The following is a 391099-nucleotide window of genomic DNA, read 5'->3' as shown; positions in this document are numbered from 1 at the left end:
AGACATAGAGAATTTATAAAACAAGATTTTATTGATAAGAAAGAGAGATAGAAAGAAAGGACGAAACTTAGAAGTGGTGGGCCGTACTGGATTCGAACCAGTGACCAATTGATTAAAAGTCAACTGCTCTACCAACTGAGCTAACGGCCCGCTCAAAACTTACTAATACAAAACTAATGGTCGGAGTAGAGAGATTCGAACTCCCGACATCCTGCTCCCAAAGCAGGCGCGCTACCAGACTGCGCTATACTCCGAAATGGCTCCTCGAACTGGACTCGAACCAGTGACCCAATGATTAACAGTCATTTGCTCTACCAACTGAGCTATCGAGGAACTAATTTTATCTTGTTCGCAACACACTTCCTTAAAGGAAGATGGCGGAGGAGGAGAGATTCGAACTCTCGGTAGGCTATTAACCTACGCCAGTTTTCAAGACTGGTGCATTAAACCGCTCTGCCACCCCTCCGTTGCGAGCGAGGTGTATATTACTGATTTGAAATTTCAGTGCAACATTTTTTTTAAAAAAAGTTAACTTTTTTCACTTATATAGCCTTGTTCGGCTGAAGCACGGATCCAAACGTTGGAATACCAGTAATATTGACGGCCTGAATTATCGGGCATTGTACAGTTAATACGACCACGTCCTGTATTAAATGCCTTGCTTGCCGTAGCAATCACTTCAGAATCAGATACCCAATCCAATGTCGCTTTACCCTGACCAGAGACATAACAAGCCAAATCTTTCAAACGATACTTACCTTGTTTAAAAGTGAGGCGAAGAGAAACAGGTTGATCTGTTGCAAAATCACCGCCAGCTTCTTCAGAGAGTAGCGGCATAGGCTTGGAGTTTAACTTGGTTTTTAAAGCAGAAAGCTTTGCGTAAGCACCTGATGCAGGAAAGCGGGGCAAGTTGGTAAAATCAGAATCAGCACTCACTACACCGGACTGCTGACCAAAGGCTATAATGTCTCGTTCTTTCATGATATTACGAATGGTCTTGTTTGATTCTCCGTATGGGTAGGCAAACATTTTTGGAGAATGACCAAGCTCCTCAACAAGTAATTCTTCAACAGAATCGACTTCGCGTGTCATTCGGGATAACCAAGCCTCGTCAGACTCACCCTCTTCTTTACGCAACATATAAGGATGATTGATAGTATGACTGCCAAAAACCGCACCAGCGACCTCCATCTCCTTCATTTGTGCCCATGTCAAAGCATTACTACGCTTCGCTTCAACAGGCTCACTATTAATGAAAATAGTAAATGGGTAGTCACGCTCAGCGAGAATAGGAAAGGCTCCACTATAAATATCACGGTATGAGTCATCAAAAGTGATAGCCACCGCTTTATCAGGTAAAGCTTCCTTCGCTTTTAATTTATCCAATGCAGTACGTAAATCCACAACTTCAAATCCCGCACTCTGCAAATAATCCATGTGTTCAATAAATTCTGCTTCGGTCAGCGAAGTCGATCTAGGTGTCGTTGAACTCACATGATGATATTGAAGAATAGGTAAATAATCTTGAGCTTGAGCCGCCACACTCGCACTTAATACACCAATCACAATTCCGCAGTGGATCTTAGACAACATACCGTTTCTCCTTTGTTTAATATTTGAGCTCATTCTACTCGACAAACCGAGCCATTGACCAGAAAAGCCACCGCCAATAAGCTGAATCAAGAATAGTAAAACAACCTCAGCTTAAAAATAAATCCAACTGAAATATTGCGTCTAGGAAGTGATCGCGTTAGCGTAATTCTTTTAGACGCAAACAGAGCAACAACATGTTAGACATTGGCACTCAAACGCACCCCCTCCCACATCAAGACGCTCTTTATATCTTATTGCACCGTAGCCAAGTATTAGTTGAACAAGACAATCAATTTTTAACCCCTTTTACTCACTTCCAACCCAACGCCAATATGAACGCGGTATATTGCGGTCAATGGCATGGGCAAGACATCTTTGTTTGTCGCTTCGAATCTGTACCAAAAGGTTTCACAGAAATGGCTCTAAGAGAACTACTGTTCCTACAAGACCAAGACAGCTACCTTCTTCTTAGCCGAGCCCACCAATTATCGACTTGGGACAGAGACCATCAGTTCTGTGGCCGATGTGGCACAGCTATGAGAGAGAAACATACAAAAGAACATACAAAGATCTGCCCGTCTTGCAATCTGAGACATTACCCTCGCATTTCTCCTTGCGTCATTATTTCTATACGCAAAGACAACCAAATATTACTTGCCCGTGGATTACACGCTCCTAAAGGCAAGTTCAGTAATATTGCTGGTTTTGTTGAAGCGGGTGAAACATTGGAGCAGGCTGCTGCCCGGGAAATACGGGAGGAGGTCGGTATAGAAGTTAAAAATATACGCTATGCAAGTAGCCAGCCTTGGTCTTTCCCTCATCAACTCATGGTGGGGTTCTTTGCCGATTACGAAAGTGGTGAAATCACACCAGCACCGGGAGAAATTGACGAAGCTGATTGGTACCCAATTGATAACCTCCCTCACATTCCAAACAGCGTCACGATTTCAGGACAACTTATATTGAGCCATATAGAACACATAAAAAACAACTAACAAAAAAGGCCTCATTCGAGGCCTTTATAATTCATCTGTTTAAATTAGAACTACTCAGTGATGACCTTATAACAAGGTACATATGCCGTACCTGGAAGTTTCATACGCTGTTGATCAACAAAAGCCTGTAACAAGGCATCCAATTTCGCCAGTAAATTCTTATCGCCATGAATTTCAAACGGCCCGAACTCTTTAATATGAGCCACGCCCTGAGTTTTCACATTTCCCGCTACGATAGACGAAAAGGCACGACGCAAGTCCGCTGCTAACAAATGAGTTTCTTGACCAAAGTGAAGATTTAACTCACGCACCTTTTCATGTGTTGGCTCAAATGGATGTTGAAACTCCTCAGGAATATGCAACTTCCAATTATAATAAAAAGCATCTTGGTGTGTTTTACGATACTGACGCACGTCTTCCATACCTTTCTTCATAACACGGGCGACTTCCACTTCGTCTTCTATAATGATGCGGTATTTATTTTGTGCCTCAACTCCAAGAACATCACCAATAAAAGCATGAATTTGTTCGAAGTAATCCGCACTTTCTTTTGGCCCAGTGAACACCAATGGAAACGGTATATCGGCATTTTTAGGGTGTAACAAAATACCCAATATATAAAGAATTTCTTCTGCTGTACCCGCACCACCAGGAAAAACAACAATCCCATGACCAGCGCGAACAAAAGCCTCAAGTCGTTTTTCAATATCAGGCATTATCACTAATTGATTTACAATAGGGTTCGGCGATTCAGCAGCAATAATTCCAGGTTCCGTTAACCCCAGATAAACACCATCTTGAATACGTTGTTTTGCATGAGCAATAGTGGCTCCTTTCATTGGCCCCTTCATTGCACCAGGGCCACAACCTGTACAAATATTTAACTCACGTAACCCCAGCTCATGACCAACTAGTTTGGTATAATCATACTCATAACGTGCGATAGAATGTCCGCCCCAACAAACGATCATGTCAGGGTTTTGAATACGACGGAAGACATCTGCATTACGCAACAACTCAAATACGACATTCGTTAATTTATCTGAGCTTGCGTTTTCTAAACCGCTCGCAAGATTGTATTCATGCTGGGTAAAAATAATATCGCGTAATACACTAAACAACATTTCACGAACACTGCTGATCATCTTACCATCAACAAAAGCACTGCCAGGCGCATTTTTTAATTGGAGCTTAACGCCACGCTCTTGCTGTATAACTTGAATATCAAAGTCTTTAAATTCTTCCGTGGCCGCTTGCGGATCATCGGAATCACTTCCGCAATTCAAAATAGCCAAAGCACAACGATGAAATAAATCATGAAGCTCACCAGACTCTTCCGACAATCGGGAGATTTCATCATGTGACAAGACTTCTAACGCACCTTTGGGTGCAACTAACGCATCAACGCGATCTTCATACTGCATGGATCGCCCTCCTCTCAATTAATTTTATATCTGCTTTACATACTGGTCACGAGCCATCGCTTTATCAAGCTTTATTCGCGAACTTAATTAAAGTCTCTTTTTAACGCACTTTTAAGATGCAGTGTTTGATAATAAAGCGACTTCATTTCAATTAAACGACTGTAAGTACGACGAAACTCAAACAACAGGGAACCATTCAAATAGAGTTGTTCCAAAGGCACATCAGCACTTAACAATAAAAGCACCTGATGATCGTAACACTCATCAACCAAACTGATAAATCGACGCACTGCATCGTCGTTAACACCCAAGGAGACAGCACGCTCTCCTGTTTGACCAGAACCTATTGCACCATCTTCTGTACCTCGAGCCTTAATATGCTCAAAAGGTTCGCTACTTAGTTCTGGAATACCTGTCACCATAATAATGGCGAACCTTTGTGCTAGTTCAATATAATCCAAAGAAGATCGAGGACCATCACACAGAGCGTAAAAATCAAACCATGCGATATTTTGGGCAACCGCCTTGGTATTAATTACTCGACGACAAACCTGAAGCGGTAACGAAGAAACATCACCTGTTGCGATTTGATCAAACAAGGTCTTCATCTTTTGCTCATCTGACACAAAGTAAATGTCTGTCGAGCCTTTATGGCGTAATCGATGGTCTGCTTGACCATCAAGATGAATGCTTTCCAAATTCGCTTGCAACAAAGCAATCGGGGCTTCAAAGCGTTGCTTTTGTAATTGGTTCTGGAACAGATTTTCAACTGCAATATTCGATGTCGCCACCAGCACAACACCCTCTTCAAATAAAGCGTCAGTCAAACCGCCCAATAACATGGCGTCACCAATATCAGATACAAAAAACTCATCAAAGCACAAAACACGGCATTCAGAAGCTAGCCTCTTAGCAATGCCTTTTAATGGATTAACCTGTCCAAACGATAAATTCAATTCTTGATGCAAACGTGCCATGAAATGATGAAAATGCAACCTCAAGCCAATGAATTCTGGTAAGCAGGAAAAGAAAAGATCCATTAAAAACGTCTTACCACGACCCACATCACCCCACATATAAACGCCCTTGATCTCGCCAGACGTTATTACTGTTGATGCTTCAAGTAGTTGCTGATAAACACGATCTAATGCCAGCAAAGCGAGCTGCTGACTTTCATCAAAAATCACCTCTTGTTGATCGAGCTTTCTTTGATATTTTTCTAAGGGAGATGACATAACACTCAATTCAGGCACAAGTTCAATTCAGTAATGATAGAGAAGAAACACAAAGTGACGCCTGTACTTTGAACATAGGATTTTTCAAAGAATAGGCGCAACGATGAGGTTTGAGCTTACAGCGTTGTAAACACACCGCCTTTGCTCAATGCCTTTTGATACGATGGCACGGCCTCTATCTGTTTCAGGAAGCGGCTAATGTTAGGGAAATTCACTAAGTCCATTCGAGTACTTGAAGCTTGTAACGGGAAGCTCATTTGAATGTCTGCTGCGCTTAACTCATCACCAACAAACCAAGTGTGCTTTCCTAAGGTTTCTTCAATAAAACGCATCTGTGGTTCGATTCTCGGTATGATAAATTTCTCTTGAACTTTATCCGTTATCATTTTGGCAATCGGCTTAATAAAAAACGGCATGGGATTGGTTGGGACTTTCATCATGACCAGCTTCATAACAAGAAGCGGCATTAAAGAACCTTCGGCAAAATGCAGCCAATAACGAAAATCCAATAAAGCCTGACCTTCTGTTGGTTTTAAACGTTTTTCCGTGTCGTATCTATCCAATAGGTATTCGATAATCGCACCAGATTCTGCAACAGTAAGTTCACCATCGGTAATAACGGGTGCTTTGCCCAAAGGATGAATCGCTTTTAGTGATTCCGGTCCAGACGCTGTTTCTGGATCGCGTTTATATTCTACTATTTTGTAATCCAGACCAAGCTCTTCTAGCAACCACAAAATACGCTGAGAGCGTGAATTTTCTAAATGATGAACCGTAATCATATCGTTTCCTTAATGCTCAATATTTTATGAAAGCCTAACCCCTTTCGAACTGCCTTCATAGTTACCCTTCATGTACCGATAAGCAAATAAATATCAGCTTCCATCCAATCAATACCATAAAAAAATAACTCCTTCGTTTTTACACATTACTCAACAAACTTTTCCTTAAAACCCCATTTCCCTTTAAAAAAAGTGCAGATATAGTTCTGCGCTATTTGATTCTTTCCATTCATAGCTAATAAAAAAATAACCGTTTATATGCGTTCTTATTCGTTTTTAGAGAACTGATTTCATAATGAACACGACATTTTTCCGTGCATCTGATGCTCGGTCGAACAGCACCTAATATTATGCTGTTCAATGTATATATTTTGGCTTTCATATTATGTGCTGAGCTTCGTACTGTCGTATCTCTTATATTTCATTCCACTCTACTTTTTATAAGCTCGTGTCTACACAAAGATTACTTTGGATCACTTACTCAAAACCAATGCCGACGCTAGAGGCTCTTTTCGAAGTTGCCAGGGATTTATCCCTACCAATTAACCCATGGTAAAAAACAACGAGATAATAAGATGAACTTCAAACAACTAGAGAATGTCAGCGAGGAGCAGCTGCCAATCGCAAAACATAAACGCCATGGATGGAAGCACTTTTTAGGTCTGTACGCTGGCGAACATGTTGCTGCAACGGAATTTGTTATCGGTGCGACCTTTGTTGCATTAGGCGCAAAGACAATGGATATATTACTCGGCCTTTTGATCGGTAATATTCTCGCTATTTTAAGCTGGACGCTGATCACTGCACCGATTGCCACACAAACACGCCTAAGCCTTTATACCTATCTGGATAAAATTGCTGGCAAGTCCATGACCAAGCTCTACAACTGGGCCAACGTGGTGATATTTACCGTCATATCCGCGGCGATGATTACCGTTTCTAGTACCGCTGTTCGGTATGCATTCAATATACCTGCTCAGCTAGACTGGTATCCAACAAATGCCTTGTTTGTCTTAGTTGTTTTAGCGGTCGGTGTCGTGGTGGTGTTTGTTGCCATGTATGGTTTTAAAGCGGTATCTGAATTTTCTGGTATTTGTGGACCTTGGTTGTTTGTGATGTTTGCTTCCGGCGCACTTGTGATGATGCCAGCACTGGCCGATTCCGTTCTTGGCACGACATCACTACACAGCTTCAAAGACTTTATCACCATAGGTGACCAGTCGATTTGGACAGGAATAAACGCTCAAGGCGATCCCGGCATTGGCCTTCTTGAAGTCATTGGTTTCGCTTGGGCTGCGAACACAATCACCCACTTCGGTCTAATCGATATGGCGTTGTTGCGTTACGCGAAGAAGCCAATTTACGGCCTTTCAACCAGCTCGGGCATGCTTTTCGGTCACTTTATTGCTTGGATTTCTGCCGGCATCATGGGTGCAGGTACTGCTGTTTTGGTTAAGAAATCCATCATCGAACTTGATCCAGGCGATGTTGCTTTCCAAGCTCTTGGTCTTTCAGGTTTTGTGATTGTCATCATTGCAGGCTGGACAACAGCAAACGCGAATCTTTACCGCGCTGGCTTGGCCGCACAAGGCATTTTTCACCGTTACTCAAGAAGACAAACAACCCTTGCTGTCGGTGTTGTGACAGTAATTGTGGCGTGTTTCCCATTCGTTTTCAGTAAGATTTTGCCTCTACTAACTTACGCTGGTTTGTTGGTTGTTCCTGTTGGTGCAATCGTCTTTGCTGAACACGTTATCTTCCCAAGAATCGGTTTCAGCCGCTACTGGGTAAGTTATCAAAAATTAACACACAGCACCCCAGCCGTTGCGTCATGGGCCGTTGGCCTGATATTTGGTTTTGGTTTGAACGCACTTGATGTCATTTCATTCTATTACCTCTTTTTACCTACTTGGGTTGTCACCATTGTCGTTTACACACTGCTTGCGAAACGCTACGGCGCCAATAAAAAATACCCTGAAGAAAAAGCAGAAATGGCAGAACACAACAAACTGGTCGAGGCTTTCCACAAACAACAAGCAGAAGAAGCAAAGCCAATAGTAGAAGACGAATCCTTACTTTCCACCGCTTTGAAAATCCTTGCTTGGGCTAGCTTAGCCGTCACTTTAGCATTGGCCTCAATCACCATGTTTAACAGCTCAGACATGGCCGCTTATTTAGAGAACCGTGACACTTTCTACTTTTACGGCTTTATCTGTACCGTCGTCTATTTTGTCGCCGCTTACTGGGTATTACGTCGGAAAAAAGCGCTACAAGCGTAATCAATTATTCGAGAATCATGATGACAACATTCATAGCATTGAATCAAAGTAACCTACCGCACTTGCCTGAATCTTTCGTTCGTCCAACATACGACCGAAGCAAACTCAAAGCAGGAATCGTACACATTGGCGTAGGTGGATTTCACCGATCTCACGAGGCTTATTACACAGATGAGCTTTTAGCAAACACCCAATCAACAGAATGGGGCATTTGCGGCGTTGGCTTACGCGAAGCTGACCGTAAAATCGGTGATGTTCTTAAACAACAAGATTATCTTTATACCTTGATCGTCAAACACCCTGACGGAAAAATAGAAAATCGAGTGATTGGTTCAATCATTGATTTCATGTTAGCAAGTGACGATTCTTCTGCTGTGATTAACAAAATGGCGAACGAAGAAACCAAAATAGTCTCATTGACAATCACAGAAGGTGGCTATCACTTTAACCCTGTAACCAATGAATTCGACTTTGATCATCCTGACGTTCAGCACGATCTAGCAAACCCAACTACACCAAAAATGGTGTTCGGTTACTTGACTGCTGCACTGAAAAAACGTCGTGATGAGGGCTTACCTGCATTCACAATTCAGTCTTGCGATAACATTCAGCATAACGGTGACATGACACGCAGAATGCTATTGGCATTTGCTCGTAAACAGGACCCTGACTTAGCTACGTGGATCGAAGAAGAAGTTCGCTTCCCGAATGCCATGGTAGACCGCATTACGCCAGTCACAACGTCTGCTGATATCGCAATCCTAAAAGACGCCGGTGTTGATGATGCTTGGCCTGTTGTTTGTGAACCCTTTCATCAATGGGTCATTGAAGACACCTTTTCCAATGGTCGCCCAGAATGGGAAAAGGTTGGCGCGCAATTTGTGCCTGATGTGACACCTTATGAAACCATGAAAATCCGCCTTCTAAATGCAGGTCATTCTGTTTTAGGTTTATTAGGCTCTATTCATGGCCACCAAACCATAGATGGCTGTATCGCTGATCCATTGTTTGCCACTTACCTACGCCGCTTTATGGACATAGAAGCTACACCAGTTCTAGCGCCAGTTGAAGGCATTGACTTGGAAGACTACAAAAGCACGCTAATCACACGTTTTGGTAACCCAAATGTGAAAGATAACCTAGCGCGTATTTGTCTAGAAAGTTCAGCAAAACTACCGACCTTCTTAATTCCAACCATTGTCGAAAACCTTAAAAAAGGCGGTAGCGTAAAATACGCTGCTTTGGTTATCGCTGCTTGGTGTTATTACTCAGATAAAGGCACAGACAAAAACGGCGAGGCCCTCGACATTATTGACGCAATGAAAGCCGAATTGCACAACGCGGCAACAGGCACAGCAAACGACAAATTGTCTTTTCTTAAACTCGAAGATATTTTTGGTGAACTGATTAACTCAGAAACATTTACCACTGAATACAGCCGTCAGCTTGATGCCTTATATACGAAACCAGACATTGCTCAACTAATGGGAGCATTGATCGAGGAATAAACCTAGCGGTCAATCATCTTAGTTTAGGTTATTAAAAAGCCCAACGACTCTATTATTGAAAGCTGAATAAACGCTTTTGATGAGAGTTTGTTGGGCTTTTTTAAAGGCCAAAACAGACCTCTAACAACTAATACATTACCCGTTATCTACTTACTCTATTTAACTGCTTTCAACTAACTATCAATAAAATCAATAACCCCCCTCAAGAAATTTCGTAATTGAAGCAATCGCTTAAAAAAACAATGATTCACCATGACAAAAATAACAACAATCAGGAGTTCTAATATGAGCGATCGAAGACGAAAGCTTGTCGAAACTGGTTGATCAGAGATATGCGAAATGGAACGAGCCTTTAGGTATGGAGATTCTGGCAGGTAAGCATTCTCTCCAAGATCTTCCCGCTTACGCGGAAAAGGAAACAACACTACGACATATTCCAATATTTGAGTAACACCGTAGGCGCTGAAAACAATAGTTTAGGCGACAACTACCTTGAAAAACTCCGCTCTATTAAAAGTAGTACATCAGAGGTGAGGATGAGTCCATCCCATTGCTTACGAGGGTTGAATCAAGTGATACCTAAAACCCCACCAAACTCACCGCCTCTACAATATCTTTAAGTTGTTGTTTGATCACTGGCAGTTTCGTGGTATCTAACTGATATTCGCTTTTCGCAGCGAGTTGGTCATTTAAGTAAGTCGCTTGGGAGAGTTCAAGCTGGATGGCGTGGATTTGGTTGTCTGGTTGGCCGTATTGGCGTGTGATGTACCCCCCTTTGAAGCGTCCGTTTACCACTTGTGTGTAATGCGGTTGTATTACTTGAGTAACCACATTAGCAAGGTTTTCATAGCAGGATTTACCTTGATTGGTTCCCCAGTTGAAGTCTGACAAAATGCCATCAAATAACATAGGAACTTGGGCCGCAATGCTGTGAGCATCAAATAAGATAGCGTAGCCGAATTTAGCTTTGAGTCGCGCCAATTCTTGCTCAATCATTGTGTGATAGGGCTTCCATATTTTGTCTTTGCAAAACGCTTTATGTTCGTCGCTTGGCGCTTTGCCTTCGTTAAAAACGGGACTGTCTGCAAAAAGAATGTCTGGAAACAAGCCTGTGGTTTTTGTCGTATACAAAGGCTTGTCGTCGTAAGGTCGGTTCAAGTCGATCACATAACGAGAGTAATTCGCCTTGATGCAACTCACCCCTAATGACTCAAAAAAGTCATACAGCTCTGGAATGAACCAATCTGTATCTGGGAGTTTTTTAGCTTGTTCGGATAAGCCCGCAGCCACTTCTTCTGTCAGGTTCAAACCAGAGTGCGGCATGCTGATCAATAATGGCGAATCGCCTTGAGTAAATTCAAATGCTGGTACAGGTAATACCGAAGACTGATTTATCATACTGTTTTCCTATTATTCCGACCCTAAATAGACACGTTTTTTCACTAGGTTACCGCCTAACCAATAACTGAGTTCTCCTGGACTTTCTACATCCCAACAAACAAAGTCGGCGACTTTGCCCACTTCTAAACTGCCGTGAGTGTCACTCATACCAAGCGCTTTTGCCGCATGAATGGTCGCGCCGGCTAAAGTTTCTTCTGGCGTTAATGCAAACAGAGTACAACCCATATTCATCATTAATCGTAGAGACAAGGCTGGAGACGTTCCCGGATTTGCGTCCGTTGCAATCGCCATTGGTACGCCATATTGGCGTAGTAAATCGATTGGCGGACGCTGGGTTTCTTTCAAAGTGAAAAAGGCTCCCGGTAATAGCACCGCCACCGTGCCAGATTCTGCCATGGCGATCACATCCGCTTCTTCAATGTATTCAATATGATCCGCTGACAACGCTTTAAAGGACGACGCCATGCGTGTGCCACCCAAAGACGAAAGTTGTTCTGCGTGAATTTTAACGGGTAAACCAAGGCTCGCTGCGGTCTTGAAATAACGCGCGACTTGCTCAGTGCTGAACGCGATGCCTTCACAAAACGCATCAACAGCATCAGCCATTCCAAGCGCTGCGATTTTTGGCAACACAGTGTCACACAAGTAATCAATGTAAGCGTCTTTGTCATCGTATTCTGGCGGCATAGAATGCGCGGCTAGACAGGTTCGTTTGATAGTAACAGGTTGTTCATTGCCCAATTCCGTTGCCACGCGCAACATTTTCAATTCACTGTCGAGAGACAAACCATAGCCGGATTTAATTTCAACTGTGGTCACGCCGTCAGCCATTAGGCTTTTCAATCGACGGGTCGCACTCTTGATTAATTCGATTTCGCTCTCTTCTCGTGTGGCTTTCACCGAAGACGCAATACCGCCGCCTTGCTTGGCAATTTCTTGATAGCTCACGCCATTAAGACGTTGCTCAAACTCCCCTGCTCGATTACCACCAAACACTAAATGCGTGTGGCAATCAATTAAACCCGGAGTAATCCAACCACCAGCAAGATGGTGTTCTTGCTGGGCTTGGTATTCCGGAAGGTTTTTAGATTCACTAAGCCAAACAATACGACCACCAGACACACCAATGGCAGCCTTTTCAATTGCGTTGTAACGGCCATCTTTCATGGTCGCGACGTTCGCACCAAGCCATAAGCTGTCGAATTTAAGTGGCGTATGATTTGTCATGGTCGATTTTTATCCTTCAATACTTGGCAATAAACCTGCAGGCATACTGCTGTTATGAGCCGCCTCTAATAAAAGCTCGTTGGCTTTTTCTATGTCCGTCGCGAAGTAACGATCTTTGTCATAAAAAGGAACGCGAGCACGTAGCGTAGCGCGGGCCTCTTCAAGTCGTTGGCTAGATTTCAATGGCGCACGAAAATCCAAACCTTGTACTGCAGACAAAATCTCAACCGCCAAAATACCGCGGGTATTTTCCGCCATGTCTTTTAATCGACGTGCCGCAAAGGTTGCCATAGAAACGTGATCTTCTTGGTTCGCTGACGTTGGTAAACTGTCTACTGACGCTGGATGTGCATAGGATTTGTTTTCACTTGCCAACGCCGCCGCCGTTACTTGCGCAATCATAAAGCCGGAATTTACACCGCCATTGTCCACAAGGAATGGCGGTAATTTACTTAGGTTAGTATCAATTAACAACGCCATACGTCGTTCTGACAAACTACCGATTTCGGCAATCGCCAAAGCTAGGTTATCCGCCGCCATTGCCACAGGCTCTGCGTGGAAGTTACCACCAGAAATGATGTCGCCACTTTCTGCGAATACCAACGGGTTATCAGACACCGAATTTGCTTCAATACACAACACTTTTGATGTGCTGCGAATTTGTTCCAAACACGCGCCCATTACTTGTGGCTGGCAACGTAACGAATAAGGGTCTTGTACTTTTTCACAGTTCTCATGGGACTCGCCCAATTCACTGGTTTCACCTAACAAGTGACGATACGCCGCTGCAGCATCAATTTGTGTTTGATGACCACGAGCTTGATGAATGCGATCATCAAACGGACTACGACTACCCAGTGCCGCTTCCACAGAAAGCGAACCACACACAACAGCGGAAGCAAACAAATCTTCTGCTTCAAACAAACCTTCCAACGCGAATGCTGTAGAAGCTTGCGTTCCGTTCAATAAAGCCAACCCTTCTTTTGGTGCCAAGGTAATCGGTTCAAGACCTGCAATAGACAACGCTGCTAAGCCGGAAATGATTTCACCGCGATAACGCGCTTTGCCTTCGCCCAATAAAATCGTACTCATGTGAGCCAAAGGCGCTAAATCACCTGATGCGCCAACGGAGCCTTTTTTCGGAATGCACGGATACACTTCTTTGTTGATCAGAGTTAACAAGGCTTCCAATACTTTTAAGCGAATGCCAGAGAAACCACGCGCCAAGCTGTTCACTTTCAACGCCATGATAAGCTTAACAGTTTTGTCTTCCATCAACACACCGATGCCTGCCGCATGGGACAAAACAATACTGCGTTGCAACTCTTCTAAATCTTCTGGTGCGATACGCGTGTTCGCCAACAAGCCAAAACCTGTGTTGATACCATACACCGTACGATTTTCTGCAATCACGTCGTTAACCACTTGCGTGCTGGCTTGGATCGCCGGAATCGCACTTGGGTCTAAGCTCAGCTTCACAGAACGTCGGCTGATTTGACGTATCTCGTTTAACGTAAGCTGACCCGGATTTATCATTAATTCAAACATGGTGTACCTCTTACGGCGCGATGAACTGCGCCTTTTATAGAATTTAAAATAGCTTACTCACCAGTAATCATAGGTAGGTTTAAACCCTGCTCTTTCGCACATTCGATCGCACTTTCATAACCGGCATCGGCATGGCGCATAACCCCTGTCGCTGGGTCATTGTGAAGTACACGAGCAATACGTTCTGCCGCATCGTCACTACCATCACACACGATTACCATACCCGAATGCTGAGAGAACCCCATGCCAACGCCGCCGCCGTGGTGCAAAGACACCCATGTTGCACCAGACGCTGTGTTTAATAAGGCGTTCAATAATGGCCAATCCGATACAGCATCAGAACCGTCTTTCATGCCTTCCGTTTCACGGTTTGGACTAGCAACCGAACCTGAATCTAGATGGTCTCGACCAATAACGATAGGCGCAGACACTTCACCACTGCGAACCATTTCATTAAAAGCGATTCCTAGTTTTTCTCGTTGCCCCAAACCCACCCAACAAATTCGAGAAGGTAAGCCTTGGAATTGAATACGTTCACGCGCCATATCTAACCAATGATGAAGGTGAGCATCGTCTGCGATGACTTCTTTCACTTTCGCGTCAGTTTTGTAAATGTCTTCAGGGTCTCCAGACAATGCCGCCCAACGAAATGGACCGATACCACGACAGAACAAAGGACGAATGTACGCAGGCACGAAACCTGGGAAATCAAACGCGTTTTCTATGCCTTCCTCCATCGCCATTTGGCGAATGTTGTTACCGTAGTCAAAGGTTGGAACGCCCATTTTTTGGAAATCCAACATGGCTTGAACATGAACGGCCATGGTTTTCTTCGCCGCTGTTACGATTTCAGTAGGTTGAGTTTGTGACTTCTCACGGTACTCTTCCCAACTCATGCCAGTCGGTAAATAACCATTTAATGGATCATGCGCAGATGTTTGATCGGTGACCATGTCTGGACGAACACCGCGTTTTACCATTTCTGGCAAGATGTCTGCGGCGTTACCACAAAGCGCAATAGATACGGCCTTTCCTTCATCTGTGTATTTTTTGATACGTGCTAACGCATCATCTAAATCGGTTGCTTGCTCATCCACATAACGGGTACGCAGACGGAAGTCGATACGGCTTTGCTGACATTCAATATTTAATGAACAGGCACCCGCCATGGTCGCGGCTAATGGTTGTGCGCCGCCCATCCCACCTAAACCTGCCGTTAATACCCAGCGACCTGTTAAATTGCCATCGTAATGTTGGCGACCTGCTTCAACGAAGGTTTCGTATGTGCCTTGCACTATGCCTTGGCTACCAATGTAGATCCAAGAACCCGCAGTCATTTGGCCGTACATTGCCAAGCCTTTCGCGTCTAACTCGTTGAAGTGTTCCCAGTTTGCCCAATGTGGAACGAGATTTGAATTAGCAATCAATACACGAGGCGCATTGCTGTGTGTTTTAAATACGCCAACTGGTTTGCCAGATTGAACCAATAGCGTTTCGTCTTCTTCAAGCTCTTTTAGAGATTCAACAATTTTGTCGTAGCTTTCCCAATCGCGTGCTGCACGACCAATACCACCGTAAACCACCAGTTCTTCTGGGTTTTCAGCAACATCAGGATCTAGGTTATTCATTAGCATGCGCATTGGCGCTTCTGTGAACCAAGATTTCGCAGATAACTTAGTCCCCGTTGCGGCTCTTACTTCGCCTGCACGAAAACGTTTTTGATCTATCGTTTGCTTTGCCATTTGAATCTCCTAAAGAATAAGGCTTACTTCAATTTTTTTCACACAAAAGCCAAATGTATATACAACTTATTTTATAAGATAAGATAAAATCAAAACTGCCTTATTTCAAGTGTTTTCTATCTACAAAACAAAATTTGTATATACATTTGCGTTTGCATTACACTGTTTTCATCTATGTATTCTTAGGACACCTCTTTGATGGCTCACATAACTGATTCTCAAATACGCAAACAAGCGCTGAAAACGTACTTTTCCCCAGCCGCACTTTTGCCTTCTGGCTGGGCCACCAATGTGTTATTTACGATTAACAATGGCGTGTTTACTGATGTCCAAGCGGATCAACAACCTCACCAAGACAGTATTATTTTGTCTGGGCCGACATTGCCCAGCTTAGCCAATGTTCACTCCCATGCTTTTCAACGAGTGATGGCAGGCGCGGCAGAGGTGAGTTTAAATCCAAACGACAGTTTTTGGAGTTGGCGGGATTTGATGTACAAAATTGTGCAGAAACTCACACCAAACGAAGCCCGCATCATTGCCACTCAGTTGTACATCGACATGCTGAAAGCGGGCTACACACAAGTCGGCGAATTTCATTATTTACATCATGCGGTAGGCGGCAAACATTATAACGACCTTAGTGAGATGTCGAATCAGATCATCGCCGCCGCAAACGATTCTGGCATTGGCTTAACGCTATTTCCCGTACTTTATTCTCATTCTGGCTTTGGCGGACAAGCACCCAATGCTGGGCAAGCCCGTTTTATCAATTCAACGGATTCGTATCTACAATTACATCAAGCTTGCCACGAACAACTAGCAAATCACGAGACTAATAAACTAGGCATTTGCTTTCATTCGCTGCGAGCCGTTACTAAGCCACAAATAGAAACCGTATTGACCAGTCTAAGTGACACCATGCCGATACACATTCATATTTCTGAACAGCAGAAAGAGGTACAAGACTGTCTTGATTGGAGCGGAAAACGCCCCGTTCAGTGGCTACAAGATGAAATAGGGTTAAACGAAAGATGGTGCTTGGTTCATGCCACGCATCTTGATGAAAAAGAACTGCAAGCCATCGCCACCAGTGGCGCTATTGCTGGCTTATGTCCAACCACAGAAGCTAACTTAGGCGATGGTATTTTTCCTGGAGTGGAATTTGAACAAGCCAATGGTCGCTGGGGAATTGGCTCAGACAGCCATGTGAGTTTGTCGATTGTGGAAGAGTTACGCACTCTTGAATATGGTCAGCGCCTGCGAGATCAGAAACGTAATCGTATCTATCGGCCAGAACAAAACCGCATCGGCGACAACCTGTACCAACAAGCTCTATTAGGCGGCAATCAAGCCTGTGATGTGAAACTCGGATTGGCCGAAGGCCATCGAGCAGACTTTCTTGTGCTTGATTCTAGCCACCCTTTTATGGCGGCTAGCCTTGACGCAAACAAGACTCAAGACATCTTGAATCGCTGGCTATTTGCCACTAATGAAAACCTCATAAAAGACGTCTTTGTCGCCGGCAAACAACAGATTAAAAACTTTCATCACGTACAGGAAGACAGCAGTCGCCTTGCGTTCACTCAAGTGATTAAAAAGGTGATGTACGATGCCTGATTCCATAACGACCATTCAAGTCATGAAACAGTGCGATTACAAACGCATGCCATGGAAAAATGGTCTTGGTGAAACACTGGAAATCCACCGGTTAGACGATGCTGATGGAGTACGCTTTCGCATTAGCCAAGCGGCGGTTGTGGAAGATGGTGTTTTTTCAGATTTCAGCGGCTTGCATCGCACCTTGGTTTTATTGTCTGGCAATGACATGACATTACATCATCAATCACAACTCGATTCTGTATTAAAAAAACCATTGGATATAGCGCGTTTCGCCGGTGACGATGAAACCCTCGCAACCTTACACAATGGTGCGATTGAAGACTTAAATATCATGGTTCGGGACACAGATACAAAAGCAGCAGTCACCGCTTGCCTCTCGCCTCATATTATTGAAACCAGCACTGACCAGACAGTATTATTCGAAGGGTTTTACGCGAATCAGAAATGTACTTTTTCAATTAAAACAGAAAGAGAAACACTGACGGTAGAACCCCATAGTTTTATGAAGTTTGAAACAAACACTACGACCAAGTTAGTAGCAGGAAGCGGTGTGTTTATTCAGATATTAGAGCGATAAGAAACTTTTAAAAACAAAACAGTTCCCTTTCAATTTCTACGTTTAAAAAAGGTGTGTAAATGATTTTAAATACAAATGATTACCGTGAAAAAGCAAAACGCTTCCTTCCAAAATTTGCATTTGATTATCTAGATGGCGGAGCAGAAGCTGAGTGTACGATGATGATGAACCAAAAATCATTTACAAATTGGGGATTCATCCCTTCTGTATTAGTTGATTGTGATCAATGTGACACAAGAGTGAAATGGCTGGATCACACTTACTCTGCGCCGTTTGCTGTGGCACCAACCGGCTATAATGGAATGCTGCGTCATCGTGCTGATGAACACCTAGCTATTTCTGCAGACAAGTCAGATATTGCTTACATTCAAAGTACAGTATCAACGAGCTCATTAGAAGATATAGGCAAGCTCGGTATCAAAAAACATTGGTTTCAGCTGTATATTTTACGTGATCGTGAAATAACGAAAGACTTACTTACAAGAGCTAAAAATCAAGGCTGCGACACATTAGTTGTTTCTGTCGATGCGGTGTATTTTGGCAATCGAGAGAGAGATAAAAGACATTATTCTAAACCTCTTAAGCTTTCATGGAAAAGTCATTTTAATATTGCTATGCACCCAGAATGGCTGATAAAAGTCATTCTACCTCAAGGCATGCCAACATTTGGAAACCTTGTTCCCTACCTACCAAGCCAATATCAGAAAGGCGTTGGTGCTGCCGCCTATTTTGCTAAACAAATGGACCCAAAGTTGGACTGGTCTACTCTTAGTTGGCTGAGAGATATTTGGCCAGGAAAGCTTATTATTAAAGGTGTCATGAGTAAAAGTGATGCTCGAAAATCCATTGAATATGGTTGTGATGGTATTGTGTTATCTAACCATGGAGGACGCCAGCTCGACGGCACTATAAGCCCGATAGAAATGATAAAATCGGTAAGAGAAGTCATTGGACAAGACCCATTATTATTAGTAGACAGTGGTTTTAGACGAGGAACAGACATAGTCAAAGCAATAGCACTTGGAGCCAATGGCGTACTAATTGGCCGCCCATTATTATATGCCTTAGCTGCAGAAGGCCAAACGGGTGCTACTAAGACAATTAATATACTAAAGAAAGAAGTTGAAAGAACGATGGCACAGCTTGGCTGTAAAACAATTTATGATATTAATTCAAGCATGCTTAAAAAGTTATGAATAGAATAACCTTACCGCCCAAAATGCCCGAATAATTGGAAACGAGAACCTGGGTGTAATAAGCGTGCGACAGTAACAATGTCGTCTCCGGCCCATGTTCTGCGTTTGATTTGGAGACAAGGTTCGTTGGCAGAAATTTGTAGCCGCTGGCATTCTAATTCATTCGGTAAAATAGCCTCAACTAAATGCTCACCTTCTGTCATCGGTGCAACTTTCATCAGGTACTCGTTAGTCGTATTCGTATCAAAATTTTGCTTGGCGTAATCTGGTGCTAGGCAAGCATTCACAATGCGCTCTTCAATTTGAATGGGCAGATCATTTTCATAATGTAAAATCACTGAACGAAAAATATCTTGATTAGTTCGCCCACCTAATGTCATGGCTTCTTCTACCGTCGCTTTCGCGGGCTCTAACACCAACAACTCTGAATAGTGTTTGTTGCCTCGAAGCGCGATCTCTTCCGCGATATTATGCACTTCAAATAAAGCTGAGTGAGATTTTTTCTTGGCAACAAAAGTTCCCAATCCTTGATGTCGAACCAACAAACCTTCTGCCGTTAATTCACGTAAAGCTCTATTCACTGTCATGCGGCTCATGCCAAGTGCATTCACCACTTCTGCTTCGGATGGCACTCGTTGGTTTACTTCCCATTCCCCAGAAGATATTTTCAGTGAAATGGCTTGCTTCAACTTCGCATAGATAGGCAATGACGTATCAGGCAAGTCAGAAAATAAATTTTCGAGCAAAGAAGAAGGTGAATTCATCGAAGTTTGTTCCGTTTGTTCATCAAGTAAGTAAAGTTTTGAGCTGACGTAGTATATCTTGCATTCAACACTATGCGTTAAAAAGTCTGAATAAATAACCGTAGCAAACCCATATTCATAGACATCTATTTTAAAGAAATAATACGTTCTTACAAAATAAGTTGTTTTCATTGTATATACACTCAAAACCACGTCTGCCTTTTAAATTTTCTAAGTAAGTAAATAAGTCTAAAAAATATAATCTCCCCCCCCTAAAAATTGATTTCAAAAGACTTCAAAACAACAATAACAAAACAATAAAAAAACGGGATTTATTCCACAAAAACATAGGCAAAAACGTGTTCAAAAACAGTGCAAAAAAATCTTGAAAGCCTTACACCGCACAGCTTAGAGACTTAGTTTAATCCTAACTAGAGCATATAAAAAATAAATGACCCTGATGCTCCGTATCATACAGAGTGATTTTTCGAATCGGAGAAAATAATGGCACGTTGTATGTATATACAAACATATTGAAGAAAAATCTCTAAGTGAGATCCCCTTCAAAATAGCGTCAACTCAATTCTATTAATTAGATAAATAAGCGTTTGTATAAATCATTAACTGTGGAGATCAAAAAAGATGAAAACCAACAAAATAGTGACACCATTGAAAATCGCGTTATTAGGTTTAACGACTGTATTAGCTGCTACTTCTGCCCAAGCGGATGTATTGTCTGATGTAAAATCTAAAGGTGAATTAATCATCGGTACGGAGCTTCATTTTGCACCTTTTGACTTTCTTGATAACGGTAAGCATGCAGGATTGAACAAAGACTTTTTCACTGAGGTTGGCAAGGAGCTGGGTGTAAAAATTAGTTATGTGGACTTACCTTGGCCAAGTGTTTTACCAGGCTTAGAAGCGAGTAAATTTGATATGGTTGGCGGTCCTGTAACCATCACTAAAGAAAGAATGAAACGCTACAATTTCTCTCTTCCTATCGCTGACGCTTCCGTTGCCCTACTAAAAAGAAAAGGCAATAGCGCTGTTACTAAGCCAGAAGATATCGCAGGCAAGCCTGTTGGTGCTGGTAAAGGTTCTTCACAAGCAGCACAACTTGAAGACTTCTCAACCAGCTTAGAGACACCAGCTGAAATCAAGCTATATGTAGACAATAACTCAGCTTATTCTGAAATCATGACTGGGCGTGTTGTTGCGGTAGCAAACTCCTTACCGAATATTGCTTACGTTGCCAGCCAACATAAAAACTTTGAAGTGGTTTTACCGCCTTTCGGTAAAAAGACCTATTACGGCTACGTAACTCGTAAAAACACGGACTCTGAAAGCTTACTGAAAGCGATCAATGACATCATTGTTAAGATGAAAGCGGATGGCCGTATGGAGGACATTCAAGTGAAATGGTTTGGTAATCCAATGGATTTACCGACAGATATGATTGTTCCACAAATATAATCTCTCGGGGAGCAAATCGATGTTAGATTTTTCTACGCTCCCCGTTGCTCTGCCTCTTTTATGGGATGGCGTACAAATGACGCTATTCCTGTCTTTAATGGCAGTAGTACTGGGGTTAATGGTTGGTGTTTTAATGTGTTTGGCTCGATTATCATCACATTATGCCGTTCGTTTTTTTGCACAACTTTATATTTCTCTTTTTAGAGGCGTCCCCTTATTAGTTCAACTCATGGTGACCTATTACTGCCTGCCACTTATTGGGATAAATATACCAGCTTTAGTGGCTGCAACAGCATGTATTGGGTTGTGTGCTAGCGCCTATATGACAGAAATTTTACGGGGTGGTTTTTTAAGCTTACCAACTGGGCAAAAAGAGTCAGCAACGATGGTGGGGTTAAACCAATTTCAAGTTTTACTTTTTATTGAACTACCTCAAGTCATTCGATTAACCATCCCTGGAATCATTAATGAAGCTATTCTCCTCGTAAAGGCATCATCATTAATCTCAGCGGTTGGTATTACAGAACTCACTCGAATTTCTCAAAACTTAGCATCAAGCAACTTTCAACCATTTGAGTTCTACCTAACTGCAGCTGGAATCTATTTTATCATAAATAGCATGATTTCAGCATTTGGTTTCTGGTTGGAAGCACGAATCAACCGGAGGGTAATTGCATAATGACATTTGATATTCAAGTAATTATTGACCATTTACCCGAAATAGCCAGCGGCTTTGGGCTGACAATTCTATGTACGGTTGTGGCCGCTCTTATTGCCATGGTATTGGGACTTTTTGTTGCACTAGGCTTAATGTCTAAAGCCGCGGTGTTTCGTTATCCTGTTCGCCTTTACGTTGAGATAATAAGAGGCACACCTTTTCTAATACAGCTCTTCCTACTTTATTATGGCGGCCCATCCTTCGGTCTATACCTAGAGCCTATTGAAGCCGGGATCATTGGCTTAGCCATCTATTGTAGTGCGTATTTCGCTGAGCTATTCCGCTCAGGGTTTAATTCCATATCCCTAGGTCAATTAGAAGCTGCACAAATAATGGGGTTTTCAAAAATCAGCGTTTTATGGCGTATTCAAATCCCTCAAATGATGGTTCTAATCACTCCTGGATTGGTCAATATTTGTATCATTCTTGGTAAAGAAACCACTATTTTATCTATTGTTACCGTACCTGAATTAGCTTTTGTTTTAACCGGTATTGGTTCTGAAACCTATGCCTATGCCGAAACACTCACGGTTCTGGCTATTTCTTATCTTATTTTATCTGAATTAACCGCGCGATTTGGCTCTTGGACAGAAAAGCGTTTGAGCAAATATATGGAGCGATCAATATGAACAAACAAACTAAAGAATCTCCAATTGTTGACGTTCAAAATATGAGCAAAAGCTTTGGCAGTACCCAAGTTTTAAAAAGTGTAAATTTATCAGTACAACCGTCAGAAGTTATGTGCTTGATTGGCCCTTCTGGCTCAGGAAAAAGTACCCTGCTCCGTTGCATTGCATTTTTAGAGCAATACTCTGGAGGCAATGTTTTTATTGAAGGGGAAATGCTGGGCTATAACGATAATACAGACGTTAGAAAGCTAACTTCTACTAACGAGCTCAATCATGTACGACGCAATATGGGTATGGTATTCCAACAGTTCAACCTTTGGCCCCATATGACAGCATTAGGAAATGTGACAGAAGCCTTAGTAAGAGTTAAAAAATTCAGTCGCCGAGAAGCAAATGAAAAAGGTCATGCCATCCTAGCAAAGGTTGGCTTGGCTGAACGGGCGATGCATTACCCAGCACAATTGTCTGGCGGTCAGCAGCAACGTGTGGCGATTGCCCGCTCTTTAGCAATGGAGCCTTCTGTAATGTTGTTTGACGAACCAACATCCGCTCTGGATCCAGAATTGGTTGGTGAAGTGCTTCAAGTTATGAAGGATCTTGCTAGCGAAGGCATGACCATGATCGTGGTAACCCATGAAATGGGATTCGCAGCACAAGTCGCCGACACAGTGGTATTTTTAGATCAAGGAGAAATCCTTGTGAAAGGCTCACCACAGGAAATATTCCAAGGTGAGAAACCACCTCGTTTAGAGCAATTTTTGAAAAACTACATGGATAGAAATGCCTTTTGGGAATAATTAAATTTTAAAAGCGCAAAAGAAACCACGTCTATTTGATCGAGAACCCTAAGAGAAGCATTATGACAATTAAACGATATGGTACAGAAAAAGTCGGTCCTGGCGGCCAAATATTACCCTTTGCAAGAGCCGTTGAAGCTGGAGGCTTTCTCTTTGTTTCAGGGGATATCCCAATGGACAAGGGCGAAGTAATCGAAGGCGGTATTATTGCCCAAACTCACCAAACCATGAAAAACCTTATTTGTACTTTAGAAGAAGCTGGATATGGTCTTAAAGACGTAGTTCGAGTCGGTATTTGGCTAGATGATACTAGAGATTTTGGTGCTTTTAACAGCGTCTTTAAAGAGTATTTTGGTGATGCTCCGCCAGCACGCTCTTGCGTACAGTCAATGATTACGGTGAATTGTAAGATGGAAATTGAGCTGACGGCCTATAAAGATCCAGCTTAATACAAGATATTTCCTGTGCTGTATCAGCCTCTGTTTCGTTCTAAAAAAGCGCTGGCGCTTCTGAGGAAGCGCCTTTTTTATGTTTCAAAATATCAAATTTTCAACATCCTATAATACACCTAAAAACGCCCGTAAAACGTCATTCGTGCCGATTCAGACAATTCAATATTTGGCTGTGGATATCTTTTTTTTTGCACAAAAAGTCATATGAAAAACTCAAGTAGTCTGGAGAGAATATAACCATAACCAACCAAATTAGAATGGTTGTCTTGAAACGGCTGGGGTTAAGGAGCTCACACAGAATGCAGGTTCATGTGTTAATTTATCTAGCATAGCAACTGGTGCTGAGATACAAGAAAAAGGTTTACTCTTAGGACAAGAGAAATTGATGTAATCAAAAATCACCCGCATGCAGCGCCATTCATTGACTGGTTACAAACAGCAAAGCACGAGGGGTAAATACGTTAGGATCACCTATTACTAGTCAAGAAAAGAAGGGTCCATTTGAATCATTAACGCTTTCATTTCTTCAAAATGTTGGCGTGAAAAGTCAGTTATGCCTTCCCAATCTCGAGCTGTTTTTTCCGCGACTTCATCAGATAAAACATTCAACGGCTGCCCTGTTGACCACGCGGCCACCAATATTTGACAAGACCGCTCCAAAGTCCAAATATCATCAAAGGCAACGCCAATATCTTCTCCCGTCACCATAACACCATGATTCCCCATAAGAAGTCGGCTGTTATCTTTCAATAAACTTGATAGTCGAGCACCTTCTTCTGCTGTGTCCGCCATACCACCAAACATAGTATCAACTGAAACACGGTTAAAATAACGTGCCGTATTTTGATCTATCGGAGGGATATGCGGATTCTTCATGGATGATACCGCTGTGGTATAGACTGGGTGTAAATGCATCGCTACGCGTATATGCGGTGACTTCTTATGCAATTGTCCATGAATAGACCAAGCCGTAGAATCAACATCAGGGCGCTTGGCGCAAGAAGAATCATCAGCGTCCAGCAATAATAGGTCACTGGCACAGATACGAGAAAAATGCTTCCATTTCGGGTTAATAAGAAACTGCTTACCGTCAGCAGAAACCGCTGCACTAAAGTGATTAGCGACCGCTTCGTGCATATTTAAATGCGCGATAATACGAAATGAAGCGGCAAGATCGATCCGCGTTTTTTCTTCTATGGAAAGAGACATAGTTTTCTCCTTGGTTTATTAATTGAATGATTCTTCGCCAGCTTGCTGAACAAAGAAAGAAGCGCCTTTAGGTTTCTGTGGCAAGCGCAATATATTTTCTGTAATACGAGTTTCTCCGCTTTCTTTCCCCCAAACCAACGTACCTGTGTGAATACTTGGTAATGGGTTATCACCTAATGGCAAAGCATCTTCGGCTGCATAAACGCTAATAAATAGAGTACGAGGTAATTCTGTTTCATTTGGGCTTGAGGCATGCAGTAAGCGGGAATGCATAAAGCAAACAGAACCGGATGGTCCATAACACGCCATTGGTTTTTGACAGTGTTCTTCTTCAATTTCAGCGCTCACAGCACCTGTAAATTGTCCATCATGCCAATGTGTAAATAGAGGCCCTTTATGGCTATTAGAAATGACTTGTAACGGTCCATTCTCTGGCGTTACTTCACTCACCATTAATAAACAAGTAACCAAGTCATCGTTAGTATGAGGCGTAAATGGAAAATCTTGGTGCCATTTCACTTGTGTCGCAGTATATGGCAACTTTGAGTTCACTTTACTATGGTGTAATCGAGCACCATGACCACCAATCAACTGCCCTGCAATTTGAGCAACTCGAGATTCTAATGCTGTACGCTTAAACGCTTCAGAAATTTCTGTTGGTGAAGTAACACGGCGCAGTGATGGGTGGTCTGCACTATGATCACCTTCAATATCAAAGCGAGCACGCCCATCTTGAGTCTCTCCCCAAGGCTCACTGTGCTGACGGCTTTCATTTACCCAAGTGTCGAAATCATTTTGCAGTGCCGCTATGTTTTCAGCTGTTAATACGTTTTCAACAACCAAAAAACCTTGTTTGTGATATTGATCTATTTGCGCTTGTTCAATCATCTGATGCTCCACAGCCGAGTGAATCAAATTAAAAACACACCTTCTAAAAAAGTATCGTGTGTATACTATGTGGCGAGAATAGGATCAGTGGCAATTATAATTTTGTTTGCTTCTAGTTTTAAAAAAACTATCTAATCGATTATTTTGAGAAAATATCCGTTGTTTTATTTCCCCCTCGTTTGAAGGGAATTTTGCCCCATAAAAGTTCAAACAGCCCTTAAAAAGAGCACAGATAAGCGCTATCCCCAGGTAAGTCCTTACTTAAAAAGCTGAGAGTTATTTTACTGAGCTTTCAAATTAGCAAAAAACCGGAAGTTTTATATGGCATTGAGCCTGTAAACTTCAAAGATTTTTATTTTACCTAACTTAATGGCATAAGCGTTGCTTCTATAAAATGTAGAGGCTAACAACCATTAGGCAATATTTTTTATTATGGGTAATATATGAAAAATTTTACTTTAAAACAGCTCCACTACTTTATCACTGTTGTTGAAACAGAAAGTATCGCAGAAGCATCTAGAAGGTTACATATTGCACAACCTTCCATATCTATCGCTATTAAAAATTTAGAGTACACCTTTGATCAGCAGTTATTAATTCGACATCATGCCCAAGGAGTCTCCCTCACTCCAAGCGGCCGACGCTTTTACGACAAAGCCAGAGAGTTGCTTCGCCTTTCTCATGAGTTTGAGCAAAACACCTTAGCAGCCAGTGAACACATTAGTGGACAAATTTCAGTAGGAAGCTTTGCTTCAGTTGCTCCCTTATACCTTCCTAAACTAATTGCGGGATTTAAAAAGGAATACCCCAACATCAATATTCAACTCTATGATGGTGAACAACATGAAATGATGATTGGTCTACACAGAGGACAATTTGATTTGGCTTTTTTATATGACCTAGAACTGGACAATTCCATTTGCAAAGAAGCATTGAACGCACCTCATAAACCCTATGCACTACTCCATGAAAATCACCCTTTGGCTTTACAAACATCCGTGAGCTTAAAGGAACTCAGTCAATTACCCATGATTTTGTTGGATGTCATCCCGAGTCGAAATTATTTTCTCAATATTTTTTCAGAAAAAGGCTTACAGCCTAATATTGCTTATACATCGCCTTCCATTGAAATGGTGAGATGTATGGTTGGTCAAGAGCAAGGATTTTCGGTGCTGGTCACACGACCAAGCACCAATGTAACCTACGATGGGGAAAAACTGGCTTGTGTCGAAATCAGTGATGAAATGGACAGCTCAAAATTGATTATGGCTTATTTGAAAGTAAGTCAGCCAACTGAACCTGCACGATTATTTATGGATTTCTGCAAAGAATACGACTTAAACAGCAAGCACGATAAGCCACTTTCTTTATTAACAGTGTAAAAAAATCAGCAGAGTATTATCTATTAGAGAATTTTTAATAAGGTATGAAGCTGAAACTGAATCTTCGTAAATGCCTTACGAATATTTTTTCTATATAGATCGTATATTTATAATATTTTACGCCTTTTCATTGCTGCTCTAAGCTTAAAAGATATTTTTTGCAACATAAGGCGCAAAGTTATGACCGTTAATATTACAGATATCGACACACTTATCGTTGGCGCTGGACAAGCAGGTGTCGCTATGAGCGAACACCTATCAAATCAAAACGTGCCACACATATTATTGGAAAAGAGTCGTATTGCAGAAGCCTGGCGTACGTCTCGTTGGGACTCACTTGTGGCAAATGGTCCAGCTTGGCACGACCGTTTTCCAAGCATGGAGTTTCCTAATGCAGAGCCTGACGCTTTTATTCCTAAAGAAAAAGTTGCAGACTATTTCAACGCTTATGTAGAAAAGTTCAACCTCCCTGTTCGTACAAGTGTTGAAGTATTTAGCGTAACCAAAAACACAAATGCTTCTGGCTTCACTGTTGAAACATCGAAAGGTACATTCAATACACAACGCCTAGTGTCTGCAACTGGCGCATTCCAAGTTCCTATTATTCCTGCTATTGCACCGAAAGATCCTGAACTTTATCAGATTCACTCTGCTAAATACCGCAACCCAAGGCAGCTTCCTGACGGAAGCATACTGGTTATCGGTGCTGGATCTTCAGGTGTGCAAATTGCCGACGAATTACAACGTGCAGGAAAAGATGTTTATCTTTCGGTAGGTCCACATGATCGACCACCTCGGAGTTATCGTGGCCGTGATTTTGTTTGGTGGCTAGGTGTCCTAGGTTTATGGGATGCCGCTGCGAATGAGCCAGGTAAAGAACATGTCACCATTGCGGTAAGTGGTGCTCATGGTGGCCAGACTATCGACTTTAGAGAGCTGTCTAAGCAAGGTTTAAAACTTATTGGTCGTACCGAATCTTTTGAGAATGGTATCGTTAGCTTTCGTAATGACTTAGCCAATAGTATTCGTAATGGCGATGACAATTACTTATCTTTATTAAAACGAGCAGATGAATACATTGCCAATAATGGCTTAGACTTACCAGAAGAGCCTGAAGCTCACCAACTGTTAGCTGATCCTGAATGTATGTCGAACCCGACATTAGAATTGGATCTTAAAAAAGCAGGCATTACATCTATTATTTGGGCTACTGGCTACACAACAGATTACAGCTGGTTAAAAGTAGATGCTTTTGATGAGAACAACCAACCTAAACACCACCGTGGCGTATCCAGTGAAGCTGGCGTGTATTTCCTTGGTCTTCCATGGCTGTCACGCCGTGGCTCCACTTTTATTTGGGGTGTATGGCACGATGCAAAGTACATTGCTGATCAAATCGTGATTCAACGCCAATACCAACAATACAGAAATGATGCCTAAATAAGGAGTTATTATGCCAACACATACTCGTATCCGAATGTTCAATACAAAGGAAACTTATCCGAATCAATCACTGGATAATGACCTTTGCCAAGCAGTTGTTGCGGGGAATACTGTTTATGTCCGTGGTCAGATAGGCACGAATTTTAAAGGTGAATTAGTCGGTCTCGGAGACCCTAGAGCACAAACAGAACAAGCAATGAAAAATATCAAACAGCTTTTGGAAGAAGCCGGTAGTGACATGACTCATATCGTCAAAACTACAACTTATATAACAGATCCACGTTTTCGCGAACCCGTCTATCAAGAAGCAGGTCGATGGCTCAAAGGGGTATTCCCTATTTCTACTGGGCTCGTGGTTTCTGGGTTAGCACAACCAGAATGGTTAGTGGAAATCGATGTTATTGCTGTTATTCCAGACAAAAAATAATTAGGAGTGTATATGACTATTTCCATTGCAGGCTATTGCGAAAAAACAGGACAACTTGGTATTGCGATCAGTTCATCTAGCATTGCTGTTGGCGCCCGTTGTCCTTGGCTACTCGCAGGTGTGGGTGCCGTATCAAGTCAAAATATTACCTTACCTGCACTAGGGCCTACAGCACTTGAACAATTGAAAAACGGTCTTTCCCCTGAACAAGCATTGGAAGCGGCGTTATCCTCTGATGAATTTAGTGACTATCGACAAGTCACGGTTCTCAACACCAAAGGTAAAAGTGCCTGCTTCAGTGGTAAAAACACATTAGGTATTCACAATACTGTAATGGCAAAAAATTGTGTTGCAGCAGGAAACATGCTCCATAATCAAAGTGTTATTAACGCCATGACAGAGACGTTTGAATCTTCAGAGGGCGAGCTCACTGACCGACTTATTAAGGCACTATCTGCAGGTGTTAAAAATGGTGGAGAAGCTGGCCCAGTTCACTCCGCAGCAGTCAAAGTGGTTGATAACTGTAGTTGGCCATTAGTCGATTTACGGGTTGATTGGGAAGATGTAAAACCTATCGAAAAGCTCTCTTTACTTTGGCAGGATTATGAGCCTCAAATGAAAGCTTATGTGACGCGCGCGTTAGACCCAAGAGATGCCCCAAGTTATGGAGTGGCGGGTGATGAGTAATTCACCATCGGCACTTGCTCCTCGATTAAAAGTGCTATTAAGCCAATTATTAGGCTTCGATACCACCAGCAGAGAATCGAATCTTGCGTTGATTGATATGATTCAACACTACTTGGGCGAGCTGGGCATTGAATCCACTTTAATTTTCAATGACGAAAAGACAAAAGCCAACTTGTATGCCCGTTTAGGCCCTTCTGGGGATGGCGGTATCATGTTATCAGGCCACACTGACGTGGTGCCAGTGGATGGGCAAAGTTGGTCTGTATCACCTTTTCAACTGACAGAAAAAGACGGTAAATGTTTTGGCCGTGGCAGCGCCGATATGAAAGGTTTCATTGCTTGCGTATTGGCAGCGACTCCTCACTTCCAACAAGCGAATCTACGCATGCCTTTACATCTGGCGTTTTCTTATGATGAAGAAGTAGGTTGTTTAGGTGTTCGTAGCTTGATTGAACACATTAACGCCTCACCTGAGAAACCAGCTATGTGTATTATTGGCGAGCCGACCAGCATGCAGCCAGTCTATGGTCACAAGGGCAAAGTGGCCATGCGCTGTAAAGTTCAGGGACATGCATGCCACTCAGCTTATGCACCTGAAGGTGTCAACGCAATCGAGTACTCCGCGAAACTCATCAATAAACTCACCGAATTAGGCGAGCCATTGAAACAGCAATTGGATGATCGTTTTGACCCTCCTTATAGCACTCTACAAACAGGAGTTATAAAAGGTGGAGCTGCTTTAAACATTGTTCCAGAATTTTGTCAGTTTGATATGGAAATGCGCTACCTTCCTCAAGCCAATGCTGCAAAAACGTTTAAGGCATTACAAGATTACGCGCAACAGACGCTTGAGCCTGAAATGCAATCGGTTCATGCTGACACTCACATCCAATTTGAACCTTTAGCCGCCTATCCTCCTCTACTAACTGATCCTCAATCTCAATTCGCACAATGGCTTGCTGATTGGAGCCAAAGTAAACATTTCGATACCGTTGCTTTTGGTACGGAAGGTGGACTATTTGACGAAGCTGGTGTTGCAACGCTCGTTTGCGGCCCAGGCAGTATGGAGCAAGGTCATAAACCAGACGAGTTTGTGGAAATAAAACAGCTAAATCGTTGCAGTGAAATGTTAGACAACTTGCGACATTGGATGAGCCATTAGTCTATTTTTTACTCATATTCCAACATAACTACTTAAATCATCACTCTTGCTTCTGGGGAAGAAAATGCCAAACAAAAAGAAGGTCGTTTATTACAATATGCCAGGAGACCTTGATTATGAGCGTCAGCTGCTTAAAGAGTGGAATATTGAAGATTTAGAGCTGATACAAGTGACTGGTAATAACATTATTGAAGACATAAAAGACGCTAATTCTTTAACCCTTGAATACACAAGTGTTACAGCTGATATTATAGAGCAACTTCCAAGGCTAAAAATTATTGCACTTCATTCTATCGGTACCAATGAAATCGATGTCAAGAGTGCTACGGAGCAAGGTATTTATGTTACCAATAGCCCTGGTTTCTGCGCCTACGAAGTAGCCAGCCACGCCATGGCGTTTTTACTCAACCTTAATCGAAACCTAATCACCTATAACCAAAACGTCAAAGCAGGAATCTGGGACAACTCTCCTGGCTGCTCAGAGCTTTCTCAACTAAAAGGAAAGACTTGCGGCCTCGTCTCACTGGGTTCAATCCCTCAAACCATGATACCTATGCTACAAGGGTTTGGTATTAATATTGTGTTTTATAGTCGATCCAAAACACAGGAAGAAGCAGTGAAGTTAGGCATTACAAAATGCGATACATTGGATGAACTGTTAAGTCTTTCCGATATTGTGTCTTTGCATACACCGCTTACCGACGAAACGAAAAATATGATCAATGAAGCGTCTTTTTCAAAAATGAAAGATGGTGTAATCCTCATTAATACAGCACGTGGTGAATTAATAGACGAACAAGCACTTATTCGTAATTTGAAATCAGGAAAAGTGTCCGCTGCAGGATTGGACGTTCTTGCCGATGAAACAAATCTCGATAACGAATTGATCACCTTAGAGAACGTCATTGTGACACCACACGTAGGCTACTTATCACAAGAATCTTTGTTAGAAAGCAAAAAAATTGGTCTAGAACAAATAGTCATGGCGCTATCAAAAAAGCAGAGACCAACCTGTGCAGTAAACAAAGAAAATATGATAGCGAAGGCACACGACTAAACTAAGAAGCATACGAACAAATCGGGCGAAGATCTTCAAACCACCGCCAAAAATCTATAAAAATTGAAAAGCTACCAAAGTCAGGAGCTGAAACGTTTCTGATATTCTTAGGGTCCCAGATAAAGGTATTTCTATTGATTTTGATCGTACCTACGTAATCAAAAAAGCAAACCCATATACCTATTTTTAGCAAAAAAAACTTATGGGTAGTTCCTTAATAAGGCTAAGAAATGGTTATCAAAATAACGTAAGAAATTGAATATAAAAATAAAATGGTACGCCCGAGAGGATTCGAACCTCCGGCCTTCGCCTCCGGAGGGCGACGCTCTATCCAGCTGAGCTACGGGCGCATGACTGTGGCTAAATATATTGCAGTTCTATTAATGAACAACAAAGCCAAGTAAGAATTGAAGTGCGTATTCTAATGGAATACGCACAGGATTCCAGTGCTTAATGACAGAAAGAGTCAGATAAACGGTATTTTTATATCGACTTATAACATTTACCTTGTTGGTGAAGTCGAGGATAATTTGTTTTTGATTTTTCTGTCTTTATTTCCATAAGGAATGTTTCGTTATGCGGTTCCAACGAGTTAATGTCAAACAAGCAGTGATGTCTATTTTTGCTTTTTTTATTATGGCTTCAAGTGGTTTGGCTTTGGCAGAACGATCAGCTGATAAGATTTTTAACACCTATTGCATTGCTTGCCATATGAGTGGTGTTGCGGGTGCACCGATATTGGGAAATAAAGCCGATTGGCAGCCACATATCGAGAAAGGAATGGAAACATTATTAACAAATGTAAACAATGGCATTAGCGCCATGCCACCAAAAGGCATGTGCTTTGATTGTAGCGATGAGGAAATGAAAAATACGATTCAATACATAATAGACAACAGCCAAGACTAGCTCGCTTGGTTTTGCCTTTTATCGAGTTTTGTCTTTTATCGAACTATGCCTTATTTGAACCAGCGTTTAGTCATTCAACATGGCTTTGAGTGCAGACAAAGACGCTTGCCCACGTTCTTTTTTAGCAACTTCTCCTTCGTCTGCACGACCTTCCCAAACAAGATCTTCTTCTGGTAGCTCGTCTAGGAATCGACTTGGTAAACAATCAATTTCTTCACCAAATTGTCGGCGTTTCGCCGCCATAGTAATACATAACGTTTTTTTCGCGCGAGTGATACCAACATAAGCAAGACGTCGTTCTTCTTCAATGTCGTCGTTTTCAATACTATTACGGTGAGGCAATAACTCTTCTTCACAACCGATTAAAAAGACATGTGGATACTCCAGTCCCTTTGAGGCGTGAAGCGTTAATAACTGAACCTTATCTTCGTCTTCTTCCTCTTCTTGTCGTTCTAACATATCGATCAAAAGTAACTTACTAATCGCTTGGTCCAATCCTGCGGTTTCGTCTTCTTCCCACGCAGATTCCATCATGCGTTGAATTGAATCAAGTAAGAAACGAACGTTTTCAATACGACGTTCAGCAGCCTTAGTTGAAGAGCTTTGCTCTTGAATCCAGCCGTAATAATCCATGTCGTGAATCATCTGCTCGATCACAGGAACCGGGGATGCACCTTCAAGACGTTTACGCAAGGTAGACATCCAACGTTCGAATTCCTGCAGGCTTTTCAATGAACGGCCTGTAATTTCTTCTTCAATTTCTTTATAGCCTGACGCTTCAAATAAGCTGACGCCATGAAGGGTAGCAAGGTTACCGACTTTTTCTAAGGTCGCAGGTCCAATTTCACGACGCGGTAAATTCACTACTCGTAAGAACGCATTATCATCCGCAGGGTTAACAAGAAGACGTAAATACCCCATTAGGTCTTTGATTTCAGCACGAGAGAAGAACGAAGTGCCGCCGTTCATTTTGTAAGGCACTCGATAGGCTTGTAGCTTAATTTCCAACAATCTCGCTTGATGATTACCGCGATATAAAATCGCAAAATCACGGTAAGGAATATCGTGACGAAGATGACGAGATTGAATTTCAGCTGCGACACGCTCTGATTCTGAATCTTCATTACGAGTCACCATGACACGAATCGGATCGCCAATACCAAGGTCACTCCACAAGGCTTTATCGTAAACGTGTGGGTTGTTCGCGATCAGCGTATTGGCCGCTTTCAAGATGGTTTTGGTCGAACGATAATTCTGCTCTAGTTTAACCAGTTTAAGGTTTGGGTAATCGACAGAAAGACGCTCTAGATTTTCAGGACGAGCGCCACGCCATGCATAGATAGATTGGTCATCGTCACCTACCAAGGTAAAACAACGACGATAGCCAGCCAGTAAGCGAATCAATTCATATTGGCTGCCGTTCGTATCTTGGCACTCATCCACCAGCAAGTAGCGGACTTTTTTCTGCCAGCGATCACGCAGTTCTTCATCCGCCATTAATACGCTAACAGGCAATAGAATCAGATCGTCAAAATCCACCGCGTTGTAGGCACGTAAATAACGTTGATACTGAGCGTAAACTTGTGCCGCTAGGAGGTATTCTTCCGTGTCCGCATTGGTCATCGCTTCTTGCGGCGTTGTTAGGTCGTTTTTCCAGTTGGATACGGTGTTTTGACAATACGCAGCAGAATCTGTTTGCCCGTTAAATTCTTTGTCTAAAATTTCTTTGATGAGGCTAAGCGAATCTTGTGAGTCGAATAAAGTAAAGCCTTCTTTGAGGCCAACTCGACGATACTCTTTGCGTAAAATCCGTAAACCTAAGTTATGGAAGGTAGAAATACTTAAGCCTCGACTTTCTTGCTTAGACAACATGCCGACAACCCGTTCTTTCATTTCTCTCGCGGCTTTGTTGGTAAAGGTTACCGCAATAATACTGTTGGCTTTATACCCACAGGTTTGGATCAAATAAGCAATTTTTGTCGTGATTACACTGGTTTTTCCTGAGCCAGCGCCTGCCAATACGAGTAGAGGGCCATCAATCTGTTTGACAGCATCCAGTTGGCGCTCGTTCAATGTTCTTAGACGATGGGATATGGTAGGTAAAGACTCACTCATGACAGCTTAGGCTCAGTGGGTAATTAAAAGTAATTTAAAAAACAGGCCTAAGTGTAACCGACATTGAATCGACTAGGAAAGGTACGGATGTGCCTTCTAAGACTCAAAGCTCAGATTAAGCTCAAAACTCAAAAACTAAAAAGGGACGCTTGAATGCGTCCCTTTTGGTAACAACAAATTTTACTCGGTGAGGCATCATCTTTGCAGCTGACTCTTCACCCGACTGAATGTCTGTCGTTTTTTAAAATGCCTTATAACTCTTCAGGCATTTTTTTAGTAACAGGGCGACGGCTCCAGTAACTTGCTAACAAAGATCCTGAAATGTTGTGCCAAACACTGAAAATAGTACCCGGCAACGCCGCCGCTGGCGTAAAGAATTTTACCGCTAATGCTGCAGCCAATCCTGAATTTTGCAAACCCACTTCAAAGGCAATCGTACGACAGATTTTTGCGTCAAAGCCTAATAAGTAAGTTACCCAATAGCCTAAAACCAAACCAATTGAATTATGAAGGATAACAGCTGCTGCAACGATTAAACCGACTTCAACCAATTTAGAAGAGCTTAACGCCACAACAATCGCGATAATCAACACAATCGCAAACATGGAGATGTATGGAAAAATCGGCTCAGCTTTACGGACAAACTGAGAAAAGAAAGTATTAATTAGCACGCCTGCAGCAACAGGTAAAAGCACGATTTTAAACAAGCTAATCAACATACCAGCAACTGGCACATCAACACTCTTGCCTATCATCAAAGACACAAGCAATGGGGTTAATAGCACACCAAGTAAAGTTGAAATCGCCGTCATTGAAATAGACAACGCGGTATCCCCTTTGGCTAGGTAACACATAACGTTTGAAGATGTACCACCTGCAACACTACCCACTAGCAACATACCAACGGTTAATTCAGTATCAAAACCAAACATCATTGCTACACCAAAGGCAGCAATAGGCATCACCATGAATTGCAGTAAAACACCAACGCCAACGGCTTTACTGCTTTTCAACACCTTCTTAAAATCAGCAGCACTTAACGTAAGACCCATTGCTAACATAATAATGGTCAGTAATGGGATAATTTGAGTTTTTAGACCGACAAATAAATCAGGCTGATAAAAAGCAAGTACAGAGAGCAATAGCGCCCAAACAGGAAAAAGCTGGATAACCATAATATAAAACTCCATTTATGTGGCACGAATTTGACACCAATCAGCCAAACCGAATACACATGTCTATTAATTATTATTAGTCCATTACAGATTACTGGCGATGGTTTTAAGCAAACGACCACATGAGAAAAGGGATCTCAAAAATAAGCCATAAAATGGGAATGAGATTGTAACGAAATGAAATCTGTTGAAACAGCATTTATTGACAATTTACTGACAATTCAATGGAAATTAAAAGGAAGTCATTAAAGAAATATGCACTTCTAATAACAAACAAACTACTCCCTTCATAAACTTGTTTTTTAGACCATTAAATACGTTTTCACCCTCTAAGAGATAACTATCATAAAGCTTGCACATATCTTGAACGATTGATCAATATCTAGCTTGAACAATCATTCAATCAAATCTATAGTGATTGCAACGTCAAGGAACAAAGGTTCCGATTAAACAAATTCAAACTTAAATAAAGTAGAGAGGAATTATTATGTCAAACTTCAAAATTCATACAATCGAATCGGCTCCAGCAGACAGCAAAACTATCTTAGAAGGTGCAAAAGCTCAAATGGGAACCATCCCTAATCTTCTAGGCACAATGTCAGAATCACCAAGTACTCTTAAAGCCTATAATCTTCTAAACGAGCAATTCACAAATTCTTCTTTTAACGCAGAAGAATTAACCGTTGTATGGCAAACTATTAACGTTGAACATGAATGTCATTACTGTGTGCCAGCACACACAGCCATTGCTCATTCAATGAAAGTAGATGAGGCACTGACTGACGCTTTGCGTAATAGCGAAGCAATGCCAACAGCAAAATTACAAGCGCTTCATGATTTTACATTGAGCATAGTTCGTAATCGTGGCAATGTTTCTGAAGATGATCTAAAAGCATTCTTCGCAGCTGGCTATGCACAACAGCAAGTTCTTGAAGTCATCCTTGGTCTGTCTCAGAAAGTCATCAGCAACTACGTTAACCATGTTGCGAAAACACCTGTAGACCCAATGTTTGAATCGTTTGCTTGGTCTAAAAAATAAGCTCTAAAATACACTTGCCTCTTTTATTTTTTTAAGAGGCAAGCTTTGATAAGTCTAGTAATTTCACGTAACGCGTTTAGGAGTGATGATAATGGAAAACCAATACACACCACCAAAAGTCTGGACTCATGATGCTGGAAGTGGCGGTAAATGGGCCACGGTGAACCGCCCGACTTCAGGCGCGACTCACGACAAAGAATTACCTGTAGGTGAACATGCCTTACAACTTTATTCATTAGCAACACCAAATGGCCAGAAAATCACCATCATGCTAGAGGAGCTTTTAGCATTAGGAAAAGACGCAGAATACGACGCGTTCCTTATTAATATTGGTGAAGGTGATCAATTTTCATCTGGTTTTGTAGAGATCAACCCGAATTCAAAAATCCCTGCCCTTGTCGATAAAGTAAATGGCAGTGCTGAGCCAATTTTTGAGTCTGCTTCTATTCTGGTTTATCTTGCTGAGAAATTTGGCGCATTGTTGCCAGAAAGTGGCGTTAAACGCACACAAGTGATGAACTGGTTATTTTGGTTACACGGATCAGCGCCTTATTTAGGTGGCGGTTTTGGTCATTTTTACGCTTATGCGCCAGAAAAATTTGAGTACCCAATCAATCGTTTCACAATGGAAACCAAACGCCAACTGGATGTTTTGGATAAACAATTAGCGAAGCACGAATTTCTTGCGGGTGATGAGTTTAGTATTGCAGACATCGCCACTTGGCCTTGGTATGGCAATCTGGTTCTTGGCAACGTCTACGATGCACAAGAGTTCCTCCAAGTAGAAGGTTACACCCATGTTCTACGTTGGGCGAAAGCCATCGAAGCGCGTCCAGCGGTACAGCGCGGTCGCATCGTTAACCGAAGCTGGGGCGAACCTTGGGAACAAGTTCCAAACCGTCACAGCGCGGCTGACATTGATAAAGTGTTGGCGCTAAAACCTGAATAATACACAGATCAAATAGATCAAAAATCATGGGTAAAATGGAAAGCCAGTAACTTATCGGTTACTTGGCTTTTTTGCTTTTCAGATAAGCAGTATTAAGACGCGGCCATAGCGAGTGTTTTCTCCATTTTCCGGTAACTTAAGGATTCCATTAAATGAGCTCTCGTCACATTGGAATCACTTAGGTCCGCTAACGTTAATGCTACTTTTAGTACTCGATGATAAGCCCGAGCAGAAAGCTTTAAGGTTTCCAACGCTTGCTGCATAAACTGTTTATCATCGTCGCTTAATGCACAAATACTTTCTAACTGACGACCACTCAACAAAGCATTTTGCACACCTTGGCGAGCTCTTTGTCTTGCTACCGCATTCTCTACTCGCTGACGAATAGATGCACTGCACTCCCCTTCTTCCTGGGCATTTACCAAAACGTCTGATGGCAAAGGTGGCACTTCCACATGCAAATCAATTCTATCTAAAAAAGGCGCTGACAGTTTTTTAAGATATTTTTGGCTGGCGCTTGATTGATAATAATCTTGCCCGCCAGTGTAAGCTTCATTACTCGCGTTCATAGCGGCAACTAACTGAAACCGAGCAGGAAACGTTACTTGCCCACGTGCTCGGGAAATATGCACTTCGCCATTTTCTAGCGGCTCTCTTAAAACCTCTAAGACCTTACGATCAAATTCTGGTAACTCATCCAAAAATAAAACGCCATTATGTGACAAAGACGCTTCACCAGGTTGAGGTATAGAACCACCGCCAACTAAGGCGGCGGCAGAGCAAGAATGATGAGGTGATCGAAACGGGCGCTCAGACCAATGCCAATCCAACCCCATTTTTCGTCCTGCAACAGATTGCACGGACGCTACAGCCAAGGCTTCGCCTTCTGTCATGGCTGGCATAATGCTTGGTAATCGTGATGCCAGCATGGTTTTTCCTGTCCCAGCAGGGCCAATAAATAAAAGATTATGACCACCTGCAGCAGCCACCTCTAAAGCACGCCGTGCTTGATATTGCCCTTTCACATCGCGCATGTCTTTGTGATCTAAAGGCAAAGGTTCAACAGGCTTGGAAACACAGACAGACAAGGTAGAAAGTTTTAAAAGATGAGCGGTTACTTGGGTTAGGTGTTTGGCAAATACCGCATTGCCTTCTACTAGTGCTGCTTCTTGCTGATTATCTTCCGGTAAAATCAACTGACGATTCGAATTATGACAAGCAATAGCAGAAGGTAATAAGCCCGGCACACCTCGAATATCACCAGACAAGGCTAGTTCACCAATAAACTCAACATCACCAAAATTCATGTCACCCAATTGACCAGAAGCTGCCAACACACTAATAGCAATAGCCAAATCATAACGCCCGCCTTCTTTGGGTAAATCCGCAGGCGCGAGATTAATAGTGACTCTGCGAGTGGGAAATTCGAAATGGCTGTTAATAATTGCGCTGCGTACTCTGTCTTTAGATTCTCGTACGGCCGCTTCAGGTAAACCAACAATATTTAAGGAAGGTAAACCATTTGAAATATGGGTTTCGACGGTAACCAAAGGGGATGACACACCGACACGGGCACGACTGTATATTGTTGCTAAACTCATGATCACTCCTTGATCTTATTTAAAAATGTGCTTTTTTATTGTAAAAAGCTATCGTGAAAAGTAATCCGGCTCTTCACTTCTTTCGTATCTTTATTTATCTACATTTACGAGATGACAAAATTCACATGCATCACATAAACCCAAATAAATTACTTTTGTCTAAATGGACATCAACGTCACCGCAACACAAAGAAAAGCATTTCATTGTGACTGAGCTCATTCGTAACGAAGAAGAAACAGTCATAGAGTGCGTTCTTGAAGCCGTAATCAACAAAAACCAATATACGCTGGCTTGGCAGAATTTAGCGTCTGTTGATGAATGGCGACAAGGCTGGAAGTAAGCGTTTTAGTCGTTTTTTTCCAGTTCATTCAAACGCGCTTCTAAAGTGACCAGTTTCGTTCGGTATTTTGCCAACATAGCTTCTTGGACTTCGAATTCTTCGCGCGTGACTAAATCCATCTTAGTTAGCGTATTACGAGCCACTTCGTGTAACTGGGCTTCAATTTCTTCTTTTGGCAATTTGCCTAATACATCTGCGGCCTGCTCTAAACCAGAACCCAATTGCTTAATAAATTGATCAATCATGTCATTCTCATTCGTTGTCTGACGGATACTTAATAGTCTGCATAGTATAGAGGTCGACGAAAGGTACAAACAAGTCATCTTGCTTATCAATCAGTAATCAACACACTAATCTGTAGACCCATTAGCAAACGATAAGAGTGCATGTTCTAACATCACGCACCAGAGCTCCGCCTCTTTTCTGTGCAAAAAAACTCTATTGTTTAACTTTTTCTTATGAAAATCTTTTAAACGATCCCCGATTGAATCTCTGGACTCTTGCTTTTTTTTGATTAGAAGCAAGAGGATAAAGCGCTTACAGGCCGAAACTGTTAACCCACCCCAAGACAGTGCACTAAATTGAAGCAATGCAATATAAAGACAGCCCAATATGCTGCACTAAACAAAGTAAACCACCACTCTTTTTAATTCCAAAAAGTCGACGAAATCCTTACAAAGCCTTTGTTCTAGGGATGCGTCAATATATGGCACGCATATTGAATAAAGCTACTTACCTGCGATATGAACAATAAAACTGACTTTAATAAAGGGAGACAGTAGGTATGAAGCTTATAACTGCCATCATCAAGCCATTTAAATTGGATGATGTTCGAGAAGCACTTTCTGAAATTGGTGTTCAAGGTATCACTGTTACAGAAGTAAAAGGTTTCGGACGTCAAAAAGGCCACACTGAGCTATACCGTGGCGCAGAATATGTTGTCGATTTTTTACCTAAAGTGAAAATCGAACTTGCTATTGCAGACGACATGACAGACCAAGTTGTTGAAGCCATTACTGGCGCTGCAAACACAGGAAAAATCGGCGACGGTAAAATCTTTATCGTTAACCTTGAACAGGCGGTCCGTATTCGTACCGGCGAAACTGGCGTCGAAGCAGTTTAATACTGTTCGAATTTCATAAGCCTTTAGGGGGGCGAAACATGCAAGATCAAATTTTTCACTTACAATATGCCATGGACACCTTTTACTTCTTGGTGTGTGGCGCACTGGTTATGTGGATGGCCGCTGGTTTTTCCATGCTGGAAGCAGGTCTAGTACGTGCTAAAAACACCACAGAAATTCTAACTAAGAACGTGGCATTGTTTGCCATCTCTTGCATCATGTACCTAGTATGTGGTTATTCCGTTATGTACGGTGGTGAGTGGTTCTTAACTGGCATTCAGTCTGTAGATGTAGACTCTACTCTATCTGACTTTGCTGGTCGCGAAGGTGGCTTCGAGGGTGGTTCTATCTACTCTGGCGCTTCTGATTTCTTCTTCCAAGTTGTATTCGTTGCAACCGCAATGTCCATCGTTTCTGGTGCCGTTGCTGAGCGTATGAAGCTTTGGGCTTTCCTAGCCTTCGCTGTTGTCATGACAGGTTTCATTTACCCAATGGAAGGTAACTGGACTTGGGGTGGCGGTTCTGTATTCGGTATGTTTAGCCTTGGCGACCTTGGTTTTACTGACTTTGCAGGTTCCGGTATCGTTCACATGGCAGGTGCTTCTGCAGCCCTAGCTGGTGTTCTAGTACTTGGCGCTCGTAAAGGCAAATACGGTCCAAACGGTGAAGTACGTGCTATTCCTGGTGCAAATCTACCTCTTGCTACATTAGGTACATTGATTCTTTGGATGGGTTGGTTCGGTTTCAACGGTGGTTCTGTTTTGAAACTTGGCGATATCGCAAGTGCTAACTCTGTTGCTATGGTGTTCTTGAACACAAATACAGCAGCGGCTGGCGGTGCTATTGGTGCACTTATCCTAGCTCGTATCTTATTCGGTAAAGCAGATCTAACTATGCTTCTAAACGGCGCACTAGCTGGTTTGGTTGCTATCACAGCAGGCCCAGATACACCTTCTGCTTTAGGTGCGACTTTGATCGGCCTAGTTGGTGGTATGATCGTTGTTGTTTCTATCCTGACTCTAGATAAGCTAAAAATTGATGATCCAGTGGGCGCAATCTCTGTTCACGGTGTTGTTGGTCTTTGGGGCTTGCTAGCTGTTCCTTTAACAAACGACGGTACGACATTCGGCGGACAAATCGCTGGTGCTCTTACTATCTTCGTTTGGGTATTCGTAACTAGCCTAGTTGTTTGGTTGATCATCAAAGCCATCATGGGTGTTCGTGTTAGCGAAGAAGACGAATACGAAGGTGTTGACCTTTCTGAATGTGGTATGGAAGCGTACCCAGAATTCAGCAAAAAATAATAGCCTAGCTATTACACACTGAGTTTTCTATATCAAAACCCTCGCCTCGGCGGGGGTTTTCTTTTTTGTACCATGACACTTTTTTGATTGTTTGAAACAAATTTAACACCTCATTACATTAATAAGCGTTATGATCACCCCAATACTCTGTTATGCATTTACAAACGCCTCAAGGGAGCCAACATGCTAGACGACTTACACTTAACCATTCGTAATCTCACCAACAATGATTACGAGGAAGTAAAAACGTTAATGGATAAGGTTTATCACGATATTGGCGGGGCTTGGCCTGAACACACCATACATAAACTCATTAAAGATTTTCCTGAGGGACAAATTTGCCTTGAAGATCACGGTAAGATTGTCGGTCTCGCTTTGTCTGTTCAAGTCAGCTACCAACGTTTCAGTAACCCGCACACTTATGACGATTTGATCGACCAAAAAGAAAACATTCTAAACGACGATCTAGGTGATGCCATGTATGGCTTAGACGCGTTAATTGCACCAGAATATCGAGGTTATCGTCTTGGTCGACGTTTATACGAAGCGAGAAAAGAACTTTGTCGCCAACATAATTTACGGGCTATTTTAGCCGGTGGCCGTATTCCGAATTATCATGAACACGCCCATGAAATGAATCCGGCGGAATATTTAGAAGCGGTACGTGAACGTAAAATTTACGACCCCATTTTAACCTTCCAATTATCCAATGATTTCCAAGTCACCCGTTTGCTAAAACGCTACATGCCAGAAGACGAAAAATCTCAGGGCTATGCGACGCTTTTAGAATGGAAAAATATTTTTTACGTACCCGAAACCAGCGTTATTCGCTCTCGTAAAACACAAGTTCGTATTGGTGCAATTCAATGGCAAATGCGAGAAGTGGAAAGCGTTGACGAGCTACTGAAGCAAGTTGAATACTTTGTTGATGCAGTATCAGATTACAAAAGTGACTTTGTACTTTTCCCTGAATTCTTCAACGCACCATTAATTGGTTTAAGTCCAGATCAACACAACCAAACAGAAGCCATTCGATTTCTTGCTAGCTTCACGGAACGCTTTAAAAACGAAATGTCGCAATTGGCGGTCAGCTATAACATCAACGTCATTACAGGTTCTATGCCTTTAATGGAAGACGACATCCTCTACAACATCAGCTATTTATGTCGACGTGATGGAACTGTAGAAGAGCAAAAGAAAATCCACATTACACCTCATGAACGTCGCGACTGGATCATCCAAGGTGGCAACGACCTTCGTGTATTTGATACTGATGCCGGTCGTGTGGGTATTTTGATTTGCTACGATGTTGAGTTCCCTGAATTGGGTCGTTTATTAGCCGCGCAAGACATGGATATTTTGTTTGTTCCTTTTTGGACAGATACTAAAAATGGTTATTTGCGTGTACGTCGTTGCGCTCAGGCTCGTGCTATTGAAAACGAATGTTATGTGGTTATCTGTGGTAGCTGTGGCAACCTGCCTCAAGTAGAAAACCTAGACATTCAATACGCACAAAGCTCGGTATTCTCTCCTTCTGACTTCTCCTACCCACACGATGCAGTCATGGCAGAAACAACACCAAATACAGAGATGATCATGTTCTCCGATCTTGATCTGGACAAACTCAAACAAACACGAAGTGAAGGTTCTGTGAATAACCTGAAAGACCGTCGTACAGACCTTTACTCTGTTAATTGGAAGTACAAAAAATAAGTAACGCCTTCTGAACGAATACTATATAGCCGCCACTTTGCGGCTATATTTTCTGTGATAACATGAACACCATCGTACAACCCTAATTCAACAAAAGCGTGTTGACGCTTTCACATTGACGTAAAGAAACACAAAGAGAATCTCATGGCCAAAGCAAAAACTGCTTTTGTATGTAATGAATGCGGAGCTGACTACGCAAAATGGCAAGGTCAATGCCAAGCTTGTAATGCGTGGAACTCCTTATCTGAAATCCGCATCACGTCTAGCAAAACATCAGCGCGGGTTGCCGCCAATCAAGACCCTCGCTATCAGGGTTATGCTGGTGCGATTACAGGCATTCAGAATTTATCCGATATCGATTTAGGAGATGTCCCTCGCTTTAGCTCTGGTGCCCATGAGTTTGACCGAGTTCTTGGTGGCGGTTTAGTCCCCGGTGGCGTGGTGTTAATCGGTGGCTCGCCTGGCGCTGGTAAAAGTACATTATTACTGCAAACTATGTGTTGGCTAGCACAAGAACAAAGTGCCTTGTATGTAACAGGGGAAGAATCTTTGCAACAGGTTGCTATGCGCGCTCAGCGTTTGGGTTTGCCGACACAGAATTTGAAAATGCTTTCTGAAACCAATGTAGAAGCCATTTTAAACATCGCTCAACAAGTAAAACCGAAAGTCATGGTGATCGACTCCATTCAAGTTATGCATTTGGATGGTATCGAATCCGCCCCTGGCAGCGTATCTCAAGTCAGAGAAAGCGCCGCAGTCTTAACGCGCTTTGCTAAGCAAACACAAACAGCCGTCCTTCTTGTGGGTCACGTCACCAAAGACGGGACACTGGCTGGGCCAAAAGTCCTTGAACACATGGTCGATTGCTCCGTTTTATTGGAAGGCTCTGAAGACTCTCGTTTTAGAACACTTCGAGGCATGAAAAACCGTTTTGGCGCTATTAATGAGCTTGGTGTTTTCGCCATGCTTGAAAATGGCCTGAAAGAAGTCAAAAACCCAAGCTCCATTTTCTTAAATAGAAGCAACCACCCTGCTGCCGGTAGTCTGGTTATGGTGGTGTGGGAAGGTACTCGGCCTCTATTAGTCGAGCTTCAAGCTCTGGTTGATGATTCAGCATTAGGCAATCCAAGACGCGTCACAGTTGGTTTTGATCATAATCGATTAGCCATGTTACTCGCTGTTTTACACAAACATGGTGGCTTACACACAGCAGATCAAGATGTGTATTTGAACGTCGTTGGTGGTGTGAAAGTATTGGAAACCAGTGCTGACCTAGCCGCGATTTCAGCTGTCGTATCCAGCTTCCGTGATAGAGTCTTGCCACACGATTTGGTGGTACTTGGTGAAGTAGGGTTATCCGGAGAAATTCGCCCTGTACCATCGGGTCAAGAACGTATCAGTGAAGCAGCCAAACACGGCTTTACAAGAGCAGTTGTACCAAAAGCCAATTGCCCGAAAAAGCCAATTGCAGGCATGAAAGTCATTGGCGTGGAACGCTTATCTGAAGCACTTGATGCAATTTTTGAAAACTAAGCGATGTATTAAAGACTAATATTTAATCGTTAGTAAGTTCGAAAAGGTCTGCAATCAACTCGTCTTCCATTCCATAAGGTAAGTTTTTTTCTGAGTGAGCATCTAAACGCTCTTGTCTCGCTTTTAATAAACGAGAGCGGCGCTGCTTGCAAAGATCCAAAATATGATGGCGGGCTTCATTGGATATGGAAAACCACTGAAACCGTTCTTCACGGCTGCGTAAGCAACCTTTGCAAAAACCTTTCGCACTGTTTTCACAAATACCTTTGCAGGGACTCTCTATGACGAACAGCTCTATTTGTTCCATATATTGTCCACTGTATTTTCAGACCTGATAGTTATTGTGTGGCAAGTTGGAAGTCATACACTTCTTCTGGGGACAAAAAATACACTCTATCATCTGGCGCGGCGTCAAGAGAGAACCAGTAAAAACGCTCAGAAACCCCCATCTCTAAATAGAAATTCACATAAGCAGCATGCACTGGGTCAGCACTGTTTATATTCGCCGCTTTGATCTTAGTACCATCTGACCAAGCATGAACACCAACCCCTGCACCCCCACCAATAATTCTTTCTACTCCACCTAAGAATAGATCAACACCACCAGAAAGCACAAAACCGGTTGGCGCAATACGCGTATTCAAACCAAGGCGACGGATCAAACGCGCACCTTCCATCGTTGCTTGTTGGTCAAAAGAGCCATGAATATCGACTAAAACAAGATCTGTCACATTAGGGTTTTCTTTCACAAAGTTACTTAATCGATCAACCAGATCACTGCCTAATACACCAGACAAATAAGCCGTGTCATCTTTGACTTCGAAACTCAATCCACCAATAGAATTAACGTCTTTTTGGCCAGAAGGCACAGCACAACCTAATAACGAAAACGTCAGTAAAAACGTGAACAATCTAGTCACATACAAACGCATTTTTATAGTCTCCATGCAGTGCCTTATAAATTTAAAAAAATATAGTAACATTCCGACAGATTAGATCAAAACCTGTACAAAAACTTATTTAAAAAGCCCTCGAATAAAAGGACATCTAGGGAAAGCCATAATATCAATAAAAAAACATGCTAATCGCCAAAGATATTCCCTATAGGTATATCTTTAATATATATTAAAAAATTCATATCCTAGTGGAAGAGATATAAAATACTTTCATCTTATTATTTAGAAAAAACTTACGGAGCAATGAATGAATCGCGTAAAGCGCATAAATATGATGGCCAGTGTTGCAATAACCACAGCGCTACTAATCACTGGCTGCTCATCAAGTGAAACAGACGTCACTGTAGAAAAAGAAATCATTCGTCCTGTCAAACTACTCACCATAAAATCAACCGATGCAATCAATATTCGTCGCTTCCCTGCAGAATTACAGGCAAGCGAAGAAGTCGATTTAGCGTTTCGTGTTGGTGGCCAGATCATCAAATTAGATGTAACGTCTGGACAACGCGTTAAGAAAGGCGATTTATTAGCGACCCTTGACCCTACTGATTTCCAATTACAAATTGAATTAGCCCAAGCAAATCAGAAATTAGCAGAAGCTCAATTCAAACGTATTCAGACCATGTTAGAACAAAATGCGACGACTCATTCTCAATACGATTCTTCCAAAGCGACATTGGATCAAGCAAACAATGCCCTTCAAACGGCAAGAAACCAGCTTAAATACACCAAGGTTTATGCGCCTTTTGACGGTGTGATTGCTTCCGTCGACACTGAGGAATTCCAGTATGTCGGCGCGACACAAAAGCTGATGCACATTCAAAATATCGACAAATTAGAAGTTGATTTCCAAGTCCCTGAAGGCCTAGTAGTCAGCATTCGTTCGACCAAAGCAGACTACGCACCAAGAGTCATTGTCGATGTTGCTCCTGACGACAAATTATTCGGCACTTATAAAGAACACAAAACGACGCCAGACCCAAACACCAAGGCGTACGATGTGACTTTAAATCTAATACGAGAAGGCAATAAAGAGCACACGCTTTTACCTGGTATGACAGCCAATATTGATATGGACTTAAACCAACTTTTAGGTGAAGTAAAACATTTTTCTGTTCCCGTTGAAGCCGTATTACGCCACGAAAATACAACAACAGGGCTGTCAGAAAGCTCGGTTTGGATTTTTGATGAATCAACTCACAAGGTAACATCACGCGCAGTGAAACTGGGTGTTTTACAAGGTGATTCTATTGAGATTTTAGAAGGTCTTAAAGAAAACGATCGTGTTGTTACAGCGGGGGTTCACACTCTTACAGAATCAATGCAAGTTCGTCCTTGGACACGTGAGAGAGGCCTATAATGGATATTGCAGCGTATTTCATGAAGCGCAAAGTCACCAGCTGGATGGTGACCTTGATTCTTCTGATTGGTGGTGCATTGGCTTTCACCAGTCTTGGTCAATTAGAAGACCCTGAGTTTACGATCAAGGATTCCTTAATCATCACGACTTACCCAGGCGCTTCGCCAGAGCAAGTGGAAGAAGAAGTTACCTACCCGATTGAACGTGAGCTTCAAAATCTACCTTATGTGGATAAAATTAAGTCCACTTCAAAAGCTGGCTATTCAAAAGTTCAAATTACCATTAAAGACACTTATCGCGCTAAAGAATTAAAGCAGATTTGGGATGAAGTCCGTAAAAAAATCCGTGATATGTCTGGCAGCTTCCCCAGTGGTGTAAGTACACCTATGGTTTTGGATGACTTCGGTGATGTGTATGGTGTCATGCTTGCCATTCATGGTGAGGGCTATCCGTACAAAGACCTGGAAAACTACGTTGATTACATCAAACGTGAACTGGTTTTGGTTGATGGCATCGCTAAAGTAAGTGTAGCGGGTGAGCAAAACGAGCAGGTTACGATTGAAATCTCACGTTCTAAATTAGCCAACATGGGGATTGCACCTAGCCAACTTCAAACCTTATTAGCAAACCAAAATAGCGTATCAAATGCAGGGCGAGTTAAAGTGGGGAGCGAATACATCCGCATTAGCCCAACAGGTGAATTTAACGACATTTCTGAATTAGAAAATCTGATTGTAGGTAAACCAATCGACGGCAATCTGATCCGCCTGAGTGATGTTGCAACAATTAAACGTGAATACGCCGATCCTCAATCTCATTTGGTGAATTTCAACGGTGCGAAATCCTTATTATTAGGCATCTCTTTTTCTTCTAGTGTAAACGTTGTAGAAATTGGTAAACACCTAGAAAAACGTATTGAAGAATTAAAATACCAACAACCAATTGGCATGGAAATGGATTCGATTTATTTCCAGTCAAAAGAAGTGGATCGCTCTGTTTCTAACTTCTTGCTGAACCTCGCAGAAGCGGTTGGTATCGTTATCCTCGTGCTATTGATTTTCATGGGCGTTCGTTCTGGTATATTGATCGGCTTGATCTTATTACTGACCATTCTTGGCACCTTTATTGTCATGGATTACTTCAAAATCAATCTTCAAAGAATTTCACTAGGTGGATTGATTATTGCGCTCGGGATGCTGGTAGATAACGCCATCGTTGTAACAGAAGGCATACTCATCGGCTTGCAACGTGGTATGACAAAAGTCCAAGCCGCAAGCTCTGTGGTAAAACAAACTAAATGGCCTTTGCTAGGTGCGACTGTCATTGCGGTTACCGCTTTCGCACCGATTGGTTTGTCACCAGACGCTGTAGGCGAGTTTGTCGGCTCTTTATTCTATGTGTTGTTAATTTCACTGCTCTTAAGCTGGATCACAGCAATCACATTAACACCCTTCTTCTGCGACCTGTTTTTCAAAGAAACCATAGCAAAAACAGACGCTAATGAAGAAAACCAAGAAGCAGTAGATCCCTACAAAGGTTTTATGTTCACAGGTTATAAATGGCTGTTAGACAAAGCCATGCATTATCGTTGGATCACCGTTGTCTTGTTGCTTACTTGCTTATTTACTTCAGGCTGGGCATTCCAATTTGTGAAACAAGCATTCTTTCCGCCGTCAACCACGCCTATGTTTTACATGGACGTTCAGATGCCAGAAGGCACACACATTGAAGAAACCTACGCCAAAGTATCCGTGATTGAAAAAGAGCTATTGAAAGATGAACGTATCGAATACGTAACATCAACAACTGGCCAAGGCACATTGCGCTTTATGCTGACGTATAGTGCAGAGCAAACGAACTCTAGTTACGCTCAGTTTATTGTCCGCACTAAAGACAAAGAGGTCATCCCGCAATTACTGACTGACCTTTATTTCAAAATGAAGGAAGACTATCCAGAATTAGAAGTGAAGTTACAACGTCTGCAATTAGGGCCAGCAAGTGGCGCCAAAATTGAAGCGCGTATCAGCGGACCCGATCCGAAACTACTGCGTCAATACAGTGCTCAAATCCAAGAAATCTATCGTGCCGATGGTGGATTGGAAAGCATCAAAGACGATTGGCGTCAGCCAGTTAAAGTGCTTCGTCCTATCTTTAATGATGCTCAGGCTCGTCGTTTAGGAATCAGTAAAACTGATTTGGACAATGTGTTGTTAACTAACTTCACAGGCTCCCGCATCGGCTTATACCGTGAAGGCACAGATTTATTACCTATCATGCGAACGGTTCCTGAAAACGAGCGATTGTCTATTGACCAAATTCGTGACTTACAAATTTACAGCCCGTCTTCTGGTTCGTACGTAACACTTTCTACCTTGGTATCTGGGTTTGAGACAACGTGGGAAAACCCGATTATCGAACGCCTAGATCGTAAACGTACGATTACCGTTATGGCAGATCCAAATATTCTCGGCGATGAAACGGCGATGGCTGTATTTGGTCGAATTCGTAGTGATGTTGAAGCCATCGAGTTAGCGCCAGGTTACAACCTAGAATGGGGTGGTGAATACGAAAGTAGCACAGACGCGCAAGCGAACATTTTCAGTGCCCTGCCAATGGGTTACTTGTTTATGTTCATCATTACCGTATTGCTGTTCAACTCGGTTCGTGTGCCACTGACAATTTGGTTCTGTGTGCCATTGGCCTTGATTGGTGTCTCTACTGGATTACTTGTGATGAACTCAGCGTTTAGCTTCATGGCATTGCTGGGCTTCTTGAGCTTATCCGGTATGACAGTGAAAAACGGTATCGTACTCGCCGATCAAATCAATTTTGAACTTGATCAGGGCACCGAAAAATACGAAGCGATTTTCAATTCTGCCGTCAGTCGTGTGCGCCCTGTTTGTATGGCCGCCGTGACAACGATTTTGGGTATGATTCCATTATTGTTCGACGCCTTCTTTGAAGGGATGGCCGTGGTTATTTCGTTTGGATTAGGGTTTGCGACCATCTTAACTCTGATCGCTGTCCCTGTGTTTTATACGCTTTTATTCCGCGTAAAATACCGACCGCACAGTGAATTTGATTAATCAAAATTAAATCAACCCTTGCTGTAAATACCAAAAGAGCTTTGACGTAAATTACGTCAAAACTCTTTATTTATAAATAATGCTATTGAGAAGATTATGCAGCTAGACGACATCTTAAAATTAGACATTAAGCTACTCGTCGCCTTTGTCACTATTATGGAAGAAGGCAGCGTATCAAGAGCCGCAGAGAAACTAGGCGTCACTCAACCAGCTCTAAGTAAAAGTTTACAACGATTAAGAGACCTATTTGATGATTCTCTTTTCACTCGACAAGCTTATGGTTTAACGCCCACCGCAAGAGCAAGTGAATTGCATGAGCTTATTCAGCCAATCCTCAGTTCATTATCTAAGTTAATGACACCCAACATTCTGGATATTAAGAATTTAAATAGAAAATTTAAATTACGTGTTGATGAAAGCGATCTAGAACACTTCATTGAGCCTTTATTGGCTGTGTTGCATTATGAAGCGCCAAAGCTACAACTGTCGCTTACATCTTGGGGCGAAACTCAATTTGATCAACTAACCTCTGGCAATGTGGATTTAGGCATCAAATGTATCAATGACACACCCAGTAATATTCGTAATAAATTAGTCGGCTATATGGAAGCTTGCATTGTACTTAGCGAAGCACATCCTTTATTCCATAAAACGTCTGTGACATTGGAGGAGTTACTTGAACATAGGTTTGTCACTCACCACTTGGGAAACTCCCAAAGCAGTACCTTTGCAAAGACCCAACAGAAATTAAAGCAGCAAGGCTACCGACTTGATCCATCATTAGAAACAGACAGCCTAATGGTCGCTATGCAAGCAGTAAAACGCGGTATGGCACTCGTTGCCTCACGCTCTATTGGCGAACTGTTTATCAAAATCATGGCATCAAAGGCAACTACGGAACAATGCTCTAAAATGAATTTCCATCCAGTGAAGCTTTTACCCGTCCCAAAAGAAGTCATGGAGGTAGATGAATATAATGGACTTCACCCCATTTATATTTTCTGGCATGAACGTTTTAATAACGACCTAGCTCATCGCTGGTTAAGGGAAAAAATCATTCACTTTATGCGTCAATCACCGTGGATGCATCCGCCTAAACAATGATGATGGGCCATTAACCTACATCACGAACCTGCGTCTCGCTCGGCTCTAATCCATTCGAAACGCGGGATGCTTTCTTGGTTAATGACAACCGTTTCTTTAAACATCGTCAAAGGTCTTGCCCACCAGCCAAACTCGCCATACAAGGCTTGATAGATCACCAATTTCTCTTCGGTTTCACTGTGTTTCACCACACGTTCAACCCAATATTCTGCACCTTTATAATGTTGATAAACGCCTTGCTTCATACCTTAACTCTCTATACTTTTAAAAAATCGACAAAAATACGCCAATATTTAGAAAAAACTGTCGCGAATTCGAAAGTTTAACTCTTACGCCTTTTCTATAACTCAGCAATAATACCAAACATATAATCACCTCATTAACCGATATCAGGATCTTCCTATGTATCTAGTACGCCCTGTGGATTTTGCTGATCTTCCTGCACTAGAACGTCTTGCTCAACAGGCTGGCATTGGGATTACTAATTTCCCTGCGAACAGAGACAGATTGAACGATAAAATTGCCTCTTCACGCCGCTCTTTTCAAACTGACGTCGTTCAACCAGGGGATGAATCCTACTTGTTTGTTCTGATTGATACCAGCACAGACGACATCGTTGGTTGCTGTGGAATAGATGCCATGGTCGGTGTGGATACGCCTTTTTATAGTTACCGCATTGATGAAGTGGTTCATGCATCACCACAGCTGCAAATTCATAATCGAATTCCAGCGCTCTTCTTATGCCACGACTACAGCGGCACAAGTCGTCTTATGGCATTAGTCGTCGACAAGGCTCACCAAAACCAAACCGCCATGTCTTTGTTGTCAAAGGCGAGATTACTGTTTATCGCCCGTTATCCGGAACGCTTCACTAAGCGCCTATTTGTAGAATTACGTGGTGAAAGTGACAAACACGGTTATTCCGCCTTCTGGGATGCCCTTGGAAAACATTTTTTCTCCATGGACTTCCAAAAAGCAGACTATCTTTCAGGTGTCACTAATAAACATTTTATCGCGGATTTAATGCCACGCTACCCAATTTATGTACCAACACTTCCAGAAAATGCTCAAGATGTTATTGGTGTGATTCATGAAGACTCTAGCCAAAGCGCAGATATATTGATGGATGAAGGATTTGAATTCCGTGGCTACATAGACATTTTTGATGCTGGACCAACTATTGAAGCTCGTACAGAGAGCTTAACGACCATTGCCACTCAAAAAACAGGCAAAGCATTAACACTGACTGAAACATCAAAAGGCGCGATGCACATTATCTCAGCCGGTCATTTAGAAAACTTTCGCGTGACAGCGGCTCCTGCTGAATATCAAACAGCAGGCTTAGGGCTCGAACAAACAACCCAAGAGCGATTGGCTATTTCATCTGGTCATAAGATTCAGTGGGCCAAACTTTAAACACTATTAGAGGCCTTTGCACGAAGCAACGAGCGAAGTTAAGACAAGGCAAAAACAGACGAGAAAACCGAGTTTATGGGTTATAAATGAGTATTTTGAGCCTGTTTTTAACAAAGTATTAGCAAGCGCAGTAGTCGTGCAAAGGTTTCTATTAAATTATGTCTTTTACGTTGCAGTATTGATTAAAAAAGAGCGCTTAAACAAATGTGTCTCCCAATAATTCTTACTGCAGCCCTACTGAATTCTAGAGGATTTCAATCATGATGGTCATACGCCCTATCAATCAAAATGACCTAAAGTCGCTTTATCGACTGGCAGATAAAACAGGGATAGGTTTTACCTCTTTGGTCGCAAACGAAGCTATTTTACAAAAGAAAATCGACGGGGCTGTTCGCTCTTTCTCAACAGAAAATATCAGCAAGCCAACAAACGAAGATTATTTAATGGTGCTTGAAGACACAACCACAGGCGATATTGTCGGTACATGCGGCATATTAGCAACCGTTGGTTTAGAAGAGCCTTTCTACAGCTATCACTTAGGTACAATTACTCACGCTTCAAGAGAACTAGGCGTGCATAATGCGGTTCCGACTCTTATTTTGAACAACGATTTCACCGGATTCAGTGAGATTTGCACGTTATTTTTAGAGAAAGATTACCGTCACTCTAAAAATGGACAACTACTTTCTAAAGCACGCTTCATGTTTATGGCGCAATTTCCTGAACGCTTCACAGAAAAAGTCTTTGCTGAAATGCGCGGCGTGAGCGATGAGAAAGGCATATCGCCTTTATGGGAAAGCCTTGGCCGTCATTTCTTCTCAATAGATTTTGTACAAGCTGACGAACTTACCTCTCAAGGCAATAAACAATTTATTGCTGAGTTGATGCCCAACAATCCTGTTTACGTCAACTTACTGCCGCAAGAAGCTCGCGATGTTTTAGGTCAAGTTCATACCAACACAGTTCCGGCTCGCCGACTTTTAGAACAAGAAGGTTTCCGTTATGAAAACTATGTGGATATTTTTGATGGTGGCCCAAGTTTAGAAGCCAGAGTTCAAGACATTCGTGCGGTTCGAGACAGTCGTTTATGCCTCGCTAACATTGGCAAACCAAACAGTGTGGGTGAAGGCCCTTATTATCTTGTCTCTAACACCAAAGTGACTGACTTCCGCTGTATCTTAATTCAACGTTCGATACCGTCAGACACTGTTATAACATTAACCCAAGAAGAAGCAGACAGCCTTTGTATTAAAACCGAAGATGCCATTCGCATCGTCGAATTATCACCTAATTCTTAAAAGGAGTGATCACCATGAATCAAGCTCACTATATCAATGGTCAATGGCGACAAGGCGAAGGCAATATTTTACGCTCTATCGACCCTGCCGATGCCAGTCTAGTATGGCAAGCCAATACCGCCACAGCTCAGCAAGTTGACCTAGCCATTCATGCCGCACGTGATGCTTTTCCAACATGGGCAAACCGCCCTCTTGAAGAGCGCCTTGCAATCATTGATGCCTTTGCAGCCTTAGTGAAAGAAAACAGTGAAGCCATCGCAACGGTCATTAGCCGAGAAACAGGTAAGCCAATTTGGGAAACACGTACCGAAGCGGCGGCAATGGTGGGTAAAGTGGCCATTTCAAAACAGGCTTATCATGAACGCACAGGTGAAAAAACCACCCCTATGCCTGGGGCAACAGCGAAATTACGTCATCGTCCACATGGTGTTGTCGCTGTATTTGGACCTTACAATTTCCCAGGGCATTTACCCAATGGACACATAGTACCAGCCCTTATTGCGGGTAATACAGTGGTTTTTAAACCAAGCGAACAAGCACCCGCAACATCGGATCTAATCATTCAATTATGGGAACAAGCCGGTTTACCAGCAGGCGTACTTAACATGATTCAAGGTGAACGAGAAACAGGTGTCGCACTGGCCAATCACCAAGGTATTGATGGTTTATTCTTCACAGGTAGCCCGCAAGTTGGCCATATTTTACATAAAGATTTTGCTGGGCATCCGGGTAAAATTTTAGCCTTAGAAATGGGGGGGAATAACCCTCTATTGGTTTCAGAAAAAATCTCTGACCAACGAGCAGCGGTTCATGAAATCATTCAATCCGCCTTCATTTCTGCCGGACAACGTTGTACCTGTGCACGTCGTTTACTTCTACCAAAAGGAGCGCTTGGCGATGCGATTTTACAATCCCTGATTACCGCAACGAAAGCGTTACGCATAGATCGTTTTGACGCTGAAGAACAGCCTTTCATGGGGCCAATTGTGTCAGCACAAGCCGCTGATGGTATGCTGCAAGCCTACCAAAAATTGCTAAAACTGGGCGCAGAACCCTTATTAGAAATGACTCGAGGTGACAGCCAAACTGGCTTTATTACGCCAGGCATTATTGACGCGACCAACATGCTGAACGATTTGCCGGATCAAGAATATTTTGGCCCTCTACTTACGGTGATTCGCTACAATTCATTAGATCAAGCCATGACCATAGCCAACAACACACAATTTGGTTTATCCGCAGGCTTGTTGTCGGATGATCAAGCCGAGTATGAGTGGTTCTTACAACACAGTCGTGCAGGTATTATCAATTGGAATCGTCAGACAACAGGCGCATCCAGTAACGCGCCATTTGGCGGCACTGGTGCCAGTGGCAACCATAGAGCAAGTGCTTACTACGCGGCAGATTACTGCGCTTACCCAGTTTCAAGTATTGAAGCAGACAGCTTAACCATGCCAGAAACACTTGGTCACGGTTTAACGATTTAAACCTTAGTTGTCATCAACAATGAACAGAGCAACGATTATGAATAAAGCAACAGAAGCCAATTTTGACGGTTTAGTGGGACCAACCCACAATTACAGCGGCCTTTCCTTTGGTAATGTCGCTTCATTGAATAACTCGGCTCGCGCTTCCAACCCAAAAGCGGCAGCAAAACAAGGCTTAACTAAAATGAAAGCCTTGGCGGATATGGGCTTTGTGCAAGGCGTCTTGGCGCCTCACGAGCGCCCACATATTCCTACGCTGCGCAAACTGGGCTTTACTGGCAGCGATGCAAATGTCTTACAACAAGTTGCAAAACAAGCACCTAAACTCTTAGCGGCGGTAAGCTCTGCTTCCTGCATGTGGACAGCCAACGCTGCCACCGTTTCACCAAGTGGTGATACAACTGACGGGCGCGTGCATTTCACACCCGCGAACTTGGTTAACAAGTTTCATCGTTCAATTGAACATGAAACCACTGGTGCTATTCTACAAGCGACCTTCAACAACGAAGCGCATTTTGCTCATCATCCTGCTTTACCAAGTGTTGAGCATTTCGGTGATGAAGGCGCCGCCAACCACTCGCGGTTTTGCGATCAGTATGGCGAACAAGGCATAGAATTTTTTGTTTACGGTATGGAAGCCTTTAATCACAACGCGCCACGTCCGATGAAATTTCCAGCTCGTCATACGTTAGAAGCTTCTCAGGCTGTTGCTCGCATCCATGGTTTATCTGAAGGACAAGTGGTTTATGCTCAGCAGAATCCAGCGGTAATCGACGCTGGCGTATTCCACAATGATGTTATTGCCGTCGGTAATCGCAACGCACACTTTTATCATCAAGAAGCGTTTCTTGATACCGCAAAAATGAAGCAAGATTTACAAACTGCTTGGGGAGAAAGAGCATCAGAATTGCACTTGATTGAAGTACCAAGCAATGCGGTTTCAGTACAAGATTGCATTAGCTCTTACTTGTTTAACAGTCAGCTATTAAGCCGTGGCGACAACGACATGGTGTTAATCGTCCCCGGTGAGTGTGAAAACAACCCTGCGGTTTGGCGTTACCTAAATGAATTAGTATCAGACAAGTCACCCATCACAGAAGTGAAGGTATTTGACCTCAAACAAAGTATGAGTAACGGTGGTGGACCGGCTTGTCTACGTTTACGCGTTGCGTTAACCGAAACAGAACGTAGTGCCATTAATCCAGCAACATTAATGAACAACGCATTGTTTGAACGGTTAAACCTATGGATAGACAAACATTATCGTGATGAATTGAGAGAAGCTGACCTAGCCGACCCTCAACTACTCATTGAAAGCCGCAATGCTCTGGATGAACTGACTCAGATAATGAACCTCGGCAGCATTTACGATTTCCAAAGATAACAACCCCCTGTGTCGGGATAAATCCCGACCCAAAATGATGATTAAACCTAAAAATGTTCGCCGTTTTCGTAATAATCTTTGCCTTGAAGATCATGAAACAAAACGGTGATATCTTGTCCTCTGTCGACAAGCGGTCGAAATAATTCTTCGAAAATCAAAGCGACTTTTTGCTTTATTTCATCACCTCGATCAAACCACAAAAAATCAAAAAATGGATACGCAGGAGAAGCACCACCAACAGCAAGATAAGTTGTTGATTGGTATTCAAGGGTAAAGTGGGAATTGGGGGTATCAGTTACTTCGGCTAAATTTTCAATAAGAATGTCGGACACAGACTCTAATTCGTCAAAGGCTATTCCGCGAACACGTATATGTGGCATAAATGCTCCTAACTAATCAGTCTAAGTAGCACATTAGCCACTCAAACAAGGTAAAGGCAATTCGAAAACCAAGCATGCCTTATTTTTTAATAGTCATCCACATAATCAAACGAGCGAGTTTCAATTATTTCGCCATCTTGGACAATTTCAACAGCCCACTTACCATCAAAGCCTGGCAATAAGCGCTTACTTGACCATACACGCCAGCGGTCTCCACCAATATCAAACGCAACTTCCGCCTGACTATCACCATCTAATGTCCAACGATGTACGACTCGTGTACCAGACATGTCTCGTAAATCAGTAAAAAAATACACCTTTTGGATTTCACCGTATTCGACTTTTACCGTAGGTCCAATATCATCAATTGGTTCTCTGTCGATAACATCTGTTGAAAATTGGGCTCTAGCGATTGTTCCTTCAGCCCATGCAGGAAGCGAGAATACCAACATAAGCGCACTTGCAACCATTGCTCTAACTAGTGTTTTACACATATTAAAACCCTTTTTTTGGATTGAGGTAATAAGAAACCAAACATTCTAAACGCATACCTTTTAGGCAAAAGGCTTTGCAAACAAATGACGTATTAATAAATTTAGCTTAAAAAAAATGCAATAAAAACGAGAGATTTGTATCGTTTGCAAGATCTCTCGTTTCATTTTGTAAAGCATCAATAAGGATAAACGCGAAAGGAATAGTGCTTACTTGCCTTGACGGTCGGCAAGTGGCGTTGAGAAAGTGTACTCCATATCCCAAGGGAAACGAATCCACGTATCTTGACTGACTTCAGTGACAAAAGTATCCACTAAAGGCTTGCCTGCAGGTTTTGCGTAAATCGTTGCAAAATGCGCTTTTGGCAACATTTCGCGAACTTTCGCTGCCGTACGACCGGTATCAACAAGGTCATCAATTAGGATGAAACCTTCGCCATCCCCCTCAACGCCTTTTAAGACATTCAATTCGCCTTGCTTTATAGCGCCTTCACCAGCTTCACCATCTTTGTAGCTAACAACGCAAATCGTATCGATCAAACGAATGTCCATTTCACGACACAGAATAGCAGCAGGAACTAAGCCGCCACGCGTAATCGCAATAATGCCTTTCCAAGGTCCTTGCTCAAGCAAACGCCAAGACAAAGCACGTGCATTTCTATGTAACTCTTCCCATGAAACAGGGAAATCTTTTGAATAAGGGGTCATTAAAGTTCCTACGATTGTATGCGGTCAGTTTTTAAGGGTGAGATTTTAACGGCATAGGTAGTCCTGCCGCAACAAAAGTTACCCGATTGGTCAATTTAGCCAAAGTTTGGTTCATTTCACCGGCTTCGTCAGCGAAACGTCTTGCCAGAGCGTTCATTGGTATAATACCCAAACCGACTTCGCTAGACACCAACACCAAGTCACCTTGGAAATTTTCAACGACTTTTAATAACGCGGATTTTTCTTCTGCCAAACGCGCCTCATCTTCTAAGCACAGTAAATTCGTCAGCCATAAGGTAAAGCATTCAACAATAACTGCTTGCTCTGGTGAGTTGAGCGACTCTAATACGCTCGCCAGCGCTAGAGGCTCTTCAATTACACGCCACTCGGAAGGACGGTTTTCCTTATGCAATTGGACTCGCTTTTCCATGTCGTCATCCCACACTTGGGAAGTCGCCACATAACACACAGGTTTACCTAATTGAGCGACTTGTTCCTGAGCAAAGGCACTTTTGCCACTGCGAATACCACCAAGGACTAAATGTTTCATCCTAGCTCTCCTCTTGTGAACTCGACACTTCCTGCGCTTTTTAATAGCCGAATAAGGGCTTTATCTAGCCTATCCATTTCGTCCATTGCAGGTAACGCCACACGAATCCAACCTTCGCCTAGTCGAGTATGAATACCAACCTGATGCAACAGGTTAAAAATCTGCTCTGCACATTCATCGCTATCCAGACGCCAAGTGATAAACAAAGAATTCACCACACTGTCTTGAGAATCAAAAATCGTATTGAATTTCGGCATCACTCGTTCAACAAAAGCCGCCTGACGTTGCTTTAAAGAGCCAAATGCTTGTCTTTGCCATTCAACATCAGCAAACGCCAAACTCACTAAATGCAAGCTCGGCGTGGCAACAGGCCAAGGCCCTATTAAATTTTTTAAAACCTTTTGCCATTTTTCAGCACAAAAAACAAAACCAACACGAGCACCAGCCAAACCAAAGAACTTACCAACCGATCTCAGCACAAATAAAGACTCAGGCCATTGGTCATGATTACATTGAGCCAACAAACTAAGCTCAGGGCAAGGATCAACAAAAGCTTCATCTACTATCAAACTCGCACCTTGTTGTTCTGCATGGTCAATCAAAGCCAACAGTTCATCATTTGTCACCCACTCTCCTGTCGGATTATTAGGCTGAATGATCACAGCAACAGCAAATTCTTGCTCGAGTAAGGTTTCAACCGAATCGTAATAGGCCAATTCGAATCCCCATTTTTGCCAAGCAAAAGCATGCTCTTGGTAACCGACTCGTGGCACCATGACAATGCTGTTTTTCAGCGCTCGGCTTTCTTTTACCAGAAGGTTTTCTTTTATTAACAAAGGTAAGGATTCAATAATATGCTGTGAACCAGCACCAAGAGCATTCGGGCGACGGCCATAATACTTTTCTGCAGAATCTAACAAAATAGCTTGGTCAGGCAACGCCATCCAAAGCTCAGGATCTATTATGGGAATCGGCCAAGGTTCACGATTACAGGCAGAAGACAGATCCAACCAGTTCAAGGCATCATCACCGACTTTTCGTTGCCAATAAGCTAGATCTCCACCGTGCTTCGGTGGTTGCTGGCTTAGATTAGTCAATAATTGATTAGATATTAGAACAGAAGACATATAATCAAACTCCACAAATACACGCTTTTATCCACCAGCAAGATAGCCAATTTTAAATCTTGGATTGAAGGCGTTTGGCTTTTTTCAGCATTTGGATTTTCAACACCCAGCACAGGACGCGTTTCCATTTTACCAAAATATGGCGCTTCGCCACCCAATTGAATACCTAATGCACCCGCGCCAGCCGCCATCACAGGGCCAGCGTTTGGACTTTTCCAACGTGCCGAAGGTTCACGCGCACTTTGAATCGCACCTTGCCAATAACCACAAGCGCCATAGGTATAAACAACCAAACGAGCAGGAAGATAATTCAACACATCATCAAAACGAGCCGCGAACCAACCGAAATGTAATAACTCGTCCGTTTTGTATCCCCACATAGCGTCCAACGTATTCGCCAATCGATACAGTAAAACGCCCGGCGCACCCAAGATTAAAAACCAAAAGATCGGTGCAAAAATCGCATCACTGCCGTTTTCCAAGACAGACTCAATGCCAGCTTTTGCCACGTCAGACTCACTCAGGTTTTCCGTGTCTCGGCTAACGATTCGACTCACAGCGGAACGGGCATCTTCAATGTTATGTTTTTCGAGTGGATCAAAAATCGCTAAAGCGTGTTCCCGTAGACTTTGCCAACCGATGGCGAAATACAGCACGATGGTAGACAACACATTGTCGAGCCAATTTGGCAGAACCCAAAACAAAGCCATTAACATCACCAACCAAGGCACAACCGCCAATGACCAAGCCAATACACCTGCGCTGCGTTGTTGTTTTTCATCGTAATCCAAAGGCAACTTTGTATAGGTTTTACAGAGATCAACCCAACGGCCAAACCAAATCAACGGATGCCAGCTTTTCGGCTCCCCTAAGAGTCGATCCAATAACAAGGCCGCCAGTAGAATAAGGCTCGTGGTGGAGAAAACTGAGAAGAAACTATCAAAAATACTGTCTGAATTAGAAAGGATCATAAATATAGGTCGTTTTTTCACTTAACAAGACAAGAAGGTAAGGTAGAATTCTATCACCTTATTGATTTAAAGCGTGATGAACTGAATGCCAGCTTTTAGCTTAATGGTCCAAGGCACCACCTCGGACGCCGGAAAAAGTACTTTAGTCACGGCCTTGTGTCGTTTGTTTGCACGACGCGGAATACAAGTCGCACCTTTCAAGCCACAAAACATGGCGTTAAACAGTGCCGTAACAAACGATGGTAATGAAATCGGTCGAGCACAAGCAGTACAAGCCTATGCAGCAGGTTTAGAACCTCACGTAGACATGAATCCCATTTTACTAAAACCAAACACAGACACCGGCGCACAAGTCATTATCCAAGGCAAAGCCATTGGTAACATGAATGCTGTTGGCTATCACGAATACAAAAGTATCGCCAAAGAAGCCGCGCTGGAATCTTATTATCGACTTGCCGAACAATACGAAGCCGTGCTGATCGAAGGCGCTGGCAGTCCAGCTGAAATCAATTTACGCGCGCGCGATATCGCCAACATGGGGTTTGCAGAAAGCATCGACTGCCCTGTCATCATCATTGCAGACATCGACAAAGGCGGCGTGTTTGCGCACCTCGTTGGCACACTGGATTTACTCAGCCAAAGTGAACAAGATCGCGTCATTGGCTTTGTCATCAATCGTTTTCGTGGTGATATTAGCTTACTGCAATCCGGTTTAGACTGGCTAGAAGAACGCACAGGAAAACCCGTTTTAGGCGTTTTACCTTACCTCACAGGCTTCCATCTTGAATCCGAAGACGCCGTCACAAAAAGCCCAATCAAAACGGACACCGACACGAAACTCAACATTGTCATTCCAATCATGCCACGCACCAGTAATCACACAGACTGGGACGCGTTACGCCTTCACCCTGATGTACAAGTTACCTTGGTTGGCGCAAACCAACCGATTCCACCAGCAGATTTAATCATCTTACCCGGTAGCAAAAGCGTACAAAGCGACCTCGCTTTTTTACGTGAACAAGGTTGGGAAAGCTATCTGAATAAACATCTTAGATACGGTGGAAAGGTGATTGGGATTTGCGGTGGCTTTCAAATGCTCGGAGACACTCTGCGAGATCCACTTGGGTTAGAAAACAAAGATATGAACACAGACGCCAAAGGCTTTGGCTTTATTCCCATGGAAACGGAACTCAAAGAAGAGAAACAACTCAAACAACGCCAAGGTACTCTCAACCTAGACATTTCCAACCTAGGCAACCATATTAGTCAGCTTACTGGCTACGAAATACACTCAGGAGTGTCCCGCTTCTCGAATAAAGTAAACCACTTTGCAACGTTAGAAAACGGTGAACTCGAAGGCTTTGTCTCAGAAGACAACAAAATCATTGGCACTTACCTCCATGGCGTATTTGACCACCCAGAAGCACTCAACACATTATTAAAATGGGCTGGCGTCAACCAAGCCAACCATTTTGACTACGACCAATTCCGCGATAGCGAAATCAACCGACTCGCCGACAGCACAGAACAACACATGGACATAGATGCATTAATCAAACAATGTAAATCATTTCGCCCGTAGGCCAAACTAGCTAGGGAACGAGGCGTAATCTGGCGTTTCAATAACCAATATTCACATTGTTTAATTACGCGACTTCTCTTGGTGATCTAATACGTTTGCCTTCATATCGACGTAACACCACTCTAAAACGTAATATCAAAATGGTGGCTAATAGACATAACCCTGCACCTAAGCCGATATAAAAACCTCGTAACGATAAAGTTTCGGCCCAAGGGCTGTAGTGAGATAACCAAAAACCAAACGGAATACTCAAACCAAATAACGAAACACCAAACGCAATCATCGATGTGCGTGTATCCCGGAAGCCACGAAGCGCACCTGTAAACACGGTTTGCAGCATATCTGGAAATTGGTAACAGGAGGATATAAGTAAGATGCTGGCTGCCAAGGCCACGACTTCTTCATTGTTGCTGTAGATATAAGGAATTTGATTGTGAAAAAATTGCGTGATGAAGAAGCAAGTACATACGTAAGTTAAGCCTAACCACAAAATAACTCGAATGCGCTTTTTAACGCCTTCCACACCTTCTTTGGACATGGCTTTTGCAACTACTATGGCAGTAACCGCACTCATCGCCATCATAGGTGTGAATAGGAATGAGGTATAAGACATAACAATTTGGCCACCGCCCAACGCGAGGTCGCCAAACGAAGAAATCAACCAAGTCATGGAGGAAAACAACCCAACTTCAAACGCAAAAGCGAATCCAGCTGGCGCACCAACATTTAATAAGATCGAAAATTTTCGAGTATATCGCCAAACCAAGCGAGTGAACAAAGGCGTTTTATTAAGAAATCGGTCATAAACAAAAAACAAAGACACAGCCAAATACAAAGACAACAAAGACGCTAACGCTGCACCTTCTGCGCCCATTTCAGGGAAACCAAACTTGCCAAAAATCAGCACATAGTTAAACAGGACATTTAATACCAAACCGGTACTTGCCACAAAAAGTGGAAATCCTGGACGCCCTGCAGCTTCAAACAAGTTTTTATACGCTGTCATCAACGCCAACATAGGCAAAGCAGGAGCGAAGATATACAAATAATTCACGGAGACTCTACGAGTTTCCTCTTCTGTCGCCATCATGCTGGCAAGGTGAGGTAAAACAAACACGGTTAATAAGCTCGCCAATATGCCAAGCACAACTGACAACCCAATGGCTTGAGACATATAAAGATTGACAAGCTTAGGTTGTCGACCATGTAGATGGCGCGTCACCAAAGGCGTAATACCAAAGGTCACACCAATCAGAAAACAGCCAACAGGAAGCCAAAGGCTCGATGCAAGACCAACTGCTGCGAGATGCAAAGGACTGTAATGCCCTAGCATGATGGTATCAACTACGCTGATAGACAACTCCAACGTCATCGTCAGAACCATAGGAAACAATAAATGAAGCACTTCTTTCAATACAGGAAAACGCTTAACCACACATCACCGCCGACTATCCATAGAAAACACCCAAAACAGCCGAGCAATTTACCACCTATCACCCAACATTGCACAAAAAACCACGCCATTGATGCATCACAGATAGGGCGGAATGTATTCCGACATGAAATCCGATAGAGCTTGATGCATTATCGATTTTAGAATCGGCCGATGAATCCCACATCACATCCACACATATCATTGTATTTATTGAGAAATATCAGGACAATAAGGCGCAATTACACTCTGCTCTGGATGACTCTATACATGACTATTCTCGCGACGCTTGGCCCTTTGCTCATCGCCCTACTTTTTGGTTATTGGGTTAATATCAAAGTATTTTCCCCTGCCCGCGTCGCAAAATGGTTAGAACAACTGGTTTACGTCATCTTAGGGTTAATTGGTTTTAGTCTTGGCGCGTTAGACAACCTTGCTGAAAAGCTTCTTGTTGCTGGTTACCAAGCTATTGTTATGTTTGTACTTATCAGCATTATTAGTTTATCAGGCTTGTATTTAAGCGGCTTACGCTTTGGCGGTACACACGCCGATCATTTATCACAGGAACCACAAACTAAACACAGTCATGCCTTGATAGACGCAGCTAAAACCATTGCTTGGGTCATTGCTGGTATAGTCATTGGTATATTCAGTAAAGACTGGATAACCGGTGTTGATGAACTGGTTACTTACCTTTTGTATTTCTTACTATTTTTGGTTGGTTGTCAGCTCAGGCAAGGCAATTACAAATTACGTAAACTCTTTTTAAACTCCCAAGGTGTGATCATTGCACTCGTCACCATAACTACGACATTACTGGCCGGTTGGGTTGGTAGCTGGGTATTAGGACTGACATGGAACCAAGGGCTTGCCGTTGTCTCTGGATTTGGCTGGTACAGTTTGTCGGGGATTTTAATCTCTGGCTTGGGTGATCCAGTATTAGGCACCACCGCATTCTTACTCGACCTTGGCCGTGAAATTCTCGCCCTTATGCTGATTCCTTTTCTTGCCAGATTAAACAGCCATATGTCAGTGGGTTATTCTGGCGCAACCGCAATGGACTTCACCTTACCCATGTTAGGAAAATTTCACGGTGCACAAATTATTCCTGTGTGTATTGCCAGCGGATTCATCATGAGTATTTTGGTTCCAATCCTGATTCCTTTGTTAATGGGCATAAAATAACAAGCAGCCCATTCCTGTTCCGTAGGGCAGATGAACGAGGTACGAGTGTGATCTGCCGTTGTGGCTTTGTAAAAATGTCAGAATTTCGTCAAGACAACTAAATAAACTCTGCTGCTTTAGCAAACACCGTCATGCTTGCGTAAAACCGATTGTCTATGACAAGAATTCAAGATTAATCTGGTTCTACGTTTTGTGTTTTGTGAAACCATTCTTAATAATTAAAGAAAGATCTTTTGGAACTCAAACAAGGTGTACAGGTGAAGGGGTCACTTTGATAAAGTGAATAACATAAAATTGGCATAAACCGCCTTACTTATGTTAGAACACTTATACTACAAAGGTACAACGGATCTGGTTTTACAAAGCACAAAGCGTATATCATTGTTTCCGCTTTGTTTTCGCGCCATAATTTTCGCGCCATAGAATGCTTGGCTAAATACCGTATACAAATTAAACTCCGTCTTAATGCTTACATCACTAAGTGATTAAATACTCAATAATAATGGAATAATTTCTTATGAAAAAAACTCTTATTGCGGCGCTGGTTATGTCATCAGTTTCTTTTGCGTACGCTGACGACTCAATCAAACTAGACACGAAAGAGCAACGCCTTGGCTACAGCATTGGTACTATGTTTGGTTCTCGTATGACACAAGACTTCTCTGAATTGGACATGGATACCTTCATGGCTGGTTTCCAAGATGCTTTTGCTGGTAAAGACGGTCAAATGACAATGGATGAAGTGACACAAACTATCCAAGCTTATCAGCAAGAACAAGCAGCAGTAGCTCAACAAGAGCAAGAAAAGCTAAATGAAGAATCAAAAGCCGTTTCTGCAGCATGGTTGAACGAGAAAGAAGCCGAAGATGGCGTGAAGAAAACAGAATCTGGTTTACTGTATAAAGTTATCACAGAAGGCAAAGGCGACAAGCCAAGCGCAACAGACACGGTAGAAGTAGATTATGAAGGTAGCTTAATCGACGGCACCGTATTTGATAGCTCATACGAGCGTGGAGAATCTATCACCTTCCCATTGAGCGGCGTTATTCCTGGTTGGACTGAAGGCCTACAATTAATGCCGGTTGGTTCTAAGTATGAATTGTACATTCCAGCAGATCTCGCTTACGGCCCAGGTGGCACAGGCCCAATCCCAGCAAATGCCGCCCTTAAATTTGTAGTTGAACTGCATGGCATTCAAGAAGCAGATGCTGCGAAATAAGTGTAAAACTAGAGTTTTTAGTTAGTAATAAAAAATGGCCGTTATTTTCATAACGGTCATTTTTTTGAGTTCAGTCTTAATGTCTAAAAACATTACCACTCAGAAACTTACTTTTCTCCCAACATTTCCTCTGTCAGAGCCTCACCCGCTTTAAGATTTTTCTTTGCCACTGTCCCTATTACGTCATATAAATATTTAGGAGCCAAACCATAGCCCGGTCGGATGCTTTTGACGTTGTCGTGTGTAAACTCTTCACCTTCAGCAATGTCTTTGACCACATAAAGTGAACGCCTAAAGATGGCGTTGCCTTTTTCACTTTCTTTTCGTTCGTAGTTTACTTTCCCAAGTGCTTTCCAAGCGATTTTACTGTCTCGGCATAACTGCATTAATTCTGGTTTTTCTAAAGAGAAACTGTCGTCAGGGCCACCACCACTTCTATCTAAGGTAACGTGTTTTTCTATTAAACAGGCCCCTAATGCCACGGACGTTATCGCGGTTGTGTTGTCTATTGTATGGTCTGATAATCCAGTCAGCACATCAAATTTAGCGGCCATATCAGGTATGGTAACTAAGTTGTAATCATCTGATGGTGCTGGGTAACCACTGACACAATGCAACACCACAAGTTCTTTACACCCTGCATTTTTGGCTGTGTCTACGGCTTCTTGTATCTCTTCTGCATTCGCCATTCCAGTAGAGATAATCATCGGCTTACCGGTTTTAGCAACGTATTCAATAAGAGGTAAATCAATCGCTTCAAATGAAGCGATTTTATACGCAGGAGCACCAAGTGTTTCTAACAAATCAACAGCAGTAAAATCAAACGGCGAACTAAAAATCGTAATACCTAACGCTTCCGCTTTCTCAAACAATGGCTTATGCCACTCCCATGGCATGTGAGCTTCTTCGTATAAGTCATAGAGCGTTTTTCCATCCCATAACCCACCTTTAATTAAAAACTCAGGATTATCGCTTTTCATGGTGATCGTATCTGGTCGATAGGTTTGTAGCTTTATAGCATCCGCGCCACACTCCTTCGCCATTTCCATTATTTTATAGGCATTTTCTATACTGCCATTATGATTCGCCGACATTTCCGCAATAATATAAGGAGCGTAATTTGGGCCAATATTTTTGCCATCGATCGTAATAAATTTGTTCATATGTGTTTCACTCTATTGGCGGCCGAATATAATTTTCTTCGTCTATTTTTATATAGCCTGCGCGATGAAAAAGCGCATGGGACGCGGTATTTTCTTTAAGTACCACGGCATTGATAATAATACTTGGGTGCTGCTTGTCTAACATGCTCAAAGTTTGTTTTGCGATCCCTTTACCAAAATGAGTCGGTGCAATAAAAATAGAAAGAATATAGCTATTGTCACTGGTCATGTCCAAGCGGACAACACCCACAGATTCAGGGTGAACTTCGGCTAGGTTCACTCTTTCGATAATGTAAAAATAATCCTTTGAATTGGAAACTTTTCTTTCCATCCAAGCTTGATGTTCAACCAAGCTTGGCACGGATTTATTTAAAGCATACTGTCTTGTTTCAGGAGCGCACTGCCATTCAAAAACTTGCTGGGTATCCTTTAACTCAGCACACCTTAACCGCAGTACATCATCAAAAAGCAGTGGAATGTTTTTGATAATACGATCAACGCCTAAGCCATCACATAATTCCAGGTTCGTTTTTCTCATCTGAGCATAATCAGCCAATAGCTGTTGATATGCCTTCTTTAAATCATTATCAATGGAGCCTAGATCAACGCTAATTGCTGCACCAACATCAGAAAGCTTTTTACAAATAGTCAGTTGGTTATCAGCTAATGCAATGATAATGCTGGGTATGCCTAAACACGCTCGCTCCCAAGACGTTGAACCAGGAGCACCAATTGCCATGTCATATTGAGCCATAAATCCCGCCATATTTTCGACAAAATCAATGTGCGTCACCCAATCTTTTTCTTGCTCTGAAAAACGCTTAACTTGTTGATAATGAGGTGCACGAGCACTGAGTAAAACCGTAACCAAAGGAGGTTCACTGAAGTCACACTTCAATGCTTTCAAAACCTGTAATGTGGCATTAGGCGCATCCACACCGCCCATTGAAACCAATACGCGAGGTTTGTTTTTAAGTTCTTTACCTACAAGAGAATCAGTGTGAAGTTCAGCAAAATCAGGATGAATGATAGCGTAATCAGTACCAGATAGAATGTGAGCGGTAGGGTTTAATAACTGGTACTCGTTTGGGGTTCTTAATAATGTTTGATCGACAATCAGATCTGCAGCGTGCTCTCTAACTAAATCATCAATCACCATGATTTTACAACGATGCTGAGACTTAACGCTCTGGTGCCACTTGATACCAATGCCATAATGATCGACAACCACCAAATCCACATTATTTAACTGAGACATGCAGTCTTGTGCATCTTGCCGCTCATCAACCTGTAACCAAGCAGCATAATCGGCAGCTGTTGTCGGCTCTAACCAATGCGATGGCAGATTTAATTCACAGACAGAAAAACCACGTTGCTTAATAAGGCCAATAAGATCACCTTTTTGAGGGCGCGTAGCAAAAGTCACCGTATGACCCGCTCGCTTAAACGCATCAGCCAATACCAAACACCGCATCACATGACCGCTGCCTATATGCAAAGAAGCATCGGTACGAATAACAACCTTCAACATTCAATCACTCGATATAAAGCTTCTGCCAGCTCCCAGTCTTCTTGAGTGTCTATATCCTGCACTCTTTTACGAGGAAGAAGAACGGCCTTTGAATTCGAACTAAAGATAGGTTCTTTATTTAGAAATGCTTGTGCTTTGCCCCAATAAAACTGGCCAGCGTCGTGATACGCCTCTTCTAAATCCTGCGAGCGAGTATTTAAATGTTCAGGATGAAACATCTCGACTCTATCTTGCTGGTTCATTTTTAACGCACGCTGTATTGGAAATGCATAACGAGTCGCACTAAACACGTAACGGACGCTATCAATAAGCGCAGACAAACCATCTTGTACATCTGATACACGGATGAAAGGTGCCGTTGCATAGATACAACACGCGTTTTCAACATCCATTTGGTTTTGCTGACACCAAGTCAATGCATGGGCGATAACATCCAGCGTTGTTGCGTAATCATCAGATATATCAGCAGGTCGCATAAAAGGGACAGTTGCACCATATTGCAAAGCAATGGCGGCGATCTCTTCATCATCCGTCGATACAATCACATCATCAAAGCAGCCGCTCTTTAAAGCCGCTTCTATAGAGTAAGCAATCATAGGCTTACCATGAAACGTCTTTATATTTTTTCGTGGAATTCGTTTACTCCCACCACGAGCAGGAATGATGGCTATATTCATTACTTACTCATTACAATATCGGTTAATTTACGGATGACCTCGTCTTGCTGTTCATCTGTCATGCCATGAAACATAGGCAAGGAAATAGCATTCGTGTAGTAACTTTCAGCGTAGGGAAAGTCGCCAAGCTTAAAACCCATTCGTTGATAATAGGGCTGAAGGTGAACGGGAATATAGTGCAGATTAACACCAATACCATTGGCTCTGAGTTCATCAAACACGCCTTTGTGTGTTTTAGAAATCCTAGATAAATCTAAGCGAATTACAAATAAGTGCAGACCAGAATAGGAGTTGGGTAATTGATAAGGCAAGGTTATTGGCAAATCATTAAGCTTTTCATAATAGCGTGATGCCAAACGATGACGAGTCGCCACGAACGCCTCTAACCGCGCAATTTGAGAGACACCCAGAGCCGCTTGTAACTCCGTCATGCGGTAATTAAAACCTAAATCGATCTGTTCATAGTACCAGCTGCCATGGGGCGTATTCTCCATTAACGATTTATCTCGCGTAATTCCATGGCTTCTATAAAGCGCCATTTTATTCGCAAGTGTTTCATCATTAGTCAATGTCGCACCGCCTTCAGCAGTCGTAACTATTTTGACAGGATGGAAACTGAATACCGTAATATCACTGAATTCACATGAACCGATTGGACTGTCTAGATAACGCCCACCAATAGCATGGGAAGCGTCTTCGATCACCTTGAAACCGTATTCAACCGCTAACGCATGAATCGCTTTCATATCACATGGTTGACCACATAAATGCACAGCGACCAATACTTTAGGCAAACGGTTTTGTTTCTTGGCTTCTATTAGTTTGAGCCTAAGAGCCTGAGGACATAAATTATAAGTTGCTGGATCAATATCAACAAAATCAACCTCTGCACCACAATACAAGCCACAATTAGCCGACGCGACAAAGGTAATAGGCGTTGTCCATAATATATCTCCCGCGCCTAACTCAAGAGCCAAACAAGCAATATGCAAAGCAGAAGTGGCACTGTTCACTGCAAGGGCATAATTCGCGCCGGTTGCATTTATCAGTGCTTTCTCAAAAGCGGGCACCTGTGGCCCTTGCGTTAAGAAGTCTGATTTAAGTACCGCCACAACCGCATCAATATCGGCCTGAATAATATCCTGCTTGCCGTAAGGTATCATGGGTTGACCTCTATGCTTTAAATGCTGGATCGACGTGTTCTTTTACCAATGCACGTAAGCTGTCTATCGTTTCCCATTCCGTGTTTGTGCCTGAATTGTATTTAAAGCCAAATGGGACTTTTTGCGCATTATGGTGAGCTAAAAACTGGGCTTCTGAATACATATAAGAAACGGAAGGTAAAATCGCATACTTATCGCCTAAATCAATCGTATTGATTGAATCCGTTTCCGTCAGCATTTCTTCATGCAATTTTTCACCAGGACGAATCCCAACAACCTCAATGTTACAATCTGGAGCAACCGCTTTCGCAACATCTAGGATTTTATAAGAAGGGATCTTAGGAATAAAAATTTCGCCACCCAAATGATGACCAATCGCAAACATCACCAAATCAACACCGTCTTGTAATGAAATATTAAAACGCGTCATTTCTTCATGGGTAATCGGCAACACACCTTCTTCTCGTTTGCTTAAGAAAAAAGGAATCACAGAACCACGAGACCCCATGACATTACCGTAACGGACAACACTAAACTTAATGTCTTTTGAACCTTTAATATTATTCGCAGCAGCAAAAAGCTTATCGGAAACGAGCTTAGTGGCGCCATAAAGATTAATTGGCGCACAAGCTTTATCCGTTGATAACGCAACCACATTCGTAACACCACATTCTAGAGCGGCACGTATCACATTTTCCGCGCCATCAATATTGGTGCGAATGCATTCTGTCGGGTTGTATTCCGCCGTATCAACCTGCTTAATCGCAGCCGCATGAATGATGACATCAACACCTTCACACGCCTGCTTCACTCGTTCTTTGTCTCGTACATCTCCAATAAAAAAGCGCAATTGTGGGAACTTAGCAGGAGGATAACGTAAACGTAATTCAGATTGTTTTAGCTCATCGCGGGAAAAAATAATGATTTTTTTAACATCAGGGTAACGATCAAGAATGATCTCAATGAACTTTTTACCGAAAGACCCAGTACCACCAGTGATAAGGACAGTCTTGTTATTAAACATTAAAAAATCCTTTATTGGCCTGAAAAAGGCACAAATAATTTAAACAAAAAAGTATCTGCTATTATTAGTCATATCAACAAAAAACAACCATATTCAGACAGGTAAGCTTAGCACTTTCACTTCAAACTCTTCGTCTAATTATAAAGCAATTCCTTAAAGCAAGTCTCGATTCGAACCTTTAAGTGCGACAAAAAACAGGCCCTTTGAGCGTTGTAAGGGTAATCTTTTTTTGCTTTTTATCTCATTCTAACTCACGATAAACCGTAAGCTCATGACATCCAATGGTATTTTTTATTTCAGATATAGATATTTTACATTCTAAAGAGTAAAAAAAGTTGATATGTTTTGCTTCAGCTAACCATGACCGTTCATGTTGATACTGCATTGTTCTGTAGTAATAAGCATCATACAATCTTCAATTGCTTGCTGGTTCCACACATACTTTAGAGTGTTGCATTTTTATCTGAATTTAGACTTCAACATTGTATACGAAATAAAACTATAACCTAGAGAAATGAACAAGCTCTCTTAGTGTCAGTACGTTGAGACTAACGAACACCTTCACAAAAATATGAGTTAAAGGTTTTATTCTCGACTTCATTATTAATGGCAAAGAAAGCATATATCCAAAGGAAAAAAATGAAATTTAAAAATAATTATATGAGCCTTGTTTGGTTATTCTCAGCCTGTACATTTACTTTCTCTGTCATTATTAATGATGGTCACGATTATGGTAGTGGCCTAGTAGTCTTAATGTCTTTAGGTTTGTTTTTTTTAAAACCAGATTTTAAATTGATTGACAAAGAAGATTGCTTATTTATTTTTTCATTCTTGGTTTATGCTTTTAGTATGTACTTCGCAGTTTTCATGGATATCGGTGGGGAAATAAGAGATATAGATAAACCAACTAGGTTTATTTTCGCTTTATTTGCATTACTACTTCTATTGACAATATCTAACCGAAAAGAATGGCTTTGGTATGGCGCTATTAGTTGCAGCTTTCTAAGTTTTTTAGTGGCGGCCTACCAACGTTTTTTTATTGGTTTATCCCGTGCAGAAGGGGAAACAAATCCCATTATGTTCGGGAATATAAATATGTTGATGGGATTTATTTGTTTGATTTCGAGTATTTATTTCTTTTCACAAAGAAAACCCTTTTCCTTAATTTTAAGCTTAATAGGAGCCGTAAGCGGCATAAGTGCATCTCTATTATCAGGGTCAAGAGGTGGATGGGTTGCACTTCCACTAATTATGATTTTTCTATTTTGGCAATGTAAAGACCTATTATCAAATAGAGTATTAAAGATCTCGGTTTCATCTTTTATTCTAGTTCTTTGTGTAATTATTGCCATTCCTCAGACCGGTGTACAGAACCGTATTGGTAAAGCGGTTTATAACGTATCTGAATATATACAAGGTAACTCTAAAACGTCAGTAGGTTTACGCTTTGAAATGTGGGAAGCCGCTATACATATGTTTCAAGACTCCCCTATTTTTGGAGTAGGAGCCAGCCAGTCCGAAGCGTTTAAGGATGAATTAGCAGAAAACGGCATAATTCATCCTGCAGCTGTACCATATATAACAGCTCATAATGACATGTTAGAAGCTCTATCTAAAAGAGGCCTTATTGGCCTAGCCTTCTTGATTATGATTTATATCATTCCATTACATCTTTTCTTAAAGAAGCTCCGTTTATATAAAGAAAATTGGCGTGTACGCAGTTATGCACTTGCAGGGGCTTTAATTCCGATGTGTTATTTTGACTTTGGCTTAACCGTTGCTATGATAAATTACAAAGAAGGAGTAATGGTATACGCTTTTTCATTAGTGTATTTTTGGGCTGCAGTAAGATGGTCTGAAAGAGAAGAACAGATAGTCGGCATGAAAGAGGAACGACCGTAATCCGAACCCTTGATCTTGTAGGCCTGACTAGACAAGGAACGAGGCGTAATCAGGCAATCGCAATACGTGCCTCGTTCATCTGCCTTACCGTAGGTCGGCATTCATGCCATCATAGATTTCATAAAAAGACATGACCGTGATTCGATAATATATTCCCTACTCAAAACCATTCGGGTTATTGGACTGCCAACGCCATGTATCTTCACACATACGAGACAAATCAAACTTCGCCTCCCAACCCAAAACTTCCTTGGCTAATCTGGTTTCCGAATAACAAGCACCTATATCACCCGGACGTCGTTCAATAATCTTAAAAGGCACAGCTTTACCAGAAACAGTTTCAAATGCACGAACCATTTCCAACACAGAGTAACCGTTACCAGTACCCAAATTCACAACCAAATGCCCAGAATTTTCCAGCACTTTTCTCAAGGCGCAAACATGTCCCTTGGCTAAATCGACCACATGGATATAATCACGAACACCTGTACCATCTGGCGTATCATAGTCGTCACCAAAGACACTTAGGTATTCCAATTTACCAACGGCCACTTGGCTAATATAAGGAAATAAATTATTTGGAATGCCTTTGGGGTCTTCTCCAATCAAACCCGATTCATGGGCACCAATAGGATTAAAATAACGCAAAGTCGCGATATTCCATTGATCGTTAGCCTTCACTAAATCCGTCAGAATATCTTCTACCATCAACTTACTTGCGCCATAAGGATTAGAAGTGGACGTGGCAAAATCTTCTCGAATAGGAACCGATTTAGGCAAACCGTAAACCGTCGCGGAAGAGCTAAAAATAAGATTATGTAAACCGACTCGTTCCATTGCCTTAATAAGATTAAGGGAGCCAGAAACATTATTTTCGTAATAGAGGAACGGCTTTTGAACAGACTCACCAACCGCTTTTAAACCTGCAAAATGCATCACAGCAGAAAAGGAATACTTATCAAACACACCATTCAAAAAATCAGAATCAAGCACATCACCCTTGATAAAAATAGGACGTTTTCCCGTAACGGTTTCGATACGCTCTAATACGACTTCATTACTATTTAATAAATTATCAATAATGACAGGATCAAAACCCGCCTTAATTAACTCAATACAAGTATGCGAACCAATATAACCCGTACCGCCAGTGACCAAAACAAACATATATACCTCAAAACTGTAAGTCGGCATTCATGCCGTCAAAAACCCCACAAAAAGACATCACCTACACTTGATCTTGTAGGTCGGCATGAGGGAGGAACGACCGTGATCCAACATTCCTATAACATCCTTGATTTTGTAGGCCTGACTAGCCCAGGAACGAGGCCTAATCAGGCATTTTTAGACTTCGACACTAATGAAATGATTTTTGATTCATCAATATTTTGTTCTAATGATTTTTTTGCATTCCACACCAAGTCACCAATACCATCGGTTGGTTGAAAATCAGTTGGCGCTTCAATCAATAGCTCTCGAATTTTTACATGATCGAATTCATGACAAGCTTTATCAAGCTTATTCATCATCACTACAAAATCCAATAATGATAAAAACCGCTCATTGGCAGTCATAATACGTTGATGCTGTGTTTCCCGTACATTATCGCCAATCAATAACTCTTCAAAAAGTTTTTCCCCAGGACGTAGACCTGTAAACTGTATTTCAATATCCCCATTAATATTTTCAGAAGATTTCACCTCTAACCCTGACAATCGGATCAAGTTTTCGGCTAAATCAACAATTTTAACGGGATCACCCATATCCAAAACAAACACATCACCACCCTTACCCATTGCTCCAGCCTGTATAACCAGTTGAGCCGCTTCAGGAATAGTCATAAAGTAACGAATAATATCAGGATGGGTAACCGTAATAGGTTGGTTATCAGCAATTTGTTTTTTAAAGACAGGAATAACAGAACCAGATGAACCAAGCACATTACCAAAGCGAACCATGCAAAAACGAGTTCCCTTGGCTTTTTTAGATTCTTCTTGTGCAAGTGCTTGTAATCCTAATTCAGCCATGCGTTTCGTTGCTCCCATAACATTCGTAGGGCGAACCGCTTTATCTGTAGAAATTAACACAAAAGACTCAACACCACTGTCAATTGCCGCTTTCGCACAGTAATAGGTACCGAAAGTATTGTTCCGAACACCTTCAACAACATTGTATTCAACCAAAGGTACATGCTTATAAGCAGCGGCGTGATAAACAGTGTTAACGCCAAATGCCTTCATAGTTGATGTCAATCGATTGATACTTTGCACAGAACCAATTAGAGGTATTATTTCTACCTTAAATGATTTCTGAGCAACCATTTCACTTAACTCTTTATTAATTTGATAGACAGCAAACTCGGATACATCAAATAAAATCAGCTTACTTGGTTGCTGTGACAGTATCTGCCTACACAATTCAGATCCAATGGAACCACCAGCGCCAGTCACCATGACAATTTTTCCAGCGATATTGGATTGCATTAAATGAGCAACAGGCTCAACAACATCACGTCCAAGTAAATCATCCACAGCAACATCTTGCAGCTCTCCAACTTTGGCTTTACCGGTAACGATGTCATCAAAATCAGGTACCGTGAGCACTTCAACAGCATAAGGTAGTAACTGATCAATAACTTTTTTTCGTTCCGATCTGCTTGCTTTAGGAATAGCTAACAAAACCTTTTTTATGCCGTATCGTCGAATCAAATCGGTCATTTTATCTACATGGTAAACGGGTATACCTTGAATAATAGTATTTACTAAAGAATTATCCTGATCAATAAACCCTTTCACTCGGTAATTAGAAGCTTGACGTAATGCTAGTGAAAGTTGGCGACCAGTAGAACCAGCACCAAAAACCAAAACAGATTCGCACCCTTTTCTTGGCGATTCAACAAGTAAAGCCCGCAGCAATATCCGCGCGCCGCCACACAACATAACAAGAAAAGGGAAATAAATAATAGGAACAGTACGAGGAATCGTAACGTTAAAAAAGTACGCAAAAGATGTAATGCTTAATGCAGAAATTGCTGCCCCAAGAAAAATAGCACTAAAGGCATGAAAGGTGAGATAACGTAAAACCGCTCGATATAAACCAAGTTTAATATTAACCAATAAGGTTATTATTACTGTTCCTACAACAACATACCAAACAGATGAATTCTCAAACCAACTAAAGCCACCCTGACGAGCCCAATAAGCAAAAGTAAAGGCCAGACACACAAAAAGAGCATCAATAGATAAACTGATAAGGCGCTTATAATAACGAGGAAGAGACCAAAGAAAATCAAACTTTTTTATCATTTTAAACTACCTGTATGAAGCAAAACAAAACCCTAAAGCATCTTTATCACGTTTGCATGCAAACCTTCAGACTGAAGACATTATATTTTTGAACTAAACCACAAAATAAGACAACTGCACTCATAATATACAGGTAAAATTCACTAAAGCCTCAAATTGATCAAAGAACATAAACTATCAACAACTAATTTTTCACTCTATCCCCAGACCCGCTACCAGTAACTGTTTTCAAGATATAAATAAAATAGTTTTTCAAAGACATATTTTGAATCATTTTCGCATCAGTCTCAGCGAGTAATAACGGAGTAGACATATCTATATTTGACACTTGCGCCAACCCAGTTATGCCTGGACGTACAGTAAATACAGATTTGGCATCTCGCTCTTTTATCAATTCCTCTTGATTAAACAAACCAGGACGAGGGCCAACCAAACTCATGTCCCCTTTTAACACATTCCATAATTGAGGAAGTTCATCCAACTTAGTACGACGCAAAAAGGCACCTAATTTTGTAATGCTGGATGTAGATGCTAAATGGCTCGCTACTGATGCAGTATCTACTGACATAGTACGGAACTTCACTAAGACAAATGCTTTCTTGTTACGCCCAACCCGTTCCTGGCGAAAAAGAGGCGAACCAGTATCAGCAAGCCCAATTAAATAAATGGCTAATAACACTGGAGAGCCACATACCAAACCCAATAACGAAAACACAAAATCTAACAATCTAATCATCTTTCTGCTCTTTACAAAAACATTTTTGAATACCATTTTGAAAAGACACAGGAGGATTCCACCCCAGAGTCTTTTTAGTGTGGCTAATATCAACTTGTAAATTACCACATAATCTATCTAGCACGGCAAGCTTTCCAGTAAATCTCCCTATTAAACGTAAAACACTTACTGGAACAGGTATCAATCTAGGCTTTTTCCCCGCGGCTAAAGCCATTAAGCTTAATAGCTTGGTTGTAGATACATCGTAATCATCACTAACTAAAAAGGTTTGATTCGCTGCTTTAGGGTGATCAATACAAGTAACAATTAAATCAACCAAATTATCTAACGAAATCAAACTACGTTTGTTATTAATTGCACCAAATGGCAATGGTATATTTTTACTCGTTAGCCTCGCTAATTTACCAAAATTACCCGGAGCATTAGACCCATAAACTAATGGAGGGCGAATTATAACCACTTCCATCCCAGTTTCAGTTGCTATTCTACGTAAACCGACTTCAGCTTCAAATTTTGAAACTGCGTAATCTTCAACAGGTGCTGGAGAATCATAAACAGAAAACGGCACAGTATTATTAACCCCATTAACACCAATTGAGCTTAGGAAAATAAAACGTTTAACACCCGCTTTAGCAGCCTGTCGAGCAAGATTTAATGTCCCTCCAGTATTAACAGCACGAAACTCAGATAAAGGGTCAACAGATGAGTTATTCATGACATGAGCACGAGCAGCGAGATGAATCACGACATCAGTCTTAGTTACAGCAGATGAAAAATCAGTTAAAGGATTAATATCACCAACTTCGAAACAAATTGGACCATTCATATCTACTGATTGCCGTACAGCAATCTTGATTACCAGGTCACTACACTCTAATAAGCTATTTACTAAATACGATCCAACAAATCCAGTCGAGCCAGTTATAAGAACAGTTGGCATTAACATTTCCCCTGAAGCATAAAAAATTCAAATTCGTTAAATTGGTACTTATTACCAATCACCGCCACATGAGTTTTCTTCATCCCCTTATCACGAAAAATCCAATACGCCTTAAACTTGGCCAGCACAATCAGCAAAGGAGTAAGCACTATCCAAGCGGTGATGACTTTTGTCGCATTATTGAATTCAACTGATTCAAGATAAAAATAGGTAAGTAGAAGTAAGAAGCGATTTAAAAACCAAGCATTGAACGTGCTTTGCAGGTTTTTAGAAATGGTATAACGATTGAAATTCCGATAACCGCCTTGAGACTCCGTACCCAACACAAAAAAAGCAACACTCAATAACGCCGCGCTAGTGTAAAACAGACTCCATGGAGCGTTACTGAATACAAAGTGAAGTAAACACAACAGAGCGATCGGCATAAAAAAATCGACTGAGATATATAGCAATAACGTGCTTGGATTTTGATATTTTTTATAGTTATCAGTGACCATTTATACATCCTGACATAACAAAGAAGATTCGTTCTTAAACCGAGCTAAATCACCAAAAACAAACTACTTAGAAAAATATTTTTGGAAAAATTTTATAGGTAAGCGAACTAAAATAAACAATAGATTTGAACGTACGCCAGATGAGCACAAAGCTTTAACTTGTTCTTTAGAAGATAGCCAATAACTACTAATCCCAGCCGTACTAACACCACCTTCTCGCATTGTTACTAACGTTTTATTCAATTTAGCATACCGAAGCTTATGCAAAAAAAATGCACGAACAAACCAGTTAAAATCAGCACCAATTTTATACTCTAAAGAATACATTCCAACTTTTCCATAAGCTGAACGTTTAATAAACGTAGCAGGGTGAGCTGGCATAAAACCAAATCGCATTTTCCAAGGTGAAAAATTATAAGATGAATAAAATCTAACCGGTTTATTAAGATTATCAGGTGTAACAAAATTAACATTTCCCAAAACCATATCTCCTTCTGGGTTAGACCTAAAAGTTTGTGACACTTCAGCTAAAACAGTTGAGTAAGAATAAAAATCATCCGAGTTTAAGATCCCAATAATATCACCAGTGGCTAACTCAATACCCTTATTCATCGCATCATAAAGACCATTATCTTTTTCACTAATGATGACACTTACAACTTCTGGATACTCATTAATAATATCTAATGTATTATCAGTCGATTTCCCATCAACAATAATATATTCAATATTTTTATAGTCCTGACTTTTCACTGACTCTATCGTATCTCTAATAGTTGTAGCGCTATTAAAGCAAACAGTGATAATTGTTATTTTCAAAAGCACTTCCTTAACTCTATTGTATTCCAGTAACTTATAAGATATTAAAGTTCTTTGTATATTATACGAATTTCCTGTCAGACTAAGTGTTTGAACATATTTAACGCCGAACAATTAATTTTATTTAGATCAAAATTATTCCAAAACAAATCAAAGGAGTGTTTTCTTAAAGCTAAATACTCCTCTGATGGTAAATTATTCATCCATTCAATTTTTTCTTTTAAAGCTTTGTCTGTTAACTCTTTCACTAACCCAGGATAGTCGCTACCTACATAGTCACCTATATAGCCTACATCATAACAGATTACTGGTGTTGATTGTGCAAGGCTTTCTAATACGACTAAAGGCATCCCTTCATTTAATGACGGTAAAACAAGAGCTTTAGACTGACTTAGAGCTACCTCTTTCTCTTCCCCGTTAATAACACCATTAAAATGACAAACAGCTCCTGTATTAAGTGCACTTAATTTCTGCATATAACTATCACTTTCAGCAGCACCATTAAACGACATCCTAACTAAAGGGATAGCGTTAGCTATTTCAACTAAATGATGAATTCGTTTTGTTGATATATAGTTACATAAACAATAAAAGTCGGACTGACTAAAGTCATTAAGGATATTTTTTCTTATGGTATTTTCACTTTGAGTAACCGATATAGTGTTATGCAACACCTCGACTTTATCTGCATTAATTAATCCGCTACTAACCAATTCAGACTTTGATGTTTTTGACAAACTTAAAACTAAATCAATATGAGTTGAAATTTTTTTAAACAAATATTTATTACGTGGTATTTTTATAAAATCTAAAAAATCTCCTCGATGTAAGTGAGATACTACTTTGGTATTTGATGAGATAAGTTTTACACACACTATCGATAAATAAATTTTCCATAAGCCAAAATAAGACATCGGCATGTTAGTATAATAAATATCAAACTTACGATAACTTACATACATTAACTTTAAAATAGAGATAAAAAAAGAAAATAAGGCTATTAAACGACCGCCAAAGCTACCTTTATCTTCAATGGTATGAATAATAAACCCAGTAGACAATGCAGATAAAATCCGTTCGTTACTTATGCTAATACCATGATATACCGTTGGAGGTAGTTCACCCCAAAAAAGTAATTTCTTTTTATTTTCCATTTCTAACAGCCATTTTTTCTTTCGCTATTTTTATTATGTCGTCAACACGATGCTTAAGCTGATACGACCCAGAGATTACTTTACTGTAACCTGCCAATGCTATCGTGCTTGCAACATCAGGGCTATCAATTAACCACCTGAGTTTATCGACTGCCTCTTGATGATTAGAAAAATAGACAGCTTCAACATCAGGTTTAAACATATCAGCTTGGTCATCGGTATACTCAGCTAACATAACTGTTTTGGTCGCAGGTATTTCTAACGTTCTACGGGTATAAGTATCATTATTTAATTTAGACAAGAATGACAAGCAGACCTTAGCCGAATTAAGTGCCTCATTATACCCCTCATAAACAGGTTCAATATCTTTTCCAAGCAAACTATTAAGTTCTGCATAACATGGAGATTTCTGCCAACGCTGGCCATTCAAGCGCACTTTAAAGCCTTGCTTAATGAGTAACAGCAGCAACTGATCACGACCATCATCTTCATAGTGTCCAATAAAAGCGACATCATACTGCTTATTCACATTTTCTATTGGGTAGATCCGGCTTGCATCAAAAGTTGGCATAAATACCGAAGAGGTACAGCCTAACTTTTCGATGCTAGCTTTATCCGACGCACGGTAAACAAAGTAATGATCATAAAAAGGGATGCCACGTTTAAGCAGGTAAAATAGCCACCAAGGATGATGTTTGCTAAAGGTTTGGTCATTATTATAACCAATAACAACCGCCACTTTTTTTAGCTCACGGACAGTACTAGGATAAAGGTGCACAGCACGCCAAAGAAAAATGACATCATAGCTCCCACTTTTTACTTGTTGTAATAAATCACGATTAAGCTTTTTTACCAATAGACCACATTTATAGCGGTTTTCTAATGTGTAGTAGATCTTCGCAAATACACTATTGTACTGATAATTTGAAAAGTAGTGATTCCACTGAAATTTATCGACTTTTGTTTGAGTATTTTCATTAAACTCAAGAAACAGTGATTCATCATAATAATCAAAATTAAAGTCACCGACTTGTAGGATGTTCACATTTACACCTTTTTTTTATTTTTACTTTTTTAAAAGTTATATGAAAAAGATAAATTACTATGGAATAGTAGAAGAATCGACTTAGGCCCCTTAAATTATACTGTATAGAAAAAAATGAAAAAAGAATAAATAGACCTACTACAATGTAATATAGAATTGTAACCCCTTTCATTTTATTCATAAATATAGAGAAAAAATATCCTGTTACAAAATAAAATGATATTAAAATAGGATAGCCTGCGAGTGATAAGGTGGCTAAAGCTGAGATAGGAGCAGTTTTTTTCATTTCTTGCACTTCTAGCATGTATTCAATATCGAGAAAACGACTAGGTAAAGGATTTATACTAATAAAAAATGCAACAGCATCGTGTGTGAAATTATTCAGTACATAAGACACTCCAAATAAAGAGAAGCTAAAGGCATAATTCAACCCTGTAAATAAGTATTCAGAATCTAATCCTTTCGTAAATAGTGATGTAAGATTGGGTATAAGCCCATGGTAGATATAATACCTAATTTGTAGCACAAAAATAAGACTTGTGAATATGAGGATAATACAACTTAGAATGACCCTGACTTTTATACCTCCAAATCTTAAAAAGGTCCCAATCATATATAAAAAAGGTACCATAACAACGAATCGAGAAGAACTACTAAATAAAATTAAAAAGCACACAAGAAAAACAGTATACCTTAATAGCCTTTTTTTTATGAAAGGGATTAAAACGGTTACGAAAGGAGAACAAACAAAAAAAATGATCAAGACTCCCATATGCCGCTGAAAACTTGCGTCAATATACCCTCGGCGATGAATTAACGGCTCAACACCATAGCCTATGATATATACCAAATAAATAAAAAATACTAAAAAAACTAATGACTTTTGATATTTAATTTCAGAACTGGTAAAAATGTAAGCTTTTGCTCTTTTTACACGTGGAGCAATTGAGGCCCCGAAATAAAAAGAGAGCGAAGCTAGAATGAAACTAAAGGATCCCTTATACAAATCATATTCAGATAAAATGTCATACAGACCAAATGGTGCCTCTCTTGCATAGGTGAAGATGCAAGTCCCCAAAATCACATAACACACAACAAAGTTATAAAAAATTGGTAAGATCAATAATATATCATCAGCCTTGTAAAATTCATAAAAGTATATAAATATTGAAATAAGGCTTATTAATACTATAAGATACGCCATAGTTTTGGGTATATATCCTGTGAATTTCTATCTGAAAAAGAGAACCAATTTAATGGAGCAACTTGTAAACCTTGAGAGCTATTCAACCAAGCCCCCCACCAACTAAAAGTACTATTAGCAATGATATTAGCTTTGCATTTTTGCATCAATGCTAAATCATCAATCACAGAGCAAGTATCATCAACGAAATTAACATTACTGATGAAATTAAGGTTATCTTTGCACCACTGAATATCATCTGAAAATATGTAAAAGATAGGAGTGTCGATTTGCTGCTGAATATGTTCGATAGCATTGCGGTAATATTCTAGTGAACATATACCATGTACACTATTCGTATACGCATTTTTTACATAATCTCCTCTACGCACATGTAAACTAACACTCTCGGTTGATTTTATCTTATCAAGCCATTTTGCAGCAGGTGCTGATATAGGAGCAACTGGTGAAAGGTCTTCACATAACTCTTTTTTAAATGCTTCAAAGTATTTGGGGTTCTGCCAATAGCCATCCAAATAACAGCCTTCTTTACAGTCATCTATATCATTAACATAACTGAAGGATTCAAGCTCTTTAATATAGTTTTGATACAACAGAGAAGTTAACCCTAACTTTCTAACAAGCTTAGCTGTAAAATTATTACCAGCTCCTGCTTTTTTAATTTCAGTCGTTGTTGCTAATCTCGCCTTAATGTTAAATTTATCGAGCTCGTACTTTCTTAATGTTTGCAAAGGATAAAAAGAGATATCTAACACTAACTCACAACCTAGCTTTAAAGAGAGTGCTCTACCAAGCGCATACTGGAATAACTGGTTACCTAAACCACCGGTAATTTTTACTATGATCACGTGACTACTTCCTAATCTTTTCAGTTATTTTACAGATTAATGCTCTTAAACCAACGGTTGCATAAAGGTGCTTCATCTTACCAAGGTTTGACTGATAATAATCGCGTTTCTCTACGAGCCGATCCTTAAGCGTTTTTTTTCGATAGGCAACTTTTGGAAAGGCCGTATAGTAGTGGAGTTTATCCAGCATTTTTACCTGTTCAATTTCGTTACCAACTATTTTCTGCTGAATATACTCAACATGTTTAATTTTGTCTGGTCTAGCAGCATAATATTCATGGTATTCTACGTAGCGAAGAATCAGATCATCAGTTTTAGATGGCACTTTAATAGATGCAACTCTATTATCTTCCGTGACACTTATTACTGAAGCAGACTCTATCACACTTGAAAAAAAAGCAGGCTTTAGGCTGATATTGCGATAGATTGGTAGTTGCTTATAAAGGTCAAATCTAAAATGGATTTCATTATTAACCATGAAGTCAACATGTGTTTTAGTTGGGTTATCGATAATAGCGATAGTTGAACTACTATCCAAGTATTCACTCAAAAAAGCACTGATTTTTTCCACTATTTTATCGGTAAAATAACAAAAAACATCGATATCAGAACCTACATCGTAATCAGGTAATTTGTTCGAAGGCTTAATGACAACATAAGATTCGTTTTCTATCAACTTAAAGAATATCAGCAGATCTAGTTTCATTTTATAATACACACTTTAATTTTTTCAAAATTTTGAGAAAGATGCAGAGCTGCACGATGCAATCCATCCATGATTAAATATTTTCCATCGCTTAGTTTTTTTACTGTGACAAATGAACTAGCGTATTCAGTCGATAGGTAGTTAAAATTTTCTTTCAAGCTTAAGTAATTATTTACACTGTGGTCTGCTTTTAATGCGGTCCCTAAATATTTATTTATATATGTTCTATACTCATCGACTTCATTGCATAGGGCTTTATACTGCACAGAGTGCTGTACAGGTACTTGTTTTATGATAAAAGCATCAGCATCGCCTTTTGCCTGTCCACACAGTAAATTTTCAAAGGGAAGTTCTTTAATTTCATAACTAAATTGTTGACCAAGAAAGAAAGGGACAGTATATAGGTTCGATTGATAATACCTTTCTATACTAATATCACCAATTGCATTTAAAATATGATATGTTTGCTCTTCATTATCCGTGGCATGAATGATGTGATCATGTGTCATTTCACCATCTTTATACGGATTAAACCTCTCCCTAATTTCTGTTTTTAACTGCTTTAAGGTAAGCGACTCTTTATGGCGAAAACTGCTCTTTCCCAGAATATCAACAGCTGGAGAACTGTTATTAATGACAATACACACTAAAGAGGGCTCTACTTTCTCTAAGTATTTAATTTTAGACTTTAAGTGCGCTAAAGGCGCATAGTCATAAGAGTAAACTTTTCGAACAAATTTTTTCATGCTAGTAGGTTTATGTTTTATGATTCGAACAATATCAAATGCATCTTTTTCACGAATCATCGTTAAAATATCTTCAAGATGAGAGAGTCCATGCCCCCAAATTATGATTGAATCATAGCGAGAATCTTTATCTAAAATATTCATGTTTTAAGGTTTCTTATAAAATCTGATTTAAATAGGCTAACCAATAGAACAGCTTTCACTTGGTAAATAAAAATAAACCTTGTCTCTCTTATTAATGCGTAACTAATCAGTACAAAAAGCTCTGAGATAACAGTACTGTATGCAGCACCGTTTATTCCATAACGTGGAATTAAGAGGTAATTTAAAACTGCGTTAATTGATAATGCGAGCAGTGCTCTTTTAAAAATGATCGTTTCAAGATTATGTAATATTAATATTTTGTTATTAATCGATTGAAAAAAGGTCAATATTAATAACAGTGAGTATATTTTCATCACATCTACAGAGCTTAAAAACTCATCAGAAAACAAAGTAGTAATAATAAATTCAGATGCAAAAAACATAGAGATAAAAGCCACAAAACCAAGGATAAAAAACACCGTATAAATGCTTTCTAACTGCTTTATATATGCATCACTATTTTCTTGATGAAATTTACTGACTAGACTCGGATAAAAAACATTAGAGATTAATGTTGGTAAAACAATCAATACAAGGATCATTTTGATGCCCACTGCATAAAGCCCCAATTCATATTCACCAAGAAAATATTTAATAAAAAACTGATCTTGCAAACTATATAATAGTCCGATAGATGCAGCTAACATCATAGGAAATGATGATCGAAGTAAACTTGTAGCTAATTTTTTATTTAATCGAGGCAATATTGTTTTATGCTTTAAGTTGAAATAACAAATATATAAGCTTGTTGCTTGAATTATTTTAGCGAGTAGGTAAGTAAACGAAAAATATATGACACCAACCTCATTCTCAACAAAAGTGTAGGTCAAAACCAGCTGAGTTAGTAATGAGACTAACGTAGAATAAGTATAAAATTTGTTTTTTAAATGTGCACCGAAATAATCTTTTAACGATAAAAATGAGTCAAACAAAAAACCGATAACTAACACATTCAATATATCGATATACAACTCATCAGATAATATATTTAACAAAGTGATTGATATAATAACAATCACAGAGACCACTAATCGTAAAAAACAGCTCGTTTCAATCAGTTCTTTCCCATCCTTCTTTTTACTTATAAAAAGCTTAAAAAGAATGGGGTCCATTCCTAAACCAACAATAGCCCCCAAAGCGGTCAATATCGCAAGACTTAGGCTTAAAACACCAAAGTCCTCGGCACCTAAATGATTAACGACTAATAATGTAATAAGAAGTGAACTAAGTACTCTTCCTCCTTGCTCAATCAATAACCACAATAAATTTATAGCTCTTTCTCGCATATTATTTTTCAGCATTAAATTCTTTACGTCTGATCATTTCAAAATCTAACCAGCGATATTTAATGTACTTAATCTGATTTGTAAAGGTTACTGTATGTTGATATGCAGAACGGTGTGGGCAGACATGATAACTTGTTATATTTTCATAAAGTCTGGCAAATTCATTCATATTTTTACTATTTGATATGAACCAAAAATCAAGGAAACCTTTGCCCACATTATGGTTTTCTTGATCATATTTTCTATTATTTTCTTTAGTTGGAGAAATATTCCAATTTGAAGCATAGAAATTATTCATATCAAGCTCGGAAAAGTTCAATTGCGAATAAAATCCAACATCTAATCGCATTACCATTACACAGTCATATTCAAAATCATTTTCTTGTTCATATTCTTTTTTCAGTTCAAGTACTTTTTTACTACTGTACCAACGGCTATACGCCCGAAATGCTTCCTTTTTTTTATTTTCGAGTAAGCCAAAAATACCACAAGGGTTCTTTAGTGCAGAAACCAGCATTGATAGCTTTTCTGAAAAATCTCGATTGTAAGTAATACTTTTAGAGGAAGGAAAATCTATCTGTTTTTCAATTAAGTGAAATTTAGGATGATAAAGACTTATAAGCTCATCTCTCTTCTCATGTGACCAACTGTGGATAAAAACATCGACATCGTGACCTAACTTATTATTATTTAAAATTAGGTTATCATTATTTAGATTATAAGCTATTGTAGGATCAAGTGATGTACCAGCACCATCCTTATTCGCTTTACTACCTACCAACCCGTAAAAACAAAGTGCAATTCTCATATCTTACCTTATTATTAAATATAATTTCTCAAGTCACCCAAAATCACACTACTTAATGACACTCCCTCCAAAAAGGAAAAATCCATAAGTATCCTTCGATTTAAAAATCGAACTTATTTAAAATAACTAAATAACTTTTTAAGTTTGATTTTAAATATGTTGTCTTTGGGAATAGAGCTGACAACCTGAGAAATGAAACGTTTTGTAGCAACGTCATTATTCTCGGTTATTACCTCCTCGTCGCCACATTTAGGCATGAAATTTAATAACGTAATGACATCTTTATCACTATAACCATACACGTGACCTTTTGTCGCATCAAAAGAGTTTTTTTTGCTAACAGAGGTATACAATGATTCAATTAAAGTGCTTTTTTCTAGTTTATTCCATTCTCTAAAATCTATATATCCATATTTATCTAGACCTATATTAAAATTCTCTTTCAATATTTCATAATATAAGATCATTCCTTTACGATAACTTGAATTTCTATATAGCTCTCCAAATATCTCAAATCTTTTCCTTCTTCCATGACCAGTAACACCAAAAAATTGGAAGAATTTTTCAAATTCAGGATAACACTCAATAAATGGATTATAAAAACGCCGAATATGGCTAATACCAGCATCAATCTCATAATAATTATCATAGATTGTATTATAGTTATATAGTTTTAGTGCATCCAAATAACTACAAAAAAAACACTCATCTGCAAGATAGAATGGTTTGGATATTTCGAACCACGGAATCCATATTTTGCTCTTGAATGGGCTACGAGCGCTGTTGATTTTATAATCTTTACCAAAAATTCTTTTAAGATCTTCTTTTGCAATAAACAAATCTGGACGACTTTTAAAAATAAAGTTATTTTTATTAGTTACTTTATTTAAAGCGCAATGAAATGACTTCATCTGATAAAATATACTGCCACTATTAACTTTTGGTGGTTTAGGAGTAACTACGATTAAATTTTCATTAACTTGCTCAATTAATTCTTCGCTTTGTTTATCGAGCTCACCTTTCCATGTAGAAAGAATAATTTCACCCACTACCCCCTCATTTTTAAGGGCAACAAATTCTTGTATTGATCTTAAAAAAGCATTACTAGACTTTATTTCGCCTGTTATTAACACACTAATTTTATGCAATGCATTACCTCTCTAAAAAATAAATATATTCATCTGGAACACCGCAAAATATAACGTCACGTCTTTTAATTAGATTGTAATGTATATTTTTACCTTCGCTAATTAAATGATTATATAAAGGTGCAACATAAAGCTCTGCTTTTTCCCATTCATTTTCTGGTTTAGCTAAATAATCGTTATATGCATCTAAATAATCGTTTACGGAAGAAAAATAATATAAACCAGTGCAACATAAATCTGATATTGGATTTTTTTCTGTTGTTTGAGTTACTTTATGAGAGAGCTCATTAAGAGGCTTTACAAATGACCAATTATCACCTTCTCCCTGAAAAACTTCTAAGTAACCATCTCCTAGCTTATTAAGATTTGGATATTTAAAGTTAGGCCTAAAAGTATCGATATTAAAGATAGTTATTGGCCCTTGATAAGTTATTTCACTTAAACCAAGTGTGACTGTTTCAGCCTGTCCTCTCGTTTCTTGGTTTAACACAATAATTTTGAAATCAGAAATACCAAGAGACTCGGCAGTTTTTTTTACAAAATCTACCGTATTAAAAACATCGCGCACAATGAATAAAAAACGTTTGGACTTATAGTAAGACTTAAAACTTTCAACAGAATGTTCAAATAATGTTTTTCCATGCGCTTCTAACATGTATTTTGGTTGAGTATATCCTGCTTTAAAAAATCGAGAACTCATTCCCGCCATTGGTATAACTATCATTCTTCGAGCCTTTTCATAATTTGATAAAGTCTAAATACATTTGCAAACAAACCTTCTTGCCGGTATGGATCATCAGCGTGTAAAGGCAACATAGATAAAAAAAGTTGTAATTGCATTGCGTATAGGTTTACTGGTGTTAAGTTATATTTTTGACCTACCATTACAATAAACATACTCTGGGTATCTTTATGTTTCACTTCACCAGAAATATTGAATTGAATTTTTTTTGTCTGCCAATCTAAAGATGTTTGATGGTAGCCTGCTACAATCCAATCGTACATACCTAAAATAGAGTGGCTAAGTTTAGCAAGATCATAACGAATATCACCATAAATAGTAATATCCCCAGAAAGAGTCATACCCCTAGGGTCTATTGTTTTTATTCTATTTGCTCTGAAGTCATAAAGAATATTGCTGAAACAAAAATCACCATGCATTAGTGTTGATATTTTATTTTCGCTTGGTAAATTTTTTTCACTCTCGGCTAATATTTGTTCAAGAGAAACAGATAGATCATCATTAAAAATCCATTTATCAGAAAATGAAAAATTTTTAGTAGTTTTAAACTCTTCTAAACGCTCTAATGTCTTAGCACTAAATAACTGATTTATATCTTGGCTAATCGCTTGATGAGGTGATATTTCACTATTGCAATCCTGAATAAAATTCAAACAATGCTCTAAAATATTACTCCAAATAATATTTGGCATTTCTGAAAACACAAATAATTCATTGAGTGCGGTATTATGAAGATACTCCAAACGATAACTAAACTTGCCCTCACATGTTTCTGTATGTCCCAAATACTGCGGAGTATAGCTTTTCATCATGGTAGGTAATGTTTCAAACCAATTAGCTTCTGCTTTGATTTTCTGGCTTTTAAAACTCGATTTTTCAATAAACCTAGGATTGATAGTTAATTCATTAAATGATCGCTGTGTAGTAAAGGCAGCTTTTGAATGATAATAAGTGTTCACATGACCAAAGTCATACCAATCAGTTGATTGGTTTTGAGATAATCCATTTTCTTTTTTATATCGATCAATCCCTTTAATAAAATCCCATTTCTCCTGAGTAATATTACGAATAAGCTTGCGTGGTTCATTAAATTTAAAATAACCACAGACTACATTTGAGCTATTTTTTGATTCTGTTAACCAATCAATATTATTATTGTCAATACTTGACCACTGATAATTACTCTTAACTTCCGATACAGCTAAAATATCATTACCTTCCGGTAACTTAGTGAAAAGAGTATCTCCAAAGAGTAGATGTAAAGATGAGTTAATTGGCTCGTCAATCAGGTTTAAGCACGCAACTAAGCCCTGCCCTACATTTAGCGAACAAGGAGTTTTAAGTAAGATTACGCGATGTTTGCTCAACCAGTCGTAATCTACTGCATTGATCGTATAATCTTCAGGAACGGATAAATATATTTTACAACCTTTAGGAGCTAGCTTAATCTGGTATTGAAAGAGTCTTTTATTTCCTAGCGGTAAAAAACTTGGCGGAATATGTCCAAATTCAGCATTTAGTTCTGATTGCACATAAGAGCCAGACATGATTAAGAACATATTTTCTCTTTTTCAATCAATGCTGTGATCTCTTCAAAGCTCATAGCAGTAAACTCCGATGGACGAATTGCTCGATCATCAATGTAAAAACCATCATGACCACACCAAGGCTTGCCTACGAGTACTTCATCATAAGGTACTTCATGCCTATCTAGCCATTCGGTGATAGTTGGCAATGTGCAAATATTGATTTTACCAACATTCCCTTCATAGGTTCTCATATTTCTAGCTGTTGATATAACAATAGTAAATCCATTCTGTTTATATTCTCTTAGACTTTCTACCAACTCGACATTAGGCAGAACATTTTTATAGTCACTTGTATTAGCTAATGTAATTGTTCCATCTAAATCAACAATCAATTTTTTCATTAATTTCACCTTGTTATGAATTTGCTATTACAGAGTTCACTATTTTCTAAATTCTTCTTGATTATCAACAAACCATTTATAAGCTAATTCAAGTCCTTTTTCTAGAGCAATAGAATACTGCCATCCTAATGATTCAAGTCTTTCAACATTCATTAACTTTCTTGGGGCACCATCAGGCTTGGTTGCATCAAATTTAATCTCGCCTTCAAAACCAACCACTTTAGCAATTGTCTCAACCAGTTCACGAATAGTATAATCAACACCTGAACCAACATTAATATGACTTAACATAGGCTCTGTATTTTCTTCATAAACTGATTGCTCTAAGTTCATCACATAAATTGATGCAGCAGCCATATCGTCTACATACAAAAATTCACGCATTGGTTTACCACTTCCCCAAGCAATAACTTCTTTATCACCATTTAATTTCGCCTCATGAAAGCGGCGTAATAGCGCAGGGATAACATGACTATTTTCTGGATGGAAATTATCATGAGTGCCATAAAGATTAGTCGGCATAACACTGCGATAATTACGAGCGTATTGACGGTTATAAGATTCACACATTTTTATACCTGCAATTTTTGCAATGGCATAAGGTTCGTTAGTTGGTTCTAATATGCCTGTTAATAAAGCATGCTCTGTCATTGGCTGCTCAGCCAATTTAGGGTAAATACACGACGAGCCTAAAAATAATAAATCTTGTACGCCACATAAATGCGCGCTGTGGATTATATTATTTTGAATTGTTAAGTTTTGGTAAATAAAATCTGCAGGGTAGGTATTATTAGCAACAATTCCACCTACCTTTGCAGCAGCTAAATATACTTGATCTATTTTTTCAGTTTTAAAAAACTCAAGTACAGCTTGTTGATTAGTAAGGTCTAATTCAGCCCTTGTACGTGTAATTATTTGCACATTTTTATTTGCACTCAACTGCCTTACAATAGCAGAACCTACCATACCGTTATGGCCAGCGACAAAAACACGCATAATTTTTTTCACTTCGCTCATTTATGCATTCTCTACTGAAACGGCCAAATCAAAACCGTGTGTTTTTAAAATAGCGTGCTGTTTCGCTTTATTTAAATCATTAGCAACCATTTCTGCACACATTTCTTCTACGGTAATTTCAGGTGTCCAACCTAACTTGTCTTTTGCTTTTGAAGGATCACCCAGTAAGGTTTCCACCTCCGCAGGGCGGAAATAACGAGTGTCAACTTTAACAATTATATCGCCAACATTTACCGCTGGCGCATTATCACCTTTTATTTTGGTTACTGTGGCAACTTCATCAACTCCTTCACCACTAAACTCAAGTTCAATACCTGCTTCTTTTGCTGACAGAGTAACAAACTCACGTACTGATATTTGTTTGCCTGTAGCGATGACAAAATCATCAGCAACGTCTTGTTGAAGCATCATCCATTGCATGCGTACATAGTCTTTCGCATGCCCCCAATCACGTAGCGCATCCATGTTGCCAAGGTATAAACAGCTTTCCAGTCCTTGAGAGATATTAGCAATTGCGCGAGTAATTTTACGTGTTACGAAAGTCTCACCACGACGTGGCGACTCATGATTAAATAAAATACCGTTACATGCATACATACCGTAAGACTCACGGTAATTCACCACTATCCAGTAAGCGTACATTTTAGCAACCGCATAAGGAGAGCGAGGGTGAAATGGCGTAGTCTCTTTTTGTGGAATTTCTTGTACTTCACCAAATAGTTCAGAAGTAGAAGCTTGATAAAACTTTGTTTTCTTTTCCAAACCTAAGAAACGTATTGCTTCTAGTAATCGCAATGTTCCCATTGCATCAACATCTGCTGTGTATTCAGGGCACTCAAAAGAGACTGCAACATGAGACTGGGCTCCTAAATTATAGACTTCATCAGGCTGTACGTCTTTTAATATACGCGTTAGGTTAGATGAGTCAGTTAAATCACCATAATGCAAAAAGAATTTTTGGTCTTTTTCATGGTTATCTTGATAAATATGATCAACACGCTCTGTGTTTAACGATGAAGCTCGGCGTTTAATACCGTGTACTTCATAGCCTTTTTCTAATAAAAGTTCTGCAAGGTAGGAACCATCTTGCCCTGTAATACCTGTAATGAGTGCTTTCTTACTCATGTTTACTCCGTGTTTTTTTCAAAATTATTGATAGTTTATTTTAGTTCAACCTAGATCTAAGCAACGATTATCGGCAACTTAGTAATATTTTTTCCACAATATCGTCTGATTTTTGTAGGTCAGAACTTTCTGCGTAACACCTCAATTCAGGTGCATTACCTGAAGGCCTTAGATGAACAATATCACCATTACTTAAAGTCATACGTAGTCCATCAGTTTCATCAATAGAAACCACTTCTAGTTCTTCATCTTCTTTTTCAATTGCAGTTAATAATTGAACTTGCTTCATTTTGCTGTTTTTTAGCTCTGAGATAAGTTGTCGACTGGTTTCTGTCGGAATGTCTTTAATCCGATCGCTGGCGGTATAACGCTCTGGAAAATCATCTGTTAACTGGCTAATTGGTTTAGTTTGTTCTTGAGACATAGCCAATACAATAAGTGCTGGTAGGATAGAATCTCGCGTTGGTAAAGCATGTAGAGTTTGGTTATTTACATCAAAGTCAGAACCGACTAAAAAACCACCGTTAGCTTCATACCCAACGATTCTTGCCTCTGGCGCTTCTTCTTTATTTTCTAGTAATAAAGCTTCCATCCCAGCTATTACATAAGGTGAGCCAATTTTCGTTCTTAATACTTTTCGTTCTGGCTTGCGTAACTCAAGAGCGGTATTCACGTTAACAGGCGCCGCTACATGCGTTGCGTTCAAATAATCTGCACACAACACACCGAGAATATCACCGCGAAGCCATTCACCTTTTTCATTACTGATTAGCGGTCGATCACCATCACCATCGGTTGAAATAATGGCGTCTAGGTTGTGCGTTTTCGCCCAATCTAAACCTTTCAGCTTATCTTCTTCCGACACTGCTTCCGTATCAATTGGTACGAAGGTTTCAGTTCGCTCAAGTGAGACGACATCCGCGCCAAAGTGGGTCAATAATATCTTGATAACATCACGAGCCACACTGGAATGTTCATACACGCCGATACGTTTGCCATTCAGCAGAGTGGTTGGAAATAATGAGGTATATCGAGTTTTGAACAGATCTATCGCAACGGCATCAGTCACGGGAAGCACTCGTTCTGATGTGTTTTTTACAAGATCGCTTGGAACCGATACTTGGCCATTCATAATACTGGCTTCGTCTGCTTTACTGATTTCACCATCAGGACGATAAAACTTGATGCCATTACGATCAAATGGGATATGACTGCCGGTAATCATGATGGAAGGCATCGCATTTTGCATGGCGTAAAATGCTAATGCAGGTGTCGGAAGCGTACCACAGTAAGTCGCTTTAGCACCGTAGGATTCAATGGCAAATAGAACCGATTTTGCTATCTCTGGGCTACTTGGTCGTAAATCTATGCCAACCGCAACATGGGTTGTATTCGGGCAAACTTCTTGCAGAAACGACGTCACAAACGCAAAACAAAGCTCTGGCGTTAAATCGACCACCAAACCACGAACACCACTTGTTCCAAAGGCAACACCAAGTTCATCACTTAGTACTGTCACTTGCACACTGTTAGAATCCAACATTATTTTGAGCGTCCATAACGATCACTGAAACGAACAATGTCGTCTTCACCCAAATAACTACCAGACTGTACTTCCACTAGTTGTAATAGAATTTTCCCTGGGTTTTCTAATGCATGTACCACACCAACCGGAATATAAGTTGATTCGTTTTCCGTGAGCAGTATTTCTTGGTCGCCGTTTTGTACTTTCGCGGTGCCTGATACAACCACCCAATGCTCTGCTCTATGGTGATGCATTTGAACACTGAGCTTTTCACCTGGTTTTACTGTAATACGTTTCACTTGATGACGCTCACCAAGATCTACGGTTTCGTACGATCCCCAAGGACGATGAACTTGCGTATGATACATGTGCTCCTCACGATCTTCAGTCTGAATACGCTTAACAATTTTCTTCACATCTTGAGCGTTATTTTTGTCCATAACCAAAATAGCATCTGCAGTTTCCACAATCACAAGGTCTTTCACACCCACAGCCGCCACTAAACGAGACTCGGAACGTATCAAGCAATTGCTTGAACCTTCTGACATCACATCACCAAGCAACACGTTTTGGTCACTGTCTTTATCAGAATAATCGTACAAAGCATCCCAAGCACCAATGTCGCTCCAATCACCATGATAAGGAACCACTTTGGCCTTCTTGGTTTTCTCCATCACCGCGAAGTCGATAGACTCTTCTGGACATTCAGCAAATAACTGTGCATCAATACGAACAAAATCCATGTCTTCTGAACGTTGTTGGTAGGCATTTTGTACCGATTGAAAAATATCGTTTCGATGGGCTGACAGTTCATCTAGGTAGGCTTTGGCACTGAATAAGAACATGCCGCTGTTCCATAAGTATTCACCAGACTCTAAATACGCTTGGGCTTTTTCAAGATTGGGCTTTTCTACGAACTCAGCCACCGCAAAATCTTCACCCGAACGAATATAACCGTAACCCGTTTCTGGGCAAGTTGGCTGCACACCAAAAGTTACTAAAGCCCCTTTTTTAGCCAGCTCAACTGCTTGAGTAATCGTCTCTTCAAAAGCAGCTATATCACGAATTACATGGTCAGCAGGCAATACAAGCATTAACGTATCACTGAGTTCCGCTATTTCCGACTGAGTACGCTGAGTTTCAAACGCTGCTAAAGCGATAGCTGGAGCAGTATTACGTCCCTTTGGCTCAAGTAATATACTGGATTTTTTCACACCAATTGATTGCAACTGCTGTGCAATTAAAAAACGATGATCTTCGTTACAAACCACAATAGGATTGCCCACCTCGAGAGACTGAGTACGCAATAGCGTTTGCTGCAAAAGACTGTACTCTTTATCCGTTAAAGGAAGACACTGTTTAGGGTAATGTTCGCGTGATAAAGGCCAAAGTCGACTGCCTACACCACCGGATAAAATAATTGGAATAATTTTCAAAACACGTCCTTTCATTTAAAAATAGACTTAAAACTAGTAACTAATCTTCACCAAACAAATCACGGGTATAAACTTTGTCCGCCACGTCATCTAAATCACTTGTCATGCGGTTAGCAACCACCACGTCAGCCGTCTGCTTGAACACGTCAAAATCACGATAGACCTTAGAGTGAAAAAATTCGTCTTCGTGTAATTCAGGTTCAAATAAGATGACTTCTACACCTTTGGCCTTTAGTCGCTTCATAACGCCTTGTATTGCAGAGGCTCTAAAGTTATCTGATCCTGTCTTCATTACAAGGCGATAAATACCAACCACTTTAGGGTTACGTTTCAAAATAGAATCAGCAATAAAATCTTTACGAGTAGTATTAGAATCCACAATCGCACGAATAATATTATTAGGTACGTTTTCATAGTTCGCTAATAATTGCTTAGTGTCTTTAGGTAAACAGTAACCACCGTAACCAAAAGAAGGGTTGTTGTAATGGTTTCCAATACGAGGATCTAATCCCACCCCTTCTATTACCTGTTTGGCGCTTAAACCATGGGATTCACAGTAAGAGTCTAATTCATTAAAGTAAGCAACACGCATAGCCAAGTAGGTATTGGAAAAAAGTTTAACGGCCTCTGCTTCTGTTGAGTCAGTAAACAAAACCTGTATATCTTGCTTAATAGCGCCTTGCTGTAATAACCCCGCAAAGATTCTAGCTCGATCCGAATCTTCACCTACAATAATACGAGATGGGTACAAGTTGTCATGAAGGGCTTTGCCTTCACGCAAGAACTCTGGAGAAAATAAAATGTTCGACGTTTGGAATTTTTCATTCACGCTTTTCGTGTAACCAACAGGTACCGTTGATTTAATCACCATCACCGCGCTTGGGTTAATCTCAAGCACGTCTTTGATAACGCTTTCAACAGAAGCAGTATTAAAGTAATTAGTGTCTGGATCGTAATCCGTTGGTGTGGCTATGATTACAAAGTCAGCGTTTTTATAGGCTAAGGTTTTATCTAACGTAGCGGTAAAATTAAGTGTTTTATTTGTTAAGAAATCTTCTATTTCAACATCGGCAATAGGAGACTGCTTATTATTAAGCATCTCTACTTTGTCATGAATAATATCAACGGCTATTACGTCGCTATGCTGTGATAATAGCATGGCATTTGATAAGCCAACGTAACCTGTTCCGGCTATAGCGATTTTGTATTTTTTCATGGTGACTTCCGTATTCTTTAAACTTCTTAATATTCAACGAGGTCTTGTCGGATTACGTCTCGTGCCTCGCTTAATCCGACCTACGATTTAAATCTATGTTTTAGGTTATGATTTTAATTCGTTTTGGAATATTTTATACCAAGCTACAAACTTCTCCATGCCTTCTTGAATTGTTGTCGCTGGTTTGTAGCCTACTACTGCCTCTAGTTGTGCCGTGTCTGCATAGGTTTTTGGGACGTCACCCGGCTGCATGTCCATGTAGTTTTTGTCAGCGGTTTTACCACAGGCGATTTCAATGGCTTCTATAAATTCTGATAATTGAATCGGTTGATTATTACCAATATTATAAATGGAATAAGGTGCTGTTGTCCCTGACACTTCAGTTTTTTGTTTCTGAGGCACCACATTCTGTATACGAATAACACCTTCCACAATATCGTCTATGTATGTGAAATCACGCATCATTTTTCCGTGATTAAACACCTTAATAGGTTCGTCATTTAAGATGGCTTCTGTAAACAACCAAGGGGCCATGTCAGGACGACCACCTGGGCCGTATACGGTAAAAAATCGCAAACCAGTTGTCGGAATATTATACAGATGCGCGTAGGAATGAGCCATTAACTCATTGGACTTTTTCGTTGCTGCATACAAGGAAACAGGGTGATCGACTGTATCGCTTTCACTGAAAGGGATTTTGGTATTCATGCCATACACAGAGCTAGAAGAGGCATACACAAGGTGTTCTACCTTGTTATGGCGGCAGCCTTCTAAAACCGTCATCATCCCAACAAGGTTACTATCCACATAATCAAATGGCGTTTCTATGGAATAACGTACCCCTGCTTGCGCGGCTAGATGAATGACTCGCTGAAATTGCTCTTCTTTGAATAGATTCGCCATGCCTTCACGATTTGCAAGGTCTAACTTTACGAACCTAAAATTACTATAAGGCAGTAATTGATCAAGACGGTGTGTTTTTAATTCTGTTATGTAATAGGTGTTTAAATTATCTAGGCCAACGACTTCATGTCCATCATCTAAAAGACGCTTACACGTATTCATACCAATAAAACCTGCAGCGCCTGTCACTAGAAATTTCATTTACTTCCTGCCTAATTTGATTTTTCAAATAAACCGAGTGTGTAATGTCGGATCACGCCTCGTGCCTCGTCTCATCCGACCTACGATTTTTGTAGATTGTGGTTTCGCGACAACGATTTTCTTGACGACCTGAAGGCCGACCTACGATTTTTGTAGGTTATGGTTTACGGTTTTATTTCTTCACGTAGTCGTTCAATTTCTTTCGCTAGTTCTTCGTGTTCTTTTAGTTTTCTTTGAAGAAAGTGCTGTGTGAGTGTTATTTTTTCTTCTATGCCTTTTGGTGTTAATAGGTACAAATACCGTGTTTTGTTTGGGTTTTTTTTAAAGTTGTCCGCTTTTACTAGGCCTTTTTCAATTAGGGCGTTAAGGCAAAAGTTGGTTTTCCCAAGGCTCACTCCCAATCGTCTCGCCAATTCACGTTGACTTATTTCTGGGTCTTGCTGGAGTTCTTTTAAAATCTTGTAACGATATTCATCTGTTAACACGTTTTTACCTTGTTTTTTAGTAACCATTTCCTTGGTAAAAATCTACACCGTTCAATTGGTGAACGATGATATATATGTTAGCCAATCATGTAAAGAATGTGACTGTTAAATAGATGAAAAAGATTCTCGTTTGTTAATCATTACAAGGGTGGTATTTGGTGGTGTGTGATTTTATTGTGTCACATCACTTTTATCGTCGGATCACGCCTCGTTCCTCGGCTCATCCGACCTACGAGGTGGTGGTAAATATGGTTGCTTTGTTTGACGGCCTAAAGGCCGACCTACATAAGAGAAAGCCGACCTAGATAAATAAGGTCGGCTTATGGATGGGGTTTACTCTTTTTTGGCGAAGACGAAGTGGATTAACACAATGGCTACGCCAAGCATGCCGCCTAGTAGAACAGCTAATACGCAGATTAGTGCTCTTTTTGGTCCGACTTTTTCTTCTGGCACAACGGCTGGGTCAATGATTTTGAAAGCAAATTCGTCTTGCACTTCCGCTAGCATTAGGTTTTTGGTTTGCTCTTCAATAAGCTGATAAAAAACCGATTGCATGTCTGCTATGTTGGTGTTTCCAATTTGCTCCTCTAGGTAGCTGATGTTGCGGCGAGTATCATCCAGTGATTTGGTTTTTACCCAGGCATTTAAATCAACGACTAACCAATCTACCCATTGCTTTGCGATGGTTGGTGAAAGATGGGTAATAGATAAGGTTGTTAATCCTGTCTCTTTGGCTTCGTTAATTGAGATTATTGTTTTAAACTTTTTATAGGCATCCCAATCGGTTGGCTCTGGCGATTTTCCTGGGTCAACTTCTCGAACCCATTTACCTGTACTAGGGTCGTACATTTCTGAATTCAAGATTAATTCATCTTGCCCTTCGTTCCATTTTTCACCTGCCATTAGCGGGACAAGCAAATCGTATTTTTTTATAAAAGCGTTAATGAATTGACGAGATTGAAGCACGGCCAAGGCCATAGCTTTATCATCTGTTCCACCGCCACCGCCAAGACTGATACCCGCTAAAGAGGCTAGGCCACCAAACTGTGAAGCCATTGCCGCCAAACCACCTGACTGACCGCCACTTGCAGACGCTAATATGGCTTCAGCCTTATAGGTGTTAGGCTGGGACAATGCGTAGAAGACGCCACCAATTGCGAATAAAACAGTAAATAGAATAATGATCCATTTCCCTTTCCAAAGCGCTAAAAAGAGCTCTTTAAGATCTATTTCATCATCGTGATACTGTAGGTTCTGAGAAGGAAAGTGTTGTTCGCTCATAATGTTTACTATCGAAAACGGACGCTATTCTTAACCAAGCACAGCATCCGTTTTCCGTACATCCTATTAATTAAGTTCCAATATAGTATAAAGCATACTTTGTATAAAAATTACGACACTTGATAGGTCGCTATACTTGTGTGCTAATCCTTGACTGCGCTCCAAGCAACACCTAACTGATAAAGTATTTGAGTCGCTGTTGATAAGGTACTTAACCCATCAAGATAGTCCGTATTGATTGGCACTATAATGGCATCCCCAGGCGCTAACGATTGATACTTCCGACTAAACCAAAAAGAGTTATTAGGTACTTCCACTGAACCATTTGATTTCACAATATAGATTCTACCTGTATCCGCCTGACGCTTAGTGCCACCGGCCGATGCGATGTAGTCATCCACGGTTTTATTTGGATCAAACGTATGGTGAGAGCCGTATTGCACTTCACCCACGACACTTATAACCGGGTTGAGTGCTGGAATATACAACTTATCATCTTTTTCCAACATTAAGTTCGCCAATTCATCGCCTTTCATGGCTTTATCAATATTTACGACAAGACGCCCGACAGGCTCAGCTTGATCCAATTGATCAAGAACACTTAATGCTTGCGCAGGGTCGGAGGAAGAAGCACCTTGACGACGCAATGACATATTGCTGATTTCTTGTTTTAATTGTGCGTTTAAATATTTTAACCTTTCCGCTTCCTGACGCTTCAGCCGCTCACGACTGAATACCGCACCTTTAGGGTAAGCAAATTCGGTAAAACCACCCGCGCGACCGATTAGGTCTTTAATAGTATCCCCACGCTGGAAAGTATATCGTCCAGGGAAAACAACTTCACCTTGAAGCTCAACCAACATACCTTCCTGCCAATCTGGTCGAGTTTTTATGGCTAGATGATCTTGTGGAGAAAGAGACACTAGGGATTTACCACTGATAGCGTCTTTTAATGAAAAATTAATCTGCTCTGATATAAGACGACCGTTTTCAATTCCACGATAAGATAATTCTGCCGAGTCTAAATACGCGTCTTCCGTTAAACCACCCGCAGCAACGACCAATGATGCAGCCGTTGCATTTTTTACTAGTGGGTAAGTTCCCGGAAATTTCACTGCACCGGATATATCAACCAACAATGCTGGTGCATCATAAGAAGCCTGATCAGCCAGTCGCTCAATAATAGGCTCAAGAAGTTTTGCACGGCTTCCTTGTTGCTGTTTTGCTGTTGCAGAAACTGCAGAGTTAGAAAATGTCCCTATTGCGTTCTCTTCTTGAGATACTATTTCCGCACCTGTCTCAGAGTCAATGTAGGAAATATTTGTTTGATTGCTTAATACTGAACCTTTTTGTCGTGCTAAGTTGATGCTTTTTTCAGCTCCCCAGTAATTAAGATCCAATCCATTATTAAAAACAAATATCTGGTCTTTTTCTTGTAGTAATAGGTTATCAATAGAATTGAGGTCACTCAGGGCTTTCAGCAAACTGAATTGGTGCACCTCAATATCTTGGTTTTTATTTCCCTCTCGAACAAGCAAGGCGTAATTCAAATCTGCGCTCTGCTTTAGGTCATCTTCAATAGAACCAATCGCATCACTTATTCGCATTCCACTGGTGAAATTCATAGCACCTTGGCTAACGACTTCGCCACGAATAGCCACCGCATTTTTCAAGACATTAGACACTTCACCAAAACGTATTTCATCACCGTTTTGTAAAATAAAATTGCGCCCAGATGCTTGTTTTAAATCTACCGTGAATTGCTGAGAACCTATGGAACTCATTCTACGAACGCTGATTCTTGAAAGATAAGCTTGCGGTTTCGGGCCACCAGCCAAAGCAAGCAATTGAGCCAGTGTCGTTCTGCCTTTGAGTTCATAAATGGCAGGTCGAACTACTTCACCATCCAACTCCACTCCACTCGCTTTGGTGGGAATGAAAAGTGTGTCTCCTGATGAAAGTCGAACGTCTTTCGAAGTATCACCTTTGATCAATAAATCGTATAAGTCCAACTCCGAAACAACCTTACCTTTACGCTTTAATTGAATTTGACGAAGGCTTCCTGAGTTTTTTACGCCACCACTTGCCACTATGGCTTGTGTAATTGTGGTCAATCCATTGACATTGTAAGCGCCTGGCTGAGAGACCTCACCAACAATATAAACCTGCATGGTACGCATAGTACCCATTGATACAGCAACATCAACGCCAATAATTGTTTGCTTGATCAACCCTACAAGCTGCGCTCTAAGTTGCTCAAAGGTTTGTCCTGCCACTGAGACTGGGCCAAGATCTGGCAGGTTAATGGTGCCATCACGATCAATCTTCAGGGTCATTTTTTGATTGCTTTTACCAAACACCTGAACATTAACAACATCCCCTGGCCCCATTTGATAGTCTAAAGGCACAGGTAAATTATCAACAACGGTAAAACCCAGTGCCGCGCCAGATAGCGCTTCATAACCAAAAGATTTTAGTCCGCTGGTTTGATTCTTGTTCTGTGATGTCGCTGTAGCGCTAGTTTGGTTGCTTGTTGTGCGTTCTAAGACTGGCGCTTGTTGGGTTGGCGCAGACACAGCACTCCCACCACCAAGTAAAGAATCAACATCCACACCATATTGACGAGCCAATTGCTCCTGCTGAGCTTTGGGTAAGTTTTGAAATTGGCTAATTTGTGCTGCCGTAGGAGTAAATGCCTGTATTGGAGCAACTAAAGCCATAAGAAAGGCTATTGGTAAAATTTTCTTTAGATACATAACACCTGGTCTATATAATTTAAATTCGAAAAACTATTGAAGCTCTCATCGGCTTTATTAGATTAATAAAGCCCCAAGAACTGCATCCCTTTCAGCCACTAATGCCTATTCTCTATTTATTCCTGCAATCCTTTAAGCCCTATACGACTCAGCCTATACAATTTAGCTTATACAACTTAAATAGATGACTTCAAACCCATTATTAGAAACGAAGCTCGTAACCACTCCAAGCAATAAAGTTTTCGCCATCGGTATTGCTACTCTCATGGCCAACGCCAAAATGCATCATGCCATTCAGTGCAGGTAATCGATAAGTTACTTGATTACTCTTGATGTTTTCGCCATCTTCTGTTGAATTTCTATAAATTAATCCGAGATTATGATCATTTTTCAGCTGTAAGTAAAAAGCCGCTGAATAACTATCGTCTAATAAGTAACTGTTATTCGTCACGCCATCAGAACTGGATGGATAGTCGCCTGAGCTCCATGAGGTTGAATCATGAGCTGAAGTCGTTTGCTGTGATTCCAGTACAATACGCGCATTATGGTCTGCAATATTAAAACCACCTGTCCAACCCATCATCCAAGCACCAAGCTCAGACAATGTAGACGTTGATGCCATTTCCAAATAAACACTGTGATACAAATTTTTGATGTGAGGCAAAACCAGCTTTGCATCGAGTGCTATTTGGCTATCACTATTACCGCCACTATTGTTTACATCAGAAAACCAAGTTTGATATGTCATTCCATATTCAAAAATGCTAAATGGCTTAGAAACCAAACGTGTCGCGCTGTGGTTATCGTATGCACTATCTACGGGCTTCGAAAGCAAACTTTCAACACTCCAAACACCTAAAAAATCATTAGCCCCTATATAACTTGCGCTAACATCAGGGGCCGCTTTTGCGTATGAAGCTAAGATTAGATTGTGTTGCCAACCTTGCCCCCACCAACGATTAACATTACCCAAGGTAAAAAGCCATTCACTAGCATTTAGAGATAAATAACTGTCATTCCAATTAAGTTCTTTCTCATCATTGTATTCGCTGTATGCTGCCGTCAAACGATAGGAAAAGGCGTTACTCAAATAATCTGTGCTGATGTAAGCGCCCATTTCATCTTCATTAAATTGACCAAAGCTTGATAATGATGATTGATCTATAGCACCGATTACTTTGAAACGATTATTACCACGATTTAGTCGAGCGGTATTTAAAGCGTACAAAACTTCTTGTTTCGCAATAAAAACAGACGATGAGATTAGGCCTTCATTGGAATCTGTTAAATCATCACCAAATAAAGACCAACGCTGGGGATAAATATTGACTGGTGACGATATTTGATTGGAATCAGAAAGTAAGACAAGAGAAGATCGTAGAAAAGGGTCATTTGCTTCTAGCCAAGGCGAGGAAAAACCAACAGCGGGGAAACAACCACAAACTAGCATTAACGCTTTATAGGCGCTGCGATTAAGGGCTTTACAACAAAACGGCATCACTTTCTTTCTTACTGTAGACAAATACATCAAACGCTTACAATCCCTTTAAATATAAAAACCCGCACTAAAATGCATCAAGACACTTTAATTTAACACAAAAAAAACCGTTTTTTTGGCTACCAAATATTCGTATACAATAGTGTAACAAAACGTAAGATAAATAAAGCCACTTTACTTTCCATAAATGACAATATCATGTTTTAGATGGGCAAATTGAAAGTTATTAAACACCTGAAAAATTAATTATAAAGAAAACATCCCCTTTGAAAAAGCTCGAAAACAATCAAAAAAAACTTTTATGATGCTTACATTGTTTCATATCTTCCTCTAGAATCGAAGACGAAGATTTTCAAACTCTTCAAACATCGATGTTTAATGATAAAGGAATAATTATGAAACTAATTACTTTAGCTACTGTAGTAGCTCTTGGCCTAGCTAGCCAAGCATATGCTGAAAGCGCTAGTAGTGCTGGCGGTGCTGGCGGTGGTGCCGGCGCAGGTACGGCGGGCACAGCAGGTACGGCGGGCACAGCAGGTGCGGCGGGCACAGCAGGTGCGGCGGGCACAGCAGGTGCAGCGGGTGCAGCGGGTGCAGCGGGTGCAGCTGCGGGTCTTGGCACTTTAGGTCTTACTGCAGCAGTTTCTGCAGGTGTTATCGCAGCAGGCGTTGTCGTTGCAGTGGCGACAGAAGATGATGACGGTAGCAGTTCTACTTCCACATCTACTACAGCTACAGCTACAGCTACAGCTACAGCTACTCAGTAAGCGATAGAATAGAAGCTCAAAACTGCCTGATGTTAGAGAAGTACATCAGGCAGTTTTTTATTTACCTCTTGTTGGCTCTTTGATCATGTCTACTTTCCCTCTTTCCTTAGACAAGTATTGCTTATTCCTCTGTATATTTTTTCTGTCTGGCTGCTCAAGTAATTTTCAAACAGCTATAGAGTCGGCAAAACTAGCATTCGAACACAATAAAGGAACAGATATCACCAAAGAATATATACAAGCCCTTCCTTACTCTTCTGTTATCGTGACGGTCAATGACGCTCCTCCCATCCTTATGATCTTGGCCTTTGCCGAAAAAAATCATTACAACAATCACTATAGACTAACTTGGGTTTCTTCTGACAAAGGTGCTATTGTAACGGAAAACGGGCGCATCACTCATACAAGCGGACTTAACTCAGCTAATCTAGAATCTCTTCACAACACTGAAAATGATTTGCCTTGGATAGGTAAAGAAGAACAGTGGTCTGCTGTTTATGACTGGTCTCCTGGCTATAGATACAACTTCCCAGCTACGGTAAAAACGAGTCACATAGGTAAAGAAACTATTACAACTGAGATATGGGAAAGCGATACGGATTATTGGTCTGAAGCTGTGTATTTTGACGATTTAAATTATCGTCTCACCAATAAGTTCTGGGTGGTTCCTAGTGATCATACTTCTAAACCAAGAGTTGTAAAAAGTATCCAATATATTGGCCCCAATATGGATAAAATTGAAATACTTACAATGAAGCATTTCACTGAACCTTCTCCTGCATCAGAATTAGTTCGTAGTTCTGCTACTGTCCATATCTCACGGTCTATGAGTGAAGATTCATGATTGTATTTATAAGGCACCTTAGCTTCATTTTGTGTGTTTGGATGGGGTATGCTGGGGAGCTCGCTGCAGAAAACTACTCAGAACATACTGAAACAACCAGCATCACATTAACCGAGCAGAATATTGTATTAAACTACGATCAAGCGGTTAGGTTTTCACAAGTTCTTGGAGATACTTACTCCTATACAAACAATAAAATTTATCCGCTGGGTATATCTCTTATCTCTCCTCATAAGAAAAACCTCGTTGATCAAAAAAAAGCTTTGGTTCTTGATGCCTTGAAAGAATTAAATACTGTTGAAGCAAATAACCTTATTGCTCAACTGTCAGACTTGAATTTTGTGTATCGCGAAAAAATAGAAACCGATATAGAAAAAGTAAGACTTATTAGTCGTTCGAACCCTATGTTAAGAGGTCAGTATCAACTTTTCCTTTCAACTCGCCCTGACTATATTAGAATTTTTAGTGGAGACTATGAAAAGAGCTTTACGAAGCCTTTAAAAGCGAATTATGATTTAAAAGATTATGTATCTGATTTGCCGATTTTTTCTGACATACATACTCAAAAAACAGGCAACAAAAAGCCGAAATATCATTCTGCTTGGGTCATCCAACCCAATCAGGATGTTTACTTAGCTAATGACATTCAGTGGGCAAGAACGTTATATTTTCTCAGCCCTGGCGCATTTATCTTTATCGAGCTAGCGGATTTACCAAATAAGCATTCTAACTTGAACACTGATATCGCTCACCTGCTGACTTATTATATGGAGCCATAATGCCAATTTTTCGTTTAGGCTATTCGCTCCTTAAGGTTTCTGTTTGTTCCGTTGCACTTACTTCTGAACTGATGGCGACTACACTTGAGCGCTTCTCAGAGCCCTTCCAAGAACCAGAGTTTCTGCCAACACAGTCTGACTTTGGCGGAGTTGGCCTTATTCAAATGCCATCCGGTCGCATGGCGAAAGAAGGCACTTTCAGCTTTAGTGCCATCGAGAACCAGGAATACCAGTTTTACGCTATTTCTCTGCAACTTTTGCCATGGCTTGAAACCAGCATCCGCTATACGCAAGTAGAAGACGTTTTATATAATCCTTCCAAGGCTTTCAGTGGGGATACAAAATACACGGATAAAGGCATAGATACTAAAGTTCGATTATTAAAGGAGAGTTTTTGGTTACCTAATGTGTCTGTTGGACTAAGAGATTTAGGAGGGACAGGGTTATTTGATGGCGAATACCTTGTAGCATCAAAACGTTTCGGGGATTTCGATTTCACTCTTGGCTTAGGATGGGGCTACCTTGGAACAAGAGGGAATGTCAGCAACCCTTTATGCACTTACTCTGATGAATATTGCAGTCGCTCTTCTGAATATTCAGGCAATGGAGGGGAAATAGACTACAACCGTTGGTTTACAGGCCCTTCGTCTTTATTTGGCGGAGTAGAGTACCAAACACCGTTTCAACCATTACGCCTCAAACTTGAATACGATGGCAATGACTACAGCTCTGATTTTCCAGTTATTCGCCCAGAAGCCAATATAGATATGACCCCAAAAACACCTTGGAACATAGGCGCTATTTACTCTTTTAACGATAGCGCTAACATCCGTCTAAGCTATGAAAGAGGCACAACTATTTCACTTGGATTTACACTATCAACAAACTTTGACAGTTTAAAGTCGCCATTGTTTGATGAGCCTATCCCTCCGCTAGGTAATCAGCAAGCAAAGTCTTTAGATGAAGTTAATTGGCTTAACGTTAGTAACGAGCTTACAAGTATTGCAGGCTACGACAAGGAAAAATTTTATGTAGCAGACAACACGGTATCTGTCGTTGCAGAACAATCGAAATATCGAGACAGAAACCAAGCAATTGAAAGAGCCTCTGCGGTGTTAAGCAATCATATGCCTGATAACATTGAATATTATAACATTGTGGAAACTAAAAAGAACATTCCAGTAAAATCAGATATAGTCTCTTCTAAGGGCTACCGTAAGGTAGCTGAAGTTGATTACTTTAATCCAACTATTAGTGACACATTATTAGACATAACCGCGCCTTCTATTAAGAATCAAACCCTTGTTCACAACGAATTCAAGCGTTTCTCAACATCGTTAACACCACATTTAGATCAATCTGTTGGCAATCCAGAGAGCTTTTATATATACAGCCTAAGTCTACGAGGCGGCGCTTCTTATTGGCTGACCGATCAATTAGAAGTTTCTAGCTCTGTAGCTTTAAACCTTATTGATAATTTAGATGAGCTAAACTTCGATACGCCTACTGACCACACTTCGAATTATCGTGTAAGAACCTTAGTACGCGCTTATGTTCGAGAAAACGATATATATTTGAATAACTTGCAGCTTACTTGGTTCGAAAAATACGGCAAAAATTGGTATCAACAAGTTTATGGTGGCTATTTAGAAAGCATGTTTGCTGGTGTTGGAAGTGAAATACTTTATCGTCAAAAAAACTCGAACTGGGCAGTTGGAGCTGATTTCAACATCATATCCCAACGAAATCCTAGCTCATACTTTGATACATACAGTGACGAAAATGGTTATAGCAATGACACGAAAGTCCTAGCAGAAGGAACTACAGGGCATTTTTCTATTTACTATCAGCCTGATTTTTCATTATTGGAAAACACTCGAATACAATTAGATATTGGCAAGTTCTTAGCCGAAGATAGAGGTGTACGAGTCGATTTTTCAAAGCAGTATAAAAGCGGAATAATTGTTGGAGCATATGCAAGCCTAACTGACATGTCCGCTGAGGATTTTGGCGAAGGTAGTTTTACAAAAGGTTTTTACCTTTCTATCCCATTTGACACTGTCTCTCTGAAGCCCACTAACACCCGCGGCAGTGTTGCATGGCAACCCATTACTCGTGATGGCGGGCAAATGTTAGGAAAACGCTACAGTTTATACAATATCACGGATGTCGTATCACCTTGGTTCCAACGACCGAACCAGAATTAATTTACCTTCTATGTAAATCGTGATTTATCGCGACAGGTGATTGGGTTTTGGCCTGAAAGGCGAGTGCTTTTAAGGCATCTACGCATTCCATAGATGCCTTAAGTAAAACGCTTAGTAACCTGATGTTTCTAAGAAGTCTTTACGCATTGGTGTGAAGTTATCAATCAAAACGCCCTTTTCAACGCACTTACAACCGTGCATGATGTTTGGCACTTTGTAGATGGTATCGCCTTCTGACACAACTTTTGTTTCATCACCAACCGTGAACTCAAACTTACCTGACTTTACGTAAGTTAGCTGCTCATGTGGGTGGTTGTGCATCGGTGCAACTGTGCCCGTTTCGAAGTGAACTTCCACCGTCATGATGTTTTCTGAGTAAGACATCACTTTACGAGAAAGGCCACCACCTAAATCTTCCAATTCAACGTCACGGTTAAAAGTAAACATAAACTACCCTTTATATTCCTGTTTAAGACATTTGATTATAACAGCCATTAGTATGACAAATCGAGCGAATGATAAATTGCCTCTGATCAAGCGAGAGATCTAAAAACATGAATAGTGCATTATGCCTCCCTGTCAATCTTTAAGGTTACTTTTCTCCAAACGTCTGTGATAACGTCTTTTTAAGAGGCTTTAATAAATACTCCATTACCGTTCGCTTGTCTGTCTTGATCGAGACCTGTGCCGTCATTCCTGGCAGCATTTCAACAGTTCTACCTATTGTAGTAGTTATTGGCTGCTCCAATGGCACAACATGGACTCGATAATATATTTCTTCTCCGTTTGAAGTCTCTTCTTTCAAAGTGTCTGCACTGACGTACACAACCGTCGCACCTATTCCACCATAAATAGTGTAATCAAATGGGTCTAATCTAATTGTTGCAGGTAGTCCTTTTTTGACTCTAGCGATGTCTTCCGGTCGAATTTTCGCTTCCACCAGCCGATCATCATCTATGGGAATAATTTGCATAATTTCTTCTCCTGCTCTAAGTACACCACCGACGGTCGTCACACTGACATTTTTTACAATACCCGGCACTTTGGCGATAAAGATACTATCCTCTAACTCTTGCTGTCTTCGATTTAAGACTTGTTCACTTTGGCCTAGCTCATCTTCGACTTTCGCTAAATCTGTGCTGGCTTCTTCTAAGAAGCCATTCTTTCTATTGATTAGCTTTGCTTCAGCCGCGTTTAATGATTCTCTTGCTTTTAACATTTCAGAACTGCTGACATCACCTGTTGATTGAAGTTGATTTACTATTTCACGCTCTTCTTTTGCTAAAGATACCGATACTTGGAGCGTCCTAAGCTCTTCTCTGATACCCGTTCTTCTTTGTTGAAATAAAGCTTTTTCCACAAGAGCTATTTCTTGGTATCGCTCTAACAAATCTGAAGGGAACGTCAGGACTTTTTCCCCAATAATTTCGGCGCGTAAGCGAATCGCTTTCGCCTTTAAGGCGAATACGCGAGATTCAGTTTCTCCTACTGAAGCACTTAACCTTGTTTGATCAAGTTGTCCTAAGACTTGCCCTGCAATAACTCGGTCACCTTCTCGTACGTTTAATTCTGATATCACACCACCATCTACCGATTGAATAAGTTGTACTCGGCTGCTGGCAATAACTTCACCTGATGCTTGCGCAACTTCATCTATGTAAAACCGATCAGCCCACACAACGAAAGCAATTAACGCTATTAAGATAGGCCATACAATAAGTGAACGTTTTTTCCTGTGATACCCAAATAAATCCTGCGTATTCTGTAAGTCATTATCATAATGAATATCTGATGAGTTAGATGGCATTGAAACCTCTTTTTAATGACTTGCGTGGCACTGACGATTTCGCTTCTGTGGATGAAGGCGTATCGGCCAAAGATGAAAACATAGAAGAAGGTGTGGCATCTCGCATTATTTTCCCGTGCTTCATCACTAACACTCGGTTTGCTATGTGAGCGGCAAGCATTGGTCGATGCGTAGAGACAATTAGAATGTCCTCCGGCTTAATGTATTTGGTAAGGACATCCCACACGCGTTTTTCACTGTCTCCATCCAAAGACGCGGTTGGTTCATCTAACAACCATACCGTGGGTTTTGCCGTTATCGTTCGAGACAATGCAACTAATTGGCGTTGTCCTCCTGATAATCCTTCTCCGCCTTCAGCTATTTCTAACTCCATTCCTTTTGGATCATTTTCAGCAATGGTATCTACCCCAAGCTCTGTCGATATTTGCATCATATACGCGTCATTGACCGTACCCGATAACGTCAAATTGCTTTTCAATGTGCCTTTAAATAAATGGACATTCTGTGGCAGGTAACTCACATGAGACGTGACAAACTGAGGATCAAGCTCCCATAAATCTAATCCACCTAGCTTAATTCGGCCTTCCGTAGGCCGATACAAACCAGCCAATACTTTCAATAACGTCGACTTACCACAACCAATAGGGCCAACTAGTAACACCCTATCGCCTGCATTAAAAGTTAACTCATCAATGTCTAATTGTTTTACTGGTGACTCACCGTATACAAATCGCGCTTTCTCTATAGACACAGAGGCAACATGTCTCTCACCCATTAACAAATGCTGCGACGGTTTTCGCTCTAACTCTAATGCGAGTAATTGATCAACCATATTTAGCGACTGAGAAACAGACTGCCATTGAACGAGATATTGAACACCCTGAGCGATAGGATTAATGACTCGACCACCTAGAATACTGCACGCGATCATCCCCCCCATAGTCAAGTTTCCCGCCTCTACTTGAAATACCCCGACCACAACCGCCGAAACATAGGCTATCGTTGACAAACTACCTGTTGTCGCATTGCTTAACTGACTAATGGCTTTTTGTCTAATTTGATAGGAAGCGAGGGAACGAGTAATCTTTTCCCATTCACTTGAAAAGCGCCAACTCGCATTATTTGCACGGATGGTTTCAGATCCTCGAATGACATCAATTAATAAACCCTGACGCTCGTTCGATCTTTGGATCTGCTTCTTGATTAGCTTTTTTAAACGAAGTTGAGTAATAACGCCTAGAATAACTGCGATTGGCAACAATAACCCATATACCCAACCTACTGCACCACCGATGACAAAAATGAATGCAATAAACATAATGGCAAAAGGTAAATCGATTAAACCAAAGACAATACCTGAAGTAAAAAATTGCCTAATAGGTTCAAGCCCATTCACTTGAGCATTAAGAGTCCCTAAACTGTTTGGCTGGTTATCTAATCGAATATGCATTAGATGTTGAAATACTGTTTTTGATAAGCGCATATCAACGTCTGCCGCTAGACTGTCTAATACCTTGCTTCGAATACGCTTCAAAATCCAATCAAGTATGACAATACCAAACATCCCTACAACCAAAGTGGCCAATGTTGAATAAGCCAATGTTGGCACAACGCGATCATAAACTTGTAAAGCAAATAAAGACGTCGCAACAGCTAATAAATTAATAACCACGGTTGCTACTAATACATTGCCAAGCCAACCTTTATGTTGAAATAAAGCCGCTAAAATAAGTTTCCGCGCCGCAGGTTTTTCTTCATTACCATCTTCACTGCTTACATTGCTAGAAACAGGCCTTTTTAACCATAGAACCGATGAGATCAACAACACATCACTCGATACTACTTGAACGGTTTGATCTTGATTTGTCAAAATGACCTCATCATTTTCATCCGAGTTTCTTGCTAAGAGCCATTGACCTTGATATTCCACTAACGCCGGCAATTGTCGACGGTCAAAACGATCCCAAGAAACAACGCCACCATTTATGCCTTTCACATTTAAGCTTATTAACAGCGACTTCATACGCTGCAATAGGGGTAATTTTGCGGTTTCAGGTTGCTGTAATGCGACTTCTATTTCTCCTTGAGAAATCCCCAATCCCATTTCGCTAAAAAGTGCTAGCAGTGCAATACTGGTTAACCTTGTTTCAATTTTCTCTGGATTCTCGCTCACGTATACTCCTTGTTTTGAATCACTCTAGACCACGAATAGAACCATGAGTAAGCGAGTCTAAACCGCCAGTCAAAGCGGCTAAACTGACAATGTTAATATCTAGATCATTTTCTGCCTGAGATTTAGATAATTGCTGCGCGGTTATTTCACGCTGCATATTTAATACATCCAACCATTCTTTACGGCCATTCTTATGCTGTCGTTGATACGATTCCAATGTCGCACTCAACTCATCTATAGAAGACTGATGAATATCGATTAATGACTTCTGTGTTTCACGGTTTAGTAATAACGAATCCAATCTATTTTTTAGATCAAATTGAGTAACTTCAACTTCTCGTTTTGCAGCATTAAGTTCTGAGTAAGATGAAAGTTCTTGATACCGAGTTATCAAACCAAACCCTTCTATGGAACTTTCTATCAACAAACTAAATCGTGATTCATCCGGGTAGGTTGAGGTGTCGCTGTATTCATGGGAAAATTTCAAATAAAGTGTGGGCATAAAATTAGATCGTTTACGCTGCACATTTTGTATTGCTAAATCTACCAAGCTCTCTTTATATTGAATTTCCGCACTGTGCTCTAGTACATTACGTCTGATTTTTTTTTCATTTTCTAAAACCAACCAATCATTAGTTTCTAAATCAGCAACTGATTGAATGGGGAGTTGCGTCAGTGTTTTCAGCACTATTAAGGCATCACGTAAATCGCCTTGCATTTGTATTTCTTGTGCCTTGGCTTGTGTCAGGCGTGAAGCGGCAAGCCTGGTATCCGTTTCCGATGCTAACTGCCCTATTTGTCTGCGCTGCACTTGTGCTAAAAATGACTCATGCTGAGCAATATTATTTTTAACAATGGCTAATCTATTTTGTACTCCCAACACTTTTATATAAGCAACTGCCGTGTCTTCGAGTAAATCTCGAGTTAATCTCAGCTTATCTAAAGATTCCGCATGAGCATCCACTTTGGCATAATCAATTCCAGAATCAATACGGCCAAATGCCCATAAGGGCTGTTTAGCAATAAAGGCGCCTTCCTGCTCGCCATCTTCACCTTCACCATAAGACACATTTAAACTAGGATAGCGCTCTGCTTTTGCGCTTTTTAATAAAAAACCTTTAGACTTAACTTGATATTGTTTACCAAGGAGTGCTGGATGTCGTTCCAACATTGCATCTAGGGCTTCCATTAACGTCGTTTTATTTTCACCTTCAGCATAGACAGGAAGCGATAACAAAATACAGACAAATGTATGTAAAAGAACACAACCTACCTTGATTATTTTTCTAGGCTTTGTTGTCGACATTATTAACTCCATTTAATTGGTATTCTTCTGTTATACGTTTCGCTCGATTTAGATCTCTTGCCCATTGCACTTCCTTCCAAGGCGCCAAACGCAATGCTGTTTCTAACGATTGTACTGCCTTTTCAAACAGCCCACTGCGTAAATACAACTCACTCAAAATATGATGAACGGGCGGATAATCAGGAATCACTCTTAAGATTTTTTTACACGCTATCTCCGCCTCTCGATAAGCACCATGCTGAAAATGCGAATACACGGAAGAAAGCAAATCGGGATCTTTAATGAATGCCATATCATCAGTAATAATTGTTTTTTTATTCAAAGCTGAGAATAGCTCTGATAGGTTTTTATCTTGTTTTGCTTTATCTACAGTAACTTTTCTTTTTGTATACGACGAAAAATCATGAGTACTATTTATACTATGATTTGGTGTCAGCAACCCCAAGAATGAAAACAAACTTTTGGATATTTCATTTGGTTGTTCTATCAAAGAGTTAAAATTCACTTCTAAAATATCGTTTGAAAATAGCGATTTCCAATAAGACATCAACTCGCTATATTGCTGGAGTTTTTCACCAATAGAATAAGGCACCGTTTGAGACGTATTTCCCTCACTTTTTATCCATTCAGTAACATGTTCAGATAAGACGTAAGATTTCGAATCGCGTCGTACAGAAATGAATCTGGCCTTAGGAAACAGACATTTAATCATTCCTATGTGATGAACATTATGCACACCCTTATCTAATACTATACTGGTCGTATTTGTATTTATTTTGCCCATACAGAAAGATTGCACACCTGACGCAAGTGCTTTCCATTGATTCAAAGAAAGCATATCCACCAGTTCAGGGTAAACTCTTAAAGACCCCTTTTCTCTTTGCTTAAAATTCAGCCCTTCCACCAATACTGAGATATGTGAAGACTCACCAACCGATGACACCTTATTATTAGCTAATAATATTTGCTCAACGAGAGTACAACCGGAGAATGGTAGACCGATAATAAACACAGGAGAAAATAAGGATTTATCTAGAGTACACAGCGGAGTTATACGAGAATCGATAAATGCTCTTGTAAAGCGTGCTTTAATTCGCTCATTGAGAGAAAAACTTAAAGGTTGTAAATGAAACTCATCGGATTCCGAGAGTGACTCATTTAACTTAATAACTTGCTGACTTTCTATGTTTACTTTAGCACGCTGCTCATATTGATCTCGATAGTAAAGGCTGTCTTTTTCCCGCTGAAAACGAGAAGACAATGCCACTAACGCCTGATAACAGGCGATACTTTCTGGGTATTTTCTAAGGGTATTAAGCAAGACTGTTTCAGCTATAAAGGATTTATTTTCTAACAATAATGCTTCACTGTATAAAATCACTCTGGAAATATAAAAATCACAATCCTCAATGTACTCATACAGCCATGCTTCTGCTTTTTCTAAGGTATTATTTATTACCCAGTATTCAAAACGAATATTGTCTATCTGACGTAACAGAGAATCTTGCCGGTCAAAACTGTACCTATGTTCTGATGCTTCAAAAGCGATTTCTGCTTTTATGAGGTATTCTCGTACCTTTAATAGAGGGTCTTTTTCTGTACCAAAACCTATATTTGCTTCTCTATATTGATCCAGTAGCAATAGACAAAGGTTAAGCCAAATTTCGGCATTACTGTCATCATATGAAAGTGATTTAAGGTAAAGATCATAAGCAACAGCGCATTTACCCTTCATCAACTCACAAGACGCTTTTCTAGCTAACACTACGCTCAACGAATATTCTTCGTTTAACAATTCATCTAATACAAAAGTTGCTTCATCTAAGCGCTCTAAAGCAAGAAAAACCGCACTTAAATCCAGTTTTTCGACACTACACAAAGGAGATATTTGAAGGCTCTCGTTTATATTAAGCAACAGAGATTGCGCTTTACTTTGCTCACCTACATGCGCACAGGCAACGGCAAATAAAAGCTGAAAGGTACGATCTCCTGCGTACATGGTATCGTCCTGTTGCTCACAACAAGCTTGATACAAAGCACTGTATTCCTGCTGTTCCGCCATTTCACGAAACAAAGCTAGTCTTGATGTCATAATCCGTCACTGCAAATAAAAACTGGCCAATGCGTTTAGAACACATTGGCCAGCCATTCTAGTTAATAATCTCCTTTCGTTAACTGTTTTCCGTAGGGAGGCTTTCAAGTACTGTATCGTGCACACTCAAAACATTAGAAGCGAACTCTCCAGTCCATAAATCAAAGGTATCACTACCTATTGTAAACTCGCCATTGGCTGTCAATACGGCTTCACTGTCATCCTCAAAGGTCCATGTAAAGGTTGTATCATCACGACCAAATGCAGAGCTATTTTCAGTAACGAACACAATGACATCATCATCACCAAGGTTTCCTGCACCAGACCATTGATCACTTGTGTTAAATGAAAGGTTTGAACCGTCACCTACGTTGATGTAAATCTCATACGATTCTTCTGCATCAAAATTGCCCGCGTTAGAGGATTCATTTCCAGCTAGGTCAATAATTACTTCCGTCGGCGCATCAACTAAAGTAACTGCAGAGTTCAAGGCTAAGTTACCGGCGACATCAGATACAAGAACAACATAGTCACCACTAGATAAAGTATCTGTTGTAAAAACATTGCTACTATCAGCACTAACATTAATAGTATGAATATTACCTGGTTCAACGTAACTCATCACATTGCTTACAGATACATCATAAGGAACGTCATTATTGATATCTTCAATATTAAACAAATAAGCAACACCAGCTTCTTCTACAGTGACTGAAAGATCATCACCTAAATTAACTGTATTTTCATACTCAGTAGAACCATCAGCCATGTAAGATTTAACTGAAATAGAACCAACGCCACGGTTGTTGATGGACACCCAAGACAATAAGAAATCACCATAATCGCCGTCGATCAAACTCCAGTTTGACCAAGCCGTACCCTCTGGTGCCGTAATTTTATCGGATTTTTCTGAACCATCCGCATTAAAAACTTGAACCCAAGAATTTTCATGATTGTCAAAAGAGATCAAAACATCCCCTTCATCATTCAATAAGGCCATTTCATAGTAATTATAAATATTACTTTCATTAGTATTATAATAAACCTGTTGAACACCCTCTTCATTTATAAAAGAGATAGTAGTATGTGTAGATGTATAATAAAAAGGAACCTCCTCCTCCTCACCATCTTCGTTTAATACAACTTCAGTATCTTCGCTATTTAGTACCTCTTGAACAAAAGCAAAATAACCTTGCTCGCTTTGGGTCCCTATCAACTTAACTTCAAACGTTTTAAATTCTTGTTCTGATGATTCCCAATCCTCAACACTTTCCGTAGTTGAGGTTAAAGGCAATACAAAGGCATCATTGATCGCAGTACCGTCAACATGGAATGATTGAGTCGATACACTCGTATCTGCATTAACCCAGGTAACCGCAAAATCATTATCATCATTCAATACTGTAACATCGACAATGTTATCACTCTCTTCGTTACTAAATTCGTTATATGTTCCTAATTCTATTTTTCCTGAACTTGTTCCATCGCTATTTACAACCTGAACACTAAAAGTATTGTTTGCAGCATCATCCCAGATGATTGCATAGGTGCCTTCTGAGTCCATTTCTTCAACAAGAAGAGGAAAATCAATATTATCAACTGAGCCTTCACTCGCTCCCAATATCGACTCTGTCCCAATTATTTCGCCATTAGATGAATATTTTTGCGACTTCAAAGTAAGTGAATATTCATCATCTCCACTATCCAAAGCAAACACTTCATTCCATACGACAAGGAAACTACCATCATCAAAATCAATTATAGTTGAAGAGAGTCCACCACTTAAAGTAATTAGCCCATCAGTTACTTTGTTACCAGTCTCAGAATCATATATCTGTGCATATGATGTAAATCCATCATCGTTCCCATCCAACCAAGAAACAATATATTGATTCACAGAGTCTAATGAAGTAACTGTCACACTTGGGTCTGAGGTTCCTAAATCAAGCTTTATTGTCCCTGGTGTGATGCTACCACCAAAGGCATTAAACAGCATACTTTGAAATGTCTCTCCTTCAAGGTAATCATCTGAATCTACAGCATTCTCAAAATAACTACCAACCCAAGTAACAGTAAAATTACCCGATTGGCCAACAGGGACTACCTTTAATTCACTATAATAGCGTTCATAATTTACCCCATCTTCAGGTGTATTGATATCTACCAATATTTTAGAGAAAGATGAAGTATCATCTTCGTTGTTATAAACTTGAACATTAAGATAGACGTCGTCTAAAGCTGTTTCATCATTCGCTTCTGTATTAAACCAACTATATATATAACCATTATCAATACTCAAAAGGCTCTTATCTGTATTATGAGAAAAGCCGTTAGTAGACTCCTCTTCGTCTGTATAATCTCCTGTAACTGATACACCATTACCAAGTGTTTGAGTTGTAGAAACACTTTCTAGAATCACAACGTCATCTGGCGATACAGTGTCAGTAATAATAGCTATACCATTTGATGATATTCCTGAGAGATTCCCTGCGAGATCTGTTTGACGAACTTGAATCGATTCAGCCACATAGGTTGTATTTTCACCTAACTCAAAACTGGTATTAGAGCCTGTTGTCCAGCTTGATCCAGAATCTAATGAATATTCCCAGCTATCGACGTCATCGGACAATTCAACATTGATTTTTACATCATTAGTAATTCCATCCGCATTATCACTTCCTGAATCTTCATTCAAAGAAAATACAGGAGCATCAGGTGGCGTAGTATCCGTTGTTATGTCACCTTGATTAGAAACAACTTCAGACATATTTCCTGCGAGATCTGTTTGACGAACTTTGATGGATCCAGCGCCATAAGTCGCATTTTCTTCAAGCTCAAAGCTAGAGTCCTCACCGTCTAACCATGTATCGCCAGAATCTAATGAGTATTCCCAGCTAACGTCATCGTCACTTAATGTAATATTGACTGTCGTGTCATTGGTTATCAAATCTAAGTCACTAACACCCGTATCTTCATTAAGTTCAAAATCTGGTGCATCAGGTGACGTAGTATCCGTTGTTATCTCACCTTGATTAGAAACAACTTCAGACACATTCCCAACAAGATTTGTTTGACGCACTTGGATGGATCCAGCGGCATAAGTCGTATTCTCTTCCAATTCAAAACTGGTATTAGAGCCTGTTGTCCATGTAGCACCGGCATCTAAGGCATTTAATGAGTATTCCCAAGTATCTACATCACTTGCCAATTCAACATTCACTGTATTGTCGTTGGTAATGCCATCTGAATTATCATTACCAGTGTCTTCATCTAAACTAAATGTAGGAGAACTTGGCGCGACAGTATCGATGTTTACAGAAACAGTAGAAGTGGAAATAGCATCGTCACTATCAGTCACTGTTATGGTAATGGTTTGTACACCTTGTACATAAGCGCCATCACTGCCACTTTCAAAAAAGTTGTCAGGCACATTCACCAGGGCATAGCCATTCACTACGTCGGTACTTAATAGGGTATAATCGGGAGTCTCTTCCCCATTCAATGATAATGTAACAGTATCATTGGCTTCAGCACCGTACACTTTCACATTAATAGTGCTAACAACAGAAGTAGCATTTAATGTACCTATAGTAGCCTCTCCGCTTGAGTCAACTAAAAGAGATGCTGTTGTAAAGCCTAAGTCAGAAGCAATTGGATTAGATTTCCCAGTTTCACTTGCGCTGTATTTCTCCTCACCCTTCGCTAACAATTCAATAACATCAGAACTTAAAACGAGATTATCAGTACTATAGCTGGAAAGCATTTCACTAATTTGAGTGATAGTTTCAACGGTTGTTTTACCATCAACTGAATCAGCCCCTGACAAAATTGCTAATATTTCACCATAAGTCGTGTCACCATCACTAGAATCTTCATCACCTACAACAGCTGGTTTTGCTAGAATATTGTCTAAACCAAATAACCCAGCCACTTTGGCATTAACAGCAACATTGTCAGCAGTAATGGCTTCACCTGTCACCACGCCAGCCAATTGAGTCGCAAGTTCTGTTAACGGTGTGACACTGATGGTTTCAGCACTCTCGCCATCTGTTGTTGCCATGGCTCTTAACGCTGTTGTTCCTAAGCTTTTTTCAACCCCTGTCGTTTCATCTATGTAGTCGCCATCAGTACCATTGATATCAACAATTTCAACCAGAATAGGACCTGAATAAGAGCTAGTGAAGACGTAATCACCATCTTCGTAATTATGCTCCACGCTACTTAGTAACTCACCTGAAGCCTTATAGATATCAATTTGAACTTCTGAAAAGAAAGCACCAGCACTAGGATTAATGGAAATTGAGGAGCCAGACGAACCACCACTGCCTGAAGAAGAGCCACCCGCTAACGCTGCACCACCTAGCAAACCTAAGCCAGCACCTGCATACCAGCCCCAACCTAAACCACCAGAGGATTCAGCCCCTGTTGCATCGCTAGGTTGTTCTGTATTTTCGGAATTAGATGGAGTGTTCGTTGCGTCTGATGGGGAAGTTGAAGGAGTGCTTGATTGTTGAGAACCTGCGGTTTGAGGAATAGAGTCTGCTGGCTGATCATCTAATGTAATCACTGTACTGGTTTCAGCATCCCAGATTGGCTGTTCGGCGGTTTGTATGTCACTCGCGACATACACGCTATTTGGTAAAATACTGCCCGTATCGTCCATCGAAGCATTATTCAATTCATTATAAAAATCTTGAATTACTAACAAGACTTCGCCGTCTTTTTCAATCAACAAGTTATCCTCTTCTTGCTTGAGAATAACGCCGTCTGGGTAAAGCCCTGTCTCTGCATCCACCAAACTATAAATGGCTCCTTGCTCGACTTCTATTTTAGATTCAGCTCCTAGTTGTAATTGCTGAAGGGGCGTATTGGCTAGTCTCTTAATTATATGAACTGAAGTGAGCATTAACTTTCCTTATAAAATACAGTTGTTTTTCAAATATTTATTAAAATTCCATTTCTATCCATTTAAATCTATTTCTTTACAGTTTGTTTAAATTAATTTAATCATAATTATTCACAATAGGCGAAAACAATAAATAATTATTTCATTCGAAATATCTCTAAAAACAATACATATATTTACAAAAAAATGGCCAATATGTTTAAAACACATTGGCCATTATCATTTCCAATTTCCATTTCAATCCGTAGAAAGCTCTTCTGACGTCACATCTACAACAGATAGCCCTGAATTCGGGTTAGCGCCCCAACTACCATCCCATAGGTCATAGGACGTTCCGTCATCAATTGAGAACTCACCAGACTCAAGCAGCATTGCACTGCTTACATCGCCCGTAAAGTCCCAGCTAATTTCACTGAATGTGCCTGCAGAGAATGCGTCGACATCATCATCGCTTACCAAGATAATAACGTCATCATCACCAAGGTTTTCTGCACCAGACCATTGATCACTGGAGTTAAATGTAAGACTTGAACCGTCACCTATATTGATGTAAATCTCATACGTTTCATATGCATCAAAGGTATCTGCTGCTGTTGAATAATTCCCGCCATCCAAATCAATCACTATTTCATTAACTAAAGAGCTTGTGCTACTAAACTCTTGTACAGATGTGGTTGTTTCTCCATTTTCATCACTTAGCCATTCTACTTAATAGCCTCCATCATCTAGGGCCGTTTGGACTTCCCAGACTTTACTAGACACCTATTAACGTTAAAATCTAGTTAAATAAGAGGTGTTTTATGAAGTCTAAACGTTACCCCGAAGAGTTTAAAAGAGAAGCGGTTAAACAAGTCACTGAGCGTGGTTATTCTGTTGCTGAAGTGGCTCAACGGCTCGATACGACCACTCATAGTTTATACGCTTGGATCAAAAGGTATGGAGAGTCCCAACCCCAACCATCTGAAGATCTTGATTTAGCCTCTGAGAACGCCCGGCTCAAGTCTGAGCTGAGACGAATCACGGAGGAGCGTAACATTCTAAAAAAGGCCGCAAGGTACTTTGCCAACAACCCAGAGTAAAGTACGCCTTTGTGCGCGATCACCAAAAAGAACACTCTGTTCAGTTAATGTGTCGCGTCTTTAAAATTCATCGAAGCGGTTATTATGCTTGGCTAAAAAAGCCACTATCTGATCGGACCATTGAGGATCAGCGACTGTTAGAGCGGATACGTGAATGTCACATCGCTAGCGGTGGAACCTATGGAAGCCCATGGATACATCGTGACCTACGAGATGAGGGAGAATCCTGTAGCGTACATCGTGTTGCCAAAATCATGCGTAATAACAATATTAAGGCTCAGATTGGTTATAAACGTCGTCATATCCAAGGCGGTAAAGTAGGCAAGTTTGCTGACAACATATTAAAGCGTCAATTTAATCCTGATGCCCCTAATAAAGCGTGGGTAAGCGATATCACCTACGTTAGGACTCATGAAGGTTTTTTGTATGTAGCGACTGTTATTGATTTGTTTTCTCGACGTGTTGTTGGGTGGTCAATGGATAAAATGATGGATCGACACTTGGTCATTAATGCTCTATTAATGGCCCTCTGGCAGCGTAAGCCTAAAGGTGAAGTGCTGGTGCACAGCGATCAGGGCAGCCAATATGCGAGCTCTGACTACCTCGCTTTTATGAAGGCTCATAACTTAGCGCCGTCCATGAGTCGTCGAGGCAATTGCCATGATAATGCGGTGACAGAAAGCTTTTTTTCGACCTTTAAGAAGAGAGTGACAAAACGAAAGATATACTCGACACGAGAAGAAGCGAAAGGTGAGATATTTAATTTTATTGAGATGTTCTACAATCCGATAAAACGGCATTCACATACAGGCGGGGTGTCACCTGCTAAGTTCGAAGAAAAGTATTTTTTAGAAGTTTCTACTGTCTAGCAAACTCTGGGAAGTCCACTCACCCGTACTACTTATTTCATGGACTTTTATAAAGGGCTCGTAGTCTTCCCCTGAACCAATCCCTCTGGTTTTTAACTTCTTCTCATCTTGAGGATAAACTGTTTTTTCAGAATCTAACATCTCAGGCCTCCTGTTTACTCTTTGAGCATAACAGAAGGCCTGAAAAAAACATCAAACATTATTGTAAAACATCAAACTATAATGTCTTTTATCAAACTATAATGTCACCGTACACTCAGATCTCCAGTAATTAAAGCTCTATTCCACTGTAACCGATTTTGCTAGGTTTCTAGGTTGGTCTACGTCTGTCCCTTTCACAACGGCAACATGGTAGGACAATAATTGAAGCGGAATCGTGTGAACAATAGGTTCCAATATGCTGTCGACTTTTGGCACTTCGGTGAAGATGATGTTCTCTTCACTGTGAAGGTCTGTGTCTTTGTCCGCAAAAACGTAAAGTTCTCCTCCACGGGCAGCCACTTCCTGTAGGTTAGATTTTAATTTATCTAACATGTCGTTATGAGGCACAAGGGCGATGATCGGCATGTCTTCGTCAACCAATGCCAACGGCCCATGTTTCAATTCACCTGCTGGGTAGGCTTCGGCGTGTATATAAGAGATCTCTTTTAGTTTCAGAGAACCTTCTAAGGCGATTGGGAACATGGTGCCACGACCCAAGAACAAAGCATTATTTTTGTTCGCAAAACGGTCTGCGATTTTCTTAATGTGGGCATCTTCCAGTAATGCTGCGTTTACATAGGCTGGCAAAGAGCGCATTGCCTGTACTAATTCTTTTTCTTTCTCGGCAGACAAGCCATTTTCAACCGCAATCGCAACACTGGTAATAAGCAGTGCTGTTAATTGAGTCGTAAAGGCTTTTGTTGATGCAACGCCGATTTCTGGGCCAGCATTGGTTAACAGAGTAAGCGCTGACTCACGTACCAGTGTACTGGATGGTACGTTACAAATTGCTAAGGTTGTTAAGTAGCCAAGTTCTTTGGCCATACGCAATGCGGCTAGCGTGTCCGCGGTTTCACCGGATTGAGATAAGGTTAGGAACAAGGTTTTCTTCGGAACGGCAACTTTTCGATAGCGGTATTCACTGGCGACTTCAACACTGCATGGCAAACCGGCAAGGTCTTCGATCCAATATTTTGCCACCAAACCGGCATGATAACTCGTACCACAAGCAACAATATGAACGTTTTCTATTTCTTTTAGGAAAGCCGAATCCGCACCGAAACAACTGGTTAATACTTTGCTTTCACTAATGCGCCCCTCTAAACAAGCACTAATGACTTTTGGTTGCTCGTAGATTTCTTTCATCATGTAATGACGAAACTCACCTTTATCTGTCGCATCAATACTGTGATTAAAAACACTCACAGGACGGTCTTGTACCTCGCCTTTGGCATCGTAAATAGTGACTTGATCTCTTGTAACATCAACCACGTCACCTTCTTCTAAAAAGATAAATTGGTCTGTAACATGCAATAAAGCAAGCTGATCGGATGCTACGAAGTTTTCTTCTATACCAACACCAACGACTAATGGACTGCCTTTACGTGCGGCTATAAAACGTTCGTTGTCGTCTTTCTGCACGACACCAATGGCAAATGCGCCTTCCAATTTCGTCAAACTTGCTTGAACGGCTTTCAGTAAATCAGGCTGAATTTTTAAAGCATCGTGAATTAAGTGAACGATAACTTCTGTATCTGTTTCGGATTTGAACTCATAGCCTTTGGCTTTTAATTCACGACGAAGTGGCTCGTGATTTTCAATAATGCCATTGTGAACCAAAGCAAGATCATCGCCAGAAAAGTGTGGATGAGCATTGGCTTCTGTTGGTTTGCCATGGGTTGCCCAACGAGTGTGAGCAATGCCGATTTTGCCATCTAAAGGCTGTGCTTCAAACTTGTCTTTAAGTGCTTGAACCTTACCAACCGCTCGATGGGAAAAAACACCCTCTTCGTTGTTAATCGCGATACCAGAAGAATCGTAACCACGATATTCAAGACGGCTTAGTCCTTCTATTAAAATTTTCGATACATTACGGCGCGCTATGGCACCCACTATTCCGCACATGGAAAAATCCTTCTTTGAGTCTACAAAAAGGGGTCAGATCCCTTAAAAAATAAAGTTTAATTCAATTCAAAATGGTTTGTTTAAGGGATCTGACCCCTTTTATCTTATTTTTTAACCGGTCTTGGCCAATTGTCTTTATTTGTTTGACGTGCTCGAGCAAAAGCCAATTGCTTCTCACCCACTTGTTTTGTAATGGTTGAACCTGCAGCAATCGTTGCGCCTTCTTCGACTTTTATGGGTGCCACCAGAGAGGTATTGGAGCCTATAAAAACGTTATCGGCCACTTGGGTTAGATGTTTATTTACACCGTCATAATTACAAGTAATGGTGCCTGCGCCGACGTTTACATTGGCACCCATTTCGGTATCACCAATATAGCTCAAATGATTTACTTTACTGCCTTCGCCAATACGAGCTTTTTTGGTTTCAACGAAGTTGCCTATCTTGGCTTTATTCGCTAATTGAGTCCCTGGTCGTAAACGTGCAAACGGCCCAAGATCGCAAGAGTCACCCACCTGGCTGTCGTCGATTAAGGTATTGCTTTTAATAATGGTGTTATCACCAACAACGCAATCTTTAAGATGACAGTTTGGGCCAATTTCAACGCCGTTGCCTAATACGACCTTGCCTTCAAATACACAGTTCACATCAATAATGACATCTTGCCCCGTTATTAATTCACCACGAACATCAATACGCGATGGGTCAAGTAAGGTTGCACCGTTTTGCATTAAATGAATGGCTTGTTGACTTTGTAATTCACGCTCTAAGGCGGCCAATTGTACTCGGTCGTTTACGCCTGCTACTTCAGCTTCATTTTCTGGGTTTACCGTGACAATCTCGACACCATCACGGGCAGCCATGGCGATGATATCAGTCAGGTAATATTCACCTTGAGCGTTGTTGTTTGTTAAATCTGCAAGCCAAGTTTGTAGATGATTGTTTGGTGCTAACAAAATCCCTGTGTTGACTTCGTTAATCTGAAGCTGGCTTTCCGATGCGTCTTTTTGCTCTACAATCGCAACGACTTTGTTTTGTTCATCTCTTACGATTCGGCCGTAGCCCGTTGGGTTATCTAAAGAAATCGTTAACAAAACCAAAGTATTTGAGGTGGATTGCTTTGCCATTTTTTTAAGTGTTGTCGCGCGAATAAGCGGTACATCACCGTAAAGCGTTAAGGTTGCGCCATCAGCTTGTAAAAAAGGCGCTACTCGACGTAGAGCATCACCCGTTCCTTGAGGGTCGTTCTGCCAGACAATATTCGTCGCAAACGCTTGGCAACTTGCCTCAACTTGCTCGCCTTGATGACCAACAACAAGGTGTAATTTAGCGTCTGTGATAGAACTGGCCGTTGCAAGCACTCGGTTTACCATGGCGACACCGCCAACTTTATGAAGTACTTTTGAAAAAGCAGATTTCATTCGGCTGCCTTTCCCGGCAGCAAGAATAACGATGTCCTGACTCATGGATCGTCCTTTTAAAAACTGGAAAAAATGAATAAATAGATATTCCGGCTATTAAATCGTGTTACCAAAATAGTCACAACCCAAATTGTCACAAATAAAATGACAATTTTATAATTTAACGTATAAACCGATGTTTTATAAAGTTTCTAAACGCAAAAAATATAAAAATTGTCATAAAGATATTTTCTAAAAATGATTAAGCGACGTTTGTTTCGGACACATATTGCACTCTGCTTGAAGCAACTCAACTAACAACCTTGCTGCAGGTCCAGTGCGCTCACCTTTGCCGAAAATAGCGTAAAGGTGAAAGCTTTGCTCACCACCAGATACGAGGTCTAATTTTTTCAATTTGCCTGTGCTCAGCTCATTTTCAATACCGGCTTTTGGCAACCACGCAAAACCCATCCCACTGACCACAACCTCCAAAGCCGACTGCACACTGGAGACAGTCCAACGTCTTTCGACGCCTAACCAACCTGCGTCGACAGGACTTTCTACAGGTGAATCTCTAACAACCAATTGCAGCTCGTGACTTAAACGCTCATTATTAATAGGCGATTTCTCTTGAAATAACACATGATCAGGAGATGCTACAGCCATCATTTCAACCTCTACAATGGGATCAGCCAAATAGCCTTTTGGAACAATTGAGCTGAGCACCAAATCAGGATTACCAAGGGTCAATGCTTCTGTACTGCCACTCAAAACCATTTCTCGTAGCTGTACTGCAGTACCTTGGCTTTGTGATTCAAAGGCTTTCAATGCGCTCAATAAAGCAGGTGTTGGGAAAATTTGATCGACCACCAGCTCTAATTCTGGCTCCCAACCTTGTCCGAGTGTATGCGCTAATTCCTCTAGCTCTACCGCTTCTTTGATCAAATGACGAGAGCGGCGCAACAGCACTTCACCTCTTTCCGTTAATTTGGCTTTTCGCCCTTCAATAGTTAGCAAAGGGTAGCCCAACTGCTCTTGAAGTTTGGCAACGGTATAACTCACGGACGATTGACTTTTATGCAGCGCTTCTGCCGCTTGGGCAAACCCTCCTTTATCAATAACCGACTGCAATACTCGCCATTGCTCTAGTGTGACTCTTGGTGCTTTCACAGCTCTTTACCTCTATAAATACAAAATCGTAGGCCGGACTAGACGAGGTACGAGGCGTAATCCGGCGATAACAAATAAATCCGATGTAATTCGCTCATGTCACGGCACATTGTTTGATCACGATCGCCCCATCACATCACATCACATCACATCACATCACTAAATCGTAGGCCGGACTAGACGAGGTACGAGGCGTAATCCGGCGATGACAGGCAATTAAAATTATGTCATTCTGCTGAATCAAGAAAACCATTCCAGCTAAAATCATACAGTCCATTTTTAACGTCACGATGAAAACTTGAGTACGGCCAATCATGTGTAGATTGGACATAACCATGCTTTACAGGGTTTAGATAACAATAATTGATATGTGTTTGTAAATCATGATTAGTACGTATTTCATGCTCCCAAAAACGATTCTGCCAAGTTTTATTTTGCACATCTGTACGTCTTTTTAACTTTTTTGTAAAATTCGTTTTAATCAACTTCCAACGCTGTGAGTAATCATTATCATACTCAGGCAAACGCCATATAGCATGCATATGATCAGGTAATACAACCCACGCAACAATCTCAAATGGATGTTTTGACTTCACACATCTAACACTATCCCGAAGCAAATCGACATTATCAACCAAGGTAGTTAATTGCCGATTTTGCAAATTGACAGTAAAGAAAAACGTTCCACCAAAAGCTTTACTACGAATATAATGAGACATCCTTGTCCTCCTAGAAAATAAAAACCACCACACATTGTTTGATTACGGTCGTGCCTCCCTAGTCAAACCTACAATACAACTCATCACAAAATCGTAGGCCGGACTAGACGAGGTACGAGGCGTAATCCGGCGATGACCAGATAAATTCGATGTAATTCCTCACGTCACCACACATTGTTTGATTACGGTCGTGCCTCCCTAGTCAAACCTACAATACACCTCATCACAAAATCGTAGGCCGGACTAGACGAGGTACGAGGCGTAATCCGGCGATAACAAATAAATTCGATGTAATTCGCTCACGTCAAGGCACTACAATCCATTGGCTTTTAATGCGATGCGCTTACGTTGTACATCGATTTCGATCACGGTTACATTGACGATCTGACCAACGCGCACTAAATCTCTTGGGTCTTTAACAAATCGATCTGCCAGCTGAGATATATGAATCAAGCCGTCTTGATGTACACCTAGGTCAACAAAAGCGCCAAATGCAGCGACGTTCGTCACGACACCTTCTAGTATCATACCTTCTTGTACGTCTTCGAGCTTTTGTACACTCTGATCAAAAGACGCATAACGAAATTCTGGGCGTGGATCACGACCTGGTTTATCCAGTTCTGCGAGAATATCTGAGTAAGTAAAATCACCGGCTTGAGCAAAGTTAGGTGCCAGTAGTTTTAATTGCTGCAATGCTGAGCTGTTATTTATCAGCTCTCTGGCTTTCAAACGTAGCTGAGCCGCCATGTCTTTCACCAGAGGGTAAGACTCAGGGTGAACGCCAGATTGATCCAATGGTTCCTTGCCATTTAAAATCCTCAAAAAACCTGCACATTGTTCGAAGCACTTATCACCAATACCTTTTATTTTTAACAGTTCAGCACGAGATTCTATTCGGCCTTTTTGCTGTCGATAATCCACAATATTTTGTGCGAGTCGATTGGTTAAGCCTGATACATAAGACAAAAGAGAAACCGACGCTAAATTAATATCAACGCCTACTCGGTTTACGCAATCTTCTACAACATTTCCGAGTGTTTTTGATAATTGAGTGACTTTGAGATCATGCTGATATTGGCCAACACCGATGGCTTGCGGATCAATTTTCACCAATTCCGCCAATGGATCTTGAAAACGTCGTGCAATAGAAACTGCACCTCGAATTGTGACGTCTAAATCAGGAAATTCTTGAATCGCGATAGGAGAAGCGGAATAAACCGATGCCCCTGCCTCACTAACCACAATGGCACGACAATCTAGGCTCTGCTCTGAAATTAATTCTTTAACTTGTTTTTCAGTCTCTCGTGATGCGGTTCCATTGCCAATCGCTACCCAACCAATTTTATGCTTAGTAATAAGATTAGATAAAACATCATTCGCTTCTTTAATACGATTTTGAGGACCATGTGGATAAATAACACCGTGATCTAAAAGTCCACCTTGCTCATCAATAACAGCGAGTTTCACACCATTACGAAAACCGGGATCAATACCCAACACTCGATAAGCGCCTGCTGGTGCGGCCATTAATAAGTCTTGAAGATTATCGGCAAAAACCTGAATAGCGCCTTCTTCTGCGCGTTCTTTCAATTGAGCAAGAACATCTGTTTCTAATTTAGGTAGAAGCTTATTCTCCCAAGCAATATTTAAATACTTTCTTTGTAAAGATGTCACGCCTTGGGATGAAGTGAAGTTCGTGTCAATTAATTGATTAAGATGAGATAAAATTAATTTCTCTGGATACTTTGTTTCATTTTTCAAAGAGACGTTGAGTTTTAATATCGATTCTTTTTTACCTCTAAAAAGAGCCAGTAATCGATGAGATGGCACTTTATTTATACGCTCTTCATAATCAAAATAATCTCTGAACTTTTCACCCAATTCTTTTTTACCGCGTAAAACACGGCTTGATAAAAAACCATGATTAAGCAGTTCAGTACGCCCTTGTTTTAAAATGTCACTGTCATTAGAAATCGCCTCACTTAAAATTTCAGTGGCACCTTCTAAGGCAAGCTCAGGAGAAAGCGAGATAGTGTTTTTTCTGCACCACGCATCAATCGCAGATAAGGTATCCGAGCGCTGACCTGACCATATATCAACAGCCAAATAGTGAAGCCCGTTGTCCCTAGCTTCATCTGCTTTGCTTTTGCGTGTTTTTTTAAACGGTGAATACAGATCTTCTAATTCGTTTTTAGAGGTCGCGTTTCGTATCTTTAAAATAACTGAGTCTGGGGCGGAGCTATTAACTAATAAAGAAAGTATGCTTTCTCGGCGTTTATTTAGTTCGACCAAATATTGCCAGCGGTCGTAAAAAGATCGTAAATCCATATCGCTCATTCCACCCGTATTTTCTTTTCTATAACGGGCGATGAAAGGAACTGTTGCGCCTTCTTCAAACAATTGAATAATGTTATTACTGTGTTTTTTTAATATAGAAAACTCTAAACTTAAGGTGTTTGATATCGAATTCATTTTTTATCCTATTGTTTACACTTTTATAACACTTCTCACACATTAATTTATTAGCCTTTCTAACTGTTTTTCATTAGAATCTTTGAAATAACATAAGATCACATAAAAACGTACTGATTAGTAATTCAATAACACTTTTGAAATACGGCTTAATTAAGCATTCTAAATCTGAACGCTTAAATATAACATTTATTATTAGTATCAAATAATAAATGTTAAAGAGGGATCTCTTTTTCAGTACAGAACAATACTTAACCAGTTCTTAACAGATAAATAGGAGAAACCAATGGGTTTATTACTAGAGTTAGCAGGCAACAAAGCAAAAGCACGTGCAGCGGCAAAAGAATTAACTGTAGCACAGCTAGAAAACTTAATTGCAGGCTTTAACAACGCACTTGAAAAAGCAAAAGAAGACGCAGCAGTGCTTGAAGAAGAAAAAGCATTAAAATCTGCACGTGCAGAAGAAATTGTTAACCTAATCGCTAAAAGCGGTCTAACAATGGAAGAACTTGCACAATTAACGACTCCAAAAACAGGCGCTACAAAAGGTAAAACTGTTGAGCCTAAATACCGCCTTGTTGTCGCTGGTGAAACTCACGAGTGGACTGGCCGTGGCCGCACACCAAAAGTATTCCAAGAATACTTTAATGCAGGCAACAGCCGTAAGAGTGTAGAAATTAAATAATTCATACTTTTATCGTTAGAATAAAAAAATGGCGCATTAAAAATGCGCCATTTTTTATTATCCAACGATTAATTTTTAATCCTCAAATAATAAATTAAACTAGTTTTTTGCTATAAATCAAATCCCAAACACCGTGACCTAGTCGTTCGCCACGCTGTTCGAATTTGGTCAGTGGTCGCCACTCTGGACGTGGATGATATTCCCCAACACCCGCTGCGTTTACATAACCCTCTTGCACTTCCATTACTTCCATCATGTGCTCTGCATAAGGCTGCCAATCTGTTGCCATATGGAAATAACCACCTTCTTTCAGTACGTTTGCCACCTGTTGAGCAAATAAAGGCTGAACAATACGGCGTTTGTTGTGTTTCTTTTTATGCCAAGGATCAGGGAAGAATAATTGAAAAGCACTGGCGGCTTTCTCAGGTAAGCAATTTGCCATTACTTCAATGGCGTCATCACAATAGACTCGAAGATTGGTTACACCTTCTTCTTTTGCCAGCATCATTAGTTTAGCAACGCCAGGCGGGTGCACTTCAATACCAATAAAGTCTTTCTCGGGAGCATTCTTTGCCATTTCAACCAAAGAAGCACCCATGCCAAATCCAACTTCAAGCACCACATCGGACTCTCGACCAAATACAGTTGCGTAGTCAATTCGACCATCATCAAGATCTAAACCATAGACCAACCAATTTGCTTCATAGTTCTTTTGTTGGCCCTCTGTCATGCGGCCACCACGTACAACAAAGCTACGAATGGTGCGTTTTTTTACGGATTCTTGTTCGATAGATTCTTGTGTTTCTGTATTTTGCTCTGACATGTTTTTTATCGCTTAGTTTATTCTGTGGCTTGGTTCATTCTGTGTAAGTCGATCATTTATCAACCATAAAATTTGGCGGCTATCCTACCCGAAAAACCTTACTCTGTCCTGCTTTGTTCGGTTAATTCAATTTTGGTGATTATCCGCGTTCTTAAATTGCCATAAACGAAATGCTAGACCACCCCAAGCGAGTAAATAACACAAACCTCCCAGAGGCGTAATCATGCCTAAGAAGGTATAGCCTGTTAACGCTATGATATACAAACTACCGGCGAACAATGTATTTCCAGCAAAGAACAGCATCAATATGTTTTTATGAGAAGGCAAATACGAAAATAGCGCAGCGGACATTAAACCGGCCAAGGCATGATACATAAGATATTGGCTGGCTGTATTCCACCAACCAAGCGCTTTAGGATCTAGGACTTCCGTTAATGCATGAGCACCGAACGCACCAGCAGCGACAGAAAGAGCGCCTTGGAGTGCAAAACAAGCCGCCCACTTTGAGGAAATAATAAATTTAATGTCTAGACTAGGCATGAATTATTCCAATACGTTTAGGTAGCCATTACCACCAATGGCGTAGTAACGATTACCAGCACCAAATGCCAATGCCATAACATTTCCGCCAGAAGGATTGCTTCGTTCAGAATAGACATCCCATTCTTTTTGAACCACGCCTGTGCTCATTTGTATTAAAGAAACGCGGCCGTTCACTTCACCCGTTAGAATACTTCTACCATCTTGTGAAAATACCACCTGACTAATGGTTACGTTACGATATTTCAATGCCCCCGTATCTATCACGCTCAGCTCTTGTCCGGTACGTGTCGACCAAATTCTTGCCGTTCCAAGTTGCGCCGCGCCAAAGGCGTATTTACCATCATCGGACAAGGCAACACTAGCGATTTGATTACTGAGCGTCCATTTGAATTTTTCCTTACCAGTTAGCAAGTCCCATAAAATGACATTACTCGCATCATCGCCAGTCAGCCCCAACCTTACATCCGACGAAATATCGACTGCATGAACTGTTGAACCGGTTCGCAAGGTTTGTTTAATACCGCCATTTTTCACATCAAAAAAACGAGCCGTCTCATCGTTTAACCCAATCAAGGCGTAATCGCCATTTTGAGTTAGTCGCAAAGATTGAATATCCCCAGGTGTGGTCCAAAAACCATCTGGCTGCCCGGTGGTAGTACTCCACAAGACAAGTGTACGAGCACTGCCCGTTGCGGCATATTGATTACTTGGATCAATATCAACACTAATTAATGGCGTAAATTCACCTTCTTTATGGTTCCAATTGAAAGTTCGCTCATTAACTGAGCTTTTCCAATAACTTCCGCCATGCTGTATGGAGCCAATCAGAGCGGAAGAACCATTGCTGCTTAACGCGGCAGAATACACACCTTGAACGGCATATTTTGCGGTGCGAACGGGAGCCTCTGCAGAGCAAGACAAGAGCGCCGCAGTAGAACAAAGTAAAAGACTGAGCTTAAGCGTTTTTTTCACTGTTCGCTTCATGTAGTTCCTTTATTAACCTGTCTTCATATTGAAACCGCTCTGCAAGAACCACTTTTAACGCTTTTAACGAGAAAAGCAACGATTCAAGTTGAGCATTGCAATGGGCTTTCGTGTCGTATCTGTCGTTAAACTCAATGGCAACTTCGGTCGAACTGTCGATCAATGGCAAGTGTTCACGTAATAAATCAACGGCACTATCATCATGAAAATCTTTTGCTTCTAATGCCAACTGTTCATAAACAGTGAAATGCCCCGCTGATACATAATCTACCAGCATTTCACAGAACAATTGAATCTTAGGTGTATCTAGAGGTGTGTATTCACCACGCTCACGCAAATAGATTGCCGCCTCAATCAACTTGCGACGCTGCTCAAGCCAGCGATCAATCATCTCGTGAACACCGCCCCATCGTTCTTGGGCTGTTTTACAATCTTCTAACATATGCAAACTCCATCAGGCGTTGGTGATTGTGCTTTCCTTAAGCATATTCCGATACGCAACCCCCTGCAAGACAGTAACTTGTGGGGATTTGTAACCTTTTACCAGCGCATTGTTTTCTTACGAGTCGTTAATGCAATCACGATATTAATCAATGCCATACCCGCAAAAGCCACTAAGGTCCAACCAGGAATACTGATACTCAAGAAGGTCCAAACAACATCACCACACTCGCCCGTTCCCATAATCATAGCTTGCATAATTTCTTGCCATGGGAAAACGTCAAACATATAACTCAGGCCCGGCAAGCACGCTGGAAGCTCATCCGCAGGTAAGCTTTGCAGGTACAAATGACGAATCGCCAACGCGGCACCAGTAAGGGACATAACAACAACAATCCAGGATAAAAACTTACGTGCTGAAGAACTTCCCGTAAGAGACGATAATAAAGACGCAACACCAACACAGAGAAAAACAATACGCTGCAACATGCAAAGTGGGCACGGTTCTAGCCCCATTTGATATTCCATATAGAACGCCACGCCCAAAAGAGCAAAAGACGCGAAGGCAACTAAACCATGAAAACGACGAGCAGATAAAAACGTAAACATATAAAGATCCCAGACTTACTAAGTTGATATTTTTGATCCGATAGAACATCTATTACTGCAGAAATAATAGGAAAGTGCAAAATTACTACTGACAGCAAGCTTTAATGGCAGTTAGTATACTGTCTATTGTAATGAATACGAGAACCTAAAATGTCATTGATGATGTCTATACTCAATAAGCCCTTACTCTTTTCTCTTATACTGATCAGCAGCCTAATGAGCCACACAACTTATGCAGAAGACGAAGAACCAATAGCTGTTGCTTATATTGAATTAGCCCCTAATTTTATTGTTAATAATGCAAGTGAAGGTTCTCGACTTAAATACATTAAAACCAGTATCAGCATTCGTACTGAATTGGCTAAGAAAGAACTCATTGAAGCCAATATGCCTTTAGTTAGAGATGCATTAGTCATGTTTTTAAGCTCTCTCTCAACCCCACAGGTCACTGGCGCTATCGCAAGAGAACAAACTCGTGGTGAGGCTGCGATTGCTGTGAACAAAGCACTGGAAGAAGAAACAGGCATTGCACCTGTGACTGATATTCTATTTGCTAGCTTTGTAACGCAATAACGACTTAACGAGACGTATTAATAAAAGTCAGCTCATAAAAAATCCCCCATGCTCATTCTTGAACATGGGGGATTTTTAAATTCTCAATAAATGCTTTTAAATACGTACTTTTTAATAATTGCTATTAAAGTTCAGTAATATCATCTGGACTAACGTAGCCTGTTAGCTTATCGGTTGCTTCGTTATTTAAAAACTTTTCCATTTGCTCCATCACATATTTACGTGATTCCGGCTGCATCAGATTCAACTGCTTTTCGTTAATCATCATGGTTTGCAGTAACTGCCATTCTTGCCAAGCCTGCTTAGAAACAGTTTGTAAAATTTCTTGGCCTTTAGCGCCAGGTAAAGGTGCGCGATCTAAGGCCTCCATGTCCTTTTGAAACTTTTTACAAAAAACGGTATTCGACATAAAGATAACTCGCAATTAAGAATGTATGAGGTCAATAATGGCGTTAAAGGACAAAAAATCAAGGTTTATCAAAGCCTAGCTTATAAACCGTTAAAAATAGCTTCGAGCCAGCCCAAATAACACAAACGCGATAATCAGCATAAAAATAGAAGGCCGCTTGCACTTTAACCATGTAAAGCCGATAACAACCATCACAACATCCACCCAACTCATTAAGCTTGATGTTCCGATTGGATGATATAAAGCCGCGATTAATATACCCACTACAGCTGCGTTCAAACTACCAACACTAGAACGAAAGCGTACATTAGTAGACAAGCCCTGCCATGCGTTTTGCGCACTTAACATAATTAGCAGACCTGAAGAAAAAACAGCCAAAGTAGCAACTCCCGCCCAAACCCAAATATTTTCACCATCAGGCGCAGCCGAAGCACCAAGAAAACTCGCCATGGTAAACATGGGCCCAGGAACCGCTTGAGCGGCTGCATATCCCAGTAACAAATTCGACTCTGTCACAGTATCAGATACAAACGCCGACAACATTGGCAGTACGACATGACCACCACCAAACACCAAGGCACCTGCTTGATAAAAATCAGCAAACAAACTAATCAAGGCATCCGTGAAGAAAAAACCAATAAAAAATAAACTCACTGCGAGAATCAAAAATAACCATGCAAATCGAACTTTCGGTAAAGCCTCCACTGTATTCGACATAATGGAAGGTACGAAAACACCAACACAAACGGCCATAAACAACACAATTAGGCTCGCGAAACCAAAAGGATAAAAGACAATAAACATTGCACTAAACAAGGCAACAAAAACCATAATCCTAGCCTGACAAAAGGACCGCCACATACTCACACAAGCATCAGCCACCACCACCACGGCAAGCAATTTCAAGCTGTGAACCGCGCCATTAAAAAGTACCGACCCTTGCCACGCTTCACCAAATTTAGCCAATAAGACCATGAGAATAAAAGATGGCAAGGTAAAACCGACAAAAGCCGCCAAACCACCAGCAAAACCAGCACGATGGTAGCCAAGAGCAAAACCAACCTGGCTCGAACCTGGCCCAGGGACAATTTGGCTTAGCGCAACCCATTGAGCATATTGTGACTCTGTTGCCCATTTTTTAAGCTTGATAAATTCCTGGTTGAAATAACCCAAATGCGCAGCTGGTCCGCCAAAGCTGGTAAAACCTAATAGAAAAAAAGCAGCAAAAACGTCCAAGACACGTTTTAAATACGAGGGAGAATTATGTGGCATTGTCATTTCCAATCACTATTACTTTCAAGCAAATAATCTAGTTCACTTGCTTAAATCGACTTGTTCTAAAATACTTCTAACCGGAGCTGGCAAACCAAGCTCTAAGGCATCTTGTTGACTGAACCATTGATATTTCTCGCCCTCCATCAGCATAGAAGTTTCTTCTATTTGGACATGGCTTGGCGAAATATCTAAATGATAATGACTAAAGGTATGTCGAAAAGATGACAAGGGTGTGACAACGTTTACTTGGGTCGCAAATCGCTGCTCAATATGCAGTACGATAGACTCGTTTGAAGCCAATTCAGGCAAACTCCATAAACCACCCCAAATACCAGTTTGCGGTCGTTTTTCCAGCAATAGCTGTCTTTTCGAATTTGCCATAACCAGAAGTTGGATACTCTTTTCTGGCTTCGCGGCTTTTTTAGGTTTTCGAATGGGAAACTGTGTTGGGTCTTCTGTTAGCTTGGCTTGGCAATCACTTTCTAAAGGACAAATTAAACACTGCGGTTTAGATCGAGTACAAAGCGTCGCACCCAAATCCATCATAGCTTGAGTATAATCACCACACCGCTCACTTGGCATATAGCTTTCGGCCAAATCCCACATAGCATTTTCAGTTTTCTTTTCACCTGGCCAAGTTGGCACAGCATGAAAGCGGCCTAAAACTCGCTTTACATTACCATCTAAAATCGCTGCTTGAACATCACGGGAAATTGACAATATAGCGGCGGCAGTAGAACGACCAATGCCAGGCAGCTCACACACACCTTCTACCGTTTGTGGAAATTCACTGTCAAATTCATCCACCAGTATTTTTGCGGCTTTGTGCATATTACGGGCTCTGGCGTAATACCCTAACCCACTCCAATGAGCCAACACCTCATCTTGTTCAGCATCGGCCAATGCCTCTACATCTGGAAATGATGTCATGAACTTATGATAATAAGGAATCACTGTCATCACTTGCGTTTGTTGCAACATGATTTCAGAAATCCACACTCGATAAGGTGTTTTATTTTCTTGCCAAGGCAAGCTTTTACGTCCGTGTTCATCAAACCACGCTAAAACACGGGGCGCAAAATTCTCTACTGGCAGCATTTCTTTCTCATATCCATAACGTTTTTTAGATAGCAAAAACTGTCTCAGAAACCTTTGCCACTAAAATAAATCTTTTAATTTATTCTTCAGTTTGTCTTTCAAAGCGTCTTCTTCCGCTTTGAGCTTCGCTTCTAATTCAGCTTTGAGCTTGGCTTTTTCTGCTGCAACTTTTGCATCTAACTCTGCCTTAAGCTTAGCTTTTTCTTCGTCGGCTTTTAGTTTTAATTCTGCTTTCGCTAAATCAACAAACAAAGAACCAAAACCTTTCAAATCAGGGCGACATAAACCAGCTGGGTCATCACTAAACTGACCTTGGCAAATGATAGGAAAAGTCAGCTTGGCGACTTTTTCATTTACAAGACAAGCATCATCTAACGCGCTACCAGGAAAACCAACGTTAACCTGATAATCCAATGAAGACTCTGTCAACGACACAACGCCATCGCCTGTTACCTGAATGCCTGCTGAGCTGATATCCAACCCCGGTGTTGACACTTGCCCATTAACAATACGTGCAGGAAACTTCATCGTTTCAAATGGCGTATCTTCACCAAACTTACTTCCATCAACATTATCTTTTTGAGTATAAGCAATGCCTTCACAAACCGACTTGGTTAAGTTCGTCCCAACTAAAGCGCCGTTTCGGATATCAACCAGAAGATCACCTTGCAATGACGCCATCAAATCGTCCACTTGATTACCTTTCGTGCTCAGCTCTCCATTTAAGTAAGTTGCACCGGATATTTTGTCCATCTCCATGAAGTCAATAAGCAGCGGCTGAATTTGAATACCATCAATAGAAGGAACCACATTGATCAAAGGCGTATTACCACGAACATCCAAGCTTACTGTCGAAGCGACGTTACCTTCATACAAAGAGGCTTTTAGTGGCGATACTTTTACTAGACCATTGGCCTGAGTAGAGTCTAGCTCTATTTTGTCGATTTTTAGGTTCTTAATAATAATGTCTTCGAACGCAATGCCAATGTGCCCGTTTAGGCCACGAATCAATTCTACTGGAATCAAGTCACTGGCTTCTTCTGTCACTGCCGCAGAACTCACTGCTTCTGATGTAACTTCGGGCGTAACTTCAGTTTCTTCAGGGGGCGTTGGCAAATAACGATCTAGATTCAAATTTGCTCCTGCGATTCGTACATCCCAACTGAGTGGCGACAAATTAAGAACCGCATTGGCTTCTATTTTTGTGTCATCTAAAACAATGGAAATAGGTTGTGCTGTGATGGATTTTAAATCACCCTCTAAAGCAATGCTTGCTCGTGCGCTGGTGAATGCTTTGTCATCCGACATCTCTGGCGCGGATAAATTCAAAGCGGCCATTACTTCACGAGGGTTAAAGTCACCTAAAGATAAGGAAACAGAGAACTTAGGTTCACTCAGCACTTCATAAGCCTGAATATCAGCGTCAATATTTAAACCTAATGCGCTCAAGGCTAAACCTTCGATTAAAGCGTTCTCTTGTGGCAAATCAAAATCGACTTTTGCTGCGCTCAATTTTGCCTTGATAGGACTCACAGGCAAGGTGTCGCTTTCTACTTCACCGGACAAAACCAATGAATCCAATGAGAGGCTCTCTCTCGATGGGAATACCGCTAAGTTTGCATTTAATTTAACGGACGCCTTAATGGCTAAGTTACCGTCCAAATCACTTTGCGTGACAGCGGCATCCATGACCATCGGCCACGCCTGATCCCATCGCACATCGTTCAATTGAACATTTAACGCTGCATTTATCAGTTGATTGGCTTGTTCGTCACGATATTCCACTTGTGCGTTTTCGATACGAAGTTCATCGAGTTGTAAATCAGGTAATGTAAATTCAATATTTTCAACGCTGGCATCGTCTGTCGCTACAGCATTTGCTACGTTATTTGTATTGTTTGCTTCTGTTGTCGGTATACTGCTTGAGTCTGCTTCTGGTAAATCCAATTGCCAATTCCCTTGGCCATTTTCATCTTTACGTAGACTGGCTTTCAAGTTAACAAGATTCACCTTGCTAACTTGAATTTTTTGCTCTAACAAGGGCATGATCGCTAAACCAAATTCTGCTTTATCAAACTGTAGAATTTCAGCATCTGACCCTAATGCCACACCAATGTCTTCCAGTTCAAGCCCAAGCCAAGGAAAAAACGACCAGCTGATATCGCCATCCAAACGTAAATTAACGCCTGCCTTTTCCATAGCGACACTTTTAAGTTCATCTTTAAAATCGTTGGGATTAACAAATACGGCAACATAAGTCAGTAGTGCAAAAACCAACACCAAAAGACCAACAACCAGCCAAGAAAGTCGCTTTACCCAAACCATGATGAACTCCTTAAATAAATGCGATTAAATATGTGTTTTGAATCTTCATAAATACTTAACCCCAAAATTGGTTAAGTGTTAACTGGATTGCCTTATCATAGCACCCGAAGCCATGTATTATCGATCCAATAGAGACAACTCATTAAAAACACTAAGCTAAGGCATAGAAGCCTGAGAGCCCACGTTCTATAATGGGGAACTTATGACTTATTAAAGTGACGTCTAATCGTCACCAATTACTGTGGAGAAATCAATCAATGTCCGATCGCATTGCTAGCGTCGAACGTAATACGCTTGAAACTCAGATCAAGGTTACGATCAACTTAGATGGTACAGGCAAATTTAACTGCTTCACTGGCGTACCTTTTCTTGACCATATGCTTGAGCAAGTGTCTCGCCATGGTCTAATTGATATGGATATTCATGCAGTTGGCGACCTTCACATTGACGCTCACCATACGGTTGAAGATTTAGGAATTACCTTAGGCCAAGCCTTTGATATTGCGGTTGGTGATAAAAAAGGCATCAAACGTTACGGTCATGCTTATGTTCCTCTAGACGAAGCTTTGTCTCGTGTTGTGATCGATTTTTCTGGTCGCCCAGGATTAGAGATGCACGTGCCTTTCACTCGCGGTTCAGTGGGCGGTTTTGATGTAGATTTGTTCTCCGAGTTTTTTCACGGTTTCATCAATCACTCAAAAACAACCCTCCACTTAGACAATCTTCGTGGTAAAAACACACACCACCAAGCAGAGACTATTTTCAAAGCGTTTGGTCGTGCATTACGCATGGCATTAGAAGTTGATGAACGTATGGCAGGGCAAATGCCGTCTACTAAAGGTTGTTTGTAGGATCCTTACATCATGAGCGAAGTTAAAAAGTCTACTGTTGCCGTGATTGATTACGGCATGGGCAACTTACACTCAGTTGCCAAAGCACTTGAGCACGTGGCAGATGAGAACACGACGGTTGTGGTCACCAGTGATCCAGCGGTCATTGATGCCGCAGATCGAGTTCTTCTTCCCGGCGTTGGTGCGATTCGTGATTGCATCGGTGAAATGCACAGAGCAGGTTTAGTGCCGAGCATTCATAAAGCCATGGCAGAAAAACCCTTTCTAGCTATCTGTGTTGGCATCCAAGCCTTGATGGCTCACAGCGAAGAAAGTAACGGTGTTGATTGTTTAAGCCATTTCCAAGGCAACGCCCTTTTCTTTGGTGAAAAACACAAAGACCATGATGGCAGCAAATTAAAAGTGCCTCATATGGGTTGGAATCAGGTCAAACAAACCATCAAGCACCCGCTTTGGAAAAGCATTCCAGATAATGCACGCTTCTACTTTGTACACAGCTTTTATGTTGTGCCAGAAAATAAAGAAGAAATTGCGGGGACTTGTGATTACGGCTTTGATTTCTGTGTCGCACTAGCGCGCGATAATGTCTTCGCCGTGCAGTTTCACCCAGAAAAAAGCCATAAAGACGGCCTTCAGCTGTACAAGAATTTCATCCACTGGGATGGCAAAGCTTAAGTGCGCTTAACAATCGATATTTGGAGTCATTAATGGGCTTAGCAAAACGCATTATTCCTTGTCTTGATGTAGACAATGGCCGCGTAGTAAAAGGGGTTCAGTTTCTCGACATTCGTGACGCTGGCGATCCAGTTGAAGTAGCAAAACGCTATGACGAACAAGGCGCAGACGAAATCACGTTTCTTGATATCACTGCCAGCTCTGACGACCGAGCAACAACAGTTCATATGGTAGAAGCTATTGCCAGCCAAGTGTTTATTCCTTTAACCGTTGGCGGTGGCATTCGTACTTGCGAAGATATTCGTCGCATGTTGAACGCGGGTGCGGACAAGGTGGGCATTAATACAGCAGCGGTTTTCAACCCTGAATTTGTCCGTGAAGCCGCAGAGCGATTTGGTTCTCAATGTATTGTGGTCGCCATTGATGCTAAAAAAGTCAGCGCGGAAGGCGAAACCGACAAATGGGAAATTTTCACTCATGGTGGTCGTAAGCCGACCGGTTTAGACGCGGTTGAATGGGCGAAAAAAATGGTCGAATACGGCGCAGGTGAAATTCTGCTCACCAGTATGGATCGTGACGGCACCAAGAATGGTTTCGATCTTGGCGTAACTCGTGCAATCAGTGAAGCGGTTCATGTTCCTGTTATTGCATCTGGCGGCGTTGGCAACCTAGATCACCTTGTTGATGGTGTAACCAAAGGCAAAGCGGATGCAGTTTTGGCGGCGAGTATTTTCCATTTTGGGGAATACAGTGTACAAGAAGCTAAGCAACGCATGAGCGATGCAGGCATAGAAATGCGTTTGTGATAGTTATTTATGTCTTGTAGGTTTGCATTAGGGAGGCACGACCGTAATCAAACAATAACCGGTGATTGTGATTGTATTCTGATTGCCGGATTACGCCTCGTCCCTCGTCTAATCCGACCTACATTAAGACTATTTGTGTTACTTTAAAGTCTGCATATTTTGCGCATAAGTAATCTCTCTCTTGCTGTTATTAAGCTCTGCCGAGTACAATCCTCGACATTACTTTTCTACTAAGCCTCACCCATTGAAGGACGACTTCTTGACTACTTTAACCGATACTTTACATGCACTGTCGAGTTACTGCCTAAAAGATGCGGCGTCATCCGCGTTAACTTTCCATCGTGGTGTAGAACGTGAAGCTTTACGTGTTAACCATTCTGACGGTCGTATATCTCATAAACCTCACCCTAAAGCCTTAGGTTCGGCACTTACTCATAGTTCGATTACAACGGATTACTCTGAGTCCTTGATGGAGTTTATTACACAGGTTCATCCCAGTGTTGAAGGCGTGATAACGGAATTAGACAACATCCATAACTTGGTCAATCATGAGCTTTACAAGCAAGATGAGTCTTTATGGCCTGCGAGCATGCCTTGTTATCTGGAAAATAACGAAGACGTCCCCATTGCATATTATGGCGAATCGAATACCGGTAAATTGAAAAGTGTTTATCGTGAAGGGTTGTCGAATCGCTATGGCCGTGTCATGCAGTGTATCGCTGGCATGCATTATAATTTTTCATTCGATAAAGACTTTTGGCTTTTCCTAGAAAATTACAAAGGTAAGACGCCATCAACACCTAAGCAAAAACAAGATTTTCAGTCTGAAAGTTATTTCGCTTTAATTCGTAATTTCCGCCGTAACTCTTGGATGCTTTCATTATTCTTTGGCGCCTCACCTGCTATCGATGAAAGCTTTTTACAGCAAAAACCTAACCTTCTAAGTGAACTTGGAACACACACTTGGTTTGGTCCTAAAGCAACGTCTCTTCGCATGAGTGACCTTGGTTATCAAAACAAAGCTCAAGCCGATTTGTATGTTTGTTATAACGAAGTCGATACTTATATCAACACGGTTAAAAAAGCCCTACAGACACCTTACCAGCGCTACCAAGACATTGGCGTTAAGGTAGATGGCAAGTATCGCCAGTTAAACAGCAATCTTTTGCAAATCGAAAACGAATACTACAGCGACATTCGACCGAAACGCGTGACTCAATCTGGCGAGCATCCAAGCGCGGCTCTGCATGCTCGAGGCGTTGAATACATTGAAGTACGCATTATGGATTTAGATCCAAGTTCTTCCATTGGTATGCATTCCTCTACCTTATATTTCATTGACGTATTTTTACTTTATTGTATGTTACGTGGCGATGAGCGTTTAGGAATGAGTGAATGCAGTCAACTGCGAAAAATGCAGCAAGAGATTGCTTCCCATGGACGTGATTTAGACATGGATTTTGATTTTGGCCAAGGGCCGATTAAACTTCGCGACAAAGCATCGAGCATGCTAGATGAATTGGCGATTGTTGCAGATTTTCTAGCAGAAAAAACAGGCAACTCAGCGTACCAAGAGGCTATTGAAGTACAAGCCAAGAAACTGGAGAACGAAACGCTTCTACCTTCCGCTAAACTATTAGATCGTTGCAACGCTGAAAATGGCTTTCAAAATGCAATGTTAGCCTTGTCGAAGGAGCAACAAGCACAGTGGATGAAACAGCCGTTATCGGATGAACTTATTCATGAATTTATGGAAAAAACTGCGAGATCGTTACGCGAACAAGATGCGATTGAAGCAGAAGATACAGTTGATTTTGATACTTTCTTAGCTGATTATTTAAAACCACAGTGATTGTAAGTTTCAACACTTTCAGATCCAAGTGAACGAGCTCTATTCTTACAAAATACAGAGCTAAAAAAAGCCTCAACCGAGGCTTTTTTTGTTTCTCCTAATGCATTAAGCATTAGGAGAAATTGGAATTTCTTCAAGGTTTTCAAACACTAACCATTCCGCAAGTTTGATACGAAGGTCGTCTACGCCATCACCACTCAAAGAAGAAAAGGTTTGCACAGAACCATCAACACCTAGGTTTTTAATGACTTTCTGAACCGCTAACATGGTTGATTTTGCAGGACCACGCTTCAACTTATCTGATTTGGTCAGTAACACATGAACTTTCATACCATTGGATCTTGCCCAATCCAGCATCATTTCATCGAATTCTTTTAATGGATGACGAATGTCCATAACCAAAACAACACCAGCCAATGAACGACGGTTCATCAAATAATCTTGCATGTGAGCTTGCCAGACTTTTTTCATGGCAATAGGCACTTTTGCAAAACCATAACCAGGAAGGTCAATCAGACGACGATCTTCCACATTCAAACCAAAACAGTTAATTAACTGAGTTCGACCTGGTGTTTTTGATGTACGAGCCAGCTTCTTTTGGTTGGTCAAGGTATTTAATGCAGTAGATTTACCCGCATTCGAGCGACCAGCAAAAGCTACTTCAACACCCTGATCTAAAGGGCACTGAGAAAGTTTTTCAGCACTTTTAATAAAGTGTGCAGACTGGAAAGTAGAGTCAAAAGGAGTCATAAGTTGATATTCGTCAATGGATTCAGATTAGCGTATGTTTTATCTTACCGAATGCAGTCTTCATGCAAGATATTTAGTTGTCTATAATGCCAGCAAACACCTAGATTTACCATGTTAAACACGAAAAGTAGATGTAATCAGAGTAATTGCTTAAAATCCACATCGTCATTATGTCCACTTTAGGTAAAACAGTCTAAATATCGATGATTTAACGGATAATATTGTTGTAAATATTATGTAAACTTATCAAAATATTAGAACCTTACACCTGTTATAGAATCGTATTCACTTACAAATTTGTGCATTATGTACGAATACCTTTAGTAAATATGATTAGGAGCAATTCATGATAAAGCTGTTTTCAGCCTTAATTTTTTCCATTTTCATCCCGCTAACAGCAGCCGCCGCTGACTATAGTGATGGTAATGGTTACACAACAATCAAAACACCCGTTCGAACTGCTGACCCAAGCAAAGTCGAAGTAACGGAAATATTTTGGTATGGCTGTCCACATTGTTACAGCCTTGAACCAATCACGCTTGCATGGGAAAAAAATGCGCCAAGCGATGTTGACTTTAAATTCTTACCAGCCGTTTTTGGTCGTAATTGGTTAGCTCATGCTAAAGCTTTCTATGTTGCTGATTTGTTAGGAATAGAAGATAAAGTTCGCGCCGATATCTTTAACACTATCCATGTTGAGCGTCGTCCACTAAACTCTGAAGACGCACTTGCTAGTTTTTTCGCAAAATATGATGTGAGCGAAGATGAATTTCGTAAACTGTATAATTCATTTGCAGTAAACAGCCGCCTAAGCCAAGCTGATGCAAAAATTCGTGCTTACGGTGCTCGTGGCGTTCCAGGGCTGATCGTAAACGGTAAGTATTTGGTATCTGCTCAAACCGCAAACGGAAATGAAAACATTTATAAAGTGGTTGATTTCTTGATTGAGAAAGAACGACAAGAAAAATAATACATAATGAGGCGATATGACGGATTCATCGAGTGACAAACTGATAGAAGTGTTACGTAAAGCCGTTTCTAGAACCAGTATACTGGCTGAAGGAAATGACCCCGAACTTGATTCCGTTGTTCGCCAAATTAGACAAGCTACAACGACAGGGATAGATGCCAAAGCAATATTGGATGTGTTGAATAATGCTGAACCGCTTTTAATTAAAAGCGATCAGACACAGATGAATCGTGCGAAGCAAGTAAGACATACGTTAGAAGCACTTATCGACCTTCTTGTAGAACAAGGAAGTAACCCCGTCCCCCAGAATGAAAAAAAACAACTCGAAGCGCAAATCCGCTCACATTGGCAATCACCTGCACAGTGGCCAATATTACTAACTGGCTTCCTTACGCTAGTAGAAAAAACATTACATCAAGCGTCATATAGCAGCGAACAGCCGAAAAACTCATTATTTAAACGTTTATTTAACCGAAGATCAGAGTCAGAAGATACGCAAAGCAATCAAGATATCATGCTACGTATCAGTCACACATTAGCGGGGCTAATGGATAATCTACAGCTCCCAAACCATTATGATGATGACATAGCTGATCTAGTAAAAGCTCTACAAAGCACTAACGACATACAACTACTCCCTGACTTGATGGACGAAGTCATCAATTTTGTGATGGTTGCCATAGGCAAAACTCAAGAAAGCTTAGCCAATTACCTAACACAATTAAACAAGCAACTTGCCAGCATCAACCAAACTGTTACGAGCAGCTATAATTCACAAAAATCTTTATCTGAAAGCCGTGAAGGTTTTAATAACAAACTGCAAATGCAAGTGAACGACACTTCACAGGCAATGCAAGGCATAAACGATCTAGACAGCTTAAAGTCATTAATCAATGATCGTTTATCGACTATATCAAGCACGATGTCAGAACATAGACTGCAAATGCAGGAAAGAGAAAAACAAGCGAACCAATCGATCACTTCGTTAAAGAACAAAGTGGTTAGAATGGAAAAAGACTCCACTTCTTTGCGATCTTTATTACAAGAAAAAATGGCTCTGGCAATGACGGACTCACTAACCGGCTTGCCTAATCGTACAGCTTATCAAGACACAGCACTTCCTCTTTGCAAGGTAATGCAAAAAACAAACAAAAACATTTGCTTGGCAGTCTGTGATATAGACTACTTCAAAAAGGTTAATGACACTTGGGGACATTTAGCTGGCGATAAAGTGTTGCGCTTAGTTCCTAAACAAATCCGTAGTGTCTTAGCAAAAGAAGACCTTATCTTTCGCTACGGTGGCGAAGAGTTTGTTATTATCTTCCCCGATACAACATTAGCCGATGCAACAACACGCGCAGAAGCGATTCGAGCGACAGTAGAAAGAACACCTTTCAATATGAAAGGTGAGCCGGTTTCAATCTCAGTTTCAATTGGTATTGCGGAACTACAAAGCCAAGAAGACCCTGAATCCTTATTTTCTCGTGCCGATAAAAACCTCTACATGGCAAAAGAATCTGGACGAAATAAAGTCATCGCGAATAAATAGAATAGATAAAGCAGTACCAGAGCATTACGGTCGCGGTTACAATAGATATTAACATTGAACTCAACACAGCACTCAAACCGTCACAACAGTTGTAAAAAATGACGCGTGATAACGTCACTAGGATGAAATAGTTTATGCAAGACGATCAGAAAAAAACCACCGACTTTGGCTTTAAAGAAATTCCAACAGACGAGAAAGTACAAGCTGTTGCGCAAGTCTTTCATTCTGTAGCGGCAAAGTACGACATTATGAATGATCTTATGTCTGGTGGTATTCATCGTCTTTGGAAACGCCATACCATTAGTCAATCTGGTGTTCGTGCCGGTAACTGCGTGTTAGATATTGCTGGCGGAACAGGTGATTTAACGCTGAAATTTTCTCGTTTGGTTGGCAGTGAAGGCCAAGTTATTCTGGCTGACATTAATGACTCCATGCTTAAAGTGGGTCGTGACAAGCTTGCAAACCAAGGTATCGTTGGCAACGTGAAATTTGTTCAAGCCAATGCAGAAGCCTTGCCGTTTCCTGATAACACATTCGACTGCATCACCATTGCCTTTGGTTTGCGAAACGTCACAGATAAATCCAAAGCATTAGCGTCTATGTACCGTGTTCTGAAACCCGGTGGACGTCTATTAGTATTGGAATTTTCTAAACCAAAATCTGAAATGCTGTCACAAGTCTACGACCAATATTCTTTCCGCCTTTTGCCAGCCATGGGCAAACTGATTGCTAATGATTCAGAAAGCTATCGTTATCTTGCGGAATCTATCCGTATGCACCCAGACCAAGAAACATTAAAAAGCATGATGGATGACGTTGGCTTCGAACGTACAAGCTACCAAAATTTAACTGGCGGTATTGTAGCCCTGCATAAAGGGTTTAAATTCTAATTATGTTGACCAGTGTTTTACGTTTATTACGCATTATATTTACCGTAATACGTTTTCGTCTTGATGTGTTTATTCCTTTTGCTTTATTGCCTTGGTACATACGCTGTACGCTGGGATTGGTTTGTTCTATCGGCCGAAAACGTGCCAGTAAAAACAAAGGTGAACGCCTTCGCTTAGCTCTGGAGTCACTTGGCCCTATCTTTGTTAAGTTCGGCCAAATCCTATCTACGAGACGAGATTTATTAGACGATGAGATCGCCGATGAACTTGCTAAACTTCAAGACAAGGTTCCTGCCTTTTCAGGTCAAGTTGCTCAAGCCATTATCGAACGGGATTTAAAAGCTCCGGTTTCAGAATTATTTGCTGAATTCTCTGTCGAACCATTAGCCTCTGCTTCCATCGCTCAAGTTCATACCGCCACTCTGCATTCCGGCGAAGACGTTATCGTAAAGGTCATTCGTCCTAAAATCGAAAAAACCATAGGCAAAGACATTAAACTGCTTTATACCTTGGCAAACCTTGTTGCTAACATAAGCGAAGATGGCCGCCGTTTACGACCGGTTGAAGTCGTTACTGATTACGAATACACCATTCTGGATGAACTAGATCTCGCCAAAGAGGCCGCAAACACTGGCTTATTACAACGTAATTTTGTCGGTTCAGATTTACTGTATGTACCGCAAATTTACTGGGATTATAGCCATCGCAACGTCATGGTTATGGAGCGCATTTACGGCATTCCTGTGGCAGATATTCCAGCGCTGAATAAAGCCAATGTGAATATGAAATGTTTGGCCGAACGCGGTGTAGAAATATTTTTTACACAAGTTTTTTCTCACAGTTTCTTTCATGCGGATATGCATCCGGGCAATATTTTCGTTGATGTTAGCAACCCTGAAAAACCCAAATACATTGCGATTGACTGCGCCATTATGGGCAGCCTTGATGACGCAGACAAAAACTATTTAGCACGTAACCTTTTAGCCTTTTTCCAGCGTGATTATCGTTTGGTTGCTGAATTACATGTAGAAAGTGGCTGGGTTCCAAAAGGCACACCCGTACACGCCTTTGAATCAGCAATTCGAAGTGTTTGTGAGCCAATGTTTGCAAAACCACTCAAAGACATTTCATTTGGCCAAGTATTGATTGGTTTATTTCAAACGGCACGCCGCTTTAATATGGAAGTGCAACCTCAATTGGTTTTATTAGAAAAAACGCTATTAAACATTGAAGGTCTAGGCCGTCAGCTTTACCCTGATTTAGACTTATGGGTTACTGCCAAACCATTTTTAGAGCATTGGATGCGCGAACAAATGGGACCAAAACGTGTAATGGAAGAAGCCCGTAAACAGGCACCACAATGGGCTGGACAGCTACCTCAAATCCCTAATCTGATTTTCACCGCCTTGTCTCAAATGTCACATCAAGACGAACGCATTCAGGCACAAACAGAAGCTATTGACCAATTAGGTAAAGAGCTGAAAAAGAGTCGTAAAAACTTGCCGTTCCGATTACTTGGTGTAATGTGTTTGGGCGCCGCATGGGTATTTACAGACCCAGCTTCCATGGAACATTTATTGACAGCTGATTTAACCAGTTTGGGATTATTTTTAGCAGGACTGTACCTGCTCGTCTTAAAACCGTAATATTCGAGAGACTATAATGAAGACCGATGTATTGGCTAAACTAGCAGCCACTCTAGAACAACGTAAAGGTGCCGCGGCAGATTCTTCCTATGTCGCCAGTCTACATGCAAAGGGGTTAAATAAAATCCTCGAGAAAGTGGGCGAAGAAAGCATTGAAACCATTATTGCGGCCAAAGATTCTGTCATCTCAGGTGATAAGTCTGATTTGATTTATGAAACAGCTGACCTTTGGTTTCACACCCTAGTTATGTTATCTCATTTAGATATTGGCCCTGATGCTATACTGGACGAATTAGCTCGTCGATTTGATTTGTCTGGTTTAGAAGAAAAAGCCAATCGAACTAAATAATAAATATGTGCGCTAATTAAGCGATTAAACGAATAAGCAACTGGAGAACTGTATGTTAGGTGGTATTAGTATTTGGCAATTATTGATTGTTTTAGCAATCCTAATTCTTATTTTCGGCACAAAAAAACTGAAAAACCTAGGCGCTGATTTAGGCGGTGCGGTTAAAGGTTTTAAACAAGCCGTAGACAAAGAAGATGACGTTGCCGATGAGAAAACAACTCAGAGTAAAGTCATTGATAGTGAAGTAAAAAAAGACGATAAGAGCGCCTAATCTGTGTTCGACATCGGCTTTTCTGAACTTTTAGTTGTCTTCGTTGTAGGTCTATTAATTCTTGGGCCAGAACGCTTGCCTCATGCTGCAAAAACAGCGGGGCTTTGGGTGCGTAAGATTCGTCGCAGCATCAACTCTGTGCAGAGAGAGATTAACGCACAACTTGATCAAGAAGAACTGCAGCAAAAAATCACCGAAACCAATCAACATCTTCTTAAAGAAGAGAAAACGATACAGAATACCATTACCCCTCTTCCTGAGTCCTATGCGCAAGAACCTATGAAGCCTATAGCAGAAAACACAGTGAACAATGAAGAAGCACCTTTGGCTGTCTCTGATAAACAAGAAGCTGACTTAGCACCATTGCCAGATACGGAAGAAAAAGCACCTGAGACAACAACATCTCGTTCCTAGTTAACACTGACTTAAATGACGCGCGGAAATGTAACGCATTATGAGTACAAGCTCTCCAAACCAAGCACCTTTAGTCGCTCATCTTATTGAGCTAAGAAACCGTTTATTAAAAGCGGTTCTTGTTATTCTAGTTCTGTTTCTCGGTTTATATGCCTTTGCTAACGATTTGTATCTCATCGTGTCAGAGCCATTACGCTTGTTACTGCCGCCTGGAAGCTCATTGATCGCAACAGAAGTGGCTTCGCCCTTTCTAGCGCCTTTAAAGCTAACGTTCGCTGTTGCGGTCTTGCTGTCTGTTCCTTATACACTCTTTCAAGCTTGGTCTTTCATTGCCCCTGCTTTGTATAAGAATGAAAAACGTATTGCGATTCCTTTGCTTATCTCCAGTATTTTTCTTTTTTACGCTGGTGTTTTGTTCGCTTATTACGTTGTTTTACCCTTGATTTTTGGTTTCTTCACAACCGTTGGTCCGGGCGAAGTGACCGTTATGACGGACATCAACAACTACTTAAACTTTGTCTTAAAACTCTTCTTTGCGTTTGGTGTGACATTTGAAATCCCAGTCGCCACGTACTTGCTTATTAAAGCTGGCGTTACAACTGTTGCGACACTATCAAAAAAACGCCCTTATATTTTCCTTGGCTGCTTTGTCGTTGGTATGTTGATTACTCCGCCTGATATTTTCTCTCAAACTTTGTTGGCTATTCCTATGTGGATGCTGTTTGAATTGGGTCTCATTGCAGGTAGAACTGTGAAAATACCAGAAGATGATGAAGAAACTGAAGAACCGAGCCCTGAAGTTAATGAATAATTACTGATTTTATATTCAATCATCCCAAAATCGCCTCAACTTATTGGGGCGTTTTTTTTTGCTTTTTAGAATTCTTATTAAACATATGGAATAAAGAATCAAACAATTCCATCAACACTTAGTTTTTCACAAAAGAATAAAAAGTTAAAAATGTCGTCAGTATGCAATAAGAGGTCGGCTTAATATCATGGATAAAAGACCCTCTCACGATAAAATAAATACCGTGGTTATATATTGTCATCATAAAGAACTATGACTCAGACAACATACGCGTCACTGCGTCAGCACTAGATTTGATTTAAACAAGAAGGTTTATTGGAGCGAAATAATGAGTAATGACAATTCACAACAAGAAGCCGTGTTACGTCGTGACTTAGCGGCAGCCTATCGTCTCGCTGCGATGCTGGGTTGGGAAGACACGATATACACTCACTTTTCAGTGCGCTTACCCGACATAGATGACACGCCACGGTTCTTAATTAATCCTTTCGGTCTTATGTTTGATGAGGTTAAAGCAAGTGATTTGGTCATCGTTGATGTTAATGGCAAAATTTTAGAAGGCGATTCAGATTATAATTTAGCTGGCTTTACGATTCACAGCGCTGTACATACGGCTCGTGATGATGCTCATTGCGTGATGCACACGCACACCGTTCCTGGTATGGCATTAGCCGCTTGTGATGACGGATTGTTGATGCTGAATCAAATTAGTACCGAATTCTATAATAACCTTGGCTACCATGATTACGAAGGTGTCGCATGGAACCTTGAAGAACGTACAAGAATCCAGCAATCTCTTGGCGACAATATCGGCTTGGTTTTGCGTAATCACGGTTTGCTTACCGTCGGTGAAACCGTCGCTGATGCGTTTCAAATCATGTACTACTTAAACAAAGCCTGTGAAATTCAGTTAGCTACCGCTCAAATGGCAGGTTTAAATAAAATCGTGCCCATTCCTGAGAAGCTCGCGGCACACGTTAACTCTCAATTTAAAGGTGTTGAACATGAACGCCATTTCGTTTGGCAAGCTTGGCTAAGAAAATTAGATCGAATCGATCCTTCGTATAAGGATTAATGCGATGACCATGTCTATATTATTAGCGTCTAATGACGTCGATTTTAGCAATGCCATTAAAGCTGAACTGCAACAGTCCTATCCAACAATACAAGCTTATCTACCTGGCGAAGTCGGCTCGAAAGATGCCGAATTGGCCGCTTGCTGGCATCCATCAGACTCTTTATTAGTCGACTATCCAAACATCAAAGTACTGCATGCACTGTCTGCAGGAGTAGATCATTTAGGGAAAAAATTACTGATGTCTGGATTACCCATTTGCCGCATCGTGGATCCAGTTCAAAAACAGGGCATGTTGGAATATATCTTATGGGGGATTTTGAATTATCAGCGAGATTTTGAGCAATATCGAAAGTTTCAAGATAACAAACAATGGCAAGTCTTACTCCAGCGACCGGCATCCGACACTCAAATCAGTTTATTAGGATTAGGTGAAATCGGCGCTTATGTCGCAGAGAAGCTCGCGCAATTTGGTTACACCGTTCATGGTTGGTCTCGAAGCCCAAAAGAATTGATTGGCGTCAATTGTTACCATGGTGAAGAAGGTCTAAACACCGTTCTCAGTAAAGCAGGTGTACTCGTTAATTTATTACCACTCAACCCTCATACTCAAGGTATTTTGTCCCAAGTAACATTCAATAAAATGCCTGAAAATGCTTATTTAATTAATTGCGGACGTGGCGGTCATCTTGTCAGTGAGGATTTAACCCTCGCGATTCAGTCTGGACATCTAACAGGTGCTCTTTTGGATGTATTCGACGAAGAACCTTTACCTAGCGATCATTACCTATGGACAACCAAAGGTGTGATTGTGACACCTCATATTGCTTCATCATCCTCCCTATCTGACATTGTTAATCAAGTCGTTATAAATATGATGCTTTATCAAAAAGGAGAGTCACTTAAAAACTCTGTTGCTACATAAGCGTCCATCAAGCTCAAAATATATTCAATGATTAAATTGTTTTTAAAAATTGAAAAACAAAGTAGATACTGATTTAAATATAAGTGAAGGGGAATCATGAAAAAAGTAACTTTTTCCATCAACGAAGAGAGCAATACTTTATTTGCTCAGTTTGATGGAAAAGACATTGAGCTAGCCGCTTTATGGCTTAGAGAGCGATGTCAAGACGAGCAACATTTAGACAAGATCTCGAAACAGCGTTTCTTCGACCCTCATCAACTTCCTAATGACCTTAGCATTACAAAAATTGAGCCTATTGCATCGCAAGAAAAACTCACTATATCATTTAGCGATGGATATACAGGAACCTATGATCTAATTGAATTTCATGCAGATTTTGACGTATGGGATGGCACACCTGTATCAAAACCATGGCTAAGCAATATTGATAAAGCTAATTTCTCTGTAGATTTTGATAATTTAAAATCTGATCAAGGCCTCTTAAATGCACTGGAAATTTTTCTAGCGTACGGTCTTATCATTGTAAACGGTGTACCTGAACGCTCCAATGCCGTCATAGAAGTCGCTGAATTATTTGGTAACATTCGTCAAACCAACTTTGGCAAACACTTTGAAGTATACACCCGCCCAAATTCTAACGATTTAGCTTATCGATCTGTATCGTTAGGTGCGCATACTGATAACCCTTATCGTGACCCAATGCCTGGCGTGCAACTACTGCACTGCATTAAAAATGAAACAACGGGGGGCTTATCCACATTAGTAGACAGTTTATCCGTCATAGAGCAATTGCGTAAAGAAGACCCTTACGGTGTCGAGTTACTCAGCACAGTACCGGTTCGATATCGTCACTTTGATCAAGATATAGACCTTATTGAGAGACGTACAATGGTCAAACTCGATTCAGCAAAACGAGTCGAAGGGGTCGCTTATAGTCCTAGGTTAGATTTTCTACCTCTATTAGAACCAGAGCAGCTAAAAACATTCCATCGAGCACGTCAGAGATTAGGGCAGCTATTTTCTGATCCACGTTTTGAATGGCGCTTTAAGCTAGAGCCTGGGCAATTGCAGATGTTTCACAACACTCGTGTTCTGCATGGTCGCACTTCTTTTGACCCTAATGAAGGCTATCGCCATTTGCAAGGTGCTTATATCGACCTTGATGAACCAAAAGGGCGATATGTAGCACTGAAGAGAAAGGTCTCGGTATAAACAAGTGACAAGCAGGAGAAAAAAATGAAAGCAGTACAATTTCGTCAGATGAAAGATGGCACCAAAGAAGAATATGAATTTTTAGAGCAACATGAAATCGAATACGTTGCAGGTTTACCTGATCGCATCATTAGTGCCCTTAGAAACCTTGAACACACATTATCAGGCTATCAAGTAACAAGACTAGAGCATTCTTTGCAGACAGCAACCAGAGCGGAAGCCGATGGTGCAGATGAAGAAATAATCCTTGCGGCCCTTATACACGATATCGGAGATGATCTTTCACCTTACAACCACTCACAACTTGCAGCTTCCATCTTGCGTCCGTATGTACGACCAGAAGTCACTTGGATTATCACTCAACACGGCTTGTTCCAAAACTATTATTACGCTCATTTCTTTGGTGGTAATCCAAATGAACGTGACTACTTAAAAGATCACCCTTGGTACCAAAGTTGTGTCGATTTCTGTGAAAAATGGGACCAAGCATCATTCGATCCAGATTACCCAACCAAGCCTTTAAAATATTTTGAGCCGTTAGTTCGAAAGATTTTCTCAAGACCTCCTTTTTCTGAGCAGTATGTAGGCGCTCAAACTATGGGAAGAAGCGCTGTTGATATCGCTATCTCAGGAGTGGGTGTATAAAAGGATGTCCTGTCTTTAATAAGCGTTTTTTGTAGAGTCTCGCTCTACGAAAGACGTTTGTTATGATCAAGTCTTAGCCTTCATTTAAATACAGCCTCACCTTTTTGAATTTTCTTTCTAGTTGTCGTATTGATGCAACAGGAAGTCGACTCGATATCACAGAAAAAAATGCTTTCATTATAAGATTAACATTATGATCCCTTACATTATTACCTAGGACGACATTATGAGTTCACCTGATGCTAATTTAGAAATAGCCTCATTCACACCTTATCCTATAACGCATCATCCTGTACGACTTGAATTAAATGACGAGTCTCTAACAGTTATTTGGGATCATCAACATACCAGCGAATTTCACTATTTATGGCTACGTGATAACTGTCATTGCCCTAAATGCATATCGACAGCAACGAGAGAACAAACTTTCGAAATCTGTGACGTTCCTTTTACGATTAAAGCGTCCAATGCTTATATTACAGATGATCATAGAATTGTGATTGAATGGGATCACGAAGGCCATGTTAGTAAATACCACCCAGGCTGGTTATTGAGCCATTGTTACAGTAAAGAAGTACAGCAAAGCCATCAATGGAAACCCACGATATGGGATGAAGAACGCATTACGAATGAACTACCAAGAACTCATCATGATGCGATTGTAGAAAGTGATGCAGAGTTACTTATTTGGCTACGAGCACTCAGAAATTATGGCATTGCGCTGGTTACTGATGTGGATACGACACTCGGATCCTTAACAAAAGTAACGGACCGAATATCTTTTATGCGCGAGTCAAATTACGGTACGTTATTCGACGTTAAGACTACCGCTAAAGCGAATACCTCAGCGAATACAAATCTCCGCTTGCCTTTACATACAGACTTATCGGCTCGGGAGTTACAGCCAGGATTACAATTCCTTCATTGTTTAGTCAATGATGCGAGTGGCGGGGAATCAATATTTGTTGATGGCTTTAAAATCGCAGAGTACATGCGAGAACATCATCCAGAAGAATTTCGTGATTTGTCTACCATTCCAATGTCTTTCTATAATAAAGACCCCTACTGCGATTACCGTTATCGCGGCACAGTCATTGCGACTGACAGTAATGATGAAGTGATTGAGGTGCGTCACGCAAACTTTATTAGAGGGCCGATTGATGTTCCACCCCATCAAACCATGGCTCTCTATAAAGCTTATCAGCTTTTTATTTTGCTAACTCGAGAACCAAAATTTCAATTGTTTTTCCGTCTTACGGCTGGAGAAATGGTTGTATTTGATAATCGCCGTGTATTGCATGCTCGCAACGCTTTTGACCTTAAGTCAGGTATGCGCCAACTACAAGGCTGCTACATAGATAGAGATGAGCTTCTTTCCCGCATTAGAATATTAGAAAGAAACACAGAGTTAAACTAACCGCTAAGCTAACGTAAGAAGACGGTATTGTGTCGCTGTCTTGCCATAAAAGGCTCGATAGCGACGACTAAAATGCGCGGTTGAAGAAAATCCACTGGCTAACGCGATTTCAGTAATACTCAAACCAGAGTCAGATAGTAAATAATGGGCGTATTCCATTCGAAGTTTTAAATAATACGCAGACGGTGACACTTTTAAATACTGCAGGAAAAGCCGCTCAAGCTGCCTTATCGAGATAGATAAGACTTTAGCAATATGCACTGTTGCTAAAGGTGTTTCTATATTGGCATCCATCAACTCCAGAGCTTTAAGTACTTTGGGATGATATACATTTAACTTTTCTGACTTACTAGGCCTCTGCCGGTCAGCGTGATGCCGTGTTCCATTAGTAATCAGCTGTTCACAAACTAAATCAGCCACCTCACTCTGACAGTAATATTCTATAAAATACAAAACCATGTCTGATGCAGCGATCCCACCAGCACAAGTGATTCGATTACCATCTATTTTAAATAACTCATCGCTGACATTTAAATAAGGGTATCGCTCTTGAAAAGCAGGTTTAGCCTCCCAGTGTAGAGTCACTTTATAACCGTCTAACAGTTTTGCTTTCGCTAAAGCATAGCAACCAGTATCTATCGCGCCAATGACACTTTTTTTTCTGTCTAGATTACGCAACCATTTAATGCAGGTTTCACTTATGTATTTTTCAGGACGGAAACTCGCATTCACGAACACGTTTTTTGGTGAGGGACAAAAATCTACGTGGATAGATTGCTCTAACGCCATGTCATTACTCGCTATGACAGGATTACCATTCTCGCTTAAACACTGCCAGCGAAAGACTTCTTTCCCGACGATTCGATTGGCGATTCGCAATGGCTCTGTAATAGAAAGCAGAGACATCATTGAGTATTCAGGTAGGAGCAAAAAAGACAGAGTAAGTACACCATCATCGTCTGCTATTAAAGGTCCGGTTTGAGAATAGCCGTTCATAGATAGAGGAATTCCACGGAGAATACTCACTGTTGTATGCTTGAAAACCCTTTTCAATTATAAACAAAGTAGCAGGCTTTTATTTTAAAAGCCTGCTACAGACAAAACCATCAACTCGATTCCGTCTTATTACTTAGATCATATAAAAACTATTATAATGAGCTCATTTCAACCATGATTTAATAATATCAGAATTGCTGTCTACCCATTTTTTTGCAACAACGCTGGCTTCGTCTTCACCCGTAGATAAGGCAAAGATCCACTGGCTTACAACATCTGCATCAAGGCTTACATTGCTCAAGAATTTCGCAACTTCTGGCGCTCTGCCTTCCAACGATGCGGTATAGCCGATATGAACAGGTACAATTGGATAATCACAGGTTATTTCACTGTCTGCTAACCAGTTATCGGTATTCGCATAGTTATAACAGCCATCAGGGTTATAATCTTTACTGTCTTTCTTAGACTCGTTTGAATAACCTGTAAACGCTGGCTCTTCTAACTTACGAAGGTCATAAGCATAGTGAATCCATGCTGGCGTCCAGTAATAAAATAAGATGCCTTCTTTCTTACGGTAGGCTTTTTTCAACTGAGCTTGCATGATAGAACTAGAAAAAATCTCTGGTGTGAAATATTTATCGAAACCATAGCTTTTGGCTTTGATCTGGTTAGTTTTAACCAATTCCCAACCTGAAGCACCCGCCCAGTATTCACCTACACCATCACCATCTTTATCAAATAATTTGGCAATTTCTGGTTTTGCTAAATCAGAAACAGACTTCACGCCATATTCATCTTGAATGTAACCTGGGATAAAGAAACCATTTTCACCTAGGTAAGGCACTTTGTTGGCTTTGACACTTCCAGTACCACCTTCGGCAACAAATTTCGCCCATGCATGATCCTGCAAAGTCGTCCAGATATCAGGAAAGACGTCTATGCTGCCTTTCCCAGAATCCATAGCTGACCAAATAGCCGCCTGATCTGCGGCAATAATTTCAACATTAACGTCAAAGTTCTCTTCCATTACTACTTTTAAAACGTGCTCAATCGCTACCGCACCATCCCAGTTAAGTTCACCAAGAACAATCGTTTCCTTTGCACTTACACCTTGGGAAACTGTTAAACCTATTGCCGCACTTAAAACACATGTACTTAATAACTTCTTCATTATTTTTCCCTTTTTTACTTTTTAAACTCAAAGTGAGCTGCCATGTGCTCGTCGGCTCACTTTTATCTCATTCTTTACTGACTACTTATTCACTTCCATTCGACCGCGAATAATACGATCCAAGATCATGGCGCATAATACAATCGCAAGTCCTGCCAATAAGCCTTTACCCGCTTCAAGTCGTTGTAACGAAGACAAGACATCATAGCCAAGTCCGCCTGCGCCAATCAAAGCCGCAACCACAACCATAGAAAGACTCATCATGATGCTTTGGTTAATCCCGGCCATAATAGAAGGCATCGCCAAGGGTAATTGCGCTTTAAACAAAACCTGACTCGGGCTTGCTCCAAACGCCAACATAGCTTCAATCACGGATGGACTTACTTGCTGAATACCCAGCGAGGTTAATCGGATCATCGGGGGCATAGCAAAAACAACAGTTGCCAATACAGCTGGCGGTTTACCTACTGAAAAGAAAGCAATCGCAGGTATTAGATAGACAAAACTCGGCATGGTTTGCATCAAGTCTAAAATAGGGTTTAAGACCGTATTAAACTTTGGTTTTTTCGCTGCAAGGATACCTAACGGCGCACCAATAAGAAGGCAAATGCAAACCGAAGCACCCACTAACGCCATGGTACTCATTGCTTTGTCCCAAAAACCGAAAAAACCGAGATAGGATAACGACACGGCAGTAAAAGCCACTACGCGCCAGCCAGCCATTTTCCATGACAATAAAAGTAATAGCAGCGCCATGACAGGCCATGGCGTACCGATAAATAACAGCTCTAGAAAATCGAGCATGCCTTTAATTGCCCAAGTGATTGAATCAAAAACATCTTCAAACGAAATGGTTAACCAATCAACAAAATTGTCGATGCTTTTCGCCGTGGTCGACGCAATTTTTCGGCTAGTTGGAAAGGTATCTAAAGCATCTATAACTTGTGTTGCACTAAATTTATAGATTGTTAGAGGATAAATAGCCGCTATCAGTACAGCTCCTTTCATTATTCTATTGCTGCTGGAACAACTTAATACGCTAGGAGTAATACGCCACTTGCAGTAAAACTTGTAATACAAACTGTTTGCTAAGCTTCCGCCAATCAATCGACCAACAATAAGAACGCCAAGACCAACCGCAAAGCTCGCCTCTGGATAAGCCTCTGAGCTCCAAATACTTCTAGCAATAGAAATACAACCCAGAATGTCGGTCACTAATAAAGCCCAAAACAAAAACCAGACGTTACGGCTCGCCGCCCACAACGGCCCAGCCATCGCAGCGGCTACGTTTAGTTTATACTTCTTACCTTGAATGATTTCATTGAATGACTGCAAATAATATTCTGTCGAACTGCCTAGAAACTGTTTCAGGCTATCGACTTCTTTTACACTCAATGATGAGGGTTTTTCTTGCTTGAAAGGCGTGATCGTCTCTTGTTTAAAAGAATCACTCATTTATATCTCTCCCTTGTATACCACGTAATAACTGACGCTTAGTAATCACGCCGACTTCTTCATCTTGTTTTAATACAAGAATGGGATTTTCATGATCGATGGCTAAGTTAATTAGCTCATCAAGATCCGCATCGTGTGGTGCTCTTGGGCAGAGACTTTGATCTAAAGTGTTATCTTTTAAATAATCGTCAATCGGACGCATAATGGATTGAGCAGAAACCAGTTTCAAACGAGAGATGTCTTTTACAAATTCCGCGACATATTCATTGGCTGGTGCCATGATAATTTGCTCTGGTGTGCCTATTTGAACAATCTCACCATCTTTCATAATAGCGATACGATTACCAATCCGAATGGCTTCATCTAGATCATGGGTAATGAAGATGGTGGTCTTATTCATTTCCCTAGCAAGCTCTAGGAATTGATCTTGTAATTGACGTCGAATTAAAGGATCTAACGCACTAAAGGGCTCATCCATTAACAAAATAGAAGGGTCTGCGGCCATGGCACGAGCGAGGCCCACTCGTTGCTGCATACCACCCGATAACTCAGAGGGCATGCGATCTTCCCAACCATCGAGTTGAACTAATTCCAGTTTCTTTTGCGCTACATTAAGTCGATGAGCTTCATCTATATGTCGTAGTTCAAGTCCTAAGGCTACATTTTCTCGTACAGTACGATGGGGTAATAGCGCGGTATGTTGAAATACCATGCCAATTTTTTCAGCTCGAATCTTACGTAATTGTTTCGCGTCTAATGCATTGATGTCTTCATTTTCAATCAATATATCACCCGCCGTAGGCTCAATGAGGCGATTGATATGGCGTACCAAGGTGGATTTACCACTTCCCGATAAGCCCATAATGCAAAAGATCTCTCCTTCTACTGCCTTAAAGCTTGCGTTTGCCACGGCAACGACACAATCATATTCTTCGTGTACTTGATCTTTGGTTAACCCTCTGGTTTTTACCGCGTGCAAAGCCTCAACGGATTTGTCACCGAATATTTTCCATACATTTCGACATTCTATTGCAGGTTGTTCTGTATTGCTGTCTAGCATCTAACTTAGCCCCTCTAGTTTGAGTTGATGGTGCTCTACACACACCATATCTTTATTATTAGGGTTTTAATTAGTGATCATCGGCACAAAGCCGGCAGAATATGACCTTTATTCCTTTCGTTATAAATCGTCTTCTAGATTCATCGTTAACGTTTAATACCCTTCTCTTGGCGGTATTCATCTAATGTTTGCATTATTCGAATCAAACAATCATCTCGCTCTTGAATTAACTCATTAATCGATGCGCCATTCGCCTGATTTAAACAACCTTGCACCATGTCATCTTTCAATTCTTGAGTTACTTCAGGCGCTTTTAATCGAGTCCATGGTTCTTCCAATGAATGCTCGAAATGATCAAGTAGGTACGCCATCCCTCCTTGACCACCACCTAGGTGATAAGTTAAACAATGCCCCATAATGGCCCAACGCAAACCCGGTCCATGGATAATCGCTTTATCAATGTCTTCAACTGTGCACTCTTTATTTTTGACCATATGCAAAGCTTCTCGCCAGATAGCTTCTTGAAGTCGATTACCAATAAAGCCTGGTAATTCTTTCTCCATCTTGGCAACTTGTTTTTCTATTGCTTCATAAAATTCCGCTGTCCAATCCACCACATCTTGGCTGGTTCTTTCACCACCGCAGACTTCACAAAAAGGCATTAGATAAGGCGGGTTAAAAGGATGACCAACAACAAACCGATTTGGTTGATTTTTTAAATCCGAAGCCATATCTGTCATTGGTAAACCTGATGTGCTGGAAATAATCACGACATCAGATGGCGTAATTCGATCCAACTCAGCAAACAGGTCACGCTTAGCATCCAGCCTTTCTGGCGTATTTTCTTGGATGACTTGAACACATGACACCATGTCTTCTAGAGAATCAACAAAACGTAAATTATCTCGACTCGCACCCTCTCGTAATCCGAGTTTTTCAATGGTTGGCCAAACATGATCAACCATCGCCAGCAATTTTTCTTTGGCATTAGGGCCAGGATCATAAGCGACTACATTCATACCCATGCGCAAAAAATGCAGTGCCCATCCACCACCAATCACACCAGTACCTATAACACCTACGTGTGTCACTTCATTCGGATTTGGACGAGCCATACTGTTCTCCAATTATTATTGAGTACCACGTAAACGTAATTTTTCACGGGCTTCAGTAGGGCTTAAAATACGCGACCCCATGTTTTCAATAATATTTACAGCTCGTTCTACAAGTTGACCATTTGTCGCAAGTACGCCTTTACTGAGGTACAAATTGTCTTCTAAACCGACTCGAACATGACCACCTAACAGTGCAGATTGAGCCACCCAAGGTAATTGGTTACGACCCAATGCAAACGCGGCCCAATTTGTATCCGCAGGTAACATATCAACCATAGCTTTTAGCAAGGCAGCATTTGGCGGCGTGCCCCAAGGAATACCCTGACACAACTGAAACATAGCATTTTCAGCCAACAGACCTTCTTTCATCATTTGCAGAGCAAACCAAAGGTTACCGGTATCAAAGATTTCCAGTTCAACCGTAACCCCTAATTTTTTGATATGAGCCGCACCAAGGCGTAACATATCTGGTGTAGATATATAGACTAAATTGCCATCACCAAAGTTCAGAGAGCCACAATCTAAAGTACAGATTTCAGGTTTAAGCGCTTCAATATGAGCCAGACGCTCAATAGCTCCAACAAGATCAGTGTCTTTACCAAAGTCTGCAGGATTTTCTTCAGGGCCAACGTAAAGATCGCCACCCATACCACCGGTAAGGTTAATGATAATGTCGCATTCTGATGCGCGCAGTCGTTCACATACTTCAGCATATAAATCGACTTGACGAGAGGCTTGAGTCGTTTTCAAATCACGCGCATGGATATGAGCAATAGCGGCTCCAGCATTCCATGCCTCAATCACAGAATTGGTGATTTCTTCAGGAGTAACAGGGACATGAGGGTTGCGCGCTGCAGTATCGGCAGCACCATTCACGGCACAGGTGATAATGACATCTTGATTCATCATATAAGCTCTTAAATTGGATAAATAGAGACTAGAAAGTCCAACAAGTAATGAACTCTAGATATTGACCCTTTTAAAGTTACACTGCGGTGTCTTTTTATTTTTGCCTAAATCCGACTACTTTTTTCCTTAATCGATCATTCTACGTCTTTTTCGCAAATAGGCCCTCACCCATCTACGAAAAGCTGCGCAATTAAAAACAAATACTATTGAATAGTTATTATTTATAACTCAAAAAGGAAAGAGGAAGAGAGCAACCTATGAACAAGCCTACTCTCTTTAATTTCGATTGTATTAAATAATGGTAACAATACTTTCTTTTGGAAGGCGTGATTTTGGTAATGAAGCATTAAAATCGTTAACGGCGTCGCTATAACCCATGGCCAATGCTACATCGCATTGATAACCAACCAATTCATTTGCAAACTCTTCTGCCACCAATTCATGATCAATTCCCTCAAGTGGTGTGGAATCGATTTTTAGTCGGGCCAACACATGCATCAGATTTCCTAAAGCAAGGTAGACTTGTGCTTTTGTCCAAGCGGCATTATCACCTTGCTCATCTGTGTTCATGTCCACAAAAGCAAAAGAACCAAATGCTTGCTCTCTATTTTCTTCTGCTATTCGTCCAATCTGAACATGAACATCAAGCACTTTGTTAAAATCTTCACGACTGTAATGGGTTTTGTGAGCGAATAAAATAATGTGGGAGGCTGCTTTTGCATGTTTTTGATTAAACTGATGTTTGCTCTCAAAAGTATTATGGAATCGCTGTTTTGCCTCATCACTTTCTATCACAATAAATTTCCATGGTTGAGAATCTATCGATGAAGGTGATAAACGAAGTGCTTCTAAAATCACGTCTAAATCTTCCTTAGAAATGGCTTTGGAAGCATCATAGTGTTTTGCTGTATGTCGATTTTCTAGATCAACAACAATCGGGTGTGGCATGAACGATTCTCCATGAAATTAAGTTTAGTAGCCTGTTAAATCACATGCAATTTACACAATTAAAGGACTTAACATGAGTCTGTAGCTTCTGTAATTCGCCTCAATTTATCGCGCTTTATTGTAAAAGTAAAAAAATAGTCACTATTTTTAAAAACGTTACCTACCAAAAATTACATTTATTTTGGCGAATAAAAAAGGTCAATCTATCTCTCTTGACTTGGGCTTTTTGAAAACTGCTTCTGATAACAACGAGTAAAATGGGACAAAGAAACAAAACCACAGGCAACAGAAATAGCCGTCACACTCTCTGTCGTTTGTTGCAACATATTACGTGCTTTTTCCAATCGTATTTGTCGATAAAAAGACTTAGGTGTTTGTTGTAAATTGTGCTTAAACAGGCGCTCTAATTCACGTCCAGATATTCCTAAATGTGTCGTTAATTCTGAAATATACAAAGGCTCTTCAATATTCAGCTCCATCAGCTGAACCGCTTCAACTAAGTGTTTGTTACGACTATCTAAACGGATTTGTAGTGAGCGACGCTGGGGCTCAGTATTACCACGTTTATGAGTATAAATTAGTGCGTCAGCCACTAATGTGGCCAATTGTTGATCGTGTTGTATGCGAATTAAATACAACATCATATCCAACCCAGATAACCCACCAGGACAAGAAAACACTTTTCTATCAATGACTAATAATTCTTGAACAAACTCTACATTAGGAAAAAGCTCCTGTGTGCTTTCGTGATTTTCCCAGTGCACCGTAGCTCGATGACCATCTAAAATCCCCGCAGCTGCGGCAAGATAGGCGCCCATATCTTGGCAACCAATATCAGCACCAAAAAAATAGCTTTGTTGACGAATAAAGCCTAAAACAGCAGGTGAAGACACGGTTTGTGGATCATGGCAACCAGAACAAAGAATTAATGTTTCGCATTGTTCGACCTCTTTGATACTAACGTTTGTCATAATATCAATGCCGTCGCTGCTGCGAATCAAACCACCAAATTCAGACACCAATTCCCATTCGTAAAGAGGTAAACCGCTTGCCGCATTTGCATGGCGAAGAGGGCCTAACATTGATGTTAAACCAAATAACGAAAAGTCAGGCGTTAACAGAAAATGTATTTTTCTCGTGTCGTCTTTTGTACAGTTACTAATCACCCACGATCCTTTTCTAATAATTAAAGGCAACATTGTCGTATAAAAACAAATAACATGCGATTTTAATCAACAATCTGCATTCTTAACACTTATTATAGACCCCATTAACAAGCACCTTACTACGAGCCTAAAGCCTCTTTGACCCCAAACAAGGTAGAAAAATGTCTTCAGCATCTCAAGGAATATCGCCAAAAGTAGAACAAGCTACTCTATTATTTGAAAGCCCAGTGTTACCAGAATGGATTGACTATAACGGCCATATGAATGATGCCTGCTATGTGATTGCTTTTAGCCAAGCCGTTGACGGGTTTATGTCCTTAATTGACCTTAATGAAGCCTTCCGTGAGCAACACAGTGTATCTATCTACACACTCCAAAGCATGGTGAGTTATTTACAAGAAGTGTCCGAAGGACAAAATATCGCCATTAAAGGTCAACTATTAGAAAGTGACGCCAAGAAGCTGCGTCTATTTTTAACCATGTACCACGCCGACACTCATGATAAGTTAGCGACAATGGAAACACTCTTGCTACACATGGACATGAAAATCCACAAAGCGACTCCATTTCTTCCACACACATTGTCTTTAGTAGAGGCTATTCAAGCCGCTCACAATAAACTCGAAACACCAAGCAATGCTGGTAAACCTATTAGCTTGAAGCGAATCTAATTCACTCTAAATATCAATCCAGCATAAAAGTAACAGGGCCATCATTGGTAAAGGAGACTTTCATATCTGCACCAAACTGCCCTGTTTCAACTTTGTCATATTGTGCCCGAACCTTATTAACGAAGTCGTTAAATAGTCGCTCACCCTCCTCTGGAATGGCTGCTGTTGAAAATCCTGGGCGCAGGCCCTTTTTTGTTTCAGCTGCTAAGGTAAATTGAGATACTAACAAAACCCCACCAGCAACCTGCTGGACGTTTAAATTCATCTTACCTTCTGCGTCACCAAACATACGATATTTAAGCAATTTGTCCGCCAAACGCTGCGTATCGGTCTCTGTATCGCCTTTCTCGATACCAACCAACACAAGCTGACCATCATCAATTGCACCAATAATCTCACCATCTACTGTAACGCTGGCATTAAGCGCTCGTTGGACTAACACCTTCATATCCATTCCTTTTCTATTTGGTTTGATAAAGTGCACTTTATCAAACGCCAGAAAAAACAAAAGCGCCCGAAGGCGCTTCTGTCGCTCCTGAACGTATTTGCATACGTTCATTTGCTGCTGCTCTTTATAAAGCGATTCTGTTGAATCGTTTTATTTAAAACGACTTATTTACGGCCGTTACGCTTACGTTCGTTTTCAGTAAGGAACTTCTTACGAACACGAATGCTTTCTGGCGTAACTTCTACCAACTCATCATCTTCGATGAATTCAAGTGCTTGTTCTAGCGTTTGACGAATCGGTGGAGTCAAAGTCAAAGCTTCATCTGTACCAGATGCACGTACGTTAGTCAGCTGCTTACCTTTAACAGGGTTAACCGCTAAATCGTTATCACGTGAGTGAATACCGATAATTTGACCTTCGTACACTTCAACTGCGTGACCTAGGAACATGCGGCCACGGCTTTGCAAGTTGAACAAAGAGTAAGCGGCTGTTTTACCAGTAAGCATGCTTACCAATACACCGTTTTTACGACTTTGAACTTCGCCATCTTTAACTGGACCGTAATGATCGAAAACACTCGTCAAAATACCAGAACCAGACGTCAATGTTAGGAACAAGCCACGGAAACCGATCAAACCACGTGAAGGCATCATGAATTCAAGGCGTGTACGGCCTTTACCATCTGGCTCCATGTTAGTTAATTCACCTTTACGTAAGCCGATTTCTTCCATGATAGAACCTTGATGCTGATCTTCAACATCGATTACTACCATTTCGAATGGTTCAGATTTAACGCCGTCGATTTCTTTGATAACAACTTCAGGACGAGAAACGCCCATTTCGAAGCCTTCGCGACGCATTGTTTCAATCAATACAGACAAATGAAGCTCACCACGACCTGATACGACAAACTTATCTGGTGTATCACCTTCTTTTACGCGAAGTGCTACGTTATGGATAAGCTCTTGGTCTAGACGGTCTTTGATGTTACGAGTCGTAACGAACTTACCTTCTTTACCAGCAAATGGAGAGTCATTTACGATGAATGTCATGCTTACTGTTGGCTCATCAACCGATAACGGTGGAAGCGCTTCAACACAAGTAGGATCACACAAAGTATCAGAAATACTTAGACCATCAATACCATTGATACAAACGATATCACCAGCAGAGGCTTTATCTGTGTCAACACGATCTAGACCGTGGTAACCCTTAACATTTACTACTTTACCTTTACGCTCTTTACCATCAGCCGATTTTATAACGACTTGCTGGTTAGGAGACAAACTACCACGTGTGATACGGCCTACACCGATAACACCAACATAACTATCGTAATCCAATGCAGAAACCTGCATTTGGAAGGTACCTTCTGGGTCAACATCAGGAACAGGTACGCTATCAACGATCATTTGGTAAAGAGGCGTCATGTCGTCTGCTAGGTTATCTGGATCAGTACCCGCTTGGCCATTAATGGCAGAAGCGTAGATAACAGGGAAGTCTAATTGCTCTTCTGTTGCGCCAAGGTTATCAAAAAGATCAAAAACTTGATCCATAACCCAATCAGGACGAGCGCCAGGACGGTCAACTTTGTTGATAACAACAATAGGACGCAAACCTTGCTCAAATGCTTTAGAGGTTACGAAACGTGTTTGCGGCATTGGGCCATCAACAGCATCAACCAATAGACATACGCAATCAACCATAGAAAGTACACGCTCTACTTCACCACCGAAATCGGCGTGACCAGGTGTGTCTACGATGTTGATACGGTAGTCATTCCATTTAATTGACGTGTTTTTCGCCAAGATGGTAATACCACGTTCTTTTTCTTGATCGTTAGAGTCCATGATTCGTTCAGAACCTTCATCTTTACGATCTAACGTGCCAGACTGGCTTAATAGCTTGTCAACAAGGGTAGTTTTACCATGGTCAACGTGCGCAATGATGGCAATATTGCGTAACTTACTAATATCATTAGACATTTATAATTCTCTGCGTTTGATGTGAGCAAAAAGATATACCGCCGCTTGACTCGGGCGGGTATGCTCTTCAAGCGTCTCGGATCTTGGTGCGGGGTAAAATTCGCGCAATTGTACCCTTATATTGATCAATATCCCATTAAAGTGAGTAAAAAAAACCACAAAAATAGATCAACAGGGTAACAAACAGCACTCTATTCAAAACAGTAGCATTCATTTACTACAAAAATACAACTGTTTAAATTCCTTACTAAGGTAAATAAATACCTATATTTTCATGCCCTTTACCCAAAAGGTAAGAAGCATGCATTCGACTCATAACACCTTTACCACAATAAAGAAGATGCATGGTTTTTGGATCCAGTTCAGACCAAGTCGTTTCCAAAGCAAAGAAAGGAATAACCTTAACAGGTCGACCACTTACTTTAAGAGGGCGATTACTGGCTTCATCTGGATGACGAATATCAATAATGACCTCATCACCAACCGGCATACGAACCACTGGCACTTCACCTTGATATTGCTTAGCAACATCGTCCATGACATTTTGGATCGACATGATATTCGCGTTTACAATCGCTTTTTCTAAAACGTCAAAGTCGAAATTCGATTCTTGTTTTTCAACACGGTGCATTTTTGCTCGTGTTGTTGGCTTGACTGAAATCACGCCACAAAACTCAGGCATGCTGGCAGCAAAAGGCGCAGTACCAATATCGATGGCTTTATCAATAATTTCTTGTTTGTTCGTCGTAATCAAAGGTCGAATCACTAATTCTTCTGTAACCTGATCAATGACTTTTAAGTTAATTAGCGTTTGGCTTGATACCTGAGCAACACTTTCACCCGTTACCAATGCTTTTGCTCCGACTTCATTCATAAGCTGAGAAGCCGCTCGCAACATCATACGTTTTAAAATAACGCCCATTTCGGCATTATCAACTTTCGTTAGAATCTCACCAACAACCGCTTCAAAAGGCACAGTGATGAATTTTACGTTTAATGCAGAACCGTATTTCTCCCAAATATAATGAGAAACTTGCTTTACACCGATTTCATGAGCATCGCCACCTAGATTGAAAAAACAAAAATGCGTTTTTAATCCACGACTCATAGTCATATAGGAACTGACCGTTGAATCATAACCACCCGACATCAATGACAAAACGGGATCCTGTGAACCAAGCGGATAACCACCCAATCCTTCTACACGCTGTTCGATCATCCATACTCGACCATCTCGAATGTCGATAGGAACAAGTACTTCTGGATTTTTCAATCGAACCGCTAAAGCACCACAACGAGCTTTAAGACAACCACCTATGTGTCGCTCTGCATCAACAGAAGTGAAATCATGATGACCAACTCGTTTAACACGCACTGCAAATACAGCATTCTTTATAGCGTCACCATAAGAAACAATTGCTTGCTCAACAATATCGTCAAGATCAACAAGAGGAAATTCACGTACAAACTGAAAGTGAGCAATACCTGCTATGTTAGATAACGCCTCGGTAAAGTCTTCACGCAAATCATCCCGCTCAGAAAGTATTTCAATAAAGTCCCAATTACCCGCAACGGCGACATCAACATCATGCTTTTTCAAAACCAATTTAATGTTGTGCCTAAGCTGTTTAATAAATGCCTTTCTAACTGGACGACTTTTAATTGTGATTTCTGCAAAAAACTTAACAATAAATTTCATAGAGGTTGCAATACATACCGGAGGTTGAAAAAGGCGCACAGTATAAAGAAAAGGCAGCGGATACGAAAATGCTAAATTCGCACCAAAAAGATACAACAAAAGTAAATATCGCATCAATATAGTGCATTTGTTGTTTTTCTTGTTATTGTGGAAGCAACTATTAAGTGCAATTTTCCAAAGATAATAGCTATCCCATTGTTATATAAGGGATTATTTTATCGCACGAAATTCTGGCACAAGTTATGCTTTATCTTTTTGAAACTGCGCTTTATATTGAAGCACCCTAAACGAAAATATTTTTTCGCTTTAATTACGACTGGAGAACAACTATGTCAAACAAGACCCTTGCCTTGATTGCTGAGCATGACGCGAAGTGGGTTGACCTTCGCTTTACTGATTTTAAAGGTAAAGAACAACACGTATCTATTCCAGCTATTACGGTAGACGAAGAATTTTTTGAAACTGGTCAGATGTTTGATGGTTCATCCATCGCTGGCTGGAAAGGCATTAATGAATCCGACATGATCATGATGCCACAGGACGATACTTGTATCATCGATCCGTTTACTGAAGAAGCTACTGTTATTCTTCGCTGTAACATCATCGAGCCTGCTACTATGCAGGGCTATGACCGTGACCCACGCTCTGTTGCTCTACGCGCAGAAGAGTTTCTTAAAGCGTCAGGCCTTGGTGATACAGCATTCTTTGGTCCAGAGCCTGAATTTTTCATCTTTGATGACGTTCGCTGGAAAACAGACATGTCTGGTAGCTCTGTAGAAATCAACGCTGAAGAAGCGGCTTGGTCTTCTAACAAGAAAATTGAAGGCGGCAACATGGGCCACCGTCCTTTCGTTAAAGGCGGTTACTTCCCTGTACCACCAGTCGATTCTCATCACGACCTTCGTGGCGCAATGTGTGGCGCAATGGAAACAATGGGCTTAGTAATCGAAGTTCATCACCATGAAGTTGCAACAGCTGGTCAAAACGAAATCGGTGCTAAATTTAACACTCTAGTTAAAAAAGCCGATGAAGTTCAGATCATGAAGTATTGTGTCCATAACGTGGCTCATGCTTACGGAAAAACAGCGACTTTCATGCCTAAACCAATCGTTGGCGATAATGGTTCTGGCATGCACGTACACCAATCTTTCTGGAAAGACGGCGAAAACCAATTCGCTGGTGATTTGTATGCTGGCCTATCTGAAATGGCGCTTTTCTACATCGGTGGTATCATCAAGCACGCTAAAGCGTTGAATGCTTTCACAAATGCTTCAACTAACTCATACAAGCGTCTTGTTCCAGGTTTCGAAGCACCAGTTATGTTGGCTTACTCAGCTCGTAACCGTTCCGCTTCTATCCGTATCCCATACGTTGCAAGCCCTAAAGGCAAGCGTATTGAAGCTCGTTTCCCTGATCCAACCGCCAACCCATACCTAGCTTTTGCAGCTATGTTGATGGCAGGCCTTGACGGTATCAAAAACAAGATTCATCCTGGCGATGCAGCAGACAAAGATCTATATGACCTTCCTGCAGAAGAAGCAGCAGCGATTCCTCAAGTTGCTGCTAGCCTAGAAGAAGCGCTTAAGTGTCTAGACGAAGATCGCGCATTCTTGACTCAAGGTGGCGTATTCTCTGACGATATGATCGATGCATACATCGAACTTAAAGCAGGCGAAGCGCAGCGTGTTGCAATGACGACAACACCACTTGAGTTCGAACTTTACTACAGCGTTTAATATTTAGACTGCTATAAAGTAATTCGAAGTCGAAAGCCCCGAGATTAATCGGGGCTTTTTTTTGCACTAAAAAAGCCAACAACACTTAGATGCACTATAATTGTGCGAATTAGATTTTATTTCCAACCAAAAACCTAACAAACAAACCATTTCACTGTGCCCAATGTTGGTTCGTTTTTTGCAACCGCAATGGGGAATGACAAAAAGCAGGAGTCAATCAGAGAGGCACATGCTGTGTATAGCTTATTAATCGACCATTTATCTACCGCCGTCCTTCAATTGAACGACAAGCTTGAGATCGAATATTTAAATCCGGCCGCTGAAATGTTGCTCGCGGTCAGCCGCCGTCGAATTTATGGCAATGACCTGGGCGCCGCTTTTCGCGAAAACGAAAATAGCATCGAAGCTTTATATTCCGCAATTGAATCAGGTCATCCGTTTACCAAACGAGAAGCCGAAATTGAACGCAGTAACGGTAAAAAACTATTTTGTGATTACACAGTAACACCTGTCATGGGAACGTCTAATGACACGGAAAGTATCATCATAGAGTTATACCCACGAGACAGAATGAAACGCATCTCACAAGAAGATGAAATCATAGCAAACCATGAATCAAGCAAAGAATTGGTGCGTGGTCTCGCTCATGAAATTAAAAACCCATTGGGTGGCATTCGTGGTGCAGCGCAATTAATTAGTCGCGCTTTTACAGACGAAGCGCTGAATGATTACACTCAAGTCATCATTGAAGAATCGGATCGTCTACGGGATTTAGTGGATCGTTTATTGGGGCCAAGACAGCTTCCAAAAATTAAACCATTGAACATACATAAAGTTATCGAACGAGTAAGGCAGCTGATTTCAGTTGAAACCAACAACCAAATTAAACTCATTCGAGATTACGACCCTAGCATTCCAGATTTAGTTGGTGACGAATCTCAGCTTATACAAGCACTGCTTAATATTACTCGAAACGCAATGCAAGCTCTCATGGAAGATGAGGAAAATCAACACAAGACCATACGTATAGTTACTCGCTCATTACGCCAATTTACCATAGGTTCAAAAAGGCATCGTTTAGTCTGTAAAGTCAGCATTATTGATAACGGACCAGGCATACCTGACGCGATTTTGAAAACACTATTTTACCCAATGGTGAGTGGGCGTGCTGATGGAACAGGCTTAGGTCTTTCCATTGCTCAATCCGTAATACATCAACATCACGGAATTATTGAGTGTAATAGCTACCCTGAAAAAACCGAATTTAACATATTAATTCCCATTGAGACGACAGTCCAAGAACAGGAGAAACACTCATGACACCAGAAGAAACGGTATGGATTGTAGACGACGATAGATCTATTCGCTGGGTATTAGAAAAAACGTTAGAACAAGAAGGCATTCAATGTCGTCTGTTTGATTCAGCAGAAAACCTCGTTAACATGCTTAATAAAGAGCAACCAAGTGCCATTATCAGCGACATTCGCATGCCAGGTATGGATGGTTTAGAGCTCTTAGAAAAACTGCAAACAGATCACCCTTATTTGCCTGTCATTATCATGACGGCACATTCAGATCTAGAAAGCGCGGTTGCCTCATATCAAGGCGGAGCATTTGAATATTTACCTAAGCCATTTGATGTAGAAGAAGCCGTCAGCCTAGTTAAACGAGCTATGCTGCACCACAAAAACGCTCGACCAAGCACTGAAGACATGGTTGAAGAAACCGCTGAGCCAGAAGTAGACAAAGAAATCATCGGTGAAGCACCAGCAATGCAGGAAGTTTTCCGTGCAATTGGCCGACTTGCCAACTCAAACATTACTGTATTGATTAATGGCGAATCCGGCACAGGTAAAGAGCTCGTTGCACAAGCACTTCATACTCACAGCCCTCGCGCAGCTAATCCGTTTATCGCTTTAAACATGGCGGCTATTCCGCATGATCTAATCGAATCAGAACTATTCGGCCATGAAAAAGGCGCCTTTACTGGTGCCAATACTCAACGACGCGGACGTTTTGAACAGGCGAATGGCGGCACTCTTTTCTTGGATGAAATTGGTGATATGCCAGCAGAAACACAAACTCGTCTATTACGTGTGTTGGCAGATGGTGAATTTTATCGCGTTGGTGGACATACAGCGGTTAAAGTGGATGTACGTATTATTGCCGCGACTCACCAAAACTTAGAAGACTTGGTTAAAAAAGGCTCTTTCCGTGAAGATTTATTTCACCGCCTAAACGTAATCCGTATTCATTTGCCTAAGTTGGCAGAACGTCGTGAAGACATTCCGAAATTGGCTCGTCACTTCTTAAGCCGTGCCGCGGATGAACTCGCCGTTGAGCCGAAAATCTTGACGAAAGAAACAGAAAACTACCTGACGCAACTTGAGTGGCCAGGTAATGTTCGACAGCTAGAAAATACGTGTCGATGGTTAATCGTCATGGCATCTGGCCGTGAAGTATTGGTCGAAGATTTACCACCTGAATTACTTGCAGCCGTTCCACATGAGCAACCTTTCGCATCTTGGGAAGAAGCTCTGAAAAACTGGGTCGATAGTGCGTTGGCTTCAGGACAAAAAGGCATACTCGATCAAGCTGTTCCTAAATTTGAACGTATCATGATCGAAACGGCATTGGCCCATACCGGTGGTCGCCGTAGAGATGCTTCGTTGCTATTAGGTTGGGGGCGAAATACATTAACTCGGAAAATCAAAGAGTTAAATATCGATCACGCTGAGCAAGATGAAGATTAATAATATCGAATAGAAAAGATAGAGTGCAGGTAAGCTTATTTATCGGTTAGCTGCGCTATCTTAACTTTCTATTATTTTTGGCTTGCATTTAGGGCCACAATCCCCTACTAATTGAAGTCTATTAATTAATCGATTACTAGTAAACGGGAAAAAGTTATGCATCCAACTCTTCAGTCCATGGGCGTCACAAGCATACAGGACATAGAAAAATTTACGTTACGTTATGAAAACGGTCATGATGTATTAAAAATTTATTACCGTCGTGAAAAAGGCTCTTTGCTGCCTAAAAGCAAAAAATTTAAGTTTGGTCGTGCAACAAAAACCGTACTTGCTGATGGCGGTCAACAGACATATCGACAAGTTCAAGAGCCTTCTCTAATTGTGTTACGAGCAATGGAAGAACTTGAACAAATTGTTGGCAAACAGCATGCTACAAAAGCATCAAAAGACGATTTAGTAAAAGAGCTTGAGCACTTGGAAAAAGTGGTTAATAGCAAAATTGCTGAAATCAAAGAAAAAATTAATTCTATGCAATAAACACACTTTTATTAACTTATTCTTATTCGTTTAATTATTGTTGTGTATAAAGTATTTCTTCATATTGGCTGAATGATTCATTCGGCCAATATCGTCTACTGGCTCCACCTGTAAAATCTCGCTACAATCCATTTCTCTCTATTTTCTAGCAGCGTAACGTTTCTTATGCGTCTTATTACTTCTGAATCAGAACTTGCCCATATTCTAAAACAAGGTGGCGTTATTGCTTACCCAACCGAAGCGGTTTGGGGATTAGGCTGTGACCCATATAATGAGAAAGCTGTCAGACGAATTTTAGAACTCAAATCACGCCCTGAATACAAAGGGCTTATTCTTGTTGCGGGCGAAGAAAAAGAATTGGCGCCTTGGCTGTCATTACTTGATGACGATGCAAAACAGCGCCTGATAAGCAAAAGTGATACACCCACATCTTGGGTTGTGCCTGATACTGAAATCACTCCAAGCTGGGTCAGAGGTGAACACGAAAGTGTTGCCATACGCCTATCACAACATGCGTCAGTTCAACGTCTTTGCAAAGCGTTTCAAGGTGTCATTGTATCAACATCAGCTAACCCTGCAGGCCTTCCACCAGCGATGAGTATCGACGAAATAAATATTTACTTTGGAGATAACATTGACGCTATTTTTGATGCGTCTCTAGGGAAAGCATCTCAACCTTCACAAGTTCGAGACATTGTCACCGACACTCTTTTCAGAGCCTAATACACAGCCAATCTGTGCAAAAGAGCACAACTTATTCACAAAAAGAAATGAATCGACATATCGCTCTGTGTATAAAGCAAAGCGAGGGATTAATAAGCGCTGCTGGTCATGCTTATTTATACGTATTTAATTTACTTCAGGAGGAGAGAGAAGAACACTAGACAAAGGAACAAGGCGAACACCATCCTCTTCTAAATGGTTAAGACGCTTTTGAAGATAAGCCATAGTTTCCGGATAAGGGTGTCCTATTGCCAAAACACTTCCGTGCTTCTTAGCTAATTTAAGCAAACGAGAAAATTGCCTATCAATCGCTTGCTCTGTGCGTATATTATCCAAGAAAACATCTCGACTAACAGTTTTCAAACCATGTTCTTGAGCGGTCTTTTCCGCCACACTTTTTGGGCTGGTTAAACTATCAATAAAGAAAAGTGATCGGCCTTTTAGTACTTCCATAACCCACTTCATCGAATCAGATTTTGTCGTTAACAAGCTTCCCATATGATTATTAACGCCTTGTATTCCAGGTAACCCGTCTAAACTATCCTGTAATCTTGTCTTTAATTCTTGCTCTGTCATTTTTGCATATAAACCACCAGGCCCTAATTTTAATGCGCGCTGATTTTCCATGGGTGCATGAAGTAAGGTAATGCGCTTTTGTTTTTGAGCTGTTAATGCCGTTTGTCGGGCAAAAGGCGTCTCAGGTAAAATCGCCAATGCAACTTCTGTAGGTAACGCTAAGGAAGACTCCATACCATGTCGGTTGTAGCCTAGATCATCGATCAATATGGCGATTTTAGCCATTTTAGGATGCACATCAACCGCTAATATTTTCGAAGGAAGTTTCTTTTTTTTATCGAATTGAGAGTCTAGATAATGGTTTTTTTCAGACGTTTTATGGGGTTCATCGCTCGGCAGCGAATCTAAGAAAGGAACGATTGCCGGAACCCAAGGCTTATTACCCTCTAATATAGACTGCCCCAATAAGATTGACTGGCTTTGCTCGCCAACAACTGGGCCTAAGCTATTGGGTAAAATGACATCTTGCTGAGTAACGAGCACATCTTTATATATATCAAGAACGCTATTCGTTTTATTTGGCTTTTCGCTTGCCAGTACAGGCAAACTCATCACAAGTAGTCCAGTGATGAACAAACCTATCGTGAAAATATTTTTACCTAAATTAAACTCAGCCTTAATCATAGAAAACATATCTATTAACAAACTCTTTTACTGTTTTTGGATTAGTTTAGGTAACGTTTTTAGAATACTTACCGCTTGAAATAGCTGGAAATCCGTTTTTGCTAACTCACTAAGGTCTAATGCCACATCAGCACTGGTTCGCTCTTCTCCCCCCGTGCCATTACCCAAATGACCTTTCAACTCGGCTTCTTTGACAAAAAACTGGCCTTTATTAAAAGTAAGTGTGGCTTGAGGAATCACCAGATCAGGCGTAATGCCTTGCGCCTGTATCGAACGACCATTAGGCGTGTAATACAGTGCAGTTGTTAATTTCACGGCATCGCCATTAGACAAAGGAACTACCGTTTGAACCGAGCCTTTACCAAACGTCTCTGCTCCCAAAATAATTGCACGACCATGATCCTGCAATGCGCCAGCAACAATTTCAGACGCCGAAGCAGACCCTTCATTAACAAGCACCACGACTGGAACTGTAGCGAGCTTGGTATTGCCTTTTGACGCAACAAACTGGCTTTTTGAAATGTCATGACGACCACTGGTATAAACGATCATACCCTCATCAATAAAAGCATCGACGATGGCGACAGCGCTTTGTAACACGCCACCTGGATTATTACGCAAATCCAATACAACACCGTCTATTGGATGCTCTTGCTTAATTTCATCAATCGCTTTATAGAACTCTACACCACTATCGCCTTGGAACTGACTAATACGAAAATAAGCAATGTTGCCATCTAACCATTTTTTAGACACACTTTCTTCTTCAACCAAACGGCGCGTCAATTCATAGTGTTTAACTTCGCCATCTCGCTCAACATCAAGCGCTACTTTAGTACCCACTTCACCACGCATCAGCAAAACAATGTCTTGCATTCCAAGACCTGTAATAAGAGTACTGTCAATTCTGATGACCACATCACCTGGCAAGATTCCAGCTTCTGAGGCTGCAGAACCATCAACTGGTGTCACGATAACAAGATTACCGTCTCTTAGTTCAACCTCAACACCTATGCCAGCGTAGTTCCCTGATGTCAGTTCATTGAAATCTACCAATTCATCTTTCGTAAAGTACTCTGAATGTGGATCAAGCCCTGAAACCATACCTTTTAAAGCTTTTTTTACAATATCTTCGTCCGACAAAACTTCCACGTAACCTTCACGAATCGTTTCAAAAATCTCAACGAAAGACTGTATCTCAGCAGTGGGCAAGGTACCCTCGCCTTGAGGCTCTGCAGATAAAGCAAGTTGCGGCAATAATGTAATAACGAAAAGAAGAGTTTTCTGACGTAAAGAACTGATCATGTTTATTCCTATCACTTTTTAGTGTGACTATTTTAGTCAGTGAAACGATTCAAGTAGTGTAAGTTAACCCGCCACCCAAGACAGCGGTTTTAATGGTGTACCGTTATGACGAATAGCAAAGAATAAAGCAGGATCCGGTCGACCACCAGAACTTCCAACCATAGCGACCACATCATTTGCGGTCACCCATTCCCCTACGTCTTTCAATAAACTTTGGTTATATCCATACAGTGACATATAACCATCGCCATGATCTACGATCAGTAAGAAACCAAAGCCTCGCAACCAGTCTGAAAAAACCACTCGCCCTTGATAAATCGCATGAACAGAATCACCTTCTCGTGCTCTTAATGTCACACCACCTAAATTAACACTGCCATCAGTAGGCAATGTTGAAAGCGTTTTTAGAGGACGAGCTAACTTTCCACGTTGAGAGGCAAAAGGAACATCTTGATCTGGAATTTGAACATCAGCAAGTACCTGCTCTAAACGTTGAAGCATTTCCTGTAAATTCTGCTGATCTTTTTTTAACTGCTGAGAACGCTTATCGCCTTGCGCTAAATCTTGGTCTAATTTCGCTAATAAGCTACGGCGCTCTACTTGTTGGCTAGCAAGACGCGTACGCTCTTCCTTCAACAAAACCTCCTCCCTCGCTTGCTGAGCCCGATGGCTTCGAATGCTTTTTTCGACTAAATTTAAATCGCTGACTTCATTAACAAAACCATTTATCAAAGACTGTCTGGCATTTGAAAAATACCGATTGTATTGCACCAAACGTTCCGAATCTTCCGAGTTATCGCCATTCAATAATAGCTTAATACTTTCTTCATCACCGGAACGATAAACCGCCCTAAGTTGGGCGGCTATTTGTTCGTTCTGCTGTTGAATGCTTAACTGAAGAGACCGCTGCTGCACTCTTAATGAGCCAAGCTGCTTCTCTCCTTTTTTTAAGCTTTCCTGAGTTTCTTGGATTTTTCTTAACAACTTTTGAATTTCTTTGTCTTGTCCTTCAAGCTGTTTTTCCACATCAGATCGCTCAGATTTAACGTCCTTCAGCCAAGTATTGAGCTTTTTCAAATCTTTTTGTAAGGCTTGAATTTGTTGTTTGGCTTCTTCTGGTGTTTGCGGCGCTCCTGCTGACCAACCAAGGCTGGGCAGCAGGAATAAACACACCAATAGATAACGAAAAATCAAGGTCATCCTAACCTCACGCTTTCGTAAGCAAGCTTACGCCAGTCATTTCAGCCGGTTTTTCCATTCCCATCATATCCAACAAAGTAGGTGCAAGGTCACATAAAGCACCTTCTTTTATACCTAAACCCTGAGTCGGTGTTAGCAAAACCAAAGGAACAGGACCAATCGTATGAGAGGTCAATGGTTGTGAGCCGTCTTCGCTCAACATTTGTTCCACATTACCGTGATCCGCCGTAACCAAACACTGACCACCGTTTACTTTTAAAGCTTCAACAATACGGCCTAAACAAGCGTCTACCGCTTCAACGGCTTTTACTGCAGCGTCAAAAATGCCGCTGTGACCAACCATGTCGCCATTCGCAAAGTTACAAATAATCGTATCGTATTTACCCGCTTCGATAACTTCAACCAGTTTATCCGTTACTTCAGGTGCGCTCATTTCTGGTTTAAGATCGTAAGTCGCAACATTCGGAGAGGGAATCAACTCGCGCTCTTCGCCTTCAAACAAAGCCTCTTCACCACCGTTAAAGAAAAACGTTACATGAGCGTACTTTTCGGTTTCTGCGATACGAAGTTGTTTTTTACCCGCTTTCGCAAGCACTTCACCCAGCGTATTACTTAAAGCAACAGGTGGGAAAGCCACGTCTGCTGCAATATTGGAAGCAAATTCAGTAAAAGTAACAAACGAGGCTAATTTTGGATAAGCCACGCGTTCAAAGCCATCAAATCCAGCGTCGGTGAAAGCTCTTGTTAATTGACGAGCACGATCAGGACGGAAGTTAGCAAAAATAACGGCATCACCGTCTTGTAATGGCACAGGTTCACCAATCACACTGGCTTTAACAAATTCGTCGTTTTCATCACGGTCGTAAGCCGCTTGAATCGCCTCTTCCGCAGTATTAGCTTGGAACTGTCCTTTACCTAACACGATTGCATCATAGGCAGTTTGAACCCGATCCCAACGATTATCACGATCCATTGCGTAGTAGCGACCCGTTAGTGTCGCGATCTTACCGACACCCAGTTCTGCTAGTTTTGCTTCCAGTGCCGCAGTCGGTGTTTTTGCGGAACGTGGTGGTGTGTCTCGGCCATCCGTAAAACCATGAACATAAACTGCTTTCGCGCCACGTTTTACAGCCAATTCGCACATTGCCATGATTTGTTCATGATGGCTGTGAACACCGCCATCAGAAAGTAGACCTAAAATATGAACCGCTTTGTTTGCAGCAACCGCTTTATCAACCGCATTAACTAGGGCTTCGTTTTCAAAAAACGTACCGTCATCAATCGCTTTACCAATACGAGTAAAATTTTGGTAAACCACACGACCAGCACCTAAATTCATGTGTCCAACTTCAGAATTACCCATTTGACCTTCAGGTAAACCAACAGCCAAGCCTGATGTTTTAATCAAGGCATGAGGATTATTATTCCAAAGCGCATCCCAGTTTGGTGTATTCGCCGCGGCAATGGCATTAGATGTCGATGTTTCACTGTAACCCCAACCGTCAAGGATGAAGAGCGCTGTTGTCTTTTTGTTCATATTAATCTATCCCGTAAACTAATCATGATTATCACTTGATACTAACACAGGCTTGTAATTTTGTTACAGAGTCCGTGCCTATTCAGACTATTAATTTTGCTTATGATAATTTCTGTTTTGCCAATAACCAATCTCGAAAAACAACCACTTGTTCTAAATCTGCCTTATCTGCTGGATATGATAAAAGGTACTCATGAGGCGTTGATACTTGTTTCCCAAACGGTGCCACCAGCTCGCCCATTTGTAAGCTACGCGTTGCTAGAACCGTGGGTAGAATCGCAAGCCCCATACCATTTTTAGCCGCTTCAAGAACCATATGAAAGTGGGCAAACGAAGCTCCGGCAAAAGAACCACTTTCTAAGCCTTGAGAAACCATCCAATCTGGCCAAGCATTAATACGCGAAGATAAATGTAAAAACGGAAAAGAAGTAACATCTTCAGGTTCCCATTGTTTATCCCCTTTTCCGCCAACTCGTTCTAGCAAGGATGGAGAACAAACCGCCACGACATTTTCTCGCATTAACTGATGAGACACAGCTCTAGGCCAATGATCACCACCATAATGCAAAATAATATCAATGTTTTCTGAATCGATTTTGGCGGCATCGCCCAAAGAACGAACCTTGATTTGAAATTGCGGATGAAGCAGCTGAAATTCAGCAAGGTGAGGCATTAGCCAATATGAAGCAAGTGTGGGTAAAGCGGAAATAGTTAAGGTGGTTTTTTCGTCTTCTCGATGCAACATACGCAAACACGCGTTTTCCATGCCGTCCAGTAAAGGCACAACCTCTTTGTAATAAGCGGCTCCCGTTCCGGTCAACACTAGACGTTTGTTTAATCGAATAAACAAATCACGAGATAAGAATTCTTCTAGATTACGAATCTGACGGCTAACCGCACTTTGAGTCAGATATAACTCTTCTGCCGCCTTAGTAAAACTTAGATGTCGAACGGACGCTTCAAAGCATTTTAAAGCAGTAGACGATGGAATATAACGGCGCATCTAGACGTTGCTCATAAATCAAAAAAGAAGGTAATAACTCTATCCTATATTGCCAGTATTCCCAACCTGTTAAAACAACTTCCGCACCAGAAAGAGGCATTCATTACGACAAATATAATGCTCTTAATCATTCTCCGTCGCATGCAATTTATGAATCACATAATGCTTATATATCTTTTGCGTCATACATCATAATTACACTAGAGTGAGTGCAATCTTTATTGACAATAATTTATGCTGGAAACCCTATGACTCCTTCTGATTTTTTTAGTGCTTTATGGAACAGTTACACTCAAATCACGCCACAGGCTCAGCGTATTCAACAATTGTTTGAAAGCCATGGGGAAACCGTATTAAACGATCACGTCGCGTTTCGTACCTTCAATAATTCCCCCATCTCATTGGCAAAATTAGAACCTCAACTCAAGGCCATAGGTTACGAAGCTTACGGTGCTTTTCGTTTTGAGAGTAAACACCTAAAAGCCCGTTGTTATAAACACGAAACCGATGCTGACTCACCAAAAATATTTTTATCTGAATTGTTAGTCGAAGAATTGCCTCAAACCTGCCAAGACATTATTGGCAAGTTTATCGCTCAAATCCCAGCAGATACTGTGCGAAGTCCTGCCATTTTTTGGGCAGGTAAATTATGGGAAACACCAACAGAAGAAGAATACTTAATATTATCGAAACACAGTGAATACGCTGCTTGGTTATCAACCATGGGCTTACAAGCAAACCATTTTACTGTCAGCATCAATCACTTAAAAAAATTCCCAACCATAGAATCCGTCAATTCCCTATTGCACGATGAAGGTTACGCTTTAAATGAGGCAGGAGGATTAGTAAAAGGAACACCAGCGTCTTTCCTAGAACAATCTTCTACTATGGCAGATAAAATTATTTATACCTTTGCAAACGGCACCCAAAAAACTATTCCGAGTTGTTTCTACGAGTTTGCTCTTCGCCACGTCCAACCTAACGGAATGTTGTTTGATAGTTTTATTGAAGGTAACGCAGACAAAATTTTCGATTCGACTAACACCAAATAAATTAGCCCCTCTAAAAACGAGCTTTTCGGAGCTCGCTTTTTCATTTTCCATCTCAATTATCGCTTTCCTCTATCATATCTTTGTCACCTTTGAATGAGAGTATGTACCGATTACGCTTGCCGTGTATAATGCGGACAGTTTTTATATGGGCTTTAAGATTATGATGAACCAATTTATTGAATTTGCTACTAACCACTGGGAAATGGTCGCTGTTTTTATGGCGATTCTTGCAACATTGCTTTTTGTTGAAAGTAAAGGTGGCGCACCGGGACTAACGGCTTCTGCAGCTACTACACTAATAAACACAGAAGATGCGATTATTGTCGACATCCGCCCTGAAAAGGAATTCAGCACGGGTCATATCACTGGTGCCATGAATATTCCTGCGACAAAAATGAAAGAAAACCTAAACCGTCTTGAGAAACACAAAGATGCCCCAATCATTTTAGTATGTAAATCTGGTATGACTTCTGGATCAAGTGCAAAAGACTTGAAAAAAGAAGGCTTCACGAAACTATACAAACTTCAAGGCGGCATTGCTGAATGGCAATCATCTAACCTGCCTTTAGTAAAAGGGTAATACAAAAATCATGTCTACCGTAACTATCTATTCAAGCAATTACTGTCCTTTTTGTACTCGAGCAAAACAACTGCTTGCGTCTAAAAACATTGCATTCAATGAAATTAATGTGGATGGCAATAACAAACTTCGCCAAGAGATGACGAAAAAAAGCGGCCGGACGTCTGTACCGCAAATTTGGATTGGCGAGCAGCACGTCGGTGGTTGTGATGATCTTTTTGATCTGGAACGCTCGAAAAAACTTGATGCATTACTTGCTTAATAATAGTGATTAGATCGTATTCTAAAATAAAGATAAGGAACAACAATGTCTGATACAACTGAAGTAAACTCTGCAGCCGAAACACAAGAAGCTCAAGCACCACAACTGTCTTTGCAGCGTATTTTTTTGAAAGACATTTCTTTTGAATCGCCACGCTCTCCAATGATTTTTCAAGAAGAGTGGAAACCAGAAGTAGGCTTAGAATTAAACACGAAAAGCCGTCAAGTTGGCGAAAACGTCTATGAAATCGTTCTTGAAATTACCGTTACCGTTAAAAACAATGGCGAGACTGGCTTCCTAGTTCAAGTTCAACAAGGTGGTTTGTTTGTTATTTCTGGTTTAGATGATCAGCAATTACACCATGCTTTGGGTGCTTTTTGCCCTGCTACTATTTTCCCATACGCTCGTGAGAACATTGATGCTGTAGTCACCAAAGGCAGCTTTGCTCCACTTATGTTGGCACCAATTAACTTTGATGCGCTTTATGTAGAAAGCCTACAGAAACAACAAGCTGCAGCAGAAACAACGCAATAGTAAATATTACTTAGTTGTAAAAAGCACTAAAACACAAGTACGATAAAAAGGAGGCTGTATGCCTCCTTTTTTTGTAGCATACTAATAAATTCAAATCACTCATCAGCCAACGCAGAAAGTATGATTAAAAAGAAAAAGAAACCTTGTCCATATTGTCTTAAAGCTCGCTGGCTGGCGCTTTATCTGAGCTGCTTGGTTTTACTCGCAATACTGTTTGCAAATCAGTTTTTAGACAAGGGACTTTAATGTGAAATGGATTTTTATTTGGCTGAATCTCTTACTTTTAACAGGCTGTGCGACCTACAAACAAAGCATTGATGAAGGCCTAAGCTTAGCAAAAGAAGGCAATTGGCAAGCCGCCGAAAGCAAATTAGAAGGCGTTCTGGATAACCCTCAAGACCAACTTCTGTATTATTTAGAAATTGGTACGCTTGCACAAAACCAAGGTGATTTCGAACGCAGCAATGAACTCCTCGAAAAAGCGGACCGACTCAGCGACACATTCTTCCAAGACAGCTTTTCCAATCGCTCATGGGCATTATTAAGTAACCCAAGACAGAGCAACTACCGCGGTAACGGTATCGAGCGCGTTTATATCAGCCATTTAAAATCTCTGAATTATCTCGCTCTTGCGGAGCAGGCAACCTCACCCTCAGAAAGACTTAAACTCAACGATGCAGCCCTTGTAGAAGTGCGACGCATCGATGTAAAACTGAACGAAATCCGCGCTCAAAATCCAAGTTACCAAGACCTAGACGAAAAAGAAAACCAAGCTTTCTACATGAAAGCACTTAGCTGGCTAGGTGGCTTCTATACAGGCGGACGCGACACAGACCAATTCCTTTATCGTGATGACGCATGGGCCCGTTACATGGAAGGTCTACAATACGAAATGAATAAAGAATACGATGACGCCCGAATCAGCTATCAAAAATCAGCAGAACTCTATGAAGCGGGTTACGCAAAACAATATGCTTTATCCGGCCTCACTGCAGAGCGCGCATGGTTAGATGTTATTCGTATGATGAAAAAAGGCGGTTTTAGTCAGGATGAAATTCAGCAAAAAAGCACACAGAAATTGTCTTCGACTATGCAAGATACTCTGCAGCAATATCATAATGGTGACGCCGAACTGGTTGTTTTAGAACACCAAGGTTTCATTCCAGCTAAAAGTGAAATGACTTTATTACTTTATGCTGATACTCGTGCTTATTCCTTAGTACTTGAACCCATTTATGCCGGTGGGCGTATGGAAAATAACGATGCATTCCGTTGGTTCACTATGGTTTACGCTGACATTAATCCACTTAATCTAATCGCCAATTACAAAGCTGGTGGTGCTTGGGGAACCTTTTCCGGTGTGTTCACTAAACGTATTATTCTTGGCTCTGCTGTTTGGCAACAACTAAGAGCGCTCAAGGTTGATGGCCTCTTAAACCAGCAGCCAATACGCGTTACTGTGCCTTATTATCAACGCTATACATTAGATAACCAACAACCCAAATTACAGATCAATGACGTGACAAAAACCAATAGTTTAAGAATGACATCGCTCGCTGACATTGCCTTCCAAGAGCAATTAGCACAAGGACAGAGAGACATATACGAAGGTTTAACCAGAGAACTTTTGCGTAGCTGGTTGGCTTATCAAATCACCTCCAATGTCCAAGATGAAGGCGCAGCGTTATTATTGAACTTCATTGGTCAAGTTGCCGTCTTCGCATCTTCCGCTGCCGATACTCGGAATTGGTTAACGCTCCCAGCACAAATCAGGCTAACGCGAGAGCCATTGGCTCCAGGCAAATATGACCCAAGCTACACAGTAAATAAACAACATTTCTCTCTAGGAAAGATTACTCTAGAGCCAAATAAAATTAAACTGTGGAATCTACGCAACCCCGGCTAAATTGATTACACTGAATGCTTAGCATCAGACAAAACGGACGTAAGGAAAATATTATGAACAGTAATAAAATCAAATCACCTTTATGGAAAGGCTTTTTCACCTTGTTTGTCGCTGTATTACTAACAGCCTGCTCTAGTGGCAGCGTACAGCGACTTGATGCCAATGAAGAAGTCGCTTTGTCTGATCGTTGGAATGACACAGACTCCCGTCTGGTAGCAGAAGAGATGATAGGCGACATGCTTACCTTTCCATGGTTCCGTGATTATAACTTCAGCCAGAAAGGCAATCCGACGGTGATTGTTCAAACGATTCGTAACAAGTCGTCTGAGCATATTCCTGTTGACACTTTTATCAATGACATCAAACGCAGCCTTTTACGTGCCGGCAAAGTAGATTTTGTTGTTTCTGGTGCAGAACGTGACGACATTCGTAACGAACGTGAAGAGCAAGAATTGAATGCAGCACCCGGCACAGTCGCTCAGTTTGGCTTAGAACAGGGTGCAGGTTTCGCTCTTTCAGGTACGATTAACTCGATTGTCGATTCCAATGGTGACCAACGCGTTAGTTTTTATCAGGTAGATTTAAAACTGATCGATATGACAACCAACCGTGAAGTTTGGAACGGTCAGAAGAAAATCAAAAAATTAGCGGATAAAGGCTTCTTCTAACCATGATATTTTCTTCGCGCTCCAAATTGCTATTAGGCTCAAAAACGTCAAAGTGGGTACTGACCATTGGTTTAGTATCCGCTTTAACAGGCTGTATTGGTTCAAACACCAAAACAGAAAAGGCGGATGACATTCCAAGTTGGGTAACATCGCCACCTAAAAGCAGCACATACATTTACGGTGTTGGCAGCGCGGATAAAATCGAAAATATCGCCTTGGCGTTTATTCAAGCAGAGCAAAATGGCAATGTCCAAATTGCTCAGCAACTTCGAACCCAAGTTAGCCAAACGAATACGCAAGACACACAAGTAACCTCTAATCAAAACGGTGAACAGGTTCTAAAGCGACAAACTGCCTACACCCAAGTTACGACAGCACCGATTGAACTAGAGCAAGCAATTAATGAACAACGCTTTGCCGGTGAAAACTACGTCTATGCCTTACAATCCATTAACCGTTCCCGCGTCATTACAAAATTGACCAACGAATTAAATGAATTAGATGACACTATTCGTAAACAAGCAGCATCATTAAGCACCTCTGTGAACCAACCACCAGCCACAGAAGATTGGCAAACTTACATGAAGCTAATTCCTTATTTTGCACAGCGCACTTCTTACGTTGATGACCTAGACCTTTACTCCTTACAAAGCTCTCCAGCGGGCAAAGCGGCACAAGATATTCAAGACATTGAGCAACAGCTTGGACAAGCCCTATTTAACTATGGCTTTGATGTCTCTAACACAAAGCAAGCCAATGAATTGGCCAGTGCTTTATCCAAATATGGTTTAACACCAAAAAATAATTCCGTGTTCACTCTCAAAAGCACAACAAGCCAAAATAGTGAAACTCAATCTGGGCGCTTTTATGTTTTTGAAAACGGCACTCTGGAGCTTATCGGCCCATCAGGTGCTCGTATTGCATCATGGACAGTAAGCTCAAGAGGGATAGCGAAAAACCAACAAAACGCCGAGGCTCAGGCCATCGAGAATTGGTCAACACAAGCAATCGAAGCGATGTTTACTTGGTTAACTCGCTTAGAGTAATACCCTCACCTAAAAGATTGATGAATTTTTCTAACCTATTAGCTGAAATTTGATCGTTTGCCGATCGATTGGTCAACTCCTATTATATGTATTGTCAAAGACGACATATCTATTAGGAGAAAGACCATGAAAAACGAATTGAAATATGATGACTTCGGTAACTTCGATGCTGACTACTATGTTGAACAAGCTTACGCATTACGTCGTGCATACTATGCAGAAATCGCTAAAAACGCCGTAGCAAATGTAAAAGCATTCTTCGCTAGCTTAACTATTCGCACAATGAAATCTGCGTAATAGCCATTAGCACTATGCTAATAAAGTACCCAATGTTCCCGATGATCGAGAAGTTATAATAAGAAATCGATCCGGTAACGGGTTCCTTTGTTAAACAAATCTAAACCCATTTATTATTCCGCTCAAACACTTCTCAGTAATTTTTACATAGCAAAAAACACTCTTCGTTAAAAATATAAAACCTATTTTTTGTCCTTCATCTAGTCATCATAATGTCACAAATATGACATAAACTCTTATCTTAGTTAATTTTCAATCGCCAAATATTCGAGATAAAATGATTCACATTGATGACAAGATACTGCTTGAAAAAATTCTAGAAAATAGGTTGATTACACCTTATTTCCAACCTATCTATGACTTAAATAACGGCCAAATTTATGGTCATGAGGCTCTGTCTCGAGGCCCTCAAGATTCCAAACTATTCTCCCCTGATCCATTATTCACTCTCGCTCAACAGGAAGGAAAGCTGCATAAGCTTGAACTACTGTGTCGTGAAAAAGCACTTTCTAAATTTTCGGATCTCGCTTTAAAAGGCCGATTATTTTTAAACGTGAGTGCTTCTTTATTGGCTTCTCCAGACCACCAAAAAGGTATGACCCTGTCTATCCTTAACGAACTTGGTTTGGATCAAAAAAATATTGTTATTGAATTATCAGAACAACATCCTTACGACCATAATGGTTTACCTCGCTCTAGTGTTGATCATTATCGAGAGATGGGATTCCAAGTGGCAATTGATGACCTTGGTGTTGGCTATTCTGGGTTACAACTTTGGTCTGAGTTACAGCCAGATATTGTTAAAATAGATAAACACTTTATTAAAGATATTGATAAAGATGAAATCAAACGAGAGTTCGTACGCTCTATTCTCACCATCGCACAACGCTTAAATTGCCTATTGATTGCAGAAGGCATAGAAACACAACAAGAACTAGATCAGTTGATTGAGATTGGAGTCGCCTTTGGTCAAGGTTATTTTCTTGGGCGACCAACGGATAATCCAGCCTTTACGACCCACCCTTATTTGGTTAATCAAGCTCAGCGACGCTCGCAATTTCAAGTTGATCATTCCGAAACCGTACAAACACTCTGCCGCACAACACCATGTCTACATGAAACCAGCCTTCTCGATGAAGCTTCGGCATACTTTAAAAAGCATCAAGATCTTATTGCCATCACCATACTCAATGACAACGACATGCCTGTTGGCGTAGTCAGACGGCATCAACTTCATGAACTTTTTTCTACACCCTATGGTCGAGCACTTTACGAACTCAAGCCAGTCACACATCTAATAAACAGCGATGTCCTTATTGTTGAAAGTAACGTCAGTCTTTCCAGTGTTTCTACTTTAATGACCAATCAAGAAGCGGATACGCTAAACAACGAAATCATTGTTGTTCGTAACGGCAAGTTTATTGGCACAGGTCACCTAAGAGATCTTTTAAAACGCATTACCGAATTAAAAATCCAAAATGCGACCTATTCAAATCCTCTTACCTTATTACCAGGAAACGTCCCAATTCATCGAGAAGTCAGTCGTCGCTTAATCGCAGAAGACAGTTTTCATGTGGCGTACTTTGATTTGAATGACTTCAAACCTTTTAATGATTTTTTTGGTTATTCAAAAGGCGATGCAGTCATTCAACTGGTTGGCAGCTTAATCAAAGATGTTGTTTTGCCAGACAATAATTTTATCGGTCATATTGGCGGCGACGATTTCGTTGTTATCTTTGGGGATTCAGATTGGCAGCAGCAATGTGAGACAATCTTGACTATGTTCACAAGCAGAATACGTGATTTTTACTCTGACGATATTCTAAACGAAGGTGGTGTTTGGACAAAAAATCGTCAAGGTACAACTCTCTTTCATCCGATTTTAAGCTTAGCGATTGGCGTTGTTAACCCCGATTCAAAGCAATGCAAAAATCATCATCAAGTGGCTGAAATGGCGGCTCAAGCAAAAAAATCAGCGAAGCAAAAAGGCGGTAATCATTTATATTTACAGCCTTACCTTGTCACATCAAAATTCGAAATAACGGTTTAATTTTCTGTTATTTAACTGTCATAAAGAAAGCATGAGTTTGTCATAAATACGGCTTAGTCTAGAAGTGATCAGACCGATTACGCTAGCAACAAGCTACAATGAGGTGTTTATGCAAACTACGTTTCGATCCGTGTTTATTTCTGATGTTCACCTAGGAACAAAAGCCTGTCAGGCGATTCATTTGTTGGATTTTTTGAAAAGCATTCAAACAGACACGCTTTATTTAGTTGGCGATATTATCGACTTACAAGAGATGCGCCATAAAGCCTATTTTGTTGATACTCACCAACAAGTGGTTGAGCAAGTATTAAATATGGCGAAGTCCGGTACTAAAGTGATTTACATTCCTGGCAACCATGACGCATTCTTCCGCCAATTTGCAGGGCAAAACTTATCTGGCATTGATATTAAAATGAACGATCGCCATAAAACGGCAGACGGCCGAACCTTCCATGTTAGCCACGGGGATGAATTTGACAGCATGGTAAAAATTAGCCCACTCATGCTCACCATTGGCGACCGAGCACATGGCGTCATGTTGTCACTAAACCAATGGATAAATGGCGCAAGACGACTGATTGGTTTGCCTTATTGGTCACTTGCAGGCTATTTGAAAAGCCACATCAGCAAAGCCAAAGAGTTTATCGAACGATTTGAAACAGCGGCTTTAAAATCAGCGAAAAACCAGAAAGTAGATGGGTATATTTGCGGACATATTCACTTTGCCTCATTCAAAATGAAAGATGACATTCTTTACTGTAACGATGGCGACTGGGTTGAACATTGCACCGCGCTAACGGAATCAGCGGCTGGCGAACTGAGTTTATTACATTGGTCAGAGTTGCCAAAAATCATCGCGACCGAGCCAAAAATAGAAGATTGGGGTTATGAGCCAGTGCCATCAAACAGCTGAACCTACTCAGGGTCAAATCCCTTTAAAATAAAGTAAAATTGATGTTATTAGTTTTGTAGGATTTTAAAGGGAAATGACCCTTTGGTTTGATGTATGCATTACCACGCAGGAGCATGGGAACGAGACCACAAGTGCCAGACAGAACCCCTCCCACTAGCCTTCCCCTTGAAGAAATGGGAGGGAACAGTGCGTGACACCAATGACGAGCGAGATACTTAACGCGGTGTAAAACAGGTTTTTCCGCCGCCCATTTGGTTTAGGTCGTGGAGTAGACAGGAATTTCCTTGGTAAGCCACTTGCGCAAGTAACAGTTCAGCTGTTGCCAAGGCGTCTGTTAAGGCGTCATGGCCTTCGTAATCAGGTAATCCGTAGCGTTCCCGACAAGCGCCAAGGCGAAAACCACCGTCTTGGATGGGTTGTTGAGAGCGGTTGTTTTTTGTTCGTTCAATCGCCAAGGTGTCTAACCAGTTTATCGAGAATGAAGGCAAGGCGAGCATTTGCCATGATTGTTTTAAGAAGCTTAGCTCTAATGGTGCATGGTGCATGACTAGAATTCGGTTTCTGAGTAAATGCCGTAGATAGCGCAATACGCTTTCTTGCCTTTTCCCGTCTCGTTCCACGTCAGAATCCATAATCATGTGAATACCCACATTGTCACCAATCTCTGCATTTTCGAGCAGAATATGACGAGCACTGTCTAATTCAATCACCCCATTTTGAATGCAAACCCAGCCAACACTGACGATATGATCTTGCTTGGCGTCCAAACCTGAGGTTTCAATATCTAACACTAAATAATTCCAGTCAGACCAATCCTGTTTCATTGATTGACGAGACAAATGCCACGCTTTCGCTTTGTGTATCAGCTTCTGCATCGGTTCGATTAGCATCTAGCTGTAACCTCTTAAAAAGCGTTGCTGAGCCACATCTTGTACATCGCTAATAATACTAAAGGTGGTTTTCAAGTGTTTCCGTTCTAGTGAACTTAAACGCTTAGGGTCTAAGTACGCACTCGCCTTTCCAGTTGATTGCCAATGGGCACTCTGAATTTCCAAACGTAATTCGTTGAGCTGATCCCATGCGTCCATCAGGTTACGAGCCGTATCCACACTAATCAGTTTTTCACGAATGGCTTGCTCGATACGATCTAAGGTTCCCACTCGGTAAGTTTGACATGACAAGCCATACAATCTTGCCAAATCATTAATCAATGCCAAACCTTGATGTTTCAAATCCAATTGATTTTTGTGTTCACCCGATGACTCTAATAAGAAATGGCGGAAAAAACCTAATGGCGGTTTTGTCACCAAAGCACTACGCGTTAATGTCGCTAAGAACAGACTGTTTTTGCTGATTTCCAACTGCATCGATTGTATTAAATGATCGACCGCTTCTTCGTCGCCATACACACAACGGATATCGAAAAAGATACTGGCATGAAGCAAAGCACTGGGCGAACTACTTTTAATCCAATTAGAGAAGGCTTTTTGCCAACCTATGTTTGTCCTTCGCCATTCCGGGTTACTCGCCATAATATTCCCGGGGCAAAGTCGAACTCCACACAAACCTAACCCCTGACAAACAAACTCAGACAAGTTAGCAAAATAAACGCCTTCTTCTTCTGAAGGTTCGCGCTCTAACATTAAACCGTTGTCTTGATCGCTGCCTAATGATTGGTCTTTGCGTGCTTGAGAACCAAATACTAAAAATTGAAAAGCCATTGGCGCAGGGCCTAGTTTTTCTAATCCAAGTTCAATCAAACGGCGTGTAAGATTATCGCTCACTGTCGCCAGTACCTTACCAATATCGGCTGGTTTCATATCGGTGACAATCAAGTTAATAATCAAGGTTGGCCATTGCTTACAAACTTTAGCTAAGGCTTCTACATTCTGCTGACGGTGTATCTGATTAATTAATAAAAGCGGACTGAGTTCTTGATGTCGTAATAAATCTGCAGCGGTTAACATGCCAACGGCATTTTGCTGGTCATCTACAATCGGTAAATGGTGAATGTTACTTTCACTCATTAAGGTTTGCGCTTCCATCACCAAAGATTCGGGAGGCAAACTCACCGGTGAAGCGGTCATAACATCAGCAACAAGTGAATCCGACGATCCACCCAACGCCAATATACGTGAGCGCAAATCTCGATCCGTTACAATGCCCAATAAGCGGGAACCCTCTACCACCAAAATCGAACTGACTCGCGCCTCTGTCATACGCATAGCGATGGTTTGCACGGTTTCATTGGGTGATGCCAAAACCAACTGACGTGTCATGATATGAGCGATAGGCGTAGAAAGCTGCAATGCCGGCGAGGCCAATTCATTATTTTGGCTACGAGATAATTTTCTCAAACGATTATGACGAGTGTGTTCAAAGAAAAGACCAAAGGCTTCACTTTTTTCACACGCCTCTAAAAAATGCGTTTTATCAAATCGATAGACTAAGCTGTCTTCCATGGCGACAACCTGTAAACCATCAGGGTTTTGCGACATAGCGCTCGACACACCAAAGCATTCACCGTCCGCAATTTGATCCACCAGCCCACCTTTTGGGGTACGGATTTCACAGGCACCACGACGAATCAAATGCACTGTTGCCGCTTCATTTTCCAATGATAAAACTTGGCCTTGGCGAACATACAGCATAGAAACACCGGTTAATAAGCGCGTTCTTTCTGGTAAATCTAAGCTCGAAAACGGAGGAATGGTTGTAATGAATTTGTGGACTTCAGGAATATCTATGGCAGCCATATTATTATTCTCTTCACTAATCAACAAAAGTCTAATCAATAAAAGAGTGTGCGCCTTTATTGTCGATAACAAAACGCTTCTTAGACCAATGTCTAAAGCCTAGCTAAGCCGTTTATTTGTTTTCAGTTACAATTAGTTTTTATAACCTAGAGCTAAATTCTTTTATATATCAATCAACTATCAAATCTTTCATTTAATTCTCTATCAAACGCTTGACTAGAAGGAAAAGTTACCGGTAACATTCGCCTCAAGAGTTACCGGTAACATGCGACCGAGATCAAGACTCTTTCCTAAAAAAAATAATCATCATCAGGAAGCCATACCATGAGCAAGATTAGTACAGTTCTTCTGACTGCCACTTTAGCTGGCGCACTCTCTACCTCTGCCATTGCAGCAGATTTCAAATTCAAATTTCAGTCTTCTGATCCAGCAGGCGACAAAAACTTTCAAGTTCAAAAAGAGTGGACAGAACGCGTTGAAGTCATGACTGGCGGCCGTGTTCAGATTGACCTATTGCCTGTAGGCAGTATTTTCAAACACACAGAAACACTTGATGGAATTAAATTGGGCATCTTAGATGGTCATATTACTGCGACAGAGTTTTTCTCAGGTAAAGACCCTGCATTTGGTCTAATTGGTAATACCGTTGGCGCATGGTCGAGCACTCAGCAACTTCTACAGTTCATAAATTACGGTGGCGGTTATGAGTTAATGACTGAGCTTTACGCTCCTTATGGCGTGAAATTCATTGGTGGTTCAACCACAGGTGTAGAGTCTCTCGTTGCTCGTGTTCCATTAAATGGCGTTGCCGATCTTAAAGGTCTGAAACTTCGTGCTCCAGAAGGTTTGGTTCAACGCGTATTTGCCGCTGCAGGTGCTGCTCCAGTAAACCTACCAGGTTCTGAAGTATTCACTGGCCTAAGCAAAGGCGTTATTGATGCTGCTGATTACACGGTTTTCTCGACAAACCAAAAAGCCGGCATGAATGATATTGCGACACACCCTGTTCAACCAGGTTTCCATTCTTTGCCATTGATCGACATTTCAATGAACCAAAAGAAATGGGACAAGTTACCAGCAGATATCCAAGAAATTCTTACTGTATCAGTACGTGACTTTGCTCAGGACATGACGACTCAATTGCATATCGCTGATCAAATCGCGGTAAAAGCGGCTCAAGCTGATCCAAATATCACGATCCATGATTGGTCTGCTGAAGAACGTAAGAAATTCCGTGCGATTGCTCGTACGCAATGGGAAGAGTTTGCTAAGGGTTCAAAAAATGCCCAAAAAGTATACGATTCAATTACGACCTACCTAGAAACAAACGGTCTTCTATAAGCTGTAGAGATACAACTAAGAAGATTTATTAAGCCACGCAAAGCAGACGTAATCTTATGCCTAATATTACGCCTGCTTTTCATTGGACCCAATTATGAAAGACACCATTCATCCCCCTGTTACCGATAACTCAGAAGAACCAAGAAACGCGTTAGATCGTTTAATTTATAAGCTTGGTAATGCCTTGAGTTTATTGTTTGTGTTTACTGTCGCTATTTCTTTTTATGAAGTACTCATGCGCTATGTATTTAATGCGCCCACTATTTGGGTACACGAAACCGCCTCTTTCCTAGGTGGTTGTCTATTTGTTTTCGGCGGTATTTATGCGATGTCGATTAACAAGCACGTTCGTGTCGTACTGATCTACGATATGGTTTCAGACAGAACTCGACGTTGGTTGAATGTTTTCCATCATGTTATGGGGCTGATTTTTTCTAGCTTATTAAGCTGGGCCGCTTATCAAATGGTACAAGATTCTTGGTTTTCCCCATTCGGTGAAATACGTTTAGAAACATCTGGCTCAGCGTGGAATCCTGCTTTTCCAGCATTAGTAAAAGGCATGATTTTTCTTACTTTAAGTATCATGTTCGTGCAGTTCCTACTGCATCTGATCCAAGAGATTAATGGCCTAAGGAAACGCAAAGATGTTTGATTTATCCGCTATGGGCATAGGCTACGGCAGCCTACTCATGCTCGGCTCTATGATTCTATTGTTGCTAACTGGTATGCAGTTGGCTTTTGTTACGTCACTTGTTGCATTGGTTTTTGCCATTGGCTGGTTTGGTGTTGGCGCATTGCCATTGATTACTAGCCGCCTATACAGCTTTGTTGGCAGTTATGTTTTCCTCGCGGTTCCCATGTTTGTCTTAATGGCCGCGCTGCTGGATAGGTCTGGCATTGCCCGTGACCTGTTCGATGCAATGAAGGTATTTGGCCGTAAACTTCGCGGCGGTGTTGCTGTACAAACATTGTTAGTCGCGATTGTTTTAGCCTCTATGTCTGGTGTTATCGGTGGTGAAACCGTTCTACTCGGCATTCTAGCGTTACCGCAAATGCTACGCCTTGGTTATAACCGTAAACTAGCAATCGGAACGACCTGTGCTGGCGGCGCGCTGGGCACCATGTTGCCTCCAAGCATTGTATTGATTATCTATGGTTTAACCGCCAGCGTTTCTATCGGTGATTTATTTAAAGCGGCGTTTTTACCTGCTTTTATATTGGCTTTAGCCTACATGGCTTACGTGCTTATTCTGTGTCGTATCCACCCAGAATACGCGCCATTACCAACAGCGGAAGAACTTGCTGCTGATAATGACGTTAATTATTTCAAGGCGCTTTTCTTTCCACTGCTGACTGTCATGACGGTTCTAGGCAGCATTTATTTAGGGGTCGCATCGGTAACAGAAGCGTCTGCTTTGGGTGTTGTTGGTATCTTAATTAGTGCGGCTATTCGTCGTGAACTTGATTTCTCAATGATCAAAGACAGTGCCAAAGCGACCATGAGCACATGTGGCATGATCATCTGGATTGGTATTGGTGCAACCGCTCTTGTTGGTGTTTACAACCTGATGGGCGGTATCGATTTTGTTGAAGAAATCATTCTGGCTCTAAGTGGTGGCAGTGTCATGGGCACCATCATGATCATGATGCTTATCTTACTTGTCTTAGGCATGTTCTTAGATTGGGTCGGGGTTGCGCTATTAACCATGCCGATCTTTGTACCCATTATTGTCGGACTTGGTTTAGACCCAATTTGGTTCGGTGTGGTGTTCTGTTTGAATATGCAGGTTTCTTTCTTGTCTCCGCCTTTTGGCCCTGCGGCTTTCTATCTTAAGTCTGTTGCGCCTAAAGACATCAGTCTTGGTGAAATTTTTAGCTCTTTGCTTCCTTTTATTGCCATTCAAGTTGTTGTGCTCGCCTTGGTTATATTTTTCCCAGAATTGGCGCTTTGGTGGAAATAACCAACGAAAAAAACAATGCCGTTCAAGACGGCTTTTTGAACGATACAACCTTGCTGATAACAGCAAGGTATAAGGATTTAAGAAGATGACAAAAAAAATTGTGGTATTGGGCGTGTCAGGCTCAGGAAAATCACTCATAGGCAAAAATATCGCAGAGAAACTTGGCTATCGTTTTTTTGATGGTGATGATTTCCACAGTACAGCCAATGTAGAAAAAATGAGCCAAGGTATTCCGCTAACAGATGACGATCGAAAAGATTGGCTAGCGGCACTTAACAAATTATTAATCGATAACCCAACCGCTGTGATTGCTTGCTCAGGATTAAAGCCTGAATACCGAGCTATGCTCCGCCAAGGTTTAGACGATGTTGCTATGGTCTATTTAAAAGGCAGTATCGATACAATTTGGGAACGTCACCAAAAACGTGACGACCATTATTTCAAAGGTCGTGGCATGTTAGAGAGCCAATTTGCGACCTTGATCGAGCCGACGGAAGAAGAAGCCTTTGTTATTGATATCGCTCAAGATGCAGATGCCGTTCTGAACCAAGCCCTTTCACTTTTATCTGAAAGTTAAAGAAAAAAAGGCATAACAAGCCGTTATGCCTTTTCGATACAATCACTCTAAATTGCCTTTTTTTTATTCCTAGCCATGAATTGCTTATGATAATGTTACAGGTAACAATTCATGGATATGTCTCTTGATATGAAAAGCTCAGGTATGAAAAGCTCAGGTATGAAAAGCTCACTTATAAAAAGTAAACGCCCCACACTACAAGATGTTGCAAATTTAGTCGGCGTGACAAAAATGACAGTGAGTCGTTATCTTAAGGATTCTAATCAGGTCTCTCCCCAGCTGCGAATAAAGATCAAAGAAGCCTTAGATGATTTAGGCTACATACCTAATCGCGCGCCAGATATTTTATCTAAATCTAAAAGCCACGCGATTGGCGTCTTACTGCCATCATTAACCAACCACGTTTTTGCCGAAGTCATTCGTGGCGTAGAATCCATATTAGAGCCTGCTGGTTATCAAACCATGCTGGCGCATTATGGTTACAGCCAAGAAGCCGAAGAAGCCCGCATTGCCACCTTACTTTCTTACAATGTTGATGGTCTGATTATTTCAGAAAGTTACCACACTGAAAGGGTTCGAAAAATGCTCAGTGTGGCGGGGATTCCCGTTATTGAAATCATGGATTCCACATCACCACCAATTGAGCAAGCCATTGGCATCGATAACCAAGCAGCCGCTTATGCCATGACAGAATGCATGATCAAAAAAGGTCATTCTAAAATTGTCTATTTCGCTGCCCGAATGGACCAAAGAACCTTATTGAGGTTACAAGGTTACAAAGCGGCAATGCACGATAACGGCCTGACGGATCTTTGTATCAGCACAGACAGTGCCTCATCCTTTTCAATGGGCGAACAGTTCATGAAAGAAGCCTTAGAAAAACAACCTGACACAGATGGCATCTTTTGTACCAATGATGACTTAGCGATTGGTGCTCTTTTTGCGTGTCAAAAAGCGGGCATTAAAGTGCCCGAAGAAATGGGCATTGCAGGTTTTCATGGTCACGATATAGCAAGAGTCATGGTGCCATTATTGGCAACCGTTATCACGCCTCGAGAAGAAATAGGTCGCTTGGCTGCTGAACATTTATTGTCTCGTTTAAAAGGTAATCCCGTTACAGAAAAAGTCATCAATTTACCCTTCAAAATAGAACCTGGAGAGAGTATCTAATAGGTTACATTTTGGAATCTAATTCAAGTAACGACAAACGCTTATGCTGATTTCTAACTTGTACAAAAAGAACAACCAAAGCCAAACATAGTAAAAAGGTTAATACCGCGAAGAAATCCACACGGCTTTCAAGAGACTCGATATGAGCCATTTTCTCACTCATTATTTGATAGTCATCGAGGCTGGCTTTGGATAGCTGTAAAATAGCCACACTGCGTTCTAATTCGAAAACCGTTTGCGTCAGTTCTTCATTGTTTGCTTTTGTTTCTGTTTCAACGACCGTCGTCGCCATCGATGCAGACATAAAAAAGCTGAAACACAAGATCAACGCCAATCTAGTTAACATACCTTTCTCCTTTAATATAAATTCATTCCTTTATCTTAACCTAATAAAAAATCAAATGATGTTGTGCTTCACTCAATTGCTTTATTTTTCAAACAATCGCTTTTAAAGGTCAATTTTGTTCAATACTCGGTATAACTAAAAGATGATAGTAAGCGCCTGTTTGAATTTATGAGAAACACATTATGACCTTGTCTTTAATGGCCTCTATGTCTTTATTTGCCTTAGCGGCTTCTTTGTCACCTGGCCCAGTGAATCTACTGTCTTTGAGTGGCAGTGCGCGCTATGGCGCTAAGGTAGGCTTACGTTTTGTTTCTGGTGCTAGTATTGGGTTTATCTTTCTTTTTCTTATGATTGGTCTTGGCTTACAACATATCATGGCCGCATTACCTTGGCTCACTCTGGTATTACAATGGCTTGGAATCACCTTTCTTTTATATTTAAGTTATCAGTTGTTTATGGACAATGGCGAACTCAATGCAGATTCATCCAGTGCTGCGCCAACCTTTATGACTGGTGCAATCATGCAATGGCTCAATCCAAAAGCATGGTTAGCATCGGTGTCTGGAATTGCGGCTTACATTCCAGAAGCCACGACCGACCAAGTCTTACTGTTCGCCAGTTTGTATCTGCCAATTTGTTGGTTATCATTAGGTGTCTGGGTTGGAATAGGAATCCTATTAGGACAATATTTTCAAAGCCCGGCGAAAATGCGTGCAATGAATAAAACCCTCGCCATCTTGCTGGCTGGAAGTTGCGTGATGATTTTGATCTAGTGTGTTTTATTATTTCAGTTCAAATAAGCGCTAAGCCTGAGAAACAGAACGACGATATTGATCTGGTGTGGCTGCCACCCGTTTTTTGAAAACTCGCTGAAAATGCGCCTGATCACTAAAACCAATTGCTTGCGCCACCTCAGCGATGGGTTTCCCTTTTTTCAGCGCTTGCTGGCCTAATTGAACACGTCTATTTAATCGATACGCATGCGGAGTCATATTAAAATGACACTTAAATGCGCGCACTAAATACCCAGTACTGAAACCAAATTTTGCACTAACAAGGTTAATGGGGGTTTCTTCTAAGCAATATTGGTTCAAATAATCCGCCACTTCATAAAGCTTGTTTGCGGGCAACTGTGTTTTAGTGGGTTCCATTGAATTATCTAGATAAGTGAATAAACTAATAAAATAGTGTTGCACTCGTTGTTCTTTTTCATCAAGTTCCAATGCCGTAGACATTAGGCTTTCACACATCATTATGAATTCTTCATAGAGAGTTTTATCAACCAAGGTATCCAGTAAACTGCCTTGCCAATTCGGAGTTTTTATTACATTTTTTTCACGTAATAAAGCGGCCAACCACTCTTTATTCAGGTGCATCATGTAATACGCCCAAGGTGAATCTTGACTAGGGTTACAGGCATGAACCACATCAGGATTCATCATCACTAACGTACCACGCTCTACCGTATGTAAACGATCAGCACACAAAAACTCACTTTGACCATCAAGAATAGCGCCTATCGACCATTCTTCATGGGAATGCGGTGCGTAACTAACATCTCGACCATCCAACACTTGTCGAAGCTCGACAAAAGGCAAAGCAGCATCTCGCCAAAATAAAGGATGAGTAGAAGGAATCATGATGTTGTCCTATGAATCAAAAGCCAAATAAAATAGACACGATAAAAGAATAAAGCGCCTAAGGTTGGCAACTCACTCGAAAATTATCGTTTAACTCTTTAGGCAATATTAATGTGCTGAATTCTAATGCTAGCGATTGCTTACACATGCTTTCTCTTTGTGAAGCATCATCTACATATATTGTTCGATATTCGGCATTCAACACGGGTTTGCCCTTTTTGATAAAGATAGACAAGGTTCGACATTCTGAAAATTCAAAACACTGTTCGTTAACCGCGAAATCAAAATGATCAGACAGAGATCTCGCTTGGTCAAAATTGTTTTTCAAACCGATTGCTAAACCTCTTTTATGCGCTTCATCAGCAAGCAAACGGTTAAAGGTTAATTGGTCATTCGCTCGGAAAGAAAAACCGGTATTCGTTCGGTAGCCATCGACATTATCTGGCTCTACGCCATCACAACCTTTTTCAACTGCGAAATCTAAACGCGCAAACATGATCTCGCGAACATTTTTTGAACGAACATCCAGCCACCTTTCATTGTCCCAACCGCTGAGTGTTTTCCCTAAATCTTGCGAGGAAAACGCCGCGGCATCAGAGCGCCAATCTTCATAAGAACCAGCAGAAAAATAACAAATTACTTTTTTACCTGATGACTGTAAACGCTGGATCAACTCAGCAGACGAATCGAATAAATCAATATTATACAAATCAACGTCGTAGCCTTCATTAATCACCCCATTCAACTGCCATTGCCAAGTTGCAGAAACGGGTGGGCGATACCAGTCATCGGCAGCAAAAAGAGACGAGGTGCCAAATAATAAAGCAATAAACGAAACGACTAACAAACGCATACAGAATCCAAATTCAAAAATGGCCAATAAAAAAGCCCGCGACAAAATTGTCGAAGGCTTCACTGTACGCTTTTATTGTCAAGAGTGCTTACAAATGAAGCGACAACCTCTTTTATTCAATCAATTTATGTTCGATGGCGTATTTCACTAATCCCGCTGAACTTTGAATGTCCAGTTTACTTTTAATATTTTGTCTATGGGTTTCTACTGTTCTGACACTAATATCCAACGCTTGAGCGATTTCTTTATTAGATAATCCTGTCGCCAAATGGGTAAGCACAGCAATTTCTCGTTTGGTTAGCTCTTCGCATTTTACGGTTGGATTTGCTTTCGCGAATAAAGCATCAGAAGCACCGGAACTAAAGTACGTTCCCCCCTGATGTACGGTATTCATCGCTTGTACTAGCTCTTCTGAAGATACATCTTTTAATACATAACCGTTTGCACCAGATTGAATAAGAGACATGATGTATTCTTTATCATGATGCATGCTAAGCATAAGAATCTTAATCTCAGGCTGCTCAGCTTTAAAACGTTTCGTGGCTTCTAAACCATTTAACACTGGCATAGAAACATCCATCAAGACTAAGTCTGGATTAAGTATTTTGGCTTTTTCAAGTGCTTCTAAACCATTGGACGCCGTGCCGATTATGTCGATATTTCCTTCTAACTCTAAACGAGCCTGTAATCCATCCAAGACCAAAGTGTGGTCATCAACTAGTAAAACACGTAATGAGGAAGGCGATATGGTCATACTTTGGCTCTTTTCTTCTTATTTGAATAGTTGTTTGAATTGTTGTTTGAACATTAATTTAAAGGCTCTATTAAATTGGAAAAGCAGCATAAACCCAAGTGCCTTGATCTTTTTGTGATGCAATATGAAAGTCGCCACCTATCAGCTCCAATCGTTCTCGCATATTAATAAACCCAATACCAGGCTCTGGATTATCAGAAATCCCTTTTCCATTATCTCGACATTCAAACTCGATTTTTTGATTCTTCTGCAACAATATAAGGCTGACAACACTTGCCTCTGCATGTTTTTCAATGTTCGTTAAGGATTCTTGCGTCAAGCGATAAATGCTCGTTTCAACTTCGTCTGCCACTTCATCCGTTACATCTGAGTGATATTCTACATTAATGCCTGTTCGCTCCGAAAATTGATCGATCAAAGAACGTATTGCTGTATCCAAGCCTAAGTCATCTAATAAAGTTGGACGTAAATTATGAGAAATCTGTCTCACTTCATTAATCGTCTGACTAATCAAATCACTGGCTTTTAATAATTCTTCTTGTACGACCTCATGATCATCATTACGACGTAATTTATTACCTGCCAATTCTATACGAAATTTACAACTAACGAGTGACTGGTTAATACCATCGTGAAGTTCTCTGGAAAAACCTCGACGCTCGCTTACCTGTAATCGCATGAAACGTTGAGCCACGGCATTGAGCCGTGAATCGGCTAATTTATGTTCGTGAAGATTGATTACTAGCCCTAATAAGATAACAAAAATAACCGTAATCACAGCAACAATAATAACGATAAAAAAACTGCCTTGGATATTGTCATTCATTGTCGCTTTGGTTTTCGCTAGTTCGTCATAAATATCATCCAAATATAGCCCGGTTCCCATCATCCAATCCCACCGATCGATGGCAACAGCGTAACTAAGTTTGTCTTCTAAACGCATTAATGGTGGTTTTTCCCATATATAACGATGGAAACCGCCACCAGCTTGCGCCGCATTAATCAGGCCTTGAATCAAATAATTTCCAGAACGGTCTTGGAACGACCACAAATTCTTTCCGATAAAATCGGGCTGTGTAGGATGCACAAGGTTAACGCCAGACATTTCATAGGCGAAAAAATAACCATCGTCATCATAACGTAAACCCGCAAGTATTCGTTTCACTTCAGCTTGCGCAATAGCATCATCAAGCTGATCATTTTCTAATACTGGACTAATAGCTGATAAGGCAATTTTGACGTGGCTTTTGAGTGACTTTTCTTTCGCGTTTACCAAGTTGTATTCATAAATCGCCAACTCTTCTGCCGCTAGTTCTCGTGCAGATTGTAAACTCAAATAGATAATAATAGCGGTTGCAACAATTAAAGGAGCGACGGCTAATAAGATAATTTTACTTTTTAAACCCACTCGGTAAACCCGCTTTATTAATGAGACGAAGAATATAACCTGAAACCGCATAAAAACAAAAAAGCGGACCAAAAAGTCCGCTTTCTTTGATGCTTCGTATTAACAATTAAAATAAGTTTAATTGTTAAGCGACTCGCTTTAATCCAATAATTTTAACCCATTCCATACCAAGCTGGGAAAATCATAATACTGGCAAGTACAAGAACTTGGATCAAGATGAAAGGCATAACCCCTTTATAAATATCCGTGGTGCGAATCGATTTCGGTGCCACCCCCTTGAGATAGAATAGACTGAATCCAAAAGGCGGGGTCAGGAAGGATGTTTGCAAGTTCATTGCAATTAGGATCGCGAACCACACCATGTTAATACCTAAGGCTTCCGCAACAGGCGCTAAGATAGGAACGATAATAAAGGCGATTTCTACGAAATCGATAAAGAAACCTAAGATCATAATCGCCACCATCGCTAAGATGATGAAGCCCCATTTTTCACCTGGCAAGCTCAACAATGCTTCTTCAACAATGTAATCGCCGCCAGTGTAGCTAAACGCCATAGAGAAAGCCGTCGCACCCATCAATATAGCAAAGACCATCGCCGTTACTTTAACGGTTTCAAGCCCACTGTCGTAAAGCATTTTCCAACTAAATTGACGATAAATTAAAGCCAAAATGATCGCACCAACACCACCTAGTGCAGAAGATTCTGTCGGTGTAGCAACACCCGTAAAGATAGAACCTAATACAATTAGAACCAATGCCAATGGTGGAATAATCGCTTTCAATGCACTGATAACTTGTTCTCTACGAGTTTCACCATTTTCATCCTGCGGCATCGCTGGTGCCATTTCAGGATTCATGTAAGTAAGAATCAGGATATAAACAATGTAACAGCCAATCAGAACCATACCCGGCATCAGCGCGGCTTGGAAAAGGTCACCAACCGGAATACCCAAAACATCACCCAAGATAATAAGAATGATGGAAGGTGGAATAATTTGACCTAATGTACCTGACGCACAAATGGTGCCGCAGGCGAGAGATTTGTCATAGTTGTATTTCAACATAACAGGCAAAGAAATAAGCCCCATTGCCACAACACTCGCACCCACAACCCCAGTCGATGCAGCTAACAAAGCACCAACCAAAATAGTAGAAATTGCCAAACCACCGCGAACACCACCAAACAATTTACCCATGGCTTCGAGTAACTGCTCAGCCAATCTGGTTTTTTGTAAAACGATGCCCATAAAAATAAATAACGGCACCGCCATCATTACAGTGTTTTCCATATAGCTTTGTATACGGAACGGCATAAAAGCAAACATATCAAAACCTTCGGCAAAGACACCGAAGATCAACGCAATACCACCAAAGGTAAAAGCGACAGGGAAGCCCAGTAATAACATTACTAGAGCAACAAAAAACATGATAATGCCAATCATAAATGACCTACTAACTTAAAATAGTGACTTGAATTAATGCTGAATAGGCGGATGAGAAAAACCTTCCTCACTCACACCACGTATCGCATTAATAGAGCGAATAATCATACCTAAGCCACTGATCGTCATAGAGAAGAAGGCAAAAGGAATCACCGCTTTAATAATCCAACGATACGGTAAACCACCTGGGTCACCACTTGTTTCGCCCAGTTCATATGCTTCATGAGCAAAACCAATACCGTAGTATCCGACTAGCAAGGTAAAAGGCATCAACAGAAAAACACAACCTAGTAGATCGATCCATGCTTTGCCTTTAAGAGGTAGATTTTCGTATATCAAATCCACACGTACATGTCCGCCATGCTGTATTCCATAAGGAATCCCTAACAAGAAGATGGCGGCATAGAGATGCCATTCTAATTCTTGCATACCAATAGACACATCGTTAAAAACATAGCGCATCAACACGTCATAGAACACGTTGAACAATAGGCCAATAAATAACACTGTGGAGACAACACCGAGTAGATTTGAGAAACGAGTAATACCTCGTTCTAGGCTCAGTAAAAACATAACAAACTCCTAGAAATGACAAAGGGCGAGAGACGCACACTGATGCATACTCTCACCCTGTAGAGGTCTTATTTCGCTAGATCGTCAACACTATCAAGATATGCGCGGTCAGAAATATTTGTCCAAACACGTGCTTGTTTCATGTAACTTGCTTGAGAATCAAGAATCTCTTTCGCTAAAGCATCTTCAGCTGCTTTTTCATCAAGTAACTCTTGGTTTGCTTTTTCCATTGCAACCAATACTTCACGTGGGAAAGTTTTCACTTCAACATTTGGGTATTCCGTTTTCATCGTCGCCCAGTTTTTCGCACTTTCGTGATAAGACTGGATGTACATGTCGTATGAAGCAAGCTTCATAGAAACACGAAGGATTTCACGAAGGTCATCAGGAAGTTTCTTCCAAGTACGTTCGTTTACTAAGAACTGAAGTTCAGTAGCTGGCTCATGCCAGCCAGTGTAGTAGTAAGGTGCGATTTTATGGAAGCCCATACGTAGATCAAGTGATGGTCCTACCCACTCTAGAGCATCGATAGTACGACGCTCAAGCGCTGTATAAAGCTCACCAGATGCGATGTTTGTAGGCTTAGCACCCAATTTCGCTAATACTTCACCAGCAAAACCTGGTATACGCATTTTCAGACCTTGAAGGTCATCAAGAGAATTGATTTCTTTTTGGAACCAACCGCCCATCTGATTACCTGTGTTACCACCTGGGAATGACAACAGACCAAAAGGCTGATAAACCTTTTGCATCAATTCCATACCGTCACCTTCATAGAACCAACCGTACTGTTCTGGTGTGGTCATACCAAATGGCATGGTTGTGAAATAAAGCGTGTTAGGCACTTTGCCCTTCCAGTAATAAGAAGCAGAGTGACCCATATCGTATTGACCAGAACGAACCATATCAAAAACGCCTAAAGGTGCTTTATGTTTGTTCGCTGAATCAATCGTGATTTTTAAACGTCCGTTAGACATTTTTTCAGCAATACTTGCCATGTTACGTGGCGCATCACCAAAGATAGGGAAGTTAGAAGACCAAGTTTCGGCCATTTTCAATTTATAAACTCGGTCCGCAGCGAACGCTGGCATAGAAAGAGCACTGATTGTTACTGCAGCCGCAGCAACCAATGTAGTCATTTTTAAGGATTTCATTTTTATTATCCTGTTCGTATATTGTTTATTATTGTTTAACGAGATAAAGCAAAACTAATAGTCTCTCTTACTGAAAGTGTAAACAATTCGTACGAATACCGAACAGGGCGACGGATAATACGCACTAAGCTACGTATTTATACTTAGATATAGCTTGAAATATTTGCACCAAGGCCACTGCAACATTAAACGCTTTACGCCATTAGTTTTGCAATATGAGGCTCGATTACCTCCGCCCATACTTTATACTGGCTTTCATTAGGGTGGAGAAAATCGTTCATAACATTACTGGTTAATCGACCCTCTTCATCCAAAAAACAGTGATTAATATCCAGATAAAACACATGTTCATTGTCTGCATAATTTAGGATCTTCTGATTAATCACATTATTTAATAATCGCAGTTTTTGGGTTGGTTTCGCACTACGCGGGAAAATAGCCAAAAGCAGAACCTTGGTATTAGGCAGCTTTTCAGCCAACACAGATAAAATTTGCTTGATACCTTTCGCCGTATCTTCTGCTTTGTCTTGTCGATGGCCTGAATTATTTGTACCAATTAACAGCACCAATAATTTAGGCTGAATACCATCCACTTCACCATGCTCCAATCGCCATAAAACGTTTTCTGTACGATCACCATCAAAACCTAAATTCAATGCATGACGCATTGCGTAATACTCTTCCCAAATTTCGGCACCTTCTTTCTCCCATGCATGGGTAATGGAGTCGCCTAAAAATACCAAATCAACACGAGACATAGACTCTTTCAGCGCCAATTTTTCTTCGTGGCGTGGCAACCACCAAACCGCCTCTTGCGGCATTGGGTTTAACGCTAAAACAGAACTTGAAGGTGTTTCACTCATACATTTTCACCCAATTTTTTATTACTAATTTCATAATAGGATAGAACTCGAAACATACTGAAACTTCAATCATTTTATTGCCACTTGTTGAAACTACTAAGCTGTACTAACATTTGTGCGACAATGACCATTCAGGTAGAAGCTATGGATACTAGAATTCAATTTAGAGTAGACGAAGAAACCAAACGCTTGGCTCAGGCAATGACAGAAAGCCAAGGCAGAAGCCTAAGCGACGCGTGCCGTGAAATGACTGAACAACTCGCTAATGAACAGAAAAAACGCATGTCTCATGATTCATGGGTAACGGAGCAAGTGAACCTCGCCTTTGAACGTTTGGATCAAGGTACGGCAGATTTTGTTACTCAAGAAGAAGCCAATGCACAAATGGAAGATTTCAAAGCTAAAATACGTGCGCGGGGATAAATTATGATTTTATGGGAAAAGGAAGCCCTAAAAGATCGCCAAATCGTTTTTGAATACTTATATGAGTTCAACTCGATTGCTGCAGAAAAAACAGACGATATTCTTATAAATAAAATTAAAAATCTACTTCATCAACCATCAATGGGAGTTGAACGAGTAAACCTTAAAGGGCGACTTTTAATTATCCCCGAAATATCCATGCTCGTTTCTTATTACACTGACAATAAAGACATCAAAATTCTTCGTATACTCCATATAAAGCAGAAGTATCCCCAATAACAGCAATAAAGACTAAAAAATGAACAAGAAACAAAAAAGGCCGAGTAATCACTCAGCCTTTTAAGTTTTTAATTTAATATCACACCTGAAACAAAAAGTTTTTGATCAAGTCTTTACCGCCTTCGGTAGCGAAGGACTCGGGGTGAAATTGAATCCCTTGAATCGGATATTCTTTATGTCGAACACCCATGACCTCAAAGTCACCACCCTTATGAATCATCGTTAAATCATTGAAGTCAGCTTCTGTTAAACCGCCTACAGACGCGGTGACTTCCAAGACATCAGGAAAGCTTTCAGCTTCTGCGATTAAAGAGTGGTAACGCATGACTTCAAGCTGATCAGGAATGTCGTGAAATATGCCTTTACCGTTATGGGTGATTGGGCTGGTTTTGCCATGCATTGGCAATGGCGCTTTCACAACCTTGCCACCAAACACATGACAAATCCCCTGCATACCAAGGCAGACGCCCATCAGTGGAATGGTTTTACCAAATTCTAAAATCACATCAGCACACACGCCAAAGTAGGCTTTATCGTCTGGCGAACCCGGCCCAGGAGAAATGATGATACGATCCGGCGCCGCTTGGCGGATGTCTTCCAACGTCACTTCGTCGTTTCGCTTTACGACCACTTCAAACGCTGAAATCTCGCCTTTGCTTTTTTCTGTTTCCAACACTTCACCAATAAACTGATACAAGTTGTAAGTGAAGGAATCGTAGTTGTCGATAATATAAACTTTCATGTTTTCTTCCCTTACGCCTTATTGCTATTAGTTGAATCGGCTTTTGGAGCAAAGCTGTCTAATACGCGTTTTGTGCCTGCAAATTTACGCTGAATCTCTTCGTATTCGTCTTCTGCATTTGAGTCGTATACGTTACCGCCACAAGTTTGCACGTAGGCTTTGTTACCATTAGCGAACACAGTACGAATCGGGATCGCAAACATACAGTCGCCATTGAAAGAAAACTGACCAACCGCACCACCATAAGGTCCGCGCCCATCATTTTCCAAGTCATCGATCACTTTCATGGCTTCAATTTTTGGTGCACCAGTCAAGGTTCCCGCTGGGAAGTTACTTGCCAAGGCAGAGAACATGTCATGATCTTCCGCCATAATGCCAACAATTTCGCTGGAAATGTGTTGAACGTGACTGAAACGTTTAATGTCCATCAAACTACGTACTTTTACCGTACCGAAACGCGCCACACGACCAATGTCATTACGATGCAAATCGACGATCATATTATGTTCGGCAATTTCTTTTGGGTCGTTCAACAAGGCACGTGCCAACGCCGTGTCTTCCGCTGGTGTTTGTCCACGTTTTGCCGTACCCGCAAGAGGGAAAGTTTCCATTTCACCTTGGCGAACTCGGAACAACAATTCAGGGCTGGCACCAATAACTTTCTGCTCGCCAAATTTAACGTAATACATTTGCGGAGACGGATTCACTTCACGCAACTGCTCGTACAAATTAATCGTGTCACCTTCCATGTCGAACCATTTCTTAAAGCCGACTTCGCACTGGAAAATTTTACCGTCGATGATGTCTTGTTTTACTTTCGCTACCGCGTCCGCGTGATCGGCTTTATTCATAGATTCGCCAGCAGGACGAACCACAAAAGGACCATTTTCTGGCGTTGGTGCCGCCATCATTTCTTTTACTAATTCCACACGATTCCCTGTGGAATCGGCATCGTCGTAATAGAAGTAGAATACTTCGCCTGTCATCTTGTCGAAGATCAAACCGTCTTTGAACAAACCAAAGCGAAACGCATCAAACATCTCACTGGCTTGAAGGTCTAACGTCGGTTCAAAATAGTTCATACTATCGTAACCGATATAACCCGTTAATCCGCCTGAAAAACCACGGGACAGAATATTTTGCGGCACAATATCACGCAGTAAATAATAAGGGTTATTCGAATCGTAAGATTCCGTAGAACCATCACGCTCTTGAATAAACAGTTTTTTGCCTTCCGCCCAAATCAGCTTTTCAGGATCGAAACCGATAATAGAATGGCGGGAAATGAAGCTCTCTTCACCAAGGGATTCCAACATAAAACAGTTATCAAAGCGCTTCTCGACCTTCTTAAACAAATCGAAAAAATCGCAATCTGAACTGATCGTCACATATTTAGGTTTGCGTGGCAGAGTAATGCGCTCCGGCTTCTTGTTTGGTTTTAACGGACTCATGATTCTTTTAATTCCTTCAATGCTCGGGAGCCACGGGTCACCGTCGCAATACCCACACCCAATTGTTTCGCAATGTCGCGCTGCGCGACACCTTGATCTAACAACTCGATAATATTTAAACGACGCACCATTTCACTGATCTCATTCGGCGTCAGCAACACAGTCAAACGCTTCTCTAACTCAGCGACATCATCCACTTCGGATAAAAATTCGATCAAATTTTTCATATGCACTTCTATCTAATGAAACAGCCATGTATCAACGTACTAGTACAATATAGATTTCAATTAAGAGAAGCAAGATCTTATAGCGATAAATTCATTTTTGATTGGGAAAAACGAAAGGAGTACATTGTACACCTCAAGATTCCAGAATGAGGTTTAACATGTTTATTTTCAACGAATTAAAATCCTCTTTAGAAGAAGTGGTAGAAATACACCAAGGTCGCCAAAAAACAGCTCGTGTCACTCGTTATGACATTGCTGACGTTAAAGCAATTCGTGATGGGTTGAATGTCTCTCAAATGGAATTTGCCAAAGCACTTGGCACCAGTGTTGATACGATTAAAAGCTGGGAAAGTAGACGCCGAAATCCAACAGGATTAGCCGCAAAAGTTTTGTCGATGATTGAGGAAAATCCGAGCTTTTATAACGCTTTATCAGCGCATTAATAGAGTCTGATAAGAGCGGAAGCGTTTAGTAAAGCCTGCCTTTACAATCAATTATAAAAAAGTGTAAGAATATTGAACTTCCCACGTCTAAAATACACAAACATTTATGACTTAAATACCAATATAGAAGATTCACGGAGCAAGCACATGGGCATTGTTGTTACTATTTTTATGACACTTATTTTATTTCTATCTGTATCAGGCCCGGTGGAAAGAACACTCAAGAAGTTTCAATATAGTATTTTTTTGGTGGCGTTTTTATTGGGTGCGTGGAATGCATTTTGGTATGGCGCGCAGCATATTTATGATTTTTGGGGAATGGCAGCAATGATATCTGGTGTATTGATGATGCTAATCAGTTTATCAAATGTGTCATTGGAAAACGCTCCGGCTTCCATCAAAATGGTATTTGGCTGGCTACAATCTAAAGTTAACGCTCTACCACGGGGTTTCAAGGAGTTAACATTATTGATGTTATTTGGGTGTGTTGGCATTTATGGTTACACACTAATAGCTCTTAATCTTCAGTAACCTCGATGATTTTTTCACCGTCACATCAATCGAAGCGGCGGTGAAAAAACACTCATTAAAGTCTCATCAGGCTCTTAATATGACAAAACGCGGCTCGTCCTAAGGCGTCGATGTTGTAACCACCTTCTAGCACAGAAACCACTCGTCCTTGGCAATGTTTATCAGCCACATCCATTAACACATCGGTAATCCAAGTAAAGTCTGCTTCGTCTAATCTTAGCTGCCCCATTGGATCTTCTTTGTGAGCATCAAAGCCAGCTGAAATCATAATTAATTCAGGTTTAAAGGCATCGAGTGCGGGTAAAAGTTGTTCATTAATGATGGCTTGAAACTCAGTGCGACCTGACCCTGCAGTGAGAGGCATGTGCAGAATATTGTCGTGGGAATCACCCGGATCACTGTAAGGATAAAATGGATGCTGGTAACTGGACGCATACATGACATTAGCATCTGCTTTGAAAATATCTTCCGTACCATTGCCATGATGTACATCAAAATCGACGATGGCAACGCGTTTCAAACCATATTGATGAACCGCATGACGTGTACCAACGGCAATGTTGTTAAACAAGCAAAAACCCATGGCTTTATCAAATTCAGCATGATGCCCCGGCGGACGAATCGCACAAAAAGCGTTATCCACTTCACCTGCCATCACTAAATCCACAGCTTTGACTACCGATCCAGCAGCATGAAGCGCAGCATCTAAGGTGTGTGGCATCATCAAGGTTTCTGGTTCCAATTCGACATGCCCAGATTCTGGCGCTCGGGCAAAAATAGAATCCACATAAGCGGCATCATGGGTTTGAACAAGCTGTTCGTATGTGGCGGGCTCAGCTTCTAAGCGACGAACGAAATCCATCAGCTGCCCCATGATCAAACGGTTCTGAATCGCGCCAAGGCGCTGCGGTGATTCTGGATGATCATCCCCCATGTTGTGACGATCACAATAAGTATGTGTAATGTAGGCCGTTGTCATCTCATATCTCAATGATTTTTATTTTTTTACTTTGATTGTTTTATATCAAGCCACAAAACTGCAAAGACAGTCTACCCTACCATGGTCTACAATCCTTAAAGATAAAGACCATGATACTTTTATCTTTTGTTTAGCATCAGTCATTAGGAGAACGCCCAATGAGCCAACATGCATTGCAACCTTTACTCGCGCCAAAATCCATGGTGGTTTTGACCGGTGACGATGCACAAGACCCGCTCATGTTGGCTCTGCTAAAATCCCTACTTCATAAGGACAAGTCCAATCACGGAAAATTCTGCCCTGTTAGCTTAGTCGGTGTTGAACCTGCGACCTCCTTTTCATTCCCTCTGTTTACGTCTTTGGATGAATGCATTGCTTTAAATGGAGCAAAACCTAGCCCAGATCTTGCTGTGCTGGTTGGTACACATCCAGATTCATCCATGGAAGAGATTATTACAGCCTGTGGTAGTGCTGGTATTGGCTCTTTATTGATGTTGTCTTGGACTGAGGAATCGGAAACCAAATTGATTCCGATATTGCGTAAACACAATGTTCGCCTACTCGGCCCAAACAGCTTTGGAATTTGTCGTCCGAAACTAGGGGTTTATACTTGGCTTGGTTTAACACAACCTCTAACTGGACGGCTGGCTTTAATGTCTCAATCCGGAACCGTCGCCAGCGCCTTGGTTGATTGGGCAACGTGGCAAGGCATCGGCTTTTCTCAAATCGTGTCCATGGGGTCGCCAGTTGATGTCATGCCGTCACAAGTGCTGGATTATTTGTCGACCGATTTCGACAGTCAGGCAATTCTGATGTATTTGCAAAAAATAGGTAGCCCGACTCGTTTCTTAAGCAGTCTTCGGGCAACAGGTCGCAGTAAGCCTGTCGCGGTTGTCACTGAACATTCTATTGGTTCTGACGAACGAGTATTGGATGCCGCGTTAAGTCGAACTGGTGCGGTACGTGGTCGCCGACTAAATGATTTGATCGCCGCCGCATCAGTAATGACAAATGCCCGTCGCGTCAAAGATGGTTCTTTATTGATTATCGGGAACGGTGCTGGTCCTGGCGAACTAGCCGCCCAACGTGCGATGGAATTGAATATCGATTTACTTACTCCAGAAGGCGAACTGTGCGAGAAATTAGAATCCACCATGATGGGTCGAGGCGGTATTGGCTCAGTGACAACCGTTTGGGCAAGCTGTGCCACTGATTTATTTATTGATTTGGCCGCTGATGCACTAAGCAGCCCTCAATGTGGTGCCGTATTGCTAACTTTAAGCCCTACTGCGCTGATTGATATGGATTCTCTCTACACTCTCATTACTAAGCTGCATCGAGACCAGAAAAAGCTCGTCATGGTATGTTTACTTGGTGGCGGCAACATGACCAACATGCGAACCCGTATTAACGAAGCGGGGATTCCAACCTTTCGTACGCCCGAAACCGCGATTGAAGGCTTCCAATTCTTAGTTCAATTTCAGCGCAATCAGTTACTTGCGAAACAATCGCCAGACAGTCATGCGTTTCGTTTCAAAATCGATGTTTCTGAAGCGACGAATAGCCTGAATGCATTATTAAAAGCGGGACAAAACACGGCAAATGCAGAGAACTTACGCAGTATTTTTGAGTTATTCCATATTCCTTTAATTTCTCGTAGACAAGCTTCCCATCAGTTATCAGCGCCTATTCATTTACGCGTTTTCCAAGATGCTGTTTTTGGGCCTGCTATTGGCTTGTCTTTAGAAGGTGCTCAGGAACACAAGCAAGCAGAGGCTGTTGCCTTACCACCATTAAATACCGTATTGGCAAAAGACTTAATTCAGCGAGCGTTTCCCGGAGAAGAATCTTTCGAACTAGAAAGCTTACTGCGTAATTTATCAACCATGGTGTGTGAACTGCCCGAAATAGAAAGCTTAGAACTAGCAGACTTGAGGGTACATGAAAGCGGCAGTGTGTATGCTGATGTGACTGCCAATTTACAGGCACGTAAGAGTGAACGTCGTTACGAACATCTAGCGATTCACCCTTACCCTAGACAATGGGTGTCTGAGCGCATTTTGAAAAATGATGAAGTCGCTACCGTTAGACCCGTACTACCAAGAGACGCGGTCATCTTGGCGGATTTTGTCCGCAGTATGTCTCATGAAACACGTTACTTCCGATTCATTTCCAATATCTCAGAACTAACACCTCGCATGCTTGCGAGCATGTCTCATATTGATTACGACAGGGAAATGGCCTTGCTCGCAGTTATCAACCGAGATGGCAAAGACTTACTAATTGGTACTGCCAGATACATAGACAATTTTGACGACCAAAGCTGTGAATTTGCCGTTGTATTAGGCGATGAATTCCAAGGTTTAGGCTTGGCTTCCTATCTCATGCGACAACTTTTCCAAGTCGCCGCAGACAAAGGTATCAAGGTGATGAAAGGAATAGTATTGGCAGAAAACAAACATATGATCGAATTCTGTCGTCATCTGGGCTTCACCATCAAACGCGATCCAGATGATTTTGGACAAGTAGTTGCAACAATTAGGCTCACACCGAGCATGTTAAGCAAACTAAGCGACTAGGTAACACATTCCTATTATAAAAAGACCCCCAGTAATTGGATAGTCCAACTATTGGGGGTCACTTCAAAGCGTGGTTTTTTATAAAGCCATTTTAAGAATCAATTATTTCAAGTTTTCAGGCCCAAACGAGAAAGGTAATAACTCATTCATAGAAAGCGACTTACGAACACCTTCAGGGCCACAAATGTGAATCATGGTATCAACAGATGAGAATTCACGGATCTTCTGTCGACAACCGCCACAAGGCGTAACAAGTCCATCACCGTTACCAATGACATAAATGTCTTTGATTTCAGTGTCACCACCAAGCACCATAGAAGCAATTGCGCCCGCTTCAGCACAAGTGCCTTCTGGATAAGCGGCGTTTTCTACGTTACAGCCTGAATAAACATGACCATTTGCCGTCGAGATGGCTGCTCCGACATTGAAATGAGAGTAAGGCACATAGGCCTTGCTCATCGCTTCTTTTGCCAGTTGAAAAAGCGTTTCGTCTTGTTTCAGTTCTAATGTATTAGGTTTTAACATATAGAGCTAAGCTCGCTCTTTCACGTACGGTCGACCAATGGCTTTCGGCCCTATTGCTTTACCAATGAATCCAGCAAGCAACAATACGGTCAAGACATAAGGAAGCACCTCGATCGCTTGTACTGGCACTTCACCAATACCTGGGATCACCACACCTTGCATGCGAATTGCTACAGCGTCTAAGAAACCAAACAACAAACACGCAAGCAATACAGGAACAGGTCGCCATTTACCAAAAATAAGCGCAGCAAGCGCCATATAACCTTTACCTGCACTCATGTCTTTTAAGAACCCAGCGTTATGTGCTGTCGATAAATAAGCCCCTGCAAGTCCACATAAAATGCCACAGACGATTAATGCACGGTAACGAATGAAAGCGACTGAAATACCAGCCGTGTCTACCGCATGAGGGTTTTCACCAACCGCACGAAGACGCAGACCAAAACGTGTTTTGTAAATCACCCAATAAGTCACTGGCACCATAGCAAAAGCCAAGTAAACCAAAATATTATGACCGCTTAGTAACTCTGAATAAATCAAACCAATTACAGGTACATTGGCTAACGCGTCGGCAAAAGGCAAGGTAACTGAAAGGAATCGTGAGTCTCCTGATAAGGTAGGCGTTTGACCACCCATACCAAACCAATTCATCGACAAAGTTACGGTTAATCCTGCCACAATCGTATTGATAGCCACACCCGAAACGATGTGATCGCCTCGGTGAGTGATACAGGCAAAACCATGAACCATTGCCAAAGAAACGGACGCCATAATACCGAAAAATAAGCCGATCCACGCAGAACCAAAAACAGCGGCACCTGCAGCAGCGGCAAAGGCACTACCCAGAATTTTACCTTCCAAACCGATATCAACAATACCGGCACGTTCAGAATACAAACCCGCTAATGCAGCAAAAATCAAAGGTGTCGATACACGCATTGTTGCATCAAGCATAAGTATTAATGTTTCAAACATATTTTTCCCCTACGCCACTGCTCTGCGAATAAAAAAGCCTTCGATACGGTCTTTAAACATGTGTTCAAGCGCACCAGAAAACAAAATAACCAGACCTTGAATAACAATAACTATTTCAGGCGTAATCGTCGGAATTTCAAATGCCAGTTCAGAACCACCTTGGTACAAGGCACCAAATAGAATGGCCGCTAAAATAATGCCAATAGGGTGATTTCGCCCCATCAAAGCAACTGCAATACCAGCAAAACCGTAACCTGCTGTGAAGTTAAGCAATAGACTGTGATTCACCCCCATGATTTCATTAATGCCAACGAACCCCGCCAAACCGCCAGAAATAAGCATCGCCCAAATAGTCACTTTCGCCGTATCAATACCAGCATACTTTGCCGCTGTTGGGTTGGTTCCTAATGTGCGTAACTGGTAACCCCAGCGAGTGTGCCAAATCAATCCCCACACAAAAACACAACAAACCAAAGCGATAATAAAAGCAACGTTAAGAGGTGAATCACCAATATCGATACCTAATGGAGAAAACAATTCATGCAAGTAAGGCATCCAAGCGTTTTCTTCAAACGTACGACTGTTCGGTGCCATGCGCCCGTCTTCTTTTAACCAGTTTACGATCAGATAAACCATTAACGAAGAAGCGATAAAGTTAAACATGATAGTCGTGATTACAATGTGGCTACCGCGACGCGCTTGCAAATAAGCAGGCACATAAGCCCATGCGGCACCAAATGCTGCCGCACCAAGAATCGCTAAAGGCGCGATGATGTAGAACGGCATGGTGTGATCCAGTGCCAAACACACTAAACCAACGCCTAATCCGCCAATATAAGCCTGACCTTCGCCACCGATATTAAATAAGCCACCTTTGAAGGCAACAGAAACAGCCAAACCAGTGAAGATCAGGTTGGTCGCATAATACAAGGTATAACCAACCCCTTCGTCATAACCGAAAGCACCGTAAATAAGATAACCAGCGGCTTCAATTGGATCTTCACCAATGGCTAAAATAATCAGACCTGACACAACAAACGCCAACATGATGTTTAAGAAAGGAATAAGCGCAATATTTACCCAAGCAGGAACTTTTGCCTGACTCATGCTGGCACCTCTTCTTTTTCTTCGCTGTAGGCATTTGCCATCATTAAGCCAAGGGTTCGTTCGTCAGCGTCTTTTGCATCTAATTCGCCAACAACCGCGCCATCAAACATCACAATGATGCGATCACTCAGTGCCATAATTTCATCCAATTCGACAGATACCAGCAAAACAGCTTTGCCAGAGTCTCTTAATTTAACAATTTGTTCGTGAATATTTTCAATCGCTCCAATATCTACGCCACGTGTTGGTTGACCAATCAGCAAGATATCTGGGTTTTGCTCAACTTCTCGAGCGATAACGATTTTTTGTTGATTGCCGCCAGAAAAGTTCGCCGTTTTTAAATGCGGATTCGGTGGACGAACATCCCAAGCAGCCATGCGCTCATTGCATTCATCAACCATCACTTTACGGTCCATCAAAACTTTGCCGTTGTACGTATCAGAGTTGTGATAACCAAGCACAGCGGCTTCATAAGCTTCAAAGCCTGTTACCAAACCCATTTTATGGCGATCTTCTGGAACATGCGCCATCTTAAGCTCACGCATTTGTGCCGCATTTTTCGGTGCATTCGCGGTAATCACTTGACCAGCAATATGAATCTCACCTTCACCCATTGGTTCAATACCAGAAAGCACATTCAATAGTTCACTTTGACCATTGCCAGATACACCAGCGATACCTAGAATTTCACCTGCGCGTAATTCTAAGCTGACGTTTTTAAGACGCTTTACGCCTTGGCTATCAAATTGAGAAAGGTTTCTAGCAGAAAGGAACACATCGCTTGGTTTGGCTTCGCCTTTATCGACGGTAAGGCGCACTTTTTTCCCTACCATTAATTCAGCCAATTCTTCTTTGTCTGTCTTCGCCGTTTCACGATGAGCAACCATTTGACCTTGGCGCATCACAGAAACATTGTCTGTTGATGCCATGATTTCACGGAGTTTATGGGTAATCAGTAAAACCGTCACACCCTGATCTTTTAACGCTTTTAAAATTCGGAAAAGATGATCCGCTTCTTGCGGGGTTAACACACCCGTTGGTTCATCTAGTATTAGAATACGAGCGCCACGATAAAGCGCTTTTAATATTTCTACTCGCTGCTGCAAACCGACTGGAAGCTCTTCCACTATCGCGTCTACATCAATATCTAAACTGTATTCTTTAGCCAAGCGCTGCAATTCAATACGCGCAGCGTCGACACCGCCTTTAAGTAATGCTCCACCTTCAGCACCTAAGATAACATTCTCAAGTACGCTGAAATTTTCAACTAGCATGAAATGCTGATGCACCATACCTATACCGGCATTAATTGCATCTTGGGAACTGCGTATATCAACACGCTTTCCGTCCACTTCGATATGACCTGTATCTGCTTCATAAAAGCCATAAATGATACTCATCAAAGTAGATTTGCCCGCGCCGTTTTCACCAATAATACCGTGAATAGAACCTGCCGGAACTTGTAGGCAAATGTCTTTGTTAGCCTGAACGGCACCAAAGCGTTTGCTGATATCTTGCAATTCGATTGCGTATGGCGTTGTTTTATTAGTCATATCAAAAAATAATTCATCTGCTTAAAAATGGAACGCTCTAAGTGTATCAAGAGCAAAAAACACCTTATGTGCTTTTTTTTTGCTGTCTCTCTTTCGCAGTAACTATTGTCCTCTACACACGCTTATAAAAACGCTCTACAGTAGTATTCAATAAAAGGATAAGTACAAAAAAAGGTGCCTGCAAAACGCAGGCACCTGTTTGATTTTATAACTTAATAGTTACAAGTACTGTCTGACATGTAGTCATGAACTTTGATATCGCCGCTCACAATTTTAGAACGAATGTCTTGTACTTTCGCTTTCATATCAGCGGTAATTAGGCTTGCGTTGTTATCATCAAGAGCCCAATCAACACCACCTTCAGCTAAACCAAGAACAACCAAACCTGGTGCCCAAGTACCCGCTACAGAATCTTTATAAGTATTGTAAGCGGCTAAATCTACACGCTTAACCATAGACGTCAACATAGTGCCTGGCTGAATGTGATTTTGATTTGAATCGACACCAATCGCTAACTTACCTTCATCTTTTGCCGCTTGGTATACGCCGATACCAGTACCGCCAGCCGCTGCGAAAACGACATCAGCGCCTTTAGAAAATTGGCTTTTTGCAAGTTCAGAACCTTTAGTCGGATCGTTAAACGCCGCACCAGTAGAACCTGTCATATTTTGGAAAACAGAAGCGTTTGAAGAAACATGTTTAACGCCTTGCTCATAACCACAACCAAACTTACGAACAAGAGGAATATCCATGCCACCAACAAAACCAACAGCATTAGTTTTAGAAGCCATAGCAGCAACAGCACCAACGATAAAAGAACCTTCATGCTCTTTAAAGACAACAGACTGAACATTTGGAAGATCAATCACACCATCGATAATAGTGAAGTTCACTTCTGGGAAGTCTTTCGCTACTTTTTCAACAGCCGATGTCATGTTGAAACCAACAGTCACGATTGGTGAATAGCCGCGTTTAGCAAGACGACGTAAGCCCTGTTCAACTTGAGCTTCATTTTTAGGTTCAAATTCGCGAACTTGAATGCCAGTTTCAGCTGTGTATTTTTTAACGCCGTTATAAACACCTTCGTTAAAAGACTTATCGAATTTACCTGCTTGGTCATAGACAACTGCTGGTTCTGCTGCTTGAGCCATGCTCGCTGAGATGGCTAGCGCCGTTACGGACGCAAGAAATACACCTTTCATTCCAATTCCTCTTATATGTGTAATTAAATTTAGATAACTTACAATCTTGTCCAACTGGTCGAAAATAAACCTATTGAAAAAAATCTGCAATCTAATATGCACAGTTTAACCAAGATTCTTACTCAAACGGTAAGGTTAATTCAAAATCTTATTCATTTATGCCTAATGGAATGAGATAGCAATTCTCATGCCTAATATAATCAAATAGTCAGGTTTGGCATTTTATACAATACACAGTACTACGTTGAGCCTGTCTAATTTCTTTCAGCGAGGTACCGCACACAGTACAAGGCTTACCTGCGCGACCATAAACCAAAAGTTCTTGTTTAAAGTAACCTGGTTTTCCATCACCACCAACAAAGTCTTTTAATGTGGTTCCGCCCTGCTTAATGGCAGCTGAAAGCACTACTTTGATGCATTCAACTAATACCGCCAAACGAGCCTTACTAATATTGCCAGCCATTCGATTCGGTCGAATACCTGCAGCAAACAAAGCTTCGTTTGCATAAATATTCCCTGCACCAACTACAACTTTACTGTCCATAATGAACGTCTTAATCGGTACTTTTCGACCTTTCGCCCGAGCGTATAACATGTCGACATTGAATAAGTCGGACAAAGGCTCTGGACCAAGGTACTTTATTAAGTCATGTTCTAACCAGTCTTCTGTCGTCCACAAAATAGCGCCAAAGCGACGTGGGTCTGTGTAACGCAATAAAGGCTCATCTTCTTCAAAACAAAAGTCCACATGATCATGAAACAATGGTGGCGTTTTAGCAGGCACAAAATACAAACTGCCAGACATACCAAGATGAACAATTAAGGTTCCTTTCTTTGTATGAACGCCAATGTACTTACCGCGTCGAGAAAGATGAGTGATTTTTTGCCTGACAATTTCAGAGCTCAGTTCTGGTGTAATTAGCCAGCGTAACTTTGGTTGACGAATATCTATCTTAGAAAGGGTTCGACCCACAAGGTGAGGCTCAATACCACGCAAAGTGGTTTCGACTTCTGGCAATTCAGGCATAAGCAACCTCTATAGATATTAAATAAACATCAACAGTACTGAAAAGTGACAAAGGTGTTCTACTAGATACAAAAAAACCGACTCAAGGAGTCGGTTTTTTTGGCAAAAATTAAAATTATTTAATTTTCGCTTCTTTGTACATAACATGTTTACGTACAACTGGATCAAACTTTCTCATTTCAAGTTTGTCCGGAGTATTTCGCTTGTTCTTGTCAGTTGTGTAAAAGTGACCAGTACCAGCAGAAGATACCATGCGAATTAAATCGCGAGCGCCTTTAGAAGCCATGATTCAGATCCTTATACTTTTTCGCCGTTAGCACGCATTTCAACAAGAACTGTTTCAATGCCTTTTTTATCAATAATACGCATACCTTTAGAAGATACACGTAGACGGATGTAACGGTTTTCACCTTCGACCCAAAAACGGTGCCAATGAAGGTTAGGAAGAAAACGACGTTTAGTACGACGCTTTGAGTGAGAAACGTTATTACCTGTAACAGGGCGTTTCCCAGTAACTTGACATACGCGAGCCATAATTAAATACCTTTACGCTATACATAAATTATTGGAAGTGCGTGGACTTCCTCAGGCGGAGCATGATTCCTTATGAATCAAAAAAATCCCATACCGAAGATATAGCGGCGCGAATTCTCCCATAACCTTAACCATTCGGCAAATGTTTTGTTAAAAAATGATCAATTATAAGTTTTAAGGGATGGAACTCACATCAAACCTCTTTCTGCCAATGAAGCAGGCACGCCATCACCAACAACGAAATGATCTAATAACCTGACATCCACAAGATTCAAGGCATCTTTAATTTTAGCCGTAATCGATATATCAGCCTGACTCGGTTCGGCGACACCGCTTGGGTGATTATGGGCAAGAATAACGGCCGCCGCATTATGTTGTAATGCCGCTTTCACAACTTCCCGTGGATAAACCGCTGCAGCATCGATGGTCCCCATGAAAAGCTCTTGATAGCGAATCAGTCTGTGTTGCGTGTCTAAAAATAAGACAGCAAAAATTTCTCGTTGAGAATGGCGCAGTTGTGAAGAAAGATACGTTCGAACATGTTCTGCGCTGGTAAAAACCGTCTCGCGCATGAGTTGTTCTTGTAGATGACGCTTAGACATTTCTAGAACAGCTTGCAGCTGAGTGTATTTTGCATCCCCTAAACCAAAACCTTTGCAAAATTCATCTCTACTGGCCGACATTAGGGAACGCAATCCACCAAACTGAGTCAATACTTGTCGAGCAAGTTCAACAGCACTGATACCTTGTGTTCCTGTACGAAGAAAAATGGCCAACAATTCTGCATCACTTAAGGCTTCTGCACCTTGGTGTATGAGCTTCTCGCGAGGCCTTTCTTGTTCTGGCCAATGTTTTATACTCATGATCTACTCCTTGATCCATGGTAATCTTGCTTGAACCTTATAAGTTCAAACGACAGTAAAAATAAAAGAACGAAAAAACAGTAGGCATCCAGCCTCTACTAACCTTATCTATCACAGAACGAATTGAGAAGTTTTTTATGTCAAATCTAGCCCAAAAACGCATTCTATTAGGCATTACTGGTGGCATTGCCGCTTATAAAAGCATCGAACTTATTCGTTTATTAACTAAGGCTGGCGCTGACGTCCAAGTCGTTTTAACTGAAGGTGCAAAAGCCTTTGTTACTGAAATGACACTACAGGCCATTTCCGGCCATCCCGTACGCAGTACCTTATTAGACCCAAATGCGGAAGCTGGAATGGGTCATATTGAATTGGCAAAATGGGCTGATTTGATTGTGATTGCACCTGCTTCTGCTGACTTCATGGCGCGCTATACTCAAGGCATGGCAAATGACTTACTTTCGACTTTGTGCATCGCGACAGAATCACCAGTGCTTATCGCCCCTGCTATGAATCAGGCTATGTGGCGTCATCCTGCAACACAAACCAATGCAAAACTGCTTGCTGAACGTGGTGTATTAAGTATTGGCCCTGCCGATGGCGCACAAGCCTGCGGTGATATTGGCCCAGGCCGTATGAGCGAACCCGCGAACATTTTCAACACTATCGCAGCACACTTTCAAACAAAAAATATCGAACAGGATCTTGCCGGACAACATTGGGTCATTACCGCTGGCCCAACCATGGAAGCCATTGACCCTGTACGCTACATCAGCAACCACAGCTCAGGAAAAATGGGCTATGCACTCGCGTCTTCAGCATTAAAACGAGGTGCCGCCGTCACCCTAATCAGTGGCCCAGTGCAATGCATTCCGCCTAAAGGCGTAAACCTTATTTCGATCAAAAGCGCAGACGAAATGCTGGCGGCTTGTGAACAAGCAATGGAAAAACAAGCGGACGTATTCATTGGTGCCGCAGCAGTTGCAGACTTTAAAATGAAAATCGCCACAGACCAGAAAATGAAAAAGAAGTCTGACTCTGACGAAATCCAACTCACTCTTATCAAAAATCCCGATATTATCGCCACACTTGTTCAACATAATCGTTCGAAAATTATCGTAGGTTTTGCAGCAGAAACACAAAATGTGATCGAATACGCAAAAGGCAAACTGGAACGCAAAGGCTTAGACATTATTATCGCCAATGATGTTTCTCGTTCAGATATTGGTTTCAATCAAGATGAAAACCAAGTCACAGTAATAACAAAGGAAAAAACATGGGAGCCCGCTAAAGCAGCAAAAAGTGAACTCGCCAATCAGCTTGTTAACTTTATCCATGAGCACACCCAAACCAATTAAACCGTTTCCTTTAAATACATTTCCCTTAATACATTGAAGACATTAAAAGAGAACAACATGAAGCAAGCTATTCAATTAAAAATATTAAGTGACAAAATCGGTAAAGAGATTCCTTTACCAACTTACGCAACAGAAGGCTCAGCAGGCTTAGACCTTCGCGCCTGTTTAGATGCACCCATTGAACTTGCACCGGGTGAAACAACATTATTACCCACCGGTTTATCTATCTATATTCAAGATCCTGGCTTAGCCGCAACCATTCTTCCTCGTTCTGGATTAGGTCATAAGCATGGCATTGTTCTAGGCAACCTTGTTGGCCTAATTGATTCAGACTATCAAGGTGAACTAATGGTTTCTTGTTGGAACCGTGGTAAAACCACTTTCATAATAGAACCGGGCGAACGCGTTGCTCAACTTGTTCTTTTACCTGTCGTTCAAGCGGAATTTGATATTGTCACCGAGTTCGAAAGCACTGAGCGTGGTGAAGGCGGCTTTGGCCATACTGGAACAAAATAACCAAAACGAAGTTAAAAAGATGAGAATGTCTCATCTTTTTAACTTCTTTCACTAGATTCTTTCATCCATGCCCCATCATAAAAATCTAATTTACTTTTTAAAGCTTTAACTTCGTAATGATCATACAAATTTTTGTAGTTAATCCGCTTAGATCACGTTATTATTTCCACCCTAAGTGGTTGCTTACACTCGTTGCTCGCCTTAGCTGTCATCGTTTTGCCACAGTAACCCGATAATTTTATACCTGATAACACCTTATTCTTTTTCTAATAAATCATTAAGACTTTAGGTGCGATCCGTTTTTGTTTACAGGAGTATGTAATCCGTGGCTTTTTCTCGTGAATCTGCTTTAGATGTTGCTAAGGTTTTAAGCGAATCGCTTCCTTATATCCAACGCTTTGCTGGTAAAACATTGGTCATCAAGTATGGCGGCAACGCTATGACAGATGAAGCTCTACAGGCAGGGTTTGCACGAGACATCGTTTTGATGAAAGCCATTGGCATCAACCCTATTGTTGTTCATGGTGGCGGCCCACAAATCGGCGACATGCTGGCAAAATTAAACATTGAATCAAAATTCATTAATGGCATGCGAGTGACTGACACTGCGACCATGGATGTGGTTGAAATGGTACTTGGCGGCCAAGTAAACAAAGAGATCGTGAATTTAATCTGTGAAGCAGGTGGTAAAGCTATCGGCATCACAGGTAAAGACAGTCGTTTCATTAAAGCGAAAAAACTTTTTGTTAAACACCAAGCAGAAGGCATGACAACACCAGAACAAGTTGATATTGGTCATGTTGGTGAAGTGGCAAGCATAGATACAAGCTTTTTGAAGTTATTTGAAAATAGTGATTTGATTCCAGTCATTGCCCCAATTGGTGTAGACGATCAAGGTAACTCGTACAACATTAATGCTGATCTCGTCGCTGGAAAAGTAGCCGAAGCGGTTGGCGCTGAAAAACTAATGCTGCTAACGAATATTTCTGGTGTGCAGGATAAACAAGGCAATGTGTTAACAGGTTTAAGTACAGCTCAAGTTGATGCCCTTATTGCTGACGGCACAATATACGGTGGTATGTTACCAAAGATTAGTTGCGCTCTATCAGCAGTTAATTCTGGCGTAACAAGTGCTCATATTATCGATGGTCGAGTACCACACGCTACTTTATTAGAAATATTCACAGATACGGGTGTCGGCACCTTAATTTCAAACATCAAAACTGGCGAATAGACTTTTAGATTTTGTTGATAAGTGATTAACAACACTGGCAAAAAAACTGGATACGGCAAATGAGCAACAAAAAAATCGATCGTCGCACACAGATATTACAAGCACTTGCTGAAATGTTGGAAAGCAGCCCTGGAGCTCGAATCACAACAGCAGCCTTGGCGAAGCAAGTTGGCGTGTCTGAAGCTGCGCTATATCGCCATTTCCCCAGCAAAGCAAAGATGTTTGAAGGTTTAATTGAGTTTATTGAAGAAACCATCTTCACTCGTATTAATCGAATCATTCAAGAAGAAAGTAATGTGATGTCTCGAGTAGAAATGATTCTAACGCTCGTATTGGGCTTTGCCGAACAAAACCCAGGCATGTGTCGCTTACTAACAGCGGACGCGTTAGCTGGCGAGACAGAGCGCCTGCGTGTTCGTATTACACAAGTATTTGATCGCATTGAAACTCAACTCAAACAAGTACTTCGTGAAGCAGATTTAAAACAAGGCTTACGCCCCTCTATGGGTGTCGCACCTTGTGCAAATTTTTTGATCGCCATTATTGAAGGGAAGATACGCCACTACGTTCGCAGTGAATTCAAAGTAAAGCCAATGGATATTTGGCAAGAGCAATGGAACGTATTGGCACAAAATTTGATGCTAAATCGTTAAGGTTGACGGCAAAGCCGAAAACCTTAACATTCAGACATTAAATACCGTATTCAGTACGGTAGGCTGTAACAGCATCAAGATGCTTAGTAAATTCAGGAGAATCCTGTTCTGCCAAGTAGGTCATAATGTCACCTAGAGACACTATGCTGATAACAGGCATACCAAAGTCACGTTCGACTTCTTGTATTGCCGACAATTTGCCTTGGCCTCGTTCTTGACGATCTAAGGCAATAAGAACACCAGCGGGAGTGGCATTAGCCTCTTGGATGATTGTCATTACCTCGCGAATGGCTGTGCCAGCAGTAATAACGTCATCGATAATCATGACATTACCTGCTAATGGCGCACCAACAAGTGAACCGCCTTCACCATGCGCTTTTGCTTCTTTACGATTGAAAACGTATGGTGTATCTACATTATGGTGGTCATAAAGCGCAACAGCAGTGGTTGTTGCCAATGGAATGCCTTTGTAGGCGGGACCGAATAGAACATCAAATGGAACACTTGTTTCCATTAGTGAGGCTGCGTAAAAACGTCCTAACTTGGCCAATGCTTGCCCAGAACTAAACAGGCCAGCATTAAAAAAGTAAGGGCTTACACGGCCTGATTTAAGAGTAAATTCGCCAAAGCGCAGTACATTCTGTTCAATAGCGAATTCAATAAAGTCTCTTTGGTAAGGTTTCATGCCAACTCCAGAAAGATAAAAAAGTACACAACAAAGCGCCGCCAAGAACGAGCGAAGCCATGCCAACATTGTATAGGCGCTAATATAACACACGGCTAGGAATTGTAGGGACCATAAATGAAGGTCATCAGCCTTAATGTAAACGGTATAAGACAAGCAGCCGATCGCGGCTTTTTTGAATGGATGGTTCGTCAGGACCCAGATGTTGTATGTCTACAAGATATACAGGCAGATGAACGCACGCTAAATGACAGCGTGTTTTTTCCGCCTGGATACAATACATACTTCTTTGACTCAATAGAAAACCCAGAGCAAGCGGGCGTTGCGATTTATTGTAAAAGCATGCCTAAAGCAATCATGACTGGTATGGGTTTTCCTGAGTGCGACTTTGAAGGTCGCTTTATTCAAGCGGATTTCGATAAAGTCAGTATTGGTGCATTTTTAACACCACATGGCTCCAACCACGAAGAAGCATTGCAAGAACACAAATATCGCTTTATGGAAGGGTTTAAAAATCATCTTATTAAAACTCGCCGCAAGCGTCGCGAATTTATATTCTGTGGTACGGGTAATGTGGCGCGCTCACCAATTGATGTAAGCAGCTGGTTTGTTAATCAACGCAACTCTGGTTTTCTACCGGAAGAGCGCAAGTGGATAAACGAAATTTTCAATGAAATGGAATATATCGATGCTTTCCGCCAAGTAAACAAACAAGACAAACAATACACTTGGTGGCCAGATTACGAACGCGCATGGAAGTTGGATGAAGGTGGTCGCTTAGATTATCAAATTGCCACGCCAGGCATTAAGAATCTCATTCAAGGTGGCTCTATCTATAAAGGCCAACGATTCTCAGATCATGCACCGCTGATCATGGAATACAACATTGATTAAAAATTGGTTACTTATTTAAACCAATAACATCTAATCAAAAAAAAGCCCGCCGGATCTCTTCAGATTATCCGCGGGCTTTTTTTATAAAATAGAATAAACGCCGAAAAATTAACCTTCGTCTTCGTAAAGCGATTGGTGTCTTACCTTGAGTTTAAGCTGATGAATTCCGCCAGGTGCAATTTCATAAGCGTCATTCATTACATTCGCTGCTTCAACACAGACAAACTGACGATAATCATCATCGCCCATATCGGTACGGTTTTTCGCAAGCTCTGCACCTGGATTCCATACAACAGTGCTGTCACTGCCTTCTGTACTAATCACTATTTTCCTTTGCAGACCGGCATCATGTATTTCACATTTTTCAGGGGCAGATAAATACACACGATCAAGGCTATCACACGGCGCTATAACGCCTTTTTGTATATGACGGTTACTCTTGTCTAATTTATCGACATAAATCACCTGATCCAATCCATGCACTTCTGTCGAGAGATTATCAGAGACATTGAAATATGTATGAAGTGCCTCGCTGATTGGCATAGGTTGATCTGACAAGTTAGCAGCAGAAAAATTAACTCTAAAGCCTTTACTAGAAAAGCGAAAGACTTGGCGCAGCTCAAAAGCCAAAGGCCACATTTCTTCGATCAATGGATGATCTTCAGAAGCCAAGCGAATTACGATCTTTACATCGCCATTTTTAAAACGACCCGCTTCGATAAGTTCCCAACGAAAATAACGAGCAAGACCATGTGTAGGATAATCGTCATGCTTTTTATGGGCACTGAACCAAGGCCAGCACACAGGAATACCAAAATGGCGACGTTCAAAACGCCCTTCACCACCTTGATTATCAGATTGAAACAAAAGGTCCTCTTGACCAGCAGGAATAAAGCTCGCTAAATGACCGCCCCATAACGCAACAACAGCGCTAAAACCCGGTTGATCGATGATAATTTCATCGCATTTTTTAAAGCTTGCTGGGCGTATTTCACCTCCCAACTCTTCCAACGCTTTCATCAGTTGGCCATTCATCTACAACTCCATAAACATTTATTGGGGGCACATAGTAACTTTCGACAGCATGATTACAATAGTTTCTGCTCATACTGACAATTCAATCAATCAGATAACACGACTATGCACTAATTAAAACTTAACCTGATCGTCCTTTTAGGCTATAAAGCATAGCAATTACACTTATTGTGTAAATCTAAAAAACAATTTTTCACGTTTCTGTTTTCTTTTAAAAAAGTAAAGGCGCTCTTTTCTATGAATCAACTAAACGAGCCAAAAATGGTCATCGGTAGCGACGAATGGTGTGCGTTCACCTCCATCGAGATTCCAGCAATCAAAGCACGGGTTGATTCTGGCGCAAAAACCTCTTCAATGCACGCAGTCAATATTCAAAAATTCTCTCATAATGATAAACAATGGGTTCGGTTTGAAGTACACCCACTGCAAAAAAATAAAAAGGTCACAGTACATTGTGAAGCACCGCTTATTGACCAGCGTGTCATAAAAAGCTCTAGTGGCGACAAAGAACAACGCCCAGTGATTCGTATCCCCCTTTCTCTTGGGGGTAAATCGTGGGAAGTAGAAGTCACTCTGACAAACAGAGACAGTATGGGTTATCGCATGCTACTTGGACGAGAAGCGATGAATGGGCGAGTTCTAATTGACCCTGAAGGACAGTGCCTATTAGGTGACAGACAGCTAGATGAACTGAAGAGCTTATATCAATAAGTTCGAGAGAAACGGGTACAAATAAGCACTTAATACCTTCCACAACCCTTTCTAAAGAAAAGTGGAAGGCATTAAACTTATTTAGATAAAGCCTGACTCAAACGCTGTAACTTTTGATTCGCTGCAGAAAGTGCCAGCTTATTCATCGCAGTATCTGTTACATCATAAACCACCAAACAAATATGTTTAATGGTACCGTCTGGGCTTGATATGGGACGTATTGCCACATTTTGATACATCTTATTAGCAATCCCCGTGATTGGGCGATAGCTTTTAAATGGAAACAAATACGCTCGCTGCTCCCAGGAAACAAAAATAGGTGTCTTTAATCCAAACACATTATCAAGTTTTTGACGCAACCAACTTGTATCTAAATTCGGAAATAGTGTTAGCAAATACTGCTGTTTCGCGATAGATGAACTCACACCGCTATGGTTTTCCATAAAACTGTTCCACAGTTGAACTTCATACTTCGGGTTTAACACCAGCAAACCAATATCGATATGATGAAGCATATCGAACATCCAATGAAAATCCGCTAATCCTTCGTCATTACTCATTATTCATCCTCCACTAAAAACGACAGTAAGTTCTCAAGTGTTGGTACAGAGCCTTCCGTAAACAGCAGCATCAAGTCACAACTAATTTGATAATTTTCTACTTCATAGACAATTTCGACAGCAAGCGTACGTCGCCATGTCGCTTTTTTAACATTAATTAAATCAGCAATCGTTCGATTGCCTTGGGCTGGATATCACCAGATACGACTATAACGGCAGGAATTTGGGAGAAAGACTGCAAATCTTTAAGTGTTTCATAGCCATCTTTTACTGGCATATTTAAATCTAAAAACAGAATATCAAAAGACGAAGCTGACATTAAATTCAGAGCTTCTTGGCCATCCTCAGCATATTCTTGCTTGTCCTAAGTTAAAGACAACAACGCCTTGGTCACTAGTCGCTCGTCGTACTTATTTAGTTTTGTTGTAATCAAGGGTGTTTTAATCACTTGAACCTTCAATCTCTCTAATTGCTCAAGATCAACTTCACCATAATCGTAGCTTTCATCAAGCAGTAAGTAGTCCAATGCAGAATAAATTTCACTACCGCCCTTATCTATTTCGACAGCGGCCACCAGCCGATGAACCCTTTCCATTAACGACAACCCTTGCTGCTCGGGATCAATACCTAAGTTAGGCAAATACACTTTCGGATTCGAATTATTACAAATTGCACGACCAACTCCCTCCGGCATTAAATTGGCCAGAAGACTGCTATAAAAACTGCCAGGTGGATAGCAAATTAAATCCGCGCTCTCTATCGCATCTTTACGATCATCAGCAATATGTTGATTCGTCAATTGTATTCTACGTAGCCCTTTATTAAGCCACATACGTTTTATCGGGCTTGATAATACGGCCGTTTCTTTGCCTGTAATATTGTGTTGCCCTAAAACCGTCTCACCATTGTCTAATTCAACTCCCAAATGCAAACTCGCATCCAAAGTGGTTTTTACATCGCCCAGTGTTTTCACCAATCGAGAAAACAAAAACACAATCGGATCTAAATGCTGTTGATTATTCAAATAGCCGCCAGCAATAATCAGGTTACCGATGCTTGCGCCGTGTAAGTCAAAATCATCATTGATGCGTTGTTGAGTAACGGCAAGATGAGATTGAATCAAAGCTCTCATTGGATTGGGAATGATTTCAATAAGAGGGTGCTCACCTGATACAAGCTGCTGCAATTGCGCTTTCAATTCTACAGACGTTTCATGCTGACTTAAGCGATGGGTAAACAAAGCATACACTTCCGGCTGCCCCATGACAGTTTCATCCGCTAAAGCCATTAAACGACTGCGTAAATCTCCCACTGCTGGAATATCGAACTCAGCGCGTAAACGTGCAGAACTACCGCCAGAATCAAAAGGCGTCACCAAATGAATAGAATGATGAGTGTACTCTTTAAATACTCGACTGATTTTATTTAGTGCCGAACCACCGCTAAAAAACAGCACTTTAGGGCCCTGTTCTGGCAAACTTTGATAACGATGAACACGAACAAGATCTGGCATAATCATGCGACGAGAAATACGCAAAGAACCAGACATAAATAACCTCATTATTAAAAGTGACAGATAAATAAAAAAAGAACGCTAATCAAAACACCAATTATTAAGGTGCTTACATTCATCCAAGTGTATCGAGTTAATGTTACGCTCCAATGATACACAATGCTAAAATGAAAATCCGAGCACTCAAAAATAACACTTTTAATTACAGCTTATCCTTAAACCCCCTTAAGAGAAATATCATGGCAATGACTGGTTTATTAGTATTATTAGATGGTATCACTGTGTTGCTGGATGATATTACTGTTTTCTCAAAAGTAGCAGCAAAGAAAACCGCAGGTGTATTGGGTGATGATCTCGCACTCAATGCTAAACAAGTTTCAGGGGTAAAAGCAGACAGAGAACTTCCAGTTGTTTAGGCTGTTACTAAAGGTTCATTTCTAAATAAACTTATTCTTGTGCCTTTAGTGCTTTTATTCCTTGGTTGATTCAACCCTTACTGGGGGCTTGTATTTATGTTTTGAAGGAGTCGAAAAAGTCCTGCATACCTTTCAAAAAGACAAAGCTGATAAACACGCTCTCACAAAGAAAATAAAAGCAGCAAAATCCAACGCAGACATGTTAACACTTGAAAAAGACAAAATACGCGGCGCAATTCGGACTGATTTTATACTGTCTGCCTAATTGTCCGTCTTGACAATATTGCTTTACATCTAAATCAATCGAGCAAAAAGTTTATCCAAACTATCGGATTTAGGATTCTTAAAAGCGCCCTATGCTCATACGCTTACTTTCAATTGTCGGCACCATCGTTATGCTTTGGGTTGGCGGCGGGATTTTTGTTCACTGTTTGCCTTCCTTGCATCTTGCAGCAGAATTGGCAGTTTCAGGTGAGATAGCCAACTACCCAATTTTAACCGGCTTAATTAACACTGGAATCAGTTTATTAGTTGGCTTCTTACCTGGCAGTATTGCAGTGGGAATAGCATCTTTTTTACCGAAAAAAGACGCTCATAAGAAAGAACTTTAAATTAGACAGGCCAGCGTTAGAAAGAACGTGCCGATAACACAAAGTCTGCCAGTTCAGCAAAACCTAAACCACCCGGTTGAGTAGTTTTGTAGCGTGGGCGATGCGTCATAATAGACAAATGCTCGGCAATATTGGCCACACCAACACACAGTGGAAAACGCGCAAACATGCTTTCATCGTTAGGTGCATCACCAACGTACAAGACTTGCTCTTGTTGTTCAGCTTCGCTTAAACCATAAACTTGGCTCAAAACGCGCTGCGCCATTGAGAACTTATCATAACCTTCGGAGCAAACATTGATGTGTATCGAGCTCGCTTTAACATTTAAACCCAGCGCAGTTAAGGCCAGCAAACAGGCATTCTTTTCTTCAATCGCAGCAGGCTTTACATCTTGCGCATAGTCGATAGCCACATCGGTTAAACGATAAGACTGATCTCTGGCTAGCTTCAATCGAGGAAATTGCACCAGCACTTTATTCACTTCATCTAATAAACGAGCTTGTTCTGCTCGCATGGTCGATTCTTCACGCCAAAATTCATACGTAAGATGCAGGTCCAAGGTTTTACCAATAAAACAAGCGCCACCTTCCGTAATCACACCATCAACAGGAAGCGCTCTAGCAATCATGTCAGACCATCCCGCACAACCACCGGTAACAGGAATGACTTTGATACCATTTTCCTTTAATGCCGCCAACGCCCGTAATGTTTCTACTGGCAATTGCCCTTCCCAAGTTAAGGTGTCATCGAAGTCCGTTAAGATAAAGCGTAAGTCTTTACAGTCATGGCTGGCTAACTTAGAAAGATCATGAATTAACATATTTACCCTATGAACAAAGTTGGATTTTAACACCTTGAGAGGTGAGTAAATGAGTTTGAGCTTGTGTTAGGACATCACTAAAAATCCAATCTACAGCAGAAAAAGGATGGACTCGCGCCATGGCTTTACGGCCCCATTTATGTTGATCCACAACCAAAAGACTGTGACGGCTTTGCTCAACAATAACACGGCTTACAGCGGCTTCTTCTGGATCGAAGTCCAATATACCTTGCACTTCGTCCATACCACCACAGCCCAACACACCGTAGTCAAAATAATACTGTTTCAGACCTGATAAGGTTTCTTCTCCGACCAAATCATGATGCCGATGTCGTAACTTACCCGCCAAAACACGTACTCGAATGTCAGGATAATTTCCTAAAATGCCAGCTACGGTTAAGTTGTTAGTGAATACTTGCAAACGTTGATGAGACACCAACGCCTTAGCAACATATTCAACCGTCGTTCCGATACCCAAAAAGACTGATGCACCATCAGGAATTAACTCGGCAACTTTCGCCGCAATGGCTCCCTTTGCACCACTGTTTAAAAATTGACGGTTATCAAACGATAAGTTTTCCGTACTTGATACAGGTGAGATTCCACCATGAGTGCGTCGTACAAGATGACGTTCAGCCAACTGGTTAATGTCTTTACGAATGGTTTGTGATGACACATTAAAACGTGCCACCATTTCTTCCACCAATAAAGCATCTTCTTGTTGTACCCAGTTTAATATCTGGTTTTGCCGTTCATTTAAGCCCACAAAGGTGCCTTATCTCTATTCATTAAGGTACTAATAAAAACGCAAACTTGGTTGGATCATCTGTAATCACAGCGTCCATTCCCCATGTCCAATGTGACTCAACAGCTTGTGGGTCATTTGCCGTATAACAAAGTAACTTATAGCCAGCCGCTTTCACTGCTTTGGCCTGAACTTGCGTTAATCTGGTGTAATCACAGTTCAAACTATAAGCCTTAATGCTTTCAAGCTCTTCCTGCCAATTGGCTGGGATGTCTTCATACAATTGCGCCAAATGACGTTCATTGTCGATCTCATAGCTCATCTGCAAAGCGGCAAGGTTAAAGCTGGAAATCATTAACTTATCATTATCTATCCAATGGTTTTTCAACATATCCATAACCGCTGGAACAATGGTTCCAACATCAGCACTATCGTGTTTGATTTCAAGATTTAAACCAAGGCCAAGAGACTGAATACACTCTAACGCTTCTAATAGCGTTGGCACTTTTTCACCAGTAAAATCAGCTGAAAATTTCGCGCCTGCATCCAACCCAATAATATAATTCAGTTTGGCATCACGAGTCACACCTTCGCCATTTGTACAGCGATCCAGTGTGTCATCATGAAAAATAACAAGACCGCCTTCAGCAATCAAATACACATCAATTTCAACCCAAGTCACACCTGCATCGGCTGCCGCACGAATCGATGACAAGGTATTTTCAGGTGCCAACAAAGCCGCACCTCTGTGTCCCATTACTTTGGTATTCAGCACTTTTTCACTGGTAACCTTTTCACTGGGAACAGTGTCTCCTAAAACAGCGCCACCTAAAAAATCATCTTTTTGCATCTTGCTCTCACAGCCTCTGTTGAGTTATTTCGTCAAATAAATGCCAATGTTTGACTGGTGCCGTTAACCACATCAAGCTATTTAGCTCAGGTAAATGCGGTCCAGATAAACGTACAACCATAGGAATGCCTTTTTTAGACTCTTCCTCTAATACTCCATGTATCAGGGTTTCAGCACCTAACGATTCTACCGCTTGAATACGCAAAGCGAAATCAGCATTTTGCTCATCGGTGATTTCTAAATGCTCTGGACGAATCCCCCACACCACACAGCCACGATAGTTGTGAGACAACGGCAAAGTTAATGAGCTCGATATTTGAACACCTTGCTCAACAAGATTTGCAGGAAGCAGATTCATCGAAGGAGAACCAATAAAAGACGCGACAAAAGGCGTTGCAGGTTTATTGTACAAATCCATTGGTGTGCCGATTTGTTCTGCCTTACCTTTATTCAACACAACCAGACGATCCGCCAATGTCATGGCTTCAACCTGATCATGAGTCACATACAAGGTCGTCGTGCCTAATTTGCGTTGCAACTGTCGTATCTCCACTCGCATCTGAACACGTAATTTGGCATCAAGATTAGATAAAGGCTCATCAAACAAGAAAACTTTTGGATCACGTACCATGGCTCGACCCATTGCCACACGCTGACGCTGTCCACCAGACAATTGGCCCGGTTTGCGTTGTAACAAGTCGGTGAGCCCTAACATCTCGGCGACATCCGTGACTTTTTGCTCGATAACGTTTTTCGATACTTTGCGGTTTTTCAAGCCATACGCCATGTTGTTGTAAACCGTCATGTGCGGATACAAAGCGTAATTCTGAAATACCATAGCGATGTCTCGCTCTGCAGGCTCTTTTTCATTCATGCGTTCGCCGCGAATTCGAAGTTCGCCTTCAGATATACTTTCTAATCCTGCCACCATACGTAACAAGGTTGATTTACCGCAGCCAGATGGGCCAACTAAAACAATAAACTCACCTTCTTCAATAGAGAGATCCACACTTGGAATTGCGTGATAGCCATTGGGGTATGTTTTACCAATTTTTTCTAAAATAACATCCGTCATCACTACTTCTCCGCGTCCACTAGACCTTTAACAAATAATTTTTGCATACCAATCACCACAGCCACTGGTGGCAACATAGCAAGTAAGGTGGTTGCCATAATTTGGTTCCATGCAATATCGCCATCCGTAACAGACAACATACGTTTAATACTCATGACCAAGGTGTAATAAGCATCGTCCGTAGTAATCAACAAAGGCCATAAATATTGATTCCAACCATAAATAAATAAAATCACAAACAACGCCGCTATATTCGTGCGGGATAACGGCAACAAAATATCAAAGAAAAACCGAAACGGCCCAGCACCATCAATTCGTGCCGCTTCTACCAACTCACCAGGAATACTCAAAAAGCACTGACGAAATAAAAACGTTGCTGTCGCACTGGCAATCAAAGGCAGAGTTAACCCCGTGTAACTGTTTAACAAATCAAGATTTGCCACTACCTCATACGTCGGCACGATACGAACCTCGACAGGCAGCATCAACGTCATGAAAATAATCCAAAAACACAGATTTCGAAAAGGGAAACGGAAAAATACAATGGCATACGCTGACAACAATGAAATGGCAATTTTTCCGAACGTAATGCCCAAAGCCATCACCAACGAATTCAACATCATGAAAAACACTGGCGTATCGATGCCATTACCGGCTTTTTCAAGTAATACGGTTTTCCACGTGTCTAGCCCTGCATCGCCAAACCACAGAGGAATGTGGCCAACCCCAAACGCCGAAGCCGGATGTGTTGAAGCAACCAACGCCATCCACACTGGCAAAGCAACTAAAGCAATGCCCAATAATAAGGTTGCGTGGCTAACAACGGTTAACCAAGGTCGATTTTCTATCATGAGTACTGCACCTTACGCTCAATGAAACGGAACTGAATAACCGTCATAAGGCCGACGATGCCCATCAATACAACAGACTGAGCCGCAGAGCCACCAAGATCCAAACCAACAAAACCATCTTCAAAGACTTTATAAACTAAGGTATTCGTACTTTGTCCTGGACCGCCTTTTGTCGTTGCATCAATCACACCGAAGGTTTCAAAGAAGGCATAAACCAGATTCACCACCAGTAAAAAGAAAGTCGTGGGCGATAAAAGAGGAAAGACAATCGTCCAGAAACGTTTAAATGGGCTAGCACCATCAATCGACGCTGCTTCAATTAGCGAACGGGGCACCGCTTGTAAACCTGCCAGAAAAAATAGGAAATTGTAGCTAATTTGCTTCCACGTAGAGGCAATAACCACCAATATCATAGCCTGATTGCCATTAAGATAATGGTTCCAATCTACACCCGCAGACTCTAGCCATAAGGCAATCGGCCCCATACTTGGATCAAATAAGATCCACCAGAGTACACCCGCTAATGCAGGAGCAACCGCATAAGGCCAGATTAATAACGTTTGATACGCTAACTTACCTCGAATGACACGATCAGCCATGACGGCCAATAAAAGCGCGACAGACATGCCTAAAATGGCAACAGAAAAGCTGAAAAACAGCGTCGTTAACATCGATTGGTAATACAGAGGGTCTGTAAACAACTCAATAAAATTTTCAAAGCCAACAAATTCTCGGCTCAAACCAAAGGCATCTTCTTGGTAAAAAGCTTGCTCTAATGCTTGCTCAGCAGGCCAAAGGAAAAAAATCGCCGTCACTAATAACTGAGGCAAAAGCAATAACCAAGGAAGGCCTTTTTGGGGGAAGGTAACCGTCATAGAAATATCCAAACAAAAAACCGAAAGAACACCTAAAAAAAATCGCCCTTATGCAAACACATAAGGGCGACTGTTTTCTTTAATCGTTCGCTCTTTCAAACTTACGAAGCAGTGCATTACCACGTTTTACCGCTGTATTAAGCGCCGTTTGGGCGTCAACATCACCACTCCATACAGACTCAAGTTCTTCATCAATCACACCGCGAATTTGAACAAAGTTACCTAAACGTAACCCTTTTGTATTCGCTGTTGGTGTGCCTGTTGTCATTTGAGTAACACCTGTTTCTGTACCAGGGTTAGCCGCATAGAAACCTTGACCTTTCGTCAAGCTATAAGCCGCTTTAGTGATTGGTAAGTAACCTGAAAATTGGTGCCAATCCGCTTGAACAGACGCGCGAGATAAGTAACTTAGGAAGGAAGCCACACCTCTATATTCTTCTTTGGAATGACCCTGAAGAACCCACAAAGACGCACCACCAATAATGGTGTTAGAAGGCTGTTTAACTTTGCCTTCCCAGTAAGGAAGCTCCGTTACACCAAAATCAAATTTGGCATTACGCTTGATACCCGCATAACCAGCAGACGACTCAGTGAACATGGCACATTCTTGGCTATAGAATTTCGCCGCGCCATCATTGGTACGTCCAGAATAACTAAACACACCATTTTTCTGCCACTCGCCCATTTTCTTAACATGAGCAACTTGCAGTGGCCCATTAAACGTTAATTCTGTTTTCAAACCGCCGAAGCCATTATCCAAAGACGCGAATGGTACGTTATGACGAGAGCTCAAGTTTTCTAAGTGAACCCAAGATTGCCATGCGGTCGTAAAACCACAAGACACGCCTGATTGCTGTAATTTCTTCGCAGTCGTTTCTACTTCTTGCCACGTTTTAGGGGCTTGAGTGATGCCTGCTTTTTTGAATAAATCTTTGTTGTAGTATAGAACTGGCGTAGAACTGTTGAATGGCATAGAAAGCATTTTGCCTTCACTGCTTGTGTAGTAACCAGTCACCGCACTTAAATAAGTACTTTCGTCAAAAGGCTGACCAGATTCACGCATTAACTGGTGTACTGGATAAATCGCGCCTTTCGCCGCCATCATGCTCGCTGTACCCACTTCGAATACTTGAACAATGGCAGGTTGTTGCTTCGCTCGAAACGCAGCAATAGCCGATGTCATGGTTTCAGTATAGCTGCCTTTATAAACAGGCTTTACTGAGTATGCGTCCTGAGAGTCATTAAACGATTTTGCGATTTCATTTACTTTTTCGCCATTGGCACCACCCATTGCATGCCACCATTCAACTTCTGTCGCTGCGAACGCTGAACTCGCAAGAGACATACCAACAACTACCGATGCTAACTTAAATTTATGCATTTCTGTGTTCCTCACAATGAGTTTTTATTAGAAAAGAAAGAACGACTATAATGATCAAATATTTCATTTTGATGATAGTAAGGTTTCATTTGAAATACAAGAAAGCTCAAATGAAATAATTTACTGAGAAATCACCATAAATTTGAAGCATAAATTAAAATGAAGACACAACTAAGAAAGCTTAATAAAAAACGAATGTCTCTACGGAAATTGTTTAGAGGAAATAAGGTTGGCAAAAACCACAAACTAATATCGTAATTTTTCATATAGACACAGCCAAATGATCAATGAGCCTCCGTCGGGCATTTTTTATTTTCAGTAAAGCGATGAGATAAATTTCAGACAAACAGCGGCCTCTAATCTATCAGAGGCTTAAAGGCTGTTTAAATGAAGGTCAAAGACAGACAGGAGAGGTAAGCCATTTGGTTAAAATGGCCGTAAGCTTATCTTGCGATACAGGCTTTGCAATATGATCATTCATACCAGCAGAGAAACATTCATCTTCATCGCCTGTCATTTCATTAGCACTTAACGCAACAATAGGAACATCTTGCGCCGTCTGGCTCTCAGTAAACTGACGGATCTTTCTGGTCGCTTCATAGCCATCCATAATAGGCATCTGACAATCCATAAAAATCAGGTCGAATTTAGTCGATTCTGCTTGCTCAACGGCTTTCTGACCATTCTCAGCTACCACCACCTCTACCCCGTACAAATTCAACAACCCACGAGCCACGATTTGATTCGTTAAATTGTCTTCCGCTAATAGTACCTTTGCCTTAAACACAGGCTTGCCGTCAGTCTTTGTATCCACTTCCTTGAGCACCATAGTAGAAACTCCTAAATATAAAATGGCGAGATTTTCGAGCACATCGATTAATGATTGACTAAATATAGACTTAATTAAAGATGCATCATAGCCTCTCTAAATTAAAACTTATGCTTGAATACTTTTGAATGAAGATGGTTTGAAGTGAGTAAAACGATGGCAGTGTCTATTTAGACAAATTTCAGGTATAAAAAAACCCGCTATAAAAGCGGGTTTCTTTAATATGGTGCCCGGAGACGGAATCGAACCGCCGACACGAGGATTTTCAATCCTCTGCTCTACCGACTGAGCTATCCGGGCAAGTGGGGCGTATTATAGAGAAACCGTTTTATTGGTCAATAGTTTTTTTGAAAAAAAATTAAAAACTTAGTTTCTGGGCTTCCTCTGGTATTATCTTCTTATATCAAGGAGATAATACCTATGCTTCATATTGTACTTTACCAACCAGAGATTCCACCAAATACGGGCAATGTAATCCGTCTATGTGCCAACACGGGTTATCATTTACATTTAATCGAGCCTTTTGGTTTCGACCTCGATGATAAAAAGCTACGCCGAGCTGGATTGGATTATCACGAGTTCACTCGTTTAAAACGCTATCCTGATTTTCAGGCTTTTGTTGATCAAAATGACATAGGCACTATTTATGCGCTGACAACCAAAGGCAGCCGAACCCATAGCGAAGCCAGTTTTACAGCAAATGATGTGTTGGTTTTTGGTCCTGAAACTCGTGGCTTGCCTGCTGAGTTCATTGAAGCTTTACCATTTCCTCAAAGACTGCGTTTACCTATGCAAGCAAACTCACGTAGCTTGAACCTCTCGAATACCGTCGCCGTGATGGTTTATGAGTCTTGGCGTCAACTTGATTATGCCATGCAGACAGAGTAAATATTTTATAAGCAACAAGCTCAAGTAAAGCGATAGGGGTTTATGTTACTTGTTCTGTAACTTAAGCCCTATTACTTCAATTTGGTTACCCTTCATTTCTCTTATAGTAAGACGCAAATTACCAAAGCTAGCTCTATCACCAACCACGAGAGATTTACCGTACTGTTTTTGCAACAACTCAGCGGCCGTATCATCTTCGCCAATACCTTCTATTGAAACGCCATAGACTTTGGCCAAATCCAATAATGAAGCATCTCCACGAATCGCAAATTCACCAAAGAAGTTTTGCAATAAAAACGACCCTGATGATTGCTGAGAAAAAATAAGCGCCACATCATTCACATCTTCTGGGTGTAGTAGCATCCAGATTCGATCTCCTGACTTAAGAGCCGTTTCCGCATTCACTACAATTGGTTGCTGGTTTCGCACCAAAGCGACCAGCTGAGGCGTTGAAACGGTTTCACTCGGTATGTTTTGTACAATGGCGGCAGGTATTCGTACAGACTCAGCCTGAACCAAGAATTCATAAAGCTCTAATGAGTGATGGGAGCTAACATCATCAATCAACGAAAAACTCGTCGTAGGTGCTGGAGCAGGAGGAACAACAACCTTTAACCAACGAGCCATCCAAGCCACTGTTGATCCCTGCAACAACAGTGAAATCAGCACAACCGTAAAGGTGATTTCAAACAACAACTCAGAATTAGTAAGACCAGCAATAACAGGATAAAGCGCCAGTACGATCGGCACAGCACCACGCAAACCCACCCAACTAATATACAGACGTTCCGGCCAACGAAAATCAAATGGCAATAAACAAATCATCACAGCGACAGGGCGCGCGATAAAAATCAAAAAGGCGGCAATTGCAACAGCTTCAAAACCGTGAATAAGCAAACTAGATGGCGTCACCAAAAGACCGAGCAAGAGGAACATTCCAGCCTGAGCTAACCAAGCCAAACCATCCATTACTTGAGAAATAGATTCAAGCTGTTTAATACGGCCATTACCAACCGTCAAACCAACTAGATAAACAGCCAGAAAACCACTGCCACCAATAATATTAACGCCTGAAAATACAGCAAGGCCAAAAGAGATAATCAGCAATGCATAGAGGCCTTCGACTAAAGGCACTTTACGTAATACCAATAATAGTAGCTTCCCACCTAACAAACCTGCTACACCACCAATAGCAAACTGCTGAAGCATTTGACCTAGAAAAGCCAAAACACCTAAATGATTACTGCTTTGTAACAACCCCGTTAGCATCACCACCAACAAAATAGCCATCGGGTCATTCGCACCGGATTCTATTTCAAGGGTACCGCCAACTCGCTCATTGAGGTTAACACCGCTATTACGAAGTAAATTAAATACCGCGGCCGCGTCAGTAGAGCCTACAATCGCCCCGAGTAGTAAACCATAAATGAGTTTTACATCTAGTAACCAAGCTGCAAATGAGCCAACGGCTGTCGTAGTAAGAACAACACCGAGTGTCGCAAGAGAGAAAGATGGCCATAAGGCTACTCGAAAGGTGCTGGTTTTGGTGCGCATACCACCATCAAGCAAGATGACAGCAAGAGCGAGATTACCAACAAAAAAGGCAAGATTCGGGTTGTCAAAAGCCAGCCCGCCGACCCCCTCTTCACCTGCTAGCATCCCCATTCCGAGGAAAACAAGCAATAGAGGTAAGCCAACACGAACAGTTAAAGAACTGGCTAGAATACTAACGAGTAGCAAAATTCCAGCTAAAAATATAAATCCATTTGTATCGATAGTTGCCACAACCTTTTATTAACATTGAATAAGTTACAGTTGACCGGTAAGTGTTAAGTACTTTTCCATTAGCTGCTCTTCACTTTCTTTGTAATTAGGATCTAGTGGTATGCAGTCTACTGGACAAACCTGCTGGCACTGAGGTTCATCAAAATGCCCAATACACTCAGTACACTTTGACGGTTCAATCACATAAATTTCGTCACCCTGAGAAATTGCTTCATTTGGGCATTCAGGTTCACAAACATCGCAGTTTATGCATTCATCAGTAATGATAAGAGACACTTTATTCTCTCCTAAAAAACACTTTATATAACTAAAGAGCACGCCAGAACAGACTATTACGCCGTCTGGTAATGCTCTTGTAGAATACGTTTCACTTCTGGATTAACAAATTGCCCGAAGTCGCCGTTCAAAGATGCAATTTCTCTCACTAATGTTGATGATATGTAAGAGTGTTTCTCAGAAGGTGTTAAAAAAATACTTTCTATATCAGGCGCAATTGCACGGTTCATGTTCGCCAGCTGAAATTCATATTCGAAATCAGAAACGGCACGTAACCCACGAATAACAACTTTGCCATTCACTGAGCGTGTAAATTCAGTAAGTAGGTTATCAAAACCAACCACTTCAACGTTTGGTAAATGCCCTAGTACTTTTTTAGCTAATGAAATACGCATTTCATGATTTAGCACTGGCCGTTTTTTAGGGCTTGCTGCAACAGCAACAATCACTTTTTTAAATAACTTTGATGCGCGCTCCACCAAATCCGTATGGCCGTTTGTAATCGGGTCAAATGTCCCCGGATAAACCGCAATCGTACTCATAGCTTTCATCCAATATTAAATAAGGGAAAAGAAGTCAGGTTAGCTGACGACAACATTGTCCGCTGTAGTTCCCAATTAGGGGTCGCATCATATAGGAATACGCCCCTGTTCTCAATTCGCCGAGTAATTTAAGATTTTTAACCTTCTTACTGACACTCATTATTACACTAGATTAAATACTGTAAGGCCCCAGTATTTGCTTCAAGAAAGAAATCGCAAGAAAGATAAAGATAGGCGACAAATCCAAACCGCCTAAAGGCGGTATGACGCGCTGGCAAGCACGATATAAAGGTTCGGTAATTTGCCCAACTAACATAGCCCCAGGGTGACTAGCACCAGGCGCTACCCAACTCAGTATGATAGAGATTAGCATGGCCCAAAAATACAAATCCAACAAATGATATAAGGTTCCAGCAACAGTATAGATGGCATAACCTGTCGCAGAAAGAGTTGCGCCTTTCATCAAAACGATGGCAAAAACAGTTAATAATTGCACCGCCAACGCCAATACAAGAGAAGCGGTATCAATACGCCCAATCGCAGGAATAACCTTTCGCAAAGGCAATATAAAAGGGCTTGTCGCCTTTACAACACCTTGGCTTATCGGGTTATAAAAATCCGCGCGAGTGAATTGCAGCACCAAACGCAACAAAACAATAAATAAGTACAGGTTAAGAACAACCTTTACTAACATAACAAATGGATCTGCATTCATGCTGAGTATTCCTTAGTTTAGTTATTCTTAACAGAAAATTTTTCTGTCATTTCTTTTGACCGATTAACGCAAGCGGTCATTGCATCAGCCACTATTTTATCTATGTCAGACGCCTCAAGCGACAACAAAGCTTGCTCAGTTGTACCATTTGGTGACGTGATATTTTTACGCAGTTGAAAAATCGGCTCATCTAATTCAGTAACCATTCTGGCTGCGCCAAGCATTGTATGACTGGCTAATTCACGACTTGTTTTTTCGTCCAAACCTTGTGCTACACCATTACTGATCATAGCTTCTAAAAAACGGAAAAAATACGCAGGAGCACTACCCGATAGACTAGTTACTGTATGCATATGAATTTCGTCTTCAACCCACACTGATTTACCTATACTGGCAAATAACTCGCTCACTAATGCTTTTTGCTCTTCCGAGGTGTGCTCATTGGCGATTAACCCTGTCATGCCAGCACCTAGCTGTGAAGGTGTATTTGGCATACTTCGCACGATGGCAACTGGCTTTCCCAACCAAAAGGCAAGCGCATCTAACTCAATACCTGCGGCGACCGAGATAAACATTTGATCATCACGTACTTGAGCTGAAAACTCTTCAACTACCGCTTGCATTTGAGCTGGTTTAACACATAAAACAACCACGTCGGCTTGCTCTAACGCTAAATCATTATCCGCCAACATAGTGATGCCATATTGATCGTGATAATACTCACGTTTTTCTGGTGTTCTAGACGTTCCTATAATTTTTTCCGCAGGATAGCCACTAGCCAGCATGCCACTAAAAATAGCTCGTGCCATGTTTCCTACGCCAATAAAAGCAATACTTGGTGTCATTTCATTTCCTATTTTTTTCTATAAGCAAAATAGACTAAGTAAAATAATCTAAGCAAAAAGAATCGTTATGTGTTTGTTGAGCCTGAATTTAGGAGTAATCTCGCTCGCCAAAAATAGCCGTGCCAACTCGAACCATGGTACTACCGGATTGAATCGCTGCCGACAGATCTCCAGACATACCAATAGATAAGGTATCTATCATGCTATCGGATTTGGCTAATTCAAGATAAGCCTGAGCCAAAGGTTGGTAAATGGCACATTGTGTCTCATGGCTATCTTGTGGCGCAGGTATCGCCATTAAGCCTCTAAGCTGTAAATTCGGTAGACTAGCAACCAGATCAACCATGCTATCTAATTCTGATAACAAAATTCCAGATTTACTTTGCTCGCCACTAATATTTATTTGAATACAAACATTTAACGGCGGTAGATTACTAGAGCGTTGCTCATTCAGTCGACGCGCAATTTTCTCACGATCAACAGAATGTACCCAGTCCATGGTTTCAGCAATCAGACGTGATTTGTTTGATTGAATAGGCCCAATAAAATGCCATTCAATATCAGTAAGGTGAGACAAAGCCAGATGTTTATCAGCAGCTTCCTGAGCATAGTTTTCACCAAATGCTCTTTGGCCTGCATCATAAGCAGCTTTGAGTGCAGAAATAGGCTTTGTTTTACTGACCGCCAGTAGCCGCACATTTTTTGCTTCACGTTGATACTGCAAAGCTAGCGCTTCTATTTGTTGAGAAACAAGGTGTAGATTCGATTTAATGTTTGTCGCTTCAGTCATTTCAACGTCACTGATCATCGCACCCATTCTCTCTTTCTTATTAAAATATAACGTTTAGACACTATCCTGATGACCTTCTTTAAATTAAACGGTCATCAGGTACGAATCATAACACTATTTTAAAAGGCACAAAAAAGCTTATAGGGAATAACACTCAGAGCTGGAACTATAAAAGGCATCATGAAATTCAATGCGATAGCCAGTTACATTTTTTAAAGAGTTGGCTGCTAAAAAAGCCGCTTGTTCAAGAGAATCGAGAGTAGAATGTTCCGGGTAAAAAGAAATGCCAATAGCAAGGCCAGCACGAATTAAACGGTTTGTTGCATATTCTGGCTTTTGTATCGATTCCAATAATTTAGCGGCAACCACTTCAGCATCTTCTAAATGACTAATACGAATACCCATAACCAACTGACGTTCATCATAACGAGCCATTAAATCATTATCGCGAACCACGTCCTGCATAACTTCCGCTAATACTTTTAGCTCTGCACTTTCTATTTTATCATTTGATAACAAACGCAAAGAAAGCAGTGCAGCTCTTTGAAAATGACGACGTGAGTCTTTTAAGACGATATTAAAGCTATTTTCAAAACTGTAACGTCGAAGTAGCCCAGTTTCAGAATCTTTGTGACTTTCTTCTAACAATAAGAAATCGGCTTTTTCTCGTTCAAACGCAGCATCAACCCAAGCGACATAATGATCCAATGCAAGAGATATTAAGCTTTCATCAAGGTAGGTTTCTTTTCTCTGAAAAGACGCCATCAAATAAATTAAGCCGCGACCATCAGGTACGCTCACCATTGAGACATCAGAAAAAGAGTGTGCGTCTAGAAAAGTACGCCAAAGACCCCAGTCTGCCGAGTTTTGAATGTCCGCATCATGGCGTTTAAGGCAAGAAGATTTTGCGGCAAAGGAGACCAAGGCTTGAGGTAAGGTCACTAGCTGACCATTTGAATTCAATAGCTTATCATTAATAGAGTCGGTGTATTGTAATCGCCATTGAGTACAATCCTTATCACACACGATGAAAAGACAATATGTATTGGGCAGTTGAGTTTGTAGCTTATCCTTGAAACGATTAAGTAAAGCACTTAAAGGTGCACCCTTCGTCACAGCCAAAAGCATTTGAGGAATATCTGCATAGAGCTTTTTTATAAACTCCTTCTCTTTTTCAAGAGTAGTAACACGAGACCGTAAGATCTGCTGTTCCTTCAGTAATGAACTCGTAGTGTCGATAGCCATAAAAAAATCAAAACCATAATAAACTGTCGTTCAAACTAGATTAAACACCTAATAAGAAAAGTAAAGGTATAGTAAGCAAAATAAGCGTTTAATTACTCAACTATACCTTAAATATCAAGCTAAATTGCCTGATAGACTCGCTGACCAGAGACATAAGTACTCATAACCCGACCAACAAACTCATCGCCAAAATAAGGTGAATTATGCCCCTTAGTCTTTCTGCTTTCATAAGTCCATGTCCAGCGGGCGGTACTATCGAACAACATAAAGTCAGCAAAACTGCCTACAGATAAAGATCCAGCTTCTAAACCAAAACAGGCAGCCGGGCCAGACGTTAAGCAGGTCAATAACGTTGAGAAGTCTAAATCGCCCTCGTCCATCAGCTTCATCGCCAGTGGCAACAATATTTCGACATTCGCCATACCGGGTTCAGTAGCAGCAAATGGTGCAATTTTTGCCATTTTTTCGTGTGGCTGGTGATCAGAACAAATGGCAGAAATAACACCCTGTTTAATACCTTCGATTAACGTAAGGCGATCATTCTCACCACGTAATGGCGGCAATACATGATAATGACCATCAAACTGATTCAATACATCATCGCTTAGCAATAAGTTATGCACCGCCACATCGGCCGTAACATCTAAGCCGGCGGCTTTCGCATCAGCGACCATTTCTACAGATTTCGCACAGGTCAAACGAGCAAAATGTGCGCGGACGCCTGTTTTTTCGACTAATAATAAATCTCGCGTTAAAGCGACGGTTTCAGCGGTGTCTGGAATACCTCCAAGGCCGTGCATTGTAGACATCAAGCCTTCATGAGCACATCCGCCTTCTGATAAACTTTTTTCATCAGGATGAAACACAACCAACAAATCATGAGTTGCAGCGTATTCAAGTGCTCGTGACAATACCTTTGTATTCACCATTGCATGTCTATCGTTCGATAAAGCAACACAACCGGCATCCGTTAAAGCAACCATATTACTTAGCTGTGCGCCTTCCAGACCTTGTGTTAACGCACCGATAGGAAAAACATTAGCCATTCCCGCTTCATCGGCTTTGTCTTGAATGAGCGCTGCAACGGCTGGTGTATCAACAATAGGACGAGTATCAGGAGGGCAAATAACTGTTGTCACCCCACCAGAAACAGCAGCGCGACCTTCTGTTGCAATATTGCCTTTTTGAGTTTGGCCAGGTTCACGCAATGACACAGCAAGATCCACCAAACCGGGTAATACCCAATGCCCAGATGCATCAAGAATTTCTGCACCCTCAAAACTTGCAGGAGCCTCGCCAATAGCAACGATTTTATGATTATCGATGAACAGGTCTGTGACTTTATCAAGGTTTTGGCTAGGATCGATCAAACGACCATTTTGAATACGTAATTTCATGCTATTTCTCATCCTTCGCTGCTGGCGCTTCATCACTTTGCAACTGACCACTCATTGCCATAGACATCACAGCCATACGCACAGCAATACCGTTGGTAACTTGATTCAAAATCACAGAGTGCTCACCATCCGCCACTTCTGAAGAAATCTCAACACCTCGGTTAATTGGCCCAGGGTGCATAACGATGGCGTCAGGTTTTGCCCATGCAAGGGATTCTTCAGTCAAACCATATAAGCGGTAAAATTCACCTTCACTTGGTAATAATGCGCCTTTCATACGCTCTTTCTGCAAGCGCAACATGACAACCACATCAACGTCTTTCAACCCGGCTTCTAGGTCATGACAAATGGTCGCACCCATTTCAGAAAAAAAGTTTGGCACTAAGGTTTTCGGTCCAACCAAACGAATATCATCGACACCCAAGGTTGTGAGCGCTTGAAGCTGAGAACGCGCCACTCGTGAATGCAAAATATCACCAACAATGGCGATTTTAAGACCTTCAAAACTGCCTTTATGACGACGAATCGTCAACATGTCTAACATGGCTTGAGTAGGATGAGCATGACGACCATCACCCGCATTAATTATCGCAACGTTTGGTGTGCAATGCTCCGCAATAAAATGAGGCGCACCGCTGTCAGAGTGACGGACAATAAACATGTCGCTTTGCATGGCTTCTAGGTTCTTCAGGGTATCTAGTAAAGACTCTCCCTTCGACGTCGCTGAGGTTTCAATATTCAAATTAATAACATCTGCGGATAAGCGCTTAGCAGCTAATTCAAAGGTTGTACGAGTTCGAGTGGAGTTTTCAAAGAAGAGATTAACAACGGTTTTACCACGTAAAAGTGGCACCTTCTTAACGGACTGCTCGCCCATTGAAAGAAAAGACTCTGCTCTGTCTAGAATCTCTGTCAGGATGGTTTTATCAAGCCCATCTAGTGTCAGGAAGTGTTTTAATTGACCGTGTTCATTTAACTGTAATGCCCGTGGGTCGGATCGCATCATGGTTTGCTTTCCTCAAACTGCAAAGACGGTATCGTCTTTCTCATTTAAAATAGTCTTTTAATATTTAAATTTTTTTATGCTTAATCGTTTTTATTCTAAAAGTACATCACAACCAAAAGCATGCTTTTAGATAGAAAAATGCCCGGTCAGTAAAACTAAAACCGGGCATTAGCAATGCAAAACCGTAACGCAAATAGTAACTTCACCAGAATAACTGGCAAAATCGAATTCTCTTTGGCTATTTGGTCGTTTGTTTTATCCATATGCTAATTGTCGTATTTGTTCAGTAAAAAATAAAGCGCTATAACCGATATTAATACGCATCCACTAAGGAAATCTGCATCGGCTGAGGCCCAGTCAACTTAACCCTTTGATCAGGATTAAGCGTTAAATGCTCACCCACTACGTCTGCAGAAATAGGCAATTCATGTTGCCCAAGATCATACAGGATAGCTAAGGTAATACTGGCAGGTCGACCGAAGTCAAAAATCTCATTCATCGCCGCACGAATCGTTCGACCAGACATCAAAACATCATCAACTAGAATAACGTGACGATCTTCAATAGCCGGCAATTGCGTTTGATTTACCTTCGGGTTCAAACCTGCTTTGGTAAAATCATCACGGTAAAAAGTAATGTCCAATGTCGCAAGTGGTTCGCTTGTTGCTACGGCAGACATTAGGTGTTCAGCCACCCAAACGCCACCAGTATGAATTCCGACGACAATGGCATCTTCAATATTTTTCTTTTTACAATACTCAGCCAATTGCGTTTTCATTGACGCTAGAGAATGCTCTAAATCTAACTTCATTATTACTCATACCTTGCTTAAAAAATCACTGCTTCTATCTTAACAGTTTGTTAATGGATGATTTAAAGAGACTCTGAAAACCAAGTTTCTAGAATCATTTGAGCAGCCAAACCGTCGACAGAATTGTCCTTGAAATTACGGTTTCCACCTCGTGCGATCACCTGCCCTTTTGCTTCGTAAGAAGACAATCGTTCGTCCATCATATGGTAAGGAAGGTTAAACCGTCCATGCAATCGTTTGGCAAATTTACGTGCTCGTTGACACATCTCATTTTCAGCGCCATCCATGTCTAGCGGTAAGCCAACCACAAACGCATCAGGCTTCCATTCTTCAACGACTTTAGTAATCTCATCCCAGTTGGGGATGCCGTCTTTTGCCTTAATTGGGTCCAGTGGCTGAGCAGTACCGGTAATGCTCTGACCAATAGCCAACCCCATTCGGGTTGTACCAAAGTCAAAACCCAACACTGAACGAACAGTATTGGGTTTCTGATTATCCTTTAAAGACGTTTCTGTCGAGATTGACGCTGTCATTAACCATGTCCTATATCCGGTGAAAGTCTTGTCATATCAATTCCCAGTACTTGAGTTGCAGCGGTAAATTGCATATCACTTGGTGTATGGAATAATACGTCTAAATCCGCCTCACATACCAGCCAATCATTGTTTGCGATTTCAGATTCTAATTGTCCAGCGTCCCAGCCGGCGCAGCCTAATGTAATACGAAAAGCATTTGGGCCGTTACCTTGCGCTATATCTTCCAGCGCTTCTAAAGAGGCTGACAAAGAAACCTCATCGGTTACTGGTAGAGTGTTGCTCCACTTTTTATCTGTAGTGTGAAGAATAAAGCCGCGCTCTGCTTCCACAGGGCCACCAGTATAAATTGATTCTGCTGCCAAATGATGGGCGCTAATTGACATATCAAGATGATTAGCTAATTCAGTAAAATCGATATTAGAAGGTCGATTAATGATTATTCCCATCGCACCATCTTCTGTGTGCTGACAAAGATAAATAACCGTATGTTCAAAGTGTGGGTCGTCAAGGTGGGGCATGGAGATTAAAAAGTGATTTTTAAACGAATCGAAAAATGTATTCATAGTCATGAACCCTCTTTAATTAGATGAAAACACAAGGAGTGTGCTAATTGCCTAAGCTTAAAAAGAACTGAGATCTGAACCATATCTGAAGCTAAGAAAGCTTCCTTATAACGCAGTAGAGCTGATAGAGAAGAAGTGTAAAAAAGCCAATCAAAAAACGATTCGACCAAAACAGTATAGACCAAACTAACGGTAAACCATTCCAAAATATACCTTTTTTTACTGATTGACTTCAAAAAATACAAATCAGACAGTAAACTACCATTACACATCAAAAATGATGTATTGTTTTAAAAACCTCTACTTTTCATGCTTAGGAAGCCCAAAATGCCCCTAATTTCATTACACAGCGCACAAGACCACTCGATATTAATCGGGCCTCTTGATCGTCTAAAAATGATGACATGGGCACAACACTACCAAGCTGAAACCGTCGATTTACGCTATTTTTTCCATAGCGGCTGGTCTTCTTAATCTCCTTAAATATTGTCTTAAAATACAAATTATTTCTTTTCCTATGAAAAGAAGCTTTGATGTAAATAAACAATACTGTCTGCCAAAAAGCGACAAAGGAAACAAGTATGCAACTACAAGCCATCGATTACACCAGCCCAACGGCCCAAGAAGATTTCGTAAAATCTCTTCATGAAACAGGTTTCGGCGTTCTAAAAAACCACCCAATTCAGCAAGCTCTTGTTAGCGCTATTTACAATGAATGGCAGTCATTCTTTGATAGTGAAGAAAAATACAACTATCGATACAACAAGGGTACGCAAGATGGATTTTTCCCACCGGATGTTTCGGAAACAGCGAAAGGCCACACTAAAAAAGACATCAAAGAATATTTTCACTATTACCCATGGGGACAGTGCCCAGCAGACAAAAAAGCACAACTGACCCAGTATTATGCAGAAGCAAACACACTGGCATCAGAACTGCTTACTTGGGTGGAAAAACACACACCAGCTGATATCGCTGCGAATTATTCACAATCACTTTCCAGCATGGTGGATGGCAGTGAACAAACGCTTCTTCGTGTACTTCATTATCCGCCACTTAAAGGCGACGAAGAATTAGGGGCCATTCGTGCGGGAGCACATGAAGATATTAACCTATTAACCATTTTGCCATCAGCGAATGAACCTGGTTTGCAAGTAAAGGCCAAAGACGGTAGTTGGATGGATGTCCCTTGTGACTTTGGCACTTTAGTGATTAATATTGGTGACATGTTGCAAGAAGCTTCTGCAGGTTACTTCCCATCCACATCTCACCGCGTGGTTAACCCTGAAGGTACTGATAAAACGAAATCACGAATTTCACTACCGCTTTTCCTGCACCCACATCCTGAAGTTAAGTTGTCAGAACGTCACTCTGCTGGCAGCTACTTGCATGAACGTTTGGTAGAATTAGGTGTTATCTAACACATCTTAATTTACTAATAAAAGCACTGTGGTTCATACGGTGAACCACAGTCACCTGAAGTTTCGGTAAAAAAACAAAGCTATTCATAACCTTGATCTAATACTCTATTTTTGTAAAATTCTTATTTATTCGCGTCAATTATTACTTTAAGTCGGCTTTTTTGCTCATCCGTAGGCATAGTAAGCGGTGCTCTAACATCACCCGCAGATCGACCGACCAAAGATGCACCCGCTTTAATCAAGCTTACTGCATAACCCTTCTTTTCATCTCTTAAACGACAAAATGGAATGAAAAAATCTTTAATAATAGCGCTTACTGTCTCAGTCTCTCCTGCACGTAGTGCTTTATAAAAACGGTTCGCCATATCAGGCATAAAGTTAAATACTGCAGAAGAATATGTATTAACGCCAATCGAAATATAGGCTTCAGCGAAGATTTCAGCTGTTGGAACACCACCGATATAAACTAAACGATTACCAACCGTTTTGACAATATCATTCAGCGCTGCCATATTTCCCACACCATCTTTTAAGGCAATCATATTTGGGTTTTGCGCCGCTAATGACTCCACACTTTCCGCCCCTAACGTTCCATTTCCACGATTGTAGTAGATAAATTGAAGCGAGCTACTTTGCATGATTTGTGAAGCATATTCGACAACACCATCCTCAGGACATTCAGTTAAAAAAGGAGGCATCAATAAAATACCGTCACAACCGGCCTCTTCTGCAACTTTCACAAATTCCTTCGCTTCTGCTACGCTTCGGCCCGCACTAGCAATAACTGGTACTCTACCTGCCACAACCTCTACAGCGACCTTACAAATCTCTTTGTATTCTTCTAAATCAAGAGAAAAGAACTCCCCAGTTCCACCAGCTACAAAAATAGAAGACACATCATTTTCAACAAACCATTCAATTCGTTGTTTATAGGTATCAACTTGAAATTTACCGTTACTATCAAAATCTGTAATAGGGAAAGAGAGCAAACCATCACTTAAAGCAGAACGAATTTTATTTATAGAAAGTGTCATATGTTTTTCCTTAAGTTATTAAAAATATAAAGATCTAGACCAACGTAGAAATTCGTATAGATGTATTACATCATACAACCATATCTTATAATAGCAAGCCAATATAATTCTCAACTCTATTATTAAAAAATGGGCTGTATTAAAAGGAAAAAATAAAAAACCTTTACATTTCATATGATTGAGATGAAAAATGATGTGTTCAATGTTTTTAGATAACAAAAAATACAAACAAATCGTCAATCGAGGTTGTATGATGTATTACTTTATGTGAGACTTTATTGACTCAAACAAAACCACCAAGGATATAAAAATGAACATAAAAATAAAAAAAATTCTACTTACAACACTAATGTCTTCAGTTTTAACTACAGCAGTTGCCGCTGACTTCCCTAACCGGGATGTAAGAATGGTCATCCCTTGGGGCGCTGGTGGTGGTACAGATGGAATTGTTCGAAAGCTTAGTATAATCGCAGAAAAAGAACTCGGCGGAACGATTTATGCTGAGAACATAGAAGGCGGAATTAGTGCTATTGGCGTAATGGATTTAATGTCAGCCAAAGCTGATGGGTATACCATTGGTTCTTTAACTTACGACAGTATCGTAACTATCCCATGGCAAGATAAACTAAAGCGTTATGATTTAGATAAATTAAGCTATATCGCTAGGTTAACAAGTGAACCTGATGCATTAATTGTCGACTCAACATCCAAATATAAAACATTTGAAGATGTCATGTCTGATGCGAAAGCACACCCAGGAAAAATTAAAATCGGCATTCAAAATATTGGCTCTCGGTTGCACTTAGCGGTACTTCAATTAGAGAAAAAAGCAGATGTAGATTTTAAAATCATTGCTTACCCAGGTGGTGCAGCTGCGCAAAAAGAAGCGATTCTAGCAAATGAAGTAGATATTGTTGCTACAAGTTTAGGTGATTTTTCAGGATTAATAGATGATGGTAAAGCCCATGGTATTGTTGAGTTTTCTACACAGCGAAACCTTACATATACCGACGTACCTACGGCATATGAAAAAGGCATTGATCTAGTAATGGGAAGTTTTATTGTTATCGCAGTTCCTCAGGCAACACCTAAAGATGTTCAAAACAAACTTGAAGCGGCTTATAAAGTAGCCCTAGAAAGTAATGAATTTCAGAATTGGGTGAAAAAAATTGGTGTGACTCCAGATTGGTTAGGTTCTGATAAGACCCCAACTTGGATTAAAGACACAAAAGATAATTTACACCTAATTATGCAGAATCTAGTTGATCAAGGCATTTTGAGAAAGTAGAAGATAAAGGGGAGCCCTACAGGGGGCTCCTTTTATATTGGAGTAGAAAATGAAAAGTTCCATAATAAGAAAACTATCCATTCCTGTCTTATTTATTATCATTTCAATAATTTATTTTTTAGGTATAGATTCAATTGATATTGGTTACGACGAAGGTGTTTTTGGTGCGAAGTTTGTACCGACAATCACAGTATCATTGATGTTTACTTTTATTGTTATCGATATAATAAAATCATTTAAAGAAGACAAGATTTTTGAAATAAAAAAAATAGAATTTAAGCCTATTATAATATTCACAACAGCAACTATAATGTATTTGATATTTTTTAATCTATTTGGATATTTATTATCAACTCCATTATATGTATTTATTGTCTATGTGTGTTTTTCTGACGGAAAAATATCTATTATTAAAGCTACTTTAACATCAATAATAGTCACAACTATTTTCTATTTTTTATTCTCTGTTATTTTCAATGTCAGATTACCGATTTTTCTAGGGAGTTAAAAATGGATATGTTTTCTGCTTTCATATCAAGCTTTTCAACCATATTACAACCAGAAGTTTTAGGCTACATGATCTCTGGTTTTTTAATTGGTACTTTTTTTGGAGCAATGCCTGGGCTAACCTCTGTACTAGCGATTGCATTATTACTCCCTATTACTTATAGCTTAGACGTTGTTAGTGCATTAGTAATGTGTTCATCCATATTTATGGCGGGAATGTACTCTGGAAGTATTACTGCCATAACGATTAACATTCCAGGAGCTCCATCCTCCGTAATGACTGCTGTTGAAGGTAATGCTTTGATGAAAAAAGGCTACGGGGCGAATGCCCTTGGCCATGCAGCACTAGGGTCTATGGTTGGTGGTGTAATCGGGGTACTACTTCTAGTTTTCTTGGCTCCTCTAACAGCTAAACTATCTTTATACATTCAAACACCAGGAAAATTTTCACTGATCCTATTCTCTTTAATCGTTATTATCATATCTCACAAGGGATTTATCACTAGAGCGGCTATTGCATCTTTGATGGGAATAATGATTGCTAGTATAGGTATTGATGTCATGCAGCCTATATCAAGGTTTGATTACGGAACCGAAGCCCTTATGGAAGGTATCGAAATGATGCCTCTTATTATTGGCGTATTTGCTATTAGTGAAATCATTTATCAAACTCAAGTGGGGAAACTCCACCTCAATATAGATGATGATGCTAAAAAAATTAGGCGAAGAGATTTTTTCCCTAAAATTTCAGAAATAAAAGCCATAGGATTCTGGACGTACTTAAAAAGCTCCATTATTGGTTATATGGTAGGTGTATTACCTGGGGCTGGAGGATCTGTTGCAGCATTTATTTCTTATGCAGACGCAAAAAGAAAATCAAAGAAACAGCAAGAATATGGCTCAGGTAGCAGAGAAGGAATTGCAGCTGCAGAATCAGCAAATAATTCAATGTGTGGAGGAGCGTTTGTACCAATGCTCGTATTTGGTATTCCAGGAGATCCTACAACTGCGATCGTACTAGGAGTATTAATGATTAACGGCCTTCAACCTGGTGTAAGACTATTAGAAAATCAAGTTGATTTAATTGCTCCTATGTTTGCCTCTCTTTTCATAAGTGCATTAATTTTAATACCATTAACTTTATTTATATTAGGCCCATATTTTATAAAAATAGTTTCCATTAAACGATCAATTTTATACCCTTGTATTGCCGTGGTTGCTATTGTTGGGAGCTATGTTGCAACATACTCAATGTTTCAGATGTCTATGGCTATTGTTTTTGGTTTGATTGCTTTTCTAATGAGAGCTAATAACTATCCAACGGTACCACTCCTACTTGGTTATGTTTTAGGCCCTGGATTAGAACAATATTTCAGAAGATCTATGAGTTTAAATGATGGAAACCCAAGTATATTTATTACTAACTTAGATAGTTTATTCTTTATATTACTCACATTTGTTTTTGTTTACTTTTTGGTAATAAAAAAAGAAAAACGAAATTAAATATAAAAATCAAATTTGTTAAAACATAATTCTTGGAATATTTTTAATAAGCTTGACTTTCTACGGTAATAAAATATTTTTTCGACATAAAAAATAGTTTTCCATATAACAAAGCTATTACTCACCTTTCTACTTTAGTATACTAAAGTAGAAAGTCTATTATCTAGAGTATAAGAAAGATGAAAAGTATAGATAACCCTCATAGTTTCCTTCAAGTTCAACGTGTCGGACAGTCTGATAACCTAGGCACAGTTGTGGCTAGACAAGTAGAAAGCGAAATTACGTCAGGGAGGATTTCTGTTGGCGAAAAGTTACCAACTGAGAACGCGTTATGTGATTTATTTGGTGTTAGCCGCACAGTAATTCGAGAAGCTATCACTCAACTTAAATCACTTGGGCTAGTTGAAACAAAAAGAGGTGTTGGTACGGCGGTCATCCGCTCAATGTCTAGTGAAAGTGTATTTGCATATAATGTAGATCCAACAGCAATAAAAGATATTCTAGACATACTCGAAATTAGAATGAGTGTAGAAGGTGCTGCTTGTGCATTAGCAGCTGAAAGACGTACAGAAGAAGACTTAGCAGAAATCGAACATCACTTCACCGAATTTGACCTCGCTCTGGAACGTGGAGAACTCGCTCGAAAACAAGATTACAACTTACATTTGGCAATTTGCCAAGCGACACATAACCCATTTTTTAAACAGTTCTTCGAACAATTCAATAAAAATGTAATCCCTAGAGCCAAATTAATTAATACAGACTTAGATCAAGTAGCAAGCGAAGAGTATTTGGCCCGAGTACGAGCTGAGCATGAAGCGATTGTTGTCAATATCCGTAACCAAGACACTAATGCCGCACAAAAAGCAATGAACCAACACTTAAGCCACGCCCATTCACTTTATAAGCGCTATAAAAATTCAAATAGCTTTGATTAGTTTTATTTGTTTTGCAAATCAAAACTTTTGGCTTTTAGTGATTCGGTTCATCAAAAGCTGCTTTAGACTATTATTACTCTCCATAAACAAAGCTTACCGGCAGAGAGTAACCCTCCCTTTTTTAAAGGCATATGAATTTCTCGACGCAAGCAACCGAAAAATCATAATAGCCATGATCTGAGTATCAGCGTAACGAGATTTTTTCATGCAGAATCTCCTGCGTTTAGATTACAAGAAGATTCTACTTTTGGATCCTGCTATCTTTTCAGGGAATTAGGGATTACCCCAGTACTTCTATTTGACATTAAAGTAACGCTTTTAATGTCAAACTCACACCAGATAACAGCAATAAAATAAGCGCAATGCGTTTGATTACCTGAGGCGATATGTTTGGCGGATAACGCTTCGCCAACAAAGAGGTAATAAGCACACAGGGCAACCCCAATAGGCTCACCCAAATCATTGGCGCAGTAATTTGTCCGCCCACACCCATAATTGCAATTCGCATCAAGCATGAGATAAAGAAAACGCTCAACAAAGTGGCGCGAATGACACTAATAGAAATTGGCTGACGATACATTAAATACGAAATAGGCGGTCCTGATGTCGCAAATAAACCGCCAAAAATCCCAGAAATACCACCGAACACAAAATACACCCAAGGACGGGAAGGCTCTGCGCCTTGCTTAGGCTTTATCAAACTCATCAAACAAGCCAAAACAATGGTAATGCCCAAAAAGAGTTGCAGCCAATTTAATGCATTTTGACCAAAATAATTGAGCAAATAAACGCCCAGCGCAATCGCAGGTGTCGACGCAATAAAATATACGATTAAATTTCTGGGATTAACCTGCTTCCATACACCACCGTATAATCCTGTGGCAGCATTCGTCATGCTTAACACGCTGACTGAAAAGGCAGCCACTTCTATGGATACTAAAGAAAACAGTCCCGCAAAGCTCATCACAATCAGACCAAAAGCAAAACCTGTTAGACTCTGAACGTAGCTTCCGACGACAAATAAAAGGAGAAGCCATATAGAAATATCATGCATAAAAAAAACTCAACTGAAAAACATTACGAATGGAATAATTTATTCCCGCACATTAAATCATAAACCGTCTTACTAAAGTTTAAATAAAAAAAGTCCAAATAAGTATTCATAAGGGAGGCTAATATAAAACGTGTCTTTTGCACTAGAAATTGCACAGATTATGCAAATCCGCATCAATACAGAGATTTATCCTTAAAAAACACTTTTATTCCCAGCCTTAGCCCATATCAATATAAATATACTCAACATCAAGGTCATTGATCATGAAAGATTCATTAGATATACAATTTGTTTCCGATGTTATGTGCCCTTGGTGCGTCGTTGGACTCGGTAACTTAAACAAAGCAATTGCAGTATTAGGTGATAAAGTTGAAGTGAACATCACATTTCAGCCGTTCGAACTTAATCCGTCAATGCCGCCTGAGGGTCAAGATTTCAGTGAACACATCACGGAAAAATACGGCATTACGAAAGAACAATCTGAAGAAAACCGAGCGGCTATTCAAGAACGCGGTAAAGAGCTCGATTTTGATTTTAACTTCAACGACGAAAGTCGCATGCGAAATTCTTTCGATGCTCACCGTTTATTGCATTGGGCGCATTTGGAAGGTAAGCAGGCAGAACTAAAAGCGGCACTATTCAAAGCACATTTCACTCATAACCAAGATGTAAGTGATTACACTATTTTATCTAAAATAGCCGCCAGCGTTAATCTAGATCCAAGCGCAGCGAAAGGCGTACTAGAAAGCGGACAATACAAAGAAGAAGTGAAAAAGCTAGAACAGCATTGGCAACAAAGCGGCATCAACTCAGTACCTACTGTTGTCATTAACAATAAATACGCCATCACAGGAGGACAACCAGCCGAAAGTTTTAAGCAGGCGCTGGAGGAAATTATCGCAAGCGAAAATAATCCGGCTGAGTAAAGCTAAGCCAAGGAAAAATAGGCAAAAAGAGAGATTTATGGATTATAAATAAATTTTTTTACCTATTTTTAACAACATATTAGTGAGCGTAGTAGTCGTACAAAGCTCTCAAAATACTATATACTTTGTCGATACTCACAGTCGTTTCGCCATCTTATGAAAACTCAAAAAATCATTAGTAAAGAGTACAGCACTGCGGCTGTCAGTCCCGTTATTTTTCGACGATTACTTATCTTGGCTGTTATTGGTTTTTCTGCGATATTAGTTACCGACTATTCATCTGGCTTGCTTTCGAAATTTGACTCTTACGGATTTCCATTATCCATACTCTCTTATTCTGCTATTTATCTTTTGAGCTCTACTAATAAAGTCGATCATAGGACTTTACTGCTTTTCAGTTTTTTTACGGTAGCGAGCTATTTAATTAGCGTCAGCCTTTATCAACACCTTTTTTCTGACTTAACGTTTTCTAATTCCCTCCAATGGTTAGCCATCAATTACATTATTGCTTACCTCTACCTTGAAGTTAAATACGTCACTGTTATTGTGATTTCTATTTATGTCTTTACTGTCATTTCACACTTTTTTGCACTCATGCAAAATTATAGTCTCGCTCATAGTGTTGGTGTCGCACTAAACATAGCGATCGCTCACGCTGTTTGCATTGGGTTACTTTCAAGCGCGAAACGATTAAGAGTTAAAACAGATAAGACAGAAGAACGAGCAGACACGCTGGAAAACATTGCCTACATCGACTTACTGACTCGTGTACTTAATAGAAGAGGCATAGAAAAAGTTTTTGATGAATTAAATATAGAGACAACACAAACTACTCGCTACGCTGTCCTAATGATCGATATAGATCATTTTAAATTGATAAACGACCAATATGGGCATTTAGCCGGTGATAACGTACTCAGTAAGATTGCAGCAAAGCTCAATCGCAGCATTCACCCTAATGACCTTCTTGGGCGATGGGGAGGTGAGGAATTTATCGTCGTCACTCTCAATAGAACCACTCAACAAGCCATTGAACTTGCAGAGAAGCTAAAAGTTGCCATAAGCGAATTAATAATTGATGACATAAAAGATATTACCGTGAGTATTGGCGTTGGTCATTCAAGTGAAGCAGAATCTAAAATTGATGTCTTAAAAATTGCAGATGACAACTTATATAAAGCCAAGAAATCAGGCCGTAATTTTGTCTGCTATACACACGTAACGTCTTAATATTTCGGAAATTTATCTGCCCTAATAGCCTACCTCCATGTAGGCATTAGCAAATGTATAAAAACCGCCTATTCAGGACGTTTAAACGTAACTTGATAATCACCCAAACCGTCATACGCAATCGTTGTTTCCACATCAAACGCCATATTCACAATACCTTTAAATGACCCTGTGATAATCGCTGCACCAGAGTTTAAACCCACACCTCGTTTACCCATATAATTCACCAACCACACCAAACCATCAATGGCACGGTCATTCGGGTGTTTGCCATCTAGCTCCCGTACGTCATCACCTTGAGTAACCATAATGCTGATATGACTTGTATTGATGGCTTTGGTTTTATCAATTTCGGGGCCGATAAAGACGCCCTGATTAAGCAAGCAATCTGCCAAACTTTCATGGAAACTCTGATCCGCATCATCAGCAAAACGACCTTGCATCAGTTCCAATGCCATATGAGCACTACCAATCGCGTCAATGACCTCAGCTTCGCTGTAATCATCAACTCTAACTGGCAAACTTTTCGCCAATAAAAAACCAATTTCAGGCTCAACACGAGCGACGTCGTTGTCTTCAAAAAGCTCAGCCACAGGCCCGCTTTGTACATTAAAAATAGGCGCAGCTATAATGGCGCCCTCTTCTAACGGTAATAAACATTTCCAGCCGCTTACCTTTTTCAATTTCGCCATTTCAGCATGAATCAATAGCGCATCATCGACACTGGTTGGACGAATAGATTCGTCAAGGCGAGGCGCTTTAGTTCCAGCTTCACGACGATTTAATAATTCTTGTGCAGCTTGTTTATGAGCCGACATACTTATTCCTTAAACGAAAAGTAACAGATGAAAAAACGCACCTATTTTCAAATAGATACTATGGCGAAATATTAAATGGCTTTCCATACCAATAAAAAATTATTCGCAGGCATGGCTACCTTATCAACAAGTGTCATTCCTGTGGCCCATTTAGTTAAATCAGCAATATCACAAATCCCACCATAACCGCCTTCGCGTAAACTTTGATCAAAATCCCGATTGCCTTCACTGGTGTATTCGCCATCCACATTCATCGGCCCATATTGGCAAAAAACACCACCTTTGGGCAGGTTCTGCGCGACCGTTTCCATCATCAACTTTGCATCTTTACGTTGCATAATGTGAGTAGTATTCGCTGTAAAAACAGCATCTAAGGAGAGTTGATCTGGCCAAGTATGTTTGCCGAAATGAAATTCAAAAGGTACTACAAGGTTACTTAGCTGTGCCTCATCCATCCATGCCTTGATGCTGTCATGATTTTCTAACATATCGCTGGTGTGCCAAGTAACATGAGGTAAACGCTGGGCAAAAAACACCGCATGCTGACCCGTTCCAGAGCCGATTTCTAATATCTGTTTAGCGTTTTTAAAGTAGACAGCAAGCTGTTCTATAATGGCTTGCTGATTACGATCACAAGAAGGGGAAAAGCTTTTACTCATAAAAATCACCTAAAAAATTACTTGAAAAATATAAGCATTGGAAAGAAAAAGAAAAGTTAAGTTCCTTAAGAAAAGCTAATCGCTTTTTCCAGCATTTCAACATCCCAATACTTATCAAACTTACGACCCACTTCTCGAGAAACACCTACTGATTCAAAGCAAAACTTCTTATGAATAATAAGCGATGCGTTATTGGGTAATGTAATGCCAGCATAGGCACGATGTACATCTTCCGCTTCCAACCGTTTAAATAACTCAGTATATAAAGCCTTCCCCAACCCTCGACCTTGTGTATTTGGTTTTAGATAAATACTCACTTCCACTGAGGTTTCGTAGGCTTTCTTGGCTTTAAATTGACCACTACACGCATAACCTAGAACTTCTCCCGCTTCTTCAACAACCAACAGCTGATGTCTTCCTGTCGGAGCAAATTGTGCGAACCACACTCCTCGACTTGCTAATGTATAAGGTTCAATATCAAACGTCGTTGCAGTATTGGCAATGTAATAATTATAGAGATCCGTTAAAGCGGCTAAATCGTCAATAACCCCTGTACGAATTTGAAATGTACTCATTAGATTCACTTCCTTTTATTAATCTAGCATTGCCATTCTAATGTTTGTGATGGTTGCTCATATTTCTGCTTCAAACGGATCAGATTTCCAGCATGACACCCAATTAAATATCCATTATTCCCTTACAATAAACAATAAAACCTTCATTACGATATATATAAATCAGTCATTTTTTTCATTATTCGATAACAACTCGTCGTTATTTTCAGTAAGGTTAATAAGAAGCAAGTCTTATGCCTTTTATCTTTCTATTTTTTTGCTTCCACAACTTGAGAGTGAAAAACATTAATCCGCGAGAAAACGCTATGAGCCAGCCACATTCTACTTTTCAATTTCGTCACACCGTAGGAAGTCGCACCTTCGGTTTTGTTGATCTAGCCGAGTTAATGGCCAAAGCAACCCCCGCTCGCTCAGGCGACCGCTTAGCTGGCATTGCCGCGCGCAGTGCAGAAGAGCGAGCCATCGCACAAATGACATTGGCCGATGTACCACTGAGTCTTTTTCTTGAACACACTCTTGTACCTTACGAGAAAGACGAAATAACTCGCTTAATCATAGATGATCACGACAAACTCGCTTTTGCCCCGATCTCCCATTTGACGGTTGGTGGTTTTCGCGACTGGCTACTCAGCGACCTTGCGTCTACTGACGTTTTAACATCAATTCGTCAAGGTGTTACACCAGAAATGGCGGCGGCTGTTAGTAAGATAATGCGGAATCAAGATCTCATTTTGGTGGCCAAAAAATGTCACGTCAAAACCGCTTTCCGCAACACCATAGGTTTACCGGGGCATTTATCAACACGCTTACAACCCAATCACCCAACGGACGACTTAACGGGTATTGCTGCCAGTATGTTAGATGGGCTGCTGTACGCCAGCGGCGATGCGGTGATTGGCATCAATCCAGCGACCGACAATGTTCAGCAAGCCACTCGATTAATCAAAATGATGGATGAAGTTATCCAGCATTATGAGATTCCAACTCAGTCATGCGTCCTTACTCACGTAACAAATACCATAGAATGCATTGAGCAAGGCGCGCCTGTGGACTTGGTCTTCCAGTCTATCGGCGGAACCCAAGCGACTAATGATAGCTTTGGCTTTAACTTGGCAAATCTTGCTGAAGCACAAGAGGCCGCCTTATCTTTGAATCGTGGCACCGTTGGTAATAACGTCATGTATTTTGAAACAGGCCAAGGCAGTGCACTCTCTGCCAACGCTCATCATGGTTTAGACCAACAAACTTGCGAAGCAAGAGCCTATGCTGTGGCACGAAAATTTAATCCACTCCTGGTCAATACCGTGGTTGGCTTTATCGGCCCTGAATATTTATACGATGGCAAAGAAATTACTCGCGCGGGTTTAGAAGATCATTTCTGCGGAAAACTGCTTGGCTTACCAATGGGTTGCGATGTTTGTTACACCAACCATGCTGAAGCGGATCAGAATGACATGGACAACTTGCTAACTCTTTTAGGTGTCGCTGGTTGCACCTTTATTATGGGCATTCCTGGCTCTGATGACATAATGTTGAATTATCAAACCACGTCATTCCATGATGCTTTATACGCTCGTCGAGTATTAGGTTTAAAACCCGCACCTGAATTCGATGCTTGGCTCGCGAAAATGGAGATTTTCAAAAATAACGACACCTTCAGTCTAAACCACCAGCTACCTGATGCCTTCCATCAATCCCTTAATCGCATCATTGGAGGTCGCTCATGAGCCAAGATAAAGACCTATTTATTGACTCTGATAACCTTGATTCCATTGAAGAAGCGGTGACAGAAAACCCGTGGCGTAAACTTAATACATTTACCGATGCACGCGTTGGTTTAGGGCGCTCTGGTATCAGCGTGCCCACTTCACATTTATTAGCCTTCCAGTTAGCTCATGCACAAGCCATAGACGCAGTTCACACTCAACTCAATACAAATCAACTTATCAAGACACTTATGGAGCAGAATTGGATTAAAGAGTGGACGCCTGACTGTGCCCCCCTAATCTTGCACAGTCGTGCGGCGGATCGCGCAACGTATTTACAACGTCCAGACTATGGACGCCTTCTAGATGAAGCTTCTGCTACAAAGCTGGATGCACACAGAGCATCATCAAACGATACCTATGATCTTGCCATTGTCGTGGTTGATGGCCTGTCATCTTTGGCCATTGAGCAAAACACCTTACCTTTCTTAGGAGCCTTATTTTCTCAAATAAAAACCCATCAGAAAGATGACTGGAAAATCGCACCAATTTGCATTGTCGAGCAAGGACGTGTTGCCATTGGAGATGACGTCTGCCAACGACTTAACGCAAAATGCGTATTGGTTCTTATCGGTGAACGCCCAGGACTTAGCTCGCCAGACAGTTTGGGGTTATATCTCACTTGGGATGGAAAAGTTGGTTTTACCGATGCTTATCGAAACTGTATTTCAAATATTCGCCCTGCTGGCTTGGTTTATCAAGAAGCCGCTCGCAAAGCTTATTACCTATTAAATGAAGCTCGAACATTAAAGTTATCTGGTGTTAAATTAAAAGACAGGTCAGATGATGACCTCATTAAGAACACTACAGAGAAGTCACAAAACTTCCTGATAAATTAATACGTTAGACTCGCCATGATGTGAACAGTTATTGTATAAACAAAAGCACAAAATAGCTTAGATACTTTAAGCTATGCCATAAAAAGACATCAGGAAAAACTATGAAACACTATTTAGAACGAGATTACGCAGGCTATGGTCGCCAACAACCAAAAGTAAACTGGCCGAACAATGCCAGAATCGCCCTACAATTTGTCTTGAATTTTGAAGAAGGCGGTGAAAATTGTGTTCTTCATGGCGATGAACATTCAGAAACATTTTTGTCTGAAATCTTCGGGGCTCAGCCTTTTAAAGATCGTCACATGAGCATGGAGTCTTTGTATGAGTATGGCTCTCGGTCTGGTGTTTGGCGCATATTAAATGAATTTGAGAAACGTAGTTTGCCTTTGTCTATCTTTGCCATTGCAACAGCGTTAGAGCGTAATCCTGATGTGGCGAAAGCTTTTGTGGAAGGTGGACACGAATTGGTGTGTCATGGCTTGAAGTGGATTCATTACCAAGATATGCCAATCGAGCAAGAACGCGAGCACATGCAAAAAGCGTTGGATTTGATCGAGCAAGTTACTGGCATAAAACCTTCAGGCTGGTACACAGGACGAGATTCGCCAAACACTCGTAAACTTGTCGCTGAACAGCCACAACTTAAATACGATTCCGACAACTACGGTGATGACTTACCTTATTGGGTAAAAGTGCCGCATCATGAGAAGAAAGGAGAAACCAAACCGCATCTGATCGTGCCTTACACGCTAGACTGTAACGATATGAAGTTCTCTTCACCATACGGCTTCAATCACAGCGAAGAATTTTTTCAATATTTGAAAGACAACTTTGATTGTTTATACGAAGAAGGCGCAACATCACCGAAAATGATGTCGATTGGTATGCATTGTCGAACCTTAGGGAAACCAAGTCGCTTCATGGCGCTAAAGCGTTTCTTAGATTACGTTCAGTCTCATGATGATGTTTGGATTACTCGTCGTGGTGACATTGCTGATCATTGGATTGAGAACCACTATCCAGAGTAATGAGATTGACCTCGCTTTTAAAGAAGACAATCCAACGTTCGCTATAATTGGTACCACAGAAAACTAAAATTGGAGCTAAATCATAAAGAGTAAAAGCGGCATACTGACTCTCTCAATATTACTTTATATGTTATTCGGAGAGTTCTGTGTCATTTGATTTAGACCTTATTTGGATGCTGATTCTGATTGTCATGTGGCAGGCGTTGTACGTGGCTATTCAGGCTTTGGCTTTGCGGCAATTGCTGTCGTCGACTTAACTTCTTTTTAATGTCGCGCCTTAGCGGTGTATAAATAAAATGTAAAAGTCCTTACAAACACGAATGAAAACAATTACCATTTAATCTCTTACCAAAAAAGAGCTTCATTTGATGAAAACATCCATTCTTTCTCGTTCATTGTTTACGGTCTCGCTACTTCTTTCTTCTTATTCTGTCCTAGCCGATACCTTTCCTGTCACAGTGACTGACGTCGCCGGCAGGACCATCACCATAGACCACGAGCCCAAAAACATTGCGCTTTCGACGGGTCGCGTTTTCCCTTTACTAGAAATGCTTTATCAAGACGAAGCCCCTGATCGTCTAGTTGCTTGGCGCGATGATATGCGTGTCTCTGCACCCAGCATGTATCGCGATTACACCAAGACTTATCCGCAACTAAAAGACGTCGTGAAAATCGGTAAAGTAAAATCTGGCGAGTTTGATACGGAACGCTTCATCAATATGAAACGTCGACCAGATTTATTCGTACTGGATATTTCCAATGTCAAACTGGCCGCAGACAAAGGCTTAATTAAGAAGTTAGATAAACTTGGAATCAAAGTATTAGCCATTGATTTCCGCGAAGATCCAATCGTCAACACAGTGCAATCTGTGACAAGTTTAGCAACCGCCTTGGGCAAAAAAGCACAAGGCGAAAAATTCGCGGCTTATTATCAAAAACACGTCGATGTGCTGAGCAGCACCATTGCATTATTACCCGCATCGCAACTGAATCGAAAAGTCTTTATTGAGCGTGCCGCAGGTTACAGCGATTCCTGCTGTAATACTTTTGCTGACGGAAATATGGGTGCATACGTACCATTTTTAAACGCAGTTAACATTGCTCACGAACCATTAAAAGGCGCAAACACAGGCCAAATGTCAAAAGAAAGCATTATTACGTATCAACCAGATGTGTACATTATGCAGACAACCGGTTGGATCGATAAAGAGGGGAATCCAACGTCTGGGATTCCGTTTGGTTACGCTCCGCTCAATAATAAGGCGATCCAGAAATCAACCGAACACATTATGAATCGTCCCTGGTTGAAAGCGCTCGCGGCTTATAAAGACCAAAATATCTACTCTATCTATATGCCTTTCTATAACTCACCATACAACATCGTTGCCTTGGAGTACTTTGCGAAATGGATTTACCCAGAGCAATTTAAGACCTTAAACCCTGAGAATACATTTGAAGAAATGAACCAGATTTTTGCTAATCGCAGTGTATCTGGACGCTTTGGACAAGATAACTTTAAGGTCATTAAACAGTGAGTAACACCAGCTATTCGCCAAGCAATACGATTGACAGCACAGAAAGCGAACAAGTCAAAAATGCCTTAACAGTACATCACACTCGTGAACGGAGAAAAAAAATTACCTTAGTGATTTTCTTTCTCCTGAGTATTGTCTGCCTCATCGCAGATATTCTCATTGGGTCGCAAGGATTAACCTTAGGCAAAGTGCTGAATGCCATTTTCCACCCTGCCAGCAGCGATATTACCAGCAGTATAATTGTGTGGGACATTCGTATGCCAATGTCACTCATGGCACCCTTTGTGGGTGGCATACTCGCCTTGGCGGGAGCACAAATGCAAACCACCTTAAACAACCCGCTGGCTGACCCTTATACCTTTGGTATTTCTGCTTCCGCGGGATTTGGTGCATCGCTGGTTATCACGCATATCGTGTCTATTCCCTACATTCCATTAGAGTACGAAATTGCTTTTATGGCGTTTGTGATGTGCTTACTGACTACATGTCTAATTGCGGCCATGTCATCGCTAAAGCGCATATCAATTGAAGGCGTGATGCTGTTTGGCGTTGCGATCATGTTTGCCTACGACGGTATGTTAATCATGATGCAATACATAGCGACCGAAACGCAGTTACAAACGTTAATCTTCTGGCAAATGGGGTCTTTGGATCGCGGAAATTGGGAGAAAATCACCATACTCGCCATTTTGTTACCTACCGTCTTGGCGATAATGATGAAGGACTCTTGGAAACTTTCCTCATTGAAAATCGGACAAGAACGTGCGGAATCCATGGGTATTAATGTCAAACGATTACGAATCAAAACGCTTCTATTAGTGTCTTTAATCACCGCATTATCTGTATCTTTTGTGGGCGCCATTGGCTTTGTGGGCTTAGTTGCACCACACATTGCTCGAATGATTTTAGGAGAAGACCAACGCTACTTTTTACCCGCCTCAGTTTTGCTTGGCGCGGTATTGGTTGAACTGGCGTCGATTGCGAGTAAATCGCTTATGCCTGGGTTAATTTTGCCTCTCACCGTGATGATGTCGATCATCGGCGTACCATTCTTCATTTTCTTAATCATCAAAAAAGGCGGTAAATTTTAATGAGCCTGAATATTAAGAATCTGTCTGTGTCGTTTTCTGGAAACCTTGTTTTAGATGATTTAACGATTCCAGAAATTAAGACAGGCGAAATGGTGTCTTTGATTGGCAAAAATGGCGCGGGTAAATCTACCTTGCTTAAGCAGATGACCAAACTGATTCGCTTAAAGCCCCAGCTAATTACCATAAATGGTAAATCACTGGCGCTCGATGATATTGGCTATTTGCCACAAGACCATCGAATATCGGCGAGTATTACCGTGGTTGAGCTATTAATCACCACCATGCATGTCGGTGTGAATTCATTATTCACAAAGGCTCATAGCGCGCAAAAGGCGCTAACCTTGCTAGAAGACATTGGTATTATCCGCCTTGCCAACAAAGTCTGTACCGAACTGTCTGGCGGAGAAAGCCAAATGGTCGGTTTGGCGCAAGCCATCGTAAATAAGCCAAAAGTATTAATTCTCGATGAACCGACTTCTGCCTTGGACATGAACAACCAACTCAAGTTACTGGAATACGTGAAAACCTACACTCGTGAAAACAACGCCTACACTCTAATGGTGGTACATGATTTGAATTTAGCCATTCAATATTCAGATCAAGTTGCTGCGCTACACGAAGGAAAGCTTTTCGCCTACGGCAAGCCTCAAGAAATGATTAATCAACAACTCATTCTAGACCTGTTCAACGTGAATTCTCAGATCATACAACTCGACGACTACCCTGTTGTCGTTGTTCGGCCATAGAAACTTACTTAGGAAGATCCATTCATAAAACGACTGTATTCATCAAAAATAAAAAGCTCGTACTTAAAATATAAGTACGAGCTTTTTATTGAAAAATTATCAATAAAGCACGATTAAAGTGCAACTAAATACGAATTGAACCTTTATCGCTCACAAATAACGAATACGTTCTAGGTAAGTTTCGTGCTTAACACGGTGTAAATAATCCAGTGGCGTTGTGTGCACCAGCTTTTTAAATTCTCTTTGAAAGTGTGCTTGATCGCTAAACCCCAAATCGCAAGCCAGGTCTGAAAAAGCGACTTCTTCACTGTGATTAATGTCATAAACAGCCGATTGGCAACGTATAATTTGGCTAAAAGCTTTAGGCGTCATGCCCATATCTGCACGAAATTGACGCTGTACCGTACGCGTTGAATACCCAGTTAAGTCTTCTAAATCGTTAATTCGAATCGTACCGTTGCTTTGACAAATACTTTGTAACACTTGAGTGGTTAAATCAGACGGTTTACGCGTTTCCTTGCTTTCAAAAAAGTCCCCAAATAAGGCCGCTTGTTCAGTGAAATTTGAACTGGTCACAATCGCCTCAAACACTTGATTTGATTGGGGTACAACGTCTAAAAAACTATAGTGATGATCTATTAATTCTTCCGCAGAAACATTAAAACAATCAGGAATAATACCAGACAAGAAACGTACCCCGAAGTATCGATGTTGACTGTTTAATTCCATATTCATCGCAGCCATTGGCGTGCCAAACACTTCGGCTGTCGGACGGTCACTATCGCAGTCGAACAAAATATCGACACAACCATCAGGAATAGCAAAAGTAGCTTCTCTCGCGTCTTTCGCTTCAAAACTATAAAAATGCGAAATGATCGGATTATCAGAGCCTGATAACGAAAATTTTTCCGCCGCATTCATCACCAACCAAGGTTGTTTAGAACGAATTCCAGCAAGAGAATTAACAAGAGAAGAATGTGACATGGTTCAAACCTGCTCACTATTACACTAAAGATACGCCATCTCCTGCAAACTCGATGCCATTTCATTTTTTTGTAGTTTTTTTTTGCGTGTCGCAAAAATTCAATACGTCCGAAAGTCTTCCATCTAGGATCAAAAAGATTAACCGTTCAGCTTAGCCTTCTTGTGCCGTTGTTAGTTCATATATCAACAATGTCTAAGGCACAAATTAAGTCAACGGCTCATCTGCTCTCAGTATATTTTTAAAGGAAATGTTATGTCCGAGAATACAAAAATAGATTTTATTTACCTTTCCGAACCAGACATGATCAAAGCGGGTGTCACAGACATGCCGGCCTGTGTTGATACCATGGAAGAAATGTTTGTTTTATTGCACAAAGGTGATTATCGCATGGCGGGGTCTAATAGCGACTCACATGGTGCTATGGTGACATTTCCTGATGAATCTCCTTTTCCAACCATGCCTAAGCCAACAGCTGACCGCCGTTTAATGGCGATGCCTGCTTATCTTGGTGGAGACTTTCAAACTTGTGGCGTCAAATGGTACGGCTCCAATATCGCCAACCGAGAAAAAGGCTTACCTCGCTCCATTTTAATGTTCATCTTAAATGACATCGATACAGGTGCGCCTTTGGCTTACATGTCAGCCAACCTACTGTCAGCTTATCGCACAGGGGCGATTCCTGGTGTCGGTGCCCGCCACTTGGCACGTAAAGACTCTAAAGTCATTGGTTTGCTTGGCCCAGGCGTGATGGGTAAAACCTCCGTCGCCGCTTTCATTGCGGCATGTCCAGATATCGACACCCTCAAAATTAAAGGTCGCGGTCAAAAAAGCCTAGACAATTTCGTAAGCTGGACAAAAAAGACCTTTCCACAAATCACCACGATTCAGGTTGTCGATTCAATAGAAGCCGTTGTTCGTGATTCTGACATCGTCACTTACTGCAACTCTGGTGAAGTGGGCGATCCTTCCACTTATCCAATAGTAAAGCGCGAATGGGTAAAAGCCGGTGCGTTTTTGGCCATGCCTGCAAGCTGTAGTTTAGATGACGGCATGAGTGGTGAGGACGTGCGTAAAGTGCTAGACAATCGAGGTCTTTACGAAGCGTGGTACGAAGAGGTTCCTAAACCGACTCACCATGTTATCCCATTAGTGGGTATGCGATTCATGGACATGATCGCAGAAGGCAGCATGGCAAAAGAGAAACTGGAAGATCTAACTGACATTGTTGGAGGTGCGACTCCAGGACGCCAAAACGAAAACGAAATCATCATCTTATCCGTTGGCGGCATGCCTGTTGAAGATGTGGCTTGGGCGACCAAGGTCTACCGCAACGCATTGAAAAACAATATTGGTGTGAAACTCAATCTGTGGGAAACACCAGAACTACGATAAATTTTATAGACAAACATAACGTGAACCATTCATGCGTTTCACGTTTTCACTCAACTGACCACTGGAAAAACACATGACAACAATTACCAAGATAAAAACAGGCTCTAAATTTGAAGAAACAGGCAGCTACTCTCGACTTGTTGCCGTAGACAACTGGATTTTTGTTTCCAATACAGCGGGTCGAAACCCTGACACAAAAGAGATTCCTGAAGACATTATTGAGCAAACAGACCAAGTATTTAAAAACGTTGAAGCGGCTTTAGCGGCTGTTGGCTCTTCACTCCAAGACGTCGTGATGTCTCGCGTATTCATTCAAGATCCTGCCAATGTACATACCGTGATGGATCACATCGGCACAAAGTTTCGCGGCATTGACCCTGCCACTACAGCGACTTGTCCACCATTGGGGTCTACCGCCTACAAAGTCGAGTTAGAAGTAACAGCCTACAAAGGTGCATCTTCCGCTGATGTACAAAAAATCAATCTCGCTTGATACACACTAATTGCAGGAAATGACTGATGACCAAGACACTTGAACAAGTTCATACCACCGATCAACTGCCAGAGGCCACAACCGTTGTCATCATCGGCGGTGGAATTGTCGGTGTCACGGCCGCTCTGGCACTAGCAGAGCGCAACATTCCTGTGGTGTTGTTAGAAAAAGGCCACATTGCTGGAGAACAGTCTTCACGTAACTTAGGTTGGATTCGTAAGACTAGCCGCCATTTTGAAGATGTTCCTTTGGCCATGGCGGCAGATAAATTGTGGGCCGAAATGCCTGAACGCATTGGCAAGGATGTTGGCTACAAACAAGCAGGCATTATGTTTCTCGCCAAAACAGAGGAACAAGTGGCGACCCACGAAGCTTGGTTAAAGTCTGTTGATTCTCTTTCTTTAGACTCAAAGATGATGAGTAAAAAAGAGATTGATGATTCTGTTCCTGGCGGTAAAGGTGATTGGGCAGGCGGTATTTACACACCTTCAGACGGCCGTGCAGAACCGTCGATTGCCGCCAGTTCCATTGCGCAAGCAGCGATTAATAAAGGCGCGATCATTATTCAACATTGCGCGGTACGGACTTTATCAACGACGGCTGGAAAAGTCAGCGGTGTGGTAACGGAAAAAGGCGAGATACGCTGTGATCAAGTGCTTCTCGCTGGCGGTGCGTGGTCTCGACGTTTCTTGGGCAATCTTGGTGTGTCTTTACCGACTTTGCCTCTTGTGTGTTCCGTGATGCGAACAAAACCAATGGAAGGCCCAACAGACATCGCTGTTGGCGGCCCTGATTTTTCCTTCCGTAAGCACCAAGACGGTGGCTTTATTGTCACTCAACGAGGTGCTCTGGATGCGCCATTAACCTTAGATCATCTGTTGATTGGTTGGCGTTATTTGAGCCAATTACGAGCGCAACGCAGCTTTTTAAGACCTTCTTTGGGCAAAGAATTCATCAAAGATCTTGGCGTAGCGAGACGCTGGAAAAGTCATCAAGTGTCTCCTTTTGAGAACATGCGCGTTAACGATCCTCGAGCAAATCAAGATCTTAATCAAGAAGCATTTACCAACCTTTGCAACGCTTGGCCCGTTTTTAAAAATGCAGAAGTAGACGAAGAGTGGGCAGGCATTATTGATGTAACACCAGATTCTAACCCTGTGATCGACAAGGTAAAAGCCATTCCAGGATTAACCGTCGCCACAGGATTTTCAGGACATGGATTTGGCACAGGACCGGCCGCTGGGCAATTGGCAGCAGACATTGTGTCTGGTGTTGAACCCATCATCGACCCAAGCCCATATCGGTTTGATCGACTGTAAACCGACGCAGATCGGCAGTTAAATCGTAATAACAACTCAAAAAGGAACAAAAAAATGAATGAGAATAAAGGTTCCGCTGCGTTAGCAGCGAATAAAAAAATAGGTTTTTTGACCATGATGGCTATTTGTGTGGGACTCGTTGTCGCACAAGGCGTCATGATTTCGGCACTTCAAGGTATTGGCATTGGCGGAATTGCGTTTGTATTCGCCATGATCATCGCGCTGATCTTGGCGCAATTTAATGCCATGAGCTTTGCAGAGCTGTCTTTGATGTTTCCACAAGAAGGCACATTGGCTACCTACACGCAAAAAGCCATTGGTCACTTTCCTGCGATTGTGTCTGTGTTTGCAGGTTATGTGGTCGTTGCTCTTTTAGCGATACCTGTCGAGATGTTTTTGGTGGATGCGATTTTAGGCGAGCTATTCCCAGGATTACTTCCTGAGAAAGTCGCACCATTGTTGATTTTGGCCTTGTTTACCATTACGAATTTGATCGGAACGGATGTCTTTGCCAAAGTACAAAACCTATTGGCTTTCATTCTTGTGACCGCGTTAATCATTACTGGTGCGACAGCGATTACCAGTGGTTTGCAATCGCCTCAAGCGTTCACCGGTACAGCCGTTAGTTGGAGCTTAGATGGTGTATCCGTCGGTAGTGTTGTTGGTTTGGTTGGCTTAGCACTTTGGACCATGGTTGGCGTTGAGTACATTTGCCCACTCATTAACAGTGTTAAGAACCCAAATAAAAACATTCCTCGTGCAATGCATTTATCATTATTCGTCATTTTCACTATCTTCATCGCTTTCGCTTATGGTGCAAGTTTATTGATGGATGTGGAAAGCATCATGGGATCACCGCTTCCTTTCATTGATTATGCTCACGCCGTATTTGGCAAAAGTGGATTGATCATTGCGGCTATTATGGCCGTCACAGCGACCTGCAGTACGATGAACACTATCTTATCTGCCGTTCCTAAAATGCTTCATGGTATGGCGGAAAACAAACAAGCTTTCCCTCAGCTAAAAGCCACCAACAAGCACAATGTCCCTTGGGTTGGTACGCTGATGATGGCAATTGGTATCACCATTCCATTCTTTATTTTTGGTATTGATGCGTTAATTCCATTGATCATTGCAGCAACAACAAGCTGGTTATTGGCTTACTGTGTTGCACATATTGATGTCATCGTTTTACGTAAGCGATTACCAAATCAAGAGCGTCCTTATAAAACACCTTTCTACCCTTTACCACAAATTTTGGGTATTGTAGCTATGTTGTATGTGGCAGCGAATAACTCTCCTGCTCCAGAAATGACGCAACTTGTTTACACCATAACAGGCAGCATTCTGTTGGTACTAAGCATCATTGGCGCTTTGTGGGTGAAGCTTTATATGAAGCGCGGTTTATTTGAACCTGATATGGATTAATACCTAAGTCATCAGCAATCACAAATACCAGCATCATAAGGTGCTGGTATTTTCGTTTATTCATTTATAATTAGGGAGTCAATATGCTGTTTGGAAAAAAAGAAATTCAAGCGCTAAAGAATGAACTAAACACAGTAGAAATGGAAAAACACAGATTAGAGCGCGAAATCGAAACGCTAAAAACAGAAGTTCAGGTTCTGACGGAAGACAATCTAACTTTAAAAAATACGCCCCATACAGAAGATCAACTTGTCTTGCCACAACAAGACGTTATTACACGTTCGTTAAAGTCCGTAAACAAAATATCTGACTTGTTATTCGAACCAATGAGCGCCGCTGAAGGGGATAACGAAGACGTTGCACGTAATAAAAAAGAAATCATGCAATTAGTGGAATCATTAGCAAGCATCACATCGTTAACCAACAGTAGTTCAGAACAAGTAAATGGATTAAAAACCACAGCCAGTGAAATAAAAGGCTTTACCGATACGATTCAAAGCATTTCTGATCAAACGAATTTACTCGCACTTAATGCCGCTATTGAAGCAGCACGAGCAGGCGAACATGGTCGCGGTTTCGCGGTTGTGGCCGATGAAGTAAGAGCGCTGGCAACAAAATCTAGAGACTCCAGCGAACAAATTTCAACCCTCGTCAACAACATTGACGAGCGAACCAATAAAGTCAGCCTTCAAATTGCAAACCTACACAACTTAACCGTTGATGTAAGCGAATCTTGTAAAAGCCTGAGTAGTTCATTTGATAAAACAGCCAAAAATGGTGAAGAATTAATGGAAGCTGGCTATAAATCCATGGCCTTTGCGCACACCGCATCTTGTTTGCTTGAACTGCAAAGCTGGAAAACACAATTCCTCATTGATGCCCTACAAAGTAACTCACCAGCCTCACATCCAAATATCAAAGAAACAGGCTTTGCCGACTGGTATTACAACGGAACAGACAACGAATTTGATTTTCGCTCACATGCAACTTTTATTAATATGGGGCGAGAACTAGAACAAGTCGAAATACTAACAAAACAGATATCGGAAACATCCGATAAAGAGACACTCACGACACTAGATGCGAAAGCAACCGCACATATTTTAGTAATAGACAAAGAGCTAGACGAACTACAAGCTTTCTTGTTCTCACACATTTAAACATCAATACGGTATTTAAATTTTCAACAACCACATATAACCGAGCCTTCATGAGTCGCCTGTTAAAATTTAAAAATATGGCTACTTTTAATAGAGAGCAACACATCATATAGGGTTCGCGCTAGTGTCGATATGATATGTTGCTTGTGGCTTTTGTTTGTAAACTACGAATAATTCAAAACACAGAACCCCATCCCAACCTTCCCCTTCAAAGTAACAAAGGGAAGGAACCAACGAGGTTCGGAATTAAAAGATTACGTCTTCCGGTACAGTGACGAAGATGGAGTGGCGGATTTCGTTGAATAACGCTTTGCTACAGTGGCCTTCGCCTTCTGTGTCTTCTAGAAGCAGTAAATCACCCCCACCAAATTGACGTATTTCACCAGAGGATACTTTAAATTCACAACGGCCTTTGATGATGAATAATAGCTGGCGTTGTGGCGCTGGGTGCCATTTGAAATCGTAGTCGCTTGGGGTTTCACGGAAGATGATGTCACCCGCTGGAAAACGCTCTGACAAGAAACCAATCGGCCCGCCGTCTTTCAGTGCCAACTCCAATTCACCAAAATGGCTTTTCCCTTCTTCATCGTTGTAAATTCGTGTGAACTTCATTTTTTACCTCACAAATTTTGAATGTCTTTTCATAGTAAATGAGAGGAACGCAACATAACACCAGAGCGATTCTTCGAGCCTGCTCGGGGAGCAGCGGTGTTGTATTGGGTTCTTATCACCATCGAGATTTTCGAGCCTGCTCGGGGAGCGAGGCGTTGTTCTGGGTGAAGTCTGTTCTTAAATGTTCAAATTCCTAATAGCGTGATCCAATACCTCTAAAGCCACCGCCACATCTGGCGTCGTAATCGCTTCCGCTGGGTTATGGCTAATGCCTTTGTCGCAACGCATAAACAACATGGCTACGGGGCAAATGTCTGCAATCGCCATGGCGTCGTGTCCTGCACCAGATGGCAAGGTCAGTACTCTGTGCCCCGCATGCTCTATAGCGTTACGAAGCACGCCTTGCAATGCTGGGTCACAATGTACCGCTGTTGCTGAATGGGTTTGTGTCATGTCCAACGTAACGTTTCGGCGTGCGGCAATGGTGTGTATTTCTGCCATGATTTGCGCCAATCCTGCGTCACGTTTTTCATCGAATTCACTGCGAATGTCTAATGAAAATTGCGTGTTGCCTGAGATGACGTTTACGCCATTAGGGCGGTTATTAATCTGGCCAACTGTCGCAACGATGCCATGTTCTTTGGCGACTTTTTCAACGACTAAAATCATTTCACTGACTGCGCATAATGCGTCTTGGCGTAGTGGCATTGGCACTGTACCTGCGTGTCCCGCCATGCCTTTTACGGCAAGATCAAAACGTTTCGCGCCAGCAATCGCACTTACCACACCAACGGGTAAATCTTCGTCTTCTAGCACTGGACCTTGCTCAATATGAAACTCTAAATAGCCCAATAAATTGCTATTATCGATAGCGGCATTTTTGACGTTATCAAAATCTAAACCAAAGGTTTTTAACGCATCTGGCAAGCTCACGCCGTCGCTGTCTTCTACGTCGCGCCATTCCGCTGGCCATTGACCTGTTAAGGCTCGGCTGCCGAGTAAAGTGGAGCGAAAGCGCGTGCCCTCTTCGTCACCAAATCCAACTAAATCTAAATGAAAAGGCAATTCGACAGATTGATCTGTAATTGCCTGAATCAAGGAGATGGGTGTTATTACGCCCAACATACCGTCATATTTGCCACCATTCGGAACCGTATCTAAATGACTACCAATCAGATAACGCGGTGCGTTAGGCGTTTTACTTTCTAAACGCCCACACAAGTTACCCGCTTCGTCCTGCCACGTCTGCATGCCCGCTTGAGTCATCCAGCCGCCAACTAATTCATTGGCTTGCTTGTGTTCCGCTGTTAAATAACGGCGATCCAAATACTCATCAGACTGACTGATTTTGCCAAGCTCGTCACAACGGGACATTACTTGCTGTGCGATTTTGCCGTAATCTGTCATTACATATCTCCAGTGTAAACCGACATCGCCGCGTCAACGCCCTCGCCTGCTGGAAGAGAAAATCCACCACGACGTAACACGGTTTCAAGGGACTGTAGCGTTTGTAAAACTGCGTCTTGGCGAGCGTTGTAACCCATGGTCCCGATGCGCCACACTTTGCCTTTTAACGGGCCAAAGCTAGTACCGATTTCGATATTAAAGGTGTTCAACAATTCATGACGAATCGCTTCACCATCGACCGAATCTGGAATATTTACACCAACCACATTGTTCATCTTATGGCTCAAATTACCAAATGGCTGAAGTCCCATTGCTTGAACGCCTTTCAACATGGCATCGCCTGCTAATTCGTGGCGTTTCAATACGGCGTCTTGACCTTCTGTTAACAAACCAACCGCACATTCACGCGCACCAAACAACATGGTCGCGGCTTCTGTGTGATGGTTTAAACGTTCTTCGCCCCAGTAATCCATGATCATGGGTAAATCGAAATAATTCGAACGAATACGCATCCCAGAAGATGCTTGATGATGTGCATCACGAATGCCAGCTTCCACATGAGCCCGCTTACGAACAGTCGAGACAAAACGCTCACTCAATGAAATGGGTGCGCTGCCAGACGGACCACCAAGGCATTTTTGCAAGCCAACGGACACCGCGTCGATTTTCCAAGCGTCTGTTTCAAACGGGTTTCCACCGATTGATGCAGTCGCGTCTGTGTAAAACAACACGTCGTGGGCACGGCAAATATCGCCGAGTTCTTCCAATGGCTGCAACATGGTTGTTGAGGTATCACCTTGAACAATCGCTAACAACTTTGGTTGTATTCGTTTTATTGCCTCTTCAATTTGTTGAGGATCAAACACTTCACCCCAAGGCACTTCAATTGTATGCACTTCGGCATCCGCACGCTCTGCGATTTCTGCCAATAAGTGACCAAAGCGACCGAAGATTGGCACCAATACTTTATCGCCAGGCTCTAAACAAGAGATCAGCGCTGCTTCGATTCCGGCACGTGACGTTCCGTCAATCAAGAAGGTTTGTTGGTTTTGCGTTTTAAATACACGACGATACAAGTCCATGACTTCATTCATGTAGCTCGTCATCGTTGGATCGTACTGCCCAACCAATTGCGTAGACATCGCGGTTAATACACGCGGATAACAGTTAATTGGACCTGGGCCCATTAATAATCTTGGAGGAAAAGAAAGCGGTTGCATAAAGACTCCTTAAAACAAAACGTCTAAAAAATGGATTGATAAAGCATGCGTAAACCCGTGATGATCAACACAACAGCAAAGACTTTTTTCAATTTCGCGGAATCAAGTCGACTCCCAAGACCCGCTCCAATAGGCGCAAACACAACCGTTAATGGAACGATGCAAGCAAAACCAATTAAGTTCACCAAGCCAACCGTACCGAAAGGCGCATCGATTGGACGCTCGCCGAATATCAACATAGTGATGGCGGCTGGGAGAGAAATAATCAAACCCACAGCGGCGGCGGTTCCCACGGCACGATGGGCTGGATAATTACAAAAACTCAGTGTTGGAACCGTTAACGTTCCGCCACCAATACCTACCATACTGCTGAACAAACCGATCAAGGTCGCCATAACACTTTGGCCCGCTTTGCCCGGTAACGACTTGAACATGGCTTCTTTGCGCGCGAACAACATATTCAACGCGGACAAGCAGGCAACGATGCCGAACAACAGCGTTAGCCATTGGCCTTCTACGCGAGTCACGACAACACTGCCAATCACAACACCGATGAATATAAACACGCCCCAATGTTTCAATAGATCAAAATCCACATTGCCTTTGGCGCGGTGCGAACGAATAGAACTGATTGACGTTGGAATGATGGTCGCCAGAGACGTTGCTGTCGCGACTAACATCGCTGAGTCAGCGCTTACACCAAGTCCTTGATAAATAAAGAACAACACAGGAACAATGACGATACCACCGCCGACACCCAACAAACCCGCCAAGATACCGCCAACAACACCGGTTCCCATCATGGCCAATAACATTGGATAATTTTCCATTACAAATGACATTTAACTTTCCTTTTCCATTTAAATCATTTTGAACAATAACACCCGCACTACGCGTAACTTAACGGTAAATTTACGACAAAGACTCAGTAGATATACTCCGTAGAATTAAGCGGAATTTGCGCTTATCGCTTTGCCATCACTGCGAGTATCGGTTGCCGCCAATGTCTCGCCATCGGCTAGCAGTACTACTGCGCCAGCGTGTCCCATCATCTCACTTTGCGAATCCACCACGACCAAATCATGTCCTCGCGCTATCAAATCGTCTGCGACAACCGCGGCAAAATCTTCTTCGACTTTCAAGTTATGGCTCACGTCGCCCCATGTTCTGCCGAGTAACCAACGACCTTCGCTGATGGCTTTATCTAATGGCATGTTGTGATAAACATAACGGCTGAATAGCACGGCTTGAGTTTGTGGTTGGCCTTCTCCGCCCATGGTGCCGTAACACATACGACGGCCATCGTTTAATTCCGCGAATGCAGGGTTCAGGGTATGGAAAGGTTTCAGGTTTGGCCCAAGTTCTTGTAACGAACCTTTTTCCAATGAGAAAGACGAGCCGCGATTGTTCCAAACAATGCCCGTTTCGGGACTCACCACACCGCAACCAAATTCCCAGTACAAACTTTGAATGTAACTCACCATGCGACCTTGATTGTCACATGCCCCCATCCAAATGGTATCGCCGTGTTTGGCTTCATGTGGCCAAGGTTGCGCGCGTTCTAGTGATATTTCATGGCACATTTTTTCCAGTTGCTCGTCATCCAATAGTGATGACAACTCAATCGCCAATCTCGACTCATCCGTTAAAAAAGTATTACGGGCAATAAAGGCTTGTTTGGTACATTCAATCAACAAATGCGTCATATCTGTCGGCGTTTTTCCTGATGTATATAAACGATCGTACAAAGCCAGAATCAATAATGACGCAATACCTTGAGTTGGCGCTGGCAAGTTATACAAGGTTCCAACGCTGGTTTTCACTTCCAATGGCGTGACACGTTTTGCTTGGTAAGAATGAAAGTCTTCCAAGCCAATGGGCGAACCCGCTGTTGCTAAATCTTTCGCTAATAATTCCGCAATTTCGCCATGGTAAAAATCGTCTAGGCCTTTTTCAGATAATCGTTTTAAGGTTTTCGCTAAGGTAGGAAGCGTTAAGCTATCGCCTTTCTGATAAACACCACCGCCTTTTAAAAACACTGAAAAGCCTTGAACGTCGGCTAAATCATCAAAAACCTTATTACTGGCGTCTACATAGGTTTGCGTCACGGCACTGCCATTTTCAGCGAATTGAATAGCGTCTTCTAATAAATGCGATAAAGACAAAGGCGATTGCCATGCTTCACTGATCGACAAGGCCTCTTGCCAACCTGCCACCGCGCCCGCCATGGTAATGGCCGCTTTTCCGCCTCGCGCTGGAATACTGTCGTGATCTTCATACGCTTCTAGCGTCGCGTTTTGTGCCGCTTTACCAGACGCATCAATACCGATTGGCGCTTTGCCCGGCTCACTGATTAACCAAAATCCATCACCACCCAGTCCATTCATATGCGGATAAACCACCGCAATGGCGGCTGCTGCAGCAACCATGGCTTCAATCGCTGTACCGCCTTGATCAAGAATTCGCTGACCTGCTTCTGTCGCTTTAAAATGCGGCGCGGTGAAAGCGACTTTAGTTGTGCTGTTATTACTCATTCGTACCCGCTCCTAATAAGGTTTTAGCGAAGGCAATTAAGGCTAAATCACTGCCTTTTGATCCAATTAATGACAAACCACACGGCGCACCATCTAATTCACAAACAGGTAAGTGTAATTGTGGCAAACCTGTCAATCCTGCAATGGCCGTCATGTCCATTAGCTGATTACGATAAGTCGCCAAATCGTCCGCTGACGCAGTGAACAAAGGTGATAAACCTGGGGTTGTTGGAATAACAAGAACCGAATCTTTTAGCTCACCTTGAATCCAATCAGTAAATTTTTTTCGTTGTTGTTTCGCTTCAGTTATTTCATCAGCCGAAATGGTTGCACACCATTCAAAACGTAACTGAATATCAGGCGCAAATTCTGGTTTTTCTTCTTCGATCCACTTGCTATGTTCATGCCAAATTTCCGCACCTTGTAAAGTTCGAAAGGTTTCACTGGCTTTCCATGCTTGCGTATCAATAATCAAAGAGGCTTCGTTTGTTAAAAAACCTTTGTGACGCCAGACATCGAGTTGTTTTTGTAGCTCATGGCTATGGGCAACTTGCTCAACCAAATTATCGCAAATCAAAACTTGCTTGAAGGAACTTAAAGTATTTTCTGATAACTCTTTATTTAGTAAAACCTTAGCGACATTTTCTAAGGTTTCTAGGTCTTTCGTCATCCATCCGACCGTGTCAAACGATGGTGCCAGAGCAACCATGTTGTCAGAATCAATCACGCCATGAGTTGGGCGTAATCCAAACAACCCATTGTAACTGGATGGCACTCGAATAGAGCCGCCAGTGTCTGTTCCTAAGCCAATATCAGCCAGCCCAGAAGCTACTGCTACGGCTGAACCAGATGATGAACCACCTGGTAAACGATCCGATGTAATTGGGTTTTCAGGGGTTCCGTAATGAATGTTCTGGCCGTTTAAACTGTACGCCAATTCATCGGTAATGGTTTTGCCACAGAACTCAGCACCAGCAGCAAGCAAAGCAGTTACGCTCGATGATGTTTGAGTTGGAATATCATGGCTAGCTAACCATGTAGGATTACCAGCGGACGTGGGCAAACCTGCTATATGAAACAAATCTTTAACTGCTAGGCGAAGGCCACCCAAAGACTGATCTTGAGTTGATAATGGCGGCTTTATTCTGTCTTGATCATTTACTATGAGAAATGGACTTTTTACGATGAAGTGTTTCATGTTTCCCCCTTGTCGATAATACATGAAACAATCGTTTCACCAAGAAGTCAACTGAAACAGCGCTAAGCGCTATATGTTAGATAGGATGTTATGAGCACACTGAGCCAGATACTCTTGAAATAGACGCCTTATTAACAGGAAGAGGCCTTTGCACGAAGTGACGAGCGAAGTTAAGACAAGGCAAAAACAGACGAGAAAACGGAGTTTATGTTTTCTTAACTCAAATCAGAAATGAGTATTTTAAATCTGTTTTTAACAAAGTATTAGCAAGCGCAGTAGTCGTGCAAAGGTCTCAGGAAGGGAGGTCTAGATTAACTAACAAGCCCTCCAGCAGATCAAGTCGTAAATCGGCATCGTTGGGCAGCCGAGAAAAATGTTCGTACTGATTACCTATCACATTAAAATCAACCAGTTCAATCGCTTCGTTATCGTACTCGGGGTGTGTTGAGCAAAGTAACCATCGCCCCTGACCGAAACGACCAGAAACAATAGCGGCTGGTTTTTCCGGCAAATCGGCAAAAGACGCCAGTACTTTATAACCACTGAGCTCATTGTCATCCGCAGCATCAGACTGAAAAACACAACCGCCCAAATACAGTGAGTCGACAAGCTTACCTTGGTATTCCAGCGTCACTAAATGAGCATCGGTCTGGTTGTAATTATCGCCGCGACCAAACACCTCAATCGGGCCTATAGCAGCCCCCGAGAAAAAACTCAGCTCATTCTCGACGATGATTTCATGGGGCAGACCTTGCGCCCATATCGTCACATTGCAGCCCATGTAGGCGCCGCCACAAATACCTAAATAGCGGCCGCCCTGTTCAACATAAGTTTTAATGAGGCGGTTTGCTGCGCCATTGAGCTTATCTGCTTTGTAGCGACTAGCACCGCCAGGCATTACGAATAGATCCACATCGCTATTTAAAGCACCGTTTAAAATTTCATTGGCATTAATAAAGCAAACACTGTTTTTACCGTAAAGCCGTGCCAACGCATAATAGAGGATGTGGTTAGCGGAGACATTATCGGTATAAATCTGAATATTCATCGGTTACGGTTTCGTTTTAATCTGTCGTGACAGCAAGCTTGCAGGACGAGCTTTAGCGATAGCCCCAGTAAGCAAGCCAGCAATAATCACTTTAACAATGCCTCCAGGAATAAAAGCAATCATCAGTGCTGCGGACTCAAGGAATGTTTTTTCCAAGACGATCGCCATACCAACAATACCAAACAGATAGGTCACAAAGATGCCGCCGATAATGGAGGCAATAACTGAGACAAGGACAATAGAACCAGTGCGCCACTTCTCAACAATCAAACCCGTCACATAAGCCGCGATCGGCCAGCCAATTAGAAAACCACCCGTTACGCCAAAAAACAGCCCCAAACCGCCGCGACCACCCGCTAACAAAGGCAAACCCATTGCGACCAGTAACAGCAACAACAACACAGCCAAAGCACCGCGTTTGGCTCCCAGTATCGTACCGCAAAGCATAATACCAAGGCTCTGTGCAGTAATCGGCACACCAAAGCCAAGGGTTAATTTAGGGATCAAGCCCAGTGCTGCGACCAAAGCCGCAAACAAAGCGATATAGGCAATATTCTTTTCCATCTATTTTCTCTCTTGGTTTGTTAATCCGCCGCGAGCCTTTAAGGCTTCGGCAACATGATCCGCATCGTCAAGCGCGAGGACCGTAAAGGGTAAAATGATTCGCCAGCCGGAACGACGATTTGAGCGAGCGCGCCAAGCCAACGTCAGGTTCTGCCCTTTGGAAATAAGCACTGGCGTCATTCGAATCACCAAGGCAATTGCCAGCTCTAGTGCACGCGGCTTAAAGCCAAGTCTCTGCAGCGGGCAAGTCAGCCAATGCACCACATCAATCATGTCGGAAAGGCGCGTTGTCATGGTCACCAAATTCGCCAACCCGACTGCAGAAATCATCCGAAACACAACGGTTAAGCCAAGCTCAGCCTCGCCTGTGATCAGGTGCCAAAGCACAATAATAAAAGCAAATGGCCATAAAATTTTTAAATGCTTCCAGCCATTTTTAAAGAACAATGCTCCCGGCAATGCATACAACACCACAACAAATAATAAAAACAGGCCGTGAAAAATAATACTATCAACAAAGAACAAGCCAAAGGACACCAGACTCAGTAAGCCTAGTTTTAATCCGGCAGGCCAATGGTGCGCGCGGGTTTCAACGGGAGAGGTCAGAGATATCATCGCTTTCTCCCAGTTCGTACATGGCCGCTAAATAACGTGGCATAATTTCGTTAGAATCCCCCAAAGCCGCTACTTGCCCAGCTTCCAACCATAAAAGTTGGTCGTAATTCTGAAGATCGTCTGGGTCGTGACTGATATGAATAAGGCTACCGGAAAAGGTATCGAGGTAACGCTGCAATTGGCGTTTGGTAGGAATATCCAATCCAGCGAACGGCTCATCGAGAATAATGAGGTTAGGTTTCATGGCGACAATCGACATCAGGCAGACCAGATGTTTTTGTCCATGAGATAAAGCAGAGCAATGCACATCCTGCCAGTGCTCTTTACCAAACGCCGACAACATTTCCAACGCATTCTTTTTGGCATCGGTTTTATCTTGGCCTAATTGGCGCAACCCGAATGTTAATTCTTCTAACACAGTTGGAAAAATAATCTGGTGGTCTGGATTTTGAAACAGCAGGCCGACCTCCCGCAATGCAGCGCGGCGGTCTTTAAATGGATTGAAACCAGCAATTTCAAGCTGCCCAGACGTAGTGTCAATCAAACCTGAAAGCAAGCGGGATAAGGTGGACTTGCCGGAGCCATTACGACCAATCACGCCAAGCCGACGGACATTCGTCTCCAGTGACAACTGATTGATCACTTGTTTACCTTCAATATCTAGGCAAACCTGATCTAACCGAATGGCACAACCTGTCGTGGTAAGTTCTTCAGCAGGGCTGTTTATATTATTGATAATGCACACCAGCGTTAGTCACAGATAAAACGTGCCGTGGACACACATCCCGTTAAAAATCACGGGGGAAGTGTGCGCATCCATACACTTTGAGCGCGAGATACTAGCAACACCAACACCCAATGTAAACTATGATATTTCTGATGGTATACTGACGTTCAAAAAACAGACAATACTAAGGCTCTAGCTCATCTAAAGCTTCATATAATTCCGAGATATCTTGTGCTTGACGGCTGGCACTGTCACCAAGGAACCCAAAGGTTCGATTACAAAGCATGGAAATCAAACTCATTGGTGCGGCGTAACTGTCGAACGGGCTTTCGTTACCAAGATGACAGACCAAAACATCCGACACTTGTTGGTTATAAACCTGCCCTGTGGGATCAGTGATCAATATCGTGTTGCGGCCTTTTAATGCTTGAACAATGTGCTTGAACTGACGCGTGCGACGTCTAAAGCCTAACAAGACGATGACTTCATCATCCAAAATGTCATGTAAATCTTCGCCCAAGGTTTGGCCCGGCTGAGGCAATAAACGCACAGAATGACGCACTTGTTGAAGTTGCTGACGAAAATGCAGCGCCAGCGGATAGGCATTACGAAAACCAATCAAGGTAACTCGACTGGCCGTGGCTAAGCGTTGGCTAATGTCGTTGAGAATTTCTGGGCGTAAGCCTTCAAACGTCAAAGAAAGGTTTTTCATTTCTTGCGCGGTTTGATCTAACGACGATCCTTCGATAAAGGTCGGCACACCACTTTCTCTTAAAGCAAGCTGAGCCTGTTTCGCACCTTGATGCGTTTCATAACCTAACTGACGAAAAAAACGACTTACCGTGGCTTTTGAGGTATGAGTGTTATCTGCGATTTCCGCTGATGTTTGACTCACAATCGCTAACGGATTCTGTTGTAAGTAGTTAGCTATAGATCGCGCAGAAGGAGACAACTTTGAATAATTTGCCTCGATCAGAGATAACACATCCTGCTTTGTCGTCACGTAAGAACCTCTATTTGATAATTATTGCTAATAAGGTAATCGATTGTGAATGGTCTGCCAACATAGATTAGTGGTTTATTTCACTACGCACCAAAAAAGAAACGAAAGTTTCATCTATGCTCTAATTTTAGCCGCCTAAACATCTTAGCCTCAGCCATTACTTTCTTTTCTCTACTTCCTATCTCAGTTTCCAAAACCATCACCCCTTATAAAAAGAGCCTCTAGTTTCATAAATCTAAGCAATAGGAACGTTTGTTTCATATTGGCATGGGATTTGCTAAATACACTTCAGGCATTCAATAAACTTAAACAAAGGTTTTTCTCTCATGAAAAGATTAGCAAAGTTTCTAGGCAAAACATTAATCATCGCTGCAGGCCTTTCTGCATTAAACGCAACGGCAGATGTTTTACAAGACATCAAAAAGCGTGACCTTATCCGCATTGCAGTTCCACAAGATTTTCCTCCTTTTGGCTCTATCGGTACAGATTTAAAACCTCAGGGTATCGATGTTGACATGGCGAATTACATTGCAAAAGAAATGGGCGTTGATATTGAAATCGTACCAGTGACTAGTGCAAACCGTATTCCTTATCTACAAACGAAAAAAGTCGATTTGGTTATTTCAAGCCTTGGTAAAAATCCGGAACGTGAAAAAGCCATCGATTTCTCTACTCCTTACGCACCTTTCTTCTTAGGCGTATTCGGTAGTAAAGATGAAAGTGTCAGTAGCATAGAAGAACTAGCAGGCAAGACTGTTGGTGTTACTCGTGGTTCTGTAGAAGATTTAGAGCTTGAGAAATACGCACCTAAGTCTGTCAATGTTCGTCGTTTTGAAGATAACAACACAACACTAACAGCTTATCTTTCTGGTCAAGTTAACCTAATCGCAACAGGTAACTTGGTTGCTACTGAGATTGCAACTCGTCAACCAAAACGAGCGCCTGAAAGTAAATTCATGCTGAAAGATTCTCCTTGCTATATCGGTATGGCTGAAGGCGAAACAGCGTTACAAGCTGAAGTAAACCGTTTGATCCAAAAAGCATTGGCAAATGGCGACCTAAACAAAATTTCTATGAAATGGTTAAAAGCACCATTACCAAAAGGTTTTGGCGTTTAAGGAAGGACTTCCTATGCTGCATTTTGCAGATTTACTGCAATACAGCGACGTATTCTTCAGTGGTCTTTTGACCACTGTTGAATTAACTGTATTGACAACTATTTTAGGCATTGCGGTGGGAACGTCCTGCGCTAGCATTCGCCAATATGGCAATAAAACGAGTCAGCGTGTGGTGTCGATTTATGTCGAACTCATCCGAAACACGCCATTTATTGTGCAACTCTTTTTTATCTTCTTTGGCCTTCCTGCTCTTGGTGTTCGTTTATCTCCATGGGAAGCTAGTATGATCGCTTTAACGATCAATTTAGGCGCTTACAGCACAGAAATCATTCGTGCGGGTTTGGCCAGTATTTCCAAAGGACAAATAGAAGCGGCGAAAGTACTAGGACTGACATTTCGTCAAACCCTAACCCGGGTTATTTTCATTCCTGCTTTTGAGAAAATTTACCCGGCGCTTGTAAGCCAGTGCATTATCGTGATGTTGGGTTCTGCTGTGATTTCTCAGATTTCAGTGGAAGATTTAACTTACGCGGCCAACCTTGTGCAATCTCGTAATTTCCGCGCTTTTGAAAGTTATTTGGTCACAGCGGCTTTGTATCTTGGTTTATCCATTTTGTTACGATTTGCATTTAATTCAATCGGCAAACGTTTGTTCGTTTATCGGGAGGCGCCATGATTGAGTTTTCGAACTATGACATTTTGCGTAATTTATTGTTCGCGACTCAATGGACAATTTTGTTGTCACTTGCGGCCTTCATTGGTGGTTCGTCTGTTGCTTTGACACTGACCGCTTTGCGCTTAACTCGTAATAAAGTCGTGCACAGTCTGATTCGTGGTTATGTGGAATTGTTCCAAGGTACGCCATTGTTGATGCAGATGTTTTTGTGCTTCTTTGGTTTGTCTATGCTGGGATATGAAATCTCTGCTTGGGGCGCTGCCATTTTATCACTGACGTTTTTTACCAGTGCGTTTTTGGTCGAAATTTGGCGTGGTTGCATTGATACACTACCGAAAGGCCAATGGGAAGCAAGCCGTTGTTTAGGAATGAGTTTTCTACAAATCTTGCGCTATATTATTTTGCCACAAGCCATTCGTGTTGCAGTTGCGCCAACGGTTGGTTTTTCTGTACAGGTAATAAAAGGCACTGCATTGGCGTCTGTTATTGGCTTTGTCGAACTGACAAAAGTCGGCACCATGCTAAACAATGCAACATTCGAACCTTTCAAAGTGTTCACACTTGTGGCGATCATCTATTTCCTACTTTGTTATCCGCTGTCTTTATACAGCAAGGTGTTGGAGAAAAAATTCAATGGCTCTCGTTAATCTAGATCAAGTTCATAAATACTACGGCGACCTTCATGTTTTAAAAGGTATTGATCTTAAGATCAATAAAGGTGAAGTCGTTTCTGTTATCGGACGCAGTGGTTCAGGGAAAAGTACGCTTTTGCGCTGTATGAATGGCTTGGAGCAATACCAAGAAGGCGGCATCGTTGTTGATGGTAAAGAAGTCACGACGGAAGACATTCAGGTTCGTCAATTGGCGATGAGTGTTGGCATGATTTTCCAAAACTTCAACTTATTCCCACACATGACAGTGGGTGAAAACATTATGTTGGCGCCAACAATTGTATTGAAGAAACCTAAGTACGAAGCGGAAAGAATCGCTCGTGCTATGTTGGAAAAAGTGGGCCTTGGTGAGAAGTTTGATAGTTACCCAGAAAAACTGTCTGGTGGACAACAACAACGTGTCGCAATTGCTCGAGCATTAGCAATGAATCCAAAAGTATTGTTATGCGATGAAATTACGTCTGCACTCGACCCTGAGTTAGTTGGCGAAGTACTAAAAGTACTAGAACAACTTGCGAAAGAAGGTATGACCTTGATCCTTGTGACCCACGAAATGAACTTCGCCCGTGATGTAGGTAATCGAGTGGTATTCATGCATCAAGGTAAAGTATGGGAAGAAGGCGACTCGAATACGTTATTGTCCAACCCACAGACAGATGAGCTGAAACAGTTTATTGGTGCCGTGTTGTAGTTTCAATAGCAGCGTTGAGATAGTCGTTAAAAGCCAGTTTATATTCTTTAATTGAGAATAGGTTAACTGGCTTTTTTACACCTTTAGATCACATATTGAAACAATACGCCGCCGATAATAGCCGTCGTTAAGATAATCGAAACAAAGGCGATGACTGCTTTAGGTTTGAGTACGGAAGACACCAAAGCAATCTCTGGCAAGCTTGCGCCAGTGCCACCGATAATCAGCGCCATTGCAGGTCCCATGCCCATGCCTTTTACTATCAATACATTCAATAGCGGAATCGCCATTTCAATACGCAAATACAAAGGCACGCCAACAATTGCAGCAAAAATGATCGACATCATGCTGTCGCCACCCACATATTTCTCAACCATTTCTGCAGGAAGGTAAGCCGCAGACAAGCCGCTAATAAAGGCACCGATCAAAACATAGGGAATAATTTTTTTAAACAAGGCCCACGCAAAGCGCAATGCAGGTTTTGTTTTACTTGGTTTACTAGCTGAATCATTGTTAGTGACACCGCCACAGCTTGGGCTAGGTGTTGGCGCTGCACCACATACGGGTGCCGCTGAACAGCTCGACTTTGTTTTTTTTCCTTCTAACAGCTCCTCACCTCGTTTAACTTCATTGCGCCAAGGTGTTTTTGTAATGAACCATCCGCCAAAAACAGCAGCAATAAAGGTTATCGCTAGATAGCTTGCTGTGACTTTAAAGCCAAATGTTACGTATACCATGGCAAGAACAACGAAGTTACATAACGGAGCCGAGATTAAAAAACTCAACACGGTTCCTAGTGAAACGCCCATTGTCGCCATCCCCATGGTGACAGGCACAACAGACGCACTACAAAATGGCGTCAACATGCCACACAAGCTTCCGAGTAATGGCCCCCATTTTTCATGCTTGCTCAGTGTTTTCTGTAATTTATCCTGTGGAGTGTACTCACGCATAAAGCCCGTAAGAATCGAAACCACCGCAATAACTAAAACTAATGCACCACCAACGTGGATAAATTCGTTGAGCGCAACCATGAGCTTTTCTGTATCCACAATATCACCCTAAACCATCTTGATTAAAAAGAGATTCAAAATATATACACATAAGCACATTTGTGCAAGTATACGTATATTGCTTTAATATCAAGAGGAAATTCATGCTCAAAATAAGGATGATGGAATTAAAAAAGTGGTGTGCTTATAGCCATATCGCTAACTTAATTTCCATGCTCATTCATGGGAAAAGCTTATCAGGACAAACTCGAGTAGGCCGTAACATTGCATTACTCGGTCTCTTTTGCCCCTTCTTCTGGATAGCTCTTTTCTCTGGGGTAAGGGGCACAACACTGATGTTTCATGCTGCGCATTCTAGTCTCGTTTTTCTGATTGGAGCCGTTATAATGATCATCAGTTTAATAAAGCAAGAAAGGCATTAATGAACGAACATTATATCGATGCGCTTAAAGCGCTCGCAGAACCTAATCGACTGCGCCTGCTTTGGTTACTCATCCAAGTGAATCAGCGTATTACCATCGCTGAAGCAATGGATGTCACCGGAGACACACAATACAATGCGTCTAGAAATTTGAAGACACTTTACAAAGCCAAGTTACTGACTCAAGAGAAACAGGGGAAATGGGTTTACTATACTCTGATGCCTCAATTCGAACCGCATTTGGAAAAGCTAGTAGAATCCGTTCGCAGCCTGCCACAAGAAAATTTCATCGACATTATGTCTCGCTGTAAAAAACGCCTTTCCATGCGAGTGAACGGCGAATGCATGGTTGGTCCGAATAGTGAAGAATGGCTGGATAAGACTTCTTAAAACAAGGTCGAAAGGATTATTTAGGCAATCGTGACACAAGGTTTTTGTGGCGCGTTTTCGCACTGTCTCTTGCAACGTTGTAGATGTGCATAAGCTCTTCTGCACTCGCGTCGATAAAAACATTCTCTTCTTCTAGCACGTGGTAAAGATCATCAATCTCAAACAGGTGTTTATCATTGGTTTCATTGCGAACTGTCGCGTTCAAAAATAATGGATAACGTCGCCAATGAAATCCATTATTAATAATAAAAGCCAACGCTAACATCACCAATAAATTGATCAGTAATGGGTACAATAAAAAATCATACCCCATCGCATGTATGCTGCTTCCCCCGACGACACAAGACAATGCTGTTGATCCTCCTGGTGGATGTAAACACCCAAGGTAATGCATCACGATAACCGATACACCAACCGCCATCGCTCCTGAGATAAAAGACGAGCCAAATTGCTGATAAAAGCTAATGCCAATAAATCCAGAAATAAGGTGCCCAATCGCAAAAGGCCAAGGCTGAGACAAAGCGCCATGGGGCACAGCAAAGAGTAAAACAGCGCTGGCTCCAATAGAAGAAACCACTAATAACGAATCGGGTAGCGATAAAAAGAGACTTGAAAGATAAAAAACACCAACCAAAGCCACACAAGCCGCTGTACCTGAAAGAAAGCGTTCGAAGTGGGAGGTTCTGTTCGTTTCAACACCAATGAATCGGGCAACACTACGACATAGCGAAATGAACATGGGAGCAAGTAAGCCTTATGAAAATAACACGCATTTAAAACAAAAATAACAATGTCACAAGCTTATTTCGCTGAACATTTACCTAGTAACGGCGCCATTTTAATGATTAAAATAGCCTCATGTATAACGAATTAAAATGAGGATTAAATGCAATAATATTGCATTTAAAATAAATAAAAATGGATATTGAGCAGGCAAAAACCTTTTTAGAGATCATTCATTCCGGCACCTTTGCGCGAGCTTCTGAGCGTTTACATGTCACTCAGACTACGATTACAGCAAGAGTAAAAGCCCTAGAAGCCGCTTTAAATTGCACTTTATTTATTCGTAATAGAGCGGGGGCAAAACTCACAAAAGACGGGGAAGCTTTTGTCAAACCAGCCCAGAAAATGATCGAAGCTTGGGAACAAGCAAAACAAGTGTGTGGTAATTCTGACTATCAAATACAAAACACCCTCAGGATTGGTGGTGAGATCAGTCTTTGGAATCCAATATTAATCGACTGGCTCTTGGCGATTAATGCAGAAATGCCCCACTGGATTATTCATAGCTCGGTAACAACCAATGACATGCTTTATGAGTCTCTTCAGAAACAAGAAATGGATGCCATTATTGTTCATAGCCCGCGCTACTTATCTAATTTAATTGTTGAACAAATTGCCGAAGAAAAGCTCATTCATGTGGCATCAATAAAACAACCAACACCGGATTTATTTATAGATTGGGGAGAGGAGTTCACATTACAATTTGATCGTTGTGTGCCTTTTAACCGTAAGTCTGCCATGCAGTTTTCACTCGGCCCCATGGCGTTGAAATATCTCTTGGCGAATGGTGGAAATGGCTACTTCCGCACTCGCGTCGTAGCTCAATACCTTCAAAATGGGTCATTGATAAAAGTGAATGGCGCCGCGGAATTTACTTATCCTCTTTATCTTGTCTACCATAAAAACAACACGTTGCCAGACGGATTTGAACAGGCTAAAGGAATGCTCTTAGATACGGTAAAAAACTTCTCAAACTGGCCGATTTAACTGTCTCTGTTTTTTGACTCAAACTGGAAATAAAAAAGCCCCCAAAGACACTTTTTTATTTCATTGATAACTCTTTTTTTAAAGAGTTAACGAGATGAGATCACACCGTCTAATGACAACCAAAATGCCTCTGGAATGTGTTCTTCATACCAAGCGATATTTTGTGCCACTCGGCTTTTATTCGTCATGCCAATTAGAATGGATTTAACGCAGTCATAACGAAGTGCATATTGAATGGCAGCGGCTTGCAACGAGACATTGAATTGTTCACACACACGCTCAATGGCAATGACTTTATCGATAACGTCTTGTGGCGCTTCACCGTAAAAATAATGCCCTAACCCTTTGGAGCCTTTAGCTAAAATGCCCGAATTAAAAGGTGCTGCGGCAATCAAAGACACTTGGTTTTTAGTGCATTTTTCGGTGAAATAATCGGTAATGTCATTGTTTAAAAGAGTGAAACAATTCGCCACCATGAAACAGTCAAATTGAGCATAATCCATAGCTTGATCACAAACTTGCCATTCGTTAACACCTAGACCAATATTACGAGCGACACCTTGCTCACGCAGCTCTGCCATGGCTTTAAAACCACCATCAATAGCTTGTTGTAAATAGTGTTGATGCTTTTCTTTATGGGTTAACTCACCGATATCATGCATCAACAGCATGTCTACCTGACTCACACCTAAGCGCTGCAAAGAGTCTTCAAATGAACGCATAATACCGTCATAGGTGTAATCGTATTCACGATCAAACGGGCTGGCTTCTACATAACAATCAGCGTCTTTTTTTACGCTATTTTTATCTGCATGCAATACTCGACCAACTTTAGTCGATAAGAAAATATCGGCGCGTAGCATCTCATCTAAAGCCACACCAAGGCGACGTTCAGCAAGACCGGCACCATAATGAGGAGCGGTATCAAAATACTGGATACCTAGAGAGTGAGCTTTATTTATGGCCTTCGTAATATCTTCATAAGATACAGGGCGAAATAAATTACCTGCCCCAGCACTGCCAAAACCAAGTTCGGTTATTTTAGAACCACTGCTGTTTATTATTCTTGTTTTCATTGTCCACTCTCTAAGTCACAACCTCTTAATCACATAGGTTCAAAAGAGGTTGGGTTAGTCACATCTAAATACAGATACCAATATGGCTTTTATTCAATTAAGCCTTAACGACTTTTTGACATTGCACACCTAACTTATCGATACCTAGTTTCATTTCCTCACCACCTTTCAAATAAATAGGAGGGTTGAAACCTAGACCAACTCCAGGAGGAGTACCCGTTGATATAATGTCACCCGGTTGCAGGCTCATAAAACGGCTACAGTAAGCGATTAAATGTGGGACTTTAAAAACCATAGTGGATGTAGAACCATTTTGGTAACGCTTGCCATCCACTTCTAACCAAATGCCAAGGTCATTAAAATCGCCGACTTCATCAGGCGTGACTAACCAAGGGCCTGTTGGACCAAACGTATCGCAACCCTTACCTTTGTCCCATGTGCCGGTGCCTTCTAATTGAAAAGCACGCTCTGAGACATCATTAATGACACAGAATCCAGCAACGTGTTTCATTGCATCCGCTTCAGAGATGTCACTGCCACCTTCACCAATAACAACGCCTAACTCTACTTCCCAATCTGTTTTTTCTGAGCCTTTTGGAATTTTGACGTCATCATTTGGACCAACAATTGCTGAGGTCCATTTACCGAAAATAACAGGCTCTGCAGGTACAGGCATGCCAGACTCTGCTGCGTGATCAGCATAGTTCAAGCCAATACAGATAAACTTACCAACTTTTGTAACGCAAGCTCCCAAACGTAACGTTTCTTGTGGAATACCATCTACTACCGGCAAACTGTCTATATCCAACGAACGTAATTCTGCCATCGTTTTTGCACTTAAGTGTTCACCTGAAAGATCAGGAATGACAGATGATAAATCTCGAACTTGACCTTGGTCATCAATCACACCTGGTTGTTCTTGCCCTGCTGTCCCAAACCGTACTAATTTCATTATTCACTCCTAGCAATAAAAAAATGCCATAGCAGGGTCGAACCGCTATGGCATGAAAATGTTATTTATAAAGAACGGCGGCTATTTTTGGATCATCTATATTTTTAGCTGTGTAGTAGTAAAAACCAGTGTCGATTACTTTTGGCAATGACTGACCTTTAAGAGCCATTACTGCGGCTTTAACTGTTTCATAACCGATCCCAACAGGGTTCTGAGTAATGGCTCCTGCCATCAAACCGCTACGAATAGCATCCATTTGTGCTTGTCCTGAATCAAAGCCAATAACCACTAAGTTCTTAACGTTTGATTCACGTACCGCATTAACCACACCAACCGCCGAACCTTCATTGGTACCAAACATACCAACTAAGTTAGGGTATGAAGTTAATACTGCACGAGCCACCTCGGTAGATTTCAGTTGATCACCATCACCATATTGAACGGTCACAACTTCTATATTTGGATATGCTGCTTTCATACGATTAAGAAAACCGTCACGACGGTCTATCCCAGTTGTTCCTGTTTGACTGTGAGCAATGACAGCAACTTGGCCTTTATTACCAATAAGCCCAGCCATTTTATCCGCAGCTAAAGCAGACGCAGCCACGTTATCAGTGGTTGCTGTTGTGAGTGGAATATCACTAGCAACACCACTATCAAAAGCGACAACAGGAATCCCCGCTTTCTGAGCTTTACGTAATAACGGAATAGCCGCTTGACTATCTAGTGCAGCAAAACCAATAGCAGCAGGTTTATTCGCTAATGCAGCTGCCAGCATATCAATCTGGCGATCCACTTGAGCTTCTGTATCTGGCCCTTCAAATGTGACTCGAACATCAAATTCTTCTGCAGCTTGATCTGCACCTTGCTTAACAGCCTGCCAAAATTGATGTTGAAAACCTTTTGAAACTAATGGGATATATAATTGATCATCCGCTTTCACAACAGATGATGTTGCGATAATGGATACAGCACTGATAAGACCTATTAACGTACGACGTGACAACATATTGGTTACTCCATTTTATTGTTATTTTAAAAGTTTACTTTTGTTATGGTGACAATAAGCCACCGATTAACACTGAACATTTTTACTGTTATTTTTCATTATTTTGATTTTTGGCGACGCATCATATCCGCATATACAGCAAGAATAATGATGATACCGGTAATCACTGTTTGCCATTCTTGCGCAACAGATAACACTCGTAATCCATTCGTTAACACGGCCACAATCAAAGCACCGATTAACGTACCGATAATAGATCCTCTACCGCCAGATAATGAGGTTCCACCAATAACAACAGCGGCTATGGCTTCTAGTTCATACCCTAAACCTAATGCTGGTTGAGCAGAGTTTAATCGAGAAGAAATCAAAATACCTGCGATACCACAAATACCACCAGCAACAGCATAGATAGCAATTTTCCAGCGATCTGTATTCACACCAGATAGACGCACTGCTTCCTCATTAGAACCAATACCAAAGCAGTAACGTCCTAAGACTGTTTTACTCAGAACATAACTGGCAACACCTGCCACAACAAACAGAATCAATACACCGTTAGGAATGGGTAAGAAAGGTAATACTTCACCGATTAGAGAACCGCGAGAGATAGCGTCGTAGCCTTCTGTATTATTGAAATAGATTGGACGAGCGCCACTTAGCACTAGAGACAAACCTTTCAAAATAAGCATCATACCGAGCGTTGCAATGAAAGGTGGAATCTTCATTTTGGCAACAAAAGACCCCGAACAAAACCCACAAAAAGCGCCTGCTAAAATAGCACCTAACACGCCAACAGGCAGTGGTAAGTTCAGATTCGTTAATAATATTCCTGCGACGACAGCAGTAAACGTCATCAAGGTACCAACAGATAAATCGATACCTCCAGTAATAATGACTAACGTAGCGGCAACGGCTAATACACCATTAACAGAAGTCGCCTGCAAAATAGCCAACATATTCGACATTTGCATAAAGTTAGGTGAAGTAACTGAAAAGAATACCAACAATATGACTAAACTAGCAAAAGCGAGTACTCGCTGATGCGCTGTCATTTTGATCAATTTACTAATCAGGCTTGGTGATGTTGTTTGGCTTTCGGTTGTCATTATTTTTTTTCTCCTGCGAGCCGTTTACTGTGTGGCTAATGCCATGATTTGTTCTTGTGTTGTTGCTTTTCCACCAGGTAATATTCCAGTCAATTTCCCCTGGCACATTACTGCGATCCTATGACTTAAACGCATCACTTCAGGTAGTTCTGAAGAAATCACAATGATGGCTTTACCTTGTTTTGCTAGCGCCTCAAGCAACTTATAAATTTCTGCTTTTGCGCCAACATCGATACCACGAGTAGGTTCATCGAAAATGAGAATATCGCAGTCTCTTAATAGCCACTTTGCGATGACGACTTTTTGCTGATTACCACCAGAAAGGAAGCCCACTTCTTGAGTATCTGACGGTGTTCGAATGGCTAATTGTTCAATATAGTCATTCGCGATTTGCTCCATATCAGCTTCTTTTAGCACACCACAAGAATTAGTGAATCGACCTAGTGTTGCCATGGATATATTTGCCCGTACATCCATACCTAACGCCAAACCAAAATGCTTTCGATCTTCTGATAAATACCCAATACCCGCGGCAACCGCATCACTTGGCGTTGAGATTGCACAATATTTTCCATTGACCCAGATTTCACCGGAATCAAAAGGGTCAGCCCCAAAGATTGCTCGTGCCACTTCTGTTCGACCGGCCCCCATCAGACCCGCAAAACCGAGTATTTCTCCTTTTTTTAAAGAGAAGCTGACATCTTGAATCTCTTTGCCGCGACTTAAGCCTTTCACTCTTAGTAATTCAGGGCTACTAGACAGATCAGGAATATCAACATTTTCATCTTTGACTTCACGCCCAACCATCATCGAAATAATTTTAGACAATGGTGTGTCTTTGGCCTCAACCGTATCTATGTATTCGCCATCGCGCATCACTGTTACACGATCCGCAATTTTTTTGATCTCATCCATTTTATGGCTGATGTAAATAATACCGACGCCTTCTGATTTCAAAGACTCAATGATGGTAAACAGCTCCGCTATTTCTGCATCATTTAACGCTGCTGTAGGCTCATCCATAATTAGAATGCGCGATTTATAGGACAAGGCTTTGGCAATCTCGATCATTTGTTGCTTTGCGACTGTTAGCTGGCTTACTTCAGTCGTTGGATCAAGATCAAAATTCATTTTTTGAAAAATTTCTTGCGCCTGTAAGTTCAGTTTTTTCTCATTAATGATGCCAAGAAAAGAGCGAGGCTCACGACCAATAAACACATTCTGAGCGACCGTTAAATCGTTCATTAGACTGAGTTCTTGGTGGATAATGCCAACACCAGCATCCTGTGCATCTTTAGGGCCATTGAACTCAACTAATGACCCATCAATTTTAACCGTGCCATCATCGCGCTGATAAACACCAGACAGTATCTTCATTAACGTCGATTTACCTGCGCCGTTTTCCCCCATCAAGGCATGCACCTCACCTGAGCGCAGCTCAAAACCTACACCTTTAAGGCAATATACACCGGGGAATCGTTTTTCAATTCCTTGCATTTCAACCAATAGAGACATCATCTTCACTCCAATATGGTGAGTTGATTCAAACCGTCTATTTAGACGTTATTAAATCGTCACACCGCCATCAACAGATAAAGATTGCCCTGTGACACATTGACTCTCATCAGATAATAAGAATACAACCATCGGAGCAATATCACTAACTTCTGCAAGACGGCCCATTGGCTGACGAGCTATAAAATCTTTTTCTGCTTGAACTGGATCTGGCGCAGAAGAAATTCGGCCTTGTAAAGAAGGCGTATTCACCGTGCCAGGATTAACCGAATTACAACGAATGCCTTTTTTCACAAAATCAGCCGCAATACCTTTTGTTAACCCAATAACCGCAGCTTTAGTTGCGCCGTATGCAGTACGCATAGGAAAGCCTTTAATAGAAGATGCCATCGATGCCATGTTAACAATGGAAGAAGACCCTGTGATTTTTGCTTGTTCCAACATGCCGGGTAAAAAAGTACGACACATTCGCATCATAGAAGTAACATTTAAATTCATACTGAAATCCCAATCTTCATCTGAGATATCCAATACAGTGCCGTTATGAACAAAACCAGCACAATTGAATAAACCATCAAGATTAGGAATAGTCTTAGCAAACGCTTTTATCGCGTTACTGTCCATCACATCTAATACGTACGTTTGAACCTCTGGACAGTCTGACTTAAATTTTTGCAGAGCTTCTTGATTAATGTCTGTGGCGATAACATTCGCCCCTTCTTTTAAACAGGCTTCAGCACTTGCTCTACCAATTCCTTGACCAGCGGCTGTTATTAATATTGTTTTGCCTTTAAGTCTCACAATCGTTTCTCCATTTCACGTTAGAATAATAACTGCACAACTGCAGCTATCTAATTTGAATTAGCTAATTTTGATTACACAATCTCAACTACATCACTGCGCCAATTTGCCAAGGCACAAACTCTGCCCCACCAAACCCAAGCGCTTCGCTTTTTGTTTCTTCGCCCGACGCTATTCGAATAATCAATTCAAACAACTCGGAACCTTTTTCTTCTATAGAAATACCGCCGGTGACTATGTCGCCACAGTTCAAATCCATATCTTCTTGAAGGCGGCTATACATCTCAGTATTGGTCGCCAACTTAATACAAGGAGTCGGTTTATAACCTGAAACAGAACCTCGTCCTGTGGTAAAAATAATCATATTGGCGCCTGATGCCACTTGCCCAGTAACGGAACAAGGGTCAAAGCCTGGACTATCCATAAAAACGAAGCCTTTTTTATCAATAGTCTCGCCAAATAAATAAACATCGGTAAGTGGCGCACTGCCACCTTTCGCCACAGCACCCAATGACTTTTCAAGGATTGTAGTCAAACCACCATTTTTATTACCGGGGCTTGGGTTGTTATCCATCTCTCCACCGTTGCGGGCGCAGTAATCTTCCCACCAATGAATGCGTTTAATCAGCTTTTGACCGACTTCTTCGGATACCGCGCGACGTGTTAATAAATGCTCAGCGCCATATACTTCAGAAGTTTCAGACAGAATCGTTGTGCCACCATGTCGAACTAATAAGTCTGATGCATAACCTAGAGCGGGATTAGCGGTAATACCAGAGTAGCCATCGGAGCCGCCGCATTGCATTCCGACCATAATCTCTGACACTGGCGCGGGTGCTCTTTTTGCTTTATTGGCTTCTACAGCAAGTAAATGAAGTTCTTCCAAACCTTTATCGATGGTTTTTCGTGTGCCACCCTCTGTTTGAATCGTCATATAACGAAAGCGAACACTGGCGTCTTCTTTTGAATTTGATTCAGATGCTTGATCACCTACCAAACCAGACACCTGCATGACCTCACAACCCAATCCAATCAGCAATATCCCACCAAAATTGGGGTTTTTAGCATAACCGGAAAGTGTGCGGTGTAAGGTTTGATAACCTTCGCCTTGTCCAGACATACCACAACCTGTGCTGTGGACAATCGGTACAATGCCATCAATGTTTGGATAGTTTTTCAGAAAGTCGACTTTATTAGCCGCTTCTTCAATAAACCGAGCAACAGAGCCTGCGCAATTGACAGAAGTTAAAATACCTAGGTAGTTACGAGTACCTACTTTGCCGTTAGAGCGGTGGTAACCATTAAAGGTCCGAGGCAAAATAATAGCGGGAAGCTGTTCACTTTGTTTTGAAAAGGCATAATCTTGAAGATGCTCGCCCATGCCCATGTTTTGTACATGTACATGTTCACCGGGAGAAATATCTTGAGTGGCTTGGCCAATAATCTGACCATATCGAATAATATTATCCCCTTTTGCCAATTGCTCAATAGCAACTTTATGGCCTCGAGGAACATACGTTTTTAACGTTACATCGAATTCATTAAGCTTACTACCTTCAGCAAGATCACTTAAAGCGATGACGACATTATCGTTATTATGCAAACGAATAATTTGTTTGGACCCAAATATCATGGGAAGCCCCTGTTCTAAATTCACATTTAATTATTGTTGTTGTATATTTAAACTAGCACCAACATAATCAGTCGTCAACTAACATGTTAGTATAAAGGGAAGAAATTATGGCAGCGTCATCGCTTAATAAAGTTGAGAACTTGAGCGGCTCACTGTCTCAACGCGTTTATCAGTCATTACGAGAAGCTATATTGTCGATGCAATTCCCACCCGGCACAGTGATTCGAAAAGGCGCCATTTGTGAACAACTTGGTGTATCGAGATCACCAGTGGCAGAAGCTTTAGCTCGTCTTTCTACGGAAGGGTTAGTGGATATTATTCCTCAATCCGCCACCAAGGTCTCTTGCTTTTCAATGGACGAAATCCGTGAAGCGAGCTTCTTAAGACAAGCTTTAGAAATTGCAGCAGTAGAAAAAGTGACGCTAGAGCGAACACCAAAACAGTTGGCAGCTTTGACTCGAAACATTCGTATGCAGGAATTATTAATTGAAGATAAAGACTTCGTAGGTTTTTATGAAGCCGATGAAGAATTTCATACCATGCTAATGAACTTCACTGGATTCAATGGTGTGCCTCAGGTGCTAGAAAGTGTTTCTTTGCACTTAACAAGAGCTCGTATGCTGGTATTACCAGACGAAGGACGACCGAAAGAAACCGTCAAAGAACACAGAGCCATTTTAGCGGCGATTAAAAACCAAGATGTCGATGCCGCACGAGAAGCAATGAAATCTCACATTGGCCAGTTGATTCCGCGCATTCTACCTTTAGAGGAATCTCACGCAGAGTATTTCAAACCCTAAGAAAGAATCGAAAAACACATCCATAGCCAATAAAAATAAGAAGGATATAAAATGCTTTACAACATACCCAGCCTGATCACTCCAGAACTACTTTATGCCATGAGAGCAATGGGGCACGGTGATGAGCTACTCATCACAGATGCAAACTTCCCTGCGACGAGTCATGGACAAGAATGCATTCGATTAAGCGGCGTAAACAGCTCTGAAGCTCTCGCTGCCATATTAACCTTACTGCCGATTGACACTTTTGTGGACAACCCTTTTATTACAATGGAAGTTGTTGATCAACCAGACATAACGCCTCCCACCGTTCAACATTTTGCTCAAATAATTAAGGAAGAAACAGCATTTCGTTCTTCTCCTGTAGGACTTGAACGTTTTGAATTTTATGAACGTGCGAAAAAAGCCTTTGTTATTATTCAAACGTCAGACATTCGCCCTTATGCCAATATCATCATCAAAAAAGGCGTCATTAATCATGCGAATTGATGCTCATCAACATTTCTGGCGACTAGAACGGGACGACTACGGCTGGCTCACTCCAGAATTAACAAAGCTGTACAAAAACTTTGAACCAAGCGATTTAGCGCCTTTACTGAAACAACATAAAATCGATGGCACAGTGCTAGTACAGGCGGCACCAACCGATGCAGAAACAGATTTCTTACTACAACTGAGCGAACAAAATGACAGCATTAAAGGCGTCGTCGGCTGGGTGGATTTTAATAATTTAGAGGCTTCAAAACGTATCATAAAATTGGCGACACACCCAAAACTTGTTGGCCTACGCCCCATGATTCAGGACATCGAAGATATAGACTGGATGCTAAGACCGAATGTCGCAACAGCGTTACAGACGATGAGTAAAACTGGCCTTGTATTCGACGCTCTAGTTATGCCCAAACATTTAAAAAACCTGAAACAAGTCATCAAACAAAACCCAGACTTAAGCATTGTGATAAACCATGCCGCCAAACCCAATATAAAAGATCAAGAGTTCGCACAGTGGCACTCTGATATATCCACCTTTCGCGAGCACCAGCAAGTAAGCTGTAAATTATCTGGCTTGGTAACGGAAGCCAAAGGTGATTGGCAAACAAAAGACTTATATCCCTATATCGACACACTCTTCGAAGTATTTGGTGATCAACGAATTCTTTGGGGGAGTGATTGGCCTGTCTGCTTACTCGCCAGCTCTTATGAGAAATGGTTCAACCTTATTGAGCTGTACCTAGAGAAAAAACAACAATCTACTGACGCGATTTTTGGAGGTAATGCAATTAAAACTTATGGTCTTTAATCTGTTTTTTACTGAAAAGTAAACTCATTATCTATTGTTACTTATCTGTCATATTAGCCATGTATGCTCATTTTATGTACACACCTTTGGAACCATTGGAAACTATATAAAATGAAAATGAAGGATCAATTAGACAGCGCCCAACCAATGAAAAAGCACAAGGCGAAATCGAAGAAAGCCGATTTGAAAAAGAAGAAAAAAGCCAAATTAGATATCAAAAAACAATCTAAGGAACAAAAACAGAAAAAAATAGCGCCACTGCCGACGCCAGTAGAAAAACAAAACAAAGAGCCAGAAACCAGAACACCGGAGATTGAACCTCCTGTTGTAAGTACAGCAGTCGTTTCAAATACCACACCAGAAGCCGCCTCAAAGACAATAAATGTTCAAACGATTCGATCTCGAGCATCAAAAAGCCTAGCGCCAATGACAAAAACACAACAGCGTACAGCCATTAATAAAATCATCAAGAGTTTGATATTAAAAGAGATTACCCAAGGTATTGCATTACGTGAATTACGTGTAAATGTTCTAGGGTTAAGACAAGAAGCTTATACAGAATTGACTGGCGTTTCTCGTAAAACCTTGTCCGAAATTGAAAACGACAAAGGCAACTACACGCCAGAAACGATCAATAAAGTGTTTAAGCCTTTCGAGTTAAAAATGGCTCTAATTCCAATATCAAGCTCAACCTTAAAAACACTTTTACACTGATTAGAAATCATTAACGTCATTTATTTTAGGCATCAGAAAACTTTCAATATGACCATCATATTGAAGGTTTTTATCACAACTATTTCAGTGAAATAGTAACGCCAATGTTGCTACGAGTTACATTTGAATAGAGACTGTTACTAATTTTGTGTCACTGACTATCTCTACAAATTCAGCCAAATGCTGAAGATTAGCTTGAAACGCGATCTAGAAAACACTTACCTAAAAACACTTCCTTAAAAAACAAAGTGCGCCAAGGCTTGTAGCACCACAAGTGACATGGCGCCTGCCAAAATATCGTCAACCATGATGCCGAAGCCGCCGTGGACGTTTTTGTCAATCCAAGAGATTGGCCACGGTTTCAGAATGTCGAACAAACGGAATAAGACGAAACCTAAAGCGATGTATTCCCAACCCGCTGGGGCGAGCCACATGGTAATCCAGTAGCCGACAAATTCATCCCAAACAATCCCAGAATGATCATGTACGCCTAAGTCTTTTGAGGTTTTACCACAAAGGTAGAAACCCACCAGCGAAGTCACGACAAGCATGACGAAATATTCGATATTGGTTAAATCTTGCAGTAGCCATAAATAAATAGGCACGGCCGCCAAGGTACCAAAGGTCCCCGGTGCTTTAGGTGCTGCGCCAGAACCGAGACCGAAAGCCAGAAAATGTATCGGATTACGCCACACCGATGCTGGAGCAGAGTTTGCCATGGAATATCCTTTCTAATGTTTATTCAAATCAAAATAGAACTGCGCTTTCGTTAGAAATGCTGCCATCCACTCATGTCACCATTGTATCCTTGAATACAAAAGCCTTCTTCTACAATTTCGCCAACCTTGGTACAAGATAAGCTCAAAGTTTGAGTAATCAAGGCAATTTCTGCGGCTTGTTCTTTTGATGCAGTAAAACACAATTCGTAATCATCGCCACCAGTTAGTGCCAAGGTCACTGCTGATTCTGGCTGCCACTTCATTAACTCTGATGAAATTGGAAGAGAGCTTGCATCTAAGTTTGCACCAACGCCCGACGCTTTCAATATATGCTGGACATCTTGGGCAAGACCATCAGAAATATCCATCATAGAATGAACCACACGCTTTAGTGCCATACCAAGGATGACTCTTGGTTTCGGTCGCCAGTAACGATCATAGAAGTAATCAAAGCGTTCACTCGAAACTTGTAGTTCGCCCGTAACAATAGGCACCGCAGCGGCGGCATCCCCCAATAAACCTGTGACATAAATATCATCACCGATTTTTGCACCAGAGCGCAACACCGCCATATCTGATTCCACATAACCATGAACTTGCAATGTAATAGTCAGTGGTCCTTTGGTTGTATCACCACCAACCAAAGCCAAACCAATAGGTTCAGCAAGTTCCGCCATGCCTTGTGCTAATCCAGCCAACCATTGCGGATCCGATTCTGGAATCGTTAGTCCCAAGGTAAAAAAGGCAGGCTTGGCGCCCATCGCAGCAAGGTCGCTCACACACGTTGCGACTGCACGATAACCAATGTCGACAGGATCTGCATCAAATGGAAAATGTCGACCTTCCACCAAGGTATCCATAGAAAACACCAAACTCTGCCCTTGTGGTACTTGTATCTGAGCACAATCATCACCGATACCCAACAATATATCACCGCGTTCTTGGGTATTTGCCATGACAGAAGCTTGAAAGATGTTTTGTATTAACTCGAATTCTTTCAACACACTATCCTTTTATTCTGACGATCAAAATGATTCGTAATTAAACTCATAATACATGGCGCAATAAGTTTCTGAGCTCTTTAAAAACGTCAAGATTACTGTGTCTCTGATGTTGAAGCATATCGACATTAGCCAACCACCCCATCTCCTCAAATTCAATAGGAAGTTTAATAAGCGTGCCTTTTTGCACTTCTTCAACCGCCACATGATTTGGCAATAAACACCAACCATATCCCTGTATTGACAGTTCAAGTAATACAAAATAATTATCTGCATACCAAACATCTGGGCTTATCTTTAGTTGGAAGCTGCTTGTTTGGGTGTTACGAGAACGAATGAGTAGTTGCCTATGTAGGCGTAAGCCATCAATATTCTTACAGCCCTGTCCTGCTAAAGGGTGTGATTTAGCAATGTATAAATCAAATTTTACAGAGCCAATACATTCATAATCTAAGTAGCTTGGAATACTTAATTCGCTAAAAATGATGCCTGTTAGCGGTTTTTCATCTTCCAACATATCAATTATGTCGAGACTGGATGCACTTAAAAACTCAAGCGATACATTCGGGTATTTATTTTTAAGCTTTGCCACAGCGTTGGTGATGACTTTAAGTGGAATCCCTTCATCAAGAGCAATGGTGATTTCTCTTGGTGTTTCATCATTTAATGCCAGTGCTGAATTTGTTAAACGCTGATGCTGACTAAGCAAGGCCACGGCTTGCGGCAATAACCTTTTACCCGCATCGGTTAATTGCGGATAACGACCAGAGCGCTCGAATAATACGGCATTACAGTCTATCTCTAAGTTAATAATATGTTGGCTGACGACAGATTGAGCCTTATTTAAATGTCGGGCAGCCGCAGAAAACGACCCCGTTTCGACCGTTGTTACAAATGCTTGAAGTTGTTCGACACTAAACATATCGTTTTTCCAGATACTATCTAACTGTTTAATATCTTAATAATGGATAAAAATAGGCCATTAGTCACTACATACAGGCATAAAATCAATAATGAAAACCGTTGAACGAATCTTTCAAGCCGTTCTTTTTGAAGTCACCGTACTTTCTATCATTATCCCCTCGTCAGTCATCATTGGTGGATTTGATACCGGAAAAATGACCATTGTAGCCGTCGCCATATCGCTATTTGCGATGCTTTGGAATTATATTTACAACCTAATCTTCGATAAGTTGATGGGATTTAACCGTTTAGAAAGGGGCTTAGTTCTTCGTGTTTCTCATGCGGTTGGTTTTGAGCTAGGAATGGCTGCCATCACACTGCCAGTAATGGCTTGGTATTTAGGGATTACCTTACTGGCTGCTGCCATTTTAGAGGCGGCTTTTTTAATATTTATACTTGTATATACCCTTGTATTCAATTGGGCATACGATCGATACCAGCCCTATCAGGTATGGTTCAGTAAACATTGATTCAATCAGACACAAAAAAGCTCTCGCTTTAATGCTAATTTGCACTAATAACGAGAGCTATTTTAGTAGATTATAACTCAAAGACAATAGCTCACTGAAGTCTTAAGCGTCTGGGCGCTTAGCGCGAGACTTTGGTGTTGCGATTACCTCAAGGTAGAAAGACTTCCAATGTTGGCTCTGTGCAGAACTAATATTGGTATTGATATCACCTTCGTGAATCACTCTAGCTTTCTCTGCTGTTTGGCCAAACTTACAATCAAATCCCCAAAAATCCGCATCTTCAGGCAAGGCTTTTGCACGTTCTTGCTTGATGTATTTTTTCACTTCATTTTTTGCTTCTTCAATGATGCGTTGATACGGTTTTTTGGGGTGAGATAAAACAAAGTTCTTTTTCATTGGAGTCCTACAAATATTAGATAAGGCGGATAGTGACCGTCTTTATAGCGCATATAATAACGGGTTAGCTCTGATGCAGCCAGAATAAGCGTTATTAGTACGTTAAAAAGATCAAAAACAAATATATGTGATTCCTACAATATTTTTTGGTTCATGCATAAGTTATGATCTTTCACTCACCTAGAGGCCTCTGCACGAAGCAACGAGCGAGGTTAAGCGCCTTCTTTTGATTGATAGCGGCCAACTAAGTTATTCGTTGCAAAACTGAGCAATATCATCACACCACTAAACAAAGCAACACCGTACCAGCCGTACATATCAAACATCATAACGCCTATATAGGAACCCAATGCCGCACCTAAATAATACCCCAACATATAAACCGCATTAATACGGCTTTGAGCAGCAGGATCAATGGAGAACACCCTCACTTGATTTGAAACTTGTGAAATAAAGACACCAAGATCAATCAAGATAATGCCCACAATTAAGCCAATTAAGCTTTCACCGAACACACCAGATACAAAGAAACCAACCGCAATCAACACCAAAGCAATATTAATCATATTGCGCGAACCCACTTTGTGATTCCATACTCCTGCGATTTTTGCCCCAACAACACCCGCTAATGCCACCACACCAAACAAACCCGCTTGCTGGGAGTTATAGCCAAAAGGCGCCTCGTGAACATGCAACGCCAATGTTGCCCAAAGCGCATTAAAAGCAGCAAACCAAAAACCGCCCGTTAACGTCGCTTGACGCAAAGTGGCATGCTTGACAATTAGGCTTCCCATACTCAACACCAGTTTAAAATAAGGCATTTTGTTCTCGGGCAGATTCTTCGGTAAAAAGGCGAACAAAAGCCCCCCAAATACCGACGCCAAGAGCGCTGACATTATAAATACTGCACGCCAGCCTAACTGTTCCCCCACAAATCCACTGATAGTCCGTGACAACAAAATGCCTATGGTTAACCCTGTCATTATGGTACCTATTACTCGCGCCTTGGTTTCTGGGGAACTCAAAGAAGCGGCAAAAGGAATAAGTTGTTGCGTAATATTCGCGCTTAATCCCACCATAAAACAGGCAGCCAGCAAGACATAAAAATTTGCCGAATTAGAGGCAAGCAAAGACGAAGCCACCAATAAAATAGACAAAATCGTAATAATATTTCTTCGTGGCATAGTATCGCCAAGAGGCGACAAAAAGAGTAACGCAGCCGCATAACCAATTTGTCCAGACGCAAGAACAGCACCTAATTGATCGCTAGTTAAACTAAGGTCTTCGCCAATTTGTGGAAGTATTGGCTGATTATAAAAAAGGTTGGCTGCCGTTGCTGAAACCGCGCTCGACATCAGCAACAACTGACCTCGTGAAAGAGAAGATGACTTTTTCTGACTCATATTGACTCCTGTTATGCAGAGGTTTTTCTATTAACGACAGCAATACTACAAAGCACAGCAAGGCCAGCACAGACTAAGAAAATCTTGCCATGATTCAATGGAATAAATTCTAGAACGGAAGTTACAAACTGACCGGTGAAAACGGCCATAGCAAACAAAGACAGATTACGCCCTAAATTGCGACTATTGCTCATTTCAACGGTAGAGTGATTCAGTAATGGAATAGACAAACCAAAACCTATACCAGCGAACACAGAAGCAAGGATAATGCTCATAGTTACGCTACTGAATGCGAACAATACATGCCCTATTGCATAGGTTAGAAAGGCAATCCCTAAGGTGTATTTCACACTAAAACGCGCCACCACTTTAGGCATAGTCATCGCAGAAAATACCGCCACTAAAGAGATAAATGACAACACATAACCAGTTTGTGCTTCACTGTAATCTAAGCTTGCAAGGAAACCGGGTAAGGAAATAATAAAGCTAAAAAACAAACCCATCGCTAAGACAGTAAACAACATTATCGATCCCATAGAAGATGCATTGCTTGAAACAGTGACGCTATTTTCTTCAGGTATGTCTGATGCTTTACGGCGAGGAACAAAAAACACCGTCAGAATCGCACATAGCAAACCCATGACATAAAGTAAAAACGGTGCTTGCCAGCTCAACTCACTCAGTAATCCACCAATAAATAAAAACACCACGCCACCAAGTTCAATTGCCATACCTTGTTTGGCAATCATGTTTAGTCGCGCAAACCCTTGATACCACTGTGAAATCACCGCCGTACCTGCGGCCATCAAACCTGCAGCAAAACCGCCGAGGATGATGCGGTCAATCGCTATTTGCCAAGGACCATACAGAAAAGCACCACCAGCGCCTAAAATGAAATATCCCCACAAACTAATGAGCAAAGTAGTTCTGGCACCAATATGATCAATTAATTTGCCAAACAAAGGCGCAAAAATCATCGCTCCCAAGGCAGGTAACGTAATGAGTAGAGGGGCATAATTACTTACACCTAACCCTTCAGCAACTGTATGTACCCCGGCGCTAAGGCGGCCCCCACCATAATAGTCAGCATGGCAACCAACAATAATGAAAGCTCACCTAAACGAGACAACAACATAATAACCTCTAAAAAATTAAACATTAGGAGAGGCACTTTACAATGAAGTCATTGATGCGTTAAATGATATAAATTTAACAAACTAATCTTATTTTGACATATATGAACTTTAAACATTTAAAGACTTTTATAGAAGTCGCTAATGGCCAAAGCTTTTCCAATGCTGCAGCTCGATTACATACAGTGCAAAGCGCCATCAGCCGACACATTAACGCCCTTGAAGAAGAATTGGGGGTGAGTTTGTTTGAGCGTAATACCCGCCATGTCGCACTAACAAGATCCGGAGAAGTTTATCTAACTCATGCGAAAGCCATCGTGGCTCATTGTGAGCAAGCCAAACACGATGCTCAACTAGTTGCTCAAGGGAAGCAAGGCGTCTTACGAATTGGTTATTTGAGTTCCGCATGCGCGCATTTTTTACCTTCTATGTTACGACGCTTTAATGAGTTTGCATCCAACATTGATGTGCAAATATTTGAAATGACTGCAGCTGAACAATTAACCGCATTTATAGATGGAAGCATAGACATTGGCTTTTCACGACCCGTCGATTACGGCTATGAAGGCTTAATAAAGCACAAACATTTAAGTGATGATCCCATTTATCTCGTAGTCAATGATACTCACTTTTTAGCTGAAAAAGGTGAAGCTGGGCTTTCTGACCTAATACCTTACCCTTTAACACTTTTTGCACGAGAACAAGCCATTGGCCTGTTTGATACTCTCATTAGTGTGTTTCATCAACACGACATCAGACCAAAGGTTCACAGTGAACCAGCCTCCATGCAGGCACTATTAACCCAAGTAGCCAGCAGTCAAAGTGTTGCATTAGTGCCAGGATGCGTTCGCAATCTACAAACCCAACAGTGTCGCTTTATCCCTTTGAACATCAAGATATTTGTCCCGCTGGAAATGCATTGGGAAAACAGTCCTACAGCAACGGCACAAACTTGGCTCCATTGGTGTGAACAACATGTTAATTTAGAACGAGAAACCGCTACACCCTGTTCGTCAGCATAAAAACAGAACTGGACAGCTCAACAACCAATCACCCATAAAAAAGCCCCGTTATTAACAAGTAATAATGGGGCTCTTAGCTATCTTTCAATAACGCTTTCGGTGACGTTCTGGCTCTCTTACCTTTTAGGAACTCACCTTATCGATTATTTATTTGCATCTCGGCGTGCTGCAATTTCTTCCATACGAACACGTTGCGCTAGTTTGTCTAAAATACCATTTACGTATTTGTGGCTTTCAGTTGCACCAAAACCTTTTGCTAACTCAACACCTTCGTTGATCGCAACGCGGTATGGCACATCTAGACGCTCTGACAATTCGAATGCGCCAATACGCATAACCGCCAATTCAATTGGATCAAGTTCGCTCAATGGACGGTCTAGTAACTCTTCAAACAATCCGTCTAGCTTTTTAGCGCTGGCGGTTACGCCTTGCAGAAGCTCACGGAAGTAAGGTTTATCACAAGAATCCATGTCTTGGTCAATCACGAATTGGGTTTCAATTTCGCTAACAGCAGATTGGTTCATCTGCCATTGGTAAACCGCTTGTAATGCCAAACGACGAGAAGCACTGCGCATTTGCGAACGTGAAGGCTTTTTCACCTTCTTTTTCGGTGCTGGAGTTTGATCGTTTGTTGTTTCCACTTCGCTCATTTTTTGCCTCAGTTATCCAGACTACGTCGCCTTGTAAGCTAACATTTTCGTCTGTTTGGTAGTGCTTATGTTCGTCTGCTAGACAGCGCCTTGGGTCATTATGGCCCAAGGCGCAAATATAGGTTTCATCTTGGCCGGCGATTATAGCAATTTTTATCCTACGTTTCTCGGCAAAGTTTTCTAAATATCACAAAGAAAACATCCTTTTTTACAATCTACAGCCAAGAAACGAGAAAAAGGCTTAGAAAGCAATGACTCAGCGTTAACGATAAGCCAACACTTTCTTCAAAATCACTAGGTTAAAGCTCGTCATCATCCAGATACGTTGGCAAATATACCAAACGCAAATCTTGACCTATTTGACGCACAGATTTGAGCTCTAATTCCACTGCTTCATCCATGGTTTCTAAAGGCAGTTGAAACAAAGGACGCGCACTCGAACCCAATAATTTAGGGGCCATGTAAACAACAATTTCATCCACTAAACCGGCTTGTAAAAAACCGCCTGCTAATTCAGAACCCGTTTCAAGCAAAACCTCATTAATACCAGCGTCAGCAAGTTGCTCCATGGCATCTAATAAATCCAAACGACCATCTTCACCGCGAGGTGAAAAACGCACCGTGACGCCTTTCTTTTTCAGCACTTCAAGGTGTTCGTCTTCGATCTCTTCTTCGATAGAAAAGACACAGGCTTGTGATGTTGGATAAAGAATCTTAGCTTCTGGCACAATGGACAAAGCCGTATCCATAACAACACGCAAAGGTTGACGCACGGTTTTCGGATCGGCTTCTTGATCGTTACTGTCAATACGAACCGTCATGCTCGGATTGTCTGTTAGAACAGAACCAATACCTGTCACAATCGCATCGCTTTGAGCGCGCAAACGCTGCACATCAAGGCGCGCTTCGATTCCGGTAATCCATTGGCTTTCGCCGGATTCCATCGCGGTGCGACCATCGATACTCATTGCCAATTTCACACGTACGTAAGGCAAGCCTTCTCGCATGCGTTTAATAAAACCTAGATTAAGTGCTTCGCATTCAGCTTCTTGAATAGGTCCAATCACCTCGATACCGGCTTTTTTCAGTTTTTTCAAGCCATTACCTGATACTTCTGGATTCGGATCTTGAATCCCAAACACCACACATGCCACACCAGCCTTGATCAAAGCGTCGGCACAAGGCCCTGTTTTGCCTTGATGACTGCAAGGTTCTAGCGTCACGTAAGCAGTTGCGCCTTTAGTGTCTTGGCTATTTTGCTTGGCATCATTAATAGCATGCACTTCTGCGTGCGCTTCGCCATATTTCAGGTGAAAGCCTTGGCCTATTAGCTGACCATCTTTTACTAAGACACAACCAACGCGAGGATTTGGATGCGTTGTATACAGGCCTTTGTTTGCCAATTGAATGGCTTTCGCCATCCAGTATTCGTGATTATGAATTGTCATTCTTTGTCTTCTTTGTCTTTTTTAAGAGCTTGTAATTCCGCACTGCTACTTTCTAGGCGGTCAATCGCCTCACGGAACTCGCTAATGTCTTTAAAACTTCGATAAACCGAGGCGAACCGAACATACGCTACCTGATCAAGCTGTTGCAATTCATCCATTACCGCTTCGCCAGCCCAACGAGAAGGTAACTCTCGCTCACCGGTTGCCTGCATTTTTTCCTTGATTCTGGTGATCGCAGTTTCAATCGCTTCACTGCTCACTGGGCGTTTTTCTATCGCTTTAATGATGCCATTACGTAACTTATCTTCATCGAACGCCTCACGGCTGCCATCACTTTTGATCAGTTTTGGCATTTGTAATTCGGCTACTTCAAACGTGGTAAAACGCTCATGACAATGAATACAAGTACGACGACGGCGTACTTGTGCGGCTTCCGAAACTAACCGCGAGTCGACTACTTTAGTATCTAGAGTTCCACAAAAAGGGCATCGCATAGCGCTTCCAATATCACTAAATTGGTGTAAGAATGCCTATATTTAGGCTATTCATTTCTGGCACAAATAATACCAATCTAGCCATCATATAGCTACTGAGTAACAGCGCGCGTTTTCATACAAAAATAGAAAGAACATCAGGATATTTATGCCGTTAGCAGAACTCGCTGGTTTAGCCGCCGCATTGTGTTGGACAATCTCTAGTTTAATGGCGCCTAGATTAATACAACGCTTTGGCACCATGCGTTTCAATACCGTTCGAATCGCTATCGCCAGCGCTATTTTGTTACTTGTTTGTGTTATTGGTCAGCGCTTTAGTTCTCAACTATGGCAACACTCAGAAATGATCATGCTGTCTGGTTTACTGGGCATATTTCTTGGCGACACAATGTTGTTTAGCGCGGTACATCGTCTTGGACCAAGACGCACAGGTGTCATTTTTGCAACCAATGCACCGATGTCGATTTTGCTCAGTTGGCTATTTCTAGATGAATACCTTTCCTTTAGCCAATTATTTGCCTGTGGACTGGTATTGACTGGCGTCATTATCGCTATTTTATTTGGTAAACGCTCTGCTTTTAAGGAAGATAAAAGTAACCACGCGTGGGAACAAACTAAAGGCAAGCTGAGTATCGGCATTCTTATGGCGCTGGGTGGCGCACTTGGACAAGCCTGCGGTGCATTGCTTAGTAAGCCCGCTTTATTAGATGGCGCCGACCCAATTGCAGTTTCAGCCTTACGCGTTAGCACAGGTGCAATCGCTCTTATTCTTGCGTATGGTTTATTTTATCGCCACAAGAAACCCACAGAAGCTCTTCCTTTTTGGCAACTGAACGCATCTGATTTTCTCGGTATAATCGCCATGGCGACGATTGGTATGGTAATCGGTATGAGTCTTTTGGTTTGGGGTGTCGGAAACGCCAATGTCGGCATAGTGACTACATTGTCGGCTGTCGTGCCTGTGCTTATCTTACCGGCGTTATGGATTACCACTGGCCAACGGCCTGCATTCGGCGCTTGGCTAGGGGCAATTTTAGTGGTGGCTGGCGCTGCGCTGATCATTCTTCATTAGCGCCAGCTGTGCTATCCTTACGGTACTTTCAAATAATTCAATAAGTGACTCATTTTATGGCTCAGTTTGTATACAGCATGAACCGCGTTGGGAAGGTTGTTCCTCCTAAACGTGAGATTCTTAAAGATATTTCTCTTTCATTCTTCCCTGGCGCTAAGATCGGCGTGTTGGGTCTTAACGGTTCTGGTAAATCGACTCTTTTACGCATTATGGCAGGTGTTGATACCGAGCATAATGGTGAAGCACGTCCAATGCCGGGTATTAAAATCGGTTATTTGGAGCAAGAACCTCATCTTGATCCAACGAAAAACGTACGCGGTATTGTTGAAGAAGCCTTCGAAGACGTTATCACGGCGATGGCCCGTTTGGATGCGGTTTATGCAGAATACGCAGAACCAGACGCTGATTTTGACGCGCTAGCAAAAGAGCAAGGCCAACTTGAAGCCTTGATCGAAGCGAAAGAAGGCCACAACTTAGAACGTGCCCTTGAAGTAGCCGCTGACGCACTTCGTCTTCCACCTTGGGAAGCAAGTGTTGAGCATCTTTCTGGTGGTGAACGTCGTCGTGTTGCTCTATGTCGCCTATTGCTCAACAAGCCAGACATGATCCTTCTCGACGAGCCAACTAACCATTTGGATGCTGAATCCGTTGCTTGGCTAGAACGCTTCTTGAAAGACTACCCAGGCACCGTTGTGGCGATTACCCATGACCGTTATTTCCTTGATAACGCTGCTGGCTGGATTCTGGAACTTGACCGTGGACACGGTATTCCATACGAAGGTAACTACTCTTCTTGGTTGGAACAAAAAGACGCTCGACTACAAAGTGAAGCCAAACAACAAGCCTCTCATCAAAAAGCCATCAAATCGGAACTTGAATGGGTTCGTCAAGGTGCTAAAGGTCGTCAGTCTAAATCCAAAGCACGTTTGGCTCGATTCGAAGAAATGAACTCACAAGAGTTCCAAGATCGTAACGAAACCAACGAACTGTACATTCCACCGGGGCCACGTCTTGGCGGGAAAGTCATCGAAATCGAAGGCGTCAGCAAAAGTTTCGAACACAAGATGTTGCTGGAAGACTTCAACATGGTCGTGCCACAAGGCGCTATCGTTGGTGTGGTTGGCGGTAACGGTGCTGGTAAATCGACCTTGTTCAAAATGATTGCCGGAATCGAACAACCAGACACAGGCACAGTCACACTGGGCGAAACAGTACAACTGGCTTACGTTGATCAAATGCGTGAACTGGATGGCGATAAAACCGTGTTTGAAGAAATTGCCGACGGCCAAGACATGATCACTGTCCACAACTACAAAGTCGTGTCTCGTGCTTACATCGGTCGCTTTAACTTCAAAGGATCGGATCAACAGAAATTAGTTAAGCATTTGTCAGGTGGTGAGCGTAACCGTTTGCACCTTGCGAAATTGCTGAAGGAAGGCGGCAACGTATTGCTACTGGATGAGCCAACCAATGATCTTGACGTAGAAACATTACGAGCACTGGAAGACGCGTTACTGGCCTTCCCTGGTGCCGCGATTGTTATTTCCCATGACCGTTGGTTCCTAGACCGTATCGCTACGCATATCCTTGCATACGAAGGCGATTCTAAAGCCGTATTCTTCGAAGGTAACTACGCAGAATACGAAGCCGACTACAAACAACGTACTGGTAACGAAGCCACACCAACACGTATCAAATACAAACGTATTGACGCGTAATTCTAGTTAATAGGATTTGGTTTGGGTTTTAGAATGGAAAACCGCTTTCACAAATGGAAGCGGTTTTTTGTGTGAAATAGCTTTTAATAATTTTTTGTCAAGAAGCTCATTAAGACAAAACATAAGAACACTTATTATTTTACACTTTTCTTTATTTCCCCTATTTATTGACCCACTGTATTTAATCTCTACATGTAAAGATGAAAATTCTGACGACGCCACGACTTGTTCATATAAAGCCAGCTACGTATAGTCAGCACAGTTGAAAACTGTGCTTGTCTTTATATTTTAAAATGTTACTTTATAACAATGCTGGCATTATGGACCTTGATTACTCTTGATAGACAATACAACCCACTCTAACCCACCACAGCAAGCTGCGGCACTGCCTGTCTGCTTGTCAAATTGCCAACCAGCTGCATTGATGTTGGATAATGTGGCTTGGTCACCGTACAAAGACAAACCCTTACTCGCGCCAATTAGCCTATCCGTTAATGCTGGTGAGTTTGTTGCTGTAGTGGGCCCAAATGGTTCAGGTAAAACCAGCTTATTACGATGCCTTTATCGAGTTAATAAACCAACTGCAGGCCGAGTTTTGATCGATAAGAAAGACATCTGGTCTCTCTCTGCTCGTCAATGCGCTCAACGTATCGCTACTGTTTTACAAGACTCTGGCGCTGAATTTGGTTTGAGTGTGTTTGAAATGGTGGAGATTGGCCTGACACCAAAATCCATCAACTGGAAACGCACGGACAAAGACGTCAATATTATCAATGATATTTTAACCTTATTGGATGTTGCTCATTTTGCGGATCGCTCGTTTAGCTCACTGTCTGGCGGTGAACGTCAACGTGTCATGATTGCGCGGGCTCTAGTGCAAAATCCAGACATTTTAATTCTAGACGAACCTACTAATCATTTGGATATTCGTCATCAGCTCGAAGTACTCGAACTGCTCGCAACGCTTCCTTGCACCATCATTGTGTCTTTGCATGACCTATCTCTTGCGTCGGCTTACGCGGATCGCGTTTTAGTAATGAAAGAAGGTCAGATGCAAAATTACTCTGAACCGAAAAGCGTATTCACTCAAGAACAAATACGGCAAGTCTTTGATGTAGAAACTATTATTGACGAACACCCTACTACCCAACGCCCACGATTTTCCTTTTACTTAAATAACAAACAGCTGAATAAAAAGCAGGATTAGCTTATGACCCTTTCCACTCGTCAACACATCAAATACACTTCCTTTTTGGTAACAGGTTTGATATTCAGTGCCTTACAGACCAGCGAATTACAAGCCGCTGAGTCTCACTACCCAGTTAAGGTACAAAGTTGTGATCGTACGGTAACCTTTAATCAAGTACCGAAAGCAGCGATTCCAAACGATTCAAACCTAACAGAAATGATGCTGGCATTGCGCCTTCAAGATCACATGGTGGGCTTTACCGGCGTGTCTGGCTGGAAGACCTTAGACGCAGAGTTACGTAAAGGCATTGGTGAACTGCCTGAACTCTCTCCAAAATATCCAACCAAAGAAGTCCTACTTGGCGCAGACGCCGACTTCTATTTTGCAGGCTGGAACTATGGCATGCGAGTCGGCGGTGGCGTGACGCCTGATACATTGGCACCGCTCGGTATTAAGGTATATGAACTGACCGAAAGCTGCATTCACATCATCGACAAACCAAAAGCTTCTATGAATGACATGTACAACGATTTGTTGAATTTAGGTCGTATTTTTAATGTCGAAGAACGTGCAAATAACTTAGTCGATGGCTATAAAAAAGAACTCGCAACTTTCCAAGAAAACCTAGCACCACTGGCTCAATCTGTCAGTGTGTTTGTCTACGACTCTGGCGAAGAACAACCTTTTACCGCTGGGCGACATGCGATGCCAACCGCTTTGATTGAAGCCGCTGGCGGCAAAAACATCGTCGATGATGTACGTAAGAGCTGGATTCAAATTGGTTGGGAATCGGTGATTGATCGCGCACCTGAAGTGATTGTCATCGTGAATTATGGCGAAGTGACTGCACAGCAAAAAATAAATTTCTTACGCAGCAACTCTGCGTTCAGTGATATTCCAGCAGTTAAAAACAACCGCTTTGTCGTTTTAGAATACGTTGAAGCGACACCCGGTCCGCGTAATATAGAGGCGATCAAACGCTTAGCTAAGGCCTTTAGAACAGAATAATGAACGTATCCAAACAGAAAACCATGCTCATCGCTAAAATACCTTTACGAGTTTTGTTATTCGCGTTGAGCATTTTCCTCATTATTTTAATGGGGGTTGCCATTGGCGTTGGTTCAGTACCGATTTCGCAATCGACTGTTTGGGGCGTTATTGGCAATAAGTTGTCATTTACCAACAGCTTGCCAACTTGGTCGATGGGAAGAGAAAACATTGTCTGGGCCGTGCGTTTACCTAGAGTCATTTTGGCCGCCATTGTGGGTGCAACATTGGCGGTTGTGGGAGCCGCGTTGCAATCAGTAACTCGAAACCCTTTAGCTGATCCTCATCTTTTGGGGATTTCGTCTGGCGCCGCATTGGGTGCCATTATTGCCTTGTTACATACAGGTATGATTTTAGGTGTTGTGACGGTGCCTGTGTTTGCCTTCCTTGGAGCACTGTTTGCGATGTTCCTAGTGTTGGGCGTAGCAAATTTTTCTATGGCACACAGTGCCGGACGATTGATTTTAGCCGGTGTAGCAGTGGCCTTTGTGCTTACCGCGTTAGGCAATTTGTTCATCTTTATGGGTGATCATCGAGCGTCTCATACTGTGATCTTTTGGATGTTAGGCGGATTAGGCCTCGCTCAATGGGGACAGCTTTGGTTCCCCTTCTTTACTCTCTTGTTGGGCGCAGGTTATCTAATTTATAAAGCAAGATACCTCAACGCAATGATGCTTGGAGATGAAACCGCCAGTACGTTAGGTGTGCCTGTACAGCGCTTTCGTTTAATCGTCATCGTAGTATGCGCGCTGTTAACTGGTGCAGCTGTGGCGTTTTCGGGCGTGATTGGTTTTGTCGGTTTGATGGTGCCGCACATTGTGCGTTTATTGGTTGGCGGAGATTACCGAAAAACCCTACCTTTATCGGCGTTATTCGGGGCATTATTTTTGGTCTTCGCCGACATCATTGCCAGAGTCATTATTCCACCAGAAGACATGCCAATCGGTATTTTAACTGGCTTGGCGGGCGGCATCGCCTTTGTCTTCCTAATGAGACAAAGACGTAACGTGGCCTTGTAAAGATTGTTACCTTAGTGAATACCATGCGGTCGTTATTACCATGAGACGCTAAACTCAAAAAACAAACCCTAGATACTAATAACAGTAGTTCTGCGTTTAAAATTTACATTAAACTTACGATCAGTAATATTTATACCTTTTGTTTTAGGTTAAAATCTATACGAAATATTTACCATGAAATAAAATGATTTTTTGATTTTTGTTTTTAACTTTATATCCTTTTATTTCAGGAATTAGGCGCATTTACATGAATTGGCTTCAAGATTTTTTTGTTTTTGATATGACAAATTATCAAACGGATATGGGCACTTATAATTATTGGCTCGTATTTTTGTCTATCTTGTTGTCGTCTTCTGCGTCGTTTTTCTCCCTGCATTTCGCCTCAGTGGCTCAACACATTGCGACTAAGAAACACAAAAACATTGCGGTTATTTCTGGCTCTTTTGTTATGGCCGGTGGCATTTGGAGTATGCACTTTGTTGGTATGTTGGCGTACGACATGGGACATTCTGTTAGCTACGAGCCTTGGCTGACTCTGTTTTCTATTATTCCTAGTGTCATTGCGTCTTACATCACATTGAATCTATTGATCAAAGATCAATTGTCGCCTTGGGAATTGGTCTTCGGCGGCACCATTGTCGGCCTAGGCATAGGCACCATGCATTACATGGGAATGGCGGCCATGGAAATGAACGTCATTTTACGCTACGACCCTTATTGGTTTGCTTTGTCGATCGTAGTTGCGGCAGGGCTCGCGATTATTGCTTTGGCAACTCGCTACTACATTCTCAAAATATACCCAAATTTACACGAAGGTATCGTTAATGCTTTGGGTGCGACGATTATGGGTGCGGCGATATCGGGCATGCATTATACCGGCATGACAGGCGCTCGCTATATTTCTCTCCCTAACTCTACGCATGATCAGCACATGCATCATATGCAACAAGAGACAGGAGTAGATAATTATTACTTATCTTTAGCGGTATCTGTTGCCACTTTGTTAATATCCATACTGGCAACCAATATCGCCTCTCAGCTTCGTTATCGTCAGCTTTTGCTGGAAAAAACGTCAAATGAACTTCGCTTATCCACCACTTTAGACACAGCGGTTGACGGTATTATCACCATTGATCATAAAGGTACTATCCAAGAGTTCAACAATGCTGCTGAAAGTATTTTTGGTTGGAGTGAAGTGGAAGTAATTGGGCAAAATGTTTCTATTTTAATGCCTGAGCCTTATCAAAGAGAACACGACAGCTATTTATCCAATTACAGAAACACAGGTTTCAAAAAAGCCATCGGTATCGAGCAAGAAGTGACAGCCTTACACAGAGATGGTCACATTTTCCCAATTCGTTTAGGGATTGGCGAAGTTAAACTCGATGGTTTCGATCCTCTTTTTGTTGGCTTCGTCACAGACATTTCTGCTCGTCGCGCTATGGAAGAAACCATTCGTAAAAACGAAGAGCAATACAGTTCTTTGATTAAGAATATTCCTGGTGCTTCGTTTCGATGTAAGTTGAACACAAACTGGGACATTCTGTTTATTAGTGACGCCATTGAAAAACTATCAGGCTGGAAAGTAGAAGACTTCCATAATGGCAATGCATCTTTAGCGGATCTTATTCACCCAGAAGATAATGAAAAACTCTTGGAAGCGGTGAATGTTGCAAAAAACGGCAACGGTACTTATACCGTAGAATATCGTTCCAAACACAAAAATGGCCATTACCTTTGGGTACTGGAAAATGGTTCTTTGGCTTTCGATGAAAATAATGAACCGCAGTGGATTGACGGCGTAATCCTAGACATTTCGTCTAGAATTGAAATGGAAGTGGATTTACGTCAAGCGAAGCTCAAAGCCGAGCAGTCTGCTGAAAGTAAGTCGGCTTTCCTTGCAAACATGAGTCACGAAATTCGCACACCGATGAATGCCATCATTGGCTTCTCTGACATTTTATTAGAGTCAGACATCTCTGCTGAAAACAAAAAACACCTCAGTACCATCAGTAAATCCGGTCGCGCACTACTGCATTTGTTAAACGATATTTTGGACAGCGCCAAGCTGGATAAAAATAAGTTGGAATTGGATGAGCTGCCTTTCGATCTGATGAATATGGTCGACACCGTCATTTCAACATTATGGTTGCAAGCCAAAACCAAAAATGTAGATTTAAGCTTCACCATTGAAGACAGTGTTGGAAAAGCCTATTTGGGGGCTGAAGGCCGTATTCATCAAGTTTTAATGAATCTAATTGGTAACGCCATAAAGTTCACTGAAATCGGCAGTGTAACGCTTGATATATCCAGACAAGAAAATGGTGATCTTCGTTTCGCAGTCACTGACACCGGCATAGGCATTCCAGCAGAAAGGTTGCATAAGATTTTTGATCCTTTCACTCAAGCTGACGCTTCGATGAGTCGACGTTTTGGTGGAACTGGTTTAGGAACAACCATATCGAAACAACTTGTTGAGCTGATGGGAGGTCAAATCCATGCAACAAGTGAGTTAAATGTGGGCAGTTGTTTTTATGTGGATTTACCACTCAAAGAAGCAGAACTTGTACCTGTTAATAAAGAAAAATCAAACCTAATGTTGGCCTCCAAACGCATTCTTATTGCCGACGATGTAGAACAGAACATCACTTTGCTGACGATTATTCTTCAACGCCAAGGCCATGAAGTGCATTTGGCCGAAGACGGCGCCGAAGTCGTGACTCAATTTAAAAAGCTTCAGCCAGACCTCATTTTAATGGACATTCAAATGCCCGTAATGGATGGTTTAACAGCGACCCAAATCATCCGAACCTACGAAAAAGACAACAGCTTATCTCGTACTCCTATTATCGCTCTGACGGCTAACGTATTACTGGAAGACAAACTCGAAGCACAACGTGCAGGTATGGACGGATTTGCCAACAAGCCTATCGATGTTAATGCACTAACCATAGAAATGGCACGTGTGTTAAATGTCGAAACCATAGAACAAGAAGTAACTGAACTAGATCAATCTGAGGTCTGCGTTAAAAAACAGATCAATTTCGAAAAAGGCTTGAAGCTATGGGGTGAAGTGCCAGTTTATTTAACTGAATTAGGTCATTTTTTAGCGCTCCATAACTCTTTAATCGAAACCTTGAAACGTCACTTAGAAAACAAGGCGTTCTCTGAAATTCATACCCTCGCACATGCAATTAAAGGTTCATCAAGTAACTTGGCCTTGCTAACCATTAGTAAACAAGCCACCGCAATAGAAGGTGCCGCCAAAGCAGAAAACGGTACTGAGTGTTTCGGTGTTATTCAAAAACTTGAAGACTACATGGCAAGTTTTGAACAAGAATTGGATGAACTTAGCAGTACACATTTAATAGAAAATGCCGACAACGACCAAACAACGTATCAAAAGATGTCTAAAGAAGCGTTGCTAGAGCTGATAGATGAGCTGATAAAATTAACGAGCGCAGGTGAAGTGGACGATCCTAAAATCGACTATTTTGTCGCCAATATTTGCCTAAATATGAAAAGCAAAGCAATTGGGGTAAGAAACGCACTCTTAGATTTTGACTTCGACGCTGCGTCAGCCATACTAATTGAATTAAAGACAATGATTGAGGAAGCGGCGTGATAATCGATAAAAAAATATCACCACGTATTTTATTGGTAGACGACGAACCAACAAATTTAAGAATCTTACGACACATTCTCCAAGACTATTATAAATTGTCTTTTGCCAAATCTGGAGAAGCGGCGTTAGATCTCATTGCGAAAGAGGAAATAGATCTCATTCTTTTAGATGTAATGATGCCAAACATGACAGGTCATGAGGTGTGCAGAACACTGAAAAGCAATGCGGCAACCAAAGAGATTCCGGTAATCTTCGTAACAGCACTAAAAGACGCGGCAGATGAAGAGCAAGGTTTTGACATTGGCGCAGTAGACTACATTACTAAGCCTGTTGTGCCTGCGGTTGTTTTAGCTCGTGTTAAAACGCATTTATCTTTAACCAGTGTTGCCAAGCTGCACCAGACCCACCTTGATCTCATTCAACGATTAGGCCGTGCAGCAGAATACAAAGACAACGAAACAGGCATGCACGTACAGCGAATGAGCCGTTATACCCGTGAACTTGCCCTGGCTTATGGGTTTTGTGAAGACTACGCCAACGATCTTATGATGGCTGCGCCTATGCACGATATTGGAAAAATAGGGATTGCCGACAATATTTTGTTAAAACCGGGAAAACTCACCGCTGAAGAATATGAAATAATGAAAACTCATGTGCAAATTGGTGCTGAGATTTTATCTAACCCTCGCTCTCACCTTATTCAATTAGCCCATATTATGGCGCTCTCACATCACGAAAAGTGGGATGGTTCAGGCTACCCCAACGGTTTATCCAAAGACGACATACCTATTGAAGGAAGGCTTATAGCCGTTGCCGATGTCTTTGACGCTTTAACCAGTGAACGTCCTTATAAAAGAGCATGGTCTATTGATGAGGCCGTTAATTACATCTTTGAACAATCAGGCTCGCATTTTGACCCTGCTATTCCGCCATTATTAAAACAAGTATTGCCAAAACTTTTAGAAATTAAGACCGAATTCTCAGAAGTAACAGAATAACTGATCCAATGTAGTGTTAAGAACGTATATGCATTAGGAAACTAAACATTACATAATGGAAATCCAACATGTTCTTTAAAAAACAAGCACCACCTGAAAACGCAGAAGCACAAATAGAAGCAATTCAAAATAGCGCGTTCATTGATGCTATGAGCAAGTTCTGCGCCACCATAAGCTTTCTGCCTGACGGCACTATATTAGACGCAAATACACAATTTTTAGGTGCTGCCGGTTATTCATTAGAAGAAGTACAAGGCAAAAAGCACGTTATCTTTTGTCCTGAAGAAATCGCTCAAAGCACAGAATATAAGAACTTTTGGCCATCTCTCGCTGCAGGAAAAAGCCAACAAGGTACATTTTTACGTCAACGAAAAGACGGATCAGACTTATGGCTGGAAGCGACTTATTTTCCTATTGAGATAGAAGGAAAAATTGTAAAAGTCGTAAAAATTGCAGCAGATGTGACAAAAGCAAAAGAGATATCAGACAGACAAGTGGCCGTTTTCAAAGCCATTGATCGCTCTTCTGCCACTATTGAATTCCAACCAGATGGAACAATCATCACTGCCAACAAAAACTTCCTAGACGCAATGGGTTACCCAATTAAGGAAGTCGTTGGTCAGCATCATCGTAAATTCTGTACAAATGACTTCTATCAAGAAAACCCTAATTTCTGGAAAGACCTAGCACAAGGGCACTTTATTACAGGTAAATTTGAGCGAATTGATAAACAAGGTCGAAAAGTATGGCTCGAAGCCAGCTACAACCCTATTTTTGATGATGAAGGCCAAGTTGTAAAGGTACTCAAGGTAGCGTCTGACATTACCCAAAGCATTAACGAGCAACACGCGACTCAAGAAGCTGCAGAAGTTGCTCACTCCACCTCAGTAGAAACATCGAAAGCTTCTGCAGACGGTGCTGAAATACTCAGTCGTACTGTTGAAACATCCGACAAAATTGTCCTTGAGATTGAAACTGCAACTCAGTTGATCGAGCAACTCAATGTTCAATCTGAAAACATCGCTAAAATTGTCACGACAATTGGCTCTATTGCAGATCAAACGAATCTACTTGCTTTAAACGCTGCCATTGAAGCCGCACGAGCTGGAGAACATGGTCGAGGCTTTGCAGTCGTTGCCGATGAAGTAAGAACCCTAGCGGCTCGCACCAGTACTTCAACTGTTGAGATTGAAGATATGGTTGCACAAAACAGCAGCTTAACTCGTCAGGCAAAAACAAACATGGATAATGTGAGCCAGCGCTCGCTTGAAAATGCTCAGCTTATTAACCAAGCGGCATCGATCATAGGACACATTCGAGCTGGTGCCGAACACGTTTCAACGACCGTGAGTAAACTGCTTCACTAAAATGATCTCTGACAGCAGAGATACAGACATAATATTTTGTGTATTTTCTTAATTAAACAAGAACTGAACATCATTGACTAAATGAAATCATTAAATAAGCGGCTTTATCTAAGCCGTTTATTTCTGAGAAAATTCAGCATCTTAATCACATCGCCCCACCATTAATGGATCCATTGCTAATTGCTCAAATAGCCATTTTTCAAATAACTGAATACTTTCTTGCTGCTCAGATTGCTGCGGATAAACAATAAAATAATGCCTTTGACTAGCGACACTTACTGGAAAAATTTGTCGTAACTTCCCTTGATCGAGTTCGTCTTTGATTAATATAGGATCTATCAACGCCACGCCAGTACCAGCAATACAGGCATCCAATATTTGCGATGTATTTTGAAAATCAAAAGATACTTCTGGATCGTTAAAAGCCAACTGCTGTGTCGAAAACCATTCATGCCATTCAGTCATTACATTTGCATTAAAAAGTAATGGCAGATCTAACAGATCTATCACCTGTTTAATGCTCGTAAATATGTCATTTCGACAAACGGCTACAAGGCGTTCGCGACATAATCTTTTTGCTATCATTCCATTCCAGGGACCAACACCTCGACGAATAGCTAAATCAAAATTACTTTTATTAAAATCGGACGAGCTCGTACTAGTCTGTACTTTTAATTGCCAGTTTGGTTGTGATGCCCTAAAACTTGCTAGCTTTGGCAGTAACCAACGAGTCGCAAAAAAGGGGACGATTGACATTTTAATTTCTTGATTGGTAACTAAAGCTTGATCTGTTAACTGCTCAGTTGCTCTTAATAATGTCTCTATTCCTAGCTTCACTTGCGGATAGTAACGCTCACCTTCTGCGCTTAAAACCACCTGCCGATCTAATCGCACAAATAACGTAACGCCCAACCGTTGTTCCAATTGTCTAATTTGATGGCTGACCGCGGAAGGTGAAATAAAAAGCTCTTCTGCAGCCAGTAAAAAACTGCTCAATCTAGCCGCACTTTCAAAAGTACGTAAACTATTTAGCGACGGTAATGCCATGTTCACACCCAGTAATAATTGATTTATATAGTATACATGAGCAAACGCTCATCCATAAGCTGAGAAGAACTCTTTTGTCGCCATTCAAGCGTCTCTCTATACTGAATTCAATTAAAATCCAACACAAGGAAAACGAATATGAACATCTCAGGAAAAATCTTAATCGCTAGTGAATGGTTACAGGGAGAAGGCAATAATTTCAATGCAAGCAATCCAAGTAATGGACAGCAGTCTAGCGAGACTTTCAGTAACGCGAGCACTGCTCAAGCACAAGCAGCTACTCTCGCAGCATCGCAAGCATTTGATATATATAGCCAATATAGTGATCAGAAAAAAGCAACGTTTCTGCGCACTATAGGCATTGAGCTCGAAAAAGTACGCTCTGCCATCGTCCAACGCGCCACTTGGGAAACAGCTTTACCAGAATCTCGCATTAACGGCGAACTGGGCAGAACAATCGGACAATTAAATATGTTTGCACAATTATTAGAAGATGGAGACTGGAAACGCCCTGTAATCGATCTTGCACAACCAGATCGTCAGCCATTACCTAAACCTGATATTAGATTGACTCAAGTTCCCCTGGGCCCTGTTGTTGTATTTTCAGCAAGTAACTTCCCATTAGCCTTCTCTGTCGCTGGCGGTGACACCGCATCCGCATTGGCGGCCGGCTGCCCCGTTATTGTTAAAAACCATAATGCACACCCAGGTACCTCTGAAATAGTGGCATCAGCGATTGTCGCAGCGATTAAACAATGTGGTATACCTAGCGGTGTGTTTTCCATGTTACATGGTGATGGTCGAATAATTGGTGCTGGCTTAGTCACTGATCCTAAAGTAAAAGCGGTAGGTTTTACAGGTTCTATTACTGGTGGACGTGCACTTTATAATTTAGCTGTTGGCCGCCCTGAACCTATTCCTTTTTATGGTGAATTAGGCTCTACTAATCCAGTATTTTTGCTACCGAAATCACTTGATGCTAACGCGGAAGAAATAGCGTCTTCATTTATTGGTGCTCTCATGATGGGCGTAGGTCAGTTTTGTACTAGCCCAGGTATCTTAATTGCTATCAAAGGCCAATCATTAAATAGACTTCTCGCCTCACTTGCTGAAAAAACACCAGCGTTAAACGCCGCGTCTATGCTGACGGCAGGTATTTGTAAAAGCTATCAACAGTCTTGTTTAACACGTGAAGCAATGCCAAGCCTTACAAAAATTGCCAGTGGTGAAAGTGCTGATAGTAAAGCCAGCCAAGCGCAAGTAAATCTATTCAGTGTCGATGCTGTCGATTACTTAAAACAGACAGAGTTAGAAGAAGAAGTATTTGGCCCATCTACGCTTGTTGTCTGTTGTGAAGACAGTGATCAACTATTAGCCGTTGCTAAAAGTCTAGGCGGACACCTAACGGCGGCATTATTTTCTGAAGAAGCGGATCAAGATCTAGCTAGCCAACTGCTACCGGTTCTACAGCAACGTGTCGGTAGGATTTTGTTTGATGGTTATGGCACCGGCGTTGAGCTGAGTTCCGCAATGTCTCACGGAGGCCCTTACCCTAGCAGTACAGCAAGTCAAACCACGTCTGTTGGCACTCGATCTATTGAGCGCTTTATACGTCCTGTCTGTTATCAAAATACGCCAGACGCTTTATTACCTATCGAGTTGAAAAATGCTAACCCTGATTCGGTAATGCGTTTAGTCAATAACAAGTGGTCGACTGATGCAATAAGCTAGATTGAGATAATTTAACACTCTTCATCTCTTCATTATTTTCTTAATGAAGTGATGAAGCTCAATCTAATTCTATAAAATAGCGGTTGTCTGAGATGCTAACTAAGTACTAGTTGTTTGCTGCATAAGCATGCTATCTAGGCCTATGGAAGGCTCAAGGACATAAAAAGGTAGGATTAGGTTTGAGCGGCTTTAAAACCAATCATTTATATTTCTATCAAGATATCAGGTATGACCTAATCACTAGGAAACAATTTCCGATCAATTTTAAAGTGCCCAATAAAACGCAGAGATGGGATTAAGGAAGGTGCGAGCGAACCTTCTAAGTCTCAGTCTTTCAAAGACTGTATTCTTTGTTGGGCACCTCAACAATAGATAAACTATTTACATTCGGCACTCGCCTCGAATAACAGACTTTTATCCACACCCTAAGATAAGAGAACTTGTTCAAACCTTCCTTAATTAGACAATTTTTCTATAGAATCTTTTATAATTTTACTTAAAGAAGCGTTCGCGGTAAGTGCTTCAGGGTCGACTTTTAATTCTATCAACGAAAAACATTGCTGTTTTTTAGCTCTTTCAAAAGCCGCTTCAAAGTCATTCGTATGTTCAACAAGCTCAGCATATCCACCATACGCTTTTGCTAATGCAACAAAATCAGGGTTTTGTAAATCAGTACCCACCCTTCTTTCAGGATAGCTGCGCTCTTGATGCATTCTAATCGTACCGTACATACCGTTATTTATCACAACAACGATTATAGCTGCATTATATTGAGCCGCTGTTGCTAGCTCTTGTCCATGCATTAAGAAACAACCATCTCCTGCAAAGCATACTACTGGCACATCTGGTTTCTCTAATTTCGCAGCAACGGCGGCCGGTAAGCCATAACCCATTGAGCCGGATGTTGGCGCTAATTGTGTTCTATAATCCTTATAGGAATAAAAGCGATGAACAAATGCGCAATAATTTCCGGCGCCATTCGTAATGATTGCATTGCTAGGTAACTGCTTTGATAATTCACTAACAATAATAGAAAAATTAGCATTACCAGGAACGGTTAATACGGGCTGATGAAACGCTTCATAATCTTCCCTTAATTGCTTTCTCCAGCTTTCCCATTGGGTATTAAATTCTAGAGACATACCTGACAAAAGATTCAATAGAGATTTTTGACTCGCGTTAATCGCTAAATCAGGGCGATATACACTTCCTAGTTCATCAGAGTCAGAAAATACATGTATCAACTTCTGTGTAGGGTTAGGTATATCCAGTAACGTATAACCACTACTCGTCATTTCTCCCATTCTTGAGCCAATTAAAACAATCAAATCCGCTGTTTTAATACTTTCAGCCAGTTTTGGATTTACTCCAATACCGACATCACCAATATAATGACTATGGCTGTTATCAATATAGTCTTGGCAACGAAATGAAGTCGCTACGGGCACCCCTGTTTTTTCAGTAAATGTGACAAGATCATTTGAAGCTTGAGCCGTCCAGCCTCCGCCTCCCACAATTACGATAGGTCGCTCCGCTTTATTTAATAAAGCCAACATAGAATTAGAATCTTCTATAGTCGCTTTGGCTTCAACATTAACAGCAATTTTTGCATCAGCAACAGCGGCAGTATTGAAAAGAACGTTTTCAGGCAAAGCAAGTACGACAGGTCCAGGTCGACCACTTTTTGCTACATGATAAGCTCTGCTAATATATTCAGGAATACGTTCAATATCATTAATTTCAGCAACCCATTTCGCAAGCGGTCCGAACATTTGACGATAGTCTACTTCCTGAAACGCTTCTCTATCGGTCATAGAACTATCAACTTGACCTATAAATAAGATCATAGGAGTAGAGTCTTGATGCGCTATATGAACGCCACATGAGGCATTCGTTGCACCTGGACCGCGAGTAACCATACAAACACCAACGTCGTTTGTAAGCTTACCGTGGGCTTCTGCCATAATGGCAGCACCGCCTTCTTGTCGACAAACGATAACATCAATATCGTTCGCATCATGTAATCCATCTAATACTGGTAAATAACTTTCTCCGGGTACTAGAAACACTCTTGAACAACCTTGAATTTTCAACTGATCAACTAATATTTTCCCACCATGTCTTATTAAGTTACTAGTAACTGACATATTAACACCTTAAAAATTATTTTTATTCACACTGTTTTTTTTTAAAAATATTCTCTGAAAAATAAAACCACTCAATATAATAATTAGTCATTAAATTAATTATCGAGCACTATATTATTCTCACAATAATTTTAATAAATAAGTTCTAAATTCTTCCGGAATTCTCTCCATTATTTTCCAATAATAAAGAAAAGAATTCGGAAGAAAAATAAATAAATTTAAATCTATCTTTTTGCTTCAGCAAATGACACAGAAGTCATTAACCTATTTTCTTGACTAACTAAATATGCGGCATCAGAACTGACTTTTAGAAATTTAGTCCACGCTGGATCTTCCTGCATACGCTTACGTTTAGCAGCGCGATCTTCCACGCTGTCATACACCCAAATGTGAATGTATGAATTTAGCATTCCAGTTTCAGTAATCAAGTATGCTAGTGGGTCACCCAAATGTTTAAATTGAACATCACGACCAAATTCTTCATATAAGGCGAGATGTTTTTTTATTGTGCCTGGACGGCAAGTATATGTACGAACATCGTAAATCATTTTATTAACCTTTTTCTATTATTAAAGATCATCAACAACAAGCTCAATTGATGCTGACTCGTTACCAGTAAACAATGCGTAGAAATCACGCACGCAAAACAAAGACATAATAAAACCTGATATAGGAATACTTGCATAACTGATAGCTGTATGAATTCCTAATATAGGTGTTGTTGCACTGCTTTTTGATGTAAGTGAATAACCCTGCCAAGTCATTACGATCAAAAAGAATAAACAAGATGACAAAATGAAAAAATCTAAAAACCAACCAAATTTAGTATTAGTAAATTTTTTATTTAAAAAATCCACTCTAAAATGATCATGTTTTATCCACAGAGCGGAAGTACCTATAAAAACCATCCAAGAAAAAAAGATTTGAACAATCTCTCCCATCCAACTCATAGAGTAAAGATCAAAAAAACGACTAAATACATTCAATAGAATAAGAACTAATATAAATAAGAAAGAAAGGATCGATATTCCTGCAGTAATTCTAAATATATATTTTTCTAAACTGTTAAAAAAAGACATAACTAATTCCCCATCATTATTTTTGGAAGGAATGTAGAAACAGATGGAATGTAGGTAACCATCATTAGAACAACAAATATACCTAACAAATACGGCCATAATTCTTTTGACAAGACTCCTATTGGAACCCGTGATGCACTAGATACAGCAAATAAAACCATTCCAACAGGAGGTGTCAAAAGTCCGACCATTGAGGTCATAACCATAATAACGCCAAACTGAACTAGATCTATACCGAAACTATTAATAACAGGCATAAATAAAGGAACCGCAATAACAATAATAGCTATTCCTTCTAAAAACATACCCAGAATAAGAAGAATAAAAACAATAATCGCAAGTGTTATATATTTACTATCAGAAATTGAAATCAATATATTTACCAATTTATCTGGAATGCTCTGATGAATAAGAAGCCATCCAAAAAAACCAGCAGCTGCTATTACGAACATAACTCTTAATGTATGTCTTAATGTATCCCATAAAATAGGAATTAAATCATTAACAGTAAGTTCTTTATAAACAAATAGGCCCAAAAATGCGGCATAAATACAGGCTATTGCACCAGCCTCTGTTGGAGTAAATGTCCCACCCATAATTCCTACAATAATAATGATAGGAGTAAGTAGTGGTAATATTGACTCTTTAGCGGATAATAAAATTTCTTTAAACGAAGCCCGACCTTCTTTAGGATAGTTTCTAGCAACCGATACAAAATATACTGCCAGCATTAACATTAAAGCCATTAACAACCCTGGAACCACACCTGCTAAAAACAACTGCACAGCAGAAACGCCAGTAATACTACTGTAAATAACAAAAGGGATACTTGGTGGAAAAACAGGACCTATAGTGGACGATGCTGCTGTCACTGCTGCTGAAAATTTTGGATCATAACCTTTATCATTCATTGCTTTCAGCTCAACCTGACCAAGACCTACTGCATCCGCTACAGCCGCTCCCGACATTCCAGAAAAAATCAAACTAGCAACTATATTTACTTGCCCTAAGCCTCCTCTTATATGTCCTACTAGAGCACCTGCGAATCGAAAAATTCTTTCTGTAATCCCCCCCGTATTCATTAGACTTCCAGCAAGAATAAAGAAAGGGATAGCTAATAAGGTAAAAGATGTCGTAGCGGAATACATTCGCTGAGGTAACATTTTTAACAAGAACGACATATCAAGAGCTAAATATGTTGTTACTGCTGTTAAACCTAAACTTATCGCTATAGGTAAACCTAAAAAAATTAGCAGAACCAAACCAAAAATAATAACAAGAGAAAGCATAGTATTTACTCATACTGATTATAAAAAACAGGGCTCTAATATTAGAACCCTAATACAAAATCAATTATTTAATCAGAGATAAAAATTTATCCATATTTTCTTTACCCGCATATTCTGCAATTCGATCATAAGCAGGAGCCATTACTTTTTTAAATTCCGATGGATCTGGATAGTTAATTAAAAGTCCAAGTTTTTCCATAGCAATAATTTCCGCTGTCTCTTGGTCTGCAACTAATTTTCTCATTAATTTACTAGATTTTTTACTTTCTTCCATTAATATTTTTTGCTGGTTTTTAGTAAGTCGATCAAAAGAATCTTTATTAATAACATTGACCATACTGTTATAAGAATGGCGAGTTATAGATAAATATTTTTGAATTTCAAACAGTTTATAATGATAAATAACACCTATTGGATTTTCCTGACCATCTACAACATTTGAATTTAGTGCCATAGGTAGTTCAGGAAAGGCAATTTGTGTTGCAGAGGCTCCTGCAGCTTCCATTGCAGCAACTAATTGTATTTCTGATGGAGTACGTAACTTTATGCCTTTTAAATCTTCAGGAGAATTAATTGGTCGCTTATTATTTGTAATATTGCGGAACCCATATTCCCAATTCGATAAAAGAATTAAACCTTGCTTCTCTAATTTTGGAGCAACCCAATCATTGAAAGGTCCATCAAGTACTTCGTGGGCTTGTTTATAATCTCGAAATGCAAATGGGCTCATTACGGTGGCGAATGCTTTTTCGTATTTATCCAAAGCTCCTTGAGTGGGAAGGTTCATATCCGTTACACCTAAAATAGTCTGCTCCAACTGTTCGGGAGGCGAACCAAGGGAGTTAGCCGGATAAATTTTGATTGTTACTTCGCCATTGGTTCGGCGACTCATATTTTCAGCCATTTGAGTTGCTGCAATATGCGCAGGGTGACTTTCCGCAGCAAAGTGAGTTAGTTTCAAAACCGTTGTAGCGCTAGCTACATTAGCTAGCATTAATGGCGCGATTACAGCACTTGTAATGATCATTGTTTTACTTATTTTTTTTATAAACGTCATTTCTGTCTCCCGACTCTATTGTTTTATTTGTTTTTTATCAGGTTGTAAGACAACAAGTATTGTAAAAATACCATGCTATCTCTGTGTTTAACATTACTTAGAAAATTTTGCCTCTACTCCAGTTAATGTCTCGTAATATTTTATGACGGCTGTGCACCCCTCATCCCCATGACCCATAATGGATGCCATAGCATACGTTTGATGTACAGATTCAGCCATAAATCCAGGTAAACCAGCTTCTTCCAGCCACTCAGTATAATATTTGACATCTTTTTGAGCATTACTGAGTGACATTAAAGGCGTAAAATCTCTGTTTAAGGTCGACTCACCATAGAGATCCATCATTCCACTTTTACCGCCCGCCGCAGAAATAATTTCAATAACCTTATTCATATCCAACCCTTCTTTAGCGGCAAGAGCAAAACCCTCACACCAAGAAGCCACATTGGCAAAAGCAATAAAATTATGAATTAGCTTGAGTTTAATAGCGTGACCGGTCTCACCTATGTGAAAGATATTTTCTGCATAACAACTAAACAGTGGTCGCAATGTTTCTAGTAGTTCCGCATCTCCACCAAATAGAATATTTACACAGCCTTTATCTGCGTGAACGGGTGTCCTAGTCATAGGGGCTTCAGCATATTTAGCTCCTGCTTTGGTAATCGCACGATTGAGCTTTGCCACTGTATTTGGATTTGTTGTCGTATGATCGACGACAATTTTATCCTCAGACAAATACTCTAGAATACCGCCTTCACCTAATATTAAACCTTCAATATCTTCTGCTGTACTCACGCAATACATAAGAACATCTACTTTTATAGCCATTTCTTTAAGGTCAGGACAAGCAATTGCCCCAAGATTATCAACAGCATCGATCACCGCACTAGCACGAGAATCGGCAACATAAACTGGCGTATTATTTAAACAAAGGTGTTTAACCAGCCCTCTTCCCATGCCACCTAGGCCGACAAAACCTACCTTTACATTATCTATCATTTTTTCTTTTCCTCTTTATTTGTATTTCTTGTTTTTATAATGATATTTGACTAAACAATACACAACAACATGTTGTCTGACAACATGTTGTTGTTACTAAAATCCGAATTTATGTTAGAATGTATTGATATTCAACTGTTTACTGATATGAACCGTATCTTAAATCTACAGATGTAAAAGATGCCGTCTTACTTATGATGTCTTCAATGATTAAATTACATATATTGCTATTTTTTACATAGCTTTAAAGGATAATTCCTATGATTCAACAATATGAAAAAATCGCTAGACCTCGTAGATTACCAGATGAAATAGCGGAAAAACTTGCTGGAGACATTAATTCAGGAGTTTTGAAGCCTGGTGGAAAGCTTCCAACAGAGCACGATTTATCTCTAGCTTTTGGCGTTGCAAGAACCGTAGTTAGAGAAGCTATTGCACAGCTCAAGTACGAAGGTCTAATACAATCAAAACAAGGCGTCGGTGCGTTTATTTCTGACCCTAACCAAAAGTCTGTTTTTAGAATAGGTAGCTCTTGTTTTAAAAAACGTAAAGAGCTTGCAATGGTTTTACAATTGCAAACAAGCAATCTAGCTGCGGCTGCGGCACTTGCTGCAACTAATAGAACTCATAACGATTTACAGCTAATGGCAGAATTGCATGATAAAATTATAAAGAGTCCAATACCTTCTTCATACGAACTGGCTGAAGATATTTTGGATCGTTCTCGATCATTTTATCTGTCAATTGCAAAAGCATCAGGAAATATACATTTTCTTGACATTATAAGAATGATTAACTCACGGCTAAATGAACACCTACGTTCTGTAGCCGTAAAAAATATAATGGCGACAGATATAACCCTGATCCACAACGAGTTAACCTGTATACATGAAAATATAATTCATTCCAATCAAGAAGGCTCTAGGTTAGCTACCAGAGATCATTTCGAAAAATCTACAGAACGATTATTAGCACGAGCAGATGAAAAAGATGTTTAGTTGAATTAAGTAATCAACCGCTTTCTTGTTATTCATCTATCAATTGAATCTTTAAGTATGAAACAGTTTTGTACTCAATTTCATAGTTAAAAGACGATTTCGCCCTTACTTTAACAGACAAACTATCAGACAAAAAAACAGTATGTAAATCACCAAATTCAGTTTATAAACGTGCTTTAGATTTCTCCTATTCTTGGACCCTTATCGCATGCCTGATGATGACTTTATTGATCTGCTTAAACTTCTTGTTCGCCAGCCTAGTGTTGTTGGCGCGGAGCATTCTTTTTTCCGAGTTTTACAGCGCGAGCTAGAAGAGCGTTGGGCAAAAATCACTTGGTATGAGGGGTTATTAGTTGCTCAAGGGAGTGATCCTTTTAGCACCATGTTTTCAGCGCATATTGATCGTCATGGTTTAGTTTGTACTGGTCCGAATGAATTCCAATACGCCGCATTTGTGTCTGCCAATCGCACGGATTTATTAAACAATTCCGTATCAGAAGAATTAATGAGTAAGGTAACAGAGCACTTCAATCACGAAGAAGTGTATGCTTACGAACCTTGGTCCGGCGTTTATCGCGGCAAAGGCGTTATTAAAAAATCGTACGTGTGTGAATTCCGCAATAACTTAATCCTCGAAATAGACGGTTTAGAAAGTGTTGTTGCTGGCACTCCCATTGCGTTTAAAGACCAACTCATAAGCTTGGCTTGGGTCATTCCAAACAACCGTATACATCAACCAAAGTGGTGAATAGTTTCTATCTTGGCTTCCATATCCTAATGGCTCCGGAATCGAAGCAACTTGCTCTTCATTCGGAAAAGCGTACACACGTTCTAATACCGTTTTAACTTGAGGTGGCTTGATGAATAAAGTATAGACATTAAATATGGATAGAAATTCCATTCCTATACGATCAATGGCAAAGTCTGGATGCGTATCGCGCGCTAAGATAGATCTCTAGATCATTGTTTTATGGTTTATTAACGATTCCACGAGTACACAGAATTTTTCAGTTTGAGACGGGAAGATCATGTTGAGAAATTAAGAGACAGTGTAATGAGTAATTTCTTCTGCGCTCATAGAGCGACAGTAGTACCAACCTTGATGAAGGTGAATGCCTAAGCTATTCATTTTTTCTTTGTCTTCTTCCGTTTCAATCCCTTCTGCAATACAGCCAATCCCAATTTCATTGGTTAAAGAGATAATCGCTTTTAGGATCGCATTGTTCTTGGTGTTATTTTCGATGAAAAGCTTATCGATTTTAACGATGTCAAAATCAAATTCTGACACATAAGACAAACTGGCATACAAAGTACCAAAATCATCTATAGCAAAACGATAACCTTTGCCTTTCAGCAATGTCATGTGTTTCTTAATGACGTCCTTATGCTCCATTAAATCTTCATCTTCTACAACTTCTAAAATCAGTCGATTTCTAAGTGATGGAGCGAAACTTATCATTTTGGCAATAAATTCTTCATCTTCGAGATGTAAACTAGAAATATTTATTTGAAAACTATTCTTCTGAATAAAATCGTCATCAAAATTTAATTCTATTTGATTTATTTGAAAAACCGTATGATCTACATTCAAGTTTAAATGTTTTATTTTATCAAGACTCTCTTGAATATTAGTGTCATATTTACTTCTTAAAAATACTTCAATAGAAAATACTTCGTCATTTTCAGAATGAAAAATTGCTTGATATTCATTGTAATAATAATGATTTTTTATTTTAAAACGAAGAATATAACGCTCGATGAGTTTTACTATTCTGGGTGTCACCAAAAAGTAAAAAATGACTAACATTAAAAAAGACCCAAGAACAAAGTATCCGTTATGTATTTTTTCTTCTTTAACCTTAGGGATAACATAAGAGAGATGAGTCACAAAATTTGAATCTCTATACTTCTCTCCTAATATTCTGTTATTGATAGTTATCGATATTTCAGGATTATTAGCAATAAAATCATCTACGCTGTCTTGTTTGATGAGAATATTAAACTCAACATCGTCCACTGTTTTTTTTATGACATAAACAGGTACATCTAATGAGTTAATTTTATGGGGGCCTGTTATTAAAAAACCATCAGATAACTCTGGCTTTCTTACAACAGTATTAAGACCTTCTCCCCAAGAACTGCATACAATCATGCCTTTCTCATTTACTGTCTCAACAATACCAAATTCAATAGCACCGGGAATGTTAAAAAGCTTCCTACGCATATCAATGACAAATTCACGTGAACAAAGGCCTGAATAATTCGTAATAACGGTTGATAGGTTAGAAGTAACTCTTTCTAAATAGCGCTCTGCCTTATTAAAATACAGTTCCTGTTTTATCTCTCTATTTTCTCTGTCTACCCTTGCTTGCCAGCTATTTTCTAACAAATATAAAGCGCATGAGGCAAGCATGACTAACAAGGCGTTAACCAGAACAGATAACATTATTCTAGAGGACTGAGTCATACAAGTTCACTGTATTTAAAATCGATATTACTATGTTTATATCAAATTAAGACAGAAAAATATAAGTAAGAATTGTAAAAATATAATTCAACGCATCTGCTTGGTGTATTTATAGACTGTATTACGACTAACTCCAGCTATTTTCGCTGTTTTCGATACGTTACCTTTGAACTCGTTTAACAATCGAGGAATCCGTTTTTCTAACGGTTCCTCTTGTTCAACATTTGGGTGTAACGACATCTCTTCCATTTCATCTAAATCATCAAAAAAATCATCCGGTAAATGCCACTCTTCGAGTATTTCTCCATCCGCCATCGCCATACCGACTTTGAGTACATGGGCAAGTTGACGTATATTGCCTGGCCAAGGATGTTTAACCAAAAGGTCTATCATTTCTTCCGATAACGCAGGGCCGGGTTCTTCTTTTCGCAATCGATTATGTAAATACTGAATCAATTCAGCCCTATCCGTGCGTTCTCGTAAAGCCGGTAATTTAATGTTCAAACCCGAAATACGATAATACAAATCTTGTCGAAAACGGCCTTCTTTAATTTCAGTTTTAAGCGCCCTATTTGTCGCTGAAATAAGTTTAATATCAACAGGGTACACTTCGGTGGAACCTAAAGGCGTGACAACTCTTTCCTGCAGAACTCGCAATAAACGCGATTGCACTGCCATCGGCATTTCGCCAATTTCATCAAGAAATAATGTGCCTCGATGTGCACGGCGAATCAGCCCAATGGAACCTTTATTTTGAGCACCAGTAAAAGCGCCTTTTTCATAACCAAAAAGTTCAGACTCAACCAGATCTGACGGAATAGCAGCACAATTCACCGCCACCAGCATCTCTTTCGAACGAGAGCTGTGATAATGTAAACTGCGTACAAAAATTTCTTTTCCTGCACCGGTTTCACCATGAATCAAGATCGGAATGTCTTTCTCCATAATTTTATGGGCTTGGCAAACCAGACGTTCTACATTTTCATCGCCATGCTGTAATTCAGCCAGCGGAATGACGTTGTCGGGAATATTTGAAAGAGCCTTATTATTCTCTTCAGTCATTTTTTCAACCACTTTTTGAGTTGCCGATTTTTCTACTTGAAGGCTTTCAATTTGGTCATTTTCAATCTGATTACCCTTGTCCAAAACACTACCAGAGGAAGCATTTAATTCTGCCGGTGACACATAATCTGCACGTTGTCGGAAGTCTGGCACGCGCATGATTTGTTGCACTGGAGGAATCACTTTGACGTAAAACTGATAACGCCCCATGGCGATCAATTTCATCGGTAAACTGGCAGGATGATGTTTGATTTCACGCATTTCGATATCGAATATCTGGTTGATATTCAACAAAGCTAAATCTCGTGCTAAAACCACTTCAGCTCGACGGTTCGCAGACACAATCGTGCCGTTTTCGTCGAGTACCAAAATACCCGACCAATGACTGTCCAAACTGACCACATTCGTATTAAAACTAAGAATAAAATGCTCTTGTTGGAAGGCGGAAAAAATCAGACGATTTTCTACGCTCAGCGACATAAGCTTCACCATCCCGAAGGTGTGATCCTGCGGTAAATAGGCATCCGATGAAATATCTAGCACACCGACTAAATCGTTTTTCGTATTGTAAATAGGCGATGCGGAACCCACCATAAAACGATTGGCTCTGAGGAAATGTTCGTCTCGGCCAACTTGAATCGCTTCTCCAGTGATCAAAGCAGTACCAATTGCATTGGTGCCCGCGCCCATTTCACTCCACTGGTTACCGCCAATCAAGCCATGCTCCGCTGCACTACCAAAGCGAGGTTGTCCCCACGTATTTAATACATGACCTTGGCGGTCTGCCAAAACAATCATGCAGGCAGAATTACTGAGAATGTTTTCATAGTAAGGAAGCACTTCGTTCTCAGTGGTTTCCAACAAACTACGATGTTGATCCACTAAATCGTTCAGCGTGCCTTTCTGTAAAGTGGCAAAGTCAGGGCGGCTACCGTGATCTAATCCAAATTGCTCACAGCGGTACCACGAATCTTGAATTCGATCTTTATGACTCTGTTTTAGACTCGATTCTTGGGAATCTGATCTCTCTGATGCATTAACGTCTTGTTGATTTTGTTGTTGTTTTTCATCTTCGTCTTGCATATCCAGCTCCAAAATCACTGGGGTGAAGGAGCATAAATCCATGCGCCTTTTTATCACCTTCCCCATACAAGCAACCGTCAAAAAAAGGACAAACTGTGCATGAGGTGTTCATAATCATAGGTGAACTGTAAACACTTTGAACACTCCTGAACAGCCCTCTTTCGAAAATGAAAACCTTCTAAATGTATGACAAATATAAAAAAATTTCATATATATCAACAAGATAAAACATTAACCACAAGGGAAAATAGTTTTGGCATGAGACTTGTAATGTAACTTGGGTATGTGTGTGTTCACTTTTCAACGTAAACACTCGATTTTAAAAAAGCATTACCCTGAATACACAGAATAAAAAAATAATAACAAGAAGAAGGTATCGACAATGTCTTTGACGCTGCAGAATGTATCGCGCGTTGTTGAAGGTGAAACTTGGATCGATCAAGTCAATCTGACTCTCGAACCAGGCTCTTTCAATGTACTACTAGGCCGAACCCTGTCTGGTAAAACGACGCTGATGCGACTCATGGCGGGTCTTGATAGACCCACTACTGGCAAAATCATCATGAATGGCGTGGACGTCACAGGTGTGGCCGTTCGTGATCGCAACATCTCCATGGTGTACCAACAATTCATCAATTACCCCAATCTTACGGTTTACGAAAACATCGCCTCGCCACTTCGTCTCGCGAAAATGGATGAAGCGGAAGTTGATCGTCGTGTTCGTGAAACCGCTGAAATGTTGCGCATCGACCCTTTCCTCGATCGCCTTCCGTTACAACTTTCAGGTGGCCAGCAACAACGTACTGCCATGGCTCGAGCGCTGGTAAAAGATTCGCAAATCATTCTTTTCGACGAACCTCTCGTTAACCTTGATTACAAATTGCGCGAAGAATTACGCCAAGAACTACGAGCTTTATTTAAAGCACGTAACTGCATTGCGATTTACGCCACCACAGAGCCAAACGAAGCGCTTGCTCTCGGTGGTAATACAGCGGTGTTAAACGAAGGTCGTTTGTTGCAAATGGGTCCAACGGCTCAGGTTTACCATCAACCAAAAGACATCATCACTGCAGAAATGTTTTCTGAACCGCCAATCAATATTGTGCCAGGCCGAGTCAGTGAAGAAGAAGTTACCTTCGATGACACAGTGCATTTTCGTTTAAACAACGATTTACGTCGCCTAACACCAGGAGAATATCAATTTGGTGTACGTGCTTCTCATATTGGTTTGGTACCACATTCTGATGACGATTTGGAATTACCTGTCCGAGTAGATTTGGCAGAAATCAGTGGATCAGAAACCTTCTTGCACGTACACAACCAGCATTTCGATTTAGTACTGCATTTGTCTGGTGTTCACCCCTATCAAGTAGATCAAGAAATTAAAGTCTACTTTCCGACGCACAAACTTTATGCCTTTAATCATCAGGGCAAAATGGTGCATTCCCCAGCACGAATGAGGGAGCAATAACCATGGCTGAAATAACATTAAACGCTTTGGCTCACAGCTATGCTGAAAACCCAACGCGACCAGAAGATTACGCTATTCGTGAAATGACTCATGTTTGGGAACAGGGCGGTGCGTTTGCATTACTTGGTCCATCAGGCTGTGGTAAATCAACACTTTTGAATATCATTTCTGGTTTATTAGAACCCTCTAATGGTGAGGTTTTGTTTGATGGAAAACGCGTCAACGAACTGAAACCAGAAGAACGCAACATCGCCCAAGTTTTCCAGTTTCCCGTGGTATACGACACCATGACGGTGTTCGATAACCTTGCCTTTCCATTGCGTAACATTGGTGTTCCAAAACATAAGATCACCTCTAAAGTTCATGAAGTGGCAGAAATTCTAGAGCTCTCTGATCAATTACAACGAAAAGCCAAAGGCTTATCTGCTGACCAAAAACAAAAAGTCTCCATGGGTCGCGGTTTGGTTCGTGATGACGTATCAGCGATTTTGTTTGATGAGCCGCTCACTGTTATTGACCCTCAGCTGAAATGGAAATTGCGTCGTAAGCTCAAGCAGATTCACGAGCAGTTCAACATCACCATGGTTTATGTCACCCACGATCAGTTGGAAGCATCGACCTTCGCCGACAAAATCGCCGTAATGTACAACGGGCAAATCGTGCAGTTCGGTACACCACGAGAACTATTTGAGAATCCAGCTCACACTTTCGTTGGTTACTTTATTGGCAGTCCGGGGATGAACTTCTTCGAAGCCGAATTAAGAAGCAATGAGAGCAGTAAAAAAGACGAAATCGTCTTTGGCGACCACGTCATCCCAACCAGTGTCGCGATGTTAGTGCATTTAAAGAACATGGGAACCAGCAAGATAACCCTCGGTATTCGTCCTGAATTTGTCCATGTTTGGGAAGGCAAAAACGACGATGCCTTTGCGGTAGAAGTGGACTACGTAGAAGACCTTGGCACCTATAAAATTTTGTCCTTCTTATTTCATGGACAAATGATGAAAGCACGCCTGAGCGAAGATCAAAAAGTGCCTTCTGGACAAATCTACGTCAGCTTCCCAGAACAGTGGACAAAGATTTATGTGGATGAGTATTTGGTAGATTTACCTCTTCAAAATGTTGATCTGACCCTTCAGAGCAAGGAGACCGACCATGCAAACTAAAGTCGAAAACAACAAGGCATGGCTCCTTGTAATGCCCGTTTTCTTAATCGTTGCCTTCTCGGCCATCATTCCTTTAATGACGGTAGTGAACTATTCGGTACAGGATATTTTTGACCCTTATACTCGCTACTTTGTTGGTACTGAGTGGTTCAAACAAGTCATGTTAGACAGCCGTTTGCATGAAGCTTTACTGCGTCAGTTTATCTATTCCTTCACCATTTTGGCAATTGAAGTACCACTGGGTATTTGCGTTGCCTTGATGATGCCAACAAAAGGTCGAGGCGCGTCTTTGGCTTTGATACTTGTGGCGATTCCTCTGCTGATTCCATGGAACGTTGTTGGGACGATTTGGCAAATATTTGGCCGCGCGGACATAGGTTTGTTTGGAGCTTTTATGAGTTACATCGGTGTCGATTATAACTATGCGTCTAATCCTATGGATGCGTGGTTAACCGTTGTCTTGATGGATGTTTGGCATTGGACACCTTTGGTTGCGCTGTTGTGCTATTCCGGCTTGCGCGCCATTCCTGAAGTCTATTACCAAGCGGCTCGTATCGATCGTGCTTCTCGTTGGGCGGTGTTCCGTTATATCCAACTGCCTAAGTTAACGAACGTACTGATCATTGGCGTGTTATTACGCTTTATGGATTCTTTCATGATTTACACCGAACCCTTTGTGCTGACAGGTGGCGGTCCAGGGAGTTCAACGACCTTTTTAAGCCAGTCTTTAGTACAGCAAGCCATTGGACAATTTGATCTTGGTCCAGCTGCCGCGTTCTCACTGGTGTACTTCTTAATCATCTTGCTCGTGTGCTGGGTGTTCTACACCACCATCATGAACATGCAAAAAGACAAATAGGAGCGGAATCATGCAATCTTCAAAAGAACAAGCACCCGTTTTCAGTCGTGCAGAACGCAAGGCGCGTAACGCAAATTTACGTGGCCGTTTTGGTCTCGTGCTTTACGTTGTTTTACTACTGTTACCAATCTATTGGTTGGTGAATATGTCATTCAAAACCAATACAGAAATTCTCAGTGGATTGTCGTTCTTCCCTGCTGATTTCACTTTGGAGAACTACGCTAAGATCTTCAGCGATTCAACTTGGTACATGGGTTACGTCAACTCGATTTTTTACGTTTCCATGAACATGGTTATTAGTCTGTTGGTCGCATTACCCGCTGCCTACGCTTTTAGTCGCTATCGATTCATTGGCGATAAACACATGTTTTTCTGGTTACTTTCAAATCGCATGGCGCCACCAGCAGTATTCTTACTGCCTTTCTTCCAGCTCTATTCTTCTGTGGGTTTGTTCGATACTCACATTGCCGTGGCGCTGGCGCACTGTATTTTTACCGTACCTTTGGCTGTGTGGATATTGGAAGGCTTTATGAGCGGTGTGCCCCGTGAAATTGACGAAACCGCCTATATCGATGGTTACTCTTTTCCAAAGTTCTTTGTACGCATCTTCATTCCTTTGATCCGTTCAGGAATCGGTGTGACGGCCTTCTTCTGTTTCATGTTCTCTTGGGTAGAGCTTTTGTTGGCGCGTACTTTAACGTCGGTCGACGCCAAGCCTATCGCTGCCATTATGACCCGTACTGTATCTGCATCAGGAATGGATTGGGGACTGCTCGCTGCGGCGGGTGTACTCACAATTATTCCAGGAATGCTGGTCATTTATTTTGTTCGTAACCATGTGGCGAAGGGCTTTGCTCTTGGTCGAGTATAAGGAGAATCATTATGGCTTGGATGTCTTGGACATTACCGACAGCCCTATTCTTTATCGGCATTGCTGTGATCTTGGTCGGTATGACCACATGGCAAATTGTATCGCCTTGTGTTGAGCGTCGTGGCTTCTTGCCATTGGCAACAACTCGTGGTGATCGCCTATTTATTGGCCTGCTTAGCAGCGCTTTTATCCACCTCGCATTCGTTGCTTTAACGGATGTGAATATCGCGGTGGCAACCGTTCTGAGCGCATTTTGGATGTTAATCCTAATGCGTTGGGGTTAGGGAAGTGTTCGCACTTTCCTTCATCAGCGTTCCTAATCAATAGGTACGATGGACTGTCTGGCACGGAAGCCAAAAACTAAACTTTGTTGAGGTAAAACATGCGCTACAATAAGAAAAAAATTGCACTGGCCGCCTTACCCTTTGCTGTCATGTTACATTCTGCCAATATCTGGGCAGATGCGTATTCTGATGCAGCAGAAAAATGGGTAGATAACGAATTTTCTGTTTCAACGTTAACCAAGAAGCAACAACTTAGTGAGTTGCAATGGTTCACCGACGCCGCGAAAAAATTCCGTGGTATGGAAATTAATGTGGCGTCAGAAACACTAACGACACACAAATACGAGTCTCAAGTCTTAGCTAAAGCTTTTGAGGAAATCACTGGCATCAAGGTCAACCACGACTTGATCCAAGAAGGTGATGTTGTTGAGAAACTGCAAACTCAAATGCAATCTGGTCGTAACATTTACGACGCCTACATCAATGATTCCGACTTGATCGGTACGCATTTTCGTTACGGTAAAGTTGTCCCTATTTCTGACATGATAGAAGGCGACGGCAAAGCTTACACATCTCCTACTTTGGATCTTAACGATTTCATCGGTTTAGATTTCACAACCGGGCCAGACGGTAAACTTTACCAATTACCGACTCAGCAATTCGCCAACCTTTATTGGTTCCGTGCTGACTGGTTTGCTCGTGCTGACCTAAAAGCGAAATTCAAATCCATCTATGGCTATGACCTAGGCGTACCCGTTAACTGGTCTGCTTATGAAGACATCGCTGAGTTCTTCACAGATAAAGTGAAAAACATCGATGGCGAACGTGTTTACGGCCACATGGATTACGGTAAAAAAGACCCTTCTCTTGGCTGGCGTTTCACAGATGCTTGGTTCTCTATGGCGGGTGCGGGCGATAAAGGCATTCCAAACGGATTACCTGTTGATGAATGGGGTATTCGTGTTGAAGCCTGTCATCCTGTGGGTTCTAGTGTTTCTCGTGGTGGTGCAACGAACGGCCCAGCGGCTGTTTACGCAACCACAAAATACGTAGATTGGTTGCGTAAATATGCGCCACCAGAAGCACAGGGAATGACTTTCTCTGAATCTGGTCCTGTGCCAGCGCAAGGTGGCGTAGCTCAGCAAATATTCTGGTACACCGCCTTTACTGCTGACATGACAACCAAAGGTCTTCCAGTTGTAAATGACGATGGCACACCGAAATGGCGTATGGCGCCATCGCCGGTTGGGCCATACTGGGAAGAAGGCATGAAGAAAGGTTATCAAGACGTTGGCGCTTGGACCTTCATGAATTCTACTCCGGATGATCGCCGCCTAGCGGCTTGGTTGTATGCCCAGTTCACGACAGCGAAAACGGTTTCTTTGCAGAAAACACTGGTTGGCTTAACGCCAATTCGTGAGTCAGATATCAACTCACCTGAAATGGCTGCTGCGGCGCCAAAACTGGGTGGTTTGGTTGAGTTCTACAAAGGACCTGCTCGTAAAGAATGGTCGCCAACGGGTACGAACGTTCCTGATTATCCAAAACTGGCTCAACTTTGGTGGCAATACATCTCGCAAGCAGCGAGCGGTGAAGCCACTCCACAAGAAGCCTTGAACGGTCTAGCAGAAGCACAAGACAAGGTAATGAATCGTCTTGAGCGTGCAAAAGTACAAGATATTTGTGGACCTAAGCTGAACACACCTCGTGATGAAGCTTACTGGTTGGCTCAACCAGGTGCACCAAAAGCGAAAATATCTAATGAGAAGCCGAAAGGCGTTACCATTGCCTATGACGAGTTACTTCGTTCTTGGGAATAGTGACTTTTTCGTAGACTCCCTATGTGTTTGACCGGCTTAGGCCGGTCTTTTTTTTTCTGGCTTCCAAGAAGTCTCTTCTACCTTTTCCATTCAACAAAGGTTTAGCCGAAATGAGCCGAAGCTGACATACTCCAACCGATTTCTTAGCCGTAAATCATGCTTATATGGACGACTATGACATTGCCAAAAGCACATGTTTTATTACAAAAACACAACGACTTACCGCTTCTTGATAAAGTGCATTTCCCTATCGCTATTGATCCAGATCCTATTTTAAGAAAACAGCACAAGATAAAGGTTGGTCTATTATCAGCTTACGCTAGGCAACAACACACCCTAAATAAAAACTAATGTCTTCACGTTTAAAGACATTAATTTTCGTAACACCACATTAGATAAAATAATTCGCCTTAAAAAATACAAGCTGCCATACTCAATTTCATTCGACATCCAAACCAATTTTCATAAATAGGAAATGATATGAAACTCATCATTGGTAACAAAAACTACTCATCTTGGTCACTGCGTGGCTGGTTAGCATTAAAAGCCTTCAATGTACCTTTTGAAGAAGTAAAATTAAGTCTAATCAGTAAGTCTTTTTACACCGAATTAGCAAAGCATTCCCCTGCGGGAAAAGTCCCTGTTTTGGTGGATGGTGATCTCAATGTGTGGGATTCTCTCTCGATTTGTGAATACATCAACGAAGAATATTTACAAGGCAAAGGCTGGCCTGAGGATAAAAACAAACGCGCCGTCGCTCGCTCTATCGTAGCTGATATGCATTCAGGTTTGTTTGGTATTCGCGGCGAAATGCCAATGAACTGTCGAGCGAAAAGACACCTTGAACTCAGCGAAAAAGCATTAAAAGAAATTCAAACTCTCGATGGGATTTGGTCAAGGTTACGCACTGAAAATGCATCCAACGGCGCTTATTTATTTGGTGAATTTAGCTTAGCAGATGTGTTTTTTGCTCCTGTCATTTTCCGTTTTACAACGTATAAAGTTGCGGTTTCCGACACAGCACAAGCCTACATGGCCAACATGCTCGCCCACCCTTCAATGCAAGAGTGGTTAGAAGACGCACTGGCTGAAACAGAAATTATTGATGCCGATGAAGCTGGCGAAGACATTTAAGTCATAGTGACCAGCAAGAAATAAACACTTGTCTCAAAAATAAGCCTAATTGAGATAAGGTTCTCATTGTTTATTCACATTTAAACCGCAAACACTCCAAAGAGTGTTTGCAAGCAACAATGTTAATATCGACGATTGAAACGCTCACACTCTAATATTTACAGGAACTTCAGCGATGACAAGCACTTCATTCTCTCAATTGAAAGCCTTCCAAAAGACAGGTTTTCTTAAGCTTTCGAATGTCATCGATGTTAAGAAAATCACACACCTTCGCGGACAGTTTTGGCATGAAGTGAATAATAAATTTGACATTTCTCTTAGTAATCCAAGTACATGGTTTCGCAACTCTAGTAATCCTGTTGGTGGCTCAGGCGCAAAACGTTTAAATGGCATGGGGCCGATGATGCGAGACTTAAAAGCGTCTGGCAAATTCGACGCGATAGAAGAGATGATGCAGTCGGCAATCGATCCAATATTTAGCGACTACACGTTGCGTCCGTTAGACCTTTGGTATTCCCTGTTGAGTTTTCCGGGTAGCGAAACCAAATGGAATGTGCCATATAAGTCTTGGCACAATGATGAACCGATCGTCGTTGGAGATTCGAATCCGTGGAGTCTATTCGTCTTTTTATTACTCGATGACGTCAGTGTCGATATGGGTGCAACGGTGGTGGTTTCAGGCTCTCATCGTCGCGCAGAACAACTCGCCGAGAGAATCGCCAGCCCAGATCAGGAAGCAGCAATAAAAGCCTTTGATTCTGTGAACAGCGGATTGATTGATGATCCTAAAAACACACGCTTGCTGACGACCGATAACCTATTAGAACCGCTCACACAAGAAGACCCTTGGATGAAAGCGCTGGTGACAGAAAGTACACCAGAACAGCGCATCAAACAATTCGTCCAAGAAGGCGGCACCTTCAATGGCATCGAGCAAAAAGTGGTTTCCCTTACAGGCTCCGCAGGCGACATCATCATACTCAACCCGCGCTGTCTTCATTCGACGTCAGCCAATGTATCAAGGCTTCCACGACAAGTCATACGACTCGATTTTAGACGCAGTGTCTAATCTTCTATTTATCGTCGTCATACATGAGTTCGTCCATCTTAGCTTGATCGAACTCCTTCACAGATTTACGAGCAAGTAGTCTAAACGGTAAGGCTTTGACTATTTCTTCAAATGGTTGCATCGCAAACGCCCAAAAAATAGACGCCTCAAAATGTAAAATCAACAATGCACAAAGTGGTATAGAAATAACCCATTGGCCAATGAAGTTGATTTTGAACACTGAGGTAGTTTTGCCCAAGGCTCTCAAAATATGCTCGTGCACCTTGTTATAGCCACGCACAATCGGCAAAAAGATATACAAAGGCACAATCATGCTTAATGCCAAATACGTTTCCGCTTCCAAATCTGGATAAATACTCGGTAGAAAGAAGTACAAAACAACAAACAAGCCCGCGCAAATGATAGAGACGATCACCGCAACGTCGATACTTTTATTAATGTTTACCGCTAAGCCATCTAGTTTTTTAGAACCGATAGACTGACTGATACTAATCGCAGAGGCAATGCCCAACGCCGCCAAAGGGATCTCCCCTAAAGGAGAAATAAGCAGCGTATCTATTATCAACATAGACTGCATCAACAAACCATTGAGTGCCAATGACCAAGCGAGATGTTTTTTCTAAGATAAGACGGGGAAGACATCGTTGTCCTTACGACACATTACGACTAAGACAATATAAGTAAATCACACGGTCTATTATTCAACAGAAATAGCGGTAAGACTGAACATTTTATTTTTTCTCCAAACGAAAAATTCATGTAATTAATCTCGCCCCTTTTTACAATTCTGACCTCTATTTTTGGTCATCTCTGTGTTGAACATGATTGTTAGGTCAACTCTGCGTCATGATTGAGAAACATCACGTAACACTAAGGTTTCAGGTCGTTTTCCCACCATTTTTTAAGCTCAAAAAAACACGCTATGCTGAGAAAAAGCACGACATACATTGATTTTTATCAGGAGATAAAACATGTCTTTTACCTTAGCAAAACGTACTCTTGTTGGCAGCCTTATTACGGCGTCTTCTTTTTCAACATTGGCCTTGGCGCAACAGCAAGCAGGGTTCACAATCACGCCAAGTATTGGCTATTACAATATGGACGATGACAGAAACACTAAGGATGACGAAGCGTATTCACTTGGGTTAGGTTATCAATTTAATAATCCATGGGCGCTGGAGTTTGTTTATGTAAATGCGGATACCAGCTTCTCTAGCAGCAACACAGATGTTGATGTAGACCAATATCGCTTAGATGCCTTGTATCACCTACCAACTAGCAATTCAACGAATCTAACTCCTTATCTAGCGGCAGGTATTGGTAAAGCAGATTTCAGTAACCCAAGCGCAAACAACACTCAACTTAATGCTGGTGGCGGTGTTAAATATGCTCTGAATGACAGTCTTTCATTGCGTGCTGATTTTCGTCTATTGAACGATCAAGAAGATCATCATCTGGATCATATGACGTCTGTTGGTCTTCAAATGACCTTTGGTCACTCAGCCCCAAAAGCCACACCAGTGGCGGCAACTGAAAAAACCTTCATGGAACAACCGACTGTTGAAGACACTATTCAGGAGCCAATTGAAGAAACGACTCCAGAACCAGAAGTCTTTGTTGAACCTACCGTTGAGCCAGAGCCAGTTGACGAAACAGAATCCGCATTAAATGAGCCGGCTTTTGCAGAAGGTGAAGAACCAAGTTTATCTGAACAAGCGACAGTGATTGAAGCGCAACCGGCAGTCACACTAAATGTTCAGTTTGGTAACAACAAAACAACTGTCGAACAGACGCTTTACCCTGAGATTCAAAAGCTAGCGACCTATTTGAACGAAAATCCAAACAGTACGGTCGTTATTGAAGGTCATACCGATGACAGTGGTGCGGCAAGTTACAACCAAACCGTTTCGGAAGAACGCGCCCAAGCCATTTCAGATGTACTCATTAATACTTTCCAGATTTCAGAAAAGCGTGTCAGTGCAATTGGTTACGGCGAAGAAAAGCCTTTATTCAGTAATGACACAGACCAGCATCGTAAAGCAAACCGTCGAGTAACCGCGGTTATCTCTTCAAACGAAGCGTAATAGGGTAAAAAAACAGTCATCAAAACCAAACAAAAGTCTGCTTAAAAAGCATTTTCTAAGCAGACTTTTTGCTTTGTAAAGCCACCAATCAAGCTCAAATACATATTTTTTTTCTTTTCATAAGCCCCTTAAAGTCACTTATTTGTAACCGTCTTCGAATATGTTCGATTTTGTATCAAAACCTTCATTTCCCATCTTGTTAAGCGATAATGCGGAACTTTCTAGCCAATATAGAATTTTTTTCTTCTTACTAGATTCAGTTTTGAAAACTTATCAGGAAACTTTTACATGTCTTTTTTATTAAATAAACGCATTTTTATTACCAGCCTTATTGCGGCTTCATCTATAACACAAGCTCAACCTGAAGAAGGTTTCACTATTGCACCAAGTATTGGCTACTACAATATGGACAACCACCGTGGTATTAAAAACGACACAGCTTTATCACTTGGTTTAGGTTATCAGTTTGGTAATCCATGGGCGGTAGAGTTTGTTTACTTAAACGCGGATAGCAAAACATCAACAGGTAGTACCAGCGTAGACGCAGATCAATTCCGTTTAGATGGCCTGTATCATTTAGAAGAACGTAATCAATTCACCCCTTACTTAGCTGCGGGTGTTGGTACAACTGACTTAAGTCCAGGATCTAACAATGCGTTAATAAATGCTGGCGGCGGTTTGAAATACGCATTAAATGACACACTATCATTGCGTGGTGATTTTCGTTTAATCAAGGATATTGAAGACCATGAACTAGATAATCTAACAACGATTGGTTTGCATTTTGTTTTTGGTGGCGATCTTGTTGATAAGTCAGGTCTAAAGGAAAAATTCGCAGAAGCTGTGGAAGAAAAGAAACCTGAATACGAAGAAGAAGTTGCAGCGATCAAAGAACAAGTAGAAGAAAAAATCGCGGACGCTGAAGAAAAAATCGCTGAAGTAAAAGTAGAAAATACTGATACCGATAACGATGGCATAAAAGATGAAAGTGATCTTTGCTTAGCCACTTCAGCAAATGTTTCTGTTGACGCAACAGGTTGTGCACTGGATACAGACAAAGACGGTATAGCTAACCATCTTGATATGTGTGCAAACTCTGCTTCTGGCGCAAAAGTCGACGAGAAAGGCTGTTACCTTGTTCTAGAAAGTCAAAAATCTGTACGTTTAGATGTTCAGTTCGGTAACAATTCTATTGTTGTTGACCAAAAATATTACACTCAAATCGAAGAAGTTGCTGATTTCCTAACAGAGTACCCAAATACAAACGCAATTATCGAAGGCCACACAGATGACCGAGGTTCAGCTAGCTACAACCAAGCGATCTCTGAAAAACGTGCACAAGCAATTGTTGATGTATTAGTTAACGATTTTGGTATTTCAGCAGAACGCGTAAGTGCTATTGGCTACGGAGAAGAACAACCTTTACTTAACAACGATACTGAATCTAACCGCAGTATTAACCGTCGAGTAACCGCGGTTATCTCTTCAAACGAAGCGTAAGTAATAAAAGATCAAACAAGCGCCTGATGACAACATCAGGCGTTTTTTTTGTCTTACTTACTCTCCCCACAATGACTTTTGACCATTTAGAAGTGCAAAAGTATTGTAATAAGCGATGCATTTCTTCCACCATTCTAGGCTGTTTCAGCCTTTAAATTCTCTAGATACAACCACTTTAGTAAAGCCTACGTCATGATTGGGCAGAAGCAGTACATGCCCTATTATTTACGCATTTCATAGGGGCTTTTCAAGAAGAATGATTAGCGTATTCTGACTGTGAACAACAAACATTATGTTCATTAGGAGAAATTTCATGTCTACAACTTTTACAAAACGTACTCTCTTTAGCGGTGTCTTGATTGCAGCATCACTCGCAACAATGGCATACGCACAAACTCCAAAACCTGGCATCACGGTGACACCCAGTATTGGCCTCTACAACGCCGATGGTGATCGACAAGCAGGCGACGATACGTCTTATTCTATTGGCGTTGGTTACCAGTTCCATAGCCCATTGGCAATCGAAGCCGTTTACCTAAACTCTGATGTCCGTGAGAACGGACAGAACAATGATTTAGACCAGTTACGAGTTGATGGTTTATACACCTTGCCAGAGTTCACAACGGTGAAGCTAACACCTTATTTAGCAGCAGGTGCTGGTATCATGGATGTTGACGGTAATGACTCAAGCACAAACCTATTTATTAACGCTGGTGGCGGTGTGAAATACGCACTCAGCAAAGACGTCGACCTTCGTGCTGATTTTCGATTAGTGAAGGATATTGAAGACAACTACTTAGATAACGTGACTTCTCTTGGCGTACAGTACTCTTTTGGTCGCCCAGAAAACCACACGAATTATTAATGAAGGCTAAATCAGCCACTCATTAATTAATCATTCACTTTTATAATAGCGCTTTATAAAAACAGAAATGCCCAATGTTCCAATGGAAACGTTGGGCATTTTTTATTTTCGGTATGCTATCTAGCTTAATAAGCTTCCAGACTAATCAGCTAGCTAACCAATCATTCACACCTTGTGCCGCTAAATGGCCCGTTGCGAAACATGCAGTCAGGAGGTAACCGCCGGTTGGTGCTTCCCAGTCCAGCATTTCACCGGCACAAAATACACTCGGTATGGCGTTCAGCATGAGCTTTTCATTTACGGCATTTTCACATACACCACCCGCGCTGGAAATAACCTCTTCAATGGGTTTGGTTTTGTAAAAACTTGCTGGTACTGATTTCAAACACCGAGCGAGTGTTTCTGGCGTTTGATATTGGCTCTTTTCATAGGTTTCATACAAAAGCGCTGTTTTCACACCGCTGATGCCCAGCGTGCGTTTTAAGTACTTACTGAAGGATTCTTTGGGTTTGGTGTTACGCAGTTTTTTGATTATTTGCTCTTCGCTTTGCAAAGGCAAAAAATCCATCATAATACCTGCACTGCCTGAGGCATTAATGTCGTCACGAATGTATTTGGAAAAGGCATAAATCAAACTGCCTTCCATACCATCTTTGGTGACAATGCATTCGCCCTTTTTAGAAACCACCTTGCCATCACTCAAAGTAAACGAGAAGGAAACATCTTTTAAAGGACTGCCGGCAAACTTAGTTTGTAAATGCTCACTCCATTCGCTGTAGAAGCCACAATTCGCACTCTGTAATGGCGCCACCGTCACACCATTATCTTGTAAAACAGGCAGCCAAGCACCGTCAGAGCCTAATTTCGGCCAGCTCGCGCCACCCATTGCCAAAACAATGGCATCGGCTTTGGCAATCACTTGTTCGCCACCATGATCAAATGCCGCTTGGTTGTTTTCTAAAGCGATCATTTTATGGCGCATGTGGAATTCCACACCAGATTCACGCAAACGTTTCAGCCAGTTCCGCAATAAAGGCGCCGCCTTCATTTCTTTTGGGAAAACACGTCCAGACGTACCAACAAAGGTTTCAATGCCTAAGTCGTGAATCCAGTCGCACAAAGCATTAGCATCAAATTGAGAAATTGCGGAATCGAGCCAGTCGGCTTTATCATAATAACGTTGGATAAACTCAGGGTAGGCTTCGGAATGAGTTATGTTCATACCACCAACACCCGCCAATAAAAATTTGCGGCAAGCACTGGGTTTAGCGTCGTAGACATGAACTTGATGGCCCGCGGCACAAATGCCTTCTGCCGCCATTAAGCCTGCTGGACCTGCGCCGACAATAATTACTGTTTTCTGCATTTGTCCGCCGCTCATTTATAAAATCACTCACCAATAAAATAAAAGTGCATGATAAAGAATATTGAGCCCGACACCAATGACTTCTCGTAAAAGATCCACCTTCGCTTCCTTTCAGAAATAAAGAATCAATTAAGGATAAGCAAAAACATAGGAACTCATTGTTTAAGTATTAGTCTAATTTATTGTATAAAAGTTCGACTAATAAAGATGGGTTTAACTTGGTGATCTATGAGCTTGATAAAGCATTATAAAAATACAGACTCCCAATGGGGTTGGATGACTATCGTTATTCATTGGTTACTTGTTTTACCTATCGTCGGTTTATTTGCGTTAGGTTTGTACATGATGGATTTAGGCTACTACGATTCATTTTATACTTTGGCACCACAGATTCATGAAGCAATCGGTCTTATAGTATTGGCGCTCATGGTATTTCGCGTTATTTGGCGCTTAACCAATAAAACACCCAAGCCACCTAAAACCAACAGCAGCCTTATCAACACCGTCAGTCATATTGCACATAAGTCGCTCTATTCATTGTTATTCATCATCTTATTTTCTGGTCTGCTGATTAGTTATGCAGGCGGACAAGGCATAAATATATTTGATTGGTTTGTACTTCCCGGTCCGCAAGAATTTTTCGAAAATCAGGCAACTTACGCTGGGGAAGTACATTATTATTCAGCTTTTGCGCTTATTGGTTTAGTGGTTCTCCACTCAGCTGCCGCGTTAAAACATCACTTTATTGATAAAGACTCAACCTTGACAAAACTATTAGGAATTAAGGAGAAGCAATGAACACATTACTTAAAAGCACCCTATTCTCACTCGCTATTGCCACAAGTGGTTTTGCGACTGCTGCGACTTACGTGATTGATGACGTTAGATCTGGCGCTCACTCACAGCTTGATGTGAAAGTCAGTCACCTTGGTATCAGCTGGGTAAAAGGACGATTTGACGACTTTTCTGGCAGCTTTGAATACGACAAAGATAAGATCAATGATTCCAGTATTGAAGTAACCATTCAGACAACAAGCTTTGACTCCAACCACGCTAAGCGTGACAAGCACATAATGAGTTCAGACGTTTTAAACGCTTCAAAATACCCAACAGCAACGTTTAAAAGCACCAGTATTGAAGACATGGGCGATGGAAAAGTAAAAGTGAATGGTGATTTGAATTTACATGGCGTCACAAAAGCCATTTCATTTGATGCTGCTCTTATTGGCGAAGGCAAATCACCTTGGGGTGATTATCGCGCAGGATTTGAAGGCTCTGCTGATCTAAAGTTTGCTGATTTCAATATCGATACCAAAAAAATTGGCACGAATGACTTCACCATAAATATGTTCTTCGAAGGTAAAGAGAGCAAATAATTCATTTAAAAAGGCCTCATGTCGTTCAGACGTGAGGCCTTTTTATTCTGTGTCATTAAAGCCAATGAAACATCAGTCTTCCGTTTTCGGACCGCTTTGAACACCTGCCGTTAACGCTAATCGCATGGCTTCTTCAACGCCAATATCTAATTCTGTTAATCGATCACGGGAAATGTAAAAAGTCATACCGCCAATTTGATAACTCAATGGCACATAAACACCCACTAAATCTTGGCCACCAAACAGCCTTTGTCCTGTTTTTTCACCCGTCACAAACCCAATAACTTGAGCACCATTCCACTCAATGGAAACAACGCTTTTCATCTCTTTCTTTTCAGACAGATTAAACACCATCATCATATCTTTAAAAGCACCATAAATGGATTTAACCAGTGGTATGCGTTCAAAAACATTCTGACTTAATTTAACCAAATAACGAACGCCATAAAGGTTCACCAAGAAGCCAATTAAGATCAAAATCCCTAAGCTGGCAATGAGTCCTAAACCAGGAAAATAAATGCTATCTGGAATCAACCACAATAAGAGTGGTTGAGCGAGTTTTTCACCTGTCGCCAATAACCAGTAAATTAAGTAGACAGTCAAACCAATGGGTAAAACGGCAACCAAACCTTTTAATAATAAAGACACTAATTTGTTCATTGTGCTTATCTTCCTATGTTCATATCTCTTTAGACTGATTCACAGCATAGCGCATGCCTTGATTCAGACCAAAGACTCTCAGCTCTCTTAACGAAAAGATTGCTCAAATTGGACAGGCCTTATACTCTTTCGCCTATAAATACATATTTCCCCATGTTTCACTGCTTATTGGAGTCTTATCTTGAACTACAAACGTTTAGAAACCTTTGTATGGGTTGCTTCATTAGGCAATTTTCGCAAAGCCGCTGAGCGCCTTCACACTACACAGCCAGCCATTTCGGCTCGTATTGCAGGGTTAGAAGCTGAACTTGGCGTCAAACTGTTTGAACGTGAAGGGGGTTCTAGTCCGATTATGCTGACATCAAAAGGCAAAGAGCTGCTGCCTTACGTGGAAAAAATTCTGTATCAAACGGAACAATTACGAAAACGGGCTGAAATATCTACCGCCTATTCTGGCGTATTGCGTTTAGGGGTATCGGAAACCATCGCCAACACATGGTTACCTGCGTTTTTATCTCGCTTGCATCAAGATATGCCAAACTTAGATGTAGAAATGACAGTTGATGTGACAACTAACCTGTCGGTAGGCATTCAAGACAGAACCTTGGATTTGGGGTTATTAATGGGGCCGATTTCTGAGCCTAACATAGTCAATCGTGAGCTGTGTACTTTCGCACTTTCATGGGCAGCCAGCCCAAAACTTGATCTACCTGATCGTATTCTATACCTCGAAGAGTTAGTCAAATGGCCGATCATCACTTACGCTCGAGCTACTAAACCTTATATTGAAATCAATCAAAAATTTAGAGAATTAGACGGACCACCAGCGCATTTTTTTGCATCAACATCGCTGGCGGCCTCTCGCAGTTTGGCAATTGACGCCGTGGGCATATCAACACTGCCGAACATCATGATAGCGAAAGAACTGGAAGAAGGGAGTTTACGTAAAATTCGTGCCGTTTGGACACCAAGCAACCTTACGTTTACCGCATCTTATTCCGACGAGCCTTTCAACCTTCTAGCTGAAGTGGCAACCGAAATTGCCGTCAAAGCCGCACAAGAATACAGTAAAAATCAAGGTTCAGATTAACGCCAGAAAAAATTAGAAGCTTCTATTTATTAATAGAAGCTTCTAATACTTTTGCTAAATCCAAGATCGGCTGATCCATACCGTTATTTGCCGTCAGCATGAGCCCCATTGGCTCGTTTTGATAGCGAAATGGTAAAGAAACACTGCAACCATTCAGCACATTCGCTAAAGTCGTATTGCGCAAGCACAATAAATTCAAACGATCGTATTCTGCATTTTCTTCAAGGTCTGCCAATTTTGGTGCAAGCACCGCAACGGTTGGCAATAAGAAAACCGTATTCTCCTCTTGGCTCACAACACCTTGAATAAAGGCCTCTCTCGACGCTTTTGTTTGTGTAAAATCATCGGCATTCATTGTCTTAGCGCGAGCCACACGAGAAGCTACCCTAGGATCCATTGCTACCGAATTCAAATCATAACGCTCACCATAGTAAGCATCACATTCAAATGCAGAGAATTGCCAAATCGGTAACGTTTTATAGTCCTCTAACGCCTCAACAAAACGGTGTTCGATGTTCACGCCGCTCGCTTCAAGACGAACTAACACTTCTGCAAAACCTTGCTCAACTTGCAGATCTAACTCGTTCATACCAAAGTTAGTTGGAACCACTAAGGTAAGTTGAGAAAGATCCGTATGGTTTTTCGCATCTTGCGTGCCAGACAAGGTTTTCCAGAGCAATTCGCACTCTTCCACACTGTTTGCAATCGGGCCCACAGAATCCAATTCATCAGATAAAGGTAAGCCACCTTTGCGAGAGACAGTTTGTGCTGATGGTTTAAACCCGGTTACGCCACAAAACGCCGCGGGAATACGCAATGAACCGCCAGTGTCTGTACCAAGCGCCGCATCGGCAATACCAAGTGCAACTGATACCGCACCTCCGCTGGTTGAACCGCCGGGAATACGACCAGAAATAATCGGATTATCTGGCGTTCCGTAATGTGGATTCAAACCTAATCCAGAGTAAGCAAGCTCCGTCATATTCGTATGACCGATAAACGACGCACCAGCATCACGTAATGCTGCAACAGCATCTGCGTCCGTTGTCGCTTTTTTATCATCAATAAAAATAGAGCCTGCTTGTGTTTTATAGCCCGCAACATCAAACAAATCTTTGATAGAAATAATCGAACCGGTTAACGGCCCTTTTTGTGGTGTTTGGTATTCAAATAACTCAGTGAAAACACTTCGCCCTTTATGTTGAACCGTCTCTAAGACAACTGACCACTGCGCTTTTAAATCCCTGTTCAGCCAAGGAAAACCCATCTGCTTTGATTGAGACATAGGTTAGCTCACTATTGGTAATTCTTTGGTTGTGTATACACATTCAATGGTACGACTCAAAATCGGATCATGAATGCTCATTTTGAATTTCTCCGTACGACGTACACCGCCAATCGCTGGGCAAGTGCCACAAAGCATTGCACTGCCTTCAGCTAAATTGCCTTTCTCAATTAACTCTGTCAAAGGACGAATATTCGCTAAAGAACCTTTTTGGTACTGTACCCAGCCTTCGCCTTCATCTACCCAAGATTCGATCAGTAAGTCGTCTAAATGACCGGCTACTTCCTCAAAATCCCACAACTCCGTAGAAACAGGCTTTGCCGATACTTGCTTAGAGTGCGCAACAGAATAGGCTTCTAATTTACGGTCCGTATGATCAGACCCGATCCCAAGATAGAACTTACCGTCCGCTTTAATAATCAAAGGCTCTACTTCACCAGAGGTATCAGCACTTAACACTTCAACGATTGATTCTTGTGTTACCAGCAAATTAGAAGCACGATAAAACAAAGGAACAGTGGATGGTGGTGCAACACCAATTTCAGCTAATTCATCAATGTGCTCTTGTACAGACGCCATATTACGCGCTGTCCAGCCAGCAACCACTAAGTGTTTGATCTCAATTGATTGTTCAGATCCATTTACAGTGAAAAGCATAATGTTCCTTAAAAATTATCAGGTAAATAAAGAGAAATACTAGGGTAGGCTATGAGTAAAACAATCATCAGCATCATCACACCGACATAAGGCAAGCTGCCTACAATCACGTCTGAGATCTTGCCATTCTTCCTAGCAGAGTTAACCACGTACAAATTCAGTCCAACGGGCGGCGTAATCAATGCCATTTCGACCAAAATAATCATCAAAATTCCGAACCATATTTTGTCGTAACCCAACTGAACAATGATTGGCACAACGATAGGAATTGTCGCCACCATTAGAGATAAAGTTTCAATAAAGAAACCCAACACGATATACATCACTACGATGATCAATAAGGTCGCCAATGCGCTAAGGCCAAGCCCTTCCAACAGCATTTGTAACGTTCGACCAACACCAGCAGCGGTTAAAGCAAAGTTAAGAACATACGCACCTAACACCACCATCATGATCATCGCCGTGATTCGAATCGTGCCTGACAAACTGTCCTTCAGCATTTTCACCGAACAGGTTTTGTATACCGCAGCAAGGACAAACGAGATCAATACACCAATCGCTGCCGCTTCTGTTGGTGTCGCCCAGCCCAGATAAATGGAGCCGACAATACTGAATAACAAAAGTAACACTGGTAAAAGAGACTTCAATGCAACGATCTTTTCTTTCCAAGTACTGTACTGTTTTGGCCCACCTAGACGAGGCCATAAAGAACAAATAATCACCGTCACTATCATGAACATCAGCGCCATGCTGATACCAGGCACAATGCCAGCTAGAAACAATTTCGGAATGGAGCTTTCTGTTAAGAAACCATAAACAATCAAGTTAATCGAAGGCGGAATCAGAATCCCTAACGTACCACCAGCAGCAATAGAGCCCGTAAATAAACGCTGATCGTAGCCGAGTTTTTCAGCCTGTGGCGTTGCCACAGTGGCGACAGTCGCTGCGGTCGCTACAGACGAACCAGACGTCGCGGAAAACATAGTTGCCGTCGCAATATTGGCGTGAATCAAACCTCCTGGTAACCAAGAAACCCACGCATTAAGCGCACTATAGGTTTTTTGCGCCACACCACTGCGCAATAAAATTTCACCTATCAAAACAAACAAAGGAATCGCGATAAGCGTTGAGTGATTAGAGGAAGACCATAAAACCTGTCCCAACCCTCTCATTAGAGGAAAAGGACTAAAAAAGGAATCAATACCGAAGGCCAATAAAAACAGCACAACACCAACGGGAATAGATAAAGCCAGCAGTCCTAAAAGACCAAAAAACGTAAAAGGAAGCATTACTCTGTCTCCGTACCAATCATGTCATTAACTTGACTGTGTTTTTGTTTAATCACCAACCAAAAAGCACAAACCAGCAATACGCAGGAAGTGATCGCAAACCAGATCCACCCCGCCATCCAGATAGATTGAGGAATAATTAATGGGGTTTCTAATGAAGTATTCGCAAGCGAATTCCGTTTTAACGTTTTTTCTACTACTGGCATAACATAATACGCAGCATACACAGCAACATACGAGGTGGCTGCTAACGCTATAAGATCAAAAATAGAGCGTCCTGCTGCTACACCTTTATTTCGTATAACATCGATACGTACATGTGCTTTCTCAGTTAATGCGTAGCAAATTCCCCAGCTGGAAACTGCCGCCATAACATAACCAGATATTTCTTCTGAGCCACCGAAACTAATGCCAAATTCACGCAATAGAATATCAATTAGAATGAGGAGAACGCAGGCTAGTAATACTAGACCTGCGGCAACCGCCACTCCATTATTGATGCGCTTTAACCAATCAATAATGTGCAACATGGTTATTACTCTCCAGGAACAGCGAGTTTAATTTTCGCTACTTTACCAACGCTTGCATTCCATTTTTGTACCCATTCACTCCCTGCACGTTCAGCCCATTCAGGCAGTACCGTGTCGATAAGAATGCGCTTAGCTGCGAAAATATCATCAGCGCTCGGCTCAGCCCATGTCATATTGTGACTCGGACCTCTTGCGCAATCGCCATTCCCTGTTAAACAAGCAACATCTTGATCAAGTTCCGCTTGTGCGGTATCCCAAACTGCTTTTTCAAATTTCTCGGCCACTGCCGTTTCTAAGAAAGCCTGATCTTTCGCTGATAAATCATTCCATTTATCTAGGTTGATCGCTGTTACAACAGGATCCCAACCACCCAATGGCAATGTCATCAAGGAATCAGATACTTCCCACCAGCCAGCGCTATAACCAGAACCTGCGCCTGTTACCGCACAATCAACGACACCACGCTGCAAAGCACCCGGGACTTCACCAAAACTGATATTCACACTCTGTGCGCCTAATGCATCTAGGAATTTTGCTGTCATACGACCAGAAGCTCGAACTTTTAAACCAGCAAGATCAGATACTGACGAGACATCGCCTTTACAGAAAACCACTTGAGGAGGATAAGGAACTATCGCCAATACTTTAGAATTGAATGTTGTTTCATAAATTTCATCGACCATAGGGCGAGCAGCCTCTATTAGTCTTTTTGCTTGTGCTGCTGAGCTTGCCAACAAAGGAACATCTAAACCTTCTAGTTCTGGCGCATCTGAAACAGCATAATCACCTGATGTCATAGCAACATCAAAAACCCCATCACCCAACATACGGAATACATCACTTGTGCCGATGCCCATTTGGTCATGGGTCGTCATAACGACTTCGAAATTACCTTTACTTTCACTTGGCAGAATATCTGTCCAAAAAGGCTGTTCATATTGTTTGTAAAGCGGAAGACTACTCCAGCTACCAACAACAGAAAGAGATTCATCAGCAAGCGTTTGACCTGATGCCAAAGCACCAAGTACAGCCAAAGGAATACCTTTCATAAGGAAATTTTGTTTAATCATGTTCGTGTCCTATCTTTTGTGAATTTGTTTTTACAAATCTTTTTTATGTACCTCAAAAGATAAAATAAGGATCATCTTTGAAGAGGCTAAGTTCAGTGTTGAACGCGAGGGCGATAAAGTCAATTCGCTATTTTCTTTCTAAAGTGATAAAAAAAACAGATCACCCATCCAGCCTAATTTTAAAAATAAGAGAAAAAACATGAACTTCGATCAATTAAAAACCTTCCTTAGGGTCGCTAAATTAGGCGGAGTGAGGAAAGCCGCCCATGAAATGAACTTATCTCAACCTGCTATTTCAGCAAGAATCTCTGCCTTAGAAGATGAATTAGGCATTAAACTCTTCGATCGCCAAAAAAGTGGTGTCGTGCTCACCAAAGAAGGGTTATTGCTACGCTCACATGCGGAAAGAATTGAAAGCCACTTGTCACAAATTAGAGCAGAGCTCACACCATCGGAAGAAATAAAAGGTACGCTGCGAATAGGTGTCTCAGAAACGATCGCCCAATCTTGGCTCTCTGAATTTTTATCTGCGTTGCGAAAAAGTTACCCAAAGCTCGTTGTTGAATTATCTGTCGATATCACTCTCAACCTTCGCGATCAACTACTTACCCGAAACATGGATTTAGTCTTGTTAATGGGACCTTTATCAGAAGGCAATGTAGAAAACGTCTCTTTGCCTTCCTTTAAGTTAGGCTGGTTTTGCCATCCAACGACAGAAGACAAAGACCTAGGAACCACGCCAATCATCTCCTTCTCTCGTTTATCCAAACCTTACCAAGAATTAATGTCAGCTTTAATGCTTCGTTATCGTGAAATTGGGCAGGTGTTTCCTTCGACATCCCTCTCTACAAGTTTTGAAATGATTGCGTCTGGCATTGGCGTTGGCGTTTTACCAATACAACTGGCGCAACGCTTTATCGAAACCAACCGCCTTATTTCCTTTGATCCTGGCTGGACACCGGATGATCTTATGTTCACGGCGTCTTACTTAAATGACCCTAAAGATCCTATTGTTTATCAAGTTGCAAAACTGGCCAAAAAAGTAGCGGATGAATATGACCAAAGAACAAAATCAAACCAAAAAAAGAAGGTGAGCCAACCGCTTGATAAAAAAAACTGATCAAATAACCAAAAAAAACACGATTAGACTTTTCATACAAGTAGCACCTACTCTTAAGAAATCCAATATGGAAAGAGTAAGGAATTTTGCAATGAAACAATTTACATCACCTTTACTGCAACAAACCTATGAACTGCGTCAATCTATTCGCCGTAAAGAGCACACTGGCGTCACCAGCGGGTTAGTTGAAGGCGCCATGCAAGGCAACGTGGTTATTTTACCCGCGGATTGGGCAAACGAATTTTTACTTTTTTGCCAGAAAAACCCGGTCTCTTGCCCATTGATTGGCGTTTCCGAAATCGGCAGTTTTGCCATGCCAGAACTTGGTAATGACATTGATATGCGCCATGACATTCCAGAATATTATGTTTATCGCAACGGTGAAAAAGTCGAAAGTCGCTCAGACATTGAAGATTTATGGCAAGACGATATGGTCGCCTTTGTTTTAGGTTGTTCCTTTTCATTTGAAAACGCTTTATCAAAAGCCGGCCTAACACCAAGAAACATAGAAGAAGACGTAAACGTCTCTATGTTTGATACCAATATTGCAACCACACCAGCCGGACGTTTCTTTGGTAACACAGTTGTCACCATGCGACCTTACACTCCAAAAGAAGCCATTCGTGCCATACAAATCACCACACGTTTTCCTAAAGCTCATGGCGCGCCATTACATTTTGGTTCACCAGAAGCTATTGGCATTAGTGATTTAAGCGAACCAAATTACGGCGATGCGGTCACAATAAAAGAAGGTGAAGTACCTGTGTTTTGGGCTTGCGGTGTGACTCCACAAGCCGTTATCCGCAACGCAAAACCGCCTATTTGCATTACTCATGCACCAGGTAAAATGCTCATTACAGATATTTTAGATACCGATCTCGCTGTTTTTTAGTACTTGTTTTCGTGTAAAAACAAATCAGGACAAAAAACGGCACACAGCGCAGAAACAATACTGCGTAATACATAACAAAAATGAACGAAAAAAAGGAATCAAACTATGTTGAAACTCACTAGCGCATTACTTATTGGTGGACTTGCTTCCACTGCCAGCTTTGCAGAAAAATGGCACATGCCAACACCATACGGTGACGGAAACCTACCAACTCAAATTGCCTATGATTTTGCACAAGAAATCAAAGACAAAACTAAAGGCGAACTAGACATTACCGTTCACTCTGGTGCTTCTTTGGTAAAACATACAGAGATTCCACGTGCAGTGAAATCTGGACAAGTACAAGTCGGCGAGATATTCCTAGGTATTCTAGGCAATGAAAACCCTATTTATAAGCATGACAACATTCCATTTTTAGCAACAACTTATGAAGATGCTAAAAAATTATGGGAAGCCGCTAAACCAGCAATAGAAAAACGCCTTGATAGAGACGGCATGGTTCTTTTATACACTGTCGCTTGGCCTGCTCAAGGTCTTTACAGCAAAGATCCTGTAAACAGCCTATCTGACTTAGCGGGTTCTAAGATGCGAGCTTACAGCCCATCATCGTCACGTCTAGCGGATCTAATGGGAACAACGCCAACAACGATTCAAAACCCAGATATCCCTCAAGCTTTCAGTACTGGTATTATCCAAGCCATGATCACATCGCCTTCAACGGGTGTAACAAGCCAAGCATGGGATTATGTTAACCACTACACAGACATCAAAGCGTGGGTACCTAAAAACATCATTGTAGCCAATAAAAAATCATTCCGTCGTCTAGATAAAGACACTCAGAAAATCATCATGGATGCCGCTGCACACGCAGAAGCAGACGGTTGGGCGAAAGTGGTTGCTCGAGCAAACAAAGACACACAGATCTTAATTGATAATGGAATGGTCGTAACTGAGCCTTCTCCACAATTGCTTAAAGAATTACAAGTGATTGGTCAAACAATGACTCAAGAATGGAAAAAAGAATCACCAAAAGATGTAGGTACGATTCTTGGTAACTACGAAAACTAGTATTTATTCGTCGTTATTAGATAAGTAACTATTTGTATGCTCCTCCCTTTGCTGTTTAGCATTCATAAATCTTATAGATTTATAGAGTGCTAGGCAGTATTTTTTAAGACTCAGTATTTCAATAACAATACGCTTAAACTCCTCCTCTATTCTAAGAAAGTGAATACTATGAGCCGAATTAAAGAAAAACTCTATCTATGCTCTGGCCTGTTGTCTGGCCTCTGCATCGTCATTATTACCTTAATACTGCTGGCGCAAATCGTCGGACGTTTCTTCGGTTTTATTGTGCCCTCTGCCGAAGATTTCGCAGGCTTTGCCCTCGCTGCATCGACCTTTTTAGGTTTAGCTTATACTTTTAGAGAAGGCGGTCATATTCGCGTTACTCTTGTTATACAAAGATTTTCTCCTGTTCCTCGGAAGATACAAGAAGGCCTCATCCTTACCTTTTCACTGGCCTTAATGTGCTATTTGTCTTACGCCTGTTCATTCATGGTGTACGAGTCTTACATTTACGATGAAGTCTCTTACGGTTATGTGCCTGTGCCTTTATGGATTCCTCAAATACCAGTTGCGGTCGGCGCAATCGCTTTGACTTTGGCTATTTTAGACGCTTGGATCGACGTTATTCGAGGCAAGCAGCCAGATTATGTTAAACAAGAAGACGCCTTGTCGTTGGAGGAAATCTAATGGATATGATGTGGATTTCAATCTTATTAGGATTTGGTTTACTCGCTTTATTAGGTCTTGGTGTTTGGGTGTCGTTTACCCTGATAGCCATTGGCGGCTTAGGGCTTGTTTTATCCGAAAATTACCAGATCGACCTGCTTTTCGCGACATCAAGTTGGGGCGCCAGTACCGCTTGGTCTTTGACCGCATTACCACTTTTCATCTGGATGGGCGAAGTCTTATTCCGAACACGCTTATCTGAAGATTTATTTAAAGGTTTGTCTCCTTGGTTAGGTGGCGTTCCAGGCAAACTGCTTCATGTAAACATTTTGAGCTGCGGTATTTTTGCGGCGGTGTCTGGATCTTCTGCGGCAACTGCGGCGACCATCGGTCGTATGACGCTGCCAGAACTTCGTAAGCAAGGTTACAGTGATCGTATGGCAATAGGCACATTGGCTGGCTCTGGCACATTGGGCTTGCTGATTCCACCTTCCATTATCTTGATTGTTTATGGCGTTGCTGCCGAAGTTTCTATTTCTCGTTTGTTCATTGCGGGTGCGTTACCAGGTTTATTATTGGTGTCTCTGTTCATGGGTTTCACTATGATTTGGGGCCATTTACACAAAGACGAATTACCAAAAACCACAGGTCACGAAACCAGCTGGGCAGCTCGAATTAAAGGCTTACGCAAGTTGCTTCCAGTGGTCGGCTTAATCGGTTTTGTTTTGGGCTCTATTTATGGCGGCCTAACAACGCCAACAGAAGCCGCGGCAATCGGTGTTACTGGCGCATTAATTCTAGCGGCTTTTACCGGTTCTTTAAGCCGTCATAGCTTTATGGAGAGCTTACTCGGTGCCGTAAAAAGCTCTTGTATGATTGGTTTCATTCTTGTCGGGGCGCATTTCCTAACCCTTGCCATGGGCTTTTTAGGCATTCCAAAAGCCTTGGCAATTTGGATCGGCGACATGTCACTGTCTCCAATGGAATTGATCTTGTATCTCACGGTTCTATTTGTAGTTTTGGGTTGTTTCTTAGATGGTATTTCCGTTGTCGTTCTGACGGTTGCGGTTATCTTGCCTGTGATTCAAGCTGCAAACATTGATCTACTTTGGTTCGGTATCTTCATCGTTTTAGTGGTCGAAATGTCCCAGATAACACCACCCGTTGGTTTCAATCTCTTTGTTATTCAAGCGCTCACGGGAAAAAATATTTTATATGTTGCAAAAGCCGCGCTGCCTTTCTTCTTGTTGATTGGTGTGGCGATTCTTTTGATCAGCGTTTTTCCAGAAATTGTGACTTATTTACCGGCAACCATGTCGCAAAATTAGTCACCAATTAATTGATTCAATAGGTACTTAACATGAAATTAAATTGCGATATGGGTGAAGCCTTTGGCGCATGGAAAATGGGCTTAGACGACAAGATTATGCCGTTTGTGGATCAGGCAAACATTGCCTGCGGCTTTCATGCTTCTGACCCTTTAACCATGGCAAAAACCGTTGCTCTGGCAAAACAGAATAATGTAACGATTGGCGCACACCCCGCGTATCCAGATTTGGTTGGCTTTGGTCGTCGTAATATGGATATTGCTCCTACGGAATTGAAAGCCATTATTCAATATCAAATTGGCGCGTTAAAAGGTCTCTGCGAAAGCCAGAATACTCAGGTGGATTACGTAAAACCACATGGTGCGTTATACAACACAATGATGGCTGACTTCTCTGTTCTAGAAACCGTCATGCAAGCCGTGAGTGAACTAGACGCCACCATTCCATTAATGGTTATGGCGGTTCCTGAAGCGCTAGAAATCAAAAAAATGGCGAAGAAATACGGTATTGATGTGTGGTTTGAAGCCTTCTCTGATCGTCTATACACAGACGAAGGCCGTCTTACTCCTCGTAAAGAACCAAGAGCCGTTCACGCGACTTTTGAGTTAATCGAGAAGCAAGTTGAACAGCTGTGCGAAAACGGCACACTCACAACCGCATCAGGCAAAACATTGGCAATTCATGCCGATACGATTTGCGTTCATGGCGATGGCGAACATGCGTTAGAAGCCGTTACTCGCATCCGTACTTTGGTCGACCGTTTGAACAAGGCTAGCTAGAACTCAACATGAGCACTGTAAACCCAATAGCATTCCCGAACATTGAAATGGTCAGCAATCAGGCTTGTCTGCTGAGTTTTTGTCAGGTGATTAGCGAAACCACCTCCAATTACATTGCACAAGTGACGCAACACTTAAAATCGTTAGATGGCATTGTGGATTTAGTGCCGTCTTATACGACTTTGTTAGTGGTGTTCAACGACGATTGTTGCGACCGTTTCACAATTTGTAGAACCATTCGTCAAACTATCGAAGCCATTGACCCAAATGACTTCGCACTGGAAGACAAACGGGAAGTCGTGATTCCTGTGTATTACGGACCAGAAGTTGGCCCCGACATTCAGGACGTTGCTGAACATTGTCAGCTGAGTATGGAAGACGTTATCAAGCGTCACAGTGAAACCACTTACCGCGCTTATGCTATCGGCTTCACTCCTGGTTTTGCCTTTTTAGGCAACACACCAGAAGAACTTCATGTTCCACGAAAAACTACACCAAGACTAAAAGTTCCTATTGGCAGCGTTGCGCTGGCGGAGAACCAAACCGCAGTTTATCCAAGCGTCACGCCGGGTGGCTGGCAGATTATTGGCCGCACGCCAGTACAGCTCGTGGATTGGGGAAGTGAGAACCTTGCCTTGATCGCCATGGGGGATTCAGTCAGATTCGAGCCCATCTCAAGAGATGAATTTTTAGTATTAGGAGGTCAGCTCGATGGCTTTTAAAGTAATCAAACCCGGTTTACTGGCATTGCTTCAAGATTTAGGGCGTCATGGGCATCAATCCCTTGGTTTAACCACAGGCGGACCAATGGACGAAATGGCGTTCCGTTGGAGCAATGCTTTACTCGATAACGACACCAATAGCGCACAAATTGAAATAACATTCGGTATGTTTTCTTTAGAAGCGCAAGCTGATACCAGCATCGCCATTACAGGCGCAGACCTTGGTGCTACTTTAAACGACAAAAGCATTTCACCTTGGCGTAGTTACGCCATTAAAAAAGGCGACGTTCTCGCATTCCACCAGCCGATTTGGGGCTTGCGTGCTTATCTCGCCGTCAAAGGTGGTTTTTTGTGCGAACCTACGTTGGGCAGTGTTGCGACTGTTATGCGTGAAAAGATTGGCGGATTAACGGGCAAAGGCGATAAATTGCAAAAAGGCGACGTGCTCAAATATCAGCCTTTTTCTAATCATCAAGACCGCGCGGTACCAAGATTGGCCATTCCTAATTATGGTCAAACAGAAATCCCTGTCATTTTGGGTTACCAATATGAGTCTTTTTCGACGCTAGAACGTGCTAACTTTTTTTCCAGCGATTACCGTGTTTCGGGCAACTCCGACCGCATGGGTTATCGATTAGAAGGCAAGGTCATTACCAGTGATTTGAAAGGGATTATCTCAGAAGGCATTGCTTACGGCGCGATTCAAGTGCCTAAAGACGGGCAGCCGATTGTTTTACTAAGAGACAGACAAACCATTGGCGGTTATCCGAAAATAGGCTGTGTGACGCGCTACGGCGGCGGTACCTTATCTCAACAAAAACCGGGTGATGTGATTCAGTTTACGCCTATCACGGTTGACCAAGCTGAACGCGAACGACATCTCCAAATGTCGAGACTCGCCCAATGGCGTTAGTGAGGAGTCGGCCTTTTAACTTTTCTAGTATCCTATTTAGAACCATATTATCATGGTGTTAAATCAAGCTAAGTAGGACAGTCTTAGCCATTTCTCAAAGATTAAAGGCGATGATTAAAAATGATAAAGTTAAAAGGTTTCACTAGTAATATAGTCCACCATGACCGCCAATTGGACCATAACGATAACCCAATCCATACGCCGATTTATAACTCTGTACCTTACGGTTATAAGAGCACAAAAGATTTAGAAAACGTCTTCCAAGGCAAAACCTCTGGTCATAGTTATGCACGTCAGGCGACACCTACCACAGACAGTTTGCAGTCAATGATTACGCAAACTGAATTGGGTATTGGTAGCCTAGTCTTCGCCACAGGAATGGGCGCCTTGAGTGCGATTTTCCTGACTTTATTGAAAAGTGGCGACCATTTAATTGCCAGTCGTTTTTTGTTTGGAAACTCCTATAGCTTAATCACCACCTTAGAAAACTTCGGCATTGAAGTCACCTTGGTTGACGCAACAGATGCAGACAATGTGATAGCTGCGAAACAAGACAATACGCTGATGGTATTTGTCGAAACCATTGCTAATCCAGGCACACAAATTTCAGATTTGGTTGCCATCGGCAACTGGTGTGAACAAGAAGGTTTGGTCTACCTAGTTGATAACACCATGACCTCGCCGTATTTGTTCCAACCAATTCGCGCTAAAGCCAGTTTGGTAATGAACAGCTTGTCTAAATACTTTTGTGGTCACGGCACAGTTTTAGGCGGAGCAGTAACGGACACAGGTTTCTTCGATTGGTCTACTTACCCTAATATCTTTGATGCTTACCGAAAAGGCGAAGCGAATAAGTGGGGACTGACTCAGATTAAGAAAAAAGCCTTAAGAGATATGGGCGGTACACTAAGCTCTGATGGTGCTTATCAAATTGCGGTTGGTTCAGAAACCATGGCATTACGTATGGACAGATCCTGCGCAAACGCACTTGCTTTGGCTCAGTTATTAGAAACTCATGAAAAAGTCGAAGCCGTTTACTACCCAGGATTAACCTCGCACCCTCAACATGACAAAGCGACCGATTGGTTCAGGCATTATGGCAGCATTTTAAGTTTCGATTTAAAAGACGGCTACGATTGCGCTCAGTTGCTGGATTCCGTTGACATCACCATCAACGCCACGCACTTAGGGGATAATCGAACCTTAGCCTTGCCAATGGCGAGCACTATTTTCTATGAAATGGGGCCAGAAAATCGCGCTAAATCAGGCATCAGTGAACAAATGATTCGCTGCTCTATCGGCATTGAAGACACTGATGATCTATTAGAAAGCTTCCAATTTGGCTTAGATCAACTTTAACCATGCCTCACTAGATAAGAACGAACTGAAGAAAAGCCTCACTCTTTTTTATAAAGGTTTGAGGCTTTTTTTATACCTATTCGTTCATACAACCCTCACAAATAGTTTTTATTAATCAGGAGTTTAAAAAATAACAATTTCATTAATATATGTATTCTCCTTAATATGACTCTTGTTGGTAACGCACTGAAAACATTTTTCATTCTTAAACAGAGAACTCTAGGAGATACATCACATGGTAAACACTCAATTAAAACCGTTTAACGCTTCCGCTTTCAAATCTGGCGAATTCGTAGAAATTTCTGAAAAAGACGTTTTAGGCAAATGGTCTATCTTCTTTTTCTATCCAGCTGACTTCACATTCGTTTGCCCAACAGAACTTGGCGACGTTGCTGATCATTATGCTGAACTTCAGTCTCGTGGCGTTGAAGTATTCTCTGTTTCGACAGACACGCATTTCACTCACAAAGCGTGGCATGACAGCTCTGAAACAATCGGCAAAATCAACTACTACATGGTTGGCGATCAATCCGGCAAAATCACCAATAACTTCGGTGTGATGCGTGAAGGTCAAGGTCTTGCAGATCGTGCGACTTTCTTGATCGACCCTGAAGGTACAATCCAAGCAATGGAAATCACTGCTGAGGGCATTGGCCGTGACGCTGAAGAACTTCTTCGCAAAGTGAAAGCAGCACAATACGTTGCCGCTCACCCAGGTGAAGTTTGCCCAGCGAAATGGAAAGAAGGCGAAGCAACACTTGCTCCTTCTCTAGACCTAGTCGGCAAAATCTAAACCGACTGTTTAGTCAGACCCTAAAAGGGGTCAGATCCCTTAAACAAAGGGATCTATATACATCAGGTCTACTTAAGCGATCTGACCCCTTTTATTCTTTTATATACACTTCTTTCGGAATGCAGGTTTCAAGCCGTTTATTGGCTTGGTATGAATTTTTGCGTCCGGAATTTACAGTAATCCCTCAATTAACGGGTTAAACATCATGTTAGAAGCAAATATTAAGCAGCAATTGGGCGCATATCTAAAGAATATCGTTAATCCGATTGAGATTACTGTGTCCACAAATGGTTCAGAAAAAGCAGAAGAATTAGTTGGCTTGGCTCGTGAAATTACCGAGTTACAAAGCGATAAAATCACCTTGTCTGTAGAAAGTAATTCGGCTGAGCGAGCACCACAAATGGCCATTGGTCCAAAAGACCAAGCACCTCGCGTACGTTTTGCAGGCATCCCAATGGGCCACGAGTTTACTTCTTTGATATTGGCTCTTTTACAAGCCGGTGGTCACCCATCAAAAGCGGCTCCAGAATTACTAGAACAGATTAAGACATTAGACACTGAGTTAAATTTTGAGGTGTACATTTCCCTATCTTGCCACAACTGTCCGGACATTGTGCAAGCAACAAACTTAATGGCAGCGCTGAACCCTAAAGTCACCGCGACTATGATCGACGGCGCGTTATTCCAAGACGAAGTAAATGGCTTGAACATCATGGCCGTTCCGTCTGTTTACTTGAACGGTGAACATTTCGGCCAAGGCCGTATGACACTGGAAGAGATTCTAAATAAAGTAGACACGGGCGCAGCCGACAAACAAGCCGCTGCATTAGCCGAAAAAGATCCATACGATGTGTTAGTCGTTGGAGGTGGCCCAGCAGGCGCCGCAGCAGCTATTTATGCAGCTCGTAAAGGCATTCGTACAGGTGTAGTTGCAGAACGTTTTGGTGGTCAAGTATCTGACACTATGGCGATTGAAAACTTCATTTCGGTAAAAGCAACAGACGGCCCGAAATTGGTCGCAGGTCTTGAGCAACATGTACTGGATTACGATGTTGATTTGATGAAAACGCAAAAAGCGGTTCGTCTAGAGAAGAAAGAATTCGTTGAAGTCGAGCTAGAAAACGGCGCAATCCTGAAAAGTAAAACAGTCATTTTAGCAACAGGCGCACGCTGGAGAGAAATGAACGTTCCGGGTGAGCACGAATATCGTGGCAAAGGCGTCGCTTACTGCCCTCATTGTGACGGCCCATTGTTCAAAGGCAAAAAAACAGCGGTGATTGGTGGCGGTAACTCAGGCATCGAAGCGGCGATTGATCTTGCTGGTATCGTTGAACACGTTACTGTTTTGGAATTTGGCGATACGCTACGCGCCGATGACGTTTTAGTCAGAAAAGCAGAGTCTCTACCGAACGTGACTATCATCAAAGAAGCGATGACAACCGAAGTCATCGGCGATGGCGAACGTGTCATTGGTTTGAAATACACAGACCGTAAAACAGACGAATCTCACCTTGTAGATGTGGCAGGTATCTTCGTTCAAATCGGCTTAGTGCCAAACAGCGAGTTCTTGAAAGACACGCTAACTTTGTCTAACCGTGGCGAAATCGTCATCGACGGACACGGACAAACCTCTATCCCAGGTGTATTTGCAGCAGGTGACGTAACCACAACGCCATATAAGCAAATCATAATCTCTATGGGTGGTGGCGCAACCGCAGCACTTGGCGCGTTCGACTATTTGATTCGTAACTAGGTTACGTAATAAATCAATAAACCATTGGTCTTAGTTAGAGGCTCCTTCCTTCTTAACTAACATAGGTTACCTTTCAAACCGCTATCAAACTTAGCTTGATGGCGGTTTTTACCACATAGCTAAGTTGCAGCAATAAGTGACACTTCCATTAAAAACATCGACCAGAAGAGCTACCAGCGATAGCAAGAAGTCTCCAAAATATAGTCCCCCTCGTAGTAAAGAGCACCATCCTATTACCAAATTATTACCTTCCATCTAGATTGCTTCAGGTGACGTAATGCTATGCAAAAATATTATTTGTCAGGGCCAAACAATATTTCTTCCTTAATTGTGTTAAGGTATAGCTCTGGCATACGAGTTCACAAGTATTTATTGCTTGACCAGTTCTAGCGCTGCCTACTAAGCGTATTCTCGAAATCTCGCGTTCAATCGGTGGCCCGACCACCTTAGACAGACTGTTATATCGGCAGTTAAAGTCTTCATCAAATTGCACCATATTAAGATTTAACCTTGGTGCACATCACTAGAGTGTAATTGTTCGATCCTAAATGGTCCGAGTAACATTCTTCATCTGTGTTTAGCTGTAATAGCGCACTAAATATCACCTGGATATATATATGATTTTTTTGAAAAAAATAGCGGTTTCTACCGCAGTTAGCTCACTTGTCCTTGGCGCGTCAATGGCCCAAGCCGACTCGAAAGAACCTATTGTAATTCCCACCCATAACTGGACTAGCCAAATTACTATGGCGTACGTTATTGGCGGTATTTTTGAAAGCATTGGTGATAACGTTTCTTATGTTCCAGCGGACAGCCAAGCAGTTTATGAATCAGTTCGTAATGGTGATGTCACTATTTCCCACGAGATATGGCAGTCTACTTTCGGGAAATCCTTCAACAACGCTTTAGACGCTGGCGGCATCATTGATGTAGGTAATCACGCATCGCCTACTCAAGAAGAGTGGTGGTACCCAGCTTATGTTGGTGAACTATGCCCAGGTCTACCGTCTTGGAAAGCACTAAACGATTGTTCTGAGCTATTTGCGACAGCAGGAAGTGGCGGAAAAGGTCGTTATCTAGATGGACCTATGGATTGGCATGGTCAAGAAACCTTGGATCGTATCAAAGCACTTGATATGGACTTTACCGCTAAGTTTGCCGGTTCTTCAGGCGCTCTTTGGGCGGAACTAGAATCTGCAAAAAAAGACAACCGTGCGGTTGTGATATTTAACTGGTCACCCAATTTCACCGATGCAGGGGAAGGTGGTAGCTTCGTTGAATTTCCAGAGTACACGCCAGGTTGTAAAATGTCTGATGGTGGCGATGGAAAGTGTGGTTCTCCACCAGCAGGTTGGTTGAAAAAAGCGGCGTATTACCAAATGCCTAAAAAATGGCCAACCGCTTACAAGGTATTCAATAATATATCATTCACCAAAAGTGACATCGGCAACATGGCAGCATTGGTTGATATCGATGGTTTAAGTCATGAAGAAGCCGCTGAAAAATGGCTAGCGGATAACGAAGCCACTTGGAAAAAATGGCTATAAGGCAAATACAATAGCTTGAATGTGCGCATTCAGGCTATGCCTGTTGTTCAATATAAAAGTAGAGATTTTGAGTGGCATTCCCCCAAGCTCTCTACTTATTAATTTTTTTGTCCGCGACAAGTAAGAGTAGATAAATAATCACGCAAAATTATATTGCGCCTGCCAGTCCGACAACTCCATTAATACCGTGCCAACAAAAATTCGTTGCTGCACCTTATTTTTACAGAGACTTAATTATGTCCACACCTATCCAGCCCGTTATTAAATGCGAATCTGTCTATAAAATTTTTGGTGAAAACGCTGAAAAAGTTTTAAAAAAAACGGATGGAGAAGTAGATACTGAATCATTACTCGAGGCAGGATGCGTCATTGGTGTTAATAACGCGTCTTTCGACGTCCATAAAGGTGAAATGCTCGTCATTATGGGGTTATCAGGCTCAGGTAAGTCGACTCTTTTACGCTGTATTTCACGTTTAATTGAAACCACTGCTGGCAATATTTTTATTGATGGCGAAGATCTACTTGGCATGAATGAAAAAGAACTCATTAATGTTCGTCGTAACAAAATGGGCATGGTGTTCCAAAGTTTTGCTCTTTTACCCCATAAAACCGTATTAGAAAACATAGCCTTACCATTACAAGTAAAAGGTATTAGTACTAAAGACAGCATGGCGCGAGCGATGGACATGGTGAATTTAGTAGAGCTAACGGGTTATGAAAACGCTTTCCCTCGTCAACTTTCTGGCGGTCAACAACAGCGTGTTGGTATTGCTCGATCACTCGCCGTAGAGCCTGAAATGTGGTTTCTTGATGAGCCATTTTCCGCTCTAGATCCTTTGATTCGTAAGGAAATGCAAGACGAATTCCTTCGCTTACAAAGCGTATTACATAAAACCATCTTATTCGTTACCCACGACTTTGATGAAGCCCTTCGTCTTGCTGATCGCATCGCCATTATGAAAGACGGTGTCATAGAGCAAATTGATACCCCTGCGAACATCGTTCTTAACCCAGCAACCGAATACATTGCTAAGTTTACTCGCAGTGTGCGACGTGAGCGTGTCCTCTCTTGTCAAACCATCATGGAAGAATATGACGTCAACACCGACCTGAGTGATATCACCGTTTCTAAAAACGCCATTATCGACACAGTAGCAGAACGTGTATTAAGCGAACAAAAGCCAGTCGCTGTCCTTAATGAACAAGACGAGATCGTGGGCACTTTAAACAGCAAAATAATAATACAAGTCATGTTTGGTGAAACGAACAACCTGCCCATCAATAACAACGCAGAGAGCCAAGCCTAATGCATTATTTCATACACCATAAATGGGTGCAGTTTATTGCCTTGCTGGCAATATTCTTTGTTCTTGTCATGGCCATCAGCCCAGTATCCGGTGGCAATTTATGGCGTTTTCAAGAGAATATATTCTGGCTTTTGCCCGACACTCTGAACAACTTCCTTAAATATCTTATCAATGATTTTTGGCTAGTAGAAACGTACGATATTGAATTAGATCTCACTGAAGAATCTACCATGATCAAAGAGTTTACTCGTAGCTTATCTGGTGTGATTCTATTTTTTATCAATCTTATTCGAGAGCTGCTTTTAGGCGGTGTTAAAACCGTTGTAACCTTCACCAGCTGGGACTTTATTAGTGAACACCCGTGGGCTCGAATTCCTGCATTGCCTTGGACTGCTGTAGCATCAGGTGCATTTTTAATGGGTCACTTTTTAGGCGGCCGAAAGTTGTCTATATTAGCGGGGGGCAGCATTATTTATATTGCAGTATTTGGGCAATGGACACCGGCCATGCAAACCCTATCTTTTGTATTAGTCGCCGTGCCGTTATCTGTTTTCCTAGGGTTGATGATGGGAGTCTTTGCTTATAAGAACAAAACTTTCAAAATAATATTGACGCCATTGTTGAATGTCGCTCAATCTATGCCTCACTTTTCATACCTAATCCCTGTGGTCGTATTCTTTGGTATTGGCGACCATGCTGGTGCCATATCGACGGTTATTTTTGCCACACCACCGATGATTCGACTGACTATTTTAGGTCTTAAAAAAGTGTCTCCAGAAGTATTAGAAGCAGGCCTGATGAGTGGCTGCAACCCTCGTCAGCTCATGTTTAAAGTACTTATTCCGACCGCTCGTCATGATATTTTGATCGGTGTTAACCAAGTCATCATGCAATGTTTGGCTATGGCGGTTATCGCATCTTTTATTGGCACAAAAGGTTTGGGCTACGATTTATTAGTATCACTAAACAGGCTAAATATAGGGGAGGCGCTTGAACTGGGTATATCTATCGTATTAATCGCGATTGTTTTAGATAAACTTTCCCTTGCTTGGGCGAACAAACAAGCCGATTACTTTGCGGACTTACCTTTCCATTTACATCATAAATACTCATTAGCTTTCTTCGGTATTTTAGTTGTTACCTCAGCTATTGCTTATGCTATTAGCCTGTTTTTTCCTGATAAGCCAAACTACCTTTATTTTATTAGTGACACACAAGGACTCACAACTAAGAATTTTTGGGACACTATCGTTGATTGGATAATCACTAGCACCTACCAGAGCGTACAAAGTTTTAATGTATTTATGATTACCTCTATTTTGGTGCCTATGAAAGAGGCGTATTTAGCCATGCCAGTAGCGGCGACTTTATTTTTAGTCACGGGTATTGGTTATCTGGTTGGAGGTCTTCGATCCGCTATTATTGTGGCTGCCTTTATTGGCTTTATCGCTTTAACACCTTGGTGGGATCGTGCATTAATTACCGCTTACATGGTGACTTTTTCTACCGTCACGGCAGTTATTATTGGTTGTACTGTTGGCGTTTTATGTTCACGAAATACACGAGCTACTAGGGTGATATTACTGGTTTGTGACACGCTTCAAACCTTTCCCTCTTTCGTCTACTTAATTCCAGTCATCATGTTATTTGGTGTAAGTGATTTGTCTGTACTTATCGCTGTAACCGTATACGCCACTATTCCTGCTACCCGCTACACAGTAGAGGGCTTGAGAAACGTGCCCCAATCCTTACAAGAAGCCGCCTCCATGTCTGGTGTTAATCCTACACAACGTTTATTACATGTCGAATTACCTTTAGCATTTCCGCATATCATGTTGGGCATTAATCAAACCATTATATTCTCTTTATTTATGGTCATTATTGGCGCCTTTATTGGTACCGACGATTTAGGTCAACTGATCATGCAATCTTTGTCGAGATCTAATGGGATGGGGCAAGGTATCATCCTTGGTTTATGCGTTGCTTTTATTGGCTTAGCGGTCGATCACTTGATCCACACTTGGTCAGACCAACGTAAACAAGCATTAGGTATAATATGAAGGTATTACGCTTTATATCTATTCTTGAAGAGACATCACTGTTGTTATTGCTGTGCCGTTAAAACATGTGATAGATATACTTGAGCTAGTGAGCTTATTTAATGGTTATAGCATCGTTGTAGCCATAACTATTAAATAATTTAAAAAGCAGAGACTCTGTCACAGATTCTCTGCTTTTTTATTTAAGCCGACGCTTTTTTCACGAACTGAGACTTCAACATCATGTCACCAGCGCCATCAACTTTACAGTCGATATCGTGATCGCCATCAACAAGACGTTTGATCGTTGCTTTGGTGCCGATTTTTAATACTTGAGAAGAACCTTTCACTTTTAGGTCTTTTGCTAATGTTACTTTATCACCTGCTTCTAGTAACTTACCGCTCATGTCTTTGATGATCAGCGCATCTTCGTCTACGACTTCTTCATTTGGATTCCATTCGTGGGCACACTCTGGACAGATCAACATAGTTTGATCTTCGTAAACGTATTCTGAATTACATTTCGGGCAATTAGGAAGACTCATAGTTATCAATACCTTTGATACAGATGGAGAAAATTTGCGCGCATTATACCCTTATTTTTCGTGTGGTGTTTGTTATCAGCTCATCTAATGGTTCATTTTGATGAATATGCGTCAATCCACGCGAGTAACTCTTCGGCGGGAAGGGCTTTGGAATAGTAAAACCCTTGGGCATATTCACAACCAATCGACGATAGAACATCCTGCTGCTGAACCGTTTCTATGCCCTCGGCCGTGACCGTCAAATGATACGATTTGGCAATGGACACAATGGCTTCTAGCATGAGTCGACCACTTTTATTTTCTGATTCAATCACAAAACTGCGGTCTATTTTTAAATTGTCTAATGGCAACTTGCCAAGATAACTCAAAGCCGAATACCCCGTACCAAAGTCATCAAGGCAAATTTTAATGCCAGCTTTACGTAACGCATTAGCGTTCGTTTGCACTTTATCACCAATGGTCAATAATGCATCTTCCGTTACTTCTACCTCAATAGATCTAGGGTCAATACCACGTGCCTCAACATCGTGAATAAGGCCATCAATCAAAGCTTTAAAGCCAAAATTTCGAGCCGATATGTTAATAGAGACAGGAGTGGTTGCCGTAAACAAATCGGGATTTGCATCAATGATAGACAAAGCCTTATGAATCACACACTTATCTAACTCAAACAAAAGGTTCAGCTCTTGTGCGGTGTCAATGATTTCCTGCGGTGAAATATAATCGTACTCGTCGGTAAACCAGCGCATCAGAGCTTCATAACCAGCAATATTACGGCTTTTCAGGTCGATTTTAGGCTGGAAATACACATCTATTTTGGCGCTTTCTATCACTCCCAAAAACATCTTTTGGATGCCCTTTTTGCGTGTGGCAGCTTGGTGAATAGAGTCATTATATGACGACAAAAATAGGCTATGTTGATGAGAAAACTCTATCGCCATTAAGGCTCGTTCCACGGCATCATTGAAAACACCATTAGTGGCATTAAAGCACCCTGTACCAATACGAATGTCAGAGCTGATGTCTCCAATCATACTTTGTAACGCTTGTTGAATATGTTCGGCTTTATGAAGTATTTGGTTTTCTAACGTATCTGTGGAATGAGTTTCAAAAATCAATAGGAAGCGACTGGCTTGTAAACGAGTACAGTGTTGAAAACTAATACGTTCATCGAGCAAACGAGCGAGTTCGCCAAGAATTTTATCAGCAACCACTTCACCGTTTAATACTCGAATGCGCTCAAAGTCGATCAGCTCAAAGATCATAAAACACAAGTTGGCGCTGTTTCCTGTGCATTTTTCAGACTGATATTGAGAAAATAATTGCTGTACGTAAGCTAATTTGGGCAGCTGGGTAATTGGATCAAAATTCTTTAGCAGAAAGGCCTCATTAGACGCCACCACTTTCTCAGAAATATCAATACCGACAGCCTGAATATGGTTGCCCAATCCATCTTTAACCTGCTTAAACCACCACTCAACCTCTTTGTGCGTATCGTCATGTCGCATCATAAGCGACATCTTCAACTCGTTGGCCAATCCATTTCCAGGCAAGGTAAAGAGCAATTGAGCGTCTTTTTTTGACGACTCAGCCACGCTGTCTAAGAAAATATTGCCTTTAATATGACCATCTAAGAATTGATGCGAAAACGTATTGTTCGACAAAATAATGGTGCCATCAAGCGTTATGCGAACAATATAAAGTCCCTCTGAAGCAAGCACATTTCGATAGCGGATATCTATGTGCTCAAGCTGGTTCACCACATTTTGATAATCAGATAAATCATGGCAAATCCCTACAAACAAGGTGCCGCTGTCGCCGGTATCTGCTCGACCAACCGACAAATGCATTTGAAACATTTGCCCATTTTTCTTCATCGCTGTCACTTCACGGCCTTTACCAATAATCGCCGTTTTACCGCTTTCCATGTATTTATTCAGGTAGCCATCGTGACGAGGTGCATCTTTTTTAGACATCAAAATAGAAACATTTCGACCTAACATTTCCATTTCGGAATAGCCAAATAAGGCTTCAGCCGAAGGCGAAAAGGATTCAATAATGCCACGACTATTGATAATAATAATCCCGTCTGCCGCGGCTTTAAACAAAGCCTTGTAGAGAGGACTTTCCTGATTAATATCCATAATATGTTGTCTGAACCTTAATACCCATTTATGCGCGTTGCCACCCACATTCAAAACAAGAAAAAAATTCTGACGGGGGTAGAATCTGTATCAGTACCGATTGTTTCAAACCCGATTGTATACATAACCCATTGATATGTTTAAGAGAAATTGTCCAGCCAGAGCCTAGGCAATGAAAATAACAAATGATGCCCAGATAAACAAAAAGGCACTATATAGAAAATTACAAAAACATATATTATTTTAGCCAAATTTTAGGCAGTTTTTGATGTATATCATTTTATTTACACAAAAACTGTTTTTTTAGACGTAATCTGATTTTTCTTATATTTTTTACCTTGTAAATATGGCGTTTTTTATTACAAAACGACACACAGATCCCCTCCTGACACAATCAAATAAAATGGACTAAACCAATACCTTTTTCTACACGTACTCTTACTTATGATCCAATCAACCATATAGGAAAAACCACCATGAAACTGGGCGTTATTTGGTTTGGCAACGATTTGCGTTGCGCCGATCAAGAAATACTCTGGCAAGCCGCGCAAGACGTAGATCACCTTGTTTGCCTTTATTGCGATGAGCCTCATAGCCAGCGCCCAAGTCGCTACACCACAAAGGGCATGTCTGAACACCGTCGACGCTTCTTACAACAAGGGTTAGACGACTTATCGGCCCAACTGAGCAATATGGGCCAAACTCTTTATGTTAGCTCCCTAGACGCTGTGACAACCCTAACGATTTTGTTCAACGAAATGCTTATTTCCCACCTCTATCGCAACCATCACGGCGGCTGGGACGAGCAACAATCCCTAGAGCGCATCACCCAAACCTTTCCTGACATTCACCTCAATTTGTGCCATGGCTTGAGCTTATTCCACCCCAATCAGTTGCCCTTTAATGTTACGGATCTACCGGTGTCTTTCTCTAAATTCCGTCGCTCTATGGAACATATTGACACCGCTAGTTTGCTGCCAACGCTTCCTATTTTGCCCTCAATGCCAAGTTTTGAAATTCAACAGATACAGCCTTGGCAATCTACCTCATTAAGCCGTCGGCTGGATGAAAACAGCCCGTTTACTGGTGGCGAACGATCGGCGATAGATCAAATTACCGATTATTTCTCTACGGATTTGCCCAAGCATTACAAAGAAACCCGCAATGAACTCGACGGCTGGGAAAATTCGACCAAATTTTCCCCATGGCTCGCCCAAGGCAGCGTGTCGCCACGCCAAATCAAAGCCAGCTTGGACGTTTACGAGCGTGACCACGGCGCCAACGACTCTACCTACTGGATTTATTTCGAGCTTTTATGGCGTGAGTATTTTCATTGGTACGCCACACGTTATGGCAAACGCTTATTTCTCCCTAGCGGCTTATCAGGTAAACCAGCTCAGGGCAGTTATTACGCGGAGCGCTTTCGTAAATGGAGCCAAGGTAACACGCCTTATCCGATCGTCAACGCGTGTATGAAACAGCTTAACGCGACGGGTTTTATGAGCAACCGCGGCCGCCAAATTGTCGCCAGTTGCTTGATCTACGAACTGGGCATCGACTGGCGCTATGGCGCGGCCTACTTTGAAGAACAGCTGGTCGACTACGACGTGGGCTCGAACTGGGGCAATTGGCAATACGTCGCTGGCGTTGGCGCCGACCCTCGCGGTGGCCGTCATTTCAATTTAAAAAAACAAACGGAGCAATACGACCCCAAACAATGCTTTATTAACAAATGGCAAGGTCAGGCTTTTGATTCACAACTCGACTCGGTCGACGCGGCTGACTGGCCTATTTTCCCATCCTCATGACACACTTTGCTTCCCCAGCCACGCCATCAACAACGCCTGCGGTGGTGTGGCTCAAACGTGATTTTCGCCTGACCGACCACGCGCCTTGCAAGACACCGCCTACATGAACTTTCGCATGCGCGCCATGATGGTGGGCTTTTTGTGCCACCATTTGAACATCGACTGGCGTTTGGGTGTGCATCATTTGGCGCGACTGTTTTTGGACTTTGAACCCGGCATTCATTACCCACAGTTTCAAATGCAAGCGGGGGTAACCGGCACCAATACCATTCGCATTTATAACCCCGTGAAACAGGGGTAAGACCAAGATCCAAAAGGCGACTCATGACTCACTACCACACTCTTCGCGTTATTCTGGGCGACCAACTTAACGCCGCGCATT

General features: G+C 41.4%; 370 protein-coding genes, 6 tRNA genes and 1 pseudogene (1 of these 377 only partly in view). 171 read left to right on the top strand and 206 right to left on the bottom strand.

The features are described from left to right. Positions 1-74: 74 nt before the first annotated feature. From MUS1_RS03440 to MUS1_RS03420, 5 genes are all read right to left on the bottom strand, one after another. Positions 75-150 (bottom strand) — tRNA-Lys (locus tag MUS1_RS03440). Positions 151-177: 27 nt separating this feature from the next. Then, a tRNA-Pro gene (locus tag MUS1_RS03435) sits at positions 178-254 on the bottom strand. 3 nt (positions 255-257) lie between these two features. Next, positions 258-333: transfer RNA gene (locus MUS1_RS03430), tRNA-Asn, on the bottom strand. Positions 334-375: 42 nt separating this feature from the next. After that, a tRNA-Ser gene (locus MUS1_RS03425) sits at positions 376-466 on the bottom strand. Between the two features lie 62 nt (positions 467-528). Continuing rightward, a complete protein-coding gene (locus MUS1_RS03420; protein WP_036158984.1) occupies positions 529-1593 on the bottom strand; it encodes a polysaccharide deacetylase family protein in 1065 nt (354 codons plus the stop codon). 194 nt (positions 1594-1787) lie between these two features. Here MUS1_RS03420 and nudC point away from each other — a divergent pair, with 194 nt between their 5' ends. Then, entirely contained in the window at positions 1788-2588 is an 801-nt protein-coding gene (gene nudC, locus MUS1_RS03415) for an NAD(+) diphosphatase (RefSeq protein WP_036158982.1), read from the top strand. Positions 2589-2638: 50 nt separating this feature from the next. On the opposite strand, the gene ppnN is transcribed toward nudC, so the two are convergent. The 3 genes from ppnN to MUS1_RS03400 all read right to left on the bottom strand — a co-directional run bounded on the left by ppnN (position 2639) and on the right by MUS1_RS03400 (position 6029). After that, complete coding sequence (ppnN, locus tag MUS1_RS03410) at positions 2639-4012, bottom strand: nucleotide 5'-monophosphate nucleosidase PpnN (RefSeq protein WP_036158980.1); 1374 nt, start codon at positions 4010-4012, stop codon at positions 2639-2641. A gap of 83 nt (positions 4013-4095) precedes the next feature. Then, on the bottom strand, positions 4096-5247 hold the full coding sequence (zapE, locus tag MUS1_RS03405; RefSeq protein WP_036158978.1) for a cell division protein ZapE: 1152 nt from the start codon (positions 5245-5247) through the stop codon (positions 4096-4098). Positions 5248-5363: 116 nt separating this feature from the next. Next, a complete protein-coding gene (locus MUS1_RS03400; RefSeq protein WP_036158976.1) occupies positions 5364-6029 on the bottom strand; it encodes a glutathione S-transferase in 666 nt (221 codons plus the stop codon). Positions 6030-6604: 575 nt separating this feature from the next. Between MUS1_RS03400 and MUS1_RS03395 the strand changes: the two genes are divergently transcribed. Both MUS1_RS03395 and MUS1_RS03390 read left to right on the top strand, forming a co-directional pair. Further along, positions 6605-8308, top strand: a complete 1704-nt coding sequence (locus tag MUS1_RS03395; RefSeq protein ID WP_036158974.1) for a purine-cytosine permease family protein — start codon at positions 6605-6607, stop codon at positions 8306-8308. A 17-nt stretch (positions 8309-8325) separates the two neighbouring features. Next, positions 8326-9816, top strand: coding sequence for a mannitol dehydrogenase family protein (locus MUS1_RS03390; protein WP_036158972.1), 1491 nt, complete (start codon positions 8326-8328; stop codon positions 9814-9816). Positions 9817-10395: 579 nt separating this feature from the next. Here the strand turns inward: MUS1_RS03390 and hutG are convergent. The 4 genes from hutG to hutU are packed head-to-tail and all read right to left on the bottom strand — an operon-like array spanning position 10396 to position 15734. After that, entirely contained in the window at positions 10396-11214 is an 819-nt protein-coding gene (gene hutG, locus MUS1_RS03385) for an N-formylglutamate deformylase (protein WP_051436074.1), read from the bottom strand. A gap of 12 nt (positions 11215-11226) precedes the next feature. Next, positions 11227-12444, bottom strand: a complete 1218-nt coding sequence (hutI, locus tag MUS1_RS03380) for an imidazolonepropionase (protein WP_036158970.1) — start codon at positions 12442-12444, stop codon at positions 11227-11229. Between the two features lie 9 nt (positions 12445-12453). Next, positions 12454-13992, bottom strand: coding sequence for a histidine ammonia-lyase (gene hutH / locus MUS1_RS03375; protein ID WP_036158968.1), 1539 nt, complete (start codon positions 13990-13992; stop codon positions 12454-12456). A 53-nt stretch (positions 13993-14045) separates the two neighbouring features. Further along, positions 14046-15734 carry a urocanate hydratase gene (gene hutU / locus MUS1_RS03370; RefSeq protein ID WP_036158966.1) on the bottom strand — a complete coding sequence of 563 codons (1689 nt, stop codon included), beginning with the start codon at positions 15732-15734 and terminating at the stop codon, positions 14046-14048. Positions 15735-15932: 198 nt separating this feature from the next. Between hutU and MUS1_RS03365 the strand changes: the two genes are divergently transcribed. The 3 genes from MUS1_RS03365 to MUS1_RS03355 are packed head-to-tail and all read left to right on the top strand — an operon-like array spanning position 15933 to position 19127. Beyond that, complete coding sequence (locus MUS1_RS03365; RefSeq protein WP_051436073.1) at positions 15933-17351, top strand: formimidoylglutamate deiminase; 1419 nt, start codon at positions 15933-15935, stop codon at positions 17349-17351. Beyond that, positions 17344-17931 carry a HutD/Ves family protein gene (locus MUS1_RS15635; protein WP_051436072.1) on the top strand — a complete coding sequence of 196 codons (588 nt, stop codon included), beginning with the start codon at positions 17344-17346 and terminating at the stop codon, positions 17929-17931. The genes MUS1_RS03365 and MUS1_RS15635 overlap by 8 nt, the downstream gene beginning before the upstream one ends. Before the next feature lie 59 nt (positions 17932-17990). Beyond that, the gene (locus MUS1_RS03355) at positions 17991-19127 is read left to right on the top strand and encodes an alpha-hydroxy acid oxidase (RefSeq protein ID WP_036158964.1); all 1137 of its coding nucleotides are present in this window, start codon (positions 17991-17993) and stop codon (positions 19125-19127) included. A gap of 11 nt (positions 19128-19138) precedes the next feature. Here the strand turns inward: MUS1_RS03355 and hutC are convergent, their stop codons facing one another. Continuing rightward, on the bottom strand, positions 19139-20062 hold the full coding sequence (hutC, locus tag MUS1_RS03350; RefSeq protein WP_245595720.1) for a histidine utilization transcriptional repressor HutC: 924 nt from the start codon (positions 20060-20062) through the stop codon (positions 19139-19141). Positions 20063-20512: 450 nt separating this feature from the next. Between hutC and MUS1_RS03345 the strand changes: the two genes are divergently transcribed. The 5 genes from MUS1_RS03345 to MUS1_RS03325 all read left to right on the top strand — a co-directional run bounded on the left by MUS1_RS03345 (position 20513) and on the right by MUS1_RS03325 (position 23936). Beyond that, positions 20513-21343 carry a transporter substrate-binding domain-containing protein gene (locus MUS1_RS03345; protein ID WP_084035535.1) on the top strand — a complete coding sequence of 277 codons (831 nt, stop codon included), beginning with the start codon at positions 20513-20515 and terminating at the stop codon, positions 21341-21343. Between the two features lie 19 nt (positions 21344-21362). Next, positions 21363-22022 carry an amino acid ABC transporter permease gene (locus MUS1_RS03340; RefSeq protein WP_036158962.1) on the top strand — a complete coding sequence of 220 codons (660 nt, stop codon included), beginning with the start codon at positions 21363-21365 and terminating at the stop codon, positions 22020-22022. After that, complete coding sequence (locus MUS1_RS03335; RefSeq protein ID WP_036158960.1) at positions 22022-22690, top strand: amino acid ABC transporter permease; 669 nt, start codon at positions 22022-22024, stop codon at positions 22688-22690. Before MUS1_RS03340 ends, MUS1_RS03335 begins: the two co-directional genes overlap by 1 nt. Then, positions 22687-23487, top strand: a complete 801-nt coding sequence (locus tag MUS1_RS03330) for an amino acid ABC transporter ATP-binding protein (RefSeq protein ID WP_051436071.1) — start codon at positions 22687-22689, stop codon at positions 23485-23487. Before MUS1_RS03335 ends, MUS1_RS03330 begins: the two co-directional genes overlap by 4 nt. A 62-nt stretch (positions 23488-23549) precedes the next feature. Next, positions 23550-23936 (top strand): RidA family protein, encoded by a 387-nt coding sequence (locus MUS1_RS03325; RefSeq protein ID WP_036158958.1) that lies wholly within the window; start codon positions 23550-23552, stop codon positions 23934-23936. Positions 23937-24416: 480 nt separating this feature from the next. On the opposite strand, the gene MUS1_RS03320 is transcribed toward MUS1_RS03325, so the two are convergent. Continuing rightward, positions 24417-25148, bottom strand: a complete 732-nt coding sequence (locus tag MUS1_RS03320; protein WP_036158956.1) for a class II aldolase and adducin N-terminal domain-containing protein — start codon at positions 25146-25148, stop codon at positions 24417-24419. Positions 25149-25166: 18 nt separating this feature from the next. Next, positions 25167-26036 carry a phytanoyl-CoA dioxygenase family protein gene (locus MUS1_RS03315; RefSeq protein ID WP_036158954.1) on the bottom strand — a complete coding sequence of 290 codons (870 nt, stop codon included), beginning with the start codon at positions 26034-26036 and terminating at the stop codon, positions 25167-25169. A gap of 443 nt (positions 26037-26479) precedes the next feature. Between MUS1_RS03315 and MUS1_RS03310 the strand changes: the two genes are divergently transcribed. The 6 genes from MUS1_RS03310 (at position 26480) to MUS1_RS03285 (ending at position 32194) form a co-directional block, all read left to right on the top strand. After that, a complete protein-coding gene (locus tag MUS1_RS03310; RefSeq protein ID WP_036158952.1) occupies positions 26480-27418 on the top strand; it encodes a LysR substrate-binding domain-containing protein in 939 nt (312 codons plus the stop codon). A 180-nt stretch (positions 27419-27598) separates the two neighbouring features. Next, complete coding sequence (locus tag MUS1_RS03305) at positions 27599-28858, top strand: flavin-containing monooxygenase (protein WP_036158951.1); 1260 nt, start codon at positions 27599-27601, stop codon at positions 28856-28858. A 13-nt stretch (positions 28859-28871) separates the two neighbouring features. Continuing rightward, positions 28872-29288, top strand: a complete 417-nt coding sequence (locus tag MUS1_RS03300; protein WP_036158949.1) for a RidA family protein — start codon at positions 28872-28874, stop codon at positions 29286-29288. Positions 29289-29300: 12 nt separating this feature from the next. Continuing rightward, positions 29301-29975, top strand: a complete 675-nt coding sequence (locus MUS1_RS03295) for a DUF1028 domain-containing protein (protein ID WP_036158947.1) — start codon at positions 29301-29303, stop codon at positions 29973-29975. Next, on the top strand, positions 29968-31137 hold the full coding sequence (gene argE / locus MUS1_RS03290; protein WP_036158946.1) for an acetylornithine deacetylase: 1170 nt from the start codon (positions 29968-29970) through the stop codon (positions 31135-31137). The genes MUS1_RS03295 and argE overlap by 8 nt, the downstream gene beginning before the upstream one ends. A gap of 64 nt (positions 31138-31201) precedes the next feature. Then, the gene (locus MUS1_RS03285; protein ID WP_036158944.1) at positions 31202-32194 is read left to right on the top strand and encodes a C-terminal binding protein; all 993 of its coding nucleotides are present in this window, start codon (positions 31202-31204) and stop codon (positions 32192-32194) included. A gap of 273 nt (positions 32195-32467) precedes the next feature. Here MUS1_RS03285 and MUS1_RS03280 read toward each other — a convergent pair. Further along, positions 32468-32544, bottom strand: a tRNA-Arg gene (locus tag MUS1_RS03280). Positions 32545-32770: 226 nt separating this feature from the next. Between MUS1_RS03280 and MUS1_RS03275 the strand changes: the two genes are divergently transcribed. After that, entirely contained in the window at positions 32771-33103 is a 333-nt protein-coding gene (locus tag MUS1_RS03275; protein ID WP_036158942.1) for a c-type cytochrome, read from the top strand. A gap of 66 nt (positions 33104-33169) precedes the next feature. Here MUS1_RS03275 and rep read toward each other — a convergent pair whose 3' ends face one another. Both rep and MUS1_RS03265 read right to left on the bottom strand, forming a co-directional pair. Continuing rightward, the gene (rep, locus tag MUS1_RS03270; protein WP_036158939.1) at positions 33170-35218 is read right to left on the bottom strand and encodes a DNA helicase Rep; all 2049 of its coding nucleotides are present in this window, start codon (positions 35216-35218) and stop codon (positions 33170-33172) included. Positions 35219-35469: 251 nt separating this feature from the next. Then, positions 35470-36393 (bottom strand): bile acid:sodium symporter family protein, encoded by a 924-nt coding sequence (locus MUS1_RS03265; RefSeq protein ID WP_036158937.1) that lies wholly within the window; start codon positions 36391-36393, stop codon positions 35470-35472. Positions 36394-36880: 487 nt separating this feature from the next. On the opposite strand from MUS1_RS03265, the gene MUS1_RS03260 reads away from it, so the two are divergent. Both MUS1_RS03260 and yghU read left to right on the top strand, forming a co-directional pair. Further along, entirely contained in the window at positions 36881-37432 is a 552-nt protein-coding gene (locus MUS1_RS03260; protein ID WP_036158936.1) for a carboxymuconolactone decarboxylase family protein, read from the top strand. Between the two features lie 91 nt (positions 37433-37523). Further along, positions 37524-38381 carry a glutathione-dependent disulfide-bond oxidoreductase gene (gene yghU / locus MUS1_RS03255; RefSeq protein ID WP_036158933.1) on the top strand — a complete coding sequence of 286 codons (858 nt, stop codon included), beginning with the start codon at positions 37524-37526 and terminating at the stop codon, positions 38379-38381. Between the two features lie 92 nt (positions 38382-38473). Here the strand turns inward: yghU and MUS1_RS03250 are convergent, their stop codons facing one another. Beyond that, positions 38474-39982: a YifB family Mg chelatase-like AAA ATPase gene (locus MUS1_RS03250; protein ID WP_036158931.1), complete on the bottom strand. Its 1509-nt coding sequence runs from the start codon at positions 39980-39982 to the stop codon at positions 38474-38476. 125 nt (positions 39983-40107) lie between these two features. On the opposite strand from MUS1_RS03250, the gene MUS1_RS03245 reads away from it, so the two are divergent. Further along, on the top strand, positions 40108-40323 hold the full coding sequence (locus MUS1_RS03245) for a TIGR02450 family Trp-rich protein (RefSeq protein WP_036159201.1): 216 nt from the start codon (positions 40108-40110) through the stop codon (positions 40321-40323). 5 nt (positions 40324-40328) lie between these two features. Here MUS1_RS03245 and MUS1_RS03240 read toward each other — a convergent pair whose 3' ends face one another. Beyond that, positions 40329-40568 carry an accessory factor UbiK family protein gene (locus MUS1_RS03240; protein ID WP_036158929.1) on the bottom strand — a complete coding sequence of 80 codons (240 nt, stop codon included), beginning with the start codon at positions 40566-40568 and terminating at the stop codon, positions 40329-40331. A 539-nt stretch (positions 40569-41107) separates the two neighbouring features. Between MUS1_RS03240 and glnK the strand changes: the two genes are divergently transcribed. The 4 genes from glnK to radA all read left to right on the top strand — a co-directional run bounded on the left by glnK (position 41108) and on the right by radA (position 45996). Then, the gene (gene glnK / locus MUS1_RS03230) at positions 41108-41446 is read left to right on the top strand and encodes a P-II family nitrogen regulator (RefSeq protein ID WP_024023270.1); all 339 of its coding nucleotides are present in this window, start codon (positions 41108-41110) and stop codon (positions 41444-41446) included. Positions 41447-41484: 38 nt separating this feature from the next. After that, entirely contained in the window at positions 41485-42750 is a 1266-nt protein-coding gene (locus MUS1_RS03225) for an ammonium transporter (protein WP_036158923.1), read from the top strand. 183 nt (positions 42751-42933) lie between these two features. Continuing rightward, positions 42934-44463, top strand: coding sequence for a carbon-nitrogen hydrolase family protein (locus MUS1_RS03220; protein ID WP_036158921.1), 1530 nt, complete (start codon positions 42934-42936; stop codon positions 44461-44463). Positions 44464-44607: 144 nt separating this feature from the next. After that, positions 44608-45996 (top strand): DNA repair protein RadA, encoded by a 1389-nt coding sequence (gene radA / locus MUS1_RS03215; protein WP_036158919.1) that lies wholly within the window; start codon positions 44608-44610, stop codon positions 45994-45996. Positions 45997-46018: 22 nt separating this feature from the next. Here the strand turns inward: radA and MUS1_RS03210 are convergent, their stop codons facing one another. Together MUS1_RS03210 and MUS1_RS03205 are read right to left on the bottom strand one after the other, a co-directional pair. Beyond that, positions 46019-46303, bottom strand: a complete 285-nt coding sequence (locus MUS1_RS03210; RefSeq protein WP_036158917.1) for a DUF1289 domain-containing protein — start codon at positions 46301-46303, stop codon at positions 46019-46021. Positions 46304-46334: 31 nt separating this feature from the next. Beyond that, positions 46335-46943: an alpha/beta hydrolase gene (locus tag MUS1_RS03205; protein WP_036158916.1), complete on the bottom strand. Its 609-nt coding sequence runs from the start codon at positions 46941-46943 to the stop codon at positions 46335-46337. Between the two features lie 256 nt (positions 46944-47199). On the opposite strand from MUS1_RS03205, the gene MUS1_RS03200 reads away from it, so the two are divergent. From MUS1_RS03200 to MUS1_RS03190, 3 genes are all read left to right on the top strand, one after another. After that, on the top strand, positions 47200-48312 hold the full coding sequence (locus tag MUS1_RS03200) for an efflux RND transporter periplasmic adaptor subunit (RefSeq protein WP_051436070.1): 1113 nt from the start codon (positions 47200-47202) through the stop codon (positions 48310-48312). Then, a complete protein-coding gene (locus MUS1_RS03195) occupies positions 48312-51398 on the top strand; it encodes an efflux RND transporter permease subunit (RefSeq protein WP_036158914.1) in 3087 nt (1028 codons plus the stop codon). The genes MUS1_RS03200 and MUS1_RS03195 overlap by 1 nt, the downstream gene beginning before the upstream one ends. A 96-nt stretch (positions 51399-51494) precedes the next feature. Continuing rightward, entirely contained in the window at positions 51495-52502 is a 1008-nt protein-coding gene (locus MUS1_RS03190) for a LysR family transcriptional regulator (RefSeq protein WP_036158912.1), read from the top strand. Between the two features lie 20 nt (positions 52503-52522). Here the strand turns inward: MUS1_RS03190 and MUS1_RS03185 are convergent, their stop codons facing one another. Further along, on the bottom strand, positions 52523-52747 hold the full coding sequence (locus MUS1_RS03185; RefSeq protein WP_036158909.1) for a DUF1653 domain-containing protein: 225 nt from the start codon (positions 52745-52747) through the stop codon (positions 52523-52525). 157 nt (positions 52748-52904) lie between these two features. Here MUS1_RS03185 and MUS1_RS03180 point away from each other — a divergent pair, with 157 nt between their 5' ends. From MUS1_RS03180 to astB, 4 genes are all read left to right on the top strand, one after another. Continuing rightward, positions 52905-53918 carry an arginine N-succinyltransferase gene (locus tag MUS1_RS03180; RefSeq protein WP_036158906.1) on the top strand — a complete coding sequence of 338 codons (1014 nt, stop codon included), beginning with the start codon at positions 52905-52907 and terminating at the stop codon, positions 53916-53918. 260 nt (positions 53919-54178) lie between these two features. Next, positions 54179-55216: an arginine N-succinyltransferase gene (gene astA, locus MUS1_RS03175; RefSeq protein WP_036158903.1), complete on the top strand. Its 1038-nt coding sequence runs from the start codon at positions 54179-54181 to the stop codon at positions 55214-55216. 14 nt (positions 55217-55230) lie between these two features. Then, positions 55231-56703, top strand: a complete 1473-nt coding sequence (gene astD, locus MUS1_RS03170; RefSeq protein ID WP_036158901.1) for a succinylglutamate-semialdehyde dehydrogenase — start codon at positions 55231-55233, stop codon at positions 56701-56703. Positions 56704-56740: 37 nt separating this feature from the next. Continuing rightward, positions 56741-58087: an N-succinylarginine dihydrolase gene (gene astB, locus MUS1_RS03165; protein ID WP_036158899.1), complete on the top strand. Its 1347-nt coding sequence runs from the start codon at positions 56741-56743 to the stop codon at positions 58085-58087. A 47-nt stretch (positions 58088-58134) separates the two neighbouring features. Here the strand turns inward: astB and MUS1_RS03160 are convergent, their stop codons facing one another. The 6 genes from MUS1_RS03160 to cbiB form a co-directional block, all read right to left on the bottom strand. Next, positions 58135-58467, bottom strand: a complete 333-nt coding sequence (locus MUS1_RS03160) for a DUF1904 family protein (protein ID WP_036158897.1) — start codon at positions 58465-58467, stop codon at positions 58135-58137. A gap of 86 nt (positions 58468-58553) precedes the next feature. Continuing rightward, a complete protein-coding gene (locus MUS1_RS03155) occupies positions 58554-58961 on the bottom strand; it encodes a DUF2914 domain-containing protein (RefSeq protein ID WP_036158895.1) in 408 nt (135 codons plus the stop codon). Positions 58962-59168: 207 nt separating this feature from the next. Beyond that, the gene (gpt, locus tag MUS1_RS03150; RefSeq protein ID WP_036158893.1) at positions 59169-59666 is read right to left on the bottom strand and encodes a xanthine phosphoribosyltransferase; all 498 of its coding nucleotides are present in this window, start codon (positions 59664-59666) and stop codon (positions 59169-59171) included. A gap of 31 nt (positions 59667-59697) precedes the next feature. Next, the gene (gene cobU / locus MUS1_RS03145; protein ID WP_036158891.1) at positions 59698-60216 is read right to left on the bottom strand and encodes a bifunctional adenosylcobinamide kinase/adenosylcobinamide-phosphate guanylyltransferase; all 519 of its coding nucleotides are present in this window, start codon (positions 60214-60216) and stop codon (positions 59698-59700) included. Continuing rightward, complete coding sequence (locus MUS1_RS03140; protein WP_036158889.1) at positions 60213-61343, bottom strand: aminotransferase class I/II-fold pyridoxal phosphate-dependent enzyme; 1131 nt, start codon at positions 61341-61343, stop codon at positions 60213-60215. Before MUS1_RS03140 ends, cobU begins: the two co-directional genes overlap by 4 nt. Continuing rightward, positions 61328-62314, bottom strand: a complete 987-nt coding sequence (cbiB, locus tag MUS1_RS03135; protein ID WP_051436069.1) for an adenosylcobinamide-phosphate synthase CbiB — start codon at positions 62312-62314, stop codon at positions 61328-61330. The genes MUS1_RS03140 and cbiB overlap by 16 nt, the downstream gene beginning before the upstream one ends. An 85-nt stretch (positions 62315-62399) precedes the next feature. Between cbiB and MUS1_RS03130 the strand changes: the two genes are divergently transcribed. Then, entirely contained in the window at positions 62400-63896 is a 1497-nt protein-coding gene (locus MUS1_RS03130; RefSeq protein WP_036158887.1) for a cobyric acid synthase, read from the top strand. A gap of 64 nt (positions 63897-63960) precedes the next feature. On the opposite strand, the gene MUS1_RS03125 is transcribed toward MUS1_RS03130, so the two are convergent. Beyond that, positions 63961-65331 carry an MATE family efflux transporter gene (locus MUS1_RS03125; protein ID WP_036158884.1) on the bottom strand — a complete coding sequence of 457 codons (1371 nt, stop codon included), beginning with the start codon at positions 65329-65331 and terminating at the stop codon, positions 63961-63963. A 267-nt stretch (positions 65332-65598) separates the two neighbouring features. Here MUS1_RS03125 and MUS1_RS03120 point away from each other — a divergent pair, with 267 nt between their 5' ends. Both MUS1_RS03120 and bamJ read left to right on the top strand, forming a co-directional pair. After that, positions 65599-66513: a LysO family transporter gene (locus MUS1_RS03120; protein ID WP_036158883.1), complete on the top strand. Its 915-nt coding sequence runs from the start codon at positions 65599-65601 to the stop codon at positions 66511-66513. Between the two features lie 517 nt (positions 66514-67030). Continuing rightward, the gene (bamJ, locus tag MUS1_RS03115; protein ID WP_036158880.1) at positions 67031-67732 is read left to right on the top strand and encodes a BamJ family beta-barrel-assembly machinery protein; all 702 of its coding nucleotides are present in this window, start codon (positions 67031-67033) and stop codon (positions 67730-67732) included. Positions 67733-67839: 107 nt separating this feature from the next. Here the strand turns inward: bamJ and pseI are convergent, their stop codons facing one another. From pseI to pseB, 5 genes are read right to left on the bottom strand one after another with little or no spacing between them, the layout of a single operon-like run. Beyond that, complete coding sequence (pseI, locus tag MUS1_RS03110) at positions 67840-68895, bottom strand: pseudaminic acid synthase (RefSeq protein WP_036158879.1); 1056 nt, start codon at positions 68893-68895, stop codon at positions 67840-67842. A gap of 7 nt (positions 68896-68902) precedes the next feature. After that, positions 68903-70426, bottom strand: a complete 1524-nt coding sequence (pseG, locus tag MUS1_RS03105) for a UDP-2,4-diacetamido-2,4,6-trideoxy-beta-L-altropyranose hydrolase (RefSeq protein WP_211236415.1) — start codon at positions 70424-70426, stop codon at positions 68903-68905. Beyond that, entirely contained in the window at positions 70420-71103 is a 684-nt protein-coding gene (gene pseF / locus MUS1_RS03100) for a pseudaminic acid cytidylyltransferase (protein ID WP_036158877.1), read from the bottom strand. Before pseF ends, pseG begins: the two co-directional genes overlap by 7 nt. Beyond that, a complete protein-coding gene (gene pseC, locus MUS1_RS03095) occupies positions 71103-72266 on the bottom strand; it encodes a UDP-4-amino-4,6-dideoxy-N-acetyl-beta-L-altrosamine transaminase (protein ID WP_036158875.1) in 1164 nt (387 codons plus the stop codon). Before pseC ends, pseF begins: the two co-directional genes overlap by 1 nt. Positions 72267-72276: 10 nt before the next feature. Further along, positions 72277-73290: a UDP-N-acetylglucosamine 4,6-dehydratase (inverting) gene (pseB, locus tag MUS1_RS03090; RefSeq protein WP_036158872.1), complete on the bottom strand. Its 1014-nt coding sequence runs from the start codon at positions 73288-73290 to the stop codon at positions 72277-72279. Between the two features lie 639 nt (positions 73291-73929). Between pseB and MUS1_RS03085 the strand changes: the two genes are divergently transcribed. Beyond that, on the top strand, positions 73930-75192 hold the full coding sequence (locus MUS1_RS03085) for an O-antigen ligase family protein (RefSeq protein WP_051436068.1): 1263 nt from the start codon (positions 73930-73932) through the stop codon (positions 75190-75192). A gap of 156 nt (positions 75193-75348) precedes the next feature. Here the strand turns inward: MUS1_RS03085 and galE are convergent, their stop codons facing one another. From galE to MUS1_RS02945, 27 genes are all read right to left on the bottom strand, one after another. Then, positions 75349-76359: a UDP-glucose 4-epimerase GalE gene (galE, locus tag MUS1_RS03080; RefSeq protein ID WP_036158870.1), complete on the bottom strand. Its 1011-nt coding sequence runs from the start codon at positions 76357-76359 to the stop codon at positions 75349-75351. Between the two features lie 167 nt (positions 76360-76526). Beyond that, positions 76527-78497, bottom strand: a complete 1971-nt coding sequence (locus MUS1_RS03075) for a polysaccharide biosynthesis protein (RefSeq protein ID WP_169731104.1) — start codon at positions 78495-78497, stop codon at positions 76527-76529. 184 nt (positions 78498-78681) lie between these two features. Next, positions 78682-79233: a sugar transferase gene (locus MUS1_RS03070; RefSeq protein WP_036158868.1), complete on the bottom strand. Its 552-nt coding sequence runs from the start codon at positions 79231-79233 to the stop codon at positions 78682-78684. Continuing rightward, on the bottom strand, positions 79226-80173 hold the full coding sequence (locus MUS1_RS03065) for a UDP-glucose 4-epimerase family protein (protein WP_036158866.1): 948 nt from the start codon (positions 80171-80173) through the stop codon (positions 79226-79228). Before MUS1_RS03065 ends, MUS1_RS03070 begins: the two co-directional genes overlap by 8 nt. Next, positions 80173-80670 (bottom strand): hypothetical protein, encoded by a 498-nt coding sequence (locus tag MUS1_RS03060; RefSeq protein WP_036158864.1) that lies wholly within the window; start codon positions 80668-80670, stop codon positions 80173-80175. Before MUS1_RS03060 ends, MUS1_RS03065 begins: the two co-directional genes overlap by 1 nt. Before the next feature lie 63 nt (positions 80671-80733). Further along, entirely contained in the window at positions 80734-81489 is a 756-nt protein-coding gene (locus MUS1_RS03055) for a glycosyltransferase family 2 protein (RefSeq protein WP_036158862.1), read from the bottom strand. A 77-nt stretch (positions 81490-81566) separates the two neighbouring features. After that, the gene (locus MUS1_RS03050) at positions 81567-82643 is read right to left on the bottom strand and encodes a glycosyltransferase family 4 protein (RefSeq protein WP_051436067.1); all 1077 of its coding nucleotides are present in this window, start codon (positions 82641-82643) and stop codon (positions 81567-81569) included. Next, positions 82633-83688, bottom strand: coding sequence for a CgeB family protein (locus MUS1_RS03045; RefSeq protein WP_051436066.1), 1056 nt, complete (start codon positions 83686-83688; stop codon positions 82633-82635). Before MUS1_RS03045 ends, MUS1_RS03050 begins: the two co-directional genes overlap by 11 nt. Positions 83689-84876: 1188 nt before the next feature. Beyond that, positions 84877-85740, bottom strand: coding sequence for an alpha-1,2-fucosyltransferase (locus tag MUS1_RS03035; RefSeq protein ID WP_036158857.1), 864 nt, complete (start codon positions 85738-85740; stop codon positions 84877-84879). A 4-nt stretch (positions 85741-85744) separates the two neighbouring features. Beyond that, positions 85745-86446: a hypothetical protein gene (locus tag MUS1_RS03030; protein WP_211236413.1), complete on the bottom strand. Its 702-nt coding sequence runs from the start codon at positions 86444-86446 to the stop codon at positions 85745-85747. Next, the gene (locus MUS1_RS03025; protein ID WP_036158855.1) at positions 86443-87336 is read right to left on the bottom strand and encodes a hypothetical protein; all 894 of its coding nucleotides are present in this window, start codon (positions 87334-87336) and stop codon (positions 86443-86445) included. The genes MUS1_RS03030 and MUS1_RS03025 overlap by 4 nt, the downstream gene beginning before the upstream one ends. Beyond that, a complete protein-coding gene (locus MUS1_RS03020) occupies positions 87333-88637 on the bottom strand; it encodes a flippase (protein ID WP_211236412.1) in 1305 nt (434 codons plus the stop codon). The genes MUS1_RS03025 and MUS1_RS03020 overlap by 4 nt, the downstream gene beginning before the upstream one ends. Then, positions 88624-89430, bottom strand: coding sequence for a hypothetical protein (locus MUS1_RS03015; protein ID WP_036158853.1), 807 nt, complete (start codon positions 89428-89430; stop codon positions 88624-88626). Before MUS1_RS03015 ends, MUS1_RS03020 begins: the two co-directional genes overlap by 14 nt. Before the next feature lie 113 nt (positions 89431-89543). Beyond that, the gene (locus MUS1_RS03010) at positions 89544-90578 is read right to left on the bottom strand and encodes a hypothetical protein (RefSeq protein ID WP_036158852.1); all 1035 of its coding nucleotides are present in this window, start codon (positions 90576-90578) and stop codon (positions 89544-89546) included. A 4-nt stretch (positions 90579-90582) separates the two neighbouring features. Then, positions 90583-91302: a glycosyltransferase family 2 protein gene (locus MUS1_RS03005; RefSeq protein WP_036158850.1), complete on the bottom strand. Its 720-nt coding sequence runs from the start codon at positions 91300-91302 to the stop codon at positions 90583-90585. Next, positions 91299-92879: an aminoglycoside phosphotransferase family protein gene (locus MUS1_RS03000; RefSeq protein ID WP_036158848.1), complete on the bottom strand. Its 1581-nt coding sequence runs from the start codon at positions 92877-92879 to the stop codon at positions 91299-91301. Before MUS1_RS03000 ends, MUS1_RS03005 begins: the two co-directional genes overlap by 4 nt. After that, positions 92870-93250 (bottom strand): HAD hydrolase family protein, encoded by a 381-nt coding sequence (locus tag MUS1_RS02995; RefSeq protein ID WP_036158846.1) that lies wholly within the window; start codon positions 93248-93250, stop codon positions 92870-92872. The genes MUS1_RS03000 and MUS1_RS02995 overlap by 10 nt, the downstream gene beginning before the upstream one ends. Before the next feature lie 39 nt (positions 93251-93289). Beyond that, positions 93290-94267: a GDP-L-fucose synthase gene (gene fcl / locus MUS1_RS02990; RefSeq protein ID WP_036158844.1), complete on the bottom strand. Its 978-nt coding sequence runs from the start codon at positions 94265-94267 to the stop codon at positions 93290-93292. Beyond that, complete coding sequence (gene gmd / locus MUS1_RS02985) at positions 94268-95392, bottom strand: GDP-mannose 4,6-dehydratase (RefSeq protein ID WP_036158842.1); 1125 nt, start codon at positions 95390-95392, stop codon at positions 94268-94270. A 67-nt stretch (positions 95393-95459) separates the two neighbouring features. Continuing rightward, a complete protein-coding gene (locus MUS1_RS02980) occupies positions 95460-96935 on the bottom strand; it encodes a phosphomannomutase (protein ID WP_036158839.1) in 1476 nt (491 codons plus the stop codon). Next, on the bottom strand, positions 96935-98353 hold the full coding sequence (locus tag MUS1_RS02975) for a mannose-1-phosphate guanylyltransferase/mannose-6-phosphate isomerase (RefSeq protein ID WP_281171165.1): 1419 nt from the start codon (positions 98351-98353) through the stop codon (positions 96935-96937). Before MUS1_RS02975 ends, MUS1_RS02980 begins: the two co-directional genes overlap by 1 nt. Before the next feature lie 40 nt (positions 98354-98393). Beyond that, positions 98394-99569, bottom strand: coding sequence for a nucleotide sugar dehydrogenase (locus MUS1_RS02970; RefSeq protein ID WP_036158831.1), 1176 nt, complete (start codon positions 99567-99569; stop codon positions 98394-98396). Positions 99570-99674: 105 nt separating this feature from the next. Beyond that, a complete protein-coding gene (locus MUS1_RS02965) occupies positions 99675-100673 on the bottom strand; it encodes an NAD-dependent epimerase (protein WP_036158828.1) in 999 nt (332 codons plus the stop codon). A 164-nt stretch (positions 100674-100837) separates the two neighbouring features. After that, entirely contained in the window at positions 100838-101185 is a 348-nt protein-coding gene (locus MUS1_RS02960) for a MarR family EPS-associated transcriptional regulator (protein WP_245595719.1), read from the bottom strand. 306 nt (positions 101186-101491) lie between these two features. Then, on the bottom strand, positions 101492-102439 hold the full coding sequence (locus MUS1_RS02955) for a Wzz/FepE/Etk N-terminal domain-containing protein (RefSeq protein WP_036158826.1): 948 nt from the start codon (positions 102437-102439) through the stop codon (positions 101492-101494). 143 nt (positions 102440-102582) lie between these two features. Then, complete coding sequence (locus MUS1_RS02950; RefSeq protein WP_156924849.1) at positions 102583-105159, bottom strand: SLBB domain-containing protein; 2577 nt, start codon at positions 105157-105159, stop codon at positions 102583-102585. A gap of 238 nt (positions 105160-105397) precedes the next feature. After that, positions 105398-106723 (bottom strand): capsule assembly Wzi family protein, encoded by a 1326-nt coding sequence (locus tag MUS1_RS02945; RefSeq protein ID WP_051436065.1) that lies wholly within the window; start codon positions 106721-106723, stop codon positions 105398-105400. A 365-nt stretch (positions 106724-107088) separates the two neighbouring features. On the opposite strand from MUS1_RS02945, the gene MUS1_RS16035 reads away from it, so the two are divergent. From MUS1_RS16035 to MUS1_RS02925, 4 genes are all read left to right on the top strand, one after another. Then, positions 107089-107460: a hypothetical protein gene (locus MUS1_RS16035; RefSeq protein ID WP_051436064.1), complete on the top strand. Its 372-nt coding sequence runs from the start codon at positions 107089-107091 to the stop codon at positions 107458-107460. Positions 107461-107545: 85 nt separating this feature from the next. Continuing rightward, complete coding sequence (locus MUS1_RS02935) at positions 107546-108304, top strand: YjbF family lipoprotein (RefSeq protein ID WP_036158817.1); 759 nt, start codon at positions 107546-107548, stop codon at positions 108302-108304. Then, positions 108301-109083 (top strand): capsule biosynthesis GfcC D2 domain-containing protein, encoded by a 783-nt coding sequence (locus MUS1_RS02930; protein WP_036158815.1) that lies wholly within the window; start codon positions 108301-108303, stop codon positions 109081-109083. The genes MUS1_RS02935 and MUS1_RS02930 overlap by 4 nt, the downstream gene beginning before the upstream one ends. Beyond that, on the top strand, positions 109083-111290 hold the full coding sequence (locus MUS1_RS02925; RefSeq protein WP_156924848.1) for a YjbH domain-containing protein: 2208 nt from the start codon (positions 109083-109085) through the stop codon (positions 111288-111290). The genes MUS1_RS02930 and MUS1_RS02925 overlap by 1 nt, the downstream gene beginning before the upstream one ends. A gap of 111 nt (positions 111291-111401) precedes the next feature. Here MUS1_RS02925 and MUS1_RS02920 read toward each other — a convergent pair whose 3' ends face one another. The 7 genes from MUS1_RS02920 to MUS1_RS02890 form a co-directional block, all read right to left on the bottom strand. After that, the gene (locus tag MUS1_RS02920; RefSeq protein WP_036158813.1) at positions 111402-111737 is read right to left on the bottom strand and encodes a cupin domain-containing protein; all 336 of its coding nucleotides are present in this window, start codon (positions 111735-111737) and stop codon (positions 111402-111404) included. 145 nt (positions 111738-111882) lie between these two features. Next, a complete protein-coding gene (locus MUS1_RS02915) occupies positions 111883-113097 on the bottom strand; it encodes a beta-barrel domain-containing protein (RefSeq protein ID WP_036158810.1) in 1215 nt (404 codons plus the stop codon). Then, the gene (locus MUS1_RS02910) at positions 113087-115270 is read right to left on the bottom strand and encodes an ATP-binding cassette domain-containing protein (RefSeq protein WP_036158807.1); all 2184 of its coding nucleotides are present in this window, start codon (positions 115268-115270) and stop codon (positions 113087-113089) included. The genes MUS1_RS02915 and MUS1_RS02910 overlap by 11 nt, the downstream gene beginning before the upstream one ends. 19 nt (positions 115271-115289) lie before the next feature. Beyond that, entirely contained in the window at positions 115290-116576 is a 1287-nt protein-coding gene (locus MUS1_RS02905; RefSeq protein ID WP_036158804.1) for a TolC family protein, read from the bottom strand. Next, on the bottom strand, positions 116557-118668 hold the full coding sequence (locus MUS1_RS02900) for a sulfotransferase family protein (RefSeq protein WP_036158801.1): 2112 nt from the start codon (positions 118666-118668) through the stop codon (positions 116557-116559). The genes MUS1_RS02905 and MUS1_RS02900 overlap by 20 nt, the downstream gene beginning before the upstream one ends. Before the next feature lie 79 nt (positions 118669-118747). Then, entirely contained in the window at positions 118748-123574 is a 4827-nt protein-coding gene (locus tag MUS1_RS02895) for a hypothetical protein (RefSeq protein WP_036158797.1), read from the bottom strand. Positions 123575-123811: 237 nt separating this feature from the next. Further along, positions 123812-124198 carry a hypothetical protein gene (locus tag MUS1_RS02890; protein ID WP_036158793.1) on the bottom strand — a complete coding sequence of 129 codons (387 nt, stop codon included), beginning with the start codon at positions 124196-124198 and terminating at the stop codon, positions 123812-123814. Positions 124199-124374: 176 nt separating this feature from the next. Between MUS1_RS02890 and MUS1_RS02880 the strand changes: the two genes are divergently transcribed. Then, positions 124375-125522, top strand: a protein-coding gene (locus MUS1_RS02880) for an IS3 family transposase (protein WP_156924847.1) whose coding sequence is annotated in 2 segments (ribosomal slippage) — positions 124375-124612 and positions 124612-125522 — 1149 coding nt in all. Because the reading frame shifts where the segments join, the coding sequence is not laid out codon by codon here. Positions 125523-125801: 279 nt separating this feature from the next. On the opposite strand, the gene glmS is transcribed toward MUS1_RS02880, so the two are convergent. The 5 genes from glmS to MUS1_RS02855 all read right to left on the bottom strand — a co-directional run bounded on the left by glmS (position 125802) and on the right by MUS1_RS02855 (position 133389). Beyond that, positions 125802-127628: a glutamine--fructose-6-phosphate transaminase (isomerizing) gene (glmS, locus tag MUS1_RS02875; RefSeq protein WP_036158787.1), complete on the bottom strand. Its 1827-nt coding sequence runs from the start codon at positions 127626-127628 to the stop codon at positions 125802-125804. A gap of 104 nt (positions 127629-127732) precedes the next feature. Then, entirely contained in the window at positions 127733-129094 is a 1362-nt protein-coding gene (gene glmU / locus MUS1_RS02870; RefSeq protein ID WP_036158784.1) for a bifunctional UDP-N-acetylglucosamine diphosphorylase/glucosamine-1-phosphate N-acetyltransferase GlmU, read from the bottom strand. A 186-nt stretch (positions 129095-129280) separates the two neighbouring features. Further along, a complete protein-coding gene (locus tag MUS1_RS02865; RefSeq protein ID WP_036158782.1) occupies positions 129281-130198 on the bottom strand; it encodes a LysR family transcriptional regulator in 918 nt (305 codons plus the stop codon). Between the two features lie 227 nt (positions 130199-130425). Further along, positions 130426-130917 carry an REP-associated tyrosine transposase gene (locus tag MUS1_RS02860; RefSeq protein ID WP_036158778.1) on the bottom strand — a complete coding sequence of 164 codons (492 nt, stop codon included), beginning with the start codon at positions 130915-130917 and terminating at the stop codon, positions 130426-130428. A 312-nt stretch (positions 130918-131229) separates the two neighbouring features. Continuing rightward, positions 131230-133389, bottom strand: a complete 2160-nt coding sequence (locus MUS1_RS02855) for a Tex family protein (protein ID WP_036158775.1) — start codon at positions 133387-133389, stop codon at positions 131230-131232. A gap of 286 nt (positions 133390-133675) precedes the next feature. On the opposite strand from MUS1_RS02855, the gene MUS1_RS02850 reads away from it, so the two are divergent. Then, positions 133676-134074, top strand: a complete 399-nt coding sequence (locus tag MUS1_RS02850; RefSeq protein ID WP_036158772.1) for an H-NS histone family protein — start codon at positions 133676-133678, stop codon at positions 134072-134074. 94 nt (positions 134075-134168) lie between these two features. Here the strand turns inward: MUS1_RS02850 and trmB are convergent, their stop codons facing one another. From trmB to MUS1_RS02825, 5 genes are all read right to left on the bottom strand, one after another. Continuing rightward, positions 134169-134897, bottom strand: a complete 729-nt coding sequence (gene trmB / locus MUS1_RS02845; RefSeq protein ID WP_036158769.1) for a tRNA (guanosine(46)-N7)-methyltransferase TrmB — start codon at positions 134895-134897, stop codon at positions 134169-134171. 126 nt (positions 134898-135023) lie between these two features. Next, positions 135024-135437 (bottom strand): DUF423 domain-containing protein, encoded by a 414-nt coding sequence (locus MUS1_RS02840; protein WP_051436063.1) that lies wholly within the window; start codon positions 135435-135437, stop codon positions 135024-135026. Between the two features lie 3 nt (positions 135438-135440). After that, positions 135441-136424, bottom strand: coding sequence for a WD40 repeat domain-containing protein (locus MUS1_RS02835; protein ID WP_036158766.1), 984 nt, complete (start codon positions 136422-136424; stop codon positions 135441-135443). Next, on the bottom strand, positions 136396-136866 hold the full coding sequence (gene rsd / locus MUS1_RS02830; protein WP_036158763.1) for a sigma D regulator: 471 nt from the start codon (positions 136864-136866) through the stop codon (positions 136396-136398). The genes MUS1_RS02835 and rsd overlap by 29 nt, the downstream gene beginning before the upstream one ends. A 98-nt stretch (positions 136867-136964) precedes the next feature. Continuing rightward, positions 136965-137474: a disulfide bond formation protein B gene (locus tag MUS1_RS02825; protein WP_036158760.1), complete on the bottom strand. Its 510-nt coding sequence runs from the start codon at positions 137472-137474 to the stop codon at positions 136965-136967. A gap of 216 nt (positions 137475-137690) precedes the next feature. Between MUS1_RS02825 and MUS1_RS02820 the strand changes: the two genes are divergently transcribed. Next, positions 137691-138047 carry a flagellar basal body-associated FliL family protein gene (locus tag MUS1_RS02820; protein WP_245595718.1) on the top strand — a complete coding sequence of 119 codons (357 nt, stop codon included), beginning with the start codon at positions 137691-137693 and terminating at the stop codon, positions 138045-138047. Between the two features lie 124 nt (positions 138048-138171). On the opposite strand, the gene MUS1_RS02815 is transcribed toward MUS1_RS02820, so the two are convergent. The 4 genes from MUS1_RS02815 to MUS1_RS02800 form a co-directional block, all read right to left on the bottom strand. Beyond that, the gene (locus tag MUS1_RS02815; RefSeq protein WP_036158754.1) at positions 138172-138456 is read right to left on the bottom strand and encodes an oxidative damage protection protein; all 285 of its coding nucleotides are present in this window, start codon (positions 138454-138456) and stop codon (positions 138172-138174) included. A 90-nt stretch (positions 138457-138546) separates the two neighbouring features. Then, positions 138547-139728: a chromate efflux transporter gene (gene chrA / locus MUS1_RS02810; RefSeq protein WP_036158751.1), complete on the bottom strand. Its 1182-nt coding sequence runs from the start codon at positions 139726-139728 to the stop codon at positions 138547-138549. Between the two features lie 42 nt (positions 139729-139770). Continuing rightward, positions 139771-140829 (bottom strand): A/G-specific adenine glycosylase, encoded by a 1059-nt coding sequence (mutY, locus tag MUS1_RS02805; protein WP_036158748.1) that lies wholly within the window; start codon positions 140827-140829, stop codon positions 139771-139773. A 60-nt stretch (positions 140830-140889) separates the two neighbouring features. Further along, positions 140890-143154, bottom strand: a complete 2265-nt coding sequence (locus MUS1_RS02800) for an AsmA family protein (protein WP_036158745.1) — start codon at positions 143152-143154, stop codon at positions 140890-140892. A gap of 257 nt (positions 143155-143411) precedes the next feature. Between MUS1_RS02800 and hisB the strand changes: the two genes are divergently transcribed. The 4 genes from hisB (at position 143412) to gshA (ending at position 147338) form a co-directional block, all read left to right on the top strand. Beyond that, entirely contained in the window at positions 143412-144005 is a 594-nt protein-coding gene (hisB, locus tag MUS1_RS02795) for an imidazoleglycerol-phosphate dehydratase HisB (RefSeq protein ID WP_036158742.1), read from the top strand. A 12-nt stretch (positions 144006-144017) separates the two neighbouring features. Beyond that, positions 144018-144680, top strand: a complete 663-nt coding sequence (gene hisH, locus MUS1_RS02790) for an imidazole glycerol phosphate synthase subunit HisH (RefSeq protein WP_036158739.1) — start codon at positions 144018-144020, stop codon at positions 144678-144680. Between the two features lie 32 nt (positions 144681-144712). After that, complete coding sequence (hisF, locus tag MUS1_RS02785; RefSeq protein WP_036158736.1) at positions 144713-145486, top strand: imidazole glycerol phosphate synthase subunit HisF; 774 nt, start codon at positions 144713-144715, stop codon at positions 145484-145486. A 259-nt stretch (positions 145487-145745) separates the two neighbouring features. Further along, positions 145746-147338, top strand: a complete 1593-nt coding sequence (gene gshA, locus MUS1_RS02780) for a glutamate--cysteine ligase (RefSeq protein ID WP_036158733.1) — start codon at positions 145746-145748, stop codon at positions 147336-147338. A 105-nt stretch (positions 147339-147443) separates the two neighbouring features. Here gshA and yihA read toward each other — a convergent pair whose 3' ends face one another. Further along, entirely contained in the window at positions 147444-148088 is a 645-nt protein-coding gene (gene yihA, locus MUS1_RS02775; RefSeq protein ID WP_036158731.1) for a ribosome biogenesis GTP-binding protein YihA/YsxC, read from the bottom strand. A 346-nt stretch (positions 148089-148434) separates the two neighbouring features. Between yihA and MUS1_RS02770 the strand changes: the two genes are divergently transcribed. The 13 genes from MUS1_RS02770 (at position 148435) to MUS1_RS02710 (ending at position 160262) form a co-directional block, all read left to right on the top strand. After that, a complete protein-coding gene (locus tag MUS1_RS02770) occupies positions 148435-149058 on the top strand; it encodes a thiol:disulfide interchange protein DsbA/DsbL (RefSeq protein WP_036158728.1) in 624 nt (207 codons plus the stop codon). 16 nt (positions 149059-149074) lie between these two features. Beyond that, a complete protein-coding gene (locus tag MUS1_RS02765) occupies positions 149075-150607 on the top strand; it encodes a GGDEF domain-containing protein (protein WP_036158727.1) in 1533 nt (510 codons plus the stop codon). A 134-nt stretch (positions 150608-150741) separates the two neighbouring features. Next, complete coding sequence (gene ubiE / locus MUS1_RS02760; RefSeq protein ID WP_036158724.1) at positions 150742-151497, top strand: bifunctional demethylmenaquinone methyltransferase/2-methoxy-6-polyprenyl-1,4-benzoquinol methylase UbiE; 756 nt, start codon at positions 150742-150744, stop codon at positions 151495-151497. Between the two features lie 2 nt (positions 151498-151499). Continuing rightward, positions 151500-153143: a ubiquinone biosynthesis regulatory protein kinase UbiB gene (gene ubiB, locus MUS1_RS02755; protein WP_036158720.1), complete on the top strand. Its 1644-nt coding sequence runs from the start codon at positions 151500-151502 to the stop codon at positions 153141-153143. A gap of 16 nt (positions 153144-153159) precedes the next feature. Then, positions 153160-153492: a phosphoribosyl-ATP diphosphatase gene (locus MUS1_RS02750; RefSeq protein WP_036158718.1), complete on the top strand. Its 333-nt coding sequence runs from the start codon at positions 153160-153162 to the stop codon at positions 153490-153492. 52 nt (positions 153493-153544) lie between these two features. Then, positions 153545-153763, top strand: coding sequence for a Sec-independent protein translocase subunit TatA (tatA, locus tag MUS1_RS02745; RefSeq protein ID WP_036158715.1), 219 nt, complete (start codon positions 153545-153547; stop codon positions 153761-153763). 3 nt (positions 153764-153766) lie between these two features. Continuing rightward, the gene (gene tatB / locus MUS1_RS15840; RefSeq protein WP_084035531.1) at positions 153767-154177 is read left to right on the top strand and encodes a Sec-independent protein translocase protein TatB; all 411 of its coding nucleotides are present in this window, start codon (positions 153767-153769) and stop codon (positions 154175-154177) included. Positions 154178-154217: 40 nt separating this feature from the next. After that, positions 154218-154988, top strand: a complete 771-nt coding sequence (gene tatC / locus MUS1_RS02735; RefSeq protein ID WP_036158713.1) for a twin-arginine translocase subunit TatC — start codon at positions 154218-154220, stop codon at positions 154986-154988. 328 nt (positions 154989-155316) lie between these two features. After that, complete coding sequence (locus MUS1_RS02730) at positions 155317-156063, top strand: class II aldolase/adducin family protein (RefSeq protein WP_036158709.1); 747 nt, start codon at positions 155317-155319, stop codon at positions 156061-156063. A gap of 4 nt (positions 156064-156067) precedes the next feature. Further along, on the top strand, positions 156068-156988 hold the full coding sequence (locus tag MUS1_RS02725) for a 2-hydroxyacid dehydrogenase (RefSeq protein WP_036158705.1): 921 nt from the start codon (positions 156068-156070) through the stop codon (positions 156986-156988). Positions 156989-157084: 96 nt separating this feature from the next. Next, the gene (locus MUS1_RS02720) at positions 157085-158200 is read left to right on the top strand and encodes a TauD/TfdA family dioxygenase (RefSeq protein WP_036158703.1); all 1116 of its coding nucleotides are present in this window, start codon (positions 157085-157087) and stop codon (positions 158198-158200) included. Between the two features lie 24 nt (positions 158201-158224). Continuing rightward, entirely contained in the window at positions 158225-158845 is a 621-nt protein-coding gene (locus MUS1_RS02715; protein WP_036158701.1) for an HD domain-containing protein, read from the top strand. 226 nt (positions 158846-159071) lie between these two features. Beyond that, entirely contained in the window at positions 159072-160262 is a 1191-nt protein-coding gene (locus MUS1_RS02710; RefSeq protein WP_036158699.1) for a TauD/TfdA family dioxygenase, read from the top strand. Positions 160263-160265: 3 nt separating this feature from the next. Here the strand turns inward: MUS1_RS02710 and MUS1_RS02705 are convergent, their stop codons facing one another. From MUS1_RS02705 to MUS1_RS02670, 8 genes are all read right to left on the bottom strand, one after another. Then, the gene (locus MUS1_RS02705) at positions 160266-161258 is read right to left on the bottom strand and encodes a GlxA family transcriptional regulator (protein ID WP_051436062.1); all 993 of its coding nucleotides are present in this window, start codon (positions 161256-161258) and stop codon (positions 160266-160268) included. A gap of 163 nt (positions 161259-161421) precedes the next feature. Continuing rightward, positions 161422-162429 carry an ABC transporter substrate-binding protein gene (locus tag MUS1_RS02700; protein ID WP_036158696.1) on the bottom strand — a complete coding sequence of 336 codons (1008 nt, stop codon included), beginning with the start codon at positions 162427-162429 and terminating at the stop codon, positions 161422-161424. Between the two features lie 81 nt (positions 162430-162510). After that, complete coding sequence (locus MUS1_RS02695; RefSeq protein ID WP_051436061.1) at positions 162511-163884, bottom strand: ABC transporter permease; 1374 nt, start codon at positions 163882-163884, stop codon at positions 162511-162513. Next, positions 163877-164944 carry a quaternary amine ABC transporter ATP-binding protein gene (locus MUS1_RS02690; RefSeq protein ID WP_051436060.1) on the bottom strand — a complete coding sequence of 356 codons (1068 nt, stop codon included), beginning with the start codon at positions 164942-164944 and terminating at the stop codon, positions 163877-163879. Before MUS1_RS02690 ends, MUS1_RS02695 begins: the two co-directional genes overlap by 8 nt. A gap of 146 nt (positions 164945-165090) precedes the next feature. Further along, positions 165091-166059, bottom strand: a complete 969-nt coding sequence (locus MUS1_RS02685; RefSeq protein WP_036158692.1) for a 3-hydroxyacyl-CoA dehydrogenase NAD-binding domain-containing protein — start codon at positions 166057-166059, stop codon at positions 165091-165093. Between the two features lie 15 nt (positions 166060-166074). Then, positions 166075-166965, bottom strand: a complete 891-nt coding sequence (locus MUS1_RS02680; RefSeq protein ID WP_036159163.1) for a beta-keto acid cleavage family enzyme — start codon at positions 166963-166965, stop codon at positions 166075-166077. Positions 166966-167259: 294 nt separating this feature from the next. Next, a complete protein-coding gene (locus tag MUS1_RS02675; RefSeq protein WP_036158685.1) occupies positions 167260-167916 on the bottom strand; it encodes a nitroreductase family protein in 657 nt (218 codons plus the stop codon). A gap of 203 nt (positions 167917-168119) precedes the next feature. Further along, the gene (locus tag MUS1_RS02670) at positions 168120-168998 is read right to left on the bottom strand and encodes a GlxA family transcriptional regulator (RefSeq protein WP_245595717.1); all 879 of its coding nucleotides are present in this window, start codon (positions 168996-168998) and stop codon (positions 168120-168122) included. A gap of 245 nt (positions 168999-169243) precedes the next feature. Here MUS1_RS02670 and MUS1_RS02665 point away from each other — a divergent pair, with 245 nt between their 5' ends. Continuing rightward, on the top strand, positions 169244-169753 hold the full coding sequence (locus MUS1_RS02665; protein ID WP_051436058.1) for a thioesterase family protein: 510 nt from the start codon (positions 169244-169246) through the stop codon (positions 169751-169753). A 13-nt stretch (positions 169754-169766) separates the two neighbouring features. Here MUS1_RS02665 and dtd read toward each other — a convergent pair whose 3' ends face one another. From dtd to thiI, 3 genes are all read right to left on the bottom strand, one after another. After that, entirely contained in the window at positions 169767-170201 is a 435-nt protein-coding gene (gene dtd / locus MUS1_RS02660) for a D-aminoacyl-tRNA deacylase (RefSeq protein ID WP_036158682.1), read from the bottom strand. Between the two features lie 164 nt (positions 170202-170365). Continuing rightward, complete coding sequence (gene typA, locus MUS1_RS02655; protein WP_036158675.1) at positions 170366-172186, bottom strand: translational GTPase TypA; 1821 nt, start codon at positions 172184-172186, stop codon at positions 170366-170368. Between the two features lie 247 nt (positions 172187-172433). Then, entirely contained in the window at positions 172434-173885 is a 1452-nt protein-coding gene (thiI, locus tag MUS1_RS02650) for a tRNA uracil 4-sulfurtransferase ThiI (protein WP_036159157.1), read from the bottom strand. A 329-nt stretch (positions 173886-174214) separates the two neighbouring features. Between thiI and glnA the strand changes: the two genes are divergently transcribed. The 5 genes from glnA (at position 174215) to tsaC (ending at position 179634) form a co-directional block, all read left to right on the top strand. Further along, complete coding sequence (glnA, locus tag MUS1_RS02645; RefSeq protein ID WP_036158670.1) at positions 174215-175621, top strand: glutamate--ammonia ligase; 1407 nt, start codon at positions 174215-174217, stop codon at positions 175619-175621. A 234-nt stretch (positions 175622-175855) separates the two neighbouring features. Next, complete coding sequence (glnL, locus tag MUS1_RS02640) at positions 175856-176941, top strand: nitrogen regulation protein NR(II) (RefSeq protein ID WP_036158667.1); 1086 nt, start codon at positions 175856-175858, stop codon at positions 176939-176941. Continuing rightward, a complete protein-coding gene (gene ntrC, locus MUS1_RS02635; protein ID WP_036158664.1) occupies positions 176938-178374 on the top strand; it encodes a nitrogen regulation protein NR(I) in 1437 nt (478 codons plus the stop codon). The genes glnL and ntrC overlap by 4 nt, the downstream gene beginning before the upstream one ends. A gap of 156 nt (positions 178375-178530) precedes the next feature. After that, the gene (locus MUS1_RS02630; RefSeq protein ID WP_036158661.1) at positions 178531-178911 is read left to right on the top strand and encodes a DUF3461 family protein; all 381 of its coding nucleotides are present in this window, start codon (positions 178531-178533) and stop codon (positions 178909-178911) included. 165 nt (positions 178912-179076) lie between these two features. Continuing rightward, positions 179077-179634 carry an L-threonylcarbamoyladenylate synthase type 1 TsaC gene (gene tsaC / locus MUS1_RS02625; protein ID WP_036158658.1) on the top strand — a complete coding sequence of 186 codons (558 nt, stop codon included), beginning with the start codon at positions 179077-179079 and terminating at the stop codon, positions 179632-179634. Positions 179635-179760: 126 nt separating this feature from the next. On the opposite strand, the gene MUS1_RS15630 is transcribed toward tsaC, so the two are convergent. From MUS1_RS15630 to MUS1_RS02600, 5 genes are all read right to left on the bottom strand, one after another. Continuing rightward, complete coding sequence (locus MUS1_RS15630; protein ID WP_051436056.1) at positions 179761-180843, bottom strand: divergent polysaccharide deacetylase family protein; 1083 nt, start codon at positions 180841-180843, stop codon at positions 179761-179763. Between the two features lie 18 nt (positions 180844-180861). Continuing rightward, entirely contained in the window at positions 180862-182139 is a 1278-nt protein-coding gene (locus tag MUS1_RS02615; protein ID WP_036158655.1) for a S41 family peptidase, read from the bottom strand. A gap of 63 nt (positions 182140-182202) precedes the next feature. Continuing rightward, positions 182203-183339, bottom strand: coding sequence for a murein hydrolase activator EnvC family protein (locus tag MUS1_RS02610; RefSeq protein ID WP_036158652.1), 1137 nt, complete (start codon positions 183337-183339; stop codon positions 182203-182205). A 7-nt stretch (positions 183340-183346) separates the two neighbouring features. Further along, positions 183347-184876, bottom strand: coding sequence for a 2,3-bisphosphoglycerate-independent phosphoglycerate mutase (gpmI, locus tag MUS1_RS02605; RefSeq protein ID WP_036158649.1), 1530 nt, complete (start codon positions 184874-184876; stop codon positions 183347-183349). A gap of 100 nt (positions 184877-184976) precedes the next feature. Next, positions 184977-185879: a LysR substrate-binding domain-containing protein gene (locus MUS1_RS02600; RefSeq protein WP_036158646.1), complete on the bottom strand. Its 903-nt coding sequence runs from the start codon at positions 185877-185879 to the stop codon at positions 184977-184979. A 248-nt stretch (positions 185880-186127) separates the two neighbouring features. Here MUS1_RS02600 and MUS1_RS02595 point away from each other — a divergent pair, with 248 nt between their 5' ends. The 10 genes from MUS1_RS02595 (at position 186128) to MUS1_RS02555 (ending at position 195187) form a co-directional block, all read left to right on the top strand. Beyond that, positions 186128-186931 carry a DUF1338 domain-containing protein gene (locus MUS1_RS02595; protein WP_036158643.1) on the top strand — a complete coding sequence of 268 codons (804 nt, stop codon included), beginning with the start codon at positions 186128-186130 and terminating at the stop codon, positions 186929-186931. A 160-nt stretch (positions 186932-187091) separates the two neighbouring features. Further along, positions 187092-187511: a rhodanese-like domain-containing protein gene (locus tag MUS1_RS02590; protein ID WP_245595716.1), complete on the top strand. Its 420-nt coding sequence runs from the start codon at positions 187092-187094 to the stop codon at positions 187509-187511. Between the two features lie 10 nt (positions 187512-187521). Further along, a complete protein-coding gene (grxC, locus tag MUS1_RS02585) occupies positions 187522-187773 on the top strand; it encodes a glutaredoxin 3 (protein ID WP_036158640.1) in 252 nt (83 codons plus the stop codon). 45 nt (positions 187774-187818) lie between these two features. Continuing rightward, on the top strand, positions 187819-188307 hold the full coding sequence (secB, locus tag MUS1_RS02580; RefSeq protein ID WP_036158637.1) for a protein-export chaperone SecB: 489 nt from the start codon (positions 187819-187821) through the stop codon (positions 188305-188307). A gap of 247 nt (positions 188308-188554) precedes the next feature. Next, positions 188555-190213 carry a COG3014 family protein gene (locus MUS1_RS02575; protein ID WP_036158634.1) on the top strand — a complete coding sequence of 553 codons (1659 nt, stop codon included), beginning with the start codon at positions 188555-188557 and terminating at the stop codon, positions 190211-190213. Between the two features lie 53 nt (positions 190214-190266). Further along, entirely contained in the window at positions 190267-190881 is a 615-nt protein-coding gene (locus MUS1_RS02570) for a penicillin-binding protein activator LpoB (RefSeq protein ID WP_036158631.1), read from the top strand. A 2-nt stretch (positions 190882-190883) separates the two neighbouring features. Further along, positions 190884-191927, top strand: a complete 1044-nt coding sequence (locus tag MUS1_RS02565; RefSeq protein WP_051436054.1) for an LPP20 family lipoprotein — start codon at positions 190884-190886, stop codon at positions 191925-191927. Positions 191928-192053: 126 nt separating this feature from the next. Then, entirely contained in the window at positions 192054-192224 is a 171-nt protein-coding gene (locus MUS1_RS16125) for an RSP_7527 family protein (RefSeq protein ID WP_169731102.1), read from the top strand. Between the two features lie 277 nt (positions 192225-192501). Beyond that, complete coding sequence (locus MUS1_RS02560; protein WP_036158628.1) at positions 192502-194274, top strand: GGDEF domain-containing protein; 1773 nt, start codon at positions 192502-192504, stop codon at positions 194272-194274. Between the two features lie 109 nt (positions 194275-194383). Then, complete coding sequence (locus MUS1_RS02555; protein WP_036158625.1) at positions 194384-195187, top strand: UDP-2,3-diacylglucosamine diphosphatase; 804 nt, start codon at positions 194384-194386, stop codon at positions 195185-195187. A 215-nt stretch (positions 195188-195402) separates the two neighbouring features. Here MUS1_RS02555 and MUS1_RS02550 read toward each other — a convergent pair whose 3' ends face one another. Then, entirely contained in the window at positions 195403-196077 is a 675-nt protein-coding gene (locus tag MUS1_RS02550; RefSeq protein ID WP_036158621.1) for a 3'-5' exonuclease, read from the bottom strand. After that, entirely contained in the window at positions 196078-197943 is a 1866-nt protein-coding gene (locus MUS1_RS02545; RefSeq protein ID WP_036158618.1) for a DUF294 nucleotidyltransferase-like domain-containing protein, read from the bottom strand. A 324-nt stretch (positions 197944-198267) separates the two neighbouring features. Here MUS1_RS02545 and MUS1_RS02540 point away from each other — a divergent pair, with 324 nt between their 5' ends. The 5 genes from MUS1_RS02540 to gntR all read left to right on the top strand — a co-directional run bounded on the left by MUS1_RS02540 (position 198268) and on the right by gntR (position 202992). After that, on the top strand, positions 198268-199284 hold the full coding sequence (locus tag MUS1_RS02540) for a TRAP transporter substrate-binding protein (RefSeq protein WP_036158615.1): 1017 nt from the start codon (positions 198268-198270) through the stop codon (positions 199282-199284). 94 nt (positions 199285-199378) lie between these two features. Next, complete coding sequence (locus MUS1_RS02535; RefSeq protein WP_036158612.1) at positions 199379-199936, top strand: TRAP transporter small permease subunit; 558 nt, start codon at positions 199379-199381, stop codon at positions 199934-199936. After that, entirely contained in the window at positions 199929-201245 is a 1317-nt protein-coding gene (locus MUS1_RS02530; RefSeq protein WP_036158609.1) for a TRAP transporter large permease, read from the top strand. The genes MUS1_RS02535 and MUS1_RS02530 overlap by 8 nt, the downstream gene beginning before the upstream one ends. An 85-nt stretch (positions 201246-201330) precedes the next feature. Beyond that, complete coding sequence (locus MUS1_RS02525) at positions 201331-201822, top strand: gluconokinase (protein WP_036158606.1); 492 nt, start codon at positions 201331-201333, stop codon at positions 201820-201822. A gap of 111 nt (positions 201823-201933) precedes the next feature. Further along, a complete protein-coding gene (gntR, locus tag MUS1_RS02520; RefSeq protein ID WP_342665483.1) occupies positions 201934-202992 on the top strand; it encodes a gluconate operon transcriptional repressor GntR in 1059 nt (352 codons plus the stop codon). A gap of 4 nt (positions 202993-202996) precedes the next feature. On the opposite strand, the gene MUS1_RS02515 is transcribed toward gntR, so the two are convergent. After that, on the bottom strand, positions 202997-203338 hold the full coding sequence (locus MUS1_RS02515) for a hypothetical protein (protein WP_036158603.1): 342 nt from the start codon (positions 203336-203338) through the stop codon (positions 202997-202999). Between the two features lie 182 nt (positions 203339-203520). On the opposite strand from MUS1_RS02515, the gene MUS1_RS02510 reads away from it, so the two are divergent. Then, the gene (locus MUS1_RS02510) at positions 203521-204111 is read left to right on the top strand and encodes a LysE family translocator (RefSeq protein WP_084035529.1); all 591 of its coding nucleotides are present in this window, start codon (positions 203521-203523) and stop codon (positions 204109-204111) included. A 30-nt stretch (positions 204112-204141) separates the two neighbouring features. Here the strand turns inward: MUS1_RS02510 and MUS1_RS02505 are convergent, their stop codons facing one another. From MUS1_RS02505 to MUS1_RS02470, 8 genes are all read right to left on the bottom strand, one after another. Then, entirely contained in the window at positions 204142-204978 is an 837-nt protein-coding gene (locus MUS1_RS02505) for an AraC family transcriptional regulator (RefSeq protein ID WP_036158600.1), read from the bottom strand. Between the two features lie 58 nt (positions 204979-205036). Next, a complete protein-coding gene (locus tag MUS1_RS02500) occupies positions 205037-205831 on the bottom strand; it encodes an endo alpha-1,4 polygalactosaminidase (RefSeq protein WP_036158597.1) in 795 nt (264 codons plus the stop codon). A 112-nt stretch (positions 205832-205943) separates the two neighbouring features. After that, on the bottom strand, positions 205944-206585 hold the full coding sequence (locus tag MUS1_RS02495; RefSeq protein ID WP_036158594.1) for a response regulator transcription factor: 642 nt from the start codon (positions 206583-206585) through the stop codon (positions 205944-205946). Between the two features lie 70 nt (positions 206586-206655). Further along, a complete protein-coding gene (locus tag MUS1_RS02490; RefSeq protein WP_036158592.1) occupies positions 206656-207993 on the bottom strand; it encodes a cache domain-containing protein in 1338 nt (445 codons plus the stop codon). A gap of 152 nt (positions 207994-208145) precedes the next feature. Beyond that, entirely contained in the window at positions 208146-209435 is a 1290-nt protein-coding gene (locus MUS1_RS02485; protein WP_036158589.1) for a TRAP transporter large permease, read from the bottom strand. Between the two features lie 33 nt (positions 209436-209468). Continuing rightward, on the bottom strand, positions 209469-210008 hold the full coding sequence (locus MUS1_RS02480; RefSeq protein ID WP_036158585.1) for a TRAP transporter small permease subunit: 540 nt from the start codon (positions 210006-210008) through the stop codon (positions 209469-209471). A gap of 68 nt (positions 210009-210076) precedes the next feature. Continuing rightward, entirely contained in the window at positions 210077-211162 is a 1086-nt protein-coding gene (locus tag MUS1_RS02475; RefSeq protein WP_036158582.1) for a TRAP transporter substrate-binding protein, read from the bottom strand. A 194-nt stretch (positions 211163-211356) separates the two neighbouring features. Beyond that, positions 211357-212025, bottom strand: a complete 669-nt coding sequence (locus tag MUS1_RS02470) for a GDSL-type esterase/lipase family protein (protein WP_036158579.1) — start codon at positions 212023-212025, stop codon at positions 211357-211359. 144 nt (positions 212026-212169) lie between these two features. Here MUS1_RS02470 and MUS1_RS02465 point away from each other — a divergent pair, with 144 nt between their 5' ends. Together MUS1_RS02465 and MUS1_RS02460 are read left to right on the top strand one after the other, a co-directional pair. Then, on the top strand, positions 212170-212448 hold the full coding sequence (locus MUS1_RS02465; RefSeq protein WP_036159145.1) for a damage-inducible protein J: 279 nt from the start codon (positions 212170-212172) through the stop codon (positions 212446-212448). Positions 212449-212451: 3 nt separating this feature from the next. After that, the gene (locus tag MUS1_RS02460; protein WP_036158576.1) at positions 212452-212727 is read left to right on the top strand and encodes a type II toxin-antitoxin system RelE/ParE family toxin; all 276 of its coding nucleotides are present in this window, start codon (positions 212452-212454) and stop codon (positions 212725-212727) included. Positions 212728-212806: 79 nt separating this feature from the next. Here the strand turns inward: MUS1_RS02460 and MUS1_RS02455 are convergent, their stop codons facing one another. Genes MUS1_RS02455 through MUS1_RS02445 form a run of 3 tightly spaced genes read right to left on the bottom strand, consistent with a single transcriptional unit; the run spans position 212807 to position 215147 of the window. Continuing rightward, positions 212807-213469 (bottom strand): anthranilate synthase component II, encoded by a 663-nt coding sequence (locus MUS1_RS02455; RefSeq protein WP_036158573.1) that lies wholly within the window; start codon positions 213467-213469, stop codon positions 212807-212809. An 11-nt stretch (positions 213470-213480) separates the two neighbouring features. Next, positions 213481-214920: an anthranilate synthase component I family protein gene (locus tag MUS1_RS02450; protein ID WP_036158569.1), complete on the bottom strand. Its 1440-nt coding sequence runs from the start codon at positions 214918-214920 to the stop codon at positions 213481-213483. After that, positions 214917-215147 carry a Trp family transcriptional regulator gene (locus MUS1_RS02445; RefSeq protein ID WP_036158565.1) on the bottom strand — a complete coding sequence of 77 codons (231 nt, stop codon included), beginning with the start codon at positions 215145-215147 and terminating at the stop codon, positions 214917-214919. The genes MUS1_RS02450 and MUS1_RS02445 overlap by 4 nt, the downstream gene beginning before the upstream one ends. Before the next feature lie 158 nt (positions 215148-215305). On the opposite strand from MUS1_RS02445, the gene nadS reads away from it, so the two are divergent. Together nadS and MUS1_RS02435 are read left to right on the top strand one after the other, a co-directional pair. Continuing rightward, on the top strand, positions 215306-215590 hold the full coding sequence (nadS, locus tag MUS1_RS02440) for a NadS family protein (RefSeq protein ID WP_036158562.1): 285 nt from the start codon (positions 215306-215308) through the stop codon (positions 215588-215590). Positions 215591-215737: 147 nt separating this feature from the next. Then, complete coding sequence (locus MUS1_RS02435; protein WP_036158559.1) at positions 215738-216121, top strand: hypothetical protein; 384 nt, start codon at positions 215738-215740, stop codon at positions 216119-216121. Positions 216122-216176: 55 nt separating this feature from the next. Here MUS1_RS02435 and MUS1_RS02430 read toward each other — a convergent pair whose 3' ends face one another. Next, positions 216177-217100 (bottom strand): histone deacetylase family protein, encoded by a 924-nt coding sequence (locus MUS1_RS02430; protein ID WP_036158556.1) that lies wholly within the window; start codon positions 217098-217100, stop codon positions 216177-216179. Between the two features lie 158 nt (positions 217101-217258). On the opposite strand from MUS1_RS02430, the gene MUS1_RS02425 reads away from it, so the two are divergent. Next, on the top strand, positions 217259-219679 hold the full coding sequence (locus MUS1_RS02425) for a bifunctional acetate--CoA ligase family protein/GNAT family N-acetyltransferase (RefSeq protein WP_036158553.1): 2421 nt from the start codon (positions 217259-217261) through the stop codon (positions 219677-219679). Positions 219680-219781: 102 nt separating this feature from the next. Here MUS1_RS02425 and cdd read toward each other — a convergent pair whose 3' ends face one another. From cdd to radC, 9 genes are all read right to left on the bottom strand, one after another. Beyond that, the gene (cdd, locus tag MUS1_RS02420) at positions 219782-220204 is read right to left on the bottom strand and encodes a cytidine deaminase (RefSeq protein WP_036158550.1); all 423 of its coding nucleotides are present in this window, start codon (positions 220202-220204) and stop codon (positions 219782-219784) included. Positions 220205-220210: 6 nt separating this feature from the next. Next, positions 220211-221179: an ABC transporter permease gene (locus MUS1_RS02415; RefSeq protein ID WP_036158547.1), complete on the bottom strand. Its 969-nt coding sequence runs from the start codon at positions 221177-221179 to the stop codon at positions 220211-220213. Between the two features lie 9 nt (positions 221180-221188). Next, on the bottom strand, positions 221189-222286 hold the full coding sequence (locus MUS1_RS02410) for an ABC transporter permease (RefSeq protein WP_036158545.1): 1098 nt from the start codon (positions 222284-222286) through the stop codon (positions 221189-221191). Next, positions 222283-223839, bottom strand: a complete 1557-nt coding sequence (locus tag MUS1_RS02405; RefSeq protein WP_036158542.1) for an ABC transporter ATP-binding protein — start codon at positions 223837-223839, stop codon at positions 222283-222285. Before MUS1_RS02405 ends, MUS1_RS02410 begins: the two co-directional genes overlap by 4 nt. Positions 223840-224051: 212 nt before the next feature. Next, positions 224052-225041: a BMP family lipoprotein gene (locus tag MUS1_RS02400; protein WP_036158539.1), complete on the bottom strand. Its 990-nt coding sequence runs from the start codon at positions 225039-225041 to the stop codon at positions 224052-224054. Between the two features lie 208 nt (positions 225042-225249). Beyond that, positions 225250-226068: a bifunctional DNA-formamidopyrimidine glycosylase/DNA-(apurinic or apyrimidinic site) lyase gene (mutM, locus tag MUS1_RS02395; RefSeq protein ID WP_036158536.1), complete on the bottom strand. Its 819-nt coding sequence runs from the start codon at positions 226066-226068 to the stop codon at positions 225250-225252. A 115-nt stretch (positions 226069-226183) separates the two neighbouring features. Next, entirely contained in the window at positions 226184-226354 is a 171-nt protein-coding gene (gene rpmG, locus MUS1_RS02390) for a 50S ribosomal protein L33 (protein ID WP_024023741.1), read from the bottom strand. 11 nt (positions 226355-226365) lie between these two features. Further along, entirely contained in the window at positions 226366-226602 is a 237-nt protein-coding gene (gene rpmB, locus MUS1_RS02385; RefSeq protein ID WP_036158528.1) for a 50S ribosomal protein L28, read from the bottom strand. A gap of 188 nt (positions 226603-226790) precedes the next feature. Next, positions 226791-227465, bottom strand: coding sequence for a RadC family protein (radC, locus tag MUS1_RS02380; RefSeq protein ID WP_036158524.1), 675 nt, complete (start codon positions 227463-227465; stop codon positions 226791-226793). Positions 227466-227602: 137 nt separating this feature from the next. Between radC and coaBC the strand changes: the two genes are divergently transcribed. The 4 genes from coaBC (at position 227603) to slmA (ending at position 231226) form a co-directional block, all read left to right on the top strand. After that, a complete protein-coding gene (coaBC, locus tag MUS1_RS02375) occupies positions 227603-228823 on the top strand; it encodes a bifunctional phosphopantothenoylcysteine decarboxylase/phosphopantothenate--cysteine ligase CoaBC (protein ID WP_036158521.1) in 1221 nt (406 codons plus the stop codon). A gap of 57 nt (positions 228824-228880) precedes the next feature. Next, on the top strand, positions 228881-229339 hold the full coding sequence (gene dut, locus MUS1_RS02370; protein WP_036158518.1) for a dUTP diphosphatase: 459 nt from the start codon (positions 228881-228883) through the stop codon (positions 229337-229339). 325 nt (positions 229340-229664) lie between these two features. After that, positions 229665-230573 (top strand): acetylglutamate kinase, encoded by a 909-nt coding sequence (argB, locus tag MUS1_RS02365; protein ID WP_036158515.1) that lies wholly within the window; start codon positions 229665-229667, stop codon positions 230571-230573. Positions 230574-230632: 59 nt separating this feature from the next. Then, a complete protein-coding gene (gene slmA / locus MUS1_RS02360; protein ID WP_036158512.1) occupies positions 230633-231226 on the top strand; it encodes a nucleoid occlusion factor SlmA in 594 nt (197 codons plus the stop codon). Between the two features lie 37 nt (positions 231227-231263). Here slmA and pyrE read toward each other — a convergent pair whose 3' ends face one another. Next, the gene (pyrE, locus tag MUS1_RS02355; RefSeq protein ID WP_036159143.1) at positions 231264-231911 is read right to left on the bottom strand and encodes an orotate phosphoribosyltransferase; all 648 of its coding nucleotides are present in this window, start codon (positions 231909-231911) and stop codon (positions 231264-231266) included. A gap of 117 nt (positions 231912-232028) precedes the next feature. Between pyrE and MUS1_RS02350 the strand changes: the two genes are divergently transcribed. Next, complete coding sequence (locus MUS1_RS02350; RefSeq protein WP_036158509.1) at positions 232029-232805, top strand: exodeoxyribonuclease III; 777 nt, start codon at positions 232029-232031, stop codon at positions 232803-232805. A 108-nt stretch (positions 232806-232913) separates the two neighbouring features. Here the strand turns inward: MUS1_RS02350 and MUS1_RS02345 are convergent, their stop codons facing one another. Then, positions 232914-233840: a D-hexose-6-phosphate mutarotase gene (locus MUS1_RS02345; protein WP_036158506.1), complete on the bottom strand. Its 927-nt coding sequence runs from the start codon at positions 233838-233840 to the stop codon at positions 232914-232916. Between the two features lie 237 nt (positions 233841-234077). On the opposite strand from MUS1_RS02345, the gene MUS1_RS02340 reads away from it, so the two are divergent. Next, a complete protein-coding gene (locus MUS1_RS02340; protein WP_036158503.1) occupies positions 234078-234551 on the top strand; it encodes an ATP-dependent zinc protease family protein in 474 nt (157 codons plus the stop codon). Positions 234552-234628: 77 nt separating this feature from the next. On the opposite strand, the gene MUS1_RS02335 is transcribed toward MUS1_RS02340, so the two are convergent. The 3 genes from MUS1_RS02335 to MUS1_RS02330 all read right to left on the bottom strand — a co-directional run bounded on the left by MUS1_RS02335 (position 234629) and on the right by MUS1_RS02330 (position 236660). After that, the gene (locus MUS1_RS02335; RefSeq protein ID WP_051436053.1) at positions 234629-235111 is read right to left on the bottom strand and encodes a nitrogen regulation protein NR(II); all 483 of its coding nucleotides are present in this window, start codon (positions 235109-235111) and stop codon (positions 234629-234631) included. A 157-nt stretch (positions 235112-235268) separates the two neighbouring features. Beyond that, positions 235269-235430, bottom strand: coding sequence for a response regulator (locus tag MUS1_RS16205; RefSeq protein ID WP_245595715.1), 162 nt, complete (start codon positions 235428-235430; stop codon positions 235269-235271). Between the two features lie 45 nt (positions 235431-235475). Then, complete coding sequence (locus MUS1_RS02330; protein WP_036158500.1) at positions 235476-236660, bottom strand: GAK system CofD-like protein; 1185 nt, start codon at positions 236658-236660, stop codon at positions 235476-235478. A gap of 203 nt (positions 236661-236863) precedes the next feature. Between MUS1_RS02330 and MUS1_RS16300 the strand changes: the two genes are divergently transcribed. The 3 genes from MUS1_RS16300 (at position 236864) to MUS1_RS16160 (ending at position 237651) form a co-directional block, all read left to right on the top strand. Continuing rightward, positions 236864-237040, top strand: coding sequence for a DUF808 family protein (locus tag MUS1_RS16300; protein ID WP_281171162.1), 177 nt, complete (start codon positions 236864-236866; stop codon positions 237038-237040). A gap of 61 nt (positions 237041-237101) precedes the next feature. Then, on the top strand, positions 237102-237305 hold the full coding sequence (locus MUS1_RS16295) for a DUF808 family protein (RefSeq protein ID WP_051436052.1): 204 nt from the start codon (positions 237102-237104) through the stop codon (positions 237303-237305). A 91-nt stretch (positions 237306-237396) separates the two neighbouring features. Then, complete coding sequence (locus MUS1_RS16160) at positions 237397-237651, top strand: DUF808 family protein (RefSeq protein ID WP_036158497.1); 255 nt, start codon at positions 237397-237399, stop codon at positions 237649-237651. Positions 237652-237667: 16 nt separating this feature from the next. On the opposite strand, the gene MUS1_RS02315 is transcribed toward MUS1_RS16160, so the two are convergent. From MUS1_RS02315 to MUS1_RS02275, 9 genes are all read right to left on the bottom strand, one after another. Further along, positions 237668-238471: an HAD-IIB family hydrolase gene (locus tag MUS1_RS02315; RefSeq protein ID WP_036158494.1), complete on the bottom strand. Its 804-nt coding sequence runs from the start codon at positions 238469-238471 to the stop codon at positions 237668-237670. Positions 238472-238478: 7 nt separating this feature from the next. Continuing rightward, positions 238479-239237 carry a DeoR/GlpR family DNA-binding transcription regulator gene (locus MUS1_RS02310; RefSeq protein WP_036158490.1) on the bottom strand — a complete coding sequence of 253 codons (759 nt, stop codon included), beginning with the start codon at positions 239235-239237 and terminating at the stop codon, positions 238479-238481. Between the two features lie 22 nt (positions 239238-239259). After that, on the bottom strand, positions 239260-240066 hold the full coding sequence (locus tag MUS1_RS02305) for a glycerophosphoryl diester phosphodiesterase (RefSeq protein ID WP_084035528.1): 807 nt from the start codon (positions 240064-240066) through the stop codon (positions 239260-239262). Positions 240067-240073: 7 nt separating this feature from the next. Then, positions 240074-241141: a sn-glycerol-3-phosphate ABC transporter ATP-binding protein UgpC gene (gene ugpC, locus MUS1_RS02300; protein WP_036158487.1), complete on the bottom strand. Its 1068-nt coding sequence runs from the start codon at positions 241139-241141 to the stop codon at positions 240074-240076. Positions 241142-241143: 2 nt separating this feature from the next. Further along, the gene (gene ugpE / locus MUS1_RS02295) at positions 241144-241992 is read right to left on the bottom strand and encodes a sn-glycerol-3-phosphate ABC transporter permease UgpE (RefSeq protein ID WP_036158484.1); all 849 of its coding nucleotides are present in this window, start codon (positions 241990-241992) and stop codon (positions 241144-241146) included. After that, entirely contained in the window at positions 241989-242867 is an 879-nt protein-coding gene (gene ugpA, locus MUS1_RS02290; protein ID WP_036158481.1) for a sn-glycerol-3-phosphate ABC transporter permease UgpA, read from the bottom strand. Before ugpA ends, ugpE begins: the two co-directional genes overlap by 4 nt. A gap of 79 nt (positions 242868-242946) precedes the next feature. Next, entirely contained in the window at positions 242947-244248 is a 1302-nt protein-coding gene (gene ugpB, locus MUS1_RS02285) for a sn-glycerol-3-phosphate ABC transporter substrate-binding protein UgpB (RefSeq protein WP_036158478.1), read from the bottom strand. Positions 244249-244642: 394 nt separating this feature from the next. Then, entirely contained in the window at positions 244643-245077 is a 435-nt protein-coding gene (locus MUS1_RS02280; protein ID WP_036158474.1) for a response regulator, read from the bottom strand. Positions 245078-245301: 224 nt separating this feature from the next. After that, a tRNA-Phe gene (locus MUS1_RS02275) sits at positions 245302-245377 on the bottom strand. Between the two features lie 120 nt (positions 245378-245497). Between MUS1_RS02275 and trmL the strand changes: the two genes are divergently transcribed. Next, positions 245498-245965, top strand: coding sequence for a tRNA (uridine(34)/cytosine(34)/5-carboxymethylaminomethyluridine(34)-2'-O)-methyltransferase TrmL (trmL, locus tag MUS1_RS02270; RefSeq protein WP_036158471.1), 468 nt, complete (start codon positions 245498-245500; stop codon positions 245963-245965). A 45-nt stretch (positions 245966-246010) separates the two neighbouring features. On the opposite strand, the gene MUS1_RS02265 is transcribed toward trmL, so the two are convergent. From MUS1_RS02265 to MUS1_RS02210, 12 genes are all read right to left on the bottom strand, one after another. Further along, complete coding sequence (locus MUS1_RS02265) at positions 246011-247750, bottom strand: potassium/proton antiporter (protein WP_211236411.1); 1740 nt, start codon at positions 247748-247750, stop codon at positions 246011-246013. A gap of 24 nt (positions 247751-247774) precedes the next feature. Then, positions 247775-248026: a YfhL family 4Fe-4S dicluster ferredoxin gene (locus MUS1_RS02260; RefSeq protein WP_036158468.1), complete on the bottom strand. Its 252-nt coding sequence runs from the start codon at positions 248024-248026 to the stop codon at positions 247775-247777. A gap of 56 nt (positions 248027-248082) precedes the next feature. Beyond that, the gene (coaD, locus tag MUS1_RS02255) at positions 248083-248568 is read right to left on the bottom strand and encodes a pantetheine-phosphate adenylyltransferase (protein ID WP_036158465.1); all 486 of its coding nucleotides are present in this window, start codon (positions 248566-248568) and stop codon (positions 248083-248085) included. Between the two features lie 172 nt (positions 248569-248740). Then, positions 248741-249283: a YggT family protein gene (locus MUS1_RS02250; protein WP_036158463.1), complete on the bottom strand. Its 543-nt coding sequence runs from the start codon at positions 249281-249283 to the stop codon at positions 248741-248743. Between the two features lie 17 nt (positions 249284-249300). Continuing rightward, a complete protein-coding gene (gene proC, locus MUS1_RS02245) occupies positions 249301-250128 on the bottom strand; it encodes a pyrroline-5-carboxylate reductase (protein WP_036158461.1) in 828 nt (275 codons plus the stop codon). Positions 250129-250216: 88 nt separating this feature from the next. Next, a complete protein-coding gene (locus tag MUS1_RS02240) occupies positions 250217-250945 on the bottom strand; it encodes a YggS family pyridoxal phosphate-dependent enzyme (protein WP_425411730.1) in 729 nt (242 codons plus the stop codon). Between the two features lie 111 nt (positions 250946-251056). Next, positions 251057-252163 carry a GGDEF domain-containing protein gene (locus MUS1_RS02235; protein ID WP_169731101.1) on the bottom strand — a complete coding sequence of 369 codons (1107 nt, stop codon included), beginning with the start codon at positions 252161-252163 and terminating at the stop codon, positions 251057-251059. Between the two features lie 119 nt (positions 252164-252282). Continuing rightward, positions 252283-253560, bottom strand: a complete 1278-nt coding sequence (locus MUS1_RS02230; RefSeq protein WP_036158458.1) for a dihydroorotase — start codon at positions 253558-253560, stop codon at positions 252283-252285. 1 nt (position 253561) lies between these two features. Continuing rightward, on the bottom strand, positions 253562-254566 hold the full coding sequence (locus MUS1_RS02225) for an aspartate carbamoyltransferase catalytic subunit (protein WP_036158455.1): 1005 nt from the start codon (positions 254564-254566) through the stop codon (positions 253562-253564). A gap of 313 nt (positions 254567-254879) precedes the next feature. Next, complete coding sequence (gene pyrR, locus MUS1_RS02220) at positions 254880-255377, bottom strand: bifunctional pyr operon transcriptional regulator/uracil phosphoribosyltransferase PyrR (RefSeq protein ID WP_036158452.1); 498 nt, start codon at positions 255375-255377, stop codon at positions 254880-254882. 62 nt (positions 255378-255439) lie between these two features. Continuing rightward, positions 255440-255910 (bottom strand): Holliday junction resolvase RuvX, encoded by a 471-nt coding sequence (ruvX, locus tag MUS1_RS02215; RefSeq protein ID WP_036158449.1) that lies wholly within the window; start codon positions 255908-255910, stop codon positions 255440-255442. Further along, positions 255910-256482, bottom strand: a complete 573-nt coding sequence (locus tag MUS1_RS02210) for a YqgE/AlgH family protein (protein ID WP_036158446.1) — start codon at positions 256480-256482, stop codon at positions 255910-255912. The genes ruvX and MUS1_RS02210 overlap by 1 nt, the downstream gene beginning before the upstream one ends. A gap of 321 nt (positions 256483-256803) precedes the next feature. On the opposite strand from MUS1_RS02210, the gene MUS1_RS16025 reads away from it, so the two are divergent. Together MUS1_RS16025 and MUS1_RS02205 are read left to right on the top strand one after the other, a co-directional pair. Then, complete coding sequence (locus MUS1_RS16025) at positions 256804-256950, top strand: hypothetical protein (protein WP_156924846.1); 147 nt, start codon at positions 256804-256806, stop codon at positions 256948-256950. A gap of 107 nt (positions 256951-257057) precedes the next feature. Beyond that, complete coding sequence (locus MUS1_RS02205) at positions 257058-257897, top strand: 2OG-Fe(II) oxygenase family protein (RefSeq protein ID WP_036158442.1); 840 nt, start codon at positions 257058-257060, stop codon at positions 257895-257897. A gap of 122 nt (positions 257898-258019) precedes the next feature. Here the strand turns inward: MUS1_RS02205 and MUS1_RS02200 are convergent, their stop codons facing one another. Further along, entirely contained in the window at positions 258020-258931 is a 912-nt protein-coding gene (locus MUS1_RS02200) for a 5-dehydro-4-deoxyglucarate dehydratase (RefSeq protein ID WP_036158439.1), read from the bottom strand. A gap of 310 nt (positions 258932-259241) precedes the next feature. Here MUS1_RS02200 and MUS1_RS02195 point away from each other — a divergent pair, with 310 nt between their 5' ends. The 4 genes from MUS1_RS02195 to MUS1_RS02180 all read left to right on the top strand — a co-directional run bounded on the left by MUS1_RS02195 (position 259242) and on the right by MUS1_RS02180 (position 263167). Continuing rightward, positions 259242-260219, top strand: a complete 978-nt coding sequence (locus MUS1_RS02195; protein WP_036158436.1) for a Bug family tripartite tricarboxylate transporter substrate binding protein — start codon at positions 259242-259244, stop codon at positions 260217-260219. 49 nt (positions 260220-260268) lie between these two features. Next, on the top strand, positions 260269-260727 hold the full coding sequence (locus tag MUS1_RS02190) for a tripartite tricarboxylate transporter TctB family protein (protein ID WP_036158433.1): 459 nt from the start codon (positions 260269-260271) through the stop codon (positions 260725-260727). Positions 260728-260729: 2 nt separating this feature from the next. Continuing rightward, positions 260730-262229, top strand: a complete 1500-nt coding sequence (locus tag MUS1_RS02185) for a tripartite tricarboxylate transporter permease (protein WP_036158430.1) — start codon at positions 260730-260732, stop codon at positions 262227-262229. Between the two features lie 179 nt (positions 262230-262408). Beyond that, the gene (locus MUS1_RS02180) at positions 262409-263167 is read left to right on the top strand and encodes a FadR/GntR family transcriptional regulator (RefSeq protein ID WP_036158427.1); all 759 of its coding nucleotides are present in this window, start codon (positions 262409-262411) and stop codon (positions 263165-263167) included. A 304-nt stretch (positions 263168-263471) separates the two neighbouring features. On the opposite strand, the gene MUS1_RS02175 is transcribed toward MUS1_RS02180, so the two are convergent. Further along, a complete protein-coding gene (locus tag MUS1_RS02175) occupies positions 263472-264221 on the bottom strand; it encodes a sulfite exporter TauE/SafE family protein (RefSeq protein WP_036158424.1) in 750 nt (249 codons plus the stop codon). A 263-nt stretch (positions 264222-264484) separates the two neighbouring features. Between MUS1_RS02175 and MUS1_RS02170 the strand changes: the two genes are divergently transcribed. Together MUS1_RS02170 and MUS1_RS02165 are read left to right on the top strand one after the other, a co-directional pair. Then, positions 264485-265147, top strand: coding sequence for a DsbA family oxidoreductase (locus MUS1_RS02170; RefSeq protein ID WP_036158421.1), 663 nt, complete (start codon positions 264485-264487; stop codon positions 265145-265147). Between the two features lie 156 nt (positions 265148-265303). Beyond that, on the top strand, positions 265304-266377 hold the full coding sequence (locus MUS1_RS02165; RefSeq protein WP_036158417.1) for a GGDEF domain-containing protein: 1074 nt from the start codon (positions 265304-265306) through the stop codon (positions 266375-266377). A 68-nt stretch (positions 266378-266445) separates the two neighbouring features. Here the strand turns inward: MUS1_RS02165 and MUS1_RS02160 are convergent, their stop codons facing one another. The 3 genes from MUS1_RS02160 to MUS1_RS02150 all read right to left on the bottom strand — a co-directional run bounded on the left by MUS1_RS02160 (position 266446) and on the right by MUS1_RS02150 (position 268429). Continuing rightward, positions 266446-267195, bottom strand: a complete 750-nt coding sequence (locus MUS1_RS02160) for a hydratase (RefSeq protein WP_036158414.1) — start codon at positions 267193-267195, stop codon at positions 266446-266448. A 71-nt stretch (positions 267196-267266) separates the two neighbouring features. Further along, positions 267267-267854: a DUF938 domain-containing protein gene (locus MUS1_RS02155; protein ID WP_036158411.1), complete on the bottom strand. Its 588-nt coding sequence runs from the start codon at positions 267852-267854 to the stop codon at positions 267267-267269. 65 nt (positions 267855-267919) lie between these two features. Continuing rightward, positions 267920-268429 carry a GNAT family N-acetyltransferase gene (locus MUS1_RS02150; RefSeq protein ID WP_036158408.1) on the bottom strand — a complete coding sequence of 170 codons (510 nt, stop codon included), beginning with the start codon at positions 268427-268429 and terminating at the stop codon, positions 267920-267922. Between the two features lie 305 nt (positions 268430-268734). Here MUS1_RS02150 and MUS1_RS02145 point away from each other — a divergent pair, with 305 nt between their 5' ends. The 6 genes from MUS1_RS02145 (at position 268735) to MUS1_RS02120 (ending at position 275434) form a co-directional block, all read left to right on the top strand. Next, positions 268735-270156 carry an ethanolamine ammonia-lyase subunit EutB gene (locus MUS1_RS02145; RefSeq protein WP_036159132.1) on the top strand — a complete coding sequence of 474 codons (1422 nt, stop codon included), beginning with the start codon at positions 268735-268737 and terminating at the stop codon, positions 270154-270156. After that, the gene (gene eutC / locus MUS1_RS02140) at positions 270153-271034 is read left to right on the top strand and encodes an ethanolamine ammonia-lyase subunit EutC (RefSeq protein WP_051436050.1); all 882 of its coding nucleotides are present in this window, start codon (positions 270153-270155) and stop codon (positions 271032-271034) included. Before MUS1_RS02145 ends, eutC begins: the two co-directional genes overlap by 4 nt. Positions 271035-271135: 101 nt before the next feature. Next, entirely contained in the window at positions 271136-272062 is a 927-nt protein-coding gene (gene puuE, locus MUS1_RS02135; RefSeq protein ID WP_036158405.1) for an allantoinase PuuE, read from the top strand. Positions 272063-272430: 368 nt separating this feature from the next. Beyond that, a complete protein-coding gene (locus MUS1_RS02130) occupies positions 272431-273597 on the top strand; it encodes an ABC transporter substrate-binding protein (protein WP_036158402.1) in 1167 nt (388 codons plus the stop codon). Next, positions 273594-274688 carry a FecCD family ABC transporter permease gene (locus tag MUS1_RS02125; protein WP_211236410.1) on the top strand — a complete coding sequence of 365 codons (1095 nt, stop codon included), beginning with the start codon at positions 273594-273596 and terminating at the stop codon, positions 274686-274688. Before MUS1_RS02130 ends, MUS1_RS02125 begins: the two co-directional genes overlap by 4 nt. Further along, positions 274688-275434 (top strand): ABC transporter ATP-binding protein, encoded by a 747-nt coding sequence (locus MUS1_RS02120; RefSeq protein ID WP_036158400.1) that lies wholly within the window; start codon positions 274688-274690, stop codon positions 275432-275434. Before MUS1_RS02125 ends, MUS1_RS02120 begins: the two co-directional genes overlap by 1 nt. Before the next feature lie 150 nt (positions 275435-275584). Here the strand turns inward: MUS1_RS02120 and MUS1_RS02115 are convergent, their stop codons facing one another. Next, a complete protein-coding gene (locus MUS1_RS02115) occupies positions 275585-276418 on the bottom strand; it encodes a helix-turn-helix domain-containing protein (protein ID WP_036158397.1) in 834 nt (277 codons plus the stop codon). A 253-nt stretch (positions 276419-276671) separates the two neighbouring features. Between MUS1_RS02115 and MUS1_RS02110 the strand changes: the two genes are divergently transcribed. The 5 genes and pseudogenes from MUS1_RS02110 to MUS1_RS16355 all read left to right on the top strand — a co-directional run. Next, complete coding sequence (locus MUS1_RS02110) at positions 276672-277811, top strand: ornithine cyclodeaminase family protein (RefSeq protein WP_036158394.1); 1140 nt, start codon at positions 276672-276674, stop codon at positions 277809-277811. A 73-nt stretch (positions 277812-277884) separates the two neighbouring features. Continuing rightward, positions 277885-278304 (top strand): RidA family protein, encoded by a 420-nt coding sequence (locus MUS1_RS02105; protein WP_036158391.1) that lies wholly within the window; start codon positions 277885-277887, stop codon positions 278302-278304. Between the two features lie 26 nt (positions 278305-278330). Continuing rightward, positions 278331-279623 carry an NAD(P)/FAD-dependent oxidoreductase gene (locus MUS1_RS02100; RefSeq protein ID WP_036158387.1) on the top strand — a complete coding sequence of 431 codons (1293 nt, stop codon included), beginning with the start codon at positions 278331-278333 and terminating at the stop codon, positions 279621-279623. Positions 279624-279677: 54 nt separating this feature from the next. After that, entirely contained in the window at positions 279678-281051 is a 1374-nt protein-coding gene (locus MUS1_RS02095; RefSeq protein WP_036158385.1) for an APC family permease, read from the top strand. A 476-nt stretch (positions 281052-281527) separates the two neighbouring features. Next, positions 281528-282211, top strand: a pseudogene (locus tag MUS1_RS16355) (methyl-accepting chemotaxis protein); the annotation flags it as partial. A 246-nt stretch (positions 282212-282457) separates the two neighbouring features. Here the strand turns inward: MUS1_RS16355 and MUS1_RS02085 are convergent. From MUS1_RS02085 to MUS1_RS02035, 11 genes are all read right to left on the bottom strand, one after another. Continuing rightward, positions 282458-282823 (bottom strand): cupin domain-containing protein, encoded by a 366-nt coding sequence (locus MUS1_RS02085; RefSeq protein WP_036158382.1) that lies wholly within the window; start codon positions 282821-282823, stop codon positions 282458-282460. Positions 282824-283000: 177 nt separating this feature from the next. Further along, positions 283001-284230, bottom strand: a complete 1230-nt coding sequence (locus MUS1_RS02080) for an allantoate amidohydrolase (protein WP_036158379.1) — start codon at positions 284228-284230, stop codon at positions 283001-283003. Then, complete coding sequence (locus tag MUS1_RS02075; protein ID WP_036158376.1) at positions 284230-285450, bottom strand: pyridoxal-phosphate-dependent aminotransferase family protein; 1221 nt, start codon at positions 285448-285450, stop codon at positions 284230-284232. Before MUS1_RS02075 ends, MUS1_RS02080 begins: the two co-directional genes overlap by 1 nt. 23 nt (positions 285451-285473) lie before the next feature. Then, positions 285474-286292, bottom strand: a complete 819-nt coding sequence (locus MUS1_RS02070) for a sulfite exporter TauE/SafE family protein (protein ID WP_036158373.1) — start codon at positions 286290-286292, stop codon at positions 285474-285476. Between the two features lie 105 nt (positions 286293-286397). After that, positions 286398-287984: a gamma-glutamyltransferase family protein gene (locus MUS1_RS02065; protein ID WP_036158370.1), complete on the bottom strand. Its 1587-nt coding sequence runs from the start codon at positions 287982-287984 to the stop codon at positions 286398-286400. Beyond that, on the bottom strand, positions 287977-289182 hold the full coding sequence (locus MUS1_RS02060) for an amidase (RefSeq protein WP_036158366.1): 1206 nt from the start codon (positions 289180-289182) through the stop codon (positions 287977-287979). Before MUS1_RS02060 ends, MUS1_RS02065 begins: the two co-directional genes overlap by 8 nt. 292 nt (positions 289183-289474) lie before the next feature. Continuing rightward, complete coding sequence (locus MUS1_RS02055) at positions 289475-290230, bottom strand: BPL-N domain-containing protein (RefSeq protein ID WP_036158364.1); 756 nt, start codon at positions 290228-290230, stop codon at positions 289475-289477. Positions 290231-290233: 3 nt separating this feature from the next. Next, on the bottom strand, positions 290234-290794 hold the full coding sequence (locus tag MUS1_RS02050; protein ID WP_036158360.1) for a biotin transporter BioY: 561 nt from the start codon (positions 290792-290794) through the stop codon (positions 290234-290236). Continuing rightward, positions 290795-291409, bottom strand: a complete 615-nt coding sequence (locus tag MUS1_RS02045; protein ID WP_036158357.1) for an energy-coupling factor transporter transmembrane component T family protein — start codon at positions 291407-291409, stop codon at positions 290795-290797. It abuts the gene before it with no gap. Further along, on the bottom strand, positions 291384-292052 hold the full coding sequence (locus MUS1_RS02040) for an energy-coupling factor ABC transporter ATP-binding protein (protein WP_245595714.1): 669 nt from the start codon (positions 292050-292052) through the stop codon (positions 291384-291386). Before MUS1_RS02040 ends, MUS1_RS02045 begins: the two co-directional genes overlap by 26 nt. A gap of 268 nt (positions 292053-292320) precedes the next feature. After that, on the bottom strand, positions 292321-293139 hold the full coding sequence (locus tag MUS1_RS02035; protein ID WP_036158354.1) for a MurR/RpiR family transcriptional regulator: 819 nt from the start codon (positions 293137-293139) through the stop codon (positions 292321-292323). 326 nt (positions 293140-293465) lie between these two features. Here MUS1_RS02035 and MUS1_RS02030 point away from each other — a divergent pair, with 326 nt between their 5' ends. The 4 genes from MUS1_RS02030 to MUS1_RS02015 are packed head-to-tail and all read left to right on the top strand — an operon-like array spanning position 293466 to position 296295. Further along, positions 293466-294257 carry a transporter substrate-binding domain-containing protein gene (locus MUS1_RS02030; protein WP_036158351.1) on the top strand — a complete coding sequence of 264 codons (792 nt, stop codon included), beginning with the start codon at positions 293466-293468 and terminating at the stop codon, positions 294255-294257. A gap of 13 nt (positions 294258-294270) precedes the next feature. Further along, on the top strand, positions 294271-294933 hold the full coding sequence (locus MUS1_RS02025) for an amino acid ABC transporter permease (RefSeq protein WP_036158348.1): 663 nt from the start codon (positions 294271-294273) through the stop codon (positions 294931-294933). Further along, positions 294930-295580: an amino acid ABC transporter permease gene (locus MUS1_RS02020; protein WP_036158345.1), complete on the top strand. Its 651-nt coding sequence runs from the start codon at positions 294930-294932 to the stop codon at positions 295578-295580. The genes MUS1_RS02025 and MUS1_RS02020 overlap by 4 nt, the downstream gene beginning before the upstream one ends. Continuing rightward, positions 295567-296295 (top strand): amino acid ABC transporter ATP-binding protein, encoded by a 729-nt coding sequence (locus MUS1_RS02015; protein WP_036158342.1) that lies wholly within the window; start codon positions 295567-295569, stop codon positions 296293-296295. Before MUS1_RS02020 ends, MUS1_RS02015 begins: the two co-directional genes overlap by 14 nt. Before the next feature lie 83 nt (positions 296296-296378). On the opposite strand, the gene MUS1_RS02010 is transcribed toward MUS1_RS02015, so the two are convergent. Next, entirely contained in the window at positions 296379-297347 is a 969-nt protein-coding gene (locus MUS1_RS02010) for a permease (RefSeq protein WP_051436048.1), read from the bottom strand. A gap of 382 nt (positions 297348-297729) precedes the next feature. Here MUS1_RS02010 and MUS1_RS02000 point away from each other — a divergent pair, with 382 nt between their 5' ends. Beyond that, a complete protein-coding gene (locus MUS1_RS02000) occupies positions 297730-298119 on the top strand; it encodes an ArsR/SmtB family transcription factor (protein WP_036158339.1) in 390 nt (129 codons plus the stop codon). 16 nt (positions 298120-298135) lie between these two features. On the opposite strand, the gene MUS1_RS01995 is transcribed toward MUS1_RS02000, so the two are convergent. Next, a complete protein-coding gene (locus tag MUS1_RS01995) occupies positions 298136-298858 on the bottom strand; it encodes an HPP family protein (RefSeq protein WP_051436046.1) in 723 nt (240 codons plus the stop codon). A gap of 179 nt (positions 298859-299037) precedes the next feature. Here MUS1_RS01995 and MUS1_RS01990 point away from each other — a divergent pair, with 179 nt between their 5' ends. Further along, a complete protein-coding gene (locus tag MUS1_RS01990; RefSeq protein ID WP_036158336.1) occupies positions 299038-299889 on the top strand; it encodes a LysR family transcriptional regulator in 852 nt (283 codons plus the stop codon). A gap of 86 nt (positions 299890-299975) precedes the next feature. On the opposite strand, the gene MUS1_RS01985 is transcribed toward MUS1_RS01990, so the two are convergent. The 7 genes from MUS1_RS01985 to MUS1_RS01955 form a co-directional block, all read right to left on the bottom strand. Further along, positions 299976-300965 carry an aldo/keto reductase gene (locus MUS1_RS01985; RefSeq protein WP_036158333.1) on the bottom strand — a complete coding sequence of 330 codons (990 nt, stop codon included), beginning with the start codon at positions 300963-300965 and terminating at the stop codon, positions 299976-299978. A gap of 97 nt (positions 300966-301062) precedes the next feature. After that, on the bottom strand, positions 301063-301917 hold the full coding sequence (locus tag MUS1_RS01980) for a fumarylacetoacetate hydrolase family protein (protein WP_036158329.1): 855 nt from the start codon (positions 301915-301917) through the stop codon (positions 301063-301065). A 61-nt stretch (positions 301918-301978) separates the two neighbouring features. Then, positions 301979-302926 carry an ABC transporter substrate-binding protein gene (locus MUS1_RS01975; protein ID WP_036158326.1) on the bottom strand — a complete coding sequence of 316 codons (948 nt, stop codon included), beginning with the start codon at positions 302924-302926 and terminating at the stop codon, positions 301979-301981. Between the two features lie 98 nt (positions 302927-303024). Then, the gene (locus tag MUS1_RS01970; RefSeq protein ID WP_036158323.1) at positions 303025-304032 is read right to left on the bottom strand and encodes an ABC transporter permease; all 1008 of its coding nucleotides are present in this window, start codon (positions 304030-304032) and stop codon (positions 303025-303027) included. Positions 304033-304056: 24 nt separating this feature from the next. After that, positions 304057-305550, bottom strand: coding sequence for a sugar ABC transporter ATP-binding protein (locus MUS1_RS01965; protein WP_245595713.1), 1494 nt, complete (start codon positions 305548-305550; stop codon positions 304057-304059). A gap of 48 nt (positions 305551-305598) precedes the next feature. Beyond that, positions 305599-306348, bottom strand: a complete 750-nt coding sequence (locus MUS1_RS01960) for an SDR family oxidoreductase (RefSeq protein ID WP_036158322.1) — start codon at positions 306346-306348, stop codon at positions 305599-305601. An 88-nt stretch (positions 306349-306436) separates the two neighbouring features. Then, positions 306437-307981: a UxaA family hydrolase gene (locus MUS1_RS01955; protein WP_036158319.1), complete on the bottom strand. Its 1545-nt coding sequence runs from the start codon at positions 307979-307981 to the stop codon at positions 306437-306439. Positions 307982-308088: 107 nt separating this feature from the next. Between MUS1_RS01955 and MUS1_RS01950 the strand changes: the two genes are divergently transcribed. From MUS1_RS01950 to MUS1_RS15825, 4 genes are all read left to right on the top strand, one after another. Next, complete coding sequence (locus MUS1_RS01950; RefSeq protein ID WP_036158316.1) at positions 308089-308781, top strand: GntR family transcriptional regulator; 693 nt, start codon at positions 308089-308091, stop codon at positions 308779-308781. Positions 308782-308832: 51 nt separating this feature from the next. Next, entirely contained in the window at positions 308833-309270 is a 438-nt protein-coding gene (locus MUS1_RS01945) for an RbsD/FucU family protein (RefSeq protein WP_036158313.1), read from the top strand. Next, positions 309260-310081, top strand: a complete 822-nt coding sequence (locus tag MUS1_RS01940; RefSeq protein ID WP_051436045.1) for an amidohydrolase family protein — start codon at positions 309260-309262, stop codon at positions 310079-310081. Before MUS1_RS01945 ends, MUS1_RS01940 begins: the two co-directional genes overlap by 11 nt. A 111-nt stretch (positions 310082-310192) precedes the next feature. Further along, a complete protein-coding gene (locus MUS1_RS15825; protein ID WP_169731100.1) occupies positions 310193-310795 on the top strand; it encodes a helix-turn-helix transcriptional regulator in 603 nt (200 codons plus the stop codon). Positions 310796-311031: 236 nt separating this feature from the next. Here the strand turns inward: MUS1_RS15825 and MUS1_RS01930 are convergent, their stop codons facing one another. Genes MUS1_RS01930 through MUS1_RS01920 form a run of 3 tightly spaced genes read right to left on the bottom strand, consistent with a single transcriptional unit; the run spans position 311032 to position 313437 of the window. After that, entirely contained in the window at positions 311032-311514 is a 483-nt protein-coding gene (locus MUS1_RS01930; protein WP_036158310.1) for a phosphatidylglycerophosphatase A family protein, read from the bottom strand. A gap of 50 nt (positions 311515-311564) precedes the next feature. Next, positions 311565-312518 carry a thiamine-phosphate kinase gene (gene thiL / locus MUS1_RS01925; protein WP_245595712.1) on the bottom strand — a complete coding sequence of 318 codons (954 nt, stop codon included), beginning with the start codon at positions 312516-312518 and terminating at the stop codon, positions 311565-311567. A gap of 43 nt (positions 312519-312561) precedes the next feature. Continuing rightward, a complete protein-coding gene (locus tag MUS1_RS01920) occupies positions 312562-313437 on the bottom strand; it encodes a LysR family transcriptional regulator (protein WP_036158304.1) in 876 nt (291 codons plus the stop codon). 91 nt (positions 313438-313528) lie between these two features. On the opposite strand from MUS1_RS01920, the gene MUS1_RS01915 reads away from it, so the two are divergent. After that, the gene (locus MUS1_RS01915; RefSeq protein ID WP_036158301.1) at positions 313529-313948 is read left to right on the top strand and encodes a PACE efflux transporter; all 420 of its coding nucleotides are present in this window, start codon (positions 313529-313531) and stop codon (positions 313946-313948) included. 102 nt (positions 313949-314050) lie between these two features. Here the strand turns inward: MUS1_RS01915 and MUS1_RS01910 are convergent, their stop codons facing one another. The 4 genes from MUS1_RS01910 to MUS1_RS16290 form a co-directional block, all read right to left on the bottom strand. Next, positions 314051-314344, bottom strand: coding sequence for a DUF6172 family protein (locus MUS1_RS01910; RefSeq protein WP_036158298.1), 294 nt, complete (start codon positions 314342-314344; stop codon positions 314051-314053). Between the two features lie 212 nt (positions 314345-314556). After that, on the bottom strand, positions 314557-315747 hold the full coding sequence (locus MUS1_RS01905; protein ID WP_036158295.1) for an MFS transporter: 1191 nt from the start codon (positions 315745-315747) through the stop codon (positions 314557-314559). Between the two features lie 11 nt (positions 315748-315758). Next, on the bottom strand, positions 315759-316733 hold the full coding sequence (locus MUS1_RS01900; protein WP_342665478.1) for an MFS transporter: 975 nt from the start codon (positions 316731-316733) through the stop codon (positions 315759-315761). Positions 316734-316774: 41 nt separating this feature from the next. Further along, positions 316775-316906 (bottom strand): hypothetical protein, encoded by a 132-nt coding sequence (locus MUS1_RS16290; RefSeq protein ID WP_281171159.1) that lies wholly within the window; start codon positions 316904-316906, stop codon positions 316775-316777. Between the two features lie 78 nt (positions 316907-316984). On the opposite strand from MUS1_RS16290, the gene MUS1_RS01895 reads away from it, so the two are divergent. Continuing rightward, positions 316985-317902 (top strand): LysR family transcriptional regulator, encoded by a 918-nt coding sequence (locus MUS1_RS01895; protein WP_036158292.1) that lies wholly within the window; start codon positions 316985-316987, stop codon positions 317900-317902. Positions 317903-318045: 143 nt separating this feature from the next. Here MUS1_RS01895 and nusB read toward each other — a convergent pair whose 3' ends face one another. From nusB to nrdR, 3 genes are all read right to left on the bottom strand, one after another. Next, positions 318046-318552 carry a transcription antitermination factor NusB gene (nusB, locus tag MUS1_RS01890; RefSeq protein WP_036158289.1) on the bottom strand — a complete coding sequence of 169 codons (507 nt, stop codon included), beginning with the start codon at positions 318550-318552 and terminating at the stop codon, positions 318046-318048. Between the two features lie 299 nt (positions 318553-318851). Further along, a complete protein-coding gene (gene ribD, locus MUS1_RS01885; protein WP_036158287.1) occupies positions 318852-320000 on the bottom strand; it encodes a bifunctional diaminohydroxyphosphoribosylaminopyrimidine deaminase/5-amino-6-(5-phosphoribosylamino)uracil reductase RibD in 1149 nt (382 codons plus the stop codon). Next, the gene (nrdR, locus tag MUS1_RS01880) at positions 319997-320494 is read right to left on the bottom strand and encodes a transcriptional regulator NrdR (RefSeq protein ID WP_036158284.1); all 498 of its coding nucleotides are present in this window, start codon (positions 320492-320494) and stop codon (positions 319997-319999) included. Before nrdR ends, ribD begins: the two co-directional genes overlap by 4 nt. 148 nt (positions 320495-320642) lie before the next feature. Here nrdR and MUS1_RS01875 point away from each other — a divergent pair, with 148 nt between their 5' ends. The 8 genes from MUS1_RS01875 (at position 320643) to MUS1_RS01840 (ending at position 332529) form a co-directional block, all read left to right on the top strand. Beyond that, positions 320643-321566 (top strand): DMT family transporter, encoded by a 924-nt coding sequence (locus tag MUS1_RS01875; RefSeq protein ID WP_036158281.1) that lies wholly within the window; start codon positions 320643-320645, stop codon positions 321564-321566. A 56-nt stretch (positions 321567-321622) separates the two neighbouring features. Further along, positions 321623-323284 (top strand): energy-dependent translational throttle protein EttA, encoded by a 1662-nt coding sequence (ettA, locus tag MUS1_RS01870; RefSeq protein ID WP_036158278.1) that lies wholly within the window; start codon positions 321623-321625, stop codon positions 323282-323284. A 337-nt stretch (positions 323285-323621) separates the two neighbouring features. Next, positions 323622-324491 carry an ABC transporter ATP-binding protein gene (locus tag MUS1_RS01865; RefSeq protein ID WP_245595711.1) on the top strand — a complete coding sequence of 290 codons (870 nt, stop codon included), beginning with the start codon at positions 323622-323624 and terminating at the stop codon, positions 324489-324491. A gap of 3 nt (positions 324492-324494) precedes the next feature. After that, a complete protein-coding gene (locus MUS1_RS01860) occupies positions 324495-325481 on the top strand; it encodes an ABC transporter substrate-binding protein (RefSeq protein WP_036158275.1) in 987 nt (328 codons plus the stop codon). Further along, a complete protein-coding gene (locus MUS1_RS01855; protein ID WP_036158272.1) occupies positions 325481-326539 on the top strand; it encodes a FecCD family ABC transporter permease in 1059 nt (352 codons plus the stop codon). The genes MUS1_RS01860 and MUS1_RS01855 overlap by 1 nt, the downstream gene beginning before the upstream one ends. A 247-nt stretch (positions 326540-326786) precedes the next feature. Beyond that, complete coding sequence (locus MUS1_RS01850; RefSeq protein WP_051436044.1) at positions 326787-330164, top strand: PAS domain S-box protein; 3378 nt, start codon at positions 326787-326789, stop codon at positions 330162-330164. Next, a complete protein-coding gene (locus MUS1_RS01845) occupies positions 330161-331162 on the top strand; it encodes a response regulator (RefSeq protein ID WP_036158269.1) in 1002 nt (333 codons plus the stop codon). Before MUS1_RS01850 ends, MUS1_RS01845 begins: the two co-directional genes overlap by 4 nt. A gap of 68 nt (positions 331163-331230) precedes the next feature. Beyond that, positions 331231-332529 (top strand): methyl-accepting chemotaxis protein, encoded by a 1299-nt coding sequence (locus MUS1_RS01840; protein WP_036158267.1) that lies wholly within the window; start codon positions 331231-331233, stop codon positions 332527-332529. A 141-nt stretch (positions 332530-332670) separates the two neighbouring features. Here the strand turns inward: MUS1_RS01840 and MUS1_RS01835 are convergent, their stop codons facing one another. Beyond that, on the bottom strand, positions 332671-333576 hold the full coding sequence (locus MUS1_RS01835; RefSeq protein WP_036158264.1) for a LysR substrate-binding domain-containing protein: 906 nt from the start codon (positions 333574-333576) through the stop codon (positions 332671-332673). Positions 333577-333714: 138 nt separating this feature from the next. Between MUS1_RS01835 and MUS1_RS01830 the strand changes: the two genes are divergently transcribed. Next, entirely contained in the window at positions 333715-335307 is a 1593-nt protein-coding gene (locus tag MUS1_RS01830) for an aldehyde dehydrogenase (NADP(+)) (RefSeq protein WP_036158262.1), read from the top strand. Between the two features lie 455 nt (positions 335308-335762). Here MUS1_RS01830 and MUS1_RS01825 read toward each other — a convergent pair whose 3' ends face one another. From MUS1_RS01825 to MUS1_RS01800, 6 genes are all read right to left on the bottom strand, one after another. Beyond that, on the bottom strand, positions 335763-337454 hold the full coding sequence (locus MUS1_RS01825) for a thiamine pyrophosphate-binding protein (protein WP_036158259.1): 1692 nt from the start codon (positions 337452-337454) through the stop codon (positions 335763-335765). 224 nt (positions 337455-337678) lie between these two features. Next, on the bottom strand, positions 337679-338002 hold the full coding sequence (locus tag MUS1_RS01820) for an NIPSNAP family protein (protein WP_036158257.1): 324 nt from the start codon (positions 338000-338002) through the stop codon (positions 337679-337681). A 21-nt stretch (positions 338003-338023) separates the two neighbouring features. Continuing rightward, positions 338024-338533 carry a TRAP transporter small permease gene (locus tag MUS1_RS01815; protein WP_036158254.1) on the bottom strand — a complete coding sequence of 170 codons (510 nt, stop codon included), beginning with the start codon at positions 338531-338533 and terminating at the stop codon, positions 338024-338026. A 2-nt stretch (positions 338534-338535) separates the two neighbouring features. Further along, positions 338536-339822, bottom strand: coding sequence for a TRAP transporter large permease (locus MUS1_RS01810; RefSeq protein WP_036158252.1), 1287 nt, complete (start codon positions 339820-339822; stop codon positions 338536-338538). A 64-nt stretch (positions 339823-339886) separates the two neighbouring features. After that, complete coding sequence (locus MUS1_RS01805) at positions 339887-340879, bottom strand: DctP family TRAP transporter solute-binding subunit (RefSeq protein ID WP_051436043.1); 993 nt, start codon at positions 340877-340879, stop codon at positions 339887-339889. Positions 340880-340972: 93 nt separating this feature from the next. Further along, complete coding sequence (locus MUS1_RS01800) at positions 340973-341878, bottom strand: NAD(P)-dependent oxidoreductase (protein WP_036158249.1); 906 nt, start codon at positions 341876-341878, stop codon at positions 340973-340975. Between the two features lie 260 nt (positions 341879-342138). Between MUS1_RS01800 and MUS1_RS01795 the strand changes: the two genes are divergently transcribed. After that, on the top strand, positions 342139-342876 hold the full coding sequence (locus MUS1_RS01795; protein WP_036158247.1) for a FadR/GntR family transcriptional regulator: 738 nt from the start codon (positions 342139-342141) through the stop codon (positions 342874-342876). A 208-nt stretch (positions 342877-343084) separates the two neighbouring features. Continuing rightward, positions 343085-343624 (top strand): hypothetical protein, encoded by a 540-nt coding sequence (locus tag MUS1_RS01790; protein WP_245595710.1) that lies wholly within the window; start codon positions 343085-343087, stop codon positions 343622-343624. A gap of 291 nt (positions 343625-343915) precedes the next feature. Here the strand turns inward: MUS1_RS01790 and MUS1_RS01785 are convergent, their stop codons facing one another. Beyond that, entirely contained in the window at positions 343916-345343 is a 1428-nt protein-coding gene (locus MUS1_RS01785) for an EAL domain-containing protein (RefSeq protein WP_084035523.1), read from the bottom strand. Between the two features lie 87 nt (positions 345344-345430). Continuing rightward, positions 345431-347488, bottom strand: a complete 2058-nt coding sequence (locus MUS1_RS01780) for a sigma-54-dependent Fis family transcriptional regulator (RefSeq protein ID WP_084035522.1) — start codon at positions 347486-347488, stop codon at positions 345431-345433. 382 nt (positions 347489-347870) lie between these two features. On the opposite strand from MUS1_RS01780, the gene MUS1_RS01775 reads away from it, so the two are divergent. The 9 genes from MUS1_RS01775 (at position 347871) to MUS1_RS01740 (ending at position 356162) form a co-directional block, all read left to right on the top strand. Beyond that, a complete protein-coding gene (locus MUS1_RS01775) occupies positions 347871-348959 on the top strand; it encodes an ABC transporter ATP-binding protein (RefSeq protein ID WP_036158242.1) in 1089 nt (362 codons plus the stop codon). A 2-nt stretch (positions 348960-348961) separates the two neighbouring features. Beyond that, the gene (locus MUS1_RS01770) at positions 348962-350125 is read left to right on the top strand and encodes an ABC transporter ATP-binding protein (RefSeq protein WP_036158239.1); all 1164 of its coding nucleotides are present in this window, start codon (positions 348962-348964) and stop codon (positions 350123-350125) included. Then, a complete protein-coding gene (locus MUS1_RS01765) occupies positions 350115-350984 on the top strand; it encodes a carbohydrate ABC transporter permease (protein WP_036158235.1) in 870 nt (289 codons plus the stop codon). The genes MUS1_RS01770 and MUS1_RS01765 overlap by 11 nt, the downstream gene beginning before the upstream one ends. Positions 350985-350994: 10 nt before the next feature. Beyond that, positions 350995-351855, top strand: a complete 861-nt coding sequence (locus tag MUS1_RS01760) for a carbohydrate ABC transporter permease (RefSeq protein ID WP_245595709.1) — start codon at positions 350995-350997, stop codon at positions 351853-351855. A gap of 11 nt (positions 351856-351866) precedes the next feature. Further along, the gene (locus MUS1_RS01755) at positions 351867-352139 is read left to right on the top strand and encodes a DUF2160 domain-containing protein (RefSeq protein ID WP_036158232.1); all 273 of its coding nucleotides are present in this window, start codon (positions 351867-351869) and stop codon (positions 352137-352139) included. Between the two features lie 98 nt (positions 352140-352237). After that, the gene (locus MUS1_RS01750; protein WP_036158229.1) at positions 352238-353959 is read left to right on the top strand and encodes an ABC transporter substrate-binding protein; all 1722 of its coding nucleotides are present in this window, start codon (positions 352238-352240) and stop codon (positions 353957-353959) included. 174 nt (positions 353960-354133) lie between these two features. Next, on the top strand, positions 354134-354310 hold the full coding sequence (locus MUS1_RS16155; protein ID WP_211236409.1) for a hypothetical protein: 177 nt from the start codon (positions 354134-354136) through the stop codon (positions 354308-354310). A gap of 129 nt (positions 354311-354439) precedes the next feature. Continuing rightward, positions 354440-355093: a glutathione S-transferase family protein gene (locus MUS1_RS01745; protein ID WP_036158227.1), complete on the top strand. Its 654-nt coding sequence runs from the start codon at positions 354440-354442 to the stop codon at positions 355091-355093. Between the two features lie 175 nt (positions 355094-355268). Continuing rightward, positions 355269-356162 (top strand): phytanoyl-CoA dioxygenase family protein, encoded by an 894-nt coding sequence (locus MUS1_RS01740; RefSeq protein WP_036158223.1) that lies wholly within the window; start codon positions 355269-355271, stop codon positions 356160-356162. A 4-nt stretch (positions 356163-356166) separates the two neighbouring features. Here the strand turns inward: MUS1_RS01740 and MUS1_RS01735 are convergent, their stop codons facing one another. Further along, positions 356167-356739, bottom strand: a complete 573-nt coding sequence (locus MUS1_RS01735; protein WP_084035521.1) for an MATE family efflux transporter — start codon at positions 356737-356739, stop codon at positions 356167-356169. Between the two features lie 394 nt (positions 356740-357133). Between MUS1_RS01735 and MUS1_RS01730 the strand changes: the two genes are divergently transcribed. The 3 genes from MUS1_RS01730 (at position 357134) to MUS1_RS01720 (ending at position 360611) form a co-directional block, all read left to right on the top strand. Then, entirely contained in the window at positions 357134-358246 is a 1113-nt protein-coding gene (locus tag MUS1_RS01730; protein ID WP_036158222.1) for an OmpA family protein, read from the top strand. A 288-nt stretch (positions 358247-358534) separates the two neighbouring features. After that, a complete protein-coding gene (locus MUS1_RS01725) occupies positions 358535-359746 on the top strand; it encodes an OmpA family protein (RefSeq protein ID WP_036158219.1) in 1212 nt (403 codons plus the stop codon). Between the two features lie 313 nt (positions 359747-360059). After that, positions 360060-360611 (top strand): porin family protein, encoded by a 552-nt coding sequence (locus MUS1_RS01720; protein ID WP_036158216.1) that lies wholly within the window; start codon positions 360060-360062, stop codon positions 360609-360611. A gap of 145 nt (positions 360612-360756) precedes the next feature. Here MUS1_RS01720 and MUS1_RS01715 read toward each other — a convergent pair whose 3' ends face one another. Then, on the bottom strand, positions 360757-361977 hold the full coding sequence (locus tag MUS1_RS01715; RefSeq protein ID WP_084035520.1) for a TIGR03862 family flavoprotein: 1221 nt from the start codon (positions 361975-361977) through the stop codon (positions 360757-360759). A gap of 228 nt (positions 361978-362205) precedes the next feature. On the opposite strand from MUS1_RS01715, the gene MUS1_RS01710 reads away from it, so the two are divergent. Beyond that, complete coding sequence (locus MUS1_RS01710) at positions 362206-362775, top strand: cytochrome b (protein WP_036158210.1); 570 nt, start codon at positions 362206-362208, stop codon at positions 362773-362775. Beyond that, a complete protein-coding gene (locus tag MUS1_RS01705) occupies positions 362772-363353 on the top strand; it encodes a YceI family protein (protein WP_036158208.1) in 582 nt (193 codons plus the stop codon). Before MUS1_RS01710 ends, MUS1_RS01705 begins: the two co-directional genes overlap by 4 nt. A gap of 72 nt (positions 363354-363425) precedes the next feature. Here the strand turns inward: MUS1_RS01705 and MUS1_RS01700 are convergent, their stop codons facing one another. Further along, positions 363426-364013, bottom strand: a complete 588-nt coding sequence (locus MUS1_RS01700) for a DUF502 domain-containing protein (protein ID WP_036158204.1) — start codon at positions 364011-364013, stop codon at positions 363426-363428. Positions 364014-364194: 181 nt separating this feature from the next. On the opposite strand from MUS1_RS01700, the gene MUS1_RS01695 reads away from it, so the two are divergent. Further along, positions 364195-365103 carry a LysR family transcriptional regulator gene (locus MUS1_RS01695; protein WP_036158200.1) on the top strand — a complete coding sequence of 303 codons (909 nt, stop codon included), beginning with the start codon at positions 364195-364197 and terminating at the stop codon, positions 365101-365103. 22 nt (positions 365104-365125) lie between these two features. Here MUS1_RS01695 and MUS1_RS01690 read toward each other — a convergent pair whose 3' ends face one another. Genes MUS1_RS01690 through MUS1_RS01670 form a run of 5 tightly spaced genes read right to left on the bottom strand, consistent with a single transcriptional unit; the run spans position 365126 to position 369934 of the window. After that, positions 365126-366388 carry an amidase family protein gene (locus MUS1_RS01690; protein ID WP_051436042.1) on the bottom strand — a complete coding sequence of 421 codons (1263 nt, stop codon included), beginning with the start codon at positions 366386-366388 and terminating at the stop codon, positions 365126-365128. Positions 366389-366391: 3 nt separating this feature from the next. Beyond that, positions 366392-367045, bottom strand: coding sequence for a DUF2848 domain-containing protein (locus MUS1_RS01685; protein WP_036158197.1), 654 nt, complete (start codon positions 367043-367045; stop codon positions 366392-366394). 8 nt (positions 367046-367053) lie between these two features. Next, a complete protein-coding gene (locus MUS1_RS01680; RefSeq protein ID WP_036158193.1) occupies positions 367054-368334 on the bottom strand; it encodes a TRAP transporter large permease in 1281 nt (426 codons plus the stop codon). Next, positions 368334-368864, bottom strand: coding sequence for a TRAP transporter small permease subunit (locus MUS1_RS01675; protein ID WP_036158190.1), 531 nt, complete (start codon positions 368862-368864; stop codon positions 368334-368336). Before MUS1_RS01675 ends, MUS1_RS01680 begins: the two co-directional genes overlap by 1 nt. 5 nt (positions 368865-368869) lie before the next feature. Continuing rightward, positions 368870-369934 carry a TRAP transporter substrate-binding protein gene (locus MUS1_RS01670; RefSeq protein ID WP_211236408.1) on the bottom strand — a complete coding sequence of 355 codons (1065 nt, stop codon included), beginning with the start codon at positions 369932-369934 and terminating at the stop codon, positions 368870-368872. Positions 369935-370133: 199 nt separating this feature from the next. On the opposite strand from MUS1_RS01670, the gene MUS1_RS01665 reads away from it, so the two are divergent. The 14 genes from MUS1_RS01665 (at position 370134) to MUS1_RS01600 (ending at position 386241) form a co-directional block, all read left to right on the top strand. Next, positions 370134-371054, top strand: a complete 921-nt coding sequence (locus MUS1_RS01665; RefSeq protein ID WP_051436041.1) for a LysR family transcriptional regulator — start codon at positions 370134-370136, stop codon at positions 371052-371054. Positions 371055-371145: 91 nt separating this feature from the next. Next, positions 371146-371946 carry a putative hydro-lyase gene (locus MUS1_RS01660; protein WP_036158187.1) on the top strand — a complete coding sequence of 267 codons (801 nt, stop codon included), beginning with the start codon at positions 371146-371148 and terminating at the stop codon, positions 371944-371946. Positions 371947-372051: 105 nt separating this feature from the next. Continuing rightward, a complete protein-coding gene (locus MUS1_RS01655; protein WP_036158184.1) occupies positions 372052-373014 on the top strand; it encodes a TRAP transporter substrate-binding protein in 963 nt (320 codons plus the stop codon). Between the two features lie 168 nt (positions 373015-373182). Continuing rightward, entirely contained in the window at positions 373183-373701 is a 519-nt protein-coding gene (locus tag MUS1_RS01650) for a TRAP transporter small permease (protein ID WP_211236407.1), read from the top strand. Further along, entirely contained in the window at positions 373701-375008 is a 1308-nt protein-coding gene (locus tag MUS1_RS01645; protein ID WP_036158181.1) for a TRAP transporter large permease, read from the top strand. The genes MUS1_RS01650 and MUS1_RS01645 overlap by 1 nt, the downstream gene beginning before the upstream one ends. 32 nt (positions 375009-375040) lie before the next feature. Next, on the top strand, positions 375041-375787 hold the full coding sequence (locus MUS1_RS01640; RefSeq protein WP_036158179.1) for a 5-oxoprolinase subunit PxpA: 747 nt from the start codon (positions 375041-375043) through the stop codon (positions 375785-375787). Between the two features lie 8 nt (positions 375788-375795). After that, the gene (gene pxpB, locus MUS1_RS01635) at positions 375796-376509 is read left to right on the top strand and encodes a 5-oxoprolinase subunit PxpB (protein ID WP_036158176.1); all 714 of its coding nucleotides are present in this window, start codon (positions 375796-375798) and stop codon (positions 376507-376509) included. Beyond that, positions 376499-377422, top strand: a complete 924-nt coding sequence (locus MUS1_RS01630; RefSeq protein ID WP_036158173.1) for a 5-oxoprolinase subunit C family protein — start codon at positions 376499-376501, stop codon at positions 377420-377422. The genes pxpB and MUS1_RS01630 overlap by 11 nt, the downstream gene beginning before the upstream one ends. Positions 377423-377542: 120 nt before the next feature. Continuing rightward, positions 377543-378781, top strand: a complete 1239-nt coding sequence (locus MUS1_RS01625) for a cystathionine gamma-synthase family protein (protein ID WP_211236406.1) — start codon at positions 377543-377545, stop codon at positions 378779-378781. Positions 378782-379016: 235 nt separating this feature from the next. After that, positions 379017-379574, top strand: a complete 558-nt coding sequence (ahpC, locus tag MUS1_RS01620; protein WP_036158170.1) for an alkyl hydroperoxide reductase subunit C — start codon at positions 379017-379019, stop codon at positions 379572-379574. Between the two features lie 205 nt (positions 379575-379779). Further along, a complete protein-coding gene (ahpF, locus tag MUS1_RS01615; RefSeq protein WP_036158167.1) occupies positions 379780-381327 on the top strand; it encodes an alkyl hydroperoxide reductase subunit F in 1548 nt (515 codons plus the stop codon). A 617-nt stretch (positions 381328-381944) separates the two neighbouring features. Further along, complete coding sequence (locus MUS1_RS01610) at positions 381945-382874, top strand: ABC transporter substrate-binding protein (RefSeq protein ID WP_036158164.1); 930 nt, start codon at positions 381945-381947, stop codon at positions 382872-382874. Positions 382875-383110: 236 nt separating this feature from the next. After that, positions 383111-384181, top strand: coding sequence for a quaternary amine ABC transporter ATP-binding protein (locus MUS1_RS01605; protein WP_036158162.1), 1071 nt, complete (start codon positions 383111-383113; stop codon positions 384179-384181). Continuing rightward, entirely contained in the window at positions 384181-386241 is a 2061-nt protein-coding gene (locus MUS1_RS01600; protein WP_036158159.1) for an ABC transporter permease, read from the top strand. The genes MUS1_RS01605 and MUS1_RS01600 overlap by 1 nt, the downstream gene beginning before the upstream one ends. Positions 386242-386423: 182 nt before the next feature. Here the strand turns inward: MUS1_RS01600 and MUS1_RS01595 are convergent, their stop codons facing one another. Both MUS1_RS01595 and MUS1_RS01590 read right to left on the bottom strand, forming a co-directional pair. After that, entirely contained in the window at positions 386424-386765 is a 342-nt protein-coding gene (locus MUS1_RS01595; protein ID WP_211236405.1) for a zinc ribbon domain-containing protein YjdM, read from the bottom strand. Between the two features lie 92 nt (positions 386766-386857). After that, entirely contained in the window at positions 386858-388909 is a 2052-nt protein-coding gene (locus MUS1_RS01590; protein ID WP_036158156.1) for a bifunctional diguanylate cyclase/phosphodiesterase, read from the bottom strand. 476 nt (positions 388910-389385) lie between these two features. Here MUS1_RS01590 and MUS1_RS01585 point away from each other — a divergent pair, with 476 nt between their 5' ends. Next, complete coding sequence (locus MUS1_RS01585) at positions 389386-390717, top strand: DASH family cryptochrome (protein WP_036158152.1); 1332 nt, start codon at positions 389386-389388, stop codon at positions 390715-390717. Here MUS1_RS01585 and MUS1_RS16120 read toward each other — a convergent pair. After that, positions 390698-390901, bottom strand: a complete 204-nt coding sequence (locus MUS1_RS16120; protein ID WP_169731097.1) for a hypothetical protein — start codon at positions 390899-390901, stop codon at positions 390698-390700. The two genes, MUS1_RS01585 and MUS1_RS16120, sit on opposite strands and share 20 nt — an antisense overlap. Between MUS1_RS16120 and MUS1_RS15815 the strand changes: the two genes are divergently transcribed. Beyond that, entirely contained in the window at positions 390821-391018 is a 198-nt protein-coding gene (locus MUS1_RS15815) for an FAD-binding domain-containing protein (protein WP_211236404.1), read from the top strand. The genes MUS1_RS16120 and MUS1_RS15815 overlap by 81 nt on opposite strands. A 23-nt stretch (positions 391019-391041) precedes the next feature. After that, positions 391042-391099 carry the 5' portion of a cryptochrome/photolyase family protein gene (locus MUS1_RS01575; protein ID WP_036158145.1) on the top strand. 1535 nt of this gene lie beyond the right edge of the window, so 58 of the gene's 1593 nt are visible here — the first part of the coding sequence; the start codon lies at positions 391042-391044; its stop codon lies off the right edge, out of view.

Origin of the sequence: Marinomonas ushuaiensis DSM 15871 (assembly GCF_000521805.1) — a bacterium.
Taxonomy (GTDB): domain Bacteria; phylum Pseudomonadota; class Gammaproteobacteria; order Pseudomonadales; family Marinomonadaceae; genus Marinomonas; species Marinomonas ushuaiensis.
Note: the sequence above shows the minus strand (reverse complement) of the source record. Positions and strands in the feature narration are given on the sequence as shown.

What these genes read in the sequence shown, in the direction of transcription:
- MUS1_RS03420 (WP_036158984.1), bottom strand. Translation starts at nt 1,593, where the DNA reads ATGTTGTCTAAGATCCACTGCGGAATTGTGATTGGTGTATTAAGTGCG.
- nudC (WP_036158982.1), top strand. Translation starts at nt 1,788, where the DNA reads ATGTTAGACATTGGCACTCAAACGCACCCCCTCCCACATCAAGACGCT.
- ppnN (WP_036158980.1), bottom strand. Translation starts at nt 4,012, where the DNA reads ATGCAGTATGAAGATCGCGTTGATGCGTTAGTTGCACCCAAAGGTGCG.
- zapE (WP_036158978.1), bottom strand. Translation starts at nt 5,247, where the DNA reads ATGTCATCTCCCTTAGAAAAATATCAAAGAAAGCTCGATCAACAAGAG.
- MUS1_RS03400 (WP_036158976.1), bottom strand. Translation starts at nt 6,029, where the DNA reads ATGATTACGGTTCATCATTTAGAAAATTCACGCTCTCAGCGTATTTTG.
- MUS1_RS03395 (WP_036158974.1), top strand. Translation starts at nt 6,605, where the DNA reads ATGAACTTCAAACAACTAGAGAATGTCAGCGAGGAGCAGCTGCCAATC.
- MUS1_RS03390 (WP_036158972.1), top strand. Translation starts at nt 8,326, where the DNA reads ATGATGACAACATTCATAGCATTGAATCAAAGTAACCTACCGCACTTG.
- hutG (WP_051436074.1), bottom strand. Translation starts at nt 11,214, where the DNA reads ATGATAAATCAGTCTTCGGTATTACCTGTACCAGCATTTGAATTTACT.
- hutI (WP_036158970.1), bottom strand. Translation starts at nt 12,444, where the DNA reads ATGACAAATCATACGCCACTTAAATTCGACAGCTTATGGCTTGGTGCG.
- hutH (WP_036158968.1), bottom strand. Translation starts at nt 13,992, where the DNA reads ATGTTTGAATTAATGATAAATCCGGGTCAGCTTACGTTAAACGAGATA.
- hutU (WP_036158966.1), bottom strand. Translation starts at nt 15,734, where the DNA reads ATGGCAAAGCAAACGATAGATCAAAAACGTTTTCGTGCAGGCGAAGTA.
- MUS1_RS03365 (WP_051436073.1), top strand. Translation starts at nt 15,933, where the DNA reads ATGGCTCACATAACTGATTCTCAAATACGCAAACAAGCGCTGAAAACG.
- MUS1_RS15635 (WP_051436072.1), top strand. Translation starts at nt 17,344, where the DNA reads ATGCCTGATTCCATAACGACCATTCAAGTCATGAAACAGTGCGATTAC.
- MUS1_RS03355 (WP_036158964.1), top strand. Translation starts at nt 17,991, where the DNA reads ATGATTTTAAATACAAATGATTACCGTGAAAAAGCAAAACGCTTCCTT.
- hutC (WP_245595720.1), bottom strand. Translation starts at nt 20,062, where the DNA reads ATGAAAACAACTTATTTTGTAAGAACGTATTATTTCTTTAAAATAGAT.
- MUS1_RS03345 (WP_084035535.1), top strand. Translation starts at nt 20,513, where the DNA reads ATGAAAACCAACAAAATAGTGACACCATTGAAAATCGCGTTATTAGGT.
- MUS1_RS03340 (WP_036158962.1), top strand. Translation starts at nt 21,363, where the DNA reads ATGTTAGATTTTTCTACGCTCCCCGTTGCTCTGCCTCTTTTATGGGAT.
- MUS1_RS03335 (WP_036158960.1), top strand. Translation starts at nt 22,022, where the DNA reads ATGACATTTGATATTCAAGTAATTATTGACCATTTACCCGAAATAGCC.
- MUS1_RS03330 (WP_051436071.1), top strand. Translation starts at nt 22,687, where the DNA reads ATGAACAAACAAACTAAAGAATCTCCAATTGTTGACGTTCAAAATATG.
- MUS1_RS03325 (WP_036158958.1), top strand. Translation starts at nt 23,550, where the DNA reads ATGACAATTAAACGATATGGTACAGAAAAAGTCGGTCCTGGCGGCCAA.
- MUS1_RS03320 (WP_036158956.1), bottom strand. Translation starts at nt 25,148, where the DNA reads ATGTCTCTTTCCATAGAAGAAAAAACGCGGATCGATCTTGCCGCTTCA.
- MUS1_RS03315 (WP_036158954.1), bottom strand. Translation starts at nt 26,036, where the DNA reads ATGATTGAACAAGCGCAAATAGATCAATATCACAAACAAGGTTTTTTG.
- MUS1_RS03310 (WP_036158952.1), top strand. Translation starts at nt 26,480, where the DNA reads ATGAAAAATTTTACTTTAAAACAGCTCCACTACTTTATCACTGTTGTT.
- MUS1_RS03305 (WP_036158951.1), top strand. Translation starts at nt 27,599, where the DNA reads ATGACCGTTAATATTACAGATATCGACACACTTATCGTTGGCGCTGGA.
- MUS1_RS03300 (WP_036158949.1), top strand. Translation starts at nt 28,872, where the DNA reads ATGCCAACACATACTCGTATCCGAATGTTCAATACAAAGGAAACTTAT.
- MUS1_RS03295 (WP_036158947.1), top strand. Translation starts at nt 29,301, where the DNA reads ATGACTATTTCCATTGCAGGCTATTGCGAAAAAACAGGACAACTTGGT.
- argE (WP_036158946.1), top strand. Translation starts at nt 29,968, where the DNA reads ATGAGTAATTCACCATCGGCACTTGCTCCTCGATTAAAAGTGCTATTA.
- MUS1_RS03285 (WP_036158944.1), top strand. Translation starts at nt 31,202, where the DNA reads ATGCCAAACAAAAAGAAGGTCGTTTATTACAATATGCCAGGAGACCTT.
- MUS1_RS03275 (WP_036158942.1), top strand. Translation starts at nt 32,771, where the DNA reads ATGCGGTTCCAACGAGTTAATGTCAAACAAGCAGTGATGTCTATTTTT.
- rep (WP_036158939.1), bottom strand. Translation starts at nt 35,218, where the DNA reads ATGAGTGAGTCTTTACCTACCATATCCCATCGTCTAAGAACATTGAAC.
- MUS1_RS03265 (WP_036158937.1), bottom strand. Translation starts at nt 36,393, where the DNA reads ATGGTTATCCAGCTTTTTCCTGTTTGGGCGCTATTGCTCTCTGTACTT.
- MUS1_RS03260 (WP_036158936.1), top strand. Translation starts at nt 36,881, where the DNA reads ATGTCAAACTTCAAAATTCATACAATCGAATCGGCTCCAGCAGACAGC.
- yghU (WP_036158933.1), top strand. Translation starts at nt 37,524, where the DNA reads ATGGAAAACCAATACACACCACCAAAAGTCTGGACTCATGATGCTGGA.
- MUS1_RS03250 (WP_036158931.1), bottom strand. Translation starts at nt 39,982, where the DNA reads ATGAGTTTAGCAACAATATACAGTCGTGCCCGTGTCGGTGTGTCATCC.
- MUS1_RS03245 (WP_036159201.1), top strand. Translation starts at nt 40,108, where the DNA reads ATGCATCACATAAACCCAAATAAATTACTTTTGTCTAAATGGACATCA.
- MUS1_RS03240 (WP_036158929.1), bottom strand. Translation starts at nt 40,568, where the DNA reads ATGATTGATCAATTTATTAAGCAATTGGGTTCTGGTTTAGAGCAGGCC.
- glnK (WP_024023270.1), top strand. Translation starts at nt 41,108, where the DNA reads ATGAAGCTTATAACTGCCATCATCAAGCCATTTAAATTGGATGATGTT.
- MUS1_RS03225 (WP_036158923.1), top strand. Translation starts at nt 41,485, where the DNA reads ATGCAAGATCAAATTTTTCACTTACAATATGCCATGGACACCTTTTAC.
- MUS1_RS03220 (WP_036158921.1), top strand. Translation starts at nt 42,934, where the DNA reads ATGCTAGACGACTTACACTTAACCATTCGTAATCTCACCAACAATGAT.
- radA (WP_036158919.1), top strand. Translation starts at nt 44,608, where the DNA reads ATGGCCAAAGCAAAAACTGCTTTTGTATGTAATGAATGCGGAGCTGAC.
- MUS1_RS03210 (WP_036158917.1), bottom strand. Translation starts at nt 46,303, where the DNA reads ATGGAACAAATAGAGCTGTTCGTCATAGAGAGTCCCTGCAAAGGTATT.
- MUS1_RS03205 (WP_036158916.1), bottom strand. Translation starts at nt 46,943, where the DNA reads ATGGAGACTATAAAAATGCGTTTGTATGTGACTAGATTGTTCACGTTT.
- MUS1_RS03200 (WP_051436070.1), top strand. Translation starts at nt 47,200, where the DNA reads ATGAATCGCGTAAAGCGCATAAATATGATGGCCAGTGTTGCAATAACC.
- MUS1_RS03195 (WP_036158914.1), top strand. Translation starts at nt 48,312, where the DNA reads ATGGATATTGCAGCGTATTTCATGAAGCGCAAAGTCACCAGCTGGATG.
- MUS1_RS03190 (WP_036158912.1), top strand. Translation starts at nt 51,495, where the DNA reads ATGCAGCTAGACGACATCTTAAAATTAGACATTAAGCTACTCGTCGCC.
- MUS1_RS03185 (WP_036158909.1), bottom strand. Translation starts at nt 52,747, where the DNA reads ATGAAGCAAGGCGTTTATCAACATTATAAAGGTGCAGAATATTGGGTT.
- MUS1_RS03180 (WP_036158906.1), top strand. Translation starts at nt 52,905, where the DNA reads ATGTATCTAGTACGCCCTGTGGATTTTGCTGATCTTCCTGCACTAGAA.
- astA (WP_036158903.1), top strand. Translation starts at nt 54,179, where the DNA reads ATGATGGTCATACGCCCTATCAATCAAAATGACCTAAAGTCGCTTTAT.
- astD (WP_036158901.1), top strand. Translation starts at nt 55,231, where the DNA reads ATGAATCAAGCTCACTATATCAATGGTCAATGGCGACAAGGCGAAGGC.
- astB (WP_036158899.1), top strand. Translation starts at nt 56,741, where the DNA reads ATGAATAAAGCAACAGAAGCCAATTTTGACGGTTTAGTGGGACCAACC.
- MUS1_RS03160 (WP_036158897.1), bottom strand. Translation starts at nt 58,467, where the DNA reads ATGCCACATATACGTGTTCGCGGAATAGCCTTTGACGAATTAGAGTCT.
- MUS1_RS03155 (WP_036158895.1), bottom strand. Translation starts at nt 58,961, where the DNA reads ATGTGTAAAACACTAGTTAGAGCAATGGTTGCAAGTGCGCTTATGTTG.
- gpt (WP_036158893.1), bottom strand. Translation starts at nt 59,666, where the DNA reads ATGACCCCTTATTCAAAAGATTTCCCTGTTTCATGGGAAGAGTTACAT.
- cobU (WP_036158891.1), bottom strand. Translation starts at nt 60,216, where the DNA reads ATGAAACATTTAGTCCTTGGTGGTATTCGCAGTGGCAAAAGTGCCTTT.
- MUS1_RS03140 (WP_036158889.1), bottom strand. Translation starts at nt 61,343, where the DNA reads ATGTCTTCTGTTCTAATATCTAATCAATTATTGACTAATCTAAGCCAG.
- cbiB (WP_051436069.1), bottom strand. Translation starts at nt 62,314, where the DNA reads ATGATCCTTTCTAATTCAGACAGTATTTTTGATAGTTTCTTCTCAGTT.
- MUS1_RS03130 (WP_036158887.1), top strand. Translation starts at nt 62,400, where the DNA reads ATGCCAGCTTTTAGCTTAATGGTCCAAGGCACCACCTCGGACGCCGGA.
- MUS1_RS03120 (WP_036158883.1), top strand. Translation starts at nt 65,599, where the DNA reads ATGACTATTCTCGCGACGCTTGGCCCTTTGCTCATCGCCCTACTTTTT.
- bamJ (WP_036158880.1), top strand. Translation starts at nt 67,031, where the DNA reads ATGAAAAAAACTCTTATTGCGGCGCTGGTTATGTCATCAGTTTCTTTT.
- pseI (WP_036158879.1), bottom strand. Translation starts at nt 68,895, where the DNA reads ATGAACAAATTTATTACGATCGATGGCAAAAATATTGGCCCAAATTAC.
- pseG (WP_211236415.1), bottom strand. Translation starts at nt 70,426, where the DNA reads ATGTTGAAGGTTGTTATTCGTACCGATGCTTCTTTGCATATAGGCAGC.
- pseF (WP_036158877.1), bottom strand. Translation starts at nt 71,103, where the DNA reads ATGAATATAGCCATCATTCCTGCTCGTGGTGGGAGTAAACGAATTCCA.
- pseC (WP_036158875.1), bottom strand. Translation starts at nt 72,266, where the DNA reads ATGATACCTTACGGCAAGCAGGATATTATTCAGGCCGATATTGATGCG.
- pseB (WP_036158872.1), bottom strand. Translation starts at nt 73,290, where the DNA reads ATGTTTAATAACAAGACTGTCCTTATCACTGGTGGTACTGGGTCTTTC.
- MUS1_RS03085 (WP_051436068.1), top strand. Translation starts at nt 73,930, where the DNA reads ATGAAATTTAAAAATAATTATATGAGCCTTGTTTGGTTATTCTCAGCC.
- galE (WP_036158870.1), bottom strand. Translation starts at nt 76,359, where the DNA reads ATGTTTGTTTTGGTCACTGGCGGTACGGGTTATATTGGTTCGCATACT.
- MUS1_RS03075 (WP_169731104.1), bottom strand. Translation starts at nt 78,497, where the DNA reads ATGATAAAAAAGTTTGATTTTCTTTGGTCTCTTCCTCGTTATTATAAG.
- MUS1_RS03070 (WP_036158868.1), bottom strand. Translation starts at nt 79,233, where the DNA reads ATGATTAGATTGTTAGATTTTGTGTTTTCGTTATTGGGTTTGGTATGT.
- MUS1_RS03065 (WP_036158866.1), bottom strand. Translation starts at nt 80,173, where the DNA reads ATGCCAACTGTTCTTATAACTGGCTCGACTGGATTTGTTGGATCGTAT.
- MUS1_RS03060 (WP_036158864.1), bottom strand. Translation starts at nt 80,670, where the DNA reads ATGGTCACTGATAACTATAAAAAATATCAAAATCCAAGCACGTTATTG.
- MUS1_RS03050 (WP_051436067.1), bottom strand. Translation starts at nt 82,643, where the DNA reads ATGGAAAATAAAAAGAAATTACTTTTTTGGGGTGAACTACCTCCAACG.
- MUS1_RS03030 (WP_211236413.1), bottom strand. Translation starts at nt 86,446, where the DNA reads ATGAAACTAGATCTGCTGATATTCTTTAAGTTGATAGAAAACGAATCT.
- MUS1_RS03025 (WP_036158855.1), bottom strand. Translation starts at nt 87,336, where the DNA reads ATGAATATTTTAGATAAAGATTCTCGCTATGATTCAATCATAATTTGG.
- MUS1_RS03020 (WP_211236412.1), bottom strand. Translation starts at nt 88,637, where the DNA reads ATGCTGAAAAATAATATGCGAGAAAGAGCTATAAATTTATTGTGGTTA.
- MUS1_RS03015 (WP_036158853.1), bottom strand. Translation starts at nt 89,430, where the DNA reads ATGAGAATTGCACTTTGTTTTTACGGGTTGGTAGGTAGTAAAGCGAAT.
- MUS1_RS03005 (WP_036158850.1), bottom strand. Translation starts at nt 91,302, where the DNA reads ATGATAGTTATACCAATGGCGGGAATGAGTTCTCGATTTTTTAAAGCA.
- MUS1_RS03000 (WP_036158848.1), bottom strand. Translation starts at nt 92,879, where the DNA reads ATGTTCTTAATCATGTCTGGCTCTTATGTGCAATCAGAACTAAATGCT.
- MUS1_RS02995 (WP_036158846.1), bottom strand. Translation starts at nt 93,250, where the DNA reads ATGAAAAAATTGATTGTTGATTTAGATGGAACAATTACATTAGCTAAT.
- fcl (WP_036158844.1), bottom strand. Translation starts at nt 94,267, where the DNA reads ATGAGCGAAGTGAAAAAAATTATGCGTGTTTTTGTCGCTGGCCATAAC.
- gmd (WP_036158842.1), bottom strand. Translation starts at nt 95,392, where the DNA reads ATGAGTAAGAAAGCACTCATTACAGGTATTACAGGGCAAGATGGTTCC.
- MUS1_RS02980 (WP_036158839.1), bottom strand. Translation starts at nt 96,935, where the DNA reads ATGTTGGATTCTAACAGTGTGCAAGTGACAGTACTAAGTGATGAACTT.
- MUS1_RS02970 (WP_036158831.1), bottom strand. Translation starts at nt 99,569, where the DNA reads ATGAAAAAATACAAAATCGCTATAGCCGGAACAGGTTACGTTGGCTTA.
- MUS1_RS02965 (WP_036158828.1), bottom strand. Translation starts at nt 100,673, where the DNA reads ATGAAATTTCTAGTGACAGGCGCTGCAGGTTTTATTGGTATGAATACG.
- MUS1_RS02960 (WP_245595719.1), bottom strand. Translation starts at nt 101,185, where the DNA reads ATGGTTACTAAAAAACAAGGTAAAAACGTGTTAACAGATGAATATCGT.
- MUS1_RS02955 (WP_036158826.1), bottom strand. Translation starts at nt 102,439, where the DNA reads ATGAGCGAACAACACTTTCCTTCTCAGAACCTACAGTATCACGATGAT.
- MUS1_RS02950 (WP_156924849.1), bottom strand. Translation starts at nt 105,159, where the DNA reads ATGGCTTTAGTTGCTCCAATACAGGCATTTACTCCTACGGCAGCACAA.
- MUS1_RS02945 (WP_051436065.1), bottom strand. Translation starts at nt 106,723, where the DNA reads ATGTATTTGTCTACAGTAAGAAAGAAAGTGATGCCGTTTTGTTGTAAA.
- MUS1_RS16035 (WP_051436064.1), top strand. Translation starts at nt 107,089, where the DNA reads ATGAAACTAATTACTTTAGCTACTGTAGTAGCTCTTGGCCTAGCTAGC.
- MUS1_RS02935 (WP_036158817.1), top strand. Translation starts at nt 107,546, where the DNA reads ATGTCTACTTTCCCTCTTTCCTTAGACAAGTATTGCTTATTCCTCTGT.
- MUS1_RS02930 (WP_036158815.1), top strand. Translation starts at nt 108,301, where the DNA reads ATGATTGTATTTATAAGGCACCTTAGCTTCATTTTGTGTGTTTGGATG.
- MUS1_RS02925 (WP_156924848.1), top strand. Translation starts at nt 109,083, where the DNA reads ATGCCAATTTTTCGTTTAGGCTATTCGCTCCTTAAGGTTTCTGTTTGT.
- MUS1_RS02920 (WP_036158813.1), bottom strand. Translation starts at nt 111,737, where the DNA reads ATGTTTACTTTTAACCGTGACGTTGAATTGGAAGATTTAGGTGGTGGC.
- MUS1_RS02915 (WP_036158810.1), bottom strand. Translation starts at nt 113,097, where the DNA reads ATGCCATCTAACTCATCAGATATTCATTATGATAATGACTTACAGAAT.
- MUS1_RS02905 (WP_036158804.1), bottom strand. Translation starts at nt 116,576, where the DNA reads ATGTCGACAACAAAGCCTAGAAAAATAATCAAGGTAGGTTGTGTTCTT.
- MUS1_RS02900 (WP_036158801.1), bottom strand. Translation starts at nt 118,668, where the DNA reads ATGACATCAAGACTAGCTTTGTTTCGTGAAATGGCGGAACAGCAGGAA.
- MUS1_RS02895 (WP_036158797.1), bottom strand. Translation starts at nt 123,574, where the DNA reads ATGCTCACTTCAGTTCATATAATTAAGAGACTAGCCAATACGCCCCTT.
- glmS (WP_036158787.1), bottom strand. Translation starts at nt 127,628, where the DNA reads ATGTGCGGAATAGTGGGTGCCATAGCGCGCCGTAATGTATCGAAAATT.
- glmU (WP_036158784.1), bottom strand. Translation starts at nt 129,094, where the DNA reads ATGAGTCAGGACATCGTTATTCTTGCTGCCGGGAAAGGCAGCCGAATG.
- MUS1_RS02860 (WP_036158778.1), bottom strand. Translation starts at nt 130,917, where the DNA reads ATGTCTCATTATATTCGTAGTAAAGCTTTTGGTGGAACGTTTTTCTTT.
- MUS1_RS02855 (WP_036158775.1), bottom strand. Translation starts at nt 133,389, where the DNA reads ATGAATTCGATATCAAACACCTTAAGTTTAGAGTTTTCTATATTAAAA.
- MUS1_RS02850 (WP_036158772.1), top strand. Translation starts at nt 133,676, where the DNA reads ATGGGTTTATTACTAGAGTTAGCAGGCAACAAAGCAAAAGCACGTGCA.
- trmB (WP_036158769.1), bottom strand. Translation starts at nt 134,897, where the DNA reads ATGTCAGAGCAAAATACAGAAACACAAGAATCTATCGAACAAGAATCC.
- MUS1_RS02840 (WP_051436063.1), bottom strand. Translation starts at nt 135,437, where the DNA reads ATGCCTAGTCTAGACATTAAATTTATTATTTCCTCAAAGTGGGCGGCT.
- MUS1_RS02835 (WP_036158766.1), bottom strand. Translation starts at nt 136,424, where the DNA reads ATGAAGCGAACAGTGAAAAAAACGCTTAAGCTCAGTCTTTTACTTTGT.
- rsd (WP_036158763.1), bottom strand. Translation starts at nt 136,866, where the DNA reads ATGTTAGAAGATTGTAAAACAGCCCAAGAACGATGGGGCGGTGTTCAC.
- MUS1_RS02825 (WP_036158760.1), bottom strand. Translation starts at nt 137,474, where the DNA reads ATGTTTACGTTTTTATCTGCTCGTCGTTTTCATGGTTTAGTTGCCTTC.
- MUS1_RS02820 (WP_245595718.1), top strand. Translation starts at nt 137,691, where the DNA reads ATGAGCCACACAACTTATGCAGAAGACGAAGAACCAATAGCTGTTGCT.
- MUS1_RS02815 (WP_036158754.1), bottom strand. Translation starts at nt 138,456, where the DNA reads ATGTCGAATACCGTTTTTTGTAAAAAGTTTCAAAAGGACATGGAGGCC.
- chrA (WP_036158751.1), bottom strand. Translation starts at nt 139,728, where the DNA reads ATGCCACATAATTCTCCCTCGTATTTAAAACGTGTCTTGGACGTTTTT.
- mutY (WP_036158748.1), bottom strand. Translation starts at nt 140,829, where the DNA reads ATGCTGCCAGTAGAGAATTTTGCGCCCCGTGTTTTAGCGTGGTTTGAT.
- MUS1_RS02800 (WP_036158745.1), bottom strand. Translation starts at nt 143,154, where the DNA reads ATGGTTTGGGTAAAGCGACTTTCTTGGCTGGTTGTTGGTCTTTTGGTG.
- hisB (WP_036158742.1), top strand. Translation starts at nt 143,412, where the DNA reads ATGTCCGATCGCATTGCTAGCGTCGAACGTAATACGCTTGAAACTCAG.
- hisH (WP_036158739.1), top strand. Translation starts at nt 144,018, where the DNA reads ATGAGCGAAGTTAAAAAGTCTACTGTTGCCGTGATTGATTACGGCATG.
- hisF (WP_036158736.1), top strand. Translation starts at nt 144,713, where the DNA reads ATGGGCTTAGCAAAACGCATTATTCCTTGTCTTGATGTAGACAATGGC.
- yihA (WP_036158731.1), bottom strand. Translation starts at nt 148,088, where the DNA reads ATGACTCCTTTTGACTCTACTTTCCAGTCTGCACACTTTATTAAAAGT.
- MUS1_RS02770 (WP_036158728.1), top strand. Translation starts at nt 148,435, where the DNA reads ATGATAAAGCTGTTTTCAGCCTTAATTTTTTCCATTTTCATCCCGCTA.
- MUS1_RS02765 (WP_036158727.1), top strand. Translation starts at nt 149,075, where the DNA reads ATGACGGATTCATCGAGTGACAAACTGATAGAAGTGTTACGTAAAGCC.
- ubiE (WP_036158724.1), top strand. Translation starts at nt 150,742, where the DNA reads ATGCAAGACGATCAGAAAAAAACCACCGACTTTGGCTTTAAAGAAATT.
- ubiB (WP_036158720.1), top strand. Translation starts at nt 151,500, where the DNA reads ATGTTGACCAGTGTTTTACGTTTATTACGCATTATATTTACCGTAATA.
- MUS1_RS02750 (WP_036158718.1), top strand. Translation starts at nt 153,160, where the DNA reads ATGAAGACCGATGTATTGGCTAAACTAGCAGCCACTCTAGAACAACGT.
- tatA (WP_036158715.1), top strand. Translation starts at nt 153,545, where the DNA reads ATGTTAGGTGGTATTAGTATTTGGCAATTATTGATTGTTTTAGCAATC.
- tatC (WP_036158713.1), top strand. Translation starts at nt 154,218, where the DNA reads ATGAGTACAAGCTCTCCAAACCAAGCACCTTTAGTCGCTCATCTTATT.
- MUS1_RS02730 (WP_036158709.1), top strand. Translation starts at nt 155,317, where the DNA reads ATGAGTAATGACAATTCACAACAAGAAGCCGTGTTACGTCGTGACTTA.
- MUS1_RS02725 (WP_036158705.1), top strand. Translation starts at nt 156,068, where the DNA reads ATGACCATGTCTATATTATTAGCGTCTAATGACGTCGATTTTAGCAAT.
- MUS1_RS02720 (WP_036158703.1), top strand. Translation starts at nt 157,085, where the DNA reads ATGAAAAAAGTAACTTTTTCCATCAACGAAGAGAGCAATACTTTATTT.
- MUS1_RS02715 (WP_036158701.1), top strand. Translation starts at nt 158,225, where the DNA reads ATGAAAGCAGTACAATTTCGTCAGATGAAAGATGGCACCAAAGAAGAA.
- MUS1_RS02710 (WP_036158699.1), top strand. Translation starts at nt 159,072, where the DNA reads ATGAGTTCACCTGATGCTAATTTAGAAATAGCCTCATTCACACCTTAT.
- MUS1_RS02705 (WP_051436062.1), bottom strand. Translation starts at nt 161,258, where the DNA reads ATGAACGGCTATTCTCAAACCGGACCTTTAATAGCAGACGATGATGGT.
- MUS1_RS02700 (WP_036158696.1), bottom strand. Translation starts at nt 162,429, where the DNA reads ATGAAGAAGTTATTAAGTACATGTGTTTTAAGTGCGGCAATAGGTTTA.
- MUS1_RS02695 (WP_051436061.1), bottom strand. Translation starts at nt 163,884, where the DNA reads ATGAGTGATTCTTTTAAACAAGAGACGATCACGCCTTTCAAGCAAGAA.
- MUS1_RS02690 (WP_051436060.1), bottom strand. Translation starts at nt 164,944, where the DNA reads ATGCTAGACAGCAATACAGAACAACCTGCAATAGAATGTCGAAATGTA.
- MUS1_RS02685 (WP_036158692.1), bottom strand. Translation starts at nt 166,059, where the DNA reads ATGGCTCGTCCAAATCCGAATGAAGTGACACACGTAGGTGTTATAGGT.
- MUS1_RS02680 (WP_036159163.1), bottom strand. Translation starts at nt 166,965, where the DNA reads ATGAATCAAGATGTCATTATCACCTGTGCCGTGAATGGTGCTGCCGAT.
- MUS1_RS02675 (WP_036158685.1), bottom strand. Translation starts at nt 167,916, where the DNA reads ATGCCACACCCGATTGTTGTTGATCTAGAAAATCGACATACAGCAAAA.
- MUS1_RS02670 (WP_245595717.1), bottom strand. Translation starts at nt 168,998, where the DNA reads ATGTTAGGCCCTCTTCGCCATGCAAATGCGGCAAGCGGTTTACCTCTT.
- MUS1_RS02665 (WP_051436058.1), top strand. Translation starts at nt 169,244, where the DNA reads ATGTCTTCAGCATCTCAAGGAATATCGCCAAAAGTAGAACAAGCTACT.
- dtd (WP_036158682.1), bottom strand. Translation starts at nt 170,201, where the DNA reads ATGAAGGTGTTAGTCCAACGAGCGCTTAATGCCAGCGTTACAGTAGAT.
- typA (WP_036158675.1), bottom strand. Translation starts at nt 172,186, where the DNA reads ATGTCTAATGATATTAGTAAGTTACGCAATATTGCCATCATTGCGCAC.
- thiI (WP_036159157.1), bottom strand. Translation starts at nt 173,885, where the DNA reads ATGAAATTTATTGTTAAGTTTTTTGCAGAAATCACAATTAAAAGTCGT.
- glnA (WP_036158670.1), top strand. Translation starts at nt 174,215, where the DNA reads ATGTCAAACAAGACCCTTGCCTTGATTGCTGAGCATGACGCGAAGTGG.
- ntrC (WP_036158664.1), top strand. Translation starts at nt 176,938, where the DNA reads ATGACACCAGAAGAAACGGTATGGATTGTAGACGACGATAGATCTATT.
- MUS1_RS02630 (WP_036158661.1), top strand. Translation starts at nt 178,531, where the DNA reads ATGCATCCAACTCTTCAGTCCATGGGCGTCACAAGCATACAGGACATA.
- tsaC (WP_036158658.1), top strand. Translation starts at nt 179,077, where the DNA reads ATGCGTCTTATTACTTCTGAATCAGAACTTGCCCATATTCTAAAACAA.
- MUS1_RS15630 (WP_051436056.1), bottom strand. Translation starts at nt 180,843, where the DNA reads ATGTTTTCTATGATTAAGGCTGAGTTTAATTTAGGTAAAAATATTTTC.
- MUS1_RS02615 (WP_036158655.1), bottom strand. Translation starts at nt 182,139, where the DNA reads ATGATCAGTTCTTTACGTCAGAAAACTCTTCTTTTCGTTATTACATTA.
- MUS1_RS02610 (WP_036158652.1), bottom strand. Translation starts at nt 183,339, where the DNA reads ATGACCTTGATTTTTCGTTATCTATTGGTGTGTTTATTCCTGCTGCCC.
- gpmI (WP_036158649.1), bottom strand. Translation starts at nt 184,876, where the DNA reads ATGAACAAAAAGACAACAGCGCTCTTCATCCTTGACGGTTGGGGTTAC.
- MUS1_RS02600 (WP_036158646.1), bottom strand. Translation starts at nt 185,879, where the DNA reads ATGCGCCGTTATATTCCATCGTCTACTGCTTTAAAATGCTTTGAAGCG.
- MUS1_RS02595 (WP_036158643.1), top strand. Translation starts at nt 186,128, where the DNA reads ATGACTCCTTCTGATTTTTTTAGTGCTTTATGGAACAGTTACACTCAA.
- MUS1_RS02590 (WP_245595716.1), top strand. Translation starts at nt 187,092, where the DNA reads ATGATGAACCAATTTATTGAATTTGCTACTAACCACTGGGAAATGGTC.
- grxC (WP_036158640.1), top strand. Translation starts at nt 187,522, where the DNA reads ATGTCTACCGTAACTATCTATTCAAGCAATTACTGTCCTTTTTGTACT.
- secB (WP_036158637.1), top strand. Translation starts at nt 187,819, where the DNA reads ATGTCTGATACAACTGAAGTAAACTCTGCAGCCGAAACACAAGAAGCT.
- MUS1_RS02570 (WP_036158631.1), top strand. Translation starts at nt 190,267, where the DNA reads ATGAACAGTAATAAAATCAAATCACCTTTATGGAAAGGCTTTTTCACC.
- MUS1_RS02565 (WP_051436054.1), top strand. Translation starts at nt 190,884, where the DNA reads ATGATATTTTCTTCGCGCTCCAAATTGCTATTAGGCTCAAAAACGTCA.
- MUS1_RS16125 (WP_169731102.1), top strand. Translation starts at nt 192,054, where the DNA reads ATGAAAAACGAATTGAAATATGATGACTTCGGTAACTTCGATGCTGAC.
- MUS1_RS02560 (WP_036158628.1), top strand. Translation starts at nt 192,502, where the DNA reads ATGATTCACATTGATGACAAGATACTGCTTGAAAAAATTCTAGAAAAT.
- MUS1_RS02555 (WP_036158625.1), top strand. Translation starts at nt 194,384, where the DNA reads ATGCAAACTACGTTTCGATCCGTGTTTATTTCTGATGTTCACCTAGGA.
- MUS1_RS02550 (WP_036158621.1), bottom strand. Translation starts at nt 196,077, where the DNA reads ATGCTAATCGAACCGATGCAGAAGCTGATACACAAAGCGAAAGCGTGG.
- MUS1_RS02545 (WP_036158618.1), bottom strand. Translation starts at nt 197,943, where the DNA reads ATGGCTGCCATAGATATTCCTGAAGTCCACAAATTCATTACAACCATT.
- MUS1_RS02540 (WP_036158615.1), top strand. Translation starts at nt 198,268, where the DNA reads ATGAGCAAGATTAGTACAGTTCTTCTGACTGCCACTTTAGCTGGCGCA.
- MUS1_RS02535 (WP_036158612.1), top strand. Translation starts at nt 199,379, where the DNA reads ATGAAAGACACCATTCATCCCCCTGTTACCGATAACTCAGAAGAACCA.
- MUS1_RS02530 (WP_036158609.1), top strand. Translation starts at nt 199,929, where the DNA reads ATGTTTGATTTATCCGCTATGGGCATAGGCTACGGCAGCCTACTCATG.
- MUS1_RS02525 (WP_036158606.1), top strand. Translation starts at nt 201,331, where the DNA reads ATGACAAAAAAAATTGTGGTATTGGGCGTGTCAGGCTCAGGAAAATCA.
- gntR (WP_342665483.1), top strand. Translation starts at nt 201,934, where the DNA reads ATGGATATGTCTCTTGATATGAAAAGCTCAGGTATGAAAAGCTCAGGT.
- MUS1_RS02515 (WP_036158603.1), bottom strand. Translation starts at nt 203,338, where the DNA reads ATGTTAACTAGATTGGCGTTGATCTTGTGTTTCAGCTTTTTTATGTCT.
- MUS1_RS02510 (WP_084035529.1), top strand. Translation starts at nt 203,521, where the DNA reads ATGACCTTGTCTTTAATGGCCTCTATGTCTTTATTTGCCTTAGCGGCT.
- MUS1_RS02505 (WP_036158600.1), bottom strand. Translation starts at nt 204,978, where the DNA reads ATGATTCCTTCTACTCATCCTTTATTTTGGCGAGATGCTGCTTTGCCT.
- MUS1_RS02500 (WP_036158597.1), bottom strand. Translation starts at nt 205,831, where the DNA reads ATGCGTTTGTTAGTCGTTTCGTTTATTGCTTTATTATTTGGCACCTCG.
- MUS1_RS02495 (WP_036158594.1), bottom strand. Translation starts at nt 206,585, where the DNA reads ATGACCATATCGCCTTCCTCATTACGTGTTTTACTAGTTGATGACCAC.
- MUS1_RS02485 (WP_036158589.1), bottom strand. Translation starts at nt 209,435, where the DNA reads ATGATTGGCATTATCATGTTTTTTGTTGCTCTAGTAATGTTATTACTG.
- MUS1_RS02480 (WP_036158585.1), bottom strand. Translation starts at nt 210,008, where the DNA reads ATGTTTTTACTGAGCCTAGAACGAGGTATTACTCGTTTCTCAAATCTA.
- MUS1_RS02475 (WP_036158582.1), bottom strand. Translation starts at nt 211,162, where the DNA reads ATGAAATCCTTAAAAATGACTACATTGGTTGCTGCGGCTGCAGTAACA.
- MUS1_RS02470 (WP_036158579.1), bottom strand. Translation starts at nt 212,025, where the DNA reads ATGAGTGAAACACCTTCAAGTTCTGTTTTAGCGTTAAACCCAATGCCG.
- MUS1_RS02465 (WP_036159145.1), top strand. Translation starts at nt 212,170, where the DNA reads ATGGATACTAGAATTCAATTTAGAGTAGACGAAGAAACCAAACGCTTG.
- MUS1_RS02460 (WP_036158576.1), top strand. Translation starts at nt 212,452, where the DNA reads ATGATTTTATGGGAAAAGGAAGCCCTAAAAGATCGCCAAATCGTTTTT.
- MUS1_RS02455 (WP_036158573.1), bottom strand. Translation starts at nt 213,469, where the DNA reads ATGAAAGTTTATATTATCGACAACTACGATTCCTTCACTTACAACTTG.
- MUS1_RS02450 (WP_036158569.1), bottom strand. Translation starts at nt 214,920, where the DNA reads ATGAGTCCGTTAAAACCAAACAAGAAGCCGGAGCGCATTACTCTGCCA.
- MUS1_RS02445 (WP_036158565.1), bottom strand. Translation starts at nt 215,147, where the DNA reads ATGAAAAATTTGATCGAATTTTTATCCGAAGTGGATGATGTCGCTGAG.
- nadS (WP_036158562.1), top strand. Translation starts at nt 215,306, where the DNA reads ATGTTTATTTTCAACGAATTAAAATCCTCTTTAGAAGAAGTGGTAGAA.
- MUS1_RS02435 (WP_036158559.1), top strand. Translation starts at nt 215,738, where the DNA reads ATGGGCATTGTTGTTACTATTTTTATGACACTTATTTTATTTCTATCT.
- MUS1_RS02430 (WP_036158556.1), bottom strand. Translation starts at nt 217,100, where the DNA reads ATGACAACGGCCTACATTACACATACTTATTGTGATCGTCACAACATG.
- MUS1_RS02425 (WP_036158553.1), top strand. Translation starts at nt 217,259, where the DNA reads ATGAGCCAACATGCATTGCAACCTTTACTCGCGCCAAAATCCATGGTG.
- cdd (WP_036158550.1), bottom strand. Translation starts at nt 220,204, where the DNA reads ATGTTAAAACCTAATACATTAGAACTGAAACAAGACGAAACGCTTTTT.
- MUS1_RS02415 (WP_036158547.1), bottom strand. Translation starts at nt 221,179, where the DNA reads ATGTTTGAAACATTAATACTTATGCTTGATGCAACAATGCGTGTATCG.
- MUS1_RS02410 (WP_036158545.1), bottom strand. Translation starts at nt 222,286, where the DNA reads ATGAGTCAGGCAAAAGTTCCTGCTTGGGTAAATATTGCGCTTATTCCT.
- MUS1_RS02405 (WP_036158542.1), bottom strand. Translation starts at nt 223,839, where the DNA reads ATGACTAATAAAACAACGCCATACGCAATCGAATTGCAAGATATCAGC.
- MUS1_RS02400 (WP_036158539.1), bottom strand. Translation starts at nt 225,041, where the DNA reads ATGAAAGGTGTATTTCTTGCGTCCGTAACGGCGCTAGCCATCTCAGCG.
- mutM (WP_036158536.1), bottom strand. Translation starts at nt 226,068, where the DNA reads ATGCCTGAATTGCCAGAAGTCGAAACCACTTTGCGTGGTATTGAGCCT.
- rpmG (WP_024023741.1), bottom strand. Translation starts at nt 226,354, where the DNA reads ATGGCTTCTAAAGGCGCTCGCGATTTAATTCGCATGGTATCTTCTGCT.
- rpmB (WP_036158528.1), bottom strand. Translation starts at nt 226,602, where the DNA reads ATGGCTCGCGTATGTCAAGTTACTGGGAAACGCCCTGTTACAGGTAAT.
- radC (WP_036158524.1), bottom strand. Translation starts at nt 227,465, where the DNA reads ATGAGTATAAAACATTGGCCAGAACAAGAAAGGCCTCGCGAGAAGCTC.
- coaBC (WP_036158521.1), top strand. Translation starts at nt 227,603, where the DNA reads ATGTCAAATCTAGCCCAAAAACGCATTCTATTAGGCATTACTGGTGGC.
- dut (WP_036158518.1), top strand. Translation starts at nt 228,881, where the DNA reads ATGAAGCAAGCTATTCAATTAAAAATATTAAGTGACAAAATCGGTAAA.
- slmA (WP_036158512.1), top strand. Translation starts at nt 230,633, where the DNA reads ATGAGCAACAAAAAAATCGATCGTCGCACACAGATATTACAAGCACTT.
- pyrE (WP_036159143.1), bottom strand. Translation starts at nt 231,911, where the DNA reads ATGAAACCTTACCAAAGAGACTTTATTGAATTCGCTATTGAACAGAAT.
- MUS1_RS02350 (WP_036158509.1), top strand. Translation starts at nt 232,029, where the DNA reads ATGAAGGTCATCAGCCTTAATGTAAACGGTATAAGACAAGCAGCCGAT.
- MUS1_RS02345 (WP_036158506.1), bottom strand. Translation starts at nt 233,840, where the DNA reads ATGAATGGCCAACTGATGAAAGCGTTGGAAGAGTTGGGAGGTGAAATA.
- MUS1_RS02340 (WP_036158503.1), top strand. Translation starts at nt 234,078, where the DNA reads ATGAATCAACTAAACGAGCCAAAAATGGTCATCGGTAGCGACGAATGG.
- MUS1_RS02335 (WP_051436053.1), bottom strand. Translation starts at nt 235,111, where the DNA reads ATGAGTAATGACGAAGGATTAGCGGATTTTCATTGGATGTTCGATATG.
- MUS1_RS16205 (WP_245595715.1), bottom strand. Translation starts at nt 235,430, where the DNA reads ATGTCAGCTTCGTCTTTTGATATTCTGTTTTTAGATTTAAATATGCCA.
- MUS1_RS02330 (WP_036158500.1), bottom strand. Translation starts at nt 236,660, where the DNA reads ATGTCTGGTTCTTTGCGTATTTCTCGTCGCATGATTATGCCAGATCTT.
- MUS1_RS16300 (WP_281171162.1), top strand. Translation starts at nt 236,864, where the DNA reads ATGGCAATGACTGGTTTATTAGTATTATTAGATGGTATCACTGTGTTG.
- MUS1_RS16160 (WP_036158497.1), top strand. Translation starts at nt 237,397, where the DNA reads ATGCTCATACGCTTACTTTCAATTGTCGGCACCATCGTTATGCTTTGG.
- MUS1_RS02315 (WP_036158494.1), bottom strand. Translation starts at nt 238,471, where the DNA reads ATGTTAATTCATGATCTTTCTAAGTTAGCCAGCCATGACTGTAAAGAC.
- MUS1_RS02305 (WP_084035528.1), bottom strand. Translation starts at nt 240,066, where the DNA reads ATGCAAAAAGATGATTTTTTAGGTGGCGCTGTTTTAGGAGACACTGTT.
- ugpC (WP_036158487.1), bottom strand. Translation starts at nt 241,141, where the DNA reads ATGACGGATGTTATTTTAGAAAAAATTGGTAAAACATACCCCAATGGC.
- ugpE (WP_036158484.1), bottom strand. Translation starts at nt 241,992, where the DNA reads ATGATAGAAAATCGACCTTGGTTAACCGTTGTTAGCCACGCAACCTTA.
- ugpA (WP_036158481.1), bottom strand. Translation starts at nt 242,867, where the DNA reads ATGACGGTTACCTTCCCCCAAAAAGGCCTTCCTTGGTTATTGCTTTTG.
- ugpB (WP_036158478.1), bottom strand. Translation starts at nt 244,248, where the DNA reads ATGCATAAATTTAAGTTAGCATCGGTAGTTGTTGGTATGTCTCTTGCG.
- MUS1_RS02280 (WP_036158474.1), bottom strand. Translation starts at nt 245,077, where the DNA reads ATGGTGCTCAAGGAAGTGGATACAAAGACTGACGGCAAGCCTGTGTTT.
- trmL (WP_036158471.1), top strand. Translation starts at nt 245,498, where the DNA reads ATGCTTCATATTGTACTTTACCAACCAGAGATTCCACCAAATACGGGC.
- coaD (WP_036158465.1), bottom strand. Translation starts at nt 248,568, where the DNA reads ATGAGTACGATTGCGGTTTATCCGGGGACATTTGACCCGATTACAAAC.
- MUS1_RS02250 (WP_036158463.1), bottom strand. Translation starts at nt 249,283, where the DNA reads ATGAATGCAGATCCATTTGTTATGTTAGTAAAGGTTGTTCTTAACCTG.
- proC (WP_036158461.1), bottom strand. Translation starts at nt 250,128, where the DNA reads ATGACACCAAGTATTGCTTTTATTGGCGTAGGAAACATGGCACGAGCT.
- MUS1_RS02240 (WP_425411730.1), bottom strand. Translation starts at nt 250,945, where the DNA reads ATGGGTGCGATGATCAGTGACGTTGAAATGACTGAAGCGACAAACATT.
- MUS1_RS02235 (WP_169731101.1), bottom strand. Translation starts at nt 252,163, where the DNA reads ATGGCTATCGACACTACGAGTTCATTACTGAAGGAACAGCAGATCTTA.
- MUS1_RS02230 (WP_036158458.1), bottom strand. Translation starts at nt 253,560, where the DNA reads ATGAAATTACGTATTCAAAATGGTCGTTTGATCGATCCTAGCCAAAAC.
- MUS1_RS02225 (WP_036158455.1), bottom strand. Translation starts at nt 254,566, where the DNA reads ATGATGCGATCCGACCCACGGGCATTACAGTTAAATGAACACGGTCAA.
- pyrR (WP_036158452.1), bottom strand. Translation starts at nt 255,377, where the DNA reads ATGAAGTTAGATTTAGAGCATTCTCTAGCGTCAATGAAAACGCAATTG.
- ruvX (WP_036158449.1), bottom strand. Translation starts at nt 255,910, where the DNA reads ATGACAGCGTCAATCTCGACAGAAACGTCTTTAAAGGATAATCAGAAA.
- MUS1_RS02210 (WP_036158446.1), bottom strand. Translation starts at nt 256,482, where the DNA reads ATGACTATGAATACATTTTTCGATTCGTTTAAAAATCACTTTTTAATC.
- MUS1_RS16025 (WP_156924846.1), top strand. Translation starts at nt 256,804, where the DNA reads ATGCCCCTAATTTCATTACACAGCGCACAAGACCACTCGATATTAATC.
- MUS1_RS02205 (WP_036158442.1), top strand. Translation starts at nt 257,058, where the DNA reads ATGCAACTACAAGCCATCGATTACACCAGCCCAACGGCCCAAGAAGAT.
- MUS1_RS02200 (WP_036158439.1), bottom strand. Translation starts at nt 258,931, where the DNA reads ATGACACTTTCTATAAATAAAATTCGTTCTGCTTTAAGTGATGGTTTG.
- MUS1_RS02195 (WP_036158436.1), top strand. Translation starts at nt 259,242, where the DNA reads ATGAACATAAAAATAAAAAAAATTCTACTTACAACACTAATGTCTTCA.
- MUS1_RS02190 (WP_036158433.1), top strand. Translation starts at nt 260,269, where the DNA reads ATGAAAAGTTCCATAATAAGAAAACTATCCATTCCTGTCTTATTTATT.
- MUS1_RS02185 (WP_036158430.1), top strand. Translation starts at nt 260,730, where the DNA reads ATGGATATGTTTTCTGCTTTCATATCAAGCTTTTCAACCATATTACAA.
- MUS1_RS02180 (WP_036158427.1), top strand. Translation starts at nt 262,409, where the DNA reads ATGAAAAGTATAGATAACCCTCATAGTTTCCTTCAAGTTCAACGTGTC.
- MUS1_RS02175 (WP_036158424.1), bottom strand. Translation starts at nt 264,221, where the DNA reads ATGCATGATATTTCTATATGGCTTCTCCTTTTATTTGTCGTCGGAAGC.
- MUS1_RS02170 (WP_036158421.1), top strand. Translation starts at nt 264,485, where the DNA reads ATGAAAGATTCATTAGATATACAATTTGTTTCCGATGTTATGTGCCCT.
- MUS1_RS02165 (WP_036158417.1), top strand. Translation starts at nt 265,304, where the DNA reads ATGAAAACTCAAAAAATCATTAGTAAAGAGTACAGCACTGCGGCTGTC.
- MUS1_RS02160 (WP_036158414.1), bottom strand. Translation starts at nt 267,195, where the DNA reads ATGTCGGCTCATAAACAAGCTGCACAAGAATTATTAAATCGTCGTGAA.
- MUS1_RS02155 (WP_036158411.1), bottom strand. Translation starts at nt 267,854, where the DNA reads ATGAGTAAAAGCTTTTCCCCTTCTTGTGATCGTAATCAGCAAGCCATT.
- MUS1_RS02150 (WP_036158408.1), bottom strand. Translation starts at nt 268,429, where the DNA reads ATGAGTACATTTCAAATTCGTACAGGGGTTATTGACGATTTAGCCGCT.
- MUS1_RS02145 (WP_036159132.1), top strand. Translation starts at nt 268,735, where the DNA reads ATGAGCCAGCCACATTCTACTTTTCAATTTCGTCACACCGTAGGAAGT.
- eutC (WP_051436050.1), top strand. Translation starts at nt 270,153, where the DNA reads ATGAGCCAAGATAAAGACCTATTTATTGACTCTGATAACCTTGATTCC.
- puuE (WP_036158405.1), top strand. Translation starts at nt 271,136, where the DNA reads ATGAAACACTATTTAGAACGAGATTACGCAGGCTATGGTCGCCAACAA.
- MUS1_RS02130 (WP_036158402.1), top strand. Translation starts at nt 272,431, where the DNA reads ATGAAAACATCCATTCTTTCTCGTTCATTGTTTACGGTCTCGCTACTT.
- MUS1_RS02120 (WP_036158400.1), top strand. Translation starts at nt 274,688, where the DNA reads ATGAGCCTGAATATTAAGAATCTGTCTGTGTCGTTTTCTGGAAACCTT.
- MUS1_RS02115 (WP_036158397.1), bottom strand. Translation starts at nt 276,418, where the DNA reads ATGTCACATTCTTCTCTTGTTAATTCTCTTGCTGGAATTCGTTCTAAA.
- MUS1_RS02110 (WP_036158394.1), top strand. Translation starts at nt 276,672, where the DNA reads ATGTCCGAGAATACAAAAATAGATTTTATTTACCTTTCCGAACCAGAC.
- MUS1_RS02105 (WP_036158391.1), top strand. Translation starts at nt 277,885, where the DNA reads ATGACAACAATTACCAAGATAAAAACAGGCTCTAAATTTGAAGAAACA.
- MUS1_RS02100 (WP_036158387.1), top strand. Translation starts at nt 278,331, where the DNA reads ATGACCAAGACACTTGAACAAGTTCATACCACCGATCAACTGCCAGAG.
- MUS1_RS02095 (WP_036158385.1), top strand. Translation starts at nt 279,678, where the DNA reads ATGAATGAGAATAAAGGTTCCGCTGCGTTAGCAGCGAATAAAAAAATA.
- MUS1_RS02085 (WP_036158382.1), bottom strand. Translation starts at nt 282,823, where the DNA reads ATGAAGTTCACACGAATTTACAACGATGAAGAAGGGAAAAGCCATTTT.
- MUS1_RS02080 (WP_036158379.1), bottom strand. Translation starts at nt 284,230, where the DNA reads ATGACAGATTACGGCAAAATCGCACAGCAAGTAATGTCCCGTTGTGAC.
- MUS1_RS02075 (WP_036158376.1), bottom strand. Translation starts at nt 285,450, where the DNA reads ATGCAACCGCTTTCTTTTCCTCCAAGATTATTAATGGGCCCAGGTCCA.
- MUS1_RS02070 (WP_036158373.1), bottom strand. Translation starts at nt 286,292, where the DNA reads ATGTCATTTGTAATGGAAAATTATCCAATGTTATTGGCCATGATGGGA.
- MUS1_RS02065 (WP_036158370.1), bottom strand. Translation starts at nt 287,984, where the DNA reads ATGAGTAATAACAGCACAACTAAAGTCGCTTTCACCGCGCCGCATTTT.
- MUS1_RS02060 (WP_036158366.1), bottom strand. Translation starts at nt 289,182, where the DNA reads ATGAAACACTTCATCGTAAAAAGTCCATTTCTCATAGTAAATGATCAA.
- MUS1_RS02055 (WP_036158364.1), bottom strand. Translation starts at nt 290,230, where the DNA reads ATGAATATTCAGATTTATACCGATAATGTCTCCGCTAACCACATCCTC.
- MUS1_RS02050 (WP_036158360.1), bottom strand. Translation starts at nt 290,794, where the DNA reads ATGGAAAAGAATATTGCCTATATCGCTTTGTTTGCGGCTTTGGTCGCA.
- MUS1_RS02045 (WP_036158357.1), bottom strand. Translation starts at nt 291,409, where the DNA reads ATGATATCTCTGACCTCTCCCGTTGAAACCCGCGCGCACCATTGGCCT.
- MUS1_RS02030 (WP_036158351.1), top strand. Translation starts at nt 293,466, where the DNA reads ATGAAAAGATTAGCAAAGTTTCTAGGCAAAACATTAATCATCGCTGCA.
- MUS1_RS02025 (WP_036158348.1), top strand. Translation starts at nt 294,271, where the DNA reads ATGCTGCATTTTGCAGATTTACTGCAATACAGCGACGTATTCTTCAGT.
- MUS1_RS02020 (WP_036158345.1), top strand. Translation starts at nt 294,930, where the DNA reads ATGATTGAGTTTTCGAACTATGACATTTTGCGTAATTTATTGTTCGCG.
- MUS1_RS02015 (WP_036158342.1), top strand. Translation starts at nt 295,567, where the DNA reads ATGGCTCTCGTTAATCTAGATCAAGTTCATAAATACTACGGCGACCTT.
- MUS1_RS02000 (WP_036158339.1), top strand. Translation starts at nt 297,730, where the DNA reads ATGAACGAACATTATATCGATGCGCTTAAAGCGCTCGCAGAACCTAAT.
- MUS1_RS01995 (WP_051436046.1), bottom strand. Translation starts at nt 298,858, where the DNA reads ATGTTCATTTCGCTATGTCGTAGTGTTGCCCGATTCATTGGTGTTGAA.
- MUS1_RS01990 (WP_036158336.1), top strand. Translation starts at nt 299,038, where the DNA reads ATGGATATTGAGCAGGCAAAAACCTTTTTAGAGATCATTCATTCCGGC.
- MUS1_RS01985 (WP_036158333.1), bottom strand. Translation starts at nt 300,965, where the DNA reads ATGAAAACAAGAATAATAAACAGCAGTGGTTCTAAAATAACCGAACTT.
- MUS1_RS01980 (WP_036158329.1), bottom strand. Translation starts at nt 301,917, where the DNA reads ATGAAATTAGTACGGTTTGGGACAGCAGGGCAAGAACAACCAGGTGTG.
- MUS1_RS01975 (WP_036158326.1), bottom strand. Translation starts at nt 302,926, where the DNA reads ATGTTGTCACGTCGTACGTTAATAGGTCTTATCAGTGCTGTATCCATT.
- MUS1_RS01970 (WP_036158323.1), bottom strand. Translation starts at nt 304,032, where the DNA reads ATGACAACCGAAAGCCAAACAACATCACCAAGCCTGATTAGTAAATTG.
- MUS1_RS01965 (WP_245595713.1), bottom strand. Translation starts at nt 305,550, where the DNA reads ATGATGTCTCTATTGGTTGAAATGCAAGGAATTGAAAAACGATTCCCC.
- MUS1_RS01955 (WP_036158319.1), bottom strand. Translation starts at nt 307,981, where the DNA reads ATGATATTTGGGTCCAAACAAATTATTCGTTTGCATAATAACGATAAT.
- MUS1_RS01950 (WP_036158316.1), top strand. Translation starts at nt 308,089, where the DNA reads ATGGCAGCGTCATCGCTTAATAAAGTTGAGAACTTGAGCGGCTCACTG.
- MUS1_RS01945 (WP_036158313.1), top strand. Translation starts at nt 308,833, where the DNA reads ATGCTTTACAACATACCCAGCCTGATCACTCCAGAACTACTTTATGCC.
- MUS1_RS01940 (WP_051436045.1), top strand. Translation starts at nt 309,260, where the DNA reads ATGCGAATTGATGCTCATCAACATTTCTGGCGACTAGAACGGGACGAC.
- MUS1_RS15825 (WP_169731100.1), top strand. Translation starts at nt 310,193, where the DNA reads ATGAAAATGAAGGATCAATTAGACAGCGCCCAACCAATGAAAAAGCAC.
- MUS1_RS01930 (WP_036158310.1), bottom strand. Translation starts at nt 311,514, where the DNA reads ATGGCAAACTCTGCTCCAGCATCGGTGTGGCGTAATCCGATACATTTT.
- MUS1_RS01920 (WP_036158304.1), bottom strand. Translation starts at nt 313,437, where the DNA reads ATGTTTAGTGTCGAACAACTTCAAGCATTTGTAACAACGGTCGAAACG.
- MUS1_RS01915 (WP_036158301.1), top strand. Translation starts at nt 313,529, where the DNA reads ATGAAAACCGTTGAACGAATCTTTCAAGCCGTTCTTTTTGAAGTCACC.
- MUS1_RS01910 (WP_036158298.1), bottom strand. Translation starts at nt 314,344, where the DNA reads ATGAAAAAGAACTTTGTTTTATCTCACCCCAAAAAACCGTATCAACGC.
- MUS1_RS01905 (WP_036158295.1), bottom strand. Translation starts at nt 315,747, where the DNA reads ATGAGTCAGAAAAAGTCATCTTCTCTTTCACGAGGTCAGTTGTTGCTG.
- MUS1_RS16290 (WP_281171159.1), bottom strand. Translation starts at nt 316,906, where the DNA reads ATGTTTAATTTTTTAGAGGTTATTATGTTGTTGTCTCGTTTAGGTGAG.
- MUS1_RS01895 (WP_036158292.1), top strand. Translation starts at nt 316,985, where the DNA reads ATGAACTTTAAACATTTAAAGACTTTTATAGAAGTCGCTAATGGCCAA.
- nusB (WP_036158289.1), bottom strand. Translation starts at nt 318,552, where the DNA reads ATGAGCGAAGTGGAAACAACAAACGATCAAACTCCAGCACCGAAAAAG.
- ribD (WP_036158287.1), bottom strand. Translation starts at nt 320,000, where the DNA reads ATGACAATTCATAATCACGAATACTGGATGGCGAAAGCCATTCAATTG.
- nrdR (WP_036158284.1), bottom strand. Translation starts at nt 320,494, where the DNA reads ATGCGATGCCCTTTTTGTGGAACTCTAGATACTAAAGTAGTCGACTCG.
- MUS1_RS01875 (WP_036158281.1), top strand. Translation starts at nt 320,643, where the DNA reads ATGCCGTTAGCAGAACTCGCTGGTTTAGCCGCCGCATTGTGTTGGACA.
- ettA (WP_036158278.1), top strand. Translation starts at nt 321,623, where the DNA reads ATGGCTCAGTTTGTATACAGCATGAACCGCGTTGGGAAGGTTGTTCCT.
- MUS1_RS01860 (WP_036158275.1), top strand. Translation starts at nt 324,495, where the DNA reads ATGACCCTTTCCACTCGTCAACACATCAAATACACTTCCTTTTTGGTA.
- MUS1_RS01855 (WP_036158272.1), top strand. Translation starts at nt 325,481, where the DNA reads ATGAACGTATCCAAACAGAAAACCATGCTCATCGCTAAAATACCTTTA.
- MUS1_RS01850 (WP_051436044.1), top strand. Translation starts at nt 326,787, where the DNA reads ATGAATTGGCTTCAAGATTTTTTTGTTTTTGATATGACAAATTATCAA.
- MUS1_RS01840 (WP_036158267.1), top strand. Translation starts at nt 331,231, where the DNA reads ATGTTCTTTAAAAAACAAGCACCACCTGAAAACGCAGAAGCACAAATA.
- MUS1_RS01835 (WP_036158264.1), bottom strand. Translation starts at nt 333,576, where the DNA reads ATGGCATTACCGTCGCTAAATAGTTTACGTACTTTTGAAAGTGCGGCT.
- MUS1_RS01830 (WP_036158262.1), top strand. Translation starts at nt 333,715, where the DNA reads ATGAACATCTCAGGAAAAATCTTAATCGCTAGTGAATGGTTACAGGGA.
- MUS1_RS01825 (WP_036158259.1), bottom strand. Translation starts at nt 337,454, where the DNA reads ATGTCAGTTACTAGTAACTTAATAAGACATGGTGGGAAAATATTAGTT.
- MUS1_RS01820 (WP_036158257.1), bottom strand. Translation starts at nt 338,002, where the DNA reads ATGATTTACGATGTTCGTACATATACTTGCCGTCCAGGCACAATAAAA.
- MUS1_RS01815 (WP_036158254.1), bottom strand. Translation starts at nt 338,533, where the DNA reads ATGTCTTTTTTTAACAGTTTAGAAAAATATATATTTAGAATTACTGCA.
- MUS1_RS01810 (WP_036158252.1), bottom strand. Translation starts at nt 339,822, where the DNA reads ATGCTTTCTCTTGTTATTATTTTTGGTTTGGTTCTGCTAATTTTTTTA.
- MUS1_RS01805 (WP_051436043.1), bottom strand. Translation starts at nt 340,879, where the DNA reads ATGACGTTTATAAAAAAAATAAGTAAAACAATGATCATTACAAGTGCT.
- MUS1_RS01800 (WP_036158249.1), bottom strand. Translation starts at nt 341,878, where the DNA reads ATGATAGATAATGTAAAGGTAGGTTTTGTCGGCCTAGGTGGCATGGGA.
- MUS1_RS01795 (WP_036158247.1), top strand. Translation starts at nt 342,139, where the DNA reads ATGATTCAACAATATGAAAAAATCGCTAGACCTCGTAGATTACCAGAT.
- MUS1_RS01790 (WP_245595710.1), top strand. Translation starts at nt 343,085, where the DNA reads ATGCCTGATGATGACTTTATTGATCTGCTTAAACTTCTTGTTCGCCAG.
- MUS1_RS01785 (WP_084035523.1), bottom strand. Translation starts at nt 345,343, where the DNA reads ATGACTCAGTCCTCTAGAATAATGTTATCTGTTCTGGTTAACGCCTTG.
- MUS1_RS01780 (WP_084035522.1), bottom strand. Translation starts at nt 347,488, where the DNA reads ATGCAAGACGAAGATGAAAAACAACAACAAAATCAACAAGACGTTAAT.
- MUS1_RS01775 (WP_036158242.1), top strand. Translation starts at nt 347,871, where the DNA reads ATGTCTTTGACGCTGCAGAATGTATCGCGCGTTGTTGAAGGTGAAACT.
- MUS1_RS01770 (WP_036158239.1), top strand. Translation starts at nt 348,962, where the DNA reads ATGGCTGAAATAACATTAAACGCTTTGGCTCACAGCTATGCTGAAAAC.
- MUS1_RS01765 (WP_036158235.1), top strand. Translation starts at nt 350,115, where the DNA reads ATGCAAACTAAAGTCGAAAACAACAAGGCATGGCTCCTTGTAATGCCC.
- MUS1_RS01760 (WP_245595709.1), top strand. Translation starts at nt 350,995, where the DNA reads ATGCAATCTTCAAAAGAACAAGCACCCGTTTTCAGTCGTGCAGAACGC.
- MUS1_RS01755 (WP_036158232.1), top strand. Translation starts at nt 351,867, where the DNA reads ATGGCTTGGATGTCTTGGACATTACCGACAGCCCTATTCTTTATCGGC.
- MUS1_RS01750 (WP_036158229.1), top strand. Translation starts at nt 352,238, where the DNA reads ATGCGCTACAATAAGAAAAAAATTGCACTGGCCGCCTTACCCTTTGCT.
- MUS1_RS16155 (WP_211236409.1), top strand. Translation starts at nt 354,134, where the DNA reads ATGACATTGCCAAAAGCACATGTTTTATTACAAAAACACAACGACTTA.
- MUS1_RS01745 (WP_036158227.1), top strand. Translation starts at nt 354,440, where the DNA reads ATGAAACTCATCATTGGTAACAAAAACTACTCATCTTGGTCACTGCGT.
- MUS1_RS01740 (WP_036158223.1), top strand. Translation starts at nt 355,269, where the DNA reads ATGACAAGCACTTCATTCTCTCAATTGAAAGCCTTCCAAAAGACAGGT.
- MUS1_RS01735 (WP_084035521.1), bottom strand. Translation starts at nt 356,739, where the DNA reads ATGCAGTCTATGTTGATAATAGATACGCTGCTTATTTCTCCTTTAGGG.
- MUS1_RS01730 (WP_036158222.1), top strand. Translation starts at nt 357,134, where the DNA reads ATGTCTTTTACCTTAGCAAAACGTACTCTTGTTGGCAGCCTTATTACG.
- MUS1_RS01725 (WP_036158219.1), top strand. Translation starts at nt 358,535, where the DNA reads ATGTCTTTTTTATTAAATAAACGCATTTTTATTACCAGCCTTATTGCG.
- MUS1_RS01720 (WP_036158216.1), top strand. Translation starts at nt 360,060, where the DNA reads ATGTCTACAACTTTTACAAAACGTACTCTCTTTAGCGGTGTCTTGATT.
- MUS1_RS01715 (WP_084035520.1), bottom strand. Translation starts at nt 361,977, where the DNA reads ATGCAGAAAACAGTAATTATTGTCGGCGCAGGTCCAGCAGGCTTAATG.
- MUS1_RS01710 (WP_036158210.1), top strand. Translation starts at nt 362,206, where the DNA reads ATGAGCTTGATAAAGCATTATAAAAATACAGACTCCCAATGGGGTTGG.
- MUS1_RS01705 (WP_036158208.1), top strand. Translation starts at nt 362,772, where the DNA reads ATGAACACATTACTTAAAAGCACCCTATTCTCACTCGCTATTGCCACA.
- MUS1_RS01700 (WP_036158204.1), bottom strand. Translation starts at nt 364,013, where the DNA reads ATGAACAAATTAGTGTCTTTATTATTAAAAGGTTTGGTTGCCGTTTTA.
- MUS1_RS01690 (WP_051436042.1), bottom strand. Translation starts at nt 366,388, where the DNA reads ATGTCTCAATCAAAGCAGATGGGTTTTCCTTGGCTGAACAGGGATTTA.
- MUS1_RS01685 (WP_036158197.1), bottom strand. Translation starts at nt 367,045, where the DNA reads ATGCTTTTCACTGTAAATGGATCTGAACAATCAATTGAGATCAAACAC.
- MUS1_RS01680 (WP_036158193.1), bottom strand. Translation starts at nt 368,334, where the DNA reads ATGCTTCCTTTTACGTTTTTTGGTCTTTTAGGACTGCTGGCTTTATCT.
- MUS1_RS01675 (WP_036158190.1), bottom strand. Translation starts at nt 368,864, where the DNA reads ATGTTGCACATTATTGATTGGTTAAAGCGCATCAATAATGGAGTGGCG.
- MUS1_RS01670 (WP_211236408.1), bottom strand. Translation starts at nt 369,934, where the DNA reads ATGATTAAACAAAATTTCCTTATGAAAGGTATTCCTTTGGCTGTACTT.
- MUS1_RS01665 (WP_051436041.1), top strand. Translation starts at nt 370,134, where the DNA reads ATGAACTTCGATCAATTAAAAACCTTCCTTAGGGTCGCTAAATTAGGC.
- MUS1_RS01660 (WP_036158187.1), top strand. Translation starts at nt 371,146, where the DNA reads ATGAAACAATTTACATCACCTTTACTGCAACAAACCTATGAACTGCGT.
- MUS1_RS01655 (WP_036158184.1), top strand. Translation starts at nt 372,052, where the DNA reads ATGTTGAAACTCACTAGCGCATTACTTATTGGTGGACTTGCTTCCACT.
- MUS1_RS01650 (WP_211236407.1), top strand. Translation starts at nt 373,183, where the DNA reads ATGAGCCGAATTAAAGAAAAACTCTATCTATGCTCTGGCCTGTTGTCT.
- MUS1_RS01645 (WP_036158181.1), top strand. Translation starts at nt 373,701, where the DNA reads ATGGATATGATGTGGATTTCAATCTTATTAGGATTTGGTTTACTCGCT.
- MUS1_RS01640 (WP_036158179.1), top strand. Translation starts at nt 375,041, where the DNA reads ATGAAATTAAATTGCGATATGGGTGAAGCCTTTGGCGCATGGAAAATG.
- pxpB (WP_036158176.1), top strand. Translation starts at nt 375,796, where the DNA reads ATGAGCACTGTAAACCCAATAGCATTCCCGAACATTGAAATGGTCAGC.
- MUS1_RS01630 (WP_036158173.1), top strand. Translation starts at nt 376,499, where the DNA reads ATGGCTTTTAAAGTAATCAAACCCGGTTTACTGGCATTGCTTCAAGAT.
- MUS1_RS01625 (WP_211236406.1), top strand. Translation starts at nt 377,543, where the DNA reads ATGATAAAGTTAAAAGGTTTCACTAGTAATATAGTCCACCATGACCGC.
- ahpC (WP_036158170.1), top strand. Translation starts at nt 379,017, where the DNA reads ATGGTAAACACTCAATTAAAACCGTTTAACGCTTCCGCTTTCAAATCT.
- ahpF (WP_036158167.1), top strand. Translation starts at nt 379,780, where the DNA reads ATGTTAGAAGCAAATATTAAGCAGCAATTGGGCGCATATCTAAAGAAT.
- MUS1_RS01610 (WP_036158164.1), top strand. Translation starts at nt 381,945, where the DNA reads ATGATTTTTTTGAAAAAAATAGCGGTTTCTACCGCAGTTAGCTCACTT.
- MUS1_RS01605 (WP_036158162.1), top strand. Translation starts at nt 383,111, where the DNA reads ATGTCCACACCTATCCAGCCCGTTATTAAATGCGAATCTGTCTATAAA.
- MUS1_RS01600 (WP_036158159.1), top strand. Translation starts at nt 384,181, where the DNA reads ATGCATTATTTCATACACCATAAATGGGTGCAGTTTATTGCCTTGCTG.
- MUS1_RS01595 (WP_211236405.1), bottom strand. Translation starts at nt 386,765, where the DNA reads ATGAGTCTTCCTAATTGCCCGAAATGTAATTCAGAATACGTTTACGAA.
- MUS1_RS01590 (WP_036158156.1), bottom strand. Translation starts at nt 388,909, where the DNA reads ATGGATATTAATCAGGAAAGTCCTCTCTACAAGGCTTTGTTTAAAGCC.
- MUS1_RS01585 (WP_036158152.1), top strand. Translation starts at nt 389,386, where the DNA reads ATGAAACTGGGCGTTATTTGGTTTGGCAACGATTTGCGTTGCGCCGAT.
- MUS1_RS15815 (WP_211236404.1), top strand. Translation starts at nt 390,821, where the DNA reads ATGAACTTTCGCATGCGCGCCATGATGGTGGGCTTTTTGTGCCACCAT.
- MUS1_RS16120 (WP_169731097.1), bottom strand. Translation starts at nt 390,901, where the DNA reads ATGATGCACACCCAAACGCCAGTCGATGTTCAAATGGTGGCACAAAAA.